Raw genomic sequence first — 353,759 nt, forward strand, 5'->3', positions numbered from 1 at the left:
TTATGTTGGTAGATTTTGCAGGCATAAAAATATTCGATGCAATAACGGTAGAAGCAAATATTCTTTTATCTCAAAAAGCAGCAAATATTTTTAACACACAAGCTTGTTTGGTACAAGATGCGAATGGCTTGAATAATTTGAGCGATTTCGTGCAACAACAAGGCGTGAAGTGTAACTTTGCAGATTCTATCCCGTGGGTGATATTGTCTCCCATTGAACAGAGCATCAAACAGAAGATTGAGTCTGTGGGAATACCCTTGAAGGATTGGAACATCCAAATCAACTACGGGATAAAAACTGGTTTCAATGATGCTTTTATCATATCTACCGAAAAGCGTGATGAGATACTAGCGAATTGTCAAACAGAAGATGAACGTCAAAAAACGGCTGAACTTATACGACCGATTCTTCGTGGCAGGGATATCAAGAGATATGAATATGAATGGGCGGACTTGTGGATTATAGCAACATTTCCTTCGCGGCATTATGATATAGAAAGTTATCCTGCGGTGAAAAATTATCTTCTGTCAATTGGCATAGAGCGTTTGGAACAAACAGGAGAAACTTATATTATTAATGGCAAAAAAATAAAAGCCCGAAAGAAAACTAGTAACGAGTGGTTTGAAACACAAGATAGCATCAGTTATTGGGTCGTATAAGTTCAGCCGTTTTTTGACGCTCGCCTTCTGTCTGGCAATTCGCCAATATCTCATTACGCTTTTCGGTAGATATGATAAACGCATCGTTATACCCAGTAAGGACTCCACGATAAATGTTTATATCCCAATCTTTGAGTGGTGTACCAATAGATTCAATCTTATGCCTGATACATTGTTCAATTGGCGACAATATTACCCAGCTGTTACTATCGGAGAAATCGCAAATGGTATGCTCTTGCTGCACGAAATCGCTCCTTATACTTCTACCATAAAAGTCTTAATAAATCGAGCGAGCGTATTTCTATCCACTTTACAAATTTTAGCGATTTTGCGTTGTGAAACTTCAGCTTTCAATAGTTCTTGTATGAGAATTCTCTTATCGTGGAGTTTGTACTTTTCTGGAGCAGTCTTTTTCCCTTTAGGACGTCCTAATATTACCCCTTCTATTTTCTTTCGTGCTAAGGCTTCTTTTGTTCGTTGGCTAATAAGGTTACGTTCAATCTCTGCTGACAGTCCAAAAGCAAAAGCCAACACTTTACTTTGAATGTCCTCTCCTAACTTATAGTTGTCTTTGATAGTCCAAACCCTACATTCCTTGCTCATGCAAATATTCAGAATTTCCATTATCATAAAGAGATTACGACCCAATCTGGACAATTCAGCGCAGATAATTAAATCATCTTTCTGTACCTTATTGAGCAATTTTCCGAGTTCACGTTTGTTGTAGGCTTTTGTTCCACTAATGGTTTCCTCTATCCAACCATCAATTTTTATGTTTTGATTGTCGCAGAAATTCTTGATTTCAAAACGTTGGTTTTCTACTGTCTGCTTATCACTGCTTACTCTAATGTATCCGTATATCATATGTCTAATTATAAATGTTTATAGATATATAATATGGATAGTTTTTCTATAGAAACCTAAGAGAGCGTTGATTTTACATTTAATTCTTTGCCATTTCGTTTTTAATGAACTTTCAATTTCCATTTTTATATAGTACAATTTAATTTTTATTCTTCTATTTGTGCATAGAATAACTGACTTGATAGCAACTTATAGTTGAGCACAGCAATAAATACGGTTGTCAGCTCTTTACCTTAAAATCGGGCACTTCTTCCGAAGCTTTTACAATAAGTCGATAAGAAATTTATTTCAGAATTAATTAAAATTCCCGAATCTGGCCTATAACAAACTCGGATGGGAAAAGTGATGGTACCATCAGATATGCATATAGCCATATGACCGGACATGTAGATACGACGATAACAATACGCTCTTCTATCGGAAAGGATATAACGGGATGCACGGATAACCATATATGATTATCGGAATAGTGGTATGGCTGGTTGTGGGTATATGACAGCATCCGTATATCCGATTCTGTATTTTTATTATCGATATTTCATTTGTTCCAAAAGCCTCTTTAACAGATTCCATCCGGGATGATCGCCTGAATTCTCATGTACCGGACTTTCTTTTTGCTTGATTATCAAATAACCGTATTGCATCCGGCTATTTGTCGGAATCTGTCATTCAGTAATTGTTCCTGTCATTCGTTTTTTCTCTGCGGTTGTTGCCTTTTTTCTCGTAGTATTATGGTCATGTTACCGGATGGGAAGAGCCATCTCCATCACAACCATGAATTATAGTGTAGCCATATTTGTATATAGCCGTATGATACACTATCCGGATAATGCTATCACAGAATTGCGATATAGCCGGATATCAAAATAAGGATAGCCGGGAGTGAAGGGAGCACGCACCCTTCTGGATACAGATATCTCAAAATCTCCATTTGCAGAAGTGTAGAAGTAGCAATCCATTAATGGACAATAGAGCATGTAAAGGGCCGATTTCCCGTATATTCGCCTCCTTATCCCCGAATTATGGGCGTAAGTCACATGGTTATGGAGATATATCCATCCTTTAATGGGGAGAACAGCCGACAAATATCTGATAGAAATGCCCCGCAAACCACAGGAAAATAGCCTTACAATGAGCTGATACACAATAATTATTGGATAAACGTGGTCCGCTCCTGCGGACAGCAAGTTGTGTTTTCGTTAAACGAAAACCGGACGGTTTAACGGCGGAAACGCCGCCAAACCGCCCCCCAAAAAAAGCTCCGGAGTCGCTTTTCCGTACCGGTATCAGAAAAAGAGCCGACAAATCACATAAAGAAGGAAAGTGAACAGTTTTCTGATATTTTGGTCAGAAATCATATCGGAAATTTTGAGCGGTACATGTATTTTTGCAAAATAAACAGTACCCCTTGCTGCTTATCCGAAAACATTGCCTATCTTTGTAAAGTCGTGCAAACGACTGACATATATAGTTGATGTGTTTCGCTAACACCTTGTATTAGAAATCTGGTAAATTTCAAAATGGAAGCAGGGCTGAGCAGTAACACTTGTCACATGTATCCGTATGCGAATGACATGCGATATAGGTGTGGGGTACTGTTTTCATTTATTTGCTTCCGGGTTTTACCAGAACCTCTAATACAAATAAGTAAACCGGCTCCACACTTTCTTGTTAGATAGTGTGGCATTCAAGTCCGGTGGCGAAAATGGGGTCAGTCCGAAATGTTGATTTTCAATAATGGAATCCATGTGTGTTGGATAATTGTCGGATAATTGGTCATGAATGAATAGAAATCCGTAAAACTTATCAGCATTCATAAGAAACCATGTGTAGGATTTGGCTATTTTTACGCAGAAAAAACGGATAAGATTATGAAAAACGTAAATGCTATAATAAAAAACGCTTGGGGTGAGAGTCCGCCACCGAAAGTCAAAACCGGCTTTATCCCCAATCTCTGTGATTGGGAGAAGAAAAATTATCTGACGAATCCCGGCTCTTACTACCGGCAAAAGGCATCGGTCGGATATATAGCCATGAAAGGATGGCTTTTCACTATTTTGCGTTTGCCGAACTGTACCTTTGCTAACCAAGTGTTTTCCTACTTCCCTTTTCCATTCTCTATTCTGAATAATCAGATTCTCGCAATATATAAATTATACAATCACCTTTGGAATGATATCAAGGTGTCTTATCCTGTAAAAGCTGCTATGAAAAAAACGGCATTCATAGCATTGTTCTCAGGCATGATATTGTCAGCCGGAGCTCAGAATACGAACCGGATAACCGAAGAGGAGCCTGATATAAAGGTGACAAAGGATACGGTATGGAATATGGCGATTGAAAAGAAAGCGGCACCCAAGGTACAATTCCCCCAACCGGGAGACAAAATTGATGTACTGGATCCTATCGTGTACAGTTTATGCTATACTACCGCCTATGATAGGCTTGCCCGGAAATCCGTCAAGGTGAAAACTTACAGGAAAGAGTACGCTCCGTATATCCACGCCGGCTATGACTTTGGCGTAAAGCATTGGAAAGAAATCGTACTAAAAGACTATTCCTCGCTCTGGAAACAATTGAAGGACATTGCAGAGAGTATCGGAATGGAAAGGACCTGCTTCCGCAACGGAGCCCTTATGGGAGCATACTCAACAAATCCCTATCCGGAACTGGATTATATCGATGCCGCAATTTCCGATGTGCTGAAACAGGTAAGGAAGCATATCGCTTCTGAAAATGAGATATCCCGGCACTATTATACCTTATCTGATAAATGGTTTTCTTTTTTCAATGGAGAGAAAGAACGCTATTACGACATCGCAAATCACAACAGACCCTATTTCCTGTGCCAAGAGCATGCCGACGATGCCCTTATTCTTCCAGAGTGGATAGATACTGCCACAGCAAGCAATGACATCACCCAATCGGAAGCCCTGGCTTCGGCAATTGCAAAATTTGACTCCCCTGCCGTTCCGGACGGAATCCGCAAGCTGAAAGACAACAGGAGGCTCACACCCGACGAACGGAATGCCTTACTGGCACCTAACGATATGATTTCGTATGCCGTAGGCGTAGCACAAGCTGGCTGGATCATGGAATATAAATGGTTTATAGGGGAAGCCCACAGAGAGGAGTTTGATGCAATGCTCCTTTCCCTAGGAAACCGTCCTGCCATCATGGCCGCTTTTGAAGACGGACTGAGGAGTGCCATGACTATAACAGAATGTTTTAAAAATGCGATTCTGCGTCAGGACTGCGACTCGATATGTCTTATGAACAAAGCCATCAAAGCAGAATTGAACAAAGCATACAGACAAGACGTAGTTTATGGTTATGTCTTTATGAACGGAATGGATGCCGTTGAAATATACAGGGCCGGTGCCGCATGGGATATTCCTGAAAAACAAACGGCCAGCGGATTGCGGCTTGATAAGGAACGGGTGCTTGAAGGTTTCAGGGATTATCTGGAGGGACATTTGAAAATGGGTGTCGAATATGCCCGGACACTGACCAGGGGGCGCAATGCCATAGACTGGCATTTATATGAAAAAGACACGGAGACAATAGACTTGTCTGAAAACGGATTCCAGCCTGCCATTCCGCTACATATCACGACAGGCACATCAAGCGAGTGGAGCGCCGAACTGTCGCAGATGCTTACACTCCCACAGGAAGTTGCCGGGCAGAACATTATGGGCAAGGTAATGGCTACGGTGGTAATTGAGGCCGATGGTGCTGTCAGCAAAGTGGAAATTACAAGTTCGCCGCATCCGGCTTTGAGCGAAACCGTAACGGATTGCATCTACCGCATGAGGTTCATGCCGGCAAAATATGACGGAGAATGCGTCGCATCCGTCGCAGTTATTCCGGTATCATTTTGATTATAAACACAATACCACCATTCATCATGAGAAGAATATTATCAACCGTACTGCTTGCATGTCTCGTACTGGGAGCATGTGCACAAAACAAGACGAAAATGACAGAAGAAGAGAAAAAAAAGACCATGGAAGGACTTGAAGCGCTCTATCTGTTAGAGACAGGAGCGGCATTCGGCGAACTTGATTCATTGTCAGAAAACCACGAATTCAAACAGTATAGACTACCTTGGGAGGAATGGGCGGGCAAATTCAAATACGCGAAAGAGGGTCTACCAGTATTATTAAGGTGCTTTAATAAGGCATTCATAGAGCCTAACAAGGATTCTCCTATCTTCTGTAACCTAATGCTAAGAGGCAAATTTGAAGATTTATCTTCAAATTTCGACAGTCGGAAAAAATCCGAACTGTGGATGTTTCACCATCAGGATGAGAACGGGAACTTCACGGGATTCCACAAAAACCTTTTCTTCGACCTGGAGACTGATTTACAGATTCATCTGACGGATAAGCAGGGTAAACCGATCTATATACACCCGGATGAAAATCTCTATCTGCTTGAGGGCGGATACAAAGCCCAGAACAAAGACACGTTAAATATATGGTACGGGTTGCAGATACCGTTAACTGCCCCTTATCAGGAAATTGCAGGAGGACACATCTCCTTGTCTTTCTATATGCCTGAGAAATACGACCGCATCACAGTACCCATTAAGGAATTTGGAAACAAACCTGTACAGGTGACTTGGGGCAGCATGACTTTTTCCATAGAAAAGGTTGACAGCAACGGCTTCATCATTTCCACAGACGCAGAGAATATCGACAAACTGAGACGCATGGATTGCCTTTATCACAGAGACGGTAACTGGTACGAGCCGTCCTCTAAAACAGCCATAACAGGAGATTTGGACAAGATTCTGAGAAATAGTATAGGGAAAATCTCGTTTGAAGAGTGGTTGAAAAGAAAAAACATTGACCCGAACAAGCTGGAAGAGACTATGAAACACTATATGGAAGATGAAGTTTCAGAGGGAAATGACGGTACAAACATTGCCGGAGTTATGGGAAAGCACTACACGGTTGCCTTGCAGGGGGATAGTCTGTTGCTCTACATGCCGGATGAAAAGAAACGGAAAATTGCAGAGATAACTGTATTTGCCCCATCGGAAGGCAAAGCATCGCGATTATTAATCAACCACGAGCGATGCAGTGAACTTATAGAATGGTTGTGCTCAGAGAAATCACCTGACAATACAAAACAGACCGAACCGGAAGAGATGGAGGAAGTGGATTATTTCAGTCCTGATTTACAACCAGCCAAGCCCATCAACCCGCAGACAGGAATGCCGGACGATTGGAACATGGTCTTGGAACGATTGCTCAGGAAGCCCGAAGAGGCCGTCGAGCAAGGAATTACAGGAAGAATGACAGCGGAAATAACCATCGGAACTGACGGCGTTGCCAGCAACGTAAAAATATACGGAGATCCCCACCCGCTATTGAAAAAAGCGGTCTGCGACTGCCTATACGGCATAAAGTATGTCCCGGTAAAATGGAAGGGAAAAGCGATTCCCTTTGTCGCTACTCTCCCCGTCATTTTTAATTGACCGAGCCTATGGAAGGATATATCCTGATTGTACTACAGATTCTGATAACCGGACTGATTATCTGGAGAAGGAAGCAGGACTCCAAAGAGCCGTTAGGCTGTCTGGCAGCGGGTTTTATTTTCATGATTGTATTTGCTCTGACCACCGTACTGTTCAGTCTGGGGCATCTTATCATCAATGAAGGACTGTTTGCCAATATCTTTGCAAAGAGCAGAGGGTCGCTCGCCGCCGCTTCTCCTGTGGAATGGCTGATGGCTGGATTTATCTGTCTGATAATGACACTGGTATCTGCTACCGTCTGCTCTTTGGCTGGCTATGCTGTCATAGGCCGTCACCCCAAATTCTGCAAACTGATATGGAAAACACTGGCAGTAATCCTGCTGTTTCCCATCATGGCATTGGGAATATTGGTTGCGGCATTTGGGTTTGCCTATATTATCTGCATGAGGTTTGCCTCACCCATGTTTGACGATATCGGCTGGGGCTGGATGCTTCTGCTCTTATTTTTCAGTGTGATGTGCCTGCTTGGATTTTCCGGATTCGTCGTTTACCTGTTGGAAATGAACAGCGAGAAATTGAAAGAATACGATGAAAAGGACAGCAGACGTTCTTTCAGACCGGTCGATATGAATAACCATGAGAAAGGAGGCACTATATGATACGAAAACTTATGATCTGCATAGCCGTTCTGGTGGGTTTCTGCCCGATGGCATGGGGAACGGTCGATGATGTACCTAATCCCAAGACATACGATGCGGACAATTGGGTATCCGACCCTGACCATATATTGGACAGTGAAACAAAGAATAAAATCAACGATATATTGCAACAACTGGAGGACTCCCTGACCATAGAAGTGGCAGTTGTCGCCTTGAACAGCATCGGAGAAGAGGAACCGCATGAATTTGCCGTTACGCTGTTCAACCTGTGGGGTGTCGGCAAGGCGAAAGATGACAACGGACTGCTGATTCTGCTGACCCGGGATATACGGGATATCACCTTCAAGACCGGGTATGGTCTGGAAGGAGTATTGCCGGATGCCATTTGCAAAAGAATACAAATGGAAACCATGGTGCCGCACCTTCGGGAAAATGACTGGAATACAGGAATGCTTGAAGGTGTCAAGGCTGTAGCGGCAGTTCTGTACGGAAGTGACTATCAGGCAGCTCCGCCGGAAGCATGGATAAAAAAGTTCCGGCGTACCACCCCTTCCCTGGTCTTTATCGTGTTTGCCCTGATGCTGATACTTATAAACTGGCTTGTCTGGAAATCGGCGGTACACAGGATGACACCCAAAGACGAAGGGACGGAAGCCGCATTGGCCTTGCTGGCGACCCGAAACCCCTTTACTACACGCACCCTGCTCGGACTGTGCTGGCTGGTACCGGTGTGGGCCGCCATGCTAGGTATTGCCTGCTGGTATTTCGGCATACAGAAACAAAAGACCCTCAGGCGCAGCCGGACATGCCCGAAATGCAATCGGGAAACCCTCCGGGAGATTCCTTTGCACGAGTTGATAAAGGATACGAAACGGCTGACTGAAAGCGAACGCAAAGAAACAGAACTGAAGACGGCCTATATCCGCATCTACCGGTGCTCCGCTTGCAGCGAAGAGGTGAAAATCCGGATACCGCTTGAAAAGGACGGCTATGAATGCTGCCCCTCCTGCGGGCACATGACGCTGCACAAGGAAGAAAAATATCGGACTATTATTAAAGCCACCACTTCATCAGAAGGACTGATGGAGGCTCGCCATCGATGTATGTATTGCGATGCCGAATACATGGTAGGCTATACAATACCGAAAATCAACCCCTCTTCCAGACGTTCAGGAGGCTCAGGCGGTGGCGGAGGCGGCAGTTTCGGAGGAGGATCATCCGGAGGCGGAGGTTCATCCAGCCGTTTCTAATACAGTATATCAATATTAACAAAAACATGCAAATCATGAAAACTATTTTTATCATGGGAATCTTGAGTTTCTTTTGCGGCATCAGTGCCGCACAGCCTCAATACTGGGGTGAGGGTGCATACGATTTGGAAAATGTGGTGTTCGGAATGAAGGTGGACAAGTATTATTCCAAGGCGAAGACATACGACGAGGATTATGACGAATCATTCCGCTATTTCATGAAGAAAAAAGTGAAATGTAAAACCCAGGAAGGCAAAAAGGCGGTCATTCAGGAATACAGCTCGGTAGAAACAAATTACGGAGAGGTTCTTGCCCGCTTCGGGAAATTTGAATTCCCGTATACCGGCATGGTGGCGGACAAATCAGGAAAACTGATCGGCATTCTGGCACTGGGAAGGCTGGACGGAGCGGCGGCAGTGGATTCGCTGCTATATGCCATTGCAGGAAAGTACGGTCCCCAATGCTTTGTCACAGAAGAGTATTTCGGACATCGGAATTATGGATGGCATGTGAATGACCGGACTATCCAACTATATGTACGCAAGCCGAATCCGAAGCACAAGGATGCCGTGATTTACCTTGAAGAGAACGAAAAGGGAGAACGGAAAATTGTCGGCGGAGGCAGCCAGCCACACACCTGGTATGAAGTGTGCCTGATGGTGACAAAGACGAAATATGATCCGTTCATCGACTGCATCAGCATCGGTAACTGGTGCAATTTCAATGATCTCTCGTCAGATGTCCGGAGCATGGAAATCAATCCGGCAGCAGGCGTATACGACACCGGCGAGCTCTTTACGGAGGAAGATCTTGTCCCGGACACCACCAAAGGATATATGAACATCCCGGACGGAGAACTTCCCAAGTTCAAGGAAGGACCGTTCGCGAAATTCCCGGATTTCAGGCTTGCCGTGCGCCATTGGATGGCCTATAATGCCGGCCTCGGGAACCAGGGAAATCCCGAAGGGAATGTAAGCGTATCCTTCACAGTGGGAAAGGACGGCAAAGCGAAGGATGCCAAGGTGGAAAACCGGGAGACCACATCGTCCGAACTGGAAGTTGCAGCACTATATACCATCCAACGGCTTCCCGAATTTATACCTGCCACCCAAAACGGAAAACCCGTGGCATTCCGCATGACGGTGGCCCTCAGGTTTGAAAACCGATAAATTTTCTCTGCTATGGACAAAGACTTTTCAATAAGCGGTTATCTCCTTTCACGCCTGCAACCGGACGATCCCCAGGAAGCACGTTTGCGTATGCTTTGTGTGACCATATCCAAGGATATGCCGGAGGAGAGAAGAGAGCGGCAACTGCGTCCCTTTGCATCGGACATGGAATTCATGAATATGATTGCCGGATGGATGAACGGGCTTCCCGAAGCAATTAGCCATGAACAGCCGGACTTTGAGAGATGGCTGGAGCTGTTCATGACTGCCGGTGAAGCAGAATCCACCCGCTATGTCATGCGTTTGCAAATATGGTACACGCATTATTGCTGCGTAGAAGAGTTACTGACCTTATGCCGATTGCTACAAAGGCATCGTGAAGAACATCTGGAAGCCATCTATCACAGAATGCTCTACTACTTCCGCGAAGCGAGAATACAATGCGGAATGCCTTCCACTTCCGAGCCGGCAGAAGGTATTGAGGTATCATTCAAACTGCTCGATGCCTCCTACGAACATATCAACCGTAAAATCATTTTGCAAGCGGAAGAACTGCTCGGTATCCATACCGACCATTCTTTCATTCAGAAAGTGATGGAATGCCATACTGAAGCAAAGACAGCAGAAGAACTGGCGGAACTATGCGGAGCAAACAGTACCGTTACCTTCCGTCGGACATTCCTGAGATTGTTTAACTGTCCGGTAGCCCAGTGGCTTCGGCAAAAACGTGCCGAGCAGGTGCTGAAACTGTTGAGGACTACACACCTTCCATTACCGGAGATTGCCGAACAATGCGGATTTGCGAACCAGTCTTACCTGTCTGATTTCTGCAAGCGGAATCTCGGTGATACACCAGTAAATATCCGAAGAAACAGGAGCTGACCATTTATTATAAAATGAACGAATATGAAAATTAAAACACTTATCATTATGGGACTATTAAGTACAGCAGGTTCAAATTTATCTGCACAAGACGAAAAATTGACAAAAGAAGAGATTCAAGAGTTGAAAGAATATTTCGATTGGGAACAATCTACATTTAAAAATCCGATCATAAATCCCCAATATAATAATTCCGAAAATCTTAAAGCGGTGAATAAAAAAAAGCCATGGGAAGAACAAGTTACCGTTCCTTTGGATGTATATGACAAAATTTTAAGCACTGTTTCACTGTCAACTTCCTCCAATGAAGATGACAGCCATGAAATCAAAGTAAACCTGCATTATGACTTCCCTTCGGCATGGACAAACCAAAACGACTTTACAGGCTACCAAAGCGGTTCATATAAATATGAGGAATGGCCTAAAAACAATGGTTTTGACCCTGCTATTGGTATCCAGGCAGAGCGAAACGATGGTGTAAAAATCAGATTCATCTCACGAATGACCGACAACGAAAATAAATCCGTGTTATTGGTAAACAGCCTCCACTATGACCGTAAGCCGGTAAGAGATGACCAGGGACGCCAAAAAGGTACTGATGAAACCTATACATTGCGCACAGAACAACCATTATCGCAAGTGAAAGGGGATTTATCGGTCTGTATCCTTCAAACGGAATGGGAAAAGGTCAAAATCACCGATGCGGACATAAACAAGGAATTTACTCTTGACGGAATACCTTTTGAACTGCTGTCTTTCAAAAACGGAGTCATAGTCATTGCGTTTGATTACAAGTATTATGACAAAGTTCGTGATGAGTGGAAATACATCGGAACGAAAGACGGTGCGTGGTGGAAAAACAATAGGGCCAAGAGAGCCATCACTTCTTATACAATATACAACAACATCATCAATAATCCCGATTATTCTTTCCAAGACTGGATGAAGCATATAGATAATGAGGATTCAGAACATAGAGCTGTATGCACATTTGTTTCCAATGCCCCGATTGATGAAGTGTATTTTTATATTGACCCGAAATATTGTGAAACGATTTTATTGGAAAAAGTTTTAAAAGTAAAGTAACTACAAAAAATGTAAATTACCGGGAAGTATTTCCCATTAAGAATTGCGACCCGGTAATTTGCAGCAGCGGAAAATACAAGGAATATGAAAATTAAAATACTTATCATCATTGGATTGACAGCATTTTTATGCTTATCCGGCGCAACAGCCCATGCACAATCAGACAAACAGATTATCAACATGGATAACCCGGACTATGACATCGATGTGGAACGTTTATGTTCTCCATATATTGATTTCGATAATCCCAAAGAGACCAGCAAAGAAGTAAGCTATCGCTATGTGAAATACACACAAAACATGAACGTTTCGTTTTCTGAGAGATATCCGATTTTAATATATTATATAAGTATGGACAGTCTCGTTACCAAGAAAGCAACTTTTTGTGATACCGACTTCGGGAAACTGAATTTAATAACCAATGCACAAGGCAAATTAATATCGATGGTCTGCGAAACGAAGATGAACAAAACAAGCTTCAAGGAACTGGTAAAGGCTGTTAGACAGAAATGTGGCAAACCTGCCCTGAAGAAAGCAGAAACAGGTAAAGACGAACTTAAAAAGATTCTGATAAACTCGATAGTATCAAAGGGCAAGAACATACCCGTGTATCTTTGGAAGCTGGATGACGAATATATCGGACTGTTCATGGAAGGCGAGGACATCGTAAAGCTCTTCCGGGCAAAAAAAGAATTTGAAGATTTACTCATCAAAGTAAATGGTCCTTACATTGAGGCAACAATAGAGTTGCAAAAATGGAAGAAGAAAATATTTAAGAGATAAGAAACAGGCTATAATAAGCTAATTTTAAATCACATGAAAATGGCAAAAATGTGGGATACGGGAACACCGCGAGAAAGCATGTTCAAACATATTCTACAACACATTCCGGTGAAAAAAAATCCATCTATAAGCATACTAAAGAATCGTTTTCTATATTTGCTGTATTACAAATAGATAACAAACCATTAAAAACACATGTCTATGGAACAACAAACAATGACCGGTTCTGGACTCTATATCCTTATAGCTGTCCAGCTGCTGTTCTCCATGCTGATACTGTTGCGGATACGTCAGTACCGCAAAAAGCCGACAGGCTGCCTGCCGGCCGTTCTCGTCATCCTCTCCACAGCAGTCTTCACCTCTGTGCTGTATTACATATGGCAAATCGTGTGTGATGAGAACAGCTGTTGGACAGACCTCGGCGGAATGCTTGCCGCAGGATCCTGGCAGGAGTGGGTGGCATGGGCATTTTTCGGACTGTTCGTTGTGCTGTTCACCGCTGCAGGCTGCTCCCTCTTCGGGTTTGCCCTCACCGGTCATCACCCCAAGTTCTGCAAAGAAATGTGGCGGAGCCTCATAGGAATGATGCTCATCCCATTCCTTACACTCGCCCTGCTGGCTGCATCCACGCTGTGCATCAGCCTTTCAGGGATGACACTTTTCACTTGGCTGTTTTCCGAAGCAGAGTTCAGCGACGTGGCGATGCTGGTACTGAGTGCTGCCCTGTTCACCTTCGGATATATGGGACTTCTGGCCTTCCTGTTCAAGTTCAACGGCAGTAAGCTGGACGCATACATTTTAGAAGACATAGAGCGTTCTTACAGACGCATCGAAGAAACCAACGAGAAAGGAGGCAAACAATGACTACACTACCTTTTTTTATATTAGGAAGCCTTTCCCTTCTTCTCCTCAACTGGCTGACGTGGAAAGGACTGAAAAATTACCTGCAGCCCAAAGGCAAGACGGCAGCCACTGCTTTGGAACAGCAACTCACGGAGCAGGCATTTGCCTGGCGCACCCTCATCGGCCTGCTGTGGCTGGTTCCTGTATGGCCTGCCATTGCAGCTGTGATGCTATGGTACAGACTGAGATTACGCAAGCAGATACTCAGCCAGAGCCGTACTTGCCCGAAATGCGGAAAAGAGACCCTCCGCGAGATGTCGGCACAGGAGATAAAGAAAGATGCCCGGCTCTTCACCCCACAGGAACGAATGGAACTCAATCTGCAGACCGTCTACATCCATGTGTACACCTGCACCGCCTGCGGAGAAAAGGTGAAAGTGCGCATCCCTCTTGCGACAGGTCTCTATGAATATTGTCCGGATTGCCATGGTATCACCTTACACCGGAAAGAAGCATACACTGTGGTGGAATCTCCTACTGAATTCTCCGAAGGACTGAAGGAAGCGCGTCATGAATGTAAATACTGCGGTGCTAAATACATCGTAGGGCATAAGATTCACCGTACACATACATCTTCCAGCCACAACTCTTTTGATTTTTGAACAATTTGTACATAAATGTAGATGTAGAATGAAAACGGAAAGAGAATATTAAAACTAAAATTCAAAATATTATGAAACTTAAAACATTTATCATTATGGGATTTATCAGTACATCATGTTTGGGTGGCTGCGCCCAACGCCCCGACCCTTTGGGTGAAAAGACAATCGAACTCGACGATTTCGATTTCTCTACCCCCATTACGGACATTTTTCCCGACCGCTATATAAGCACCGAGTGGGGAGAGAATTGGTATCGGATACCCACCCCCAGCACCGAGGACGGAGAGGACGGATATCTATATCAAAAAGAAACCTGCATAGACTTTTATGATAATCCCTTTTGGATTACTTATAGCCAGATGGGTTCCTGCGATGCCGACGAACTTCTTAGCATGGGCGGACATACGTTCAGCACAGCCAATTTTGCCGTTACGCTCGACGGACGACGCATCGCCGCGGTCGGCGGCTGTAATCGCAACATCACAAAGGAAGACTGCGACCGTTTCATCACCCTTCTCACCAAGCGTTACGGAGAGCCTGAGCAGGGAGACGGAGAGTGGTTCCCCTGCCGCCTTTATAAATGGAAGCTGAAAGACCGGACGCTGACATTTGCCATACACGAAACTGACGAGCACAATGAATTGAAGCTCGAAAGAGTCTATCATGAAGAAGACAACACTGTCGAAATACGTGAAGACAAGCGCAGAAACCGTACCGAAGGCTATTTCTTTGTATTCGACGGCGAATGGTACGACCGCTTTGTCCGCACACAGAGCGTGGCAAAAGGCGATATTTGCTATACTTACTGACATTAACTTCACAGCAAAAATCATGAAACAGAATACAGATATTCCCTCCGCCCGTTCAAGTCTGTGGAAACGGTGTTGGCGTTTCGTAAAAAACGCCCATCTGCCAGAGTTTTTTCTCTATGCAATCGTACTGCCCTGCTTTGCCCTGCAAGTGTCGGTAGTGGCAGGCATCTTTCTCCTTCTCGGTGATATGTCGGTTACGGGCATAGGTTGTACCTACGACCCGGCAGGGTTCGTGCTGCTCGCCTTGTTCGCCCTCATCGCCATAGCGGTCTTTTCGGCATTACTGCTCCTGCTGCTGAAGGTAAACAGCAGCAAGACGAGCCGTTATCGGGAAGATAACCCCCGACGCTCTTACCGCCGGATAGCGGGCGTACTTCTGTTTCTGTTGATGGCAGGTGTATCCCATTCTTCTACAACGGCACCGGAACATCGGGAAGGAATTATCCTTCCACAGAAATCGTGGCTGGAAGAGACTGCGATACCCGTTTACCTTTCCATCTTCGATTCACGGACAGGACGGATTACACTTTTATTGATAAACCTTGCTACCTTTGGAGTAATGCGTCGCAAACTATGTCTCAAATCCGATACTCCGGAAGCCGCCCTCGAACTACTTGCTACCCGTCGTCCGTTTACGGTACGCACATTAGTGGCCATGCTGTGGCTCTTCCCCGTATGGCCCGCCATATTGGCGGCAATACACTATCATCGTTTACAGAAAATCAGACTGCTTCGCCGCCACTATCCCTGCCCCAACTGTATGGGAAGGAAAGTACACTCCCTGCCCCTGCCTGTTGGAGAAGAGAATCTGCCCCTGCTCACCGATGGCGAGCGGCTCGAACTCAAACTGAAGACTGCCTATATCCTCGTTGTTGAGTGTCCGGACTGTGGCAAAAGGTTCAAGCTGCGCGTACCTCTCACCAAAGAAGGCTACGAGCTTTGTCCCGAATGTCACCACCTCACTCTGCACCGCACAGAAAACTATCACATGGTAAAGCCGGTCAATAGCTCGGGCGAAAGTCTGCGTGAGGCACGCCACCAATGCCGCTTCTGTGGAGCGGAATACATGGTAGGTTACCAAATGCCGAGATGACAAACAATAGGCTTTGCGGGAATATATACAAAATTCTAAATCCAACTAATATGAACAAGCATCCATTCCTCCCCGCTCCGGCAGCCGTTGCCCTATGTTTCGGGCTGCTTTGGCTGTCTGCATTCAGCTCCTGTACAGGGTGCAGCTACAACCACCAAAAGGCGATGGGAAGCATAGATAACATTTTGGGCAAAGTAGATACACTGATGAAAAAAAACAGACAGGTTTTTGGAAGAACATCTGCCGGAAGAACCGCCTATAGACTACGAAAAAGAGGGGGTGAACAGGAAGCACCTGTTTGTATTTACAGATACGACAATGACCTACAACGGCAAGCCGTTCATGCCGGGAATGACAATAGGAGAACTGTGTGAGATATTCGGACATTACGAACGTCTTGCGGAACCTGGAATATTTATATGGGATTCCATCGGACTTACCATGACATCACACGATGAAAGCGGAAAAGACAGTGCTCCTGTAGACGGAATACTGATTGACTGGAATATAGAATTAGATGATTTTCTATCCGAAGAAAACCTAAAATGGCTAAAGAACCGTTGCCCTCGTCAGTATTTTACGGGTAAAATGATTGTCGGTGGAGCAGTTTTGGGCAGAGGTATGCACATTGATGATTTTCTGAAAAAAACAAATCTGAAATTCAATAACAATCCGTTCCCTCTGCTTTACTATTGTCATCTGCATGACTGGGACTACACCAAAGCACCTATACACCGCAGAGAAGAATATTATACCTATAGAATCAGGAAGTCTGAAGACGGTAATGATATTGAAAACTTTGATATTGCCATTAACTCACGAGGTTTTGGTGACCCACCGTACGAAGGTCCTGAATATGAAAAGTACATAAACCACCTTGATTAAAACATAGTTATCATGAAAACACGAATCAACCTCTCAGTCTATCTTATAGTATTGTTCTTCACGCTAACAGCCTGTGGTGAAAGAACGGACGGTCTGTATGGCACCCGCTACAGCCGCTCGGAACTGGAAGAAATGGGTGTAAACACCGAGCATCTGTTTATTTTCGACGGCGATAAAATTATCGTATAACGGCAAAGAGTTTTGGCTGGGAATGAGTATTGAAGAGGTGACGGAAATATTCGGTGAACCTTATACACGTATGAATGAAAACAAGCATTTTTGGGGTGAATCTACAGATTACTACTGGGATGACTGGGGAGTAATAATAAACACCCAATTGAGGGATAGTATTCAAACAGTGATGATGGTGGATATTCGATGGAATTTGACAATCGGTAAAGCACTGGAACTTGCAAATAGTGATAACTTGCGAGATTTTGTAAAAAGCATGAAAGAAGACAATCCCAAGACTTACTTTAAGGGCGATATTCTGGTTGGTGGCGTGCCATTGGGAAGGATGACAAATGTAAAGAAGGAGTTTATGAAAGAGAATGATCTCCTCTTTTTTCACCGGCATAGAGGAGACCGGATAGCAGAACATAGGGTTTTGGATTCTTATGATTATACCAAACTTAAAAATTTCAAGAAAGAGGATCGGTATATTTTTTATTATCTTGTTTTGATGTCTATGGATTATACAAAAACTGAGAGTTTTATGTGTATACTTGATTTATACTACCTGTGATTATTGAAGCATCAATGATGCAAATTTTATTTGATATATTACTAAAAAGTATTTAATATGAAGTCTATTATATTTATTTTTTTTACTGTTTTTGTGGTGGAATGCAGCTCCCATGAAAATATCGTTTCTGTAAGACAAGTACAAAACGATAGTCCTGTGATATTGAGAATAAGAAAAGACAGAACGGCTATTCATAGCTTATTATATCCTATAGCATTTGAATTTAAGAAAAATGGTAAAAAAGAGATTTATTATGGCGAAAACTCTTATTTTGCCAAAAATGAAAATATATGTCCTGGAACAGCGGGATGCTATCTACGGGTGGGTGATAAAGATAGATATCTGACTTATTCTTATAGAAAGTTTGACGGAAAAATAAAATATGTTATTGACAAAAATGATACAATAAAAGAATTTGTGTCTGTATATTACAAAAAAATGATTCGTGAAAAGAAAGATACCATTCATGTTTCTTTAAAAGAATTCAATAACCATTTTAAATATATTATTGATAATTTCTTCGAGGGAGATTCTATCTATTTGCATTTTCATGATCATAAAAGATGGACTGATGTTCCTTTGAGAGTTTCTTTCAATTGATGACCCATGCAACATATGGGCGTAGGCTGGCACATAAAAGAATAGAAGACAAACGTGGAGCCTACGAGAACAGGATAAAAAATAGCGAATTAGGGTGTGTACAGGCAGATGTCCTGCTGCCACTGTGTGATGAATATATGAAGGAAAGAACAGTCAGAGAAATAATATCTTAAAAAGTAACGTAATATGAACAAACATCCATTCATACCCGCTGTACGAGACCTTGCGGAAAAACTACCGGAACTACAGGCAATACGCCGGATAACCGTCCGTAAAGAAAAAGAAGAAGGGATGCTTATCCGGACTCGCCGGGTACAATCGCCCGCGATAGCGTATAACCTATAAAAAGATAGCCGCCCCAAAATATGGACGGCTATCTTTGCGTTTTTTTCCATCTGTCGGATAAGCATCCCTTCTTCTTAGTTGGCCAGGCGGAACATTCCGCCGATCTTCTCACGCATCCTGTCCGTGTCCTCACCGATTTTTGGATTGATCAGCTCGGCGTAGACCTGCGTGGAGATGATGGTCTTGTGCCCGAGGACTTTCTGCAGGGTTTCAAGCGGCATGCCCTTGCTCAGGGCCAGGGTCGCAAAGGTATGACGTCCGACATGCGGGCTGACGCGGACACTGCAGCCGGCCTTCTCGCCGATACGTTTCAGACTGTCCTCCATACTCCCTATTTCCCCCACGGGGAACACCCTGTCCGGAGAAACCTTGAATTCGTTCACCCCCCTGTATTTCTCGATCAGCTCGACGGCTATCGGGAGCAGCTTGACAACATAGGGTGCCTTGGTCTTCACACGGTTTCCAACCAGCCAGGTGTTCCCGTCCGAATCCGTGTGGACATTCCGGTAAGAAAGTTCCTTTAGGTCGGCATGGGCCAGACCGCTGAAGCACATGAAAACAAACATGTCCCGGATGGCCTGCTGCCGCCTGTAGCTCAGCTTGACGCTGATAACGCGTTGCAGGTCCTCCTCCGAGAGGAAAGGACGTTTCTTGTATTCCGGCTTGCACACAAACTTCTTGAACGGGTGCTTGTGGATCCATCCCTCGTCCATTGCCAGATACATCAGCCATTTCAGTGTGTTGACGCGCTCGAAGGCTGTTGACTTGGCCAGCCCGCGCACGGAAAGCATCCAGCTGTAATAGTTCTTGATGAAATCCATGTCCAGCGACATCAGGGGGATATCCTCCGTACCCAACTTGTCCTTCAGGTAACAGGACAGACACTTGTACTCGTCCACCAACCCTCGGTAGGTGCTTTGGGCTTTCGTCTTGCCGATCTGCCGTTTGTAATCCCGGATCTGGATATTGAAGATCTCCATCAACGAATGGTTCTCCTCGCCAAAGCCGTTATAGCGGTCATAGACCTTCTTGGCTGTCAGGTACGAATCGTGGTCCGAGAGATATTGATAGTGCTTGCCGATCTGTGCCTTGATGTTCTCCAGCTCCCGGTTCAGCCGTCTTGCCTCCTCGGATTTGCCTTTGGCACAGTTGCCTTTGGCATCCCAAAGGGCAAGGGGAACATCACGCTTGCAGCTGAAACTCGCCGTCGTTCCGTTGACGGTAATACGCCCCATGACAGGGACACGGCCATTTTTTATGGCCTGGTTCTTGGTGTAGAACAGAACTCGAAAGGTACTCCTCATAACTCGATTATTTTTGTTACAAAATTACTATTTATCGAGTTGTTTTAAGCTATGAAGAATAATGCAAACAATTGAAAAATAACCGCTTATATTGTCTATTTTATAGACTTGGACAAGGTAACGATTAGGTAACGTAACTCATGCTCAAATGTGCTTTTTGTAGCGTCGTTTTTCAAATGGAAGTGAAATACAATCCCATTAATTCGCTGAATTTAAGCGGTGTGTCGCCATTATGCAACTATTTCTAAAAATCTCCGACTTTAATTATTCAAAAGCAAACATTCACTTATTTCGCTTCAGTTTTTCCTGTGAACTTATTACGTTTCGTCCACACAAGAATCATCACTCCGACCAACAATAAAGCCAACGCGACATAAGCGATACTTTCCGTGACGTGTATGCTCTGCGGATTAAACCACATTTCAATGGTATGTTCACCGGCAGGTACATTCATGGCACGCAAGATATAATCCGCACGGGCAATATCTACCGGCTGACCATCAATCGTCGCTTGCCATCCCGGATAATATACTTCAGAGAATACCACAACTCCGTCTTTAGGAGTAGAAACTTTATAAACCAATCGGTTAGGTTCGTAATCCGTCAACCGGATAGTAGACAAAGAATCCTTGTATCCTTCCGTCACCCCTTTTAGCTGTTCTTTAAATCTCGCATCCACCACAGCAGTCTCCGTCGGGCGAATATCATTCAAAGCGTCAATTTCCTCATTCGCATTATTCACATACTGCACTTTATCCACAAACCAGGCATTACCATATGCATACGGATTCTCAACAGGAACAGGCTGTCCTTTCTCTCCGGCTGGGAAAATAAAGTATTTCGTATTCAGCATATTCAATACGCGGAATTTGGAAGCGTCCACACTATCCATCCTACCTCCGGCAGCAGCCACAGCCTGATAAGTATCCTGCATTTCGGGCATGATATGATGATCAATCATCTCTTGATAGCGACGCAATTTCGCTGCATGATAGCCACCGATACTCTTATGCCAGTAAGCAGTATTGTTTTCATTAAACGTATTGCTCGGAAAACCGACAAAATTCAGTACACGATAATCCGGAGCTGTATCCCGAAGGATAATCTCATCCGCCTGAGTCTTCACAAATGCTTCTGTCCGTTTTGATTTCGGGACAAACTGTTCATCATACAAATAACGTTTATTAACACACCACATATCCACCAAACACAAAAGTACAATACCGACCAGCGTGAAAGAAGCTTTCAACCTCTTCTGCAAGAATAAGAACAGCAAGAAACATCCCACAGCTATAATAAAAAAACTGCGCCATGCATCCGAAGCAATGATCGCTTTGCGCATCTCCGTCAGATTTGTCACAACCGGAGTAAGGTGTTCCGCCGGAAGGCCTTGTTGCAAAGCCGCCATCTCCTGCGCCGTTACGAAACTAGAAAAGAAAACACTAGGAGCAACAGCCAGGACCAATGAGACACCAGCTGTCAGCACAAGCGATACGATCACACCTGTACGGTTCTCTTTCAATTTCAAAATTTCCGGTCTACCCAATATTTCCTTCAATGCAAAAATAGCCAATAACGGAATAGTAAATTCAGCAATAACCAAAATAGACGATACAGCACGGAACTTATTATACATCGGAACATAATCTATAAAGAAATCCGTCAGTCCCATGAAATTCTTTCCCCACGAGAGTAAAACGGAGAAAATAGTAGCTCCCAATAATGCCCATTTAAGCGGACCTTTTACGATGAAACACCCAAGGACGAACAGGAACATAACAAATGCCCCTACATACACCGGACCGGCAGTCCACGGCTGATCACCAAAATATTGCGGAAATTGCGAATAGATACTACTATACATCGGATTTGCCTTTTCCATAGCAGTCTCACTCTGTGACAAATTATCCGATGACGCTCCTCCTTTTACATTAGGTACCAATAAAGTCAGGGTCTCCCCAATTCCGTAACTCCAGTTCGTAATGTAGTCACGGTCTAATCCGCTGCTGGTCTGATTGGCAGCATTCCCTTCCTGCTTTAACTCGCTCTTTCCACGCATAGTCTCCTTACTATACTCATACGTATGGTACAAGTTAGAAAGATTAATGCAAACGCCTACCATAGCAGCCAACGCCAGAATTGCACTAGCCTTGAAGAAATGCGTCAATTCTTTCTTCTTATAAGCTTCTTCGAAGTAGGCTCCTATAATAAACAGAATCACAAACATGAAATAATAGCTCATCTGTATGTGATTGGAACGAATCTGAAGAGCTATAAACAAAGCCGTAATTATTCCTCCCAACAGATACTTCCTTCGATAAGCCAGGACAATCCCTGCAATCGTAGGCGGAATGTAAGCCAATGTCACAAACTTCCAGATATGCCCTGCTGGTATCAGAATAAAGAAGTAAGACGAGAAAGCCCATATTATACCGCCAAACCCCGCCAACCAAGCCGAAATTCCAAATGCCCGTAAGAGAATATAGAATCCCAACATCATGATAAAGGTCAGTACTACATACTCCGGAAGGTAAAGTTGATAAGTCTTCTCCACCCAAGACAAAGATTTTGTCGAATCATAACTCGGAGCCATCTGGTAGGTAGGCATACCACCGAAAATCGAGTTTGTCCAGCGGCTACGTTCACCAGTACGTTCAAAATACTCTTGAGCATCCCGTCCGGCTCCGGCACCGGCAGCAGAGTCATGCTGAAACAGAATGCGCCCTTCAATATCTGCCGGAAAGAAGTAGACAAAAGAAATAACAACAAAAGCCAATATAGCAATTATGTCAGGAAGGAGTTTCTTCATATACTTTTCAACTTAAATCAATATCTATAATGATCAGCCTTGTAAGGTCCGTCTACCGATACACCGATATAGGCAGCTTGCTCCGGAGTAAGTTTCGTCAGCTTGACACCGATCTTTTCAAGGTGCAGACGAGCTACTTCTTCATCCAGATGTTTCGGCAAACGATATACATTGATATCATATTTATTATTAAACAGCTCAATCTGAGCCAAAGTCTGGTTCGTAAATGAATTGCTCATAACAAACGACGGATGTCCGGTTGCACAACCCAGATTGACAAGACGTCCATCGGCCAACAGAATGATACTATGCCCATCCGGGAAATAATAACGATCCACCTGCGGCTTGATATTCACACATTTAATACCCGGATAATGTTTCAAAGCATCTACCTGGATCTCATTATCAAAGTGACCGATATTGCAAACGATAGCCTGATCCTTCATTTTCTCCATGTGGTCAATACGAATAATATCGATATTTCCTGTGGTAGTCACAAAAATATTACCTTCCGTACAAGCCTCTTCCATAGTTACGACTTCAAAACCTTCCATGGCAGCCTGTAAAGCACAGATCGGATCTACTTCGGTCACAAGCACCCGTGCTCCATAGGAGCGCATAGAATGAGAGCATCCTTTACCCACATCGCCATAGCCACATACTACCACAACTTTCCCGGCAATCATTACATCCGTCGCACGTTTGATACCGTCAGCCAATGATTCACGGCAACCATACAGATTATCAAACTTAGATTTCGTTACCGAATCGTTGACATTAAACGCCGGGAACAGCAATTTGCCTTCTTCCTGCATCTGATACAGACGGTGTACACCGGTCGTCGTCTCTTCCGATACACCACGTACCTCCTCTGCAACCCGATGCCAACGCGTTTTATCTTCCGCTAAAACCCGCTTCAGAATAGCATTCAATTCTATTTCGTCTTCAGCGTGTACTTCTTTCTCCAACACAGCCGCATTGTTCTCCGCATCATATCCCACATGAATCATCATTGTCGCATCACCACCATCATCCACAATCACATTCGGACCTTTGCCACCGGCAAAGCTCAAAGCCTGCAATGTACACCACCAGTAATCAGCCAAAGTCTCGCCTTTCCAAGCAAATACAGGCACCCCCGAAGCTGCAATGGCAGCAGCAGCATGGTCTTGCGTCGAGTATATATTGCAAGAACACCAACGTACTTCAGCCCCTAAAGCCACCAATGTTTCAATCAACACGGCTGTCTGAATAGTCATGTGTAACGATCCCATAATACGGGCGCCTTTCAACGGTTTGGATTCTCCATACTTTTCGCGAAGAGCCATCAGGCCGGGCATTTCTTTTTCTGCCAAATCGATTTCCTTGCGTCCGAAGTCGGCAAGCGTAATATCTGCCACTTTATAAGGCAGAGTAGAGAATAATTCTGTAGACATATTGTAAATCATTTAATATATTATTATTTCTTAGCAACCGGTGCACTCAGCATTTCCTTATATTTCACCGGATCATTCAATATCTTCACCGCTTCTTTCAAGCCATCGTCGTCTTTCAGTTGCTGGATAATATTACCACGCTGATAGTAATAACGCTTAATAATTTCCGAAGCGATCATCTTCTTTATATCACCGGAAAAGTAATCCAAATCACGGTCAAGATCGTGATTCAACTTCTTCTCAAGCGCCTTGAACTCTTCCGAAGCATCCGCCATATATCCTTCAAACTCGGCTGCCTCTTTCAAGGTTTTCAGAATTTTTTCGCTTTGCTGGTCATACTTGAAATCAGCTTTCTTCACCAATGCCTTAAAGTCATTATAATCAGCGTCGGTTACTTCAAACTTCTCCGGAGCAACAATAGTAGGATGCTTTAAACAATATTGGGTAGCATAATCGAAAATTAAATTATCACGTACCAGATAGAACAAAATATTCGGCAACTTCTCTTGCTTGATAACAATATCCGGCATTACACCACCCCCGTCGCGGACCTCACGCCCTGCAGCGGTATGAAACACCTTAGTCAAACTATCCGGAATGGTTCCAACACTTCCATCTTCATTACGATGCTTGTAGTCAATAGCCTGCACACAACGTCCGCTTGGAATATAGTATTTGGAAGTAGTCACTTTCATTGTTCCCCCATAAGGCAAAGAACGCGGAACCTGAACCAATCCCTTTCCAAAAGTACGGTTACCGACAACAATCGCGCGATCGAGGTCCTGTAAGGAACCCGATAAAATCTCAGAAGCAGAAGCAGTTCCGCTATTTACCAAAACCGCTACCGGAATATCCAGGTCCAATGGTTCACGTAATGTTTTATAAGTATTGCTGGCTTGTTTGATTTTTCCCTTAGTCGTTACAATCACCTTTCCACGCGGCAAGAAATAATTTGCTATCTCTACAGCCTCGTCCAACAAGCCCCCCCCATTTCCACGAAGATCGATAACCAACGAGGTAGCTCCTTGCTTCTTCAAATCCAAGAATGCTTTCTTGAACTCCTTCGAAGGATTGCCGGAAAAAGTACTCAGATTAATATATCCGACATGATTATCAAGCACTGCAGCGTATGGAATGGCCGGATTCTGAATAGATTCACGTACAATGGTGAACTCCATCGGTGTACGTCCCCCCCTTACATTCGGGCGTTCCACTTTCAGCTTAAAACTAGTTCCCGCCTGTCCACGTAACATCTGGCTGACTTCTGCATTGTTCTTGCCTGCAAGGTCTTTCCCATCTATTTCCATCAAAATATCTCCGGCTTTTAATCCAGCCTTAGCCGCCGGTGTGCCCTCGAAGGGTTCGGAAATCATAGAGCGTTTCAATTTTGTATTATAAGTAATGTAAGAACCGATACCACCGAAAGATCCTTTTATCATCTGCTCCAACTCACTCTGGTCTTCCTCCGGAAAATACTCCGTATAAGGGTCTAACGTGAAAAGCATATTATCGATACCCTCTCTGATCGTCTTATTCGGATCAATCGTATCGACATAAAACATATCCAATTCTTTCACAATCGCATTAAATATATCCAGATTCTTGGCGATCTGGAAATTGCGGTCGTCACCACTCTTGAAACTAAAGAAAGCTACGATAGCCGTAACCGCTACCGCAACAACAGCTATCCGCCCATTCAGCAATTTTTTCATACTTCTTTTCATATAAATGAATCGTAAAAGTAACTCAATACTTGGTTATTCAGCCAGAATCCTGTTAATATTTAACTTAATTTCATCCCAGCGTTCTCCTGATATCGTCGTACCGATTGTCTGGATAACATTTCCCGATAGAATAGAACCTATTTTAGCACACTTCTCCAATGAATATCCACACGTCAGGCCATATAGAAAACCGGCAGCAAAATAATCACCGGCTCCGGTCGTATCCATCACTTTCTTTACCGGAATAGCAGAGACTTTAATTTCTTCTGTCCCTTTGCGAATATAAGAACCATTTGCCCCCACTTTTACGATGGCAATACTGCATTTCTTCGCAATGATTTCCAAAGCCTCCTCCGGTTCCTTACCCGTAAACGCTTTCGCCTCTTCCTCATTTGCAAAGACAATATCTACATACTTATTTATTAACAAGGAGAAAAAGTCCATATCACCGGCAACTATATTATAACTTGCCATATCAAGACAGATTTGCAAACCCGCCTCTTTCGCCAACTCAATGGCATGAAGAATCATTTCATGGTCCTGCACCAGGTATCCCTCTATGAACAAGTATGCATATCCTTTAAACATATCGAGTGATAACTCCTCAGCTTTCAAAGAAGCAGCAGCTCCCAAATAAGTCCCGAAGGTACGTTCTCCATCCGGTGAAATAAAAGTAGATGCAACACCGGAAGGCAACTGTTCAGACACCAATACTTTATCCTCAATATTGTTTTTCCGAAGATTTTCACGAAAAAAATCTCCATAATGATCATTTCCTACTTTTCCGATAAAACCAGTTCCAGCTCCCAGACAAGCCAGTCCAAGTATAGTATTTCCTGCCGATCCGCCTGTTGCCAGATGCGTTTTCATCTGCGAGAATTTTGCGTTAATCTGCTGTAACTTAGCATCATCAATAAGTTGCATGCTTCCTTTGGGCAGCCCCATTTCATCCAAAAGCGTATCATCCTTTAGGGTTGCAAGTACGTCGACTAGGGCGTTGCCCAATCCTATTATTTTATCCATTTCTAATATTTTTTTTGCAAAGATATTGCATATTTCAAAAAAACCTAGTACTTTTGCATCGCAATTGAGAAAAACATTCTTCCTTAGCTCAGTCGGTTAGAGCATCTGACTGTTAATCAGAGGGTCCTTGGTTCAAGTCCAAGAGGAAGAGCAAAGTTGAAAATCTTGATTGCAAACATTCTTCCTTAGCTCAGTCGGTTAGAGCATCTGACTGTTAATCAGAGGGTCCTTGGTTCAAGTCCAAGAGGAAGAGCAAAAGTCACCTTTTCGGGTGACTTTTTTTGTGATATTCCATTCAATCCGCCATCGCCAAAGTCAACACACTAGTCCGTGTTCCTTCGACCTCCGCCAGCCGTGAAGCACACGCGATAGTCGTGGCCCCTGTAGTCAATACATCGTCCACAATCAAAATATGCTTTCCGGTCAGAGAATCCGCATGATTCAGTTCAAAAATTCCATCTACATTCTCCCAACGTTCGAATACGGATTTGCGTGTCTGTGTCTCCGTATTCTTTCGGCGAACCACCGATTCTACACATACGGTAATACCCGTCACAGCCGCAATACCCCGTGCTATACATTCGCTTTGATTATAGCCACGAATCTGTTGCTTCTTTTTATGCAACGGTATAGGAATTATCACGTCAACTCCTTCGAAGAAACCCGAATCCGATAGCTCGGCAGCCATATATCTTCCCATGATTATTCCAACCTCTTTCTTTCCCCCATACTTCAACTGATGAAGAATCTGTCGGAAATCGCTCCCTTTCCGGTAGAAGAAAAAAGAAGTGGCTCGTTCTAGAGGTATTTGTCCCCAGAAAAGTCGCTCTACCGGATTATCCTTCCAGAGATGATAGTTCGTACGCGGGAGATTGATATTGCACATAATACAAAGACATTCTTCACCTTTTGCCAGCGGTCTGCCGCAAACTACGCAACAATGAGGGAACAATAAAGATAAGAATGAATTGAGCCAGTCTTTTATAAAAAATGTGTGTTTCATAATAGTAGCAAGGGTTTAATAAGCAGACCGTTTCTCCTACATATCTAACGGAGGGACCTCCGCCAATAGCTTCTGAAATAAAGGATGAAGGTATCCGTTCGTTGCAATGATATGATGTCCTTCTATAAAGTGGTCCTCACCATAGAAATTAGTAACTTTTCCTCCTGCTTCCTGCACAATCAAAGCTGCTGCCGAATAATCCCACTTTCCAATAAAAGCTTCCGCCCAAGCATCAAAACGCCCCATAGCCACATAACAAATGGCTGCGGCGGCCGAACCATTCATTCGAATACCACCTACTACCCCATAAAGCCGATCTATCAAATGGAGAGCCGTTTGTTTATATTGCAGATGGTTATAAGGCAACTCGGTAATGACGAACGCATCTTTTACATCCCGAATATCCGATACATGGATTTCCTTACCATTCATAAAGGCCTTTCCACCTTTCCACGCATAAAAACATTCATCCCGACAAACTTCATAAACGACTCCTAATAAAAGCTCGGTACGATTGCGCAAAGCGATGCATACACAATAAGGAGCCTCATCATGGATATAATTCGTAGTGCCGTCCAACGGGTCAATCACCCAAAAATAAGGTTCATCCTGGTAAGTGACCGACCCTTCTTCCGTTATAAATCCAGCTTCGGGTAGTAAAGCGGAAAGAGCTCTCACTACACGTACTTCCGACTCCTTATCTACATAAGAGACATAATCATGCGCATGTTTCTCTTCAACACGTTCACGACGGAAATTCTTACGTTCTTCTTTCAAAAAATGTCCAGCTTCAGTTGCAATACGACACACATCTGCTGTAAGTTGCTTTAAATCTAACATTCCAATATCTATATTAAAAGTGCCTCGAAGGTATAGCTTTTCTCACGAAAAACCATTGAAAGGAATTGCTATTTTCATAAGAGTAGCAAACTTTAAACATTCATAGTAAGAAAACAAAAATCCCAGCATACTAGAACGTTTTTTTATTTTTCATCTCTCATATCTCTCATAAATTACAGTTAACACATACATTATCAATAGAATAGCAAATGAGAAATGATCCTACCAGCCTGTATCTCTCATACTTTTCCCATCATCTCTCAGCAAGCGTCTCGGCGATGCCATATTTTCTATCTTAATTTTTCCTTTTAGCTTTACGTCATAATAAAAAACCACATCTTATGCCCCAAAAGTTAGATACTAAACTTTTGGGGTGAAATTCAATTCCACGATTCAAGCTATCATATACATTATTCAGACCGTTATATCCAACAAAGTTTCTCCCTTTGCATTCAACACCCTGACTCTGAGCTCTTCTTTCCTCTTCTCAAGAATCATCACGGTAGCACCCTCCATCTTATATCCTCCACCTATAATAACCGGAAAATGATTCCCCAACTCACCTTTCGGGTGATAAGCATACTTATGAGTATGAGCATTCAGACAGATATCAAAAGGAGCTTTTTCCAGCAGTTTAGTCCATAGTTCAGCACAAAGATTCTTCCCATCATTGCCATAAAGAGGGATATGATGCAGGAGGATACGTTTCTTCGCTTTCTTAAATTCTTTGGCGGAAAGTTCCTTTTTCAAAAAATCCACTTGTTCATTTCGCAACTGGGTAAAATCATTCAAATCATAATAGACCCAATGGGAATCCGGTTTATCCTCTCCACAATCAAGCATAACGATGCGGGTATCTCCCCAGTTGAAAGAACCGTATGTTTTATTTCCTACATAGTCGTAATGGTCACGTAAACCGATAGAGTAAGCATTGCGAATCTCATGATTACCACGCATAAAGAAAGTCGGTACACGGTCACTATGTACACCTTCGGTCAGTTCACAGATAAAAGAGGTAGCTTGTTCATGATCGACAGGCTCGTCTACACAATCGCCATTGAAAACTACAAAATCATAGTTGATATGCTGTATCTGTTTACATAAAGCACGGAAAGTTTTCGTATGTTGGTGCAAATCATTGAAGACAATAGCAGTAAAGGAATCCGCATTTGTTGCCGGAAGAGTAAATTCACTGAATTCCGACCGGGCTGTATTTCCGAATATCTTTTTATATGCTTGATAAAGCAACATTTCTTGTGAACATACACGATAATAATATTTCTGTCCCGGTATCAGATCGTTGATATGTATTTTATGCAGCTTATTATTGCAGACTACCTGTCCGTCAACAATTGTACGAGCGCGTTTCAGTTGAGTAGTGTCTGTTCCATATTCCACCCAACAATATGCCGGAACGGTAGTTTCCCACATAACTGTCATACCATTACCTATGGGATTCTGTAAATAAGGTTTAGTACGAAATATTTTATCTGCCTTTTCAGCTGTACGCAACTCAACAAGTATAGGACGATGGTCGGAGGCCATCGGTTCATCCAACACTTGAGAGGATATAAGAGCGAAGCCATTAGCATTTGACTTCAATGCGGTAATATAATCTATAGTCTCCTTGGGATCAGGAGCCGGATAAGTAAATTGTTTAGGATTGGAGAGCATCTGAAAGTTTTTCTGTAACTCCTTTATAAAGTCGGATTCCGGTTCAGCATTCATGTCCCCAGCCAGAAAAAGAGGCTTTTTATAAGGAGCGACGAATGATTTCACGACCTCCAATGACTTCATACGGTCTTTTTCGGTCAACGACATATGAGTACAACAATAGATATAATCCTCAAATTCTGCCAGAATCAAGGTGCGGGCCTCTTCTCTACCAGGTAAAGGGATAGTTTGTAAACGTAGCGGAACTTGCTTTGTCAACAGTCCGATTCCATATTTACCTCCTTCAAACTCTATAGCAGGTGCAAAACAAGCATGCATTTGTGTACGTTCAGCTATCTCACCCAGCACATATTTCTGTCCGCTCCGACGGGTCATACTGTCCACCTCTTGTATAGCCACGACATCAGGAGAAGCATTATTTATCACATTGGCTACCCGTTGAAAACTACAAATATCATCCATGCCATTCGCATTTTTAATATTATAAGTCATCAGTCTCAATGCATGTTGAGCCTGTACCGGAAAAATAAATAAGATGACGGAAATGAGTAAAAAGATCTTTTTCATGTTCTTCATTTTTGGGGGTTATGTTAAGTTCCCCCAAAGGTAAGAAAAAAAATAAAAAGCCGCAAAGATACGGATTCATACCTTTGCGGACTCTTAATTGTCTTGTTTGTGTGTCTTTCATATCTGAATATATCAGATAATCCCTCTCACTCTATCGTCAAATGCAGAAAGCGCAGCTTTCGCTCCTTCGCCCATAGAGATAATGATTTGCTTATAAGGAACCGTAGAAACATCTCCGGCTGCATAGATACCCGTCACATTCGTACGGCAATGTGCATCAATCATGATTTCGCCCGGACGGTTGGTTTCCACTATGTCGCGGAATACACTGCTATTCGCAGAAAGCCCGATTTGTACAAATACACCATCCAACTCAACCAAACGTTCTTCTTCCGTTTTGCGATCTTTGATGCGCAGGGCAGTCAGTTTATCACCATTTCCTATCACTTCCGTAGTCTGTGAACTTACAAACACTTCCACGTTCGGCAATGATTTAAGTCGATCTTGAAGTACACTGTCTGCTTTCAACTCATCCATAAATTCAAAAACAGTGACTTTGGAACAGATACCAGCCAAGTCAATCGCTGCCTCAATGCCAGAATTTCCTCCACCTACTACTGCTACATGCTTTCCCTTATAAAACGGCCCATCACAATGAGGGCAGAAAGCAACACCACGACCGATATACTCCGCTTCTCCCGGAACATTCAGTTTACGCCAGCTTGCACCGGTTGCAATAATCAGTGCTGGAGCCAGGAATTTCTCCCCAACAGAGGTAGTTACTATCTTTTGCTTTCCAAGTACTTCTACTTTCTCTATTTTACGATGTTCCAATAAATCTACCGGATAACGCAGTAAATGAGTTTTCAAATTATTAGCAAGTTCATTTCCCGTGGTTTCTGGGACAGAAATCAGATTCTCAATGCCGACAGTTTCCTTTACTTGCCCTCCGATGCGTTCGGCTACAATAGCCACACGCAGCCCCTTACGAGCTGAATAAATAGCGGACGATACTCCGGCAGGACCTCCACCAGCTACAATCACATCATACTCTTTCACCTCATTCATCGCTTTGGTATCGTCAATACCATATTGTTCCTCCAGCTTGGCGAGCAGCTCACCGAATTCACCACGGCCTACATGAAGCAGCTTTCCATCGGCAAATACAGAAGGTACTCCCTGTATCTTCAATGCATCTACTTCATCCTGATAAAGTGCGCCGTCTACCATTTCGTGAGTAATGGCAGGATTCAGCGTTGCCATTGCATTGAGAGCCTGTACCACGTCAGGACAATTCGTACAAGTCAGTGAGACGTAAGTAACTAAGTGTATAGGGCCTTTCAGTGCTTTCACACGGTTACAAACAGCCTCATCGGGGAAGTTCTTCCCTTTACCATCCAGATTGAGGATAGCAAGCAGCAAAGAAGTAAATTCGTGTCCGTTCGGAATACCGCGGGAAGTAATTCCTGTGGCGTTACCATTCTTTAATAAAGTAAATTTCAGCCCGTTTCCTTCATTCACCGAATAAGTGATATGATCGGAACAGTCTGCTATATCTCCCAAAAGTTCCAGCAGTTCAGCACGATTCTCATGACTGGACGATACGGATATATCAAAAGCGAAATTTGCCTCCAGTCCGGCAAAGATACCCTTCAGTTGTTCTTTTAATGCAGATTCTAACATACTTTTTCTCCTTTATTGTTTCTTCTCTCGCTTATTCTTTTTCTCTCTCTTTTTTCTCTTCATTACTCGTACTCTCTCCACTGCTTAAAAAAGGCCGGCAGCGTTTCCCGTTACCGGCCTCCCATAATCACCATTATCAAGATCTATCAAATCTTACCTACCAGGTCAATGCTTGGTTTCAGGGTAGACTCACCCTTCTTCCATTTAGCCGGGCAAACTTCTCCGTCATGGCTGGCTACAAACTGTGCAGCTTCCACTTTACGAAGCAATTCACTTGCATCACGGCCAATATTGTTATCATTCAGTTCCACCACTTTAATCTTTCCTTCTGGATTGACAACGAATGTACCGCGATAAGCCATACCCTCTTCTTCGATATATACACCCAGTGCACGGCTCAAAGCGCCAGTCGGGTCTGCCAACATTGGGTATTGAATCTTGCGAATACTTTCAGAAGCATCATGCCAAGCTTTGTGCACGAAATGAGAGTCAGTACTTACCGAATAGATTTCTACACCCATCGCCTTGAACTGATCGTACTTTTCAGCCATATCCACCAATTCGGTAGGACATACGAAAGTAAAGTCAGCAGGATAGAAGAAAAGAATCGCCCATTTACCTTTCAGGTCATTGTTGGTTACAGTCTTGAAAGCTCCGTTGTGAAAAGCCTGAACGCTGAATTCAGGAAGTTGAGAATTTAAAATTGGTTCCATAATCTTTATTGCTTTTATTGTTATTAATTGATTTGACTTATAACATCAGAAACAATCTTTTGTTTTTTGTTTCTGATGCAAAGATAAAGGCAGAAGCCCCGCCTTTACAAAAAAAGTCCAATCGAATATTTCTATGCGGTGATAGATGAAATTAATAAAAGCATTTTATACCTTTGCGTGCATAAACAAAAACCTGGAAAATATATACGATTATGGAACATCCTCTTGCCCAATTCTTATATTGCCCTGAATGTGGTTCCTCTCATTTTGAGGTCAACAACGAGAAATCTAAAAAATGTGCAGATTGCGGCTTTGTCTATTACTTCAATCCTTCTGCTGCCACAGTAGCACTCATCTTGAATGAGAAAAATGAACTGCTTGTCTGCCGACGTGCCAAAGAGCCAGCCAAAGGAACTCTCGACCTACCCGGCGGATTCATCGATATGAATGAAACAGGCGAAGAAGGCGTTGCACGCGAAGTGCTGGAAGAAACAGGGCTGAAAGTTAAAAAAGCCGTTTACCAGTTCACACTTCCCAATATTTATGTTTATTCAGGTTTTCCTGTACACACACTCGATATGTTTTTCCTCTGCACTGTAGAAAACATGAGCCATTTCTCTGCCATGGATGATGTAGCAGATGCTTTCTTCCTGCCTCTCTCCGAAATTAATTCGGAAGATTTTGGACTGGATTCTATTCGCCGAGGACTTAAAAAGTTCTTATCTGGCAGATAATTCGTTAAAATATAACAAACTACAGAAACATATCCCCTTTCATTCTGTACTTTTGCATAAACACCCGATTATGAAAAAAGAAATTACTAGACTCATTTGTGCGGCTATCTGCTGCACGCCTATTATAGGATTTGCCCAGACAAGTGATAAGTTCACTTCGACCGACAACCTTTATAAAGAAGGGAAAGAACTTTTCCAGGAAAAAAATTATGCAGCTGCCCTGCCAGCACTGAAAGCATTTGTAAAACAAAAGCCTGCCACCAGCCTTCTTCAAGACGCAGAATACATGCTGGCCAGTTCCGCTTATGAACTGAAAGACAAAAACCGGATCGAAATCCTGCGCAAGTATCTCGACCGCTATCCGGACACTCCTTACGCCAACCGTATTTATGCACTATTAGCCTCCTGCTATTTCTATGAAGGAAAATACGATGAAGCACTGGCGCTCTTCAACTCTGCCGACCTCGGTCTGCTGGGTAATGAAGAACGGGATGACTGCACTTACCAATTGGCTACCTGTTATCTGAAAACCGATAATCTACGAGAAGCCGCAATTTGGTTTGAAACATTACGTGCCAACAGTCCCAAATATGCCAAAGACTGTGATTATTATCTCTCTTATATCCGCTATACGCAAAAACGCTATAACGAAGCACTGAAAGGCTTCCTGCCATTACAGGACGATTCGAAGTACAAGGCACTTGTCCCCTACTACATTGCCGAAATTTATGCACAGCTTCAAAACTACGATAAGGCACAGATTGTAGCACAAAACTATCTGTCGGCCTATCCAAACAACGAACATACTGCAGAAATGTACCGCATTCTGGGAGATGCCTACTACCACTTCGGACAATATCACCAAGCAGTAGAATCATTTAACGAATATCTTGATAAAGATCACTCAGCACCTCGTCGTGATGCACTTTATATGCTGGGACTTTCTTATTATCAGACAAAAGTCTATTCCAAAGCAGCCGAAACATTAGGTAAAGTGACAACAACCAACGACGCCCTTACACAAAACGCATACCTCCACATGGGGCTCTCTTATCTGCAACTGGCAGAAAAAAGCAAAGCCCGCATGGCTTTCGAACAAGCAGCCGCCTCCAGTGCTAATATGCAAATCAAGGAACAGGCAGCTTACAATTACGCTCTTTGCCTGCATGAAACCTCCTTCTCCGCTTTCGGCGAATCCGTTACTGCTTTCGAGAAATTCCTGAACGAATTTCCGACTTCTCCTTACGCTGAAAAAGTCAGCAGCTATTTGGTAGAAGTTTACATGAATACCCGCAGTTATGATGCAGCCCTGAAATCCATCGACCGGATAGCCAAGCCAAGCGCTCAGATATTGGAAGCCAAACAGAAAATATTGTTTCAGTTAGGTACACAGTCCTTCGCCAATGCCAACTTTGAACAAGCCTTGAAATACCTGAATCAATCCATAGCTATCGGACAATACAACCGTCAGACGAAAGCAGACGCGTATTATTGGTGCGGAGAATCCTACTATCGCCTCAACCGTATGACGGAAGCCGCACGTGACTTCAATGCATATCTGCAACTGACAACCCAACCCAACAATGAAACGTATGCACTTGCCAATTACAATTTAGGATACATCGCTTTCCACCGAAAAGATTATTCCCAGGCAAGTCACTACTTCCAAAAATATATCCGGCTGGAGAAAGGAGAAAATACAACCGCGCTTGCCGATGCCTATAACCGTGTTGGCGACTGTTACCTACACGTACGCAATTTCGAAGAGGCCAAGCATTATTATTCACAAGCCGAACAAATGAATACTCCCTCCGGAGACTATTCTTTCTATCAATTGGCTCTTGTGTCCGGTCTACAGAAAGATTATTCCGGCAAAATCACCCTACTGAATCGTCTGATAGGAAAATATCCGGCTTCTCCATACGCTGTGAATGCCATTTATGAAAAAGGACGGTCGTATGTGCTGATGGATAACAATAACCAGGCTATTACTTCCTTTAAAGAACTAATGAACAAATATCCGGAAAGCCCTGTCAGCAGAAAAGCCGCTGCAGAAATCGGTTTGCTGTATTATCAAAAGGATGACTACAACCAGGCAATCGAAGCCTATAAACAAGTTATCGAAAAATATCCGGGCAGTGAAGAAGCCCGGATGGCTATGCGCGATCTAAAATCGATCTATGTAGATCTCAACCGTATCGATGAATTTGCTGCTCTTGCCAATGCCATGCCGGGACATATCCGCTTCGATGCCAATGAGCAGGACTCTCTGACATATACTGCCGCAGAAAAAATCTATATGCGGGGACGACTGGAAGAAGCAAAAACAAGTTTCAACAAATACTTGCAGACTTTCCCGGAAGGAGCTTTCAGCTTGAACGCACATTACCATCTTTGCTTGATCGGAAGCGAACAGAAGAACTATGATATGATTCTTCTCCATTCCGGAAAGCTATTGGAATACCCCAACAATCCGTTTGCAGAAGAGGCTCTTATTCTTCGTGCCGAAGTACAGTTCAATCAGCAACAGACTGCAGACGCTTTGACCAGCTATAAAATGCTGAAAGAGAAAGCAACTAATGTGGAACGCCGCCAGCTTGCTGAAACCGGAGTACTTCGTTGCGCTTTTCTGCTGAGAGACGACATCGAAACAATTCATGCCGCTACTGACTTGCTGGCAGAAGCCAAACTTAGTCCGGAGCTAAGAAACGAAGCCCTTTATTATCGCGCCAAAGCATATACCAAGCAGAAAGCCGATAAAAAAGCTGTGGATGATTTGCGTGAGTTAGCCAAAGATACACGTAATGCATATGGAGCTGAAGCCAAATATCTGGTGGCGCAATCGCTTTACGATGCAAAAGAATACAACGCCGCCGAGAAAGAACTTCTCAACTACATAGAGCAAAGTACACCACACGCTTATTGGCTGGCACGCAGTTTTGTCCTTTTGTCCGATGTATATGCCGCCATGGGCAAAGACTTGGATGCACGCCAATACCTGTTGAGTCTGCAACAGAATTATCAAGGCAACGATGACATCGCAACTATGATCGAAAGCAGACTGAGCAAATTGAAAGTTAAAAATTGAAAGTTGAGAACTAAAATATAAAACTAAAATGAAACGATCTCTTTATATAATAGGTGGAATCACATTGGCAATCTCCATGCCATCCCATCTCCTAGCCCAAACGACACAGCCGAAAGATACGACCATGAATCGTACCGTTGTTGTGGAACAAGAATACAATCCGGACATCATGGATGCTTCCAAAGTGAACGTCCTGCCTAAAGTCGAAGAACCGACTGTCAGCAAAAAAGAAGTGGAATATGCTACTACATTCTTTCCGGCAACTTCCGTTCCGGCAGGGTTGATGAATCCTTATACCGGAAAAGAAATACAACCCGGAAGCGCCCCCGGATATGTACGTGCCGGTTACGGCAATTTAGGCAATCTGGACATCCTCACCAATTATCTATTCCGTCTGTCGAAGAAAGACAAGCTGAATGTACGTTTTCAAATGGACGGTATGGATGGGAAGTTGACTCTCCCTTACACAGACGGCGAAAAATGGAATGCTTTTTACTACCGCACACGTGCCAATGTGGATTATACGCACCAGTTCAATAAATTAGACTTGAATATTGCCGGAAACTTCGGGCTAAGCAACTTCAACTTCCTGCCGGGAAGCGTCAACAGCAAGCAGAAATTCACTTCCGGTGACTTCCATGCGGGTATTCATTTCATTGATGAGACTGCACCACTGCGTTTCAATGCAGAAACGAACCTGTTGATGTACGAACGCCAACACAATATGATCAGTGAAAATGATGCAAATACAGCCATCAAGGAAACAATCATACGCACCAAAGGTGATGTCACAGGAGCCATCAACGATCAACAATCCGTTACTATCGCATTGGAAATGAATAATCTTTTATACAGTGGATACACTAAGAACCCATCTACGGGAGATGAATATTTCAAGAACTATACGACTCTACTTGTGAATCCATATTATGAATTGAATAATGACGATTGGAAATTATACATCGGAGCCAATGTAGATTTATCTTTCGGATTCGACAAGTCATTCCGTATTTCACCGGATGTCACTGCACAATACATTTTCTCGGACAGTTACATTGTTTATGCAAAAGCAACTGGCGGTAAGCAACTGAATGATTTCCGAAGATTGGAAAGCCTTTGTCCATACGGAGACTCTTACTTTTCAACAACATCTGCCGAATCAAGCAACCGCCGTCCTTATGACACGTATGAACAACTGAACGCTAGCCTAGGACTGAAAGCCAGCCCTTATCCAGGTATATGGTTCCAACTGTTCGGTGGATACCAGAATTTAAAGAATGACTTGCTTTACTCCTATTCAAGTTTGTCCGATACAAGCATCGGAACAGTAAATACCATGCTCGCTTTCACACAAATACACACCGATAATGTCTATGCCGGCATAAAATTAACTTATGACTACAAAGATGTACTGTCCCTGTCCGCCCATTACATATACCGCAACTGGAACAGTGACAATAACGAATATCTACTTGCCGTAAAGCCTGAAAATGAAGCATCCATCTCTCTCAACGTACATCCCACCTCTGCACTTCAACTGAATGCCGGTTTTGATTACATCAGCCGCAAGGAGGAAGCAACATCTTTCAATATGTCAGATATTAGCGATCTGCATATCGGAGCCAGCTATAATGTATTCAAAGGAGTATCCGTTTATGCGCAAGTACATAACCTGCTAAACAAGAAATATCAATATTATTTGGGCTATCCCGCCGAAGGATTCAACTTCTTAGGAGGACTGAGTTTCCGGTTCTAAGATAAAGAAAAGGGGGCATTCCTACTTATATGAATACCCCCTTTACAAACCAAAACAACCTTCAATTATTTTGTTATCCTTATAACAAATCCACCACCGGGAGCCATGTGTAATTTCAACTTCTTATTGGCTGATACGCGGATCACTTCACGTTTATAATCTTTCCCAACACGATCGGCATTGATACCATCTCTAAATATTTCCGCATTGAACTCACCATCACCCAAGAAAGACAGATCGACTTCAACATCACGCTCTTTCCAGTCGGTCAATCCACCTACATACCAAATGCCGTCTTTCTCACGTGCCATTACAATATGTTCGCCTACTTTTCCGCTTATCGGAAGTGTCTGATTCCATACAGTAGGAATGGCAGCGATAAACTTCGTACATTCTTCCTCTTTCAGATAATTAGTAGGTGCATCACACAGCATATTAATAGGAGAATCAAAAATGGTATACAATGCTAACTGACGGCAACGGGTACCCTGGCTCATCGGTTCTGTATAGACAGCATGAAAGTTCTTCATGATTACGTTATTCATCGCTCCCTGCGTATAATCAAGCGGTCCGGCAACCATGCGGATGAAAGGAACTGTCACATCATATATCACTTGATCTGTTCCCGGTTCTGCCCACTTCATTTCTTCCAGTCCATGGACACCCTCGAAATTGATCGTATTCGGATAAGTACGTTGCAAGCCAGTCGGTTTGAACGTTCCATGGAGATCTATCAGCAATTTGTATTTTGCTCCGGTTTCAGCCGCTTTACGGTTAAACTCAACTACTTGTTGGTCGTCACGGTCCATAAAATCAATCTTGAAACCTTTGATTCCCATTGCGGCATAATGCTTACATACACGATCCATGTCTTTTTCAAAAGCACGATAGCCCGCCCAAAGTATCAAATCTACATTTTTGCTTTTTGCATAGCTAATCAACTCTTTCAAATCGATTTCAGGAATCACCTCAAACAAATCCGCTTTACCCGGCACTGCCCATCCCTCATCCAATATCACATATTCGATACCGAATTTCGAGGCAAAGTCAATATAGTATTTATAAGTCTCATTGTTGATACCTGCGCGGAAATCCACGTTGTAGAGATTCCAGTCGTTCCACCAGTCCCAAGCCACTTTACCCGGTTTAATCCAAGAAAAATCTGTAAATTGCGCCGGAGTAGCCAGTTTATATACCATATCATTGCAAAGCAGTTCTGCATCCTCCTTGGCAATGACCATGACACGCCAGGGAAATGCTGTGTTTCCCTCCACTTTAGCAATATAGGGTTCACGAGATTTTACTACCCCTTTCAGCCCGCGAACTTCGTCTACTATCGTTTTCGGATAAGCTGCAAAGATTCCATCCAGAGAATATCCATGCTCACCATGTTTCACATACATACCCGGATAGTCCATCAAATCGGCTTCAGTGATACAGATTTTCTTTCCGTTCTTTCCCTCGACCAAAACCGGTAAAAAGGCAATCTGTTCCTTATCCCATGCAGACAAGGCAGTTTCCAGATACGTATTTTGGAAAGAACTGTAGAAAGGATCTTTCTTGCCCTCGTTCATTCGGCCTTTCGGTGAAGCTACAAAAACTTTCGGATCATTCGGAAAACAAAAAGAAGCCTGCTCGCTTTCCACCATAAACGGCTTCTTCAGTTCAGAGACAAAACGATAGGCTGCACCATCTTCATAAGCTCTGAACACCAAGCTATATCCTCCTTTAAAGTCAATGGTCAGTTCATTGAACTGGTCCTTGATTGATTTCTTCTTATAGATGGGAGGATAGATAGTCTCATTTACAGAACGGCGGCTAATCTTCTTTACTTTCGGATTGAGTCCGAAAGCTGTACCATCAGTTAGTTTCATGAAAATAGGAGACGGAGCCACCATCACATCGTTGTCGTGAAGAACGGAGTATTCCACATTCTTATCATTCACAATCACGTTCACCTGCACTTTACCGGAAATGTCTTTCAGCTCGTACACTTTCTGTGCACAAATGGTTAGAGGTGCGATAGCCATTAGAACCGGCAAAAGTCTTTTCATCATACGTTTCATAAACTAATACTTTTTGTATTTCACACAGTTTTTTATTTACATATTTATCATAAGAGTACCGCTTGGCAGAGATAAAGGAGGGAGCTTAACAGGAAGAATTTCCTGCTAATAAAGCATTGAACAAGTGCTAAATAGAACCTTTCTTATCTCATTCGCGCTACTATTTTTTTAGAAATCAATTGTCACCTGATAGGTATCCTTATTCTCAAAGAAAGCCTGTTGTACCTCATATTCGGGAAGCCATACGTATTTCTTTTCCCCTTTATATTCGGCTTCGAGCAAGAAAGTGAACCAGCGATTATAAGGCAATTCGTCTGTATGCAAAGGAGGTGCGGGACTATCATATAAGTTGGGGACACCAGTTATCAGACATTCTCCTTTCTTATCCGTCTCATAAGTACGGTAAGGAGTAGCGATCAGATCATTAAATTTTGCACGTGAACCATACAGATTCAGCTTTACCCCTTTTTGCTTTTTACCTTTCACTTTTACAGATACCTGTATGTTTTCGGGGAACATTTGTTTGAAGAATCCGTCGAAATCACGTCTCGGACGTTTGGACTTGGCAGTGTGATTGATTATATGAACTGCATACGAGCTCCATTTATATGTTTTATAATGACTGTTCATCACACAAGAGTCAGGTTCATATTCGATATGGTTCACCGGATTGTTCTTTGCCCGGATTCTATCAGCATACAAGTCGGTTGCCCCACGATAATGTCCGAACTCATGTGCCACTCCTCTATGAAAATAGTCGATACCAAACAGATCTTCATGTTCCGTCTTGCTACGGCTACGGCAAATTACCATATTCAGATCGTCCGCCCCACCGCCGCAATACCATCCTTTAGCCGATTCTTCATCGTCAAAATCAAGAATAGAATCTATAATCAGCAGTACATCGTGATTGGGAAAACCGGCACTCTTCTGATAGATTTTCTCCAATTGGCGGGAGGAACAGTTGTAAATCACCTGCAGATCCGGTATATAACGGAAATAGTAGTTGAAACGTCCATTGCCGGCTTTGTTCCAGAAGTCGTTCACTTGGTCGAAAAAAGCATTCAGCTTCGCTTGATAAGCTTCTTTACCTCCCCAATGCTTCACTCCAGCCTTATCGACAGCCACAAATACCCGGTATTCAATGGTGTCTAAAGATTGTTGAATCTGATTTTCCTCCAATGTCTTTGCCTCCATCCAAGAGAAAAAAGGCAATAGAGCGGGAAATATAAGCCATCTTTTCCAGTTGTTTTTCATATTAGTTCTTAGTTAAGAATGTATTTTATTTCTTGTAAATCACGACTATTTCCACCGACCATCAAAGTGAAGTCTCCTTTCTCCACAATGAACTTCATCTGATTATTGTAGAATCCTAGTTGTTCATCTTTTACGTCGAAGGTGACCGTTTTGCTTTCACCTGGATTCAGTTTAATCTTTTCAAAGCCTTTCAATTCTTTGATAGGGCGAGTGATAGAAGCCACCTCATCACGTACATACAACTGAGCAACTTCCTCGCCCTCGTATTTTCCAGTATTGGTAACCGTTACAGCAACACGTGTATAAATACCTTTTCCATCACCCGGAAGCAGTTTCACATCCGAATAATTGAAAGTAGTGTATGACAAACCGTAGCCGAACGGATAAGCAGGCTCCGTAGGAATATCAATGTACTTCGCACACCATCCGCCCAATGCAGTGGGGCGTCCTGTGCTCTTATATTGATAATACAATGGTATCTGTCCGTTATGCTGCGGAAAAGTCATTGGCAGCTTACCCGAAGGATTATAATCTCCCCAAAGTACATTACAAATAGCGTTACCCGCTTCACTCCCCAGCCACCAGGTACATAAGATAGCGGGAGCATCCCGACGAACTTCATTGAAAATAACAGGACGACCACACATCATTAGTACAACTACCGGTTTACCAGTCTTCACCAATTCGGAAACCAAACGCTGTTGTTCGGCAGCAATAGAAATATCTCCTTTCGAACGCATCTCACCGCTTTCCCAAGCTTGTTCTCCCATTGCAACGATAACCACATCCGATTGGCGGGCAGCAGCTAAAGTCTGATCCAGATTTACAATTTTATTCGTTTTCAGATCGTACCCATCATTATAGTTGATGTCCACTCCTCGTTTCTCCATTGCCTCATACAAGGTTACTACTTTACCAACCTCTGCACAGGACCATGCACCGCACATATCTTTCTGCGATTTGGAAAGCGCACCAATCAAAGCAACTTTCTTGATAGAAGAAGAAAGCGGTAACACCGAGTTTTCATTTTTCAAAAGAACAATAGAACGTTCGGAAACATAGCATGCTTCCTTGCGGGATTCCTGTGAACCAATCACTGTACGTTCCCTTTCTTCATCACAGTATCTGAACGGATCATCAAATAATCCCAGTTTATATTTCTGTTCCAAAATACGTCTGACAGCATCATCCACCAGCTTGATAGATACCTTACCCTCTTTTACCAAAGACACCAGATTCTTGGAATAGCATTCACTGACCATCTCCATATCCAGTCCGGCCTTGATTCCTTTATAAGCAGCTTCTTTTTCATCTTTCGCATAACGGTGGTTCATCATTTCTCCCACTGATCCCCAATCGGATACTACAAACCCTTTAAATCCCCATTGATTCTTCAGAAGCTCCCTCAACAGAAAAGTACTTCCGGTAGACGGTTCGTTATTAAAGTCATTGAACGCACTCATGAAAGTAGCAGCACCGGCTTCTGCACCAGCCTTGTAAGGAGGCATATAGAAATTGGCAAACTGTCCCATCGACATATCCACACTATTATAATCTTTTCCGGCAATAGCTGCACCATATCCGGCAAAGTGCTTAATACAGGATAAAATAGTATTCTCTTTCGATAAATCATCTCCCTGTAAACCATGTACACGCGCCTTAGCAACCAACGAGCCATAATAAGGATCTTCACCGGCCCCTTCCATCACACGCCCCCACCGGGCATCCCAGCTAATATCCACCATTGGAGCAAACGTCCAATGCAACCCGGCTGCCGCAGCTTCCTTTGCCGCACATCTCGATCCTCTTTCTATAGCATCCAGATCAAAACTCGCAGCCTCTGCCAATGGCAACGGAAAACCTGTTCTATATCCATGAATAACATCCAATCCGAAAAGCAAAGGAATCTGTAAACGTGATTTCATAGCTGCCTCCTGATATTTACGAGTATTGGCAGCACCGGATACATTCAGCAAAGAACCGATCAATCCCTTACTTATATCTTCTGTCCGACTGATACGTGTATTATCAGGACCTGTGGCAAATCCACCGGAACATTGGCTTAGCTGCCCCACTTTTTCTTCCAGTGTCATCTTTTCCATCAGACCGGATATGAAACGATTCATTTGAGCCTCATCCTTTTGATTCTGCGCCATGCTTCCCATAGCGAAAATCGCCATACACGAATATGCAATTAGTCTTTTCATCATTTTATTATAAGAGTTTATCTGTATTGATTTAAATGTTAATATCCTCCATACGCTTTACTTTCTATCGCAAAGATAGCCGCTGGTCAGATTCACATTGGCGAATTGCGTACAAAAGGACAATAATATCGTAAAGTCTGCTTTTTTTCTATTTCTTTCCGTATAGCATTCAAGCACTTCTGTCATTTTTTTGCCTTTATTGATACGATTTTCTCCTTACTCTTCACTTATTCGTAAGAGATATTATCCAGCACTTTTATTCCCTCTTTCCGAACACCTGCCTCAAACAGATTCTTGAACGATTCTACCGACAATGAAGTGGACGGTTTAAAATCTGAAGAATTCATATACGCCAGCAAAACGGCATAGAATTGTAACCCTTCCGGTGTGTCACGTACCGCTTCCAAGTCGGACATACAAAGCAGTAATTTACCGCCCTCTACATTCAACTCCATCAATAAGCCGAGTTTATGATTTCGTTCCACATTGTCAATTACCTGCACAATAGGGCGGTATTCTTTTGGCATACCATCCAGAATAAGCGGATAGCTATGTTTGATGATTGGATACCACTGCCAGTTCGTATGGTATTCGGTTGGGAAATCATTGAATACCGGATGCGTGGGATTGGTCAGAATTCCCAATGTACCAGGTGAAGCAGGTTTCTTGATGCGATCACAGATACTTTTGAACATACGATAATTCCAATAGTCGGTCTGGAACAATCCTCCCACTGTTACTTCTTTACAGTCTTCCCCACGAGGCATCAACAGTACCTTTCCACCTTGCTTTAAAGCATTCAGCACATCATCCGTTAGTTGGCGGGCAACTACAACATTACCTGTCTTCAATTGCTTCTTTGCAGGATATATCCATAGCGGATAACTATTCTGATAGGAAGTTCCGGATACTTTCAAAAGTAATTCGGCTTTATACGCTTGCTCCACATCGGGCAATGTCAAACAAATAGTTCCGACAGTCAATAATCCTAATCCCGATGGAATAGCCACCTTACCTTTGCCAAGGCTTCTCTTCCTATCTTTGAGTTCCCATGAAATACTTTTTCCGTTCAATGAAGTTTCTCCATAATTGGCAATCTCAACAGTACCTGCGAATGATTCACCGCCTGTCCAACAGAACTTGGCAGTTGTCAATAAAGGAACCACTTCACTACAGAATTCTCTCCATTTTTTCGGTTCAACCAATCCTTTACTATCCATAAAAGCATCCAGAATACCAACATAAGCAGACCCCTGTCCCGGATAATCCTGTAAATCGAGTAACTGAAAACCAGCCATCCGTTTGGAGCGGAGATTCATTTCAATATCTGCCCGATAAAGTTCCACAGACCATGCACCCGATGCTTTAAAAAAATCATCCGCCTGTTCCAGCATGCCGACTTTCTCCAAGCGGTCACGAAACACTTCAAAATTCCAGGGAGCTAAGACTCCTGTATATTTCTTCATCTCCTCATAATTTGGGTAAGTTTGAAACTGTCCGGTTTCATGTCCGATCACCGGAACAGGAGATTTTTCCAGAGCCTCATCAAAGTTCATTACCGAATTAGGATAGGTATTATTAAGATAGCCACCTTCTTCCGCATCTGCGAAAGAGAAAGAAGCACGAGCATGAGTAGAATAACCCTCACCACTGCCTACACGACAAGTTACCAGAAAATCCTCACCCGGAATATGTCCTCGTGAGCCTAAAAAGATATTCGAACCATACGTGTATAGGTGCCTCGGCTCTATGGAACGGAAACGATCTACAAACTCTTTCATCACATCGATGTCACCTCCCAGCTCATTCCCCAAGGCAAAGAGTACAAAAGAAGCATGGTTACTATATTCACGCATGATATTCTCTCCATCTTTCATCAGAAAATCCATCAGCTCGGCAGATTCTTTCTTAAACCCTCCCCAGATAGGTAATTCTGGCTGCAAGTAAATACCCTCCAAGTCCGCAGCTTCAAAACACGCAGTAGGTGGGCACCAAGAATGAAAACGACAATGATTCAATCCATATTCCTTACAAATCCTGAAATAACGACACCATTGTTCCAAGTCCATCGCCGTATGGCCCGTCAAAGGGAATACACAGGCATCATGTTTTCCCCGAAGAAATGTTTTGGCGCCATTGATAGTGAAATGCGTCTCTTCAGTTTTAAAGTCGCGCAAACCGAAACGAACTGTTTTCTCGTCTATGCCATTTATCTCTGCTTTCAGTTGATATAGAGCCGGCTGGAGGTCACTCCACAATACAGCATTATCTCCCAACTGATAAGTGAATTCATATTCCTTGCTCCCCTCTTTCAAATCATATTCCGCAGATCTGGCTTTATGCTTTTTGGCAGTATTGAAAGCAGAAGCTGACAACTGTAGTTTCTTCCCACCAATGCCTGAAGAACTGGAAAGAGTTATTTTCACTTTTACGGAGCGGTCTTCTACCTGAGGAAAAGCCTGAATGGACTCAATAAACAATGGATTCATTGCCCGCAATTCCATCCGTCCGATAATACCGTTCCAGTTTGTCTGGGTAGATTCCGTACAAGCGTGAGAACTTGAACGAATCTGCCCGGGAATACTTTTTCCGTTATCTACACGAATAGTCAGCTTATGTGAACCGGGAGCCAGGAAGTGAGTGAGATTAAATTCCTGTGGGGTAGATAAATAGTTGCATTTACCCACTTCCCGACCATCGATCCACACGGTTGTCGGACGAGTACGTTCCAGAAACAACACGATATGCTTTTCTTTCCAGTCGGCTGGTATTTCTATATTCCGGCTATACCATGCCGCACCTTCATATTTATAATATCTGGACAAATAAGTGGTCTCCGACTTGTTGGTATTCTCTATTCCTTTTCGATTTGAATCTGTTGTACCGGGTAAAGTCACAGTTTCTGCAAAATCCATGTTCCACAGTTTTTCTTGTTCTCCCTTGTCGTGAGGGTCCAATGCAAAACTCCACGTTCCGCTCAAATCAATCATTTTGCGCAAACCTGATGTCTGCGCCCATGATGTACACAAAAAAACAAATAATAATAAAAGAGTTCCAGCTAATCGATTACGCATAACTTTATTCATAATATATGATTTAATGTCCTTAATTTATCTGTTTACAAAGATAGGACGGAGAACAAACCACAATGACAAATCCCGTACAAAAAAACAATAATATCGTAAAAGATACTGTGTATCATCCCTTTTATATCACTATCAGCATGATAATATCCTTGCCTGACTGATAAAATACACAAATAGTTTTTTCATAGCTTCATCCCCTTCCACAGCCTGCAACTCCGGGTGGAACTGAACACCCCAAATATGTTCGGAATCAGATTCGATTGATTCTATGACTCCATCATCAGCGAAAGCAGATGCCTTGAATCCACAAGCCAATTTCTTAACGGCTTGATGATGAATGGAGGAGACTTTCAAACTTGCCTTGCCTGTAACAGAATACAATTTTCCGGTCCTCAAACATCGCACATTATGCTGTAATATCATAAACGCATCCGGTGACCGATGATTAATTTCCGAGGGATATTGAGCAGGCAAATCCTGATATAATGTTCCACCAAAATAAGTATTAATAATCTGCATTCCCCGACAAATACCTAAAACGGGAATTTGCCTTTCGGATGCCAAGCGCAGCAAAGCATAATCAAAGTCATCCCTATCCCGGCAACATTCTCCACATTCAGGAAGAGTCGATTCTCCGTATATCACAGGCGATATATCTCCCCCACCTGTCAGGAGTAAACCATCAATAGAAGAAACCACAGATTGTAAAATCTGTACATTGTCGGTAAACGGAAGAATAAAAGGGATGCCGCCCGCTTGAAGGACAGCATCCACATATTTTCTTTTCACAGATATTCTTCCCGGAATATCAATTTCAGTAGAAATACCAATAACAGGAATTTCTCTTTTTATCATTCTCATTGTCTTTTATCAACTTAATCCACAGCCTGTAGTTGTAAAACCAAACTTGAATATTCACTTTTCAGCAATGATTTTAATGCAATGCCTTCTTCCATCAATATCTTTCCACTAATGATTTTACCATTCAGGTCACAAGGTTTGCTACTGTCCACAGGTGTCAAATCTACCAAACGATAATTCTTCGACGGATCCAATCCATTCATACAAACCTTCGGAATAACCATATTGATGAAATGAGAAATCTTATATGCATAAAAGACCGCCTTATTCTTTTCGGAAGTGACATACATCAGAGAGGATACTCCTTTATTATCGTATGGAGACACCAACCGATACAAATCACCGAACTGAACCACAGGACGAATATCTTTATACGCTGCAATAGCACGTTTGGAGAATGCTTTATCAACATCATTCATGTCCTTCGGCTGAATTTCCATTCCCAATCGCCCGGACATTGCCACATCAAAACGGAATTTCAATGGAATACGGCGTCCGGTCTGATGATTCTTGTCCGCACTTACGTGAGATGCCATCGCAATAGCCGGAAAGAAACCGGAAACTCCCCATTGCATATAAATTCTTTGCAAAGCATCCGTATCATCACTCGTCCAGAACTCATCAAAATATGGAAGCAATCCATAATTGACGCGGGCACCGCCACCAGCACATAGCTGCATCACGAGTTCAGGATACTTGGCACGAATACGCTGAAGTACTTTCTGTAAACCCCTATTATACTCAATATAGAGATGTGATTGCTTGTTTTTTGGTAAGTAGGAAGAACCATAATCCAGCAAACTGCAATTATCATCCCATTTCATATAGGCAATTTCCGGATGGTTCGTCATCAAATTATTAACCACTCCAAAAACAAAATCCTGCACTTTCGGATTAGTCAAATCCAGAACTACCTGCGTTTTGCCACGCCCGGTAGATAAAGGACGGTTATCAATTTTCAGAATCCAGTCCGGGTGCTTTTCGAACAGTTCGCTCTTAGTATTCGACATTTCCGGTTCAATCCAGATACCGAATTTTATATGATGCTTCCTGGCAGACGCAAGCAATCCTTCAATACCTTCAGGCAGTTTTTCTTTGCAGACTTCCCAATCACCCAAACTACTGTTTCCACCATTACGGGGATATTTATTTCCAAACCAGCCATCGTCCATAACAAACAACTCTCCACCCATGGCAGAGAAAGCTTCCATCATCTCATCCATCCCTTTTTGGTTCACCTTGAAATAAACACCTTCCCAGCTATTCAACAAGATGTCATGCAGCCTTTCACCCTGATTCATTTTATATTGGCGTGCCCAATGATGAAAAGCACGACTCACCCCACCTTTGCCATTGGTACTATATGTCATGGCAAATTCAGGAGTGACGAATGTTTCTTTCGGTTCCAATATGTATTGTGAACTTTCCTCATTCATACCGACTATTATATTCAGTGCTGTGTTGCGAACATCCAGCTTCAACTTATAATTACCACTCCAAGCCAAAACGCCCCCAAAGACTTTTCCTGTTTCTTCCCGCGGTTTGCCGTCCAACGACAATATAAAAGAAGGATTATCCGTTTCCGTATTCGCCAGTCCGTCTTTGTTAGCAATCACTTTTTGCCCATTCGTCAGTTTCTCTTCATCCATCGTATGTTCCGCACCCCAGGCTCCATGAAAATGAGTCAGCCAGTTGTCCCCGCGAAACATCGGCAAATAAGCGGAAGCAAACTGAAACAGTGTTACCGGTTTCTTACCTGCATTGCCAATCTCAACCCAAGTGGTAATTATATCCGTTCCTTTATAAGCCTTATAACATTGTTTCACCCAAACAGGATATATCTTATCTTTCAAAAGCACTTCCAGAATCTCACCGTCGTCAATCCCGTATTGCTTTACATTATCTACTCCCAAATCCAATGACATATTGCCGTCGGCATGGGTAATTGCGACCGCCTTTTCGCCTACGGTCTGAAGACCGAATGCTGGATAACTATCCGCTTCGAAAGCCAAACCGGCATCATAAATATTCTGGATCTGAACGGGAGTGATACTCACTCCATAATATTGCATTTTTGACTTTTCACCCTTATTGGCCGTAATCAACAATGAGGTCCGAGGAGTGGAAATTAAGTAATCTTTTGACAACAATGGAGCTGATATCAACAGCCCCATTGCCATCATTAAACCCATCTTTTTATTCATGGCTTTATTGATTTAATTCATTGTATCGTAAACAATACCTATAGAAAACGTTGTAAACTAACGATCTTTTTACCCTTAAAATTCAACTTTTACTTCACAGACATCCTTACCTGTTTCCAAATGTTGTCTCTGTAACTCTACATCCGGTAACCATACATATTTCTTCTGTCCCGCATCATCTATCACCTCCACCAGGAAACTGAACCAATAAGAGTAAGGAAATAAGTCCTGCGGTTCCTTAGGCGGAATATTGGGGTCAGTCATATCGGGATGATACAGTTTATACAGATTGGTCAGTTCTACTTTTCCTTTTTTATCCGTCTGATAAGTCCTGTACACCTTTGGGTATACATCACGCTTATTATATTTACCACCGGCACGTGTACCATAGAAATTCACAGTATAGTTGGATTTCGCCTTTCCATTCTTTTCTACCTTAATCACCAGTTTACGCGGAAATACCTGATCTGACAAGTCCTTATCGAGCGGCTTCATCTTCGCCGTATAATTGAACAATGCCGAGCAATAATCACTCCATACACGATAACCCGTCCCCATATTACATTTAGGTGGAGTCAGTTTCTCGTGGCTCACAGGATTGTCTTCTGCGGCAATCATATACTGATATAAATCCGTAGCACCACGCATATGACCATATTCATGTCCTAGATTGCTATACGTTCCCTGACTGGGATAAAGCGCATCCGTAAAGATATTATGAGGTTCGCGAATATAACACATCACTACAGATTGCCCACTCGCTCCACCTCCCCCACAGGAAAGCCCTTCATTCTTTGCACCCAACGCCAAGAACAACACAAAATCATATTTCGACAAATCCAATGGTCCATAAGCCTTATTCTTAAATTCATCATATCTGTTTTTGTCTCCCTGAATGTCGTAGACGTACAATTCTTCAGCAGGAACAAAGCGAAAATAATGATTGAATTTATTAGGACTTTCATTCCAAAAACGCGTAGTATTATGAAACATCTTTTTCAAGTTCTTCTTGAAATCCCCTTCTCCACCATAACGTTCCAGGTCTGTTTTATCAACCCATACCTGGGCACGATATTCTATTGTATCTTTCGCAATCAGAGATTGAGCATGAGCTGCCCCAATCAGGCAGCTACATGCAATCAGTAGATATTTTAAAATATTCATGCTAAACTTATTATAACTGTATTTCAAACACATAAGGTTCTTGCTGCCCGCCATCCAGATATTCAGGAACAATATCCAAATCCGACAACCACACACATTTCGTCTGTCCACCATCCAACTCGACTTCTACTACAAAACAATACCAGCGTGAAAAAGGAAATTCATCAACCGGACTCTTAGGGGGAAGATTCGGAGTATTATTATAATCCGGAATAAACATCCGGTATATATCATTAATGGTAAATTCACCGTTTGCATCTGTTTTTTTCTTCATATATGGAGAATTGCCCGGTTCTGCATATATATCCCTAAAAGTGGCACGTGAGCCCCAAAAATTGACTGTGGCACGTTGTACCGGTTTACCATCTTTTGTTACCCTGACCAACATCTGCTTAGGATACGTACTTCGGGTCATATCAGCAGTAATTTGTTTATATTGGGCATTATGGTTAAATATCGCCGAACAATAATCACTCCATTCCTGATAACCCGTCCCCATATTACACTTAGGATAATCATAAGCAACATGACTGACCGGATTGTTTTCAGCCGGAATCATATACTGATATAAATCCTGCGCACCACGAACATGACCATATTCATGACCTAAATCACTATATGTACCTTTTTCCGGCCATTTCTTTGCAAAAATATCATGCCCTTCCTCAAAATAGGCCTGTACAACTGACTGCTTACTTGCTCCGCCACCGCCACAAGAGAGTCCACCTTTTGTACAACGTAAAGCCAGAAAGAGAACAAAATCATACTTCTCTGTATTCAAAGTACCATAAGCCTTATCTTTATACACATTGTATTCAGCTTGGCTTTTTACACCACTTTTTATATCGTAAATAACCAAATTATCATCTCCTTCACCCATCGCCCATTCAAAGCGATAATCAAACTTGTTCGTACTTTCATTCCAAAAAGTAGTCGTATTGCGGAACAACGCTTCCAAATTCTGTCGGAACAAACGTTCTCCGCCATATAATTCTTCCATATCGTTTTTCTCTACCCATACTTGTGCACGATAGGTAATCGTTTCTCCTGCCTGAGGTCTATCCGGTTTCTCTTCTGTAATAAGTCCCGGATTCGTTATATCAATTTCGAGATCACACGCAGCCAGTGTGAACAGGCTGCATGCGATTAATATATACTTCCTTAAGTTTTTCATAACTTACTAAATTTATTATTCAACAACATTTGAACGATCGGACACAAAAACTTCATCCAAACACAGAACTTTTTTATTCCAAAAAGTTTCATATATCGTCAAACGAATATAGCGTTTTTGCAATTTCCCTAACTCAAACCAATGGATTATACCTTCACCATGGTTATTATAACTTCCTGTTGCTCCTTTTAATTCAGCCTCAGTAAAGCCATTACTATCATTTTTGGTAACAACTGTTATCCATCCTTCATTAAGATCATCACTAACCTCTATTTGAACAGTTTTTGGAGCAGGTGCAGTCCATTGAAGTCTTGGCACAATACCAAAACTGTTGTATTCACGCAGATTCTCACCTAAGTCAAAAACAAGTACATAAGGTTTACCATCAGCTCCACCGTCAGTAGTAATTCCTTTATTGAATTCCACGTATATATCATTTTCTTTCAGTCCTGTATCCCACCAAACATTATCATACAATCGCGGGAAATATTTTTTCATTTCTGTTTCACTGTACTGACTACTAATATTAGTACTATATGCAGGTATATTCCAAGTAGACTTATTCAATATAATACCATACCCTTTCATTCCTTGTCTGAAATCTATTTTTCCTTCCATGCCGGTTTTCACATTTTTCACTCCAATCTTTGCTGTACGTTCCTTATTGGTACTGATATTAGCGGTAACCTCTGCATAAACCTTACCATCTTCTTGACTCAAGGTCAGCCACTCATTCTCACCGCTCATTTCTATATCTGCGGGATTTATATTTTTACAGGTGGCAACAAGAATTTTTTCATTCGCATCTGAAGATACTATAAATTCTCTCTCCTGTTGATAATATTCTGGATTCCAAATAATCTCCTCTATTCCAAACTGAATAACCGAAACAGACTTTCTCACCGTAATATCACCAGCAGTAGCCGTAAAATTAATCATTGCTTCACGGTATACATTAGTAGTATTCTCCTTGATCAGCAAAGACAAAACCTTAGTATCGGTATCTATCTGTGCCACAACATCTTCCTTTAATTCTATCCAACTTTGGTTATCCTCATTTGGAAAATCGATATCTATCACAGGCGACGCCGTACCTTCATAGGTCAAAAGTTTCAGCTCTCTATCCCCCGTTTCTGTAAAATCTTTAGGCAAAGTAACAGAAAATGCCCCATCTGCTTTCTCAGTAATAAATACCTCTTCCGGAAATTCTGATTCATCAATAGTTCCTACAGTCAGAAGTTCTTCTACATTTCCTTGAATAATTGTTACTATTTTTTTCACCGGGATTTCTCCTTTGGTAGTAATCACTACAGATGCTTTGCGGTCTTTTGCTGTTACATTATCAGCAATGACAAGCGACAATGATGCTGCACCTACTCCACCCTGCACTGAAGGAGTAATCCACTCTTCTTTTTCATTTGTCATATATAAAACTTCCACTTTCCATGCCTTGTCCGTTTTAATCCCCAAGGTCACACTCCCTTTATACTCAGTTGGCAAAGTCACTTTCCAGTGTCCGTCTCCAGCTTCCTCCAAAGTTTCATTGCATGATACTGTCAACGCATCAGGTGTCCAGTCCACCTCTTTTTCATCATTACAAGCCTGCAAACAGAGCAGACACGATAGTAGTAAAAATAGATTTTTCATAAATATATTGTTTTTACTATTTCTATATTCCATTATCTTTTAGAAACAAATATTTCATCCAAGCAGTGGGTGCTATACCATGAATCCCACATAGACAAGCGTATATACCGATGACTCATATTTTCACCCAAATCATACCATTTTACAAACTGTTTGTCAGTGTACCAATCCTCCCAGTTACCACTATCATGAGCATCCAATTCCGTCTTTGTGAATGCATCCCTTTTAGCACTGCCAACAAGAATCCAATTCGTAATGTCTTCACTGCGTGTCAACACAGCATCACTAACTTCGATCTTCAGGTATTTAGGTGAATTCCCTACCCATTGTAGTCTCGGTATCAATCCGATCGAATTATATTCATGAGGATTCTCACCTAAATCAAATACGATCTGTACCGGATTCTCTTCCGAACCTTTATCACTTATCTCGATGTATGACAAAGTACTTCCGGAACCTACCTCCGCCTTACTTGTCGGCCAGAAATTATCAAATAGTCTGCCTAATACAGATTCTTTTCCGGAGACATGTTCACTATAGCCTACCACACTCCACAAAGATTTATTCAGAATTATGCCGTAGCCTTTCATTCCTTGTCTCACAACAATTTCTTTTTCAAGCCAAGTTTCATTGTCTACGAGTGTAATCGTTGCAACACGTTCCTTCCACGTCGAAGTATTTGCACTGCTCACAGTAATCTGAAGTTTACCGCTTGCCTCATTCACCTGCAGCCAATCGGGTTCATCACCATATTTATCTGCTACGGAATAAGATAAATCGCTGATCTGACTTACATCAGCAATTACTTCGCGGGATGGTGTATTATCCGAAGAAAGAATTATATCACTTCCTTGCACATAAGTTCCTTCCAATTCAACCTTTGAATCCAGTGAACCTTTGACAACCGTCAATTTTATCCAATTCTCTTCCGCGTCAGAACCAACTTTATCATTCGTAGTTCCCACACGTACCGGAAGTATCCATTTTCCGTCCGGCATTTCCAACGGTTTCAGGATCAGATAATTCTCTGCATATTTCTCTCCAACCGGAATCTTCACGTTCTGTGCATATTCAAAACCGGCAGTCAGCAAACGAGATTTTTCATCTTCAGTCAGCAGATTATCCTCTTCTTTATCATAACCATAAGTAACAACCAATTCTTCCGTCGTATTGATATCCAATTTAGCTGTAATATCTATCTGACGCTCTGTTGTCGCTTTAGATAAATCCATAAAGACTTCTCCTCTTTGTTCTCCTACGGCACCGTCAATCACCAGTACCGGTTTTCTGATATCCAAAAGCAGAATAAAGTGAGATTTATCTACATAAACATCCTCTTCCGGCGTACGGCTATTGACAGACAAAGGAATATAATAAATACCATAACCTTTATCCTGAAGAAGCTGTTCTATCTTCAGACTCAATGGCACAGCTACCTCATCCGCTCCGGCTTCGATAACAAAATCACGCTCGAACGAGTAGTACTTTTCATCCAACATCTCGTAATCAGTACCGTTCTCTGTATTATACTGAACCAAATAATTATAATCCAGCTCTACCCTTCCGGCAAATCTATTCTGATAGTAGCCCGCCTTATGAATCCAAACGTTGTATACATAATCATTGGCATTCATCACGTAAAGGGTTTCTTTCTGCAAATCACTCTTAGGGAAATATGCAGTATCTCCCATCATGTAATCAGTTCTAGTATCAGTACAAGAAGTCCCCAATAAAAGAGCCGCAAATAAAAAACTTATATATTTCTTCATTGTTACCATCTTCTTTACCATTTATAGTTTTGTACTAAATCTTGGTTTTTATTAATCGCACTTTGCGGGATAGGGAACAGATAGAAACTTGGTGTAAACACTCTCTTTTCTATTACCGTACGTTGGAAGAAATCTTCCGGATATTCTTCCTTGCCGGGAGTACCCTTAGCCTGAATATTCATACCATGAATATCCCCTTTTTCCGTTTCTTCTGCTGTCAGCCAACGACGGCTGTCGTAGAAGTTGATACCCTCGAAAGCAAATTCCACACGACGTTCACGATGAATCAAATCCCTCAATTTATCCTGATCATTCATAGCTTCAGGATATGCTTCCTCAATATTCTTCAGTCCGGCACGATTGCGAACCGCGTTCCAATAAGTCAATAAATTCGGATCTTTCAGTTCACCCAATTCAATAGTAGCCTCTACATAATTCAGCAGAATCTCAGCATAACGGATATAAGGTAATTCACGTTTTACGTTCTTCGTAGGACTTGCTTCATATTCCGGCATGGCCAGTTTCACCATATTATATCCTGTTGTAAAGTGATTGTGAGAAGCATCCGGACCATTATTCCCATTTTTATACATCTCCAGATAGATTTTTTCACTTGCTTTTTTCGGAATAAACCAAGACATACCGCCATAGACTATCGACACATAGAAACGAGGTTCACGACCTACAAACATATTATAGGTTTTCCGCTCTTTACCTTCACATGGATTTGTAAACTGAGAGTATCCGACTTCTTGATATCCTGCATCCGGATCAATAATCGGTGTGGTACGGTCATCATCCGTATACCCTGTAATCGGGAAACGTCCGGTTTCTAACATAGCATACGCATCCACAATTTCTTGAGTAGGATTGTAACCTCCTCCCCAACCACCATTACTATTAGGCGCAAGACGTTTATCAATAGTACCATTATCTTCCAGGAAAGAGAAGATCATTTCTTTATTTTGCGAAGTAGTAAATACGGATTTATAAGAAGTATAAGGATCAATTTCACCCATATTCGCACCACTTTCATAAAGTACTTTGACCAAATCATAATTACCATCCTTTATAAGGCTCAAAGCAGCCTGACGGGCCAACTCCCATTTATTCTTGTCATACGTCAACGGAAATAACGGAGTTCCATCCGCATTACGAATATTGGCATACTTAGAATTACCATTGAACTGTGGACTGGCAGATTGTAAGAGAATACGTGCCAGATAAGCTTTAGCAATTCCCCTATTCATTCGAGCATAAGTCTCGCCCTCTGACTTTAAAGGTAAGGGAGAATTTTCTATCAAATCCGTAAACTCTTCTGTAATCCATTGCACACATTCATCCCAAGTGTTACGTTCACGAAACATATCCGTACCAGAGAAATCCGGCTGTTCATCTTTCAATAGAATGACCGGTCCGTACATACGCATCAACTGTGCATAGTAATAAGCACGCACACAACGAATTTCCGCTTTCCACTGTTCACGAGTATCATAGGTCAACCGTGGATCCGGGCATTTATCTACATTCTGAAGAAAGTATGTAGCTTCGCGGATCGCTTTATAAAAAGTATACCATTTATCATATTGTGCAGATGAAGCACTCCATACCCCCATATCAAAAGTATGTACATTGGTATAGGCCACATCTACATCACTAGTACTATAAGTATCCGGCATATTAAATGGGTATGTATCGCGGATATAAGAATATACTCCGAACATTGCGTTCTGTGTAGACGAGTAAGTCTCATAAATCTGTTCCGGAGAACGCAAATCCTCGGGAGACGTATCCAAAAACGAATCACAAGATGATATAGTCAAGGCTGCGGCAGCCAAAAACATAATACGTTTCATATATTTGGATTTCATAATCAACATGTCTTTTAGTATTAGAAATTAATATTTAAACCTACATTAAATACACGTGTCGGCGGATACTTCCTTCCATCACCGGAGCCTAGTTCCGGGTCGAACAGATGAACATCCGGTGCCCAAGTCAACAAATTTACTCCTGATACATACAGACGTAAATTTTGTATAGCCATCTTCTCCATCCATCTCTTTGGGAATGTATAACCTATTTCAGCATTCTTCAGGCGAAGGTAAGCCGCATTACGTACCCAAAATGATGATTTCTTGGTATTATTATTATCCAAAGCATCACTCGGACGGATTGTACGTGGATAGCGTGCATTCGGGTTAGGATTATCCACAGTCCAGCGATCTTCCATCACTCCTTTCAGAAATCCGTTATTATTTTTGTAACCGGAAGAAAAAGGAACCACAGCAGAACCCTCTTCAAAAATAGATACACGTGCAGTCCCCTGGAAAAATATAGAAACATCAAACCCTTTCCATTCTATAGCTCCCCCAAATCCATAAGTGATTTCAGGAATATCACAGAAACCAACAGGCATCTTGTCGTAATCATCAATAACGCCATCGCCATTCAAATCGCGATATTTAATATCTCCCGGACGTAAACGGCTATGATTACCTTCGCTAAACTGAATCGGGCTACGGTCAATCTCTCCTTGTGATTCAAACAATCCGACTGCCTCCCATCCGAATTTCTGATAGATTCTCTGCCCTACAGAATTCATCCATGGATATTTATTCAGAGCATCGCCATTACGAAGAATCTCATTGTTCGCATAAGTAAATGTTCCACGTCCAGTCACATTCACCTGACCAATTTTATCATGGTATTCTAATGAACCGTCAAAGCCCCAACTCTTCATTTTCCCGATATTCACCATTGGTACAGTAGTCATACCGACATAAGCAGGAATATTATTATTGCGTACAAAGATATGATCACGCACATCATGATACCAATCTCCCTGAATTTCCAGTTTATTAAATAATCCCAATTCAAATCCATAATTTTGTTTGGTGGAAACCTCCCAACCAACATTGGGATTTGCTACTTCATTCACACGCTCACCACTCGTCTTAGTATAGTTTCCATAAACATAACTACCAGTATTAGCAACTGTCCCCAAATAGATAAAACGAACATCCCCACCAATCTGATCATTACCTACTTGTCCGACAGATGCTTTCAATTTCAATTTTGAAACGACATCTGTCAATGGCGAGAAGAACTTTTCATTGGATACATACCATCCCACAGCCACCGCCGGAAAGAAACCTACCCGATGACCGGCTGCGAAATTTTCCGACCCATTGTATCCGAAATTTCCTTCTATAAAATAGCGGCTATCATAATCATAAGTCAAACGTCCAGCTAGTCCCTGATTCTTATAAGGCAACGATTTGATAGAAGATATATTATCCTTATAATCTTTATTTCTGTACGTTTCATTTTTAATCCGCTGGTTATACAGGAACAAACCTCCCACACGATGTTTTCCAAACAAGCGATTATAAGTAATAGAAGCCTCTAAATAGGTCGCATTATTTCCCCCAGACTTATTATCAAACCATGGACCTCCTTTGGCAGTTTCCGGTTCTGAGTTGAATACAAGTTCTCCATTTGTATCACGGCGTATAGCATGCCATATTTCATCCTGTTGCGTATATTTATTACCATGCCATGCCTGTGTATCAAATGCAAACTTGATATTAGCCTTCAATCCTTCAGTAATGAAAGAGAAATCCTGATCCAGACTGACCATTGAATTTAATGTGCTTTGCCAATCTTCCACATATCCTCCCCTAGTAACTTGCCAATAAGGATTCGTTACTCCTTTTTCTCCACCCCAATATCCATTGGAATATTGAATGGGAAACGCGTTCGGTTCAAGAGCGAATGCATATTTCCAAATATCATCAGAATTAGCAGCATCCCTCTTTTTGGTAAGAAATCCTCCTAAGGTCAATGAAAGAACCGTAGTAGGATGTAAATTAATATCTACATTCGATCGAAAATTATAGCGTTGATAATCTGGATTACCATTATAAGACTCTCCTTTGCCGGTCATAAACAAACCATCTTCATGATAATAGCCGGCAGAAATAAAGTAACGTGCAATTTCACCGCCACCACTCACATTGGCAGTGACACGTTGATTGAACGTATGTTTCTTGAAAACAGACTTCAGCCAGTTCACATTCGGATACAAGTCTCCGTCTGTATGATTTCTATATTTTTCAATATCACTTTGGCTGTAAGTTCCCGGCACAGCCTCATTATACATATTGGCAAAATCCACAGCGTCCGCCATTTCAGGGATTTTGGTAGGAGCTACCATACCCGCTTCCATTTTGATTGAAATTTTCGGCTTACCCTCAGAACCACGTTTTGTTTTAATCAATACAACACCGTTTGCGCCACGTACACCGTAAAGAGCAGTAGCAGTAGCATCTTTCAATAAAGAAAAGCTTTCAATTTCTTCCGGATCAAGCAGGTCGAGCGAACGCTCTACACCGTCAACAAGAATCAGAGGTGTCTTATTCGCACCAAAAGTAGAAATACCACGAATCCAAAATTCTGCCGAGCTACCTGGAGAACCATCACGCTGAATAGAAACAACACCTCCTAACTGACCAGCCAAATTGGTAGATATAGAAGCACTGGGAACTTTCAGATTACTAACACTCAATGTACTGATAGAACCAATCACACTTTCTTTACGTTGCGTACCGTAACCCACTACCTGTACTTCTTCAAGCACTGTATCATCGGTATTCATCTCAATAAGCAAATTATTTGTCGAGGGGGAGATCTCCTTTTCTATATTAGCATATCCCAAATAGCTGATTACCAATGTTACGGTCTTACCCCCCGGAACGTTGATATTGAAATTACCATCCATATCCGTAGTACCTCCGATACTAGTATCTTTCAACCACACACTGGCACCGATAAGAGTCTCCTTCGTATTCTTATCTATAATCTTACCTGCTAATTTTCTAGTAGCAGCCTTCTTCCCTTCCTGAAATACTTCAGTCACTGCACCTGACGCATACGTCGATGCAAAAGGTGCCGCAAAAAAATAAATGATGATAAGAGCACTAACCAAGCGTCGTAATGAGAAATCTAACTTACGTGCAATTTCATTCATAATACATGATTTAATGTTATTAATTTAAGTTTGAGATGTTTTAGATTGTTGCAACCAATTTCTAAATTCATATTCGCAAAGATAAGCGAGAGAATCTTTTTTCATGGCGAATCCCGTACAAAAGAACAAGAATATCGTAAAACTACACTTTTTTCTTACCGCCATACCACCGTTTTATTTCTATTTGTTCTTAATGTGAACGATTTTATCGTTACCCCCTAACAAAAAAAATGTCTCATCTCAATCGTCCTGATATAAAATCAGAATAATTCAGATAAGACACACTAAATTTATAAGAGAAGCTATCAGTGATAACTAAATTTTCAAATCACGTATTTTTTCTATTTCCAGTCCCGTTATCTGTGAGATAGTATCAAGGGGTATATTCAAAGACTTCATATTTCGTGCCATTTCTTTCTTTTCTTCCTCACGTCCTTTCGCAAGTCCTTCTTCAAGTCCTTCCGCACGACCTTCCACACGGCCCTCTGCACGACCTTCCGCACGCTCCGTAAATATATTATCTCTCAATATTACAATATTATCCAAATGCCGATAATAAGCTTCAAGCTCGGTTTTCGTCATTTTATCAAGTTTCAATCGCTCGCGGGCCTCCTCCAGTCCCGGTGCTGTGGCGCTGTCAGGGATATCACCTGTATTCAAATAACATATCCACTCTTCCAACGGGCTCTTGGCTACCTGATTGAAATCATTCACTTTCAATATATAATATTCCGGATAAAGTTGGCTCACAGCATCTACCTTGAACGTTTGTCTCTGAAAAGGAGTCAACTCCAGCACATCATTCTGATGAATACCTCTGAACTCCGTTTTTCCGTGATAAACCGTATCCTTTCCGCTACCTAATGAAAAATAGACAATATTGATACTATATATTTTACGTACTTTATCATAGCCTTCTCCACGATTAATGTATTCGGTCACCAACTTGGAAGTGCCGAACAGCATACGTTGAAAATAAGCATACTCATTATTATTCTGAACTTCGATCAGAATAAGCTCTCCCTTAGAGTTTTCGGCAAGCATATCTACCCGATTATACTTGTCAAACTCGTCCTCTTGATTGCTTTCGCTTTCCAACAACTTCTGAATAACAATTTTTTCATTGAGAAGTGTTGTCAAAAAGCCCTCAAGAACTGCAAAATTGGCTTTATTACGCAATAAGCGCTTCATAGCCCAATCGAAACGAATATAATTACTTGCCATAGACTCGTCTCCTTTCTCGTTATCTTTTTTCATGCAAACAAAGGTAAGCAGAAAATGTTTAATATCAAGTATATATATCCAATAAAATGATTTACTATACCTTTATATATACTACCGAACGCCCCACTCCATACTTCTTCAAAACACCTTGTTCGATGAAAGCATTAATATCCTGCAATGCCTGTGTTTTCGTTTTTCCAACGAGCAGGGCATAATCCTGCCGATTAATGCATGGGTGCTCTTTTAGAAACCTTTCTAACCGTTGCAGGCACTTTTCCTCTGGCAACGGATTTTTCACACGAAAGGGTGAATGATAACGCCGTAATTCAAGACCACTCTCAATATCCTTCTTAAATTGGCGATTCACACGAAAATTAATATCTTTCAGAGATATAGACGGCGAACGCAATTCTTTTGCCTCCTTCACCTTCTTGTCAACACTCAACGAAAGGCTAAAATAACCGATATCCCCTAATTCAACAGAGAATCCTTTTAAAAGCAAATGCCTCAATTCTTTTGATATAGCCTCTATGATACCCACCACCTGCGCATGGGGCATATGCTGAAGCACAGTCACTTGTTCTACAAATTCTTCGGCTGTATAACTTCCCTTCAACACTACACGTGCATGCAAAGGCTGTTCTTCTCCGCTTTTAGCAAGGTCGGGAGTTTCATAAAGATCATAATTTACACTCATTATTGATTAGTTCTTTATTAGGAGAGATAAACATCTTCCCTCCCATAGATTTATTTTCTAAAGTACATTTCTATTTTCGTTTGACTTAACTCAAGCGATAGTTCAACTTAAGTCATTCTTTCGTTTAACTTAAGTCAAACGAAAACAAACATACTAACGAGACAAATGTACATAGAATATACAGATACTAATCTATACTAACCGAGATTTAATTTTATCCGATAAATTATTCCAAAGAGCATAAACATATTCACCAGTAATTATCCAAGATTTGAACGATTTTTTTGTTCGTTTTCAAAAGTTTTGTTCCACCGCCAAAAAGATTGCCTATCATTTGTTTATGCAGCTTATTCTTCCTAATATTGTCCTATACTAATGAAAACCAATACAGATAAAACAAATCCCCATGCAAAAAGTATTTCTTTTGATAGCCATACAAATCCTGTGCTTACATTCATTCGTGGTGAATGCACAGCGTATTTTCTCCACCTCTTATACAATGGATGATGGATTAGCCGCCAACAGAGTATACAGCATTTTGCAAGATTCATGCGGATTTATGTGGTTCGGAACCGATGACGGCTTGAGCAGGTTCGATGGCATCTCATTCAAAAACTACTATCTATCAGAATATATCAACGCAACAACCAGTAACAGTGTCAAGAAAATATTTATCGACCGCAGGGGCAGAATGTGGATAGGATTGGATACCGGAATCGTCATTTACGACTCGAAGACAGACACTTTCCAACCTTTCCATGCCAAAACTGAAACCGGAGAGATGATACGAACATACGTCACCGATATGATAGAGGACAGCGACGGAGAAGTATGGATTGCAACAAGCGGAGAAGGACTTTACCGTTTTTCTCCCCATGATGAAATCAAACTCAAAGTCTATCGGAATATTCCCAGAGAAACGAACAGCATTTCGCAAAACATCATCATGACATTACAGCAGGACAGCAAACAAAACATTTGGATAGGTACTTATTCAGAAGGTTTATGTTGTTTTAATAAACAAAGTAACACGTTCGTCACTTACAAAAAGAGCAGTCACCCTAATAGTTTATCAGATAATTCCATTCAGAAAGTGTTTGAAGACTCATACGGCAATTTATGGATAGGAACTTTTCAGAACGGGCTCGACCTGTTCAATCCTGTGGCTAAAACTTTCACCAACTACCAGGACAGAAGTCCAAACAACCTATTATATCATATCCACGATATTAAAGAATACAGACCTGGCGAGTTGTTCATTTCATCCGACAACGGTATGGGAATTTTTAAAGCAGACAAAGGAGAAATTATACAATCCGACAATCCGAATCTGAAAATAAGAACCGGAGCCAATAAGTTTATATATACCATCTATATAGATAAGGAAGAAAGCCTCTGGCTGGGCTCCTATTTCGATGGAATCAAATTCTATTCGGCATTTCAAAATAATTTCAAATATTATAGCTGTTCATCATCGTCCACACCACAATCAGGAAAAGTAATCAATGTTATCAAAGAAGACAAAGATGATAAATACTGGATAGGTACGGATGACAATGGCATTTTCCGATTTGATGCCAAAACTCAAGAAATTACCCCTTTCCGGGATGCAGCCAGTATAGGCACAACTTACTATTGTATACACGATCTGCTGGTAGACAGAGATAAACTATATGCCGCCACTTATGGAAGAGGTTTGGAGGTGATTGATTTAAAAACAGGAAAAGTGGAAAGTTTTCTCAATAACCCGGAAGATTCAACATCTATCCCCTCCTCACGGGTATTCACTCTATATAAAGCCAGTAATGGATGTATTTACGTGGGCACCTCTGCAGGATTCTGTTACTATAACCCCGAAAAAAACAATTTCATCAGAATCGGTTCTTTTACAGGCAAAATATCGGATATCATTGAAGATTACTTCGGAAGAATATGGATAGGAACAAGTATCAGTGGATTATATTCATACAATGTCAGAACCCAAAAGATAACATCTTATCAACGTTCGGATCATCCGAATTCACTAACAAAGAATGTAATCACCACGCTAGCTATCGACAACAAGAAACGACTATGGGTGGGAACTTATGGGCAAGGACTTTGTAGATATAATGATGAAACAGATGATTTTACCAGACACGACTACCTAAAGTTGCCGAATAAAATCATCACTTCCATTATCCCTAAAGGAGACTTACTATGGATTAGTACCAATAAGGGACTTGCTGTATATAATCCGGATACAGAATATCTGAAAACCTATTCGAAATCAAACGGACTATACAATGAACAATTCACACCATGTTCAGGCTTTGAATCTTCTGACGGTAGACTATTTTGGGGTTCGACAGACGGTTTCTGTTATTTCTTCCCGCAAGACTTAAGAGAAAACACATACAATCCACCTGTCGTCCTCACCAATATGACCATTTTCGGAAAAGAGATACAGGCTGATACATCCCATTCACTCATTCGCCAATCCATAGGATATACAGATGAGATTGTGTTGAAATATAACCAGTCCATGATCGGATTCGATTTTGCCGCACTAAGTTACATTGCTCCCAAAGAGAATGATTATCAATATATGCTGGAAGGTCTGGATAGCGAATGGCAGTTCACTAAAGGAAATAATAACCATCTTTCCTATGCAAACTTACCCGTCGGTGAATATGTATTAAGGGTCAAGGGAACGAACAGCGATAAACTATGGAGCAATAATGAAGTACAACTAAAAATCAAGGTGCTGCCTCCATTCTTCCGGTCGCAACTGGCTTATCTGATCTATGCCCTCGTCCTGTTGATTGCGATTATGTTAACCGTATGGTATTACGTAAAACGCACGGAGAAACGTCAGAAAGAACGTATCAAGAGGCTGAACGATGAAAAAGAAAAAGAGCTCTATAACTCCAAAATAGATTTCTTCACTAACATTGCTCATGAAATTCGAACTCCTTTGAGCCTTATTATCGGCCCATTGGAATACCTGATGAAAACTTCAAGTATCAACAATGTGTATGGGGAATACCTAAGTATTATTGAACAGAATTACAAACGTTTGTATGCGCTTGTCACCCAATTGCTGGATTTCCGCAAAGTAGATACGGGATCTTATAAACTATCGTATGACTGTTACCGGATTAAAGAAATAATCTGCAAAGTAACCTGTATCTTTGAATTATCTGCCAGACAAAAGAAAGTGACGATTGACACTTCCTCTATCCCGGAAAAACTGAGCATTGTCATAGATGAAGAAGCTTTTACCAAGATTATCAGCAATCTACTAAGCAATGCCTTGAAATATGCCAAAAGCACGATTCGTATTACAACTACAGAAAAGGATTCCGAGATAGTAGTCACCGTAACCGATGACGGTATAGGCATCACCGATCAAGAAAAGACTAAAATATTCGACGCATTCTATCAGGTTAAGAACAACAGTGAAATAAATAAACTGGGCATTGGTATCGGGCTTCACATGACACGCTCACTCGTCCAATTAATGAATGGAAAGATCGAAGTCAGCGATAGGGAAGACGGTGAAAACGGTGTTTCTATTTCTGTCTATTTCCCTAAGCAAGCAGTCATCACTGCGGCGCTACAAGTAACAAAACGGGTAGAAGACACAATTATTCCTGAAAGCAGCCCAGAAAATATAGAAGAAAATGAACTGGAAAGCACTCTTCCCGGCGAACCGTTGAAAAAACAATATGCCATTATGGTTGTGGACGACAACCCGGAGATTCTGGATTTCCTTTCCAAAATTCTGTCTGAGGAATATTTTGTCATATCGGCTTCGAGTGGAGAGGAAGCGTTGCAAATCCTTGAAAAAAATAACATTGGCCTCATCATCAGTGATGTGATGATGGAGGAAATGGACGGGTTCAAACTCTGTGGGAAAATTAAAAGCAACATCAATATTTCCCACGTTCCTGTCATTCTGCTGACAGCCAAAACGGATACGGAAAGTAAAATCAAAGGACTGGAAGCCGGTGCGGATGCATATATAGAGAAACCATTCTCACCTTTCCACCTGAAAGCACAATTGCTGAACTTACTCAAGAAAAGGGAAAGTCAGCAGAAAACGTATGCCTCTACTCCGTTATCCGATCTGCACTCCGCTGTCCACAATAAATTGGATGAAGAATTTATGAATAAATGTACCGAAATCATCCAGAATAATATTGAGGACTCCGAATTTTCGGTAAACACACTGGCACAGGAACTGGGAATGAGCCGTACCTCTGTATTTACCAAAATCAAAGGCATTATTGGCATGACTCCCAATGATTTCATCAAGGTCACCCGACTAAAGAAAGCCTGCAAAATGATGGTGGAGGGAGAATATCGGGTTACCGAAATAGGATTTCTCGTCGGGTTCAGCTCTTCTTCCTACTTTGCCAAATGTTTTCAGAAGCAATTTGGAATGTTACCGACAGAGTTTCTCAAAAAAATAAAAGAAGCCCCCTCATCCGCAACAAAATAAGTCGGCAAGCATTCTCCCTCTAAGCTAAATCTTAAGATTTTATTAAATTCTCCTTATAATATAAGGTAAGGAGAATCTTTTTTTTTACTTTTGTCCCCAAATATTATGGTACAAGCCATTCTAAAAGAAAGAATTATGCAGAAAAACCTTGTCATTGTCGAGTCTCCGGCAAAAGCAAAAACGATCGAGAAGTTTCTTGGGAAAGATTTCAAGGTCCTTTCAAGTTATGGACATATACGCGATCTGAAGAAAAAAGAATTCAGCATTGACGTAAAGAAGGACTTCAAACCCGACTACGAAATTCCGGCAGACAAAAAGGCTCTGGTTAGTACACTGAAAGCAGAAGCAAAAAGCGCAGAAACCGTATGGCTCGCATCCGATGAGGACCGCGAGGGGGAGGCTATTGCCTGGCATCTGTACGAAGTCTTAAAACTAAAACCTGAAAACACCAAACGAATCGTATTTCATGAAATTACAAAGAGCGCAATCTTAAAAGCGATCGAACGACCACGCGATATTGATCTCAACCTCGTAAATGCACAGCAGGCACGACGGATTCTGGACCGTATCGTAGGTTTCGAACTTTCACCTGTACTCTGGAGAAAAGTAAAACCGGCCCTCTCTGCCGGACGTGTTCAGTCGGTTGCTGTTCGTCTGATTGTAGAGCGTGAACGTGAAATACATGCCTTCAAGACAGAAGCCGCTTATCGCGTCACCGCCATATTCCTCGTTCCGGACACAGATGGCAAGTCGGTGGAGATGAAAGCGGAACTGACACGTCGCATCAAGACGAAAGAAGAAGCAAGAGCTTTCCTCGAAGCTTGTCAGGGAGCCACTTTTACAATCGAAGATATCACTACCCGTCCGGTAAAGAAAACACCTCCTGCACCGTTCACCACTTCTACGTTGCAACAGGAAGCTGCACGTAAATTGGGATATACCGTTGCGCAGACCATGATGCTTGCACAACGCCTGTACGAATCGGGATTTATCACTTATATGCGTACGGACTCTGTCAACCTCTCGGATTTTGCAACAATAGGAAGCAAAGAGGCTATCATTAAAATGATGGGAGAAAACTACGTACATCCCCGTCACTTCGAGACAAAGACCAAAGGTGCACAGGAAGCTCATGAGGCTATCCGCCCCACCTATATGGAAAACCAATCCATCGAAGGGTCAGCGCAGGAAAAAAAATTGTACGACTTGATATGGAAACGCACCATCGCTTCCCAGATGGCAGACGCGGAGCTGGAAAAGACAACTGCTACAATCAGCATAAGCGGTAACAAAGATGTATTCACAGCTACCGGCGAAGTGATCAAGTTCGACGGATTCCTGCATGTATACCGTGAGTCCTACGATGATGACAATGAACAGGAAGATGAAAGCCGCTTATTACCTCCTTTGAAAAAAGGCCAGCGACTGGAATACGGCCCTATCATCGCAACCGAACGGTTCACTCAACGCCCGCCACGCTACACGGAAGCAAGTCTTGTGCGCAAACTGGAAGAATTGGGTATCGGACGTCCGTCTACGTACGCTCCGACAATTTCCACTATCCAACAACGCGAATATGTAGAGAAAGGAAACAAAGATGGGGAAGAACGCCTGTTCAACGTATTAACCCTGAGAGAAAATCAGATTAAAGACGAAAATCATACTGAAATAACCGGTGCGGAAAAAGCGAAATTATTTCCTACGGACACAGGTATAGTAGTCAATGATTTCCTCACTGAATATTTCCCGAACATTTTGGATTACAACTTCACAGCCAGTGTAGAAAAGGAATTTGACGAAATTGCAGAAGGAGAAGCGCAATGGACTTCCATCATGAAAACTTTTTATGATAAGTTCCACCCGTCTGTAGAAAACACTCTGGCTATCAAGACTGAACATAAGGTAGGAGAACGCATATTGGGAGAAGATCCGGTAAGTGGCAAACCTGTTTCAGTTAAGATTGGACGTTTCGGTCCTGTCGCACAGATCGGAACGGCAGATGATGAAGAAAAGCCTCGCTTTGCACAAATGAAGAAAGGGCAATCTATGGAAACCATTACATTGGAAGAGGCACTGGAATTATTCAAATTACCCCGTACATTAGGCGAATACGAAGGAAAAACAGTAAGTGTGGGTGTGGGGCGTTTCGGTCCTTATGTTTTACATAACAAGGTATATGTATCTCTGCCGAAAGCTGCCGATCCGATGACCATCACTTTGGAAGAAGCGGAGCAACTAATTCTGGAAAAACGCCAGAAGGAGATGGAACGTCACCTCAAGAAGTTTGAAGAAGAACCGGAACTTGAAATTCTGAACGGACGTTACGGACCTTATATCACTTACAAAGGTTCCAACTATAAGATTCCCAAAGATATTGTTCCACAGGATTTGACATTGAAGAGTTGCTTGGAACTAATCAAGGTACAGAACGAAAAAGAACCTGGTACAACCAAGAAAAGGAAAACGGCTCCAAAGAAAAAATAAACGGAAAAAAGGTGTTGCTCTGATAATCATTGCAACACCTTTTTTCCGTTTATAACATATTGTTCAAGAGAATATTACATTCTGGCAGGAACTTCAATACCCAGCAGTCCCATTCCTAAACGAACGACTTTAGCCACATTGGCAGAAAGAGCGATACGGAATACTTTCACCGCTTCATTCTCTTCACGTAAAATGCTGAAGTCATGATAGAACTGATTATATTCTTTCACCAAATCATATGTATAGTTGGCAATAATAGACGGGCTGTAATCTTCACCGGCTTGCTTCACAACGGCTGCAAAATCAGCTACCATCTGAATCAGTCCTTCTTCCTTTTCACTCAATTCGATTCCTGCCGGGATTTGTTCGGGAACAACAATACCGGATTCGGCCGCTTTCCGCAGAACCGATTGGATACGCGCGTAGGTATATTGTATGAACGGTCCGGTATTACCATTGAAATCAATAGATTCTTTCGGATTGAATGTCATATTCTTACGGGCATCAACCTTGAGGATAAAGTATTTCAAAGCACCCAACCCCACAATACGAGCGATATCATCCGCTTCTTCCTGTGTCAAGCCATCCAACTTGCCAAGTTCCTGTGAGGTTTCTTTAGCGGTAGCGATCATCTCTTCCATCAAATCGTCGGCATCCACTACTGTACCCTCACGGGATTTCATCTTACCTTCCGGCAATTCCACCATTCCGTAAGAGAAATGCACCAGACTCTTTCCCCACTCAAAACCCAATTTATCGAGCAAGATAGAAAGTACCTGGAAGTGATAATTCTGCTCATTACCCACAACGTAAATCATCTTGTCAATCGGATAATCAGCGAAACGAAGTTTGGCCGTACCAATATCCTGTGTCATGTAGACAGAGGTTCCGTCACCACGAAGAAGCAGTTTGTGATCCAATCCTTCGGCAGTCAGGTCCGCCCATACGGAACCATCTTCTTTCTTGAAGAAGAAACCTTTCTCGAGCCCTTCCATCACCTTCTCTTTTCCTTCGAGGTAAGTATTGGATTCATAATATATCTTGTCGAAGCCGACACCCATCATCTTGTAAGTCTCATCAAATCCTGCATATACCCAGTTGTTCATCATCTCCCACAATCCGCGTACTTCCGGGTCACCGGCTTCCCACTTCACCAACATCTCACGGGCTTCCTGCATCAACGGAGATTCCGCTTCGGCTTTCGCCTTCGCTTCTTCATCGTTCATCCCCTGAGCTGTAAATTGAGCCATCAGTTCCTTCACTTCGGCTTTATAATGCTTATCGAAAGATACATAATAGTCACCCACCAGATGATCGCCCTTCTTGCCCGAAGTCTCAGGTGTTTCACCGTTTCCGTATTTCTTCCATGCCAACATGGATTTACAGATATGGATACCACGGTCGTTTACGATATTAGTCTTTACTACCTTGTTGCCGTTGGCAGCCACAATGTTAGCCAATGCGTTACCTAAAAGGTTATTGCGCACATGTCCCAAGTGAAGCGGTTTGTTTGTATTCGGAGAAGAATACTCGATCATTACCAACGGAGAAGTTTCGGTAGCTTTTACCAGACCATATTGCTCGTCAGCCTGAATCTCATTGAGCAGTTCAATCCAGGTAGCCGACGCAATAGTCAGGTTCAAGAACCCTTTTATCACATTAAAAGCAGCTACAGCCGGTTCGTTGGCTTTCAGATACTCACCGATTTCCTGGGCTGTCTGCTCCGGTCCTTTTCTTGACATTTTCAGGAAAGGGAACACGACCAAAGTCAGATGTCCTTCAAATTCTTTCTTCGTTTTTTGCAACTGCACCATCTTTTCAGGGACTTCCTGACCGTAGAGTGCTTTGAGTCCGTTGATGACGGACGCTACAAGTTTATCTTCTATCTTCATAATCAAGTTGTTTCTTGGGCGCAAAGATACAAAAAAAGGAGACGTTTCACGCCTCCTCTCCTAAATTAAATTCTTTCAACTATCTATCTTATTCAATAGCTGCAGATAATTCAGCACCGGCTTTAAATTTAGCTACTTTCTTAGCGGGAATAGTAATAGTTGCTTTTGTAGAAGGGTTAATACCTGTTCTTTCAGCTCTTTCGCTTACAGAGAAAGTACCAAAACCAACGAGAGATACTTTCTCACCGGCTTTCATGGCATTAGTAACTGAAGTGACAAAAGCATCAAGTGCCTTTTTTGCATCGGCTTTGCTCATTTGAGCTTCGGCAGCCATTGCATTAATAAGATCAGACTTATTCATAATACGTAAAATGATTAATTAATATATATGTTACACAAAAGATTCTCCCACAATGGATTAATTCTACAAATATAGCCGAACAAAACAACATATCAAATAAAAACATAAAAAAAACGCAGCAAATTATTGAAAAAGAGCTAATAGGAAGTACTTTTCATGCTTTAAAACAGAATTTATTCGTACTTTTGCATCTATTATCATAATATTCAGAATAAAAAAATGATGCCAACTGTAACTAAAAACCTGATAATTATCAATGTACTAATGTTTTTCGGTACATTCGTAGCACAACGCTATGGAGTAGATCTGACTAATTATCTGGGATTACATTTTTTCCTCGCAAGTGACTTCAATCCGGCACAGCTTATCACTTATATGTTTATGCATGGCGGATTCAGCCATATTTTCTTTAATATGTTCGCCGTTTTCATGTTCGGTCCGATTCTCGAACAAACATGGGGACCCAGACGTTTTCTGTTCTATTATATCCTTTGTGGTATCGGTGCGGGAGTTATCCAAGAAGGAGTACAATATATTCAATATGCAACAGAACTCAGCCAATACTCACAAGTAAATATAGGTACCGGTATTATTCCCATGGAAGAGTATCTGAACATGATGACTACCGTAGGTGCTTCAGGAGCTGTCTATGCCATATTGCTGGCATTCGGTATGCTGTTTCCTGACAATCGGTTGTTTATCTTCCCGCTACCTTTTCCGATCAAAGCCAAATTTTTCGTAATCGGATATGCCGCAATTGAGTTATGGTCAGGACTTGCCAACAACATAGGAGACAACGTCGCCCACTTCGCCCATTTAGGCGGAATGCTGTTCGGACTGATACTGATTTTGTATTGGAGAAAAAAAAGTAATAACAATGGGACATATTATAGCTGATTTGAAGGAAACATTCAGAAGAGGAAACATTTTTATCCAACTGATTTATATCAATGTCGGTATCTTTGTGATCGGCACATTGATTCATGTTTTTCTACGACTGTTTGAAGTCAACACTCTCGATATATTCAACATATTCGCTTTACCGGCCTCTCTTATCGGGTTTATCCATCAACCGTGGTCGTTGTTTACCTATATGTTTATGCATGCCGGTATTCTGCACATTCTATTCAATATGCTTTGGCTATACTGGTTCGGGAGTTTATTTCTTTATTTTTTCTCGGCAAAGCATTTAAGAGGGCTATATATATTGGGAGGTATCTGCGGAGGTTTGCTTTATATGGTCGCCTACAACGTATTTCCTTTATTCAGCTCACAAGTGACCGGAGCAACGTTAGTCGGGGCTTCCGCTTCCGTACTGGCTATCGTAGCGGCTACGGCCTATCGTGAACCCAACTATAGGGTGCAACTTTTTCTTTTCGGTGCTGTCCGTCTCAAATATCTCGCACTGGTCGTTATCGGAATTGATGTACTGTCTATTACCTCAAGTAATGCCGGAGGACACATTGCCCATCTAGGAGGCGCTCTTGCCGGGCTCTGGTTTGCAGCCAGTCTAAGCAAAGGGACTGACTTAACTTCCTGGATTAACTGGATTCTGGATGGTTTCATCTCTCTTTTCCAAAAGAAAACATGGGAACGCAAACCTAAAATGAAAGTACACTATGGCAGTAATGCTACCGAACGACGGAAAGATTATGATTATAATGCCCATAAAAAAGCACAATCTGACGAAGTGGACCGTATTCTGGAAAAGCTGAAAAAATCCGGTTACGACAGTCTGACGACAGAAGAAAAGAAAAGCTTGTTCGACGCAAGCAAAAGATAAAAGAATGGAACATATTGGCAAAATTGTCGCATATCTGATACTGGCTATCAACGCATTCTTCGTGGGAACGCTGATATTAAGCGCTTATAGCCCCTATCTCAGCCCCAAAGTCAATCCGTTAGTTTCCTGTCTCGGACTCGCATTTCCAATATTCCTGATTATCAATCTATTTTTCCTGTTTCTTTGGGCATTTGTCAATTACAGATATGCATTACTACCCGTCATCGGTTTTCTGATTTGCTTTCCGCAAATACGGACTTATATTCCTTTCAACTCTACTACCCGGACAATACCGGAAGGAAGTATCAAAGTTCTGTCTTACAATGTAATGAGCTTTAGTAATCTGAAGAAGAAAGATGGGAAGAATCCAATTTTATCTTATCTGAAAAACAGTAATGCAGACATTATCTGTCTGCAAGAATACAACACAGCCAGCAATAAAAAGTTCGTAACGGAGCAGGATGTAAAGAAAGCGTTGAAAGCGTATCCCTATCAATCCATTCGCCAACAAAGGAAAGGAGATGTGCAGCTTGCCTGTTTCTCCAGATTCCCGATACTCTCGTCACAACTTATTGAGTATAAAAGTGATTATAACGGCTCTATGAAATATGTGCTGAATGTAAATAATGACACTATTACATTAATCAACAATCACTTGGAATCCAACAAACTCACCAAAGAAGACAGAGGGATCTATGAAGATATGATAAAAGATCCGAATGCTAAAAAAGTAAAGACCGGGCTCCGACAACTAATTCGAAAACTAGGGGAAGCATCGGCTATCCGTGCCTCCCAAGCAGATTCCGTAGCGAGAATCATTACAGAAAACCATTATCCTACAATGATTGTATGTGGAGATTTCAACGACGGTTCTATTTCGTATACCCACCGGGTTCTCACTCAAGAACTGGATGACGCTTTCACACAGTCCGGTAAAGGATTGGGAATCTCCTATAACCAGAACAAGTTCTACTTCCGAATCGACAATATCCTGATTAGTCCTGACCTGAGAGCCTATAATTGTACTGTAGACCGTTCTATTAAGGCTTCGGACCACTATCCGATTTGGTGTTATATCAGCAAACGATAAAAACGGAGAATTCTATATTATAAAACACATAATGATGATTAAAAAGACATTAACCCTTTTAGCAGTAAGTTGTATGATGTACTCCTGTGCTACAAAAACAGAAAGTAATCCTTTCTTTGCAGAGTTCCAAACCGAGTATGGCGTTCCTTCCTTTGACAAAATCAAATTGGAACATTATGAGCCTGCCTTCCTGAAAGGTATCGAGGAACAAAATCAAAACATCGAAGCTATCATCGAAAGTCCGGAAATCCCTACATTCGAAAATACCATCGTGGCATTGGATAACAGTGCACCAATCCTGGATCGGGTAAGCGCTATTTTCTTCAATATGACAGATGCTGAAACAACCGACTCATTAACTGCGCTATCCATCAAGCTAGCTCCGGTTCTTTCGGAACATGAAGACAATATATCCTTGAATGAGAAACTTTTCAAGCGTGTAAACGATGTCTACCAACGAAAAGATTCCCTGAATCTGACCACAGAGCAGAAACGCCTGCTGGACAAGACCTACAAACAGTTTGTCCGTTCAGGCGCCAATCTTAGCGCAGAAAAACAGGCACGTTTGCGTGAAATAAACAAAGAACTGTCCACACTTGGTATCACATTCAGCAATAATGTACTGAACGAGAATAATGCGTACCAGCTCTTCGTCGAGAAAGAAGAGGATTTAGCAGGATTGCCCGAATGGTTCCGTCAAAGTGCAGCTGAAGAAGCAAAAGCCGCCGGACAACCGGGCAAATGGTTATTTACTCTGCATAACGCCAGCCGTCTGCCATTCCTGCAATATGCCGAGAATCGTCCGCTTCGGGAACAAATATACAAAGCGTATATCAATCGGGGAAATAATAACAATGAGAACGACAACAAAGAGAACATCCGCAAAATCGTTTCTCTCCGTTTGGAAAAAGCAAAATTGTTAGGTTTCGACTGTTACGCAAATTTCGTGCTGGATGAGACGATGGCTAAAAACGCGACGAACGTAATGGACCTTTTGAACAATCTTTGGAGCTATGCACTGCCTAAAGCCAAAGAAAAGGCCGCCGAGCTTCAAAAGCTGATGGACAAGGAAGGTAAAGGCGAAAAGTTGGAGGCATGGGACTGGTGGTACTATACCGAAAAGCTACGAAAAGAGAAATATAATCTGTCCGAAGAGGAGACAAAGCCCTATTTTAAATTGGAAAATGTACGTGAAGGTGCTTTTGCCGTAGCCAACAAGTTATATGGTATCACTTTCAACAAGCTGAAAGGAATTCCGACCTATCATCCGGATGTTGAGGTGTTTGAAGTGAAAGACACTGACGGTTCTCAACTCGGTATTTTCTATGTGGACTATTTCCCGCGTGCCGGAAAAAGCGGAGGTGCCTGGATGAGTAATTACCGTGAGCAACAAGGAGCAACCCGTCCGTTAGTGTGCAACGTTTGCAGTTTCACCAAACCGGTAGGCGATACTCCATCACTATTGACAATGGATGAAGTGGAAACCTTGTTCCACGAATTTGGACATGCCCTACACGGCTTACTGACAAAATGTGAATACAAGGGAACATCCGGCACAAACGTAGTACGTGACTTTGTAGAACTCCCTTCTCAAATCAACGAACATTGGGCTACCGAACCAGAGGTACTGAAAATGTATGCCAAACATTATCAGACCGGAGAAGTAATCCCCGATGAAATCATCGAAAAGATACTGCAACAGAAGACTTTCAATCAAGGATTCATGACTACCGAATTGCTGGCAGCCGCTATCCTCGACATGAACCTGCACACAATAACAGATGTAAATAATATTGATATACTTTCATTCGAGAAAGAAGCGATGGACAAACTCAATCTGATCCCTGAGATAGCGCCACGTTACCGCGTTACTTACTTCAATCATATCATCGGTGGGTACGCTGCCGGATATTACAGTTATCTGTGGGCCAACGTATTGGATAACGATGCTTTTGAAGCTTTCAAAGAACACGGAGTTTTTGATAAAACCACCGCAGATCTGTTCCGCCACAATGTTTTGGAAAAAGGAGACAGTGAAGACCCGATGGTGCTTTATAAAAATTTCCGAGGAACAGAGCCTAGCTTGGAACCATTATTGAAAAACAGGGGAATGAAATAATTCTGCAAAAAAGCCCTTAAACATCAAATATTTGAGGGCTTGTTACATATAAATGTGAAAAAAAAACTATATTTGCAGCCTTGTATGCGGCAAAAAGAACTTGTATACGACAGAATTTAACTGAATATTAAATTAAAAAAGTAATCATCATAAATTAAAAGTAAAATGCAAAACAAAGGATTTGTAAAGGTTTTTGCGGTATTACTCACGCTGGTATGCGTGTTCTACCTCTCCTTCTCCTTCGTAACACGCCACTATACCAACAAGGCGAAAGAAATTGCGAACGGCGACCCGAAAGTAGAACAAGACTACCTCGACTCTCTCTCCAACGAGAAAGTCTGGCTGGGTAACTGGACGCTGAAACAATGTCGTGAGATGGAGATTAGTTTAGGTTTGGACCTGAAGGGTGGTATGAACGTTATCCTTGAAGTTTCTGTACCTGATGTTATCAAAGCACTGGCTGACAACAAGCCGGACGAAGCTTTCAACAATGCATTGGCAGAAGCAGCAAAGCAGGCAATCAACAGTCAGGATGATATCATTACCCTGTTCATCAGAGAATACCACAAAGCTGCTCCGGAAGCGAAACTTTCCGAACTCTTCGCAACACAACAGTTGAAAGACAAGGTTAACCAAAAATCAACAGACACTGAAGTTGAAAAAGTATTGAGAGCAGAAGTAAAAGCAGCCGTTGAGAACTCATACAATGTACTTCGTACCCGTATCGACCGCTTCGGTGTTGTTCAGCCGAATATCCAAAGTCTGGAAGACAAAATGGGACGTATCATGGTGGAGCTGCCGGGTATCAAAGAACCGGAACGTGTGAGAAAACTTCTCCAAGGTTCTGCTAACCTGGAATTCTGGGAAACTTATACAGCCAAGGAAGTTCTTCCTTCCATGCAGTCTGCTGACGCCAAATTGCGCGCTATCTTAGCTGAAGAAACAACAACTGATGGAGATACAATAGAGACTGCCGTTCTTACTGAAGCTACTCCGGTGGAGACAAAAGCTGTAAGTGCTGCCGATAGCCTTGCCGCTGCACTGAAAGGTGACACAACAGCCTCTGAAAAGCCTTCTGTAAACATGGAAGAGCTCAAGAAACAATATCCTCTGTTGTCTATGCTTCAATTGAATTCAAGCGGACAAGGTCCTGTTATTGGTTATGCAAACTATAAAGATACTGCTGATATCAACAAGTATCTGGCTATGCCGGAAATCAAGGCAGAACTTCCGAAAGATCTTCGCCTGAAATGGGGCGTTTCTCCTTCTGAGTTCGACAAAAAAGGACAAACATTCGAATTATACGCGATCAAATCTACCGAACGTAACGGTAAAGCTCCGTTGGAAGGCGATGTAGTAACAGACGCTAAAGACGAATTTGACCAATACAGCAAACCGGCTGTAAGTATGACAATGAACTCTGACGGTGCACGCCGTTGGGCTCAGCTGACAAAACAGAATATCGGTCGTTCTATTGCTATTGTTCTTGATAATTATGTATATTCTGCACCAAACGTAAATTCAGAAATTACAGGCGGACGTTCACAGATTACAGGTCATTTTACTCCTGAACAAGCAAAAGACTTAGCAAACGTATTGAAATCAGGTAAGATGCCGGCTCCGGCTCACATCGTACAGGAAGATATCGTTGGTCCGTCGTTGGGTCAGGAATCTATCAATGCCGGTATTTTCTCATTCGTTGTAGCTTTGATCCTGTTGATGATCTATATGTGCTCTATGTATGGTTTCATCCCGGGTATGGTTGCCAACGGTGCTTTGTTCCTGAACTTCTTCTTCACATTAGGTATCCTTTCTTCTTTCCAGGCTGCATTGACGATGTCCGGTATTGCCGGTATGGTATTGTCGCTGGGTATGGCAGTGGATGCGAACGTATTGATTTATGAACGTACTAAAGAAGAACTTCGTGCAGGCAAGGGAGTGAAGAAAGCATTGGCTGACGGTTATTCTAATGCCTTCTCCGCTATCTTTGACTCTAACTTGACATCTATTATTACAGGTATCATTCTGTTCAATTTCGGTACAGGACCTATCCGTGGTTTTGCAACGACTTTGATTATCGGTATCCTCGTATCGTTCTTTACCGCAGTGTTCATGACTCGTCTGGTTTACGAACATTTCTTGAGTAAAGATAAATGGCAGAACCTGACATTTACCACTAAGATTTCAAAGAACCTGATGGCCAATACACACTTCGATTTTATGGGAACAAACAAAAAATCCCTTATTATCGTCAGTGCAGTTATCATCGTTTGTATCGGTTCGTTCGCTATCCGCGGGCTAAGTCAAAGTATCGACTTCACCGGTGGACGTAACTTCAAGGTACAGTTTGAAAACCCGGTAGAACCGGAACAGGTGCGCGAGCTGATCTCAAGCAAGTTCGGTGATGCGAACGTTAGCGTTATCGCCATCGGAACAGATAAGAAAACGGTTCGCATCAGTACCAACTACCGTATCGAAGACGGAGGCAATAATGTTGACTCGGAAATCGAATCATATTTATATGAAACACTGAAACCGTTGTTGACTCAGAACATTGACCTGGCAACTTTCATCGACCGTGATAACCACACAGGCGGCAGCATTGTAAGCTCACAGAAAGTAGGGCCGAGTATCGCAGACGATATCAAGACCGGTGCTATCTGGTCAGTCGTTCTGGCATTGATTGCCATCGGTTTGTATATCTTGATTCGTTTCCGTAACATTGCATACAGTATTGGTTCTATTGCAGCATTGACTTGTGACACAATCATGATTATCGGTGCTTATTCATTATTCTGGGGTATCCTGCCATTCTCACTGGAAATCGACCAGACCTTTATCGGTGCTATCCTGACGGCTATCGGTTACTCTATTAATGATAAGGTGGTAATCTTCGACCGTGTACGTGAGTTCTTCGGATTGTATCCGAAACGTGACAAGCGTCAGTTATTCAATGACTCTCTGAACACTACACTGGCTCGTACCATCAATACTTCATTGAGTACATTGATCGTATTGTTGTGTATCTTCATCCTCGGTGGTGACTCTATCCGCAGCTTTGCATTCGCGATGATTCTCGGTGTTGTAATCGGTACTTTATCTTCACTGTTTATTGCATCTCCGATTGCATACAACTTTATGAAGAACAAAAAGACTGTAGCAACAACTACGGGAGAATAAAATATTCCAGAAATAGAAAAAGCCTCTTCCGAAGTTCGGAAGAGGCTTTTTCTATTGATTATTAAAACAAATAGAAGCTATAAGACGTTCATCTTAAAAGAAGCCATTGTAAAACTTAAAACTCGATACAGCATGAAAGCATCCAACACAACTTCCTATAGATTCTTTGTAGTAGCCCCGAGGGGAATCGAACCCCTATCTAAAGTTTAGGAAACTTCTATTCTATCCGTTGAACTACAAGGCCGTTCCTATTTTGATTGCAAAGATAACGGTTTCTGTTGATTTAACAAGAATAAAAATACAGGTTCCTTCCAGATATTTCAAATATTTTGCGTCAATAGGACAATAAAGTACGTTTTATTTTGATAATTCGATTAACTTTCCGACCTTTGCGTTCACAAATTGAAAGTAAAAGCAGTTTTTAAATTAAATATAGTAATTAAAGTTATGGCAGACGAAATGATGGTTAAAGAATTGGAGGAAGTAGTAGTACGTTTCTCCGGCGACTCCGGTGACGGTATGCAGTTGGCCGGCAACATCTTCTCGACCGTGTCGGCTACGATTGGCAATGACATCAGTACATTCCCCGACTATCCGGCAGACATCCGCGCACCGCAAGGTTCGCTAACCGGTGTTTCCGGTTTTCAGGTACACATCGGTGCAGAAAAAGTTTATACTCCGGGAGACAAATGCGACGTATTGGTAGCTATGAATGCCGCCGCATTGAAAACACAATATAAATTCGCAAAATCCACCGCCTGTATCATCATCGACACAGACGCCTTTCAAAAATCAGATTTAGATAAAGCGGCATTCACCACCGATAATCCTATTGAAGAAATGGGTATCAAGCAGGACGTGATTGCAGCACCTATCTCGCAGATGGTAAAAGACTGTTTGGCAGATACGGGAATGGATAATAAGTCCATGCTGAAATGCCGTAATATGTTTGCCGTAGGACTGGTATGCTGGTTGTTCAACCGCGACCTTAACATAGCGGAAGACTTTATCCGCGAGAAATTCTCCAAGAAACCGGAAATAGCGGAAGCAAATATCAAAGTTGTTCGTGCCGGATATGATTACGGACACAACACACACGCTTCCGTAGCACATACATATAAGATTGAAAGTAAAGCAGCCGTTCCCGGAAAATATATGGATATCACCGGAAATAAAGCGACTGCATACGGATTCATCGCAGCTGCAGAGAAAGCCGGACTGAAACTCTATTTAGGGTCTTACCCTATCACTCCTGCAACAGATGTACTGCATGAACTCTCAAAACATAAATCATTGGGCGTAACCACCGTGCAATGTGAAGATGAGATTGCCGGTTGTGCTTCTGCTATCGGTGCTTCATACGCCGGTGCATTAGCTGTTACTTCTACTTCAGGACCTGGTATCTGTTTGAAATCAGAAGCCATGAACTTGGCCGTTATCATGGAATTGCCATTGGTCGTATTGGATGTACAACGTGGCGGTCCCGCTACCGGTCTACCGACCAAATCGGAACAAACAGACCTGTTGCAAGTTCTCTTCGGTCGTAACGGTGAAAGCCCTATGCCTGTCATTGCTGCGACATCCCCTACAGACTGTTTTGACTCAGCCTATATGGCTGCTAAGATCGCTTTGGAACACATGACTCCGGTCGTGTTGTTGACAGACGCATTTGTTGCCAATGGTTCTGGTGCATGGAAATTGCCTAAATTGGCTGATTATCCTGCTATCAATCCTCCTTACGTACGCCCGGAAATGTCTGAAACCTGGACACCGTATCAACGGGACCCGCAGACAGGCGTTCGTTATTGGGCAGTTCCGGGTACAGAAGGATTCACTCATGTATTAGGAGGTCTTGAAAAAGACAACAAGACAGGAGCTATCTCAACTGATCCGGAAAACCATGACTTGATGACGCGATTACGCCAGCAGAAAATTGCCAATATCGAAGTACCTGACGTAGAAGTTGAAGGCGACAAGGAAGATGCCGAATTGCTGATTGTAGGTTTCGGAGGTACTTATGGACATTTACACGCCGCTATGGACGAACTCCGTGCTAATGGTAAAAAAGTAGCATCAGCACACTTTAAGTTCATCAATCCTCTTCCAAAGAATACGGCAGCCTTGATGAAGAAATACAAAAAAGTGGTGGTAGCCGAGCAAAATATGGGACAGTTTGCCGGATATCTCCGTATGAAGGTGGACGGTTTCGTTCCTTATCAGTTCAACCAAGTGAAAGGACAGCCCTTTGTTGTCAATGAACTAGTCAATGCATTCACTGAGATTATCAACAAGTAAAATCAAGAAATTATGAGCGAATATACAGCTAAAGACTTTAAAAAAGGACAGCCACGCTGGTGTCCGGGATGTGGTGACCACTTTTTCCTGGCTTCGTTACACAAGGCTATGGCAGAAATCGGTGTCGCTCCATGGGATACGGCAGTAATTTCCGGTATCGGTTGTTCCAGCCGCCTTCCTCACTATATGAATACATACGGTATGAATACAATTCACGGTCGTGCTGCCGCTATCGCGACAGGGTGCAAAGTCGCCAATCCCAAACTAACCGTATGGCAGGTAAGCGGTGACGGTGACGGTCTTGCTATCGGAGGTAACCATTTCATTCATGCCAACCGACGCAATATCGACATCAACATGATCTTGCTCAACAACCGTATCTATGGTCTGACTAAAGGACAATACTCACCCACTTCACCGCGTGGTTTTGTCAGCAAGTCTTCTCCCTACGGCACCGTAGAAGACCCGTTCAATCCGGCTGAACTATGTTTTGGCGCACGCGGACATTTTTTCGCACGTGCTGTTGCCACAGACGCTCCCGGTACAATAGATATATTGAAAGCTGCCTATAATCATAAGGGCACTGCTGTCTGCGAGATTTTACAGAACTGCGTCATCTTCAATGATGGTACACACAACTCTGTATATAACAAAGAAGGGCGTGCAAAAAATGCAATTTATTTGGAACATGGCAAACCGATGTTATTCGGTGAAAACAAGGAGTTCGGATTAATGCAGGAAGGTTTTGGGCTGAAAGTTGTGAAACTAGGCGAGAACGGTATCACAGAAAGAGATATTCTGATACATGATGCACACTGCCTGGACAACACACTCCAGTTAAAACTCGCCTTGATGGAAGGTCCTGACTTCCCCATCGCACTTGGTGTCATCCGCGATGTAGACGCTCCAACTTATAATGATGCAGTAGAAGCACAAATCGAAGAAGTAAAAAGCAAAAAGAAATACCATAATTTCGAGGAGCTTTTGATGACTAATGACATTTGGGAAGTAAAATAATCACACTATCCGTAGAAAGATAAAGGCGTAGATTGAGAAGTAATTCTCTTTCTACGCCTTTGTCATTTTCCAAGATAACCCATCTTTTTGGGGAGATGAGGTTCTATTACTGTCCTCTTTTGTTTTTCTTATCAAATAAGCCTGTTTTAAGACAGATCAAATGTGACTTTACGAGGAAATTAGAACGAGTATGAACCGGAAAATTCAACCGTAGCTTTCAAAGGTAATTGATTAGACGCCGGGCCTACAAGAATCTCAAACTCGCCTTTTTCCACTACAAAGCGGTGCTGATTCATATCGTAATAAGCGAATGCATCCTCATTCAGCACAACAGAAATCCGCTTCTTCTCCCCTTTCTGCAAGAAAACCTTTTCATATCCTTTCAATTCTTTCAAGGGACGGGGGACAGAGGACTGTACATCATGTACATACACTTGTGCCACTTCCGAGGCATCCATCTTCCCTGTATTCTCGAGATCAAAGCTAACGGTAACCTGATGCTCACCCGTTTTCTCCGCAGCTATATTACTATAAGCGAAAGTAGTATAGGACAAACCGTAGCCAAACGGATAGAAAGGTTCTTTTCCCGAACGGTCGTATCCACGATAACCGACAAAAACACCTTCGGAATAATCTACACGTTTAATCTCTGCCTTTAAGTTCTCGTAATAACTACCATGCACCGGATTATCTTCCCATTTCTTTTCGATAGAAATCGGTAGCTTTCCGCTTGGAGAAATCTTGCCGGTCAGGATTTCAGCTATCGCTTGTCCGCCTTCCTGTCCAGGATACCAAGCCATAAGAATAGCTTTTGCGGCATCATACCAACCTGTGAAATCCACACCACCACCGGCGTTCAGCACAACCACGACATTAGGGTGCATAGAGGCAATCTTTTTGATAAACAATTCCTGATACCGAAGCAAAGCAAACGGACGGTCAAAGCCTTCGCCTTCGGTATTACTATTGAAACCTGTGCAGAACACAACATTATCCACCTTTGCCAATCCTTGACGAAGTTTCATCTCATTAAGGCTATAAGCATTAAAACGAATGATGCCCGAAGAAATATTATCGAAGAATTCAATCCGGAAACGGTATTCCTTACCACCCTCAACCGGCAGTTCAACTTCACGGCTAGAGTATGAATGATTTCCCCAATCTCCCGTAATATGCTTGTCATTCACAAACAGACGATAACCGTCATCACCACCGATATGAAGTTTCAACTGACCATCAGTTTGTGGCATGTAGCAGGCTGTCCAACGGACAGAGAAGCCATCTGTCGGAAAGCCGTCCAAAGGTGCTCCATATCCCCAGTCATAATCAACAGAGGATTCCGTGCGTATTACTTCCGGCTGTCCCGAAAGCGTCTTGTTCTTAAAGTATTCAGCCTTGAAGCCTTTCACCTGACGATTGACGTCAGTATAAAACTCATTGATAATATCTTCATAAATCACATCATCCGTCAATAATACCAGATTCTTTTTCTTCAGTTCTTTCAAGCCTTGAGCCACTGAAATGGTAGAAAAAGGAGTGACAAAACCACTGCCGCCACCGGTAGGTATCAAATCTGCATTAGGACCCATTACGGCTGTTTTTCCTTTCAACGGGAGCAAGTTTGCTTCATTCTTCAACAATACTACTCCCTCGCGTGCCAGTTCTAAAGCTGTCTGGCGAGAGAATGGATTATCCAACGGAATATTACTGTCTTTCTGTTCCTTATCCAACATTCCATAAGCTATTAAAGTCTGCAGGATATGTTGTACTTTCAGGTTAATGGTTTCTTCGGTCACCGTGCCTGTTTTGATAGCGGGGATAAGATTGTCGGCATTCATGAAACGCCCTTTGGGCATTTCGAGGTCAAGTCCGGCGTTAGCTGCTCCGATAGCGGAATATACCGAAGTCCAGTCCGACATCAGAATACCTTTGAAGCCCCAAAGATTGCGTAAGACATCAATATTCAGCCATTTGTGTTCAGTGGCATGGACACCGTTCAGGAGATTGTAGCTGTTCATCACAGCACTCACGTTCGCTTCCTGTACAGCCTTGCGGAAAGCCGGGAAATAAATCTCATGCAAAGTACGCTCGTCTATGTCCGAACTCGCATGATGGCGGCTCCACTCCTGGTTGTTGGCGGCAAAGTGCTTGATGGTCGCAATGACTCCTTCCGATTGCACGCCAAGAATATATTGCTTGGCTGTCTCACCCGTCAAGTAAGGGTCTTCACCGAAATATTCAAAGTTACGGCCGCACAACGGAGCGCGATAGATATTCACGCCCGGCCCAAGCAGGATATTAACGCCTCTTGCCTTGGCGTCCTGCCCCAAGCCTTGCCCTAACTTATAAAGCAAGTCACGGTTCCAGGTAGAAGCGGAAAGGATACCGGACGGATAAAGGGTGCTTTTAGGAGCATGGTTACGGATTCCCTGCGGGCCGTCGGCAAGACGTATTTCAGGAATTCCCAAACGGGGAATGGCACGCAGGGAAAAGCTGGTATATCCGGAGATATACTCTATTTTCTCTTGCAAAGTCATTTTGGATACAATCTCCTTCGCGCGTTGTTCTACTTGAGGAGTAATTGTCTGTGCATGGGTCAAGATGCTGCATGCGAGCATACATAAACCGATAATGCCTGTTTTCTTTTTCATGGTGATCATGTGTTTTAGTCTATCAATTCTATTTTAACGGTCTGTCCCAGTACGTGAATATTGTATTCTCCGGTTTCGAGGAATCGTTTACCGTCCTCATTGACAAATCCGAAATCACGTTCCAGGTCTATGTCGAAACGGAAAGTTTTCGTTTCTCCGGCTTTGATAAGCTGCTTTTCAAAGTGTTTCAGTTCTTTTACAGGACGGGTAATCGAGCAATACGGGTCGGAAATAAACCAGTGGACAGTTTCTGCTCCGTCACGGGCACCGATATTGGTGACAGTCACTTCCGCCGAGAGCTTCTCGCCACGCTTCACTTTAGTGGCAGAAGGGGTAACAGTGCCATACTTGAATTCTGTGTAGCTCAGTCCGTGACCGAAAGGATATAACGGGTCACTTGTGATATCTTTATAAAATCCCTGATGTCCACGTCCGCTCTTACGGCGGTTATAATAAATAGGAATCTGCCCCGTCGAATAAGGGAAGGTCATGGCAAGTTTACCGGAAGGATTAATACGTCCGGACAATATTCCCGCCATCGGCAGTGCGCCATTCACACCCGGCTGCCAGATTTCCAGTATGGCATCAGAAACCGGTTCCAGACGGTTCAATTCCAACGGACGACCGTTGACCAATATCAGTACGACAGGCTTGCCGACTTTCTTCAGTTCTTTTGCCAGTTCTTCCTGCATCTGTGGTAGTGCGATGGAAGAACGGGAAGCATTCTCTCCGCTCCAAGTCATCATCTCGCCCAAGCAAAGAACAACAACATCAGACCAGCGTGCAGCTTCCAATGCTTCTGCAAATCCTTCGCGGTTATCTCCTTGTGTATTGCAGCCTAATGCGTAACGCAGTTCGGCTTTTCCTGCAAATTCAGCAGCCAGACCATCATAAAGCATTGCCACATCGGTATCCTTTCCGTGACCACGCCAGGAGCCTAACAAGTCCCAGCCATTTTTTGCCATAGGACCTATCACGGCAATCTTCTTTTTATCTGTCAGTGGTAAAACGTTGTTTTCGTTTTTCAGCAATACCATGGATTCTGCCGCAAGCCGGGCGGCAATATCCATGCTTTTCGGACGGAAGAAACGTTCTTTCTCTGTTGTAGCGGGAGTATAAGGACGTTCGAACAAGCCGAGATGGAATTTCAGAAGTAAGACACGGCGGACAGCTTCATCCACTTGAGCCATTGATACCTTGCCTTCTTCTACCAACTCCTGCAAATGACGGTCATAAGCATGAGACATCATATCCATTTCAAGACCGGCGGTAAACGCATACCGGGCTGCTTCCTTTTTGGTTGCTGCCAATCCCTGATTTTTTAACTGTTCGATAGCTCCCCAGTCGGAAACGATAAAACCGTCATGTCTCCAACGGTTCTTTAATATCTCGGTCATAGTATAAGGGTTTGCCGAACCCGGTACACCGCTGATATCATTAAAAGAACTCATCAGAGTTGCCGCACCGGCTTTCACCCCCATTTCATAAGGGAGCAGATAAGTATCCCAAAGAGTTTGTTTGGAGATTTCGGTATAAACATAATCACGCCCGGCTTCGGATGCCCCGTAGCCTACATAATGTTTCAGACAAGCTGCCACACGGTTTTCTGCCGACATATTATCACCTTGATACCCTCTGACAGAAGCTGCGCCGAACACTCCGTTCGCATAAGGGTCTTCGCCATAGCCTTCCGCCACACGTCCCCAACGAGGGTCACGTGCTACGTCAATCATCGGCGAGAACGTCCAGTCCACTCCCGACATACGGGCTTCCTGCGCAGATACAGCACACGCCTGTTCCACCAAATCCGGATTCCAGGAACAAGCTTGCGCCAACGAAATAGGATACACGGTACGGAATCCATGAATCGCGTCATAACCGAAAATAATAGGAATACCCAGGCGGGATTCCTCCATCGCTTTCTTCTGCATATTATTACGCAGTTCGGGATTTGTCTCGAAGTAAATCAGAGAACCGATTTCCGCCGGCACTTTCTTTACCTCTTCGCCTACATTATTCACGTTGTTGTTCCGTCCCAAGGTATATTGGTTCAACTGCATCACTTTCTCTTCCAGAGTCATGCGGGATAACAAGTCGTCTACGCGTTTCTCAATCGGAGCCTTTGCGTCTTTATATAATGCACCCCCTTTTTTATCCTTTGCTGAAAGGGTACATACCGTACCCAGCAAACAGATTCCGTAAACTAATGCTTTTTTTCTCATTTGTATTTTCGTCGGTTAGTTAGTAATAAACAGGTCAGTCACTTTATACGGATGCTTTACTGCTGCATGGGCAGCTTTCTGGGCAACAGCTTTCCGCGCCTCATCCAGCCCTTCCGGAGCATAAGGATTCCCGACTACATTGTGTTTGAAGATTCGTTCGAACCAGGTGCAGGCAGCGGTATAACGTCCAACCTTCACATCCAGATGATAGCCGTCCCTGTTCAGATGGTCGCCGATAAAAGAAGTACGGGCATTCTGTATAGCAGTGCCCGAAGGGATGACAATCTTTATCTTATTCACCTTAGCCGCCTTCTTCACTGCATCGGCAATGGCCTGATACATGGTCAGTTGATTGCAGTTGTAGTTTTTAAATCCACTATGCTTGGAAGTAGACGCATATGCCCAGGTTTGGTGCAGCATCAGCTTTGTTTTCTTTGGAAGGCGTGCTTTTACATATTCTATAAGTTCCGGCAAAGAGGCTTCATACGTCTCGTACATTCCCGAAAAAGGACTTGCCTGTTGCAGGCTGACGTAATCCCAGTCTTCATCTGCCAACACCGTTTCCAAAGACATCTTGCCCTTTTCCCGTTTCTTTCCATCCGTACCGATTTTCCGGTAGGCATAGGCAGGAGCATTGTCACGGGCATTTTTCACATGACGTTCTAGAGAACAGCCGCCAATAAACATATTGCCGATTATGGTTGAAATGCCTTCGGCTTCGGCAAGTTCATGCAGATATTGCTCCACGGCATCTTGGGAGAAGCTGTTGCCGATGGCAAGTATCCTGACCGTTTTTTGCTGCGCATACGCTCCTCCGGCAAGAAGGAGCAGTATGCACATACAAATCACTACAATCTTATATTGCTTCATCACATTCAAATATAGCTAAACTTATCGGTTATTTCTCTTTTTCATGTAATAATCTCTCATCAGATACCACGCTTTCTTACGCATACCCTGGTCGGATATGAGTCCTTTGCGGTTCCAGCCATCCTGATTGGTGGGGTGGAAACGGAACGGCGAACGGAAGTCGAACAGAATCCAGGGAGATACACCACGCAGGTTCGGGATATTGTCGAACATACGGATATTATCCCTATACAGACGTGCCTGATATTCCTCACTCCAGGAGCTGACCACATTCTCATCACCGGACTGACCGTACAATGCTTCGCCGCCAAATTCCGAGATAATCAACGGTTTGTCCGTCACTACTTCCCATATGGCGTCTTTCGGCTCTACAGGCCACGGATGATACCAGCCCATATATTTATTGATAGCTACGACGTCCAGTTGGGAAGTAAAAGAATCTTCCATTACAAAACGCTGTTTTTCGCTATTGAAGTGCACAAGGTCGAAAGCGGCAACATACAGGCGGGTAGTGTCCAGCTGCTTTCCCGTTTCGAGCAAGGAAGTAAGGAATTCATTCCGTTCTTTGGAAGGCTGTGTTTCATTGGCAACCCCCCAATAACCTACTGCGCAGCGGTTTTGATCGCGCTTAATCATTTCAGAAAGCATCCTCTGCGCTTTCTTACGGGTATCATCGTCTGTAAAGTCAATGCCTTGCCAAATGGGAATCTCCTGCCAGAGAAGGAAGCCCATCTTTTCCGCCAGGCGTACCGTGTACTCATTCTGCGGATAATGAGCCAGGCGAATCATGTTCACGCCAAGCGCTTTCGCTTCATTCAGCAACATGGCTGCATCGGCTTCCGAGAAAGCACGCCCCATACGTTGCGGGATTTCTTCGTGGAAAGAGATACAGCACATAAATGTCGGCTTCCCGTTCAGGTAAATATCAGTTCCTTTCACGGTGATATTGCGGAAGCCTATTTGCTCTTCCACGCGGTCGGTATTTGAAGATACAGTCACGCCATAGAGTTTCGGTTCTTCAGGCGACCAGCGTTGCAGCTTCTTCGCATTCAACACGGTTTCCGCCTTTCCTTCTGCATCGGTGGTAAGCTCCGCGTTGATTTTGAGTTCGGGGATGGCAACTGTTACTTTCTCACCTGCTTTTTTATCAGAAAGACGCACACGGGCAATTATCCGGTCGGGAGCATTTTTATCCAGTTGGATAAAATAATCTTCTATAAATGTCCGGGGAGTTTTCACCAACAGCACATCTCTTGTGATGCCGCCATAGTTCCACCAATCGAATGCCATAGCGGGAATGGCGTCTTTGGTACGGCGGTTGTTCACTTCTACCGCCAGGAAGTTGTCGCCGTCTTTCAACAAGTCTGTCACTTCCACTTGGAAAGGAGTAAAACCGCCTTCGTGCTCTGCTATCTCTTTTCCGTTCAGGTAGACTTTGCAACGATAGCTGACAGCACCGAAATAAAGAAACTGGCGTTTGTCTGCCAAGCGTTTGGCATCAAAGTGACGAGCATACCATACAGTGCCTTCGTAATACTTCAATTCGGGCGATTGAGAGTTCCAGTCTCCCGGAACATTAAGACGCAACCCGCCTTCAAACGCGTATTCATAGAAATCGATATTTCCTTCCGGTTGCCGGTTCTCATAGATTTTCATCCGTTGCCCCTGGTCGTACAGGTCGATGATAGCATTCCATTTACCATTCAGCGAATGGATGTTGCGACCATATACATTCGTTATCAGCTCCTGTGCCGCAACGCTTCCAGCAAAAACGATTAGCAACAATAGACATAGACTTAATTTCTCACCTGTTTTCATTTAAGTATGTTGTTATAATTAGTGTATATAATAAGTTCAGGCACGGATTATACGGATTTCATGGTTTTTAGAATAGAATAGGTAAAACAACAGTGTTAATCCGTGTAATCCGTGCTATTTCGATTTATTTTTCAGGAAATTCATTACCCAGTTCCAGGCTGCGCTCCACTGTTCGGCATAGGCATAATGAGCGGTCGTCTCAGCTACAAACAGCTCTTTCGGAGCATTAATCACGTTGTAAGCGGAGTAAGTGGTGGTAGGCGGACAGACCATATCATTATAACCAAAAGTATAGAATCCCGGAACTTTGACCTGTCGGGCAAAGTTCACCACATCAAAATACTGAACGGTTTTAATCTTTTCCGGTGTCCGGTTCTTCTCATCCTTCAACATATGCGGCCAACCGCCTGCACGACCGTGGGTATAACCCGCCATATCACACAAGGCTGGATAGAAAGAAACCAATCCCTTGACACGATCATCGAGTCCGGCAATCACAATGGAAAGCGCACCGCCCTGGCTTCCTCCAAAGGTCGCCAGATTACCATTGAATCCGGGAAGTGTGTAAATGAAATCAATGGCTCTCACACAGCCTGTATAAACCCGTTTGTAATAGTACTTGTCCCGATTGTCCATATTGAACGAGTGGTAATTCTTCAAAGCACCGTTATAAAGCCGGTGATACACATCTCCCGTCAGGTTGACCGGAATGCCGTGGATACCGATTTCCAGAATGATAAAACCTTTTCCAGCACGTTCGGCTTCTCCGTTATAGGCACGGATACCTGCCCCCGGCACTTTCAGAATCGCCGGATATTTCCCGGAAGCCTTCGGAACACAAAGGATGCCGTACATACGGGACGCATAGTCATTGTTCGCGAAGGAGACATGATATACGTTCACCTTATCTGTACACCTTTCCGGCAGTAAAGTCATTATTGGTTCCAGTGCCCACTTTTCTGCGGCTTCTTTGGTGCTTTTCCAAAATTCCAGAAAGTCGGCGGGCAACGGAGTGGTCGGTTGCAATTTCTCAGGAGAGAAGCCGACGGTAGCCACGCCTTCATACTCACGCCCTTGGCAAGTGACGAAAGCGCGGCAACGCAGGAACCCTTCTTTTTTCATAGTCCCTGCGTTAATTTCAAGCTTTTCATTCTTCAAAGGCTGTTTGCCTGTCTGATGAGGTTTCATCATGTCTTCCGAAATCTCATAGCGCACTTCCAGATTATCCTGCGGGATATTGCATTTCAATACAGCCACTTTGAATTTCACTTTTTCTCCCGGTTTATACAGCCAATTGGTGTGGTCGGGAGTGACCTGCACTTGAATCAGTCTTTCTGCCGGTTGCCCGTATGCAACAAATTGCAGGACGACAAACAAAGCAAGAAAAACAAAACGCAAACTTTTTATCATAATTCCGTTATTGTTAATAGTCTTTTCATGGTTTCACTTCGTATTGATAAAGCGCGAAAGAGTTCTTATCATTCAGTTCGAAACTGACTTTACCCTGTGCGCCGACTTTTGCGGCAAACTTCTTACCACTTCCCATTACAGGGGTAAAAGTAACTTTCTTACCCTCAGGAAGCCAAGTGTCAATAGTCCCCCTGGCTTGCTCGTTGTCTTCACGGTAAACAACAAGATAGCCTTGCGTGCCGGAGACGGTCGATTGGAATCCTGTCCACGAGCGTCCCGAAGGTTCTTCACCAACGGGCAGTATGACGCCTTGATGAAACCGGAGTTGCAAAGGTTGGTATTTCTTGAGCAGAGATGCCGTAATATAAGCCTCTTCGGGCAGGTTCGAAGCCTCCATCCAAGCCAACGGCTGTGCCGCCAAGGTGATGGCAAAGAGGTAATCGAAACTGTAACGGGCGGGGGCAAAAGGATCGGCAGCGTCATACTTGTCGACATTGCGCCATTTATTAAGGAACTCTATCTGCATCTTCTCCGCCGGTACATAGCGAGACAGCATCCAGAGGTTGCGCAAGGTGCGATAAGGGTAATAGTTGCCCCAATCGGTATAGCGGTTTTCCAGAAAGATGTTGCCGTACTCGTTCATATAGTGATACCCGCCGCGACGACCGGCAGTGGCATCGAGGTTGAAAATCACTTCATAGTTGGTTTGCTCCAACACGGTATCAAACAGTCGGCGCAGATTCTGTTCGGCTGTCTTGGTAGGTATCTGCAAGCCGTCTATCTTGAAACAGCAGATGCCGTACTTCTTATAAAGTCCGATAATGGCTTGCGCATCTTTTTGCCAATCGGCAAAATCATTCTGTATGCTGGGATTGAACCATAATCCGATGCGAATACCCAATTTCTTGCCTTTCTCTACAATAGGTTTCAGCCCATGAGGGAACTTTGTGGGGTTGGGCGTCCAGTAATCGCCACTTTTCCAGATATCCTTAAAACTACCTCCGGCAGTCTTCGAGTTAGGGCTTTTTCCGCTCTGCCAGCCATCGTCCAGTTGAAAGAGGGTGATGCCCATGCGTGCGGCACGATCCAGTTCTGCCAGACAGAAAGCCTCATCTATTTTGGCATCCTGGCTACGGTCGCCCCAGGTATTGAGCATAATCATCTCATCCTGTACGGCGGTATGATGGCGCAGTTGTTTCTGATAGAGGCGCAGGGCAGTAAGCGCTTCTTGCTCGCCGCCGGTATAGATGCCGGTAACGCATCCATAAACGCGGGTCCAGCTATCCGGCTTTACATCATGAGACGCAATGCCCAGCCCCACTACCATAAAATCGCTAAAGTCCGCCACGAAGTCAGAACCCGGATAATGTAATTGGGTACTGCTGCTAGGAGCCTCTTTCAAAAAAAAGAAGCCTTGACGCGTAACTACGTCATGAGCAAAAAGCAAATTACCACGATATGTATTGCGACGGTAAGGAAGCCAAGTACGCCCGGCCACCAGATTGTCGTTCCAATCGGTGTAGTCGAAAAACTCTATTGTGCGGGCACTCCAATGATTGCCGGATAGTTGCAACCTGTCGAGCGTGGGAGTTTTCACCCCCGTAGCCATATCGGCCGTGTGCTCTATATTTTTGCGGTCGGCGTTAGAACGGTTATCCTCCTTATTCTGATAAAGTTCCACTTGCCCTTTCAGATAGGTGTCGCAAGCAATGGCGGGACAGTCTGCATAAATGCGATAACGACGCTCTATATTCAGCGAACCGATAGTGCAAGCCACGGTAGCCTGCAAATAACTGGCGTGGATGCCGTTCGTCGGTATCTCGTTCACGGTAAGTGTAGCATCCGTAGGGATACCTTTCACAATCGAGAAATCGGGTTGTTTACCCTGTGCCGGAATGATTTTTCCGTGTTGCTTGTCAGTAAGGCTGATGGTAACAGGGGCACCGTTATTCCACAGCATGACGCGTTCCATATAGTTATTGCCCATACGTAGCGTATCACCTTTCAGAAAAGCGTAATACTGTTGTCCTCCCCAAAGCGGCAAGGTACATATTGCCGATAGAAATATCGTAATAATATTTTTTTTGCTCATAGTTTGTCTACGGTTTGATGTAAGCTCCCGGAACTTCCAACAATTTGTTGGGTTCGTTGAAGCGTTGGTTATCGGGCACATCGCGTTTGCCCAGCCCCGCTTGCATAAGTTGCTTCAATTCGGGCAGGTGATGATGATAGATGTCGCGTGGCTCTACACGATGTTTGTGGCAAAGTCCGGCTGCCATACCTACTACTTCACCCATCATGCCGGTAGTACGCATCACACGTACCGTACCCAAGGCTACATGGGTGCAGCTCATATTGCGGCCTGCCATAAAGAGGTTGTCCACATTGCGCGAATAGAGACAGCGATAGGGAACGGCATAAGGATGAATCCAACGATGCACCGTAGCCGACTTGAATTCATTGCCGGGAAAACGTACACTGTTCACGCTGTCGGGGAAGTGAAGGTCGATGCTCCAGGTAGTGGTGAACGAAGCATCCTCGTGCGCCACATTCTTGTCTATATCGTCCTGTGACAGTACGTAGTCGCCCAAGAGACGGCGTGATTCACGTTTGCCTGAAACATACGCCACCCAGTCGAGGGAACGGTTGGCATACTTCTTATGGTCTTTATAGTGATTCTTCAGATAGCTCCAGTTGGAATATATCACCAAAAGTCCATAGTCGCGTACACGTTCAGCTTCGCTGACTTGATTGCGGTTCATACCCGTTTCCCATTTCCACTCGCCCATGGTTACAGGCTCACAGTTTTCAGCGCCAAAGCGCACGCCATATTCAAAATGAGGGAATGAGGTTTTCTTCTTCATGTCCTTACTATACCATTGTATAGAGGCCCCCATCACCAATGAGTCGGGTTGCTCGGGAGCAAGGCTCTCGCCATATTCATCGCGACCTTCACGTCCCATAGCCCAATCGGCACCGGCTAAATAGCCTATGGTAGCGTCGCCTGTGCAGTCGCTAAAGAGAGGAGCGGTAAGTTCGGTTTGTTCGCCCGTCTCGATATGCTGGATAGTGACTGACGCAATGCGGTCTGCTTGCATCTTCACGGCTACCGCACGCTGAGAGGCATAAAGGGTAATGTTCTTTTCGGCCTCTATAAAGTCTTCCTTCTTCTGATCTTCATAGTAGTCGCCCGGTTGGGCATTGCCGGAACGCTCATGGCCAAACTCACGTATCATACGACCCAATCCCTGATTAGGCCCCATTTCGATGATACCGCCGAGATGTACACGAATCTCCGACGAGTTATTGCCGCCCAATACAGGACGGTCATTCACTAGTGCTACCTTACAACCTAATCGGGCAGCAGATGCGGCAGCACACATTCCGGCTATTCCCCCTCCTACTACCACAAAGTCGTATTGATGAGCGGGCACCGTCTGTTGTTGTCGCAGGCGGGTACGAAGTGCCGCTGTCTCTGCCGTATCCCAGGTAGCGGGTTGCGTGTTCGCATCGGTCGTAAGGTAAATGGCATCGCAACGACCGTCGAAACCGGTGAGGTCTTTCAGCGCAAGGGTGGTAGTCCCTGCTTTCAATACTGTCTTTCCGGCAAATTGCCATTGCCAGGAATTACCTGTATGTCCTAATGTAGCTTTCAGCAATTTGCCGCCTAAAGCCAGGCGGAATTTTCCGGGACCTTCGGCATCGGTCCAAGGTGAAGTCCAGTTGTAAGTACGGGCATATACGTAGTAAGTGCCCGCCTGGGGAATGTTGATTTCTGCCGTAGCATCCGCCACAGGGATGCCCATGCCATGTGCCATGAGATAGGGCGAACCCATTTGATCCATGAACTGCTGGTCGAGCACCCAGCCGCCTCGCTGGCTGAAGCTTTCTGCTTCGATGAGCAGTTCTTCGGCTACAGCCACAAGGCTACAGGCTACGGCTATGCATGTCAGTAAGATTTTTTTCATCACAGCACAGCGTTTTTATGATTATTGAATAGTTATATCTCCTACTTTTACCCAACCTTCAGCGGTTTGATACTCATCGCGGGCCGAGAGTAAGATACCGATAGCGTTCTCTTTGGTCGTATCTACCAATCCCACTGCCCAAGTGTAAGTACCTGCGGCTACATCGGTGAGTTTGATGTTACTAGTATAGGTTTTGGGCTTTCCGCTCATCCAGGTAGCAATGTCCGCTTTCTCTTCTATATAGATGCGGGCAGGCTTTTCTGTATTTTTATCAAGCAAAGCGATGGCCAATTTGTATTTGTCACCGTACTGCGGCAGATTGGTAGGGCAATACCCCCAACCCAGATTCGACCAACGGTGAGTAAGTGATACGTTGCTACCACTACGGGCTGTAGTAGGAATAGATAAACGGTCGGGATAGAGACGGTAACCACCTTCGGCTATAAACTCCTTTACCAAGTGGAAAGCAGTGTTAAACCAAGAGTGTGTTTCACCAGTATTCACGTTGGTAGCAAAACGAAAGTCCATCATATTGACATAACTTCCCTTAGCCTCATCATATTCTCCCTGACGCACTTCGGCAAAATTCTTATAACCGTCGCCGGCAATAGAACCACCGTGGGATGATTCCACCCAACCACCTTCCATAGTGATAGGTACAATGCCACGATAAGCGGCAGCGATGCCACGCTCCCAATCCTTATAATATTGCTTCATACCAAAAGCATCGTGACGCAGGCAGAAACCTTTGGCTACAGCACGTTTCACCAAATCGGCGGATATACCGGTATCAACATCACCAGATCCTTTGGTAGAAAGCAGGCATCGGTGATAGTTTATCATGATAGGCACTTTGGTGAAAAGGCGAGACATTACATCGGTAATCCATTCGAATACAGCTTGTCTAGGGCTCTCATCACCTGTAGAGTATTTCAGTGTGTGAGTTTCCCCCCATTTGCCCAAGCCAAAGCCGCTTACAAATTGAGTGACGTCGGGGTCATTGTATTTGGCAGCGAAAGCGGTGAGGAATGCTTCATACTCTTTCTGAAAGATGGGGTCGTCAGGATAAGGCGTCCATACGTCTACACTACCGGTAGTAGTGGTGAATCCTTCGGCACCGGCTTCTCTCACATACTCGGGACAGGCATTCTCATGCTTGTCGCGACTGTCACACACAAAGGTGAAGGCGAGTTTCAAGTTGCGTTCTTTAGCTCCTTCCACCAACATGCGGAAGCGCTCCGCCGGTTCGGTCTGTAGAGTTTCATCCCATACATATTTACCTCTTTCAGGATTGAAATGGCTCCAAAGACCACGTACATAGAGAGTATTGCCATAGTTGGATACTTTCACGGTGCCTTCGGACGACTCGAAATTGTCGTAGAGATCCCAGAAATTCATCATCATGCCACTTCCGATACCAGCGTAGATCACCCATCCACTCATGGGATTACGCAGCAGTTTGTAACGTTCAGGCTTAATGCTGACAGTAGTGTTACCTTCGATGTTCCAACTGTAGTCGGTTGTAAGGTCATCATCGTCTGAACAAGCAGTGCCTATAAAAGCCGTAGCAGCCAACAGGCACATCGACAAGGTCTTGATGCTGTTTTTTATTATTTTGTTCATAGAATATATGTCGTTAATTGTTATTGTTTAAAAGGTAGAATAAGAAGTGAAGTGATTGAAGCTTCACCCCTTATTCTGTTCAATTTTGGATTTATTTAATATCAAAGAGTACAGTGTTATTCTCTATATCCACTACTACATAGTTACAGCCTTCAGGGATGAGGAAGTAAGCGTAGCGGTTATCAGCTTGACCTGTTACAGCCTTTTCTACCTTGCCTGCTATTACTTTAGTATATCCATTGTGATCATTACGTTTAGCGTCAGCTGTAGATCCAACAAACCATCCGTTATTAGCATATCGTAAAGTGCTGAAGTTCACCCAACCTCTATAGGTCTCCTTATAATTATCTGTATATTCATCACGAGGCAATACATCACCTTTATAAACAAAGACTTTCGGATTGGCAAGACTCTGGATTAGGTTATACTTCACTTGACAGTACCACTGAGGATTTTTTATGATATCTTTAATTTCTTCAATTTCTTCGTCAGTACCAGGGTCTTTAGCAAAACTATTAAAACCACCATACATATGCAATACATTCACCTCTTGACTCCATGGGTTTATCTTCAACTCAGTATTATTGAACGATACGGTAAGCGGTTTCAAATCAGTAGCAGCCGAATAGATAGCAATGGTCTTTTCCTCCTTATTCAATACAATACGATAAGTCCCGTCAGCCGGAATAGTCCAATACTGCCTGTCTACTTTGCTGATAAGTGCTTGCCCGAACGTTACCAACTGACCATCTTCGATATCATGGTTATCTGCTACTTCCGGCACAATAGCCATCGATTGTTCGCCCTCGAAAGTAAGCGGTATGTAAAGGCTACCGGCTTTCAATTCACCGCGCCAAGCATAAAGTTGATCATTTTCGAGAGTTTGGGCTATCTCAATTTGTTCTTCACCTACAGCAGTACCCGCCAAGAACATTTGCTCAGCCTCAACTACCGCACCGGCTTCTACTATCTTCACAGTCTGCTTGCTCATATTCACAGTGATGCGATAAGTAGCCGCTGACGGAATCACCCACGAATTGGCTTCGGCGCGGTCGGATATAACACCTGTCATTTCACCTTTAGTTATAGGAGCATCGGCAGTTTCCGGTCCAATGGCATTCAACTCATCGGCATAATCAACAGGGAAGTTTATCTTACCGGCTACCAAAGCGCCTTCGTAACTATAAATCTTGTTTATCTCGTCTTTCAACGTCAACTTGATATTATCTTCGCCTACAGCGGAACCTCCCACATAGAGATTATCGGCTTTGTACTGCTTAGGACCATACGTTTTTATCTTTAACGTAGTCGTAGCAATATCAGGCACTATCAGACGGGGACCCTCAAAGTTGGCTGTTACAGTAAACAGTACTTCGCCAATGGTACTGGTGGTAAGTCCGAAATGGTCGACCAGTATTTTCTGCATCTCCTCGTTGGTGTACGAGCGAAAGAATTCTCCATCGTCATCAAACTCCTTGATATTCGTAGCCTCACTACCGATGAGCTGCATCTCGTATTTGTAAGTCGTGATATAATCCTCACCAAAATCGTGAGCGGTACTCCACTTCAGGGTGACCGCTGTTTCGTTGGGTTTGCTCTCATCGAGCTTAATAAATTCACCCGAAGGAGCCAGTTCAATCTCCGACTGATTGCGTGAGACAGTATTGTCTATATCCTCTTCGCACGAGGTAGCAAGCATGCTCATCATTCCCACAGCCACCACGCCAAGATTTCTATATAAATGCATTGTTTTCATATTCGTAATAATTTATAGGATTAATAACCCGGATTATTAGGTAACAAGTTGGGACACAACTCCACATCATGTGTAGGTAGTGGCCACAAATATTCACGTTCGGGGAAGATACGTTTAGCACCCTGCGAACAATAACCGGCATTGAAGAGAGCCGAAAAGTCAGCCAGACCATCTTCGTCAATTTGCGGAGTCTTTCCCCAAAACCAAAGATTCTTATTCACAATATTATTCAATAACTCCGTCGGATCGATAAGCATAATATAGTTGTAACCGTTCAGTGCTTTTTCTGCCAACTTCCAACGCATCAAATCCTGCAAACGTTGATTTTCCATAGCAAACTCCATGCGACGTTCTATACGCAAAGCGCGTCGTAGTTCAGTCTGGTCGGTAGTAGTCACGGCTGGATAGCTATCAGTCGCTGTTACATTCACTCCATAAGCACGAGCACGTACCATATTAATAGCTTTCAACACACTGTCATCAATCCGGTTCAGTTCTATCATAGCCTCAGCATAAATCAACAGTACATCAGCATAACGCATTATAATGTAGTCTTGCTCTACCTTTTGGTCTACTGTCCAACTAGCATCAATGCCTTTCTTCCACAGCAAACCCGTATATGAGCTATATTGATTCACGATACGAGTATCTTGATTGCTTTGTTTCTTACCTGTAGTATAATTCATCACGGTTTTAGCTGCAGGACTAGGGTCATATTCAAAACCACAATGTTCAGTGTTGAACTCAACAATAGTCATTATACAACGTGGGTCTCGATTCTTAAATGGGTTGTGCGGATCAAACAATGGAGATTCGTCAATAGGAAGTCCGTCAGTACAGAGGTATGCAGCGAAAAGATCCCATGAAGGATTATACGATCCATATCCCCCAGCATTACGAGGAAGAGCGTTTTTCACAATCCAAGAGTCAAGTATCACACTGTTTTCAATAGAGCGTGGTATTACAAATACCTTTTCATCATTTAATTTGGTACTCTGCCTGAAAAGTTTGGCATAGTCGGGCTCCAATGAATAAAGTTCAAGATCCATACAGTCTTTAGCAGCTTTAGCAGCTATTTCATAATCCCCCATATAAAGGGCAAAACGTGCTTTCATAGCTAGTGCCGCACCTTTAGTGGCATGAATATTTTCGTCCTGTCCATAGCTTTCGGGCAGTCTAGCAACAGCTTTATCGAAATCAGCATATACCAAAGGAATTACTTCCGCTTTAGGTCTACGACCACGCTGCAAAGCTTCAGAAATAGTGATAGTCTCTTCCTGATAAGGCACATCACCATAGAAAAAAATCAAATCCGCGTATTTACAAGCACGGCAAAAATACGCTTCACCAGCATAGCGGTCGTAAACTTCCTGTGTTACATTATCCTTCGCCTTATGAATATTTTCAAGCATTGTGTTGGCACGAGCAATCAATTTAAATGATTGTTGCCACAAAGCATATACTTCATACTGCTGGCCATTCATAGTTCCATCAAGTATAGTTCCACCACTTCCCGGATTACGGTTCGTTTGACGATAGGTAGTGTTATCTGACCATTGTTCGGACGAATTAAGAGGTTCTTGCCAATAACCCAAAATGTAAAATTCATTAGATGCCAAGCGCAATTCTGTTTCGGTTGTATACCATGACTCGGTATTACCTTGCGATTTAGGAACCAGATCCATGCTCTCACAGGCTGCGAGCCCCAAACACATTCCAGCTAATAATAATATTCTTGTTTTCATATTCTACTCCTAATTTATTTAAAAGTTAACTTGCAAACCCATTACTAAAGAAGTTGTAATCGGATAAGATGAGGCACCCATTTCAGGGTCCCACCCATCAGGGAAATTACTCAAACAGAAAAGATCACTACCACTTATATAAAAGCGGACACGGTCTATACCCGCTTTTTGTGTCCATGTTTCAGGAAGAGTATAACCCAATGTGAGATTCTTCAAACGGAAATATGAGCCGTTAAACATCCAAAAGTTAGACGTAGCATAGTTATTACTTTTCGATACATTCGAAAGACGGGGATACCTAGCTGACAAATTCTCTTCTGCTGTATTAAAAGGACTCCAATATTTACCTTCGATAATAGACGGAACGCTCCCATAATTATCACGTAGTGGCTGCACCATGGCAGTAGAAAGATATGAATTTTGCTTGCCGATGCCTTGAAAAGCAATACTGAAGTCAATGCCTTTGTAAGAAGCATTGAATGTGCCACCATATTGGAAACGGGGCAACGAATTACCTAAAGGTACACGGTCATACTCAGGACTGATTATACCATCAGGTACGCCATCCGGACCGCTGATGTCTCGATACTTCAAATCACCTACCGTAACGGTTGTACTCGTACGGGCTGAGTTATTCACTTCCTCCTGGGTCTGATAAATGCCATCACATACATAACCATAATATTCATTGAAAAGAACGCCGGCGCGCTTAATTTTACCATTGCTGATTTGCTCACCATCATTCATATAATCAATCTTTGAAAGGAAATCCGAGAAATTTACATTCACTCCATATTGGAGGTCGCCTATCCGATCATTCCATGCCAGTTCAATATCATAACCATGAGTAGACATTTTACCCGCATTTGTATTAGGGTTATTGTATCCCATGAAGTAGGGGATCTCAATTTTCAGTAACATATCCTTAGTTTGTTTCCAATAATAGTCAAAGTGGAACTGCAAACGATTATTGAAGAAATTTGCATCCAAACCAAAGTCTGTGCTAGTAGTGGTTTCCCAAGTAATATCTTCTACAGCCAATATAGCGGGACGAGCTGTTTTATCAGAAACAACACTTCCGTCAGCCATATAAAATAACGAATTGCCAAAACTCATCAGAGCTATATAAGGAAAGTAATCGTCACCAATACGTTCATTACCCAGTATACCCCATGAGCCGCGCAACTTCAAGAATGAAAGCCAGTCCCAATTAAGACTTTTCATAAACTTCTCTTCACTCATTACCCAACCTGCCGAGAATGAAGGAAAGGTACCCCAACGATAACCTTTAGCAAAACGCGAACTACCATCGTGACGTATATTAGCCTGAAACAAGTAACGATCAGCATACGAATAGATAACACGACCGAAAACAGAATTTGAAGTATATTCAGAACCTTTACCGCTATTAGTCTGAAAGTCTTCTGAACCAATATTGAGATAAGGATAACCGGTAAGTTCGTATTTATCACGTGCTGCAGTCAGTTCTTCATCTTTCATATAGTAGTTCTCAAAACCCGCCATCACAGTGAGATCATGACTGCCGAACGTTCCCATGTAATTAGCAATAACCTGACTAGTGACATGATAATCATCCTTACGGGTTTCCGTAAGCGAATTGGTAGTCCAAGTGCTACCGGAGTCAAAATAACCGCCAAATGTTTCGGGATCATCCGCTAAAGTATATCCACACGAATTTTTAAATGCTTTTTTCTTTTGATAATTAATAAAAGGAGATACGATACCCGAGATACTTAACCCTTTGACAGGTTTGAAAGTGAGCGAACCTTTACCAGCCACCTGAGTACTGTGAGCAACTGAATTACCACCAGCCACAAGCAGTCCGTAGGGATTTGAACCACTCTTACCCGAAGCCAGACGACCATCGTCCCACGTAGCGGGATAGATGGCAGGCATCTTACGCATGGTATCGAAAGGATCATAATTTTTAGTACTACTCTTAGCATGACGGATATTTACGTCTATTTGAGCACTGAGTTTATCGTTGATATTAAAGTCGTTGTTCGAACGAAACATATAACGCTGAAATCCACGACCATCGTAAAGCCCGTCCACCTCATCATACGAAAGAGTAGCTACCGACTTTACCGTTTTGTTACCACCCGATACGGAAAGAGTGTGAGTCATGCGGGGAGCACTCGACTTCAAAATCAAATCAGTCCAGTCAGTAATAGGATAATTATTAGGATCGACAGCATTATACTTTACCCAATTCTTTGTCTGATCGGCCGTATATTCCTGAAAAAAGCCACCGGTAGGGTTATCGTTGTACTTCAATTCGTTACTCATTTCCAGGTAGCGGGTAACTCCTACCATACCGGGTTGTTTGGTAGGAATTTCCCAACCAAATTCGGCATTGTACTTCAGATTGATTTTACCACTATCGTTACCGCGCTTAGTGGTAACAAGGATAACGCCAGCAGCAGCTTTTGAACCATAAATACTAGCAGCCGCAGCATCTTTCAATACCGAAATACTCTCTACATCATTAGAATTCACATAGTCGAGCGAACTTTGCACACCGTCTACTATCACCAACGGACTCGATTCACCCATCGTAGTAATACCACGCACACGGATAGAGGCGGCACCCGAACCGGGAGCCGAACTATTACGTGTCACCATCACTCCCGAAAGTGATCCCTGCAAGGCATTGGAAAGCATGGCTGTACGTTTGTTTACTAACTCTTCCCCTTTCACAGCCGCCACCGCTCCAGTGAGGTCTTTCTTTTTCACAGCACCGTAACCGATAACCACCACTTCATTAAGTGTCTTACTAGCTTCTTCCATAACGACAGCATACATATTCTTGCTATCTATCCGTACTATTTTATCCATATAACCGACATAGCTGATGAGCAGTTCGCTACCTTCATGAACATCTATCTGAAATTTGCCATCAAGATCGGTGATGGTGGCCACATCACTACCCTTCACACGAACCGTAGCACCAATCATCGGAAGTTCAGTAACATCAACTACCTGCCCTGAAATATGCTTTGTTTTTTTTACCTTAGTAGTAGGCTTTGGGGAAGAATTAACAGTGATAGTTACCTGACGGTTCTGAATGTAATACTTCAAATTAGCCAGCCGACACACCTCCGCCAAGATGGTGTCAATTGACTTTCCTTGCAATTCAATATTTACCTTATATTCAAGACGCTCTTTGACCGATTGGTCATAAACAAAAACATATTTGCTATGCTTCTCGATATAGTCGAACACTTGTTTCACTGTCGAATTTTCAGCTTTAAGAATATATATTCCATTTAGCTTCTCGAATGAAACAGTCGACGCACTAGAATAGACGGGGACAGATAGCAGTCCTGCCAAACAGAAAGCCTTTGCAAAGCTTGCCACCTTAGTTACGATTGTTTTCCGATTCATAATATTAAGATTAATAATTAGTATTTATTGTATAATGATTTGCGATGAATGCACCGTGCACCAGTCACTTTCCGATTTCGAGCGTACCGACTTTACACCATCCATCGAAAAGAAGATTCTTGTCAACTGCCATCTTCAAACCCGGTTGGTATGCCTTGGTAGTATCAACCAGTCCAATGAGCCACGTATAACTTCCTTTTTGAAGACCCTCCAGACTGATATTTGTGGTGTAATGACCATCACAGCCCTGCACCCAGGCAGAGAGATCAGCCTCCTCTGCAATCTGCTTTTTCACAATGCTATGACCGGTATCCATCAAAGCGATACAGACTTTATATTTTCCTTTCCACTGAGGAATGTTGGTAGGACAGTATCCCCAACCCAAATTACGCCAATTGTGCTGCATACTCACCAGTTCACCTTGACGAGCCTTATTCACGAAACTCACCTTAGTAGGATAGAGACGATATCCTCCCTCACGTACGAAACGATTTACCAAATCGAAAGAAGTATTAAACCATGAAGCTACTTCATCTCCTGTACGAAGATCCATCATATTGACATGAGCATTACGGCTTTCTTCATACTCACCCAAACGCACATCTTCCGAATGCCCTTCGCGATACTTGCCGCTGGGATCAATCCAGTAACGATGGTGTGCTCCGGTAATCCATCCACCCTCCATAATAATGGGTAGACGATAGCGGTAAGCACGGGCAAAATCTTTCTCCCATTGTTCATAATAACCGGTCATGCCGAAAGCATCGTGACGGATGATATATCCTTTGGCTATAGCCCTTTCGAGTAACCGTTTGCTATCAGGGTGTGGTTTTGCCCAACTAATAGTATCCCCCACCAAGCGATGGTAGTTTATCACTAACGGTACACGTTTGAAAGCTTTTGTATAAACATCGGTAATCCATTCGAATACTTCTTCTTTTTTTGAATAATCATTATATTTCACACCGTGTGCTTCCCCCCATTTACCAAGACCATAGGCATCAATAAAATCCACTTTATCAGGGTCGTCAAAAGCAACGGCAAAGGCTTGAAGGAATTTTTCGTATTTCTGTTGGAATACGGCATCGTCGGGATAAGGCGACCATATTTGGGAATTATTAGGATCCTGAAAACCCTTCGCACCGGCTTCCTTTACATAAAGAGGTGTATTCTGTCCCTGGTCGCGGCTGTCTACATTAATACGGAAAGCCAAACGCATTCCACGTTCACGCACCGAAGCAAGCAATTTATAGATACGTGAGTCCGGATCGTTCCATACATACTTTCCCTCTTTACTTTCAAGCATATTCCAATTGATGCGAATATAACATGTACCGGCGTAATCGCTCACACGAACAGTGGAATCCCCACCATTTACGGGCATAGCATCATAGCGTTGGGTCTGCCAAAAGTTTTCATCCCATGCACGTCCCAAGTACATTACCCAACCCGTAAGGGGATTTTTGAGTACAGAAGTAGTATCAGGCTCAAAACATACTGTTTGTTCAGGCGCCTTCACTCCTTTAGTTATAGCTGCTTGTGTATGTATCGAAAACCATCCACAGAGTATCAGAGCTGCTATAAAAAGCATAAATGTACGTAACAAAGTGTATTTTTTCATATTCTTCAATGGTATTAAAAAGCATAGCTTCTCCTTACGAAAAAGCGTATAAACCTCCTCTCCTTGCTATAAAGGCATTATAAATTTTGATAATAAGTTCTTATGTAATTATTTCATTCAGTACAACTAACTACAAAAGCAGTTACTTCTTCACTAAGTAGATCGTATCACCATGAACTTTCATACGGGTTTGCGTCATGGTTTCAATGGTTTGCAAAACTTCTTTCACACGATTACCAAGTATCAGCTTGCCATAAAGTTTATTAACCGATATCTTATCATCAGGCAGAATCGTCACTCCATAATAATGACTGAGTCGTTGGGTGACAGACTCTACACTTTCACCGGTCAGGCTAATCATACCCTGCATCCAACAAGTATATTCGTCGGTATTTACTAACCGCTTTTCAGCGAAACCACCCTCCTGCAAATTCACCATTTCATTCGGTTTCATACGAACCCGATCATTGTTTGTCGTTTTTAGTTCTACCGAGCCTTGAACTAATACTACTTGCGAATCCGAAGTATCGTAGTTGTTCACATTAAATCTTGTTCCAAGTACTTTCACTCTGAAATTATCCGAATGAACCAAAAACGGATGCTCTGCATCATGTGCCACATCGAAGTAAGCCTCACCTTTCACATATACTTCACGGCAATCGCCATCAAAACGTTTGGGGTAGCGTACAATTGTCCGCGAGTTGGCTACGATTTTTGTACCATCGACCAACATCAGTGTCATCTTTTCTCCAACAGGCACTTCCACCTCTTCGTCATATGAGTCAGCCATCAATTCTGTAACTTCCATGCGGGACAAACCGCCCATCGCATCCTCTGTAATTATATATTTTATACCTATTAAAAAAAGCAGCGTAGCAGCTACTGAGCCAATATACATCAAAACGCGTCGCTGCCTAGATTTACGTTCATGTTGATGCATTTTCAAAAAAGCTTTTTTCTTAATGCCGGAGATATCTATCTCGGCCGGGGTACTGTGTTCTATAAATGACTTCAACTTGATGTCACCCTGTAAATCCCCATATGTATAATCATTAATATCTTTATCCATCTTCAAATCTTTTTATCCTTTCAATATCTCTTTCCTTTTTATAATCTTCTCATGAGAAGTTCCCTTCTATTTATAAAGACGCAAATGTTAGATTTATCTATAGGTTGAAATTCTATTTTTTTCTTTTAGTGCTTTCTTTTTCTAAATCACCCGTCCACAAGTCTCTTTCTCAAAGCATTCATAGCATATCCTATATGATAATTCACCGTAGGTAGCGAGATTTGCAACATACGCGCAATTTCCGCATAAGGCATTTGTTCCAGTTTAGCCAAAAAGAATACATGCTTGCACTTGGGCGGCAAACTATTGATCGCTTCATTCAAGCATTGGAGTTCTTCGCGCGAAAGCATATCATCCATTGGAGTTTGCATATCAGGAAAAGAGAAATCTTGAAGCTCCTCAAAAGATATCTCTTGATTACCCTTTGCCTCCTTGCGCAAATAAGAGATTGACTTACGATATACAATCGTATTCAGCCAACTCAATATACTGGCTATTTCTAAAAGCGTCTTACGTAGTTTCCACACTTCAAAGAAAACATCGCCTACCACTTCTTCAGCCATTTCCTTATTACTAAGGATACCAAAGGCGTGGTAGTATAACTTCTTTGAATATCGGTTCATGAAACTATTAAAAGCTAGCTCATCCCCTTTGGAAATCAACAAAAGTTCTCTTTCCAAGTCTTCCATTTAATTAGATTACTATTTTATATATTTATAGGCGCAGAATTCTTGTATATCATATAGGTAGAGCTATATAATATTAACGTTCTTTATCAATAATAGAAGAAGCCATATCATTGCTTTGAAACGAAGCTTGATATAGCCCTTCTATACTCAACAGTTACAATCGGAACTGTATAAAGCAGATATTCTATTTTTGGCCTCCCTCTCTATCTCTCTATATATAAGGGAACAGATTATCTCACCATTTTGTAAATTTCATTGCCCGCCATCAAAAAAGCACCAACTCCATAAACCTCCGTCATGTCACGAGTCACTTTCTTCGGGTCAGCACCGATTTGCTGCACATAACCCAATTTCCCATTCGGTTCCACAGCCGAGACTAATGCCTTCCAACCTTTTACCAACACTGGAAGATAGGTTTCCTTATTCAATAAACCTTCGTTTATTCCATAAGCAATGGAATAGACAATGAAAGTAGTACAACTTGTTTCTGGTGATGGATAAGAGGCAGGATCCAAGAGACTGGCATGCCAGAAACCGTCCGGATGCTGCAATCCGGCAACACGGGTAGCCAGTTTTACAAACAATTCCGTATAGAATTTGCGGTTCTTATCTTTCTTGGGCAGTTCCTTTAATATTTCAACCAGACCACCAAGCACCCAACCGTTGCCACGTCCCCAAAAGACTTTCTTGCCATTGGCTTCGCGCTTATCAAAATAACGCCAGTCACGGTAGAACAAATTTTCTTCTTTATCGAACAAGTAATCATAAGTCGCTTTATACTCACGATTCATAAATTTGATATACTTTTTCTCTCCGGTCAGCATATACAATTTGGCATATACAGGGGGAGCCATAAAGAGAGCGTCACACCAAGTCCAACGTTCCAAGGTCTTTAAGTCTCCCTCCACCAGCTTGAAACTGCCTTCAGAGGGATGATTGACAATCCATTCCGTACGGGCGAGCGTAGGGATAATCATCGCTTCATCTTTGTACTTGCGGTATAAATCCAAAAAGGACTGTGAAACAGCGATGTCATCAGCATGATAAAACCGTTTGTCCGGCTGCCAACAATTCCGCTGCCCGATACGAGTCAGCCACTTATAATATGTATCATCATTGTCTTCTTTTTCAGCTAATTCCGCCCAATCCACCATGCCGACATAAAGAGCGCCTTGCGGCCAGTTCAAGTCGTCATGTTCAGGAGCGGGGTGTGGATTGGCAATCTGCCAATCCGCCACCTTTCGCATGATAGACTTAATTTCTGCTTTTTGAAAAGGAACTTCTGTTGCTTGTATAAAAGTTACACATAACAGAAACACTCCTAGTAAAAGTATTTTCTTCATTATATATTCATTTATTGATCACTAGGCAATTCAAATCAACTGTATTTTTCTTAACCGGTTGACAACCGAGCCTGTAAAAGATTCAAATTAATCCGTTAATTCTATCTTCACTTTCTGGTCTTTTACCTGAATATAGTACTCTCCAGCTTCCAGAAAACGTTTTCCATTTCCGTCTACAAAACCCAAATCACGTTCCAAATCTATGTCGAAACGGAAGATTTTCGTTTCTCCGGCTTTGATAGATTGTTTTTCAAAATACTTCAACTCTTTTACAGGACGTGTAATTGAGCAATATGGATCGGAGATGAACCAATGTACCGTTTCCAAACCATCACGTTTCCCCGTATTAGTAACAGTCACCTCGGCCGACAATTTCTCGCCGCGCTTTACTTTAGAAGCGGAAAGAGTAACAACGCCATACTTGAATTCAGTATAGCTCAGACCGTGCCCGAAAGGATACAAAGGATCACTTGTTATATCTTTATAGAATCCTTGATGACCACGTCCGCTTTTACGACGATTATAATAGATAGGAATCTGCCCATTTGAATAAGGGAAAGTCATAGCCAGTTTACCGGAAGGATTGATACGTCCAGACAATATTCCAGCCATTGGAAGCGCACCATTCACACCCGGCTGCCAAATTTCCAATATAGCATCCGAAATCGGTTCCAACCGGTTCAATTCCAACGGGCGTCCATTCACCAATACTAGCACGATAGGTTTGCCGACTTTCTTCAGCTCTTTTGCCAGTTCTTCCTGAATTTGGGGCAATGCAATAGAGGAACGAGAAGCATTCTCACCACTCCAAGTCATCATTTCGCCCAGACAAAGAACAACGACATCAGACCAACGGGCCGCTTCTAATGCTTCTTCAAAACCTTTTCGATTATCCCCTTGTGTTCTACAACCTAACGCATAACGCAGTTCAGCTTTTCCCACAAACTCGGTTGCCAGTCCGTTATAGAGCATTGCTACATCCGTATCTTTCCCATGTCCACACCAGGAACCTAACAAGTCCCATCCATTTTTTGCCATGGGTCCTACTACGGCAATCTTCTTTTTATCTGTCAGTGGTAATATCTGATTCTCATTTTTCAATAATACCATGGATTCAGCCGCAAGCTGGGCGGCAATATCCATGCTTTGCGGACGGAAAAAACGTTCTTTCTCACTTGTAACCGGAGTATAGGGACGTTCAAACAAACCTAAACGGAATTTCACTCGCAAAACACGGCGGACTGATTCATCCACTTGAGCCATCATTATTTTTCCTTCTTCAACTAACTCTTTCATATGGCGGTCGTAAGCATGAGACATCATATCCATCTCAAGACCTGCATTGAAGGCATACACTGCTGCCTCTTTTTTATTAGCTGCCAGTCCCTGATTTTTCAGTTGCTCGATTGCTCCCCAATCGGAAACGATAAAGCCATCGTGTCCCCAACGTTCTTTCAGAATTTCCGTCATCGTATAGTGATTGGCAGATCCAGGGATACCACTGATATCATTAAAAGAACTCATCAGAGTCGCTGCACCCGCTTTCACGCCCATTTCATAAGGGAGCAGATAAGTATCCCAAAGAGTTTGTCTAGAGATCTCGGTATAAACATAATCACGTCCGGCTTCGGAAGCGCCATAACCGATATAATGTTTCAAACAAGCCGCTATACGGTCTTCGGCAGACATATCATCTCCTTGATAACCACGCACCGATGCAGCAGCAAATACCCCATTCGTATACGGGTCTTCACCGTATCCTTCGGCAACACGTCCCCAGCGGGGATCGCGCGCTACGTCAATCATCGGTGAAAATGTCCAGTCCACCCCCGACATACGGGCTTCTTGCGCAGTAACTGCACACGCTTTTTCTACCAGTTCAGGATTCCAAGAGCAAGCCTGTCCCAGAGAAATAGGATACACAGTACGAAATCCGTGAATGGCATCGTAACCAAAAATAATAGGAATGCCCAAACGAGATTCTTCCATAGCCTTCTTTTGCACATTATTACGCAAAGTAGGATTGGTATCGTAATAAATCAACGAACCAATTTCCGCCGGAACTTTTTTAACCTCTTCTCCTATATTATTCACATTGTTATTCCGCCCCATGGTATATTGATTCAGTTGCAGAATTTTCTCTTCCAAAGTCATGCGTGACAACAAATCATCAACCCGTTTTTCAATCGGTACTTTGGCATCCTTATACAAAGGAATACTTTTTTTATCTTTTGCCGAAAGGGCATATGTTACTTCCAACAAGCATAAACCGAAAATTAATACTTTTCTTTTCATTATGGTTTCATCGATTAGTTATCATTTTTATTTTTCAATTGATTTTAAACTTATCGTACGGAAACCTCAAATAACTTCAACCATCCAGCAGATGTTACATTATTTTTCACAGCAAGACGAATTCCAATTTCATTCTGTTTAGTTGTGTCAACAATACCAACAGCCCACATGTATTTACCAGCCCTCACACCTTTAATCTGAGTTGTAAACATATAGGATTTAGCCGTACCTTTCACCCAATCACAAGCTTCCGGTTCTCCATCAACAAATACATACTCTGGTTTATCATCCTTAACATCCAATAAAGCAAAAGCTACTTTATATTTATTCTTCCACTGGGGAATATTCGTTGGACAATATCCCCAACCAGAATTATTCCAACGATGTGCTATTTCAATCTGCTTACCATTAGAAACGGTTGTAGGTAAAGAAATCCTATCAGGAAACAAACGGTAGCTTCCTTCTGTACTAAACTGTTTAACCAAATGGAAAGCTTCATTAAACCATGAATAAGTTTCTCCATTATACAAGTCCGAATTATAACGTAAATCCATCATATTAACACATGCAATTTTAGCCTCATCAAACTCACCTTGACGTACTTCTGCATAATTGGCATATCCATCTCCCTGAATCGAGTTTCCGTGAGAATTTTTCACCCAGCCGCCTTCCATTACTACAGGAACGAGATACTTCCACTTGGCTATAAAATTGCGTTCCCAAGTAGAATAATAAGTTTTCATACCAAACGCATCGTGACGTAATGAATATCCTTTAGCTACTGCTTTTCCTATTAATCTTTCAGTATCTTTATCATAGTTATTGCCGTCCCATTCTTTACTTGTACCTATCCAACGATGATAATTTACAAACACAGGAACTTTATCAAATACTTGAGAATATAAATCTGTCACCCAATCGAAAACAGCCTCACGAGTCGGCAGCTCCGGTTTTCCCAACTCACGCACCTGATAGTACCATACACTATGATACTCTCCCCATTTTCCAAATCCTGAACCACTTACAAACTGTACTTTGTCGGGATCATTAAAATCCTTAGCCAAAGCCCTGATAAATTTCTCATAATATTTCTGGAAAATAGGATCATCCGGATAGGGAGACCATACTTTTACTGAACCTGTTTGTGTCTCATATCCTTTCGCGCCAGCCTCTTTTACAAAATTCGGAGTAAAATTATAGTGCTTATCACGGCTATCCACCACAAAAGTAAAGGCCAATTTCATATTTCTTTGCTTAGCTCCCTCTATCAACATCTTCAGTCGCTTAGCCGAAGGGGTATCACAATCGGAGTTCCATGCATATTTTCCTTCTTCAGGATTAAAATCAGCCCAGGCACCACGAAGGTATAAGGTATTTGCATAATCAGAGACCTTTACGGTGCCTTCCGATGACGGAAAATTATCATAATCCTGCCAGAATGTGGAAGATAAACCATCACCAATACCCGCATATAATACCCATCCGGAAAGAGGATTATGCAAAATGATATTTCGATTCTGCTTTACCGTGACAATGCTGTTTCCAGGAATAGAAGTATCTTCTACCAAACCATCATTACCATTATCACCTCCTTCTTCATCATTATCACTGCCGCAAGCGACTAATGATATAGCCATAGAAAAAATAAGCCCACAACTTATTTTTCTCAAACTGCACATATTTTGAAAATTAATCTTCATACCTATAGCTCTTATTTTTTTATACTTACTTTCGACAATTTTAACCAGCCCGAATCCAATATATCCCCTTTGGCGGCAATATCCAGCCCTATGAGATCTTTATTACTCCGGTCAACCAAGCCCACAGCCCAAACATAAATACCCGTTTCAACTTTGGACATATCCGGCTCAAATACATATTCAGCGGGACTTCCTTTTATCCACTTCGATAAATCAGTATTCGTATCCACAAATGTATATCGCACCTCATTCGTTTCAGAATCGAGCAAAGCGAAAGCTACTTTATATTTTTGGTTCCATTGCGGAATATTAGTAGGACAGTACCCCCATCCCAAATTGTTCCAGCAATGTTTAATAGTCGGAGTTGTTTTTTTAGAGACTTCTAGCGGCAAAGAGATTTCACTGGGATAGAGCCTATACCCCCCTTCCCGAAGGAATCGGCGTACTAAATCAAAAGCATCTTTAAACCAGGACTCTGTATCACCAAAACGGAAATCCATCATATTGACATGTGCCTCTTTGCTGTCATCAAACTCACCGCGTCTTACGTCCTCGTGTGAATCCTTGCGATATCCTCTAGGATCCTGCCAATAACTATGTGATTTGACAATCCAGCCACCTTCCATAATAATGGGGCAGATATTACGATATTTTTTTGCGAACCTACGCTCCCAACTGCCATAATAGGTTGTCATGCCAAATGCATCATGACGCAATGAATATCCTTTCTTGATTGCTTCTTCCAACATTTCTTCACTGTCAGCAGCAAAATGTTCATCATCTACCCAATCTTTTCCCGCACCAATCCATCTATGGTAGTTAATTACTACTGGAACTTTATCAAAAGCTTGAGAATATATATCTGTCACCCAATCGAAAACTGCTTTCTTTGGAGTATCATCACCTGTTGAATAAATCATTGTATGATATTCTCCCCATTTCCCAAGTCCGAATCCATCTATAAATTCAACTTTCGAAGGATCGTTGAAATCTTTAGCCAGGGCCTTCACAAATTTAGTATAGTACTTCTGAAAAACTGAATCGTCAGAATAAGGTGACCATTTACCTTTATTCATAAATCCTTTTGCACCGGCATCTTTTACAAATTGAGGAGTAAATTCTGTTCTCTTATCACGACTGTCAACTACAACACGAAATGCCAAACGCATATTCCGCTGATAAGCTCCTTCAATATATGCTCTTAAATTAGAATCAAATTTCCAACCATATACATCTTCCTGTGGATTAAAATCTGTCCAACTAGCGCGAATATAAAGCGTATGAGCATAATCTGTCACACTAACATTGTGTCCTAATTCAGGAATATACATATGGTCATACTGTGCCCAAAAATCCGCAGCATCCACTCCCATACTTGCATAGAGCACCCATCCTGTAAGCGGGTTATGAAGAATACGCAAAGAATCAGGCTGAATCGTAACTATGTTATTCTCCGGTAGTTCCTTATCAAATGAAACGGCTGAATTCTCGTCTCCGAAAACAGGAGATAAAAGGAACATAAACAGACAAAGAGACACAATTACTCTATAATAACTAATCTTTCTTATAACCATACTACTAATTGTTTTTTAAAGAGTGCTATATCATTGTTCTCTTTATTCATATAAAAATCACGAGATTGATATAGCACTCTTAATTTTATCCTGCTTGATTATCTCTTATCAAAGAAGACTGTCAGTTCTTTAATATCTAATTCTATGTAATTAACTCCTACAGGTACACTAAAGAAGGCATAGCGGTTGTGAGATTGCCCTCCGACTACAGTCTGTTTCTGATTGTAGTCACTCTCTGCAATATCAAGGCAACCGTCATAAGATCCTCTGATGGCATCTGCTGTTGAGCCAAAGGTATAGCAACCTGCACTTTGCGGTCCGACTTTAAAGTTCAATCCACCCGGATGTGCATTTCCATCTTTGTCTTTAATGGAATTCTTTCTGGGTAACTCCGCTCCTTTGTATATAAACAAATAAGGATTTGCCAAACTAGGTGTCATAGAATGAGCCATAGTGAATCCTGTATCACCAGTGCCATCTTTAGCCCATCCATCGTATGGTCCCCAAATAAAGACTCTTTCAATAGTGGTAGTCACCGTATTATTGTTCCATGTCCACGAAACAACCATTGGTTTAGGATCTGTTTCGGGGGAGTAAATCGTAACCTTTTTAGTATTTATGTTAATCACAATACGATAGACACCCGCAATCTTAATATTCCAATGATAACCAAGCGCAGCTGTTTCCGGACTCATTGTCGAGATATTCATTGCTGTACCATCTGTAAAATCGCCTGATTCTTCCGGAGCAATAGCCATATCTTTCTGTCCATTAAACAAGATCGGGAAATAAATAGTACCTGGTTGCAGTTCTGCATGGAACGCATATTGATTTTCATCTTCTATCGTGCGAGTCATCTCTACATCTGCGCTAACACAAGTTCCGGCAATATAGATTTTATCAGCTTCTATAAAATTACTAGCCAAACCTATAGTAACGGTACGTGTTTCAAAATCTACCACTACACGATACCGCCCATCTTCAGGAATCACCCAATATCCAGCATTATCTATCCCCTTAATTTTAGCTTCCATTGCTCCATCAGTAATCTGTTGTTCTGCAGCAACTGGTGAGATGGCATTAATCTTATTTTCATCTTTCCAAACAATCGGGAAGTGAAGATTACCTGCCTTCAAGTCACAAATGGAAACATAACGCTTCGGCTGACTTTCCATTGGCAAGATTTCAAGATCTTCACCATCAACAGCTGTGCCTGACATATAAAGATGGTCTGCTACAAAAGTCTTTTCAGAATACATCTTTACTTTTATAGTAACTGTAGAAACTTCCGGTTTTACAAACTTAGGCCCTTCTACAGAACCGATAATACGGGCTTGTAACTTTACTAAATCACCAGGCTGCTGCTTCCACTTTGACACCAATAAACTCTGCAATTCTTTATGAGTATAACTTTTAGAAAAATCATCATCAATATACTCCCTTATCATTGTGTTTGTTCCAAAACTGTTATTTTCCAGATCCATTTTATAAAGATAGGAAATATAATAGTCAGAGCCTATTGGGTCAGCTTCCGTCCAGTTTAACGTCAATGCAACCTCATCTGGGGTATCTTCCTTGAGTTCTATTTCATAATCAGAAGGAGTAAGAACTAAACTTGTACGATTGTCGAGCGAATTAGTAGCATCGTCATCATCATTGCATGCTACTATGAAACACGAAGCGAGTGTCAGGAAGAAGAACCGTAAAAGGTTCTTCTTAAATATATATCCGTTTTTCATATCTATATTCAATGTATTAATATTATAACTATTTATTGGTTCCCGACGGTCCAGTCAGGAGTTTGTACCAAATTCCAATTCTTATCAATATCGTCCTGTGGAATAGGCCACCAATAGCTTATAAATTTACGTGTCTGATATACTGTACGAGTATAATATTTATTTCTATAGTCCGCATCGGATACTTTAATATAAGCATTCATGCCATAAAAATCACCATCCAATACTTTCTCGGCTAATTTCCAGCGACGCAGATCATTAAAACGAAGTCCAGATTCACAATTCAATTCCACACGCCTTTCTTGACGAATTAACTCGCGCATTTCTACAGGATCTGATGGGGCTGTTATCTTGCCTTCTTCAGCTGAAACACTATATTCGGGAATACCCGCACGCTCACGAATCAAATTGACATATTTCAAAATCTCATTTTGATTAGCAGTATAAGTCCCCTTCTCAATGCTATATTCATTCAACGCCTCAGCATAACTTAAATAGATTTCTGCCAAACGACATAGTGCACCATGACGATTTTTATAATCTCCACTGCCTTCTTTGGGATTTGCAGATGGATCTACCCTCTTACGTACCAGATAGCCACTCCATGGGGCATCATGAGAAGGGCCACCGTCTTTACCATCCATATAAAAATCAGTATTTCTCTTACCTCCAATATGCCATTGTTCATTATGCAATACTGAAATATAAAAGCGAGGCTCCCGGCCACAATACATTTTATATGTATTAGCATCTACAACTACATTCTCATCTTTATTACGGTCTCCTTCGGAAGACCCATACTCCCATTTTGTAGAATAGGTTTCTTTTTGTGTACTAAAGCCTGTCTCTGAATAATCAGCATCAGGATTAATTTTAGGAGAACCATCCGAATTATAACCTAAAATAGGTCTCTGCCCGTTTCTCATAAAAAAAGCATCAACCAAAGATTGGGTTATTCCGATCGCTCCCACTCCATTAATACCCAAACCTCGTGGGATACAGTTCTTATCATACCATCCACCGGAATCCATTGTACGAACAAACAATAACTCTCTGTTGGCTTCGTTCCATCTCTTCATCACTGCATTCTGATAAGAAAGGAAAGGATCAATATCACCATTATCCAAATATTCATAATGCAAATGATAGCCAGCGGCTTCCGCCTCATCGATAACCAGTTTACAAGCATCTACTGCCCTTTTCCATCGTTCCGGATCATGTACAGAATTAAAGATAGGGGTTCCATCAATGTTTTTTATATTCGCCAATGCAGGATTACCATTCACCAAGTCACTGGCAGCAAATAATAACATACGCGCACGCATTGCCAAGCATCCGACAGAAGTTACACGACCATATTTCTTATCTTCAGTTTGAGTGGCGGGTAATTGTTTTGAAGCTTCTAACATTTCCTGATCTGCCCAATCAATTACATCATAAAAAGGCTCTTGTTTCAACATCAAATCATCAGCCGAAGTACTCTCACTAGCCTCGCGAATAATAGGGACTGCACCATAAGCTATAGCCATCATTGAATTATAATAAGCTATAAAGAAACGACATTCTGCTTTCATAAAGTCTACTTCTTCAGCCGGTACAGCCTCTAGTGGATGAGCATGTTTAATAAACAAATAAGCAGAGCGGATATATTTTGGATAATTATTCCAATAAGTAATTACTCCAGGACTGTCTGCCGTCCAGTTACCTTTTTGATACTGAATGGCTTTAAATCCTTGTGCTTCCCAACCAACCGAAGGAATCAATTCATCAGCTATGGCATCTGGACCATCATAGGTATAATATTCTGGTAGGCCGCGATAAATATATGCCAGCCAACGTTCCATATTCTTTTTATTCTCAAATACTGATTCTAAGTCCAACTGATCGTCAGGTTGCTTATCCAAATAATCAGAACAAGAAGAAAAGACAAATATTGTAATAATACTTAATGCTATAAATTTTAATATGCTATTTTTCATATGCGCTACTATTAGAATTTAATTTCAAAACCTGCAGATAACGATTTCATAATCGGATATGCAGCCCCCGTATTATTTTCTACTTCCGGATCCCACAAATCAAATTTTGAAAATGTTAAAAGATTTGTTCCTCTCACAAAAAAACGAATGCCTGATATTACTGTAGTATTTCTCCACAAATTCTTTGGCAAAGAATAACCAAGTTCAATGTTTTTTAAACGTAAAAAACTCATATTCCGCAGCCACCACGTAGATGGTTGGTTATTATTACTATTTATACCATCATCCAAACGTGGATAAAATACATCCTGACTTGGATTGTCTACAGTCCAACGATCATTTGCATTAGTAAACATATTGCCTGTCACTCCTCTATTGGCACCCGGAATAATGCTTGATCCTAATATATTCCAACTACGGCCTATTCCTTGAAAAAGAGCTCCAAAATCTAGATCCTTGTATTTCATATTCAGTCCAAAGCCATATACTATCTCCGGATCTTTTGTTCCTCCAATTGGAGATTTATCAAATACATCTACTTTACCATCACCATTGACATCTCTGTATCTGATATCCCCCGGACGTAATTTACCTACAAAACTTTGAGTCGGAATTCCTTCTTTCAGTTTACCTGTACTTACGTCTTCAAAGTCGTCTGCCGTAAACAAACCTTCTGCTATATAGCCGGTTAATTGTCCTACCGGATGTCCTGTTTCAGCACGGTTAGTACCAACTACCGCACTAGGTTCATCCTTTTCTGTTATTTCATTATGAGCATAGGTAAATGTTCCCATTAAGCTGACAAATAAATCCTTGCCAAACTGTTTATTAACATTTAAAGAAACTTCTACACCCTGATTAGTCACTTTTCCAAAATTCTTCCAAGGCTGCTTCATAAATCCAGCTGTCATTGGAACAGACTCACGTGGCATAAATATATCTTTACGGCGTTCATCGAAATAGTCTAATTGCAAATCAATCATACCATTCAGGAAACCTAGCTCAACCCCCAAATTCATCTTATTAACAATCTCCCATGTCAAATCTTGTACTGCAAACTCGCCTTCTGCCATACCAGTTAAGCCATAACTGCTATCCAATCCCCATTTATACATGTTTAATGTCTCATAGTCATCGGTAATTGTAGAGAGGTATGCAAAACGGCGTCCACCTAAATTAGCATTACCTACCTGACCATAGGATGCACGTAATTTCAATTTAGATATGACTTTACGCAATGGTTGCATAAATGCCTCTTCCGATACAATCCAACCAATGGCTCCTGAAGGAAAAAAACCATAGCGCTTACCTCTAGCAAAATTTTCAGAACCATTATAACCAAAATTAAATTCACCTACATATTTACCTGCATAGGTATAAGATGCACGTCCAGCCAATCCCTGATTACGATATGGCAACTTACTTCCATCATCATAATTACGACGATTAAACAACAACATTGCAGCAACAGCATGTTTATCAGCAAATGTGCGATCGTAAGATAGAGTAGCTTCCATATATACACTCTTGTTCCCATAGTCACCACTTTTTGAATAGTCCAAGAAATTTGTACCATTGGATTTTGATGCTATAATCAAATTACCTTCATCATCACGTCCAGTTGCAGGTACATAATAATCTGGTGTCTTCCCACGAGAAACTGTACCTGAAGAAAACCTATCAAATGAGAATGTTCCTTTTAGTTTCAATCCAGGAAGCAAAAATTTCAAATCTTGTTCTACCGAAAACAATGTTTCGATCTTACTGTCGCTTTTTCTTTTATATCCACTTTGAGTAGCCCATGCCCAAACATTTGGTTCTTCTGTTGCCGGAATCTGTCCACTAGAATACTGTGCAGGGAAAGCATGCGGAACAGCAACAAACGCTTTCTGAAAAATTTGAGATATATCTTTCGTTGTAGAATTTCTATCTTGCAAATATCCACCAATATTAAAACGCAATTGCGTAGTTGGACTTAATTTCAGATCCACATTCGAACGCACATTATAACGTTGCAATTTAATAGTAGGATCCCAATCATAGCTTTTATCACGTTTCAAAATACCACGTTCATTATACGCAGCAGCAACAAAAGAATAACGTAATGTCTCTGTGCCACCAGATATATCGACTGTTACACGCTGATTCGAAGCATAATCATTTGTAATTGCATCCATCCAATTCACGTCTGGATATAAATCCGGATCATAACCTGAACGGGTTTTTGCAATGCGATCCGTATATTTAGGTTGTTGCCCTGTATCAATCAAGATATCATCTAAAACCTGCATATAATCCGCCGCACCCAAATACTCGGGAAGTTTAACCGGTTGTGTAGCGGCAAATTCAGCCTTTACAGTCACACGAGGTTTACCAACTTGTCCACGTTTCGTATTAATTAAAATAACGCCATTAGCTCCCCGTACTCCATAAACAGCACTTGCAGCAGCATCTTTCAACACAGAAAAAGATTCTATTTCTTCAGGATCAATATTATTCAAATCACGTTCTATACCATCAATCAAAACCAATGGGTTTTGTCCGGCATCCTGAAATGTACTAATACCACGAATCCAGAAAGAAGAGTTATCATATCCCGGCTCACCAGAACGTTGAACAGCTAATACACCGGCAACTGTACCAGCCAAATTATTACTCAATGAACGACTAGTAGACACTTTCAATTTTGCCGGTTCAATTGTGGTAATAGACCCTACTACAGATTCTTTCTTTTGTGCACCATAAGCTACTACCACCACCTCATCCAATTGGCCTACATCCTCTACCATTTGTACATTAACAACCTTTCGGTTATCAACAATTTCCTCTTTAGGCACAAAGCCAATATAACGGAAAGAAAGTACTGACTTTCTCGTAGGAACCATAATGCTATAATTACCATTCATATCCGTTAATGAATGCACTGTAGAATCATTCTTCAAAATGATTGTTACACCAATTAGCGGCTCTCCTTTTTCATCTGATACGTTACCTGTTACCTTAATACCCTTTTGCTGTGCAGTTTGCTGCACTTTAGGAGCTTCTGGGACCGAAATCGTAATTTGCCTTCCCGACATCTTATAATTCAGCCCTGTCTCTGAAAACAATTCTTTCAACACAGCATCTATTTTCTTATTGGAAACTGAAATGGAGACTTTATTATTCAGATTTTTTTGAACATTCGCTGAATAAATAAAAATGTACTTACTATGTTTTTCGATATAATCTAAGATATCTTTAACTGTGGTATTCTCATATTGTACCGAGAACAAATCTTCTTCGGAATTCCATCGGATAGAATTAGTACCGAACGAAGAACTAGGAATCATAAAAAAGACGTTTATAATACAAAAAAGCTTAAGTCTTTTTTGTAAGTGTAAAAAAATACTTTTCTTTACCATAAAAATTTCTTTTTAGGTTAACAATTTTGGATTTATTGATTTAACTAAGGAATTACTATCGGGTAAATACGGCAATATTTATCCGATTTTTTGTGTCATGATGATAATCTGTTCCTCATAGGCAAGCATATTTAAAAGATTAATTAAAAAGTTATTATTTATTCAAGTATATACTAGTATCTCTTTTTTCTATCGTAAATGGCAATGTTTGCTGAATACATTCAATCACCTCATCTATATCATCTTTCAAATCTAGTTTTCCATAGACCTTCTCACTACCTACCAATGGATCACATTGTATGGATACACCATAATAAATGCTTAGCTTCTGAATAATCTGCGATAAAGTATTGCCATTCAACAGCATAATTCCATCTATCCAACTAATATATTCAGCTACATCCACTTGCTTCTGACAGACAATTAAACCTCCTGCTATATTCAATAAATCATGTGGAGCCAATTGTGCCTTCTTCTCATTCTTATCAGTTACTTCTACTGATCCTTCTACCAATACAATATTGGTCGCACTTCCCCGATAATTGGAAATATTAAACTTTGTACCAAGTACCCGTAATTTAAAATCCTCAGATTCAACAATAAAAGGATGTTTCTTATCATGAGCAACCTCTAGAAAAACTTCCCCTTGAGTATATATCTTACGAATGTCACCTTTAAAACGACGAGGATAAACAACTTTAGACTGGGAGTTTACCACTAGACGAGTCCCATCTGACAGCTCTATTCTAGCCCTCTTACCTGAGGGAACAATCAACTGATTATATTCTTGTTCATCTTTTACCTTTTCTTCTTTAATAACCTGAGAATTAACCGCAACTTTTCCTTCCTTTGAATACTTAATAAAGGCATCTTCATCTAAGTTCAATTGTTCTTTAGCAGTTATCAGAGTTACTTCATCAACAGACTGGCTATCTAGACCTTCTGCAATAGCTTGTAAGTCTAAATCAACAACAGTTTCTAGATTCATAAAATAAATAGTTGATATACAAATCAGAATAGAAGCAGCAATAGAAGCGGAAGTTATCAACAAATAGTTCCGTTTGCGCTTCTTTTCGCTTTTTTGTATTTTCATACGAGTTCTCTCTATAATGGAAGAAGCATCAATTTTCTCTTGTTCGCAGCTTTCCCAAAAGAACCTCAGCGTCTCACCTTCAGGCATAGTGGTAAAATCATCCTCAAGTTTTTCCTGAGAATTCAACTTACCAAATAAATTTGCAAGGCGAAAGTATTCTTTCAAGTTCATAATCTTTTTTAATGTTGTTCTATAATTAAAGACGCAATTAAAAAAAGAATCTCCTAGTTAAAAATGAACTTTTTTCTCATTTCATATAAAAAAATATATAAAACAGATTTGCCTCACGAATAATCTATTGATAATCAAATAAATAAGGCAAGAATAAAAATATTATTCTCAAAAGCGAATATTTAGTTTCTTAGCAATTTCTTCCAATGCAAAAGCTATATGATTATTTATAGTCTTCACGGATATATCTAATAATGCCGCAATATCTTTATAAGGTAGGCCTTCTATTTTTGCCAAGAAAAAAACATGTTTACATTTCGGTGGTAACTGTTGAATAGCATTGTTTATTTTCTCCATTTCTTCTCTGCTAATCATAGCCTCATCCGGTGATTGGATTGGGGCAAATATAAAATCTCCTATATCATCAAGCAATAAATCTGCCTTTCCCTTCTCTTTTCTCAGATAAGAAAGAGCCTTCCGATAGGTTATTGTTTGTATCCAAGCATTCATATTTTCTATGCCAGCCAAAGTTCTTCTATTTTTCCAAACTTCAAAGAAAACATCACTTACAACCTCTTCAGATGGCTCCTTTTGGCCAATCAAAGCATAAACATAGTGATATAAACGTGAGGAATAATATTCCATAAAACGGCAAAAAGCCGCTTCATCACTGTTTACAATTCTGTCTATGTCATTACTTTCAAGTTTCACGGAAGTGTTTTACAGATTACTTCTAATTAACAAAATTGTGCCAAATATAGTAGTATATTAGGAAATATAAAAATAAAAATCGAATTAAAAGTTATCAATTATAGAAAAGTATATACAATAAATATTACAAAAGTCTTTTACTCAAATATCGCACCGGATACCATACAGAAAGAAAGCCGACCGTTAGAACCGTCACAAAGATAAGTAGCACATCCCAAGCGTGAACACTCACAGGATAGGCATCCACAACAAAAGTACCACCGCCACCACCTAATGAGATAATTCCGAATTCCTGTTGGATGAAACACAAAAGCAACCCTAAAACAATCCCGGAAACGGCACCGAAAAGAGAAATAAGACGACCTTCGAATAAAAAGATACGGGAGATCAGTTTATCATCCGCTCCTAAGCTACGTAATGTTACAACATCATCCTTCTTGTCCAAAATCAACATAGAAAGAGAACCGATTACATTGAAGCAAGCAATCATCAAGATAAAAGTAAGGAATAAATAAGAGATCAATTTCTCGATCTCCATGATACGGAAAACATCCGCTTGCTGCTGATAGCGGTTCTGAACGATAAAATCATTACCTAGTATTTTCTCAATTTTGGCTTGTACAGATGAAACATTTGCACCAGGCTTCAATTTCAATTCTATAGCGGAAACCTCTGTTGTATAATCCAGCAGTTGACGAAGAAAATCAAGAGAGGTAAGAATATACTTTCCGTCATATTCCTGCTGATTAACAACGAAGACAACTCCGGGAGAATAAAGATAATCACGATTAAAGGAAGCACCCGGATTTGCCATATTTACTTTAGCATTCCGTTTGGGTAAATACACTTGAAGAGGATCAACAAATTGAAGTCCCGTACCCAAGGTTGCCACCAACTCTACCCCCATCACACCGTAATTCACAATAGAATCATGAAGAAGAAAATCACCGGCTCCATAGAGAATACTATCAATGGCTGTCAATTCTTCAAAATTATCCTCTACCCCCTTTAGAACAACCATAGCTTGACGGTCTTTATATTGTACCATCGCATTCTCTTCGAGAGTTTCTGTAAATACATCTACTTCAGGAAGCAGGCAAACTACGCCAATCCGTTTGTCCTGACCATCAAAGACTTTCCCCTCACGAACAGTAATTTTTAATTGCGGGTCGAATGCTGTAAAAAAGCTGGCTACCATATCCTGAAATCCATTAAAAACAGAAAGCGTGCAGACCAATGCAAGCGTAGCAAGAGCTACTCCGCACACAGAAATGCCGGATATGATATTAATGGCATTATGTTTCTTCTTCGAAAAAAGATAACGCCGGGCTATATAAAAAGGAAAATTCAACTCTGCAACAAATTATTTCATTTCAGCAAAGAATCAATCTTCTCAATATAATCCAATGAATCATCCACAAAAAACTTCAGTTCCGGAATAATACGTAACTGATGGCGTACACGGGTTCCAAGCTCATAGCGAATGGTCTTCATATTATCATTGACATTCTTCACTATTTCTTCTGCCTTCTCGGACGGAAAGACACTAAGATAAACACGGGCTATACTCATATCCGGGCTGATACGAACAGCACTTACAGATACCAGAACACCCGGCATTGCTTTTGTCTGAAGCAGAAATATCTCACTAAGCTCTTTTTGCAACAGTCGAGATATCTTATTCTGTCTAGTTGTTTCCATAAATCTACTCCTTTATTTCTTTCTTATAATCGTTAACCCATCACGTAAGGGCAATATCACTTTCTCCACCCGCTCATCTTTTGCTACGAAATCATTGAATGCCTTAATCCCGATCGTCTGAGTATCAGCACTACGAGGCTGTTCCAACACATGACCATCCCACAATGTATTATCGGCAATGATATATCCTCCTTGTGAGAGATGCGCCAGCGTCATTTCGTAATATTCAATATACTTGCGTTTATCTCCATCTATAAAAGCCATATCAAAAATAATCCCCAAATCGGGAACCAGACTCAACGCATCACCTATATAAAAACGGATTTTATCCGCAAACGGTGATTCCTCAAGCCACGGACGAGTAAAATCTTCTTGCTCATCATTTATCTCAAACGTATGTAACATTCCGCCCTTCTGAAGCCCTTCAGCCAAGCAAAGGGCGGAATACCCGCTATACGTTCCAATTTCCAATATCTGGCGAGGCCGAATCATTTCCACAAACATTTTCAACATCCGCCCTTGCAAATGCCCGGAAGCCATACGAGGACGGAGTAGTTTTACGTGCGTATCCCGATAGAGTGCTTTCAGATAGTCATTCTCGGGATCAATATGCTGCAAAATATATTCGTCTATAGATTCAGTCTCTTGCATATAGCTTTTTACAAATAGCGGTTATTATTCGGCAAAACAGTCTCTTCCGCATGCTTCAAAGCATCTTCCACCACATTGATTTCGAGGAATGAAGTCTGCGTACCTTCTTTACCACTACTCAAATATCCTACCATGTCGGAAGGTTGCAAGCGACCTTCCTTCAACAGACGGCGTAAAGCAGCGAAATAGTATTCCTGCCCATTTGCCAATTCCGGCATATAGATCGCCTCTACTCCATAAGAAAGAGCCAGATGACGCATGGTCTTTTCCTTATAACATATAGCCAATACCGGATATTTACCACGGAAGGCAGCCAAATTACGAGCAGTACGTCCACTGTAACTGTCCGTAATGATAGCACGTATTTTCAGTTTAGATGTAGCCTTAACAGCTTGTTTAGCAAGAAATGCCGTAACATCATTACTATTTTCATCCAAAGGAATGCGAATATCGTTTTCCTCCAACTTATCCTTCTCAGCCTGAGCTGCAATCTTAGCCATCGTTTTCACAGCTTCTACCGGATACTTGCCATAAGCTGTCTCCCCACTCAACATCAAAGCATCCGTACGATAATAGATAGCATTGGCAATATCCGTAACCTCCGCACGAGTCGGACGAGGATTATTGATCATCGTATGAAGCATCTGAGTCGCAACAATTACCGGTTTCTTAGCCAAAATACATTTACGAATCAACACACGCTGAATACCCGGAATACGTTCCTGAGGCACTTCTATACCTAAGTCACCACGAGCAACCATAACGCCGTCAGCCACTTCCAGAATTTCGTCGATATTATCCACTCCCTCCTGATTTTCTATCTTAGCGATAATTCTGATATCGCTATTGTGAGCATCCAGAATTTCACGAATATCAAGCACATCCTGACGGTTACGCACAAAAGAGTGGGCTATAAAATCGATATCTTTTTCAATAGCATAAAGAATATTGTTGCGGTCTTTCTCCGTCAAAGAAGGAAGATTGATACGGACACCCGGTACATTCACACTCTTGCGGCTTCCTAAAGTAGCTTCATTTTTCACCTCACAAAGCAGATAATCGGCAGTCTTATCAATAACCTCCAATTCCAGGTCACCATCATCAATCAGAATGGTACCACCGATATTCAAGTCATGCACAAAATTGGGATAAGAGACAGCAATACATTCGCGGGTCGTTTCAAGTTCCGGATTACCAACTATTTTCACTTTCTCCCCTATCTTATATGGAATCGGTTCCGCATTAGCAGTCGTGCGAACCTCCGGTCCTTTAGTATCCATCAGAATCGCAATACGGTTGGACACCGCACGCACATTTGCAATCAAAGCTTCAAAACCTTCACGGCTGGCATGCGCAGTATTCATACGCACCACATTCATTCCGGCATCAAATAATTGTTTGATAAAATCCACATCACAACGTCTATCCGAAATGGAAGCTACAATTTTAGTCTGTTTCAATAACATAGTCTTTCTACCTATTTATATATTATAATCTTTATTTATTCTCTAATAATGCCTCCAAAGCCAAACGATACGAGTTCAATCCGAAACCGCAAATAACCCCTCTACAGGCACAAGCAATCATGGATATATGCCGGAAACCCTCACGGCTATGTACATTAGATATATGCACTTCAATCACGGGAGATGTCACAGAACGAATTGCATCCTGCAAAGCAATAGAAGTATGCGTATATGCACCGGCATTCAATATAATACCATCCACGTCAAATCCGACCTGCTGGATGCAGTCTATCATTTCTCCCTCAATGTTCGATTGAAAATAGTCGATCTCCAAGTCAGCATATCTTTTGCGAAGCTCAGCAAGATAATCTTCAAATGTAACGCTTCCATAAATAGAAGGTTCACGCTTACCCAACAGATTAATATTCGGGCCATTAATAATTTGTATCTTCATCGCACAATCCTGTTTTTTTATACCTTTGTATCCAAAGAACAATATTTCAAGGTGCAAAGATAGAGAAAAGAAATGGAAATCAACGAAAAAAAACAGAAGAAGGAACAACAAGCACTGATAATCAGAAAGTATCAGCAGTATCTTAAACTGGAAAAGTCCTTATCTCCTAACACACTGGAAGCTTATCTTACAGATTTGGACAAGCTATTAAGTTTCCTGACCTTAGAAGGGATCGATATCTTGGATGTATGCCTGGCTGACCTCCAACGTTTTGCGGCAGGCCTGCACGACATCGGCATTCATCCACGCTCACAAGCACGCATTCTGTCGGGTATCAAATCATTCTTCCGCTTTCTGATCATGGCAGACTATCTGGAAGCAGATCCCAGCGAGCTGTTGGAAAGCCCTAATATAGGCTTTAAACTCCCGGAAGTACTGACAGTAGAGGAAATTGACCGGATCATTGCCACTGTAGACCGCAGCAAAGCCGAAGGACAGCGGAACAGAGCTATTCTGGAAACCCTATATAGCTGCGGGCTCCGCGTTTCGGAACTTGTCAATCTTAAACTATCCGACCTTTATTTTGATGAAGGGTTCATCAAGGTAGAAGGGAAAGGAAACAAACAACGTCTTATTCCGATTTCCCCCAGAGCCATTAATGAGATAAAGCTCTATTTTACAGACCGGAATCAGATAGAAGTCAAGAGCGGACATGAAGATTTTGTTTTTATCAGCCTACGAAGAGGTAAAAGACTCTCGCGAATTATGATTTTCCACATGATAAAAGAACTAGCACAGCAAGCAGGTATTACCAAAAACATCAGCCCGCACACCTTCCGCCATTCTTTTGCGACTCATTTACTAGAAGGCGGTGCCAATTTACGGGCAATCCAATGTATGCTCGGACATGAATCAATCGCAACAACTGAAATCTACACCCACATCGACCGCAATGTGCTTCGCAGTGAGATTATTGAACATCATCCCCGAAATATTAAGTATCGGAAAGAAAAAGAGTCATTATTTCATTAAATTATGATAAAATCGCCCCCTTATCCATATATTTATATTAAGAATTAATATCTTTGCGTTACTTTTTCTGCGTAAAGTAGAAGAAGGTTTGTGAATAGACGATATTTCAATTACAAACATTTAATTTATACCTAAAATGACTAAGAAGTTGTACTTGCCTTTACTCATGGCAATGGTTGTTGCATTATTCTCTTCTTGCAGCAAAAAAATGGGTCCGCTGTCAGCTGATTACTTCACTGTTACTCCGCAAGTGCTGGAAGCAGTAGGTGGTAAAGTTCCTGCTACCATCAATGGTAAATTCCCTGAAAAGTATTTCAACAAGAAAGCGGTTGTAGAAGTTACTCCGGTATTGAAATGGAATGGCGGTGAAGCTAAAGGCCAACCGGCTACTTTCCAAGGTGAAAAGGTGGAAGGTAACAACCAATCTATCTCTTATAAGATGGGTGGTAGCTACACAATGAAAACCTCTTTTGACTATGTTCCGGAAATGGCTAAGTCCGAGTTATACCTCGAATTCAAAGCTACTATCGGTAAAAAAGAAGTTACTATTCCTGCTGTGAAAATAGCTGATGGTGTAATTTCTACTTCAGAATTAGTTAACAATACTTTAGGTAATGCTAATCCTGCATTGGGCGAAGACGCTTTCCAACGTATCATCAAAGAAAAGCACGATGCTAACATCATGTTCTTGATCCAACAAGCTAACATCCGTTCAAGCGAGTTGAAGACTGCTAAAGAATTCAACAAAGAAGTTGCTAACGTAAACGAAGCAGCTAACAAGAAGATCAGCAACATCGAAGTATCTGCATACGCTTCTCCAGATGGTGGTGTAAGCTTGAATACTACACTGGCTGAAAACCGTGAGAACAACACTACTAAGATGTTGAACAAAGACCTGAAGAAAGCAAAAATCGAAGCTCCGATCGATGCAAAATATACTGCACAGGACTGGGAAGGTTTCCAAGAACTGGTTTCTAAGTCTAACATTCAAGACAAAGAGTTGATCCTCCGCGTATTGTCTATGTATCAAGATCCTGCACAGAGAGAACAAGAAATCAAAAACATTTCTTCTGTTTACAAAACTTTGGCTGACGAAATCCTGCCTCAGTTGCGTCGTTCTCGTTTGACTTTGAACTACGAAATCATCGGTAAGTCTGACGAAGAAATCGCTAAGTTGGCTTCTTCCAATCCTTCTGAATTGAATATCGAAGAATTGCTGTACGCAGCTACACTGACTAACGATCCTGCTAAACAAGAAGCTATCTATACTCAAGCTACAAAACAATTCCCGAACGATTACCGTGCTTACAATAACTTGGGTAAATTAGCTTATCAGGCTGGTAACTATGACAAAGCAGAATCTTACTTCAAGAAAGCTGCCAGCGTAAACGCTACTCCTGAAGTTAACATGAACTTAGGTTTGATCGCTTTGATGAAGGGTGACAAAGCTACTGCAGAAGCATCATTCGGTAAAGCTGCCGGAACTAAAGAACTTGGCGAATCTATGGGTAACCTGTACATCGCTCAAGGCCAATATGAAAGAGCAGTAAACTCATTCGGTGACTCTAAGACTAACAGTGCTGCTTTGGCTCAGATCCTTGCTAAGGACTACAACAAAGCTAAAAATACTTTGGCTAACGTAGAAAGACCGGATGCTTACACAGACTACTTGATGGCTGTTTTAGGCGCTAGAACTAACAATTCTTCTATGGTAACAAGCAGCTTGAAGAGCGCAGTTGCTAAAGATTCTTCATTGGCTAAGAAAGCAGCTACAGACTTGGAATTTGCAAAATACTTCACAAATGCAGATTTCATGAACATCGTTAAATAATAGAATTACCACTCTATTTTAAATATTAAGAATTGCCTGTCATTACAAATGACGGGCAATTCTTTTTTTTATCTGCAAAAAACCGTACTTTCGCAGAAAAGAAATAAAAGCAATGAAAAAGAGTAGCATTTTAATCCTCATAGCCATCTGTCTATTCGGTTGCAGCAAGTCTTCTAAGAAAGTAAGCATAACCGGAGAAATCGAAGGATTGGGAACAGATACACTTTATCTATACGGTATGGACGAATTGCGCGACCAAATAGATACTATTTTCACCAAAGACGACAAGTTCTCTTATTCAACCCCAATAGACACTATTACCTCCGCTTTTCTGCTCATTAAAAATCAGATAGAATACCCTATTTTCCTTGATAAAGGGAATAAAATCAAAATAAAGGGAGATACCGATAACTTGGAAGCCCTAACCATCGATGGCAATACATACAATGAAGAATTTACAGCTTTCCAAAAAGAACTGAGCGGTTTAAATAACCCGTCCGAAAAAGATGTGGAACAAAAAGCTGAAGAATTCATACAGCAACATCATTCATCTTTCGTAAGCCTCTATTTACTAGATAAATATTTTGTCCAAAAAGAATCTCCGGACTTCAATAAGATAAAAAAACTAATTGAAGTCATGACAGGAATACTGCAAGATAAATTATATATTGAAAAGTTGAACGAAACCATATCCCAAGCCGAAAAAACCGAAATAGGGAAATATGCCCCCTTCTTTAGTTTGCCTAATGCCAAAGGAGAAAAAATTACCCGCACATCAAAAGACTTCAAAAAGAAAAACCTTTTAATCAACTTCTGGGCTTCTTGGGGAGATAGTATATCCAACCGTCGCAACAACAATGAACTAAAGGAACTTTATAAGAAATACAAAAAGAGTAAATATATAGGTATGCTCGGTATCTCTTTCGACGTAGACAAAAAAGAATGGAAAGACGCAATAAAACGTGACACGTTAGATTGGGAGCAAGTTTGTGATTTCAGCGGACTTAATTCAGAGATTGCCAAACAATATACCATCAAGCAAATTCCCGCAAACATTCTTCTGTCGGCAGACGGAAAAATCCTGGCTAAAAATCTCAGTGGAGAAGATTTGAAGAAGAAAATCGAAGAAGTCGTTTCCGCAGCAGAAGAGAAAGATAAAAAAGACAACAAAAAGAAAAAATAATCAGTAACCAAACGTGTTAATCAAAGTATTCGGAGCGGCTGTTCAAGGAATTGATGCAACACTCATCACAATCGAAGTAAACAGCTCGCGTGGCTGTATGTTCTATCTGGTCGGCCTTCCGGATTCTGCGGTCAAAGAAAGCCATCAACGCATAATCTCCGCTCTTCAAGTTAACGGTTATAAGATACCGACCAGTAACCTGATAGTCAACATGGCACCGGCAGATATTCGCAAAGAAGGTTCAGCCTACGATTTACCCCTTGCCATCGGCCTTCTGGGAGCCAACGGGACTATATCTTCCGAAAAATTCCCTCGCTACTTGCTAATGGGAGAACTGAGTCTTGATGGAAGCATACAGCCCATCAAAGGAGCTCTTCCTATTGCGATTAAAGCTCGTGAAGATGGCTTCGAAGGATTAATCATTCCCCAACAAAATGCCCGAGAAGCTGCCGTAGTCAATCAATTGAAAGTTTATGGCGTCAGCAATATTAAAGAAGTCATCCAATTTTTCAATAATGAGCGAGAATTAGCGCCAACCATAGTCAATACTCGGGAAGAGTTCTATGCCCAACAAAGTAACTTTGAATTTGACTTTGCCGATGTAAAAGGACAAGAGAATGTGAAAAGAGCCCTCGAAGTGGCAGCAGCCGGTGGTCACAACTTGATTATGGTAGGTGCACCTGGAAGTGGAAAGTCAATGATGGCAAAAAGATTACCCTCCATCCTTCCTCCACTTTCTTTAGGAGAAAGTCTCGAAACAACCAAAATACACTCCGTAGCTGGAAAGCTAAACCGCAATTCATCACTAATAACCCAGCGCCCCTTTCGAGATCCACACCACACCATCTCACAAACCGCCATGGTAGGAGGAGGGAGTTTTCCCCAGCCCGGAGAGATAAGCTTAGCGCACAACGGGATCTTATTTCTTGACGAATTGCCAGAATTTAGTAGAAACGTACTCGAAGTACTACGACAACCGTTGGAAGATAGGCGTATCACCATTTCCCGCGTAAAAAGCAGTATAGATTATCCTGCCAGCTTCACATTGGTAGCCTCCATGAACCCTTGCCCATGTGGTTATTACAATCACCCGACCAAAGCGTGTGTATGCAGTCCCGGACAAGTGCAGAAATACTTGAATAAGATTTCCGGTCCTTTGCTCGACAGGATTGATATTCAGATTGAAATCATCCCAGTCCCTTTTGACAAAATCTCCGACCAACGAAGAGGAGAGTCCAGTGCCGCCATTCGTAAACGTGTAATCAGAGCTCGTCAGATACAAGAAAAACGCTATGCTGAGTATCCGGGAATCTACTGCAATGCACAGATGAGCAGCAAGCTATTATCCATTTATGCGCGGCCGGATGACAAAGGACTTTCCCTGCTGCGAAATGCAATGGAACGCCTCAATCTTTCCGCACGCGCATACGACCGTATATTGAAAGTAGCGCGTACCATTGCCGATCTAGAAGGAAGTGAACAGATTCTTTCCGCTCATTTGGCAGAAGCCATCAGTTATCGGAATCTGGATAGAGAGAACTGGGCGGGATAGAGAGCCGCCTTCCGCTCCATCTTGTAAAAGTAAGAGACTACACTATTTGTATACTATAATTACCTCAATCCCGAAAGATACCACACAAAGGAAAACGTTCCATCAAATATCATTACAGCTTAGTACACAAACGTATGATACATTTATAATAAACTTTTGAGCAGTTTATTATAAACGGTATCCAAGTTTATTATAAAATCTCAAATTGCGAATTCGGCTTTTATCGTCTATTTTTTACAACAAAAAAGGCTGCAAATTCCACAAAATTCGCAGCCTTAGCCTATATCAGATACTCTATCTCCTGGTATAGTCCAAGAAGAGAGAGAACAATTGTCACTATATTATACTACTTCTATATTCATTTTTATCTAATTTTTCAGTTATTATCAGGCAGAAATCCATTTCCTTGAGCTACAAAGATACAACATTAAAATGCATTTGTCAAGTCCCTGACAGGTTTCAGCCCGAAAAACAAAAGAGGAAAGTGTCCGAAAAGGATTTCCTCTTCATCATTCCGTCCATCTACACTCTTATTTCCAGCAAATAGACTGCAAGAACCACGCCTTATTATCGTCACTCAAACCTTGGCGTTTCAGAACTTCCGGAAAATCATTATAACTTTTCCAGAAATCGGAAACTAAAGAAGAAATCTTGTCCGGAGCATAAGTAACTGCTTCACTTAAACTTCCCATCTTACCAAATTCTTCTTTAAAGCAAATATATGAATCACGATATTTCAACTGCTCCATAGATTTGGCAACTCGTCTTGATGCTCCCAATAAACCGTTCATATCAGCCGTTTCCGCAGGATAAACTATCTTAATGACCTTTTCCTGGTCGCAAGACAAAACCGGCAAATCGACAGAAAGGGCAAACTCTTCACCTAAGTATTCGTATTTTGCAGGTTGTCCGTTCACAGTAACAGACTGCGGGACAAGCGATGAGAGCACCTTCACTTTAAATGAACGGGAAACAGGCATATTTTTATATTGTCCTTCACGCTTGCCGATAACAATTGTTTGTTCCTGTCCCTGGCGGGAAGCTGTCAGTTTAGTCACAGCATATTCTGACGCATAATTCTTATCGTTTCCATTATCCTCGTAGAAACTAAAGGAAGACGCCCCATTTCCACCGGGGAATACGGTAATTACAACTTCTTCGTCATTGCCATTCAAGTTCATTACTTTGCTTGTGTACATTGGCAATACAGCGCCTGCCTTTACATAAATCGGATATTCGTCGATAGCAAAAGGACGCTCTACAATCTGACCGCCTTTCAGCAAAGTACCGGTATGCATTTCATACCACTCACCTTCGGGCAACCACGCACGCACCTGTACATAACCATCCTTTGCCGGAGCCGTAGCGGGAGCAACCAAAATATCATCTCCAAACATATATTCACTGCGGAATTCATAAGCCTCTTTACTTTCCGGATAGTCATAATACATCGGACGGCAAAGTGACAACCCTTCATCATACCCTTTACGGGCCATCGTGTAAATATACGGAGCCATCTCATAACGCTGCCGGATTGTCTTACGAAGAATATCACAATACTCTTTGTTAAACACCCACGGTTCTTTATTCAAACCGGCACTCTTTTGCGAGTGCGTACGCATAATCGGACTTAGAGCTCCGAATTGCAACCAGCGAGTGTACATTTCCGGATCGATACTTTCGCCGATATGTCCGCCCAAGTCATGGCTCCAATAGCCATACAATACATTAGAAGCCGTAGAATTGAAATAAGGCTGAAAATCCAATGATTTCCATGATACAACCGCATCACCTGAAAAACCGACCTGATAGCGATGATTTCCCAAACCTCCCCAACGATGGTACAACATAGGACGCGTATCCCGGTTCTTTTCCATATTACTGAAAAAGGCATAATTAATCCACCAGGTATTACTCAAATTCTTCATTTTCGGGTCATAGATCCCTTGCTGCCAATCCAGCCACCAGAAATCAACCCCGTCTTTCTCCATCGGAGTCAATACATTCTTGAACATATTCTTGATAAACTTCTTATCTGAGTTTATCCATGGAATCGTTTGTTTGGACTGAGGATCAATTCCCATATCCTTTGCCAGTTCAGGATATTTTTCTTCATAAGAAGCCACTCCATCCGCAGGGTGCAGGTTGAGGGTTATTTTCACGTCATTTTGTTTGAGGTATCCGAGGAATCCTTTCGGATTCGGAAACAGGTCCCTGTTCCAGGTCCAACCAGTCCAACCGCCTTTTCCTTGTTCCGTATAATGCCAGTCCATATCTACTACCAATACATCCAAAGGAATCTGATACGTATGGAAATTATCAATCAAATTGCGGAATTCCTTATCAGAGTACAACCAATAGCGCGACCACCAGTAACCGAACGCATAGCGGGGTGGCAACGGCACTTTTCCGGCAAAAAGAGTATAATCTTTCAGAGCTGCTTTATAATCATGTCCATAAGCCATGAAGTACCAGTCCTGCCCGCCATTAGCCGGACGCTCTTTCACCCAATCCCAGTCCTTATCATTATCAAACAGAAGTCCTTGCGAATCATCGATGAAAGTCCAGCCGTCCGTAGCCAGCAGACCATCTTCCAGTTTCAGTTTTTCACCCTTCTTTGTATCAGCCACCCAAGTCTGTGTCTGCGTATCACCATCCATGCCATCCAATGTACGATAAGTACCTTTCAAGTTACCCTTCTGTTGCATACCGGGTTTCCAGGAAAAAGGCAGCATTTCTTTAGCTGCGGTGATAATTAAGTTCTTATCCGTAAACTGTCCGCTGTTTTTCTTATAACGCATCTTCATCTTAGAAGTCGTTATTTCAACCCATCCTCCTCTTGTTTTCAGTTTGTAATCTACTTGAGGATACAGGCGATTGATAGCCATGTGCGATCTGTCGTCTACAAATTTCCCATCCGGAGCATATTCCAAGCGGAGAGCCCCGTCGGAGATGACTGTGAATCTCACGTTATCATCCGTATATGCGATATTCCGTTGTGTGTTTTGTGCTTGCAGTGCAAATAGAACACTCTGTAAAATGCAAAGCAAACTTAGCAGTAATTTTTTTTTCATAACATTTTTAAAACCTATAAATTTAAAATCCGAGAACAAAATTAGGATAATTGCAGCTATATAGCTGCAATTATCTCATACCAATTACTTATTATCCTTGAAAGCAGGTGCTTCCGCCTTCACAACCGGACCATCTCCTACGAGATAAGGCCATCCGTTGTCATCCCAATACACTCTATCAAGCAAGACTACGCGACCCAAAGACGGATCGGAAGTGCGGTAAGCGTGATAGATTATCCAATCTTTACCTTCATCATCTTGTACTATTTCAGCATTGTGCCCTGTGCCCAGGAATGCATCATTCTTATGTATCAACACCTCATGTTTGTTATCGTTCATCTTTTCGCCCGCCTTATTTACATAAGGACCGAAAAGATTTGTAGAACGGCATACCACCGTCTGATAGGTACTATTCGCACCTTCACAGCAGGTACCGGTAGAACAGAACAGATAATAATAATCGCCTCTTTTCAATATATAGGACCCTTCGTAAGCATTCGTGTTTCCGGTGTTGGCAGCAACTTGGATTTTTGTTGCTTTCGCATTCTCTATTCCACCTTTCAGCGAAAGGCCATCCTCGCTCAACTCAACTCCCCAAATACCATACCAGCTTCCCCAAAACAGGTACTTCTTGCCGTTATCCTCGATATAGAAAGGGTCGATACTGTTGTGCACGCCAATCTCATTGCTCCGGAATAACTTACCTTGGTCGGTAAACGGCCCTTCCGGTCTATCCGAAACGGAAACTCCAATACCACAAGTTTCTCCACCGCCCCATTTGGACAAAGAGTAGTACATTACATATTTACCATCGATATAATTAATATCCGGTGCCCAGATACCAGCATCCGGCTCCCATGACGGTTTTTTATCTTCCTCATAGGCACCACTCACATAAGTCCAATGTACCAGATCCTTAGACTTATGTATCCATGTATTACCTCCCGTAGCGTACAGATAGAAATAGCCATCCTCTGCCTTTATCACTGTCGGGTCCGGATTATCGGAGTCTATAACCGGATTTGAATACCACACTTTGTCTACCAACGGCGTTTGCACCGTTTCACCTTTCTGCTTGTCACTATTACCGCACCCCCAAGTGAATAGGGAAATCATTCCAAGCGCGATTATATTTTGCATATACATAAGTTTTGAGTTTTTCTTGTTAATTGTTACTATTCTATTCCAAATCCGGATTTAATTCCACATCGGGACCCAATATAATATCGATCTTAGAGGTCTTTGATGCCTTAGCTGCTTCGGAAGTAATTGGCGTACCATCTGCCTGGAACGCTTCCAATGTAATGCTCAGTTGAGCTTCCTTTCCATCCAATCCAAAGGTTCTCATGTATTCCATGATCTGCCGGTTAGTAAAAAGCAGTTCACGCACTCCGTCATAGGTCAATATACTCTTATCCTCTACTCCTATTGTCTCAGTCGTTTCTCCATCCACTTCCAGGCCCAGGGTTATGACATATTTCGATGCCGTATCCATATCCAGCCAACGGTAGACGAAGGCAACTCCATCAATATTCTCCTGCACAATTTGTACATAGTAATTTTCTGACTCTACTTCCACTCTCGGTACACGCGGCTGCGGTTCACCCGCACTTTCTACGTCGCCACAGGCTCCCAACACAACTATATTGGCAAGCAAACAGATTATAATAAACAGTTTTTTCATGATTTCCATATTTTAATTAACTCATTATGAAGATTACTCAGCAGGATTCAGATATATCTTCATTTGGTCAAGGTCTACTGTCAAAGTGTATTTACCATCCGATGCTACGCTCCATTTCAAGTCTCCACCGTCACCTTGATATCTCGCTTCTCCAAGTTCATGTTCTGTTGCCGGATTGGCAAGGTTGACGGGAGCAAAGAAGAATTTACCACCCCAATCAAGTTCCACTGAAAGTTTAAATTCATTACTGCCGCCATTGTAATAGAAATTGCCAGTATAGGTCCAAAGCTCCGGATGGCGTGGATCCTTACTTTGCAAAGCCCCCTTCTCTTTAGCCACTCCTAAGTCCCAACCTACATCACAAGAATTACCGACAATCCAAATACCATCTTTCGGCAAAGGATACAAACTGACTATGTTCACATCAAATACATTCAGATCGACTACTATTGTATATGTACCGCTCTTTGTATTCTCCAGCATCTCATAATCACCATCTTCCGCTACATACTGCAAAGAGTTATCTCCATTTTCGCCTTTCATGTAACATGGATAATCCGATTCTGCACTGAGCGCAAAGAAGTACTTGCATGGTTTCAATTCTGCCTGTGACTGGTAGATTCCCGAACCGACAACTTTTTCCGTCATTCTCCGCATAGACCTTTCACCATCTTCCGTTATCATCACCATATAAATCGCAGTAGCATTCTTATCATACCCGACCACATCGAATTGTGTTTTCGACAATTCCGGTTTCAAATACTGAGCAGACGAATTCACTTGAGCGATTACCTCTGCCTCGATAGTAACTTTATCTCCGGGAAGTATGCTCCAAGAAGCCAAAATATCATTCAGTTCATTATGCGTGAAGCTGATAGAGCGTTCTCCGGCTTCAATTTCATATAAGCTAGTGACATTGGAGTGTAAGTCCGCCATATACATTCTAAAGAAGTAAGCAATACTGGCGTCAGCACCACCACGCTGTGCTGCAGCGTTCCACGTAAAAGTAACCGCAGTCTCGTTCTCCTTCTCTTTCTCCAAAGTAAGTTCGGTAGAAGAAGCCTTTAATAGCATCTGGTCTGCAGGTGTTTCCAGTGTGTAGTACTCCGGATCTTTATTACAGCTCGCTACTATCGATACCAGAAAGAGCAAGCATATTAATTTCATTATCTTATTCATAATCATGCTTTTCATTTAATTAATTCCAGAAAGGAGCCTGAACAAGGTTAGGATTCTTATTTATCTCCTCGAAATATACCGGCATCCAATACATTGCCCTTTTCCATACACGTGTCTGGAATACAGTTCTCTTATAGAACTCATTACTGTTCGTTCCACCATAATTCATGCCATAGTCATCTCCACACATTTCAGGAAGACTCTCAACGATTCTCCAACGGCGGATATCCGACCAGCGTGAACCTTCGCAACAAAGTTCAACACGCCGTTCCATACGAACTACCTCACGTACTGCCAGCTGATTGTCATCTACATGAATATATTTAGGGTCATCCAATGAAACAGTATTCAATGTATACTGCCGCACACCTGCACGTTCACGCACCTTATTTACATATTTCAACGCTTCCTCACGGGATACCTTATTATCATAAGCCTCATTGATTGCTTCGGCATAATCAAGGAAAGAAGCTGATAAACGGTACAAGAACATTTGCCGCCATTTATAACTGCCATTCTTCGGATTATCCTGAGGATATACTTTTTTACGAACCAAATAACCATTTTGAGGAGCATCGTGTGTGTAGTCGTTATCTTTCTGGTTCTTAAAGAACTCATATTTACGTCCGGCTAAGGCATACCAAGAACCATTATAACTCACCGTTGTATAGAAACGCGGTTCGCGGTTGCAATACATATTATAAGTCCCTTCTGCAGTCACTTCTCCCTTTTGTCCTGTTCCACCTGTCCACTCAGTGACTCTTGTTTCTTTTTCTGTAGAGAAACCTCCTTCCACATATTCTGCATTGTCATCCGTTATCGGAAGCCCGTTCTTCATAAAGAAAGCATCTACCAGCCCTTGATATACTCCCAAACCATTTCCACCACCATACTCCTTAGTCACAGCCTTATTGGTATAGAACTGATAACTTTGATAAGCATCCTGCTTTGTGTAAGGGAACAGAATTTCCTTATTTCCATCCTGAAACTTGGTGAACCAAACATTTTCAAGCGAAGTGAAAGGGTCAATCTCTCCTTCTTCATTATATTCCACATACAAACGGTATCCAGCCTGGTCTGCCTCATCAAGCAAAAGTTTACAAGCCTCAGCAGCCTTTACCCACTTTTCCTGACTGTAAGTAGAATTAAACAGTTCTTCTCCCTCCTTATTCTTATGCCCGATGTACCACTCATTACCATTCACAAGCGGACTGGCTGCAAACAATAACATTTTTGCACGAATAGTCAGACACATAACGGAAGTGATACGACCATATTTCTCTACACTTTGCCATACAGGCGGCAGTTGCTTTGCCGCTTCCAGCATTTCATTATCCAAATGACTGACAATCTCGTCAAACGGTCTCTGTCCCACCATTAAGTCCGAAAGAGTAAAGTCAGTAGGAGCAATGTAATTGGGTCTAAAAGGAATCGGTCCATAAGTCTCCAACAATTGCCACCAATAATAAGCTGCAAGGAAACGCGCTTCCGCTTTCATATAATCCACTTCTTTCTGTGACAGATCGGCCTCAGGCAATGCATGCACCCGCTCAATAAATATGTAAGCCTGGCGTATTTTCCGAGGAAGACCATCCCAGAAATTACCCGCCCATTGTGTATTAGGCGTCCATCCACCAAGAATCTTAGTGATATTAGGCCAGTCCCACTGTTGCCAACGTGCGGAAGCAGTCAGGTCATCCGCAAATACTTCCCATCCGTATTTATTCAACCAGTCATTTCCCGGATTAGGAATACGGCTGTATACATTAGCCAGCCAAGATTCTACCTTTGTCTTATTTTCAAAGACCATATCTATATCAATCTCCGTATCCGGTTCTTTGTCAAGATACGTACAGGAACCCAACGATACGATGCCTATCAATCCGGCAAATATATATTTCTTCAAACTCATGATCGTCTTTTTTTAAATTAGAAATTCAGGTCAACTCCAAACATAACGGAACGCATAGCAGGATAACGCAAACCGGTATCAGTATCCAATTCCGGATCCCATAGTTTGAACGGAGAAAAACAGAAAAGGTTATTACCGCTCACGTAGAAACGAACCGACTTCGAATGTATCTTCTCGGTTATCATTTTCGGCAAAGTATATCCCAATTCCAAAGTCTTGAGACGCAAGAATCGCATATTCTTTTTCCACCAGGTGGAGCTCCGGTAGTTTTGCCGGTTAGGCTCTTCCGACAATCTTGGCCAAAATACATCCTGAGAAGAATTCTCTTCTGTCCACCGGTCATTATAGTTGGAATAGACATTTCCTTGCAACGTTTGTCCGCTACCCGGAATAAAGTATGTAGTATTACCGATTACACGATAAGTATCGCCTGTCCCTTGAAAGAAAAAATTCAAGTCCCAGTTCTTGTAATTTATATTACCACCGAATCCGTAAACAATACGCGGGTCTACTGTTCCGCCAATATAACCTTCATCTGCATCAGTAATGAAACCATCACCGTTCATATCCACATATTTAATATCACCCGGACGAACCTTGGAAGCTCCTACATCTTGTGTCGGTATACCGAATTTTAAATTACCATCCGCATCAAAGTCATCTGCCGTAAACAGTCTTTCTGCCTGCAACCCCCACAAAGTATTCAATGAACGTCCTGTCAGCCCTTTGTATGTACCTACCACAGATTCCGGTTCATCATACTCGTCTACCCGATTGATAGCATAAGTAAAGTTAGAACGGAAACCTATAAACCAATCTTTATTGATTTGTTTACTATAATTCAAAGAGAATTCCACACCACGATTAGTCACTTCACCAAAGTTAGCCCATGGATTTGTCAAGAATCCGGTTTGTGACGGAATAATTTTACGCTGCATGAAAATATTAGTACGCTTTTCTTTAAATACATCTACTTGCAGTTCCAGTTCATTCCATAAGCCCAATTCTACTCCAAGATTCATTTTTAATGCAGTCTCCCACGTAAGGTTTTCCACTCCTACTTCTCCTTCAGAAATACCTTTACGTTCAATCTGCCCTGTATCACCCCAGTGATACGTGTCTGCATCTGTCTTCAATGTTGTCATATAGGCAAAACGTCGTCCACCAATGTCATCATTACCAACTTTTCCTATAGATGCTCTTAATTTCAATTTACTCAAAGTATTTCTGAACTTATCCATAAAAGGTTCTTCGGATATAAGCCAACCAACTGCAAGAGAGGGGAAAAATCCGAAACGTTTTCCTTTGGCAAAATTCTCCGAACCGTTATAACCAAAGTTAAACTCCGTCACATAGCGGCTATCGAATGTATAAGAAAGACGCCCCGCAATACCTTGCTTTCTATAAGGCTGTACACTACCGTTGTCAAAACTTTGCTGATTATACAGGAACAATGCATCCACATCATGTTTTCCGAAAGTACGTGCATAAGTCAGCGTTCCTTCAAAGTAGACCCTCGAATTTCCATATTCACCTTTATTGCCATGTCCCAAAGAATCATCTCCGTATTTCAACACCGAATGAATCAGGTTACCCTCTATATCACGACCGGTAGCAATAGTATAGTAAGTCGCATTCTTGCCTCTGGTTATCGAACTCTGATTCCAGCGGTCGAACGAGAATGACACTTTCGCTTTCAATCCCGGAGTGATCATTTTCAGGTTCTGCTCGACAGCAAACAAAGATTGAATCTGTGAGGCCGTAACCACATCATATCCACTTTGTGTCACAGCAGCCCAAGGATTGACTCCGTTGATATTCATGATAGGAATTGTTCCGTCAGAGTAACGGGCAGGGTGCACAAAAGGGGAAGTCATAAATGCTCTGTCGAAAGCATTGTCCGTACTAAAAGCCTGCTTACGGTGCGTCTGCAAGAAACCGCCGACATTCAAACGCAGTACTGTCGTCTTGGTAACATCCAAATCGACATTGGCACGCATGTTATAACGGGTCAGCTTCATTCCGGTGTCATAAGGCAATGTCTTGTCCGTTTCCATAATTCCTTTCTCACCGAAATAAGAACCGACCAATGAGTACCGGAGAAAATCGGAGCCACCCGACACCGTTAAATTAGCACGAGTAGAGTAAGCGTAATCTTTCGTTATTTGATCCAGCCAATTTACATCCGGATACAAATCCCGGTCATATCCATAACGAGTCCTGTCAATCTGCTCCTGGCTGAATGGCAAGCGTGTCCTGTCTTCCGTAAGTTCGTTCAATAATGCCATATGATCGGCTGCACCGATAAACTCAGGAAGTTTTGTAGGTTCTGAAATAGAATGTTCCACCCGAAGATTCACAGAAGGAGCACCTATCTTACCACGTTTTGTATTAATAACAATCACACCGTTCGCACCGCGCACACCATACATAGCACTTGCCGAAGCATCTTTCAATACAGAGAACGATTCTATTTCCGCCGGGTCGATATGATTTAGATCACGTTCAATTCCATCAACCAATACTAGTGGCGACTGTCCGCCAGAGAAAGAGGCAATACCACGAATCCAAAAATTAGAAGAATCGTACCCGGGTTCACCGGAACGCTGAACAGCTATCACACCGGCAATTTGTCCCGCCAGGTTATTAGTAACAGAACGTGAAGACCCCACCTGCAACTTCTTTGGCTGCAATGTTTCGATAGAACCGATAACCGACATTTTTTTCTGGCTACCATATCCCGTAACCACCACTTCGTCCAGCGCTTCAATATCTTCCTCAAGAATCACATCAAAGTTAATCTTGCTTCCAACTTTTATTTGCTGGGTTTTAAATCCTATATAGGAAATCTCAATTACGGAACTTTTTCCCGGCACATCCATATAGAAATGTCCGTCCATATCCGTTATCACTCCAGTGCCTCCTTCTTCCATAACGCGTATATTCACACCAGGAAGAGGATTCCTGTCCTTATCGGTTATCGTACCACTAATACGAATACCTTTCGCCTGCTCCGACAGATTCGTCTTACCAGCCATAGAATGTACAGGTAAAGCGGAGTTGGCACTTGTTCCATAGTACAACAACAAGCAAACAAAAAATGCTTTCTTCAAATCCATAATATTAAATTTAAAAATCTCATAATAAATACTTTGTCTCTAACCGAGTGAGAGCAAAAGTAGGCAACCAATGCAAAATATAATAAAACAAACAATTCAATAATTAAAAGAATTTGTTCAAAATCAAATTAAAATATAATAGATATAAATTCTGACCTATTTATGTCATTTCAAGAAATACTCCGCACGCCCCGGAGTGAACAACTCCCACAAAGAAGCTACCGTCCAACCCGGTGCAAAGATATCATTATAATATCCCTTCCCGTTTTTTCCATAATCCCAATTTGTGTGCTGAACAACTTCCGGATAGTAACCGGGCTTAGCCACTCCGCATAAATGTCCCTCATGAGGCAGAAGTTGGCGCATAGAAGTAGAAATGACTTCTGCAAATTGCGAGAAGCGGGGTTCTGCATATTCCTTTGACAGCCATCGCAACACAGAAGCAAACTCAAACACAAATACATCAATATGGTTGTTTTCCACCGACACATTGCCCCAGCCGCGGGTTTTCAGACCAATATCTCCCAACATCTGTCCCTGCGCGAAAGGAACATCCCATACATAATACCATGACAAGGCAAAATAAGCCGCTTTCTTCGTCAGGTCTGCATAATGCCGGTGCTCGTCTCCTTTTGTAATCAATGAAAGATAATAGGTAGCCGTAGCAGCATACAGAGATGCCTCCTTGTCTTCGCAGTTGGCATCAAGTGTGGACGAGAAATAGTCGGCTTTAGAAATCAATACTTTCTCCAGATAATCCGCAGTCTGCTTAGCACTGGCAAGGTATCGCTTGTCTTTGAAATACTTGTATCCCATTACCAGCGGCAAAGTAGCCGAAGGAGTACTACCCCCACTAGTGTCAACTATCGTAAAATCATCACGAAACTTGCGGGGGAAACTACCGTCAGCCTGTTGCAACCGCAAAAGTATATCCAGCATATTTTTCATCTTCTGCTCCCATTCGGGATGACGACGCCCGTTCTCTTTTTCATAAGCAAGAAAGTGCAACATAGCATAGATTCCTTCGGATTGACGGCGTATACTGTGCACAGGATCTTCATAGCCTTTATCAAAATCGACCGACTCTTTGAAGAAACCGACCGGAGTAAAGCCGTTCTTCAAGTAGCTATCAAACACTTTCATACTATTTGCTTTCAAATCCTCCCTATCAGATTGGTGACCATATTCCCAAGCATTGAATGCATTAAGAAGCACACGACCAATAAATCCTACTTCCGCCTGCCCATTACTCTGGCAATTTTCCGTCATTAGATGTATTCCCGAATTATAAACCAACGGATGTCCTTCTACGAAGCTACTTATAAAGAATCCGCTAAGAACTTGCTTCATATCCGTTATGGAATTAGGAGTCTCCACAGGTTTAGGTCCATAAGTGTCATAACTATATTCCCATGCATGGCATATAAAATCAGAATAATCATCAGCCTTATTCTCCTGAATCTCCCATGTCAGCAGAACAGTCTCCCCTTTTTTTAGGAATTGAAAAGCTTCTACCGCAGGTGCCAATGTCAGCTTACGAATATAACTCTTGGGAGCTTCACGATAAGGAAAGCCAAAAGAGAGCGCAGTTATTCCGTCTTGATTCTCAAATCCGGTAAATCCTAGAGACGTTTTACCTGAAAGGATAATTTCTCCTTCCCGATGAGTGCTCAAGGCTTCTTCTGCAAACTTATCGATACGGCTCACAGTCACAAAGTGTTTTTCTTTTTCCGAATAAACACCCGTAAGCGGTGCGCTTAGCCTGTCTTCACGCACCAACCAACTATCTGAAGAATGGAACGAAGGCGCATCTTTAGGCGAACGGAGATTCCGGCGATACCAGAAACCCGGCATATAAAATTGACAATCATCATGGCGATAGCCTGTTGATAGCCGTTGACTATAATTAAAATAAATATCTTCGAGTGCTGTTATACAGACATTTACCCGTAATTTTCCATTTACATCTGCCACCCTCTGAGTGATTGTAACCGGAATGCTTTCAGAAGCTTCCAATAAATAGGATGAACGGTTATTCCCCAATTGCTGCAAGTTCAATGAATACCTTTCAGCTACATTTCCCGGCACTTTCAACGATATGGACGCTGAAATATTTTCCGGAACATAGTTGACAGCTTCAGCAACTCCGACATACAGTGTAATAAGCGCCCCGCAAAACAAACATTTAAAATTCATGCAAACCTGATTATATGAATCAGTAAAGGATACTGGTTCTGTGTTAATATTAAGTTATTACTGCAGCAAAAATAGGGGTTTGCACTTATTTCAGGTATTAAAAACAGGTCAATAAATGAAAGTTTAGTCTCAATCGGGCTAAATGAAAGCAGAAATCAACGAATAATGTTTCGTACAGTGTGTATATATGTATACTTCATTACACCAAGACTTAACAATGTTATTTTTGCATCCGGACATAAGTCTTTCTATCCGGTCCCACTCCTGTTATCGTCAACTTCTTCCAATGTTTCGGCAGTTTTGAGAAAAGCTGCTTGATACCATTATCTGTAACTTCCAAACCGCAAAAGCCATTAATGACAGTTTGTAAAAGTCCTCCCGCACCAGTTACAAAATAAGGATTCGTTCCTCCTGCACCTTCGGAAATAACGCCAAACGGAGGTAACTGGTTAGGACGGAAACTTTGCACAAACAGTTCATAAGCTTTATCACTTTCACCAAGACGCGCATATTGCAAAGCCAACACAGATAAAGACATTGCCGGTCCGGATTTATCTATTTTATCTTCATAGTACTCCAAGTCCTTACGGATTTCTTCAGGATGGGTTATCAGATTTAATGGATATACCAGCAAATTGGCATCCGCTTGTTTTATTGTCTGTCCGTTATAGCCTTCATACTCCATAGTCACTCCATTCTCAAATTTCGGAATCCGTAGTTTTGAAGCTATCTCCTTCCAGATTGCAGGTGCTTTAACACCGCATACCGCAGCAGCTTTAGCAGCATCTTGCAATGCACGCATAGCAGCACCATTGGTAAATGCATTATCATCCACCCCTTCAGCATATTCATCGGCACACACCACATTGCGAATCGAATAAGAACCATCCTCATTATTCTTTTCTACACGACTTACCCAAAATTCCGCCACTTTCTCCATCAAAGGAAAACCTTCTTCACGCAACCACCGTTTATCACCACTCATACAGTAATAATTCCAGGCCGCGATAGCAATATCGGCAGTGATATGATGTTCAAAAGCTCCGGTCAAGGCCCAAGTAGGACATGACTCTTCTCCAGCATCATCACTTTCCCAAGGAAACATGGCTCCGTCATACCCATAGCTCAATGCTCTCTGACAAGCAGCTTCCAGTCTGTCCGTACGGTAGTCCATCATTGTCCTTGCAATGCCCTGATTCATGAAAAGCATAGGCGGATACATCCAGAACTCGGTATCCCAGAAAATATGCCCATTGTATCCTTGGGCAGAAAGCCCGAAAGGAGAGATACTCAACCGGCTTCCCTTGCGTGCATTAGAGTAAAGATTATAAAGAGCAAAACGTACGGCACGCTGCGCCTCGTCATCTCCCTCAATCATAATATCTCCTTCCCACAACTCATTCCAAAGTTTCCGGTGTCCATCCATCAGGCGGTTCAAACCTTCTTTCGCACCATAAATCACTTCACGGTCCGATTCATTATACGGGTCTATAAAATCACGTCCGGTACAGACGGAACCCAGTAAAGCGAAGCTGAATTTTTCTCCTTTCTTCAATGAAACCGAAATTCGGTTGGCTCCGTCATATTGTTGCTGCAGGTTCGGATTTTTATCATAAATAAAAGCGGAAGAAGCTGACACTTTCTGTTCACGGTATTTGGATAAAGCCCAGGTACGTACTATTTTCAGTTCGTTTCCATCGACATTCACACTCACCTGTTTTGAACCGGGATTCTTATATTCATCAGGTACTTCAATGGGATTTTCCACTGATAAATACATATCTTCCAATGCAGCCACCTCTACACGCACCAGTCCTGCATAAGGCATATTCCTCAAGGCACAGATACTATAAGAGATATCCGCTTTTCCACCATAAGTGAAATGTGTATCGTGCGTGGCGGCTTTCATATCTATACACTGTCTCCACCCCGAGATATTATCACCACTCACTCCCTGTCCATCAATCTGCATTTGCAAATTGAACGGGTTGATTCCTCGCAACACACGGCTCACATCTTGGGGAGCGGCAGCATCGAATACATGATTCAACATGACATGACGAACGGAGAAAGGTTCTTTCCACGGTAAGATACCGATACCGCCATTCGCTACTGCTGCGCCATAATAAGTTCCTTGATAATCAACAGCCTGTATTTTCCACAAACTTTCTTGTCCGTTTGCCTTTATAGCCAGAACTGATACCAGACAAAAAAATACGATAAATAGATTCTTCATATAATAGCATATTTAATTAATTAACGACACTTTCTGCAAAAATAGTCCGCATTGCTTGTTTTGTTCATTTAATACGCACTTCGATTGGCTTCCCATTCCCAACCTTGTATTTTCCTATGACCTTATTACCCTTCTTTATCAGAACCAGTAATGCGTTGCCTTTATTGCGTTTCACTTCGATATCAAATGTTGCACCAAATGCACAAATACGTTTCAAAGACATTGTATTCCAGCCTTCCGGAAGTTGCGGCATCAGTTTGAAAGCATCCAGCGCAATGGGACGTATGCCAAACAAGCCTTCTATCATAATACGGCAATATAAAGCGCTTTCTGTCGACAGATGGCGTTGGTTTCCTTCCGGCCATGCTTCCACTGCATAAGGGACATGGTCGCCCAGCAAACGGGTTGCAGAATATTTTTCCAGATATTCGGTAGCTATCTCTCTGGCGCCACAAGAATAAGCTCCCCGAAAAGCATAGAGCGTGGAGCGGTCCCAATACGTAGAAGTGCCCGATTGAGTAAGCAAACCGTTCTCCATCCATAACTTATCTGAGAACAGGGCAGCCACAGTACCCTCTGCCCGATTATAAATTCCCATAGTCAACGGAATACAAATCCATGAACGAAGCACCGTATTGCCATCGTAATAACGATATGTCTCATAACCTTCCACATTATGGGCAAAATATCTATCAATATTTTTATAAAGCTCAGCAGCCTTGTCCTGATAGGATTTTATACATTCACGATCTTTCTTCAGTGCCTTTCCCAAATAAACAGCAGAAATGAGGGCGTCATAATACAATGAAGAGGTACATAAGTTGGCTTTCCCGGCAGGGAAACGGTTTTCCAGTTCATCGGAGTCCGATTCCACTACTCCTTCAGCATTCAGTTTCCGATTGCAATATTCCAGACACCACTCAATCAATGCCCATAATTTTTCCGCCTCATGACGGTTGCCGGACGCCAAAGCATAACGTGCCGCACCATAAGCGACCATCGCCACATCTCCACGGTCGCCCGCCACGCCAAAACAGTCTATTCCCTCTGCGATTATAGATGAAGGCAAAGGCTTATACTCGTCATTCATATAACGCATGAATAAGGTGAACGAATCCATTGCCGAACGGTTTCCCGCCGGATAGCCCAAATAAGGGAAAAACGGATTGATGTATTCTGCCTGGTCGTTCGCCCAAATAGCCGCGTAATAAGCTTCCCCTCCCGGACTTTGCATATATCCGCCTTTTGTATCGAATATACTTTCCGAACCGCGTATCTTGGCAAACGAGAACATTGTGTTGATCACATCACTCGGAGTCTCAAGCACCAGATTACCCTGTACTTGCCGCAAGAATTCCCGTCGTGCAACAAGTTCCTTTTCAACATCCAGTGCCAGCTCCCGTTCATTCTTTTTATATCCTGCATAAATCACTTGAAACCAAGCCTTCTCTCCGGCCCCCAACTGAAAAGTTCCTTCTTTCAGCGGCGACGAAAGAACAGCCGTTAATGTATAACTGCCTTCCACCCCTTTAGCTTCATCCGTATGATAAGAAAGAGTATTCGCAGGAAATTGGACGGTCAATGGATTTTCTGTCACATTCTCCAATTCATATTTCTCACAAAAAGCCGGTTGTGATGTAGAAGGGAAAAGCGTGCGTGTCAGCGAAACGCCTTTATTGCCATATATACTCTTCACAGTCATAACCCCACTTAAAGATACGGTTTCCACCTTTTCGCCTACCAGCGGCTGTCCGTTCACAAGACACAGGTGCGCCCAGTCTCCATTGAAATGATGCTGCAAACTACCATGAGTGTCATTAGGAATGGTACGGAAAGTAGGCAGAACCACATTCCGGTCAATCACCCACTCCCCTGCTGCATTAATGCCATAACGCAACACGGTCGAAACTTTCAAACCACTCATTTCAATATGGTCATTATGAACGCCGTTTATCTTCCAATAAATACTATCCGGTGAGGCGATAGTCCATCGTGCAACTCCACCGGCATATAAAAGGTTTGCGCTGAACCAACATACCAGCACCATGAACCACATTGTTTTTTGCCTAGTCATTATATCTTATTGTATTATTAAAACATTTCTGCTCAAAAGCAAATCGCTACTCCTTTGCATTCGTAAAGTCCTTAGGTAACACTCCGAACTGCTTCTGAAAACATTTTGCAAAGTAGGACGGTGAATTAAATCCTACCATATAGCAAATTTCATTGACCCTGTTTTCACCCTCTTTCAGCAGTTGGGCAGCCTTTTTCAGACGCTCCAGACGAAGGAACTCATTCGGGCTGAGATCCAGCACTCCTTTAATTTTCCGATAGAAGTTAGAACGGCTCATATTCAGGTTATCCGCCATGTCATCCATACTAAACTCCGGATTGGCATAGTTCACCCTGATAACCTCGTTCAGTTTCTTGATAAACTCTTCATCGGCTTTCGTCAATGCCATTGTATTAGCGGCTATAAAAGGAGATTCCGCAAAAGCCTGGCGCAACTTCTCCCTGTTCTGAATAAGATTGGAAGCGCACGCCTGCAAATATTCCACAGAGAAGGGTTTTTCAATATAGGCATCCGCGCCCAGTTCCATTCCCTCTATCTTCGATTGTATATTAGTCTTCGCGGTCAGCAGTATGATAGGAATATGGCTGTAATTCAAATCCGACTTAATCGTCTTGCACAGTTCGAAGCCATCCATTACAGGCATCACGACATCACTTATCATCAGATTCACATAATTGCCGTCCAGTACACGCAATGCTTCCGCACCATTGGTAGCTGTCAGCACCGTGTAATCTTTCGACAGTTGGCGAACCACAAAGGCAAGCATATCTGGATTATCTTCCGCTACCAACACAGTCGGGCGGTTATCCTTCTCTACTGCTTGTTCCGCAGGAGCTTCGTTTATCTTGTCAGTTCCCACTTCCACTTCCGTTGTCAGGGTGATTGTCGTATCCTGTACTATCGGCAAAGTCATACAGAAAGTATTATTCTCCTCCCCTTTTCCCATAGTCAAAGTCCCCTGATGCAGTTCGGCAAGCGAGCGGGAGAGAGCCAGCCCGATGCCGGTTCCGGTAGTCACTTTTCCATCCTCCTGCTCGTTGAAACGAACAAAAGGCTTGAATATCTCCTCTTTCATTGCATCAGGAATGATTACTCCGTCGTTCACCGTGCAGATACGGAATGAATTGCCTCCGTCCGTATCCGGCACTGCCAGCGATATATGCACGTAACTTTCCGCATATTTCACCCCATTGTTCAGCAAATTACTGATGATTTTCGTAAATGCTTCCTGATTGATATGGGCATAAAAATCCTTTTCCGGCATCTGCAAAACAAAATCCAACCCTTTCTGCTTGGCAAGGGAAGTAAAGCGTTTATGAGTTTCTTTCAAGATTTCGGTAACATTACATTCAGTAAAGTTCAGTCGGAATCCCTGTCTCTCCGTCTTGCGGAAATCAAGCAACTGATTGGTCAGGTTCAATAACCGCTCCGTATTCTGCTTCATGACGTTCAAGTCCTCGCGGGTTTCCGTATCCACCTGCTTCTTTAGTATGATATTTTCCAACGGACCTTTAATCAATGTCAACGGAGTACGTATCTCATGGGCCACATTCGTAAAAAAGTCAATCTTCGCATTATATACTTCGCGTTCCTTTTCCTGTTCGAATTTCTCCATCTGCCGACGATGCTTCCTGTTGCTGCGTCTCTTGAAATACATAACCGTATACAGGGAACAACCTATAATCAGCAAAGCATACACGATATAAGCCCAGACGGAAAGATAGAAAGGCGGAAGAATATGTACTTTCAGGGATATTCCCTCTTCATTCCATACCCCATCGCTATTAGAGACTTTCACCCGGAAAGTGTAATTGCCATACCGCAGGTTGGAGTAAGTGACGATAGGGCTCTCGCCTACCGTCAGCCAGTCTGCATCAAAACCGTCCAGCTTATACATTATCCTGCTCATTCTCGGAGCCTGGAAGTCCAGTGCCGCCACACGGAAAGAGAAAGAGTTCTGATTGGATTGAAGTACAAGTTCGTCGGAAAAGGTGATGCTCTTCTCCAACGGAGAACCCGGTTCGCCTACATACACTTCCTTGCCAAAGAGCAGAAAATCAGTAATCACGATAGACGGAAGCGACTTGTTCTCTGAAAAGTTCTTGGGATTGAAAGCCACAAAGCCGTCGATACTTCCCAGATAGATCGTACCGTCTTCCGTTTCAAAACTTGAACGATAATTGAACTGGTCGCCCAGCAAACCGTTGGAAGTGGTATATACTTTCATAGCTCCGGTGGTAGGCTGGAAACATACCAAACCATTATTGGTTGTCAGCCAGAAAAGCCCTTCTTTATCTTCCACAATCTGATAAATGACGTCGTTTGGCAATCCGTCCGCCAGATTATAACTGGTGAAGGTTTCTGTCTCCGGATGGAACAAACAGAAGCCGCCACCCTGCGTCGTAAGCCAGACCTGCCGGTGGGAATCCTCGAAGACACTCACTACCTTGTCGTAAGGAAGGCTTTTCGGATTGCTTTCATCATGCAGGTAATTCTTCCATTTCTTCTCACTCACATTATAACAGTAAGCACCGTTTGCATAAGTTGCCAGCCAAAGGTTTCCGCCGGAGTCTTCTTTGATGTCATATACAAACCGGCCGTTCAGTTCCGGAATCCGGTCAAAATCGTCGGACTGCTTATTATAACGCAGCAGGCCGAATAATGTGCCCAAATAAATATCTCCCGTCGTTGTCCGGCAAATGGAGAAAACACTATTATCTATCAACGAACGCGGCGAATCTGTTTTCCGGTATGTTTTCACAATAGCTCCCGTGCGTGTGTCCACCACTTTCACCCCTTTCGAGAAAGTGCCCACCCAAAGATGGTCGCCAATCAGGCACAATCCGTGCACGTTCGTAAAGGCATTGCTCGGCATGAAGAAAGAGAAAGTCTTGGTCTTCGGGTTAAAGCGGTTTAGGCCGCCGTCTTCCGTGCCAATCCACAAGATTCCCTGATTATCCTGGCAGAATTCACGTACCCGCTTTCCATGCAGCCCGTTTTCTGTCCCTTTCGGATAATATTTCTCAAAATTCGTATAGAAACGGGGGTAATAGTTTACGCCGCCAAAATAAGAACCAATCCAGATGCCACCTTCACGATCTTTGCACAGCGAATAAATAGCATTATCGGACAAGGAGTAAGGGTCATTGATCGAACTGCGCAAGTGAACAAATTTCCCCAGCCGGAGATTATAAATATAAAGTCCTGACTCTGCGCCGATCCACAGCTCATTGTCGGAAGCCATCAGCAGTTCACGACAAAATACAGATTCCCCGTTCTCATCTGCCAAGAGCAAATCATGCAATTTGTTTGAGGTCAGGTTCAGTTCCTTCACTCCACCTTTCAAAGAGCCGACATACAGACAGTTGTATGCCCCTTTCGCAAGACTTATCACTACATCGTTCGCATAGGTTTCTTTATTATCTATCGGAGAGCGATAAGGATGGAGCGTTTTCAAGCGGTCTTTCGAATAGAAAAGACCGTCACCGTAACAGCCTATCCAAAGGGTTCCGCTATTATCAAAGGCGAAAGTCTGCACATTAGTGGTAAGAAAAGAGAAATTCTCTAACGTATAGTTCCGAAGTTTCTCTTTTTCCAGTTCATAGCAGAAGAGACCTTGAGATTCTACCGCCACCCAGACACAACCTTGATTGTCGCCGGAGATTGCAGTCACGGTATGTTCTATTTTCGTATTTTCCGCACTCAGTTCCGTGAAATGCTCAAAGAAGTCCTTTTCCGGATAATAAATATAAAGCCCCACATCCGTGCCTACCCAGATATTTCCTTTCTCGTCTTCATAAAGCGCTGTGATGAAATTGTTGCCGATACTTCGTTGGCTACGGTCATCGTGCTTGAATTTACGGAACGACAAGCCGTCATACCGATTCAATCCATCCTTCGTACCGAACCACATAAACCCTTGCTTATCCTGCAGAATCGTATTGACTGTATTTTGGGATAACCCGTTCTGCACGCTCAGGTTTTTGAAATAATAATGCTCGTCCGCCACTTGTGCATGACAGCTTATCTGGTAGCAAATAAAACAGAATAAAAGTGTCAGTGCTTTTTTCATAACATACGTGTTTTCTATCTTCCCGTTTGAGTTACCAAATGTAGGCAAAATAACAACGGGAAGATGATAAATACGTCCCAATGAATGAAAAAATAGTCTTATTTCTCTATTCTGATACGTGCGTCAACTGCCACAACCGCCTTTTCTGTAGCCAGAAGCGGGTTTATATCCATTTCTTTAATCTCTGTCGCAAAGCGGAGCAAGGTAGAAAGACGGACTATAATTTCAGCAAATTTATCTTCATTCACCCCCTTTTGTCCACGTGTCCCCTGTATGATTTTATAAGCCCTCAGCGAATGAATCATTGAATAAGCCTCTTCATAAGAAAGCGGAGCCAATCCGGAAGAGACATCTTTCAGCACTTCCACAAAGATACCTCCCAAGCCGCACAAGACCACATGCCCGAACTTCTCCTCATACTTCGCACCAATGAAAAGTTCCGTACCTCGTAGCATTGGCTGTACCATGATTGCTTTCGCATCGGCAATTTGCATCATACGGTCAAACTCCAAAGACAAATGTTGCTCACTCTTGATATTCAACACGACCCCGCCAACATCCGATTTATGCACAGGTCCAACGACTTTTGCCACCACTGGAAATCCGCAACGACGGGCAAAAGCCACCACTTCTTCCTTATTATCCGACACAAATTCATCTACAAGCGGAATACCGGCTGCATGAAGCAAAGCCTGTACATGATGAGGCGCGATATATCCGTCATCCGGAATAGAATCAATGATCCGCCGAATTCTCGGAACATCCACTCCGAACAGTTCTATTTCAGGAACTGCCGGTTTAGGAGCATTCACAATGCGGGAAAGAGCAGTCCCTAATGTGACCTCATCCGAAAAGTTCACGTGACCTTTAGCAAGGAACGCTGCCACTTCCGCTCCGGCTGTATTGATGGAAGGAAGTATCGGGAAAATCGGCTTACTGCAAACCTGCATTTTCTCATGAAGCACATCGTACATCTCGAACATAGTGACTAGTCCCGGAGTTCCAAAAATGGCCATCACAGCATCTATATTCTCAAATTTCTCTTCACAATAGTCAATACAAAGACGCAGATGTTCCGGAGTTCCCGTAGCAAGAATATCAATCGGATTACCGACAGCAGCTCCCGGAAAGAGTTGCGCTTTCAGTTCTTCTGCCAGGTTACCTTCTAACTTCGGCACATTCAGCCCCCCCTTGCTCAACGCATCCGTCAGCATTACTCCGGGGCCTCCGGCATGAGTGATAATCGCAAAATTCTTTCCCTTCAGTTCGGGCAAGGTAAACACACAACCGACAGTAGTCAGCTCCTCACGTGAGAAACAACGTACAATTCCCGCTTTACGAAACAAAGCCTCAACAGCAGAATCCGAGCTGGCAATAGCTCCCGTATGCGAAGAAGCCGCACGGCTTCCACTTTCCGAGCTTCCCGCCTTAATCGCTGCAATCTTACACCCTTTTCTTATCAATGAAGAAGCATGGAATAATAATCGGTCCGGATTTTGGATACTTTCAATATAGAGCAATTTGATTCGTGAATCTTTTTCAGAATCGAAGTTCTCATCCATAAACTGTAATACATCCTCCACCCCAATCTGTTTGGCGTTTCCTACCGACCATACAGAGTTGAACTGCAATCCCTTAGTCACCGCGCTTTCCAAAATGAATACGGCTGTAGCACCCGAACTGGAGATAAGATCCACTCCTTTCGGACTTAAATTTGGAATTGGTTGACTGAACACACTATGGTGCCAAGTATTCATCAATCCGATGCAGTTAGGTCCTATCAACGACGCGCCATATTTGTTTACAGTTTCCAGAATACGTTCTTCCAACAATGCCCCCTCATGAGTCTCCTCACCAAAGCCGGCAGAAAGTATGATAAAAGCCCGGGTATGCTTCCGACCAGCCAATGTTTCTACAATGCCAGGACACATTGAAGCAGGAACTGCCAATACCGCAAGGTCCGTATCAGGCACGTCCTGCACATCCGCAAAGGCAGGAACTCCCTGCACTTCTTTCTCTTTTGGGTTCACAGCCCGAAGTTCTCCCTGATACCCCCCGTTTATCAGGTTCTTTAATATTGCGCCACCCGGCTTATGTACATTATTTGAAGCCCCTACTACAACAATGCTCTCAGGGCGCAGCAACTGGGTTGTTATCATATCATACTCTAATTTTCGTTTAACTTGAATACAAATATATTCTTTTTTACGAGAAAAAAGAAAGAAAAGTCACTATCTTTGCACATTACAAAGCTGAAAACAATAAAATCACACGATACAATGGAAAAGAAATTCAAAAGAACCACCGTCACATCGGCATTGCCCTATGCGAACGGACCTGTCCACATCGGTCATCTGGCCGGTGTATACGTACCCGCAGATATTTATGTACGCTATCTGCGCCTGAAAAAAGAAGATGTATTATTCATCGGCGGTTCGGACGAACACGGAGTGCCTATCACGATCCGTGCCAAAAAGGAAGGAATCACCCCGCAGGATGTAGTAGACCGTTACCATTCCTTAATTAAAAAGTCATTTGAGGAATTCGGAATCTCATTCGATGTGTATAGCCGCACCAGTTCACCGACCCATCACCAACTAGCTTCGGACTTCTTCAAAACATTGTACGACAAAGGAGAATTTATCGAAAAAACGTCTGAGCAATACTACGATGAAGAAGCTAAAACATTCCTCGCCGACCGTTATATCACCGGAGAATGTCCTCACTGCCACTCGGAAGGAGCATACGGTGACCAATGTGAGAAATGCGGTACTTCACTCTCTCCGACAGATCTCATTAATCCGAAAAGCGCCATCAGCGGGAGCAAGCCGGTAATGAAAGAAACCAAGCATTGGTATCTTCCCCTCGACAAACATGAGGCATGGCTGCGCAAATGGATTCTGGAAGATCATAAAGAATGGCGTCCCAACGTATACGGTCAATGCAAAAGCTGGCTCGACATGGGCTTGCAGCCACGTGCCGTAAGCCGCGACCTCGATTGGGGAATCCCCGTTCCCGTAGAAGGAGCAGAAGGAAAAGTTTTGTACGTATGGTTTGACGCGCCTATCGGATACATTTCCAATACCAAAGAACTGCTTCCCGATAGTTGGGAAACATGGTGGAAGGATCCTGAAACCCGTTTGATTCACTTCATCGGCAAGGACAACATCGTATTCCATTGCATCGTATTCCCTGCAATGCTGAAAGCTGAAGGCAGTTACATTCTGCCGGACAACGTGCCGAGCAACGAATTCCTAAACCTGGAAGGAGATAAAATTTCCACTTCCCGCAATTGGGCTGTATGGCTGCACGAATACCTGGCCGATTTTCCCGGAAAGCAAGACGTACTCCGCTATGTACTGACCGCCAATGCACCGGAAACAAAAGACAATGACTTCACCTGGAAAGACTTCCAGGCACGCAACAATAACGAACTGGTCGCTGTATATGGCAACTTTGTGAATCGCGCTATGGTACTTACCCAAAAGTACTTTGACGGAAAAGTACCTGCACAGGGCGAATTGACTGACTATGACAAGGAAACTCTGAAAGAATTCGCAGACGTAAAAGCAGAAGTGGAAAAACTGCTCGACATTTTCAAATTCCGCGATGCACAGAAAGAAGCCATGAATCTGGCACGTATCGGTAACAAATATCTGGCCGACACCGAACCGTGGAAATTGGCCAAAACAGATATGGAGCGTGTAGGCACTATCTTAAACATTTCCCTACAGTTGGTTGCCAACCTCGCCATCGCTTTTGATCCGTTCCTGCCGTTCAGTTCGGAGAAACTCCGTAAGATGCTGAATATGGACACATTCGAATGGGCTGAACTAGGAAATGACAATCTGCTGTCCATAGGCCATCAGTTGAATAAGCCGGAACTGCTGTTTGAAAAGATCGAAGACGCTACTATCGAAGCACAAGTACAGAAGTTGCTTGATATTAAAAAAGCAAACGAAGAAGCAAACTACAAAGCCAATCCGATTCGTCCGAACATCGAATTCGATGATTTCACGAAATTGGATATCCGTGTAGGTACTATCCTCGAATGCCAGAAAGTACCAAAGGCAGATAAGTTGTTGCAATTCAAAATCGACGACGGACTGGAAACACGTACTATCGTATCGGGCATTGCCAAACACTATCAACCGGAAGAACTGGTAGGCAAACAGGTTTGCTTCATCGCCAATCTTGCCCCGCGCAAACTGAAAGGTATCGTCAGCGAAGGAATGATTCTGAGCGCCGAAAATAATGATGGCAGTTTGGCTGTTATTATGCCGGGACGGGAGGTAAAGCCGGGCAGCGAAGTAAAATAAAAAATGGGTGAAGAGCAATCACTGAGACAAAAGACAGCCAAAGGATTATTTTGGGGAGGACTCAGCAACAGCTTACAGCAGTTGCTGGGGCTTCTTTTCGGAATTGTTCTGGCTCGTTTGTTGTCACGCTCCGATTATGGCATGATCGGTATGCTGACCATCTTTTCAACGATAGCCAACATCCTACAGGAAAGCGGTTTCATCTCCGCTTTGGTCAACCGTAAAAATGCTTCGGACAAAGATTACAATGCCGTATTTTGGTTTAGTGTTTCTTGTAGCGCCATCTTATATATATTGCTCTACCTGTCGGCTCCACTGATTGCCGAGTTTTACCGTACGCCGGAATTAGTCCCCCTTTCCCGACTGACTTTCCTAAGTTTTTTTATCGCTAGTTTAGGGATCGCTCCACGCGCCATCCTTTTCCGCAACCTCAAAGTGAAAGAAAATACGATTATTTCCCTTTCCTCACTTACATTATCCGGTATTACAGCAATAGTCCTTGCCGTAAATGGATTTGCCTATTGGGGCATAGCCATACAATCACTTGTATACGTAGCAGTTGTCGTTATACTCAATTGGTACTTCGCCAAATGGATGCCTAGCTTCCATTTCGACTTTTCTCCTATAAAAGAGATGTTCGGTTTTAGTAGTAAAATGTTAATTACCAACATATTCATGACTATCAACAACAATCTGTTCTCCGTACTATTAGGGAAATTCTATACCAAGCAGGCAGTAGGAGATTTCAGCCAAGCAAACAAATGGAATAACATGGGACATTCCTTAATCACAGGAATGATTAACGGAGTAGCCCAGCCCGTATTAGCAAGCATAACGGAAGACACCCAGCGTCAGGTAGCCGTATTCCGTAAAATGCTGCGCTTCACCGCATTTATCTCTTTCCCTGCCATGTTCGGCCTCAGCATTGTATCCAAAGAGTTCATCGTGATTACCATTACTGACAAATGGCTCGTTTCCGCCCAAATGATGCAGTTGCTCTGTATCTGGGGTGCGTTTATCCCTATTAATAACCTGTTCTCAAACCTGTTGGTCAGCCGGGGACGTTCTTCCGTGTTTATGTTCTGCAATATCACACTCAGCATTTTGCAACTTATCACAGCATGTCTCAGCTATCCTTATGGTATCACAATGATGATTTATCTGTTCATTACCATCAATATCTTATGGCTTTTTGTCTGGTATTTCTTCGTCAAAAGAGAAATACCTTTGACTCTATCCTGTGTACTCAAGGATATCGCTCCTTATTTCTTATTAGCAGCCACATTGACTGCCTCCGCTTATTATATCACTCTCGGAATCCGGAATCTATATTTATCCTTACTAATAAAAATAGTGCTGGTAGTATCTTTGTACGCTCTGATTTTATGGAAATTACAATCCGTGATATTCCGTGAGTGCATTGAATTTATAAGAAAGAAAATCTAAACACGAAGTATTTGCAGGGGAATATCTCCTAATTGGGCAGCCAGTTCCGAAAAAGAACTGCCTGAAGATCCATAAATCTTTTGAGTGCGTGACAGTGTATACATATCGGCTACAGCATCCTTAATTCCGGAAATCGAGCCACGATCAGAAACCGTCTCAGCCGTATGCACCCTGCTACCATAACGATTGCGTAACTGCTGTTTCACCTCTTCCGAATCAGTTGCCAGATAGATACACAAATCATCATACATATCACTTTCTTTGTCCAACTGTGTAAAAAACAAATCCAATGGACTTTGACGGATGGCTACCGTATGATCTGCACGACGAATATGTACACCTACCGTATGCTTGGAAAAGTGACAAAAACGGCGTTCGACTTCCTCACAAACGGAAGCGACAGGGTGAAACAAAGAACGAAGTAAATTTGTACTGTAATTCGCAAACTGGTCACAAGTAGCAATATACAACCGTCCACTTTGAGATGCCCACTCTTCCAGCTCCGACTCCTTATAACAAAGAGCACGTACGTCCCTTTCATACAGACAATCCTCAAACAACAATTTCTGAAAAAGTTTCGGAAGATAAAAATTACGCCTGCGAGGACGGTCATACATAAGCAAATGTTTGCAAGAAGTCTCCGAAAAGGATATATTCATCAACTCCGGTTCCTCAAACACTTTGAAAAAGGGAGCATTCAGTCCCCAATCACGGAACCATAGTACTTCCAACTTTCTCCTTACTCTATATGTCAAGGTAACGGCAGAAGCTACAGCGCGCATACGATTAGCTAATCCTCCCACCGGCACTAATATAATCTTTTCCATAATCATATATTCATTTCCAACACAAAAGTAAACAAGTTTATTATTCTTTGGCTATTTTTGCAGACAGTATTTACACAAATTCAAAAATATGAATATTAATCCGAGCTCACCGGTTTCCATTTCAGTCGTTATGTGTACCTATAACGGAGATAAATATCTTGAACAGCAAATAGATTCTATATTGTGCCAGACCTATCCCATCCATGAATTGATCATACAAGACGATTGTTCTACCGATCGTACAGTAACAATTATTGAAGCATATCAAAAAAGAGACCCACGTGTCAAACTCTATATTAACGAGACACCACTAGGATTCAATTACAATTTTTCATCCGCCTTCGCCAAAGCTGAAGGTGAATATATCGCCTCTTCCGACCAAGATGATATCTGGCGACCGGATAAGATAGAGATTCTGATGAACCACGCAACAAATCATTCTCTACTTTTTCATAACTCTTACCTATTCACCACGGATATTCAACAGACCATGGGGAAAAAAAACAAATCTAATGTACTTTACAACGAGCTTTATCTATTAATGAAACCATATGTCCCGGGACACGAATGTCTCTTCCACCGCAATATCCTACCCATTTTCCAGCAAGCTGTGAAACAAGAGAATAACATCTCCTATGACTCCTTGCTAATGTTGGCTGCCGTTGTCTCCGGACCAATAGAGTTCATTGACGAAGGACTGGTCTATTGGCGTAGACATCCTCAAGCCACTTCCTACCATACGGAACAAAAATACAATGCATGGGAAGGACTACAAACTGCTCTGAAAAGCCTAAGCAACCACTCACAGCGCAATGTTACAAAAAGATATTTTCAAGCTGTCAGCAACTATCCATTCAGGCAGAAATATACCATCCGAACAATTCGGTATATGAAGACAGGCAGTATTGTTGGAATTCTGAAAGCCTGTTGCGTCTGTTGCATTCAGCATAAACAACTTTATCCCCATACACGTTTTTTGCAATCATGCATCAAGTCTTTTTTCACTCCCTTGTATTTTATCCGAGATTGTAGTAAATTTGCCATCCATTAATGACTTAGGAATATGATAACATTTACTGTATTTCCGCGTTTAAGGCAAAACCCTAACGAAAAAAACAATCCCTATATAGAGAATTTCATCGCTTCCTTGAACCGTGAAGGAGAAAGTACTGTTATCAATCCTCCACACCGAAACCCACTTCTTAGCATATTGCCTCCCAAACGATGGGGAGACGTGATTATCTTCAATTGGTTTGAAAGTATTCCTGATTTCAAATACGGACTTTTACAAGCTGTCACGGCAATCTGTTTCGTAACAGTACTCAAATTGGCAAAGAAGAAAATCGTATGGGTACTGCACAACAAAAAACCACACAATGACGGGTATACAGGCATGAAAAAATTCCTCATGCGTTTCATCGTCCGGAAAGCGGATTTAATACTTACACACGCTACCGAAGGGCTGGAAATCATCCGGCAGAGATATCCGCAAGCCAGCGGAAAAGTTCATTTTCTGCACCATCCTACCATCAATCGACTTCCCCGACAGTTACCTGCCGAGAATAATATTCTTTATGATTTGCTGATATGGGGTACTATCTCACGCTATAAAGGTATACATGAATATCTTTCATACCTACGTAACCATCCGGAGCAACACCCCAATGTCTGCATTATCGGACGATGTGCCTCCGCCTCTTTGTTGAAAGAATTGCAGGACAAAGCACCTGATTATGTCAAAATCATCCCTGAAAGTCCATCGTTTGAAAAGCTAAGTAATTACGTAGCCTGCTCCCGTTTTGTACTCATTCCTTACTGTCCCGATTCTGTATTAAGTTCGGGAGTATTAATGGATTCCCTTTCTTTCGGGGCAAAGGTAATAGGACCAGCCACCGGATCATTCATCGATTACAGCCACAACAGTCTATTAAACGTCCACACATTTAAAAGTCTGGATGATATTGCCGTCATCCTCTCAGACTATAAAAAAGAAAAAGCCTCACTAGTTGGATATAGGCAATTTCTCGATGAAAACGCTTGGCAGTACTTCGGCAGCAAAATTATTGAACTAGTAACAAAAACCAAATAACATAATGACAAAATACGCTCCCATATTGCTGTTCGTGTACAATCGTCCGGAACATTTAAAACAAACGATGGAGACACTTCAAAACAACACACTCGCTGCCGAAAGTGAGCTCTACATCTATTCCGATGCAGCCCGCAAGGACACAGACGAGGCAGCTGTAGCTGAAGTCCGCAACTATATCCATAAGATAACAGGATTTAAGAGCATCACCCTCATCGAACGGGAAAAGAACTGGGGACTTGCGCGTAATATCATTGACGGAGTTACCACACAAGTCAACCGCTTCGGGCGGGTTATCGTAATGGAAGACGACTTGATTACAGCACCTTACTTCCTACAATTTATGAACGATGCACTTGAGACTTACAAAGACGAGCCACGCGTCGGTCACATACAAGCTTGTGATTTCACCAACGACCCTTCCCTGCCCGATACATTTCTTATCAAGTTTACCGGAAGTTGGGGGTGGGCTACTTGGGACAGAGCATGGAAATATTTCAATCCCGACGGGAAAGAGCTGCTCCGCCAATTGGAAGAACGTAACCTCACACGGAGATTTGACCTCAACGGGAATTATCCTTTCACACGAATGCTGAGGCGCCAAATCGAGGGAAAAAACAATTCATGGGCCATCCGCTGGAATGCCAGCCTGTTTTTAGCAGATATCCTCTCGTTAAACACCGGACGTTCACTTATTCAGAACATCGGTTTCGATGGAAGCGGCACCAACTGCGGTGGTGGAGGTTTATACAGTTCCACCTTATGGATGAAACCGCTCCCAATAGAAAAATGGTCGCCAATAGAAGAAAATGAAAAAGCCAGAGAAGCATTCGCACGCTATTACCACCGCACAAATTGCTTTATGGCCAAAGCGATTCGACGAATTAAACGTACCTTGAAAGGAGACTTCGGCGCATGAAAATGTACTATTATCACACACGCCCCATACAAGAAGCATTGGACGAATGGAAGAACCATTTACACCCCGGACATATATTATATGGGCTCACTCATTTCAGTAAACACGGTATTCACCCGATACTCCACCATTACCGTCATTTCGCATCCCGTATACGGTTCTCACTCTACAATTTCTTTGAAATCATACGTTGCAAAGAACCGTACGACCTTTTGTATGGTACCTCCTTTTACGGACTAGAGCTTATTATCTTCTTACGTGCGTTCGGATTGTACCGCAAACCCATTGCTATCTGGCACCATCAAGCCGTAGTCCGAAACTCCAACAAACTGAAGAATTTGGTTTCCCGCTTTTATTATAGAGGTATCGATCAAATGTTCTTTTTCAGTCAGACGTTAATTGAGGACTCTTTAAAATCAGGCAAAGTCAACGCCGGTCAGTTGCACCTTATACATTGGGGAGCCGACCTTGATTTCTATGACTATCTGAGACAGCACCTTCCAGCCGCAAACGAAGAAGAACCGGAAAAGACGTTTATCACTACTGGGAAAGAGAATCGTGACTTCACCACCTTGCTAAAAGCATTTGCCGAAACAGGGCTTCCCCTTGATGTGTTTACCACACCTGCCGCCGGAGACAAGAACTATGAGCTTTTACTAAAAAAATATATACCATATACCAACATACGGATACATTTCACGAGCGGTATCATCCCACACAAGCTCGCCACAGAAGTAGCACATTCAAAAGTAGTAGTCATCTGCTGCCTTGACAACCCCTACACCGTGGGACTCACCACACTGGTAGAAGCTTTTGCATTAGGACTCCCGGTGATTTGCTCACGTAATCCTAAATTTCAAATGGACATTGAAAAAGAAGGAACAGGTATCTATGTAGACTATAATGATACAGAAGGATGGAAACAAGCCATCCGTTACCTCTACACCCATCCTGAAGAAGCACAGCAAATGGGAGCCAACGGTCGGAAACTGGCAGAACGGGAATATAATTTAGAACATTACAGCCGCGAATTATCGCAAATCTTAACTACTACGGTAAAAACTTATCGCAAGCAACCATAGATTTGCAACGAAAAGCGTACATTTGCATAAACTTTTATGCGCATGAGAGTACTAATCATCAATACTTCAGAACGAATAGGCGGTGCGGCTATCGCAGCAAACCGTCTGATGGAATCGCTCAACGGTGCCGGAATAGACACCGGGATGTTGGTACTGCACAAAACGAGCCACTCCGATAAAGTACATACCGTCGGTAAGTCTTGGCAAAGAAAGTTCACGTTTATCTGGGAACGTCTCATTATTTGGGCAAATAATCTTTTCAGCCGGAAGAATCTTTTTAGGGTATCCATTGCCAATACGGGGTTCGATGTCACCCGGCTTCCGGTTTTCAAAGAGGCAGATATCATTCACTTGCATTGGATCAATCAGGGCATGCTGTCCTTGCACAATATTCAACAAATCATCACCTCCGGCAAACCTGTTGTTTGGACGATGCATGACATGTGGGAATGTACCTCCATCTGCCATTATTCCTACTCTTGCGAATCATTCAAAAACGAATGCGGAAACTGCCACTTTCTCCGTTTTCCCGGGAACAACGACTTGTCTCACCGCGTCTTCAGGAAAAAACAGAGCATACTCTCTCCGGCAAGAATAAATATCGTTACAGTAAGTAATTGGCTCGCCTCACAAGTACGCCAAAGCACACTACTCAAAGGAAAGCCGGTCACAGTGATACCGAATACGCTTTCACTGAGCAACTTCCGGATACTTAATAAAGTAGAATGCCGACAAGCATTATCTCTTCCTGACAAACGGATTATCGTGTTCGGGGCTGCCCGTATTGATGATCCGATAAAAGGATTCCCAACGTTGATGGAGGCCATTCGCCTTTTAATCCGACGAAAAGACTTTCGGAGTAAAGAGTTGCACCTCCTACTATTCGGAAGAATCAAATACCCCCTGCAGGTGCTCCCGTCTATTCCGGTCAGTCATACCTACATGGGCTGGGTAAGCCAAGCGGAGGAGCTTTCTCAAATCTATTCGGCAGCCGATGTCGCAGTGTCCGCCTCGCTCTACGAAACCTTCGGACAAACACTGATTGAAGCCCAGTCTTGCGGTTGCCTGCCTGTTTCGTTCGGCAACAGCGGACAAGCAGACATCATCCGCCATAAGGAGAATGGATACTTGGCTGACTATCAGTCGGCGGAAAGTCTGGCCGACGGAATAAAATGGGGACTTACCGAAGGGAAAGAACGGGTGTCACCGGAAGCAATGAGAAACGAAGTAATGACTAAATATTCGGGCAAGGTGGTAGCCGGACAATATATCAATCTGTATACAAGCCTGTTGGCAAGCAAACTTTAGAAAATGAGAATACTGATTATTAATACTTCTGAGAAGATGGGCGGTCCGGCCGTTGCGGCAAGCCGTCTGATGGAATCGCTGAAAAACAACGGTATCAAAGCTAAAATGTTGGTACGTGACAAACAGACCGACCAGATTAGTGTTGTCGGGTTGAACAGAAGCTGGTTGCAAGTATGGAAATTCATGTGGGAACGTCTTGTCATCTGGAGTGCCAACCGTTTTCACCGGAATCATATGTTTGATGTAGATATAGCAAATACCGGCACGGACATTACGTCACTTCCGGAGTTCCGTCAGGCGGATGTCATCCACCTTCACTGGGTCAATCAGGGAATGCTCTCATTGAAAGATATCCGAAAGATATTGTCATCCGGCAAGCCTGTAGTATGGACAATGCATGATATGTGGCCTTGTACCGGTATCTGCCACTATGCACGGGAATGTACCAAATACCAGAAGGAATGCCATCACTGCCCCTATATATATAAGGAAGGAGGCCGGAAGGATCTGTCATATCGCACTTTCCGCAACAAACAAGAACTTTATGCTCATGCCCCGATTCATTTCGTCACTTGCAGTCATTGGCTGAAAGAACAAGCACAAAGTAGTGCATTGCTTGCAGGAAAAGAGATTGTCAATATTCCGAACGCCATTAACACGAATCTCTTCAAACCACAAAAGAAGGAGGAGGCACGTACGAAATGTATGTTGCCGCAAAACAAAAAACTAATTCTGTTCGGTTCGGTAAAGATTACCGATAAGCGGAAAGGAGTCAAATATTTAATTGAGTCCTGCAAAATGCTGGCAGAAAAGCATTCGGAATGGAAAGATTCATTGGAGGTAGTTGCATTCGGCAACCAATCCCAACAGTTACAGGCTCTGCTTCCCTTTCGTGTACACTCACTTCCTTACATCAAGAATGAGCATGAATTAGTGAATATATACAACTCAGTAGATATTTTCGCCATCCCGTCACTGGAAGAGAATCTGCCCAACATGATTATGGAAGCGATGGCATGCGGAGTGCCGTGCGTAGGGTTCAATGTAGGCGGCATTCCCGAAATGATAGACCATCTGCACAATGGCTACGTGGCACAATACAAGTCTTCGGAAGATTTTGCCAACGGCATTCACTGGATATTGACAGAACCGGAATACAGCGAACTCTCAGAACAAGCCCGCCGCAAGGTATTGGGCAACTATTCGGAGAGTATCGTTGCCAAAAGATATACGGATATCTATAACAAAATAACAGGAAAATATGCATAGCGTCCATCCCACTCCGAAATTCTCAATCATCACGGTAACATACAACGCTGAGAAGGTATTGGAGGACACCATTCTAAGTGTCATCTCACAAACCTATCATCACGTCGAATATATTATCGTAGACGGGGGATCTGAAGATAAGACCTTATCCATCATCGACCGGTACCGTTCGCGGATACACACTGTCGTCAGCGAGCCGGACAAAGGATTATATGACGCCATGAATAAAGGAATCTCTCTTGCCACCGGTGATTACCTTTGCTTTCTGAACGCAGGCGACTGCTTCCACGAAGATAATACATTACAGCAAATGATACATACCATCATCGGCAACGAACTTCCCGATGTACTTTATGGAGAAACAGCCATCGTAGACAAGAACGGTCATTTCCTACGTATGCGCAGGCTATCCGCTCCGGAAACTTTAACGTGGAAAAGCTTTAAACAAGGGATGTTGGTCTGCCATCAGGCATTCTTCCCCCGCCACACGTTGGTAGAGCCGTATGATTTGCAGTACCGCTTCTCCGCTGACTTCGACTGGTGCATCCGCATCATGAAGAAAGCGCATACCCTTCACAACACTCACCTGACAATCATTGACTATTTGGACGAGGGCATGACCACCCGGAACCGGAAAGCATCCCTCAAAGAGAGATTCCGCATTATGGCAGAGCATTATGGATGGATCAGTACCACGATACATCATGCATGGTTTGTGATTCGTGCAGTTATCCATCGGTAACCTAAAACATAACAGGCAACGCAAACAACTGATACATCAGCGTTCGTGCCATGCGTATCTGTCCTTTCGTGCTGGGATGCAAACGGTCATATCCCGCATCATAGAAATAAATCAGTTGTTCTTCCACCATCGGATTCAATCCGGTTACCGCATTAAAATCAATCACGGGAACTCCCCACACATTGCCGGCTTCTTTGACAGCCTGCACGTAGGCATCCACATATTCGCCACAACTGTTCTGGTAGTTTTCATCCGGTTGCACATTCGTTTCTCCAAAATTGGCCAGTGAACGGTGCAACGGGGTCAGCAACACAATCTGCTTGTCTGGGAAGAGTTGTTTCAGTCTATTGATTCCTATGTTGATACGTCCCTTATACGTGCTTCCATCCATTATAGGAGTACGTTTCTTACGGGTTTCCAGCTTTTGGGTTTGTCCACGGGCTGCCATCACTTGTTCTTCTGTTTCCGTAAACCATTCTCCAATAGGTACACCGGCATTAAAATCATTCGTACCCATCAAAATCACGATAGCATCTACTTCTTCACCGTGTTCTTTCTTCAGTTGCTCGGCTTGCCGGGGCACATCATTCCATTGCCTGCCACTGATACCATATACATAAGGAGTAATTCCCAACCATTCTTGCAGAAAATCCCAGTATTTCTTTATCTTGTCGCCATGACAGTTGGGATCTGTAATAGAGTCTCCCAAATATCCCACTCTTTTTCCTTGCCACGGGTGCCGGATGCATCCATTATTCGTTTCAACAGAGTTTGCCACTTTAGAAGATTGATTCTGTCCGCACAGAAAAGAGGAACAGAAAAACAGGAGGATACATGTGAGTAATAATTTGCTTTTCATCGGTATCATACGTTAAATGAGAGATTTGTATTTAATATTCGACAAAAATAACTCAAAAAAAATGTAGTTTCAATCAATTTGAGCGATCAATCTCATCCATGCAACCGGATACATAAAAAGATTGATTATCCTTTACTTTGCAGAAAACATGGAGACTTTTGCCACCGAACTGGAATAAAACCGGGAAGAGAAAACCTCTCAAACTCCCAACAACTGCTTCAATTCAGCCACTCCTTCAGAAGCTCCCTTCTGAATCACATGTATCGAACGGGAAGTATGCGTATCTACCGGTTTCGGATCAATCAGATACACCTCTGCTTCTCTCGGTACATAATGAAGCAACCCCGCTGCAGGATATACATTAAGCGACGTACCGATAATAACGAAAATATCCGCTTTTTCCACATATTGGATGGCTGTCTCAATTTCCGGCACAGCTTCTCCGAACCATACGATAAAAGGTCGCAATTGAGTGCCGTCGCCGGCCTTGTCTCCCATCTTCACTTCATATTCTTCCGGTTTCAGCTCTTTTATGTAATGAGGATTATGAGGATCTCTACTGGAACACACTTTCGTCAGTTCGCCATGCAGATGAACGATACGGCTGCTCCCGGCACGTTCATGCAAGTTATCGATATTCTGTGTCACCACCGTTACATGAAAGTTTTTCTCCAGTTCCGCCAACAATTCATGTCCACGGTTCGGCTTTACCTCCAACAACTGTTTCCGGCGCTCATTATAGAAATTAATCACTAAAGCCGGATCACGCTGATAACCTTCAGGAGTAGCCACCTGCTCCACAGGATATTTGTCCCACAAACCGCCTGCATCGCGAAATGTACTAATCCCACTCTCGGCACTCATACCCGCACCCGTCAAAACTACCAGATTCTTCATTACTATTCCTCCTTTTTTTTAATAGCCACACAAATGTAATCAGAATCATCGAATAAAAGAACTAATTCTTTTGTAAAAAAACGGCTAACTTTCACAGATATAAGAATTTTTAAATACCAAATGCTAAATCATTCAAATAAAACACGTACTTTTGCGATTCATAAATTTGCAATTGATTGAAGGCTAAAACTATGAAATACGCTTCAATCGCCAACAAAAAACATTATATGGATAAATTCAGTTACTCTATTGGTCTCGGAATCGGCCAAAACTTATCAAGTATGGGAATCGCCAACCTTTCGGTAGACGACTTCGCACAAGCTATCAAAGATGTATTGGAAGGCAACCAGACGGCTATCAGCCATCAGGAAGCCCGCGAAATAGTAAACAAGTATTTCGAAGAACTGGAAGCTAAAATGGGCGCCGCCGCTATCGAACAGGGGAAAGCATTCCTTGAGGAAAACAAAAAAAGAGCAGGTGTAGTAACTCTGCCCAGCGGATTGCAATACGAAATAATAAAAGAAGGTACAGGCAAAAAGCCTCAGGCTACCGATCAGGTAAAATGCCATTACGAAGGTACTTTGATTGACGGAACACTGTTCGACAGTTCTGTTCAGCGTGGTGAGCCCGCAGTATTCGGCGTGAACCAGGTAATCCCGGGATGGGTTGAAGCACTGCAACTGATGCCGGAAGGTTCTAAATGGAAACTGTATATTCCGTCTGAACTGGGTTATGGCGCAAGAGGTGCCGGAGAAATGATTCCTCCCCACAGCACACTCGTATTTGAAGTAGAATTACTCGAAGTATTATAAATAAAAAAATTCAAAGCAAAATGAAAAAAGTTAGTATTTTTATGGCAATCGCCGCTGCTGCAAGCCTTGCTTCTTGCACAGCTCAGTCTCCTAAAGCAAATCTGTCAACAGAACTCGACTCCCTGTCTTATTCTATCGGTATGGCTCAGACTCAAGGTTTGAAAGGCTACCTGACAGGTCGTTTGGATGTTGATACTGCTTATATGGCAGATTTCATCAAAGGTTTGAACGAAGGTGCAAACAAAACCAGCAAGAAAGATATCGCTTACATGGCAGGTTTGCAAATCGGTCAACAGATCAGCAACCAAATGATGAAAGGTATCAACCAGGAGTTATTTGCCGGCGACTCTACTAAAACAATCAGCAAAGCTAACTTCATGGCAGGTTTCATCGCAGGTACTTTGGAAAAAGGCGGCATGATGACTATGGAAGAAGCTCAGACTTATACCCGTACAGCTATGGAAACAATCAAAGCAAAAGCTTTGGCTGAAAAATACGCTGACTACAAAGCTGAAAACGAAAAGTTCCTTGCCGACAATAAGACTAAAGAAGGTGTGAAAACAACTCCGAGCGGTCTGCAATACAAAGTGATCACTGAAGGTAAAGGTGAAATCCCTGCTGACACTTGCAAAGTGAAAGTTAACTACAAAGGTACTTTAATTGACGGAACAGAATTTGACAGCTCTTACAAACGTAAAGAACCGGCTACTTTCCGTGCTAACCAAGTAATCAAAGGTTGGACAGAAGCATTGACTATGATGCCTGTCGGTTCTAAATGGGAACTTTACATCCCTCAGGAACTGGCATACGGTGCTAGAGAATCAGGCGGCCAAATCAAACCGTTCTCTACTTTGATTTTCGAAGTTGAGCTGGTGGGCATTGAAAAAGATAAGAAATAAGAAAGTTTCTTTCTAAATAGAAAAAGGAAAGAGGTGCAAAGCGTTTGCATCTCTTTTTTTTGCTTTTGCCTATTTTTTCTCTCAAAAAAGAAGAATAATTAAAATAAATCTCTATATTTGCTTACTATTTGATAACAACTGGAAATTATAATTTATTATTATGGAAAGAATAGACAATCTCGACAGGCAGATACTAGAAATTATTTCCCAGAATGCCCGTATCCCTTTCAAAGACGTAGCAGCCGAATGTGGAGTGTCACGTGCAGCCATCCATCAGCGTGTGCAAAGACTGATTGACTTAGGTGTCATTGTAGGCTCGGGCTACCACGTTAATCCCAAATCTTTGGGCTACAGAACATGTACATACGTCGGTATCAAATTAGAAAAAGGCTCTATGTACAAAGCTGTTGTGGCAGAACTTCAGAAGATTCCCGAAATTGTGGAATGTCATTTCACTACAGGACCATACACTATGCTGACCAAATTGTACGCATGTGACAACGAGCATCTGATGGATTTGCTGAATAACAAAATGCAAGAGATACCAGGTGTAGTAGCCACCGAGACATTGATTTCTCTGGAACAGAGCATCAAGAAAGAAATCCCCATTCGCATAGAAAAATAACAAGCGATGGAGTTTCTGAATGAATATCACCTTGCAGGGCTATTTATCGGAATTTGTACCTTTTTGATTATCGGTCTTTTTCACCCCGTTGTGGTAAAGGCCGAATATTATTGGGGCACTAAATGTTGGTGGATATTCCTGATACTCGGTATAGGCGGTGTCATAACGTCATTGAGCATTGACAATGTAATTCTGTCCTCCCTGCTAGGCGTATTCGCTTTCTCTTCCTTCTGGACCATTAAAGAGGTCTTTGAACAGGAAGAACGGGTACGGAAAGGCTGGTTTCCCAAGAATCCGAAACGCGAATACAAGTTTTGAAGGCAAAGAATAGCAGATTTTTATCAAAAGAATTTGCATAATTCGACAGAAAGCACTACTTTTGTGACCGCATCCAATAAATGGATACACCGGACTTGTAGCTCAGTTGGTTAGAGCAACAGACTCATAATCTGGAGGTCCCTGGTTCAAGCCCAGGCTGGTCCACGAAGCATAAAACAAAGAAAATCAAGCCGTTACAAGGTTACTTGTAACGGCTTTTTTCTTGCACACTGAAACTCCTTGCACACAATTTGCACACAACCTTTGGAAAGTGGTGATAATCAATGATAAACGTGACACACCGGTAAATGATATTCTTTTTCTTTGGGTTTCTTCCTTTTGCATAGGTTATCCTTGGTTTCGGTATAGGATGAGGCTCTTTGCACACAAATTGCACACGTTTTGAGAAGAAAAAAGGGATAAGCTACACACCGGTAATTATCCCTTTTCTTCGCAATAAAATCAAATAAGAAGTAATAGTGTAGATAATATACGACTATTCATTTCCAACAAAGTACAATCAAATATTATCAATGTCATTTGATTTTAGTTCCTTTTCACAAGAGCGTGGTGACTCTTTCAAATAAAGACGTGTTTCCTTGTTTGTACAACCATGTCGAACAAGACCAGGATACTGTCGTTCCAAACAACGCGCATACTCTCTTCTGCTTTTAGGACTCTTGTAAGGATTCCAACGCTTCAGATAATTTGAGTACAAATCACTGACTCTTACAAACTTTACTTCTGATGTGCAGTCACCCTCATCGTCTGAAGAGGGCTTAATATCCGTATCTACACAAGGGACTGTCATTAACTCATCACAATTCTTACTCTCAACAGATTTTTTTGAGTCGGCTCTGTTGTTACCAATTTCATTTTTTCCCATTATTTTAAAAATATAAAAGTTATTGAAGATAAAAGGGTATCTTCTTCCCATTATTTAAAATCCATATTTTGCAGCTATTTCAAATAAGCGGTCACTATTATATCGATACCGTCCAATTATCATAGCGGAATATTCCCTATCAGTTTCATCATAATCATAATTGGGATAAAAACTACTGACCTTATGAAATAAAGCCCTACCTTCCTCACCAAACATATTCTTAATGATATTGCCAATGGCAATCCAATCATCGTAATAATAAGTAATATCCACTTGATTTCTGGTTATTTCATTCAATAGCCGCTCAACCTTTTGTTTCTTTGTTAAAGGAGTGGCACTTTCCAAAACAAAATTATTTGGACGAAGAAAGGTTTCTATCGCATTGGGGATAAGAAGCGTTCGGGGTTTAGGTGGTTTCGTTTTATATTTCTGTTTTGGCTTATAAATATATTCCACTGCATTTGATTTTGTTTTTGGCTTAGACGTATAAACTTCCGCATGTTTATTGACATACGGTTGCGTATCATGCGAAAGGAAGCGTAAACGGCATATATCGCCACAACTTTTATCTATAATGATACCCATTTCTTCAAAATCGTTTTTTATGGCTTCAAAGACATTCTTATGATTAGTAGGGTCCGCATAAGGAATGATACAGAACAAGCCATTTCCGCTTGCAGACAATCCACAATACATAATATAAGGTAGTTCACCCAACTTAATCTTAAGGTCTTCTATGTTTGATATTGACGGGTTATCTTTTCCGTCAATATCAATACAAATCAAGTTCGTATACTCGTAAATTTTTTCAGTTCGTCGTTCAGAACAAACACAACTGACAGTTATTGCAGGAAGAAGTTCTTTCAATTCTCGCCGTTTCATCAAATCAGATTCATTTCGAAGTTCTTTGATTAAAACAGTACGATAGTCCTCTAAGAACAACCAGTCCCATAAGTTCACTACTCCGCTTGCATAACGATTTTGCGCACTTTCAAACATTGATACTTTTATGATATTTTCCATATTTCTTACTTTTTTACAGGCCATCAGGCAATGAATTTTCTACAAATTGTTTAGCAATATTATTACTTTTCACAAAAATATAATTATTCCCACCACCACCTTTCTCAATCTCAAATTTCAAACTCTTTATGCGAGTTGAAAATTCTTTTCGTCTCACAGGTATCAACTTCTTTATACAACAATACGCATTATATTCTTCTCTAAAATCTTTTAATAAGACTCTATCATTATCTGATACAGAAGGCACGTATTTTTTTGCCTCTATGAATTGTGCCACACTATCAGATTCAAATCTCATTTCCTCAAGAAGTTCTTTTGCCTTTGGCGATTCTGTAAATTGTTGTTGCTTCAACAACCTTCCCAATCCCTCAAGCACCCAATTGAAAATACCGCTTAATTCTTTGGATATTATTTTCTTGGCGAGATGTTTATCTTGTTTTTCATCCGGAATAATCACTTCAAAGTTCAAGATTATAAATCTTCGCAAGTAGGCATGGGTAAATTCAATATTATTAGGAAATTTGTTAGTGTTAAACATAAACTTTCCATAATTCCGAATAATAAACGGATGTCCATAAGGAGAACGCGCATCAATAGGCTCATTGCTGATTAGCTTCTTGAACAAGTCAGGATTGATATTCTTTCCTCCGAGTTCTGACGAATAGTTAAGCAGATAATTACCTAATTGTGCCCTAAAATATCCATTTTCATTACATAAATTACTTATCGTATAGGAACAAGTGTTGTGTTCTCCAAGCAGTGCTTGCACTATTTCAAATATGACGGATTTACCGTTGCTTCCTTCACCTTTCAAAATCAAACACTTTTCTAATTTCAAGTTTTGAGTAAAAATATATCCCAAATATTCTGCAAGAATCATTTGTGATTCTTTTTCAGGTAAAACCTCATTCAAGAAAGCCTTAAAATCATCACAAGTCGCTTTAGAATTGTATTCAAAAGGCAATTGATATTTAAAAAAGTCCCGCTTGTCAAAGTCTCTCAACTCTTGTTTGTCCTTTGAAATGACAAATGTCCCATTCTTTAGATTAATTTTCACCTCATCTTTTTTCTCATTCAAGTCCGGTACAAGAGTGCAAAGAGCGACAAACTGATTATACAATCTCTCAAGATTCCTACTCAGTCTAATATCATAATAATTGAAGTCTGCCTTATTTGCCGCTACGGCAAGAAATTCCTTCAAAAGTGGACGGGTTATGTTTTTCCAGTAACAGCCCGTATAAATATATGGCTGAATACTGTCCGGCTCAATGCCGAGCCCCAATTTAAACTCATCCGCGTTCTTCATTAATTCTTCTATCAATATAATATATTTGACTTCATCATCCGGCTCTAACCCCTTTAATTCTCTTGTTTCATTTTCTGACAATCCCCCGTTGTTTTCTTTCCTACGTAGTTCTGCAAGTTTTTCAAGTTTTTTATCATCATCAAGATGATAAATAACCGGATAGTCTATTTTTGAAGATATATCTATTATTTTCTTCAATGTTTCCTCTTGTTGTACTTGCTGCAAAATATCTCTTACATATCGTTTCAAGCCTTTTGCTGTTTTATACGGATGATTTATCATTGGAATATTATTATTGTTGCTATTACTATTCATATTATTTATCTCCTATCTTTGTTGAGCCGATTTTATAATTAATTGTATTGATTGAGTTGAAAGATTTTGGCTCGTTTTGCCTTCCTCCTCAATTTGGTTGTTTAACCATTTATCCAATTCTTCAGCAAAGAAATACAGATTACGTCCTGACCTGTGACAAGGTATATTATCTGTTGCTGATAATTTATAGAGTTTCGATGAACTTAATTTATATCCTTGTTTTTGAATATATTTTAAGGCTTGCTCCTTATTCAGCCACTTTGGTATTTCTTCCCTTTTTTCTATTCTGTTTATCAGAATGTTTTTTATCTCTGATATTTCCTGAATCAGATAATCTATCCGTTCCGGCAACGTGTCATAACTTGTTTTTTGATGTTCCATACCTTTTGTTTTTTGTTTCTGGTGCAAAAATACAAAGGTCCAAAAGCGGCATAAAAAGGCACGTTCAGGCACATTCAGGCACGTTTGTATCAGACTAATTATTAGTTTGTTACATATATTACCAAAAAGAAATTATTGATTTTGGCATGTTCAGGCATGAAATATATTTGATTAGTTGGTTACGTTTTGTATTTTTGTCATAAACATCATGTAGTAATATGGCAAAGAAAAGAATACCGATAGACAAAGAGAGGTTTGAAACTTTAAAAAACGAGTTAGTAAGAGTTTCTAATATAGATTTGAGTTCAGATAATGCATACTCTGACCTATGCGATTATATAAAGAAACAGAGCAATACAAATTTTCCTCTCCCAAAATATGAAGACGGAAGCGTTATCCAGCAATCTGAAACTATCAGCGTTGATACATTACGTCGTTATTGGGGAGATAAAGATGCAGACAAGGAAAGAAAGCCGGATGTTGGAAAATTATCTTTCATGGCTCGTGCTTTAGGATATAAGGATTGGGAAACATTCTGCCACGAATACAAACAGACCAATACGGACTTTGACATAGAGAAAGGATTCAATGGAATGGACTATTTCAAGTTTTCATCATTGCTTGAAGGTGAAATCGTCTGTATCGGCTGGTATCCTCAAAAATATTGCAGATTGAAGTTTTTAGGAGAGTACTCTTTTGAGGTCGTTGAATCCTATGGAATGAAAAGTGAGGTTGGACGCAAATTTGAAACTTCCGGTTTTCGTCTCGCCCAAATATCAAACAAGGCTATTTTTCCAGAAGTCTTAATAGAGCCATTATATGAATATCAAGAAGATTTATGGAATGCCATAGAAAACTTTGATATAAAGAATTGCCCTATAGAAATCCTTTTATAAGAAAAGATAAAAGTGAATAAAGTGAGTAAAGTGAACAATATTTTTATAATAGAGCATATTCTTATTTTATAGACCATATAACAATATAAAACTTTATACTTTTTATAAAATATAGTTCACTTTACTCACTTTATTCACTATGTAATATTTTTTTACTTTTATTTATTCTTTCATATTCGAGATATGCTCATGCTCCTTTTATACCGAGTATTAGAGGCAGGAGAAAAGCACGATACAGGAGACGAAAACAGCCTTATTTTTGATATGGGAAAATAATAATCTTACGTCTATTTGGAAGCGAAAAGGATATGCAGAAAATCGTTTATTCTTGTGAAAAAAACTATTGCGTTTCGTGAGTTTCATATCGCCTTCTCCCAAAAGTAGCCACCTTGCATTTATAGACGGAAAGGCAATCAGTATCTTTCGCACAATCCAGACGGTAGGAAGTTCTTTTCTGAATAAAATGTTCATCAGTATAGTAAAAGACAATCCCGTTCTTTGACAAAAATCAGAAACAGAAGGAGATTCTTTTTCGGCAACCTGTTTGATTCTGGCTTGTATGCCACCATTCAGAACATCCCAAAAGGACAAAGGCAAATTGATGTTCTTTATATGAACCGCTTCTTTGAATAACGGTGCAATCTCAAATGGCGAATGTTTGGATATTCCACATCCTATCTCTGTAACTAAAAAAATATATTCCGAATGTTGTTCCGCATATAGCAGAAAATCATCAATATGTTTTTTAAGATTCTCAATGTGTTTGGAAGGCAGCGCATAGGTCTGCCCCTGTATTCCCACAGCCTGCCCCATAATAGCTCCGAATTTCATCGCTGTTGCTGCGGCATTTCCATTATGTACACCGTTTGAGTTTGAACCGAACACGAATATTTCATTTGTTTTCAGCTCCGTAATGTTATAAGGGGTAATTCTGTTATTCATAATTTTAAAATTTTGGGTATAAAAAATCCTCTCATTGCATAAGCAACAAGAGGATATTATTTTGAGTTGATATTAGTTCAACGAAATAAGATTGATGATTTTGTTTCCGTTTTCTGCAACATTATCGATAATAACTTCATCTGTTTCTGTGATAGTTCCTACGACATTTACACCGTCTGAATATCTGAAACCGGTGAATGTGATATTGGAACTTTCAGAATTTGCCGAAAGACTTTGTATTTCATAATCCAAAATTTGAAACTGAGATTCTTGATAATCTTTCATTGCTATTTTTGAGAAAGTTGTATTGCTACGGTTGTACCATGCTTTATTTGTGCGAATATCTCCAATATTAATCTGCTTATCAAGTTTTGTACATTTTTCTCCGTCAAACTCATAATATTCATTCAGCAACAGTGTTTTGCGCACATGATTAGGAACAGCAAATTCCCCATACCCAGTGAATTGTTCATCAGATATGGTGCATATTGTTTTTTCTTCTAAGTCATTATTTCCAATAGTCTTATGTTGAATAATCGCATTATTGCGAATGGAATATAAATTACCGTTAAAGATGAATGTATAAGTATCTGAAATCGGATAAATTCTGCCACCCGGACATTTCACACGGCAATTCTGTTGTTGTTCTTGACTACTCCAATACACAACAAAACCATTATCGGTTACAGTGAAATTATTACATATAACTTCATCAGGTAACATTTTCTGCATTGTGAAATCTGAAACATTCAATTTGTATATTTGTCTATATTCTGGATAATTTGAATTAGAAGAAGAAGCAATATAAATATTTCCTTGATTATCCAATATTGTTTTCAATGAACCGTAATACAAATCAATATGTACATCTTTCGGCCATCTGTATAACTTTTCTGTTTGAACATCTACTATTGAGAGATACCTAATACTTTGATTGCCAACAGATATATAATCATCATCAGGGCCGGGTTTATAAAACAAATCAACAATATCTTGTTCAACAGGATTCACCAGAATAATCTTATCACTCAGTTTGACAACTTTACTAATACCAATATTATGGTCTTGCCCATCCTCTCCCTTGATTGACAACTTTACTTCATTGCCTGATAAATCAAGTTTGTAATAAGAGTCGTCCCCTGTTGCTCTTGTTGCGGATGATTTCTGATAAATCATCTTGGCGTCACTCACATTCAAATTCGTAAGGTATTTATAACCTTCTTCATAATTGATATTGCCACTACCGGAACCACCGTCATCACTACATGCAGTAAATAAAGCTACCGCACCTAACATTAATAAAAATTTCTTCATAATTACCAGAATGTCGTTTCTCCCTTAGCCTCAAATCAGAAGAGTTCATAAATGCAGAAAGCGTGAGGCCATTAACTTATTTTATACGACGGGCTCTGGTAAGACCTTGAACTAAAACAAGCAACAGTCCCCACGCCATATACGGATATGACGCGAGAGATGCCAACTTATTCCCGTTCTACAGATAGTTTACCAGACTTCGTCGTAGAGAATCAGTTAAACACTTTCGTGTACCTTAAATTTCTAATATGTCCGCCATGTTGCCATGACGATGCAAAATTAGAAAAAATAAGGCACATCACAAAGTTACATCTCATAAAGAGACTGTTGCAGGTTACAAAATTAGATATTCTTATTCATTCAGCATTTCATCAATGGCGAATTCGTGAAGTTCATGCTCCAGATCCATTTCTTTAAGCCGTTCTTCTTTCTTCCGAAAATAATCATCGCCCAAACCTTTTTCTTCGAGTGTCTTGTCGAATTTATCAAGTATTTCATCTGAAACACATTCTTCATCGTCATCATCGATTGACTCGTCCAATGCGGAAAGCATATCCTCTATTGTGTATTCCTGTTCTTGTGAAGAAGTATTTTCCGTTAATGAAAACTCTGTATCATCCTCACAATCAATATCCGGCCCTAACATATCTATAAGCTCATCGATTGTATAATCTTTGTCTTTAAAAGAATCTTTCGTATTTTCTTCTTTGACAATCGGCTCTTGAACACCGGTTTCCTGTATGCTTTCTTTTTGAGCAGACATTTTAGTCTTTGGTGCTTTCTTTGAAGATTTCTTTTTAGTCTCTACAACTTCGGCAGTCACCGGTTGTTCTTCTTCTACTTTTTTCTTTCGTGCCATAACTTTATTTATTTTTGAATTTAGTAATACTCCGAATACATGAATCATCGGACATTACATATATCCTCTTTTTTGTCGGAATATAAAAGAAAAAGGTATTTTAACTGTATTCTTAACCTGAATTAAGCTCTCGCACCGGTAATTTTGCATAAAAAAGCCCGGTTTCCTGTATGAATAGAATTACCGGGCAGGAAAGTAAGAAGAGCCCCATATAGGCTATATAGGCTACAAAAACGAGGTCAAAAGGTTAGTGTTCTTAGCACGCTCCTCTTTCTCGAAACTCGCCAGATATGCTTCCGTAGTCCTCAGGTCGGTATGTCCTAAGGATTCACTTATATAAGAGATATTGGCTCCGCTTCGTTTCAATACGGTAGCGTATGAATGTCTTGCGGTGTATGTGGTGATATTGCCGATACCCAATTCTTCACCTATCAACTTCATACGTTTGTTGATTCGCTTGACAACATCGCGTACAATCGCTTTACGCTCTATAGCCGTTTCATGCCCTTTCATATAAGGAAATATGTAATTATCGGGTAACGGCTTGTTTCCCCACTTGTCAATTATTGTCTGTAATTGGGAAGAAACAACCGCACGTATCTCTTTCCTATTCTTTGTCGTGCGCTCTGTTTTCTGTCTCACAAAACATATTTCACCGTCCACAATATCCGAGAACTTCAATTTCAGCATGTCTGTCGGATTGATACCGTTGCACAAGTAAATGAATATCCAGAGGTCTTTATATCTGTTAGTGGTTTCATTTTCACTCTTATAATCGAAAATGGCCTTCAACTGTTTCTTTGTCAATCCTTTCTTTCTTCCGATACCGGTCTTTATCTCGAACAGACCTTTTCCGAATGGGTATTGCGATTCTTTGATAACGCCGGCTCTCTTGGCTTCATTCATCAAAGTACGAATATTTCTCATGTGCATACCGATTGTAGAAATACTTCTCGTTTTCGACCAAAGTCTTTCGCATTTTTGTAACCATTCAACCGTAACGGCACTAAATGGAATATCTTTGCCGCCGACTTCCTCAACCATTACCAATGTAGTTTGATAGAACTGCATTGTCCCGATTCTTTCTTCGTTTTTCAGTTCCTCAATCTTAGCTCGTATGGCACTGTTCAGAGTATCACCGGTAGCTTTTCCCAAACGTAAATTGAGCGTATTGAAAGAGAATGTTCCTTTCTCTGCCAAAGCTTCAACATTCATACGGACTAAAGAAAAACTACTTTCAATGGCTTGTCTGATTTTCTTGCTTTCAGAAGATTTGCTATCCGGCAGTTTGTTCCATTCTTCTTTTGTCATGCAGATACCAATAGAATAATACTTGGGCTTTCTTTGATAATAAACCTTGATTTTAATAGGATATTTGCCTTCTTTGTTGGCAGTACGTGCATCAAGTACCGTAGAGACTACGATACCGTCTTTTGAAAAATTATACATGGTTTTAGTGATTACCCGCAAGCGGAATTGCTTACGATAGTCTATATATCCTCATTTGAATGGAAATATAAACGTTTTGAAGCCTTTTAAATATTGGTTTTGAGTAGTTTAGACGTTAGTTTCAAACGGTTTAAAACGATAATAGCAAAACATAGTATATATATTAGTCTGTAAATAAGAATTATACGCTTCGCTCATTTCAAGAACATTATTGAGAAGTATCACTAAAAGTCGGAAAAATACAGCTATCGATAAATAGATAATAAAAGTTAAACATTCAAAGCCATTGAATCCGATTCTTCTATTTTAAAGAGTTCGCATTGATTTTCAAATTATGTTTGAAGATTCCGAGCACAAAATAAACATAGAAAATAGAATAAGTGCAGCATATTAATTGAATTAAATGGTTTGCCAATCATTAACACACCAATAATTTTGAAAAGATGTTTTTCACGAAACAATATATCCTTTTTTATTGTTTATTTGAAAAACAATATCATGTAATTATCAAATTTGATAATTTATTCTATGATATATATTATCATAAAGAATAAAATCCTTATCTTTGCAGAAAGATAACGAATTGCATGAATATCTATACAGAAGATGAAGCACTAATTGAGTTATTGGAAGAGGGTTGCACCAATGACAAAAGATACAAGAGACTTCCTAAGGATGTAATCAAAGGTTATATAAAAGCATATAATCATTTAAAAGCAGCCACAAGAATAGAAGATTTATTCAGAATCGGAAGTCTGCATTATGAACGATTGAAAGGTGACTTAAAAGACTTTGAATCGGTTAGATGTACCGGACGTTGGAGATTAATATTTCAAAGTTCCACAATAGACGGTTCATTGATAATTACTGAAATAGAATTAATAGAAATATCCAACCATTATGGCGACTAAAATCAAATTAAACGATTGCGTACCTTGTATAGCCATTCATCCGGGTGAAATCATTAAGGATGAATTAGATGCAAGAGAAATGAAGCAAAAAGAATTGGCTTCACTTATGAGCATGCCTACTTCCGTACTCAATGATATTATAAAGGGACGTCGTGCTGTAACTCCTGAAGTTGCTGTTTTGCTACAGGAAATTTTAGGAATAGATGCTTCATATTGGTTATCATTACAAAATCAATATGATATAGACCAAGCAAATATAAATAAGAAAATAGTAGAACGAAAAAAGAATATTGAGATATGGAAAGTAATTTCTCAATATTGTTCTGTCAAATATTTCGAGAAATTAAATGTTATTGGAACGAAAATATCAGAAAACATAAAAATAATATATTCAATTTTCGGCGTAACTTCAGTTGAAGAACTAATAGCTTCGTTTTCTTCAGAAAAGGAACTTTCTTATTTTAAGAAATCTGAATGTTTAAAGAGCGACCCAATTAACATTTTCTCATGGAAACATTTTGCTTTCTATCAAAGTTCACAAATGCCGGATGTTGCCGATTTTGATGAAAACAGTTTAGAAAGACTTGTGCAGGAATTGAATCAAATGTTTGTTGTAAACATAAACACTATTGATAAGACAAAAGAAATTCTGTCACGATATGGAATTAAATTTATTATAGTGTCTAAATTCGACAAAACACCGATTGATGGATTTTCTTTTTGGCAAGGAAAAAATCCGACCATTGTATTAACATTACGATTAAACAAAATCGATAATTATGCTTTCGCTTTATTGCATGAGATATACCATGTTTATATGCATCTTATTAACAATAGAGAACAGAAATACATTGCCATAGAAGGAGCTGAAATAAATAAATGCGAGGAAGAAGCAAACAAATTCGCCAAGTGCTCTTTAATTGGTAAAGACTTATGGAATACATTCCTCAAGCAACATTCCATGATTTCTCCACATGCAATGCAAATGAAAATAAAACAATTTGCTCATCAACATAATATCAATGAGGCTATTGTTTTAGGATTTTATCAGCATGATATTAATTTGTATTCTATTAAAAGCTCAATATCAAGAGAGATAAAATAGAATATTCAAATACATTTAGTATATTTGCAATTAATATGACCTCCCACGCTTCCCATTTGAATAGCGCACCCGGGGAGGTCTTCGAGTTTTATATAAGATGACAAGCTTCCTATTATTGATATAACCCAATATTACCGTACAAATCTAATTGCACACAATTTGCACACATCTTAGGAAAATAGAAGAAAACAAGAAATATTATTTGAAAAGGAAATATTATCTTTGGGCTTGGAAATCAAGATGTATGGATATGAAAAGATATAAAATGCAAATCGCTGAAAATCAAATATTTGCGACTCATAATCTGGAGGTCCCTGGTTCAAGCCCAGGCTGGTCCACAAACTAAAAGGCTCATCTCTAACGAGATAGAGCCTTTTTTGTTTGCAGACCCTCCAGATATGAATCTGTTGCTCTTGGTTGATTTACTCCTATTTTAAGCAGATGTTGGCTAATTGTTGACTAATTAAAATAGAGCTAATATGCTGACTATTAAAGCTGAGATTAAAAGGAGTGAACTAAAAGTTGACGGAACTTATAACGTCAAGATTAGATTCACATTAGACCGCAAGGTAAAACGCTTATCCACCAACCTGTTTGTAACTCAACAAGACCTAACTAAATCCCTCAAATTCAAAGAGGACACTTCCATTAAGAGAGAAATAGATAGGCTTGTTCTCTATTATAGGGAACAGTGTTTAAAACTGCAATTAGACCAAAATCATTATTCATTGGATGAGATAATTGAGTTCCTAAACGGAGAGCAAGAGAAGCAACAAACCATTGACTTTATAAAGTTCAGTCGTGAGTGGATAGCTTCTACTACCATAAAAGGAGCACCCAATTATACAACTGCCATCAATGCTTTGGTACGGTTTGTTGGCAAGGAAGAATTGGATATAAATCTTATCACCTTAGACTTCTTGGAACAGTTCAAAGCATTTTTAATTGGAGAACGTGATGCACGTACCAAGAAACTGATGCAACAAGGTAAACGTGTGACCTCTAACCGCACTCTTTCCCTCTACTTGGTAAGCATCAAGAAGCTGTTCAATGAAGCCAAACGTAAGTTCAATAAGAAGGACAAGAACCTTATTCTTATTCCTAACTCACCCTTTGAAGACTTCAAGATACCTAAACAGGAAGCTACACGTAAGAGAGCCATTCCAGCAGACATCATTAAAAAGGTGTGGAAGCTGCCTTATAAAGACATGAAGAAAGGATATAAGTCCACCTGCCGTTATAACTTGGCTAAAGATTGTTTCATTCTCTCATTCTGCCTTATGGGAATCAATTCAGCAGACCTTTACAATGCTACTGAAATGAGAGGGAACACTATTATCTATAACAGAACTAAGACCAAAGCTCGCAGATTGGATGGTGCAAAGATGATGGTAGATATTCCTAAGATAGTGCAACCTCTTATTGATAAGTACAAAGACAGCACAGGCAAACGTCTATTTAACTTCTATCAATATTATGGAGATGAAAAGACATTTAACAAGGCTATTAATTCTGGGTTGAAAGAGATTGGAGCAATATTAGAAGTAGATGATTTGGAATACTACGCTGCGCGCCATAGTTGGGCTACCATTGCACTGAACAAAGTAGGCATAGACAAATACATTGTTCACGCAGCTTTGAACCACATAGATGATTCTATGAAGGTGACAGATATTTATATTGAACGTGACTTTGTAAATGAAAACAAGGCTAATACTAAGGTTGTGAAGTACGTGTTTGGTAAGTAAGCTAATAATTCCCCACTTGTAGCAATGTGCAGGTGGGGATTATTTTTTAACTTTGCAAACAAACTAAAATTTATTAGCATGATAATACACCAATATACTTCTATTGACAGTTTAGCCCTAATTCTTAAGAATAAAACAATTAGATTTAAGCGATTAGACAAAATGGATGACATTGAAGAAGCTGCATTAAGTAATGCAGGAATCCATTTAGGAGGTTTTATGTTTGTTTCCTGCTGGACTTTTAATGAGATTGAAAGCATTCCATTATGGAGAATGTACACACCAACAACTAAAGGCGTTAGAATCTCATTAGATAAGAATATGTTTAAAAAGCATATCGTTACTAAAGAAGATTCTGAGAAATATCATATACAGACTAATGAGGAAAGTTTTTCATCAATCATCCCAGTAGCAAAGATGTTTACTCCTCAATATACTATACTTAATACATTCTGGAATGAAAACTTTTTTTATAAAAAGATTGAATACACAGATGATTTAAATAAAATATACAATTCACTAATACAAAATAACTCTAATGACGTTTCTTTAAATTTTGAAAACGTTGGTAGATTCAAACATAAACATTGGGAATTTCAAGACGAATGTAGGTTTAGACTTATTATATTTCCAAATAATAACATAAATATTGGTGACAAAAGGTACGCAACTTATATCCTTTCTTGTGTAAGAGAAGAACGATTTCCTATAATAGATTCATTCTTTATTGACTTAAAGGATGATGCGTTTGATAATTTAAGAATTACATTAAGCCCCTATGCAACCGAAGCAGACCAGTTAATTGTAAACGCTCTATGCAAAGAATATGCTCCTAATGCACATATCATTGATAGTTCTCTAAAAGGGAAAGTAAGAATTTGACACCATGCTTAAAGTAACATTTGACATACCAACCATACAGAAACTATATCCAGAACTGAACAGATGTTTCGGATTCACCTATGACGACATATCTAATGAACTTACCCAAGTCTATACTAAGAAAGTCTTTCATCTGACACCAGAAGAAAAAGAGCTTGCCAATCAGTGTAAATCAAATGATGATTGGGGTGTAGATGCAGTAAAATTTGCATTGGCTACTACCGAGAATATAGTAGTTACAGTTCCAGATAGTTTTAACCCTAAAACAATAATGGAATCTTATGTTACAAAACTTTATAATGAAGACTTTGCTTCATGTGCATTAATATTCATGGCTGCACTCCTATACAGGGACAGAATAACGGAAGTTCCAATATCGGAAGGAGAATATGACGATATGCTATATCAACAATATATCCATGAAGTCAGACCCGATATGCTAAAATTATACATTGCTCTCAATCAGCCCAAACAGAAAAAAGGAAAAGACTTCATTACCGATATAAAGATTACAGCAGGTGGTAATTCCCCAATAGCTATCAATAATAAAGATAGCTGGTTTGAGAACAAACTGAATGAATACCTGCATCAATATTTGGGAGTAAACAGTTTGGAGGAAGCCCAAGATGAATTGCATTTCATCTATGGAGATAAAAAAGTGGGCAGCAAGAAGATTAACCCCATCCAATCATTATATATATGGGGAACATATCAGTTACTTCAAGACACACATTTAAAATCCGTTAAGGAGAAAGTTCCTACAAGACCACAGGCAAACTTGATAGAATCATATCTTAGGGCTATTGAACTGATTGAAGCTGACGATGTAGATACGGATGCAAATAATATCAGAAGCAGACTGAGCTATTTTCTGAATAGATACGATACGGCAGAAGCCCTGTTGGATTATAAAACATTCAAATTATCACCTTATAATATAGGTGGAACGAAACTCTGGTAAACCAAACCCTCCCTACTTAAAAGGCAGCTCTTACGATGGTAAAGAACTGCCTTTTTATTTGCCCTATTCCTTACCACCCTACCCAACCACAATATTCTACTTTTGCAGCGCTTTCAAAAAGGAGTGATGATAAATCTCTTAAAGGTAAATGGCTGGTAAAAAACTCACTCAAACATACAGTTATTCTTTACCAATTCACCTCATGAGGACATCATACCTTTGCAGCGTAATCAGAAAGCCAAGTGCGCATAGGCTGGACGGTTATAAATTAAATGTACAATAAATAGAACCTAATGCTGTAAAGGTCAAGCGTACAAAACTATGTCACAGAATATTGCTATTGAGAATGTGAATAATGAAGTTGCCAATGCAAACGAAGTTCAACAACTTAATAATAAAAAGATGGAAAAAGTAAATGAAACAACAGTTATGAAGATGCAAGCAGTAGAAGAAGCCCGTCAGAATTTGATGAAAGCCAAGAGCGTGCTTGAAGCCAACAAGGATGCAGAAGCCAATATTAAGAAATCTGCACAAGTTAATGTTGGTAAAGCTGAAACTGCATACCTTGAAGCACTTAAAAAAGTGGAACTTCCAACCACTAAAATAGAAGTTTGGAATGAAGTTACCAACACAGCCGAACAGGTAATCTTCACTAAAGAGCAAAAGGAAATCATCATCGCTACATCTGTTTACAGTATGGCAGTAAGCAAGGTAAACCTTGAATGTGGCAAGGATTTGATAACCAATGAACATTTTGATAAAGTTCCTCTCTACATTACAGAAGCCGCCCTATTTTACAACGCGGACATTGAGCTGAAAGACCTTAACGGAAACATTATACCTAAAGGCACTCCCAATGTTTACGTTCCTGTTGATAAAGCAAACGGATATTGGCAATGGGCAAGCTACCATGAACACAACCTCAATGCCATAGTCAAGGACGACACAAAACTGACCATAGAGAATGTGAGAATTAAAAAGTTTGATTCTTTACAGGAGTTTGGCAAATACAGAGGAGTGAACAACGTGTTAAGTCGTGGTTTTAACGGATTGGAGAAAGCTGGCAACGCAGCATTAGCCACGCAGCAGGAGTTCTTTAACAGGGTGTTCCAAAAGGCATTGGAATTGAAAGCAAACATCAGCGTAGTCACCAAATATTATAATTTTGGTAAAACACTAAGTTTGAAAGTCTGGAACAGTGCCATGCAGGGAGTTTGTGAAGCCAAACTTGAAGAATATGACTTGACAATAGGAGATACAATCATCAAGACTTTAAATGACATGAAGATTTCTAAGGACACTATCAGACATCGCTACATGATTGATGCAATTACCCAGCTTGCCAACTACGCACCGAATGGAGAAGACAAGAAGATTGGGTTGGATGAAACTCTAAACACCATAAAGATATTGAATGAAAGCAGCATTAAAATTATAAATGAAGTAAAATCAGACCATGTGAACACTATCTATTCTGAAATGCTCACTCAATATCTAAAGAATCATGGAGTGATTAAAGAAGAACAGGCTGCATAAGCCATTAACAACAAAGCCCATGTGACAGGTGGGCTTAATTCTTAACCGATTAAATAATAAAACAATGAATCCATATATCATACAATCGAGCTTATATCTAAGCACTATCTACGAAGCAATAATTGCCAAGCAAGAAATACTAAGAGCTAAAATGCAGCAATACAATGATGTCAAGCTCTACCTGTTCAGTTTCATTCTCCCAGAATATAGTTCTAATGAATATATTGTAAATAGTCTCAAACTTTATAATGAAAATGAGCTGTTCCCCATAATTATAACTTCCATTACATATAAGGAAGTTGATAATCCAAGAATAGCTTTCAAGAATGAGAATGGGATTATACACTTAGTCCTATGTTTTGAACATGACAAGGAGGATTGACAAGAAGCAGGGAAATGTGAGAGGTTTCCCTGCCTACTTAATACTTCTGAATTGTGGTCTTATCATTAGTTCCCCACTCACGAAATTACTATCTTTACAGTACCACAGACAGATAATCCCATCACACAGATTGACGGACTTACAAACTATTCAGAATATCTAAAATGGAAGAATTTACTTATGAACAGATAAGAACTAAGGCTCTTAAACAAGGAATAAAAGATAACAAGGTTCACATTGGATTGTGGGCTAATCTTAATAACTATTTAAAGACAAGGAGAAAGAAAAATGGAAAGGTTACTACCTATTATATATCATTGCAGAAACTATCTTATTAATTTACTAATATTTAAACTGATATGATAATTCATCTACCAACAGGAAAGAAGTTCCATAACAGAAAGGAAGCTAAGATATATTTTGGCACTGCCTACTATTATAAGATGGAACGAGAGAAGAAAGATTTAAAGTTTACCAATACTATTCAATCAGCTACTAATGAATATGAAGATACCTCAAAGATACCTGCAAAACAGGATAAGTAACATTAGGCAGGATTATGCTACTATTAACAAATCTATTGTAGATAAACTCAATCCTCCTAATCTGTACAGGTTCTTCTGTCTGTCCTTATATAGAAATGACTATTATAAGGTCAGATGGAGAATTAAGGATTTAGCTAAGCGGACTGGAGAGGAAGAAACTGCACTAAAGAATTTCAATAAGGATATAGAAGCTGTGTTGATTAGAAAGAGATACAGGGAAGCCATCAACCACCCTCTTATTGACTTTACAATGAGAAGTCTTTACTGCATCCCACCCATAGACCGCCCCAACTTTATAACACTGTCCTACCTCTTTATGAAAATGGATTTGGATATTAAAGTGAAAGGATATTATATCAAGCTCTTATTGATAGCAGAAGATAACAAGATATTGCTTTCTCTTAATAAGTTGGCTGACAAATTGGGAATGGGTAAGAAGAATGTAGAGAGTTACAATCTGGATTTATATAATGCAGGTCTGTTAAAATTCATACCCAAAGGGATAGAGCTTACTCCAAAGGAACTATTATTAGACAATGATATAGCCAAACAGCGCAAGGAGTGGAATCCAACCAACTCAAAAAACGTGGTTAAGATAGCTTTCAAGTCCAAATAACAGGCAAGCAGGATTTTTCGTACTGTTTATTACTATATTAATAAATGGTACGAATAATCCTAAGTCTGCCTTATTCTGACTTTAGAAACATCTAAAATTGGATTTTTAAGGTTGGAGATAGGCAGACTTTATAAATGGAACTTCACAATACCTATTTAAAAATCACAAGAGTTATATACGAGACACCCCTACCCATATAAACACCCCCTCATAGCTCTTAAATAAAAAGAATACTTTATAAATGTAGTCCAACGGCTGACAGGAATAAACATTCTTATTAATCCAAGAGCAGGCACGATGCACTATTACCATAGCCTGCCAATAATTTACTAATGCTCCTCATTTCCTTTGAAAGAATCTTTAGGGAAAGACATAGGACAGCCTAAGATACAAGCGAAGAAATTCACTTGTGTTTTGGGTTTGTTCCTATTAAATCCATTCAATCAATAACCATTTAATTCAATTTCATTATGAGAGATTTAGTAATTATGCCAGCTATGGCACAGCGTAGAGAATCATTAAACATGGGTGAGTTTGCAGAAGAAGCAATCATTGTAGAAGAAGTTACAGCACCCAAGAAAGTAAACCATTTCATTGAAGCAAATACACAGGAAGTAACCTTACAGCACCTACAACAAGACTGCATCATTCCAAGTTTTGCATCAATGGAAGAAACTATTAGTCACCAATCCTTTATAGGTGCAGTAGTGGATGCAGCTAAAGATTACTTTCATGGAGAGCAGTTTGATATGCCAGAGATTAGAATTTCACACCCTATCAATGGTAGAATACCAAGTGCATTAGGTAAGAAGGCTTCTGAACTGACTGATGAAGAGAAAACTTTGTTCTATCAGAGAATGTGTTTCTGCTTTGAAATTCCATCCATTGTACATGATGAATACGGTAATCGTTTAGCATTATCCATTGGTGGAGTGAGAGCATATAACGAGATTAACTTGTACAGTAAGAAGTCTGTTGAGAGATTTAAAATCTTCATAGGATTTAGGAATAGAGTTTGCAGTAACCTCATGCTTACTACTGACGGTTTACAGGATAAGATAGAAGTCCTAAGCGTACAGGAACTATATGCAGCAGCATTGAATCTGTTCCATGCTTACAACCCATCCAAAGACCTGCATCTGTTAAGGACACTTGGGCAGATGTCAATCTCTACAAGCGAGTTCTGTCAGATAATAGGCAGGATGAGATTATATCAAGCTCTTACACCCAACCAACAGAAACGCTTACCTCGTCTATTGTTAGGCGACAGTCAGATTAATGCAGCTTGCAGAGCATTCGTTTCTGATGTGAATTTCAAGAGTACGGGGGACAGCATTACAGGCTGGCAGCTCTTAAACCTGCTCAATGGTTCTGTAAAGTCAAGTTACATTGATAACTTCTTGGAGAGGAATCTTAACTGCACAGAGTTTGTACAAGGCATCCAACGTGCCAAATTAGGAGATAGTGAATACGCTTGGTTCTTGGGCTGAGTGGATTGTTGATTGAGAGAGGAAAGGGCATCATTAACTTGGTGTCCTTTCTTTATTTCTACCAACTTATTAATATTGTACATTATGGATATAGATTATACTGTGGGTGAAGTGGAACTGTCCTACAAACCCAAATTCAAGAAACTGCATAAGGTAGTCAGTTCAGAGGACGCTTATAAATACTTACTTCCTACCTATAAGGAGGGAACTATCTGTTACAAAGAATATTTTAAAGTCTTGTTTCTAAACCAAGCCAGCCAAATTTTAGGTTACACTCTCATTTCAGAGGGAGGAATTACTGAAACTTGTGCTGATGTCAGAGTAATTCTACAAGCTGCATTGCTTACCAATTCAGTAGCTCTTATTCTTGCACATAATCACCCAAGTGGTAGCATGAAACCAAGTAGGCAGGATATGGAGATTACTAAGCAGGTCAAAGAAGCTGCAAGACTTATGAGAATTACAGTTTTAGACCACCTCATACTTACAGATGCAGGATATTACAGCTTCGCAGACGAGGGAGAATTATAATAAGGTAAAGGGTACTCAATTTCTAAGTTGGGTGTCCTTATCATATTCACTTCTGCTATTAGTGAATGTTCCTTTAGTAATCAATGAGTTAGTAAATCCAACTCAGAATTAATATTCACTTCTATTCGTTTCATTATAAAACAGAACATTATGTCGCTTAAATATTCAAGTACAACGGCAGACTATCTTGTTTGGTCTGATGCAATGAACCTCATAAGGAAGTTAGCTAAAGATGAGAATTATAAAATCTCACTCCTCATTAGTTTGGGATGCTTCACAGGATTAAGAATATCTGATATTCTATCTCTAAGATGGAAGCAGATATTAGGTACTGACGAGTTTACAGTAATTGAGCAAAAGACAGGCAAGGTAAGAACTATCAGACTAAACCCACAATTACAACATCATATTAAAGAGTGCCACGAGCATATAAATCCTATTGGAATCAATGCACCAATCCTTATAAGTCAGAAAGGCACTATCTTCACAGTCCAAAGAATCAATATCATTCTTAAAGAGGTGAAGAAGAAGTACAGGTTGAAGATTAAGAACTTTAGCTGCCATTCACTTAGAAAGACTTTTGGCAGGCAGGTCTATAATATGAACAGTGATAATGCTAAACTTGCTTTAGTAAAGCTGATGGAACTGTTCAACCATAGTTCTGTTGCCATTACTAAAAGATACTTGGGATTAAGGCAGGAAGAAATCTTACAGACTTATGACTGTTTGAGTTTCTAATTGATTGGGACAGGATTATTAAGATACATCTTTATAGTGGTCTGAATGGTTCTGTCCCAAATCAATGAAATATTGAGCTTAGATACATCTAAAGCCCAATCTTGACAGTTTGGCATTTCAGCCTTATAGAAGTAATGCAATTCCATTAGTTTACAGAGTTTATAACTATCTCAACTCTTATTAATCATGTTACGGGTAGCACTTCTTGAATATCCAACAATATGCTGACCTAAAGATAATAATTCAAGGTGGGTAAGAATATTCAGAATTTAGTCTTTATATGGGGAGAAGTGAATTTGATACCCACATGGATTTAGAGAGTTCAGATGCAACTCTGCTTAAATACTCCATTAATTCTCTGTTTAGTAACACAATAATTACTATTAATCCACACTCCATGCTAATAGATTTAAAACCTTTTGTTACCTTTGCACCAATTCCAATGAACTAATGAGATAGAGAGTTGGAAGGACATATTTAACGAAAGGTGTTATTGAAATTATCTTCTACATTCAAACTTCGCAACTTTGATATTGGAATGAAGATGATAGCAATAGCACCCACACTGGATATATATTTACCTTATGTCTGTAAGGTTTCTATATACCTCTTGGTGTGGGGCTATTGTTTTATCCATTCCAAAGGTAATGCGAAGACCTGAATGTAGGATAGAACAAATATAGCTTCCACACCTTTTTTATTTATAATTCATCGTAGGAAGCAGATGAGCATAACATTTTAATTATGAAGCACAGATTATTACTGTTCTTATCAATGCTGTTTATAACCACTTATATCAATGCTCAAAATGAAATTACAGGCTTCTTAGGAATTAAATTGGAAGACAAGCCTTATGTAGCCATAGATAAGTTAAAAAAAAGATACTCTAATGTAGAATGGAAGCATCCTTGCATCTATTTGAAAAATGTTACATTCATTGATACTAAATTTGACAACTTAGTTATCACCTATAAAAATGAAAAGCTCGTAGAAGCTACATTCACATTATTTGATAACGCATCTGTAATGGATAATCCTTTTAAAGACAGGGCTACCATTCTGAGTGAAGCTAAATCCAAGCAGAATCAAATTATGAATAGGTTTACACAGGCATTCAACGGTTTAGGGAATGCATTTTGTTCTAAATATGGTAATCCAGCAGTTTCTTCTGAAGGTAATGCAATATGGAGAGATACAAATTCTAATTCTATAACTCTAAATGTCACCCTTAATAATTCACAAGATGAACTGGGAGTACATTTTGACGGTATATTGACAGTTACATATAGAACTGCAACCACAAACAATGATGAATTTTAAAAACTTAAACATACAGAATAATGAAAACATTTAGATTATTAGCGACCTCATTATTGGTTGCATTAGGCATGGGAATTAGTTCTTGTGGCGATGATGAATTAGAAAAGGAGCCAATTCACATCTTTGACCCCAATGGGGATAATGGTTCATCTGATTTAGAAAAAACATACTCGCAGTACATTAATGATTATGAGAATATAACCTGTAAACGATTCGAAGACAAAGGTGATACTATCGAATTTACAGGAATTACAGCTAAAGGTTATCTAATGATAAATCTATTCCAATATGCTACTAAGACTAAGGTCTTTGATTGGATAGATAATGTCAAGACTGATACCATCTATCAAATACATAAGGGTTATGGAGAATATGAAGAGGTAAGAGTTAAAGCTATTGGATTATCTCATGGGAAATATCATCTAAACTCCAATAAGGACTTTATAACATTGCTTGATTTCTATGGAGAAACATCGCCATTCACAAGGGCATTGTTTGTCAATGGAGGACAATCCAAAATGGCGAACATCTTACCTATGGATTCTTGGAGAGTAAGAACTTTTATTCCTAATTGGTACGATAATGAGTTCTGCTTCATTCATGACTGTTTATATACGCTTGCAGGTGATACTGTTTATACTATCAAATATGGAGAATATGATGATAATGATATAAATATGTACGGGAGTAGAATTGCTACAAACGGTTATGGTTCTTTTCAATACCGATTTGAACAAGTGTCAGCAGAAGAAGCCATAGGAGCGGAATTAGATATAGATAATTTTCATGGCTCTTACCAATTAAGAGTTGCACGAATTAATTATAGGACAGCTCAAAATATGTGGGGAGAACAAAGATATATCAACTTGCCTTTTGATTATGAAGCTAAAGCTAAATTGTCTTATTCCATTACGGACAAATCTTCTGACATATGGAAATACAAAGTAAATATTACATATTATGATGGCACAAAGAAAGAGGTCACATTAAATGTTAATATTGAGAATGGAGAAGTACAAGGAGAAGATGATTATAATACTCTTCTTATTATAGGTAAATGGAAGAGGACAAGTGGTGATGCTGTTGCTACCCATGTAACTTATAAGAATGATGGTACATTTGAATATACAAGTACAGAAGATAGCTCTTACAAGGAAGTGGGCAAGTACAAGATAGACGGTAACAAGCTCTATGAAATGTACAGCGATGAAGAAGAATGGATTATCAATGATATTCTGTTACTTAATTCTATGACCTTATCAGTGCAGGAATTGGAAGCAGACGGAGTAACACCCACAGGTCAGAAGTACTCTTATCAGAGAGTAGAATAAAAGATTTATAGTCATACTAAAAGTGAGCAGCATTTGAGGAAACTCTTATGCTGTTTTCTTTTTTATATAAGCACTACGAATGTTACATACTAACAACCCAATTCTTTGGAATATAGGAAACTAATATTTAACTTTGTACCGTAGGTTTAGCTGTTGACTAATTGTTGACTGATAAACTTCCAATGAGATTATTAATACGTTGACATATTGCAATTTAATAGGATGAAATTTAGAGCCTCATAATCTGGAGGTCCCTGGTTCAAGCCCAGGCTGGTCCACAAACTAAGAGGCTCATTCCTAAGGGAATAGAGCCTCTTTTAGTTTGTAGAACCTCACAGATATAAGCCTGTTGCTTGGGTAATATTAGTGTGGAATATAGTCAAAACGCTCCTTCGGGCAGTGTACAATTAGTATGGTCACTTCCCAACTCGGCGAGCATCTCACCACAGCATTTGCTTGACAGGGAAAAAAAGACGGAACTACACTAATACTCCTCAAATCAGCCGAGTCGTGGATGAATGCCATAGCACAGGCTACCGGATGTGTCTATAAAGGATTTTACCCGGTAGGGCGCAATTGGATAGGTGGTATTTACTTCGTAAAAGAACATCCCCTGTTTAATGGACTGCCCACCAACACAGCTATGGGCCTTACCAAGCATTGGTGCACGAGGGAGATAAGAAATTAGGGTTCTATTTGGAAGGTGATGAAATGATTGTAGGCTCCTATCGTACTCCCCCCCCTTTGCCTAGGTTCTACTTTGGGAATCATTCCTTATGGTAAAGGGAGAATAATCTACTCTACACTTGATGTTGTAGACAACTTACTGTCACAAGAACCGGCAGCCGAAGTGGCTAGAAAACTTTTTTGCAATATGCTTATTAGTAACTGGTAAAGTAATCTGCAAACTAAAAGATGGGTAGCCTGCTCAGACTACCCATCTATAAATTATTAATGTAAACTGAAAACAATCTTCACCTATTTAGCGGAAATCTTTCAATTCTTCCTGTAACCTCTGACGAGTAAAGAAAATACGGCTTTTTACTGTTCCCAAAGGAAGATCTAGTTTTTCAGCAATCTCACGATACTTAAATCCGGATACGTGCATAGCAAACGGAACTCTATATTCTTTTGGAAGGGCATTAACCACACGGCGCATCTCTTTTAAATCATAAGCGCTCTCCGTACTTTCAAATCCTGAATCTTGTGGCAGGTTTATATGGTAGAGGTTATCAGTCTGATCGACGAACGTTTGGTCTCGTACCACTTTACGATAGTTATTAATAAAGATGTTGCGCATTATAGTGTACATCCATCCTTTGAAGTTTGTATCGGGGGTATATTTATCTTCGTTATCCAAGGCTTTTAATGAAGTTTCCTGCAACAAATCGTTTGCTTCTTCGCGATCGGTTGTTAATTTATAAGCGAAACGGAGCAATTCTTCCTGTACTCCTACCAGGTCTTTCTTGAAGCTTAAACTTTTCATATGCGTTACTTTTAATTTGTGAATACTTGTTTCAATTCGATGATGCAAGTTTACGAGAATTCGATGGAAGCAATGAACCGAGAATAAACATTTTTTAGGGGAAAATCTATCCGCCGACTATTTTTAGGTCATTTCTGATAGTTTTTGGGTGGTGTTCCGGTATGCCACACAACAAAAAATCCCATTTTGAAGTCACACTTGACTCAAAATGGGATAACACAAACAAACAATATTAGCGATTTTCACAAACAGCTGTCTTTTTTATATTCTAAAATTCATAAGACTGATTTAGATTATGTTACTAGAACATTTTTATTATGGATACAAATGTATTACTTTATCAGCACATTACAGGTAGGAAGGAGAAATAGTTATAAAAAAAAATCCATCCACATATAAAGAATAGTACATATACACAAATAATTATATACAAGGTAGGACTATCACCTGAGAATGAATATCTAAAAATCGCCCATTTCATCGGAAGAAAACGGGAATAAATTATATTTTAGATATAGCCTCATTTGCAAGCTAAAAGCAAAAAGAGTATCTTTGGCATACAAAATAAAAAGTATAATGATGATACTGAAATGCTATCTGCCTATTCTCTACCTACTACTAACATGGTGCCCGTACATTTCCGGAGTACCCCCAAGAACCCCTCAACCTAAAAAAAGTCCGATGGCTCTATACATGGATTCTCTAGGATTGATAAACGTTACTGAGCTAGACAATAGTCTTGCTGTACAGCTAATGTACACACAGGATGATAACTTCACCGGGGAAGTCCTTTACGATAATCTGACAGAAGCTTATTTGCACCCGGACGCCGCATATGCTCTCGTGAAGGCGCAAAGAGCTTTAAAGGAATTACACCCGTCTTATAGCCTCATCATTTACGATGCCGCCCGTCCAATGTCTGTACAGAAAAAAATGTGGAATGTAGTGAAAGGAACCTCCAAATACAAATACGTCTCCAATCCGAATCGGGGTGGTGGACTACATAATTATGGCTTAGCCGTGGATATCAGTATTCTGGATTCATTTGGACAACCATTGCCTATGGGAACGAAAGTAGACCATCTGGGTGTAGAAGCCCATATCACACAGGAAAACGAGCTGGTACGCAATGGAAAAATAAGCGAGACGGAACATCAGAACCGGTTACTGCTACGGACAGTAATGAAAAAAGCCGGATTTCGTGCACTCCCCAGTGAATGGTGGCATTTCAATTATTGCAGCCGGGATGTAGCTAAACAGAAATATAAATTAATTCCATGACCGGCACCCCATCATTAATCACATTATCGTATCATATAACCATATCTTTATGTATATCTCCTCTGAAACCCGACTTTTTATCCGCGAACATTCAACAGACGATGTACGTACTCTTGCTTTACAAAGCAAAAAATATCCGGATGTAGATATGCCGGTTGCTATCACTCAGATTGCAGGACGGCAAATCGCCGCAGAAAAGATTCCATCGTGGAAAAAGATAGAAGATATAAGATATCCCAAGCACCTGTCCTTAGAACAATGTTCTTCGGAGATCACCGCCTATTACAAAGCCGGTCTCCTGCAAGGAGATTCCTTAACTGATCTGACCGGAGGATTCGGGGTAGATTGTTCATTCCTTGCCGAAAAATTCAAATCCGTCACTTATGTAGAACGACAAGAAGAATTGTGCGGTATAGCCGCACACAACTTCCCCATATTGGACCTAAACCACATTAATGTAAAGAACGAAGACGGAATAGCTCACTTGAAAGCAATGTCTCCGGTAGACTGTATCTTTCTCGATCCCGCCCGCCGCAATGAGCACGGAGGTAAAGCTGTCGCTATCTCCGACTGCGAGCCCGACGTAGCCGCACTCGAAGGACTCTTACTAAATAAGGCCAAGCAAGTAATGGTAAAGCTCTCCCCTATGCTCGACCTTTCATTGGCACTACGAGAACTGCAACAGACACAGGAAGTCCATATTATATCCGTCAATAACGAATGTAAGGAGTTACTGCTGATTCTCGGTCAGACAATACCGCAAGAAATCAAAATCCATTGTGTCAACCTCTCCACCAAAGGAGAGCAAGAAGGACAACACTTTACATTCACCCGTGAACAGGAGCAATGCAGCCAATGCAGCTACACAGATTCTTTAGATGAATATCTGTATGAGCCTAATGCCTCCCTTCTGAAGGCCGGAGCTTTCAAAAGCTTGTCATCCGCTTTTCCTATAAGGAAATTACACCCCAACAGTCATCTTTACACCTCCGACACCTTGATTGATAACTTTCCCGGAAGAATATTCCGGATTGTCAATCAATGCAGCTTCAATAAAAAAGAAAGCAAAGAATGTCTGGCCGACCTCAAGAAAGCAAACATCACCATCCGCAACTTCCCGGCTACGGTAGCCGAACTCCGTAAACGGATCAAGCTATCGGAAGGAGGAGATACTTATCTATTTGCCAGCACATTAAATAACGAACAGAAAGTCCTGATCCGCTGCGAGAAAATCAAGTAGACATCTCAAATGCCGTAATATAAACGTAACATATTTGTTATGCGTTCTTCAACCAACTGTAAAAAGCAAGAAACGTCACCCCTCTACTTTTGCAGCAAATAATTAACGCACGCTAACATTTATGAAACGATTTATCAGATTACTCTCATTAGTTCTTTTAATTATGAGTACAAGCGGTAACACTTTTGCAGAAGAAAAAGTGAACGTAGTCAAACAAGGTACTATCCGCGGACGTATTGTGGATACTTCCAAACAGATTCTGCCGGGAGCCTCCATCTATATTGAAAAATTACACACCGGAGTAACAAGTGATATCAACGGTTACTACACATTTGCCAATCTTACTCCCGGCACATACACCGTAAAAGTAAGTTATGTAGGTTACTCTCCTGTCGAAATGAAGATAACCATTCCTGCCGGAAAGACACTCGAAAAAGATGTAGTGCTCAACGAAGGATTGGAACTGCAGGAAATAGTGGTAGGCGGTGCTTTCCAAGGACAACGCCGTGCCATCAATGCACAGAAAAACAATCTGGGAATCACTAATGTCGTTTCAGCCGACCAAGTCGGTAAATTCCCCGACTCTAATATCGGAGATGCGTTGAAACGCATCAATGGTATCAACGTACAATATGACCAAGGAGAAGCCCGCTTCGGACAAGTACGCGGAACTTCCGCCGACCTTAGTTCCGTAACCATCAACGGCAACCGCCTTCCTTCCGCTGAAGGTGATACGCGAAACGTTCAGCTCGACCTGATTCCCGCCGATATGATACAGACCATTGAAGTGAATAAAGTAGTTACTTCCGATATGGACGGAGACGCTATCGGAGGCTCCATCAATCTCGTCACGAAAAGCACTCCGTACAAACGTACTTTCAGTGCTACTGCCGGAACCGGATACAACTGGGTCAGTGAAAAAGCCCAATTGAATCTGGGGCTTACCTACGGTGATCGATTCTTCAATAATAAATTAGGAGTAATGGCCGCTATCTCCTACCAAAACGCTCCGGTAGGATCGGACGATGTGGAGTTCGAATATGATGTCAACAAGAAAGGAGAAGTAGTCATGGTAGAAGCACAAAAACGCCAATACTACGTAACCCGTGAACGCCAAAGCTACTCATTGGCCTTCGACTACGATATAAACCCGAACCACAGACTGACATTGCAGGGTATCTATAACCGCCGTCATGACTGGGAAAACCGTTACCGTGTCACTTATAAGGACCTGGACAAGACAGGACTGGATGACGAAGGTGAAATGCAACAATCCGCACAAATAGAAACTAAAGGAGGCACACCCAACAATAAAAATGCCCGTTTGGAACTACAGCAGACTATGGATTTCAGTCTGGGTGGAGAGCACCAATTCGGCAAACTATCTATGGATTGGGGAGCTTCTTACGCACGTGCCACCGAAGATCGTCCGAACGAAAGATATTTTAACCTGAAACAGGACTTTCTCGGATTCGACGTCGTAGATGCAGGCGACCGTTTTCCATACGTGACAACAGATGTAAGCCTCCACAATGGAAAAGCAGACGGTGAAAGAGGAAAATGGAAAGTAAAGGAACTGACCGAAAGCAATCAGGAAATCTATGAAAATGACCTGAAATTCAAAGTCAACTTCGAACTGCCTTTAACCAACGGTATCTACGGCAACAGTCTGAAGTTCGGAGCCAAATATGTTTCCAAGACAAAAGACCGTGACGTAATCTGCTACGACTACGCAGATGCATATAAAGACACCTACGATACAGAATACATGAACAATCTTACCAGTCAGATCCGAGACGGCTTCATGCCCGGCAGCCAATACAAAGCTACGGATTTCGTCTCCAAAGAATACTTAGGATCACTCAATCTGGCCAATATGGAAGGCGAGCAGGTTCTTGAAGAGTCTTCCGGCAATTACCACGCCAAAGAGAACGTCACTTCCGCTTTCTTCCGTTTCGACCAAAATCTCGGAAAGAAAATAAAGATGATGTTAGGACTCCGTATGGAAGCCACTCATATCAAATACAACGGCTGGAATTGGAACGTAGATGAAAACGAAGATGAAAGCCTCGAACCGACCGGTGATCATAAAAACGACTATGTCAACTGGCTCCCCAGCGTCTTATTCAAATACGATGTAAACGACGATTTCAAAGTACGCGCATCTTTTACAGAAACATTAAGCCGTCCCAAATATTCGGCTTTGATCCCGTGCGTGAATATCAACCGTAGCGACAACGAGCTGGTGATGGGTAATCCTGATTTAACTCCGACTATATCCTACAACTTCGATTTAAGTGCAGATTATTACTTTAAAAGTGTAGGTTTGGTCAGTGCAGGCATTTTCTACAAGAAAATCAACGATTTCATTGTAGACCAGGTAATAGGAGATTATATCTACCAGAATAACGAATACAAAAAATTCACTCAGCCCAAAAATGCAGGTGATGCAGATCTATTAGGCGTAGAACTTGCTTACCAACGTGATTTCAGTTTCATTGCTCCCGCACTGAAATGTATCGGATTCTACGGCACATACACCTATACCCACACTAAAGTGAACAACTTTAACTTCGAAGGACGTGAAAATGAAAAAGACTTGTCTCTTCCCGGTTCTCCGGAACACACAGCCAACGCCTCTCTCTATTTCGAGAAGAAAGGATTCAACGTACGTCTCTCTTATAACTACGCCTCCAGTTTTATCGATGAAATGGGAGAAGTTGCCGCACTAGACCGCTATTACGATGCTGTCAATTACATGGACTTGAACGCCAGCTATACGTTTGGGAAGAAAATAAAGACTACGTTCTATGCGGATGCCACCAATTTGCTGAACCAGCCGTTGCGTTATTATCAAGGCGTCAAAGACCGTACAATGCAGTCAGAACACTATGGAGTGAAGATTAACGCCGGAGTAAAAGTCAACTTCTGATACGGGCTGATTTGTTCCTTTTAAACCAACAGCTCCTCAAAAATCAAAACAATTGCATACATTTACAAACATCTAATATACAACAGAATATGAATATAAAGATTAAAGGTTTATTGATTCTAGCATTGATTTCCGTCTGTACATTCGCTCAGGCACAATTGACGGATTATTCTATATTTGATCAGAAGTTCAACTTCTATATAGCGAACGACTTGGGACGTAACGGATACTATGACCAAAAACCGATTGCCGAACTGATGGGTACGATGGGAGAAGAGGTCGGTCCCGAATTCGTCCTGGCTACCGGGGATATCCATCATTTCGAAGGAGTGCGCAGCGTGAACGACCCCTTATGGATGACCAACTACGAACTTATCTATTCTCATCCGGAATTGATGATTGATTGGTTTCCGATTTTGGGAAATCACGAATATCGCGGTAACACACAAGCTGTATTGGACTACACCAATATTAGCCGCCGTTGGACAATGCCCGACCGTTACTACACAAAGAGATTCGAAGAAGAAGGTACAACCATCCGTATCATTTGGATTGACACGACTCCTCTGATCGACAAATACCGCAAAGAGAATGATAAATACCCCGATGCCTGCAAACAGGATATCAACAAACAACTGGCATGGCTGGATTCTGTGCTGGCTAATGCCAAAGAAGACTGGATTATCGTAGCCGGACACCATCCTATCTATGCATACACCCCGAAAGAAGAAAGCGAACGGATGGACATGCAGAAACGTATAGACCCTCTCTTGCGCAAATATAAAGTAGATATGTATATCTGCGGACATATCCACAACTTCCAGCATATCCGCGTTCCGGAAAGTGGCATCGACTATATTGTCAATTCCTCTGCATCACTGGCACGCAAAGTAAAGCCCATCGAAGGAACAAAATTCTGTAGTCCTGAACCGGGTTTCTCCATCTGCTCTATCAACAAGAAAGAACTTAATCTACGCATGATAGACAAGAAAGGAAATGTGCTTTATACAATCACCCGAAAGAAATAAGTTCTCTTAAAAAGATAAATTCTACTCTCAGAAAAAACACACGACATAGGGTGTCTCTTTCGTGATGAAAGGGACACTCTAACTATATATATCTATCGGTCACAGTCATTTCGGCTTACTTTCTTGGGCAGTCTTATCTGTAGGACTTGTATTTCTCAAATCATCTTTCGGAATCGTCGTCTCATTACCATCCCGCATAGCCATATAATGCGGTGACATGATTTCAATACCCGCCTCATTAAATTTATCCTGAATATTCTGATGCAGGTTTGAATAAATCTGAGGCATTTTATCAGCTTCCTTGATATAAGCATTCACCTGATATACCGGATACCAGTCACTTAAAGAAGTTTCCAGAACAAACGGACGCGGGTCGTCCACTACACCGGGAGTATTCAATGCCGCATCAATCAACAATTCATTTACTTTCCGCCAAGGGATATCATAACCAATGGACACCTCAGAATGAATAATCAGCCCGTATTCACGTGCTGACGTGCTATAATTCACGGTATGAGACGACATGACGAAAGAGTTGGGTACAGTGACCACCTCATTCTTAGGCGTACGGATACGGGTGACAAGCGGAGTTTTCTCAATAATGTTCCCTGTAGTATCATTCAACTGAATCCGATCTCCTATCTTGAACGGACGCATATAAGTAATCACCAATCCGGCAATGATGTTGCCGATAACCGTACTCGAACCGAGTGAGACAATCAAGCCGACAAACACCGATATTCCCTGAAACACTCCGGAGTTGGAACCCGGCAAGTAGGGATAAATCATCGCAATCATAAAGGCATAGAGCAGAAAACGGATAATATGGAACGTCGGCATTGCCCAATCCGGATAAAAGCCGTTGATCTTAAGACGCCCTCCCTCTACTTCACGTGCCAGATACAATACGAAACGCACCAGATATTTCACTGCATACCAGATCACAATAATGGTAAACAGTTTAGGAATGTAGTCAATGATACCGACAAAGATTCCACGAATCGGATTCCAGATATAACCGAGCAGACGATAAGCCAACCCTTCCGTCTGTGGGAAAATAATAAAAATCAGCGGTACGGTAAACAGTAATTGTAATCCCATAAGGATATACCGCCCTACACTGGCTAGAAAGACTAACAGATTCGCCTGCTTCTGTGCGTCCAACAATTCATATCCCTGAATCGACACCGGTTTTATCTTCGTATCTTTCAAGCGTAGAATGCGTACTTTCAACTTACGGAACAGCCAATTGGTAAGACGGAACAAAAAATACTGGCCTACAATCACCAATACAAAATAGAGAATACGTTTTGCCATTCGCCAAATCCCGTGTTCCGCCTTCATCTCGTGCAGTTTGTCAACAACGTTCTGCCGTCTCTCATTCGCCAGAGAATCGCGGGAAACGCCCTCCCATAAAGCGTCCTGATCCGTAAGGGACAGCAACACCTTATTGCCATACATCAAATCGGAAACAATATCCGAATGGTCTACAGAAACCGAATCGGGACGAAGATTGAAGCGCCTTCCCAATTCTTCAATGGCGCTACCGGTCATTTGCGCCCTTTGTTGAGGAGTATACCCACCCCGTTTTGTATAAAGATAAAATAAAGTGTCGCCATCCGCCACTACAGGAATACCTTTGGTAAACTGACGCAAAGAATCGATGCGTTGTCGTTGCCGGGCATACTTCACCGAATCGGCTGCAGCCATCTGAAGCTTCATCTGCTCCATCTCCATCCGCATATTCGCCTCATTAAGCCGGGCAGTCTCCAATGTCTTTTGCAAATTTGCCACATAAGCAGAGTCCGATCCCTGTTTCATAGAAGCATGTACACCGGTTATACTATCCCCCGCAAATATCTTTTTGACAGCCTGCTCCAACTGCGCCTGTGCCCCAATTGTTGCAAAAGACATCAACAATATCAGCACCAACCGCTTTATTTTATTTATTTCCATATTCTACTATTCAAATGATTACAAATTAAGGTTAATCCACTTCTTTTTTACTAAAACAGAGCAAACATACGGATTGTTTTTGACATTACAATTCCTAAATTGATTATCTTTGCAATTCAAACAGAAAAAGCTATGAATATATTATTTCTTATAGGAGGACTTATCCTCATTCTTCTAGGTGCCAACGGATTAACAGACGGTTCTGCCTCAGTAGCCAAACGCTTTCGCATTCCGCCTATCGTTATCGGGCTTACTATTGTCGCATTCGGAACTTCTGCCCCAGAACTGACGGTCAGCGTTTCTTCCGCTCTCAAAGGCAGTGCGGACATCGCTATCGGTAATGTAGTGGGAAGCAATATTTTCAATACATTGATGATCGTAGGCTGCACCGCCCTATTTGCCCCGATTGTCATCACCCGTAATACGCTCAGAAAAGAAATACCGCTCTGCATACTCTCTTCAATCATTTTACTGGTTTGTGCCAACGATGTCTTTCTGGACAAGGCATCAGAGAACATTCTAAATAGAGTAGACGGTCTGTTATTGCTTTGCTTTTTCGCCATCTTTATGGGATATACATTTGCTATCGCTTCCTCTGGTCCTTCCAAGCCTATAACGGACAATGCGCAGCCAGCCGAGCACTCCGCCGAAGAAGAGGAAATCAAATCGCTCCCCTGGTGGAAATCCACTCTATATATCATCGGCGGTCTGGCTGCACTTATATACGGAGGACAGTTATTTGTCGATGGAGCCACTGGTATTGCCCGCAGTCTGGGAGTCAGTGAATCGATTATCGGCCTGACTTTGGTAGCGGGAGGCACTTCTCTGCCCGAACTTGCCACTTCCATCGTTGCCGCATTGAAGAAAAATCCGGAGATTGCCATCGGTAATGTAATAGGAAGCAATCTTTTCAATATCTTCTTCGTATTGGGATGCAGTGCAAGTATCACCCCGCTCCATCTTAGCGGAATTACTAACTTCGACTTATTCACATTAGCAGGTTCCGGTATCCTGCTCTGGTTCTTCGGGCTATTCTTCGCCAAACGAACGATTACACGAATAGAGGGAAGTATCATGGTGGTTTGCTATATAGCTTACACATTAGTATTGATTTACAATACCTAAACCATCCGTCAATTTTTGGCAGCTCATCCCCCGTACACAGTTTTTGCCGTCCTGCGCGTTGTAATTTAAAGATTATCACGTATCTTTGCTTCCTGAATCATAAATACGAGATATGGCTATTACAATCAAGAAAGTCTCTACGAAGAGAGAACTTAAGAAATTTATTCGTTTCAATTACAGGATGTATAAGGATAACCCCTATTCCGTGCCCGACCTGTATGACGATATGCTTAACACATTCAACAAGAAGAAAAACGCAGCGTTCGAGTTCTGTGAAGCCGATTACTTCCTCGCCTACCAAGACGATAAGATAGTAGGTCGTGTAGCCGCTATCATCAACAACCGCGCTAACGAAAAATGGGGTTCCAAGAACGTCCGTTTCGGATGGATTGATTTCATCGACGACCCGGAAGTATCCTCCGCACTGATAAGAACCGTAGAAGATTGGGGGAAGGAACGGGGCATGACTCACATTGTCGGACCTCTCGGATTTACCGACTTCGACGCAGAAGGTATGCTGGTGGAAGGTTTCGACCAACTCAGCACGATGGCCACCATCTACAACCATCCCTACTATCCGGTACACATGGAGAAACTCGGTTTCGAGAAAGATGCCGACTGGGTAGAATACAAAATCTACATACCGGAGACCATCCCCGACAAACATAAGCGTATCTCCGAACTGATTCAACGCAAATATAACCTCAAGATAAAGAAATATACCTCCGGAAAGAAAATAGCCAAAGACTATGGACAGAAGATATTCGAACTGATGAACGAAGCTTATAGTCCCCTCTACGGATATTCACCTCTGACCCAAAAGCAAATTGATCAGTATGTAAGAATGTATCTGCCTATTCTCGATTTGCGCATGGTAACCCTCATCACCGACGCCAACGACGAACTGGTCTGCGTAGGAATCTCCATGCCATCCCTTGCCGAAGCCCTGCAAAAATCGCACGGGCGGTTGTTGCCTTTAGGATGGTTCTATCTGCTAAAAGCATTATTCATGAAACGTCGTGCCAAAATGCTTGATTTACTACTCGTTGCCGTGAAACCCGAATATCAGAATAAAGGTGTTAACGCTTTGTTATTTTCCGATTTAATTCCGGTTTATCAAAAATTAGGTTTTATCTTTGCAGAAAGCAACCCCGAACTGGAACTGAACGGAAAAGTCCAGGCACAATGGGATTACTTTGAGACTCAACAACATAAGCGCCGCCGTGCGTTCATTAAAGAGATAAAATAAAAGCTATGGAAGAGAACGAATTGATACCTGTAGACAACAACGATGCAGTAGAGTACACTGACGACAACATCCGCCACTTGAGCGACATGGAACATGTCCGCACACGTCCCGGTATGTATATCGGTAGACTGGGCGACGGCGCGCATGCCGAAGACGGAATCTATGTCCTCCTGAAAGAAGTAATTGACAACAGTATTGACGAGTTCAAAATGCAGGCCGGTAAGAAAATCGAAATCATTGTCGAGGAGAATCTTCGTGTCAGCGTTCGCGACTACGGACGAGGCATTCCGCAAGGAAAACTGATTGAAGCTGTCAGTATGCTGAATACAGGCGGCAAATACGACAGCAAGGCTTTCAAAAAAAGTGTCGGACTGAATGGAGTCGGTGTAAAAGCTGTCAATGCCCTCAGTTCCCGTTTCGAGGTACGAAGCTACCGCGACGGCAAGGTACGTATCGCCACTTTCTCCAAAGGAGAGTTGCTGACGGACGAGACACAGAACACCGAAGAGGACAACGGAACTTATATCTTCTTCGAACCGGACAATACATTATTCCTGAATTACAGCTTCAAACCCGAATTTATCGAGACAATGCTGCGCAACTACACGTATCTCAATACGGGACTTGCCATCATTTATAACGGACACCGTATTCTGTCGCGCAACGGTCTGGTAGACCTTTTGAACGACAACATGACGGCAACCGGACTTTACCCGATCATCCATCTGAAAGGGGAAGATATCGAAATCGCCTTCACTCATACCGGACAATACGGAGAAGAATACTACTCTTTCGTCAACGGCCAGCATACTACTCAAGGAGGTACGCATCAGAGTGCTTTCAAGGAGCATATCGCCCGTACCATTAAAGAGTTCTTCAACAAGAACATGGACTATACCGATATCCGCAACGGATTGGTTGCCGCCATTGCCGTCAATGTGGAAGAACCGATCTTCGAGAGCCAGACCAAGACCAAACTAGGGTCTACCAATATGGCTCCCGGTGGTATCACGGTCAACAAATATGTAGGTGATTTCATCAAACTGGAAGTCGATAACTTCCTGCACAAGAATGCGGACATAGCCGAAACGATACAACAAAAGATACAGGAGTCGGAAAAGGAACGTAAAGCCATCGCAGGCGTGACGAAACTTGCCCGCGAACGTGCGAAGAAAGCCAACCTTCACAACCGCAAGTTGCGCGATTGCCGCATTCATCTGAACGACCCGAAAGGAAAAGGACTGGAAGAAGAATCTTGCATCTTTATCACTGAGGGAGACTCTGCAAGCGGCTCCATCACCAAAAGCCGTGACGTGACTACCCAAGCTGTATTCAGCCTTCGCGGTAAACCGTTGAACTCGTTCGGACTGACCAAGAAGGTAGTTTACGAAAATGAGGAGTTCAACCTTCTTCAAGCTGCCCTTAATATAGAGGATGGTTTGGACGGGCTGCGTTACAACAAGGTAATCGTAGCAACCGATGCCGATGTGGACGGTATGCACATCCGCCTGCTGATGATTACTTTCTTCCTGCAATTCTTCCCCGATCTCATCAAGAAAGGGCATGTATATATCCTGCAAACTCCTTTGTTCCGCGTACGCAACAAGAAGAAGACCATTTATTGTTATTCTGACGAAGAACGTATCAACGCCATTGAAGAGCTAAGCCCGAATCCGGAAATCACCCGATTCAAAGGTCTGGGAGAGATTTCACCGGACGAATTCAAGCACTTTATCGGTAAGGATATGCGTTTGGAACAGGTAACTTTGCGCAAGACGGACGCAGTGAAAGAACTGCTTGAATTCTACATGGGTAAGAATACTATGGAACGACAAAACTTTATTATAGACAATCTGGTTATAGAAGAAGACTTGGCATCATGAGAAAAGCAATATTTCCGGGTACATTCGACCCCTTCACCATCGGACATTATTCGGTAGTGAAACGTGCACTTACCTTTATGGACGAAATCGTGATAGGAATCGGTATCAATGAGAACAAAAATACGTACTTCCCCATTGAAAAAAGGGAACAGATGATCCGGGAACTTTACAAAGACGAACCTCGTATACAAGTAATGTCGTACGACTGTCTGACTATCGATTTTGCACAGGAAGTAGGCGCTAAGTTTATCGTTCGTGGCATTCGTACGGTGAAAGACTTCGAATACGAAGAGACAATTGCCGACATCAACCGTAAGCTGGCAGGCATTGAAACCATCTTACTTTTCACTGAACCCGAACAGACTTGTGTCAGCTCCACGATTGTACGCGAATTATTAACTTACAACAAAGATATCAGCCAGTTTATTCCCGAAGGAATGGTGATAAGTTGAGAGTTGAGAATGGAGAGTTGAGAATGATGTAGACGTATCCGGCAATTATATTATATAAAGTAAGATTATGAATAGAATGAAAATATACGTCCTCTTAGTTTGTCTGGGGACAATACTTACAGTAAAAGCTCAGAACTTCGGTTCGGCTGCTATGCGTAAGTTGCAAATGGCAGAGTTTGCAATCTCCAATTTCTATGTCGACAAAGTAGATGAAGACAAGTTGGTAGAAGAAGCCATCATCAAGATGTTGGCACAACTCGATCCGCACTCTACTTACTCGGACGCAGAGGAAGTGAAGAAAATGAACGAACCGCTCCAAGGTAACTTCGAGGGTATCGGAGTACAATTCCAGATGATAGAAGACACCCTGTTGGTGGTACAGCCTGTCAGCAACGGACCTTCCGAGAAAGTCGGTATCCTTGCCGGTGACCGCATCATTGCCGTGAACGACAGCGCTATTGCCGGGGTGAAAATGAGTACGGAAGATATCATGAAGCGTCTTCGTGGCCCGAAAGGTTCGAAAGTCAATCTGACAATCGTTCGCCGCGGCGTAAAGGACCCTTTATTGTTTACAGTAAAGAGAGATAAGATACCTATCCTTAGTCTCGACGCCTCTTATATGATTCAACCTAAAACGGGTTATATCCGTATCAACCGCTTCGGAGCAACAACTGCCGAAGAGTTCAAAAAAGCAATGAAGGACCTCCAGAAGAAAGGGATGAAAAATATGATTCTTGACCTGCAAGGAAACGGAGGCGGTTATCTCAATGCAGCCATTGACCTTGCCAACGAATTCTTGGGACAAAAAGAACTGATTGTATATACCGAAGGTAGGACCGCCAAGCGTAGTGATTTCTATGCCAAAGGTAACGGAGACTTCCGTAATGGCCGCCTCATCATATTGGTGGACGAGTATACAGCTTCCGCCAGCGAAATTGTCAGCGGTGCGGTACAGGATTGGGACAGAGGAATTATTGTAGGCCGCCGTTCTTTCGGCAAAGGCTTGGTGCAACGTCCTATCGATTTGCCGGATGGTTCTATGATTCGTCTGACTATCGCCCGTTACTATACTCCATCGGGACGTTCTATCCAAAAGCCGTATGGCAGTACGGTCGATTACAACAAAGACCTCATCGACCGTTTCAATCATGGTGAACTGATGAATGCCGACAGCATTCACTTCCCGGATTCATTAAAGGTACAGACTAAAAAACTAGGACGTACTGTGTATGGAGGTGGTGGTATCATGCCCGATTATTTCGTACCAATCGATACGACATTGTATACGGATTATCACCGGAACCTGGTAGGCAAAGGGGTTATCATCAAATTTACCATGCAGTTTATTGAGGAACACCGGAAAGAATTAGCTAACAAGTATAAGAAGTTCGAATCATTCAACGAGAAGTTTGTCATTGACGATAATATGTTGGCTACTTTGCGGGAGATGGGCGAGAAAGAGGGTGTGAAGTTCAATGAAGAACAATATCAGAAAGCACTCCCACTTATCAAAACGCAGCTCAAAGCACTGATTGCCCGCGACCTTTGGGACATGACCGAATATTTCCGGGTAATGAACACAACGAACGAAAGTGTACAAAAGGCTTTGGAAATACTGAATTCGGACGAATACGTGAAGAAGTTGAAATAAACAAGAACTTCTTCTCTCCTATATAGAAAAATCACTTTTCTCTATCACCTATCACCGACGGCAATCAAACACCTTATTCATCGGGGTTTCCGGCGGTGATAGGTTGTTTTTTAACCTATCACCTATACCTGTCACCTATCACCGTCCAGTCACTCCACCAACCACCGTTCAATGTTACCATTACGTACTTCTCCCACAAATCTACGAATTTCGAACGGTGCCTCCGCCTCACTCTTATCGATATAGAAAGGCATCAGATATTTCACGAATCCCTCTTCCACCTCACGATTGGGATAATCCAACATATAAAGACCGAATTCCGGGTCGTAGTCTTTGATAGTCAAATAGCCACTCTGATAAATGACAGGTATGGGATTTGTACCTTCGGAATCAATACTGTCCAACACATCTTCCGTAACTTCCACCTTTTCAATCTCTTCAAGACGGTAATGATGTTTCTTCAATAAGTAGACAAGATAAGAAGGAGTGCCTGTGGCAAACCAATAACTGCCGAACGCCATTGCATCAAAAGTATTGAGCAGGCTGAAAGGATTGTAAATGCCGGGCGTGTTGAAATTGAAATGATATCCGTCGTAGCGTTTCTGCACTTCAAGACAAACGGTCTCATAATCCAATCCTTGTACATCGGCAAGGGTATGCAGGTCTTTGTCAAAATAACGATGCAGTTCCTTGTCTGTAATGCCGCAAATATCAATATAATCACGGCGCATGGAGATATCCTTCAGATTGTTCAGGTCGCTGGGTACTCCTTCTGCAACTCTTCGTTGCCGATAGGGTAAATCCTCTGCTTCATTATCTGTTTCTCCTTTCCATTCATTAGCGTATGCCACGTTGTACAAAGATAGGACTTTTTTTCTAAGAAAAGCCCATCCGACTATGAAATCACCGGTATATCACATGAAACATACGGGACGAATTACTCAAACAAGCGGAAATCATTTGCTTTTCTCCCTTATATAGTTTACCTTTGAGGTCGATATAGTCTATTCTTCACGGCCATGAAGAGTTCCTACCACAGCCGTGAGAAGATCCTACCACGCCCATGAAGAGATCTCGTCACGGCCGTGACAAACTAATGATAAAGGCTCCGGAAGGCAACTATCCTTATACCTTAATCCAACAACAAAGGCAGGACAATGTATATATAAAGCCACTTGGCGGCAAACAGGCAGTAGCTTGACAGGAAGTAAGCAGCAGCTCTACACCAAGCAAGCGACAGCTATATAACAATAAAAACAAAGATACAATGGCAATACAATTTGAATTGTACAAAACGCCCCACCCGAAGGATGAGGAAAACAAGGAAACATACCACGCACGTGTGGTCAACTTCCAACACATCGACACGGATTATCTGGCAAAGGAAATCCAAATGGCCACTTCTCTGACCGAAGGGGATGTAAAGTCGGTACTCGAATCACTGAGCCACTTCATGGGCTATCGTCTCCGCGAAGGAGAAAGCGTTCATCTGGATGGTATCGGTTATTTCCAGGTTAAGCTGAACAGCCAGGAACCGATCACTTCGCCCAAGCTGAAAGCAAATCAGATAAAGCTAAAAGCCAACATCTGTTTCAAGGCAGACGCCAAGTTGAAAAGGTCTGTCAGTGTCGTCCATGTGGAGCGTAGCAAACTAAGAAACCATTCCGCTTCCCTTTCGAATGAAAAGATAGACAAGTTGCTGACGAATTACTTCAACGATAAACCTATGTTAACCCGCATCGATTTTCAAAGGTTATGCGGATTTACCTCCACCACGGCCGCCCGCCATCTCAAACGACTGAAAGAAGAAAAGAAATTGAATAATATCCATACGTATTATAACCCGATTTATGTACCAATGCCGGGATATTACGGCAAGGCGGAAATAAAAGAGGATGAAACAAATGCCATAAAGTAAAGACTATAATAGAATGAGAGATACCTTGCGGCGAGGTATCTCTCAATTATTTATATCCCCCATTCATAAGACCTACATTCAATTATTCTTATTAATCAAATTGATTACTACCTTCACCATCACGTCCTTTTCTTCCGTCCGGCTTTCAGCAATCATTAACGTAAGTGCTACGAGCATATTGTTACCGATTAACTTCGAACCATCAGATTTATACAGTATACCGTTCTTCTCCAGAAACCAAAGGAACAGAAAAGCGGCAATTGTTTGTGTTCGATGACGTTAGAAAGAAGACGTACGGTGCTCTTCAAGTCTGCCATTTGCGCCTGTGTCAGCCACACCGTCTCATTCTCCAACTTCACATCAATGGAAGTTTTCCCATCCTTTGTCTGATAAATGACAATCTTTCCTTTATTGTCGATAAAATGCTTCCTTATTTACGCATTGTGTCCGTCCATTACCTTCGTAGCAATGGACGGACACACAAATGTACAGCTTTCAAAAAGAAATAAAGAATATAAAGCTGCTTTTATTAGTTGCTCTGAAGTGTTATTATAGAACGTGCCGGAATATGAACGGTCTTTCCACTCTTCACTTTTCCTACCGGTAGCAAATTCTCCCCTTCTTTATCCGAAGTACGATAAACCTGCCATTGTGCATTCCCGACTTTTTCTTTATGAATAGAAAACTCTTTCTCCTCATTGGCATAGTTTATAACGACTATCACATACGTTCCATCCACGTTTTTGTAAGCAGAACACATCAATCCTTGCTGATCAGTGTCGCCATCGGGAATGAAAGTGTTTGTTTGATCGAAAGCTGAAACGGATAACCGGACTGCTCCCGGACGGATAAAACGGCTATAATTGCCTAGAGCCCACATCAGTTTGGAATCTTCCACTCTGCCATCCAAGAAATTATCGTCCGTAGTATATTCACGAATCAGTCCGTCTTTATAATCACCGCCAATGGCACGCCACCATTGCCAGCTCTTTGCACCGGCATATACAATATCATGGTGAATGATACGGGCGACATAAAGAGCTGTCTTCATCGTACGGTCGAATCCATTTCCTCCTCCGATTTCTTCATCATTGCCCATGATGCAAGTCTCCGTCTGCCAAAAGTCAACATCGTGTTTGTCTAATGTATCCCGCAACTGACTGCGGATATTGCGTAACTCACTCAAAGGAGTCGTTGTCCAGTAGCTATGTCCCAGCATTAGTCGGGGAACATTCGGAGTATCACCCAAATATGTGTCCACACTGTCCGGACAGAAGAAAGCCTGAATCTGATAGCCACGTTGCCAATCTGTCTCGTGCGTACGGAACATACAACGGTAATCGGAAGATTCACTTACCAAAATCTGCGTATCTATATTCCGGTTCACAAATTCCCGGCTCAACAGACGGACAGTTCGGGCTATTTCCCTGTTCGTTGCCGGACAACCTTCCTGTTTCGGTCCTACCCAATTCCAGTGTCCGTCCGGCTCATTGAAAGGACAGATGTAGTTGAACTTGATACCATCGTGTTGCTCTACTCCCTGCACTACATCGGCCAAAAAACGGACGTACTTCTCATAACAGTCCGGTTTCAGATTTGCCGTACCGCCGCGACCCGTGTTTGTAGCCAAGCCGTTCTGCGTATAATAGACGGGAGGAGAATTGAGGAAAGCCAGAAATTTATCGACCCCACGCTCCTTCGCCAACTTCAGGAAGTTACGCTGCCCCTGTTGCTTGCTCCAATTGTAGGTCCCGTCCGGTTGCAAGAAACATTCGGCACGCATCCAAGGAGAAGCAATCTGACTGTCGTCACCTTGTTCCGCACTGCCTGCACCGACATTGAAACGCCAAAGAGACAAACCGATACCTTTGGGCTGTCCATTCGCATCATTCTCCGTACTGAACAGCCAATCGGCTATCTGATTCTGCTTTTCCTCCGGCCAAAGTCCGATGAACTGCATACTCCAAGCGTCGGAAGCGCCGAAATAAGTCATTGTCTGACAGGGACGGTCTGTTTCTAGCTGAAAATGTATAGCAGGTTGTTTACAACCTGCTATAACCATACTAAAGAAGCCACAAAGAGCTATGATCTTTTTACCTTTCATAAATACCTAAAAGAACAGTTTCACTATTTCAAATCATAGACAACAGTTACTACGGATTTAGCTGGGATGTGCCCTACCAAATAATCCGGTTCCTGTTTCAAATCTTTAGCATTGGATGTCGTATACTGGTTCATGGCAACCACTTCCTTACCATCAAGTCCTTTAATGCCACATTCTACATGAATAGATTCCGACTTCAAATTAGTATATACTACGACCACTCTATTCTTCTCCGGTGAAATATAAGCAGAACCAAAAAATTCTTCAGACTCTTCCGGTAGATTAAGAGCAATACGTTGGAAATTAGGACGGATAAATAAGCTATAATTCCCTAGTACCCATAAATTCTTACATGTAGCATAAACACCATTGTTATGCAAATCACCATAATCCTCACCATCTTTTCCGTCTGCAGAAACACGAATCAGATAGAAGCGGCTTTTTTGACTCCAGCGTTCCTGACTGACACTTGTCCAATACGACCAAGAACGAACATTGGCAGTAACCAAATCATGATGCAAAACTCTAGCCATGGAGAGCGCCAAGTCCATATAGGAAGCATCATCATAATTTTCGTAATTATCATAATCAGTAGAAAGCATACTCCACTCCGTCTGATATAATTCTACACCGAATTGATTCGCTTTTTCATAAGCCTTTTCACGGGCACTCTTCAAAGAACTCCATGTCTTATCCGTATGATAACTATGTGCACAAAGAATCTTCGGAACATGCTTCAAGTCACCTAAATAATACTTACCACTATTATAAGTTTCATCAAAATAATTTTGAATCACATAAGAATAGTTTGTTCCCGAATTCAATGTATATAATGGCTCCCACCGGGAAGCCTCACCTAACAGCATTTTCGTTGATAGACCTTTTTCTTCCAATTTCGCATCCAATGCAGTAACCAGTTTCTTTGTTTTTTCATGTGTATAGGAACACCCCTCTTGCTCAGCGTCCGCTCCGGGAGTTTTCCTCCAATCTACTTGCGGCTCATTAATCGGACTAATCAGCGGAATGTTATATCCCTGATCTACAAAATGTTTGGTTACAGTAGCCAGGAACTCTGCAAAATCTTCATAGTGTTCATCTTTCAAATTATTCTTATCTTCATCTTGATTACTGGATGCACCTTTAGTCGGGAAAGCCAATCCATTTTTTGTATACCATACCGGAGGAGTGTTGGTAAACAGCACAAACGATTCGCAACCATACTCTTTTGCTTTCTGCATAAAATACTGCTGTCCGGCCTGTTTTGACCAATTATAACTTCCATCCTGATTCAAAAAACATTCTACACGGCGTTCATACTTATCGGGTATGCCACTGGCATCTCCCTGTTCTGACGAACCTCCTCCCACATTGACACGCCACATGGAAAGACCGATTCCTTCCGGACGCCCTTTACTATCAATATTGCGCGAAAAAAGCAGTTTGGCGATTCCTTCCTTATTAGAATTACTCCAATACTTTCCTATAAAATCCATATCCCAGGCGTCTGAAGAGGCAAAGCCGTCAATTGTCTGGAAGACCTGGCTCGCATCCACATTAGTAGTCATATTCTCGTCAGCTTCCAAACTTACCGTATAGGCAGGCTCGAAAGACTTATCATCACTACAAGAAAAGGCTGCCAAGCAAAATAAACTTGCAAGTATATATTTACTTTTCATAAACTTATATCTTTTTATTTTTGAAAACTATATTAATAACCCGGATTCTGTACGATACTTCCATTGGACATTGTAACCTCGGAAGTCGGTATCGGGAATAACTCGTCACGTCCTTCTTTGAAAGTGATACCCTTGTTACTGTTCTCTATCTGGTTATTCTTTTCATCATTATCAGTAGACTGTTCCAGATTATATTTCACGAATGTTCCATTTGTTCCCATAACGTTGCAAATAGCCGCTTTTCCATTGTCGTCTTTCCAACGGCGAAGATCAAACAAACGATTGTTTTCCAAAGCCAACTCCAAACGGCGTTCCAAACGAATGGCATCACGTAAAGCTGTCCCCGAAGCTGTTACTTCGGACAAGTCAACACGCCTACGTACTTCATTCAATGCCCATCTGGCTTCCCCATCGTTCCCCAACGCATTCTCTACTTCCGCATACATTAATAATACATCTGCATAACGCAATAAACGGTAGTTCAGCGGGATATGAGGCGCATCATACGGTTTCGGACGTTTACTTACAGGAATATACAATTTACGGGTAACGCGAGGCGACTTGTGCTCTTCCGGTTTTACCGTATACGAAGTGACATCGGGATCGCCTTGAACAGCCTCTCCATGCTTGATAATAGTCCACTTCCGACGTTCATCGTCGCCTGCATCTTTGAAAGCTTTCTCCAAATGGCTGGTCGGAAGCCCCCAAGCCCATCCGCCATCATTACGTGAACCGCAGACAACAGAAATACGTTCTCCCAAATTATAGGAAATATCATTGTTCGTTTGTACTTCAAACAAAGATTCTTCACTGTTATTGTGATCCATACTCCAAACATCTCCAAAATTCTTCAACAATTTGTATTCCGGAGTATTACCGGAGAATTCACCTCTACAAGTAAGCTCCTGCAACAACTTTTCAGCCTCTGTGTATTTTTCCTGATACAAATAAACCTTTGCCAGCAATCCTTGTGCAGCACCCTCGGTAACCCGTCCCAAATCATTGGCTGCATACTCACTACGCTTTGGCAACGCCGGGATGGCTTCTTTTAAATCACGTTCTATCTGTTCATAAGACTGCTCAATGGTGGCTCTGGTAATGCCAACCACCTCACTCGGCAATTTTAGTCCGATAACCAAGGGAACACCACCAAAGTTTCTTACCAGATCAAAATATTGAAAAGCACGCAAGAATTTTGCTTCTGCCACATAACGGTCACGCAATGATTCATCGGTAAACTCCACAGCCGGAATACGATCGATTGCAACATTACATCTCAAGATGCCTTTGTATCTGTATTGCCAGAAGTTTTGGCAACAGTTTCCTGCCGAGTACGTATTACCCGTATAATGTGCCAAGTCACGATATTCACCCGGATCTTGTGTCGTATTTCCCATCCACATATCATCCGTACACATATCTCCGGCTAAATAAAACTTTTGTATCTGCCACCAGTCGTCATAAAAAAGAGATTGATAACAGCCTGTAACCTGTTGCTTACATTCATCCTCTGTCTTGAAGTATTCACTCAAATCCTGTTGTCCTCTAATAGGTTCCTCCAGAAAATCGGAACATCCGGTAAACGCTAAAGAGAAAGCGGCTATTGAAAGCCCTATCATATATTTTTTCATGGTCTTTTTTACTTAAAAATGTCATTAGAAATTCATGTTCAATCCAAAAAGATAAGTGCGCGGATTAGGATATCCTGCCCAGTCAATACCGGATTCCATCACTTTTCCTTCTTTGCCCAAAGAAGCTGCTTCCGGATCCATACCGGAGTATTTGGTAATTGTGAACGGATTCTGTGCGGAGAACGACAATCTCAAGCCAATATTCTTGGTCCAACGTTTGGGCAAAGTATATCCGATCTGAAGCAATTTGCAACGCAAGTAAGAGCCATCTTCTACGAAGAATGTAGACGGACGTTTATAGTTCATATTAGAATCATTGGCAGACAAACGGGGTAAAGAATAGCTGGTTCCTTCTCCGTGCCATGCACTGTTGTAAGCTCCGGCATATACATTTTCACCACCGGCTCCGGAATATCGTCCTTTCGTCGTGTTGAAAACGTCATTGCCGATAGTACCGTAGAAATTGGTTACGAAATCAATATTCTTCCATGCAACACGGGCATTGATTCCTACCATCAAATCCGGGAAAGCAGAGCCAATATATGCTTTATCCTTGTCATTCAATTCACCATCATGATTCAAGTCTCTAAAACGAATATCGCCCGGTACGGCATTAGGCTGTATTATCTTTCCATATTCATTGGTATGGGCATTAATCTCGGTTTGATTCTGGAAAATCCCGTCTGCAATATAGCCATAGAAACGACTGATTTCACCACCTTCTTCATTACGGATGATATAGTCACCGTTGAAAGAACCTGCGTAGATCGGAGAATCTCCACCTAACAATGTCACTGCTTTATTCTTCACAGAAGATAAATTAACTCCCACTGCATAATCCCAGTCACCTTTATGGTCAGCCCAGTTAATCGAGAGTTCCCATCCGGTAGCTTTCATCTTACCAACGTTCTCCCACATTTGTCCATTCCACATCGGATAACCTAAAATCAGCATATTGTCCTTCTTCAGCAACATATCATGAGATTTCTTCTGGAACCAGTCGGCAGTCACTGTCAAGCGATTATTCAAGAAGGCCATATCAACCCCCACGTTGAAGTCTTCCACTGTTTCCCAACGAAGAGATGTATTTCCGATAGAGCCGACACTAGTACCTACGATACGGTCAGCGTTCGGACCAAATACATAGTCAGCCGCTCCGATGGTAGACTGATAAGCAGAGTTGTCAATATTTTGATTACCAACACGCCCCCAGCCTGCACGGAACTTCAAATTATTTATGACAGACTGGTTCTTCATGAATTCTTCACCCGACACCCGCCAAGCAACAGATACAGCAGGGAAAGTAGCGTACTTATTACCTTTCATAAATTTAGAAGAACCGTCCACACGAACCGAAGCTGTCAGATAATACCGGTCATTATAGTTATACATTACACGTCCTAAATAGGAAATCAATGAATAATACTCATTGACACCGTCTGCCTGCGGGTTCTCAGTACCGGCTTTCACATAGTGCAATAGTTCGTCGTTAGTCGGGATTCCGTCTCTTGACCCATTCAACCAATATGTTTGAAAACGTTCCATAGTATAACCACCCATCAAATTCAAATTATGTTTCTCATTGAAAGTAGTCATCCAAGTCAACGTATTCGTCCAGTTCCAATCTACCCAATTCTTCATTTCACGCTTAGCAGTACTGACTTCGGAACGTTCCAGATTATCAATGGAGAATGTCGGAATAAATTCATCGGAAAGGCGGAAACGGGCATTCACACCAAACTGGCTACGGAATACCAATCCTTTGATAGGTTCAATGCTAATAAATGGATTAGCCAATAAACCATATTCATCACTATGCTTTGACATACGTGCCATTTCTGCCACCGGATTCCATACCTCGCTATTATTGGAACGGGCATAATTGTTAAATTCATTATCAGTCCACTCTTCTTCAGGAATCATCACAGGAGTAGTAGGGTCCATATTCATTATGTTACCGAGCAGATTGGGGGTATCTGTCCAATTCTCATATTTAGGAGAAATATCAATCCCTGCTTTCACCACCTTATTAAAGTTGTACTCCATACTGAAACGCGCTGTTAACTTCTGCCAATTACCAATATTATATTGTGAGTCCTGCCCATAGTACCCGATACTTGCCGAATAAAGCAGTTTATCAGATCCACCTGTAAAACTAAGATTGTAGTTATGAACCAAAGCAGTTTTACGCATACTTTCATCCCACCAGTCTGTTCCTTCAGCATCTGTGATATGCTCTTTTCCACTATACACAGGTTCATTCCGGTCGTTGATGTAACGGGCTTTCTGCACATATTCGTACTCTGAGGCCTTTGCCATATCCGGTTTTTCTAATGTTTGAAAACCTGCCGATGCAGAGAAAGAGAACTGAGTCGCCCCTTTCTTTCCCTTACGGGTGGTAATCAGAACAACACCATTAGAACCACGAGTACCATAAATAGCGGCAGCAGAAGCATCTTTCAACACTTGCATGGTCTCAATGTCGTTCTGGTCAAGGAAGTTTATATTATCGCCAACCGGCATTCCATCAACAACATAGAGAGGATTGGAACCATTCACAGTAGTTACACCACGAATAATAACACGGGGGGTAGCTCCGGGACTACCTCCACCGGCAATCTGTACACCATTAATTTTACCCTGTAAAGAAGTCATGGCATTTCCTGAGCTTAGCGTTTTCAATTCATCTCCTTTGATAGCGGCAATAGAACTGGTCAAGTCACTCTTTTTCACTGCGCCATAACCGATAACAACGACTTCATCCAATGCCTGAGTATCATCACTCATCACTACATTAATCACAGTGCGGCCATTGACCTTGATTTCCTGAGTTTTATAACCAATCATAGAAAATACAATGGTGGCATCTTTCGCTACATTATTCAACATATAGTTACCATCCAAGTCTGTTACAGTACCATTTGTTGTACCTTTCACCAGCACAGTAAGACCGATCATAGGTTGTTTATCGCTTGCTGCAACAGCATTACCTGTCAGCTTTACCTGCTGGGCGTATACGCCCAGCGTAAAGAACGATAATAGTAGAATTAAATATCGTTTCATGTCTTTATAGTATTATGTAAATTATTTCTTAAGTAGCTTTGATTGGCAAAGATGTGTATCAAAAACAAATGTATAAGTACCTTTTGATACATACTTTGCTACATTGTCGGGAAGACCGTTTTCCGGAACAAAAATTTCATTTTTTCCATCAAAACGCCAGAAAGGTGAAGGCCACCAGCCCCATGGATGATTAGGAGTTATTGTAAGTTTAACATTCCCAGTTTTTGGAATTTCCAACTCTGTCGTAAAACAATATAGATTATCAGCATCTTGTTTTAAGTAAAGCAAATTATTGGTATTCCATCCGGCACCTGTAAAACCTTCTCCTGCCAATCCTAACTTAAATTTATATTCCTCTCTTCCACCGTCGTCTGGATTATATGCAATCTGGTCAGAGCCTTCAATCAACGGTTCATCATCCGGGATATATTTCTTTACAGCATAAGTACCTTCCTCTGTATTCATCACTATCTCATAATATCCCTTTTCCGGCAATATTATTGGCTGTACATCTTCAGAAATACCAGTGAGTTTACCCGGAGCATTCTTATCATCACCAAAACAAACATTGAAACTAGACTTACTTGAAACAAAGCGAATCGGAGTATTTGGAGTTGCAGAATAGTAACGAGCCTTATAAGTGAAATTCGTACTGCGTTCTATTGGCATCGGAATTCCCCAAACATCATCTCCTGTAAGTAACTTGTTGTCTGTACCTTCAAAGTCTACTAAATATAAATTCTTATAATCTTCCACCTTAGATACAAGTACCGTATATTCCTTTTCTGTAATATTACCCAACCAATCAGCAGCACATATAGTCAATGGATAAGTACCTGTCTTATCGGAAGGAAATGTAACTGTACATTCCAATGTACCATTTTTTATTCCCTCTTCTTCCATTTCTACACGTTCCAATATATCTAAATCAGGTACTCTCAATTCCAAATATCCCAATCCACGATCACTTTCCCCTTCATCTTTAGCTGTAAATTTAAACTTTTTGGAGGTGCCTTCCGACAATACAATATTAATATCTGTAGAGAACAAACCTGTAGAAGGAGAAAGTATAGGTTTTGTATAATCACCGTCCATCGTAATCAAAACATTATTCTCAGATACACGTCCTCCCAAATCAGTCACTGCCACTTTCACCGTGAAACTATCACCTTCCGTTTTTGCCGGAATAGTGAAACCATAATTCAAATCATATTCATACAAAGGTTCTGAATAGATAGATGACAAATCAATCATCTTATCCAGATAGAGCTCGGAACACTTCAATTGGATAGAACGGATTCCATCTTTATCTGTAATCTTACCGGCTATTTTAAATTCATAGCCTGTCAATGTACGAACATGATCAGAAGTTAATTCTAAAGTAGGCGATTGCCCATCTACATCTTTATAGGCATCATCATCGCTACATCCGGAAAAGAAAGCTGCGGCTGAAAGAAAAGTCCATATAGCCGCGCCATACAACAAATTAGCTTTCATAATAATTAGTATTTAATGATTAATATTATCTTGGTACGACATCACATAAATAAAATATTTTGCGAATCGATATTGCAAATGTAACCCATTCTTCCTATAGAAACCGATAAAAATCATGCAGAGAAGCTACATAAATCATGCAATGCACGATTTGCATACTCTAAATAAAATATTTATTTCTATTTTTGAGCCTGTAAATGAAACGAATAGGCACGAGTTATGAAAAGACACATTGCTTCTATTTTATTTTTATTCTTGCTGTCCGTTTATCAGTCGGCAGCACAAACTTATTCCGTAAAACGGTTGGGAATCGAACAAGGACTGTCTAATAATTATGTAGTTAGCATTACACAAGACAAACAAGGCTTCCTATGGTTCGCTACAGAAGAAGGGCTTAACAAGTTCGATGGAACCCACTTCATCACCTATTATAAGAATGACCCCTCACAAAACAGTCAGGGAATCACCGGTAATGAACTTAACCGGGTGTATGCCGACACTAAACGTCCTGTGATATGGATAGCGACCCAACGTGACGGATTAAATGCCTATAATTATGACAAACAGGTATTCACTCCCTACCTGCACAATCCGGAGGATCCGCATAGCCTGATAACCAATGACGTAACAGACATTGCCCCTTCTACACAAAGCGAAGACGGACTGTGGATCAGTACCTATTATAGAGGTATAGAATATCTCGACATCAACAGCGGACAATTTACCCATTACAATAAAAACACAATTCCCAGCTTGCCCGACGAACAAACATGGACCGTATTGGACGGAGGAGACGGGAATTTATATATCGGCCATGTTAGCGGTGGTTTCAGCATTCTCTCGCTGAAAGACAAAAGTGTAAAAAACTTCCGACACGAACCGGATAATCCGATGAGCCTGCCCGGAAATGATGTACGATGTCTCACCAAAGACACAAACGGGAATATCTGGCTGGGAACAGACAAAGGACTGGCTCTCTTCAACGCTGCCGATAGCAACTTTATCACCTTCAAGAATAACAAAAACGACAAGCACGAAGCCTTATGTAACCGCATACTCGCCATCAAACAACTAAATGACAGCAAACTATGGATAGCCTCCGAGCTGAATGGCATTACCATACTGGATCTAAAGCAAAGTATGTTTCTTTCACCGGACCAGATCTCCCTCGAATATATACAAGAAGGAGATGATAACCGAAGTCTCTCCAATGCAAGTGCCCGATGCATATTCCAAGATTCTTTTGACAATATCTGGATAGGGACGTGGGGAGGAGGAATCAATTTCATCAGCAGTACCCCTCCTTTATTCACAACATTGAGCTACTCTCCCATTCCCGGCAATGAGAACAGCCTGAATAACAAAGTGGCAAGCAGTCTTTGCACAGACAGACAAGGACGGGTGTGGATCGGGACGGACGGAGGAGGAATCAATGTATTTGAAGGGGACAAGCGCACCGCTATCTATAAAAAAGAAACCGGAGAAATTCCTTCAAACTTTATACTCACTTCCCTGCAAGACTCTAAAGGCAACTTATGGTTCGGTTCTTTCCAAGGAGGAATCAGTTACTATGACAGCCGCAACAGAACTTTCCGTTCCATCTCTCTGATGGGACAATCCAATCAGGATGTCCGTACAATCTACGAAGACTCCCGACATAATATCTGGGTAGGATACAGTGGAGGAATCATCGTACTGAATCCTCTGAACATGGAAATCATCCGGCATTATCATACGGGAAACAGCGAATTGCACAGTAACTTTGTACGTGCCATCGCACAGGATGAGAAAGGCCGGTTCTGGATCGGTACTTTCGGAGACGGACTTGGAGTATACAGTCCGGACCTGCAATTGATTCAAACCTTCGTACAAAGGGAAGGTTTCTGCTCCAACACCATCAACCAGATCATACAAGACAGACAGAAAAGAATGTGGATGGGGACAGGAGAAGGACTGGTATGCTTCCCGTCAACCGATGCACTGACCTATAAAACTTACCAACGGAAAGATGGCTTACTCAATACCAATATTTGTGCCATAACGGAAGATAAGAAAGGTAATATCTGGTTCAGTAATAATAAAGGAATCAGTTGCTACGTCACGGATAAAAACTGCTTCTACAATTACGGTCATTCGGACGATGTCCCGGCAGGCAGTTTCTCAAGCGGCTGCGTAACGCAAAACAAGAACGGACTGATTTATTTCGGTTCAATCAACGGAGTATGTTGTTTCGATCCGGATATCACCATGAACGACCAAGCCAATCCGTCGGCTATCATCACCGAAATGAAAGTACTGGGACGGTTGAGCAATCCCGAAAATAATGACCTGTTCATCAATGTATCCAAAGGAGAACAGGTTGAACTGACCCATGCACAAAATAGCTTCGGGCTGACATTCAACGTACAAAACTACTCTCTGGTCAATCAAGTGGAATATGTGTATATGCTGAAAGGACTAGAAAATTCGTGGTACACAGTCAATGAAAACAATAGCGTGACATTCCGGAACATTCCTCCCGGAAAATATGAGTTTCTTATCAAAGCGCGCATTCACAACCAGGAATGGCCGGAAGAAGCCACCTCCCTGACTATCCGGATTAACCCGCCCCTTTGGCTCACCTGGTGGGCAAAGCTTATCTATGTCCTGATATCTGCCGGCATTGTATATCTCATCCTTCACGCATATAAGAAAAAGCTGGATTTGGAAAGCCTTTACACATTGGAAAAGAAGAATCACGAACAAGAACAAGAATTAAATCAGGAACGCCTGCGTTTCTACACCAACATCACACACGAACTGCGTACACCGCTAACCTTGATTCTCGGTCCGCTGGAGGATATGCAAAAGGATACCTCACTCCCGGTAAAACAAGCTCAGAAATTGTCGGTCATCCACCAAAGTGCATTACGCCTGCTCAACCTCATCAATCAGATATTGGAGTTTAGAAAGACAGAGACACAAAACAAAAGGCTGTGTGTCTGCAAAGGCAACATCGCCCCTTTGATCTATGAAATAGGTCTCAAATACAAAGAACTGAATCAAAAGACAAAGATTGATTTCCGAATTCAGATAGAAAAAGAAGAAATGCTTCTTTTCTTTGACAAGGAAATCGTCACCATCGTATTGGACAATCTGATTTCCAATGCCATCAAATATACGGAACAAGGATGTATTACCCTAAGCCTGTATCAGACCGTGCACAATGAGGTGGCATATACGGAAATTAAAGTAAGCGACACGGGATACGGAATTTCCGCTGAAGCACTGCCACATATTTTCGACCGTTACTATCAGGAAAGCGGCAAACATCAGGCATCAGGAACCGGTATTGGTCTGGCTTTGGTAAAGAATCTCGTAGAGCTGCATGAAGGAGAAATCCGTGCAGAAAGTGTGCAAAACGAAGGCAGCACTTTCTACATCAGCCTCCTGACGGATAATATCTATCCCAACGCCTTGCACGCTGACTCTACCGAACCTGCGGCAAAAGAGGATACTGCTCAAGCAACGACCTCCGAAAACACTTCAGAACCTACAGTAGACAATGGCAAACCGATCTTACTGATTGTAGAAGATAATGAAGAAATACAGAAATACATTGCCGAATCCTTCTCCGACTCTTTTGAGGTAATCACAGCCGATAATGGAGAAGAAGGAAAACAACAGGCGCTCAGCCACATCCCGGATATCATTGTCAGCGATATTATGATGCCTATAATGGATGGTATTACCCTATGTCGGCAGTTAAAGGAGGATGTACGTACCAGCCATATTCCTATTATTCTGCTGACAGCTAAAGATTCGCTACAGGACAAAGAAGAAGGTTATGAGGTAGGCGCCGACTCTTACCTGACAAAACCGTTCAGCGCTTCTCTTTTGCGCAGCCGAATCAATAATCTACTCGAATCGAGAAAGAAACTGATTACCCAATTCCAGGCACAGCCTGTTTCGGGCAATCAGACGGATTTGAACGAGAAACGTATCATAATAGCCGAGGCTCTAAGCAAGCTGGATAATGAGTTTATTGAGAAAATAACTCTTTTAATCGAAGAAAACCTCTCTTCAGAGAAGATTGACATCACTTATCTTTCCGACAAGATGTGTATGAGCGGTTCCACTCTTTACCGGAAAATGAAAGCACTTACCGGACTTTCAACCAACGAATATATCCGGAAGGTGAAAATGCAGAATGCGGAACGGCTGTTGCTCGAAGGGAAGTTTAATATATCTGAAATTGCCTATAAAGTAGGAATGAACAGTACAGGCTATTTCCGCCAATGCTTTAAAGAAGAATTCGGTGTCTCACCCTCAGATTATCTGAAACAGATAAAGCAGGTATAAAAAACTAAATGCAGATTCTCGCAAAGAACTGATATTCAAATCTGCGAGAATCTGCGTTTAAATGACAATTACAGTCTACGACTCTACTCTTTATTCAATTCTTCAATCATGGCTTTAAGCAATGATTGGCTGTTATCCAACGGCAAATCTGTAGCCAAGTCCCAACTCATCATTCCTTTCAAGCCCTGCTCTTTCGCATAACGTGTCTTGATACGGATATTATCTTGCCCGTCAAACACATACACTTCTCCTTTATAATTTACTTCATTCTCTGCCGGACTCGTAATCAGCCCATTCTGCACAAAACTAAAATAAGCTTCAGTCTTTTTCGAGTTGTCCTTTGTCACTCCATAAAAGGGAACTCCTGCCACCAGCTTCTCTTTCGGAATACCATATTTCAATACCATCTGTATATCCGAACAATATTTCTCTACCGGAAAACGAACCGGTGAAGGACCATAACATTGAAGTGAAATAAAATCAACGGCAGCAATCGCCTCCTTACTTATCTTATAAGAAACCGGATGCAGAGATACGCTGAGAATGTATTTATCGCCCAGCACTTCCCTCATCTTGAGAATAGCCAAACTGTAATCCTCATATTCTTTCGCATTCTCAGCCCATTCAAAGTCCAGGTCAATGCCATCAAGCTTATTTTGTCGGAGCACTTTCTTTATATTTTTTGCAAATGCCGTACGGGCGGTCTCATCAGCCACCATCGCCTTCCACTGACCACTGGAAGCTCCAATCCGTACTTTCGCCTTCGTCCCTTTCACCTCAGCACGAATGGATTTTATCAATCCCTCCCAAGTAGTGACTCCTTTACCTTGAAATGCACGAGGGTTCTCAAAAGAGAGCGATCCGTCCTTATTGGGATGGACATTTAATAGAATAAGGTCGTCGCTTGCCCGCAGACTTTCAGTAGCGACACGTCCCCTGTTGTAGAAATTTCCACGCACATAAGAACTTACAAAAGATTTCTGTTGTGCATAAAGACATACACCGACCAACAGAAACAAAGAAAAGATAATCTTTCTAGGTATTAGCATAATGATTAATATTTTATGAGTTTCAACCACAAAAGTATGCACTCTCAGCATAAAATGATGTTCAAAAATTACTATATAACTTCCAATAATCAACAGAAAGAGCACAAGTTTACACAAAAAATCCTATCTTTGTTCCCTGATGATAATAATTCACGAATAAGACCGATGCCAGAAGATTCATTTTGTATACAATATAAGAATTGTACAGGGTGTCCAAGAGCTACTGAAAACACTCTCGTATATAAGAACTTACCCAAAGGAGAACACATTCCTAAAGATAAGTGCACGCAAAATTGTATGCTTTTCATGCTTAAAGGCGAATTACTTATCAATAGTGAAGAGTACCCGGGAAATACCTTACACGAAAAGCAGTTTATCCTACAGGCCATCGGGTCTAAAATAGAAATACTGGCTCTTACGGACGTTGAATACATCATATTCTGGTTCAACGAACTCCCTCTACTCTGCGAAGACCGTTACAATGAGATAAAAGATCAAGCGGAAGCACCCTTGACCTACACCCCTCTGGTGATGAGCGAAAGAATTCATTCCCTTATCAGCAGTATGCCCGACTTCCTCAATGAAAAATCTCCTTGCAGCAAATATATCGAACTGAAATGTAAGGAATTGGTATTCCTGATTACCAATTTCTATCCGCTACCTCAATTAAAGACTTTCTTCTACCCGATCAGTACTTATACGGAGAGCTTCCAATACTTCGTGATACAAAATTACAGCAAGGTGAAAAGTGTGGAAGAATTTGCACATCTGGGAGGTTACACAACCACGACCTTCCGCCGACTCTTCAAAAATATGTACGGAATCCCCGTATACGAATGGATACTGGAGAAAAAACGGGAAGGCATCCTGGATGACCTCCAACACACTAATATGCGAATCACAGAGATATGTAACCGATACGGATTCGACTCTCTGTCCCACTTTGCGCACTTCTGCAAAGACTCTTTTGGTGACACTCCACGCGCCTTACGCAAGAAAGCAGCCAACGGTGAAAAAATCGGAAAGATTAACGATTAAAGAATTATTTCTTTAATTCCTTGCTCAATCAATCTATTTCCCCTATTTTTGCAGTCCGTAAGAGGTGTAAAACGTCGAAATTTTAGTTCTAACAATTAAATAATTTAAATTCAATCATTTATGTGGTTAAGTAATTCATCTGTAGGAAGGAAAGTGGTGATGAGCGTTACCGGTATCGCCCTTGTCCTGTTTCTAACATTTCACATGGCGATGAACTTGGTTGCAATCATCTCGGCTGATGGTTACAACATGATTTGTGAGTTCCTGGGAGCAAACTGGTATGCGTTAGTGGCTACCGCAGGACTAGCCGCTCTTTTTGTGATTCACATCATCTACGCATTCTGGCTGACAATGCAGAATCGCAAAGCGCGTGGTAGTGAACGCTATGCAGTGGTTGACAAACCAAAAACTGTAGAATGGGCATCTCAAAACATGTTGGTGCTGGGTCTGATCGTTATCGTAGGTCTTGGTTTGCACCTCTTCAACTTCTGGGCAAAAATGCAGTTGCCGGAGCTGATGCACAACATGGGCATGCACGCTGATACACTGACGCTGGCTTATGCCGCTAACGGTGCTTATCACATCCAGCAGACTTTCTCTAGCCCGGTTTACGTAGTTCTTTACCTCGTTTGGCTGTTTGCTTTGTGGTTCCACCTGACTCACGGTTTCTGGAGCTCTATGCAATCACTGGGATGGAACAACAAAGTATGGATCAATCGTTGGAAATGCATTTCTAACATCTATTCTACGATTGTTGTACTCGGTTTCGCACTGGTAGTAGTGGTATTCTTCGTGAAAACACTGATTTGTGGCGGTGCTTGCTAAATAGTAAATTGTAAATGATTAAATTGTAAATAATATTATGATCAAGATAGATTCAAAAATTCCAGAAGGCCCGGTGGCTGAGAAATGGACCAACTATAAAGCTCACCAGAAATTGGTGAACCCCGCTAATAAACGTCGTTTGGACATCATCGTTGTGGGTACGGGTCTGGCAGGTGCTTCTGCCGCTGCTTCACTTGGTGAAATGGGTTTCAGAGTATTCAATTTCTGTATTCAGGATTCTCCCCGTCGTGCACATTCTATCGCTGCACAGGGTGGTATCAATGCTGCAAAGAATTATCAAAATGATGGTGACTCGGTTTACCGTCTGTTCTACGATACTGTAAAAGGTGGCGACTATCGTGCCCGTGAAGCAAACGTATATCGTTTGGCTGAAGTGTCTAACGCTATCATCGACCAATGTGTAGCGCAAGGTGTTCCTTTCGCTCGCGAATATGGCGGTACGCTGGACAACCGTTCTTTCGGTGGCGCACAGGTATCCCGTACTTTCTACGCTAAAGGCCAGACTGGTCAGCAGTTGCTGCTGGGTGCTTACTCTGCATTGAGCCGTCAGGTAAACGCAGGTACTGTAAAACTGTATACCCGTTATGAAATGCAGGATGTGGTTATCGTTGACGGACGTGCCCGCGGTATCATCGCTAAAAATCTTGTAACAGGTAAACTGGAACGCTTTGCCGCTCACGCAGTAGTTATCGCTACCGGTGGTTATGGTAACGCTTACTTCTTGTCTACCAACGCTATGGGTTGTAACTGTACAGCTGCTATCTCTTGCTACCGCAAGGGTGCTGTATTCGCAAATCCTGCATACGTTCAGATTCACCCGACTTGTATTCCGGTACATGGTGACAAGCAGTCTAAGCTGACTTTGATGTCTGAATCTCTCCGTAACGACGGTCGTATCTGGGTTCCGAAGAAGAAAGAAGATGCTGTAAAACTCCAGAAAGGCGAAATCAAAGGAAGTGATATTCCGGAAGAAGACCGCGACTATTATTTGGAACGCCGCTATCCGGCATTCGGTAACCTGGTTCCGCGTGACGTTGCCAGCCGTGCCGCTAAAGAACGTTGCGACGCAGGTTTCGGTGTAAACAACACAGGTTTGGCCGTATTCCTCGACTTCTCTGAAGCTATCAACCGTTTGGGTATCGACGTTGTTCTTCAACGTTATGGTAACCTCTTCGATATGTACGAAGAAATCACTGACGTTAATCCGGGCGAACTGGCTAAAGAAATCAGTGGTGTGAAATATTATAACCCGATGATGATTTATCCGGCTATCCACTATACAATGGGTGGTATCTGGGTAGACTACGAACTGCAAACCACTATCAAGGGTCTGTTCGCTATCGGTGAGTGTAACTTCTCCGACCATGGTGCAAACCGCCTCGGTGCTTCTGCATTGATGCAAGGTTTGGCTGACGGTTACTTCGTATTGCCTTACACCATCCAGAACTATCTGGCAGACCAGATCACTGTTCCTCGTTTCTCTACCGATCTTCCTGAATTCGCTGAAGCTGAAAAAGCAGTTCAAGCTAAGATCGACAAGTTCATGAGCATCCAGGGTAAAGAATCTGTTGATTCTATCCACAAGAAACTGGGTCATGTCATGTGGGAATATGTAGGTATGGGACGTACGGCAGAAGGCCTGAAGAAAGGTATCGCCGAACTGAAAGAAATCCGCAAGGAATTCGAAACGAACTTGTTTATCCCCGGTTCTAAGGAAGGTATGAACGTAGAGCTTGACAAAGCAATCCGTCTGTACGACTTCATCACTATGGGTGAGCTTGTTGCTTACGACGCATTGAACCGTAACGAAAGTTGTGGTGGTCACTTCCGTGAAGAATACCAGACTGAAGAAGGAGAAGCAAAACGTGATGACGAAAACTTCTTCTATGTAGCATGCTGGGAATATCAAGGTGATGATGAAAAGGCTCCGGTATTGCACAAAGAACCGCTGGTATACGAAGCTATCAAGGTTCAGACTCGTAACTACAAGAGCTAATCGGTGAAGTTAAACATTTAAAAGAATTAGAAGAAAATGGATAAAAATATATCATTTACACTGAAGGTATGGCGCCAAGCTGGTCCGAAAGCTAAAGGTGCTTTTGAAACCTACCAAATGAAAGATATCCCCGGTGATACTTCCTTCCTCGAAATGCTGGATATTCTGAACGAACAGCTCATCAGCGAAAGAAAAGAACCGGTAGTATTCGATCATGACTGCCGCGAAGGTATCTGCGGTATGTGTTCTCTTTACATCAACGGACACCCGCACGGTCCTGCAACAGGTGCTACTACTTGCCAAATCTATATGCGTCGTTTCAACGACGGTGATACCATCACTGTTGAACCTTGGCGTTCGGCTGGTTTCCCTGTCATCAAAGACTTGATGGTAGACCGTACTGCATACGACAAGATTATGCAAGCTGGTGGTTATGTAAGCGTACGCACAGGTGCTCCGCAGGATGCTAACGCTATCCTGATCGCGAAACCTATCGCTGACGAAGCTATGGATGCTGCTTCTTGTATCGGTTGCGGTGCTTGTGTAGCTGCATGTAAGAATGGTTCTGCTATGTTGTTCGTTTCTGCAAAAGTTAGTCAGTTGAACTTGTTGCCGCAAGGTAAACCGGAAGCTTTGCGCCGTGCAAAAGCTATGTTGTCAAAGATGGATGAACTGGGATTTGGTAACTGTACAAACACTCGTGCTTGTGAGGCTGAATGTCCGAAGAACATCTCTATCAGCAACATCGCCCGCTTGAACCGTGACTTTATCAGAGCAAAACTGAAAGACTAAGTTACTGTTTTCTAATAGTAAGAGCTTAATTTGATTAATAAAAGAATCCCCTGCGGTACACACCGACAGGGGATTCTCTTTATGTATGAATGGCTCATGATTATTATTAATAATCAATTATCATGAACAGATATATTGGTAATATTAAAGTTATTTATACAGCTAAATCCAAAGGCAAGTCACTGATATCTTTCAACCGTTTTCCCTGAATCAAGATGTTCAATAATTCAATAGAATCCTCTGCATGGGTATCATGAACCGCTTTGATGAGCTCATACAAAGCAAAATGATAAATACAGTCAATATCTCCTGTGCCTAAAGCTAATGATGCCAATCGTGCGGGCATTGGTTCTCCTGTTACCACAACAATGTGCGGTAAGTGCCCTTTTCTGTTCCTTATCAATCCGAGAGCTTCTGTCCGGCTGTTTTGTGCACGATCGCTACGCATCGTCCATTTGGCTGAAATAGAAGCATGAAGAATGGGTAACCCGCCATTACTTTTTCGTATATCGGCAAGATTACACACGGAATCATCAATAATATCAGTTTTCTCATTTATCATATCATCCGTCTCTGTCTCTCGATAAATAACCACATCCGGTGCTACCATATAATCGTTACCCATGCTAGCGGCAAGTCGAGCATCGCTTTTGGTCAGCAGGCTGAGGTATTCCAAATGTTCGTATTGAGCGAAACTACTTGTTTTGACGGAGTTACGGTTACCCAGTTTGGAGATATGCCATTTTCCCGGACGTAAATTCTGCAGGTAGGGAAATGTATTCATCAAGAAATTCATATTCATTTGCTCAAATTTAGCACCTGAAGTCTGTCCTACTGCTTTTTCGTGGACTTCAGCCATTAATTGGTCAGCAATGCCGCGGGCAATATTTATTGATAGTTTGGAGGAACTGTCAGCATTACTTGGAATTCCTTTGCTATCAATAGTCATTACACCACTAGATAGCAGCTCTTTGTGATATTTTTTTCTCGCTTCTGCAATAAGTGCGTTCATAATCCAATACCTTTTTGATTTGCAACCCTATTTTCATAGCAACAGGAGGAGGGAAAGCATTGCCGATCATCCGACAGGCAATCGTCTTACGCTTGCCGAAATCCCAACTATCGGGGAATCCCTGAAGTCTTGCAAGCATTTCCGGAGTCAATCGTGGCATTCCCACGAAGTCTGCGTCAGGGACATCATTAGCTACCCCCCGACCGTCTACACCAAGCTCTGCCCACGCCTTACGTGCTCTTGTCGGGCCCAAGTCTGGACCTCCGTGTTTTTTACTTCCGCCTACCAGAGTGGGAGCTATTTTATTGGCTGTCCGCCTCCATTCTTCGACAGCTTTCCAACCATTAGCTGACATCAAGTCATATAAAGTCTCACCTACAGACAGTGTTTTCTCTGGTATCTTTTCGGGAAACATGAAGACATCTGTCAGATCTCTCCGTATTCCAATAATAATTACTCGTGGCCGTAGCTGAGGAACACCATAATCAGAAGCATTTAATAATTGAAGATGTGTACTGTAGCCTAATTTTTTCAACGTTTGAAGTACCTGTTCCCGATAAGCATTAAACTTAGAGCTTAAAATTCCACGGACATTTTCTATCATAACGATACGCGGATTAATTTCCTGCACAAGTCGGAGCATCTGAGGAAAAAGATCACGCTCATCATCAGCTCCCAGTTGTTTGCCTGCAACACTAAACGGAGGGCAAGGTACGCCTCCTGCTAGCAAATCTATCTGCCCGTAGTAAGGCTTACCATCAAAATGATGCACATCCTTACAGAAAATATTCCATTCCTGCCGATTGCGTTTCAGACATTCGCAATAGTCTTTTTCATATTCGACCAATGCAACATGAGAGAATCCCGCCATCTCAAGTCCTAATGCTTGACCGCCTGCACCTGCACATATTTCTATGGAATTATACATATAAGGATCATTCAAGTTTATAAGTTTCAGATGCAAAAATACGATATTCTTTTATCAATGCCAATAACTCGGTGTTTAAATATGGCTTATCTCACGCAAAGATATCGCTCCGCAGAATATAACCGATAACATCTCCCTTACGTACGGTAGCGCCTTGCTGTGCACATATCTCCACCACACGCCCGGTAAATCCAGTCAGAATCTTTTCATATTCTCCCCATGGAGTAGAAAGATAACAAAAGACTTCGTCATGCTGATATTTACGTCCGATGAATGGAGCAATGGATGGTCCCTCTACGGAAACTTCCCAAAGTACCTGCCCGTTATCAGGAGCAATGACCGGGTCTGCTTTGGCACGTTTCAATTTCTTAATTTCCTCTTCCGAATATCCGTTCTTTGCCATTGCCGCATCTTCAGCATGTTGTAACTCTTCCTCAAAACGCTTTTTGGCAACCCCGGACTTATAATCACGATACTGGCGATCGTGCATGGCCAGTTCGAAAAGTTCCTCGTCATCCTCTCCATATTCCCAGCCATTTTCATCCATTTCCTTTCGATATTCATCCAAAGCATCCGGATAATTCAACTGCGGGTCGGTATCGACAAATTCATATCCTTTAGATTTTGCCAACTCTACAATCTCCGGTGCGAGCTTACCCGGAAGACGTCCACTTTTACCCAGAATCATATCCCAAGTGTGGTTATCTATCATTGTCCAGCGATCTTCCCCTTTTACCTGCTGCATAAGATTCATTAATGCAACATTCTTCACATACTGGCTGAAAGGAGTCACCAAAGGAGGATAACCTAGCTTAGGCCATACATATTCCACTTCATCAAAAAGCATCACAAGCAAATCATCCAGACTAAGTTCCGGCTCATTCTTACTCCTTAATATCATATTGATACCGGAATGTACTCCTTTCAAGTCTGCCATCATGGAACCCATCATACCACCCGGCAAACCACACTTCAGTAGAAGTGAAGACATGTATTTATTGGTAGGATCCATAAAATAACCCAGAAAATCATCAATGAATTCTTGCGTCATGGCACGAGCTTTCATATATGCTTTCATATTTATGTCGGGAACCTGGAAACCTAAATCTTTCAACATAGCCTGCACAGAGATTATGTCCGGATGCACTTTGCCCCAAGACATCGGTTCCATAGTCACATCAATGATGTCCGCACCATTTTCGCAAACCTCAAGAATAGAAGCCATAGACAATCCCGGTCCGCTATGACCATGATATTGAATCAATATATCCGGATGTTTCTCCTTGATAGTCCTGACCAATTCTCCTAACATACCCGGACGACCGATACCCGCCATATCCTTCAAGCATATTTCAGGTGCACCGGCCTCAATCAGTTGATCGGCAATTCGGGCATAATACTCAACAGTGTGTACGGGAGAATAGGTGATACAAAGAGTTGCCTGCGGAATCATACCTGCTTCCAAAGCATATTTAATAGAAGGAATGATATTTCTTGTTTCGTTCAGTCCACAGAAAATGCGTGTGATGTCCACTCCTTGCGCATGCTTGACTTTATACATCAACTTACGCACATCTGCCGGAACCGGATACATGCGCAATGCATTCAATCCGCGATCGAGCATATGCGTTTGAATACCCGCTTCTTTAAAAGGTGCGGTAAAAGCACGGACAGCCTTATTAGGATTTTCGCCGTACAACAGATTCACTTGCTCAAAAGCACCGCCATTCGTTTCAACTCTGGCAAAACAGCCCATCTCAATAATCAAAGGAGCGATACGGACAAGCTGATCAACCCGAGGTTGATATTTACCGGAAGATTGCCACATGTCCCGATAAACAAGACTGAATTTAATTTCCTTTTTCATCATAGCCAATAATAAGTGATTTTTTCTTCGGTTAACTTCACATATACAAATATAAGGGTTTAAACTGACATATAGTCAAACAATCACCTTAAAAAATAGATATAAAGAGATGTTTAATATCATAATGCAAGAAAACCACCCCTATATAGATCCATTCACTATAAATAACAAATCAAATTGTTTTATGTTCGTACATATATCATTCCTTTAAGATCGCCAAATACTTCATCGACTTCATTCAAGGTATAAACAAACCAAGATAACCATCAGGCATAATCCACTTGTCAAGGGCTTTATTATACTCAAAATTACTATTACAATAATTAATATAAGATGCAATATTGACTGAATCATTAAAATAAAGATTTCATCATTTTTTATTGTTATTACTCTAGTAAATAATGGTATTAGTGAGAACCTAAAATTGTAAAGCGCAAATACACAGCAACATACAAGTATATATTTCACGAGCCCTTCGAAATACAATGAAACATATTCAAGAAAGCTTGCATTTCTTTCCATTACTTACCATAAATGTGCCATGTTTTATCCATTAGAAGTACGTCGTGTCCGATAACAGTGAAAATCAGTGAAAGAATTTAAAAGAGAAACAAATACAACAGAATTATTTGGAAAGAATCAGTTGAACGCTTACATTTGTCATGTGATTTTTTTCATAGTATTAGATTTAAGGTTAACAAAGGTTGGAGCAAGGCGTTGCTCCTTTTTTTATGTCTATATGTGAGATTAGTTCATGTGAGTTAATTCAATAATTGGTACATTCCTCCTGCCAATACACGAATCACCCCTTTCATTTCCAGTTCAAACAGTAGGGCAGTCATCTTATTTACGGGAATATCTGCTTCTACCACAAGAGAATTGATTTGCAGATTTCCCAGTTTCTCCAAAATAGCAACTATCTTCTGCTCTTCTTCAGACAATTCGATAAAAAGACTACGTTGCACACTTACCTTTTCCGAAAGAGTCATCGGTATATTCCAGCCCATAGCCTGCACAAAATCTTCGGCAGATAATAACAGGGATGCTTTATTATCCCTAATCAACCGATTGCATCCTTTTGAATATTCATCACTCATGCGACCGGGGAAAGCGAAACAATCGCGATGATAACCTTCAGCAAGTTCGGCCGTAATCAATGAACCTCCCTTTTCTGCCGACTCAATGACGATGGTAGCATCACACATACCGGCAACAATACGGTTTCGACTGATAAAATTATGGCGATCGGGATTCGTTCCGGACAGAAATTCGGTCAGTAATCCCCCTTTTTCAAGCATGTCAACAGCTGTTTTCCGATGGACATGAGGATAAATACGATCCAGCCCATGAGCTAAAACACCTACTGTAGGTAATTCATTAGCCAAAGCTTCACGATGCGCATGAATATCGATTCCATAAGCAAGTCCGCTGACTACAAGTACATCAGGACAAAGCGCCTTCAGATCCCGCAGAAAAGAGGCGCAGATTTGTGTCCCATAATCAGTAGCATTACGGGTTCCTACCATATTCAGGATATGAAGGGAATTTAGATCAGCATTTCCTTTAAAGAAAAGAACAACAGGAGCATCTTCACATTCCCGCAAACGGGAAGGATAAGCCTCATCATGAAAAGACAGACAGGAGATCCGATTCTTCCGGATAAATTCATATTCTTGTTCGGCGCGGAGCACAGCTTGCGGACAATCCAATGCCTCTATCACCCGTTGACTTACTTCTGGAATACGTTCCGGTATTTCTTTGCGCAGACGGAAGACATCAACGGCATTACCCATTCCATCTATCAAATGTTTTGCTCCTATGTGCCCGATACCGGGCACCATTGTCAGAGCAATACTATAAATTTGTTCTTCTTCGGGGCTGTTCATTTCAGGTAGGGCGCAAAGACATTATCGAACAATTCGCTGTCACTTAAACGTCCGTTTACCACACATACCGTCTCAACAGTGGATTTCACTACTACTTTATTATCATTCTTACGGAAGATATCCTGATAAAACACATATTTGATACCTTCCTTTTTCATATATAGTTTCGAGACAAACTCATCTCCACTTTTCAATGGAGTCTTGAATGCCATACTAATGCGTGCCACTACCGGATCGACTCCCTGCTCATGAAGTGCAGAAAAACTGACACCCACCGAAGTCAGAAACTCGTGACGGGTATGTTCCAGATAGTGCTGATAATTGGCATTATTGACAATACCTTGAAGGTCACATTCGTAATCACGCACCTTCATTTCCAATTCATAGATATAGTTCATTTAAATTGAGAATTAAAAGTTGAGAAATAACAGTTAGCCTCTTTTTTGCTCAATATCGAGTCCTTTGAACTTCTTCAATTCTTCGGTCGATACCAGTTTATACAGCTTGTCACTGGGACGTATCTTATCCGATTTCATGGAGAAATGCTGTCCTTTCTTCACTGTTTGCACAGGTTCCAAGTCAACACGGGCTTCTTCCAAAGTCATAAATAGGGCACCGGTAGTCGGCCCTGTAATGAGAAGCTTATCGCCTACACTTACTTCAGCTGCTTCTACCAGGAATTCGGAAACTCCGATATTAGAGAAGTATTTGATACCTTTACCTACATAAATCTTACGTTCCGTAGCTGCCGAACCATAATTCCTGGTCCATTCGCCCAAACGCTGTCCCAAGTAATATCCATCCCAGAAGCCACGGTTGAATACGGTTTTCAGGCGTTCATCCCAAGCCGCAATCTTTTCATCGGTGAATGTTCCATCCAAATAAGCCTTGATAGCTTCTTTGTAACATTCAACCACCGTACGTACATATTCAGGTCCACGGGCACGGCCTTCAATCTTGAATACACGTACACCGGCATCCAACATTTTATTCATAAAATGGATGGTCTTCAAGTCTTTCGGAGACATGATATATTCGTTATCAATATCCAGCTCCACATCCGTTTCCTTATCACGAACCGTGTAAGAACGGCGACATACCTGCATACAAGCACCGCGATTGGCAGAATGATTCATCTCATGTAAAGAGAGATAGCATTTACCCGATACTGCCATACAAAGCGCACCATGGCAGAACATCTCGATACGAAGTTGTTCGCCGCTCGGACCACAGATATGTTCTTCCTGTATCTGACGATAAATCTCGGCCACCTGTTCCAGATTCAACTCACGGGCCAATACTACCACATCTGCAAATTGCGCGTAGAATTTCAAAGCCTCCGCATTGGAGATATTCAACTGGGTGGAAAGATGCACCTCCTGCCCTATCTGACGGGCATAATTCATCACTGCCACATCAGCTGCAATTACCGCAGAAATTCCTGCTTCTTTGGCCGCATCGACAATGGTATGCATCAGAGGGATATCTTTATCATAGATAATCGTATTGACCGTCAGGTAACTCTTCATCCCGTGCTCATCACACGTACGGGCTATTTCCCGCAAATCATCAATCGTGAATGTATTAGCCGAACGGGCACGCATATTCAGGTTTTCTATACCGAAATAGATAGAATCGGCACCTGCCTGAATAGCCGCAGCAAGAGATTCGCGCGAACCCACAGGAGCCATTATTTCAAAATCTTTTATATTCATTTTACTGTCTGATAATCATTAAATATGATAGAAGTATGCAAAGGTACGAATTTATCCGTATTTTTGCAGAGAATAAAGCAGAAAGAAGAAATGGAAAATAAGAAACCTATCGTACTCAACAATCTGGAAGAGTGGGATTTTACCGACTATATAGACTCGTTGATACAAAAAGAGGAGGCTGTAGATTTGGAATTCAAGGTTGCCAAAGATGGTCTTCCTAATAGCTTATGGGATACTTATTCTTCTTTTGCCAATACGGATGGGGGAGTCATTGTGCTTGGTGTGAAAGAGCATAAACAGCAATTCATTATAGAAGGACTGACTAAAGAACAAATCAGCCAATACAAAAAAGACTTCTGGAATCAAATTAATAATCCGGATTGCGTAAATGAGAATCTGCTTTCCGACAATGACTTATACGAAGGTCGCTATAAAGAAAGAAATCTGCTTCTCATCTATGTTCCCCGTGCAAACCGTGGGCAGCGCCCTATCTACAGGACAAGAAACCCTTTCGGTGGGCATACATTTAAACGCAACCATGAAGGAGATTATAAGTGTACGGATGCAGAAGTCAGACGCATGATTGCCGATTCGGACGAAAGTCATCCCCGTGACTCTAGGATTCTGCCCAATTACTCGATGGAAGACATTGATAAGGAAACATTGATTCAATACAGACAGCTTTTTGCCAATTTGAAACCATCTCATCCATGGCTTAATTTAAATGATATTGAATTTCTGACTAAACTTGAAGCATATCGCAAGGACAGGAGTACGAAAGTAGAAGGTTTCACATTGGCAGGCATACTGATGTTTGGAAAGACAGAAAGTATTACCGATCCCGAATGTGCGCCCAATTATTTCCCCGACTATAGAGAGCATCTTAACGAAAACTCCGATATTCGATGGACGGATAGAATCTGTCCGGACGGAACTTGGGAAGCCAATCTCTTTCAGTTTTATCGCAAGGTTCATCCCAAACTAACTGCTCCCCTGCCTAAGCCCTTCCTTATCAGAAACGGAATACGTATTGATGAGACACCTACGCACATTGCTGTGCGCGAAGCTTTTATCAATACGCTTATCCACTGTGATTTCTCGGAGGAGGGCAATATTGTTGTCGAACAATGGGTAGATAAGTACCGATTTAAAAATCCCGGAACAATGCTGGTCAGCAAAGCTCAATATTATCTAGGAGGAGATAGCGTCTGCCGCAATAAAGCCTTGCAGAAGATGTTTATGCTAATCGGGTTTTCCGAAAAAGCGGGAAGCGGAGTGAATAAGATCATTAAAGGTTGGAGGGAAGCAAACTGGCAGAAACCGTATGTTGAAGAATTCAGCCGACCGGATAAGGTGGAACTAACCCTGCCTATGATTAGTTTATTGCCGGATGATGCTGTAATTAAACTAAAGGAGTTGTTTGATGGAAAGGTTGAGAACTTGACGCAAGATGAGTTGACAGCCTTAGTAACTTGTTACAGTGAGGGGGGGATTAATAATACTCAACTGCAATATGTTATTCCGCAACACCGTTCTGATATTACAAAAATGCTGAAAAAGCTTTGTAATCAAGGATTCCTTATTTCAGAAGGAAACAGAAAGGGAACAAAATATCATGTCAACGATCCGGAGAGGAAGGTTGGAAGCCCGGAGGAAAAGGTTGGAAGCTCAAAAAGACTCAAATTCGAAGAACTTCAATCCATAATAATATCCATTGCAGAAGACTACATCACATTAGATGAAATCGCTAAAAGAACAAACAGAACCTTTGACTATATTGCCAATAAAATAATTCCACGAATGCTAAAGAATAGAACTATCGAATATTTATATCCCGGAGTACCCAATCATCCGAAACAAAAATATAAAGCAACCAATAAGAAAACGAATAATAAGCAGTAATACTTATATATGAAGATAGCTCACATAGATTTGGGTAAATACCCTATCCTGCTCGCTCCTATGGAAGACGTGACTGATCCGGCTTTCCGCCTGATGTGCAAGAAGTTCGGAGCAGACATGGTATACACCGAGTTTGTATCAAGCGACGCACTGATACGTGCAGTCAGCAAGGCCGCACAAAAACTCAGTATCAGTGATGAAGAACGCCCTGTCGCTATTCAGATCTACGGAAAAGATACGGAGACAATGGTAGAAGCAGCCAAAATTGTGGAAGAAGCGCAGCCCGACATTCTGGATATCAATTTCGGATGTCCAGTGAAAAGAGTGGCCGGAAAAGGGGCAGGAGCAGGAATGTTGCAGAATATTCCGAAAATGCTGGAGATTACCCGTGCCGTAGTAGATGCAGTAAAGATTCCCGTAACTGTGAAAACCCGTTTGGGATGGGACGCCAATAATAAGATTATCGTAGATTTAGCGGAACAGTTACAAGATTGCGGCATTGCCGCATTGACTATTCATGGCCGTACCCGTGCACAAATGTATACCGGAGAAGCCGACTGGACACTGATAGGTGAAGTGAAGAAGAATCCACGGATGCATATTCCTATTATCGGCAATGGTGACGTGACTACGCCTCAACGCTGCAAAGAGTGCTTTGACCGCTATGGAGTAGATGCAGTAATGATCGGGCGTGCCAGCTTCGGACGTCCATGGATATTCAAGGAAGTGAAACACTATCTGGAAACCGGTGAAGAACTGCCACCACTCAGTTTCGGCTGGTGCATGGATGTACTACGCCAGGAGGTGGTCGACAGTGTCAATCTGCTGGACGAACGCAGAGGTATCCTGCACGTACGCCGTCATCTGGCCGCCAGCCCCCTATTCAAAGGAATTCCCAATTTCCGCAACACACGCATTGCCATGCTACGGGCGGAAACTAAGGAGGAGCTCTTTCGGATATTTGATGAGATACTTGCTACTATTTAAACATCGGCTGTGCAAACCACTTTTTAAACATCCAGGTTGCCACTACATACAATAAGAATGCGGAGAAAAATCCTACCACAGCGTCGATGACGTAATGTGCTTGAATATATACGGTAGCCCCACAGAGCAACAAATAGAAAGGCAGTAAACAGGCGAACAGCTTCTTACTGCCGCGCCAAGCCATAATCATCAAGATAGTAGAAATACCGACATGTGAACTTGGGAAAGCAGCTGTGGGACGTTCACCTACTTGCTGGGAACTTTCTACCAGGCTATAAAAGAATCCGTGCTGGTATCCCGGTCCGGGCAACAACTCCTGATGATAATTAAAATAGTCACCGATGGCAGGAAAAACTCCCTTAGCCACATTATCAAATCCGATAGCCGGAAAATAGAACTGAGGGCCTGCCACAGGGATAAAGATATAAAGCAAATAATATATAAAGAAAGAAGTAACCAGTACAAAGGACATCTTTTCGAACCATTCGAACCTATAAATGAAATAAAACAACGCCACAATCAGCATCATCGGATAATAGAAGAAATATCCCATATTAAACGCTTCGCTGACCAAAATATGAGGAAACGTATGGCAGAACCAGATAGCAGGTTGTCCACTGAAGATAAACTGTTCGATGGTAGCAAAGACATAGTCCAGGTTCGGAAAAAAGCGATTGAATTCAAAAGTATCCGGATACCAATAGGAAAGCAGGCTCATCTGAATGACGATACGCACAAACGCCGAGAACTTACAAGGGGCAAGCCGATAAAGATACATCAACAGGAAAGTCATTGCAGCAATCATGGCTCTATCCAATAACATATGCCATGGATGGTCCATCCTCTGAAACAGGAATAGAATCAATATGGAAGTCAGCAGATTATAAATCAATGTAATCTTCTCCACAGCAAACAACCCTTTCCGGGTCTCTACACGCTTAAATAAGTCTAAAGCCATCCTTCGTTTTTATACCAGGCAATGGTTTCACGTACCCCCCTCTCCAAATCGTATCCGGGGGTATATCCCAATTCGTTAATTGTCGGGGTTATATCACACTGCCAGTTGCGTTGTTTCATTATCTTATATTTATCAGAATTCAATGTACTGCACTTCTTGGAACGCGTAGCAACAAATTCAGCGAGCAAAGATATAACTTTTAGCACAATTAACGGACATTTCAGATGAAGAACAAACGGATTCCCTAATTCTTTTTGTATCAAGTCCGAAAACGCACGGCTTTTATAGACTTTCCCATCTGTCAGAAAATACGCCTTTCGGGTGACTCTTTTCTCTATACCCAAGAAAATAGCCTGCACAATGTCTTTCACATAGACAAAAGTCAGATCTTGCCGCTTGAAACCAACCGAAAAATCAAAATGCTTCTGAATGGACTTAGCCATTAGGAAATAATCTGATTCACGAGGTCCATACACTCCCGTAGGGCGATAAATGACATAAGGAAAACCGGGGATACTTTGAATATATAATTCAGCCTTCAACTTACTGAAACCATAAGCCGTGTTGGGCATGGGAGAATCGTCCTCTTTTATCGGAGTGTAATCTGTCTCGCGCACAGGACCGAACACACTAAGCGTACTTATATATATAAATTGCTTCGGGACCATATTCAACTCCCTCAACGTATCAATAAAATACTTTGTCTGAAGATAGTTCACGTAGTCGAAAGATTTTTTGTCGAAACATTTCGTAACACCGGCACAATGAACGATATAATCAAACTTATTATATGTCCCTTTATGACCGGAGAGTTGGGCACGAAGTTCATTAGGATGTGCAAAGTCCAGTTCCAAAAAGTGTATTTTCCGATTCTTCAAATATTGTCTGCTACTGGTAGGACGAACTCCCGCCCACACACTAAACTTTCGTTTCAACGCTTCTTCTACAATGAAGCTCCCGATAAAACCGCTTGCACCCGTAATTAAAATACTCTCCATTCCTACTTTTCGGCTCTATATAAATACAATTAAAATTTCGGTTACAAAGATACGATAAATATAATAGTATTATTACCGTTTTTTTTATTTACTTTGTAGCCATATCAATAGATGATGACCAATAAAAATACATATTATGGCGAAAAAGAAAGAAAAGAAAGAGAAAAAGGCCGGTAAGAGAATGAGTAAAAAAGAGCTGGCAGCGTTGTTAATAGACTTTTTCCACGCCAAATCCAGTGAAATTCTAAGTATGAAATACATTTTCTCGGAATTGCGTCTTACCACCCATCCGCAGAAAATGCTATGCGTCGATATATTACATGACCTTTTGGATGACGATTATATCTCCGAAATTGAGAAGGGCAAGTTCCGTCTGAATAATCACGGCACAGAAATGATAGGTACCTTCCAACGCAAAAGCAATGGAAAGAATTCCTTTATTCCCGAAGAAGGAGGTGAACCGGTATTCGTAGCAGAGCGCAATTCCGCCCATGCCATGAACAATGACAAGGTAAAAATTACATTTTATGCCAAACGAAAGAACAGGGAGGCAGAAGGGGAAGTAATCGAAATACTGGAACGTGCCAACGACACTTTTGTCGGTACATTGGAAGTAGCCAAGTCATACGCATTTCTGGTAACGGAAAACCGTACACTTGCCAATGACATATTTATTCCGAAAGATAAACTGAAAGGCGGAAAAACCGGAGATAAAGCGATCGTGAAAATAACAGAGTGGCCTGACAAGGCAAAGAATCCCATCGGACAAGTGATAGACATATTGGGCAAAGCAGGTGACAATACCACTGAGATGCACGCCATTCTCGCAGAATTCGGCTTACCATACGTATACCCGAAAGCAGTAGAGACAGCAGCCGATAAGATTCCGGCAGAAATCACTCCCGAAGAGATAGCCAAGCGTGAAGACTTCCGCAAGGTGACAACTTTCACTATCGACCCGAAAGATGCTAAGGACTTCGACGATGCGCTTTCCATCCGCTCCATCAAAAACGGATTGTGGGAAGTAGGCGTACACATCGCCGATGTGACACACTATGTAAAAGAAGGAGGAATCATCGACAAAGAAGCTGAAAAGCGTGCCACTTCCGTTTATCTGGTAGACCGCACCATCCCAATGCTCCCCGAACGGTTGTGCAACTTCATCTGTTCACTCCGTCCGAACGAAGAGAAACTCGCTTTCTCCGTGATTTTCGATATTACCGAGAAAGGAGAAATCAAAGACTCACGCATTGCGCATACAGTCATCAATTCCGACCGCCGTTTCACTTACGAAGAGGCTCAGCAGATTATTGAAACTAAAGAAGGTGACTACAAAGAAGAAGTACTTATGCTGGACACCATCGCGAAAGCACTCCGCGAAAAACGGTTCGCAGCGGGAGCAATCAATTTTGACCGCTACGAGGTGAAATTCGAAATTGACGAGAAAGGGAAACCTATCAGTGTGTATTTCAAAGAGTCGAAAGACGCCAATAAACTGGTAGAAGAATTTATGCTTCTTGCCAACAAAACCGTAGCAGAGAAGATAGGACGTGTACCCAAAAACAAAAAACCTAAAGTACTGCCCTACCGTATCCACGATCTGCCGGATCCGGAGAAACTGGAGAATCTGTCACAATTCATCGCTCGCTTCGGCTACAAGGTACGTACAAGCGGAACAAAAACAGATATTTCAAAATCCATTAACCATTTGTTGGATGATATACATGGAAAGAAGGAAGAGAATCTGATTGAGACCGTGTCTATCCGTGCTATGCAAAAAGCCCGTTATTCTACACATAACATCGGTCACTACGGGCTGGCATTCGATTATTATACTCATTTCACCTCACCCATCCGCCGTTTCCCGGACATGATGGTTCACCGTCTAGTAACGAAGTATATGGATGGAGGGCGCAGTGTATCCGAGGCCAAATACGAGGATCTTTGTGATCACAGCTCAAATATGGAACAAATTGCAGCCAACGCCGAACGTGCTTCCATCAAATACAAACAAGTGGAATTCATGAGCGAACGTCTGGGACAGATTTACGATGGTGTCATCTCCGGAGTAACCGAGTGGGGACTGTATGTCGAACTTAACGAGAATAAATGCGAAGGTCTCGTCCCTGTCCGTGACTTGGATGACGATTATTATGAGTTTGACGAAAAGAACTATTGCCTTCGTGGACGCCGCAAGAACAGAACATATAGTTTAGGAGATGCCATTACCGTTCGTGTAGCACGTGCCAATCTGGAAAAGAAACAGCTCGACTTCGAATTAATTGAGAAATAAATTATGAAAACTTTTATTATTGAAGACAAACAACGAATCGAGTCCATTATCCTCCATTGCGATGCCTGCTTTGTAGGTATCACAGATTTAGAAGGTAATCCCTACGTAGTTCCGATGAACTTCGGTTATGAGAATGGCGTCCTATACCTTCATTCGGGTCCCGAAGGCAGCAAGTTGGAGATGTTGGAACATAATAATAATGTATGCATCACTTTCAGCATCGGTCATAAACTCGTATATCAGCACGAGAAAGTAGCGTGCAGTTACAGTATGCGTTCCGAAAGCGCCATGTGCCGTGGAAAAGTGACATTCATAGAAGATATGGATGAAAAACGCCGGGTATTGGATATTATCATGCGTCATTACACGGATAGTGAATTCAATTATTCCGAACCTGCCGTGCGCAATGTCAAAGTATGGCAAGTGCCCATCGAGCAAATGACGGGAAAAGTCTTCGGTTTGCGAGCCAACGAAAAGCCATGAAACGTTTCCCAGCTCTTTACCTGTTGACCATCTTCCTTCTGTTACCTGCTTTTCCCATTCTCGCACAATCAGATAAGCAGGTAAACAGCCACTCTTTTACCTATCAATACCTTACAACCAAGGAAGGATTAAGCAACCAGCGCGTATTCTCCATCCTCGAAGATAAGAAAGGCTTCATCTGGATTTCTACACGTTCAGGGGTAGACTGCTTCAACGGAAGAACCGTAAAAAACTACAGCCTTTTCGGGGAAGACATCATCGTTGACGGAGCCGGGCGCATGATCTACCTCACAAAAGACTCACACGAAACGCTATGGGCATATACAAGTGCCGGTAAAGTATTCAAATATGATCCCATCTCCGACGCTTTCACACTGGAGATTGACGTAGCGGAATTAACGAAAAAAGGGATCTTTCTTAACAATCTTTTTATCGACTCATCCGACTGCTTCTGGTTCGGACTGAAAAACGGTTTGTTCTGCTACGACAGCACCAACCGGCACATAGAGAATATACTAGAAAAGAAATGTATAAACACCATTCATTTCTCACCATCCGACGAAACCCTGTATATCGCCACTACCGAAGGATTGTATAAACGCAACCAGCAGAATGGAGCAATTACCACCCTATTGCCCGAGTGTTACATCCAGTCCGTTTTCTACGATCCCGCAACCCACTTGCTCTGGATAGGAACTTTCAACTCCGGAGTAAAAGTGCAGGATACCCATACCGGAGATTTCCTGTCGAACGAATCACTGAACCAGCTACCACACCTCCCCTACCGTTCCATCATCCCTTACGACCCACAAACATTATTATTGGGAGTAGACGGAGCAGGTGTCTATGCAGCCACCCGTGATGCCGGCTACTCCTGGTCCTTCCTCAATGCGAACCTGGAAGAAGAAGGAGAACTGAAAGGAAACGGCATTTATGCCCTCTGCAAAGACAGTTCTTCCAATCTATGGATCGGCAGTTATACAGGAGGTGTAGCCTACGCAAATCCAAAGAAATATCTCTTCGAACTTACCCAACATGAATACAAAAACCCGCAATCACTGATAAACAACCACGTCAACGCTATCCTCGAAGATCATGAAGGCGACTTATGGTATGCCACCAACCAGGGAATCAGTGTACACCTGCTAAAGTCCGGAACCTGGAAACACTTCCTGAAAGAAAACGTATTCCTGACTCTCTGTAACGATGAAAACGGGAATGTATGGACCGGAGGTTACGGCACAGGCGTCTACTGCCTCAACAAACATACAGGCATCCGCCAGCATCTCACCACCGAACGTCCCGGCACATTGACAACAAACTACATTTACTCAATCGTAGAAGACAACAACAAGAATCTATGGTTTGGCGGTATATATGGCAACCTCATCCGATATACCCCGTCTCAAGCAGGGAAAGCGGAACAGTTCGCTTCCTACGGCATTACGCTCATCAACTCAATAACCACAGTCGGCAAAGACACGATAGCCCTTGCCACTGCCAACGGGCTCTACCTGTTGAACAAACAAACCGGCAATTTCAAACAATATTTCACCTCGCCATCCAATGCCGACACCCGGAGCAACAGCTTCATCTACTCCATGTATTTCCCCACCCCCGACAAAGTGTGGTTCGGAACAGACGGAGGAGGCATCAACTTATTAGACCTGAAAACAGGCAAAGCCGTCACCTACTCCACAGCAAACGGCCTTCCTTCCAACTATATATATAGCATCCTTCCCGACAACAAAGGACACCTATGGCTTAGTACAGACAAGGGACTGGCTTACATCACCACCTCCCCCTCTCCCGCAATAACCAACATCGGCTTCCTCGACGGACTGGCAAATGAATTTAACTTCATGTCCTACACCCGGCTAAGAAACGGGGACTTTGTCTACGGAAGTACCAACGGTGCCGTGCGCTTCAACCCGGAAAACTTTACCCGCCCTCTTTACAAAGCCCCCTTGTTGTTCACTTCCTTCGAAGTTCCGCAAAAGTCACGTGAAAAGACCGAAGAGAAAAAGATTCAATTCAACCGGATGCTGAACGAAGGAAAAACGATCGAGTTGAAATACAACGAGAATTCTTTTCTCATTTCCTTTATCTCCGTCTCTTACCAGTATCAACAGGACATCCACTACAGCTACCTACTGGAGGGTTTCGAACAAAACTGGAGTGCTCCTACCAACGAATTAAGCATCCGTTATACCAATATTCCTCCGGGCAATTATACGTTCCACGTAAAAAGCATGAGCAAAAACGCCGGACAGCAACTGGACGGGCACACCATCCGCATACACATTGCGCAGCCTTACTGGAATACAGCAATCGCCTGGCTGATATACATCATCCTGCTGACAGGCATCACCTATTTCATCTGGCGTTTCTTTGCCAACAAGATGGAGAAAAAGCACTTCTCCGAAAAGATACAGTTCTTTATCAACACCGCCCATGACATTCGCACTCCGGTGACGCTTATCATGGCTCCGCTTAGCGATTTAAGCAAGGAGGACGGACTGTCCGGAGAAGGGAAACGATACCTCCAGATAGCCCGCAAGAACACCGAAAAGCTATACAACTTAATCACGCAACTACTCGACTTCCAGAAGATAGACACAACACATCTCACACTTCAGGTTGCAGAGTACGATTTGAAATCATACTTGCAGGAAAAAGTGCTTAACTTCCAGTCCCTTTGCGAAAGCAAAAAAATCCGGATGGAATTATCAGTGCCCGAAGCCCCCGTCTCACTTTGGATGGATAAAGACAAAACAGACAAAATATTCGATAACCTGTTATCAAATGCAGTGAAATACACCCCTGTCGGCGGAACTATTTCAATCACAATAGAACAGAATGATAAAAAGATAACCGTAGAAGTCAAAGACAGCGGTATCGGTATTCCGCGTAAAGCACAACGGTATATCTTCTCCAATTTCTACCGTGCCGAAAATGCCGTCAACTCCAAAGAAACCGGAAGCGGCATCGGACTACTGCTGACCCGTCGTCTGATGAAACTACATAAAGGAAACATCTCCTTTACCAGCAACGAGGGCGAAGGTTCCACCTTCCTGCTCACTTTCCGAAAAGGGAACCGCCATCTAGCACGCTACATCCTGTCGGGGAAAACCTCTCCTCTATCTACCTTCCTATCGGATATATCCACAGAAGACAATAGCAGCGAACTATCACCGGAGGTAAATACAGACCGGGAAGCAGGAACCGTTCAGCATACAGACCGATACGATGAAAACGAGCCGAACCAGACAGCCCATACTGCCAAAGAACGAATCTTGATTGTAGAGGACAACGACGATCTGCGTTTCTACCTGAAAAAAACGTTTGCCTCCATCTACACCGTCATCGACAAGCCTGACGGAGAATCCGCACTGGAATATCTGCAAGATAAATCTGTGGATTTGATAATCTCTGACGTCATGATGCCTGGGATTCAAGGAGACGAACTGTGTCGACGGATCAAATCAGACTTCACCACTTCGCATATCCCCGTTATCTTGCTGACTGCCAAAACGGAGAAAGACGCCATCCTCGAAGGATTGGAAAGCGGAGCGGACGATTATCTGACCAAGCCTTTCGATACGGAAATCCTAAAGACAAAAATAAAGGGAGTATTACAGAACCGCAAGATTATGCGACAGTATTTTCTTTCTCATTCGCTTCCTTCCGTCCCTGCTGCCGAACCAAGTGAAAAGAAAGAAGATACGGAATGTGCCAACCTCTTATCTGCCATGGACAAAGAGTTTCTGGAACGTTGCACAAGACTCATTACCGAAAATCTGGCAAACCCGAACTTCACCATCAACCAGCTCTCCCGCGAACTGGCGTTAAGTCGTACGATATTCTACGAAAAACTGAAAGCTCTGACAGGACAGGCGCCTAACGAATTTATAAAACTCATGCGCATGACAGAAGCTGCCAACCTACTAAAACAAGGGCTTCCGGTGCAGGATGTCGCTCTCCTGGTCGGTTTCACAGATTCCAAGTACTTTAGTACAGCATTTAAAAAGCATTTCGGAGTATCTCCAAGCAAATTTCTCTAAATAAAAGTTTGCATCACTTTTACCCTCACACCCTCACCCTATGTCTCGTCCTGATCCCCTGTATTACATAAGAAATGCAACCGATATACATAGGAAACACAACCGGCATACATCTGTTATCCCTTCGTTATCTATCCGTTAAACTACCGATATGGTACATTCACCACGGCCGTGGTGAGATCTTCCCACAGCCGTGGTAGCTTCTCGTCATGGCTGTGGAGAGAAGTCGTCACGGCTGTGGGAAGCTAACTATACCGATAGTCTAATGTAAGAAGACCGGTTACTTAATATAAAAAGAAAGGAGAGATAAGGTATGCTTCCCTGCTTCATTACATCTATTTCCCTATACATCAGCACCCAAACAGCCGTTTATAACATTATTATAACAGCTACCCTATCCTTTAATACCAGATTCTTTTTGTATACTTGCAGCATAAAAAGACGAAAAAATGCAAATCCGATAGTTTTTCAACCTATTCCGATAGCTTTCAAACCCGTCAGGACATGGTTACGTCCTATATTTGCGAGGTAAATCAACAATCTAATAATCTATTTAAGATGAAAAAGCAGTTAACCCTATTTCTCTGCCTGTTGCTATTCATACCTATGTATGGATATGCGGAAGATGAAGTAAATCATCAAATTGTACAGCAAACTACCAAAGTAAAAGGCACTGTTACGGATGAACAAGGTGAACCGTTAATCGGAGCCAGTATCGCCATCAAAGGAACTTCCCAAGGAGTGATTACCGACTTCAACGGTCAATTCAGTATCGACGCTTCCAGAAACGCTGCATTAATAGTAAGTTATGTGGGCTATCGTTCAGAAGAAGTACAGGTAAAAGGACAATCTAATCTTAAAATCGTCTTGAAAGAAGACAGCAAAATCATCGATGAAGTAGTTGTTACCGCACTGGGTATCAAACGGGAACGGAAAGCGCTTGGTTATTCCATCGGTGAGGTGAAAGGCGAAGAGCTTGAAAAAGCGAAAGAAACCAATGTCATCAACTCGCTGGCAGGAAAGATTCCGGGACTGGTTATCAGCCAGACTGCCGGCGGTCCTTCCGGTTCGTCCAGAGTGATCGTCCGCGGTAGCACGGAGATGACCGGCAACAATCAGCCGCTCTATGTAGTAGACGGTGTGCCTTTGGACAACAGTAACTACGGAAGTGCCGGACAATACGGAGGTTATGACCTCGGCGACGGTATCTCCAGCATCAACCCGGACGATATTGAAAGCATGTCCGTATTGAAAGGCCCGGCAGCATCTGCCTTGTACGGTAGCCGCGCTTCTCACGGTGTAATCCTTATCACTACCAAGAAGGCAAGTACCAAAAAGAAATTTGCAGTGGAGCTGAACAGTACCACTACTTTCGAAAAACAATTGACGAAGTGGGACGATGTACAGTATGTCTACGGACAGGGAACCGGCGGACGTATCAACGGTACAGACGACCAATATTCTTCCAACAAGAACTGGGGACCGAAGATTGATCCGGGACTGAACCTGACGTATTTCGACGGAGTCACCCGCCCGTATGTGGTCATTCCCAATAATATCGACGGTTTCTTCAGAACCGGTATGACCACCACCAACACCATCGTTGTCAGCACCGTGAAAGATGACACGGGTATCCGCGCCACTTATACGGACATGCGCAACAAAGACATTCTCCCCAACACGAAGATGAGCCGTAACACGTTGAACCTGCGTGCCAACACGACCATCAACAAGAAAGTAGACCTCGACTTCAAGGTGACTTACACCCGTGAAGACGTAAAGAACCGTCCCGCACTGTCTGACCACCGTGCCAACCCTGCCAAGAACCTGATGTCTCTGGCAACGACCTACGACCAGAAATGGCTGCGCGACAACTACAAAGATGCCGACGGCAACTACTACGACTGGAACGGACGGGACGTATGGAACCTCAACCCTTACTGGGTGCTCAACGAAATGACCAATGAATCGGGAAAAGATAAGTTCATGGGTTCGGCACTGGTACGCTACAACGTCAACGAACACCTCAAGATTCAGGTGACCGGTGGTGCGGACATCAACTTTATGAACTTTCAGGAGTATGCTGCCCCTACATCACCGGGATTCGAACAGGGACAGTTGCAAATCAGCGATTTCAGAAACAGAATGTATAACGTAGAAGCACTGGCCATCTACAACAACAGTTATAAGAAATTCGACTATGGAGTAACCATCGGCGGCAACCTCTACAAAGTGGACAACAAAACCCAGATTGTGACTGCCAAAGAAATGGTGATGCGTGACGTGATTGCTCTGCAAAGCTTCACAAGCAAAGAGATCACCGAAGGAACCTATCGCAAGCAGATTAACTCCCTCTATGGTTCTATCAACCTGGCTTACGGCAACTTCGTCTACCTCGACGCCACACTGCGCGGTGACCACTCTTCCACTCTGCCATCGGGAAACAACACTTATCTATACCCCTCGGTATCAGGAAGTTTCCTATTCTCGGAATTCTTTAAGATCAATCCGACGCTATTGCCTTACGGTAAAGTGAGAGTTTCATGGGCACAGGTAGGTAGCGACACAGATCCTTACCAATTGGGACTGTCCTACGAACTGTCTCCCAAAAACTATTCAGGGTACGCACTGTCTCAAATCGCCAATACGACGATTCCGAACAAAGACCTGAAACCGACCAAGACCAACTCTGCCGAAGTGGGACTGGAACTGAAATTCCTGAAAAACCGCATCGGACTAGATTTCACCTACTACACCCAGAAAAGTAGTAACCAGATTATGCGCCTCAACACCACAGGTACTTCCGGTTATAACTCTATGCTGATTAACGCTGGAGAAATAGAGAACAAAGGAGTGGAAATCGCACTGAACACACGCCCCATACAGACGAAAGATTTTTCATGGGACTTGAATATCAACTTCTCAAAGAATAGTAATAAGGTAAAAAGATTAGCTTCAGGTATTAAAGAATTTGAATTGGAATCGGCACGCTGGATTAACGTGAAGGTAGCTGCCGTAGAAGGGGAGAACTACGGTTCCATCCTCGGCAAAGACTTCCTTAGAAATGATGCCGGACAGATTATCGTAGATGCTTCTACGGGACTTCCGAAAGTGACGGAAGACTTGCGAGTACTGGGCAACGCCACCTGGAAATGGACAGGAGGTATCACCACCAACCTGACTTACCGCGACATCTCCTTGTCTGCCATCTTCGATATTAAGGTAGGCGCCGATGTCTATTCCATGTCCGCCCGTTCTTCTTACATGACCGGAAAAGACAAAGCTACTCTTGCAGGACGCGACGGCTGGTATGAATCGGAAGAGCAACGACTGCAAGCCGGAGTGAAAGAAAGCAATTGGGAAGCGACAGGCGGTTACGTAGTAGAGGGCGTGGTAGAAATGCCTGACGGAAGTTTCGCGGAAAACAAGAAGTTTGTCGACCCCGAAGTATATTGGAAACATATAGCCGATCAGACTCCGGTTCCGTTTATCTACGACAATTCTTACGTAAAGGTGCGCGAAATTACGTTGGCTTACCGCCTGCCCAAAAGATGGATCAGCAAAGTGTTTGATGCCGTATCCGTATCGTTCGTGGCACGTAACCCGTTCATCATCTACAAGAACGTACCGAACATCGACCCGGACTCCAACTACAACAACGGCTCGGGTATGGGACTGGAATACGGCTCGCTGCCATCCAGAAGAAGCTATGGTTTCAATGTTAACGTAAAATTCTAATAGTAAGCAATCATGAAAACAATCTATAAAATCACCTTCGGTATATTATGTATATGCGGTCTGCTGCTGGGAGCCTGCACCGACTTTGAGGAACTGAATACAGACCCTTCCAAGTCGTCCTCTACCGACCCGAACCAGCAACTGTCTATGATTCAGTTGCAAACATGGGGACATTGGCAAATGTGCCAGCCCTATCCATTCTATCTGGCTGCTTTTGCACAATATATGCAGGGCGACTGGAACACCACCAACTATGGCGGACAGTATCGCAAAAATGATGCGGAAATGGGAAACACATGGAACCTGATGTACCCGGCACTCATCAAGAACATTGTCGACATTCTGGACAAAACCAAGGATAACGAACGGGAAGTCAACATTCACTCCGTTGCCCGCATTTATAAAGTATATCTTTTCTCCATACTGACGGATATGTACGGCGACTGCCCTTACTTCGAAGCGGGTAAAGGCTTTATCACCGGTAACGTAAAACCTGCCTACGACAAACAGGAACTGATATACAAGGATTTCCTGAAAGAACTCGGCGAAGCGGCAGATGCTCTCACCGCCAGTGGTGACAAAGTCACAGGAGATATTATCTTTCAAGGGAATATCGACAAATGGAAACGTTTTGCCAACTCCCTGCACCTGCGCTATGCAATGCGCATCGTAAACGCAGATCCGGAACTGGCAAAAGCAGAAGCCATCAAAGCTGTCGGTCAGGAAGCCGGCCTAATGCAATCGGCCGCTGACGATGCCCTGATTGCTTACACCGATATTCAGGACTGGGCATCCAACGAATTCCGCAGAAACGGACTCGCCCAACTATGGAGAGGTCGCGAAGCATATCCTACAGCTTATCTCTGCAGCACATTCTGGAAACAACTGGACGCTACTTCCGACCCGCGGCAGTTTGTATTCGGACGCTGCTATGACGAAAGTTCGGCAAACAATCCATTCGGACGTGTGGATCTGACGGAGGAAATGCAGAATACGGAAGCTGCCAAGTTTCAGCCTTGCAACCCGGGTTACTTCTGGTACAGCAACGGTACATGGCCGGAGGGCTATTGGAGCAAACTGACTAATAAATGGCAGGACAAAGCTACCCGTCCGCAGCTCAACAACATTTTCCTGAAAGGCGATATGCCCGGAGTGATTATGACATACGCGGAAGCGGAATTATTACTGGCGGAAGCAAAAGCCCGCTGGGCAGGAGACATCACAACAGGTGCCGACGCTTCCACTCATTATGAGAACGGAGTACGCGCCGCCATCCATTTCCTGGAGAAATTCGGCGCCAAAACTTTTGACGATCAGGTCATCGATACCTATTTACAGGCTAATTCACTACCTGCCAGCGGATTGGATGCACAGCTTACCGCTATCAACACCCAATTATGGATTCTGCACTTCAACAATATCCCCGAAGGATATGCCAACTGGAGAAGAACAGACATTCCGGTGTTGCTTCCTTCTCCCCACTACGGGGCAGTGACGATTGATTCGCAGACTACACCGCTGCGTCTCTGCTACCCGCTCTTTGAAAGTTCGTACAATCCGGAGGGTTATCAATCTGCCATCCAGGCTATGGGAGGCAAAGACGACTGGAATTCACCGGTATGGTGGGACAAATAAACCTAAGATAATCAACACTAAAAGAAAAAACGATTATGAAGAAAATAATATTTATATGCACGTTGCTGGTATCTCTGTTTGCCATGAGTGGTTGCAGCGACGATATAGACACTCCGGTACTGACCACTGACGAATATCCGCGCATATTAGGCCGCTGGCCGGACAAACAGGAGGATGGTACGTTGGGTAAATTCAGTATTCCATTGAATCAGGTGCTTTCCATCAATGTACAATACACTCCTGCCGAACTATGCGAGGGGACATGGTATCTGGATGGAAGGGAAATTCATAAAGGAGTAGGATTGACGTACATTCCTTCGACCATCGGCACTTTCCACCTCGAACTGATTGTAAAGACTCCGACTAAGGAAACCACCCGTGAAGCTATTATCCAAGTAACCGAAGCAACAGAGTAAACCATTAAAACAAGAATTGTATGAAAAAAAGACTTATAATCTATCTGGCCTGTCTGTTTGCATGCCTGATAGCCTCCTGTTCCGAAAAAGATGAAGTAATCAGCAACGGAGGAGAACCGCAAAGCTATGTTCCTTTTGACATCAACAAAGGGGTGAATATCAGTAACTGGCTGTCTCAGGTAGACGCCATCCCCGCCAACGGCTTCTCACAAGCCGAAGCGCAAAAGCTGGCCGGATATGGTTTCGACCACATCCGTCTGCCGATAGACGAAAAACTGTTCTTCACGGAAGACGGTCAGAAGATACCGGAAGCATTCACACTGTTGCACAATGCCATAGGATGGTGCCGGGATGCCGGAATGAAAGTGATTGTAGACCTGCACGTATTGCGCGATCATAACTTCAATACAACGGTCACTACATCGGGCGATCCGATTGAGAGTTTCTACGACACATTTGAAGATATGAAATGTGCGGGATGGTTTGCCAATGGCTCCGGCGTGACGGTGAACAACGTGGACAATCCCAGCAAAAGCGGTATAAACACCAGCAACAGGGTGTTCTCTGTGGTACGAAAATCAGGAGTGGATACTTGGTCGAACGCCAAGAAAAAAGATTTTACCATTATTCCTGTCGGGTCAGGCAAAATGCAGTTTAAGTACCTGCGTGCCAAAATATACAAAAGCACCAAAAGCACTATAACCGTCGTATTGAGTGACGAGAACAATATGAACGACGGTTACTACGGATATACCAATACTACGGCAAATGAATGGGAAGAAATCGCTGTAGATGTATCCAACTATAATAAAAACTGCGGTCGCGTGGCTCTTCGTCCGGAAGAAGGAGAAACAATGTATTTCGACGATGTATTCTTCTCCGACAGTAAAACAGGCGACAACAAGATATACCCTGAAAGTGGAACTACCACCGTTGTCCCCAAACTCTGGACAGACAAAGACGCCCAGTATAAATATCTCGACTTATGGAAAACACTGGCGGAAGAGTTGAACCAGTATCCCAATGATCTCGTTGCCTACGAGTTATTGAATGAACCGGTAGCCCCTTACGCCTCACAATGGAACTCTCTTTCCGCCCAACTGATTCGTGAACTCCGGCAAACGGAACCCGAACGTAAACTCATCATCGGCTCCAACCGTTGGCAGAGTGTCAACACTTTCAACGAACTGACTATTCCCAGCGGTGACCCGAATATCATCCTGAGTTTCCACTTCTACAACCCACATCCCCTCACGCACTACCAAGCCGAGTGGACGGAAGAAAAAGACCTGAATGTACCCATTCACTATCCGGGCGAACTGATAGAAGAGGCGGACTTCAACCAACTATCCGAAGCGATGCAAAAGCTGGTGACTCCTTATATGGGAACGTATGATAAAACCACGCTTGAGTCACTCGTATTGAAAGCGGAGATGAAAGCCAGCAGTCTCGGCGTGCAACTCTACTGCGGTGAATTCGGATGCTACAAAAAGACTCCGGCCGCCGACAGAATGGAATGGATACGGGACGTAGTATCTATCTTGAAGGATCGTCACATCTCCTACTCTTATTGGGAATATAAAGCAGGATTCGGTTTCTGCGATTCACAAGGAAATGTGATTGAACAGGAGGTACTGGATTTGTTAACTAAATAATAATCACTCAGATAACAATAATCATTCAAATTAAAAAAGAAATATGCGACAAACATTCATCGCTATGGGAATTTGTTGTGCTATCGGCATTTCCACATTAGCTTGCCAGGATAAAAGCAAAGATTACACCGATCCTACGCTGCCTGTGTCCGAACGTGTCTCCAGTCTGATGTCTCAAATGACATTGGAGGAAAAAGTTGCCCAAATGTGTCAATACGTGGGATTGGAACACATGAAGAAAGCAGAAAAAGATATGTCTGCCGAAGACTTGAAACACAGTCATTCGCAGGGCTTCTATCCCAATCTACATTCTTCCGATGTGGAAGAGATGACAAAAAAAGGAATGATCGGTTCGTTCCTGCACGTGGTAAAGGCCGAGGAAGCCAACTATCTGCAATCGCTGGCACAGCAAAGCCGCCTGAAAATTCCACTCCTGATTGGTATTGACGCCATTCATGGAAACGGCTTGTATTGTGGTTCGACCATTTACCCCACTCCTATCGGACAGGCAGCTACTTTCGACCCTGCACTGGTAGAACGGATGTCACGGGAGACTGCTATTGAAATGCGTGCCAGCGGTATGCACTGGACGTTTACTCCGAACGTGGAAGTGGCGCGTGACGCTCGCTGGGGACGTGTGGGCGAAACATTCGGCGAAGATCCCTATCTGGTAGGGCAGATGGGGGCGGCTACCGTACGCGGATTCCAGACAAAGGATTTCACGGGAAATGATAAAGTAATTGCTTGTGCAAAGCATCTCGTAGGTGGCAGTCAGCCAGCCAACGGAATCAACGGTGCTCCTGCCGAGTTATCGGAAAGAACGTTGCAGGAGGTATTCTTCCCGCCTTTCAAAGATTGTCTGGAAGCGGGTGTATTTACAGTGATGACGGCTCATAATGAGTTGAACGGGATTCCCTGTCACGGAAACAAATATCTGATGACGGAAGTATTACGCAATCAGTGGAAGTTTAACGGTTTTGTTGTCAGCGACTGGATGGATATTGAGCGCATGCACGACTATCACAACGTAGCTGAAACGCTGAAAGACGCTTACCGGATCAGTGTAGATGCCGGAATGGGAATGCACATGCATGGACCGGAATTCTACGAAGCTATCATTGAGTGTGTGAAAGAAGGGAGTATTCCTGAAAAGCAGATAGATGCTGCCGTTTCTAAGATTCTGGAAGTTAAATTCAGGTTAGGATTGTTCGAGAATCCGTTTATCGACCTGAAAAAGAAAGATAAAATTGTCTTTAATGAGAAACATCAACAAACTGCACTGGAAGGAGCGCGGAAGTCTATCGTCCTGTTGAAAAATGAAGGTAATATGCTGCCATTGGATGCTTCGAAATATAAGAAAGTGTTTGTTACCGGACATAATGCCAACAATCAGTCTATCTTAGGTGACTGGGCAATGGAACAACCGGAAGAACATGTTACTACCGTATTGAAAGGTCTGAAAGCTATCAGCCCCGAAACGAACTATAATTTCCTTGATCTCGGCTGGAACGTACGTTTGCTATCGGACAATCAAATAAAGGAAGCAGTGCAACAGGCACGCAACTCCGATCTGGCGATTCTAGTGGTAGGAGAAAACTCAATGCGTTACCATTGGAACGAGAAGACGTGCGGAGAGAACAGCGACCGTTATGAACTTTCTTTGCCGGGACGTCAACAGGAATTGGTGGAGGCTGTAGCTGCTACGGGGGTTCCGACAGTCGTTATCCTTGTCAACGGCCGTCCGCTGACTACCGAATGGATAGATGAAAATATGCCGTGTATCATCGAAGCATGGGAGCCGGGAGTAGCCGGGGGGCAGGCTTTGGCGGAAATTCTTTACGGAAAAGTGAACCCAAGCGGTAAACTGCCGATTACGATTCCAAGAAGCACCGGACAGATTCAATGTATGTACAATCATAAATTTACCAACCATTGGTTTCCGTATGCAACAGGAAATTCATTACCTTTGTACGAGTTCGGTTACGGTTTGAGTTATACGACGTATAAATATGAGAACCTCAAACTGTCTGAAGCAACGACCACTCCTGACAAAAGCGTGAAAGTAACTGTAGATGTCACGAATACCGGAAAAATGGATGGTGAAGAAACGGTTCAGCTCTATATCCGCGACGAATACAGTTCTGCTACCCGCCCTGTAAAGGAGTTGAAGGACTTTGCCCGCATACCTTTGAAAGCAGGAGAAACGAAAGAGGTTTCATTTACTCTCACTCCCGAAATGCTGTCTTACTATGACGCTAATATGCACTATGGAGTGGAAAAAGGAACTTTCAAGATTATGGTGGGAGCTTCTTCAAGAGATACCGATCTGCAAAGCATTATACTTACAGTGAAATAAAATAGATATGAAGAAATTACTATGTCTCGCCCTGTTATTGTCTGCCGGAAGTGTTTATACCGGCAGCGTTTCGGCAAGCAACCAACCTGCCGGTAAGAAATCCGGCAACAACTCAAAGGATATATACAAAAAGACCTGGATTGACTTCAACAAGAACGGTGTAAAGGATGTATATGAAGATCCTTCCGCGCCTATCGAAGCCCGTATTGCGGATTTGCTTTCGCAAATGACACTGGAGGAGAAGACCTGTCAGATGGCTACTCTCTACGGTTCGGGACGGGTACTGAAAGATGCATGGCCTACCGACGGATGGTCGACAGAAATCTGGAAAGACGGTATCGGAAATATCGATGAGCAGGCCAACGGGCTGGGTAAGTTCGGTTCTGAAATCTCCTATCCGTATGCTAACAGTGTGAAGAATCGCCACACCGTTCAGCGCTGGTTTGTGGAACAGACACGACTGGGTATTCCGGTCGATTTTACCAATGAGGGAATACGCGGATTGTGCCACGACCGGGCTACCATGTTTCCCGCTCAATGCGGGCAAGGTGCCACGTGGAACAAAAAACTAATCCGGGAAATTGCGAAAGTCACTGCTGATGAGGCGAAAGCACTCGGATATACCAATATTTATGCTCCGATTCTGGACATCGCACAAGATCCTCGCTGGGGACGTGTAGTTGAAAGTTACGGAGAAGATCCTTATCTGGTAGGCGAATTGGGTAAGCAAATGATTCTTGGTCTGCAAAGTGAAGGAATCGTTGCCACTCCGAAGCATTTTGCCGTTTATAGTATTCCGGTCGGTGGACGCGATGGAGGTACACGTACCGATCCGCACGTGGCTCCGCGTGAGATGAAAACTCTGTATCTGGAACCATTCCGTAAAGGTATTCAGGAGGCGGGTGCATTGGGCGTCATGAGTTCTTACAATGACTATGACGGGGAGCCTGTTTCCGGAAGTTATCATTTCCTCACGGAAATTCTGCGTCAGCAATGGGGATTTAAGGGATATGTAGTTTCGGATAGTGAAGCGGTGGAGTTTCTGCACACCAAGCATCGCATCACTCCGACTGAAGAAGAAATGGCTGCACAAGTGGTAAATGCCGGATTGAATATCCGCACGAACTTCACTCCGCCACAGGATTTTATTCTTCCATTGCGCCGTGCTATTAGTGAGGGCAAAGTCTCTCTGCATACGCTCGATCAACGTGTTGGTGAGATTCTCCGTGTCAAGTTTATGATGGGGCTTTTTGATAATCCGTATCCCGGTGATGACCGTCGCCCGGAAGTGGTAGTGCATAATGCCGCCCATCAGGATGTATCTATGAGAGCAGCTTTAGAGTCTATAGTGCTTTTGAAGAATGAAAAAGAGATGTTGCCTTTATCGAAAGAGCTCCACAAAATAGCAGTCATCGGTCCAAATGCGAAAGAAGTAAAAGAACTGACTTGTAGATACGGTCCCGCCAATGCATCTATAAAGACTGTCTATCAGGGAATCAAAGAATATCTGCCCAATACAGAAGTTCGCTATGCAAAAGGTTGTGATATTATTGATAAGTATTTCCCGGAAAGTGAACTATACAATGTTCCATTAGACACACAGGAGCAAGCGATGATTAATGAAGCCGTAGAGTTAGCAAAGGCTTCGGATGTCGCTATCCTTGTATTAGGTGGAAATGAGAAGACGGTTCGGGAAGAATTCTCACGTACCAACCTCGATCTCTGCGGGCGCCAACAGCAACTATTGGAAGCTGTTTATGCCACAGGAAAACCTGTCGTTCTAGTAATGGTAGACGGAAGAGCAGCTACTATCAATTGGGCAAACAAATATGTTCCTGCCATCATTCATGCATGGTTCCCCGGCGAATTCATGGGAGATGCTATTGCCAAGGTTCTTTTCGGAGACTATAACCCGGGCGGACGTCTGGCAGTTACTTTCCCGAAATCTGTGGGACAGATACCTTTCGCTTTCCCATTCAAACCGGGTTCGGATTCTAAAGGAAAAGTCCGTGTTTCCGGTGTGCTTTATCCTTTCGGATATGGTTTAAGCTATACGACTTTCGGATATTCAGACTTGAAAATCTCCAAACCGGTTATCGGGGCACAAGAGAATATCACTCTTTCATGCACTGTAAAGAATACAGGAAAGAAAGCTGGGGATGAAGTGGTCCAGCTTTATATCCGTGATGATTTTAGTAGCGTAACAACCTACGATAAAGTATTACGTGGTTTCGAACGTATTCATTTACAACCGGGAGAAGAACAAACGGTTAGCTTTACACTTACTCCTCAAGACTTGGGGTTATGGGATAAGAATAATCAGTTTACAGTAGAGCCGGGAAGTTTCTCGGTGATGGTGGGGACTTCTTCGGAGGATATTCGGTTGAAAGGAAGTTTCGAGGTTCTATAAAGAATCCAGAATAATATTTATATAAAAAATGTGAGGTAACCTGAATCTTTGGAAGTTACCTCACATTTTCATTTGACCAATTATACCTTACAAAGGATATTCCTCAAAAGCATACAAAATGGTAGACAGATAACGTTCTCCAGTATCAGGCAATAACGCAACGATCATCTTTCCCGCATTTTCCGGCCGCTTCGCCAGTTCCGTAGCGGCATATACAGCTGCTCCTGAAGATATACCTACCAATAAACCTTCCTGTTTGGCTAATTCACGACTCGTACGAATGGCATCGTCATTCTGCACCTGAATAATTTCATCTACGACAGAAGCTTTGTACGTTTTAGGAATAAATCCTGCACCGATTCCCTGAATCTTATGAGGACCAGGTTTCCCTCCCGACAGTACAGGAGAATCAGATGGTTCCACTGCCACTATCTTTATACTCGGATCACGCATCTTCAATGCCTCACCTACACCGCTAACTGTCCCGCCAGTACCTACACCGGCTACAAAGATATCGACTTTCCCCTCGGTATCTCTCCATATTTCCAGACCGGTAGTTCGTAAATGCATGGCGGGGTTAGCAGGATTCTCAAATTGTTGTAAGATGGCAGCTCCCGGAGTTACACCTTTTAAATCTTCCGCTTTGGCAATTGCCCCTTTCATACCATCCGTACCAGGAGTCAGCACTAATTCTGCTCCTAAGGCTTTCAGAAGATTACGTCGCTCAATGCTCATTGTATCAGGCATCGTCAGAATCAGTTTATAGCCTTTCGCTGCTGAAACAAAAGCCAATCCCACACCGGTATTGCCGCTAGTCGGTTCAATGATCGTTGCTCCGGGTTGTAAGACACCTTTCGTTTCGGCATCCTCAATCATAGCCAATGCGATACGGTCCTTAACACTTCCCGCAGGATTAAAAGATTCAATCTTTACAATCAGACGGGCTTTCAAATCATTGTTTTTATTATAGTTACTAAGTTCCAATAACGGAGTATTACCTACTAGATCCGTCAATTTCTTTGCAATCTTTTCCATATATATATGTTTTTAAATTTTCTTGTTTCAAGATATGACAAAGATAGTGCAGATTCTGTTCAGGGGAAATACCATAGATGTGGTAATTTCATACCACATCTGTCTGACTTTCGATCTAGATACTACAATAGGAAGTCAGCCCTCATAGGACTAAATGTATCAATCAGTACACCTGCTTCCAGACAAACGCATCCATGAGGCTGATCAGGTTCTACATAATAACCGTCGCCCGTGGAGAGAATTTCTTTCCGGTCACCAATGGTCAGTTCAAACTTGCCGCTTGCGACATAAGTAGCCTGGCTATGATAATGTTGATGTACAGTCCCAACGGCACCTTCCTCAAACTCCACCTTCACCATCATCAATTGCCCGTCATATCCCATCATCTGACGGCGGATTCCCGGAGCTGGTTTCTTCCAATCCAATTCTTTCTCAAACTGAAAAGTATCACTACGTGTTTTCATCTTCCAATCTCTTATTATTTATAACTATATTATTTAAACCTCTTCACATAATCTACAATCAGATAGCAAGCCGGACCGAGCACCTGACCATGATCGAATCCTTGCATCTCATACAACGTCACTTTCTTATTACCTATACTTTTCAGGACAGCTTCCAACAGCGCATTTTCTTCATATCTTGCCGCCATCTCCAGATGCTTGTCCCCCGTTATCAGTACAAGAGGGGCTGTTTCCTTGCGGGCCTTATTTACCGGAGCATATTCATCAACCACCGGAATACCGTTAGGCAAACCACGTTCCTTACGAATAGTGAAATGTGTCACCGTCTGACCACTAACCGGAAGATAAGCAGCCACACTATCAGCATCTACTCCGTATGTTGCCATATATTTTTTATCCATCGCCAGAATCAATGAAAGATAACCTCCCGCAGAATGGCCGGAAACAAAAATGCGATCCTTACGTCCACCGTACTTCTCGATGTTCTTGAAAACCCATGCTACAGCTTCAGCTGCATCCTCAATATAAGCAGGATTCTTCGCCTTCGGACTTAAACGATAGTTTACTGCCACCACTGCAAACCCTTGTTCTGTCAATTCTTTGGGAATAAATTTACTTCCACCTTCCATACCCCCACCGTGGAACCATACGATAGTCGAAAAATCCCTCTTATTTTCGGGATAATAAATATCAAGTTTACAACGTTCCAGACGATAAGCGTCCATTTCAGAGTCAGGGACATAAGATATATCTTTATCGGTACAATAAGAGTTCTGTGCTTGAACTATGCATGCAGAAAACAAAAAGAGAAGAAAGCAAATCTTTTTCATAATTTTATTCATTTTCAATGATTCAGTATTACATTAACTATCAACCTAAACAGTTCATTCTTTTTTCAGACAGGAACAAAGATAAGACCTTATTCCAAGAACATAAGCAAAAAAGACTAAGAAAAGAACTCTTACTATTGATTGGGTAAAGTTCCAACTTGGACAAACGCTATTCAATTTACCACTTCAAAATAATAAAAGATCACTTATTGATATTGTTTTTAACAATAACTTTGGCATTAATAATATCCCGCTTATCAATGTACAATTCAGGTTTCTCACCTGCGCTTTCCACCAAAGCTTCAATGGTGATACATTCATCCGGCAACCATTGTTTAAAATATAGGGTGTTATCTTTCAACTCGGCTATACTATTGTCTGTAGCGGATATTTGAATAATCTGTTTTATATTTCTCGTATACAAAGGAAGTCCATGCCCTTTAGTCACCAAAGATGACTGGATTCCCTCACCCACAATATTCTGATTTCCTGTATTTTTTAGCATATAGCATATTCTCCAAAGATTTTCAATGGGCGTCATATCTTCATACTTCACAAAAACTGCAAGGCCCGGAACATTCGGTCTTTGTGTCAATAACGTATTTTCCATACAGTAAATTGTCACTCTGGTTTTTCTTCTTGACATGTGTGCAAAAAAAACAGTAAATAGTGCGCTGATAATAGCACAGATTATAGAATTTATAGTTCCCATGGTATATCTATTTTCTATTTGTTAGCCTGATTAACTGCTGTGTACAATACTCTAACTGTTCATTGACAAACTCCAGTCTCTTCTCTAATTTTTCAATTCTTTGCAAAGTTGCTTCTACATCAACTTCCACTCTTTCAATCTTCTCCTCCACATATTTGACAGTCTGCCAATCATACTTATTGTTTCGAACCTCCTCCTGTGTAGCAATATAAGCCGGGCAACTATTTTCCTGCCAAACCTGTTCACCACTAAGAAACCCCTTATAAGTGTTTAAAAGCTGTTCGACCATTGTATCCGAAAGTTTATAAATACCTTTATTCGAAATATATCCTTTACGCGCATCCATAAACAAAGTCTGCGTCGTCTTCCTGTCTTTTCTGAAAACAAGAATAGCCGTAGAAATAGCCGCACCATAAAACAGATTTTGCGGTAACTCAATAACCGTTTCAAGCAAATTATGCTCAATAATCTGATGCCGTATCTTACTTTCACTAGTACGAAACAAAACCCCCGCCGGAACCACGACAACAGCCCGCCCATTAGGTTTCAAACTTGCCAGAATGTGACTAATATATGCCCATGTAGCCTGACTTCTAGGAGGAATACCATATTGAAAGCGTCCATAACGATCAAACTCTGCTTCCTCTGTTGCCCACTTATCTGCAAATGGTGGTATAGAAGCAACAATATCAAACCGCTTTAACCCGCCGTCATCCGTCAGTTTAGGATTACTAAGGCTATCTCCCCAAAAAAAAGTGGAATCTTTGAATCCATTCAACATCAGATTCATTTTTGTCAATGCATATTGATTCCAGTTTGCCTCTTGCCCGAAAATATTAGCTCCTCTGATTCCAACCCTTTTACCAACTTCAACTAGCAGAGTACCACTGCCGGATACCGGATCGCACAAACTATTATTATCTTTATTATCGCCTATCAATTCCGCCACCAAACCAATAACCTCTTTAGGAGTAAGGACATTATTTATCTTCTTACCCGCCTCTTCGGCAAAAATGTACAATAACAGATTATATAAGGCACCGATATCTATTAACTTGCCAGCATCATCTGTTAATGTCAGTTTCTGAAAAAAATGAAGAAGTTCACGCAATTTACTCAATCTCTCATTCGTATCTCCCAATATATTACTTTCGAAGTTGATAGCTCTATTAATTTCATAACCTTCAATTACACGGCTGTTCGCTTGCTCTAATTCATAAAGAGCAACATTTATCAACTTGCCAAGCTCCGGCGAGCCAAGTTCTTTGTAAAGATAGTCAAAAGAGCTACGTTCAGACACTAACAACCGAAGGAAAGGTTTATTCTCATCTGACTGAAAAGAGTCATTTGATTTGTAGTACTCACTTGCAGATTTCAGAAATAGCAAAGCCAGTACATAATCCTTATACTGGTTGACAGAAAGCGTTCCACCTAAGATTTGTTTCGCCTTACCCGCTATATAATATGCAATTTCTATCATAACATATTTCATTTTAAAGAATCCATCAACAACTGTTCCTGCAAACTCCGTTTTAGTTCATTGATTTCACTGTAAATACTTTCCCCCTCTCTTCTCAATTGATCCATCTGTACAATAAGCTGTTGTGTCTGCATAGAAGGTATGCCGATCTGAAGATCACTTAGTACCGATTGAGGAATTACCTGAATTCCTGTACCTACCGATGATTTTTTTAATTTATTAAGAACAGATGGGGTATTGAGAAAACAGCAAAGAAATTCTGGTAATATATCTTTTGATATAATACGTATAATAATGAATGACGAAGAAGCTACCATTTTTTCCACTACCCCATCATACAAAAAACAATAATTAGAGGCTCCTTTAGCCGCAAACAATAAATCATTTTTCCGTAACCTGTATTGGTCACCAATCCCCCTATCCACCACTGTAGTGATCCGACTGTAATCAGGTTTACTCCCCGGATTAATATCCTTAACCTGCAAATACTTTATATCACCTGCCGGATCGCTTTTCATATATATGCCAGATTGCATCATGGCAATATCACTTATTCTCTTTATATCCTTTGATGTTATATCCATACAATACAGTCCCTACTTAAATAAGCTATTCTAAAAAAGTTAAAGAATAAAATTCAGTTATCAATTCAATTACACTGCAAATATATCACTCTTTTTGATATATCAATGCAATATAAGGAAAATAAAAACACAAAAAATGAAAATTACTTTTATAACCTCTTCTTATTAGAAGCAATATCAAGTAGAATCCCTACTAAATAAGAATAAGTAAATATCAACTGAAAAGATATAGTTACATCTTATCCGTTAATACCTGATAAGTCTGATTATTCCAGGAGGTAGTAACAGTAACTTTCTTATTATCTACCCATCCCCACAGCTTAACACTACTATTTTGCTGGAGTATCATGTGATCTCCCATCATAGCAGGTTATTTAACCTTTCCCTGTATAAAAGATGAAAAACAGAAGCATAAAATCAAAATACTTAGAAGCTTTTTCATATTGTTCATATAAAGTTTAGCCCAGGTCTACACTAAAATTGTAATCCTGGGCCAAGATTCGTTCATATCCGTTAATTCATTACCAAACTCATATCGTCAAGGAACGGCTGTTGATGTCCATTTCTTCTCCAAACAATATATAACGTGAGTTCGAAATAAAATCAAAAAATAGCAAGTTGTCCGTCATTGACAAAATTTACGTCAATGGCGGGCTTCTTTTCAAAAAAACAGTATGCCACGATAGCCGACAAGGAGTTGGCTATAAAGTTATTGAATGAACGATATCTGGAGTGTTCTATCTGCGCAATGTTCTTCAATTCGTCATTGACTGTTTCGATCAAGGCTCTTTTTCTGAGCAAAATCTTGTCGGCAATACTCATCAGTGAATTCTTCATATTGTTTTTAACTTTAGTAACAAGCTGTATGCCATTAAGAAAAAGGTTCTCAAACAGAGCCTGACCAATATATTCTTTGTCTGCGCATAGTTTTCCTTTGATGTTCTCCAGAAACTCACCTTGCTAACGGTTCCCGGTCATCCACGTTTCCAGGCGTGAACATGAAATTGAGGATCTCTCCTTTGTCATTGATTATCAGATGCAACTTGAATCCGAAGAACCATCCCATTGAACATCTTCCACGCTCGGCAAGCCCTTCAAATGTCTTATTATACCTTAATCATATATTTTTCCTGTTGAAATGTAAATTCCTTGCAAAAATCATCGGCCATACAATAAATCTCTGTAACTTTAGACTCTGGAAACATAGCGGTAATCGTTTAAATGTTATAATTCAGCGCTATAAATTTAATACTTTTATCGCTATGTTTCTAATTATAAGTGAAATATATTTATTCTTATATCGAACTCACGTTAAATATCTATCCCCCCCAAAAAATAAAGTTCTCCTATCCCCAAATATACCCGAAGATATATTTCAGACAGGAGAACCACCATAATAGACAAAACAATAGTCTGTCCCTTTCTTATATTGTTCTTAAAATCCCTCTCTAAAGTTTTTTGATAGAGAAATCAGCAAAACGGATTTCCTCGTCACGCAACCGATCTTGCCAACTCCGGTTCTCACCCAAATAACGGTAGATACCCCATTTGGGACGAAGTCCGGTACAATCCGTACGCCACATATCCATTTTTTCAGGACCTAGTTTTAAAAGAACTTTTCCATCTTTGATACGTGTGATGATCACTTCATAAGAACCGTTCTCACCGAAACAGGCTTTTTCTTCTACCTCTACCCAGTTGCCTAGAAAATCGGCAAGGTCTGTACTAATAAGGGTAGAAGTGCTTCCACCACGTTTATCATAACGTACCCGCAATTGTTGTCCCCCTTTGCTGTTAGAATAGGCAGTCAGAGTGATAAGAGGAGAACTGACATCTGCTGTACCCGACGAGTTATCAATACCTTTCAACTGGTGAAGATGAGAAAATTTAGTCGTCGTTTGAAACCCTACCGGCAGACAGAATTTCCAACGAAATACCATAGCCTCTCCCTTTTGTCCGACAAGACTTTTCGGAGATTTGTTATCCGTCTTTATCTCATTGCGCTGACGGTCAGTAATATTTGTAAGCCCACGATCATCATCGATCGTAGCATGAATGAAAAAAGCAAATACATACTTATTCAACTGATTATCATAAACCTGCTGAATATGCTGAAAATGAGCGGTCTTATGTTCACGTGAAGAATCAGGCGCTTCATGGTTATATCCCGAACGTTTAATCAAGTCATATGTTTTTATACTATTGCCGTCAGCAATCAATGTACCATCCACCTGCTGTTCAGGTTTCGGTTGTTCTTTCTCGTCTATCACTTCCGATGAACTGTTGGAGCAGGCGATAAAAGCAAAAAGGGCTAAAAATAAGATTCCTTCTCTCATTTGGACTTATTTAACATGGTCAGTCAGGAAATCTACCGATTTGAAGAAAATCTCTTCCATTTTATCAGAAGTCTTTGAACTGACATTATGGTCATAATATTCATATCTCAACAGTTCACAGACTCCCCCTCTTTTCTTTAAAGCCGATGCAAACATCCCGCTCTGCTCACATTCTACCGTAACATCACATGTACCACATACCAACATGGAAGCAGGTACATTCTTTTTTGGAATCAGGTTGACAGGAGATACTTCCCGAAGTACTTTAGGATCCCTGCCACAGAAATATCCAATACGCTGAGGGTCTTTCGTCTTTTGAATGATAGCCGCCTTTTCCAAATCATAAATACCGGAATAACCAACGAAGGCCTTCGTTCCGGGTACAGTCATTGCAGCTACCGCAGCCAAATGAGCACCGGCGGAAGTTCCCAGAAAGCCAAAGCATTCAGGGTTGATATTCAGCTCTGCAGCATGTTCCCGTATATATTTCACAGCATCCCAAACATCTTGGATAGAAACTTTCACGGTTGCATCAGATTGCGGAGCCAATGTATAAGATACACGTACACCAGTGATCCCCTTTTGTTTTGCTAAATATTGGGATAAAGACCTAGACGAACCGTTATTGCCCCGTGCCCATCCACCACCGTGGAGATAAACTACAAAAGGAGCAGGGTTATCAGTTTCTGCAAAATCAACTGCCAGTATCAGCTCATAATCTTTATACTTTTTGTAAACAATGTCTTTTGTAATTACTCCTTTATAATCCTTGCTTTTCAAGCGGTTTGCCTGGTAAGTATAAGGAGTCATTACATCAGGAATTGTATTCACATCAATAAATTTCGCATATTTCTTTGCATATAGCAACGAATAAGAGCCATCTTCGTTCTGCTTCATCTTCATACCATAACGATTGGAAAACTGTTGTGGTTGAGTTTCCTGCGCAAGACAAAGAAACGGCAGCATACACAAATAAAAAAACAATTTCAATTTCATGTTATCACTTAATATCAGGTGAGGATAAATTATGTCTTCTAACTCTATTTCTTCTTCAAAATCAGATACGGTATCGTTTCCACATCAGATGTACTGTATTTCAACCCAATACGCTTTGCCGTATCAATATACTTTTGATTGCCCAATGCTGTTCCTGCTTCATAAAGAAGAATAGCTGCACGAGACTGGTCGAAAGGTTTAATTTGTTTGAATTTCCAACTTTCGGGATTCAGATAGTAGGGATATAGATAATCCACTGCCTGTGAAGCCACTTTTCCATTGGGAGCAGGCGTACTCCATAAATTAATACCAATTTGACTGGTGATTTGATTAGCTTCCATCAAAGCTTCCAAAGCGAAAGTTGAATAATGTAAAGAAAGGGTACGTTTCAACTCTTGGGGTAATGAGCCATCATCAGCAATCTGTGTACCCATCTTGGGAAGAATACTTTGTTCAGCCACCTCACGAATACGGTCGGTACGGTCTAAGTAGGCTAATACCATCAGATGAATAGCTTCGTACCACAAGCCATGATTATTGGCTGCATGAGATTCTCTTTGCCCTTGCGTACTGTTCTCCATCCAATAACAAAAAGCGGTGGCCCAGTCATCAAGCTTCTTCTTATCTGAGAGTGTCCAACTTTTAGAGCCCTCTATCAATCGGGCAACCCCCAATGCACGGCTAAAACGACGAGAGTCGATAAAGCCTGAACCTCGCATATTTTTCATACCCGGCACGGATTGTGCATAAGTCATATTGGGATTCATACCCAGTTTCGGGTCTGTGAACCATGTCTTTAAATGAACAGCACATGCTTTGGCGTAGACTTCTTTTCCTGTTATATAATAGAGCACTCCCAAACAGTAAGCGGCATCACCGAAGCGATTGGCATTCTCACGTTCAGGATACTCATAAACTTCGGGATTACGTTCCCCATCTTTTCGGATATAGGGAAGTCCATCCGTTTTTGTAGAGTCAGGCCACCAATAGGGAGATAAGGTCATATAATCCCGTGGATCTTTGCTAGGAGGCAATTTCTTTTTGGCGGTCACCGATAAAGGAGTCATCTTTATATATTTCTCCGCTACCTTTTCCTGAAATTCGATGTACCGGACAACATCCTTGTCGCCTTTCTGATAGTCATTCTTTAGCTGTTCAAGTAATGTCGCATTAAACGGCCCCAACGGAGCAGCATTCAGTATTCCCCAACAGAGGCATACAGCCCATATGACAAAGATTCGTCTCATAACTATTATCTTTAAAGTAGGTAAGTAGTCGGGCAGTTAATTGCCACCCGACTGCCATTAATTTTTGAATCAGTCATTCTTCTTTAAGAGAAGAAACAACCACCGTTAATATCAATGTTCGTACCTGTCAGGTAAGAAGACTCGGAACAAGCAAGGAAGCAAATCAAGTCTGCAACTTCTTCAGCAGTTCCTTCACGACGCAATGCGTAAGAAGCTTTCATACGTTCGCGATTCTCCGGTGTATTGAAACGATCGTGGAAAGAAGTAGCAATCGTACCCGGGCAAACCGCATTACAACGGATACCTTGTGGACCAAGTTCCTTTGCCATAGAACGAGTAAATGTCATCACCGCCCCCTTTGCTGTTGCATACATGGAAGCTCCGTTACCTCCACCATCGCGTGCAGCCAATGAAGAAAAGTTAATGATGGAACCACCTGCCGGCATCATTGGAACTACTTCACGAGTACAGAGGAATACGGAACGCATATTGACATCCATCAGGAAATCATACCAAGCTTCATCTTGCTCAGTAATCTTTTTACGGCCTACAATTCCACCTACGACATTTACCAATATATCTACCTTGTCACCAAAAGCCTTATTACACTCTGCGAAAAGATTCTTTACCGCTACAGCTTTTGTCATATCACCCTGGACTGCGATAGCTTCACCACCAACATTCTTAATCAACGCCAGTGTTTCCTGTGCATCGGCTTCATTGTCAAAATAATTCAAACAAACTTTAGCACCTTCTGCTGCCAATTTCACTGATATTGCGCGACCAAGATCGCGTGCACCACCTGTCACGATAGCGACTTTACCTTCTAATTTCATAATCGTCTTGTTTTTAAAATACGTTTATTTTTCTATTTGTTTAATCTCTCCTACTGTTAGGAAAATGGAGCACAACGACAGCGGCACCAAAGCTCCTAACAAGCTGAATAATAATATCCAATTCGTAATATAACTGGCAAAAAGTATTGCCAGAATAGTTCCTAATACTGCCGAAGCACCCCCTAGTCCCGCCAAAGAGCCCACAGACTTACCACTATGTAAATCGCTCGGTATAGTCTGTAAATTTGTCATGAAGAACTGAAAACCTCCTAATACCAAAGCCATAAAGATGATAGCAACAGGAGCCGTAGTAGACATGATTGCCGCCAAAATAGACGGAATTATGATAAACCCGCCAAGCAACATAGCCGCTTTACGGGCATAATTCACTGTATGTCCCCGGTTTATCAACCAACCGGAATACCAACCACCGGCAATACTTCCCAATGCTGCACCCACATAAGGTACCCAAGCAGAAAATGCCACTTCTTTAATATTCAGATGAAATACATCTGCCAAATAAAGCGGTAAGAACGTCACAAACATCCACCAAATTGGGTCAAGGAAGAATCGTCCCAGAATAACAGACCAGTTCTTTTTCACCCGAAGCAGTTCTCCCCAACTCTTTCCTTTTTCTTCGGTTTTCAACTCCTTTTCAGGCTGACCACTCAAGATATAAGTCCGTTCTTCCTCCGTAATCCAAGGATGCTTCTTCGGTCCTTCTTTATTGATAATCAGCCAAGGGACCAACCAAATCAGCCCTAATCCACCGACTACAACAAATGTCAGCTTCCATCCAAAGGCAATGAACAGCATCAGGATAATAATCGGTGCCAGAATAGAACCTATGGAAGCTGCCGCTCCAAACAATCCCTGTGCAAAAGCACGTTCTTTCTGTGGGAACCATTCAGCATTACTTTTTGTCGTACCAGGCCACGGACCTGCTTCACCCAATCCGAGCATCATCCGGAAAAAAGTCAGCGAGAAAATCCCCCTGGAAAGAGAAGCCAAGGCATCTGCCGTACCCCATATCAACACACTCCAGAAAAAGCCTTTCCGGCATCCAATCTTATCGTACAGTTTCCCGGAAACAAGCTGGCTGATACCGTATGCTATCATAAAGAAAATAGTAATCAGACCGAGAATATCTTTCGCTTGTTGTGAAGCGTCGGGATCATTACGATCTATTAAGCCGAGATCGATAGCGATACCTTCGCGATTGGTCACAAACGTAACTCCATTTTTCTCCTTCATCTGTACGTTGGCTACACTGACCGAGTCACGATTTCCGTTTGCAGCCGTCAAGATATATTGCTCTCCTGCCAAAACAGCATGATTGCCTTTATCTGCCAATGCATCCGTTTGAGAAACCAAGCGATAATCAATATTAGCCACCCACATATAGTTGAGCGTGCCTCTATCCAGGTAATTGATAATGGTTATCAACATGATTAATCCGATAACCATCCATCGGAGTCCTTTCACTTTCATACACTCAGAGATTTAAAAAGTCTGCACGCACAGGACTGAATGTATCAATCAAAATACCAGCTTCGAGGCAAACACATCCATGTAACTCATCAGGAGCTACATAATAACCATCTCCCGCAGAAAGAATTTCTTTCTTGTCACCGATAGTTAGTTCAAACTTACCGCTTACTACGTAAGTCGCCTGACTGTGATAATGCTCGTGCATACTTCCTATCGCACCTTGATCAAATTTTACTTTGACCATCATCAGTTGCCCGTCATAGGCCATTATCTGACGATTAACACCCGGAGCAGGATTTTCCCACTTCAAATCTTTCTCAAACTGAAAAGTTTCACTACATGTTTTCATACTTTTGTCTATTAATGGTTTGTTTATCTTATAAATACTCCGCAACGACCATTCCATGTATAATCAAGTCCATCGATGGTCAGATTGTGTTTTTTCTCTTTACTATTATCCGTATTGCTAAGACAAAGCAGTACAAAATGCCCACCTTTATATATGGCTTTTACAACTGTATAGGAAGCCGTATCCATCAGTACTTTCACTTCTTCGCAAGAAGAAACCAGATTGTTGGAAGTTTCCATCACCACATCATAATCTCCATGCGTTTCGATAGAAGTAGCGAATGTGTGGTTCTTACGTGCTTTTTCCCTTATCAGAAAAGCTGTTTCATTCCTCAGATTAAAGTCTGGATCATTGGCTCCCAAACGGAGCATTTTTATTTCGGTCTGCGGAGTTGTCGCTGTACTGACAGTATAAAAACGGTTCTTATTAACAAAGGTAAAACAAGATGTATTCTTACTCTCATTCTGTCCCCAGGCTTCCAGCCAAAGATGTTGATAACCGTTCTTCGTTCCAAGAATTCTTAATTCATTACCGGCTTTAGTATAAGGGAAATTCAGAGAGACGAAGTGCCCGTTATACCATAAAGGATAGTCGTATTGATGTTCTCTGTCCGCATTTGCTTGCAGTACATCCAAAATTAAGGGAAATTGCAGGAAAGGAGTAGTCACGTAAGCCAATGTACGCTTCATCTCCACGCCAGGATAAGCATTAGCATCTTTTGCTACCACTACCTGAAAATGTCCTCCGTTGAAATCATGATAAATAATGTCCGAATGATAACGGGAAGATACTTTTATATCTCCGCCAAAGTTGGATGTTTCATCAACCACTAAGGTGTTGTGTGCGATTGTCTGCTTAGCAAACGATTGGTTTTCACGCGTATAATGTCCTTTGTACTTGGCCTCAATATTCAGAAAACGGGAGGCACCGTAATCAGTAAGAATCTCGTTTCCATTATCGTAATAAGCCATTGTCAGTTTATCAAAATGTCCATGGCTCAAACCGTGTGAAGTAGCCTTCAGCGTCAAAGCACTATTTAAGCCAGAAGCTGTAGAACGAATTACACCTATACCACCCTCATCTCCTTTGCGCCCGTCACGAAATAGACTGCTACGGTAAACAATCGGGGCTGCTTCTCCACGGGCTATATCACGAGCTACCTTGAAACCGCCGATAATAGGAAGATAAGTATGCTGATACTTATCAGCAACGGATAACAGTGATTTATCCGAAGGATTCATATTATACAATATATCTACCGCATATACCAGTTCCTGTGCGGAAAGTCCTTTCAGTAGTGCATCATTGATATGGAAGAATTCTCCCTCATAGGAAAGCTGTATCAATGTGGAAAGTGCTTTTGAAAGAATATTGTCCCGATAGTCGAAAATTTTCAGTTCCGGTAATTTGTGATCAATACATTGAGCAAAGATAACGAAAGGCCAAATGGCATAACGTTGATAATAAGCGCCCTCTGTGAAGTAACCGTCGGGAGAGAACAGATAATCCATTTGGCGGATAAAGCCACCACGCTTACCTGTTTCATCAGAGCCATAAAGCGCCTTCTTTACATAATCTTCACGATTCATGGCAAAGCCGATCATACCGACAGCAGCCGTAGCCCATGTCGCATGGTTATGCATCTTATTAAAGGTCTTTTTATTGGCATGGTTATCTCCCATTCCATCCATAATGAAGTCTGCCATCGGAACAAATAAATTCTCCTCGATAGTGGCACGCTGTTTGGATGAAAGTGTATTATAAATACAATCGTAAGCCACTGCTGTATGTACTAACCATACGCTTTCATTCAAAGTCTGCCAAAACAAACGTCCCGGAACAGGAGAAAGCTGTAAAGGATGAAAGCCCAAAGTGGGATATAACTTCGCATAGGCTTGCAGCATATTGGCCACATAGGTAGCATATTTCTTATCACCGGTCAGTTGATAGGCAACTCCGCAATGAAACATAGCATAATAATTGGACTTATGCTGTTCGTGTACCGCACCACCGCCACCATCTATCGGAACCGGAACGGATATAGAAGAGTTTACTGCCGCATCAGCTGCACTCAATACCTCCGAGAGCGATTTGTCGAACTCGGGCAGCATCCCCTTTCCTGCCCTAATTTCGCTCACTTCCTCCTGCGTGAAAAGAAGAGACGGATGTTGGGCAAATGAAAGAAGACACCCTCCTAAAACCATAAATATGCAAATAATAAGTTTTCTCATCTTACATCATTTTCTATTTCAATAATAGTATCGTATGACAACTGTTCTACTTCTTTTTCAAGCCGATAGAGAGTTTTTCCAGTTCGCTACCCTCAACCGGAGTATAATCGTATGCTTCGGCATTGATATATGCGGGACGGAAATTGTACATCTTCCCTTGTATAGCCTGAGCAGTGGTAGTTACCATTCTACCGGAGTTCCACAAATTACAGTTCGCAATGCGTACCTTTTCCCAAGTGGCCTCATCCAAACGGATCGTTGCTCCGCCACGTCCGCTATTATCAAAATTGCAGTTCTCTACTGTCAGTACTTGCGGGCCAATCAGGCGCATGACACTTCCACGTTCTTTGTTGCAACAGTCTACAAAGGTACAATGTCTGACAGTAATATAAGGACCTGCCGTACTTTCATCGCTTCCGCCACGATAAATATTAATAGGTAAACCCAACAGACGGTAGAAGGAGCAATTTTCAATCAACATATCATCGGCATTATAGCGGCCTATATCATCTTTCTCTGCTGCATAGTTGATAGCATCTCCCGACAAATCACGGAAAAGACAGTTGCGGATGGTAACGCTTTTGGCAAAAGTAGCCTTTGTTCCTTTGACTGCAAAGAATCCGCCTTCTCCAAAGTTTTGAAACTCGCAACCGTCTACTGTCAATGTATAAGGCTGAATCATATCAAAAGCTGTAGATATTCCCGCTTTAGCCAATGCTTTTCCCGGTTCTAATACGCCATCGAAAGCAATATTTTCAATTTTCAGTTCTCCACCATCAGCTATTGTCACCATATTATCCGGTTTGTCTCCATTAAAACGAATGAGCGGTTTATTACCCGGATCAGCGGCACGAATTGTCAACGGCTTATCGATGAGTATAGAACGTTGAATAGGATACGTACCTTTTGACAGAATAATGATACTGCCCGGTTCTAACGAATGAACGATTTCGGACAGATTCGTACCCGGAGATACATTGCATTCTTTATGAGCATTAGTTGTGGACTGTGCCACCTGATTTGTAAACCACGAAGCACCTTTATCCTTACGTATCACAGTATTATCAGGCAACTGAGGAACTTTCACTTTTTCCGTAATGAATCCCGGCGCCGAATAGTTCTTACTCAGTTGTACCTTATTACCTTTAAACTGGATACCCGATACATCGTCAACAGCTATATAAGGCTGAGCCAATTTCTTATTGATAATAATATTGTCTGTAAAAGCAACCTTTTCCGGTGCAAGGGTACGTTCCATATCTTTGCCTGTACCAAATTCTATATTTGTGCAATCAACAAATGTATTGCGGAACATTTCGACATCAACAACCTGACAATATCTGTTTGGCAACGAATTGGGTACTGCATCCATAACTCCTAAAGCCGAGAAAAAACGGGTACCCGCCAAACCGACTAACAGATTATCATAAATCCGATGTCCGGCATTAACTACACGGATACCGCCTGTATTACGACGTCCGTTGCCGATAAACAGATTGTTATTCACCGTATTACGATCGCCATGGCGCAAAGCAACTACTCCTTCACATTCCAACAAAGTATTGTTTCGGATGATGTTATCACTGGATTTGATAGAAATTACTTCCACTTCTCCGGAACAACGTTCGAACAGATTATTTTCAATGATTGTGTTTGAGGAGCTATAAGCCTGCTGAGAGGTTCCCACACGCATTGTTTCAGCTCCATTCGAACCATATACCGGCCTTTCTCCAAAGTAGTTGTGATCAATCAAATGATAATTCTCCAAGCAACGTTTGTCGTTGAGGATGACAATTAATGTCACCCCCAAATTTAATTTTCCTGTCAATGAACAATGATCTACTCTATTATGACGACCATAAAGCAATATATAGCTATAAGCCTGATCCCGACGGGATGGATTAAATTTATCTATCACACAATTCGTCAGACGACAGTGATTAGCCAACTCCTGTCCATTACGAAACTCTATTACAGAACCTTTAGGAGCATATCCATCTGTGAAATATAATCCGTCGACAGATATCCATTCTCCCGCTATTCGTAGAGTAGACCCACCTTCTATCTTTACCTTTCCCGGATTCAAAGCTTTTATGGAAATAGGAGACTTTTCAGTCCCTTTACCCATCCACTTCAACTGCATATCTTTATACTGACCATCTTTAATATAAATTTGATCACCCGGCTGTGCAGTTTTTAAGCAGGAAGCTACTTCAGGAAGTGTTACATCATATCTTTTCGCAAAAGAGAGTAACGGTAACCCAATGAGCAGGGAAGCTATAATCGCTTTATGTATATCTCGTATCATCATTTTAAATTATTGAACTTGAACTTTTGAGTAATCATAATCATGTTTCTGCCAGTACATATCAAATTCAATCGAACTGGACGAAGGTGCATTCGTGTTATTATACAACTTAAAGTCAACTGTTTTTATATGTAAAACCCCGATACGTTTTATATTATCAGCAACATTATCGACTGAGCCTTTTACATTATAATAGAATACAAGCAAAACAGCATCTACATTGGCAATCTTTTCTTCACCTACCTTAAATATATCCGGTGCCCAAACATCTGTATTAGGCGAGGCCTTCGCACCTGCAATACTAAAACCACGACAAGTTTTAGCTTCCACATCTATAGGAAAAGTAGTCTCATCAATCTTTGATAATGTACCATTCTTCACTTCATCAATCAGAGTTTTATAGCCTGATTTAGATGGGTCAAGCCATAAGAAAGTCAATGCTGGTGTACCATAACAATCTATTTTTCCTCCTGTCACTTGCGAACTGGAATTTGTTGTAGAATAGAAGTTTCTCAATTGTGTTTTTGAGTTTGCCGGACTATTAATCTGTAATTGCCCTGCAGAAGCTCCTGAGAAGAAAAAATAGGGGTTTACTGAATTATATTCGCTCTCTGAAACCGCCGGTTTATTATTAGCAGAACAAGTAGCAGCTTTATATTTCATAGAAACAGGATCTACTACAGTACTCCAATCACTATTTGCATAGACCAATCCCGTTTCTGGAGAGAAGAAAGAAGATAGCTGTCCCTCAATACGTCCCTGACCATATACTTTATTATTCTCCCAGAAATAAACGAAAGGCACTTTCACCACGAATGCATCCGTCAAGGTGCGCACTTCGCGTCCGTCAAAATAAGAAATTTTCAGTGCCTTCGTATTATTCCCATCTTCATAGTTCTCCGATGAAGGTACAACAAAATTCAATACAGTTTCAGTCTGCAACGGAATGGTACACTCAATATCACCTAACAGCACTTTATCAATCTTATTAAGATAAGTTCCCTCCAATACTACCACATCTCCTACATTAGCCGGTTCAAATACATTAGTTGTAACCTTCGGTTCATAACGTTTCACTGTCAACTGCGGTGCAGAAGAACTTGATGTCTCCACATTCTCCGTACCATTAAAGTATTTGAATGTCACCACAGCCCTGTCACTCTCCACATAAGGAACCTTCACTACTATCTCATTCTCATTTTGTGAGACGATCTCAGCCTCATTTCCAGCCGTACCTCCTTCGGCAGCAGTAAAGAGAACGGCACTTACCACGTTCATGTGACTACCAGAAAGCAACAAATTATTCCCCATTTCAACTTCCGAAGGTACTCCGGTCTGCGAAACAACAGGTGCCGGATATTCGAGAGTAAACTCTGCTTCTGATACACCCTCACCGATTGAGTTGGTCAATACAATTTTACCACTTCGTGCCTGATCCGTTACCTTTAGAGATAAACGCTGATTGGATACTTTCTGCAAAATAGTAACTTTTCCACCACCAATAGTAGCACTTACCACATCATCCAAATATTCTCCGGTAACAATCACTTCACTACCTATACTTCCACTCTCAGGCGAGAAAGAAAGAACCTCCGGTGAACTAATCGCCACATCTTTCATCGACGTAGAATCACAACCACACAAAAAGAATAAACAGGCAAATAATGCTGCCAAAGTCCATTTTCTATATTGTTTCATATTTGTAAGCATTTAAAAGATTAATAACCCGTATTCTGCGCTATCTCAGGATTAATGTCAATCACACTCACCGGAATAGGCAAAAATGTTTGCCAATCTTCTATATCATTCACCGTATAAGAATATTCCGTATAAAGAAGCTCGCTGTTCAAATAATTGTTTACCGTCTGAGTAGCAATGCCCCAACGAAGAAGATCAAACCAGCGCTGATTTTCAAAAGCTAACTCCAGCCTACGTTCATTACGTACAGCCTCTCTAAAATCGTAAAGGCTTGGCAAATCAGCTAATGTATAGGTAGAAACACCAGCACGCTCACAAACCATGTTCAGATATTTCAGATTATCAGTCGAGGGTCCTGAGATCTCATTAGTCAGTTCTGCATAAAGCAAAGCAATGTCGGCAACACGAATCACAGGCCAATCACTCTCACCATCATATTGCGTAGACACAGGGTTAACATATTTCTTACAATAACGACAATTACCTTCTGTCACCCACGTTTGAGTAGTTGTATTAAAATATTTCTGAGCGACATTCACATCCAGACGTTTATCAGCTCCCTCTCCTCTTAGCTCGTAAGCCGCAATAATATTATCAGTGGGAGTATTATAACCGGAAGAAGTACCGATAATCACATTCGCGCCATTATTGACCGGGGCAAACATGTTGCCGAATGGCGAACCGAGACCTACATTACCGGAAAGATAACGAACCGCAAAGATGATTTCCTTATTCATCTCATTACTAATATCAAAAATTTTATCATAAGCAACAAGGTCGCTACCCGATTGCGGATTTCCCACAGATTCACTTTCAAGAACTTCCTTACACAACTGCGCCGCACGAGCATACTTCTCATCACCTACCCGATAGTGTGTAGCATATACCTTCGCAAGTAATGCTTTCGCTGCATTCAGGTCTGCGCGTCCCAAGTCACTATCCGCCATCTTGCCGGGAAGTAATTCATTATTGACAATATTTTCCAAATCCTCTTCAATAAGTGCATATACCTCATCTACTGTAGAGCGCTGCATATCACGAGCCACTTCAGAAGGAACCTTAGAAGTAACGATGAACACCGGTCCCCACAAACGAACTAAATTGAAATATTCCAACGAGCGAAGAAAAAGTACTTCTCCCTCATATTGATTCCGTAGTGTCTCATCTGTCACTACATCAAGGTAAGAGATAACATTATTTACCCGAGCAATTGTGGCATAGCAGGCATTCCAATACGTTTCTACCCATTCATTTTCCGGTACAATAGTTCCCTGGTCAAGCTGTTCCACCAACCGGGTAGTATTGGAAGAGGATCCGGCCGCATATATACGTCCGTTATCTGAACGTAACTCGGTCACAGCCCACTCGTAATACATCACATCATGCAGAGAATTATAACAACCCAACACTAGATTATTCACTGATGAAGCATCCTTCACATATTCATCTGCTGCCACTTCCGAATAAGGATATTGGTCCAGATCACAAGCAGAAAATAGCATAACGATTAACAATAATCCTATATAATTTACCTTTTTCATCGTTTTCCTCCATTAAAAATTAATATCAAAACCGGCAGAAATAGTAGAAGTCAATGGGAATCCACCGCGCTGGTATCCAGAAATCATAGCACTGGAATAGTCACCGGATGTCATACGTGATTCCGGATTAATGCCTTTGTAACCGCTTCCCCAAATATAAAACAGGTTACTACCCGACACATAAAAACGTACACCGGACAATTTAATCTTACGGGCAGCCGTTGCCGGTAAAGTATATCCTACCGTAAAGTTACGTAAACAAGCATACGAAGCGTTTTGCAAAGGATAATCGGTAAGCATGAGGTCATGTCCCGTTTTCACATTCTGATAAGGAGTTTTTCCGTCACCCGGATGTTCTGCACTCACCCAACGGTTCTTTGTATACTTCTTATTCCATTTTTTTGTTTCATTATAGTAAACATCTCCATTAAGTACTGTAATTCCCTGTACACCCTGAATCAGGAATGAGATGTCGAAATCTTTGATTTGGAAAGTATTAGTAATACCCCATGTGAAATCAGGGTAAGGAGTTCCCAATGCAACACGGTCTTCAGGAGTCAAAGAACCATCATTATTAGTATCTACGATACGTATTCCTCCCGGCGCATCATCTGAGAAATGAGGATTAGCAGCAATTTCTTCCGCGCTATTCCATACCCCACACGTCTTATATCCATAAAATTGAATCAACGGTTCACCTACCTTAGCAAGATAGCCTTCATTTCTTTCTCCCAAAGAAATCATTTGCTGTTCGCCACCTAACTCTAACAGTTTATTACGTGACAATGAAAAATTTATATTAGTATCCCATGAAAACTTACGGCTTTTCATATTATGTGTATCAAGTTGAATCTCCAAGCCTGAGTTCCGAACTTTTCCTATATTATTCCAATAATGAGTATAACCGGTAAACGACTGTGTAGGTTGTTCAAATAATAGTGCACGTGTCACCGAATAGTAGGCATCTATTGCCAGATTAATTCGGTTGTTGAAAAGTCCCAAATCCAAGCCATAGTTAAACTCGTCAGTCTGTTCCCAAGTGATATTAGAATTAGCTAATGAAGAAGAGATATTTGCAGAGCCATTAACCAAAGCACCTGTACCTTTACCCGTCACATAATTTGCACTGTTCAATACCTCAAGAGCTGCATTATAGCTGATACGATTATTTCCTGTCACACCATACGATGCACGAAGTTTCAAGTTAGAGATAGCTTTGATATTCTTCATAAATTTCTCTTCATTCACACGCCAGCCAAGTGATACGGAAGGAAACCAAGCATTACGATTGCCCTTCGAAAAGAGCGATGAACGATCCAGTCGCAAAGAAGTAGACAACAGATAGCGTCCCAAATAGCTATAATTAATACGTCCCAGATAAGATTCCAATACGACATCCGGATACCGGAAAGTTCCTGTACCAGCCGTATTGCCGTTACCTTCGCTCGCCAGTTCGTAAACGGTAGCAGCATTCAACGTCTGAATATCATCAGTTGCAAATCCTGTCGCAGCCATAGCTACACGTTGATTCCGTGTCTTTTCTACAGTATATCCTAACAAAGCGTCAATAGTGTGAACTTTATTCTTTCCAAAATCCAAATGATAGCTCAAAATATTCTCACTCAACAAATCAATATAAAGCGCACTGGAATATGTAGCACGACTTGCTTCTTTATCTTTTGTAGCATCTTTATTACCATAATAGTAAGAAGGAGCAAAGCGAACATTTAATCCATTGGAGGTTTTAAACTGTAATCCCTTACAAAGGTCAAGCGTAAGGTACATGCTAGCCAATCCTTGCATAGTCTCGCTCCAACGGAAAGTATTAGTCATTACACTTTTCGGATTATTATTGGCAGAGCTAAACGGAGACGATTTCTCCAACACCCGGTTACCATCGGCATCCAACAACGGATTCCCATCTGCATCTACAGCAGTCGGTGTCATGATATTGTTAAAATGGCTACCTCTTGCAAATCCTTCATAACCGGTTAATTCAGTACTATATGCATTGTGATAGACCGGTAAAAAAGAAGGAGTACGGTAAAAATCAATAAAATTATTCTTCGGACGTTCCGTCTTACTATATGTACCGGAAATATTAACACCTACTGTGGCTATCTTTGAAAGTTTGGTATCCACTTTGGCACGGAAATTCAATTTATCCAACGAATTGTTCAGCATTACCCCTTGATCTTTGGTATAAGCTGCCGAAATAAAATATTTCGTCTCCTTACGTCCACCGGAAACACTCATCTGTACATTAGTGATACCTGCCATATCACGTAAACCTTCTTTCTGCCAATCGGTAGTTCCCATCTGGCTCTCCAAATAAGCGGCTCCACGTGCAGCACTCGGAACTTTCGGACCACCTAAAGCGGCTTCTTCTTCCAATAAACTCAACCATTCGGAAGAAGTCATCATATCATGCAACTGATATGCATACTTAAATCCTTGATAAAATTTGAAAGAATATTTCGGTTTGTCCGGCGTACCACTTTTAGTAGTCACCATAATTACGCCATTAGCGGCACGTGACCCATAAATAGCAGCCGAAGCGGCATCTTTTAAAATTTCAATTGATTTTACATCCGCAGCATTAATGGATGATAAACCACCGGATACAGGAAAGCCATCTATGATAACCAATGGCTCACTATCTGCCGAAATAGATCCTGTGCCACGTACTCGGATAGAAGGAGTTACTCCCACCTCCGATGTCTCATTGGAAACCGTCAGACCTGTCATTGCACCTTGTAAAGCAGATGTCATATCACTCACCGGAGCATTAATCAGTTTCTCACCTTCTAACTTTGAAATCGAACCTGTTAAATGGGACTTTGCCTGCGTACCGTAACCGATTACCACGACATCATCCAACATTTTCGAATCTTCTTCCAACGTCACATTCACCACTGTACGTTTACCTATTACCTCCGCCTTATCAACGTATCCGATATACGAATAGACTAAAATTGTCTTGGAATTAGGAACTTTAATGGAGTACTTACCTTCAGCATCCGTCACGGTTCCCGTAGGAACAGCAGCATCTTTAACTGTAACTGAAGCTCCAATCAACGGACCCTGTTCATCTATCACTCGACCAGTAACTACATGCTGGGAATAAATGTTCAATGTCCCTACCAACAACAGGAACATCAATGCGACCTTTTTTAAAATACAGGAGTTGTTCATAGATTAGTGTTTTAATTTCTATGACAAACGTAGTGATAATAATTGGTAAACCAAAATTTTGGTTTACCAATTATTATTTATTAACAATATCGCATAATCAGCTTATAAATAGCATATTACGCGTACATCTTTATAAAGAAGAAAAGAATATTTTTACTGTAAAGCTTTACTTTGAAAGATAATATTCGTACTTTTACAGCCGCAAACAGGAAGGAAAACCTTTTAAAATATTTATATCTTATGAAAGACGAAGTAAATTCGCAACCAGTTAAGCTTGTCATTGAACACATAAAAAAACAAATCGCAGAGCGCCGGATTCTGCCTGGTGAACGTCTACCGTCTGAACGGAAATTATCTGAACTTCTGCAGGTCAGCCGCTCGCATGTTCGTGAAGCTTTACAAAAGATGGAGTTATATGGAATTGTAAAAATATATCCTCAGAGCGGAACAGTAGTTTCCGAGTTCTCCAAAGATCAATTGGATACCATGATTACCGATGCTTTGAAAATAAGCAAATATGACTTTTCCAGTTTGGTATATGTACGTGTTCTGTTGGAGATCGAAGTTTGCAAATTGTGTGCAATTAACCGTACAGAAGAAGATTTGGAGAATATCGAAAAAACACTTGTCGAATTGGAGGAAAAGTTTGACACAGAGCTACGCGTTGAGAAAGATTTTGCATTTCATCAAGCAATTGCACAAGGTGGACACAACCCGGTAATTAGTTCACTCTTGCTTATCATTACTCCTGATATATTAAAATATTATCAAAAATATAAAGTCTGCGCCGTTCCTCAAAAAACAGTACATGCAGAACACAGAGAGATGTTACAAAAGATAAAAGATAAAGACAAGGATGGAATGAAAGAGCTGGTACTCCGCCACTTGTCCAACCTGATTGATTTTGCCAAATTATCGACCAAAGGAGAGATTCCGGAGTTCGAATACGGGCATATCTAAAAAGCAAAAGAAAGCAATAAAAAAATAATAGAGGAGGACAAATGTCCTCCTCTATTATTTTTTAAGTTAACAGCTAGTCTCTCAATTAAGCTGCCGGATCGGGAGCTTCTCCGTGATTACCGTCCGAATTTCCGCCATCGCCAGAATCAGAGCCACCATTCCCTCCATTTGTTGCCACAACGTCCAATGGTACATATTTTGAGATACTCATCTTATTCAACATCGTTTTTAACTGACTTCCCGGGGTAAAAACTATTTTTCTCACTATGATATTACTACTATCGACATCCTTGGCTTCTATACCACTTTTAGCGTTAAAAGTAGGACGAAGTGTACCGAACTCACCTAGCTTCACCGTTTTTCCCTCATCCATATATCCTTCCAATGAATCAAGCAGCCCGTCTAAGACTAATTTGACCTGACCACGATGAGTACCACAAATCAATGATACATTTTTACACAATTTCGAGAAATCAATTACTCCATCGCTCACCGGAGCAGCGACATACTTCTTAGTTTTGGTTTCATCGAAATTAAAGACTCTTTCTTTTACTGCATACTGTAATCCCATAATTTTAAGTTTTTAAATTGTTTGATAAAAATGTTGTTTTGTGATCACGATGCAAAGATACAGCAAGGGAAAACCACCGAAGTGCTTTAATGGTCCTTAACTACCCGTTAATCTAAAAACACTCCTTTGAACACCTGCCTAAAAAAATATTCGCTTTTGCCTAAAAAAAGATATCCATCCTCCTAAACGCAGATATCTTTTTAGGCAAGTATCGTCTTATTTGATAAGATAGGTAGCCACTACCGGAACATTACATTTCCGTATACGCAATTCTGGTAAGGGATTGACTGAAAAACAAACGAGCGAAATATTCAATCGCTTTAAGATTTTCGAGAGCAGTAACCTGAAGCACACCGGAAGTACCGGAGTGGGTCTGAACCTAACCAAAAGCCTGACTGAATTATTAGGTGGAGAAATCACTATAGAAAGTACTTTGGGAGAATATGTAGAATTCAATGTATCCCTGCCGCCTATGTACGTGAATTCCGAAAAAGAAAGTCAGCCTACAGAAGAAAAGACAGAGGTCAGTGAAATGCTTTTCATTCCTAAGCAGAAAGAAATTACCATACTGATTGTAGAAGACGAAAAGAATATCCGGGAACTGTTGAAAGATATTCTGCTTCCCTACTATCAGGTTCGCGAAGCTGCCGATGGAGAAGAGGCGCTGAAAGAAGTAGAACAAAAGTAACCGGACATCATTATCAGTGATGTGTTAATGCCCAAACTAGATGGCATTACACTGACAGATATATTGAAGTCTGATGAACGGACAGCTCATATTCCGGTTATTCATATTTCTGCCAAAAACTCTATTGAAGACCAGATCAATGCCTATAATCACGGAACAGATTTGTATATCCCTAAACCTTTCCATCCAAGACATGTGTTGAGTGCGGTAGAGAATATGATTAATAAATACTCTCTGATGAAAGAGTATTTCAAATCCGGCCGTTCCTCTCTTATTGTAAGGGATGGGATCACCATGCACAAAGAGGATGAATTATTACTGAACAAGATTATCAAGTTCATTGAAGATAATATCGACGATGAATCCATGAATCCGGAATATTATCAGATTCTTACGAGGTAGCTCAAATGAGATATGCGACTAATGGGACAATATCTGCTGTAATGTGATGTTCGAGAGGTCCGGTCAAGGCAAAAGTCGGAGTAGATTCTTCACCAGCATCGTCACTTTCCCAAGGAAACATGGCACCCCGGTAACCATGAGTGATAGCACGTTTGCAAGCAGCTGCAAGACGGTTGGTACGGTAGTTCACCATAGATTCGGCAATGCCTTGATTGAGCAATAATATAGGAGGATACATCCAAAGTTCCGTATCCCCAAAGATATGCCCGTTGTACCCCTGTGAAGACAGCCCCATGGGAGAAATGCTCAATCCGGTACCCTCTCTTCCGAAAGAATAGAGGTTGAACAGGGCGAAACACACTGCACGTTGAGCATCATCATCACCCTCAATACGAATATCACCTTGCCAAAGTTCATTCCATAGTTGGCAATGGAAAGCCATCAGACGGTCGGCATCCTCGTGGATAGCGTAAGTGATTTGACGTTCAGACTCATTGTAAGGATCTACGAAGTCACGCTTGGAATAGATGACACCTGCCAATGCAAAAGAATAGGTTTCTCCTTTTTTCAGAGATACGGTAAAAGATTATTGAATGGAAAAAGGCTCTTTCCAGGGGAGAAGGCCAATGCCGCCATTAGCCATAGGAACTCCTACGTAATCAGCATGAATATCTGAAGTATGGAGTTGCCACAAGTCTTTCTCGGAAGTAACGGCACGCATGGCCGTAAAAGAGCTTATCAATACCAGAATCAGTAAATTTAGTTTTCTCATGTTTTTCTATGTTGATTTACCACATTAAATACGGGGTAAAGATAAGAATAACTATTTGAAAATAATCATAATCTGCTCATCAATACCCTTATCGGGTATGCGCACACTACATACACAGGTTTCTTTATCCCAACTCCACGCCACAGATTCCGTATCATTCTCTAAATTATCTTCCAAGCGTTCCGTCTTAGCTTTCTTTATTTTCTTTCCTTTGACAGTAACCTCTTTCGGAACTTTCGCAGAATAAATACGAAACAACAGATTTCTCGGACCGGGGACAGTGTATCCTTTTCCTTCACGGGCAGAGACAGTCAATTCATATCCATTCGCCAAAGTATTACAAACAATCGGTGTTTTGACAAATTCATCACGCTGATATCCTAAGTTTTCTCCTTCATCTTCATAGAGAGTAAAGGCAGCCTGTGCACCCTCCTGTGCAGGGAAAACTTCAAAAGTTAGTGGATATACCGGTTTCTCATGGGTGTAGTTCATCACCGGCATGGTGGGAATGATAGAACCTTGCTTCACAAACACAGGAACGAAGGACAAGGGAGCGTCAACCGTAGTCCATTGCTCTCCGGTGTAAACCGTCTTCTTGTTATTATAGTCAATCCATGTACCTTCGGGCAAATAGACATTTTTGGTACGAGCGCCTTTCTTCACCACAGGGGCTACCAGTAATTCACGGCCAAACATGAATTGGGCATCCGTAGAAAAAGTTTCCATATCCATTGGATATTCCAGAAACAGAGGCCGCATGATAGGCAATCCTGTATCATACGCTTCGCGGGCGTAAGTGTAGATATACGGCAACAAACGATATTTCAACTCGATAGCTGCCTTTGCGTTCTTTTCCGCTTCCGGACCGAAAAGCCACGGTTCCACCGGATTATCTCCCTCATGGTGGATACGACTCAAAGGATTGAATGCACCGAATTGAATCCAACGGGTATAGAGTTCCGCCATAGCCGGATAATCTTCAATGTCTCCACAGTAACCGGTAATGTCACAGGAAGAAAACGGTATCAGTCCTAAACCGGCGGAAAGCATTACAGGAATCTGATTGGCTAACTGTCCCCAGCCTTGCAACACATCATCTCCGTTCCCGCTATCACCTGTCCAACCGAACGTATAACGTTGCAATCCGGCATAAGCAGCACGGGTCATTTGGAACACACGACGGTCCGGATTCCTCTTTTCAAATTGTTCTTTCACCACTTTATCCCAAGTCAATCCATAGACATTATGGATTTCATCGTGCATACCCAGATAGTGTTTCATGACGAGACGTTCCGTTTGCTCTTCGTTACTCCAGGCAGGTTCGCCCATGTCCGTCCAGAAGCCGGAGATACCGTCGTCAATCGGTTTCTGCTGATAGGTTCCCCACCAATCGGCTACGGCAGGCAAGGTGAAATCCACCACTCCACAGTTACCACCCCAAGGCCAGGGCATATCGTAGCTTTTACCGTTCGTGCTGTCCTTTACAAAATAACCCAAACGATCAGCTTCTTCCCATTGCTTTTTATTAGCTTGTGCAATTACCGGATCTTGAGATACTACTACCTTAAAACCCATCTCTTTCAAATCCGAAAGCATCTTCTTTGGATTCTCATAGTTTCCTTTGCGCCATTCGAAATCCTGCAGATATTCCGTCCAGCCGATATCCTGATAGATAATATCACAAGGGATTCCACGTTTCCGGTAACCCTCGGCTATTTCGCGACTTAGCTTTTCGCTTGTCAGCAGACCGCGGCATTGAGCAAAACCCAGCGCCCATTTCGGTGGCATGATAGGTTTGCCCGTCAGTCCGACGTATTGGCCGATAATTTCCTTATAGTCCTTGCCGAAAATAAAATAGTAGATCATTTCACCGTTCGGAGCTTCAAAGCTGTAATAGTCGCGACTTTCCGTACCGAACTTGAATTCCGTTTTGTACGTATTATCAAGAAAAATACCATACCGATAACTGCTCATAAAGAAAGGAATACTCTTGTAGAGCGGATCTTCCACTATACTGTAACAGGGTTTGTCACTATTCCACATCTTATAAGATTCGCCACGACGGTCCATCTTTCCTGTCTTTTCTCCCAGTCCGAAAAAATGCTCGTCACGACGGAGCACTTTATATTCCGTCTTCTTTGTTCCTTCACTCACATGCCCCTTGTCGGCATAATCACTAAACAGGAGTTTCTGATACTTATCAAATATCTGAAGACTCAACGGAGATTTATTTACCCGAATACGCAATTTCGGAGTAAAGATCTCATAACAGGCTGTCTGTTCGTCCACATGGACGGTCCCTACATCTTCCAACTCTTCATTAATCACTGCAAAAGAGGCATTCTTCCGTTGCAGCTGTCCATCGGGCGAAAACCAAACTTTGACTACCGAAGGACTACAGAGCTGTAGCTGCAACGCAGCACTGTCCGTCAGGTGAAAAGTCACCTGACGCCCTTGTTGTGTAAAAGAAGTGCATACCTTTGCGTTATCTGTGGCACAAAGCACAGAGATAGGTAACAAGCAAGCTATCATCCATCCTATTATTCTATTCATATTCGCACTATCCTCTTATTTATTCCATATCTATCAGCCTCATTCATACTCTACTACCAACATTGTCCAATATTTCAATGACGGAAGTGCTACCTTTATCTCATTTCCTTCCTGAACAAAATCAAGCTCTTGAGAGACTCCGAAACGTGCATCCGGAGAGGCTGCCCAAACTGTTCTTACCGTCCCCTTTACGCTTACCTTTGTTTGGACCGGTTCAATCAAAGAGGGTTCAACCTGCGTCCCATTAGAGTCACACCAATCCAAATGTACAGCATTGGTATAATTAAGGAAATGAATCACGTCCCTACGATCAAAGCGTTTCCCGATAGTGGCAATCTGATTACGGACAGGGGGCCATTGATTGACGGTCATCTTCCCATCTGTAGAAGAAGCTGTAACTCCATAAAACTCTCCACCATCACGTAAGAGATTCTCATACCCGGTGATAAAATCATAATAAGTCACCATTGCTTTCTTCAATTCCCCTTTCATTGCCAAGCTGCTGTTAGGGAAATACTCGGTAGTCAACATATGTTCTCCTAATTCCAGATGCGCACCACCCCATGCATGGATAGCGGCATTTGCCATTAATACACCAGGGGTATTGAAATAGCCACGCCCTTCACCGCCAAGCTTATAATTCATATAAGCAGCCAATACAGTTTTCTTTCCGTTCGACCATCGATCATTGTTTGTGATAATATTTGAAAGGACGCTAAAGCCGTTATCGGTCGGTTTTTCCCACACTTCAGTATAAAGGAAATCTACCGGAGAGTTCGCAATCAAGTTTTCTTGACCATATTGTCCCACAGCATTCATCACCAACGACTTTTTCGGTTGAGCTTCTTTCATCGCCTTTATAAACACCGGGAAAGTAGCTGCGAGATCAACAGAGTTTCCATTATAATCATATAATTCTCCCCGACCACCTAGCTGGTCAATCTGATAGCCGTCAAAATCAAAAACTTCATATACGTCGTTATTCTGCTGAGCCATATAGTCTCTCCATTCCTGCAATGCCGGATTCGTCAGATAGATATTACTTTTGAAAGGAGAACCTAGCGGATGATAATCCTTGTTTCCGTGCTTCTTGTCCTTAAACAGGTACCATGCTTCTTTCACACCATCATCGGCCGCATCGCTCAAAGCTCCATAAGCAAGATTGTAGAAAAGAGATTTCATACCCCGTTTATGACCAGCGTCAATGTATCCCTGCACAGTAGAACGATAACAATCGCGATTGATAATATCTTTCCACACATCCATCGGAGCAGAAGGCGAACCTGCTAATGGCTTATGGTGTTTGTAATGCCAGTCCTGATACTGCACATAGTTGATATGATGGCGGTTCAGGTTATCCATTACCTTGTTAATCTCCTTTTCGCTCATTTTGCCATATTCGGAGAGAAATCCGTTGCGCGGAAAACGTGCAGGGTCGGAAGACACATCAATGGCAATGCTGCCCAGAACAACCTCTTCGCCATTCTCTACTGTATATAAGTCGACCATATAACCTTTAAAGTCATCTGCCGGCGGATTCCAACTCCATGACTTTCCGGTGAGGGGAGTTTCGGAAAGCACCTTGTTGAGATGCTTATAGCGAATGGTCACCTGCCCTTCGGGAAGATTGTTCAAAGAAAGTTGTACCGGTTCTCCCGGCTGATAGGCGGCTTTATCGGTAGACAGCAGTACGGTGATATAGCCGTCTCCGTAAGTAATAGGATTGTGCGAAGGCTCGTCGTCGATACAACCGGCCAATGAAAAAGCCAGGATACAAGCCATTATATATTTCGTCTGTTTCATAATTCAGTCTGTATTAATCGTTATTTCTTTTGAAAATGAATCTCCTTTTTATAGGTATTGATAGTAACCTTAAAGGTTCCGGCATTATTCATATACCATTTATTGTCGCCCTTATCAGAAGAGAGATAACATGAGCCTGTAAACTCATCATACACTCCTTTATTATCTTCTTCCGCAACAAAGAATAAACCACCGTAATCACCGAATTGGAGAGGAAACTTTATCTGTCCGGTTCCCAATTCTCCTTCATATACAAATTCATTCTTGTTAGAGCTGCTTTGTGTAAGTTCTTTCACATTCTCCCAGGCAAAATCTCCGGATACCGCTTCTCCCATTGCCCAAACCTTCTCGTAAACTACAATTTGTTCCACTGTCAAGTCCTGGCTACCGACATTGAATGTCACAGCATATTTACTTTTATACGTCTGCTTCTCTTCTGTCACCACTTCAGTCCCTTCTTTGTCTCTTGAAATCCGGAAAGTACCGTCCTGCAATTCTCCATTATAAATGAAAAGCTCAGGGTTCGAATCATCTTTTGTCATGGCTATCGGCGTCTCTCCTGCCGCAGTTCCAATCATCCAAAATTCACTGTTATCCGGTTCTTCACCATCCAAATTGGTGATTTCAATATCCAATGTATTCAGATTTACTTTCACCCGATAGCTGGCACCACGCTTGATATTGAATTTATTATCCGGCCCGTCATTCTCATCCTGACGATAAATCAGTTTATTCTCATCACTTCCGTCCCTGCCAAACGAAGGATAGAAATCACTCTGCTGAGTCACAAATTTAAGTTCACCCGTTCCAAGCTCACCTTCCCAAACAAATCCGTTAGGTTCACCGGCTATCGGAGTCATCTTCGTAGCGTTATCAAGCGACCACTGTCCGATAGTAGCCGAACCAATCATCCAAAGATTAGGATAAACCATCTCTCCGCCCAAATCCGTAATTTCAATATCCAGAGTACTCAGATTCAGCTTTATCCGATAATTGCCCGGAGTGTTTATTATAAACTTTTCGTCCGGTTCATCATCATTCTCCCTATAAACGAGTTTATTCTCATCTTCACCATCTTTATTGAAGGAAGGAACAAAAGAAGTTTTCTGTAAGACAAATTTCAGTTCCCCGGATAGAAGTATGCCTTCCCAGATAAAACCATTAGGCTCATCTTCAATGGATTCCATCGGGGTAGCGCTATCCAGGCTCCATACACCTGCGGTTGCTCCGCCAATCATCCATAGATTCAGATAACGTTCAATATAAGGTGTCACTTTGAATGTAACGACAGGAGATATCCGGGTAAATGCTTCATGTCCCGATACAATAGCCGTCACGCGGGCTTCAAACTCCAATGTCTCATCTAAAGAACTATTCCATACTTCCGCCAGCAAATCATTCAACTCTTTATGATTAAATGCCAGGATACGGGAATCCGTTGCGCCTATGTCCTTCTTCAGTCCTCCTGCGAAGTTATTACCTCTCAAATCCATTTCGAGAGTATAGCTGATTCGGGAACTTGTTCCGTAATTACTGCCGGCAGTCCAGGCAAAATGAAAAGCTTCCCTGTCACTCATCAACTGGTTCAGCTCCACTATCTTGGATGAAACAGACAGCAATAAAGACTCACTCCCTTTATCTGTTTCCATTTCATTGGATGTACACGAATTAAATACAAAACCTGCCAATAAAATAATCAGGCCGATATATATCTTTGTTCTCATAATTCTTCTTTTTCAAAATTAATATCCGGGATTCTGTTTCAAATTTCCATTCGCTTCTATCTCCTTCAACGGTATAGGCATTAACAGGTGCTTTTCCGCTGCATTGGTTTTCCCGATAGAGTGAAGGAACTTCAAGGCATAGTTGTCTTTCAGACGGACAAGGTCGAACCAGCGATCACCTTCGAAAGCCAGTTCCATACGGCGTTCGTGGATAATCTTTTCGCGCATCTGGTCTTGTGTCAGTCCTTCGATGTCCGCACGGTTAGTCAGTCCCGCACGCTTTCTCACTTCATACAAAGGAACTTCCGCATCAGTCGTCAGAGCTTGTTCGTTCAAAGCTTCCGCTTTCATCAACAATACGTCGGCATAGCGGAGCACCACAAAGTTGGCGGGACTTGTATTGAAATCCATAGAGATAGATTTCGGGACAAGGAACTTACGCAGGTTATATCCCGTAGTGGAATAAGACGACTGGTACTGCTTTCCGTCAAAGTCGGGGCATCCCAGGTAAAGGATGGTCTTGTCTTTCCGGTTATCCCCCTCTTCGTATTGGCTGACAAACTCCGCTGTCGGCTGGTTCCATCCATAACCACCTGCTACCATATCCGAATTGCGCGGGCCGGTAAATGCGCTCAGCCAGGAAGCCTGATTCTCATTGTCCCAGAAGTCATAACTGGTCTTGCCATAATACTGTACTTCAAACAATGATTCCGGGCCGTTCTTCTTGTTCGGATTGAAGTTGTCACTATAATCATCATTCAAGTGATAACCCAACTTCTGTATCTCGTCACAAAGACGCACAATCTCTGCGTACTCTTTTCCTTGGGTCAAGTATACTTTCGCCAGCAATCCCATAGCCGCACCTTTGGAAGCACGTCCCAAGTCGGAAGCGGAATAGGAAGCCCTGTCGGGAAGCAGGTTGACAGCCTCTTTCAAATCATCCTCTATCAGTTTATAAATATCTTCTTTAGAGGCACGGAAAGGCTTCAGATCATCGTCCGAAGTCTGCGGTTCTGTCAGCAAAGGCACTCCACCGAAAAGACGAACGAGAATAAAGTAATAGTGGGCGCGTAGGAATTTGGCTTCACCCAAACAACGGTTCTTCAAGCCTTGGTCGATATTCATGCCCGGCACGTTCTTGATAACGAAGTTGCAACGGAGAATTCCCGGGGAAGGGCCGCGCCATACATCCAGTACGCCGGCATTATCGGTAGTAGTGATGAAGTTAGCCAAGTCGGTAGTCTCAATACCATCCGTACCGCCACCCGCACCAACGATGCTATTGCCGGCTATGATGTCCAGCGTCCACATACGCATGTTATATAGTTTTGGCCATTGAAGCGGCTGATAAGCACCGTTCACGGCTGCTATCGCGTCTTCTGCTGCCTGGAAACTCTTGGAAGTATCGATGGAATCCCATGGTTCCTTATCCAGAAAGCCGTCACAGCTATTCAATGTCAAGCCCAACAAGAAACAAGGGAGTATATATCTGAACTTTTTCATATTTGTCAATCAATTAAAGGTTCTATATAAAAGTGGTTAGAAAGAAACAGATGCACCGAATGTAATATTACGGGCGATAGGATATACGTTATTGTCATTTCCCGAACCGGAAATCTCCGGGTCGAGTCCTGTGTAACGGGTCAAGGTCAGCAAGTTCTGTCCTGAAACGAAGAAGCGTACAGAGGACATCGCCGCTTTCTTGCTCCATGCGGCAGGCAGGGTATATCCGAGCGTTACGTTCTTCAAGCGCAGGTATTTGCCGTCTTCTATAAAGCGGTTCGATACACGCCCGTTCTTGTTCGGGTCACCGAATACGGCACGCGGCATACTGTTGCTTGTCCCTTCGCCACGCCAGCGGTCGAGAACGGTTGTCATTTGGTTCTGTGCCACGGACATGGCTTCCAAAGAAGCACGGTTGGCATTGTAGATTTTATTTCCGGCTGCCCCTTGCAGGAAGATTTCGAGGTCGAAGCCTTTCCAGGCAAATGAGTTGTTCATAGAGAAAATCCACGTCGGGGTGGGATTGCCGAGATACGTACGGTCTTTGTCGTTGATGACTCCGTCGTTATTCAAGTCCTTGAATTTAATATCTCCGGCAGAAGTGCGGTTGTAAGGGTCGTTTCCTTGTGTCTGAATGGCGTAACGGTCTACTTCTTCCTGTGTCTGGAAGATACCGTTCGTCACGTAACCGTAGAAAGAGCTGACCGGACGACCGACTGCATGGATATTATTATCGAAATACATCGGGACATCCCCGTTCAGGCGAATAATCTCGTTCTTGTTATAAGAAGCATTGAGAGACGTATTCCATGAGAACTCTCCTTCCAGATTGCGGGAGCTGACGGATACTTCAAAACCTTTGTTGCGCATCTTGCCCGCATTAATCTTGGGGACATTGATGTCCGAATATCCGGTGGAGATAGGCACTACCATGTTGACAAGCATATCGTTCGTGTTCTTGATGTATGCATCGAGACTCAAATTGATGCGGCTGTCGATTAATGACAAGTCCGCGCCGATGTTGTATTGTTCCACTTCTTCCCAACGGACATTCGGGTTCGGCATTACCGAGGGGGCAATCGCATTCACCTGTGTGCCGTTGAAGTTGTACTGGATGGTCTGGATAGTAGAAGCATATGCATAGTTGCCCACACTTGCCTGATTACCTGTCAAGCCATATCCTGCGCGGATTTTTACGTCGCTCAGCCAAAAGCTCTTTTTAAAGAACGGTTCTTCGGAAAGTCTCCAGGCAAGGGATACGGACGGGAAATTAGACCAACGGTTCTGCTTGCTGAAACGGGAAGAACCGTCACGGCGGATGGTAGCTGTCAGCAGATATTTGTTGTCATAGGTATAGTTGACACGTCCCAGGTAAGAGAGCAATGCCCAGTCACTTCCGTTGCCGTTCACTGTCGGTTCGAGCGTACCGTTATCCAATTGCTGTGCGGTGGGACTGATAAAGCCCATGATAGAGCCGCTCATGTATTCATAGGTATTGGTCTGTGCGGAAGAGCCGACCATCACTGTGAGTTGATGCTTTTCTGCAAAAGTCTTGTTGAAGGTCAGTGTGTTATCCCACAGTAAAGTAAGGCTCTTGTTATATTTGCGGGAAGCATAGGATTCCGGTTGTGAAATCGGTTGCCAGTCGTATTTGGGCGACCAGCCTTTATCATCCCAGAAGAGTGCCTGCACACCGACGATGGTCTTGAAAGTCAGCCATTCCCACGGTTTTACTTCAGCGTAGATATTACCCAGTACATTGAAGCCTTTGGTAGCGGTGGAGTTAGTCATCATCTTTCCGATAGGGTTGGCAATATCTCCTACATACATCGGGAGTCCTACTGGGCCGGCCCATGAGCCGTCGTCATTCTTGATAGCTTGTGTAGGCAGTGCCAGCATAGTATTCTTGATGCTGTATTCTCCCTTTTGCTTGATGTCATGGTTCAGGGACAGTTTGTTTCCCATCTTCAACCAGTTGTTCATCTGGGTATCCATATTGAACTGTACGGTGTAACGCTCATATTGAGTAGTGCGCACGATACCTTCTTGGTTAAAATAAGCGGCAGATACATAATAAGTCGTTTTATCATTTCCACCTGAATAGTTCAGTGAATAGTTTTGGGTGGCAGCCGTCTGAAAAAGTTCGTCTGTCCAGTTCGTTCCCCTGCCTAGTGAGGTGGGGTCTTCAAACAGCGGGTTCTGCGGCTGACCATTGGCGGTCATCATTTCATTATGAAGGGAAGCGAATTGAGTGGCATCCAGCAAATCCAGTGTGCGGATGGCTTTCTCAATACCGTAAGAGGCTTTGAAGTTAAAGCGTGCGACGTCCGATTTTCCTTTCTTTGTGGTGATGATAATAACTCCGTAAGCTCCGCGTGAGCCGTAAATAGCGGTGGCGGAAGCATCTTTCAATACGTCTACTGTCTCCACGTCGTCCATATTAATCATGTTCAGGGGAACATCGGTCGGCACTCCGTCAATGACGAGCAACGGGTCGCTGTTGTTGATAGAGCCGATACCGCGAATTTTCATCGACACGTTATCGCCCGGCGCACCGCTCGAAATCACCTGAAGTCCGGTGGCGCGTCCCTGCAAGGCAGCTCCGAGACTGGGGGACGGTTGTTTCATCAGGTCTTTGGAAGAAACGGAAGAGATGGCACCCGTCAGGTCGCTTTTCTTCATCGTACCGTAGCCGATTACTACGACTTCATCGAGAACTTCAGTATCTTCCTTCAATGTGATGGTTAGAGACGTTTTTCCGTTTACCGGAACGGTCTGGGTGGCATATCCGATAAAAGAAACGGTCAGCGTACTCTTTGGGGACACTTTCAGAGAAAAATTCCCGTCCATATCGGTAATCGTACCGTTCGTCGTACTTCCTTCCACTACACTGGCACCGATAACCGGCTCGCCCGTAGCATCTACGACATGTCCTTTTATTGAAATCTGTTGTGCGAATGCACCAAGAGATAGGAACAAGCCCCACATTATTAATAAGAGGCGGCGTTCAAAGCCTTTCGACTTCATGCTCTGTTTCATGTACATTAATTTAAAGTTAATATTAGGGTTACTTTTGTTTTTATTCGCTGCGTCATTTCCTGAATGACCGTGAAACAAAAGTATCCACATTTAATACTGCTTCTTTGAGCAGATAGCAAAAATATAGTGGTTCATACAGTTTCTCACAGTATAAACCACTAAGAATAAGAACATTATAAAACAGTAGTCAGACTAAAAAAGTAGTGGTTTTCTTACTCTTCCACCTTCCCTATTTTCATTACTTTAGCTTCAAATTCATCTCTTTCTCCCAAAGCCTTGTTGCGGACACGTGTCCGGTAATTATAAATGGTAGTCACGGAGTAACGGAGGAATTGCGCTATTTTAGTGCTGTCCGTGATTCCCAATCGGATAAGGGCAAAGATGCGGAGTTCGGTGTTCAGCAGTTCTCCCGGTTTGGGTTGCATCGGTTCGGTAAGCAGGGCATTGAACTCGTCTACGAAGTCGGGAAAGAGTTGCAGGAAGGTCATGTCAAAGTTGGCATAGAACTCTTTCAGTTCTTCGTCGAGGAATTGGGAAGATTTTATGGCTTTATAAAGCTCTTCCACTCTGCCGGCAGCGGCAATCTTATTCAGGGAGCGGCGGTATAAGTCCATCTTATCCAGGTAAGCGGAACACTGATCCATATAACGGCCGATGTATTCTTCCTTGATATAGTTGGTTTCCGAAAGTGTGTGGTTCATCTCTTTCAGTTGCGAGTTGGAGTCATGCAGTTCTTCGTTCAGTTCTTGCAGGAGCGTGTTGGTATGAACGACTTCGCGACGGGCGGCGGCTACTTTCTTCATCTGCTTGTACACAAAGAGGATGGCTACCAATAGGAATACGGAAAGCAGGCTGATACAAATCAGAGAAGTCTTCATTTCCCGTTGCTGACGTTCCGTCTTTAACTGGTAGGCTTTGTCGATAATGGGAAAGACTTGCGAGATTTCCAGGGTACGAAGGCGGGCATTACAAAGGGTTGCATCTTCCAGTGAACATTTCAGATAGTTATAGGCACGGTCTATATCCCCGTCTTCGTAGACGAGCGAAGCGAGCTTCCGCAAAGAAACATACTCTTTTACTGCCGATTTCAGGTCGGCAATAGCTGAAAGAGCCAGGTAATGTTTTTGTCCTTTCTTATCGCCTTTCAAACGGTAGGCTTCCGAAAGCGTATAGGTTATCATGGCTTGTGCATGAGCATCCAAAGAGGGTCTCTTGTAGAAGTCCGCCAACATATGTATTGCCTGGTCATATTGTGCATGAACCGTGCATTTATCCGCCAGTACCAATACATGCCCCAAAGAATCGGATACATTGGTTTGCAGAAGAGAGTCGCGGTACAAGTCCGTCATTCGGTAATACTCTTTCTTGGCTTTTGCCGTGACGGCATAATCGCCCATCAACCCATAAATAGTGCGGTATAAATGATAATAATAGGAATACAGATAATCGGGCAAGGTTTTCTTGTCAATCTCGCCCAATAGTTCAAGCGCTTCTTTATACATTCCGGTGGTTCCCATCACTTCCGCCATATTCATGGCAGAATCATCCAGGTAATCCGATTTATTCAGACGGTGTGCCAAGTCCTGTTTCCGCTGGGCGTAGACAAAAGACGAGTCCAGGTTATAAGCCCGGTATTCATCGAAAAGACGTCCACAGAATCCATATCGCTGTTCGTCGGAAGCAGCTTCGGACAGTAACTTTTTCAAGTCGGCAATACATGTTTCCTTTTCTGCCCCATAAGTCTGGCGGTTCTTAATGATACCATCAATCTCGCGGAGTAACGCATCGGTACTCTTATCATCTTTCGCACAAAGCAAGCCGGGAAGGATTATTGCCACAAGGATAAAAATAACTTTTTTCATAGTGCCGTATGTATTATATATTGCAAAGATAAAAGTCTTTCAGAAACTTTCTGCTTTCAAACAAAAGATTGTAGTTATATAAATCATAATTTACCCTTGCGGATAGTTTTCGGAAATAATAAGCTGATAAATATTTGGCACGACACTGTGAATCGGCTATCTTTACACACACTATTACAAAATGTTATGCATATGCAAGATATTATCAACGGACGTTGCGGTTGGTGCGGAACTGACGAACTGTATGTGAAATACCACGACCAGGAGTGGGGAAAATTGGTGACTGACGATAAGACGCTGTTCGAGTTTCTTGTGTTGGAGAGCGCCCAAGCCGGATTGAGTTGGATAACTATCCTTAAGAAGCGTGAGGGATATCGCAAAGCCTTTTGTGATTTCGATGCCACGCTGGTAGCGCAAATGACCGATGAAGACGTGGAACGGTTGATGCAGTTTGACGGCATTGTGAAAAACCGCCTGAAAATCAAATCAACCATCACCAATGCCAGGCAATTCCTCGCCCTGCAAAAGGAATTCGGTAGTTTCTATAACTACACACTGACATTCTTTCCCGATGGAAAACCGATTGTCAATACTTTCCGTTCATTGAGTGAGATTCCGGTGTCGTCTCCCGAATCCGATGCCATGAGTAAGGATATGAAAAAACGAGGGTTCAAATTCTTCGGTTCTACGATTTGTTACGCCCACTTACAGGCTTCGGGGTTTATCAACGACCATCTGACGGACTGCGCTTGCCGGGCAAAATAAAAAGCTGTGCCTGTTTTCCTGATAAGATGCGGGATAGATTGCAATAAACAGATACAGAAGAGTGATGGGAAGGAAAAAACAGGAGTCGAAACCACATTATTATAAACATAATTATTATATTTGCAATAATTGCATTTATAATAATCAGTATGGCAGTCATTAATAATCCTTTTATCGTAGGCGGATACATATCTCCCCATTACTTTTGTGACCGTGAAGTGGAAACAGAACAATTGATACGCAACATAACCAATGGAAGGAATGTTGTTATCATCTCTGTGCGCCGCATGGGAAAGACAGGCTTGATTCGTCACTGCTTTTATCAGGATGAGATAAAAGAGCATTATTATACTTTCTTTATTGACATTTACGCGACGGCCAGTCTCAGGGAATTTGTATTCGCATTGGGAAAAGAGATTTTCGAGAAACTCAAACCCAAAGGAATGAAGTTCATTGAACGTTTCTTCTCGGTCATTTCCTCACTGCGTGCAGGTTTTAAATTGGATTCCGTTACAGGAGAGCCAACTTTCGACATTGGATTAGGAGATATTCATGCAGCGGAAACAACGTTGGATGAAATCTTCGCTTACCTGAAACAAGCCGATAAACCCTGTATCGTAGCCATCGACGAATTTCAGCAAATAGGCAATTATGCGGAAAAGAATGTAGAAGCCATATTGAGAACTAAAGTCCAACATTGCCAAAATGCCCGTTTCATCTTTGCCGGAAGTCAGAAGCATATTATGATGAATATGTTCAACAGCCCGGCCCGGCCTTTCTACCAAAGCGTCAATATGATGCAACTAAAAAGTATCCCACTTACAGAATACAAAGCATTTGTTGAAAGGCTTTTCCTTGAAAACGAAAAGCGCATTGAAGAAGAACTGATAGACGAAGTATATAATTTCTTTGAAGGACATACCTGGTATATACAACTCATGTTTAATGAATTATATATACTGACCGGAAAAGGGGAATTATGTAGCCGTTCCCTACAAACCATCGCTCTGACCAATATCCTTCAGATGCAGGACTTCACTTACCAGGAGATTTTCTCCCGCCTTCCGGAGAAGCAGAAAGAGGTGCTCATCGCTATAGGAAAAGAACAAAAAGCGATAGGAGTAACTTCAGGAAAGTTTATAAAAAAGTATAAGCTAAGTACTCCCAGTTCCGTACAATCTGCGCTCAAGGGGCTACTGGAAAAGAATTTAGTCTCTCAGGAACAGAATCAATATGAAATATCCGACAAACTGTTGGGAGTGTGGTTACAAAAAACCTATTAGGGGCACTGCCCGCTATTAGGTTATAACTCATATAAATCATCAGGCTAAAAATGAACTCTCATTCATTTTTTAGCCTGATTTATATCCACTAGTGCCTCCTTCATCTCATCAATAGGTGGGTATATCCAAACAAAATCTACAGTACAGTACAAACTGTTTGTTTCATGTAAGCAAACTATGTGTTTCATCCTATCGAAACAGTTTGAAACTCCACAGTTAATATCCTGCTTCCAGGGTGTTAATACTCCATGTCCAAACTGTTAATACCCTACGCCTAGGCTATTAATAGCTGACAAGACAACTATTAATGGCTGAAAACTCGTGTATTTGCAGCCTATAAATAGAGTATTCGCATTTAAGGTATTGAATGGCAACAACTGATATATTACTCATTATATACCTGTGTATTAATATCTTGAGCAGATACTATATCCTTTTTTGATGGTCAGTATCGGGTGGCAGATACTTTTATCTGCCACCATCTTACACAGGTATCTGCCACCCTATTAATGCACTATATTTCAACGAAATACAGTGGCATTAGTGTAAGGTGGCAGATACTTTTTGTTTTTCAACTTTATAATATAACTGATAAAGTGAAAAACGAGTCTGACTAATAAGCTCTCAATCCATAATCGAATCTCATCTTCCTGGTATCCTGCACTTCAATCTTCAACAGGTTACTGCCTTTTCGCAGATAGCGGCTGTAACCGCTGATATTGTATTGATTATATTGCCTAGTCTGCTTGGCTTCCTGTACAAAAACCTCTACGCCATTCAACGGTCGTTTGTCACCGCAAATGGGGAGTTATGTCCATCCTTCGATATTCCTCTTTGGAATATTATTGCAAACATTTGGCTTAATATCAAAAAACAATCTCTATAAGATTATCTACCTTTGTTTCTGTCGAAAAACCTCCGCAAAAGCAATAAGCAATTATCATAATACAAATTATCCAAAAACACATTATCATGAAAAAAATCATCCATACCTTTCCAATAAGAGGTATAAAAGTAAAACTCCTGGGATTATTATTATTTCTAACAGGAAGTCTCCAGTCCTGTTCCGATGAAGAAAGTGTATCCATTCAAGTCAGTGCAAATACACTTTATTTCAATGGTTCAGGAGGAATACAAGAGTTGCTGATACAATCTCCGATAGAATGGGCAGTTACAGTCGCCAAAGGTGGAGATTGGTGTCACTATGACAGAACAGATAATTTCTCCACTCTGTCAATATCTGTAAAGAAGAACCCAAAGGAAGAAGAACGTAAAACCTGCTTGATATTCTCTTCCGGAAATGTAACCAAAAGAGTGGATATTTATCAAAAGCCTTCCGGTCATACAAGTCCTACGTATCCACAAGTAGACTCTGACCTGCCTCTCTCTTCACTGACAGATGAAAAAGGAAATATTATACCTGATTTTAGCAATATCGGCTATATGGGAAGCGAGCAAGAAATTCCTGACATAAAGGTGGTAGAAACCATTGAAGCTCCTGCAAGCGGAGATGCCACCCGATTAATTCAAGAAGCGATTGATCGTGTGGCGGCACGTAGTGTTGGCCCGGATGGCTTCAAAGGAGCGGTACTCTTGAAAAAAGGACGTTATAATATTTCAGGAACGCTACTCCTCCAATCCAGTGGAGTTGTTCTCCGGGGAGAAGGTGAAAACTCAGAAACAGGCACTGTCCTGATAGCATCAGGAACAGGAAAAAGAGCCCTTGTCCGAATGGAAGGAACAGGTGTATCCACTCCAAACAGCACCACAGCACTCAATATAAAAGATAATTACGTACCGGTAGGACAATTCTGGGTAAGGGTATTAAACCCCACAGCATTCCGGGAAGGAGATAATGTTACAATTTACCGCCCCGGTACCGCCCAATGGATTAGTGATATAAAAATGGATCAAATCCCTCCCAGATCGGATGGAGGAGTAGTAGGACAATGGGATCCTGTCAGCTACGATCTCAGCTACGAGCGCCGGATCACACATATCAGCAACGATACACTGCACTTTGACAACCCTATTATGATGGCAATGGAAACCCGATATAATAGAGGTGCTGTGTTCAAATCCAGTTTTACAGGAAGAATCAGTCATTGCGGCATTGAGAATATGCTTATGGAAAGCGAATATATATCAGATGAAGATGAAGAACATGCGCTATACGCGATAGAATTTACTAAAGTGGAACATAGTTGGGCCCGCAATATCACCTCCAAGTACTTCGTCAACGGACTTGCCAATTTAATTACCGGCACCCGGTTCGTCACGGTAAAAGACAGTAAATGCCTTGATCCAAAGTCTGTTCTTACAGGAGGAAGACGTTATCCTTTCTGCATGATTCAGGCACAACAATGCCTGGTAATAGATTGTGAAGCTACAGAAGCCCGTCATACCTGTTCCACCGGAACAAAAGGAGTAGGCCCCAATGCCTTTGTCAAAATCAAGACACGAAACACACATGGCGATGTAGGGCCTCACCAACGTTGGAATGTAGGTACATTGTATGACAGCGTTGACACTGACGGACAAATCAACGTGCTCGACCGTGGAAGCATGGGCTCCGGACAAGGTTGGGCAGGAGCCAATCAAATATTCTGGAACTGCATCGGCTCTAGAATCTGTATACAAAGCCCCTGGGATTCTGCCAAGAACTATGGTATCGGTTGTAAAGGAACCAAATACAAAGGCCCATATGCCGACCGCCCCGAGGGCATTTATATAAGAGAAAACCAACCTGTTATTCCTGCTTCTCTTTTCGAGGCACAACTGGAACTAAGAAAGCGGACAGGCAGATTATATCATTCCAACTCCCATTAATTTTTAAAGAAACTGAAAGGCTTCCATTACCCAATTAACAGGTATGGAAGCCTTTTCAACTTTTCGAGAAGTTATAAAAAACCGTCGCTTAATAACTCATCATTTAGAGACCAAATCTTTCAAATAAAAATTAACAGTAAGACTTCCCATTGTTGGACTTGTTGTAGCAGCATCTATCAATTCAATAAAACCAACCTGAATGATATTATTAACATGCACCTTGTCGCCTTTATAAACAACAACCATATTTACTCCGCCTATCTCCATACCTTGCTCATTTGTAGTATTGTATTCATCATTTCCGGCCACATAGCGTGCTGCCGTAACCGTTTTTTTACAAAGTTCCATAAGCCGGCTTGTAGATTCCAACTCTTCCAAAGTTCCATCTTTGACTTTATCCAAAAAGAACTTTTCATCCGGATTTGCAGATGACAATTTACGGAACCGCATTAACAGGCCACCTTGCAGCCCCACACCATTACATTTCAAATATTTATTATTCAACATGGATACAAATGCCAGTCCACCGGCTACAGGAGCAACTCCCAAATGACATTTCTTTCTAATTTCTTCGTTTTCGGCAAACTCACAAGTAGAATATATTTTTCCATCAATTCCACTCAAAATACCAATCTCGGCATTTTTCATATTACCACTATTCAGCGTCTTATTCTTCCAACAATAAAACTTTGGTTTCATCGTGCCGGTTTCCTCTGCAGAACTATCACCCACTACATACGCATAACTCGTTAAAGTAACTAAGACCATGCACATTGACAAAATCACTTTCTTCATATCGTTACAATTCTAATTAAAAATTAAACATTTCTATTTCTGATAATAAAGGTCGAATACAATAGTAGCCTCCTTGGCAGCTGATGAAGTATCCAAGTTGATCTTTAAAATATGTATCAAGCCAATTTTACCATTCTTTGAACTTTGGAAAGCCACTACACTTCCCACCCCAAACAAGTTAGGATTTACATTTCCACCCTCATTCACACTTTGAACATTATTTTTATCAATCCGTATATTACCATTGAACAGTTCAGGTGTGGCAAACTCGGATATTTCTCTTAAACCATTGTTCCTGACAAGTTCAATAATAGGAGCCTCCATATACGAATCTTCCTGCAGGACAACAAATTTCGTATCAATAGACAAATAACCTTTATAATACTGCTCTTGCTTTTCAGCAGTATCAGCATTCTGCAAGGCTTTACCACCACAATGAAAAGATTTCAAATTATTGCCTATTTTCTTTGAATTTGCCAAAGCAAAAGCCGGTCCGGAATATGACATTCCAATAATATCTATCTCAGCACGCCGCTTTTGATTTTCTTCAGAAGTCAATGCACTATTCTCTACCATACAACAAGCAGTCTGAATATCCAGTTGACTTTCATCAACCGTCAGCATACAGCCAACATCAGGATTTTGATTAGCGCCCAACATCTGATTTCTAAAAACAAAAACATTTAAATCAGCAGGTGGAATCATCCCTTGGACTAAACATGGAAGTGCATCAAATTCCACTTCTTTCTTTTTTCCATCTACAGTATAAACCAATACTAAAGAATAAGAGCCGACCGGTGTATCTTCCGGGACAGTAAATGCCAGCGTTCCTTCATTCAAAGTACAACCTGTCATCTCAAAATCCTCTGCCGTAAGTTCTTTACGCAAATGAACCCCGACAAGTTCCTTATCTTCCCAATTATTGAGACTCACAGCGACCGCTTGACCCGTTTTCAAATCACCCAAGACCTCTTGTGCTATTTCCAAATCAGCTATTTGTAATTCCTTATCTTCCGGCATCTCAATATAACGCGAATAAGTATACTTCGTTTCCGCTTTCGGATTATCGTTACCATAGCCATAAATGATTATTACCTTGTTCGCATCTTCACTCATTTTATACAAATTCTTATATCCGTTTTGGTAAATGAGCAACGAATCACCTTCTATACGATACCGACCTTGCTGATAGATGTTTTCCACCTCTCCAGTCTCTATATCATAAGTGGTAATACAAGAAGTGAAATCAGCATTGAAAGTTACCAATACTTTCTGAGACACCCCTTCACGAATCCAAGTTCCTTCCAATGGATTATTACCCATATCCACATCCCATCCATCCTCTTTATCACATGCTGTCCATAAAAACAGCATGCTTGCTAATAATATGTATAATATATTTTTCATATTTTTTCTTTATCGGTTTATCATTATTCAGAAGTCAGATCCTTAAAATAGAAGTTGACAGTAAGACTGCCTTTTGTCGGAGTTTCCGTATTAGCTCCCGTCAGTTCAATAAAGCCAATCTGAGCTATCTCATCAACGTTCGCCTTGTTTGCTTTGTATACGATAACCATATTGGCTCCTCCAATTTCCATACCTTGAGTATTAGTAGTGTTATATTCATCATTTCCGTCTATATAACGTGCTGCAGTAACACTCTTTTTACTGAACTCCTTTAACTGGTCTATGGGTTCGAAATCCTCCAAAGTCTTATTTTTGATTTTCTCAAGAAAAGCATTCGCTTCGGGAGTTGCGGCTGATAATTTGAAAAATCGCATTAACAGACCGCCTTCCAGACCTACACCTCCACATTTCATATAACCATTTTTCACCATTGACACAAATGCTAATCCACCAGATACGGCTGCAACCCCTAAATGACATTTCTTTTTAATCTCGTCACTTCCAGCAAATTCGCAAGTAGAATATATTCTCCCGTCAAATCCGCTCAAAATTCCAATATCGGCATTGGTCATATTTCCACTGTTAAGAGTCTTATCTTTCCAGAAATAGTAATTTGGCTTTATTACACGAATCGTCTTGTCCACTTCCGCATCTCCTTCTTCATTATAATACATCAACTTGATATCCGCATCTGTCGTTTCCCTATAACCGTCACTCAACAAACAAACCAACTTTGTGTCAGAACTCTTTGCAGTCTGTATCTCAGCCTTCAACCCTCCAATCATCACACTATCCACTACAGAAAAATCTGTGCCTTCCAGTTCTATCTCGAAACCCTGCATTTTCTTCTCTGTCACGTAACTTACTGTCGGAGTCTTCAATACTAATTCCAATCCCCCTACATTGTCCGGAAAATTTACAGGTTCTGTCTCCACAATGTTCTTACCGGAACGATAAGCCAACTTCATTCCTACCGCTTTGCCTGAAAAATAAGGCACCTGTATTCTCAAGAAATCTTCTCCCTGCCCTATAATTCTCCCTTTCACCAAGTTTGAGTTTTCTTCCCCGGAAACAACAGATCGGTTACGAGTCCCTTCTTTTATAAAAAACATTTCTGTCACCGAATTCAAATAATATCCGGACAAAGTAAGCGCGTCGTTCGGAGATAGTTTACCCCACTTCAACTCATCCAGTTCCAATATAGGTTCAACATAATCCACCGTATACGAATCTGCCGTTTTAGCCACTCCATAAGGAGTGAATACCTCAATAATACCTCCTGTTAACTCGCCATTGGCATTCAAAGCATTCACATTAGCAATAACCAAATTATGGTTAAGCCTCTGCACCGCAACTTTCACTCCACCGATTTTAATAGAATCCACTTTAGCCAGGTTTCTTCCCGTTATATGAATCTCTGATCCGGTAACACCACTTTTCGGTTCAAAGTCCTCCACAATTGGTCCGTCCTGATTCTCTTCCACAATATGCAGCTTCTCATTACAAGCCACAACGCTTATCAACATCATAATTATTGCTGACAGCTTGCTGAATATATTATTAGTTACTCTTTTCATATCTTTTACTTCTACATCAATATCCTACATTTTGTGTTGCATTAGGGGCACTCATCATCACTTTATATGGAATAGGCAGCAACAATTGCCAATTCTCGAGTGATTTGTCCGGCATATAAATGGTAGTGAAACGAGGTGCATCATAAAACCCTTCTTTCGCATAATTACCATTCTGTATACTACGCACCTTTTCCGTCTCAAAGTGATTCTTCATCACTATAGGCAACTGTCCGGTCCGCTGCAGGTCAAAAAAACGTTGATTTTCAAAAGCAAATTCCAAACGCCTTTCTGTCAACATGGCATCCTGAAACTCATATTTGTCTTTGAAGTCCTCTACTTTTTTAGCTTTCAAACCTGCGCGCATACGAGTATAATTCAGGTAATCGACCGCAGTTTGAGTAGGGCCATTCAACTCATTTTCTATTTCACCAAGCATCAAAAGCACATCGGCATAACGAATGATCGGCCAATCATTCTCAGCATCTTTACTTGTCAGTATTTCACTCAGATACTTAGTCACATAAGACAGATAATTAACTGTTTTCGTCCCGCTATCTGTAACCTTTGTCCATGTTTCTTCCAATACTGCCGCCTTGCGGTTATCCATTATTCCTGCCTGCTCATCATTTTCTTTTTTAAAGGCTGCCAACAGGTCTTCTGTCGGGCAGTTATATCCGCTTCCGCCTCCTGTAATAATCATATTCTCACTGTTACCGGGAGCAAAATAATTGCCGAATGGAGAGCCCAGACCATATCCTCCAGCTTTGTAACGGGAAGCAAACAAGATCTCTTCATTCATTTCATTAGAGACACTAAATACATCTGCATAAGAGGTCTTTACCAAATCATAACCGCCATCCTTTTCTACTTCTTTGAGCAAAGTCCAGGCATCTGTAAGAAGTTGTTTGGCTTTCGGACGGTCATTCTCACTACCCGCAAGTGTCAAATACACTTTGGCAAGTAGTGTCTTCGCTCCCCAACGGTCAATACGCCCTTTCTGGTCACTTGTGTTTCCTACGGGCAATTTACTTGCCGCAAATTCCAAGTCCTCTCTGATCTGCCCATATACTACATCTACAGTACTTCGTTCCGTATATTTGGCTTCTTCAGGAGTTATTCTCTCTGTTACCAAGAATACGGCACCATACAAGCGAACCAGATTAAAATAGTGATAAGCCCGGATAAAACGGACTTCTCCCTCATACTGCTGACGTAGAGCAGGTACTTCTACCACATCAAGATGTTCCATTACAGAATTACAATTTGCAATATTATGGTAGGTCCGTTCCCAGTAAAGAGTATTGATATCGCTGGAAGGATCAACTTGGTAAATATCCATATTCACCAAATCCAGTTCTGTACCATTCACATCATTCTGCCGGTAATTACGTGCATTGTCCGAACGTATTTCGGTAAGGAAAAACTCTCTGTCCAACGGACCGTGTATTCCGTTATAACAAGCCAGGACACCCGTATTGACCTCCGCTGCATTACGATAATAGCGCCCATATTCCAACTTGTCATTTGACGGGCAATCAAGAAAATCCTCACATCCGGTTAATGCTGCTATAAACAAAACGACCGTATATATAAATCCTTTTTTCATATCTATCCGTTTAAAATTCAATGTTAATACCTCCACCTATAGTCTTCTGGATAGGAAATCCTCCCCCTTGTTTACCATTACGTGCCACTGCCGTATTATAAATACCGCCACCGGAACGAGATTCAGGATTGATGCCACGATAATCCTTGTTCCAAATATACAACAAGTTCTGAGCGCTTAAATAAACCCTCAATTTAGAGATTCCCAGTTTACGCGCATTTTTCTTTGGTAAGGTATAGCCTAAAGTTACATCACGCAAAGCAAGATAGCCCACATCTTCAAGAGCATAATCCGTCAGCATATGGTTGATACCGGAATTCGTGTAAGGTACCTTTCCATTTCCCGGATGCTCAGCACTCAACCAACGATCTGTACTCACATATTTCTTATGATTCATCAAGAACGCATTATTCGCACTTTCAATATTATATACCTGACCACCTACCTGACCCTGAAAAGTAAAAGAAAAATCAAAATCATAGTAATTCAATGTATTGGTCATACCCCAATTAAAATCAGGATAAGGATTACCCAGTATCACACGGTCATCATCATTTATCACATCGTCACCGTTTGTATTAGCTACCCGTAAACCTCCCGGCTTATCATTAATGTGATGTGGGTTATTATTTATCTCATCCTGATCTTTCCATACACCGATTACCTTGAAACCATAGAACTGAACAGTCGGGTCGCCTACACGGTTTATATAATAATCGACACTGCCACCTTGTGTAATCTGTTCTGCCGGACCACCAAGATCAAGTAACCGGTTGCGGGAACGGGAGAAATTCAAGGAAGTACTCCACTTGAAATTACGACTTCTAAAGTTATAGGTAGTTAATTCCAGTTCAACGCCTTTTGTACGCATCTTTCCCTCATTTGTCCATGCCAGTCCATATCCGGAAACACTGTTTACCGTTTTCTGATATAACAGATTCTTCGTAATTGTATAAAAATAATCTACAGTAAACGCAATACGATTATTCAGGAAAGCCACGTCAATACCTCCATTGTATTCATTTGCCTGCTCCCATTTCAATTTATTGTTTCCCAATAAATACACATTATTTTGCAAGGTATTATTAGCCAGTCCCGTATTCACTTCTCCGTTTCCCGTACCTAGCGGATAACCGGCAGAAGAGAGCAAATCCACATTCGAATAGTCAGTAATAGCATCAGTACCCGTTACTCCATAACTCAACCGCAATTTCAACTGGCTCAACCATTTCACTTTTCTCAAAAAAGATTCCTCAGAGATTCTCCATCCTGCCGAAATGGAAGGAAACCATCCCCAACGATTATCTTTTCCAAATTTAGAGCTACCATCACTACGTACAGTTGCCGATAACAAATAACGATCCTTCAACGCATAGTTCACACGCCCGAAAAAAGAAGCCATCGCACTTTCCGTAAGCCACGTCCCGGTACGGATATTAGTCCCCTCATATTGGTCGATGCGCCCGGCTCCACTCAACATATGGATTTCCTCTGTTGGAAAGTCAAATCCGAGAACACCGACTTTCTTAACCGAACGTTTATAAACAGAAGCTCCTGCAAGTACATTTACCTGATGAATTCCCGCAAATTTCCGACTGTAGTTCAACGTGTTCTCCGAAGATATGTTGATAGTCTTAGTACTACTGTATTGTCCCCGATTGGGATCTGCCACATTTTTCGCACCAGTTTTCCAATATGCATCTGTTTCACCATAATTGAAGTTGATATTATTGGCAGACCGGAATTTCAATCCTTTGAATAATTCAATATCAATATACCCTTGTGCCTGCATGCGATATTGACTATTAGGCTGATCTACATTCTCCATCACTCCATAAGCATTATTTTGCGTAGTATTCCATAAACCGGTAGTCGTTACTGTCCGCTCCAAACCAGTTTGCGGGTCTATTCCGGTAACAGTTATATTATTAAAATGTAATCCCCTGACCAAAGAGCCCACCGGCTGTCCTGTTATAGCGGCTGTATATTCTGTATGACGCGCGGGTGCCCACGCCGGAGCAGACGTATAATTATAGAAGTTTATAGCCGGACGCTCACTTTTAGTATAAGAAGGCATCAGGTTCACTCCTACACTTACTCTTTTTGATAGTTGGGCATCAATCCGGGCTCTCATGGTATAGCGTTTATAATAGTTCTTACGCATCATACCTTCATCGTCAGCATAAGAACCCGAAATATAATATTTCAACTTCTTACTACCACCACTAACAGAAAAATCCACCAAATACATATAAGCATTATCACGAAGAGCTAATCTTTGCCAGTCAGTATCCGTATCAATCACAGACTTGGCAAACTCGACATTACCTAAGCTCCTTCCCAACAAATTGGCATCGCGTATACATAGATTGACATACTCTTTCGTATTCATGATAGGGTGAAGCTTATAGGGAGACTTTGAGCCAAACTTGAAGTTAACTTTGTAACGGGGCTTATCCGCCAACCCTGCTTTTGTAGTAATCATGATAACTCCATTAGCCGCACGCGAACCGTAAATGGCAGCTGAAGCGGCATCTTTCAAGATTTCAATACTTGCCACATCAGCCGGATTGATCACCTCCAAACCATCACTCATTTCGAAACCGTCTACAATGACTAATGGGGCAGTATTGGCACTGTAGGACGAGCCACCACGGATAGTAATCTCAGGAGAAGCTCCTACTTCAGAAGTTGTATTCAATATTTGTACACCGGCTGTACGTCCCATTAAAGCCTGATCCAAACGAGGAACCGCATTTTCATCCAGGCCATCAATATTAACCTTCGTCACCGAACCTGTAAGATGGGACTTTTGCTGCGTTCCATAACCGACAACGACAACTTCGTCCAACTGCTTCAAGTCCTCGGACATTGTAATACGCAATTCTTTCCTGTCTTTCACCACCACCCGTTGCGTCACAAAACCTACATAAGAAAATTTCAAGATTTGTTTATTTACCGGCACATTAATCGAGAACCGTCCTTCCACATTAGTAATGGAACCGACAGTTCCGCCTTCTACTTGGACGGAAACACCGATCAGCGGCTCTCCATCCTCATCAAGTACTATTCCTTTCACAGGCAAGTTCTGTTGTGTAACAGCAAAAACGCCGGTGGGAAAGACTAATGCAAAGACTTCTAGCATACACACTATCAAAACAGTGCATTTAAGAAGAGATGAATTCTTTTTCATAATAAAATGTTTTTCATACCTAAAAATTATTATTTCATTCCGCAAATCTAACGATTAATCACCCATACGGATTTCTTAAATCCACCAAAGAGTTGCAATATCCTTCTGACGATTTGAAATAATAACCCTAATTCTTATAAAAATAGCCCAGATACAGAAATACGCAGTCCGGGCAGCCAATATGAACGTTTTCTGCAAACATTAAACCTGCTTTTATAACGCAAATATACAAAGACATCGTATTTTTGAAATAAAAAAATGCCATGAACAATAAATGTATAATCCTCATTCTTATTTTCAGTTGGATAGTAAGCTCCTACGCTCATACGCAAAGCAAACTGGTTTCTTTTGACCAAAAAGGGAAATTAATCTACCATCCGTACACTATCCAAAAAGATATTCTGCCGGATTTCTCTCATTGTGGTTATATGGGAGGCGGTATAGCCATTCCCGATGTGAAAGTCGTAATGACAATCACTCCTTCGGCAAATAACAGTGACGATGCTCCAATGATTCAGGCCGCTATTGATAAAGTGGCTCGACAGAAAATCAGTAAAAACGGATTCAGAGGATGTATTCTCTTAAAAAAAGGTACTTACCGGATTGCAAGTCCACTCCGGATCACTGCCGGTGGAATCGTCCTTCGAGGTGAAGGAAATGACAAAGAAAGTGGAACCATATTAATAGCTACAAGCCCTCAAACATATAGTGCCATCGAGGTAGGCAGCAAAAAGAAAAGACGGCTCGCGTGCGAACAATTTCCTATTACAGATGAATACGTTCCTTCCGGTAGCCGTATTATCCATGTAACCGGAGCCGGTAAGTACTTCCACACAGGTGACGATATAGTGATACGCCGCCCCAGTACAGCAAACTGGATTCATACCATAGGCATGGACTCCATCGCCCCCCGCCCACAAAAAGGAGAAACAACCCTTGAAGCCTTCCAACGTTTTCAAAAAGAAGGAGAACGCACGAATATGAACGGAACAGTGCAATGGAAAGCCGGAAGCAAAGATCTCCTATTTGAACGCAAGATTGTTTCGATAAAAGGAGATGAAATCACGTTGGATATTCCATTAACCAACGCAATGCAAAAAGAGTTCGGTGGCGGCACAATCTGTAGATATACTTTCAATGAGCGTATAGCACTATGCGGCATAGAAAATATATATGGAACAACCCTTTATGACGCACAGGTAAAGGCTATACACAACGGTATGAAAAGCAAAGAAAACCCTACGGGAGAATATCGCAGCGATGAAAAGCATGCCAATATCTTCGTCAACTTCCTCGCAGTGGAAAATGCATGGGTAAGGAATGTCAGCGTAGAACATTTTGACTGCTGCATACAAACTTCCATAGGCTCCAAGTTTATTACCGCCCAAGATCTGTCCGCCACCAATCCGGTCTCCGTCATTACAGGAGGAAGAAGATATGCATATAGTATCAGCGGCGGCCAGATGTGCCTGTTTCAACGTTGCTACGCAAGCCATCACCGCCATCAATTTGTTCTGGGTGCCTGTGTAGCCGGCCCCAATGTTTTTGTAGACGGAGAAGGAGACATGAGCTTCGCATCCAGTGAGCCCCACCAACGCTGGTCGGCAGGTTGCTTATGGGACAACATTACATTAAGAGGTCCGGCCGCTTCTTTAATAGCCGGCAACCGGGGCAATATGGGGTCAGGACATGGATGGGCAGGCGCGCAAATGATATTCTGGAATTGTACCGCACCACTTATTCTAGTAATGGAACCTCCTACAGCACAAAATTTTGCCATCGGTCTGCAAGCTGATAAAACAATCAATAATGAACAAGCCTTAAAAAACAGAAAATCAACTTTCAACAGTATTTCAAAAGCTTCTATGATCAATATGGATTTTAAAAACAAACCGATAGAAGGGAACGGATGGATAGAAAGTGATACAACTGCCGTACTTCCGCTTAGTCTATATTACCATCAGTTACGTGACCGCCTTGGCGCGACAGCCTTGAAAAACGTAATGACAGACGCACAGCTACGGAAGTTCTTCCCCGAATAGCCATAGCCTTACAGGCTGAAGAACCGGAGTATTTTTCATATTCAGGAAGAAAATAAGCCCGGCTTTTCATTTATTATCGTCTTTCTTACTATTTTTGTTGCCACGAAACATGCATATATCCTATATTATGAAAAAACTGTTATGTACATTGCTAGTTGTCATCTTGTCACAGATAATTTGTGCCGAACGACAGTACCACTTTTCCAATCTGTCAGTTAAAGATGGTCTGTCGCAACTCCATGTTACTTGTATTTATCAGGATAAACTAGGATATATGTGGTTTGGCACAAGAAACGGACTCAACAAATTCAACGGAAATTCTTTCGATATATTCTGGAATCATGCAAATAATGACCAAAGTATCAGCAATAATATAATCAACTGCATCACTGAAGATAACGAAGGCAATCTATGGGTCGGTACAGAAAACGGTTTGAACAAGCTTGATAAAAGCAGAGAAAGATTCAAACGATATTATCATTCAAACCAGTCAGGCTGCAATATTCTATCTCTCTGCATAAGCCAGGGAGACACTCTATTGGTTGGAACCAACTCCGGACTATTCTTTTACGATTCCTCAGCTGACAGCCTTAAACACATTTTCCTGAAAGAACTAAATAACAGTTCCGTTAATGACATTCTTGAAAAAGGAGACAATCTTTATCTGGCTTCCGGCACTAAAGGGCTTTTGGTATACGACCGACAAAAAGGACAAGTCATCCGTACATTCTCTACAGATTCTCCGGCACTTCCGCTACCGGCCAATTACATCAAAGATATACATATTGACAAGAAAAACAACATATGGCTGGGAACTTACAAGAACGGAATCTGCGTTATCAGAAACGACCTGTCGGAAATCATACATTATAACACCTCAAACGGGTTGTCCAACAACCGTATCCGTTGCATCAAAGAATCTCCTACAGGGAAAATGTGGGTAGGAACCTTTGACGGATTAAATATTATCAATCCGGTTACAAACCGGATTGTGTCATACAAATACGGCACACAAGGCACTTTAAGCCATCATTCCATTTTCAGCATACTATTTGACCGTATGCAGACCATCTGGGTCGGAACCTATGCCGGAGGAATTGATTATTACAACCCTTACGGACATCTATTTGACTTTTATAATCCGGGAGCACTCCTTAATAACAGTCTGGGTATTCTGGGACCGTCGACCGAATATAACGGAGTGCTTTACATTTGCTCGGAAGGAGGAGGGCTGATTGCTTTCGACCTTACGCAACAGACACTGAACCAATACAAATTACCTTACAAATTCAGTGAATCTGCACGAACTATCTTTAAAACCATTTACCGGGACGGCAACCGCTTTTTATGCGGAACCAGCCAAGGCGAAATATATGAATTCAATCCGCATACCCGCCAGTTCTCCCTATTCTATCAAACTACCGACCGGAAACCAATCTACCATATCGGCAGAAGCCGCTCCGGTGCAATAATCATCGGGACTATCAGCCCTATGGAAGGGTTGACATTCATTTATGACAAAGAACAACATGCCATACAAACGACTTTCCCCGTAAAAGGAAGAAAAGATATAAGTTTCCCCAATGTAATTTGTGTATGTGAAGTCGATGCCGATATCTTCCTGATCGGCACAAAAAGCAACGGGCTGTTCTGCTATGACAAGATAAACCATACGTTGATTTCCTATCAGGAGAACCACGGACTGCCCGCCAAGCATATCAGCAGTATTCTGAAAGATCGTTCGGGAAGAATCTGGATAGGCAGCATAGATGGTGGAATAAGCGAGCTCGTCCTTTCGACAGGTAAATTCAGTACATATAATGAAAACAACGGATTACTGACGAATCAGGTTTGCAAAATCGTGGAAGGAAATGACAACACCCTGTGGCTCACCACACTGAACGGAATATCCAATCTTGATCTTCGTACACGCAATATTATCAATTATGGTCAGGAAAGTGGCATACAGATACAGGAGTTCTCCCCCTGTGCCGGCCTTCGTTTGTCCGACAACCGGATTTTCTTTGCCGGCAACAACGGTTTCACACTTTTCAATCCGAACGATATCATTACCAATCCGAACATACCGCCTGTTACATTGGACAAATTATATATCAACAATAACCTGATCCGGCCGGAAAATAAAGGAAGTATTCTGAAAGAAAGTATTTCCACGCAAAAGAAAATTGTTTTGAAACACAACCAAACCAACATAATGATTGAATATTGCGCACTGAACTACATCTTCAATAACAAAAACCAATATGCCTATAAACTGGAAGGGTTCGACACAGAGTGGAACAAAGTAGGAAGCCGCCGCACAGCCTATTATACCAATATTCCTGCCGGAACCTACCATTTTCAAGTGAAAGGTTCCAACAACGACGGCATCTGGAATGAAAAAGGCACTACACTGGAAATTGTAGTTCTCCCTCCTTTATGGAAAACCTGGTGGGCCTATTTGCTCTATAGCGCAGTTGCAATAGCCCTCATCGCCTTTATCATCCGCTACTTCACCGAAAAGAAACGTTTACAAAACAACATCAGACTGAAACAAATGGAAGCGGAAGTACACGAAGAATACTATCAGGAGCGCAACCGTCTTTTCACAAACTTCTCACACGAACTGCGTACTCCTCTCACCCTCATCATAGCTCCACTCGAAGAATTCGTCAAACGTACAGATTTGGCAAATGATATCCATTACAAAGCAAAGCTCATGTTACGCAACGCCCAACGATTGCTCCGTATCGTCAACAATCTGATGGATCTGCAAAAAAATGAAAGCGGAACAATGAAACTGCGAGTATCCGAAAGCGATATAATCAAATTTACCGGTGAGGCTGTCTCGTCTTTCCAGGATTTGGCTTTATACCGGAACATTCATTTAAGATTCAAACATTCTACCGACCTGCAGCCGATATGGTTTGACCGTAACTTATTGGAAAAAGTATATTTCAACTTTCTTTCCAATGCTTTCAAAAATGTACCGGACAGCGGATCCATATTGGTAGAACTAGATGTAAAGCCATTCTCCGAACTTGGGATTTTCATTCCTGCCAAACTGAACAAATACAAAAATACGGAAATAAAATATCTGGCTGTATCTATTCAGGACAACGGCACCGGTATCGCTCCGGACGAACTTGAGAAAATTTTCCGCCCATTCTACCAGGTAGCACAAAACGAGCATTCCAAATCCGGAACCGGTATCGGACTGAGCCTGAGCAAAGCAATTATAGAAATGCATCACGGAATAGTATGGGCGGAAAATGCTCCCGAATCCGGTGCCATATTCAAATTCATTATCCCTGTCGACAAAAACGGCTTCACACCGGAAATGATTGTAGAGACAACAGACAATGAGGTTGTATCGTTCAATGTAGAACTTCCGGATCTTGATTTTGAACCCGACAATTCTGAGAGGAAACAAGCGACTATCCTGGTGGTGGAAGATAACCGCGACTTGAACAATTACATATGTTCTTGTCTGGCAGAAAAATATAATGTGACCGGAGTGACAAATGGCGAAGACGCACTAGTCAAAGCTGTCAATCTACTTCCCAATCTGATAATCACTGATCTGATGATGCCCAAAATAAATGGCATAGAATTAATCTGCAGACTGAAAAAGGATATGAATACCAGTCACATTCCTATCATCATGGTTACCGCCAAAACCGGAACAGACGACATAAAAGAAGGATATGCCGCAGGGGCAGACGAATATATCACCAAACCTTTCGATGCTTCCATATTGAAAATACGGGTAGATAACCTGATCCAAAGCCGGGAAAAACTGAAAGACCTGTACAGCAAAAACTTCTCTCTCGAATCGCTGGGAGTAGATGTTACTTCTGTCGACGAAAAGTTCATGCAGAAATTATATGCCACTTTACAACAGAATATCGCCAATTCCGACTTAAACCTGGATGCTTTCTGCAAAGAGCTCGGTTTGAGCAAGTCGAACCTGTATCGTAAAATCAAGCAAATCACCGGTTATTCACCCAATGAATTTATCCGCAACTTCCGTTTGGAAACTGCAGCTAAAATGTTGAAAGAAACAGATATGACAATAACAGAAGTCTATTGCGCCGTAGGCTATAACAGTCTGGCTTACTTCTCAAACTGTTTCAAAACGTTATATGGAGTTCCGCCGACAGAGTTTAAAAACAGGCAGGAAGGGAAATAAAAAAGAAACAAATAAGAATCCGCATCCAGTGACTGGATACGGATTCTATGTTTTCATATATTCTAATTCTCTGTTTGCAAGTATTAATCTTCTCCCAAATTTTCGAATGCCTTGCCTTCTATTATCTTATCAGCCGCCATTTCTTCAGAATAATAATCTTTGGAGATTTCAAGATATTTCTTGAAGAGCCGCTTTGCTGTCTTGATTTCATCTCCTTCCGTAATCGGAGTACGTGCCTTATTATAAGTAGAGACAAAGTTCATCTCCCAATCCGCCATTTTATTATAGAGTGCGTTGGCACGGAAAGCTTCACGTCCGTAGGCCTGAGGCAAGCCTTCCTCCACATATTCCTCTCCGCGATCCAGATAACCCGACATTTCATCATAAAACATTTTCCAGCGTTTCAGATAGAAATTCTCGATCAGTCCGCTCCATTCACGCCAGGAATAGTCAAATATACGCGGATCACCATCAGCTCCCCATATAGTAACCAATGCGGTGGCATCCTTTTCCAACAGATTCTTTTCGGCTTCCGTTGTCCCCCAACTGCGGGCATCAGCCAGCCATTTATCAAAGTTAAACTCTTCACGGGTACGGAGAAGCACATCCGTATCATGCATCAGTTCCAAAAAACGATTACTATGCAGAAGAAAGTTTTTGCGGTCTTTCTTGCGGAAAGCATCTGCCGCACGTTTATGTATCACCTGTCCCAGATTTGTCATTATCTGGCGTTGTAAGTCAATCAAGTCAAAACGGTAAGGTTTGGAAGCGCCCAATTTGTCCGACTCTTCCAGAAGCAGCTTCTGCGCCTTCCATAACAATAAAGGAGAATAAGGGATACCCAATCCATGGTTCGGGCCTGATTTCTTCACATTCAATGCCGGACGGGCAGCGATGATCGAACTACGTTCCGTGCCGTTCGTTCTCCTCTGATAAGGACCTTCAAGCAAATACAGCCATGCCTGCGCCGTTTTTTCAGAAGGTGCACCATAACGACGCGACGCATATCCTGCCAACCATTCTTCGATATTCACCTTTCCTACATGAAGCGGTATTTCAAATGCCAGTTCGTAAAAAACCGGGTTCTGCATGATAGACTCCATAAAAAGTCCCGATCCGCATACATTATCATGTTTTGCATGAGCCCTTCCATACTGGTTGGAAGCTATCAAGTGCAAGTCACCATGCATATTGATACGTCCACCGAAGTTATGCAAATTACCCATCACAACCGGATATCCCCAACAGGGATCATCCTTGACACAACGCCCGCCATTCAAGTCCAATATAAGCAAATCAGATTTAGGAACGGCTTTTACAATCGGTTCACGCAAGCTCCACGATTGCATGGCCCACAATGCATCCGGATCAAATGCCTTGAACAATTGATGGATAGCTTTACCTACCGCATCCAGATACTCGGGAGTATCAACAGGCGGCCTTCCCTCATGGAAAGGATCAGCGGCATAAACTCCATGCGCACCGAACAGCTTCTTTTCTTCTTCCATGAAATCACGCCCGAAAGCCCGGAACAATGAATCTGTCGGATCAATCTGGGCTGCCCCCTTGAAGCCGCACCACCCTCCTTTCATGCTAATGCCGGCTTTCGGAAATTTTTTCTTCATTTCACGAGGCACATAACCGGAAAAGCCTTGTTGAATAGGCTGCATTCCCAATTCCAGCTGCCGGTCAACAACTTGTTTTCCCAGCTTAATATGCGATTGTATCCACGATAATGGCAAAGGACCACCATAGCTTTGTATATTCTGCATCCATTGCCAGGCAAAGTGAGCCGGTCCCGTCAGGCATGCGCGGGCTTCTTCATCAGTAAATCCATATTTTAACAAGGTATTATACCACACAGCTTCCAATCCGACAACAGACAACGGCATATTTACAGAATTCATCGCCATATAATCCAATTCGCGTTCCCAACGTTTCCAATCCCACCAGGAAGCAGTATAACTGAATGTACAATAGTTCATATACACGCGATACTTTCCGTTAATTGTATGTTTTCCCCGTTGCGAAACAACCGGAGCAGGAAGTGTTTCGGGAAGGTTCAATTGGTCACCAAACCAGGATACATGCGCCCCGCAACTATATTTCAAATACTGATTATAGGCTGTAGCCAATGAAACCGGATTATTACCACGCAAAGTAATATGCCCTTTCTTTCCATCGATCTCATACACATCTTGTCCGTCGGCTCCGGCAGGAATCAGTTCCAATACAAACTGTTTACCATATCCCGGAGTGATCCGTTCTATCAAATCATAAGTGGCACGAATTTCAGGGTTCTCTTTCTTGAATGCCGCACTCAGAAAGAAAAATCCGATAATAAATAAATAACGGTAAAAAAGCAGTACCGTACTACATCTTGTCATTTTCATGGTCATTCTTTTTTTCGGCTAAGATAAGGGGGATTTCCGAAAGCCAATTACAAAAATAAACCGGATATTATCAAAGTCTCCTTTTTTTATATTTAGGGAAATCCGCCAATTTGTAAATTTCCGCCATTCATTTGCAAAATAAAGTATTTTCGATGAAATAGCCGATTTTATAAGTATTAGACTTACCTTTATAATCCAAATCCATCCAGATGTCGTAGTTTTGAACCTGAAAAATAGTTCTGGTAATATAAATAAAAGAAGAGATATGAAGATAAAAAAACTATTGTTGGCAGGATGTATAGCCTTTTCCACAGTATCAAGTTTCGGAAAAGACTATAAACTTTGGTATGACACACCAGCCTCTATATGGGAAGAAGCGCTTCCTCTTGGCAACGGGCGTATCGGGGCCATGGTTTATGGTAATCCGCTGCAAGAAATATATCAACTGAACGAAGAAACATTATGGTCGGGATACCCTCAAGACTGGAATAACCCGAAAGCGGCAGAGGCACTCCCGCTAATCCGTGAAGCTATCAGAGAAGAAGATTACGCCAAAGCAAGCGCACTCTGGAAAGAAAACGCACAAGGCCCTTATACGGCACGTTATCTGCCCATGGCAAACCTAATGCTGTCACAACATTCACAAGGACAGCCGGAAAACATATACAGAGACTTGAATATCTCAAATGCCACAACGACAGTAACCTATGAAGTGGATGGTGTAAAATATCACCGCACCTCTTTTATTTCATACCCCGACCAGATAATGGTCATACAACTGAAAGCGGACAAACGCCAGTCCATATCTTTAGACGTCCGATTGAAAAGCTTATTACGTTACCAAGTGAAAAACGTCAACGAGAATGAACTGATATTGAATGGAAAAGCACCGAGCTATGTAGCCAACCGCAGCTATGATCCCCGGCAGGTTGTTTATCACGATCAGTCAGGGCTGAAATTTAAAGTAAAAGTCAAACTGTTGCCTAAAGGGGGAAACTATGCATCTACCGATTCTGTCCTCTCTATACGAAATGCTGATGAAGTACTGCTACTTCTATCGGAGGCGACCGACTTTCATCAGCCTGAAATCAAACTTAACGATTGCAAACGTACCTATGAAGAATTGTTGGACAGGCATCTCAAAGATTACCAGTCACTTTTCAACCGTGTAGAATTATCATTAGGGAAACACTCCTCCCACAAGGAACAATTACCTACAAACCGACGACTGATAGAATTTACTTCAACCCCCGATGACAACGGACTACTGGAATTATACTATCAATACGGCCGGTACCTGATGATTGCCTCCTCCCGCGAGGGTGGTCTTCCTGCAAACCTACAAGGTATCTGGAATCAGCACATACAACCGTCCTGGGGTTCGAACTATACCACCAATATTAACACTGAAATGAATTATTGGATGACGGAGACTGCCAATCTTCCGGAATGTTTCCTGCCTTTGTCCGACTTTATCAAACGTCTCTCCGTCAACGGAGCACAAACTGCAAAAATCAATTATGGCATGAGCTGCGGCTGGCTCTCGCATCATAACTCGGACGCATGGGCGCAAACCGCACCGACAGGTGGATATGCAACTGACCCTAAAGGTTCCCCACGCTGGACATGCTGGCCGATGTCAGGCGTCTGGCTGTGTCAACACTTATGGGAACATTATGCTTTCGGAGGTGACCGCCAATATCTGTCACAGACAGCCTATCCGATCATGAAAGGAGCTGCAGAATTCCTCTTGCAATGGTTACAACAAGATCCTGAAACTGGAAAGTGGGGAACCAACCCTTCCACATCTCCTGAAAACAGTTTCCGGTATACTGATAAAAACGGAAAGAAACAAACCGGCGAACTCAGCCGCTCTTCGGGTATGGATTTAGGACTTGCCTGGGACTTGCTGACCAACTGCATTGAAGCTTCCCGTATCTTGAACACAGATGCCGGTTTCCGGCAGCAACTGGAGAAAGTGCGTGACAATCTCCAGCCGCTACAAATTGGTTCGAAAGGACAACTGCTGGAATGGGAAAAAGAATTTGAAGAGGCTGACCCGAAACACCGCCACGTATCGCACCTGTTCGCCCTGCATCCGGGACGGCAAATTTTACCGGAAAGAGATGTCGAACTGGCAAATGCCTGCCGCCGCACGCTGGAACTCCGCGGAGACGGAGGAACAGGTTGGGCAATGGCATGGAAAATCAACTTTTGGGCACGCTTATATGATGGCAATCATGCTTTTTTATTATTGAAAAACGGATTGAGATATGTAGATGCCACACAAGAAAGTTTCAAAGGAGGGGGAACATATGCCAATCTGTTTGATGCCCATCCCCCTTTCCAGATAGACGGAAATTTCGGAGGTACGGCAGGTATCACAGAGATGTTGCTGCAAAGTCATGCCGGATACATACACCTGTTACCGGCTCTTCCCGACAACTGGCAGAATGGCAAAATCAGCGGTGTCCGTGCCAGAGGTGGTTTCACCATTGATATGGAATGGAAAAAAGGAAAAGTCGCCAATTTGTCAATAACCTCAAAACTAGGTGGTCCGTGCCGTATCCGCGAAGGCGCTTCCGGAAAAGAACGAACCATAGAAACCCGTAAGGGGGAAACTTATTCAATAAAAGAATTCAATAAAAGAACATCAAATTAGCAATACCCATGAAACGGAGAATATTACACTTACCTCTTACTCTATGTCTTTACTTAGGACTATGCTCATCCTGTACCTCCGAGTCCAAGGACTCCATAGTAGAAGACAATCTGACATTCGCACAATCGCAACTACGAGTTGCATTCGACGAGATAGATTATGCCCGGACCAACGAAACACCTGAAAGCCGCAAAGAACGCGAAAAAAAAGATTGGGGGGAACTTACCAATCCACGTAATTCCGAACCGGACGGTTCATTACATCTGGTACCGTCTAAAGACTGGACCAGTGGTTTTTTTCCGGGAGAATTGTGGTATCTCTATGAATATACGCAAAATAACTTTTGGAAAAAGAAAGCACAACAGCATACAGATATGCTTGAACGGGAAAAGATGAACGGAAAAACACACGATATGGGGTTCAAGATGTATTGCAGCTACGGCAACGGTTACCGGTTAACACAGGACGAACGGTATAAAGAAATCTTACTGCAATCGGCACGTACCCTGTCCACCCGTTTCAAGCCTCAGGCAGGCATTATCCGTTCATGGGACCACAGCCGGAAAAAATGGGACTGTCCGGTCATTATTGATAATATGATGAACCTTGAGTTATTGTTCTGGGCTACCAGAGAAAGTAAAGATTCTACTTTCTATCATATCGCCGTCAGCCATGCACGGACAACAATGAAGAATCATTTTCGTCCGGACAACAGTTGCTATCATGTGATAGACTATGATACCATATCGGGCAAAGTGCTGAAAAAGAACACGCATCAGGGGCTTTCACATGAATCGGCATGGTCACGCGGACAGGCATGGGCGTTGTATGGATACACGATGTGTTACCGTGAAACCAAACTTCCGGAATTCCTCCAACAAGCAAAAAATGTGGAAGAATATCTGTTTAACCATCCCCATATGCCGGCAGATTACATACCTTACTGGGATTTTGACGCCCCCAATATTCCGAATGAGCCACGTGATGCCTCCGCAGCAACAATTATTGCTTCAGCCTTATATGAACTCAGCTTGTATGACTCTGAAAATACCGGACGTTATAAAGAACGGGCGGACAAGATACTTGAAAACCTGACAAAAAACTACCGGAGTGCGACAGGGAAAAATAACGGTTTCCTTCTACTTCACAGCACAGGAACCAAACCATCGGACGTTGAAGTAGATGTCCCCATTGTTTATGCCGATTATTATTTTATCGAAGCATTATTGAGAAAAGACAAACTGGAAAAAACAGGTAAACTATTCTAAACGAGAGATGAAAAGACTGATTTACATAATATGCTTATTGATTTGTTTTCCGGGAATATTACTGGAAGCTAAAGTACTCACAGCACATAAAACCCGGTTAACCGACAACTGGTTTTATCTCAAGGGAGATATCGGAAATATTTGGGAAGCGGTACGACCTGCCAGTCCCGGAACTTCCGAAAGCGTCCCTATATGGACACCTGTCACACTGCCACATTGTTTCAACGCAACAGACGCTGTAGATCCGGCCATGAATTACTATCAAGGACCAGGATGGTACAAGACACTGCTCGACATACAAAACCCCTATCCTGACGGACGTATTCTACTAGATTTTGAAGGCGCAGGACAAAAAACCGAAGTTTATATTTATACTACTCTGGTAGCTTCCCATACCGGTGGTTACGACGAATGGACAGCAGATATCACTGAAGCAGTACAGGCCTTCGCCTCCACCCCCGAATGCGTCAAACGCTTCAATGGAAAAATTCCCCTCTCTATCCGTTGCGACAATAGCCGGGATGCGGAAATGATTCCTTCCGACTTATCAGACTTTAATGTTTACGGCGGCTTATACCGTTATCTCAACCTGGTATATATTCCGGAAGTTTCCGTAGAACGGCTACAAATAGACGCCACTCCGGACAAAGAATTGAAAGAAGCGGAACTTTCCATACAGGCTTTTTTCTATAATCCGGCGGATATACGAGAAGCCACTATGGAAATTATCATAAAAGATCCTGCTGGAAAAATAGTATTGGAGGAAGAAAAGAAAGTGGTTCCGCTCGGTAAAGCTCCTCTATTGACAACCACTGTTCAAAAACCCCGGTTATGGTCAGATAAACATCCTTTACTTTACACTTGTGAGATCACACTAAAACATAATGGGCAGGAACAGAAAGCTGTCGAACATTTCGGTTTCCGTCATTTCGAATTTATAGAGAAAGGACCTTTTATGCTTAACGGCTCACGATTGCTGCTCCGCGGTACCCATCGCCATGAAGACCATGCGGGTGTAGGCGCAGCTATGACAAAGGAACAAATGCGTGCAGAAATGATACTCATGAAACAAATGGGTGTCAACTTTATCCGGCTGGGGCATTATCAGCAATCAAGCATCATCCTTTCTCTCTGCGACGAACTGGGCATTCTCGTATGGGAGGAAATCCCCTGGTGCCGCGGCGGACTAGGAGGCAAACGGTATCAGAACCAAGCCAAACGAATGCTGAGAAACATGATTCATACACATTATAACCATCCTGCCGTTATCATCTGGGGACTGGGCAATGAAAATGACTGGCCCAACGATTTTCCGGAATTTGATAAAGGCAAAATACGTGCTTTCATGAAAGAACTTCATGATTTGGCTCACTTGTTAGATGACAGCCGCATGACTGCCATCCGACGGTGTGACTTCTGCAAAGACATTGTCGATGTTTACTCCCCCTCTATCTGGGCAGGTTGGTACAGGGGAATTTTTACCGACTACAAAAAGGTCTCTCGTCATGAAATGCAGCAAGTGAAACATTTCCTCCACGTTGAATGGGGAGGCGACTGCCATGCCCGTCGACATGCAGAAGACCCGTTCGTCAACCTGGATAAAATCGAAGCTGGAAAAGGCGCGGACGAACGTGCCGGAGATGCTTCTCTTTACGGTGGAAATGCACGTGCATCCAAAGACGGTGACTGGTCAGAAAGTTATATGGTACGTCTCATCGACTGGCACTTGAAGGAACAAGAAACGATGGACTGGCTAACAGGAACAGCCTATTGGCCATTCAAGGACTTCTCTACTCCGGTTCGCCCGGAAAATCCTGTTCCATATGTCAATCAGAAAGGAGTAGTAGAGAGGGATCTTACTCCTAAAGAAACTTATTATGTTTTCCAGTCTTATTGGAGCCAAAAACCAATGATACATATCTATGGACACACATGGCCTGTCCGTTGGGGTAAAACTGACGAAAAGAAAGAAGTATTGGTTTATTCCAATTGTCCGCAAGTAGAATTAATTGTCAACGGCACATCGTATGGAACGAAAAAACGTAACAGCAAGGATTATCCGGCAGCAGGACTTCGCTGGAAATGTCCGTTTCAGGCAGGAGACAATACGATCATCGCACGCTCCAATGGAAAAGAAGGGGTTACAGATACAATACGTTTCATATACGAAACCCGCAAATGGGAAGCACCTGCACGTTTACAAACCCAAATTACCTCATGTGGAAAAGACAGCTTGCTGGTGGAAGTACAAATAGTAGACATCCGGGGAGTACCTTGCCTGGATGCCAGAAACTATATCGAATTCGGACTGGCAGGTGATGGAAAACTTCTTGAGAACCTGGGAACTTCTACTGGTTCTCGAAAGGTACAAGCATATAACGGTCGTGCCGCAATTCGGATAGACAAGAGAAAAGGAGAATCAGTCGTTTCTGTACATTGCGACATACCTGAAGTTAAAACTGTACTTATCAGAATTTAAGTTGCCCGGCAACCACCAATTATATTTATAAATACACTATCTTTGTACAGTTACGTCTCCCCTCATTGCTAATGAGCAATGGCATATTCGTCCAAAGAATAGTGTACTTATAAATATAATATTTTCATATGGAATACTCAAAAAGTAAAATCAAAGTGGTTGCCGTTACCGGGCTACTGACCGGACTGCTCTTCTCCTCTTCCATATCTGCCCAGGATATTTCGGGCACCTGGCACGGAAAACTAACCGTCCCCACCGGTTCGCTGACTATCGTATTCCACATTAATCAAACAGAACAAGGAACTTATGTGACAACACTCGACAGCCCCGACCAGGGAGCCAACGGTATAAAGACGCAATCCACTTCTTTCAAGGACTCCATAGTGACGATTCAGATACCTTCTATCCATGCTTCCTACAAAGGTAAATTGAGCAGTAACCATACGATAAGCGGAACTTTCACGCAAGGAATGCCCATGCCGTTGAATTTGGAAAAGGGAGAAACCGCTCCCCCAAAACGTCCGCAAGAGCCTCAGCCGCCTTTTCCTTATAGAAACGAAGAAGTCACGGTAAGGAATGAACAGGCCGGAATCAATCTTGCAGGCACGCTGACTCTTCCCGAAAAGGGAAGTAAATTTCCGGCAGTGGTTATGGTGACAGGAAGCGGCGCGCAGAACCGGAATGAGGAGATTATGGGACATAAACCTTTCCTTGTCATCGCCGACTATCTGACCCGAAACGGAATCGCAGTGCTGAGATGTGACGACAGAGGAACAGCCGCATCGCAAGGTGACCACACAACTGCCACCAACGAGGATTTCGCAACAGATACGGAAGCTGCCATCAACTATCTGCGTGGTAGAAAAGAAATAAACACAAAGAAAATCGGCATTATCGGACATAGCGCAGGCGGAATTATAGCATTCATCGTAGCTGCCAAAGACCCGTCGGTTGCATTTATTGTTTCATTGGCAGGAGCCGGTGTAAGAGGTGACAGCCTGATGTTGAAGCAAGTAGAATCAATTTCCAAATCCCAGGGAATGCCGGATGCGGTTTGGCAAGGAATGAAACCGTCTGTACGAAACAGATATGCCATACTGCAACAGGCGGACAAAACAACGGGCGAACTGCAAAAAGAATTATATGCAGATGTTACTAAAACGATGTCGCCCGAACAACTGAAGGATTTGAATACCGTACAGCAGATTTCCGCCCAAATCAGTTCAATGACTTCGCCATGGTATCTCCATTTTATGAGATACGACCCCGCCAAGGACATGAAGAAAATCAAGTGTCCCGTTTTTGCGTTAAACGGAGAAAGGGATATTCAAGTGGATGCCGCTATGAATCTGACAGCCATCCAACAAAGAATCAGTGAAAATGGAAATAGGAAGGTAACTGTAAAAGCCTATCCGAACTTAAACCATCTGTTTCAGACCTGCGAAAAAGGTACATTGGTCGAATATGGACAACTGGAAGAGACTATCAGTCCGGAAGTATTGAAAGATATCACCGATTGGATAAAAAAACAATAAGTCAGAAGCTCATTTTCAAGAATTCCCTCAAATGAAGTAATATTATTCCATCACGATTATCTCACGAATAGAAAGAATCAAGTGAATTGATTTAAATCAAAATCTATCCGTGCGAACTCACTCTGACTGATTTTGTTTTACCTTTGCAGCCGAAAAAAAGCAGCGGCAGATAATTAAGGTAAAAAGTAACAGTATCAGGTATAGTTTCGTATGAAGAAAAGTCTTATTGCATTGGCATTCGGTACGCTTGGATTAGGTATTGCCGAATTTGTAATGATGGGAATATTGCCCGACGTGGCAAAAGATTTAGGTATCAGCATCCCTATGGCGGGACATTTCATTTCAGCTTACGCCTTAGGCGTTTGTGTTGGCGCACCTGTACTGACACTGGCTCGCAAATATCCGTTGAAACATATTCTCTTAGTATTAGTCACCTTGATTATGGTAGGTAATATCTGCGCGGCTATGGCTCCCAATTATTGGGTGTTGCTTGCTGCCCGCTTTATCTCCGGTCTTCCTCATGGAGCGTACTTCGGCGTGGGTTCCATTGTTGCCGAAAGACTGGCTGACAAAGGAAAAGGTTCGGAAGCTGTCTCGATTATGATTGCCGGAATGACTATTGCCAACCTTTTCGGCGTACCGCTGGGAACTTCCCTTAGTACTATGCTTTCCTGGCGTGCCACCTTCCTGTTGGTAGGTATTTGGGGAATTGTTATCTTGTATTATATCTGGCGTTGGGTTCCTCACGTGGAAGGATTGAAAGATACAGGTTTCAAGGGACAATTCCGCTTTCTTAAAACTCCGGCGCCGTGGCTGATTCTCGGTGCTACAGCATTAGGAAATGGTGGTGTATTCTGCTGGTATAGCTATATCAATCCCATGCTGACACATGTTTCCGGTTTCTCTGCCGAAAGTATTACTCCTTTAATGATTCTTGCCGGCTTCGGAATGGTAATGGGAAATCTGATTAGCGGACGCCTCTCCGACCGTTATACTCCCGGAAAGGTGGGAACCGCTGCGCAGGCACTTATCTGCATTATGCTGTTGCTTATATTCTTCCTTTCGCCTTACAAATGGGCGGCAGCTTTGCTAATGTGTCTTTGTACGGCAGGGCTGTTTGCCGTATCCAGCCCTGAACAAATATTGATTATCCGTGTATCAAAAGGCGGCGAGATGTTGGGAGCCGCTTGCGTACAGGTTGCATTCAACTTGGGAAATGCTATCGGTGCTTATGCAGGGGGATTAGCTGTCAGTGAAGGCTATCGTTATCCTGCCCTCACGGGTGTTCCTTTCGCATTGATTGGGTTTATTTTGTTCCTTATCTTTTATAAGAAATATCAAGCCAGATACTAATATTCTCGAAACGGTTATACCCGAAAAAAGAAAAATCAAGCTATTGAATGAAAAAAGAAAGTGCCGGACGGTTATCAATTCAATAATTTACCGTTCTTTGAACGGTCGTAGCGTGACATGTATTTACATTTTAAATAAAAAAGCGTTTAGCTGGTTTCTGTATCAGAGAAAAGTCGAAATTAATCTATATACACACGAAAACAGACGAATGCTCCCTGCTAAGCGGGGGGTATCTCCTGTTTGTGTATAAGGGCTTCGACTCCCTCTCTGACGGATAGGTAAATACCTTTCCGCTTTTTTTATGTCTATACGTTTGCAAAAGTACGAGACACAGTCTTGTAATAACTATACAGGCAAGTAAAATCAGGCGGGACATCTGGCGGCTGACGGCTATAAAGTCGAAAACGCAACATTCAGGTGTTGCTACTTGCTTTTTACGAAATTTTAGCGAGACTTAGCGAGACCCGAAGGGGAGCAAATGGATTTATCCGGCTGTTCCCCTTATTTTTGTAAATCCCGGCAGAAACGAGATTGAGTACACTTTAATCCATCCTGTTCCTCTTTAGCTGAAATATTCATTTTTTACTTCGGAATGAATGAATTCTTTTCGGTACGGGGATGAATCAAAGCAGTACTGAAGTAAGCCGAGTCATGTACTTGACTTACTCAAGTCTTCTATATCATTTCATTGAGTGTAGTACTCGTTACAGTCAAGTCTCCTACTTGTTACAGCTAAATCTCCTACCAAATATAAAAAGTGAAAAACTGCCTTCAGCTTTCAGTTCTCCAAAAAAGCCCCTTTTCATCGGTGTTTTTGGCTGAAGGCACTCCTGAATGCAAAAGTGTATAACCTTACCACCTTTTTGCTATAATTACTTTCAACAGAGGCTCTATTGTAACAAAACGAAGCCTCTGTTTCACTCAAATAGAACCTTTGTTTCATCAAGATAGAGGCTCTGTTTTGTCCAGCCCACGTGCCGATAATTTCCAGCCCACAGGTAAGCAGCCCTCAGCCCGCGTGCCACCCACTTTTGCTCGGGTGCTGAATCTATATACCCCGCGTGGTGAGCATATAGTTCCAGTACGGTGAGTATATATACCTACCACGGTGAATATATAGATCTACTGTCAAGTCTGAAAAAGCTGAATGCGCTGAAAGCACTCCCCCCTGGCTACAGCCTATTCTCGCAGGGGATGTTTTTTTTCGCTTTCAGCCGCTATCACCTTCTATCAAGGCGTTTGCAGATAAAACTGAAACGGCTGAAACCGGATTATAACATAAAAATTCAGTAAGAGAGTTTTGGCTAATTTAGATACAGATAATTGGAGATTTGATTCATTTCTGCACAGTCATAAACCAACTCATACTAAATCTTTTGAAATTCGAATTTAGCACAGTTGCATTTTCTTCTCCTTTTACTTGAAAATCAACAATTTATTTTTATCTTTGTGAACAGTGTGAGCCTTTCGTTTCTAATAACTTAAAAAAACGACGAGTATGAAACAGCAGTATCTGTTCGACCGCTTCTCGCAGCAAGCGTTGCAAACCCTGCATCGCTACCGTGCTGTTATGTTCAGCCCCACCTTCCGTGATATGTAAATTGCAATTTGAGATTTTTTTCTTCATTTTCCACAATCTACATAGAACAAATTCTTATGGACAAACAATTTCAACCGACCCTTTCTGAAGTACGGGATTGGGTACTCAAGCTATATCAGACTTGTGAAGATACCATTACCAAAGCCGAACGCCGGGAACAGCATAAATACGCCGTTATGGTGCAGCGCCCGCAGGACAAGAAGTTCCTGGTCAAGATGCTTGATGAATCATCGCAAATCCGCGACCGGAAAATACTTGCCAAACGCATCAAGACCCTTCTCGACCAATACGGCGTACCCGAATTTCTGAATAAACGGGATGCTTTCTTATTCAAGATGTATCAGGCATTCGGCTATCATTTCGATTTTATCGCTATCCCGATTATCAAAAAGCGCCTGCGCATGGATACCTCGCAAGTCATCATCAACGAGGAACGTCCGCAACTCACAAAGCATCTCGCTACCCGCGCCAAAGAGAGAATCGGACAGAACGTAAATCTGCTGGGTGAAGTAGTACTTGGTAATGGGGAAGCCGACCATCGTTACCACCATTATTTAGAAGCATTGGAATCACCCGATATCAATTATATCTCTGTGAAAATATCGGGAATCTACGCTCAGACGCATGCCCTGAATTATGAGGGAAGTTTTCCTGAACTCGTCTCGCGAATGTCCGCACTCTATCAGAAGGCTATTGATTTCCCGTATATAGACGAAACCGGTGCAAAACAATCCAAGTTCATCAATCTGGACATGGAAGAATACAAAGACGCGCACTTCACATTGCGTCTTTTCAAGACTGTGCTCAGTCTGCCGCAGTTTAAGAATTACTCTGCGGGAATCGTTGTTCAGGCTTATCTGCCGGATGCGCATGATTTCCAAACGGAATTGTTGGAATTTGCCAAAGCCCGCATAGCGGAAGGCGGTGCTCCTATCAAGATGCGTCTTGTGAAAGGTTGTAACCTGGAGATGGAGACGGTTATTTCTTCCCTGAAAGGTTGGCCGAATCCGATTCTTCCTTCCAAGACGGAAGTGGACGCCAACTATCTGCACCTGTTGGAACGGGCATTGATGCCCGAAAATGCCAAAGCATTGCATCTTGGCGTAGCTTCTCATAATCTGTTCTCTATCGCTTACGCTTATTTGCTAGCTCAGAAGTACGGCACAGCCGAATTTATGACCTTCGAAATGCTGGAAGGAATGGCCAATCATCTATGGCGTGCCCAGTCCATGCTCGGCAATCGGGTGATTCTCTATACTCCGGTAGTCAAGAACGAGCATTTCCTGAATGCAGTTTCTTATCTTGTCCGCCGGATGGATGAAAACACCGCGCCTGACAACTTCCTGACTCACTCTTTCAATCTGAAACCGGATACGGAAGAATGGGACTTCCTTGCGAAACAGTTTGAAGATGCGTATGCGATGAAAGATAACATTACCCATGTATCGCCGCGTATTCAGAATCGTAATCTTCCCTATACTCCCGTTGCGCCGTCGGATACGATGAAGAATGAGCCGGATACGGATTTCGACTTGCCACAGAATCAGGAATGGGTACGTCGTATCTTCGCCAAATGGAAGAAAAACGGAACGGAAGAGCCGGAAATCATCCCGTTACAGATAGGTGCGGAAACGGTAGTATGCGAAAGCCGTTATAAATACCTCGACCGTTGTCAGAATGATGAAGTCTGTATCTGTGAAATGTCACAAGCGGACAGCGGGCAAGTGGAAAAGATTATCGGGATTGCCGAAGCAGACCCTGCCGGATGGAGAAAGACTACACTGGAAGAACGGCATCGGATTATGTACGAAGCATCCAACCGGTTGGCCGACATGAGGGGCGACCTGATAGGTTGCATGTGTGCCGTGACGGGTAAAACGGTGATTGAGGGTGATGTGGAAGTTTCGGAAGCGGTAGATTATGCCCGTTTCTATACGACGGCGATGAAGAAGTTTGCCGTATTGGATGACATAGAGATGAAGCCGAAGGGAACGATATTGGTTATTTCTCCCTGGAATTTCCCTTGCGCTATCCCCGTAGGTGGTATAGTGGCGGGATTGGCAGGCGGAAACACGGTTATCCTGAAACCTGCTACTGTGGCAGCTCCGGTTGCCTGGATGTTTGCCAAGGCATTTTGGGACGCAGGTGTACCCAAAGAAGCATTACAGGTCATCATTACCAATCGGGAAGCACTGAAAGTACTGACTACCGCTCCCGCCATCAAGCATATTATCCTGACAGGCGGCACGGATACCGCCCAAAATATCGCAAAGACTGCTCCGGCAACTCCACTATCCGCAGAAACCGGTGGCAAAAACGCCATTATCCTCACAGCATCGGGCGACCGCGACCATGCTATCATGAATATCGTCGCTTCCGCCTTCGGCAATGCCGGACAGAAATGCTCCGCCTGCTCACTGTTGCTGGTAGAACGCTCGGTCTACGAAGATGAGAATTTCCAAAGCAAACTGAAAGATGCGGCAACAAGTCTGAAAACAGGCAGTGTCTGGAATGCCGGAAATGTGGTAGGCCCGATGATTACCAACAAGAATGACAAACTGCTGAAAGCCTTCAATCTCAGACCGGGAGAGTCGTGGCTGGTTCCACCGCGCTTTATAGACGAGAAAGAATATATATTGGCCCCCACCGTAAAATGGGGAGTAAAATCGGGGAGCTTCTCTTTCTGCACTGAGTTATTCGGTCCGCTACTAAGTGTAGTCTGCATCGATAGTCTCGAAGAAGGTATTGACTTGGTCAATGACCTGTACTACGGATTAACTTCAGGATTACAGAGCCTCGACGAAGCTGAACAGAAACTGTGGAAGGACACCCTATCGGCAGGAAACCTGTATATCAACCGGGGAATTACGGGAGCAATCGTCAACCGTCAGCCATTCGGCGGAATGAATATGTCCGCTTTTGGTGGCGGCCTCAAAGCGGGCGGCCCCAATTATTGCACTTGCTTTGTAGAAATCACAGACAAGCCGGACAGCAAGACTGATTATAAACAAAGCTACGAGAAAGCCTGGCAGGAAGAATTCTCAAAAGCCAAAGACATCAACAAGCTATACGGGGAACAGAATCTTTTCCGCTATCTGCCTCTGTATGAAATGATTCTACGTCTATTCCCGGAGGATACGGACGAGGAAGCATTGATGATTGCCTATGCGGCAAAGACCTGCGGAACACCGCTCGCCATCAGCTTCGACCCAACAGACAACCGTAGCGCCGCACTTGCCGAAGCCGGTTGCGAACTAAGGGAAGAGTCAATGGAGAAATTTCTGGAAGTAATGATAGATTATGCAAGAATACGGACTTGTTCGCCCAATATTCCCCAAAAAATGTATGAAGTAGCTGCGGAATATGATATGTACATTGCGACAGCACCGCCCGTCAAGCAAGGACGCATCGAGTTGCTGCACTATATCAAGGAGCAAAGCATCTCTTTCGAGTATCACCGATACGGTAGTATTTCCGAAGTGCCACCTTGCGAGTAATAATGAAATGAATACTTTCTCCCCTTATTCTTCCGGCTTAACTTTCCAATTGGAAGTAGCCGGGAATAAGGGGAGAAGACAGAAAGTGCACCAAGTTTCCTTTATTAGTTCAAAAATGATTATCTTTGCAAACTAAAACGAGCAACTTGGTAACAAAAGTAATAATAGATTAATATGGCATTGCAATGTGGTATCGTAGGACTACCGAACGTGGGTAAGTCAACACTTTTCAACTGTTTGTCGAACGCAAAGGCACAAGCGGCAAACTTCCCTTTCTGTACAATTGAACCGAATGTAGGTGTAATCACCGTTCCCGATGAACGTCTGAATGCACTGGCAGAATTGGTACATCCCCAAAGAATCGTCCCTACAACAGTAGAAATCGTAGATATAGCCGGACTGGTGAAAGGCGCAAGCAAAGGTGAAGGACTGGGAAACAAGTTCCTTGCCAATATCCGTGAGACGGATGCAATTATTCACGTACTCCGTTGCTTCGACGATGAGAACGTGACGCATGTAGACGGAAGTGTAAATCCTGTCCGTGACAAAGAAATCATCGACTACGAACTTCAGTTGAAGGATTTGGAAACTATCGAAAGCCGTATCCAGAAAGTGCAGAAACAGGCGCAAACAGGTGGTGACAAAGCTGCAAAACAGGCTTACGATGTGCTGGTTCAATACAAAGAAGCTTTGGAACAAGGCAAATCGGCACGTACCGTTACTTTTGAAACCAAAGACGAACAAAAGATTGCCCGTGAACTGTTCCTGCTGACCAGCAAACCGGTAATGTACGTCTGCAACGTAGACGAAGCAAGCGCGGTAAACGGAAACAAATACGTCGATATGGTACGTGAAGCCGTGAAAGACGAAAATGCAGAAATCCTGGTTGTCGCAGCCAAGACAGAAGCGGACATCGCCGAACTGGAAACGTACGAAGACCGTCAGATGTTCCTTGCCGAAGTAGGTCTGGAAGAATCGGGCGTGGCGCGTCTTATCAAATCAGCTTATAAATTATTGAATCTTGAAACTTACTTCACAGCCGGCGTACAGGAAGTACGTGCCTGGACGTACGAAAAAGGATGGAAAGCTCCGCAATGCGCAGGTGTTATCCATACCGATTTTGAGAAAGGCTTTATCCGTGCAGAAGTTATCAAATACGAAGATTATATCCAATATGGCTCGGAAGCAGCCGTGAAGGAAGCCGGTAAACTGGGTGTGGAAGGAAAAGAATATGTCGTACAGGATGGCGACATCATGCATTTCCGTTTCAACGTGTGATTATCGACAATCACCGACGACTTATTAATTACTAATTCGCTAACAACATGAAATATCTCATTGCAGGAACGGGAGGTGTAGGCGGCAGTATCGCAGGATTCTTGTCGCTGGCAGGCAAAGATGTAACTTGTATTGCCCGTGGAGCTCATTTACATTCAATTCAGACAAACGGCCTGAAACTGAAGTCGGATTTAAAGGGCGGACATACGCTCCGGATTCCGGCTACTACCGCTGAAGAATTTAACGGAAAAGCAGATGTGATATTTGTATGCGTAAAAGGTTATTCGGTCGATTCTATTGTAGAACTGATTAAAAGGGCAGCGCACAAAGACACGGTTGTCATCCCTATTCTGAATGTGTACGGCACAGGACCGCGCATACAAAAACTGGTTCCGGGAGTCACGGTTCTCGACGGATGCATCTATATCGTAGGTTTCGTATCCGGCACAGGAGAAATCACCCAAATGGGAAAAATATTCCGTCTGGTATATGGTGCTCATCACGGCACAGTTGTGAAACCCGGATTGCTGGAAGCTATCCGCCAAGACTTGCAGGAAGCAGGTATAAAAGTGGACTTGTCACCGGACATCAACCGGGATACGTTTATCAAATGGTCGTTTATCTCCGCAATGGCTGTGACGGGTGCTTACTACGACGTTCCGATGGGAGAAGTGCAAAAACCGGGAAAGATACGGGATACGTTTATCGGACTTTCTACGGAAAGCGCCGCCTTAGGGAAGAAACTTGGCGTCGAATTTCCCGAAGACCCCGTCAGCTATAATCTGAAAGTGATTGACAAACTCGACCCCGAAAGTACCGCTTCCATGCAGAAAGACCTGGCACGCGGACACGACTCGGAAATACAGGGACTGCTCTTCGACGTGATTGCGGCAGCCGAGGAACAAGGAATAGACATACCGACCTACCGGATGGTTGCGGAGAAATTCAAAGAATCTAATCATTAACATTAATCCAATATAGAATGAATACCATGCTATTATCCATCAACTGGAACCCGAATCCCGAACTATTCAACCTGTTCGGCATTTCTATCCGTTATTACGGATTACTGTGGGCAGTAGGAATATTCTTTGCTTATGTGGTTGTTCACTACCAGTACCGGGATAAAAAGATAGAGGAAAAGAAGTTTGACCCGCTTTTCTTTTATTGTTTCTTTGGTATTCTGATTGGTGCCCGCCTGGGACACTGTTTGTTCTATGACCCGGGATATTACCTGTCCCACTTCTGGGAAATGATTCTTCCCATCAAATTCATGCCGGACGGAAACTGGAAATTCACCGGATATGAAGGACTTGCCAGCCACGGCGGTACATTAGGATTGATAGTTGCCCTTTGGCTGTATTGCCGCAAGACGAAGCTCCATTATATGGACGTGCTGGATATGATTGCCGTAGCTACGCCAATCACTGCCTGCTTCATCCGCCTTGCCAACCTGATGAACTCCGAAATTATCGGCAAACCGTCTGATGTACCCTGGGCGTTTGTTTTCGAGCGTGTGGATATGCTACCCCGCCATCCGGGACAACTCTACGAAGCCATCGCTTATCTCATCCTGTTTTTCATCATGATTTACCTGTATAAGAATTACAGCAAGAAACTGCACCGCGGCTTCTTCTTCGGGTTTTGCCTGACTTATATCTTCACCTTCCGCTTTTTCATCGAATTCCTAAAAGAAAATCAGGAAGATTTTGAAAACAGCATGATGTTCAATATGGGACAATGGTTAAGCGTTCCGTTTATCATAATAGGCGTCTATTTCATGTTCTTTTATGACAAGAAGAAAAAGAAAATAGCCTAAATCAAAAAAAGAGGGATTAGCGGTTCAAACATCGCTAATCCCTTTTTTTATCAATAAAACAAATGCCATTTCCCTAATGTCAGGACAATAATCGAAAACATATCCTAAGACATTATATACATTTTCAGCTTATTTCCCCCTGACTATCTTCTTAATATCATTCAGTTTATTCAGCGCTTCAATAGGAGTAAGATTATTCACATCAAGATTCAATATCTCATCACGAATCTGACAGAGAATCGGATCGTCCAACTGGAAGAAGCTTAACTGCATACCTCCACGATTCTCGCTCACTTCTGCCAACGGTTTACCTGCTATGCCCTGTTGGCGATTATCAGATTCAAGCTGTTTCAATATCTCATTTGCACGTTTCACAATGCTTTTCGGCATACCGGCCATCTTTGCCACATGAATACCGAAAGAGTGTTCACTACCGCCACGTTCCAGTTTACGAAGGAAGATTACTTTATTATCAACTTCTTTCACCGATACATTATAATTCTTGATGCGCTTGAAAGATTTCTCCATCTCATTCAATTCATGATAATGCGTAGCAAATAATGTACGTGCTTTTGCTTTCGGATGTTCATGGATATACTCTACAATTGCCCAGGCAATGGAAATACCATCATAAGTAGAAGTACCACGACCCAATTCGTCAAATAATACCAGACTCCGGGAAGAAACATTATTCAGGATATCAGCCGCTTCATTCATCTCTACCATGAATGTAGATTCACCGACTGATATATTATCGCTCGCTCCTACACGGGTAAATATTTTATCAACTAAACCGATATGCGCACTTTCCGCAGGAACAAACGAGCCGATTTGAGCCAATAGCGTAATCAATGCTGTTTGGCGCAAGAGTGCCGACTTACCGGCCATGTTCGGACCCGTAATAATAATAATCTGCTGTGTATCACTGTCCAGCATTACATCATTGGCAATATACTTCTCGCCTATTGGAAGTTGTTTTTCTATTACCGGGTGACGTCCCTGACGAATATCCAATACGTCATTATCCTCAATAATCGGACGGATATAACGATTCTCACGAGCCACATTGGCAAATGACAACAGACAGTCCAGACGTGCAATCTGATTCGCATTAATCTGTATCTGTGGAATAAACTCCATCAATGCCTGTACTAAGTCCGTATATAGCTGCGTTTCCAGAATCAGAATCTTATCTTCCGCTCCCAAAATCTTTTCTTCATATTCCTTTAGTTCCTGCGTAATATAACGTTCTGCATTAACCAGCGTCTGTTTACGAATCCACTCTTTAGGAACTTTATCTTTATGGACATTACGGACTTCGATATAATAACCGAATACGTTATTATAAGCCACTTTCAAGCTTGGAATACCCGTCAACTCACTTTCACGCTGTTGTATCTGGAGCAAATAATCCTTCCCCGAATACGAAATCCGGCGCAATTCATCCAAATCCGCATTCACACCGTCTTGAATCACCCCACCTTTATTGACAGCCAATGGCGGATCATTCTTTATCTCTTTGGCAATCCGGTCACGAATAGTGACACAAAGATTCAACTGTTCCCCTATCTGATTCAGACTTGCATTATCCGCTTGAATACATGCCAGTTTAATGGGTTCGATGGCCTGCAATGCCACTTTCAGTTGAGCAACTTCGCGCGGTGACACACGCCCTACAGCCACTTTGGAAATAATACGTTCCAAATCCCCTATCAGATGTAACTGTTCTTCAATGACAGCTTTAAAATCCGGTTGGCGGAAAAAATATTCCACCACATTCAATCGTTCATCAATCGGTTTCTTATCCTTCAACGGGAAGACCATCCAACGTTTCAGCAAACGTGCTCCCATCGGGCTGATCGTTCTGTCAATCACATTGAGCAGACTGCTTCCGCCATCATTCATATTGCTGATCAGCTCCAGACTACGTACCGTAAACTTATCCAGGCGGACATATTTATCTTCTTCAATACGAGACAATGAAGTAATATGCCCGATTTGCGTATGTTGCGTCATCGTCAGATATTGCAGGATAGCACCGGAAGCAATGATACCGTTCTTCAGATGCTCCACTCCGAACCCTTTCAGGTTCTTCGTTTCAAAATGTTTCAGAAGTTTTTCGCGGGCCGTCGTTTCCGTAAATACCCAATCATCCAGCTCGAATGTGAAGAACTTACTGCCAAAATTACCCTCAAACATCAGCCGCTTGCCTCTTTCAAAAAGAATCTCTTTCGGACCGAAGTTATTCAACAGTTTATCTACATAATCAAAAGGTCCCTCTGCTGTAAGAAATTCACCGGTAGATATGTCGAGAAAAGCGACTCCGCAGGAAGCCTTGCCGAAATGAACGGCAGCCAGAAAGTTGTTCTCTTTATAATTCAGCACATTATCATTGATAGAAACGCCGGGAGTCACCAATTCGGTTATACCTCGCTTCACCAACTTTTTCGTCATTTTCGGATCTTCCAACTGATCACAGATAGCGACACGCTTTCCGGCACGAACCAGTTTAGGAAGATACGTATCGAGAGCATGATGGGGAAAACCCGCCATCTCAATGGTTTTACCTTTTCCGTTTGCACGTTTTGTCAGTGTGATTCCCAGAATTTCGGAGGCAACAATGGCATCTGTAGAATATGTTTCATAAAAGTCGCCGCAACGAAACAGCATCACTGCATCCGGATGTTGCGCCTTCAAATCCAGAAACTGTTTCATCATCGGGGTAAGGACGATTTCTTCTTTGTTCACGGTTCTCTCCTTTTCTTCTTTATTTAAAGTAAACAATTGCGTTATCTTTGCAAAGATAACGGTTTTCCGGCAGAGAATCAACGGTATCCCCCGTTTCAATTTTCAAAATAAGTGTTGCATACTTTTAAAAAGGGAGGATGTTTTTCTTAACAAACAGGAAGATAATATTAAAACGTGTTATAAAACATATTATTTTTCTTGGATAATTTGCTAATATCACAGAAGTCCGTACCTTTGTAATGTGTTTTTCATAGTATTAGATTTAAGGTTAACAAAGGTTGGGTCAAGGCGTTGACCCTTTTTTTATGCCCGTACGGCTCAAATAGCAAAACCTACTTTTTTCTATCTTCAAATAAAGCGATTATGACTGCTTTTAGAACAGGATAAAAGATTATCAAGGCTTTCGCACTCCAAATGGTTAAAAGTATACCATATAAGATTGGCATTATTTGAATCTTATATGGGTCCTTGAACAATCCTAAAACGCATAAACTTATCCCACTTAAAAAAATCACTAAAAAGAATACTGCACATATAAATATGGGAAACGGACCGTCATATTCAGTAAAATCGGCTAATCCAAGCCATTTCTTCCATTTTCTCCACCGTTCTATCCTCCTTTCTTCCGGTTCCCTTTCCTTCCTCATTCTCTCCGACTCTATCACACGCCGACGGAATTCCTCTTGAGGACGCTGTAAGCTGAGATTGTATCTCCGCATCTTTTCGCTGATGCGTTTCTTTTTTCTTTTTGTCATTCTTGTATTTATTATTTCTTGTGGTTTTTACCTAATTTATTTCTTTTCTGCCTGATAGACTCCAAAAATAATGCAACCTGCTCCCAATAATGTAATCCACGTGATTTTTTCGTGGAGAATGATAACCGAAGCTACCATTGTTACCAACGGATTGAGATAGATATAATTGGAGGCTCTAACGGTTCCCAACTGTTTCAATACCACATTCCAGAGGACATAACAAACCAGGGATGCCAGAACGGCCAAAAATAAGAGATTGGATAATACAACCGGTTTTAAAAGTACATCGAAATCAGATTGTAACGGATGAAGAAGAAAAGCGGGAAGTATGGTCAATACTCCATAAAAGAATATTTTGCGGGTGATAAATACAGTGGGGTAACGCCCTGTCATTTTTTTTATCACCAAACTATAAAATGCCCACGACAGGGCGGCAAGTAAAGTGAGCAAATCCCCTACCGGAGATAACTTGAGTACGAAACTACCGTTGAAGACCACCAATCCCACCCCAATTAAAGCTAATATGGAACCGTAAATCAAACCTTTGGTGGCTTTTTCACTCTTATAAAAGAAAAGGGAAAGAATGGTAGTAAGCAGGGGAGCTGTGCAAATGATGAAAGCGACATTGGATGCTTGCGTAATTCCCAAAGCTGTATTCTCTGTAAAGAAATAGAGTGAACCACCGAAAAAACCTCCTGCCATCAACCAAAGTTCGTCTTTCCAGTTACTCGTAAACAGACGTTTGGGGGAAATCACCCAAATGCCCAGATAAGCAACGAGAAAACGATACAAGAATATCTCCTGTGGGGTCAGTCCGTGATTAATCAATACTTTGGTTGATATGAAAGTCAATCCCCAGATAGCAACTACAAGTATCGCAATCAGATGGTAATATCCATGCTTCAATTCCATAATGGTGGTGATGTTTGTTTAATAGAGTGCAAAGATAGCGAGAAGTTATGGAATGTTTGTTTGGAGAAGTAACAAAAAGCCCGTACCTTTGTTTATGTTCAAAGAAAGCTCCTAAAATAAGGTATAAGTTATGGAAAAATATATAGCACCGGACAGGAAACGTATCCCCTATGGTATGATGAACTTTGCAGTAATCCGCCGCGACGACTGTTATTATGTGGACAAAACCCGGTTTATACCCATGATAGAAGAAGCGGACAAGTTTTTCTTCTTTATTCGTCCGCGCCGTTTCGGCAAAAGCCTCACTGTAAATATGTTGCAGCACTATTATGATATACTTGCCAAGGATAAGTTCGAAGCGCTGTTTGGCGACCTTTACATCGGAAAGCACCCTACGCGCGACCGGAACAGCTATCTGGTACTATACCTTAACTTCTCCGGAATAGTAGGCGAACTGCACAACTACCGCAAGGGACTGGACGCGCATTGCCAAACAATGTTCGACTACTTCTGTGACATTTACGCCGACTTTCTCCCCAAAGGCATCAAGGAAGAACTCGACAAAAAAGAAGGAGCTGTCGAACAAATTGAATACCTGTTCACAGAATGTAATAAGACCAACCAACGTATTTACCTCTTTATCGACGAATACGACCATTTCACCAATGCCATCCTCTCGGATATAGAAAGCCTGCACCGCTATACGGACGAAACACATGGCGAAGGTTATCTGCGCGCCTTCTTCAATAAAATTAAAGCCGGAACCTATTCCAGTATCGAGCGTTGTTTCATTACCGGTGTAAGCCCCGTGACAATGGACGACCTCACAAGTGGTTTCAATATCGGAACCAACTACTCGCTCACACCGGAATTCAACGAGATGATAGGTTTCACGGAAGAAGAAGTGCGCCAAATGCTCACTTACTATTCTACCACCAGTCCATTCAACCACAGTGTGGACGAACTGATAGAAATAATGAAACCCTGGTATGACAACTACTGCTTTGCAGAAGAATGTTATGGTGAAACTACTATGTACAACTCCAATATGGTACTCTACTTCGTCAAGAATTATATTCAACGAGGCAAAGCCCCCCGGGATATGGTAGAAGACAATATCCGTATCGATTACGAAAAATTGCGTATGCTCATCCGGAAGGACAAAGAGTTTGCCCATGATGCCTCCATCATACAAACATTGGTGAGCAAAGGCTATGTCACCGGAGAACTGAAAAAAGGTTTTCCTGCTGTCAATATTACCAACCCCGACAACTTTGTGAGCCTGCTCTACTATTTCGGTATGCTCACCATTAGCGGCACGTATGAAGGAAGGACCAAACTCACCATCCCCAATCAGGTAGTCCGCGAACAAATATACACCTATCTGCTGAGTACCTACAACGAAGCCGAACTCAATTTCAGCAGTTACGAAAAGAACGAACTTGCCAGCGCTCTTGCCTACCGAGGCGACTGGAAAGCCTATTTCGGTTATATTGCCGACTGCCTGAAACACTACACTTCCCAGCGCGACAAGCAGAAAGGTGAATTTTTTGTCCATGGCTTTACGCTTGCCATGACGGCACAAAACCGTTTCTACCGTCCCATTTCCGAACAGGACACACAGGCAGGCTATGTCGACATTTTCCTCTGTCCGTTACTGGATATCTATTCAGACATGAAGCACAGCTACATTGTGGAACTGAAATATGCCAAGTATAAAGACCCTGAAAACCGCGTGGAAGAACTGCGACTGGAAGCTATTAACCAAGCCAATCGCTATGCTGACACTGATACGGTAAAGAGAGCAGTCGGCACTACACAGCTTCATAAGATTGTGGTTGTATACAAAGGAATGGATATGCCGGTATGTGAAGAAGTTTAATACAAAAAGGAACTCGCATTACAAGCGCATTATGCAAAAGAATCTTTCGAACGTGCGTATGATTTCCTGTATGGAAGTTATGCGCAAGGTTGTCCCCCAATATGATGCACGAATGAATATTTTCATTTCATCTCTCATATCTCTCATAAAACATAGATAAAGCACATATTATCAAATAGATAGTTTATGAGAGATATTTCCATAAGCCTGCATCTCTCATACTTTTCCCGTTATCTCTCATAGTTTTTTCACTCATCTCTCATATTTTCTCCCTTCAAATAGCCTTATACAACTCAACAAATATTGCTCTTTCCATTCTCACCAAACGGTTATTGATGTACCAATGTACTTATATCTTTAGTATAAACGCCTATCATTTACAGATAATCTTACCTACATAATAATCGTTCCACTAAAGTAAACAAAACAGTGCACTCCAGTAGAGAGCTCTGTTCACTCTAGTGAACGGTTCATTGCACTCTAGTGGAACGGTTATAATGCTTATTCAATCCAGGGCAGACGCATTATATTTTTTACTATATTCTCCTTTGCTATTCCTTTGTTATATTATTGTTTATTAGTATATTACCATTTGTTTATGTCGATTGTTTTTCTTATCTTTATAAGATATATTAAAACATAAACTAACATGAAAATTGGCATAATTGACCTTTGTAAACAAATAGAAGATCCTAGGATGAACCGTAAAAAAGTACATAAA

General features: G+C 42.1%; 232 protein-coding genes, 4 tRNA genes and 10 pseudogenes. 110 read left to right on the forward strand and 136 right to left on the reverse strand.

Annotated elements, in window-relative coordinates; genetic code table 11:
• Positions 1–659: pseudogene (locus H8S63_RS04640) on the forward strand (class I SAM-dependent DNA methyltransferase); the annotation flags it as partial.
• Here H8S63_RS04640 and H8S63_RS19935 read toward each other — a convergent pair.
• Together H8S63_RS19935 and H8S63_RS04645 are read right to left on the reverse strand one after the other, a co-directional pair.
• Positions 640–918, reverse strand: a pseudogene (locus H8S63_RS19935) (class I SAM-dependent DNA methyltransferase); the annotation flags it as partial. The pseudogenes H8S63_RS04640 and H8S63_RS19935 sit on opposite strands and share 20 nt — an antisense overlap.
• Positions 915–1,523 (reverse strand): master DNA invertase Mpi family serine-type recombinase, encoded by a 609-nt coding sequence (locus H8S63_RS04645; RefSeq protein WP_005652924.1) that lies wholly within the window; start codon positions 1,521–1,523, stop codon positions 915–917. The pseudogene H8S63_RS19935 and the gene H8S63_RS04645, both read right to left, overlap by 4 nt.
• A 1,871-nt stretch (positions 1,524–3,394) precedes the next feature.
• Here H8S63_RS04645 and H8S63_RS04650 point away from each other — a divergent pair.
• The 17 genes and pseudogenes from H8S63_RS04650 (at position 3,395) to H8S63_RS04725 (ending at position 18,822) form a co-directional block, all read left to right on the forward strand.
• Positions 3,395–5,404, forward strand: a complete 2,010-nt coding sequence (locus tag H8S63_RS04650; RefSeq protein ID WP_186925864.1) for an energy transducer TonB — start codon at positions 3,395–3,397, stop codon at positions 5,402–5,404.
• 26 nt (positions 5,405–5,430) lie between these two features.
• Positions 5,431–7,008 carry an energy transducer TonB gene (locus H8S63_RS04655; protein WP_186925865.1) on the forward strand — a complete coding sequence of 526 codons (1,578 nt, stop codon included), beginning with the start codon at positions 5,431–5,433 and terminating at the stop codon, positions 7,006–7,008.
• Between the two features lie 8 nt (positions 7,009–7,016).
• Positions 7,017–7,667 carry a hypothetical protein gene (locus H8S63_RS04660; RefSeq protein ID WP_005652921.1) on the forward strand — a complete coding sequence of 217 codons (651 nt, stop codon included), beginning with the start codon at positions 7,017–7,019 and terminating at the stop codon, positions 7,665–7,667.
• Entirely contained in the window at positions 7,664–8,917 is a 1,254-nt protein-coding gene (locus H8S63_RS04665; protein WP_186925866.1) for a YgcG family protein, read from the forward strand. The genes H8S63_RS04660 and H8S63_RS04665 overlap by 4 nt, the downstream gene beginning before the upstream one ends.
• 35 nt (positions 8,918–8,952) lie before the next feature.
• Complete coding sequence (locus H8S63_RS04670) at positions 8,953–10,086, forward strand: energy transducer TonB (RefSeq protein WP_229102172.1); 1,134 nt, start codon at positions 8,953–8,955, stop codon at positions 10,084–10,086.
• Positions 10,087–10,098: 12 nt separating this feature from the next.
• The gene (locus tag H8S63_RS04675) at positions 10,099–10,968 is read left to right on the forward strand and encodes an AraC family transcriptional regulator (RefSeq protein ID WP_005652918.1); all 870 of its coding nucleotides are present in this window, start codon (positions 10,099–10,101) and stop codon (positions 10,966–10,968) included.
• A 24-nt stretch (positions 10,969–10,992) separates the two neighbouring features.
• A complete protein-coding gene (locus H8S63_RS04680; protein WP_005652915.1) occupies positions 10,993–12,054 on the forward strand; it encodes a hypothetical protein in 1,062 nt (353 codons plus the stop codon).
• Between the two features lie 84 nt (positions 12,055–12,138).
• A complete protein-coding gene (locus H8S63_RS04685) occupies positions 12,139–12,837 on the forward strand; it encodes a hypothetical protein (RefSeq protein ID WP_005652913.1) in 699 nt (232 codons plus the stop codon).
• Between the two features lie 201 nt (positions 12,838–13,038).
• Positions 13,039–13,701, forward strand: coding sequence for a hypothetical protein (locus tag H8S63_RS04690; protein WP_229102171.1), 663 nt, complete (start codon positions 13,039–13,041; stop codon positions 13,699–13,701).
• Positions 13,698–14,342 carry a hypothetical protein gene (locus tag H8S63_RS04695; RefSeq protein WP_186925869.1) on the forward strand — a complete coding sequence of 215 codons (645 nt, stop codon included), beginning with the start codon at positions 13,698–13,700 and terminating at the stop codon, positions 14,340–14,342. Before H8S63_RS04690 ends, H8S63_RS04695 begins: the two co-directional genes overlap by 4 nt.
• A gap of 71 nt (positions 14,343–14,413) precedes the next feature.
• A complete protein-coding gene (locus H8S63_RS04700; protein WP_186925870.1) occupies positions 14,414–15,151 on the forward strand; it encodes a hypothetical protein in 738 nt (245 codons plus the stop codon).
• A 22-nt stretch (positions 15,152–15,173) separates the two neighbouring features.
• Entirely contained in the window at positions 15,174–16,247 is a 1,074-nt protein-coding gene (locus tag H8S63_RS04705; RefSeq protein ID WP_186925871.1) for a hypothetical protein, read from the forward strand.
• Positions 16,244–17,132: pseudogene (locus H8S63_RS04710) on the forward strand (hypothetical protein). The gene H8S63_RS04705 and the pseudogene H8S63_RS04710 overlap by 4 nt, the downstream one beginning before the upstream one ends.
• Before the next feature lie 12 nt (positions 17,133–17,144).
• Entirely contained in the window at positions 17,145–17,321 is a 177-nt protein-coding gene (locus tag H8S63_RS19940) for a hypothetical protein (RefSeq protein WP_005652896.1), read from the forward strand.
• 22 nt (positions 17,322–17,343) lie between these two features.
• Positions 17,344–17,877 carry a hypothetical protein gene (locus H8S63_RS04715; protein ID WP_229102170.1) on the forward strand — a complete coding sequence of 178 codons (534 nt, stop codon included), beginning with the start codon at positions 17,344–17,346 and terminating at the stop codon, positions 17,875–17,877.
• Positions 17,878–17,934: 57 nt separating this feature from the next.
• Positions 17,935–18,477 (forward strand): hypothetical protein, encoded by a 543-nt coding sequence (locus H8S63_RS04720; RefSeq protein ID WP_005652892.1) that lies wholly within the window; start codon positions 17,935–17,937, stop codon positions 18,475–18,477.
• A 186-nt stretch (positions 18,478–18,663) separates the two neighbouring features.
• Entirely contained in the window at positions 18,664–18,822 is a 159-nt protein-coding gene (locus tag H8S63_RS04725; RefSeq protein ID WP_005652888.1) for a hypothetical protein, read from the forward strand.
• Between the two features lie 74 nt (positions 18,823–18,896).
• Here the strand turns inward: H8S63_RS04725 and H8S63_RS04730 are convergent, their stop codons facing one another.
• The 5 genes from H8S63_RS04730 to H8S63_RS04750 form a co-directional block, all read right to left on the reverse strand.
• Positions 18,897–20,126 carry a site-specific integrase gene (locus H8S63_RS04730; RefSeq protein WP_186925872.1) on the reverse strand — a complete coding sequence of 410 codons (1,230 nt, stop codon included), beginning with the start codon at positions 20,124–20,126 and terminating at the stop codon, positions 18,897–18,899.
• Positions 20,127–20,412: 286 nt separating this feature from the next.
• Positions 20,413–22,935, reverse strand: coding sequence for a YfhO family protein (locus H8S63_RS04735; RefSeq protein WP_186925873.1), 2,523 nt, complete (start codon positions 22,933–22,935; stop codon positions 20,413–20,415).
• A gap of 17 nt (positions 22,936–22,952) precedes the next feature.
• The gene (gene ahcY, locus H8S63_RS04740) at positions 22,953–24,371 is read right to left on the reverse strand and encodes an adenosylhomocysteinase (protein WP_182505617.1); all 1,419 of its coding nucleotides are present in this window, start codon (positions 24,369–24,371) and stop codon (positions 22,953–22,955) included.
• Between the two features lie 23 nt (positions 24,372–24,394).
• Positions 24,395–26,083: a S41 family peptidase gene (locus H8S63_RS04745; RefSeq protein ID WP_186925874.1), complete on the reverse strand. Its 1,689-nt coding sequence runs from the start codon at positions 26,081–26,083 to the stop codon at positions 24,395–24,397.
• Positions 26,084–26,128: 45 nt separating this feature from the next.
• Positions 26,129–27,118 carry an adenosine kinase gene (locus H8S63_RS04750; RefSeq protein ID WP_022275432.1) on the reverse strand — a complete coding sequence of 330 codons (990 nt, stop codon included), beginning with the start codon at positions 27,116–27,118 and terminating at the stop codon, positions 26,129–26,131.
• Positions 27,119–27,195: 77 nt separating this feature from the next.
• On the opposite strand from H8S63_RS04750, the gene H8S63_RS04755 reads away from it, so the two are divergent.
• Together H8S63_RS04755 and H8S63_RS04760 are read left to right on the forward strand one after the other, a co-directional pair.
• Positions 27,196–27,269: transfer RNA gene (locus H8S63_RS04755), tRNA-Asn, on the forward strand.
• Between the two features lie 28 nt (positions 27,270–27,297).
• Positions 27,298–27,371: transfer RNA gene (locus H8S63_RS04760), tRNA-Asn, on the forward strand.
• A gap of 42 nt (positions 27,372–27,413) precedes the next feature.
• Here H8S63_RS04760 and H8S63_RS04765 read toward each other — a convergent pair.
• The 5 genes from H8S63_RS04765 to ahpC form a co-directional block, all read right to left on the reverse strand.
• Positions 27,414–28,121 carry a ComF family protein gene (locus H8S63_RS04765; RefSeq protein ID WP_186925875.1) on the reverse strand — a complete coding sequence of 236 codons (708 nt, stop codon included), beginning with the start codon at positions 28,119–28,121 and terminating at the stop codon, positions 27,414–27,416.
• A 36-nt stretch (positions 28,122–28,157) separates the two neighbouring features.
• Entirely contained in the window at positions 28,158–28,961 is an 804-nt protein-coding gene (locus H8S63_RS04770) for an inositol monophosphatase family protein (protein ID WP_186925876.1), read from the reverse strand.
• A 414-nt stretch (positions 28,962–29,375) separates the two neighbouring features.
• A complete protein-coding gene (locus H8S63_RS04775) occupies positions 29,376–31,202 on the reverse strand; it encodes a metallophosphoesterase (RefSeq protein WP_186925877.1) in 1,827 nt (608 codons plus the stop codon).
• 132 nt (positions 31,203–31,334) lie between these two features.
• Positions 31,335–32,885: an alkyl hydroperoxide reductase subunit F gene (ahpF, locus tag H8S63_RS04780; RefSeq protein ID WP_186925878.1), complete on the reverse strand. Its 1,551-nt coding sequence runs from the start codon at positions 32,883–32,885 to the stop codon at positions 31,335–31,337.
• 146 nt (positions 32,886–33,031) lie between these two features.
• On the reverse strand, positions 33,032–33,598 hold the full coding sequence (gene ahpC / locus H8S63_RS04785) for an alkyl hydroperoxide reductase subunit C (protein ID WP_004307892.1): 567 nt from the start codon (positions 33,596–33,598) through the stop codon (positions 33,032–33,034).
• 212 nt (positions 33,599–33,810) lie between these two features.
• On the opposite strand from ahpC, the gene H8S63_RS04790 reads away from it, so the two are divergent.
• From H8S63_RS04790 to H8S63_RS04800, 3 genes are all read left to right on the forward strand, one after another.
• Positions 33,811–34,332: an NUDIX domain-containing protein gene (locus tag H8S63_RS04790; RefSeq protein WP_186925879.1), complete on the forward strand. Its 522-nt coding sequence runs from the start codon at positions 33,811–33,813 to the stop codon at positions 34,330–34,332.
• A 70-nt stretch (positions 34,333–34,402) separates the two neighbouring features.
• On the forward strand, positions 34,403–37,420 hold the full coding sequence (locus H8S63_RS04795) for a tetratricopeptide repeat protein (protein WP_186925880.1): 3,018 nt from the start codon (positions 34,403–34,405) through the stop codon (positions 37,418–37,420).
• A 28-nt stretch (positions 37,421–37,448) separates the two neighbouring features.
• The gene (locus H8S63_RS04800) at positions 37,449–39,176 is read left to right on the forward strand and encodes a TonB-dependent receptor (protein WP_186925881.1); all 1,728 of its coding nucleotides are present in this window, start codon (positions 37,449–37,451) and stop codon (positions 39,174–39,176) included.
• 65 nt (positions 39,177–39,241) lie between these two features.
• Here H8S63_RS04800 and H8S63_RS04805 read toward each other — a convergent pair whose 3' ends face one another.
• The 14 genes from H8S63_RS04805 to H8S63_RS04870 form a co-directional block, all read right to left on the reverse strand.
• Positions 39,242–41,242, reverse strand: coding sequence for a glycoside hydrolase family 97 protein (locus H8S63_RS04805; protein ID WP_186925882.1), 2,001 nt, complete (start codon positions 41,240–41,242; stop codon positions 39,242–39,244).
• Positions 41,243–41,410: 168 nt separating this feature from the next.
• Positions 41,411–42,499, reverse strand: coding sequence for a hypothetical protein (locus tag H8S63_RS04810; RefSeq protein ID WP_186925883.1), 1,089 nt, complete (start codon positions 42,497–42,499; stop codon positions 41,411–41,413).
• Between the two features lie 8 nt (positions 42,500–42,507).
• A complete protein-coding gene (locus tag H8S63_RS04815; protein WP_186925884.1) occupies positions 42,508–44,709 on the reverse strand; it encodes a glycoside hydrolase family 3 N-terminal domain-containing protein in 2,202 nt (733 codons plus the stop codon).
• 224 nt (positions 44,710–44,933) lie between these two features.
• The gene (locus H8S63_RS04820; RefSeq protein WP_186925885.1) at positions 44,934–47,792 is read right to left on the reverse strand and encodes a sugar-binding domain-containing protein; all 2,859 of its coding nucleotides are present in this window, start codon (positions 47,790–47,792) and stop codon (positions 44,934–44,936) included.
• Positions 47,793–47,924: 132 nt separating this feature from the next.
• Positions 47,925–48,647 (reverse strand): gamma-glutamyl-gamma-aminobutyrate hydrolase family protein, encoded by a 723-nt coding sequence (locus H8S63_RS04825; RefSeq protein ID WP_186925886.1) that lies wholly within the window; start codon positions 48,645–48,647, stop codon positions 47,925–47,927.
• A 20-nt stretch (positions 48,648–48,667) separates the two neighbouring features.
• Positions 48,668–50,857, reverse strand: a complete 2,190-nt coding sequence (locus tag H8S63_RS04830) for an alpha-galactosidase (protein ID WP_186925887.1) — start codon at positions 50,855–50,857, stop codon at positions 48,668–48,670.
• Positions 50,858–50,932: 75 nt separating this feature from the next.
• The gene (locus tag H8S63_RS04835; RefSeq protein ID WP_186925888.1) at positions 50,933–52,021 is read right to left on the reverse strand and encodes a hypothetical protein; all 1,089 of its coding nucleotides are present in this window, start codon (positions 52,019–52,021) and stop codon (positions 50,933–50,935) included.
• A 10-nt stretch (positions 52,022–52,031) separates the two neighbouring features.
• Positions 52,032–53,195: a hypothetical protein gene (locus tag H8S63_RS04840; RefSeq protein WP_186925889.1), complete on the reverse strand. Its 1,164-nt coding sequence runs from the start codon at positions 53,193–53,195 to the stop codon at positions 52,032–52,034.
• A 15-nt stretch (positions 53,196–53,210) separates the two neighbouring features.
• The gene (locus H8S63_RS04845; protein ID WP_186925890.1) at positions 53,211–54,842 is read right to left on the reverse strand and encodes a BACON domain-containing protein; all 1,632 of its coding nucleotides are present in this window, start codon (positions 54,840–54,842) and stop codon (positions 53,211–53,213) included.
• 32 nt (positions 54,843–54,874) lie between these two features.
• Positions 54,875–56,611: a BT_3987 domain-containing protein gene (locus H8S63_RS04850; protein ID WP_186925891.1), complete on the reverse strand. Its 1,737-nt coding sequence runs from the start codon at positions 56,609–56,611 to the stop codon at positions 54,875–54,877.
• Positions 56,612–56,625: 14 nt separating this feature from the next.
• Positions 56,626–58,482, reverse strand: a complete 1,857-nt coding sequence (locus H8S63_RS04855) for a RagB/SusD family nutrient uptake outer membrane protein (RefSeq protein ID WP_022276228.1) — start codon at positions 58,480–58,482, stop codon at positions 56,626–56,628.
• Positions 58,483–58,502: 20 nt separating this feature from the next.
• On the reverse strand, positions 58,503–61,643 hold the full coding sequence (locus H8S63_RS04860; protein WP_186925892.1) for a TonB-dependent receptor: 3,141 nt from the start codon (positions 61,641–61,643) through the stop codon (positions 58,503–58,505).
• 315 nt (positions 61,644–61,958) lie between these two features.
• Positions 61,959–62,900, reverse strand: a complete 942-nt coding sequence (locus H8S63_RS04865) for an Rpn family recombination-promoting nuclease/putative transposase (protein ID WP_055279394.1) — start codon at positions 62,898–62,900, stop codon at positions 61,959–61,961.
• Between the two features lie 61 nt (positions 62,901–62,961).
• Positions 62,962–63,564: a DNA-binding protein gene (locus H8S63_RS04870; RefSeq protein WP_186925893.1), complete on the reverse strand. Its 603-nt coding sequence runs from the start codon at positions 63,562–63,564 to the stop codon at positions 62,962–62,964.
• 406 nt (positions 63,565–63,970) lie between these two features.
• Between H8S63_RS04870 and H8S63_RS04875 the strand changes: the two genes are divergently transcribed.
• Together H8S63_RS04875 and topA are read left to right on the forward strand one after the other, a co-directional pair.
• Positions 63,971–68,050, forward strand: coding sequence for a hybrid sensor histidine kinase/response regulator transcription factor (locus H8S63_RS04875; RefSeq protein WP_055279393.1), 4,080 nt, complete (start codon positions 63,971–63,973; stop codon positions 68,048–68,050).
• A gap of 135 nt (positions 68,051–68,185) precedes the next feature.
• The gene (topA, locus tag H8S63_RS04880; RefSeq protein WP_186925894.1) at positions 68,186–70,534 is read left to right on the forward strand and encodes a type I DNA topoisomerase; all 2,349 of its coding nucleotides are present in this window, start codon (positions 68,186–68,188) and stop codon (positions 70,532–70,534) included.
• Positions 70,535–70,608: 74 nt separating this feature from the next.
• On the opposite strand, the gene argS is transcribed toward topA, so the two are convergent.
• Complete coding sequence (argS, locus tag H8S63_RS04885; RefSeq protein ID WP_022276223.1) at positions 70,609–72,426, reverse strand: arginine--tRNA ligase; 1,818 nt, start codon at positions 72,424–72,426, stop codon at positions 70,609–70,611.
• A gap of 88 nt (positions 72,427–72,514) precedes the next feature.
• Entirely contained in the window at positions 72,515–72,787 is a 273-nt protein-coding gene (locus H8S63_RS04890; RefSeq protein WP_186925895.1) for an HU family DNA-binding protein, read from the reverse strand.
• A 222-nt stretch (positions 72,788–73,009) separates the two neighbouring features.
• Between H8S63_RS04890 and H8S63_RS04895 the strand changes: the two genes are divergently transcribed.
• The 5 genes from H8S63_RS04895 (at position 73,010) to secDF (ending at position 80,959) form a co-directional block, all read left to right on the forward strand.
• A complete protein-coding gene (locus H8S63_RS04895; RefSeq protein WP_007762035.1) occupies positions 73,010–73,684 on the forward strand; it encodes a rhomboid family intramembrane serine protease in 675 nt (224 codons plus the stop codon).
• Positions 73,665–74,570 (forward strand): rhomboid family intramembrane serine protease, encoded by a 906-nt coding sequence (locus H8S63_RS04900; protein WP_186925896.1) that lies wholly within the window; start codon positions 73,665–73,667, stop codon positions 74,568–74,570. The genes H8S63_RS04895 and H8S63_RS04900 overlap by 20 nt, the downstream gene beginning before the upstream one ends.
• 4 nt (positions 74,571–74,574) lie before the next feature.
• Positions 74,575–75,660: an endonuclease/exonuclease/phosphatase family protein gene (locus H8S63_RS04905; protein WP_186925897.1), complete on the forward strand. Its 1,086-nt coding sequence runs from the start codon at positions 74,575–74,577 to the stop codon at positions 75,658–75,660.
• A gap of 31 nt (positions 75,661–75,691) precedes the next feature.
• A complete protein-coding gene (locus H8S63_RS04910) occupies positions 75,692–77,779 on the forward strand; it encodes a M3 family metallopeptidase (protein WP_370527602.1) in 2,088 nt (695 codons plus the stop codon).
• A 165-nt stretch (positions 77,780–77,944) separates the two neighbouring features.
• Positions 77,945–80,959: a protein translocase subunit SecDF gene (secDF, locus tag H8S63_RS04915; protein WP_186925898.1), complete on the forward strand. Its 3,015-nt coding sequence runs from the start codon at positions 77,945–77,947 to the stop codon at positions 80,957–80,959.
• 172 nt (positions 80,960–81,131) lie between these two features.
• On the opposite strand, the gene H8S63_RS04920 is transcribed toward secDF, so the two are convergent.
• A tRNA-Arg gene (locus H8S63_RS04920) sits at positions 81,132–81,203 on the reverse strand.
• Positions 81,204–81,406: 203 nt separating this feature from the next.
• Here H8S63_RS04920 and H8S63_RS04925 point away from each other — a divergent pair.
• Complete coding sequence (locus tag H8S63_RS04925; RefSeq protein ID WP_186925899.1) at positions 81,407–83,254, forward strand: 2-oxoacid:acceptor oxidoreductase subunit alpha; 1,848 nt, start codon at positions 81,407–81,409, stop codon at positions 83,252–83,254.
• 12 nt (positions 83,255–83,266) lie between these two features.
• On the forward strand, positions 83,267–84,271 hold the full coding sequence (locus H8S63_RS04930) for a 2-oxoacid:ferredoxin oxidoreductase subunit beta (protein ID WP_007747818.1): 1,005 nt from the start codon (positions 83,267–83,269) through the stop codon (positions 84,269–84,271).
• 179 nt (positions 84,272–84,450) lie between these two features.
• Here the strand turns inward: H8S63_RS04930 and H8S63_RS04935 are convergent, their stop codons facing one another.
• From H8S63_RS04935 to aroQ, 28 genes are all read right to left on the reverse strand, one after another.
• Positions 84,451–86,922, reverse strand: a complete 2,472-nt coding sequence (locus H8S63_RS04935) for a glycoside hydrolase family 3 protein (RefSeq protein ID WP_186925900.1) — start codon at positions 86,920–86,922, stop codon at positions 84,451–84,453.
• Between the two features lie 14 nt (positions 86,923–86,936).
• Positions 86,937–89,144, reverse strand: coding sequence for a glycoside hydrolase family 3 N-terminal domain-containing protein (locus H8S63_RS04940; protein WP_186925901.1), 2,208 nt, complete (start codon positions 89,142–89,144; stop codon positions 86,937–86,939).
• A gap of 15 nt (positions 89,145–89,159) precedes the next feature.
• A complete protein-coding gene (locus tag H8S63_RS04945; protein ID WP_186925902.1) occupies positions 89,160–90,014 on the reverse strand; it encodes a DUF4886 domain-containing protein in 855 nt (284 codons plus the stop codon).
• 21 nt (positions 90,015–90,035) lie between these two features.
• On the reverse strand, positions 90,036–91,832 hold the full coding sequence (locus H8S63_RS04950; protein WP_055234371.1) for a glycoside hydrolase family 2 protein: 1,797 nt from the start codon (positions 91,830–91,832) through the stop codon (positions 90,036–90,038).
• Positions 91,833–91,946: 114 nt separating this feature from the next.
• A complete protein-coding gene (locus tag H8S63_RS04955; RefSeq protein ID WP_186925903.1) occupies positions 91,947–93,242 on the reverse strand; it encodes an acetylxylan esterase in 1,296 nt (431 codons plus the stop codon).
• Between the two features lie 25 nt (positions 93,243–93,267).
• Positions 93,268–95,334, reverse strand: coding sequence for an alpha-galactosidase (locus tag H8S63_RS04960; protein ID WP_186925904.1), 2,067 nt, complete (start codon positions 95,332–95,334; stop codon positions 93,268–93,270).
• Positions 95,335–95,341: 7 nt separating this feature from the next.
• A complete protein-coding gene (locus H8S63_RS04965) occupies positions 95,342–97,210 on the reverse strand; it encodes an FAD-dependent oxidoreductase (protein WP_186925905.1) in 1,869 nt (622 codons plus the stop codon).
• 21 nt (positions 97,211–97,231) lie between these two features.
• Positions 97,232–98,833, reverse strand: coding sequence for a DUF4832 domain-containing protein (locus tag H8S63_RS04970; protein WP_186925906.1), 1,602 nt, complete (start codon positions 98,831–98,833; stop codon positions 97,232–97,234).
• 91 nt (positions 98,834–98,924) lie between these two features.
• On the reverse strand, positions 98,925–100,589 hold the full coding sequence (locus H8S63_RS04975; RefSeq protein WP_186925907.1) for a SusE domain-containing protein: 1,665 nt from the start codon (positions 100,587–100,589) through the stop codon (positions 98,925–98,927).
• 20 nt (positions 100,590–100,609) lie between these two features.
• Positions 100,610–102,334: a RagB/SusD family nutrient uptake outer membrane protein gene (locus H8S63_RS04980; RefSeq protein WP_186925908.1), complete on the reverse strand. Its 1,725-nt coding sequence runs from the start codon at positions 102,332–102,334 to the stop codon at positions 100,610–100,612.
• An 18-nt stretch (positions 102,335–102,352) separates the two neighbouring features.
• A complete protein-coding gene (locus H8S63_RS04985) occupies positions 102,353–105,742 on the reverse strand; it encodes a TonB-dependent receptor (RefSeq protein ID WP_186925909.1) in 3,390 nt (1,129 codons plus the stop codon).
• Between the two features lie 64 nt (positions 105,743–105,806).
• Positions 105,807–107,363, reverse strand: a complete 1,557-nt coding sequence (locus tag H8S63_RS04990; protein WP_007747789.1) for a DUF4832 domain-containing protein — start codon at positions 107,361–107,363, stop codon at positions 105,807–105,809.
• A 142-nt stretch (positions 107,364–107,505) separates the two neighbouring features.
• Positions 107,506–108,432, reverse strand: a complete 927-nt coding sequence (locus tag H8S63_RS04995) for a FecR family protein (RefSeq protein WP_007747787.1) — start codon at positions 108,430–108,432, stop codon at positions 107,506–107,508.
• Positions 108,433–108,578: 146 nt separating this feature from the next.
• A complete protein-coding gene (locus H8S63_RS05000; protein ID WP_007747785.1) occupies positions 108,579–109,121 on the reverse strand; it encodes an RNA polymerase sigma factor in 543 nt (180 codons plus the stop codon).
• Positions 109,122–109,351: 230 nt separating this feature from the next.
• On the reverse strand, positions 109,352–110,464 hold the full coding sequence (locus H8S63_RS05005; protein ID WP_186925910.1) for a glycoside hydrolase family 105 protein: 1,113 nt from the start codon (positions 110,462–110,464) through the stop codon (positions 109,352–109,354).
• 87 nt (positions 110,465–110,551) lie between these two features.
• Positions 110,552–112,759, reverse strand: coding sequence for a glycoside hydrolase family 3 N-terminal domain-containing protein (locus H8S63_RS05010; protein WP_186925911.1), 2,208 nt, complete (start codon positions 112,757–112,759; stop codon positions 110,552–110,554).
• A 50-nt stretch (positions 112,760–112,809) separates the two neighbouring features.
• The gene (locus tag H8S63_RS05015) at positions 112,810–114,459 is read right to left on the reverse strand and encodes a DUF4832 domain-containing protein (protein ID WP_186925912.1); all 1,650 of its coding nucleotides are present in this window, start codon (positions 114,457–114,459) and stop codon (positions 112,810–112,812) included.
• Positions 114,460–114,470: 11 nt separating this feature from the next.
• The gene (locus H8S63_RS05020) at positions 114,471–116,033 is read right to left on the reverse strand and encodes a DUF4832 domain-containing protein (protein WP_186925913.1); all 1,563 of its coding nucleotides are present in this window, start codon (positions 116,031–116,033) and stop codon (positions 114,471–114,473) included.
• 98 nt (positions 116,034–116,131) lie between these two features.
• Positions 116,132–117,772 carry a SusE domain-containing protein gene (locus tag H8S63_RS05025; RefSeq protein ID WP_186925914.1) on the reverse strand — a complete coding sequence of 547 codons (1,641 nt, stop codon included), beginning with the start codon at positions 117,770–117,772 and terminating at the stop codon, positions 116,132–116,134.
• A gap of 32 nt (positions 117,773–117,804) precedes the next feature.
• On the reverse strand, positions 117,805–119,751 hold the full coding sequence (locus H8S63_RS05030; RefSeq protein ID WP_186925915.1) for a RagB/SusD family nutrient uptake outer membrane protein: 1,947 nt from the start codon (positions 119,749–119,751) through the stop codon (positions 117,805–117,807).
• An 11-nt stretch (positions 119,752–119,762) separates the two neighbouring features.
• Positions 119,763–123,152: a TonB-dependent receptor gene (locus H8S63_RS05035; protein WP_186925916.1), complete on the reverse strand. Its 3,390-nt coding sequence runs from the start codon at positions 123,150–123,152 to the stop codon at positions 119,763–119,765.
• 154 nt (positions 123,153–123,306) lie between these two features.
• A complete protein-coding gene (locus H8S63_RS05040; RefSeq protein ID WP_186925917.1) occupies positions 123,307–124,416 on the reverse strand; it encodes a FecR family protein in 1,110 nt (369 codons plus the stop codon).
• Positions 124,417–124,584: 168 nt separating this feature from the next.
• Positions 124,585–125,127: an RNA polymerase sigma factor gene (locus H8S63_RS05045; RefSeq protein WP_007747763.1), complete on the reverse strand. Its 543-nt coding sequence runs from the start codon at positions 125,125–125,127 to the stop codon at positions 124,585–124,587.
• Positions 125,128–125,251: 124 nt separating this feature from the next.
• Complete coding sequence (locus tag H8S63_RS05050) at positions 125,252–126,478, reverse strand: FtsX-like permease family protein (protein ID WP_186925918.1); 1,227 nt, start codon at positions 126,476–126,478, stop codon at positions 125,252–125,254.
• A 17-nt stretch (positions 126,479–126,495) separates the two neighbouring features.
• Positions 126,496–126,828, reverse strand: a complete 333-nt coding sequence (gene rbfA, locus H8S63_RS05055; RefSeq protein WP_007747761.1) for a 30S ribosome-binding factor RbfA — start codon at positions 126,826–126,828, stop codon at positions 126,496–126,498.
• Positions 126,829–126,840: 12 nt separating this feature from the next.
• The gene (locus H8S63_RS05060; protein ID WP_007747759.1) at positions 126,841–127,479 is read right to left on the reverse strand and encodes an O-methyltransferase; all 639 of its coding nucleotides are present in this window, start codon (positions 127,477–127,479) and stop codon (positions 126,841–126,843) included.
• An 8-nt stretch (positions 127,480–127,487) separates the two neighbouring features.
• On the reverse strand, positions 127,488–128,945 hold the full coding sequence (gene pyk, locus H8S63_RS05065) for a pyruvate kinase (RefSeq protein ID WP_007747758.1): 1,458 nt from the start codon (positions 128,943–128,945) through the stop codon (positions 127,488–127,490).
• Positions 128,946–128,976: 31 nt separating this feature from the next.
• Entirely contained in the window at positions 128,977–129,399 is a 423-nt protein-coding gene (gene aroQ / locus H8S63_RS05070; RefSeq protein WP_186925919.1) for a type II 3-dehydroquinate dehydratase, read from the reverse strand.
• Positions 129,400–129,471: 72 nt separating this feature from the next.
• Here aroQ and xerD point away from each other — a divergent pair, with 72 nt between their 5' ends.
• The 4 genes from xerD to H8S63_RS05090 all read left to right on the forward strand — a co-directional run bounded on the left by xerD (position 129,472) and on the right by H8S63_RS05090 (position 134,997).
• Positions 129,472–130,431 (forward strand): site-specific tyrosine recombinase XerD, encoded by a 960-nt coding sequence (gene xerD, locus H8S63_RS05075; protein WP_186925920.1) that lies wholly within the window; start codon positions 129,472–129,474, stop codon positions 130,429–130,431.
• Between the two features lie 136 nt (positions 130,432–130,567).
• Positions 130,568–132,262, forward strand: a complete 1,695-nt coding sequence (locus H8S63_RS05080; protein ID WP_186925921.1) for a tetratricopeptide repeat protein — start codon at positions 130,568–130,570, stop codon at positions 132,260–132,262.
• 112 nt (positions 132,263–132,374) lie between these two features.
• A complete protein-coding gene (locus tag H8S63_RS05085; protein WP_186925922.1) occupies positions 132,375–133,445 on the forward strand; it encodes a thioredoxin-like domain-containing protein in 1,071 nt (356 codons plus the stop codon).
• Positions 133,446–133,458: 13 nt separating this feature from the next.
• Positions 133,459–134,997, forward strand: a complete 1,539-nt coding sequence (locus tag H8S63_RS05090) for a YifB family Mg chelatase-like AAA ATPase (protein WP_186925923.1) — start codon at positions 133,459–133,461, stop codon at positions 134,995–134,997.
• Positions 134,998–135,527: 530 nt separating this feature from the next.
• On the opposite strand, the gene H8S63_RS05095 is transcribed toward H8S63_RS05090, so the two are convergent.
• From H8S63_RS05095 to H8S63_RS05145, 11 genes are all read right to left on the reverse strand, one after another.
• Complete coding sequence (locus H8S63_RS05095) at positions 135,528–138,071, reverse strand: glycoside hydrolase family 31 protein (protein WP_186925924.1); 2,544 nt, start codon at positions 138,069–138,071, stop codon at positions 135,528–135,530.
• A gap of 84 nt (positions 138,072–138,155) precedes the next feature.
• Positions 138,156–139,217 carry a family 43 glycosylhydrolase gene (locus H8S63_RS05100; RefSeq protein ID WP_186925925.1) on the reverse strand — a complete coding sequence of 354 codons (1,062 nt, stop codon included), beginning with the start codon at positions 139,215–139,217 and terminating at the stop codon, positions 138,156–138,158.
• Positions 139,218–139,251: 34 nt separating this feature from the next.
• Positions 139,252–139,764, reverse strand: a complete 513-nt coding sequence (locus tag H8S63_RS05105; RefSeq protein WP_186925926.1) for a hypothetical protein — start codon at positions 139,762–139,764, stop codon at positions 139,252–139,254.
• A gap of 24 nt (positions 139,765–139,788) precedes the next feature.
• On the reverse strand, positions 139,789–140,934 hold the full coding sequence (locus H8S63_RS05110; RefSeq protein WP_186925927.1) for a SusE domain-containing protein: 1,146 nt from the start codon (positions 140,932–140,934) through the stop codon (positions 139,789–139,791).
• A 19-nt stretch (positions 140,935–140,953) separates the two neighbouring features.
• Complete coding sequence (locus H8S63_RS05115) at positions 140,954–142,846, reverse strand: RagB/SusD family nutrient uptake outer membrane protein (RefSeq protein WP_186925928.1); 1,893 nt, start codon at positions 142,844–142,846, stop codon at positions 140,954–140,956.
• Between the two features lie 17 nt (positions 142,847–142,863).
• Positions 142,864–145,965 (reverse strand): TonB-dependent receptor, encoded by a 3,102-nt coding sequence (locus H8S63_RS05120; RefSeq protein WP_186925929.1) that lies wholly within the window; start codon positions 145,963–145,965, stop codon positions 142,864–142,866.
• A 165-nt stretch (positions 145,966–146,130) separates the two neighbouring features.
• Positions 146,131–148,161 (reverse strand): hypothetical protein, encoded by a 2,031-nt coding sequence (locus H8S63_RS05125; protein ID WP_186925930.1) that lies wholly within the window; start codon positions 148,159–148,161, stop codon positions 146,131–146,133.
• A gap of 220 nt (positions 148,162–148,381) precedes the next feature.
• Positions 148,382–150,397 (reverse strand): glycoside hydrolase family 65 protein, encoded by a 2,016-nt coding sequence (locus H8S63_RS05130; RefSeq protein WP_186925931.1) that lies wholly within the window; start codon positions 150,395–150,397, stop codon positions 148,382–148,384.
• A gap of 64 nt (positions 150,398–150,461) precedes the next feature.
• Entirely contained in the window at positions 150,462–152,474 is a 2,013-nt protein-coding gene (locus tag H8S63_RS05135; RefSeq protein ID WP_186926049.1) for a hypothetical protein, read from the reverse strand.
• A gap of 43 nt (positions 152,475–152,517) precedes the next feature.
• Positions 152,518–156,543, reverse strand: a complete 4,026-nt coding sequence (locus H8S63_RS05140) for a two-component regulator propeller domain-containing protein (RefSeq protein WP_186925932.1) — start codon at positions 156,541–156,543, stop codon at positions 152,518–152,520.
• Positions 156,544–156,641: 98 nt separating this feature from the next.
• Positions 156,642–158,702 (reverse strand): acetate--CoA ligase family protein, encoded by a 2,061-nt coding sequence (locus H8S63_RS05145; protein WP_186925933.1) that lies wholly within the window; start codon positions 158,700–158,702, stop codon positions 156,642–156,644.
• A gap of 120 nt (positions 158,703–158,822) precedes the next feature.
• Here H8S63_RS05145 and metG point away from each other — a divergent pair, with 120 nt between their 5' ends.
• A complete protein-coding gene (gene metG, locus H8S63_RS05150) occupies positions 158,823–160,862 on the forward strand; it encodes a methionine--tRNA ligase (protein WP_186925934.1) in 2,040 nt (679 codons plus the stop codon).
• A 3-nt stretch (positions 160,863–160,865) separates the two neighbouring features.
• Complete coding sequence (locus H8S63_RS05155) at positions 160,866–162,308, forward strand: lipopolysaccharide biosynthesis protein (protein WP_022274792.1); 1,443 nt, start codon at positions 160,866–160,868, stop codon at positions 162,306–162,308.
• Here the strand turns inward: H8S63_RS05155 and H8S63_RS05160 are convergent.
• Positions 162,305–163,135 (reverse strand): hypothetical protein, encoded by an 831-nt coding sequence (locus tag H8S63_RS05160; protein WP_229098924.1) that lies wholly within the window; start codon positions 163,133–163,135, stop codon positions 162,305–162,307. The two genes, H8S63_RS05155 and H8S63_RS05160, sit on opposite strands and share 4 nt — an antisense overlap.
• An 88-nt stretch (positions 163,136–163,223) precedes the next feature.
• Between H8S63_RS05160 and H8S63_RS05165 the strand changes: the two genes are divergently transcribed.
• The 7 genes from H8S63_RS05165 to H8S63_RS05195 are packed head-to-tail and all read left to right on the forward strand — an operon-like array spanning position 163,224 to position 170,544.
• Complete coding sequence (locus H8S63_RS05165; RefSeq protein ID WP_186925936.1) at positions 163,224–164,186, forward strand: glycosyltransferase; 963 nt, start codon at positions 163,224–163,226, stop codon at positions 164,184–164,186.
• Positions 164,187–164,198: 12 nt separating this feature from the next.
• Entirely contained in the window at positions 164,199–165,224 is a 1,026-nt protein-coding gene (locus tag H8S63_RS05170; protein ID WP_186925937.1) for an exopolysaccharide biosynthesis protein, read from the forward strand.
• 4 nt (positions 165,225–165,228) lie between these two features.
• On the forward strand, positions 165,229–166,143 hold the full coding sequence (locus H8S63_RS05175; RefSeq protein ID WP_022274788.1) for a glycosyltransferase: 915 nt from the start codon (positions 165,229–165,231) through the stop codon (positions 166,141–166,143).
• Positions 166,140–167,225 carry a glycosyltransferase gene (locus H8S63_RS05180; RefSeq protein WP_186925938.1) on the forward strand — a complete coding sequence of 362 codons (1,086 nt, stop codon included), beginning with the start codon at positions 166,140–166,142 and terminating at the stop codon, positions 167,223–167,225. Before H8S63_RS05175 ends, H8S63_RS05180 begins: the two co-directional genes overlap by 4 nt.
• 42 nt (positions 167,226–167,267) lie before the next feature.
• Positions 167,268–168,533 (forward strand): glycosyltransferase, encoded by a 1,266-nt coding sequence (locus H8S63_RS05185; RefSeq protein WP_186925939.1) that lies wholly within the window; start codon positions 167,268–167,270, stop codon positions 168,531–168,533.
• A gap of 3 nt (positions 168,534–168,536) precedes the next feature.
• Positions 168,537–169,802 (forward strand): glycosyltransferase family 4 protein, encoded by a 1,266-nt coding sequence (locus H8S63_RS05190; RefSeq protein WP_186925940.1) that lies wholly within the window; start codon positions 168,537–168,539, stop codon positions 169,800–169,802.
• On the forward strand, positions 169,795–170,544 hold the full coding sequence (locus H8S63_RS05195; protein WP_186925941.1) for a glycosyltransferase family 2 protein: 750 nt from the start codon (positions 169,795–169,797) through the stop codon (positions 170,542–170,544). Before H8S63_RS05190 ends, H8S63_RS05195 begins: the two co-directional genes overlap by 8 nt.
• Before the next feature lies 1 nt (position 170,545).
• Here the strand turns inward: H8S63_RS05195 and H8S63_RS05200 are convergent, their stop codons facing one another.
• Together H8S63_RS05200 and H8S63_RS05205 are read right to left on the reverse strand one after the other, a co-directional pair.
• Entirely contained in the window at positions 170,546–171,403 is an 858-nt protein-coding gene (locus H8S63_RS05200) for an SGNH/GDSL hydrolase family protein (RefSeq protein ID WP_186925942.1), read from the reverse strand.
• A gap of 198 nt (positions 171,404–171,601) precedes the next feature.
• Positions 171,602–172,300: an NAD-dependent deacylase gene (locus H8S63_RS05205; RefSeq protein WP_022274782.1), complete on the reverse strand. Its 699-nt coding sequence runs from the start codon at positions 172,298–172,300 to the stop codon at positions 171,602–171,604.
• Between the two features lie 227 nt (positions 172,301–172,527).
• Between H8S63_RS05205 and H8S63_RS05210 the strand changes: the two genes are divergently transcribed.
• From H8S63_RS05210 to H8S63_RS05230, 5 genes are all read left to right on the forward strand, one after another.
• Positions 172,528–173,112, forward strand: coding sequence for an FKBP-type peptidyl-prolyl cis-trans isomerase (locus H8S63_RS05210; RefSeq protein ID WP_055279380.1), 585 nt, complete (start codon positions 172,528–172,530; stop codon positions 173,110–173,112).
• 20 nt (positions 173,113–173,132) lie between these two features.
• On the forward strand, positions 173,133–174,011 hold the full coding sequence (locus H8S63_RS05215) for an FKBP-type peptidyl-prolyl cis-trans isomerase (RefSeq protein ID WP_007747681.1): 879 nt from the start codon (positions 173,133–173,135) through the stop codon (positions 174,009–174,011).
• Between the two features lie 160 nt (positions 174,012–174,171).
• Complete coding sequence (locus H8S63_RS05220) at positions 174,172–174,636, forward strand: Lrp/AsnC family transcriptional regulator (RefSeq protein ID WP_007747677.1); 465 nt, start codon at positions 174,172–174,174, stop codon at positions 174,634–174,636.
• Between the two features lie 6 nt (positions 174,637–174,642).
• Complete coding sequence (locus H8S63_RS05225; RefSeq protein WP_186925943.1) at positions 174,643–174,954, forward strand: DUF4491 family protein; 312 nt, start codon at positions 174,643–174,645, stop codon at positions 174,952–174,954.
• Positions 174,955–175,045: 91 nt separating this feature from the next.
• A tRNA-Ile gene (locus tag H8S63_RS05230) sits at positions 175,046–175,119 on the forward strand.
• A 355-nt stretch (positions 175,120–175,474) separates the two neighbouring features.
• On the opposite strand, the gene H8S63_RS05235 is transcribed toward H8S63_RS05230, so the two are convergent.
• From H8S63_RS05235 to H8S63_RS05250, 4 genes are read right to left on the reverse strand one after another with little or no spacing between them, the layout of a single operon-like run.
• Entirely contained in the window at positions 175,475–175,891 is a 417-nt protein-coding gene (locus tag H8S63_RS05235; RefSeq protein WP_117573738.1) for a hypothetical protein, read from the reverse strand.
• A 3-nt stretch (positions 175,892–175,894) separates the two neighbouring features.
• Complete coding sequence (locus tag H8S63_RS05240; RefSeq protein WP_175630415.1) at positions 175,895–176,863, reverse strand: BT4734/BF3469 family protein; 969 nt, start codon at positions 176,861–176,863, stop codon at positions 175,895–175,897.
• Positions 176,864–176,876: 13 nt separating this feature from the next.
• Positions 176,877–178,484 carry a phage/plasmid primase, P4 family gene (locus H8S63_RS05245; protein WP_117979842.1) on the reverse strand — a complete coding sequence of 536 codons (1,608 nt, stop codon included), beginning with the start codon at positions 178,482–178,484 and terminating at the stop codon, positions 176,877–176,879.
• Positions 178,485–178,496: 12 nt separating this feature from the next.
• Positions 178,497–178,865, reverse strand: coding sequence for a helix-turn-helix domain-containing protein (locus H8S63_RS05250; RefSeq protein WP_115502222.1), 369 nt, complete (start codon positions 178,863–178,865; stop codon positions 178,497–178,499).
• A gap of 218 nt (positions 178,866–179,083) precedes the next feature.
• Between H8S63_RS05250 and H8S63_RS05255 the strand changes: the two genes are divergently transcribed.
• Positions 179,084–179,761 (forward strand): hypothetical protein, encoded by a 678-nt coding sequence (locus H8S63_RS05255; RefSeq protein WP_117573733.1) that lies wholly within the window; start codon positions 179,084–179,086, stop codon positions 179,759–179,761.
• A 210-nt stretch (positions 179,762–179,971) separates the two neighbouring features.
• Here the strand turns inward: H8S63_RS05255 and H8S63_RS20290 are convergent, their stop codons facing one another.
• The 4 genes from H8S63_RS20290 to H8S63_RS05275 form a co-directional block, all read right to left on the reverse strand.
• On the reverse strand, positions 179,972–180,703 hold the full coding sequence (locus H8S63_RS20290; RefSeq protein WP_317191055.1) for a hypothetical protein: 732 nt from the start codon (positions 180,701–180,703) through the stop codon (positions 179,972–179,974).
• A gap of 72 nt (positions 180,704–180,775) precedes the next feature.
• Positions 180,776–182,017, reverse strand: coding sequence for a hypothetical protein (locus tag H8S63_RS05265; RefSeq protein ID WP_117573731.1), 1,242 nt, complete (start codon positions 182,015–182,017; stop codon positions 180,776–180,778).
• A 352-nt stretch (positions 182,018–182,369) separates the two neighbouring features.
• On the reverse strand, positions 182,370–182,876 hold the full coding sequence (locus tag H8S63_RS05270; protein ID WP_016271102.1) for a hypothetical protein: 507 nt from the start codon (positions 182,874–182,876) through the stop codon (positions 182,370–182,372).
• A 225-nt stretch (positions 182,877–183,101) separates the two neighbouring features.
• Complete coding sequence (locus H8S63_RS05275) at positions 183,102–184,325, reverse strand: site-specific integrase (RefSeq protein WP_149882669.1); 1,224 nt, start codon at positions 184,323–184,325, stop codon at positions 183,102–183,104.
• Between the two features lie 587 nt (positions 184,326–184,912).
• Here H8S63_RS05275 and H8S63_RS05280 point away from each other — a divergent pair.
• From H8S63_RS05280 to H8S63_RS05345, 14 genes are all read left to right on the forward strand, one after another.
• Positions 184,913–185,236, forward strand: coding sequence for a type II toxin-antitoxin system RelE/ParE family toxin (locus H8S63_RS05280; RefSeq protein ID WP_005798232.1), 324 nt, complete (start codon positions 184,913–184,915; stop codon positions 185,234–185,236).
• Entirely contained in the window at positions 185,226–186,341 is a 1,116-nt protein-coding gene (locus H8S63_RS05285) for a HigA family addiction module antitoxin (RefSeq protein WP_025076463.1), read from the forward strand. Before H8S63_RS05280 ends, H8S63_RS05285 begins: the two co-directional genes overlap by 11 nt.
• Before the next feature lie 479 nt (positions 186,342–186,820).
• Positions 186,821–188,089 (forward strand): phage integrase SAM-like domain-containing protein, encoded by a 1,269-nt coding sequence (locus tag H8S63_RS05290; protein ID WP_118422719.1) that lies wholly within the window; start codon positions 186,821–186,823, stop codon positions 188,087–188,089.
• A 162-nt stretch (positions 188,090–188,251) separates the two neighbouring features.
• A complete protein-coding gene (locus H8S63_RS05295) occupies positions 188,252–188,971 on the forward strand; it encodes a DUF2971 domain-containing protein (protein WP_227073142.1) in 720 nt (239 codons plus the stop codon).
• 4 nt (positions 188,972–188,975) lie between these two features.
• Complete coding sequence (locus tag H8S63_RS05300; RefSeq protein WP_118422720.1) at positions 188,976–189,932, forward strand: hypothetical protein; 957 nt, start codon at positions 188,976–188,978, stop codon at positions 189,930–189,932.
• Between the two features lie 321 nt (positions 189,933–190,253).
• A complete protein-coding gene (locus tag H8S63_RS05305; protein WP_186925944.1) occupies positions 190,254–191,468 on the forward strand; it encodes a hypothetical protein in 1,215 nt (404 codons plus the stop codon).
• Positions 191,469–192,209: 741 nt separating this feature from the next.
• Complete coding sequence (locus H8S63_RS05310; RefSeq protein ID WP_117601628.1) at positions 192,210–192,395, forward strand: hypothetical protein; 186 nt, start codon at positions 192,210–192,212, stop codon at positions 192,393–192,395.
• Complete coding sequence (locus H8S63_RS05315; RefSeq protein ID WP_186925945.1) at positions 192,355–193,011, forward strand: hypothetical protein; 657 nt, start codon at positions 192,355–192,357, stop codon at positions 193,009–193,011. The genes H8S63_RS05310 and H8S63_RS05315 overlap by 41 nt, the downstream gene beginning before the upstream one ends.
• 470 nt (positions 193,012–193,481) lie before the next feature.
• On the forward strand, positions 193,482–194,501 hold the full coding sequence (locus tag H8S63_RS05320; RefSeq protein ID WP_182420083.1) for a DUF3871 family protein: 1,020 nt from the start codon (positions 193,482–193,484) through the stop codon (positions 194,499–194,501).
• An 84-nt stretch (positions 194,502–194,585) separates the two neighbouring features.
• Entirely contained in the window at positions 194,586–195,032 is a 447-nt protein-coding gene (locus tag H8S63_RS05325; protein WP_186925946.1) for a JAB domain-containing protein, read from the forward strand.
• Positions 195,033–195,182: 150 nt separating this feature from the next.
• Positions 195,183–195,770, forward strand: a complete 588-nt coding sequence (locus H8S63_RS05330; RefSeq protein WP_186925947.1) for a tyrosine-type recombinase/integrase — start codon at positions 195,183–195,185, stop codon at positions 195,768–195,770.
• 744 nt (positions 195,771–196,514) lie between these two features.
• The gene (locus H8S63_RS05335; RefSeq protein WP_117601631.1) at positions 196,515–197,090 is read left to right on the forward strand and encodes a hypothetical protein; all 576 of its coding nucleotides are present in this window, start codon (positions 196,515–196,517) and stop codon (positions 197,088–197,090) included.
• A gap of 20 nt (positions 197,091–197,110) precedes the next feature.
• Positions 197,111–198,421: a hypothetical protein gene (locus H8S63_RS05340; RefSeq protein ID WP_118422722.1), complete on the forward strand. Its 1,311-nt coding sequence runs from the start codon at positions 197,111–197,113 to the stop codon at positions 198,419–198,421.
• Between the two features lie 514 nt (positions 198,422–198,935).
• Positions 198,936–199,109: a hypothetical protein gene (locus tag H8S63_RS05345; RefSeq protein WP_186925948.1), complete on the forward strand. Its 174-nt coding sequence runs from the start codon at positions 198,936–198,938 to the stop codon at positions 199,107–199,109.
• A gap of 294 nt (positions 199,110–199,403) precedes the next feature.
• Here H8S63_RS05345 and H8S63_RS05350 read toward each other — a convergent pair whose 3' ends face one another.
• Entirely contained in the window at positions 199,404–199,907 is a 504-nt protein-coding gene (locus tag H8S63_RS05350) for an RNA polymerase sigma factor (RefSeq protein ID WP_022275661.1), read from the reverse strand.
• A 576-nt stretch (positions 199,908–200,483) separates the two neighbouring features.
• Here H8S63_RS05350 and H8S63_RS05355 point away from each other — a divergent pair.
• The 4 genes from H8S63_RS05355 (at position 200,484) to H8S63_RS05370 (ending at position 206,388) form a co-directional block, all read left to right on the forward strand.
• Entirely contained in the window at positions 200,484–201,188 is a 705-nt protein-coding gene (locus H8S63_RS05355) for a M15 family metallopeptidase (RefSeq protein WP_186925949.1), read from the forward strand.
• A gap of 49 nt (positions 201,189–201,237) precedes the next feature.
• Entirely contained in the window at positions 201,238–202,428 is a 1,191-nt protein-coding gene (locus tag H8S63_RS05360; protein WP_186925950.1) for an SAM-dependent methyltransferase, read from the forward strand.
• Between the two features lie 121 nt (positions 202,429–202,549).
• Positions 202,550–205,360, forward strand: coding sequence for a TonB-dependent receptor (locus tag H8S63_RS05365; protein ID WP_186925951.1), 2,811 nt, complete (start codon positions 202,550–202,552; stop codon positions 205,358–205,360).
• Between the two features lie 95 nt (positions 205,361–205,455).
• The gene (locus H8S63_RS05370; protein WP_186926051.1) at positions 205,456–206,388 is read left to right on the forward strand and encodes a metallophosphoesterase; all 933 of its coding nucleotides are present in this window, start codon (positions 205,456–205,458) and stop codon (positions 206,386–206,388) included.
• A 105-nt stretch (positions 206,389–206,493) separates the two neighbouring features.
• Here H8S63_RS05370 and H8S63_RS05375 read toward each other — a convergent pair whose 3' ends face one another.
• Positions 206,494–208,344: a mechanosensitive ion channel family protein gene (locus H8S63_RS05375; protein WP_007747543.1), complete on the reverse strand. Its 1,851-nt coding sequence runs from the start codon at positions 208,342–208,344 to the stop codon at positions 206,494–206,496.
• Between the two features lie 132 nt (positions 208,345–208,476).
• On the opposite strand from H8S63_RS05375, the gene H8S63_RS05380 reads away from it, so the two are divergent.
• From H8S63_RS05380 to H8S63_RS05400, 5 genes are all read left to right on the forward strand, one after another.
• Entirely contained in the window at positions 208,477–209,469 is a 993-nt protein-coding gene (locus H8S63_RS05380; protein ID WP_186925952.1) for a calcium/sodium antiporter, read from the forward strand.
• Positions 209,470–209,581: 112 nt separating this feature from the next.
• The gene (locus H8S63_RS05385; RefSeq protein ID WP_022275654.1) at positions 209,582–210,718 is read left to right on the forward strand and encodes a GNAT family N-acetyltransferase; all 1,137 of its coding nucleotides are present in this window, start codon (positions 209,582–209,584) and stop codon (positions 210,716–210,718) included.
• Between the two features lie 5 nt (positions 210,719–210,723).
• Positions 210,724–212,601, forward strand: coding sequence for a DNA topoisomerase IV subunit B (locus H8S63_RS05390; RefSeq protein ID WP_022275653.1), 1,878 nt, complete (start codon positions 210,724–210,726; stop codon positions 212,599–212,601).
• Positions 212,598–213,053 carry a pantetheine-phosphate adenylyltransferase gene (gene coaD / locus H8S63_RS05395; RefSeq protein ID WP_007762342.1) on the forward strand — a complete coding sequence of 152 codons (456 nt, stop codon included), beginning with the start codon at positions 212,598–212,600 and terminating at the stop codon, positions 213,051–213,053. The genes H8S63_RS05390 and coaD overlap by 4 nt, the downstream gene beginning before the upstream one ends.
• A 67-nt stretch (positions 213,054–213,120) precedes the next feature.
• A complete protein-coding gene (locus H8S63_RS05400; RefSeq protein ID WP_186925953.1) occupies positions 213,121–214,704 on the forward strand; it encodes a S41 family peptidase in 1,584 nt (527 codons plus the stop codon).
• A gap of 167 nt (positions 214,705–214,871) precedes the next feature.
• On the opposite strand, the pseudogene H8S63_RS05405 reads toward H8S63_RS05400, so the two are convergent.
• Positions 214,872–215,465 (reverse strand): annotated as a pseudogene (locus H8S63_RS05405) (AAA family ATPase); the annotation flags it as partial.
• Positions 215,466–215,767: 302 nt separating this feature from the next.
• Here H8S63_RS05405 and H8S63_RS05410 point away from each other — a divergent pair.
• Both H8S63_RS05410 and H8S63_RS05415 read left to right on the forward strand, forming a co-directional pair.
• The gene (locus H8S63_RS05410) at positions 215,768–215,905 is read left to right on the forward strand and encodes a hypothetical protein (RefSeq protein ID WP_007747519.1); all 138 of its coding nucleotides are present in this window, start codon (positions 215,768–215,770) and stop codon (positions 215,903–215,905) included.
• A gap of 66 nt (positions 215,906–215,971) precedes the next feature.
• Positions 215,972–216,622 carry an HU family DNA-binding protein gene (locus tag H8S63_RS05415; protein ID WP_186925954.1) on the forward strand — a complete coding sequence of 217 codons (651 nt, stop codon included), beginning with the start codon at positions 215,972–215,974 and terminating at the stop codon, positions 216,620–216,622.
• Positions 216,623–216,700: 78 nt separating this feature from the next.
• On the opposite strand, the pseudogene H8S63_RS19950 reads toward H8S63_RS05415, so the two are convergent.
• From H8S63_RS19950 to H8S63_RS05445, 7 genes and pseudogenes are all read right to left on the reverse strand, one after another.
• A pseudogene (locus H8S63_RS19950) lies at positions 216,701–216,883 on the reverse strand (cytochrome C biogenesis protein CycH); the annotation flags it as partial.
• Positions 216,811–216,981, reverse strand: coding sequence for a hypothetical protein (locus H8S63_RS19955; RefSeq protein WP_007747513.1), 171 nt, complete (start codon positions 216,979–216,981; stop codon positions 216,811–216,813). The gene H8S63_RS19955 and the pseudogene H8S63_RS19950, both read right to left, overlap by 73 nt.
• 170 nt (positions 216,982–217,151) lie before the next feature.
• Complete coding sequence (locus H8S63_RS05425; RefSeq protein ID WP_186925955.1) at positions 217,152–218,726, reverse strand: glycoside hydrolase family 30 protein; 1,575 nt, start codon at positions 218,724–218,726, stop codon at positions 217,152–217,154.
• Between the two features lie 23 nt (positions 218,727–218,749).
• Complete coding sequence (locus H8S63_RS05430) at positions 218,750–220,402, reverse strand: glycoside hydrolase (protein ID WP_186925956.1); 1,653 nt, start codon at positions 220,400–220,402, stop codon at positions 218,750–218,752.
• 32 nt (positions 220,403–220,434) lie between these two features.
• Complete coding sequence (locus tag H8S63_RS05435; RefSeq protein WP_186925957.1) at positions 220,435–222,033, reverse strand: RagB/SusD family nutrient uptake outer membrane protein; 1,599 nt, start codon at positions 222,031–222,033, stop codon at positions 220,435–220,437.
• A 24-nt stretch (positions 222,034–222,057) separates the two neighbouring features.
• A complete protein-coding gene (locus tag H8S63_RS05440; protein ID WP_186925958.1) occupies positions 222,058–225,096 on the reverse strand; it encodes a TonB-dependent receptor in 3,039 nt (1,012 codons plus the stop codon).
• A gap of 21 nt (positions 225,097–225,117) precedes the next feature.
• Positions 225,118–226,593 carry a hypothetical protein gene (locus tag H8S63_RS05445; protein WP_186925959.1) on the reverse strand — a complete coding sequence of 492 codons (1,476 nt, stop codon included), beginning with the start codon at positions 226,591–226,593 and terminating at the stop codon, positions 225,118–225,120.
• Between the two features lie 219 nt (positions 226,594–226,812).
• Between H8S63_RS05445 and H8S63_RS05450 the strand changes: the two genes are divergently transcribed.
• The gene (locus H8S63_RS05450; RefSeq protein WP_186925960.1) at positions 226,813–230,934 is read left to right on the forward strand and encodes a two-component regulator propeller domain-containing protein; all 4,122 of its coding nucleotides are present in this window, start codon (positions 226,813–226,815) and stop codon (positions 230,932–230,934) included.
• Between the two features lie 83 nt (positions 230,935–231,017).
• On the opposite strand, the gene H8S63_RS05455 is transcribed toward H8S63_RS05450, so the two are convergent.
• Entirely contained in the window at positions 231,018–231,983 is a 966-nt protein-coding gene (locus H8S63_RS05455) for a glycosyl hydrolase family 18 protein (RefSeq protein ID WP_022275644.1), read from the reverse strand.
• Positions 231,984–232,148: 165 nt separating this feature from the next.
• Between H8S63_RS05455 and H8S63_RS05460 the strand changes: the two genes are divergently transcribed.
• The 4 genes from H8S63_RS05460 to H8S63_RS05475 all read left to right on the forward strand — a co-directional run bounded on the left by H8S63_RS05460 (position 232,149) and on the right by H8S63_RS05475 (position 236,655).
• Positions 232,149–233,021, forward strand: coding sequence for an AraC family transcriptional regulator (locus tag H8S63_RS05460; RefSeq protein ID WP_186925961.1), 873 nt, complete (start codon positions 232,149–232,151; stop codon positions 233,019–233,021).
• Between the two features lie 120 nt (positions 233,022–233,141).
• Positions 233,142–233,846 (forward strand): succinate dehydrogenase/fumarate reductase cytochrome b subunit, encoded by a 705-nt coding sequence (locus tag H8S63_RS05465; protein ID WP_004298481.1) that lies wholly within the window; start codon positions 233,142–233,144, stop codon positions 233,844–233,846.
• A 37-nt stretch (positions 233,847–233,883) separates the two neighbouring features.
• A complete protein-coding gene (locus H8S63_RS05470) occupies positions 233,884–235,863 on the forward strand; it encodes a fumarate reductase/succinate dehydrogenase flavoprotein subunit (protein WP_007747475.1) in 1,980 nt (659 codons plus the stop codon).
• A gap of 36 nt (positions 235,864–235,899) precedes the next feature.
• Positions 235,900–236,655: a succinate dehydrogenase/fumarate reductase iron-sulfur subunit gene (locus H8S63_RS05475; protein WP_007747474.1), complete on the forward strand. Its 756-nt coding sequence runs from the start codon at positions 235,900–235,902 to the stop codon at positions 236,653–236,655.
• 154 nt (positions 236,656–236,809) lie between these two features.
• Here H8S63_RS05475 and H8S63_RS05480 read toward each other — a convergent pair whose 3' ends face one another.
• The 6 genes from H8S63_RS05480 to H8S63_RS05505 form a co-directional block, all read right to left on the reverse strand.
• Positions 236,810–237,667, reverse strand: a complete 858-nt coding sequence (locus H8S63_RS05480) for an NgoMIV family type II restriction endonuclease (RefSeq protein WP_186925962.1) — start codon at positions 237,665–237,667, stop codon at positions 236,810–236,812.
• On the reverse strand, positions 237,612–238,595 hold the full coding sequence (locus H8S63_RS05485; RefSeq protein WP_186925963.1) for a DNA cytosine methyltransferase: 984 nt from the start codon (positions 238,593–238,595) through the stop codon (positions 237,612–237,614). The genes H8S63_RS05480 and H8S63_RS05485 overlap by 56 nt, the downstream gene beginning before the upstream one ends.
• A 91-nt stretch (positions 238,596–238,686) precedes the next feature.
• Positions 238,687–240,462, reverse strand: a complete 1,776-nt coding sequence (locus H8S63_RS05490; protein WP_186925964.1) for an oxaloacetate decarboxylase — start codon at positions 240,460–240,462, stop codon at positions 238,687–238,689.
• 761 nt (positions 240,463–241,223) lie between these two features.
• On the reverse strand, positions 241,224–242,348 hold the full coding sequence (gene dprA, locus H8S63_RS05495) for a DNA-processing protein DprA (RefSeq protein WP_022274850.1): 1,125 nt from the start codon (positions 242,346–242,348) through the stop codon (positions 241,224–241,226).
• The gene (locus H8S63_RS05500) at positions 242,345–242,746 is read right to left on the reverse strand and encodes a thioesterase family protein (protein ID WP_186925965.1); all 402 of its coding nucleotides are present in this window, start codon (positions 242,744–242,746) and stop codon (positions 242,345–242,347) included. The genes dprA and H8S63_RS05500 overlap by 4 nt, the downstream gene beginning before the upstream one ends.
• A 33-nt stretch (positions 242,747–242,779) precedes the next feature.
• Positions 242,780–244,063 (reverse strand): peptidase U32 family protein, encoded by a 1,284-nt coding sequence (locus tag H8S63_RS05505; protein WP_186925966.1) that lies wholly within the window; start codon positions 244,061–244,063, stop codon positions 242,780–242,782.
• A 24-nt stretch (positions 244,064–244,087) separates the two neighbouring features.
• On the opposite strand from H8S63_RS05505, the gene H8S63_RS05510 reads away from it, so the two are divergent.
• Both H8S63_RS05510 and dusB read left to right on the forward strand, forming a co-directional pair.
• A complete protein-coding gene (locus tag H8S63_RS05510; protein ID WP_186925967.1) occupies positions 244,088–245,965 on the forward strand; it encodes an RNA-binding domain-containing protein in 1,878 nt (625 codons plus the stop codon).
• Positions 245,966–245,974: 9 nt separating this feature from the next.
• On the forward strand, positions 245,975–246,952 hold the full coding sequence (dusB, locus tag H8S63_RS05515) for a tRNA dihydrouridine synthase DusB (protein ID WP_186925968.1): 978 nt from the start codon (positions 245,975–245,977) through the stop codon (positions 246,950–246,952).
• On the opposite strand, the gene H8S63_RS05520 is transcribed toward dusB, so the two are convergent.
• Both H8S63_RS05520 and H8S63_RS05525 read right to left on the reverse strand, forming a co-directional pair.
• Complete coding sequence (locus H8S63_RS05520) at positions 246,945–247,910, reverse strand: phosphatase PAP2 family protein (RefSeq protein ID WP_186925969.1); 966 nt, start codon at positions 247,908–247,910, stop codon at positions 246,945–246,947. The genes dusB and H8S63_RS05520 overlap by 8 nt on opposite strands.
• Positions 247,901–248,908, reverse strand: coding sequence for an NAD(P)-dependent oxidoreductase (locus tag H8S63_RS05525; RefSeq protein WP_186925970.1), 1,008 nt, complete (start codon positions 248,906–248,908; stop codon positions 247,901–247,903). Before H8S63_RS05525 ends, H8S63_RS05520 begins: the two co-directional genes overlap by 10 nt.
• A gap of 136 nt (positions 248,909–249,044) precedes the next feature.
• Between H8S63_RS05525 and rnr the strand changes: the two genes are divergently transcribed.
• The 9 genes from rnr to H8S63_RS05570 all read left to right on the forward strand — a co-directional run bounded on the left by rnr (position 249,045) and on the right by H8S63_RS05570 (position 267,958).
• Positions 249,045–251,201 (forward strand): ribonuclease R, encoded by a 2,157-nt coding sequence (gene rnr, locus H8S63_RS05530; RefSeq protein WP_143867778.1) that lies wholly within the window; start codon positions 249,045–249,047, stop codon positions 251,199–251,201.
• Between the two features lie 3 nt (positions 251,202–251,204).
• On the forward strand, positions 251,205–251,684 hold the full coding sequence (locus H8S63_RS05535; RefSeq protein WP_007757589.1) for a pyridoxamine 5'-phosphate oxidase family protein: 480 nt from the start codon (positions 251,205–251,207) through the stop codon (positions 251,682–251,684).
• Complete coding sequence (locus H8S63_RS05540) at positions 251,681–255,748, forward strand: two-component regulator propeller domain-containing protein (protein ID WP_186925971.1); 4,068 nt, start codon at positions 251,681–251,683, stop codon at positions 255,746–255,748. The genes H8S63_RS05535 and H8S63_RS05540 overlap by 4 nt, the downstream gene beginning before the upstream one ends.
• A 558-nt stretch (positions 255,749–256,306) precedes the next feature.
• Positions 256,307–259,486 carry a SusC/RagA family TonB-linked outer membrane protein gene (locus H8S63_RS05545; protein ID WP_186925972.1) on the forward strand — a complete coding sequence of 1,060 codons (3,180 nt, stop codon included), beginning with the start codon at positions 256,307–256,309 and terminating at the stop codon, positions 259,484–259,486.
• A 12-nt stretch (positions 259,487–259,498) separates the two neighbouring features.
• Entirely contained in the window at positions 259,499–261,121 is a 1,623-nt protein-coding gene (locus H8S63_RS05550) for a SusD/RagB family nutrient-binding outer membrane lipoprotein (RefSeq protein WP_186925973.1), read from the forward strand.
• 35 nt (positions 261,122–261,156) lie between these two features.
• Positions 261,157–261,537: a hypothetical protein gene (locus H8S63_RS05555; RefSeq protein ID WP_007757599.1), complete on the forward strand. Its 381-nt coding sequence runs from the start codon at positions 261,157–261,159 to the stop codon at positions 261,535–261,537.
• A 20-nt stretch (positions 261,538–261,557) separates the two neighbouring features.
• Entirely contained in the window at positions 261,558–263,192 is a 1,635-nt protein-coding gene (locus H8S63_RS05560) for a cellulase family glycosylhydrolase (RefSeq protein ID WP_186925975.1), read from the forward strand.
• 43 nt (positions 263,193–263,235) lie between these two features.
• Positions 263,236–265,548: a glycoside hydrolase family 3 N-terminal domain-containing protein gene (locus H8S63_RS05565; RefSeq protein WP_186925977.1), complete on the forward strand. Its 2,313-nt coding sequence runs from the start codon at positions 263,236–263,238 to the stop codon at positions 265,546–265,548.
• A 7-nt stretch (positions 265,549–265,555) separates the two neighbouring features.
• Complete coding sequence (locus H8S63_RS05570) at positions 265,556–267,958, forward strand: glycoside hydrolase family 3 N-terminal domain-containing protein (protein WP_186925979.1); 2,403 nt, start codon at positions 265,556–265,558, stop codon at positions 267,956–267,958.
• A gap of 87 nt (positions 267,959–268,045) precedes the next feature.
• Here the strand turns inward: H8S63_RS05570 and cysK are convergent, their stop codons facing one another.
• The 19 genes and pseudogenes from cysK to H8S63_RS05665 form a co-directional block, all read right to left on the reverse strand.
• A complete protein-coding gene (gene cysK, locus H8S63_RS05575; protein ID WP_186925981.1) occupies positions 268,046–268,993 on the reverse strand; it encodes a cysteine synthase A in 948 nt (315 codons plus the stop codon).
• A 122-nt stretch (positions 268,994–269,115) separates the two neighbouring features.
• A complete protein-coding gene (locus H8S63_RS05580) occupies positions 269,116–269,457 on the reverse strand; it encodes a cupin domain-containing protein (protein WP_186925983.1) in 342 nt (113 codons plus the stop codon).
• Between the two features lie 29 nt (positions 269,458–269,486).
• A complete protein-coding gene (locus H8S63_RS05585; protein ID WP_032839953.1) occupies positions 269,487–270,287 on the reverse strand; it encodes an alpha/beta hydrolase in 801 nt (266 codons plus the stop codon).
• A 202-nt stretch (positions 270,288–270,489) separates the two neighbouring features.
• Positions 270,490–270,999, reverse strand: a complete 510-nt coding sequence (locus H8S63_RS05590) for a hypothetical protein (protein ID WP_229102212.1) — start codon at positions 270,997–270,999, stop codon at positions 270,490–270,492.
• Positions 271,000–271,006: 7 nt separating this feature from the next.
• Positions 271,007–272,479 (reverse strand): N-6 DNA methylase, encoded by a 1,473-nt coding sequence (locus H8S63_RS05595; protein WP_186925984.1) that lies wholly within the window; start codon positions 272,477–272,479, stop codon positions 271,007–271,009.
• A gap of 8 nt (positions 272,480–272,487) precedes the next feature.
• Positions 272,488–273,063: a restriction endonuclease subunit S gene (locus H8S63_RS05600; protein ID WP_082436470.1), complete on the reverse strand. Its 576-nt coding sequence runs from the start codon at positions 273,061–273,063 to the stop codon at positions 272,488–272,490.
• 238 nt (positions 273,064–273,301) lie between these two features.
• A pseudogene (locus H8S63_RS05605) lies at positions 273,302–273,505 on the reverse strand (sialate O-acetylesterase); the annotation flags it as partial.
• A 161-nt stretch (positions 273,506–273,666) separates the two neighbouring features.
• Positions 273,667–274,268: pseudogene (locus H8S63_RS05610) on the reverse strand (IS982 family transposase).
• Between the two features lie 243 nt (positions 274,269–274,511).
• A complete protein-coding gene (locus tag H8S63_RS05615) occupies positions 274,512–275,399 on the reverse strand; it encodes a hypothetical protein (RefSeq protein WP_186925985.1) in 888 nt (295 codons plus the stop codon).
• 6 nt (positions 275,400–275,405) lie between these two features.
• Entirely contained in the window at positions 275,406–276,395 is a 990-nt protein-coding gene (locus H8S63_RS05620; protein WP_186925986.1) for an alpha/beta hydrolase, read from the reverse strand.
• Positions 276,396–276,439: 44 nt separating this feature from the next.
• Complete coding sequence (locus H8S63_RS05625; RefSeq protein WP_186925987.1) at positions 276,440–277,642, reverse strand: alginate lyase family protein; 1,203 nt, start codon at positions 277,640–277,642, stop codon at positions 276,440–276,442.
• An 83-nt stretch (positions 277,643–277,725) separates the two neighbouring features.
• Complete coding sequence (locus tag H8S63_RS05630) at positions 277,726–278,478, reverse strand: SDR family NAD(P)-dependent oxidoreductase (RefSeq protein ID WP_186925988.1); 753 nt, start codon at positions 278,476–278,478, stop codon at positions 277,726–277,728.
• A gap of 24 nt (positions 278,479–278,502) precedes the next feature.
• The gene (locus H8S63_RS05635) at positions 278,503–279,969 is read right to left on the reverse strand and encodes an MFS transporter (RefSeq protein WP_186925989.1); all 1,467 of its coding nucleotides are present in this window, start codon (positions 279,967–279,969) and stop codon (positions 278,503–278,505) included.
• Positions 279,970–279,973: 4 nt separating this feature from the next.
• Complete coding sequence (locus H8S63_RS05640; RefSeq protein ID WP_022274948.1) at positions 279,974–280,318, reverse strand: cupin domain-containing protein; 345 nt, start codon at positions 280,316–280,318, stop codon at positions 279,974–279,976.
• A gap of 23 nt (positions 280,319–280,341) precedes the next feature.
• The gene (locus H8S63_RS05645; protein WP_186925991.1) at positions 280,342–282,549 is read right to left on the reverse strand and encodes a heparinase II/III family protein; all 2,208 of its coding nucleotides are present in this window, start codon (positions 282,547–282,549) and stop codon (positions 280,342–280,344) included.
• Positions 282,550–282,595: 46 nt separating this feature from the next.
• A complete protein-coding gene (locus tag H8S63_RS05650) occupies positions 282,596–284,860 on the reverse strand; it encodes a chondroitinase-B domain-containing protein (RefSeq protein ID WP_186925993.1) in 2,265 nt (754 codons plus the stop codon).
• 6 nt (positions 284,861–284,866) lie between these two features.
• Positions 284,867–286,555 (reverse strand): IPT/TIG domain-containing protein, encoded by a 1,689-nt coding sequence (locus H8S63_RS05655; RefSeq protein ID WP_186925995.1) that lies wholly within the window; start codon positions 286,553–286,555, stop codon positions 284,867–284,869.
• Between the two features lie 20 nt (positions 286,556–286,575).
• On the reverse strand, positions 286,576–288,096 hold the full coding sequence (locus tag H8S63_RS05660; protein WP_022275339.1) for a RagB/SusD family nutrient uptake outer membrane protein: 1,521 nt from the start codon (positions 288,094–288,096) through the stop codon (positions 286,576–286,578).
• Positions 288,097–288,108: 12 nt separating this feature from the next.
• Positions 288,109–291,291: a TonB-dependent receptor gene (locus H8S63_RS05665; protein ID WP_055279019.1), complete on the reverse strand. Its 3,183-nt coding sequence runs from the start codon at positions 291,289–291,291 to the stop codon at positions 288,109–288,111.
• Positions 291,292–291,531: 240 nt separating this feature from the next.
• Here H8S63_RS05665 and H8S63_RS05670 point away from each other — a divergent pair, with 240 nt between their 5' ends.
• On the forward strand, positions 291,532–292,251 hold the full coding sequence (locus H8S63_RS05670) for a FadR/GntR family transcriptional regulator (protein ID WP_007762484.1): 720 nt from the start codon (positions 291,532–291,534) through the stop codon (positions 292,249–292,251).
• Between the two features lie 85 nt (positions 292,252–292,336).
• Here H8S63_RS05670 and H8S63_RS05675 read toward each other — a convergent pair whose 3' ends face one another.
• Positions 292,337–292,822, reverse strand: a complete 486-nt coding sequence (locus H8S63_RS05675; RefSeq protein WP_007762485.1) for an HU family DNA-binding protein — start codon at positions 292,820–292,822, stop codon at positions 292,337–292,339.
• A gap of 256 nt (positions 292,823–293,078) precedes the next feature.
• On the opposite strand from H8S63_RS05675, the pseudogene H8S63_RS19960 reads away from it, so the two are divergent.
• A pseudogene (locus tag H8S63_RS19960) lies at positions 293,079–293,510 on the forward strand (ATP-binding protein); the annotation flags it as partial.
• 12 nt (positions 293,511–293,522) lie between these two features.
• Positions 293,523–293,912 carry a PleD family two-component system response regulator gene (locus H8S63_RS19965; protein WP_302295668.1) on the forward strand — a complete coding sequence of 130 codons (390 nt, stop codon included), beginning with the start codon at positions 293,523–293,525 and terminating at the stop codon, positions 293,910–293,912.
• 28 nt (positions 293,913–293,940) lie between these two features.
• Here H8S63_RS19965 and H8S63_RS05685 read toward each other — a convergent pair.
• The 8 genes and pseudogenes from H8S63_RS05685 to H8S63_RS05715 all read right to left on the reverse strand — a co-directional run.
• A pseudogene (locus H8S63_RS05685) lies at positions 293,941–294,492 on the reverse strand (glycoside hydrolase family 65 protein); the annotation flags it as partial.
• 6 nt (positions 294,493–294,498) lie between these two features.
• Positions 294,499–294,684 carry a hypothetical protein gene (locus tag H8S63_RS20295; RefSeq protein WP_370527603.1) on the reverse strand — a complete coding sequence of 62 codons (186 nt, stop codon included), beginning with the start codon at positions 294,682–294,684 and terminating at the stop codon, positions 294,499–294,501.
• A gap of 51 nt (positions 294,685–294,735) precedes the next feature.
• Positions 294,736–297,216 carry a glycoside hydrolase family 31 protein gene (locus H8S63_RS05690; RefSeq protein ID WP_370527604.1) on the reverse strand — a complete coding sequence of 827 codons (2,481 nt, stop codon included), beginning with the start codon at positions 297,214–297,216 and terminating at the stop codon, positions 294,736–294,738.
• Positions 297,217–297,276: 60 nt separating this feature from the next.
• A complete protein-coding gene (locus H8S63_RS05695) occupies positions 297,277–299,040 on the reverse strand; it encodes a glycoside hydrolase family 66 protein (protein ID WP_186925998.1) in 1,764 nt (587 codons plus the stop codon).
• A 20-nt stretch (positions 299,041–299,060) separates the two neighbouring features.
• The gene (locus H8S63_RS05700; protein WP_186926000.1) at positions 299,061–300,764 is read right to left on the reverse strand and encodes a SusF/SusE family outer membrane protein; all 1,704 of its coding nucleotides are present in this window, start codon (positions 300,762–300,764) and stop codon (positions 299,061–299,063) included.
• Between the two features lie 18 nt (positions 300,765–300,782).
• Positions 300,783–302,267: a RagB/SusD family nutrient uptake outer membrane protein gene (locus H8S63_RS05705; protein WP_186926002.1), complete on the reverse strand. Its 1,485-nt coding sequence runs from the start codon at positions 302,265–302,267 to the stop codon at positions 300,783–300,785.
• Between the two features lie 36 nt (positions 302,268–302,303).
• Positions 302,304–305,306: a TonB-dependent receptor gene (locus tag H8S63_RS05710; RefSeq protein WP_186926004.1), complete on the reverse strand. Its 3,003-nt coding sequence runs from the start codon at positions 305,304–305,306 to the stop codon at positions 302,304–302,306.
• Positions 305,307–305,518: 212 nt separating this feature from the next.
• Positions 305,519–307,168 carry a DUF6377 domain-containing protein gene (locus H8S63_RS05715; RefSeq protein WP_186926006.1) on the reverse strand — a complete coding sequence of 550 codons (1,650 nt, stop codon included), beginning with the start codon at positions 307,166–307,168 and terminating at the stop codon, positions 305,519–305,521.
• Between the two features lie 192 nt (positions 307,169–307,360).
• On the opposite strand from H8S63_RS05715, the gene H8S63_RS05720 reads away from it, so the two are divergent.
• Both H8S63_RS05720 and H8S63_RS05725 read left to right on the forward strand, forming a co-directional pair.
• Positions 307,361–307,933 (forward strand): DNA-3-methyladenine glycosylase I, encoded by a 573-nt coding sequence (locus H8S63_RS05720; protein ID WP_186926008.1) that lies wholly within the window; start codon positions 307,361–307,363, stop codon positions 307,931–307,933.
• A gap of 149 nt (positions 307,934–308,082) precedes the next feature.
• A complete protein-coding gene (locus H8S63_RS05725; RefSeq protein ID WP_186926010.1) occupies positions 308,083–309,216 on the forward strand; it encodes an ATP-binding protein in 1,134 nt (377 codons plus the stop codon).
• 613 nt (positions 309,217–309,829) lie between these two features.
• On the opposite strand, the pseudogene H8S63_RS05730 reads toward H8S63_RS05725, so the two are convergent.
• Positions 309,830–309,997, reverse strand: a pseudogene (locus tag H8S63_RS05730) (hypothetical protein); the annotation flags it as partial.
• A gap of 191 nt (positions 309,998–310,188) precedes the next feature.
• On the opposite strand from H8S63_RS05730, the gene H8S63_RS05735 reads away from it, so the two are divergent.
• Positions 310,189–312,045, forward strand: coding sequence for a BACON domain-containing protein (locus H8S63_RS05735; protein WP_186926012.1), 1,857 nt, complete (start codon positions 310,189–310,191; stop codon positions 312,043–312,045).
• A gap of 99 nt (positions 312,046–312,144) precedes the next feature.
• Here the strand turns inward: H8S63_RS05735 and H8S63_RS05740 are convergent, their stop codons facing one another.
• From H8S63_RS05740 to H8S63_RS05760, 5 genes are read right to left on the reverse strand one after another with little or no spacing between them, the layout of a single operon-like run.
• Positions 312,145–312,840, reverse strand: a complete 696-nt coding sequence (locus H8S63_RS05740) for a hypothetical protein (RefSeq protein ID WP_186926014.1) — start codon at positions 312,838–312,840, stop codon at positions 312,145–312,147.
• 33 nt (positions 312,841–312,873) lie between these two features.
• Positions 312,874–314,247, reverse strand: coding sequence for a hypothetical protein (locus H8S63_RS05745; RefSeq protein WP_186926016.1), 1,374 nt, complete (start codon positions 314,245–314,247; stop codon positions 312,874–312,876).
• 23 nt (positions 314,248–314,270) lie between these two features.
• Positions 314,271–315,824 (reverse strand): IPT/TIG domain-containing protein, encoded by a 1,554-nt coding sequence (locus H8S63_RS05750; RefSeq protein ID WP_186926018.1) that lies wholly within the window; start codon positions 315,822–315,824, stop codon positions 314,271–314,273.
• Between the two features lie 16 nt (positions 315,825–315,840).
• Positions 315,841–317,430, reverse strand: a complete 1,590-nt coding sequence (locus tag H8S63_RS05755) for a RagB/SusD family nutrient uptake outer membrane protein (protein ID WP_186926020.1) — start codon at positions 317,428–317,430, stop codon at positions 315,841–315,843.
• 10 nt (positions 317,431–317,440) lie between these two features.
• Entirely contained in the window at positions 317,441–320,509 is a 3,069-nt protein-coding gene (locus H8S63_RS05760) for a TonB-dependent receptor (RefSeq protein ID WP_302295658.1), read from the reverse strand.
• A gap of 377 nt (positions 320,510–320,886) precedes the next feature.
• On the opposite strand from H8S63_RS05760, the gene H8S63_RS05765 reads away from it, so the two are divergent.
• The gene (locus tag H8S63_RS05765; RefSeq protein ID WP_186926022.1) at positions 320,887–322,665 is read left to right on the forward strand and encodes a pectate lyase; all 1,779 of its coding nucleotides are present in this window, start codon (positions 320,887–320,889) and stop codon (positions 322,663–322,665) included.
• Between the two features lie 127 nt (positions 322,666–322,792).
• Entirely contained in the window at positions 322,793–326,857 is a 4,065-nt protein-coding gene (locus H8S63_RS05770; RefSeq protein WP_186926024.1) for a hybrid sensor histidine kinase/response regulator transcription factor, read from the forward strand.
• An 83-nt stretch (positions 326,858–326,940) separates the two neighbouring features.
• On the opposite strand, the gene H8S63_RS05775 is transcribed toward H8S63_RS05770, so the two are convergent.
• A complete protein-coding gene (locus tag H8S63_RS05775; RefSeq protein ID WP_186926055.1) occupies positions 326,941–329,244 on the reverse strand; it encodes an alpha-N-acetylglucosaminidase in 2,304 nt (767 codons plus the stop codon).
• Between the two features lie 271 nt (positions 329,245–329,515).
• Between H8S63_RS05775 and H8S63_RS05780 the strand changes: the two genes are divergently transcribed.
• From H8S63_RS05780 to lgt, 9 genes are all read left to right on the forward strand, one after another.
• Positions 329,516–331,912 carry a glycoside hydrolase N-terminal domain-containing protein gene (locus tag H8S63_RS05780; protein WP_186926026.1) on the forward strand — a complete coding sequence of 799 codons (2,397 nt, stop codon included), beginning with the start codon at positions 329,516–329,518 and terminating at the stop codon, positions 331,910–331,912.
• A gap of 8 nt (positions 331,913–331,920) precedes the next feature.
• Positions 331,921–333,180 carry a glycoside hydrolase family 88 protein gene (locus H8S63_RS05785; RefSeq protein WP_186926028.1) on the forward strand — a complete coding sequence of 420 codons (1,260 nt, stop codon included), beginning with the start codon at positions 331,921–331,923 and terminating at the stop codon, positions 333,178–333,180.
• Between the two features lie 7 nt (positions 333,181–333,187).
• On the forward strand, positions 333,188–335,659 hold the full coding sequence (locus H8S63_RS05790; protein WP_186926030.1) for a glycoside hydrolase family 2 TIM barrel-domain containing protein: 2,472 nt from the start codon (positions 333,188–333,190) through the stop codon (positions 335,657–335,659).
• 128 nt (positions 335,660–335,787) lie between these two features.
• A complete protein-coding gene (locus tag H8S63_RS05795) occupies positions 335,788–337,194 on the forward strand; it encodes a S9 family peptidase (protein ID WP_186926031.1) in 1,407 nt (468 codons plus the stop codon).
• A gap of 210 nt (positions 337,195–337,404) precedes the next feature.
• Entirely contained in the window at positions 337,405–338,547 is a 1,143-nt protein-coding gene (gene araJ / locus H8S63_RS05800; protein ID WP_186926033.1) for an MFS transporter AraJ, read from the forward strand.
• Positions 338,548–340,203: 1,656 nt separating this feature from the next.
• Complete coding sequence (locus H8S63_RS05805; RefSeq protein ID WP_186926035.1) at positions 340,204–343,644, forward strand: bifunctional proline dehydrogenase/L-glutamate gamma-semialdehyde dehydrogenase; 3,441 nt, start codon at positions 340,204–340,206, stop codon at positions 343,642–343,644.
• Positions 343,645–343,818: 174 nt separating this feature from the next.
• Positions 343,819–344,922 carry a redox-regulated ATPase YchF gene (gene ychF / locus H8S63_RS05810; RefSeq protein WP_073347090.1) on the forward strand — a complete coding sequence of 368 codons (1,104 nt, stop codon included), beginning with the start codon at positions 343,819–343,821 and terminating at the stop codon, positions 344,920–344,922.
• Positions 344,923–344,969: 47 nt separating this feature from the next.
• Positions 344,970–345,887, forward strand: a complete 918-nt coding sequence (locus tag H8S63_RS05815; RefSeq protein ID WP_186926037.1) for a ketopantoate reductase family protein — start codon at positions 344,970–344,972, stop codon at positions 345,885–345,887.
• Positions 345,888–345,904: 17 nt separating this feature from the next.
• Complete coding sequence (lgt, locus tag H8S63_RS05820; protein WP_186926039.1) at positions 345,905–346,741, forward strand: prolipoprotein diacylglyceryl transferase; 837 nt, start codon at positions 345,905–345,907, stop codon at positions 346,739–346,741.
• Between the two features lie 129 nt (positions 346,742–346,870).
• Here the strand turns inward: lgt and mutS are convergent, their stop codons facing one another.
• From mutS to H8S63_RS05835, 3 genes are all read right to left on the reverse strand, one after another.
• Positions 346,871–349,459, reverse strand: a complete 2,589-nt coding sequence (mutS, locus tag H8S63_RS05825) for a DNA mismatch repair protein MutS (RefSeq protein WP_186926057.1) — start codon at positions 349,457–349,459, stop codon at positions 346,871–346,873.
• Positions 349,460–349,821: 362 nt separating this feature from the next.
• On the reverse strand, positions 349,822–350,244 hold the full coding sequence (locus H8S63_RS05830; protein WP_186926041.1) for a hypothetical protein: 423 nt from the start codon (positions 350,242–350,244) through the stop codon (positions 349,822–349,824).
• A 36-nt stretch (positions 350,245–350,280) separates the two neighbouring features.
• Positions 350,281–351,156 (reverse strand): DMT family transporter, encoded by an 876-nt coding sequence (locus H8S63_RS05835; protein WP_186926043.1) that lies wholly within the window; start codon positions 351,154–351,156, stop codon positions 350,281–350,283.
• A gap of 130 nt (positions 351,157–351,286) precedes the next feature.
• Between H8S63_RS05835 and H8S63_RS05840 the strand changes: the two genes are divergently transcribed.
• Positions 351,287–353,038: an AAA family ATPase gene (locus tag H8S63_RS05840; protein ID WP_186926045.1), complete on the forward strand. Its 1,752-nt coding sequence runs from the start codon at positions 351,287–351,289 to the stop codon at positions 353,036–353,038.
• The last annotated feature ends 721 nt before the right edge of the window (positions 353,039–353,759 follow it).

Source organism: Bacteroides sp. NSJ-39, from assembly GCF_014287315.1.
Classification (GTDB): domain Bacteria; phylum Bacteroidota; class Bacteroidia; order Bacteroidales; family Bacteroidaceae; genus Bacteroides; species Bacteroides finegoldii.

Excerpts from the sequence above, each read along its gene's own strand:
- H8S63_RS04855 (WP_022276228.1), bottom strand. The coding sequence starts at position 58,482 with ATGAAATCCAAATATATGAAACGTATTATGTTTTTGGCTGCCGCAGCC.
- H8S63_RS05795 (WP_186926031.1), top strand. The coding sequence starts at position 335,788 with ATGGAATACTCAAAAAGTAAAATCAAAGTGGTTGCCGTTACCGGGCTA.
- H8S63_RS05770 (WP_186926024.1), top strand. The coding sequence starts at position 322,793 with ATGAAAAAACTGTTATGTACATTGCTAGTTGTCATCTTGTCACAGATA.
- ychF (WP_073347090.1), top strand. The coding sequence starts at position 343,819 with ATGGCATTGCAATGTGGTATCGTAGGACTACCGAACGTGGGTAAGTCA.
- cysK (WP_186925981.1), bottom strand. The coding sequence starts at position 268,993 with ATGGAAAAGATTGCAAAGAAATTGACGGATCTAGTAGGTAATACTCCG.
- H8S63_RS04775 (WP_186925877.1), bottom strand. The coding sequence starts at position 31,202 with ATGAAAAAGATCTTTTTACTCATTTCCGTCATCTTATTTATTTTTCCG.
- H8S63_RS05715 (WP_186926006.1), bottom strand. The coding sequence starts at position 307,168 with ATGAAAAAAGTTATTTTTATCCTTGTGGCAATAATCCTTCCCGGCTTG.
- H8S63_RS05485 (WP_186925963.1), bottom strand. The coding sequence starts at position 238,595 with ATGTATAATTCCATAGAAATATGTGCAGGTGCAGGCGGTCAAGCATTA.
- ahcY (WP_182505617.1), bottom strand. The coding sequence starts at position 24,371 with ATGTCTACAGAATTATTCTCTACTCTGCCTTATAAAGTGGCAGATATT.
- H8S63_RS05620 (WP_186925986.1), bottom strand. The coding sequence starts at position 276,395 with ATGAAATTGAAATTGTTTTTTTATTTGTGTATGCTGCCGTTTCTTTGT.
- H8S63_RS04935 (WP_186925900.1), bottom strand. The coding sequence starts at position 86,922 with ATGAAAAAGAAAACAGGCATTATCGGTTTATGTATGCTCGCATGCAGC.
- H8S63_RS04910 (WP_370527602.1), top strand. The coding sequence starts at position 75,692 with ATGATGATTAAAAAGACATTAACCCTTTTAGCAGTAAGTTGTATGATG.
- H8S63_RS05005 (WP_186925910.1), bottom strand. The coding sequence starts at position 110,464 with ATGAAGAAAATACTTTTACTAGGAGTGTTTCTGTTATGTGTAACTTTT.
- coaD (WP_007762342.1), top strand. The coding sequence starts at position 212,598 with ATGAGAAAAGCAATATTTCCGGGTACATTCGACCCCTTCACCATCGGA.
- H8S63_RS04815 (WP_186925884.1), bottom strand. The coding sequence starts at position 44,709 with ATGATGAAAAGACTAATTGCATATTCGTGTATGGCGATTTTCGCTATG.
- H8S63_RS05035 (WP_186925916.1), bottom strand. The coding sequence starts at position 123,152 with ATGGTAAAGAAAAGTATTTTTTTACACTTACAAAAAAGACTTAAGCTT.
- H8S63_RS05000 (WP_007747785.1), bottom strand. The coding sequence starts at position 109,121 with ATGGAAGACTTGGAAAGAGAACTTTTGTTGATTTCCAAAGGGGATGAG.
- H8S63_RS05710 (WP_186926004.1), bottom strand. The coding sequence starts at position 305,306 with ATGAAACAGAGCATGAAGTCGAAAGGCTTTGAACGCCGCCTCTTATTA.
- ahpC (WP_004307892.1), bottom strand. The coding sequence starts at position 33,598 with ATGGAACCAATTTTAAATTCTCAACTTCCTGAATTCAGCGTTCAGGCT.
- H8S63_RS05040 (WP_186925917.1), bottom strand. The coding sequence starts at position 124,416 with ATGAACTTGAAAGAATACTTTCGCCTTGCAAATTTATTTGGTAAGTTG.
- H8S63_RS05180 (WP_186925938.1), top strand. The coding sequence starts at position 166,140 with ATGAAAATGTACTATTATCACACACGCCCCATACAAGAAGCATTGGAC.
- H8S63_RS05580 (WP_186925983.1), bottom strand. The coding sequence starts at position 269,457 with ATGAAAACACGTAGTGATACTTTTCAGTTTGAGAAAGAATTGGATTGG.
- argS (WP_022276223.1), bottom strand. The coding sequence starts at position 72,426 with ATGAAGATAGAAGATAAACTTGTAGCGTCCGTCATCAACGGACTCAAA.
- H8S63_RS05655 (WP_186925995.1), bottom strand. The coding sequence starts at position 286,555 with ATGAAACAATATAGAAAATGGACTTTGGCAGCATTATTTGCCTGTTTA.
- H8S63_RS04830 (WP_186925887.1), bottom strand. The coding sequence starts at position 50,857 with ATGAATAAAAAGATGGGTTTAATGATGGCAATGGGGCTGTTGATATCA.
- H8S63_RS04770 (WP_186925876.1), bottom strand. The coding sequence starts at position 28,961 with ATGTTAGATTTAAAGCAACTTACAGCAGATGTGTGTCGTATTGCAACT.
- H8S63_RS05310 (WP_117601628.1), top strand. The coding sequence starts at position 192,210 with ATGATAATTCATCTACCAACAGGAAAGAAGTTCCATAACAGAAAGGAA.
- mutS (WP_186926057.1), bottom strand. The coding sequence starts at position 349,459 with ATGATGAAACAGTTTCTGGATTTGAAGGCGCAACATCCGGATGCAGTG.
- H8S63_RS04655 (WP_186925865.1), top strand. The coding sequence starts at position 5,431 with ATGAGAAGAATATTATCAACCGTACTGCTTGCATGTCTCGTACTGGGA.
- H8S63_RS05735 (WP_186926012.1), top strand. The coding sequence starts at position 310,189 with ATGAAAAAAATCATCCATACCTTTCCAATAAGAGGTATAAAAGTAAAA.
- H8S63_RS04680 (WP_005652915.1), top strand. The coding sequence starts at position 10,993 with ATGAAAATTAAAACACTTATCATTATGGGACTATTAAGTACAGCAGGT.
- H8S63_RS04645 (WP_005652924.1), bottom strand. The coding sequence starts at position 1,523 with ATGATATACGGATACATTAGAGTAAGCAGTGATAAGCAGACAGTAGAA.
- H8S63_RS05805 (WP_186926035.1), top strand. The coding sequence starts at position 340,204 with ATGGACAAACAATTTCAACCGACCCTTTCTGAAGTACGGGATTGGGTA.
- H8S63_RS05600 (WP_082436470.1), bottom strand. The coding sequence starts at position 273,063 with ATGGATATAACATCAAAGGATATAAAGAGAATAAGTGATATTGCCATG.
- H8S63_RS05020 (WP_186925913.1), bottom strand. The coding sequence starts at position 116,033 with ATGGTTATAAGAAAGATTAGTTATTATAGAGTAATTGTGTCTCTTTGT.
- H8S63_RS04850 (WP_186925891.1), bottom strand. The coding sequence starts at position 56,611 with ATGAAGAAATATATAAGTTTTTTATTTGCGGCTCTTTTATTGGGGACT.
- rbfA (WP_007747761.1), bottom strand. The coding sequence starts at position 126,828 with ATGGAAACAACTAGACAGAATAAGATATCTCGACTGTTGCAAAAAGAG.
- H8S63_RS04965 (WP_186925905.1), bottom strand. The coding sequence starts at position 97,210 with ATGAAAAAAATCTTACTGACATGCATAGCCGTAGCCTGTAGCCTTGTG.
- dusB (WP_186925968.1), top strand. The coding sequence starts at position 245,975 with ATGAAGATAGCTCACATAGATTTGGGTAAATACCCTATCCTGCTCGCT.
- H8S63_RS05560 (WP_186925975.1), top strand. The coding sequence starts at position 261,558 with ATGAAAAAAAGACTTATAATCTATCTGGCCTGTCTGTTTGCATGCCTG.
- H8S63_RS04930 (WP_007747818.1), top strand. The coding sequence starts at position 83,267 with ATGAGCGAATATACAGCTAAAGACTTTAAAAAAGGACAGCCACGCTGG.
- H8S63_RS05235 (WP_117573738.1), bottom strand. The coding sequence starts at position 175,891 with ATGGGAAGAAGATACCCTTTTATCTTCAATAACTTTTATATTTTTAAA.
- lgt (WP_186926039.1), top strand. The coding sequence starts at position 345,905 with ATGAATACCATGCTATTATCCATCAACTGGAACCCGAATCCCGAACTA.
- H8S63_RS05745 (WP_186926016.1), bottom strand. The coding sequence starts at position 314,247 with ATGAAAAATATATTATACATATTATTAGCAAGCATGCTGTTTTTATGG.
- H8S63_RS04940 (WP_186925901.1), bottom strand. The coding sequence starts at position 89,144 with ATGAGAAAAAAAGCATTAGTTTACGGAATCTGTTTGCTGGGTACGGTA.
- H8S63_RS04840 (WP_186925889.1), bottom strand. The coding sequence starts at position 53,195 with ATGAAAAACTTAAGGAAGTATATATTAATCGCATGCAGCCTGTTCACA.
- H8S63_RS05835 (WP_186926043.1), bottom strand. The coding sequence starts at position 351,156 with ATGGAATTGAAGCATGGATATTACCATCTGATTGCGATACTTGTAGTT.
- H8S63_RS05025 (WP_186925914.1), bottom strand. The coding sequence starts at position 117,772 with ATGAAAAACGGATATATATTTAAGAAGAACCTTTTACGGTTCTTCTTC.
- H8S63_RS05200 (WP_186925942.1), bottom strand. The coding sequence starts at position 171,403 with ATGAAAAGCAAATTATTACTCACATGTATCCTCCTGTTTTTCTGTTCC.
- H8S63_RS05625 (WP_186925987.1), bottom strand. The coding sequence starts at position 277,642 with ATGAGACGAATCTTTGTCATATGGGCTGTATGCCTCTGTTGGGGAATA.
- H8S63_RS05185 (WP_186925939.1), top strand. The coding sequence starts at position 167,268 with ATGAGAGTACTAATCATCAATACTTCAGAACGAATAGGCGGTGCGGCT.
- H8S63_RS05365 (WP_186925951.1), top strand. The coding sequence starts at position 202,550 with ATGAAACGATTTATCAGATTACTCTCATTAGTTCTTTTAATTATGAGT.
- H8S63_RS05120 (WP_186925929.1), bottom strand. The coding sequence starts at position 145,965 with ATGGATTTGAAGAAAGCATTTTTTGTTTGCTTGTTGTTGTACTATGGA.
- H8S63_RS05840 (WP_186926045.1), top strand. The coding sequence starts at position 351,287 with ATGGAAAAATATATAGCACCGGACAGGAAACGTATCCCCTATGGTATG.
- H8S63_RS05245 (WP_117979842.1), bottom strand. The coding sequence starts at position 178,484 with ATGAATAGTAATAGCAACAATAATAATATTCCAATGATAAATCATCCG.
- H8S63_RS05105 (WP_186925926.1), bottom strand. The coding sequence starts at position 139,764 with ATGGAAATCATGAAAAAACTGTTTATTATAATCTGTTTGCTTGCCAAT.
- H8S63_RS04960 (WP_186925904.1), bottom strand. The coding sequence starts at position 95,334 with ATGAGCAAAAAAAATATTATTACGATATTTCTATCGGCAATATGTACC.
- H8S63_RS05285 (WP_025076463.1), top strand. The coding sequence starts at position 185,226 with ATGGCGACTAAAATCAAATTAAACGATTGCGTACCTTGTATAGCCATT.
- pyk (WP_007747758.1), bottom strand. The coding sequence starts at position 128,945 with ATGTTATTGAAACAGACTAAAATTGTAGCTTCCATTTCGGATAGACGT.
- H8S63_RS05480 (WP_186925962.1), bottom strand. The coding sequence starts at position 237,667 with ATGAACGCACTTATTGCAGAAGCGAGAAAAAAATATCACAAAGAGCTG.
- H8S63_RS05360 (WP_186925950.1), top strand. The coding sequence starts at position 201,238 with ATGTATATCTCCTCTGAAACCCGACTTTTTATCCGCGAACATTCAACA.
- H8S63_RS04805 (WP_186925882.1), bottom strand. The coding sequence starts at position 41,242 with ATGAAACGTATGATGAAAAGACTTTTGCCGGTTCTAATGGCTATCGCA.
- H8S63_RS04835 (WP_186925888.1), bottom strand. The coding sequence starts at position 52,021 with ATGAATATTTTAAAATATCTACTGATTGCATGTAGCTGCCTGATTGGG.
- H8S63_RS05080 (WP_186925921.1), top strand. The coding sequence starts at position 130,568 with ATGACTAAGAAGTTGTACTTGCCTTTACTCATGGCAATGGTTGTTGCA.
- H8S63_RS05785 (WP_186926028.1), top strand. The coding sequence starts at position 331,921 with ATGAAACGGAGAATATTACACTTACCTCTTACTCTATGTCTTTACTTA.
- H8S63_RS05670 (WP_007762484.1), top strand. The coding sequence starts at position 291,532 with ATGAAAGACGAAGTAAATTCGCAACCAGTTAAGCTTGTCATTGAACAC.
- H8S63_RS05555 (WP_007757599.1), top strand. The coding sequence starts at position 261,157 with ATGAAGAAAATAATATTTATATGCACGTTGCTGGTATCTCTGTTTGCC.
- H8S63_RS04750 (WP_022275432.1), bottom strand. The coding sequence starts at position 27,118 with ATGGATAAAATAATAGGATTGGGCAACGCCCTAGTCGACGTACTTGCA.
- H8S63_RS05250 (WP_115502222.1), bottom strand. The coding sequence starts at position 178,865 with ATGGAACATCAAAAAACAAGTTATGACACGTTGCCGGAACGGATAGAT.
- H8S63_RS05290 (WP_118422719.1), top strand. The coding sequence starts at position 186,821 with ATGCTGACTATTAAAGCTGAGATTAAAAGGAGTGAACTAAAAGTTGAC.
- araJ (WP_186926033.1), top strand. The coding sequence starts at position 337,405 with ATGAAGAAAAGTCTTATTGCATTGGCATTCGGTACGCTTGGATTAGGT.
- H8S63_RS05015 (WP_186925912.1), bottom strand. The coding sequence starts at position 114,459 with ATGAAGATTAATTTTCAAAATATGTGCAGTTTGAGAAAAATAAGTTGT.
- H8S63_RS05645 (WP_186925991.1), bottom strand. The coding sequence starts at position 282,549 with ATGAGAAAACTTATTATTTGCATATTTATGGTTTTAGGAGGGTGTCTT.
- H8S63_RS05815 (WP_186926037.1), top strand. The coding sequence starts at position 344,970 with ATGAAATATCTCATTGCAGGAACGGGAGGTGTAGGCGGCAGTATCGCA.
- H8S63_RS05705 (WP_186926002.1), bottom strand. The coding sequence starts at position 302,267 with ATGAAAAAGTTCAGATATATACTCCCTTGTTTCTTGTTGGGCTTGACA.
- H8S63_RS05445 (WP_186925959.1), bottom strand. The coding sequence starts at position 226,593 with ATGAAAGCTAATTTGTTGTATGGCGCGGCTATATGGACTTTTCTTTCA.
- secDF (WP_186925898.1), top strand. The coding sequence starts at position 77,945 with ATGCAAAACAAAGGATTTGTAAAGGTTTTTGCGGTATTACTCACGCTG.
- H8S63_RS05355 (WP_186925949.1), top strand. The coding sequence starts at position 200,484 with ATGATGATACTGAAATGCTATCTGCCTATTCTCTACCTACTACTAACA.
- H8S63_RS05160 (WP_229098924.1), bottom strand. The coding sequence starts at position 163,135 with ATGGAAAAGATTATATTAGTGCCGGTGGGAGGATTAGCTAATCGTATG.
- H8S63_RS04795 (WP_186925880.1), top strand. The coding sequence starts at position 34,403 with ATGAAAAAAGAAATTACTAGACTCATTTGTGCGGCTATCTGCTGCACG.
- H8S63_RS05315 (WP_186925945.1), top strand. The coding sequence starts at position 192,355 with ATGAAGATACCTCAAAGATACCTGCAAAACAGGATAAGTAACATTAGG.
- H8S63_RS05225 (WP_186925943.1), top strand. The coding sequence starts at position 174,643 with ATGGAGTTTCTGAATGAATATCACCTTGCAGGGCTATTTATCGGAATT.
- H8S63_RS05430 (WP_186925956.1), bottom strand. The coding sequence starts at position 220,402 with ATGAAAAGTAAATATATACTTGCAAGTTTATTTTGCTTGGCAGCCTTT.
- H8S63_RS04950 (WP_055234371.1), bottom strand. The coding sequence starts at position 91,832 with ATGAAAACAGGTGAGAAATTAAGTCTATGTCTATTGTTGCTAATCGTT.
- H8S63_RS05340 (WP_118422722.1), top strand. The coding sequence starts at position 197,111 with ATGAAAACATTTAGATTATTAGCGACCTCATTATTGGTTGCATTAGGC.
- H8S63_RS04675 (WP_005652918.1), top strand. The coding sequence starts at position 10,099 with ATGGACAAAGACTTTTCAATAAGCGGTTATCTCCTTTCACGCCTGCAA.
- H8S63_RS04990 (WP_007747789.1), bottom strand. The coding sequence starts at position 107,363 with ATGAAAAAATACACTTTGTTACGTACATTTATGCTTTTTATAGCAGCT.
- H8S63_RS05830 (WP_186926041.1), bottom strand. The coding sequence starts at position 350,244 with ATGACAAAAAGAAAAAAGAAACGCATCAGCGAAAAGATGCGGAGATAC.
- H8S63_RS05380 (WP_186925952.1), top strand. The coding sequence starts at position 208,477 with ATGAATATATTATTTCTTATAGGAGGACTTATCCTCATTCTTCTAGGT.
- H8S63_RS04985 (WP_186925909.1), bottom strand. The coding sequence starts at position 105,742 with ATGAATCGGAAAACAATCGTAACTAAGGTGGCAAGCTTTGCAAAGGCT.
- H8S63_RS04890 (WP_186925895.1), bottom strand. The coding sequence starts at position 72,787 with ATGAATAAGTCTGATCTTATTAATGCAATGGCTGCCGAAGCTCAAATG.
- metG (WP_186925934.1), top strand. The coding sequence starts at position 158,823 with ATGGAAAAGAAATTCAAAAGAACCACCGTCACATCGGCATTGCCCTAT.
- H8S63_RS05270 (WP_016271102.1), bottom strand. The coding sequence starts at position 182,876 with ATGGCACGAAAGAAAAAAGTAGAAGAAGAACAACCGGTGACTGCCGAA.
- H8S63_RS04925 (WP_186925899.1), top strand. The coding sequence starts at position 81,407 with ATGGCAGACGAAATGATGGTTAAAGAATTGGAGGAAGTAGTAGTACGT.
- H8S63_RS05425 (WP_186925955.1), bottom strand. The coding sequence starts at position 218,726 with ATGAAAGGTAAAAAGATCATAGCTCTTTGTGGCTTCTTTAGTATGGTT.
- H8S63_RS05100 (WP_186925925.1), bottom strand. The coding sequence starts at position 139,217 with ATGTATATGCAAAATATAATCGCGCTTGGAATGATTTCCCTATTCACT.
- H8S63_RS05775 (WP_186926055.1), bottom strand. The coding sequence starts at position 329,244 with ATGACAAGATGTAGTACGGTACTGCTTTTTTACCGTTATTTATTTATT.
- H8S63_RS05390 (WP_022275653.1), top strand. The coding sequence starts at position 210,724 with ATGGAAGAGAACGAATTGATACCTGTAGACAACAACGATGCAGTAGAG.
- H8S63_RS04955 (WP_186925903.1), bottom strand. The coding sequence starts at position 93,242 with ATGATAAAAAGTTTGCGTTTTGTTTTTCTTGCTTTGTTTGTCGTCCTG.
- H8S63_RS05205 (WP_022274782.1), bottom strand. The coding sequence starts at position 172,300 with ATGAAGAATCTGGTAGTTTTGACGGGTGCGGGTATGAGTGCCGAGAGT.
- H8S63_RS05145 (WP_186925933.1), bottom strand. The coding sequence starts at position 158,702 with ATGATAACAACCCAGTTGCTGCGCCCTGAGAGCATTGTTGTAGTAGGG.
- H8S63_RS04845 (WP_186925890.1), bottom strand. The coding sequence starts at position 54,842 with ATGAAAAATCTATTTTTACTACTATCGTGTCTGCTCTGTTTGCAGGCT.
- H8S63_RS05500 (WP_186925965.1), bottom strand. The coding sequence starts at position 242,746 with ATGAACTATATCTATGAATTGGAAATGAAGGTGCGTGATTACGAATGT.
- H8S63_RS04650 (WP_186925864.1), top strand. The coding sequence starts at position 3,395 with ATGAAAAACGTAAATGCTATAATAAAAAACGCTTGGGGTGAGAGTCCG.
- H8S63_RS05350 (WP_022275661.1), bottom strand. The coding sequence starts at position 199,907 with ATGAAAAGTTTAAGCTTCAAGAAAGACCTGGTAGGAGTACAGGAAGAA.
- H8S63_RS05545 (WP_186925972.1), top strand. The coding sequence starts at position 256,307 with ATGAAAAAGCAGTTAACCCTATTTCTCTGCCTGTTGCTATTCATACCT.
- H8S63_RS20290 (WP_317191055.1), bottom strand. The coding sequence starts at position 180,703 with ATGAATAACAGAATTACCCCTTATAACATTACGGAGCTGAAAACAAAT.
- H8S63_RS04705 (WP_186925871.1), top strand. The coding sequence starts at position 15,174 with ATGAAACAGAATACAGATATTCCCTCCGCCCGTTCAAGTCTGTGGAAA.
- H8S63_RS05700 (WP_186926000.1), bottom strand. The coding sequence starts at position 300,764 with ATGAGAACAAAGATATATATCGGCCTGATTATTTTATTGGCAGGTTTT.
- H8S63_RS04995 (WP_007747787.1), bottom strand. The coding sequence starts at position 108,432 with ATGGATAAAGATATTAATGATTATACATATGGGGATTTACAGGGTGAC.
- H8S63_RS05170 (WP_186925937.1), top strand. The coding sequence starts at position 164,199 with ATGATAACATTTACTGTATTTCCGCGTTTAAGGCAAAACCCTAACGAA.
- topA (WP_186925894.1), top strand. The coding sequence starts at position 68,186 with ATGCAGAAAAACCTTGTCATTGTCGAGTCTCCGGCAAAAGCAAAAACG.
- H8S63_RS05525 (WP_186925970.1), bottom strand. The coding sequence starts at position 248,908 with ATGGAGAGTATTTTAATTACGGGTGCAAGCGGTTTTATCGGGAGCTTC.
- H8S63_RS04735 (WP_186925873.1), bottom strand. The coding sequence starts at position 22,935 with ATGAAGAAACTCCTTCCTGACATAATTGCTATATTGGCTTTTGTTGTT.
- H8S63_RS05565 (WP_186925977.1), top strand. The coding sequence starts at position 263,236 with ATGCGACAAACATTCATCGCTATGGGAATTTGTTGTGCTATCGGCATT.
- H8S63_RS05130 (WP_186925931.1), bottom strand. The coding sequence starts at position 150,397 with ATGAAGAATCTATTTATCGTATTTTTTTGTCTGGTATCAGTTCTGGCT.
- H8S63_RS05190 (WP_186925940.1), top strand. The coding sequence starts at position 168,537 with ATGAGAATACTGATTATTAATACTTCTGAGAAGATGGGCGGTCCGGCC.
- H8S63_RS05790 (WP_186926030.1), top strand. The coding sequence starts at position 333,188 with ATGAAAAGACTGATTTACATAATATGCTTATTGATTTGTTTTCCGGGA.
- H8S63_RS05470 (WP_007747475.1), top strand. The coding sequence starts at position 233,884 with ATGATCAAGATAGATTCAAAAATTCCAGAAGGCCCGGTGGCTGAGAAA.
- H8S63_RS05590 (WP_229102212.1), bottom strand. The coding sequence starts at position 270,999 with ATGGGAACTATAAATTCTATAATCTGTGCTATTATCAGCGCACTATTT.
- H8S63_RS05085 (WP_186925922.1), top strand. The coding sequence starts at position 132,375 with ATGAAAAAGAGTAGCATTTTAATCCTCATAGCCATCTGTCTATTCGGT.
- H8S63_RS04730 (WP_186925872.1), bottom strand. The coding sequence starts at position 20,126 with ATGAGGAGTACCTTTCGAGTTCTGTTCTACACCAAGAACCAGGCCATA.
- H8S63_RS05320 (WP_182420083.1), top strand. The coding sequence starts at position 193,482 with ATGAGAGATTTAGTAATTATGCCAGCTATGGCACAGCGTAGAGAATCA.
- H8S63_RS05570 (WP_186925979.1), top strand. The coding sequence starts at position 265,556 with ATGAAGAAATTACTATGTCTCGCCCTGTTATTGTCTGCCGGAAGTGTT.
- H8S63_RS05660 (WP_022275339.1), bottom strand. The coding sequence starts at position 288,096 with ATGAAAAAGGTAAATTATATAGGATTATTGTTAATCGTTATGCTATTT.
- H8S63_RS05535 (WP_007757589.1), top strand. The coding sequence starts at position 251,205 with ATGAAAACTTTTATTATTGAAGACAAACAACGAATCGAGTCCATTATC.
- H8S63_RS05455 (WP_022275644.1), bottom strand. The coding sequence starts at position 231,983 with ATGCTAATACCTAGAAAGATTATCTTTTCTTTGTTTCTGTTGGTCGGT.
- dprA (WP_022274850.1), bottom strand. The coding sequence starts at position 242,348 with ATGAACAGCCCCGAAGAAGAACAAATTTATAGTATTGCTCTGACAATG.
- H8S63_RS05595 (WP_186925984.1), bottom strand. The coding sequence starts at position 272,479 with ATGATAGAAATTGCATATTATATAGCGGGTAAGGCGAAACAAATCTTA.
- H8S63_RS04685 (WP_005652913.1), top strand. The coding sequence starts at position 12,139 with ATGAAAATTAAAATACTTATCATCATTGGATTGACAGCATTTTTATGC.
- H8S63_RS05550 (WP_186925973.1), top strand. The coding sequence starts at position 259,499 with ATGAAAACAATCTATAAAATCACCTTCGGTATATTATGTATATGCGGT.
- H8S63_RS05640 (WP_022274948.1), bottom strand. The coding sequence starts at position 280,318 with ATGAAAACATGTAGTGAAACTTTTCAGTTTGAGAAAGATTTGAAGTGG.
- H8S63_RS05490 (WP_186925964.1), bottom strand. The coding sequence starts at position 240,462 with ATGAAAAAGGAAATTAAATTCAGTCTTGTTTATCGGGACATGTGGCAA.
- H8S63_RS05460 (WP_186925961.1), top strand. The coding sequence starts at position 232,149 with ATGCCAGAAGATTCATTTTGTATACAATATAAGAATTGTACAGGGTGT.
- H8S63_RS04700 (WP_186925870.1), top strand. The coding sequence starts at position 14,414 with ATGAAACTTAAAACATTTATCATTATGGGATTTATCAGTACATCATGT.
- H8S63_RS05265 (WP_117573731.1), bottom strand. The coding sequence starts at position 182,017 with ATGAAGAAATTTTTATTAATGTTAGGTGCGGTAGCTTTATTTACTGCA.
- H8S63_RS05585 (WP_032839953.1), bottom strand. The coding sequence starts at position 270,287 with ATGAAAAAGATTTGCTTTCTTCTCTTTTTGTTTTCTGCATGCATAGTT.
- H8S63_RS05410 (WP_007747519.1), top strand. The coding sequence starts at position 215,768 with ATGAAGAGATCTCGTCACGGCCGTGACAAACTAATGATAAAGGCTCCG.
- H8S63_RS05335 (WP_117601631.1), top strand. The coding sequence starts at position 196,515 with ATGAAGCACAGATTATTACTGTTCTTATCAATGCTGTTTATAACCACT.
- H8S63_RS05280 (WP_005798232.1), top strand. The coding sequence starts at position 184,913 with ATGAATATCTATACAGAAGATGAAGCACTAATTGAGTTATTGGAAGAG.
- H8S63_RS05635 (WP_186925989.1), bottom strand. The coding sequence starts at position 279,969 with ATGAAAGTGAAAGGACTCCGATGGATGGTTATCGGATTAATCATGTTG.
- H8S63_RS05615 (WP_186925985.1), bottom strand. The coding sequence starts at position 275,399 with ATGAGAGAAGGAATCTTATTTTTAGCCCTTTTTGCTTTTATCGCCTGC.
- H8S63_RS05195 (WP_186925941.1), top strand. The coding sequence starts at position 169,795 with ATGCATAGCGTCCATCCCACTCCGAAATTCTCAATCATCACGGTAACA.
- H8S63_RS04695 (WP_186925869.1), top strand. The coding sequence starts at position 13,698 with ATGACTACACTACCTTTTTTTATATTAGGAAGCCTTTCCCTTCTTCTC.
- H8S63_RS05210 (WP_055279380.1), top strand. The coding sequence starts at position 172,528 with ATGGATAAATTCAGTTACTCTATTGGTCTCGGAATCGGCCAAAACTTA.
- H8S63_RS05755 (WP_186926020.1), bottom strand. The coding sequence starts at position 317,430 with ATGAAAAAAGGATTTATATATACGGTCGTTTTGTTTATAGCAGCATTA.
- H8S63_RS05165 (WP_186925936.1), top strand. The coding sequence starts at position 163,224 with ATGAATATTAATCCGAGCTCACCGGTTTCCATTTCAGTCGTTATGTGT.
- H8S63_RS05110 (WP_186925927.1), bottom strand. The coding sequence starts at position 140,934 with ATGAATAAGATAATGAAATTAATATGCTTGCTCTTTCTGGTATCGATA.
- H8S63_RS04860 (WP_186925892.1), bottom strand. The coding sequence starts at position 61,643 with ATGAATGAAATTGCACGTAAGTTAGATTTCTCATTACGACGCTTGGTT.
- H8S63_RS05695 (WP_186925998.1), bottom strand. The coding sequence starts at position 299,040 with ATGAAACAGACGAAATATATAATGGCTTGTATCCTGGCTTTTTCATTG.
- H8S63_RS05505 (WP_186925966.1), bottom strand. The coding sequence starts at position 244,063 with ATGAATATAAAAGATTTTGAAATAATGGCTCCTGTGGGTTCGCGCGAA.
- H8S63_RS05255 (WP_117573733.1), top strand. The coding sequence starts at position 179,084 with ATGGCAAAGAAAAGAATACCGATAGACAAAGAGAGGTTTGAAACTTTA.
- H8S63_RS05155 (WP_022274792.1), top strand. The coding sequence starts at position 160,866 with ATGGGTGAAGAGCAATCACTGAGACAAAAGACAGCCAAAGGATTATTT.
- H8S63_RS04660 (WP_005652921.1), top strand. The coding sequence starts at position 7,017 with ATGGAAGGATATATCCTGATTGTACTACAGATTCTGATAACCGGACTG.
- H8S63_RS05400 (WP_186925953.1), top strand. The coding sequence starts at position 213,121 with ATGAATAGAATGAAAATATACGTCCTCTTAGTTTGTCTGGGGACAATA.
- H8S63_RS04895 (WP_007762035.1), top strand. The coding sequence starts at position 73,010 with ATGCCAACTGTAACTAAAAACCTGATAATTATCAATGTACTAATGTTT.
- H8S63_RS05725 (WP_186926010.1), top strand. The coding sequence starts at position 308,083 with ATGGCAGTCATTAATAATCCTTTTATCGTAGGCGGATACATATCTCCC.
- H8S63_RS04670 (WP_229102172.1), top strand. The coding sequence starts at position 8,953 with ATGAAAACTATTTTTATCATGGGAATCTTGAGTTTCTTTTGCGGCATC.
- rnr (WP_143867778.1), top strand. The coding sequence starts at position 249,045 with ATGGCGAAAAAGAAAGAAAAGAAAGAGAAAAAGGCCGGTAAGAGAATG.
- H8S63_RS05345 (WP_186925948.1), top strand. The coding sequence starts at position 198,936 with ATGAATGCCATAGCACAGGCTACCGGATGTGTCTATAAAGGATTTTAC.
- H8S63_RS20295 (WP_370527603.1), bottom strand. The coding sequence starts at position 294,684 with ATGAGAAAACTAAATTTACTGATTCTGGTATTGATAAGCTCTTTTACG.
- H8S63_RS04690 (WP_229102171.1), top strand. The coding sequence starts at position 13,039 with ATGGAACAACAAACAATGACCGGTTCTGGACTCTATATCCTTATAGCT.
- H8S63_RS05780 (WP_186926026.1), top strand. The coding sequence starts at position 329,516 with ATGAAGATAAAAAAACTATTGTTGGCAGGATGTATAGCCTTTTCCACA.
- ahpF (WP_186925878.1), bottom strand. The coding sequence starts at position 32,885 with ATGTTAGAATCTGCATTAAAAGAACAACTGAAGGGTATCTTTGCCGGA.
- H8S63_RS05215 (WP_007747681.1), top strand. The coding sequence starts at position 173,133 with ATGAAAAAAGTTAGTATTTTTATGGCAATCGCCGCTGCTGCAAGCCTT.
- H8S63_RS04745 (WP_186925874.1), bottom strand. The coding sequence starts at position 26,083 with ATGAAAAAATTGCTGAATGGGCGGATAGCTGTTGTTGCGGTAGCGGTT.
- H8S63_RS04900 (WP_186925896.1), top strand. The coding sequence starts at position 73,665 with ATGGGACATATTATAGCTGATTTGAAGGAAACATTCAGAAGAGGAAAC.
- H8S63_RS05675 (WP_007762485.1), bottom strand. The coding sequence starts at position 292,822 with ATGGGATTACAGTATGCAGTAAAAGAAAGAGTCTTTAATTTCGATGAA.
- H8S63_RS05475 (WP_007747474.1), top strand. The coding sequence starts at position 235,900 with ATGGATAAAAATATATCATTTACACTGAAGGTATGGCGCCAAGCTGGT.
- H8S63_RS05630 (WP_186925988.1), bottom strand. The coding sequence starts at position 278,478 with ATGAAATTAGAAGGTAAAGTCGCTATCGTGACAGGTGGTGCACGCGAT.
- H8S63_RS05385 (WP_022275654.1), top strand. The coding sequence starts at position 209,582 with ATGGCTATTACAATCAAGAAAGTCTCTACGAAGAGAGAACTTAAGAAA.
- H8S63_RS05300 (WP_118422720.1), top strand. The coding sequence starts at position 188,976 with ATGCTTAAAGTAACATTTGACATACCAACCATACAGAAACTATATCCA.
- H8S63_RS05765 (WP_186926022.1), top strand. The coding sequence starts at position 320,887 with ATGAACAATAAATGTATAATCCTCATTCTTATTTTCAGTTGGATAGTA.
- H8S63_RS04800 (WP_186925881.1), top strand. The coding sequence starts at position 37,449 with ATGAAACGATCTCTTTATATAATAGGTGGAATCACATTGGCAATCTCC.
- H8S63_RS04905 (WP_186925897.1), top strand. The coding sequence starts at position 74,575 with ATGGAACATATTGGCAAAATTGTCGCATATCTGATACTGGCTATCAAC.
- H8S63_RS05690 (WP_370527604.1), bottom strand. The coding sequence starts at position 297,216 with ATGATAGCTTGCTTGTTACCTATCTCTGTGCTTTGTGCCACAGATAAC.
- H8S63_RS19940 (WP_005652896.1), top strand. The coding sequence starts at position 17,145 with ATGAAAACACGAATCAACCTCTCAGTCTATCTTATAGTATTGTTCTTC.
- H8S63_RS05375 (WP_007747543.1), bottom strand. The coding sequence starts at position 208,344 with ATGGAAATAAATAAAATAAAGCGGTTGGTGCTGATATTGTTGATGTCT.
- H8S63_RS05060 (WP_007747759.1), bottom strand. The coding sequence starts at position 127,479 with ATGCAAGAGACTGAATCTATAGACGAATATATTTTGCAGCATATTGAT.
- H8S63_RS05295 (WP_227073142.1), top strand. The coding sequence starts at position 188,252 with ATGGATGACATTGAAGAAGCTGCATTAAGTAATGCAGGAATCCATTTA.
- H8S63_RS05750 (WP_186926018.1), bottom strand. The coding sequence starts at position 315,824 with ATGAAAAGAGTAACTAATAATATATTCAGCAAGCTGTCAGCAATAATT.
- H8S63_RS05665 (WP_055279019.1), bottom strand. The coding sequence starts at position 291,291 with ATGAACAACTCCTGTATTTTAAAAAAGGTCGCATTGATGTTCCTGTTG.
- H8S63_RS04945 (WP_186925902.1), bottom strand. The coding sequence starts at position 90,014 with ATGAAGCAATATAAGATTGTAGTGATTTGTATGTGCATACTGCTCCTT.
- H8S63_RS04970 (WP_186925906.1), bottom strand. The coding sequence starts at position 98,833 with ATGAACAAAATAATAAAAAACAGCATCAAGACCTTGTCGATGTGCCTG.
- H8S63_RS04715 (WP_229102170.1), top strand. The coding sequence starts at position 17,344 with ATGAGTATTGAAGAGGTGACGGAAATATTCGGTGAACCTTATACACGT.
- H8S63_RS05175 (WP_022274788.1), top strand. The coding sequence starts at position 165,229 with ATGACAAAATACGCTCCCATATTGCTGTTCGTGTACAATCGTCCGGAA.
- H8S63_RS04720 (WP_005652892.1), top strand. The coding sequence starts at position 17,935 with ATGAAGTCTATTATATTTATTTTTTTTACTGTTTTTGTGGTGGAATGC.
- H8S63_RS05440 (WP_186925958.1), bottom strand. The coding sequence starts at position 225,096 with ATGAAACGATATTTAATTCTACTATTATCGTTCTTTACGCTGGGCGTA.
- H8S63_RS04875 (WP_055279393.1), top strand. The coding sequence starts at position 63,971 with ATGCAAAAAGTATTTCTTTTGATAGCCATACAAATCCTGTGCTTACAT.
- H8S63_RS05030 (WP_186925915.1), bottom strand. The coding sequence starts at position 119,751 with ATGAAAAATAGCATATTAAAATTTATAGCATTAAGTATTATTACAATA.
- H8S63_RS05720 (WP_186926008.1), top strand. The coding sequence starts at position 307,361 with ATGCAAGATATTATCAACGGACGTTGCGGTTGGTGCGGAACTGACGAA.
- H8S63_RS04975 (WP_186925907.1), bottom strand. The coding sequence starts at position 100,589 with ATGAAAACAATGCATTTATATAGAAATCTTGGCGTGGTGGCTGTGGGA.
- H8S63_RS05220 (WP_007747677.1), top strand. The coding sequence starts at position 174,172 with ATGGAAAGAATAGACAATCTCGACAGGCAGATACTAGAAATTATTTCC.
- H8S63_RS04765 (WP_186925875.1), bottom strand. The coding sequence starts at position 28,121 with ATGAAACACACATTTTTTATAAAAGACTGGCTCAATTCATTCTTATCT.
- H8S63_RS05125 (WP_186925930.1), bottom strand. The coding sequence starts at position 148,161 with ATGAATTTTAAATGTTTGTTTTGCGGGGCGCTTATTACACTGTATGTC.
- H8S63_RS04980 (WP_186925908.1), bottom strand. The coding sequence starts at position 102,334 with ATGAAAACAAGAATATTATTATTAGCTGGAATGTGTTTGGGGCTCGCA.
- xerD (WP_186925920.1), top strand. The coding sequence starts at position 129,472 with ATGGAAATCAACGAAAAAAAACAGAAGAAGGAACAACAAGCACTGATA.
- H8S63_RS05650 (WP_186925993.1), bottom strand. The coding sequence starts at position 284,860 with ATGATGATACGAGATATACATAAAGCGATTATAGCTTCCCTGCTCATT.
- H8S63_RS04810 (WP_186925883.1), bottom strand. The coding sequence starts at position 42,499 with ATGAAAAACAACTGGAAAAGATGGCTTATATTTCCCGCTCTATTGCCT.
- H8S63_RS04870 (WP_186925893.1), bottom strand. The coding sequence starts at position 63,564 with ATGAGTGTAAATTATGATCTTTATGAAACTCCCGACCTTGCTAAAAGC.
- H8S63_RS05740 (WP_186926014.1), bottom strand. The coding sequence starts at position 312,840 with ATGAAGAAAGTGATTTTGTCAATGTGCATGGTCTTAGTTACTTTAACG.
- H8S63_RS05010 (WP_186925911.1), bottom strand. The coding sequence starts at position 112,759 with ATGAAAAGAAAAGTATTAATTTTCGGTTTATGCTTGTTGGAAGTAACA.
- H8S63_RS04820 (WP_186925885.1), bottom strand. The coding sequence starts at position 47,792 with ATGAATAAAGTTATGCGTAATCGATTAGCTGGAACTCTTTTATTATTA.
- H8S63_RS05450 (WP_186925960.1), top strand. The coding sequence starts at position 226,813 with ATGAAAAGACACATTGCTTCTATTTTATTTTTATTCTTGCTGTCCGTT.
- H8S63_RS05115 (WP_186925928.1), bottom strand. The coding sequence starts at position 142,846 with ATGAGTTTGAAGAAATATATATTTGCCGGATTGATAGGCATCGTATCG.
- H8S63_RS05275 (WP_149882669.1), bottom strand. The coding sequence starts at position 184,325 with ATGTATAATTTTTCAAAAGACGGTATCGTAGTCTCTACGGTACTTGAT.
- H8S63_RS05330 (WP_186925947.1), top strand. The coding sequence starts at position 195,183 with ATGTCGCTTAAATATTCAAGTACAACGGCAGACTATCTTGTTTGGTCT.
- H8S63_RS05325 (WP_186925946.1), top strand. The coding sequence starts at position 194,586 with ATGGATATAGATTATACTGTGGGTGAAGTGGAACTGTCCTACAAACCC.
- H8S63_RS05095 (WP_186925924.1), bottom strand. The coding sequence starts at position 138,071 with ATGAAAAAAAAATTACTGCTAAGTTTGCTTTGCATTTTACAGAGTGTT.
- H8S63_RS05415 (WP_186925954.1), top strand. The coding sequence starts at position 215,972 with ATGGCAATACAATTTGAATTGTACAAAACGCCCCACCCGAAGGATGAG.
- H8S63_RS05435 (WP_186925957.1), bottom strand. The coding sequence starts at position 222,033 with ATGAAAAAATATATGATAGGGCTTTCAATAGCCGCTTTCTCTTTAGCG.
- H8S63_RS05240 (WP_175630415.1), bottom strand. The coding sequence starts at position 176,863 with ATGGAAAATATCATAAAAGTATCAATGTTTGAAAGTGCGCAAAATCGT.
- H8S63_RS05540 (WP_186925971.1), top strand. The coding sequence starts at position 251,681 with ATGAAACGTTTCCCAGCTCTTTACCTGTTGACCATCTTCCTTCTGTTA.
- H8S63_RS05305 (WP_186925944.1), top strand. The coding sequence starts at position 190,254 with ATGTCACAGAATATTGCTATTGAGAATGTGAATAATGAAGTTGCCAAT.
- H8S63_RS04865 (WP_055279394.1), bottom strand. The coding sequence starts at position 62,900 with ATGAAAAAAGATAACGAGAAAGGAGACGAGTCTATGGCAAGTAATTAT.
- H8S63_RS05510 (WP_186925967.1), top strand. The coding sequence starts at position 244,088 with ATGATAGAAGTATGCAAAGGTACGAATTTATCCGTATTTTTGCAGAGA.
- H8S63_RS05520 (WP_186925969.1), bottom strand. The coding sequence starts at position 247,910 with ATGGCTTTAGACTTATTTAAGCGTGTAGAGACCCGGAAAGGGTTGTTT.
- H8S63_RS05465 (WP_004298481.1), top strand. The coding sequence starts at position 233,142 with ATGTGGTTAAGTAATTCATCTGTAGGAAGGAAAGTGGTGATGAGCGTT.
- H8S63_RS04790 (WP_186925879.1), top strand. The coding sequence starts at position 33,811 with ATGGAACATCCTCTTGCCCAATTCTTATATTGCCCTGAATGTGGTTCC.
- aroQ (WP_186925919.1), bottom strand. The coding sequence starts at position 129,399 with ATGAAGATACAAATTATTAATGGCCCGAATATTAATCTGTTGGGTAAG.
- H8S63_RS04725 (WP_005652888.1), top strand. The coding sequence starts at position 18,664 with ATGAACAAACATCCATTCATACCCGCTGTACGAGACCTTGCGGAAAAA.
- H8S63_RS04665 (WP_186925866.1), top strand. The coding sequence starts at position 7,664 with ATGATACGAAAACTTATGATCTGCATAGCCGTTCTGGTGGGTTTCTGC.
- H8S63_RS05140 (WP_186925932.1), bottom strand. The coding sequence starts at position 156,543 with ATGAAAAAAGCACTGACACTTTTATTCTGTTTTATTTGCTACCAGATA.
- H8S63_RS04825 (WP_186925886.1), bottom strand. The coding sequence starts at position 48,647 with ATGATAAAAAGAGAAATTCCTGTTATTGGTATTTCTACTGAAATTGAT.